This window comes from Streptomyces sp. NPDC107550, assembly GCF_055639095.1.
Map to the genome: position 1 here is coordinate 100103 of NZ_JBVKBC010000002.1, position 359022 is coordinate 459124.

Consider the following 359022-nt stretch of genomic DNA (forward strand, 5'->3'; position numbering starts at 1 on the left):
GCCGTCGCCCACTTCGAGGATCTCGCCGGAGCCCTCGTGGCCGGGGACGAACGGCGCGGGCTGCGGCAGCACCCCGCTCATCGCGGAGACATCGGAGTGGCACAGGCCCGTGGCGCGGACGCGGATGCGGACCTTGCCGGGGCCGAAGCCGACCGCCTCGACGTCGTCGAGCACCTCCAGCTTGTCCTGGCCTATCTCGTGCAGTACGGCTGCTCGCATGGCGTGCGGCTCCTTCGCGGAGGTCAGCGGATGATCAAGAAGGGGGGCGACGACGGCAGGCGGCTCAGGTGTGGTCGACGACCGTGTCCGCGAGGACCGGCGCCTCCTCGCGCTCCACGGCACTGACGGTCACCTGCACCCGCCCCGGCTCCAGCCGCCACATGCGTACGCGCAGGGTCTCGCCGGGGAAGACGACGCCCGCGAAACGCGTGCTGTAGCGGGTGACGCGGGAGACGTCACCGTCGAGGAGGGTGTCCGCGACGGCCTTGAGGGTCATGCCGTAACTGCACAGGCCGTGCAGGATGGGCCGGTCGAACCCGGCGAGCTTGGCGAACTCGGGGTCGGCGTGCAGCGGGTTCCAGTCGCCGGAGAGCCGGTACAGGAGCGCCTGGTCCTCGCGGATGACCCGGTCGACGGTCCTGTCGGGGTCGCGGCCGGGCACCTCCAGCCGTTCGGACGGCCCGCGTTCACCGCCGAAGCCACCCTCTCCCCGTACGAAGATCTGCGCGTCGCTCGTCCACAACGGGCCCTCGGCGTCGGCGACTTCGGTGCGCAGGACGAGGACGGCGGCCTTGGTCTTGTCGTAGACGGCGGCGACCCGGGAGGTGCTGGTGGCGCTGCCGGACACGGGGATCGGGCGGTGCAGTTCGATGCTCTGGCCGCCGTGCAGGACGTGCGCGAGGTTCACGTCGATGCCGGGGGCGGAGAGGCCGCCGACGACGCCCATGCCGGCGCCCGCGACGGTGGCGAAGCTGGGCAGGACGTGGAGCTTGGACTCCAGGGTGTAGCGCAGTTCGTCGGGGTCGGTGGCGGGGGTGCCGGCGCCGAGGCCCAGGTGGTAGAGCTGGACGTCCTTGTGGTCCCAGGTGATCTCGGCGGACCGGGGCTCGGCGGCTGTGGCCTTCGCTGCGTCGATGGGCATGGGCGCAAACGCTCCTAGGGCTGATCAAGACCTCGGCGCGGCCGTCCGCACCGTCGGTCGCGCCGAGGTCGTCCGTGGGCCGGTTCTAGAACCTGTTCCATTCCGTCCGGCGTCGTCCATGTATAGCCAAGCACGGTCGGCTTGGGAAGGGCCGCGACCGGGTTTCCTGACGGTACGTCAGAAAGCCTCCGCCGTACCGCCGCCCGGCCATGACATTTGTCCTGCGCAGGACCGGACAAGCGCATCTGCCGCCGGCCCCTCCCCCGCCCGTAGCGTCGTGGTCATGACGACGAAGACAGCGGGCGACGACCCCGGCACGACCGCGCCGGCCGTCTCCTTCACGGGGGCGGTCAAGACGTTCGGGCAGGTCAGGGCGGTCAACGGCCTGGATCTGACCATCGCGCCCGGCGAGACCGTGGCGCTGCTCGGCCGTAACGGCGCGGGCAAGTCCACCACCATCTCCCTGCTCCTCGGCCTGGACGAGCCGACCGAGGGCCGGGTCGAACTCTTCGGTACGCGGCCGCAGGCGGCGGTGCGCGCGGGCCGGGTCGGCGCGATGCTCCAGGAGGGGCGCGCGGTGCCCCGGGTGACCGTCGCCGAACTGGTCGGCTTCGTGGCCCGCCGCTACCCCGCCCCGATGGACGTGCGGGAGGCGCTGCGGCTCGCGGGCATCGAGGAGCTGGCCGGGCGGCGCGTGGACAAGCTGTCCGGCGGCCAGACGCAGCGGGTGCGGTTCGCGGTGGCGCTCGCCGGCGACCCGGACCTGATCGTGCTGGACGAGCCGACGGCGGCGCTCGACGTGGAGGCGCGGCACGCGTTCTGGGCGTCGATGCGCGGTTACGCGCGGCGCGGGCACACCGTGCTGTTCTCCACGCACTATCTGGAGGAGGCCGACGCGCACGCCGACCGGATCGTGGTGATCGACCACGGGTCGGTCGTCGCCGACGGCACGGGCGAGGAGCTGCGCCGCGCCGCGGGCGGCCACCACGTCTCCTTCGACCTCGCGGGCCGGCCCACGGACGGGCTGTCCCTGCTGCCCGGCGTGGAGTCCGCGGAGGTGCGGGGCGACCGCGCCCACCTGCGCTCGCGTGACGCGGACGCGACGGTCATGGCGCTGGCCGCCCTGGACGCCGTACGGAATCTGGAGGTCCACCCGGCCTCCCTCGACGACGCCTTCATGGCGCTGACCGCGGACCCCCGCGACCTGGAGCGTGTGTGATGTGGGACTACCTGCGGCTCGAAGTGCGCCGGACGCTGCGCGACGCGCGGTTCATCTTCGGCGCGGTGGCGATGCCGGTCCTGATGTACCTGCTGTTCACCAACCTCGGTGACGTCAGCGGGCAGTTCAAGACCGCGTCCATGATCGGCATGGCGGCGTACGGGGCGCTGGGCGCCGCCCTCAACACGGCGGGCGGGGTCGCGGAGGACCGGGCGATCGGCTGGCTGCGGCAGTTGCGGATCACGCCGATGTCGGCGGCGGCCGGGGTCGTGGGGCGGGCGCTGACGGGGGCGGTGACGGTGCTGCCCGCGGTGCTCACGGTGATGCTCGCGGGGGCGCTCGTCAACGGCGTACGGATGGACGCGTGGAAGTGGCCGGTGATCGCGGTGCTGCTGTGGCTCGGCTCGCTGCCCTTCACGATGCTCGGCCTCGGCAACGGCTACCGCATGACCTCGCAGGCCATGGGCGGCATCAACATGCTCGGCTACCTCGGGCTCGCGGTCCTCGGCGGCCTGTGGTTCCCGGTGGCGCTGTTCCCGCACTGGCTCCAGCGGGTGTCGTCGCTGACGCCGACCAACCGGTTCGCGCAGCTCGGCACGGCCGTCGCGGACGGTCACGCGCCCTCGCTCACCTCGGTGGGCGTCATCCTGGCCTGGTCGCTGGTCTTCGGCTCGTACGCCGTGATCTCCTACCGCAAGGCCGCGCGGACCATCTGACGAGAGCGAGACGGACCATGTCCTGGTGGAACGGCGTGAGGTGCCGGGTGGACGCGTGGCGGGACGCCCGTCGGCGGTGGAAGGCGGAGCACGAGCGGGTCAAGGCCGAGCGGCGGGCGCGCGGCGAGCACGGCCGCCCCGCCGAAGAACTGGGGCCGCCGCCCAGCGGGTTCGCGCTGCTGCCCTGGCTGTTGATGGGCCTCGGCGCGCTGTCCAACGTGATCCAGGGCAAGGGCGGCAACCCGTGGATCGGCGCGGCGGGCCTGCTGACCTTCAACTCCCTCTATATCTATGTGGTGTTCCGCGCCTTCGACAAAAAGGCGCGGAACGCGCGGTCCACGCGCGGGGCGGTCGTCGTGATGACGCTGCTCACGTGCGGGCTCGCGGGCGGGTACGGGGGGAGCTGGATGGCGTTCTTCCCGCTGCTGGGGCTGGCGGTCGGGGCGGTGGCGCGGGGCCCGTACCTCGGCAAGGTCGGTCTGTCGCTGACCGTGCTCGCGGGGGTGGTGGCGGGGCTGCGCGACGGCTGGGACGCGATCGGGGTCGCGTACGGCACGTTCCTGTCCACGATGGTGACGGCGGCGATCCTCTCGCTGTCCGAGGCGGTACGGGAACTGCGGGACGCCCGCGAGGAGTTGGCGCGGCGCGCGGTCGAGAAGGAACGGCTGCGGTTCTCCCGCGACCTGCATGACCTGCTCGGGCACACGCTGTCGGTGATCGTCGTGAAGTCGGAGGCGGCGCGGCGGCTCGCCCCGCGCAGCATGGACGCGGCGCTGGAGCAGGTGTCCGATATCGAGGCGGTGGGGCGGCAGGCGCTCACCGAGATCCGTGAGGCGGTCACCGGGTACCGGGAGGGCAGCCTCGACACGGAGCTGGACCGGGCCCGTTCCGCGCTGACCGCCGCCGGCGTGGAGCCCGTGGTGCGGCGGTCGGGGCCGCCGCTGTCCGCGCAGACGGAGGCGCTGCTCGGCTGGGTCGTCCGGGAGGCGGTCACGAACGTGGTCCGCCACGGGGGGTCTGCGACGCGGTGCGTGATCTCCCTGCGGGGCGGGGCCGAGCGGGTGGTGCTCCGGGTGGAGGACGACGGGGGCCCTTCCGGGGGTACGGGGTCTGGGGGTACGGGGCTGAAGGGCCTCAGGGAGCGCTTGGCGGCGGCATCCGGCTCGTTGACGGCGGGCCCGACCCCCCAAGGCGGCTTCACAGTCCAGGCCGAACTCCCCACGGCCCCCGCCCCGGCGCCGACTACGGTCCGCGCAGTTCCCCGTGCCCCTGAGTGAGCGGGCCCCTCCGTGATCGCTCCCCTCACCTCTCGCCGTGGTTGCTCGCGCAGTTCCCCGCGCCCCTGAGGAGTTCTCCGGGTGAGGCCCGCTGCCCTGAACGTCGCGCAGTTCCCCGCGCCCCTGAGTGAGCGGGGCTTCGCCCCAGCTCCCCAGGGGTGGAGGTGGCGACGCAGTCGCCCCTCCAGAGGCGCGGGGAACTGCGCGACCAGCCCACCACCCGGCGAAAGACGAATGACGACCCCCAGGGGCAGCGCCCCGACAGGGGCGCGGGGAACTGCGCAATCAGCCCGGCACCGGGTGAAAGGCAACCGACAACCCCAAGGGGCAGCGGCAGCTAAAGGCGTTCCGTGGGGGCGAGGCGGGCCATGAGGACTTCGTCCCGCCAGGAGTCTCCCCACCGCTCCGACTCCCGCCGAACCCCCTCCACCACGAACCCCGCTTTCTCATACACCCGCCGCGCCCGCACATTGTCCGCGTACACCTGCAACTGCACCCGGTGCAGCCCGAGCCCCGAGAACGCGTACTCCGTGATCATCCGTACCGCTTCCGTACCGATGCCCCGCCCCCGCCCCCGAGCCCCGATCAACGTACGGAACGTGACCCGCCGGTGCTCGGGCTCCCACTCGTTGAGGACGACCTCGCCGACGAGTTCCCCGGTCTCGCGGACCGTCACCCCGAGATCGAGCCGGTCCGCCTGCGCGGAGCGCGACCCGTACCAGGCGCGCAACTGCTCGGCGGTGAACGCCGCCCCGCCGGTGAACCTCCGTACCTCCGGCTCGTCGATGATCCCCGCCATGACCTCCGCGTCCGCCTCCGTGAACGGCCGCAGCACGGCCAGCTCCCCCGTCAGCACGGGCTTGACGGCGAACGGCGTGGGCGTGGAAGGAGAGGAAGGTGTCGTGGCCATGGGCGGAGTCTGGGCCGGGGCGCGCGCGTGGGCAAGCGATTATAGGGGAGGACAGAGACCTAGGACTCGGGGTGTATCGGGTGTCGCGGCCATATTCGGATGTACGGGGTGGTGGGGGTCTGCGACCATGACAGGTATGCCGCTGACGAGCCCCGCTTCCGACACCGCGATACGCCCCGCCCGCCCCACCCCCACCCCGCCCGCCTGGCTGATCGTGGCCGTGGCCTGCGCGGGCCAGTTCCTCGTGGTCCTCGACGTCTCCGTCGTGAACGTCGCGCTGCCCTCCATGCGCGCCGACCTGGGCCTGAGCGCGTCGGGCCTGCAGTGGGTGGTGAACGCGTACTCGATCGCGTTCGCCGGTTTCATGCTGCTGGGCGGCAGGGCCGGTGACCTCTTCGGCCGCAAACGGATGTTCCTGGTGGGCCTCGGCCTGTTCACGCTGGCCTCGCTCGCGGGCGGGCTCGCGCAGGCCGACTGGCAGTTGCTCGCGGCCCGCGCCGTGCAGGGCCTCGGCGCCGCCGTCCTCGCGCCGTCCACGCTGACGATCCTCACCTCGGCCGTCCCTGAGGGCCCCGCGCGGGCCCGCGCCATCGCCACCTGGACCGCGGTCGGCGCGGGCGGCGGCGCGGCGGGCGGCCTCGTCGGCGGCGTCCTCACCGAGGGCCTGAACTGGCGCTGGGTCCTCCTGATCAACGTCCCGCTCGGCGCCGTCGTCCTCGCCGCGGCCGCCCGCTGGATCCGCGAGTCCCGCGCCGAGGGCGAGCGCCGCCTCGATCTGCCGGGCGCGCTGCTGGTCACGGCGGGTACGGCGATGCTCGCGTACGCCATCGTGCAGACGGAGGCCGCGGGCTGGGGCGCGAGCGCGACGCTCGTCCCGATGGGTGTGGCGCTGGCGCTGATCGTCGGGTTCCTCGCGGTGGAGGCGCGTACGCGGCTGCCGCTGATGCCACTGACACTGTTCCGGGTGCGGTCGGTGGCGGCGGCGAACGCGGCGATGTTCGTGTGCGGCATGGGCAGCTTCGCCATGTGGTTCTTCATGACCCTGTACGCGCAGAACGTCCTCGGCTACTCCCCCATCGAGGCCGGCCTCGCCCTCGTGCCCAGCTCCCTCGCCGTCGTCGCCGGCTCCAAGCTCGCCCCGCGCCTGATGCCCCGCTTCGGCGGGCGGAACGTCGCGGTGGGCGGTGTCCTGCTGACCGCCGTCGGCTTCCTGTGGCAGTCCACGATGACCGCCGACGGCACGTACGTACTGACGATCATGCTGCCGGGGATCTTGATGATGGCGGGCGCCGGGTTCGCCATGACGCCGCTGGCCTCGCTCGCCACGACCGGCGCGGCGGCGCGGGACGCGGGGCTCGTCTCCGGCCTGATCAACACGTCCCGCACGCTGGGCGGCGCGCTCGGCCTGTCCATCCTGTCGACGGTCGCCGCCGGCCGCTCGGACGGCTCCGCGTCACCGGAGGCGCTGACGCGCGGTTACGCGGCGGCCTTCCAGGTCGGCGCGGGGATCCTGGTGGCGGCGGTGCTGGTGCTGCTGCTGTGGATGCCGCGCCGCCGTCACCGTACGGAGGTGTGAGCGCGGGCGGCTCTCACAGCCAGCCCTGCCGGCGGGCGGCCCGCATCGCCTCGGTGCGGTTGCGGGTGCCGGTCTTGCCGATCGCGGAGGACAGGTAGTTGCGTACCGTCGACTCGGAGAGGTGCAGGCGGCCCGCGATGTCGGCGATCGTGGCGCCGTCCGCCGACGCGCGCAGGGCGTCCGCCTCGCGGGCCGTGAGCGGGCTCGGGCCCGCGGACAGCGCGGCGGCGGCGAGCGCGGGGTCGACGACCGTCTCTCCGCGGAGCACCTTGCGGATGGCGTCGGCGAGGTCCTCCACCGGGCCGTCCTTCACGAGGAAGCCGGCGGCTCCCGCCTCCATCGCCCGCCGCAGATAGCCTGGCCGGCCGAACGTCGTCAGGATCAGCACCCGGCACTCCGGGACCTCCTCGCGCAGGTCGGCGGCGGCGTCCAGGCCGCTGCGGGCGGGGAGTTCGATGTCCAGGAGTGCTACGTCGGGGCGGCACTCCAGGGCCTTCGGGACGATGGCGTCGCCGGTCGCCACCTGGGCGACGACCTCCAGGTCGGGTTCCAGGTTCAGGAGCAGGGCCAGGGCGCCGCGCATCATGCCCTGGTCTTCTGCGAGCAGGACGCGGATGGCTTTGCGGGGGCGCGCGGTTTCTGGCATCTCGTTCACGCCCCGAGAGTAAGCGCTGACCGCGCCCTTGACCCGCCCATCACCGGTGCCGCGACCAGTGCCTCCCGTGCAGTTCCCCGCGCCCCTATCGGGACACACCCGTGCCTCCTCACCTGCGGCCCGGTGGGGGCTGGTCGCGCAGTTCCCCGCGCCCCTGAAGCATGCACTGCGTGCAGCTTCCCCTTGGAGGAAGCGGGACTCCGCCCCAGCTTCCCGGCGGGGGCGGCGACGAAGTCGCCCCTCCCGCTGCCCCAGGGGGGAGGTGGCGACGCAGTCGCCCCTCCAGGGGCGCGGGGAACTGCGCGACCAGCCACGACGAGAGTCGAGGAGCCCCACCGGCAGAACCACCCACCCGGTGGCGCCGAGGTCCAAGCGGCCTCCGCCAGAGAGCTCCCCAGGGGCGCGGGGAACTGCGCAATCAACCCGGGGTACAACCGGCCCGCGCCGGACGGCTCACCTCACCGTCACTTCCTCAGGATCGTGACGACCGCCGCGCCGCCGAGGCCGATGTTGTGGGCCAGAGCGACCCGCGCCCCGGACACCTGACGCCCGCCGGCGGAGCCCCGAAGCTGCCACGTCAGCTCCGCGACCTGCGCCACCCCCGTCGCCCCCAGCGGATGCCCCTTGGAGATCAGCCCCCCGGACGGATTGACGACCCACCGCCCGCCGTACGTCGTCCCCCCGGATTCGACGAGCCGCCCGCTCTCCCCCTCCCCGCACATCCCGAGCGCCTCGTACGTCAGCAACTCATTGACGGAGAAGCAGTCGTGCAGCTCGATGACGTCCACGTCGTCGATGCCGAGCCCGGCCGCCTCGTACGCCCGCCGCGCCGCACCCCGCGACATCGGCTGCCCGACGACGTCGACGCAGGACCCGGACGCGAAGGACTCCCCCGTGTCCGTCGTCATCGTCTGCGCGACGATCTCGACGGCGCGTTCCCGAAGCCCCCGCCGCTCGGCGAACCGTTCGGAGACGACGAGGGCCGCGGCGGCGCCGTCCGACGTGGGCGAGCACTGGAGTTTGGTGAGGGGGCTGTGGACGGTCCGCGCGGCGAGGATCTCCTCGACGGTGTAGGCGTCCTGGAACTGGGCGTACGGGTTGGCCACCGAGTGCCGGTGGTTCTTCGCGGCGACGGCGGCGAGCTGCGCCTCGGTCGTGCCGTACTTCTCCATGTGCTCGCGGGCGGCGTCGCCGAAGATCTGGGCGGTGGGCGGGGTCATCTCGAAACCGTGCCGGGCGGCCATGATCCCGTAGTGCCGGGCGACGGGCGAGGCCGCGAAGTCGCCCCCGGCGTCCGCGCCCCCGCCGAGCGCGCCCTTCTTCATCTTCTCGAAGCCGACCGCGAGCACGCAGTCGGCCGCGCCACCGTCGACGAACTGCCGGGCCATCATGAGCGCGGTGGAGCCGGTGGCGCAGTTGTTGTTGACGTTGTAGACGGGGATACCGGTCAACCCGAGCTGGTAGACGGCCCGTTGGCCCGCCGTGGACGGCTGGAAGCAGTAGCCGACGGCGGCCTGTTCGACATCCTCGTAGGCGAGGCCCGCGTCGGCGAGCGCGGCGGTGCCGGCCTCCTCGACCATGTCCCAGTACTGCCAGTCGCGGCTCTCGGGCTTCTCGAACTTGGTCATGCCGACACCGGCGATGTACGACTTCATGGCTCACGCCCTCCTGCCACTACCCGACCTGACGGACCGTCAGATAGTGGCAGGGCGCGGCGGCTAACGGAAGGCCGCGTGCCCGGTGAGTGCCTGACCGAGCGCGAGCGTGTGCATCTCGGACGTGCCCTCGTACGTGAGGACGGACTCCAGGTTGTTGGCGTGCCGGATGACCGGGTACTCCAGGGAGATCCCGTTCGCCCCGAGGATCGTGCGGGCGGTGCGGCAGATCTCGATGGCCTCGCGCACGTTGTTGAGCTTGCCGAAGCTGATCTGCGCGGGGTGCACCCCGGCGTCGGAGTCCTTCAGCGCGGACAGGTGCAGCGCGGTCAGGGTCGCCTTGTGCAGTTCGAGCGCCATGTCCACGAGCTTGGCCTGCGTGAGCTGGAACGCGGCGATCGGCTTGCCGAACTGCTCCCGCGCGAGGGCGTAGTCACGGGCCGCCTGCCACGCGGAGCGCGCCGCGCCGGTGACGCCCCACACGATCCCGTACCGCGCCTCGTTCAGACAGGTCAGCGGCGCGCCGACGCCCCGCGCGCCCGGCAGCAGCGCCGCGCCGGGCAACCGCACGCCGTCCAGGACGAGTTCGCTGGTGACCGACGCGCGCAGCGACATCTTGTGCTTGATGACGGGCGCCGAGAAGCCGGGCGTGTCGGTCGGTACGACGAAGCCGCGTACGCCCTCGTCGGTCTGCGCCCATACGACGGCGACGGCGGCGACGGAACCGTTGGTGATCCACATCTTGCGGCCGTCGAGGATCCAGTCGGAGCCGTCGCGGCGGGCCCGGGTCGTCATGGACGCGGGGTCGGAGCCGTGGTCGGGCTCGGTCAGGCCGAAGCAGCCGATGGCCTCGCCGGCCGCCATGCGCGGCAGCCACTCCTGCTTCTGCTCCTCGGAGCCGAACCGGTGGAGGGCGAACATGGCGAGCGAGCCCTGCACCGAGACGAACGAGCGCAGCCCGGAGTCCGTGGCCTCCAGTTCACGGCAGGCGACACCGTAGGCGCGGGCGGACATGCCGGCGCAGCCGTAGCCGTCGAGGTGCATGCCGAGCAGGCCCATCTTGCCGAAGTCGCGTGCGAGTTCGGCGAGGGCGGGGAGTTCGCCGCGCTCGAACCAGTCGGCGATGTGCGGCTCGACCTTGTCGTCGAGGTACTGGCGGACCGTGTCGCGCACGGCACGCTCCTCGTCGCTCAGCAGCGCTTCGAGGCCCAGCGGGTCGGTCGGGTCGAGAGCGGGGAACGGCATCGGTGTCAGGCTCCTTGCGGGTGCGGGTGCGGGTTCGGGTTCGGGTGCGGGTGCGGGTGCGCGTACAGGTACAGGTACGGGTACGTGTCGGATGCGGGGGCGGATGTGGTTACGTCGAGGCCGGGGCGGGCGGGGCGGTCAGGAGGCGGGCCGTCTCCTCCTCCCCGTACCCGAGTTCGGCCAGGATCTCGCGGCTGTGCGCGCCGAGGCCCGGGGGCGCGCTGCGTACGGCCGGGCGCCGCCCGTCGAAGGTGACGGGGAACGCGACCTGGCGCAGCGGGGCGGCGCCGGGGCGTGCGACGGAGGCGACCATGCCGAGCGCCTCGGTCTGGGGGCAGGCGTAGACCTCGTCCAGGGAGCGGATCGCGGCGACGGGCACGCCGAGCGGCTTGAGCAGGGCGATCCAGTGGGCGACGGGCGCGTCGACGAGGACGGCGGAGAGTTTGGCGTTGAGGGCGTCGCGGTGGCGGACGCGGTCGCGGTTGGCGGTGAAGCGGGGGTCGTCGGCCCACTCGGGGTGGCCGAGGGCGCCGGCGAGCCGCCGGAACAGGGCGTCGTTGCCGACGGCGATCACGAAGTGCCCGTCGGCCGCCGGGTACGCCTGGTACGGGACGAGGCTCGGGTGGCCCGAGCCGAGGCGGGCGGGGCGCTCGCCGGTGGCGAAGTGGCCGGTGGCCCAGTTGACGTGCAGGGCGAGCTGGGACTCGTACAGGGACGTGGTGACGCACTGGCCGCGTCCAGTGCGGGCGCGCTCCACGAGGGCGGCGACGACGCCGACCAGGCCGAACAGGGCGGCGCCGAGGTCGCCCATCGCGTACCCGGCCTTGACGGGCGGGCCGTCCGGTTCGCCGGTCAGGGACATGAGGCCGGCGCTGGCCTGGGCGACCATGTCGTAGCCGGGTTCGTCGCGCAGCGGGCCGGTGTCGCCGAACGCGGAGATGTGCAGGGTGACGAGGCGCGGGTAGCGGGCGGTCAGCTCGCGGGGGTCGAAGAGGCGGGCGAGGGAGGAGCCGGGGCGGAAGTTCTCCACGAGGACGTCGGCGTCGGCGAGCATCCGGTGCACGGCGTCCTGGCCGGCCGGGGACTTCAGGTCGAGGGTCACGGAGCGCTTGTTGCGGTTGGCGGCCAGGTAGTAGGTCGCGTCGTCGCCGTCGAAGGGCGGGCCCCAGGCGCGGGTCGGGTCGCCGCCCTCGGGGTGCTCGACCTTGATGACGTCGGCGCCGAGGTCCGCGAGGGACATGGTGACGTACGGGCCGGCGAGGATCTTGGAGAGGTCGACGACCCTCGTTCCGGCCAGCGGGGCGGGGCTGCTGCTGTCCATGACCATGCGCTTCACTCTGCCCCGGCCCATTAGGTGCTGTCCAAGACCGATTCCGGCCGTGATTGAGACGTCAGCCGTCTCAATCGCCGGTCATTCGCCGGGGTCGGGAGCGTCGGGCGGGGTCGGCAGGACTTCCTCGGCCACGTCGAGTACGGCGCGCAGGGCGGCGGAACGGTTGCCGGTGCGCCAGGCGAGGGCGATGGGCAGCACGGGCACGCCGTCGCCGGTGAGCGGGCGGAACACGACGTGCTCCAGATGGATGTTGCGCGCCGACTCGACGACGACGGCGACCCCGACACCGGCCCCGACGAGCGCCAGCATGTTGTACGAGTCCGGGGCCTCCTGCGCGATGCGGGGCGCGAACCCGGCGTCGTGGCACGCCTGCACCATCGCCTCGCGCACCGCCGACTCGCGGGCGAGCGGGAACGTGACGATGGGCTCCCCCGCCAACTCCCGTACGTGTACCTCGTCCTGGGCGGCGAGAGGGTGGCTGTCGGGCAGGGCCAGCACGAGGTGTTCCATGCGGACGACGCGGGCGGTGGTGCCGCGCCGGACGGGGAGCGCGACGAAGCCGACGTCGAGGGTGCCCTCGGTGAGCCGGCGCAGGCCCTCGCCGGTGTAGGTCTGGCCCTCAAGGACGAGTTCGATGCCGGGCAGCCGGGAGGTGACCGCGCGGGTCAGCAGCGGCAGGGCGGAGTAACTGCTGGCGCCCGCGAAACCGACGATGACGCGGCCGACCTCGCCGAGGTGGGCGGCGCGGACTGTGCGGCGCACGGCTGAGGCGTCGGCGAGGAGGCGGCGGGCGGGCTCCACGAGGGCCTGGCCGGCGGGGGTCAGGCGGACGGTGCGGGTCGTTCGGTCGAACAGTTTTACGCCCAGGTCGCGTTCCAGCAGTCTGATCTGCTGGCTGAGGGGGGACTGGGCGATGTGCAGGCGTTCTGCTGCGCGGCCGAAGTGCAGTTCTTCTGCGACGGCGACGAATCCGGTGAGGTGTTTCAGCTCCACGTGCGTGACGGTACGTGGTCATCCTCCGGCCGGCGGTGGGCTGCCCGCGCAGTTCCCCGCGCCCCTGGGCGACAGCCCCATCGGGCAGATCCTTCGACCTCGACTCGCGTCGTGGCTGAGCGCGCAGTTCCCCGCGCCCCTGGAGGGGCGACTGCGTCGCCACCTCCCCCCTGGGGGAAGCGGGAGGGGCGACTTCGTCGCCCGCCCCCGCCGGGAAGCTGGGGCGGAGCCCCGCTTCCCCAAGGGGAAGCTGCACGAAGTGCATGCTTCAGGGGCGCGGGGAACTGCGCGAGAAGCCCCACCCACCCGCAGACAACCGACAACCCAGGGGCGCGGGGAACTGCGCAACCCCCGCCATGAGCTGGCCCGCACTCATCAGCCCGCCCCCTTAATCCCGCGGAAGCCCAAGCAGGCGCTCGGCGACGACATTGCGCTGGACCTGGGTCGTGCCGCCGGCGATCGTCAGGCACCGGGACATGAGGAAACCGTGCAGAGCCCCCCGCCCCACGCCCTCCCGCAACGCCCCTTCGGGACCAAGGAGTTCGAGGGCAAGCTCAGCCACCCGCTGCTGATGCGGCGTCTGCACGAGCTTGCGGACGGAGGCCCCCGCCCCGGGCTCCTCCCCGGCGACCTGACTCATCGTCGTACGCAACCCGATACAGCCGAGCGCATGCGCCTCCGCCACGAGCGCCCCGATCCGCGCCCGGTACGCCCCGTCGAGTTCCCCCGCGCGAGCGAGCAGCGCTTCGAGCCCGGTGTCGAAGGTCAACTGGTCGGCCATGTGCACGCGTTCGTTGCCGAGCGTATGGCGGGCGACGCGCCACCCGTCGTTCACGGCACCGACGACCGCGTCGGCGGGCAGCAGTACGTCGTCGAAGTAGACCTCGTTGAAGAGGGAGTCCCCGGTGATCTCGCGCAGCGGGCGGATGTCGATGCCGGGGGTGTGCTTCATGTCGACGACGAAGTAGGTCAGCCCCTGGTGCTTGGGCGCGGCGGGGTCGGTGCGGGCGAGCAGGATGCCGTGGTCGGCCCACTGGGCGGCGCTGGTCCACACCTTCTGGCCGTTGACGCGCCAGCGCCCGTCGTCGGTGCGTTCGGCGCGGGTGCGCAGTGCGGCGAGGTCGGACCCGGCGCCGGGTTCGGAGAACAGCTGGCACCAGGCGAGGTCACCGCGCAGGGTCGCGGGCAGATAGCGGTCGCGCTGCTCGGGGGTGCCGTACGTGAGGAGGGAGGGGACGACCCAGGTGGCGATGCCGAGGTCGCTGAGGCGGATGCCGGCGCGGGCCAGTTCCTCCTGCACGGCGAGCTGTTGGACGGGCCCGGCGCCGAGCCCGTACGGGGGCGGCAGGTGCGGGGCGGCGTAACCGGTGGGGGCGAGGGCGCGCCGGGCGGCGCCGGGGTCGAGGCCGCGGGCGGGCGCGAGGGCGGCGCGGGCGCCCGCGCGGTGGGCGTCGGCTTCGGGCGGCAGGGCGAGCCGCAGTTCGCGGCGGGCGCCGGACTCGGCGAGCCGGACGGCGCGCAGCCGGTGGGCGTCGCCCGCGCCGAGGAGCTGGCGGGCGACGACGGCGCGGCGCAGATAGAGGTGGGCGTCGTGTTCCCAGGTGAAGCCGGTGCCGCCGAGGATCTGGATGCAGTCCTTGGCGCAGTCGTACGCGGTGTCGAGGGCGCTGCCCGCGGCGAGCGCGGCGACGAGCCCCCGGGCGTCGGCCCCGCCGGTCTTACGGGGTGCCCGCTCCCGCGCCCGGCCGTCCTCGTCGAGGGCGCGGGCCGCGTCCCAGGCCAGCGCGGCGGCGGCTTCGACCCGTACGAGCATGTCGGCGCAGAGGTGTTTGACGCCCTGGAACTGCCCGATGGGCCGCCCGAACTGTTCGCGGACCTTGGCGTGTTGGGCGGCGGTGTCGAGTGCCCAGGCGGCGGTGCCGCAGGCGTCGGCGGCGAGCAGGACGCGGGCGAGGTCGCGGACGAGGTCGCCGTCCACGGGCAGGGTGCGGGCGGCGGGGACGACGGCGGCGGACGCGGTCACCTCGGCGGTGGGGCGCGTCGGGTCGGCGCTGTCGTGGGCGCGGACGGTGAGGCCGGGGGTGTCCGCGTCGACGGCGGCCCACATGAGCGCGCCGGCGCTCTCGGCTGCGAGGAGGAGCACGTCGGCGCCGGGGCCGCCGAGCACGGGCGGGGCGGTGCCGTCGAGGACGAGCCCGTCGGCGCCGGTGACGGCGGTGAGCGTACCGGGGCCGAAGGCGACGGCGCCGATCCGCTCGCCGGAAGCCAACGCCCGCAGCAGGAAGCCGAGTTCGCCCTCGTCCTCGTTCGCGCGCAGCGCCTCGCGGACGACGGCGGCGGCGAGGACGGAGGCGAGGAACGGTCCGGGCAGCGCCGCCCGCCCGGCGGCCTCGGCGACCACGGCGAGGTCGAGCAGGGTCCCGCCCCCGCCGCCGTACCGCTCGGGCAGGTGGACGCCGAGCAGGCCCTGCGCGGCGAGGCCGTCCCAGTACGGGGGCCGGGGGCCGGGGTCGGGGGTGTCGAGGAGGTCCCGCACCTTGTCGGGCGGCATGGCGCGCGCGATCCAGCCGCGCACGGCGTCCGCGAGTTCCCGCTGTTCCTGCGTGATGGCGATGCCCATGCGGCGCACGGTAGAACACGTTCCAGTAGACCGGAAGGGAACCGGCGACCATATCTGACGCCCAGTCAGAAACGACCGTTCATCGGGCGGTGACGTAATGAGGGGGTAAAGGTTCCCGCTCGTACGACGATCGTCGGAATAGTCGCCCGGGGAAACCGGTTCGACGTACACGCAACCGCCCGCTCCCGTCGTACGCGACCCCCGAACCGCCCTGCCTCCGGAGGCCCTCCGTCATGACCCAGCCGACGACCCCACCCCGCCCCGCAGGCGGCGTCGTCCCCGTCCTCGCCTTCGCCGGCATCGTCGTGGCCGTCATGCAGACGCTGCTCGTGCCGGTGATCAAGGATCTGCCCGAGCTGCTGTCGACCGCCCCCTCCAACGCGACCTGGGTGATGACCGCGACCCTGCTCGCCGGGGCCGTCGCCACCCCGATCATGGGCCGCCTCGGCGACCTCGCCGGCAAGCGCCGGATGCTGCTCGCCAGCCTCGCCATCATGGTCGTCGGCTCGCTGATCTGCGGTTTCACCGATCAACTGCTCGTGATGATCGGCGGCCGCGCCCTCCAGGGCTTCGCCATGGGCGCCATTCCGCTCGGCATCGGCCTGATGCGCGACATGCTGCCGCCGGAGAAGCTCGGCTCGGCGATGGCGCTCATGTCCTCGTCCATCGGCGTCGGCGGCGGGCTCGCGCTGCCGCTCGCCGCGCTCGTCGCGCAGCACGCGGACTGGCACGCCCTGTTCTTCGGCGCCGCCGCCCTCGGCGTCGTCTCCATCGTGCTCACGCTGCTCGTCGTGCCGGAGAGCCCGCTGCGCGCGCGGGGCACGTTCGACGTGGCGGGCGCGCTCGGCCTCTCCCTCGGCCTGGTCCTCTTCCTGCTGCCGATCACCAAGGGCAGCGACTGGGGCTGGTCCAGCGGCACGACGCTCGGCCTGTTCGCCGCCGCGCTCGTCGTCCTGCTCGGCTGGGGCGTCATGGAGCTGCGGATGAAGGCGCCGCTGGTCGATCTCCGTACGACCGCGCGCCGCGAGGTGCTCCTGACGAACCTCGCCTCGATCATGGTCGGCGTCGCCTTCTACGCCATCTCCCTCGTCCTGCCGCAGCTGCTCCAGCTCCCGAAGGCGACGGGGTACGGGCTCGGGCAGTCGATGGTCGTCGCCGGGCTGTGCGTGGCGCCGCTCGGCCTGACCATGATGTTCACGGCGCCGCTGTACGCCCGGCTGTCGGCGCGCTTCGGCCCGAAGGTCACGCTGATCCTCGGCATGCTGGTCATCGCGGTCGGCTACGGCACGGGGCTCGGCCTGATGAGCGCCCCCTGGCAGACGATCATCATCGCGGTCGTCGTCGGCGCGGGCATCGGCCTCGCGTACTCGTCCCTGCCGGCGCTGATCATCGGTGCGGTCGATCCCTCCGAGACGGGGGCGGCGAACGGGCTGAACACGCTGATGCGGTCCATCGGTACGTCCGTGTCGTCGGCGGTGATCGGGATGGTGCTCGCCAACACGGCGAACGACATGCACGGGGTGGCCGTTCCGTCCCTGCACGGCTTCCGCGTCTCGTTCCTCATCGCCACGGGGGCCGTCGCGGTCGGGGTTCTCCTTGCATTGCTGCTGCCGAAGCGGCGGGTGGCGGTCGTCCAGTTGCGGGCCAGCAGCGAGGACGACGCCGTCAGCGCGGGGAACGCCGGGAGCGCGGGGGCGCATTTCTGGGGGCAGGTGTTGGATGCGGCGGGGTTGCCTGTCGCGCATGCCAAGGTGACTCTCATCGATCGGCGGGGGCGGCAGGCCGGGGCGGCGCTCAGTGGGGGTGACGGGCGGTACGCGCTGGACGTCCCGTCCGGGGGGTCTTACGTCCTTGCCGCGACGGCGCCGGGTCATGCGCCGCGTGCCTCCGCGGCGACGCACCATGGGGATCTGGCCCCCGTCCAGGTAGACCTCCCACTGGCCCCACTGCCGGAACGTGTGCGGTAGCCCTCTTACGGTGACCGCCTTTCGCGCAGTTCCCCGCACCCCTGGGGAAGCGGGGCTTCGCCCCAGCTCCCCAGGGGGAGGTGGCGACGTAGTCGCCCCTCCAGGGGCGCGGGGAACTGCGCGAGAAGCCCCACCGGCCCGCAGGTGACCCCGCACGGTCGCGCCCCGACAGGGGCGCGGGGAACTGCGCGACGTTCGGGCCGGCGGACCTCGCCCGGAGAACTCTTCTGGGTCCTGTCCGGCGGAATGCGGCGGCGTTCACCCTGGCGGGCCGCCTTGGACTCAGGGGGCAGGGGGTGCGAGTTCGTGGGTCAGTGCATCCAGGTCGGCGAGGCGGGTGGCAGGGGCGAGGCGGGTGGCGGTGGCGACGAGGATGAGTTCAGTGAGGGCGATTTCGTGGGTGAGGGGTGCGATGGGTCCCGCTGCCTCGCGCGGGAGGCGGATCAGTACTTCGGCTTGGTCCGCGAGGGGTGATGCCCAGGCGTCTGTGATCAGGATCAGGCGGGCGCCACGGGATCGGGCTGCGTGGACGTAGCGTGCGGTGTCGGCGGAGTAGCGACGAAAGTCGTAGGCGACGACCACATCGGACGGCCCCATGTCGAGCAGGGCGCGGGCCCGTGCGGATGGGGATTCGGGGACGCGGTGTGCGCCCGGCCGAAGGCCCGCGAGCTGGCGGATCAGGTACTCCGCGGCAAGTTCACTCAAGGGGCCACCGAGAGCCCACACCCCGCCTGCCTCGGCCAGGCGGTCGGCGGTCGTCGCGAGCAGGGGCTCGGTCACGGCGGCCAGGGTTTCTTCCATGCCGGTCCGCAGGTCCTCTGCCGCTTGGCAGGTGTCGGGTTGCTGAGTGATGAACTCACGGAGCCGTGAGTGGTCCTGTTTCTGGGCGCCGGCCCGCACGGCGCTCTGGAATGCGGCGAAGCTGCTGAAGCCCAGGCGGCTGACCAGACGCGAGGCGGTCGGCGGGCTGACCCCGGCGCGATCCGCGAGCGCCCGGAGCGAGCCGAGTGCCGCGAACGGATAGTCGTCGAGCAGTACACGGACGACCGCCCGCTCACCAGGGGGCAGCTCGGGATAGACCTCGCCGAGACGGGTCACCAGGATGTCGGATTCCACACTGCCGAATGTTACATCAACTCGGCCGTACGCCATTCGATGAAACGAATGTTACAGTCCCGCCATGAGTATCTGGCATGGCCTGATGAACAGTGACTATCGGCGTTGGCTGCCGGTCGCCGACGACACCCCCGTGGTGTCGCTGCACGAGGGCAACACCCCCTTGCTCCGCTCGGATCACCTGTCCTCGCTGACAGAGTGTGACGTCTGGCTGAAAGTCGAGGGCGCCAACCCCACCGGGTCGTTCAAGGATCGGGGGATGACCGTGGCCATGAGCAATGCGGCGGGGAAGGGTGCCGAGGCTGCCATTTGCGCCTCGACGGGCAACACGAGCGCTTCGGCAGCCGCCTACGCGGCCCGCGCGGGCATCGCGTGCGCCGTGCTGGTTCCCAAGGGGGCGATCGCGCTGGGCAAGCTCGCCCAGGCCGTGCGGTACGGGGCGGAGATCGTCGAGGTCGCCGGAACCTTCGACGACTGCCTCCGGATCGCCCGCGATCTTGCGAGTCATCATCCCGTCGAGTTGGTCAACTCAGTGAACAACCAATGGCGGCTGGCGGGGCAGAGGACAGTCTCCTACGAAGTCATCGACGCACTGGGAGCTGCGCCGGACATTCACTGTCTGCCGGTGGGCAACGGCGGCAACATCACCGCCACCTGGGGCGGTTATCAGACCTATGCCGACGCCGGCCTCATCCGAAATCTGCCCCAGATCTGGGGATTCCAGGCCGCGGGTGCGGCACCACTCGTCCACGGCACACCTGTCGCTGCGCCCGAAACCCTGGCGAGCGCGATACGCGTCGGGCACCCGGCGACGTGGAACGGCGCCATCAGCGCCCGCGACGAGTCCCATGGTTTGATCTGCGCGGTGACCGACGAACAGATCTTTGACGCCTACCGCGCGGTCGCCCGTCACGACGGGGTCTTCGCCGAGCCCGCCTCGGCCGCCGGTATAGCCGGCGTTCTCGATCGGCACCGCAGAGGAGACCTTGCCCCGGGCCAGACGGTCGTGATCACTCTCAGCGGCAATGGGCTCAAAGACCTCAACGCCTCCATGAGCGACGGCTACACCTCGACCCAGACCTCGGCCTCCACCGCCGACGTGGCCCGCGCGCTACGCCTCACCACCTGAGAGCCGGCCCCCACGCACCCGCAGGTCGCGCCCCGACAGGGGCGCGGGGAACTGCGCGACGTTCAGGCCAGCGGCCCTCACCCGGAGAACCCCCCAGGGGCGCGGGGAACTGCGCGACCAGCCACGACGCAGCCGCAGGTGACCACGCACGGTCGTGCCCCGATAGGGGCGCGGGGAACTGCGCGAACCTCAGCCATAAGCGGGCCGCACGCGGAGCGGAACGCTCAGGGACGGATGTCAAAGCGCGGGGAAGCCGACAAGAGGTCGGAGACATCCGCGCCGGCGGCGAGTTCACGCGGCTCACGCCCCCGCAGGAACAACCGCCCCGGCGCCGCCCCCACCCCGTCCACGACGGCCCCCGCCCCGGCGACCCGCAACCACGCCCCCTCGCGGAGCCCCAGCACAGGCACGTCGTTCTCCTCGAGGAACTCCGTGAGCCGCTCCTCCCGCGTCTCCCCCTTGTGCGTGGAGCCGGGATCGGCGTCCAGATAATGCGGGTTGATCTGGAACGGCACGAGCCCCAGCGCCTCGAACGACGGCGGCTCGACGATCGGCATGTCATTGGTGGTCCGCAGCGTCGGCGCCGCCATGTTCGTCCCGGCGCTGGCCCCCATGTACGGCAGCCCCGCCCGCACCGCCTCCGTCACCGCGCCCCGCAACCCGGTCCGGTACAGCGCGCTGAGCAGCCGGAAGGAGTTGCCCCCGCCGATGAACACCGCGTCGGCGGCCCCGAGTTCGGCCACCGGGTCGGCGCCCTCGTGCACGCCCCGTACCTCGATCCCGGTGCCGTCCAGCGCCCCCCGCACCCGCGCGGTGTAGGCGTCGTGGTCGGCGAGGGCGTACGGGACGAACGCGAGGCGGGCCCGCGCGGGCAGGAAGCCGGTGACGGTGTCGAGGGCGTGCTCCAGGTAACCCCGGCCGTACTGGGTGGAGTTGGAGAGCAGCAGCAGGTTCATGGGACGGGTCACTCCTGACGACGGGCGGTACAGGTAAAAGGGTCAGTCGGCGGCGCGGGCACGCCGGGTGCGCTGCGGCGGGTGGGTGAGGCGCTGCTCCAGGAGGCGGGCGGCGCGGCGCAGCACGTCGAGGCGGTCGCCGGGGCCGTTCGGGAAGCGTTCCTTCGCGGCGCCGAGGCTGAGACTCCCGTACGGCTCGCGTCCGAGGAAGACGGGGACGGCGACCGTGCCGATCCCGGCGTCGTACTCGCCGACCGTCCACGCGTACCCCTGGGCGCGCACGGCGAGGAATTCCCGTTCCAGCTCGTCGGGGTCGGTGACGGTGCGCTCGGTGAAGCGCGCCATGGGCCGGCCCCGGAAGAGGCGGTGGCGCTGCTCGTCGGGGAGGTAGGCGTAGTACGACTTGCTGGTGGCGCCCGCGTGCGCCGGGTACAGCTCGCCGACCAGCGGGTAGTAGCGCAGTGGCCCCTCCTCGCCCTCGACGGCGGCCACGCACCGCATGTGGAAGCTGTCGGGCAGGCAGAACAGGACGGTGTCGCCGGTCGCCGCCCGCAGTTCGTCGAGGACGGGTCCGGCGAGCAGTTCCAGGGAGCCGGAGCGCTCCCAGAGGCGGCCGAGGCGGAGCACGGCGGGCCCGATGCGGTAGCGCCGGGTCGCCGGGTCGGAGACCAGGAAGCCGCGCCCGGCCAGCGTCGAGAGCAGGCGCTGCGCGACGGAGGTGTCCCAGCCGAACTCGGCGGCGACCTCGGTCACGCCCCAGTCGGGCCGGGTCCGCTCGAAGGCCAGCAGCACGAGCAGGGCCCGGTCGACGGTCTGGAGCGCGCCGGCCGGGGTCTTCCGGTCGAGCGGGATCTCCGCCACGCCATCTCACCATCCAGACCTGAATTGCAAATAGCGGGAAACAGTTGCCGACAACGCTAGCGGATCCCGACCCTGCTGTCAGCACCGGTATCGGCTCCGGCGCCGTCGCCCGGCGCGGCCCAGCAGGGAAGAGGGAAACCCGCATGTTGAAGTACGTCCTGGATGTCGTCGACCTGCTCGACGATCCCGACGCCGACGGCAAGCGCGCCGTGGCCTACCTCGACTCCCTCGCGGGTCCCGGCGGCTCGGGCGCGGAGGTCACCACGGTCGAGGGCGAGCGCGGCTCGACCGACTTCGTCCTGGTCCGCGTCCCCGGCGCGAAGGGCCGCTCCCGCGGCGGCGGTGCCCGTACGCTCGGGATCGTCGGCCGGCTCGGCGGGGTCGGCGCGCGCCCGGAGATGACCGGGCTCGTCTCGGACGCGGACGGCGCCGCCGCCGCGCTGGCCGCCGCCGCGAAGCTCCTCGACATGCGCCGCAAGGGCGACGTGCTCGACGGGGACGTGGTGATCGCCACACATATCTGCCCGGACGCGCCGACCGCGCCGCACGATCCGGTGCCGTTCATGGACTCGCCGGTCGACATAGCGACGATGAACCGGCACGAGGTGACCTCCGAGATGGAGGCCGTGCTCTCCATCGACACCACCAAGGGCAACCGCATCATCAACCACAAGGGCCTCGCCCTGTCCCCGACCGTCAAGGAGGGGTGGGTGCTGCGGGTCAGCGAGGAGCTGGGCGAACTGCTCGCGGTCGTCACGGGTGAGCCGTTGGTCACGTACCCGGTGACCACGCAGGACATCACCCCGTACGGTAATGGGGCACACCACATCAATTCGATCCTCCAGCCCGCCACGGCGACGGCCGCGCCGGTCGTGGGGCTCGCGGTGACCTCGGCCGCGGCGGTGCCCGGCTGCCAGACCGGCGCGAGCCACGAGGCCGACATCGCCGCCGCCGCCCGGTTCGCCGTCGAGACCGCGAAGGCGTACGGCGGCGGGCGCCTCGACTTCCACGACGCGGACGAGTTCGACGCCCTCGTGCGCCGGTACGGCTCGCTCGCCCATTTGCAGACCCTCGGCAACGCACCCTCGGAGTCGTGACCCATGGCCACCACCAAGAAGCACGTGGGCAGCGACGACTACGCGCTGTCCAGAGTCCCCGCCGACAAGCGGCTCGGCTTCTGGACGATGCTGCTCCAGTGGCTCGCCCAGTCCGGCTCGATCTCGCAGTTCACGCTCGGCGCGACCATCGGCGTGGGCATGACCTTCGGGAACGCGTTCCTGGCGTTCACGCTCGGCGCGGTCATCCTTGAGGTCGTCATCTTCCTCATCGGCATGGCGGGCATGCGCGAGGGCCTGGCGACGCCGCTGCTGACGCGCTGGGTCGGCTTCGGGCGCAATGGTTCGGCGCTGGTCAGCTTCGTGATCGCGGTCAGCCTCGTCGGCTGGTTCGGCGTGCAGAACACGATCTTCGGCAACAGTGTGTCGTCGCTGGTCGGCGGGCCGTCCTGGCTGTGGTGCATCGCGGCCGGGCTCGCCATCACGGTCCTGGTGATCTTCGGGTTCCGGTACATGGCCGTCTTCGCCAAGATCGTCACCCCGCTGTTCTTCGCCATGGTCGCCTGGTCGGTGATCGACGCGCTGGGCAAGCACTCGCTGAGCGACCTGATCAGCTCGCCGCCGCCCGGCCAGGCCATCCCGCTGTCCGTCGCCGCCACCGCCATCGCGGGCGGCTACATGACGGGCGCGATCGTCGCCCCCGAGATGACCCGCTACAACAAGAAGGGCAGCCACGTCTTCCTGCAGACGGCGTCCTCGATGATCCTCTCCGAGTACATCGTGGGCCTGACCGGCGTGCTCCTCGGCCACATGGTCAAGAGCAGCGAGGTCTCGCACATCGTGCTCTCGACCTCCGGCGTCTTCGGCGTCCTCGTCGTCCTGATGTCCACCGCGAAGATCAACGACTGGAACCTGTACGGGTCCTCGCTCGGCGTCGTCAACTTCTTCCAGGTCGTCTTCGGCAAGCGCCTGCACCGGGGCGCGGTCACCATCGCGCTCGGCGTCGCGGGCACCGCCCTGTCGGCGGTCGGCATCATGACGCACTTCACCGAGTTCCTGTCGGTGCTCGGCGTCGCCATCCCGCCCATCGGCGGCATCATCGTCGCCGAGTACTGGGTGGTGCGCCGGATGCGGGCCCCGCTCGACGCGACCCGCGCGGCCGGCACGCTGCCCGCGACCTCCCCGACCTGGGTGCCGCTCTCCCTCGTGATCTGGGCCGCCGCGTTCTGCGTCGGCAAGTTCTACGACGGCGGCATCCCGGCCCTGAACTCCCTGGCCACCGCGTTCGTCCTGTACACCGTGCTCGGACTGCTCGGCTGGATCAGGACGTACGGCACCACCACCCTGGCCGACGACGGGGACGACGCGCTCCCCGTCGCCGCCGAGCACACCCCCGTAGGAGCGGCATGACCACCCTGGCCACGGAAGAAGCGCAGCGCGAGGCCGTCGAGCTGTGCGCCGATCTGATCCGCTTCGACACCTCCAACCCGACCAGTGACGAGCGGGCCTGCGCCGACTGGGTCGTGGCCCGGCTCGCCGAGGCCGGCATCGGCTCCGAGCTGGTGGAGAGCGCGCCCGGCCGGGCCAACGTCTTCGCCCGGATCGAGGGTGCCGACCGCACGCGCGGCGCGCTCCTCGTCCACGGCCATCTGGACGTCGTGCCCGCCGACGCGGCCGAGTGGCAGGTCCCGCCGTTCTCCGGTGAGATCCGCGACGGCTATCTGTGGGGCCGGGGCGCCATCGACATGAAGGACACGGTGGCGGTCATGCTCGCCACCGCCCGCCACTTCGCCCGTACGGGGACGCGGCCGGCCCGCGATCTCGTGCTCGCGTTCCTCGCGGACGAGGAGGCGGGCGGCAAGTTCGGCGCGCACTGGCTCGTGGAGCACCGGCCCGACCTGTTCGACGGCGTCACCGAGGCCATCGGGGAGGGCGGCGGTTTCTCGTACGCGCTCGACGGCGACCGGCGTCTCTACCCCATCGAGAACGCGCAGCGCGGCATGGCGTGGATGGAGCTGACGGCGAACGGGCGCGCGGGCCACGGCTCCTCGCCCAACGACGAGAACGCGGTCACCGACCTCGCCGAGTCGCTGACCCGCATCGGCCGCCACACGTTCCCGGTCCGGCTGATCGAACCCGTACGGGCGCTGCTTGAGCGGGCCGCCGAACTCCAGGGCGTGGAGCTGGACTTCGAGGCGGAGGACCTGGACGCGGAGCTGGCGAAGCTCGGGCACGTGTCGGACTTCATGCAGGTCGTGCTCCGCAACTCGGCGAACCCCACGATGTTCTCCGCCGGGTACCAGACCAACGTCATCCCGGGGAAGGCGACCGCGCGCGTCGACGGCCGGTTCCTGCCGGGGCACGAGCAGGAGCTGATCGACACGATCGACGCGCTGCTGCTGCCGTCGGTGTCGCGGCGCTGGGTCAACCACGACATCGCCATGGAGACCTCCTTCGACGGCCCGCTGGTCGACGCCATGTGCGCGGCGGTGCGGGCGGAGGACCCGGACGGGCACCCGGTGCCGTACTGCAACCCGGGCGGCACCGACGCGAAGGCGTTCACGAAGCTCGGCATCCGCTGCTTCGGGTTCAAGGGGCTCAAGCTCCCCGCCGACCTGGACTACGGGCGCCTGTTCCACGGCGTGGACGAGCGGGTGCCGCTGGAGGGGCTGAAGTTCGGGGTGCGGGTGATGACCCGGCTGTGGCAGGGCTGCTGAGCGGGGGCGCTCCGGCGTACGGCAGCATGTGGGCATGACCACCACAAGCCGGACGCCGGACGCCGCCACGCTCGCCGCCTTCGAGAGCGCGAAGGGCTTCATGCCGCGCGGCGAGGGCCTCGCCCTGTACGCCGCCGCCGTCGAGGCGGCGGCGCTCGGTCTGCCGCTCCTTGAGGTCGGCACGTACTGCGGGCGCTCGACGATCCTGCTCGCGGACGCGGCGCGCGGCGCCGGGGTGAGCGCCCTGACCGTGGACCATCACCGGGGCAGCGAGGAGCAGCAGCCGGGCTGGGAGTTCCACGACCCGGAGACCGTCGACCCGGTCGTCGGCCTGATGGACACCCTGCCGGCCTTCCGGCGGACGCTGCACGCGGTCGGCCTGGAAGACCACGTGGTGGCGCTCGTGGGGAAGTCGCCCCAGGTGGCGAAGGTGTGGGGCGGGCCGCTCGGGCTCGTCTTCATCGACGGCGGGCACACCGACGAGCACGCGAACGCGGATTACGAGGGCTGGGCGCCGCATGTCGCGGACGGCGGGCTGCTCGTCATCCACGACGTGTTCCCCGTCAAGCACGACGAGTGGACGGGCCAGGCGCCGTACCGCGTGTATCTGCGGGCACTCGCGTCCGGCGCGTTCACCGAGGTCTCACAGTGCGACTCGCTGCGCGTCCTGCGCCGAACCGGCCCGGGGATCTGACACCGCGGTTAAGGTCGATGCGTGTCGTACGTAGGACCGGACCCGGACGAATTCGACGAGTACTACCGAGGCGGCCCGCCCGAGCGGCGGCGCCGGTTCGGTGGCAGGCCGGTGCTGCTCACCGTCGCGGCCCTCGTGCCGACCGCGCTGGCGGGCTGGCTGCTGTGGCAGGTGGTGAGCGGGCCCGGCGAGAGCGAGCCGCCCCGCGTGCTGCCCGCGCCCGGCCAGTCCTCCACCGCATCGCCCGCCGGTTCGGTGCCCTCGGGCGCCGGGGGCCGGTCGAGCCCCGCGCCCTCGGCGAAGTCCTCGGCGCCCGCGTCGGCGCCGGCGTCCCCCTCGGCCGCGCGCTCCGCGACCGGGGCGCCCTCGCGTCCGGCGGGCGGGCCGCTGTCGGGGCCGCTCAAGGGCAAGGTCGTCGTCATCGACCCGGGTCACAATCCGGGGAACTTTCGGCACCCGGCCGATATCAATCGCACCGTGAACGTGGGCAACGGCTCGAAGGCGTGCGACACGACGGGCACCTCGACCAACGCGGGATACACGGAGGCGCAGTTCACGCTGGACGTCGCCCGCCGCATCCGTACGGTGCTCCAACAGCAGGGTGCGACCGTGTGGTTGACGCAGGACGGGGACCGGGCGTGGGGGCCGTGCGTGGACGAGCGGGCCCGCATCGGCAACCGGTACAAGGCGGACGCGGTGGTCTCCGTGCACGCGGACGGCTCGGCGCAGGGAAACCGCGGCTTCCATGTGATCCTTCCCGCATCCGTGCACGCGGGCATCGCGGACACCCGGGCGATCGTCGGCCCCTCGCGGGCGCTCGGCGAGCGGCTCGCGGGGAAGTTCGTGCAGGTCACGGGCGAGCCCGCGTCGAATTACGTGGGCCGGGGCACGGGCCTCGACGTCCGCTCCGACCTCGGCGGGCTGAACCTGTCGAAGGTGCCCAAGGTGTTCATCGAATGCGGCAACATGAGGGACTCGCAGGACGCGGCCCGGCTGACCTCGGGCACGTGGCGGCAGAAGGCGGCACAGGGCATCTCGGCGGGAATCGTGAGTTTCCTGCGCGGGTAGGGGCACCCTGCGGATCTCGGCAGACACCCCTGTCGGGCGGGCGATAGGGTCCTTCCTACGATGAGGGGCCACCCCCGTGCTTGGCGCCGCCTCCCTTGATGACGAGACGACTGACGAAGGACCTGAAGTGAATATCCGCTCCCTCACTAGAGGCGACGGCGTGGTGATCGGTGCAGCGGTGTTGCTGTTCATCGCCTCGTTCCTCGACCTCTTCGACGACAAGGGCACCAGCTACGAGATGCCCAACGCCTGGGGCAGCGGCCCGCTGCTGATGAGCGTGGTGCTCTCGGGGATCATCGGCGCCGTCCTCATCGTCGTGGCGCGCGGTCTGCCGCAGCCGCTCAAGGTGGCCGGGCTCGACCTCGGGCAGTTCGGCGTCGCCGCGACCGTCTTCGCGGCCTGGGGCGCCCTGGGCAACATCTTCGACCCGGCCGGCGGCTCGAACAACGTGGGCGGCGGCTCGGGCGGCCCGGACAACGGCGTCGGCTCGATCCTCATGCTGATCGCCACCCTGGTCATGGCCGCCGCGGCGGTCGCCACCCCGCTCGTCCCGGCCCTCAAGGCGCCGCTCCTCGGCACCCCCGGCCCCAAGCAGCCGCAGCCGTACGGCGGCCAGCCGCAGGGCGGCTACGGCTACCCGGGCGCGCAGCAGCAGGGCCAGCCCTACGGCGGTCAGCCGGGCGCGGGCCAGCCGTACGGGCAGCAGCCGCACGCGCAGCAGGCCGCCGCTCCGGCGCCGCAGCAGGGCTCGCAGGGCGGTCAGCCGGCCGCCGACTTCTCGCCGTTCTGGTTCGCGGTGCCGGTGCCGCGTCCGCTGTACGCGGAGGACGGTTCGCCGGCGCCGATCGCGGAACTGGCGCCGGGTACCTGGTACTTGGCCGTCGAGCAGCGCGGCCCCGGCCTGATCGCCCAGACGCAGGACGGGCGCCGCGGCGTCCTCCAGGACACCTCGGGCATCCAGCGCGGCTGACCCGCGCGGCCCGCGTCGAAGGCCCTCCGCCCGTCTTCCGGGTGGGGGGCCTTTCGCGTACAGTCCGCCGATAACTGATGGCCCGTCAGGTATCGGAGGCGTGGCATGCGGCTCGGACTCGCACTCGGCTACTGGGGGCGCGGCCCCGACCCCGGGCACCTGGAACTCGTACGCGAGGCCGAGGCGTTGGGGTACGACTCGGTGTGGACGGCGGAGTCCTGGGGCAGCGACGCGTTCACCCCGCTGACCTGGTTCGCCGCGCACACCTCCCGCATCCGGCTCGGCACGGCCGTCGCGCAGATGGCGGCCCGCTCCCCCACGACGACCGCGATGCACGCGCTGACCCTGGACCACCTCTCGGGCGGGCGCGTCCTGCTCGGGCTCGGCCTGTCGGGGCCGCAGGTCGTGGAGGGCTGGTACGGGCGCCCCTTCCCCCGCTCACCGCTGACCGCGACCCGCGAGTACGTGGACGTGGTGCGGCAGGTGCTGCGGCGCGCGGGGCCCGTCGAGGTGGACGGCGCCTTCCACGCGCACCCGTACCGGGGCGCCGACGGCACCGGGCTCGGCAAGCCGCTCAAGCCCATCACGCACCCGCTCCGCGCCGACCTGCCCGTCCTGCTGGGCGCCGAGGGCCCGAAGAACATCGCGCAGACCGCGCGCATCGCGGACGGCTGGCTGCCGCTGTACTGGTCGCCGGAGCGCGCGGACGTCTACACGCCGTCCCTGACCGGGGCGCCCGAGGGCTTCATGGTCGCGCCGATGGCCCGCGCGAAGGTCTGCGCCGACGTCGCCGAGGGCCTGCTCCCGGTCAAGGCGATGCTCGGCTTCTACATCGGCGGCATGGGCCACGCCACCCGTAACTTCCACGCCGACCTGATGGCCCGCATGGGGTACGCGGCCGAGGCCCGCCGCGTCCAGGAGCTGTTCGCCGCCGGGCGCCGGGAGGAGGCGGTGGGCGCGGTGCCGGACGCGTTCGCCGACGAGATCTCCCTCGTCGGCCCGCGCGCCCGGATCGCGGAGCGCCTGGAGCGCTGGCGGGCGGGCCCGGTGACGGACCTGCTGCTCCTGTCCCCGGACCCGCTGACCCTGCGTACGCTGGCGGAGCTGAACGCCTAGGAGCCCTTGGTGAGTTGGGAGGTGGAGGGGACTTTGTCGGTGACCTCGGCGCCCGCGTCCTTGCCCGCGTTCTTGACGTTCTTGATGATGTCGTCGAAGTTCCCGGCGACCGAGTCCACGCCGTCGCCCTTGCGCAGCTTGCCGGGCAGGCCCTTGAGCGACTCGATGCCGGCGGCGAGCGGGGCGACCGCCTTGGAGAGCGTCGGGTCGCCCTGCGCGTTCTTCACCGCCGCCTTGAGCCGGTTGTACGTGAACGCGCCCGCGAGGCCCGCCTTGACGAGCCCGAACTTGCGGCCGTCGGCGCCGGACTTGAACGTGCCCGCGCGCCACGGCTTGACGATCCACTGGTAGGTGGCGCCCGCGGCGAGGCCCGCGTTGGCCACGAACCGGGTCTTGGCGAGCTTCTGCCGCTCGGCCGTGCTCGTCGCACTGGCCGACGAGGAGGAGGCGGAGTTCTTGTCGTCCTTGCAGGCGGTGGCCCCGGCGACCAAGGTGCCGCACAGCAGCACGGCGACGAACATGCGGCGCAGGGGCAGGGCGGAGCTGAGCACCTGGGTTACCTCCGGGGGTGGGCTGTCCTGTGCCGCAGCCTCACCCGCGCCCGCCGGGGCCGCCACCGGGGCGCCGCCGTACGGGTTTGCGGGCATCGGCGCGGGCAACACGGAGAGCATGTCTCCGAACCGGCACTACAGAGGCACCAACGAAGCCGCCCGTGTCGTCGTGATCGTCGCTGACGTCCTGGCCTTCATCCTCGGCCTCTGGATCCTCATGTACCTGTTGGACGCGAACCGGGGCAACGACCTGGTGCAGTTCGTCCACGACGCGGCGAGCTGGCTGGCCGGCTGGTCGCACGACCTGTTCACCTTCGACGAGGCGTGGGCGCGGGTGGTCGCCGGCTACGGCCTGGCCGCGATCGTCTACCTGTTCGTCGGCCACGCCGTGGCCAACCGGCTGCGCCGCTACTGACCCTCCCGCGAGGTCAGCCGCAGCAGTCGGGCTCCACCCCGTACGGCAGCAGCTCGCCGCCGAACACCGAGCAGGTGGCCTCGTCGCCGCCGAGCGCGGCCACGGCGAGCAGCACGGACCCCGCCGTCCACGTGGTCAGCTCCGCGGGCCACACCGCGCGGTCCTCGAAGACGTAGCCCGTCCAGTACAGGCCGCTGTCCTCGTCGCGCAGGTGCTGGATGTCCTGGAGGACGGTGAGCGCCCGGTCGGACTCGCCGCTCGCCCACAGCGCGAGCGCGAGTTCGGCGCTCTCGCCGCCGGTGACCCACGGGTTGGGCACGACACAGCGCACGCCGAGGCCGGGCACGACGAAGGTGTCCCAGCGCTCCTCGATACGGGCCTTGGCCTCGGCGCCGCGCAGGGCGCCGCCGAGCACGGGGTAGTACCAGTCCATGGAGTAGCGGTTCTTGTCGAGGAACCGCTCGGGGTGGCGGCGGATGGCGTGCCGCAGCGCGCCGAGCGCCAACTCCCAGTCGGGCTGGGCCTCTTCGCGCTGCTCGGCGATGGCGAGGGCGCAGCGCAGCGCGTGGTGGATGGACGAACTGCCTGTCAGGAGCGCGTCGTCGACGGGCGTGCCGTCCGCCTCGCGCTTCCAGCCGATCTGCCCGCCGGGCTGCTGGAGCCGCAGCACGAACTCGACGGCGGCGCGCACGGTGGGCCAGATGCGGTCCAGGAAGGCGTCGTCGCCGGTGGACAGGTAGTGGTGCCAGGCGCCGACGGCTATGTAGGCGACGAAGTTGGTCTCGCGGCCGTGGTCGGTGACCTGGTGGGGGTCGCCGTCCTGGTAGGCGGCGTACCAGGAGCCGTCGTCGTTCTGGTGGCGGGCGAGCCAGTCGTAGGCGCGCTCGGCGGCGGCGTGCTCCCCGGCGACGTCGAGGGCCATGGCGGCCTCGGTGTGGTCCCACGGGTCGAGGTGGTGGCCGCGGAACCAGGGCAGGGCGCCGTCGGGACGCTGGACGTCGAGCAGTCCGCGTACCGTACGAGCCGCCTGATCGGCCGTCAGGACGCCGTCCAGGGTGAGGAGTTCGGTCCGCTCGGGGGTGCTCACGCGGTGTCCTCGCCGGCGGTGCCGGCCGGCAGGTGCGGCTTGGTGGCGTAGGCGACGAAGCTCTTGCCGACGACCGGGTTGAGCAGTTGCTCGGCGACGCGGGTCAGGGCGGGCTTCTTCATGATGTCCCACACCAGCAGCTTGTGGTACGCCTTCACGGGCAGCGCCTTGTCGTTGTCGACGCCGAACGCGCACTTGAGCCACCAGTACGGGGAGTGCAGGGCGTGCGCGTGGTGCGTGCCGTACGGCTTGAGGCCGGCCTCGCGCATCTTGGCGAGGAGTTCGTCGGCCTTGTAGATGCGGATGTGGCCGCCCTCGACCTCGTGGTACTCGTCGGACAGCGCCCAGCAGACCTTCTCGGGGCCGTAGCGCGGCACGGTGACGGCGATGCGGCCGCCGGGCTTGAGGACGCGGACCATCTCGGCGAGGACGCCCTTGTCGTCGGGGATGTGCTCCATGACCTCGCTGATGATGACGACGTCGAACGAGGCGTCGGGGAACGGCAGGTTGAGCGCGTCGCCCTCCATGGCGGTGGCGGTGGCGCCCGCCGGGGCCTCGCCCGCCTCCTTCATCGCGGCGAACCACTTGGCGACCTCGCGGATCTCCTCGCCGTTCTGGTCGAGCGCGACGACCTGGGCCCCGCGCCGGTAGCACTCGAAGGCGTGCCGTCCGGCCCCGCACCCGAGATCGAGGACGCGGTCGCCCGCGGCGAGCGGGAAACGGGTGAAGTCGACGGTCAGCACGTGGCCCTGCTTTCCTGGGGGGTCGTCGTTGGCGTTCGTACGGAGATGCCGCGGGCGGCGTCGATGGCTTCCCGGTACAGCTCGGCGGTGCCCTGCGCGGCCCGCGCCCAGGTGAAGCGGTCCAGGACGCGGGCGCGTCCGGCGGCGCCGAGCCGGGCGCGCAGCGGCGCGTCGCCGAGCAGGCGGGTGAGGGCGGCGGCGAGGGCTCCGGGGTCGCCGGTGGGCACCGCGAGGCAGGTCTCGCCGTCGGGGCCCGCGACCTCGGGGATGGCGCCGCCCGTGGTGGCGACCAGCGGGGTGCCGGTGGCCATGGCCTCGGCGGCGGGCAGCGAGAAACCCTCGTACAGCGACGGTACGCAGGCGATCTGGGCGGAGCGGACGAGGTCCACGAGTTCCTGGTCGGTGATGCCCTTGACGAACTCGACGGCGCCTTCGAGCCCGTACCGCTCGATCGCCTGGGCGACCGGCCCCTCGGCGGGGCGCTTGCCGACGACGACGAGGTGGGCGGCGGGCTGTTCGGCGCGGACCTTGGCGAGCGCCTCCACGAGGAAGACCAGGCCCTTGAGGGGGACGTCGGCGCTGGAGGTGGTGACGATGCGGCCCGGGACCTCGGGCACGGCCGGGTCGGGCGAGAAGAGGTCGGTGTCGGCGCCGATGTGGACCACGCGGATGCGGTCGCGGCGCACGCCGAGGTGCTGGACTATCTCCTCGCGCGAGGTGCCGGAGACGGTGAGCACGGACGGCAGGCGGCGCGCGACCCGCTTCTGCATACGGGTGAACGCGTACCAGCGGCGCACCGACAGGCGCCGCTTGAGGTTCTCGGCGGCGTCCAGCTCCAGCTGCCGGTCCACGGTGATGGGGTGGTGCACGGTCGTCACGAGCGGGGCGCCGAGGGAGCCGGGGCCGCCGAGCAGTCCGTAGCCGAGGGTCTGGTTGTCGTGGACGACGTCGAAGTCGCCGCGCCGGGCGCGCAGATGGCGGCGGGCGCGCAGCGAGAACGTGAGCGGTTCGGGGAAGCCGCCGGTCCACATCGTGCCGACCTCGACGGCGTCGATCCAGTCCCGGTACTCGTCGCGCTTCGGCGTGCGGAACGGATCGGGGCTGCGGTACAGGTCGAGGCTCGGCAGCTCGGTCAGGCTCAGGCCGGCCAGGTCCTCGCCCGCGTCGAGCACGGGGTAGGGCTGGGAGCCGATCACCTCGACGCGGTGGCCGAGGCGGGCGAGTTCACGCGAGAGGTGCCGGACGTAGACGCCCTGGCCGCCGCAGAACGGGTTGCCCTTGTATGTGAGGAGAGCGATGCGCAACGACTCCGCGGTCACTCCAGGCCACCCTTCTCCCTGCTTGCCCGTGGACACTACTTGGGGCGCTAATCTAGAACAAGTTTCAGACTTGATCGTTCAATGAGCATCGAATCTACCGGCAGGTAGCCAGGCTGTGACCGGCGGATCGGGTGATTCACGCCACGGCCGGCGACGGGACACGGAAGCGGACAGATGACAGCTCCGGACGCGAGGAACACCGCCCCCGGCGCCCCCGCCCTCACCGAGCGGCAGGAGGCCAGGCGCCGGCGCATCCTGCACGCCAGCGCGCAGCTCGCGGCGCGGGGCGGGTTCGACGCCGTGCAGATGCGGGAGGTCGCCGAGTCCTCCCAGGTCGCCCTCGGCACGCTGTACCGGTACTTCCCGAGCAAGGTGCATCTGCTCGTCGCCACCATGCAGGATCAGCTCCAGCACATGCACACCACCGTCCGTAAGCGGCCTCCTTCCTCGGGGGCGGCGTCCGCGCGGGTCGCGGAGACCTTGATGCGGGCCTTTCGGGCGCTTCAGCGGGAGCCTCATCTCGCTGACGCGATGGTGCGGGCGCTCACGTTCGCCGACCGGAGTGTGTCGCCGGAGGTGGATCAGGTGTCCCGGCAGACGACGGCGATCATCCTGGACGCGATGGAGTTGGACGATCCGTCTCCTTCTCAGCTGTCCGCGGTGCGGGTGATCGAGCACACGTGGCATTCGGCGCTGATCACGTGGCTCTCCGGGCGGGCCTCGATCGCCCAGGTCAAGATCGACCTGGAAACAGCCTGCCGCCTCCTGGACGACCCCCCTCCGGGAAACGAGCGCGCTGCCGCTGAGAACGGGCGCTGAGAAGCAGGCGCTGAACTCAGCCCCCTAAGGGGCGCGGGGAACTGCGCGAGAAGCCCCACCGGGGCTGCACCCGACGCACAACGATCACGCACCCGGCGCTGGGAGCCGCCTTGCCCACCCTGCCGCCCCAGGCGGCAGACTGCCCAAGGCGGCGGGGCGCCGAAGAGGTGCCGGTGCTGGCAGCCCCGTAAGGGGCGCGGGGAACTGCGCGACCGGCCACGACGCACCCCGCGCCGAGGAACGGCGATCACACATCCGGTACCCCCAGCAGGCCCCCGCCTCCTATTCCTCCGGAGGGAAAACGACCTCCCCCGTTCCGACCAGCGTCAGCGCGATCGCCTCGACGGGACACCCCTCAGCCGCCCCCAAAACCCCCTCCCCCGCATCGACGACCCCGTCCACCGCCCGCGACTGCCGCGCCGAGTCCAGCCGGAACACCCCCGGCGCCTGACTCACGCACATCCCCGACCCGATGCACACCCCCCGATCGATCTCGACCCGCCACCGATCCCCCGCACCCGACTCCCCCGTACCCGCGTCACCCGGGGCCCCGTCCCCCGTACCCCCGTCACTCGAAGTCCCGTCGCTCATGCCCCCGTCACCCTTCCCAGCCGGCCGGCAGATGGATCATCTTGTGTTCGAGGTACGCCCCGAACCCCTCGGGCCCGAACTCCCGCCCGAGGCCGCTGTTCTTGTAGCCGCCGAACGGCCCGAGCATGTCGAGGCTGAACGTGTTCACGTTGTACGTCCCCGTCCGCACCCGCCGCGCGATGTCGATCCCGTGCGCGACGTCGGCGGTCCAGACGCTGCCGCTGAGCCCGTACTCGGAGTCGTTGGCGATGTCGACGGCCTCGGCCTCGTCCCCGTACGGGATGAGGCAGATGACGGGCCCGAAGATCTCCTCGCGGGCGACTCGCATGCCGTTGTGGACGTCGCCGAAGAGGGTCGGTTCGACGTACCAGCCCTGTTCGAGGCCGGCCGGGACGCCGCCGCCGGTGAGGACCTTGGCGCCCTCGTCCTGGCCGACCCGGATGTAGTCGAGGCTGCGCTGCTGCTGGCGGCGGGCGACGAGCGGCCCGACCTGGGTGGCGGGGTCGAGCGGGTCGCCGACGACGAGCGCGGCGGCGGCCTCGGTGAACGCCTCGGCGAACTCGTCGTAGCGCGAGCGCGGCAGCAGGATGCGGGTCTGGGCGACGCACGCCTGCCCGTTGTTCATCCAGGCGGCGGGCACGACCCCGGCGACGGTGGCGTCGAGGTCCGCGTCGGGCAACACGACAGCCGCCGACTTCCCGCCCAACTCCAGAGTGACGCGCGTGAGGTGACGGGACGCCACTTCCATGACGCGCTTGCCGGCGGCGACCGAGCCGGTGAAGGAGACCTTGTCGATGCCGGGGTGCCCGACGAGGTACTCGCTGACCTCGCGGTCGGCGGGCAGGATCGACAGGACGCCCTCGGGCAGCCCGGCCTCGCGGGCGATCTCGCCGAGGAGGTACGCGTCGAGCGGCGACTCGGGCGAGGGTTTGAGGACGACCGTGCAGCCGGCGAGGAGCGCGGGGGCGAGCTTGGCGGCGGCGACGAACTGGGGCACGTTCCACGGGACGACGGCGGCGACGACCCCGACCGGCTCGCGCCGTACGAGCAGTCTGCCGAGGGCGCCGTCGCGGGTCTGCTCGTACGGGAAGTCGCGGGCGACGCTGATGGCGCTGTCCCAGACCATCATCGCGCCGAGCGCCTGGGCGAGCACGGACCAGGAGTAGGGGGAGCCGTTCTGCCGGGAGATGGTGCGGGCGATCTCCTCGTGGCGGGCGGCGAGCGCGTCCTTGATCCGGGTGACGACGGCGATGCGCTCGTCGAGGCTCGTGCGGGGCCAGGGGCCGGAGTCGAAGGCGCGGCGGGCGGCGGCGACGGCCCGGTCGACGTCGGCGGGCGCGGCGTGCGGCACGCGGCCGAAGACCTCGCCGGTGTGCGGGGAGACGACCTCGATGACGTCCTTGCCGAGGGGGTCGGTCAACTCCCCGCCGATGAACAGCTGTCCGTGTTCCACGAGCTCGGTCATGGCGACTTCCGCTTCCGTGATCTCTGACGGTATCTGACGGTGCATCAGAACTGATACCAGTTCCACCAAGGATGCGGAAGGGTGAGGCCACGCCCGGAGCCGGTTCGCCGGGGCGACTACTGAAACAAGTTCTACAACTTCCATTACAGTGGCCGCAGTTCGACGCGGCAAGAGTCCCGACAGCAGGCGACGGCATCCCTTGGCGGCGGAGAGGCGGCCCCCGATGACACAGGCGAGCCAGGCGACGCAGGTGAGCGAGCACGGCGGGGGCGTGCACAGCATCCGCGTACCGATCCCGGACAACCCGCTCGGGTACACGCTGGTGTATCTCCTGGACACCGACGCCGGGCCGGTCCTCGTGGACACCGGCTGGGACGACCCGCACTCCTGGGACACGCTCGTGGACGGGCTCACGCGCTGCGGTACGAGCGTCTCGGAGCTGACCGGCGTCCTGATCACCCATCACCACCCGGACCACCACGGCCTGTCGGCGAAGGTGCGCGAGGCGTCCGGCGCGTGGATCGCCATACACGAGGCGGACGCGGCGATCGTGCGCCGCACCCGGCAGAACGAACCGGCCCGCTGGTACGCGTACATGGCCGCCAAACTCGCCGCCGCCGGCGCCCCCGACGACCATGTCGCGCCGCTGCTCGCCGCCCGCGACTCGGGCCGCCCGCGCCGCCTGCCCGGCCTCGACCCGGCGCTCCCGGACCGCGCGATCACCCCCGGCGACCTGCTCGACCTGCCCGGCCGCAGACTCCGCGCGATCTGGACCCCGGGCCACACCCCGGGCCACGTCTGCCTCCACCTGGAGGAAGAGCACCCGGCGCAACTCGCGGGCCCGGGACGCCTGTTCAGCGGCGACCACCTGCTCCCCGGCATCAGCCCGCACATCGGTCTCTACGAGGACCCGGACGACGCCACCGTCACCGACCCGCTCGGCGACTACCTCGACTCCCTGGAGCGCGTCGGCCGCCTCGCCCCCGCCGAGGTGCTGCCCGCGCACCAGCACCCGTTCACCGACGCCCCGGCCCGCGTCCGCGCACTGCTCGCCCACCACGAGGACCGCCTGCGGGGCCTCCTCGCCCTCCTGACCGTCCCCCTCACGCCCTGGCAGGTCGCCGAACGCATGGAGTGGAACCGCCCCTGGTCCGACATCCCCTACGGCTCCCGCAACATCGCGGTCTCCGAAGCCGAGGCCCACCTCCGCCGCCTGGTCAAACAGGGCCGAGCGGAGCCCGTCCCGGGCACGGACCCGATGACGTACGTGGCGACGGACTGACAGGACCGGTCACGCACGTACGCCGGCAGGGACGAGCGCGGCCCGCGTCGGCGAGGGTGAGCGTGGCCTCGTTCTGGTGAATCGTGCGGGAACTTCGGGTCGGGTGTTGGCGGGTGACGTACTGGCTCGCGCCGGGACGCAGGGCTGTCCTGCTGACCGCCTTCCGCAAGACCAGGATGCGCGAGACGGGCGAAGTGGCCCGCGCTCAGCGGGTCCGCAAAGTGTGCGAGGCGGAGCACCCGCCGACGGGCGAGCACGACGTCTACAGTGGGCCCGAGGAGGACCGATGAGCAGCGGATATCACACCAGCTGGGACGTCCCGAGCGAGCACCGGGAGAGCGACGAGTACCGCGCTGCCGGGCGCCGGATGGACTTCGCCCAGGCCGTCCACGAGCGACGGAGCGAGCTGGGCTGGAGCACCGCCGAACTGGCCGAGCGCGCTCGCCTGGACGAAGGCGTCATCGAGGCCATCGAGGAGAGCGGGGTCGACCCCACCATCGAGCTCATCGAAGCGCTCGCCGCCGCGCTGGAGGCCGGCGCGCACATCGACCCGCGTCGCAGCCCCGAGTTCCGTTTCGAAGGGCACGCGGCCTGACCGGTAGCCGCTCTTTGCCGTGTGTGGATGGTCGGGGGGTGGGGGCGGGCGTAGGGTCTGGGCTCTCAGGAGCTCATGGAGCTGGAACGACAAGGGGGACGCCGCCGGTGGCGCCGGACGAGGCTGTGGTCGGGTGTACGGGGAGACTGGTCGTCGCCACACGTGGGGTGGACGGCCCGGGCGAGGTCCTGGTGCGGGTGCGGGGCGGTACGGAGACGTTTCTGGCGTACTCCGATGAGCCGCTGGAGCGGGGTGCGGGCGTGCTCGTGACCGAGTCGCTCGGCAGCCGCCGCGTCCAGGTCATCGCCTGGCACGATCCTCTGCTCGACCCGCCGGCCGGTTCCGGTGACGGTGGCGGCGTCGGCTAAGGAGACGTCAAGGATGTTCGGATATCGCGTTCCCGCGCCCGACGAGGCGATGCTGATCTCGGGTGGCAGGCGGGGACTTGGGGGAGCGCCGTTCCGTGTCGTCACCGGGCACGGGAAGTTCGTCCTGCCCATCTTCCGCAAGACCCGGTTCCTGTCGCTGGCGATGATGGAGGCCGAGGTCGTCGAGAAGTGCGTGACCCGGCAGGGCATCGCGCTGACCGTGCGGGCCGTCATCGCGTTCAAGGTCGGCAACGACCACGAGTCCATCGTCAACGCCGGTCAGCGCTTCCTCTCCGACCAGGAGCAGATGTCCGTGCTCACCGGGCGGATCTTCGCCGGGCACCTGCGGTCCATCATCGGCTCGATGACCGTCGAGGAGATCGTCACCGAGCGGCAGAAGCTGGCGACCGAGGTCCTCGACACGTCCAAGGCCGAGATGGCGAAGATCGGGCTGCACGTCGACTCGCTCCAGATCCAGTCCATCGACGACGGCGACACCGGGTACATCGAGGCGATGTCGCGTCCGCACAAGGCCAACATCCAGCGGGCCGCGCAGGTCGCGCAGGCCGCGGCCACGCAGGCGTCCGCGGAGGCGGAGCAGGCGGCGGCGCGCAAGCAGGCGGAGTTCGCGCGGCAGACGGCCATCGTGCGGGCCGAGTACGACGCCGAGGTGGACCGGGCCAAGGCGAAGGCGGAGCAGGCGGGGCCGTTGGCGCTGGCGCACGCGCAGCAGGAGGTGCTGGAGGCGCAGACCGAGCTGGCGCTCAAGCAGGCGGAGTTGCGGGAGAAGCAGCTCATCGCGGAGGTCGTGAAGCCGGCGCAGGCCGATGCGGAGCGCATCCGCGTGTTGGCGCTTGCGGAGGCTGAGCGGATGAAGATCCAGGCGGAGGCGGCGGCGTCGTACGACCGGGTCGCGCTGGACCGGATGGTGATCGATCAGTTGCCGCAGATCGTGAAGGAGGCGGCCGGGGGGTTGGCCGGGGCGAATGTCAATGTCTTGAACGGGGCGGATGGGCTCGGGGAGATCGCGGCGGGGCTTGTCGGGCAGGGGCTGACGATTCTCGACTCCGTCCGCAAGAATCTCGGGTCTCCGGCGTCCGCCGAGGTCGAGCGGTTTGGGGGTACCCCGGGCAGGAACGACGGCCCCGTCGACATCGGGTGACCCCACGCCTTTGATCGGGCGGGTGTGAGGCGCGGGCCCGTCGAGACCGGCCCCCGAGCCCTTTACGGGGCTGGCCTCAGCGCCAACACCCAGCCTCTCCGGCGATTGAGGAGCGGGGGCTGGGGCAGCGCCCCAGAGTGCCGGGTGCGTCGTGGCTGAGCGCGCAGTTCCCCGCGCCCCTTACGGGGCTGATCTCAGCGTCCACCCTCAGCGGCAGCGCGCCCGCGATCGCTCCTCCCGGCGAGGGTAGAGTAGGGGGGTCGTTATCAGGGCGACGGTGGGGAAGCCGGTGGGATTCCGGCGCTGACCCGCAACCGTAGAGCCGGACTGCCACCCCGCCCCGAGATCGGCTCAGGACCGTCGAGGCATACGGAGCCGGAGCCGCCCGGTGCCGAGAAGGCCCGTGCCGCCCGGCCCCCCCGCAGGGAGAGGCACCCGCCGCACCATGAACATTCGCCGCAGCGCCGCGCTCGTCGCCGCGACCGTCGCGATCGGCACCGCCGGCGCGCAGGCCGCGGTCGCGGACACCGCCTCCCCCTCCCCCAAGGTCGTCGTCCCCTCGGGCCTGTACGGCAGCACGGACCCCACGTACGACGGCGTGTGGCGCCAGTCGCTGGCGTTCGTCGCGCAGCACACGGCGGGCGTGCGCCCGGCGGCGAAGGCCGTGGACTGGCTGGCGGGGCAGCAGTGCGAGAACGGCGGCTTCGCCGCGTTCCGCGCGGAGCCCGGCCGGGCCTGCGACGCGAAGACCCCGCTGGACAGCAACAGCACGGCCGCCGCCGTTCAGGCGCTGGTCGCGGTCGGCGGCCGGGACGGCGAGGTCGCCAAGGGCGTCGACTGGCTGAAGAAGAACCAGAACGGCGACGGCGGCTGGGGCTACAACCCGGGCGGCGCGAGCGACGCGAACTCCACGTCCGTGGTGATCGGCGCCCTCGCCGCCGCCGGTGAGAAGCCGGCCGCCGTGAAGTCGGGCCCCGGCAAGAGCCCGTACGACGCGCTGGCGAAGCTCGCGCTCGGCTGCGACAAGGGCAAGGACGGCGGCGCGTTCGCCTACCAGCCCGACAAGAAGGGCAAGCTCGCCCCGAACGCGGACGCGAGCGCGGCCGGTGTCCTCGGCGCGCTCGGCGCCGGGTTCGCCCCCGGCAAGGGCGACACCCCGGACGCGTACACCTGCGAGGACGGCACGAGCCCGGCGGACCTCGCGCACAACGGCGCGGTCTACCTGCAGAACCAGCTCTCCACGCACCTGTACCTGAAGTCGCAGCTCGCGGGCGCCGCCGACCAGCCGGACTACGGCAACACGGCGGACGCGGTGACGGCGGTGGCCGCCGCCGAGGGCATCAAGTACACGAAGGACCCGTACGCCTGGCTGGAGAAGAACGCGGGCGGCTGGGCGGCGAAGTCGGGCCCGGCCGCGTACGCGCAGTTGATCTTCGCCGCGCACGCCACGGGCAACGACCCGCGTGACTTCGGCGGCAAGGACCTCGTGAGCGCGCTGAACAAGACGGGCCCCGAGCCCGCGTCGGCGAAGTCGGCGAGCGGCGACAAGAGCGAGCAGAAGAAGGACGACGGCGGCGGCCTCGGCTCGTGGTGGATCGTCGCCGTGATGTTCATCGCGGCCGTCGGTGTCGGCTTCCTGCTCAGCGGCCGGAAGAAGAAGGGGCTGTGACGCGCGGGCGGACGGCCGGGCTGGTCCTCGCCCTGCTCGGCGCGCTGCTCGCGCTGACGGTGGCCCCGGCGCAGGCGGCCGGGTACCGGTACTGGTCGTTCTGGGAGCGGGACGGCGGCGCGTGGACGTACGCGTCGACGGGCCCCTCGCAGACGCGGCCGGACGACGGCGCGGTGCAGGGCTTCCGGTTCGCGGTGAGCGCCGACTCCAAGGACGCGACGCGCCCGCGCGGCCCGAGCGCGTTCGGGTCGATATGCGCGCACACCCCGGCCGAGGACGGCAAGAAGCGGGTGGCGCTGGTCGTCGACTTCGGTACGGCCGCCGACGCCCCGGACGGCGAGACGCCGCCGAAGGAGCGGACGGCGTGCGCGGTGGTGGGCGAGGACGCGACGAGCGCGGACGCGCTCGCGGCGGTCGCAGGGCCGCTGCGCTACGACTCCAGCGCGCTGCTGTGCGCGATCTCCGGCTATCCGCGTACGGGCTGCGGCGAGCAGGTGAGCGGCGGCAAGGCCACCGGGGACCAGGGCAAGGACGGGGGGCAGGCGTCCGCGTCGTCTTCCTCGTCCTCGTCCGGTGCGGGCGGGCCCTCGCTCGGTGTGGTCGCCGGGGTCGCCGTCGTCGCCGTGCTCGGTGTCGGCGCGATCTGGCAGGCGCGCCGCCGTCGCGGCTGATCCCGTGTCCGGTCGTACGCTGCGGGCCCCGCGGGCCCACCGCGCCAACGCGCTGCACCCGGGCGCCTGGTGGATCTGGGCGCTGGGCCTCGGCACGGCGGCGTCCCGTACGACGAATCCGCTGCTGCTCGCGCTGCTGATCGGTGTGGCCGGCTATGTGGTGACGGCGCGCCGCACGGAGGCGCCGTGGGCGCGTTCGTACACGGCGTTCGTGAAGCTCGGCCTGCTCGTGGTGGGGCTGCGGCTGGTGTTCGCGGCGCTGCTCGGCTCGCCGATCCCGGGTCAGCACGTGCTGGTGACGCTGCCGGAGGTGCCGTTGCCGCAGTGGGCGCAGGGGGTGCGGATCGGCGGCGCGGTGACGCTTGAGGGGCTGGTGTTCGCGCTGTACGACGGGTTGAAGCTGGCGACGCTGTTGATCTGTGTCGGCGCGGCGAACGCGCTGGCGTCCCCGTCGCGGCTGCTGAAGTCGCTGCCCGGCGCGCTGTACGAGGCCGGGGTGGCGGTGGTGGTGGCGATGACGTTCGCGCCGAACCTGATCGCGGACGTGCGCAGGCTGCGGGCGGCGCGGCGGCTGCGCGGGCGCCCCGACAGCGGTCTGCGGGGGCTCGCGCAGGTGGGTCTTCCGGTGCTCGAGGGCGCGCTGGAGCGTTCGGTGGCGCTGGCGGCGGCGATGGACGCGCGCGGCTACGGGCGGACGGCGCGGGTGCCGGCGGCGGTGCGGCGGGCGACGGCGGTTCTCACACTGGGCGGCCTGATCGGGGTGTGCGCCGGTACGTACGGGCTGCTCGCCGCGTCCGGCGCCGGGTACGGGCTGCCGCTGCTGCTCGCCGGGGTGGCGGCCGCGCTGGCGGGCCTGTGGCTGGGCGGGCGCCGCTCGGTGCGCACCCGGTACCGGCCGGACCGCTGGGGCCTGCGGGCGTGGCTGGTCGCGGCGTCGGGGGCGGTGGCGGCGGCCGGGATGATCCTCGCCGGGGCCTGGGACCCGGCCGCGTTGCAGCCGCCGGTGGTGCCGCTCGCGGCGCCCGCGCTGCCGCTGTGGCCGGCGCTCGGGGTGCTGGTGGGGCTGGTTCCGGCGTTCGTCGCGCCGGCCCCCGAACCGGTGGGCGGCGCGGACCGCGTGCCCGTGGACGAGCCGACGGAGGCGCTGTCATGATCCGCTTCGAGAACGTCTCGGTGACGTACGACGAGGCGCCGGGCCCGAGCGTGCGGGGTATCGACCTGCATGTCCCGGAGGGCGAGCTGGTGCTGCTGGCCGGCCCTTCGGGGGTCGGCAAGTCGACTTTGCTGGGCGCGGTGAGCGGTCTGGTGCCGCATTTCACGGGCGGGACGCTGGCGGGCCGGGTGACGGTCGCGGGCCGTGACACGCGTACGCACAAGCCGCGTGAGCTGGCGGACGTGGTGGGCACGGTCGGCCAGGACCCGCTGGCGCATTTCGTGACGGACACCGTCGAGGACGAACTCGCGTACGGGATGGAGTCGCTGGGGCTGCCCGCGCCCGTGATGCGGCGGCGGGTGGAGGAGACGCTTGATCTGCTGGGCCTCGCGGAGCTGCGGGACCGGCCGATCGGGACGCTGTCGGGCGGTCAGCAGCAGCGGGTGGCGATCGGCTCGGTACTGACCACGCATCCGAAGGTACTGGTCCTCGACGAGCCGACGTCGGCGCTCGACCCGGCCGCCGCCGAGGAGGTCCTGTCGGTGCTCCAGCGGCTGGTGCACGACCTGGGCACGACGGTCCTGATGGCGGAACACCGGCTTGAGCGGGTGGTGCAGTACGCGGATCAGGTGGCGCTGCTGCCGGGTCCCGGGCTGCCGCTGGTGGTGGGCGATCCGGCGGCGGTGATGGCGAAGTCGCCGGTGTTCCCGCCGGTGGTGGGGCTCGGGCGGCTCGCGGGCTGGAGCCCGTTGCCGCTGACGGTGCGGGACGCGCGCCGGGCGGCGGGCGGGCTGCGCGAGCGGCTCGCGGGGCGGGAGCCGGAGCGCCCGGAGGGACCTGAGGCGCCCGCCGGGCGGCCGGGGGCGGCGCTGGTGCGCGGGCTCGGGGTGCGGCGGGGCCGGGTGGAGGCGCTGCGGCACGTGGACCTGGCGGTGGCGCCCGGCGAGATCGTGGCGCTGATGGGCCGCAACGGCGCGGGCAAGTCGACGCTGCTGTCGTCGCTGGTGGGGCTGGTGAAGCCGACGGCGGGCTCGGTGAGCGTGGCCGGGGTCGTGCCGCACCGGGTGAAGCCGAGGGAGCTGATCCGCAAGGTGGGGCTCGTGCCGCAGGAGCCGCGTGACCTGCTGTGCGCGGACACGGTCGCGGCGGAGTGCCGGGCCGCCGACCGGGACGCGGACGCGGCGCCGGGGACGTGCCGGGCGCTGCTGGACGAGCTGCTGCCGGGGATCGCGGACGGGACGCATCCCCGGGATCTGTCGGAGGGGCAGCGGCTGACGCTGGCGCTGGCGATCGTGCTGGCGGCGGCGCCTCCCCTGCTGCTGCTCGACGAGCCGACGCGGGGTCTCGACTACGCGGCGAAGGCCCGGCTGGTGCGGATCCTGCGGGGGCTCTCGGCGGCCGGGCACGCGGTGCTGATGGCGACGCACGACGTGGAGCTGGCGGCGGAGCTGACGCACCGGGTGGCGATCCTCGCGGACGGGGAGATCGTGGCGGACGGGCCGACGGCGCAGATCGTGACGTCGTCGCCGGCGTTCGCGCCGCAGGTGGCGAAGATCCTCGCGCCGCAGCGCTGGCTGACGGTGTCCGAGGTGGAGAGGGCGCTGACGTGAGCGGGACGGTGACCGGGGAGCGGGCCGGCCGGCAGGTGCGGGCGGTGCGGCTCGGCCCGAAGTCGGTGGTGGCGCTGGCGCTGGTGAGCGCGGTCGGCGTGGTCGGCATCGGCTGGCCGCTGATCACGGGCCCGGGTTCGCAGGTGAACGCGCACGCGCAGGACGCGCCGTGGCTGTTCGCGGGGCTGCTGGTGCTGCTTGTGGCGGTGGTCGCGGCGACGATCTCGGAGTCGGGCCTCGGGCCGAAGGCGGTCGCCATGCTCGGCGTCCTCGCGGCGGCGGGGGCGGCGCTGCGGCCGATCGGCGCGGGCACGGCGGGCATCGAGCCGATGTTCTTCCTGATGGTGCTGAGCGGGCGGGTGCTCGGCCCCGGGTTCGGGTTCGTGCTCGGGGCGCTGAGCATGTTCGCTTCGGCGCTGCTGACGGGCGGGGTCGGGCCGTGGATGCCGTTCCAGATGCTGTCGATGGGCTGGTTCACGATGGGCGCGGGGCTGCTGCCGGGCCCGCACCGGCTGCGGGGGGCGGCGGAGCGGCTGATGCTCGCGGCGTACGGGTTCCTGGCGGCGTTCGCCTACGGCACGATCATGAATCTGGCGGGCTGGCCGTTCATGAACGCGCTCGCGTCGTCGGTGGCGTACCAGCCGGACGCGGCGCTCCACGACAATCTGGCCCGGTTCCTCGCGTACTGCATGGCGACCTCGCTGGGCTGGGACCTGGGGCGGGCGGCTCTGACGGTGGTGCTGACGCTGACGCTGGGCGGGGCGGTCCTGAAGGCGCTGCGGAGGGCGACGCGGCGGGCCGCGTTCGAGGCCCAGGTCACATTCGAGGGGTCCTGAGGGGGCCGGGGAAGGGTCTCGGAGGGGGTCCGGCGGTGAGGCGCCCCACATGACGGGCGTCACGTACTACGCCCCCTCGTAGGGGCAATTTGTCCGACTTTATCCGCTCACACCCCTTCTGACCTGGGCGCTGAGACCCACTTCACAGCAGGGACAAAGCCCCCAAGTACGACCACAACTAGCAAAGGGGGTGTTTGCGGGACAGTCCGGATGTTTGTTTCTGTGGAGCACGTCGCCGGGCACCACGGCCTCCCGGTCGGGTCGGCGACTCCCCCGTACTCCACCGGAAGGTCCCTCTGTGTCCGCCTCGCTTCTCCGTCGCGCCGCCACCCCCAAGAAGGCCCTCGCCGGCGTCACTCTCGCCGCCGCCACCGCCGGACTGTTCTTCGCCTCGACGCCGGCCCAGGCCGCGCCCGTCTCCGCGAAGGCGATAGCGCAGAAGAAGATCTCGAACGCGGCCGAGTTCGCCTGCTTCGACAACATCGTCTCCCGTGAGAGCGGCTGGAACCCGCAGGCCACCAACGCCGCCTCCGGCGCCTACGGTCTGGTCCAGGCGCTGCCCGCCAACAAGATGGCCTCCGCCGGCGGCGACTGGAAGACCAACCCCGAGACCCAGATCAAGTGGGGCATCAACTACATGAACGAGCGCTACGGCAGCGCTTGTGGCGCGTGGGCCCACTGGCAGGCCAACGGCTGGTACTGAGCCGCCGCCACCCCGTCCCTTCCGCGTCAGGCGGCACCCGCTCCGGGTGCCGCCTGACGCGGTTCTCGCACGTCCGGGCACGTCCGGGCACGTCCGGGCCGCGCGGCCCGGGCTCAGGACAGCCGCGTGAACCAGCGCGTCACCTTCGGGGCGGCCTCCTTGAACGAGGCGAAGTGGTCGACGGGCCCCTGGTCGAGCACGGGGACGGGCTTGCCCCCGGCGGCCTTGATCCGCAGGGCACAACTGCGGGCGTTGCCGATCGGTACGTCCGTGTCGCCCGAGCCCGCGTACAGGCGCACCGGCACGTCCGGCTTCCAGTCGCAGGCGTGGTCGTTGGCGGCGAGGGCGGCCTTCAGGGCGCCGGTGGGGTGCCGCATCCAGGCGTAGAAGGCGGGGGTGAGCAGGTCGCGGGCGCTCGCGGGGAGGGCGGTGACGATGTCCTCCTCGGTGTGCTCGCCGTCGAAGAGACCCTCGACGCGGTCCGCGTACGGCTGCCGGAACGCTTCGGCGGGGTCGCGGTACAGGGGGTGCAGCCGGTTCTGCGCGACGAGGAAGTACGCGGTGTAGAACAGGCCGCTGGTGTCGTTGACGCGGCCGTCGAACAGGGCCGGGAGCTCCTGGCCGCTCAGGTCGTAGGGCCCGCTGACGGGGGCGAGGGCGCGCAGCCGCAGATGCGGGTCGGCGCCGTCGCGCAGGGCGTGGCCGAGGGCCATGGCGACCTGGCCGCCCTGGGAGAAGCCGGTGGCGTAGACGTCGCCGGTGAGGGGTCTGCCGAGGTCGCGGGCGGCGTGGCGGGCGGCGCGCAGCATGTCGAGGGAGGCGGTGACGGCGGACGCGGTGTCCATGTACGGGTGGGTGCCGGGCCCCTGGCCGAGGCCGAGGTAGTCGGGGGCGGCGACGGCCTTCCCGGCGGAGGCGTTCAGATAGGAGGGGACGCGGCCGAAGTCGTCGCCGACGGAGGGCGCGTAGGCGCGGTGGACCATGGTGCCGTGGGTGTCGGAGACGAGGTCGAGGCGGTGCGGGCCGCCGGTGGGCAGGGTGAGCAGGCCGGTGGCGCGGGTGGGCCGGCCGTGGGCGTCGAGGGTGGCGTAGGTGAGGCGGTAGGCGCGCAGGCCGTGGCGGACCTGGCCGGTGTCCATGGCGCGGGCGCCGAGCCAGGCGGTGACGCCGGCGCGGTCGAGGGCGGCGACGGGGGTGGCGGCGAGCAGGGTGCCGCGCGGGGCGGCGGGGCGGGCGGCGGCGGTGCCCGTGCGCGTGCCGGGGCCGTCGAGGGCGAGGGCGGCGGGGGCGGCGGCGCCGGCCGCGAGGAGCAGCGCGGCGGTCACGGCGAGGGAACGGCGGCGCCACGAACTGCCGTTGTCTGTACGGGAGTTGACGGCTGCGGGGTGCTGGGTGTCGGTCATGGCACGACCGTACGGGCGCCGCGTGGACGCCGGTATCCGAGCCGCCCCCGGGCCCGGGGTGGCGCTGGGTACACCCCGGGACTGCGGAATCCCCCACCACGCGTACGGCGCCGGGTCCCCCGCCACGCGTACGGCGCCGAGTCCCCACCGCCCCTCCCCTGCCAGGGAGTTACAGCCGCTGGATGATGGTGCCGGTGGCGAGGGCGCCGCCCGCGCACATGGTGATGAGCGCGAACTCCTTGTCGCGCCGCTCCAGTTCGTGCAGGGCGGTGGTGATGAGACGGGCGCCGGTCGCACCGACCGGGTGACCGAGGGCGATGGCGCCGCCGTTGACGTTGACCTTCTCCAGGTCCTGGTCGAAGACCTGCGTCCAGCTCAGGACGACGGAGGCGAACGCCTCGTTGATCTCGACGAGGTCGATGTCCTTGAGGGTCATGCCGGCCTTGCCGAGCACGGCGCGGGTCGCGTCGACGGGCCCGTCGAGGTGGAAGTGCGGGTCGGCGCCGACGAGGGCCTGGGCGACGACACGGGCGCGGGGCCGCAGCTTGAGGGCGCGGGCCATGCGCTTGGAGGCCCACAGGAGGGCGCAGGCGCCGTCGGATATCTGCGAGGAGTTGCCCGCGGTGTGGACGGCGGTCGGCAGGACGGGCTTGAGCCGGGCGAGGCCGTCCATGCTGGTGTCGCGCAGGCCCTCGTCGCGGTCGACGAGCCGCCACATGCCCTGCCCGGCGGCCTGTTCCTCCTCGGTGGTGGGGACCTGCACGGCGAACGTCTCCCGCTTGAAGCGCTCCTCGGCCCAGGCCGCCGCCGCCCGCTCCTGCGAGACGAGGCCGAGGGAGTCGACGTTCTCGCGGGTCAGTCCGCGCCGGCGGGCGATGCGCTCGGCGGCCTCGAACTGGTTGGGCAGGTCCACGTTCCACTCGTCGGGGAAGGGCTTGCCGGGGCCGTGCTTGGAGCCGGAGCCGAGCGGCACGCGGGACATGGCCTCGACACCGCAGGAGATGCCGACGTCGATGACCCCGGCGGCGATCATGTTGGCGGTCATGTGGGCGGCCTGCTGGGAGGAGCCGCACTGGCAGTCGACGGTGGTGGCGGCGGTCTCGTAGGGCAGGCCCATGGTGAGCCAGGCGGTGCGGGCGGGGTTCATGGACTGCTCGCCCGCGTGGGTGACGGTGCCGCCGACGATCTGCTCGACGCAGTCGGCCTGGATGCCGGTGCGGCCCAGCAGTTCGCGGTACGTCTCGCCGAGCAGGTAGGCCGGGTGCAGGTTGGCGAGCGCGCCGCCGCGCTTGCCGATCGGGGTACGTACCGCTTCGACGATGACGGGCTCCGCTGCCATGACAGACGTCCTCTCCACGCTTCACGGACCGACGGGACGGCACACAAGAAACTAGAACGCGTACCAGTTCTGCTTGCAGTCTCGGCGCGCTTACCCCGGGTACGCAAGGGGCGTGCAAGGACAACACACGGAACCGACACAGCCGCGCCCCTTGCCACTTCTAGAACCCGTTACTACCTTTCCCGCCATACCTGACGACTCATCAGATGCTTGCGGAACGCCCCGGAAGACGCCTTCGGAACGCTGCCAGACCATCACGGGAGTGACCCCATGCCGTGCCCCGCGCTGCCCGACGGGTTCGACTTCACCGACCCGGACCTGCTCCAAGACCGCGTCCCCTACCCGGAGTTCGCCCAGTTGCGGCAGGCCGAACCGGTCCGCTGGATACCGCAGGAGCCCGGCATCTCCGGCTTCCCCGACGCGGGCTACTGGGCCGTGACCCGGCACGCGGACGTCAAGTACGTCTCCACGCACCCCGAGTTGTACTCCTCGAACCTGAACACCGCCGTGATCCGCTTCAACTCCTCGATCCAGCGGGACCAGATCGAGGTGCAGAAGCTCATCATGCTCAACATGGACCCGCCCGAGCACACCCGCGTCCGCCAGATCGTGCAGCGCGGTTTCACGCCACGCGCGATCCGCTCCCTGGAGGACGCGCTGCGCGCGCGGGCCCGGGACATCGTCGCGTCGGCGGCCGAAGAGGCGGACGCGGACGGCGTGTTCGACTTCGTCACGAACGTCGCGGTGGAGCTGCCGCTCCAGGCCATCGCCGAACTCATCGGCATCGCGCAGCAGGACCGCGCCAAGGTCTTCGACTGGTCCAACAAGATGGTGGCGTACGACGATCCCGAGTACGCGATCACCGAGGAGATCGGCGCCGAGGCCGCCATGGAGATCGTCTCCTACGCGATGAACCTCGCCGCCGAGCGCAAGAAGTGCCCCGCGCAGGACATCGTGAGCCGGCTCGTCGCGGCGGAGGACGAGGGCAACCTCTCCTCCGACGAGTTCGGCTTCTTCGTCATCCTGCTCGCCGTCGCCGGCAACGAGACCACCCGTAACGCCATCACGCACGGCATGCACGCCTTCCTCACCCACCCCGACCAGTGGGAGCTGTACAAGAGGGAGCGGCCGAAGACGACCGCCGAGGAGATCGTGCGGTGGGCGACGCCCGTCGTCTCCTTCCAGCGCACCGCCACCCAGGACACCGAGCTGGGCGGGCAGAAGATCAGGGCGGGCGACCGCGTCGGCGTCTTCTACTCCTCCGCCAACCACGACCCGGAGGTCTTCACCGACCCCGACGCCTTCGACATCACCCGCGACCCCAACCCGCACCTCGGCTTCGGCGGCGGCGGACCGCACTTCTGCCTCGGCAAGTCGCTCGCCGTGCTGGAGATCGACCTGATCTTCAACGCGCTCGCCGACGCCATGCCCGACCTGCGGCTGGCCGGCGACCCGCGCCGGCTGCGCGCCGCGTGGCTCAACGGCGTCAAGGAGCTGCGGGTGGCGACCGCCCCGAAGGGATGACACCCCGGCCGCGTTCCCCGCGGAACCCGCGCGTCAGGGCGAACACTTCGGCCGCCTCGCGCGTTGTCCTTCCGTACCGGCGCCGCGCCGTCCCCGGGACGGCGTGGCGCACTGCTCCGCCCGCGACGGAACGGACCGCCCTTGACCACGGCCGACCTGCCCCTGCACCCGCACCCGGCCCCGCGCACGGGCACGGGACCGCGCGACCGCCCCGCGCCGTCCGCCCGCCTGAAGGTGCCGCTGTACGTCACGGCCCTCACGCTCCCGCTGTACGCGGTGTGGGCGCTGCTGCTCGCCACGGGCGGCGGCGACCTGGCCGCACAGCAGGCGTGGGCCCGGTTCGCCGCCGACCACGGCGGCTCCGCGTACCCGCTGTTCTGGTACGGCGGCATGCACACGGCCAACTACTCGGTCTTCTCCCCGTACCTCATGGCGTGGGCCGGGGTGCGGCCGGTGACGGTGGCGGCCGGGCTCGCGTCGGGCTGGCTCGGTGCCGTGCTGATCGTGCGCTGCGGGGTGCGGCGTCCGCTGTTGCCCGCGCTGCTGCTCGCGCTCGCGCTGTGGTGCGACGTGGCGTCGGGCCGTACGACGTTCGCGCTCGGGATGGCGTTCGGGCTCGGCGCGTGCGTCGCGGTGACCGGGGCGCGGCGGCCGTGGACGGCGGCCGGGTGCGCGGCGCTGGCGACGGCGGCCTCGCCGGTCGCGGGCCTGTTCGTCGCGGTCGTCGGGGCGGGGCACTTTTTCGTACGGGACTGGCGGCGGGCGGTGGCGCTGCTGGTGCCGCCCGCGCTGGTGGTGGGGGCGACGACGCTGCTGTTCCCGTTCCAGGGCGAGCAGCCGATGCCGGCGGGGCGGATCTGGCACCCGGCCCTGTTCGCGCTGGCGTTCGCGCTCGCCGCGCCCCGGCGCTGGCGCGTTGCCCGCTGGTCGGCGCTCGTGTACGCGGCCGGTGTCGTCCTGTGCTTCCTGATCCCCTCCCCCGTCGGCACGAACGTCGAGCGGCTCGCGGAACTCGCCGCGCCCGCCGCCCTCGCCGCCGCCCTCCTCGCCCCCGGCGCGGGCAGGGCGCGGCGGCTCGTACTCGGGGCGGCGCTGGCCCTGTCGGTGCTGTGGGTGGGGCAGAAGACCGCCGACGACCTGTCCGTCTCCACACACGTGCCGCGCTGGGCCTCCGGCACGCAGGGTGTCGTACGGGAACTGCGGCGGCTCGGCGCGGACCGGACCCGCGTCGAGGCCGTCCCGGCTCGCGACCACCGGGAGGCGACGGCGCTGGCCCCGCACGTCAACCTGGCCCGCGGCTGGAACCGGCAGCTCGACGTGGAGCGGGGACGGCTGTTCTACGACGGCTCGTTCTCGGCTCAGACCTACCGGGCCTGGCTCGACCGGTGGGCGGTGGGGTACGTGGTGCTGCCCAAGGGCGCGCGCCCGGACGGGCCCGCCGAGGCGGAGGCGGCGCTCGTGCGGCGCGGGGTGCCGTGGCTGCGGCCGGTGTGGCAGGACGCGCACTGGCGGATCTACCGGGTGCGGGACGCGGTGCCGCTGGTGTCCGGGCCCGCGCGGGTGGTCGCATCGGACGGCGCGGGCGTCACGGTCAGGTTCGAGCGGGCGGGCACGGCGACGCTGCGGGTGGCGTACTCGCCGTGGCTGCGCGCGGAGGACGGCTGCCTCCGGGTGCGCGGCCACGGCGAGTTCACCCGGCTCGTCGCGGACCGGCCCGGTGTCCACCGGATCGGGTCCGCGTACGGCCTCCCGGGTCCGGGCGCGAGCGCGGGCGGGGGCTCGGGCGCGGGCGCGGGCGGGTCAGGCGCCGGGTGTCGGGCAGGGTGACGGCGACTCGGACGGCGACGCGGTCGGGGTGGGCGTCGCGGTGGGCGAGGCGGTGTCGGTGGCGCAGTCGGACGGGGACGTGGTCGGCGACGGGCTGCCCGGCTCGCTCGGGGTCCCGGTGGCGGGCGGCTCGCCGGTCGGGCTGCCGGTCGGACCGGTCGTCGGCGACGGGCTCGTCGGGGAGCCGCTGTCGGAGGGGCCCGGCGAGGGGTGCGGGCTGCCGCTGCCGCTCGGGCGGGGCGTCGGGTGCGGGCGCTTGCTGGGCGCGGGGCCGATGACGATGCCGCCGCCCCTGCCGTCGTCGCCGGAGCCGACCGGGCCGGTGGCCGGGGTGCGGGAGCCCGCGCCGGGCGTGAGGGGGACGACGCCCTTGCCGTCGGGCACGGTGTGCACGCCCTCGCGGTAGAACACCAGCCAGTACCGCACGAGCCGCAGGTAGTCGCTGGAGTAGTTGTAGCTGAGGATCGCGCGGTCGAGGCCCGCGCCCGTGCCGAGGTCGCGGTCGCCGGCGCACAGGTAGTGGCCGGCGCCGAGGGCCGCGTCGAAGATGTTGTTGGGGTCGGATCGGCCGTCGCCGTTGCCGTCGGCGCCCCAGCGGCGCCAGGTGCCGGGCAGGAACTGCATCGGGCCGACCGCCCGGTCGTACACGGGGTCGCCGTCCCAGGCGCCGCCCTCGGTGTCGCGGATGAGGGCGAAGCCCTTGCCGTTCAGCGGGGGCCCGGTGATGCGGTGCCGGGTGGTGCCGTTCGCGTCCACGTCACCGCCGCGCGCCTGGCCCGACTCCACCTTGCCGATCGCCGCGAGCAGTTGCCACGGAAGGCGGCAGCCGGGGTCGGTGCGGGCGATCGACGCCTCGGCGCGGCGGTACGCGGCGAGCACGGTCGCCGGGATGCCCGCCTGGGCGCGCAGCACCCGGGCCGGGAAGGCGGCGCCGGGGCCCGCGAGCGGGACGTCCAGCGGCGGGAGTTCGGTGTGGTACGAGTCGTCGCCCTGGACGGGCGGAGCGGGCAGCGCGGGCAGCGCGTCGGTGACGGCCCCCACGGGCTGCGGCTCGGACGGCCGCTTCTTCGTCAACTCCTGCACTAACGAAGGGGCTTGGGAGGCGGTCAGCAGGGCGGTCGCGGCGACCGCGACAGCGGTGCCGCGCAGACCCCGGCCGAGCCGGGGGCGGGCGCCGTGTCCGGGGCGCGGGAGGCGCGGGGTACGCATGAGGACCCTTTCGTCGTTCGGTCGCGGAGGGTGCCGGTCGCGGAGGGCGTCAGTCGCGGAAGGTGTCGATGGCGGAGACGGCCCAGCGGCCGTCCTTGCGGGTCAGTTCGACGGCGAGCATGGCGCCCGCGTAGGTCGCCGCGTCCTTCGCCTTGGTCTTGGCGGAGGTGCTGGTGCTGGACTGGTCGGCGTAGACGAGGACGCGGGCGTGGTCGCCGTCGAGGCGTTCCACGGCACTGTCGGTGGCGTTGGTGGTGACGACCGTCTTCTGCTTGTCGGCCTGCGCGAGCACGGGCGCGAGCAGCTTGCGGTGCTGGGCGACGGCCTTGCCGGTGAGCAGGGAGGCGGCGGCCTTCCGCGCCTGGCCCGGGTTGGCGTAGTCGTACGAGAAGAGGGCGTCGACCGCCTTCTCCGCCGCGCCCTTGACCTCGCTGGTGCGGGCGGGGTCGCTCAGCGCGGTGTTACGGGCGGCGGGTCCGGCGTCGAGATCGCGCGCCCGGGACCAGGCGTACCCGGCGAACGCTCCGAGCAGCAGCGTCAGCAGACAGAGCGCGGCGAGCAGCCGGCGGCCGGGGGCGGCGGACGCCTTCGCCTCGGCCCGCCCTTCCGTCTCGGCCCCGGCCCGCGTCTTCGCCTTGCCCGGCGCGGTCTTGAGGGGTGCCTTCGGCCTGGCCGGGGTCTTCGCCTGCTCCCCGGCCGGGGTCTTCGCCGTGGCGGGTGCATCGGTCTCCGGCGCCCGCGGTGACGCGGTGTCGGGGGCGGCGGTGAGGGTGGTGCGGCCGGGCGGGACCGCGGCGAGGCGGCGACGGCGGTTGAGGGTGTGGCGGGTGGTCGACGTCATGGGGTGCTCCTGTCCCGGGTACGGCCGGCGGTCAGTCGGTGGTGTTCGCCGCGCCGCCGACGGGGGCCTGGGCGAGAGCGCTGAGTTTCCAGGTGCCGCCGCTGCGGGTGAGTTCGCCGAGCATGCGGCTGTCCTTGTCGGTGGCCTTCTGGCCCTGGGCCGTCACGGTGATGCGCAGGGCGACCATGACGCGTGCCTTGCCCGCCCGTTCGTCGAGTTCGGTGACCGCGCCGTCGAGCACCTTGGCCGTGCTCACCGACTTGGCGCCGCGCACCTGGGAGGCGAACGCCTTGCGCCCGTCGACCAGTTGGGAGTGCAGCGCACCCGTGGTGGACGCCTCCCAGGTGTCGAGGCCCCGGTCGAGGTCCCGGTGGTCGAGGGTGTTGAGGTTCTGCACGGCCTGCTCCCCCGCCTCCAGGGCGTTGTCGCGGGTGACGGCGAACGCGGCGGTGTCGTCGTGGGCGGCGCCGTACCAGGACCAGCCGGCCCACGCGGCGAAGCCGCCCGCGACGAGGGTGAGGGCGAGCGCGGCGAGCAGCAGCGGCTGCGCGAGCCAGTGCCGGTTCATACGCGGTCCTTTCATCGGCCTCAGCGGGCCTTGATGTCGACGATCCGCCAGACGTCGTCGTGGAGTTCGGCGGTGACGGAGAGCTGGGCGGCGGCCGTGGCGGGCTTGCGGTCGCCGCGCCGGGACGTCTGGTCGAGGAAGACGAGGAGGTGGGCGGTGCCGTCGCGGAGGCTGACCGTGCCGACGCGGACCGCGTCCGTGGTGAGGGTGACGCGCTGGGTACGGACGTTCTCGCGTACCTGGCCGAAGAGTTGGGCGTACTGCTGGGCCGCGCGCCCGGAGAGGACCTCGCGGGCGGTGCGTTCGGTGGCGTCGGTGCCGCCCGGGGTGTACGAGAACACCTTGGCGAGAGCACTGCTCACGTCGCCGTTGACGCGGTTGGTGGCGTCGGCGTCGGTCAGGGCCGCGTTCCGCGCGGAGGGTGCCGTGCGCAGATCGTGGGCCTGGTACATCAGCACGCCCCCGGCGACCGCGATGACGGCCGAGGCGACGGCCCCGGCGACCAGCGCCCGCCGCCGGCGCACCCCGCCCGCCCGGGTACGCGCATCGCCGTCGCCGTCCCCGTCACCGGAACCGGCGTCAGCCCCCGTGTCGGCACCGGCGCCCGCCTCGGCATCGCCGCCCGCCTCAGCCTCGGCACACGTGTCGGCGTCGGCGCCCGCGTCGGCCCCGCCGCCCGCCTCAGGCCCCGCGTCCGCCTCCAGATCCCCCCGAGCGTCAGCCCCCGTACGGGACTCCCGCTCCCCGGCGACCGGTCCGGCGCCGCCGCCCGGCACCTCCGTACCCACGGAAGCCTCCGCGCCCGCGTCCACATCCGCACCCGCGTCCATGTCCCGGCCCGCGCCCGCGTCCACGTCCACGTCCGGCGTCCTGCGTTTCATCCGGATCATCCGGTCACCCCCGTCACCGGCACCGCGCTGAGCGCCTTCACTTTCCAGTGGCCGTCACCGTCCCGGCTGAGCACCGCTTCGAGACGCTTGCGTTCGGGGACGGCGGTCTTCGCGCCCTTGCCGGTCGTCTCGACGCGGACGGCGGCGATGAGTTTCGCGGTCCCGGCGCGCCCGTCGAGCGCGGTGACCGCCGCGTCCGTGACGACGCCGCGCGAGGACGCGCCCGCCGCCGGGGCGGACCGGCCGAGCTGCGTGCGCAGCGGCCCGGTCGTCACGTCCTGCCACGCGCGCACGCCCGCCTTCGCGCGGGCCGCCGTGGTGGCGTCGAGGGTGGTGAGCCGGGCGACGGCGGCGCGCCCGTCGTCGAGCGCCGCGTCCCGGGCGCGCCCGTAGGCGAGGTCGTCGTCGCCGCGCGCGTCGGCGTACGACCAGGCGCCCGCGCCCCCGATCAGGAGCGCGGCGGCGATGCCCGCGCCGGCCAGGGCGCGCCGGGCGGGCGTCACCGGGCACCGCCGTCGGTCAGGCCGAGCAGGGACGCCATGCCCGCCGACGAGGCGCCGGCGCCGGTGCCGTCGCCGACCGAGGGCAGCGAGAGCGCGCCGGGCTCGGCGGGTGCGGGGACGGGGCCGCCGTGCGGGGCGTTGGCCGAGCCGCGTACCTCGACGCCGCTGGAGGCGGGCGCGGTGCAGCGGGCGCCGGTGTTGAGGGCGGGCGCGGGGCTGAGGTCGGTGCCGAGGCGGTAGCGCGTACCGGAGTAACCGGCGGTGCAGGGCAGGGGCTTGAAGAACGTGACGGCCATGCCGAAGTTGACCTTCTTCCCGTCGACGGCGGTGGCGCCGGCGGCGATGGCGGCGGGCACCTTGACGAGGAGTTCCTCGGTGCCGCGCTGGCGGGTGACGGCGACCTCGGAGGTGGTGAGGAGGTTGGCGACGACGACGCCGAGTTCCGGGTCGGTGTCCCGCAGCAGGCCGCTGACCTGGGTGGCGGCGTCGGGCGCGGCCATGATGAGGCGGCGCAGGTCGGCGTCGGAGCCCTTGAGGGTGGCGGCGAGGTCCTTGGCGCCGGACGCGAAGCCCTTGATGGCGCGGGCCTCTTCGGCCTGGGTGCGCAGGACGACCTCGCCGTCCGCCATGAGCTGGGTGGTGTGGGGCAGGGCGCGGTCGGCGGCCTGGACGAAGTCGGAGCCGTTGTCGAGGAGGAGCTGGAGGTCCTGGCCGCGCCCTTCGAAGGTCTTGCCGAACTCGTCGACGACGGTGCGCAGGTCGTCGAGCGGGACGGAGGTGGTGAGGTCGTCGACGCCGGACAGGACGTCGGTGACGGGCCGGGGCACGGACGCGGCGGTGACGTCGATGCGGGAGCCGTCGGCGAGGTAGGGCCCGGCGTCGCGGTCGGGCCGCAGGTCGATGTACTGCTCGCCGACGGCCGACAAGTTGGCGACGACGGCCTTGGCGTCGTCGGGGATGTGGGGCGCCGACTTCTTGATGCGCAGGTCGGCGACCACCCCGTCGGAGGTGAGCCCGATGGCGCCGACGCGGCCCACGGAGACGCCCCGGTAGGTGACGTCGGAGTGCGGGAACAGGCCGCCGGTGCGCGGGAGTTGGACCTTGACGGTGTAGTAGTCGGCGGCGCCGACGTACCGTCCGAGGTCGGCGTAGCGGATGCCGAGGTAGCCGAGGACGAGGACGGCGATGACGAGGAACGCGAGGTTCTTCAGCCGGATGGCGAGGGTGATCACCGGGCACCGCCTCCGTTCGGGCTGCCGCTCGTGGCGGGGCTGCCCGCGTCGCCGCTCGCGGTGCCGGTGGTGGACGGCAGCGGCAGCGGCGGGGTGAGCGAGGGCGCGGGGCGCCCGGAGGGCCGGCCGCCGCTCGCGCTCGGGGTGGCGCCGGAGCGGGCGGCGCCGCGCCGGGAGCCGTCGGACTGGAGGGTGGCGCTGGGGCTCGGGCCGCCGGTGCCGCCGGATTGCAGCGGCGGGATGAGCTGGGTGCCGGGCACGGCGGTCATCGTCAGATAGGTGTTGAGGTAGTCGCCCTTGATGCCGCGCAGCACCTCGTCGGTGAACGGGTAGGTGAGCAGCACCTGGAGGGAGTCGGGGAGGTCCTGGCCGGAGTCGGCGAGGGCCTTGAGCGTGGGCTGGATGGCTTTCAGGTCGGCGACCATGTCGGCCTTGCCCTTGTCGATGGTGTCGACGGCGACCCCCTTGAGCCGGTCGAGGGAGCGCAGCATCGTCATGAGGGACCCGCGCTGGGTCTCCAGCGTCTTCAGGCCCGGGGAGAGGCCGTCGAGCACGGTGCGTACGTCCTGCTTGCGGTGGGCGAGTGTGGTGGAGAGCCGGTTGACGCCGTCGAGGGCGGCGGTGATGTCGCCGCGGTGGTCGTCGAGGTTCGTGACGAGGGTGTTGACGCGGCGCAGGGTGGAGCGGACCTCGGGTTCGCGGCCGCCGATGGCCTTGTTGAGTTCCTTGGTGATGGTCTTGAGCTGGTTGACGCCGCCGCCGTTGAGGAGCAGGGACAGCGCGCCGAAGACTTCCTCGACCTCGGTGTTGCGGCCGGTGCGGGCGACGGGGATGCGGTCGCCGCCGCGCAGGGTGCCGGTGCCGTCCTTGGGCGCGACGAGCTGGACGTACTTCTCGCCGAGGAGGCTGGACTGCTCGATGCGGGCGCCGGTGTCGGCGGGCAGTTTCACGTCGCCGTTGATGCGCAGGGTGACGCGGGCGGTCCAGCTCGCGCTGCCGGCGAGGCGGATGCGGGTGACGCGGCCGACGGCGACGTCGTTGACCTTGACCGCCGACTGGGGGACGAGGCTGAGGACGTCCTTCATGTCGGCGGTGATCGTGTACGGGTGGGAGCCGAGGTCGGCGCCGCCGGGCAGCGGTACTTCGTCCAGGCCGGTGAAGGCGGCCTTGGGCGGTTCGACGACGCCGAGGGTGAGCAGGAAGGCGAGCGTGATGACGAGCGCGCCGCCGAGTCCGGCTCCGGCCCGCACCCGGCGCCGCCGCACCTGGGCGGGGTCGGGCCCGTCGTCGGCGGAGTCCTTGGCGAGCGCGGGATCAGGGGTGGGGGCGCTGTCGCGGGGGTCGGGGGTGGTCACTGGTCGCCTCCCGCGGTGGGCAGGGGCAGCAGGGGCCCGCCCTGGCTCAGCTCGTTGAGGTTGGCGCGGCCGTCGAGGGTGCGGGTGCGCGGGTTGTACGCGTTGACGAGGTTGCCGGCGGCGAGGGGGGCCACGTCGAGGGCTTCGGCGAGGGAGGCCCGCTGGTCGACGAGGGTCTGGGTGAGGGGGACGAGCTTGGCGACGTTCTTCTTGAGTTCGCCGCGGTTGTCGCGGATGAACGTCTTGACCTGGCCGAGGGCCTTGCCGAGTTCCTTGAGGGCGGCGGCGAGGTCGTCGCGGTTGTCGGCGAAGTAGCCGGTGACGTCGTCGAGGGTGGTCTGTGCGGTGCGCACGCCCGCGTCCTTGTCCTTGAGCATGGTGGTGAACGACTGGAGCTGGGTCAGCGTCGTGAACAGGTCGTCGCTGCTGCCGTTGAGCGTCTTGGCGGCCTTGCCGAACTGTTCGATGCTGTCGCCCATGGCGGCGCCGTTGCCCTTGAGGTTGGCGGCGCCGGTCTTCAGCAGCGCGGACAGGGCGCCCTTCTCGTTGGCGCCGCCGGGCCCGAGCGCTTTGCTGAGGTCGGTGATGCTGTCGTAGAGCTGGTCGATCTCGACGGGGGTGCGGTTGCGGGAGGCGGGCAGTTTCGCGCCGTCGCCGAGGGTGGGCCCGGAGCTGTAGGCGGGCGTGAGCTGGACGTAGCGGTCGGCGACGACGCTGGGGGCGACGGCGACGGCGTGGGCGCTCGCGGGCACTTTGACGCCGTCGTCGATGTCGAGGGTGACGCGGACGCGGGTGCCTTCGGGGTGGACGCCGGAGACCTTGCCGACGCGGACGCCGAGGATGCGCAGGTCGGAGCCGGCGTAGATGCCGACGGCGCGGTCGAAGTAGGCGGTGACGCGCATCCCGTCGCGCTGGGCGGCGTTGACGCCGACGATGCCGGCGGCGATCAGTACGACGAGCGCGAGGGAGCCGATGAGGAGCCGGTTCCTGGTCCTGGTGATGGCCATGGCGGCATCAGCCCCCGTTCCCGTACGAGCCGTTCTTGGGTGGTCTGCACGAGGTGCTGGGCAGCGATTTCTCGGGCAGGTAGGTGCGCGGTACGACACCGCACAGGTAGCTGTCGAACCAGCGGCCGTTGCCGAGGGTGTTGCCGACGATGCGGTAGTAGGGGCCGACCAGGGCGAGGGTCTTGTCGAGCTTGCCCTTGTTGGCGGCGAGGACGGTGGTGACCCGGCCGAGCGCCTTGAGGGTGGGGTCGAGCTGCCGGTCGTTGTCGGCGACGAGCCCGCCGAGCTGTTCGCCGAGCGCCTTGCTGCCGCTGAGCAGGGCCTTGATGGCGGCGCGGCGCTTCTTCAGCTCGGTGAGCAGGGAGCCGCCGTCGTCGATGAGCGTCTCGAAGCTGGACTTCTTCGTCTGGAGGGTCTTGGTGAGTTTCTTGCTGCTCTTGAGGAGCTGGGCGAGCTGGGTGTCGCGGGAGGAGACGGTCCTGGACAGCGCGGACAGGCCCTTGACGGCGGCCCGGACGTCCGGCGGGGAGTCCTTGAAGGTCTCGGAGATGGTGTCGAAGCTGGCGGCGAGCTGTTTGGTGTCGATCTCGTCGACGGTGCTGCCGAGGTCCTCGAACGCCTGGGTGACGTCGTACGGGGAGGTGGTGCGGCGCAGCGGGATGCGGGCGCCGGGGTCCTGGCGGCCGGTGCCGACGGGGTCGAGGGCGACGTACTTCTCGCCGAGGAGCGTCTTGATGGCGATGGCGGCGGTGGTGCGGTCGCCGATCCAGGTGCCGTCGTCCTTGATCTTGAAGGTGACCTTGACCTTGGGTCCGTCGAGGGCGACGCCGGTGACCTCGCCGACCTTGACGCCGGCGATGCGGACCTCGTCGCCGCTGCCGAGCCCGGCGGCTTCGGAGAAGTCGGCGCTGTAGGTGGTGCCGCCGCCGATGTAGGGCAGGCTGCTCGCGTTGAACGCGCCGAGGGCGAGCAGGCCGAGGACGAGGAGGCCGACGACGGCGACGAGGACGGGGTTGCGGTCCTGGACGGGTCGCAGCCGGGGCCGGGCGGAGCGCTGGGCGGGCATCACTGGCACCTCGCTTCGGTGACGGTGATGCCGGTGGGCGGCTTCGATCCGTCGGACATGGTCACGCCGTCGACGCGGGCCTGGCAGAGGTAGAGGTTGAACCAGGAGCCGTACGAGGCGAGGCGGCCGAGGGCGGTGAACTTCTCGGGGGTCTTGTCGAGGAAGTTCTGGATCTGCGGGGTGCCGTCGCCGAGCTGCTTGGACAGCCGCCCCAGTTGTTTGATGCTGCCCTTGAGGGGGGCGCGGGTGTCCTGGAGGAAGCCGGCGGTGACGGTGGTGAGGTCGCCCATGGCGGTGACGGCCTCGCCGAGCGGCTTGCGGTCGCCGTTGAAGCCGGTGACGAGTTCCTGGAGGGTGGTGACGAGGTCGTCGAACTGGCCCTCGCGGTCGTTGATGGTGGTGAGTACGTCGGTGAGGTTGCCGATGACCTCGCCGATGACGCGGTCCTTGGCGGCGACGGTGCCGGTGAGCGAGCCGACGTGCCGGATGAGGGAGTCGACGGTGCCGCCCTCGCCCTGGAGGACCTTGACGATGGACCCGGCGAGTTCGTTGACGTCCTTCGGCGAGAGCCCTTCGAACAGCGGCTTGAAGCCGTTGAACAACAGGGTCAGGTCGAGGGCGGGCGTGGTGCGGGTCAGCGGGATGGTGTCGCCGGGGGCGAGGGTGCCGGGCGCGGTGCCGGTGCCGCGTTCCAGGGACACGTACCGCTGGCCGACCATGTTGAGGTACTTGACGGCGGCGGTGGTGGTGCGGGGCAGGGTGCGGCCCTTGTCGACGGTGAAGGTGACCTGGGCGGTGCGCCGGTCGACGACGCGCACGTCGGTGACCTCGCCGACCTTGACGCCGGAGATCCGTACGCCGTCGCCGTCGATGAGCCCGGTGACGTCGCTGAACAGCGCCTTGTAGCTGCGGGTGTCGGTGTTGACGCCGGTGTTGGCGATGGACAGGCCGAGCACGGTCGTGGCCAGCGCGGTGACGACGACGAAGATCAGCGATTTGGTCAGCGGTCCGGCGAGAGACCGCCGCCGCAGGTGGTCGCGGTTGCTGCGCGTCACTTGAGTTTCACCTCCGTGCCCCGGTAGACGGGTCCGACGAGCAGGCTCGACCAGTCGGGCAGCGCGTCGGGGGTGGTCTTGGCGGACGGCGCGACCAGCTCGTTCACGAGGTCGTTCTCCTGCGGCGAGTTGGCGGGCCCGAGGTCCTGGCGGGCGGTGTCGGCGGTGGCGGCGGGCGCCCGGCCGGACGCGCCGCCGAGGTAGGGCACGGAGTAGCAGCGCGGGCCGCCGCCGGAGCCGTACGAGGGGGCGTCGCGGCCGGGGACGTAGGCGCCGCGGGAGGGCACGGTGGTGACGTCGACGTGCAGTCCCGGCTGGTCGGTGCCCTTGCCGAGGGCGCGGTCCATGCGGGGCACGAACGCGGCGAGGGTGCGCAGGGTGCAGGGGAACGACGAGGAGTACTTGGCGAGGAGTTCGAGGGTGGGCCGGGAGGTGGCGGACAGCCGGATGATGTTGTCCTTGTTGGCCCGCAGGAACGCGTCGAGGTCCTCGGCGGTGCGGGTGGTGTCGCCGTAGGCGGCGGCGAGGTCGCTCTCCTTCTCGGCGAGGGTGCCGCTGGTGGTGGTGAAGTCGGTGAGCGCGTCGATGATGCCGGGCGCGGCGTCCGCGTACACGTGGGAGACCTTCACGAGCTGCTTGAGGTCCTCGTTGAGCGTCGGCAGGTTCGGGTTGAACTTGCGCAGGTGGGCGTCGAGTTGGGTGAGGGTGTCGCCGAGGGTGCTGCCGCGGCCTTCGAGGGCCTGGGAGACGGCGGACAGCGTCGAGGACAGTTTCTGCGGCTGCACGGCGGTCAGCATGGGCAGGACGTCGTCGATGACCTGCTGGAGTTCGACGGCGTTCGCGGAGCGGTCCTGCGGGATGGTGTCGCCGGCGGCGAGCATCCGGGTGCTGGGGTCGTCGGGCGGTACGAGGGCGACGTACCGCTCGCCGAAGAGGGTGGTCGGCAGCATCTGCGCGCGGACGTCGTCGGGGATGTCGCGCAGGGCGCCGGGCTTCATGGCGAGGGTGAGGCGGGCGCCGGTGGCGGAGGCGTCGATGGAGCGGACCTCGCCGACGACGACGCCGCGCAGTTTGACCTCGGCGCCGATGTGCATCTCGTTGCCGACGGCGCCGGTCTCGACGACGACCTTGTCGGAGTCGGTGAACGCCTTGTCGTAGACGGCGACGGCCAGCCAGATCAGCAGGGCGGGCACGACGAGGAAGACGACTCCGGCGAGCCGGCGGCGCAGGTTCTCGGAGCGCATGTCAGCCGGCCACCTTCACGGTCGTGGTGGCTCCCCACAGCGCCAGCGACAGGAAGAAGTCGGTGACGGAGATGAGGACGATGGCGTTGCGCACGGACCGGCCGACGGCGATGCCGACGCCGGCGGGGCCGCCGGTGGCGCGGTAGCCGTAGTAGCAGTGCGCGACGATCACCATGACGCTGAAGATGAGCACTTTCAGCACCGACAGCAGGACGTCGGTGGGCGACAGGAACAGGTTGAAGTAGTGGTCGTACGTGCCCTGCGACTGCCCGTTGAAGACGGTGGTGACGATGCGGGAGGCGAGGTAGGAGGAGAGCAGCCCGATCGCGTACAGCGGGATGATGGCGACGACACCGGCGATGATGCGGGTGGTGACGAGGTAGGGCATGGACCGTACGCCCATGCCTTCGAGGGCGTCGACCTCCTCGTTGATGCGCATCGCGCCGAGCTGCGCGGTGAAGCCGGCGCCGACGGTCGCGGAGAGGGCGAGTCCGGCGACGAGCGGGGCGATCTCGCGGGTGTTGAAGTACGCGGAGACGAACCCGGTGAAGGCGGCGGTGCCGATCTGGTCGAGGGCGGCGTAGCCCTGGAGGCCGACGACGGTGCCGGTGGCGGCCGTCATGGCGATCATGACGCCGATGGTGCCGCCGATGACGCCGAGGCCGCCGGAGCCGAACGCGACCTCGGCGAGCAGCCGCTGCACTTCCTTGGTGTAGCGGCGGATGGTACGCGGTATCCAGACCAGCGCCCGTATGTAGAACAGGAGTTGGTCGCCACCGCGGTCGAGCCAGACGAGGGGGGAGGTCATGACCGGCTCAGCCTCCCTTCGGCGGAACGATCTGGAGATAGATGCCGGTCATCACGGTGTTGACGAAGAACAGCAGGATGAAGGTGATGACCACGGACTGGTTGACGGCGTCGCCGACGCCCTTGGGGCCGCCGCGCGGGTTGAGTCCGCGGTAGGCGGCGACGATCCCGGCGATGAACCCGAAGACGAGCGCCTTGAGTTCGCTGATGTACAGGTCGGGCAGTTGGGCGAGCGCGGAGAACGACTGGAGGTAGGCGCCGGGTGTGCCGTGCTGCATGACGACGTTGAAGAAGTAGCCGCCGAGGGTGCCGACGACGGAGACCATGCCGTTGAGCAGGAGGCTGACGAACATGGCGGCGAGGACGCGGGGGACGACGAGCCGCTGCACGGGTGAGACGCCCATGACGGTCATCGCGTCGAGTTCCTCGCGGATCTTGCGGGAGCCGAGGTCGGCGCAGATGGCGGAGCCGCCCGCGCCCGCGATGAGCAGGGCGACGATGAGGGGGCTCGCCTGCTGGATGACGGCGAGGACGCTGGCACCGCCGGTGAACGACTGGGCGCCCAACTGCTGCGTCAGCGAGCCGACTTGCAGGGCGATGACCGCGCCGAACGGGATGGAGACGAGGGCGGCGGGCAGGATGGTGACGCTGGCGATGAACCAGAACTGCTCGACGAACTCGCGGAACTGGAACGGGCGGCGGAAGGTGTCGCGGGCCACGCGCAGCGCCAGCGCGAAGAGTTGCCCGGTCTGCCGCAGCGGACCGAGCAGCGGGTTCGGCACGGGGGCGGCGGGCGGCCGCTCGGCGGGCGGCGCGGCGGGCGGCGGCGGGGGCGGCATGCCGGGGGCGGCGGGCCGTTCGTCGATGCTCATATCGCCTCCCCCGTACGCGGCAGCACGGCGGTCGTGGCGGTCGCCTCGTGCCGGTAGCCGGCCTGGATGGCGTGCTGCGCGGACGGCGGCAGGGTGGGCAGCAGGGCGAGGACGCGTTCGCGGCGGCGGGCGACGGCCTTGCGCTCGCCGAGCCCGGGCGACGGCTGGAGCTGCGGTACGAGTTCGCGCGGCGCCGCCTTGACGGCGGTACCGCCGCCCCGGCCGGCGGCCTCGGCGGCGAGCGTCGCGGCGTCCTTCTCCTCGGACATGCCGATGGGCCCGACGACGTCGGCGGTCAGGAACTGGCGCACGACCGGCTCGTCGCTCGTCAGCAGCACCTCGCGCGGCCCGAACGTGACGAGGTTGCGCCGGTAGAGCATCCCCATGTTGTCGGGCACGGTCGCCGCGATGTCGAGGTTGTGCGTGACGATCAGCATCGTCGCGTCGATCTGCGTGTTCAGGTCGATGAGGAGCTGCGAGATGAACGCGGTGCGCACCGGGTCGAGGCCGGAGTCCGGCTCGTCGCACAGGATGATCTGCGGATCGAGCACGAGCGCGCGGGCCAGCCCGGCACGCTTGCGCATGCCGCCGCTGATCTCGCCCGGCAACTTCCCCTCCGCGCCGACCAGTCCGACGATCTCGATCCGCTCCATGACGATGCGGCGGATCTCCGACTCCTTCTTGCGGGTGTGCTCGCGCAGCGGGAAGGCGATGTTGTCGAAGAGGTTCATCGAGCCGAACAGGGCGCCGTCCTGGAACATCAGCCCGAACAGCTTCCGTGCCTCCATGATGTCCCGCTCCGGGCTGCGCGCCATGTCGACACCGTCGACGAGGACACGGCCCCGCTCGGGCTTGAGCAGCCCGATGAGCGACTTGAGGAAGACGGTCTTGCCGGTACCGGACGGCCCGAGCATGACGCTCACCTCACCCGCGGGCAGGGTGAGACTGACGTCCTGCCAGATGTTCTGCCGGCCGAAGGACTTCGTCAGCCCCTCGACCTTCACTTCGATTCCCATCGCTTCTCACCTTCAGCGAGCGAACTCGGCAGCGCACGGTAATTCGATTCATACGTGCCGGACAAGATCCCGGAGCGGACGCCCCGAATCTTCCTGAAAACTTGTCATCCAGTGACAAAGACGCGGGGCGGCTCTGTCGGCAGTTGAGTGAAAACACGGGTTCCCCGGGGCGCGGTGGATGCCTGCCCTACAGATCGCGGCAGGGCCCGGACCGCCGGGGGGACGGCAATCCGGGACCCGCCACGGAGACGCCGGTACGGGAAGGAGGGTCCGGCCCGGGTCTCGGAGAGGGATATTTACGCTACGGCCCAGTAACCTCGCGGAGCAAGAGAACTCCGCCAAGTGTGCGCGCCCGAATGGTTTCCGGGCGCGCGGTTGTCACCGAGTGACAGAGGATCAGGCGGGCGGGGTTATTTGTTGCTTGGGGGTGAAGGTGGCGTTCGCAACGATGTTCAGCTTGGCCCCCGGTTGAAAGAGGCCGAGACAGTAAGAGCCCGCGCTCGCCACCAGTTGCGTGTCGGGAGCTTCGGGGCCGCCGAACGTCAGCTTCCCCGTCGAGTTGTCGTACCTGCCGTAGACCGTCCCCGTGAACGTGGTCTGGCATCCGGTGCCCGCCAAGTTGAGCGTGAGTCCGCTGATGGAGACGTCCACCAGAGAGGCGTTGGTGACGTTCCGACGCAACAGGTTGATCTTGCCTGGATTGGCGCCCGATACGAGGGTGAAGGGGATCCCGGCCGCGCTGCACTTGTTGTATTTCGGCGTGTACGTGCCCGCCGCCAGCCCGTCAGCGTCGCTGGCCGCCAGCGAGCCCGTGTCGGCCCCCTGCGCACACTTGAACGCGAAGGTGTCGATCAGAAACGTCGGGTTGGTCGCCGTCGTCGTGAACGCCCCGGCCGGGCTGACCGTCCACGCCCCGCTGCTCGTCGCCGACGCCGACGTGACCGACAGACCCAGCGCGGCGGCGAACGCTACCCCGCCCACCACCGCCTTGCGCCAGACGCCCCGCATCACTTGACCGCCGAGTGCCAGTACTGGGAGAAGACCTTGCCCTGGTCGGGCGCGGCGCTGCCCGGGTCGTTGAGGGTGCCGAAGTACGTGGAGGCGCTGTTCAGCGTCAGGTGGTTGGTGCCGGATTTGGCAGGGAGGCCGGACTTCAGGTTGACGGCCCAGTTGAACGCGCCGACGCCCAGCGGACCGCACCCGCTCGCGCCCGGGGCGGCGAAGGAGACGTCCTGCTGGTCGGCGCCGCTCATGACGAGGCGGCCGAAGGGCCCGGCCGGGTCGGGCGTGCCGTTGGCGGCGGCGCTGTCGGCGCCGATGGTGGGCACGGAGGCGTTCTGCGGGCGCAGCACGATCGGCGCGGACTTGGTGCCGATGTAGCAGTTGCTGCCCAGGAACGGGTTCTGGAGGTGGATGCGGACCGGGATGGAGATGATCGGCTGCTTCTCGGAGACGCCCGCGAAGAGCTGGAAGTTGGAGGGGGTCCCGACCGACTCGACGGTGGCGATGACCCGGTTCGTCGTGCTGTCCTTGATCTTGCCGCAGATGTCGCTGATCACGGGGATGTCGCTCGGGCACATCAGGCCGAGCAGGCCGCCGGGCAGGTCGGCCGGGTCCGCGATGAGCGCGCCGCCGGCGGGGGCGATGACGCTGTTGGTGCCGTCGGAGTGGGTGACGATGCCGACCTGGAGGTCGGTCTTGCCCGTGGGCACGACGGAGGAGCCGAGCTTGATCTCGCCCGTGGACGAGCTGGAGCTGATGCAGGTGGCCTGGTCGTTGATGCCGTCGGCGGCCAGCATCGCGGCGTTGTCCACGGGGCAGCGGTTGAACGGAGCCCAGTTGCCGTTGAGCTGGGTGCCGGCGGCGGTCGAGGTTCCGATGGAGGCGAGGGTGGCCAGGGCCGCCGTCGCACCGAGAACGGACAGACGTCTGATAGTGGCCATGCCGGTATTTCCCTTCGAGTCGGGGAATGCGAGCCCGGACGTTACTCACGAGTGAACCTTCCGCACAATGGGCGTGCTGACGCTTCCTTCATTACCGGCGGGTTTAGCACCGAGTGAGCAAGGTGCGGAGGAAATTGCTCACTAAGTGAGTGGGGCGGTTCGGCGGCCGGAAAACCCTCACCCCGGTGACAACAAAAGCGCTTGCTTCTATACCCGGGGAGATAAGAAATCGGGCCCTCAGAGATCCTTTAGACGAACTTCAACCTTTCCATTGCGGAGCCCGGTTACCTGCTCGTAACGTCCGTGACCGAAGCCGACGCAGGACGGCCCTCCGGGGTCGACCCGTGCGGTTGTCGAATGGTGAGTCACGCTCTTCGCCCACCAACCCTCTTCTTCGTGGAGGCAAAACAGTGCGTAGATTCGTTCGCAACACCGGTCTCGCTACGGCCGCCCTCGCTTCGGCGATCGGCCTGTCCATCTCGTCGGCCTCGGCGACCGCCCAGGCCACCTACACGGTGACGCCGGGCGGCGCGTTCACCGCCAACGCCACCGGCCCGACCATGACGGTGGGCACGGCCGTCCTGAAGTGTGCGTCTTCGCAGGCGAAGGGCACCCTGAAGTCGGGACCCGGCCTGCCGGGGGCGCAGATCGGCTCCATCACGAGCCTGACCTTCACCAACTGCTCTGTCGCCGGTATCCCGTTCACGGTCTCGACCAAGGCGTCGACGGCCACGCCGTTCTACGTCAACGCCACCGGCACCACGGCAGACCACATCGAGGGCAACATCAGCAACATCAACGCGACGATCACCGGTACCGGCTGCAACGCGACCTTCGCGGGCACCACCAACGGTAACTACCAGAGCAGCGCCAACACCCTGCACGTGACGGGCGGCGGCACCCTCGCCGCGCAGGCCGGGGCGAGCTGCCTCGGTATGTTCGGCGCGGGTTCCGCCGCGAACTTCGTGGCGAACTACGTGATGACCTCGCCGCAGTCGATCACCTCTCCGTGATCGCCTAGCCAGGCCCAGCCCGCCGCCGAGTCCCCACTCGGCGGCGGGCGTCCGCGTTTTCCCCAGGACATGAACTCCAGGAGGCAGGGACCCCATGAAAGCGATCGGAGCACGGAGCGGGCCTCGGGCGCGGCGCTCAGTGCGGGTGGCGTCCGTCGCCTCAGCGGCGCTGGTCGCCGGGCTGCTCTCCGGTTCTGGCTCGCAGGCGGACGAACAGCCGCCCGCATCCGTGGAGTTGACCTACGAGTGCGCTTTGCCCCCCGCTGGGGGCGCGACCGCCCCGGCCGCGCCCAAGAAGTGGGACGCCAAGGTGAAGGTGTCCACCCAGCTTCCGGCGACAGCCGTCACCGGGCAGCCGATCCAGGTGGGTCCTGTCCAGGTGGAGGCAGTGCTGCCGCGCGCCGAACTCGCGGAGCTGCTGCCGGCCGGAAGCGCGCTCACGAGCGAGGCGACCCTCGCCGTGCAGGTACGTCAGAACAAGGCCAAGGCCGATGCCACGTGGACCGGACTCAGCGCGCAGAGCACCATGCCCGCCGATGGCACGGATCTGCCCTTGACGCACACCGGTGACGTGCCCTCCATCACCGTCAACTCGCCAGGGGACATAGAGGTGGACGCGGCCGACCTCGCGCTGACTGTCACCGCCGCTTCGAGCACCCCAGTCAACGCGCTCTGCACACCGGCAGCGGGAGCCGACCGCAGGCTGGCCGTCGTGGCTGTGCCGGAGCCGACCGAGCCGAGCGGCTCTCCATCGGAGCAGACTCCCCCGGGCAAGGACTCCGAGTCCTCCGACAAGGGGCTCACGGTGACGCCCAAGGACGAACCCAAGGCCGATGAGGTCACCTGCGGCCCCAAGCCCACGGGTGAACCGGACATCAGCCAGGCACCGCCGCCGCCGGTGCCATCCCCCCCGGTGCGGGGCCCGGCCTTCAAGGGCTGTGCCTACGCGGCCGGGTACGCCACAGTCGGCAAACAGAACGGGTCGATGATCATCAACGACCCTTCACGGTCACCAGCGCTCATGAACGTCGCCGGCGCGGTCCAGTCAGTCTCGTCCACCGCACCGAACGGAGACCTCTACTACCGCCTTGACTCCATCGGAACCCTGGACCTCCCAGATGCGGAAGCCACGTTCCTCAGCTTCGGGTTCGCCCCAGTGTCAGCCAAGGTCGCTTTCGAGAACAGCTTGATCACCATCTCTACAGGCAACCTGCGGATGCCGTACGATCCCTTCGCCGTCGTGACCTTCCACCAAACGCTTCACATCCGCTCCGTGAGGGTCAACGGGACCACTCTGCCGGTCGGGCCCAACTGCCACACGAAGCCCTTCCGCGTCACGCTGAGTGGCCAGATCAACGGTGACGGGTCCGGCACTTACACGAACGTGTTGTTGGGCGGCCTCCTGAAGGGCAAGGTCAGCATCCCGGCCTTCACCGGCTGCGGGACAGGCGGGGAAGATCTGGACAACCTGTTCACCGCCTCCATCAGCGGGCCGGACAACCTCATCGCGATGAACCAGGCACCGGTCTGTGCCCCCGAGTACGCCTTGAACTGCCCTCCGGCGAAGGCCACTCTCCCCCCGATCAAGGGGCCGAACTCCTGAGTCACGGCCGTCACTTCTCAGCCACACTTGACACATCCTCATCAATCCCTGCGCAACTGATGTACAACGCACAGTAGTTGCCCTAACTTCATAGGCCCCATTGGTACGCACCTGGGGGCGGGTCGGCGCTACCGCGTGCCGCCCGCCCCACCCCCACCCGGCGCTCGGACTAGCGAGGAACGCGGCCATGCCCCTGCCTGCGCAGACCACGGAGATGGACGACCCTTCGGGAGCCCTGCCACCGGAGTTCGCGCACCTGATGCGGCCCGAACTCCCCGGCCTGATCAAGGAGATCAAGGTCGAGGTCACTCGCGCCTTCCCGGAGTACGCGGCTCTGCTCGACGGCCCGAACGAGGCGGCCGTCCGCCTGGGCGTCGAGCAGAGCTTGAAGGCGTTCGTCGACAAGGTCGCCGACCCCAACGCCTCCACGGAGGCCAGAGACGAACTGCTGCGGAAGTTCGGCCGGGTCGAGGCGTACGAGGGCCGCGATCTGAACACCCTCCAGAGCGCCTACCGTCTCGGCGCCCAGGTGGCCCTGCGCCGGGCCAAGGCGATGGGTGACCGGTTCGCCCTCTCCCCCGGTCTGCTGATGACGTTCGCGGACGCCCTGTTCTCCTACATCGGGGAGCTGGAGGCCCTGTCGCACGAGGGATACATGGAGGTGCAGACGAAGGCCGGCGCGGTCGGGGAGATGTACCGAAGACGGCTGTTGCACCTGCTGCTCGCGGGGACACCGTTGTCACACATGTTGCTCAGCGAGCTGAGTGAGCAGGCGTGTTGGCCGATTCCCGACGAAGTGACGCTGGTGGCGTTACGGCCGCCGGCGGAGCATGTGCAGCCGGGTCTCCCGCTGGACGTGCTCTGCGACCTGGGCGCTCCCCAGCCGCATCTGCTGATCCCGGGCCCGTTCACGGCGGAGCGCCGCGCGATGCTGGCCGCGGCGACGACCACGTCCCAGCACGTCATCGGGCTGACCCTGCCGACCGAGCAGGCGGCGGACTCGCTGCGCTGGGCGCGGCGCGTGTTCCAGCTCGTGGACGAGGGGGTCGTGCCGGACACGCACTCGATCGAGACCAGCGACCATCTGCTGACGCTGTGGCTGACGGCTGACCCGGCGCTCGTCACGCAGGTGGCCGAGCACGCGCTCGCCCCGCTGGAGGAGGCGAACGTGTCGCGGCGGGCCCGGCTCATCGAGACCCTGCACGCGTGGCTGACGACGCGCGGCACCGCGCATCAGGTGGGCGATCTGCTCAAGGTCCATGCGCAGACGGTCCGTTACCGCCTGCGCAGTCTGGAGAACCACTTCGGCGACCGGCTCAACGAGCCGGACCGCCGCTTCGCCATCGAGGCCGCGCTACGGGCGCAGCACTTGCGGGGCGTGACCTACGACGCCGAGTAGGCCCGCACGAACGCCGTGAACGTACGCGGCGCGAACGTGATCGACGGCCCGTCCGGAACCTTGGAGTCCCGGACGGCCACCGCGTCACACGGCGTCCCGGCGACTTCGACGCAGTCGCCGCCTTCGTCGCCGCTGTACGAGGACTTCGCCCACGCGAGTTCACCGACCGTGGCGCACTCGACGCACTCGCCGCCCTGGTCACTGCTGTACGAGGACTTGACCCACTCCAATTCGCCGAGTGGAGCGCACTCCACGCAGTCTCCGCCTTGATCGCTGCTGTAGCTGGACTTACGCCACTGGATGCTCGCCATAACGCTCCTTCATCGAGTGCCGGACCGCTGTCTTGCCATCAAGGACGGGCTGCGCGGGGCGACTTACGACGCGGCGCAGGCCCGTACGAACGTCTCGAACGTGCTCGGGGCGAAGGTGATCATCGGCCCGTCCGGAACCTTGGAGTCCCGCACGGCCACCGCGTCACACGGCGTCCCGGCAACCTCGACACACGAGCCGCCCTCGTCACCGCTGTATGAGGACTTGGACCACGCCAGCGTCCCGAGCGGAGCACACTCCACGCACTCTCCGCCCTCATCACCGCTGTAGCTGGACTTACGCCACTGGAACCCCGCCATAACGCTCCTCCATCACGTGCCGGATCAGCTTGGCCGAGTCCGCGATGGACAGGGCGGCTGCCTGCAAATGATCGTAACGCAGCGCGCATTTTCTGACCGTCTTCGGGTTGGCAGTTGGGTGCCCCTGCCCATAGCCCTCTGTGTAGACGATCGGCGGATCGGAGGGGAAACGGAAGTACGTGAACGGCCCTTGCAGCCCCGAGTGCGCTCCAGCCTCAAAGCGCAGCACTTGTACGTTCACCGCCGGCTCGTCCTCGAACTCCAGCAAACGGGCCAGTTGGCCTCGCATGACATCGGGGCCACCCATGCACTGGTACAGGACAGCCTCGCTGATGACGAACCAGAGCAGCGGCGGCTCCTCCTTCTCCAGAATCACCTGCCGCGCCAGTCGCGCTTCGGTGCGGTCGTCGAGCCCATCGCGTTCCATCGCACCCAGAACCGCCCGCGCGTACTCCCGGGTCTGCAACAACCCGTGGACCATGCCCGTATGGAACGAGCAGATCTCGTCCGCCTTGGCCTCAAGCTCCGCCACTTGCTGGAACCAGACCGGGAGTTGGGACCGCAGCACGAGGGGGACGAGACGGGACAGGAGTCCGCCCGTGCCGAGCGCCGCGTCGCACCGCTCGCTGAACTCAAGCGTCGGCAGCTTGCGGGCCGTCTCGATCTGGCCCACCAGCGATGCCGTGTAGCTGATGATCTGGCCGAGCTGCTTCTGCGACAGGCCGGCGGCCTCCCGCATACGGCGCAGCTCGTACCCGTAGTAGTCGAGCGGCGACGCGCTCGGGTCGAGGACGTTGACGTGGACCATGCACAGCCCCCTCAACTCGGCCCGCTCCGGGGCCAGTTGTCATCGGTCGACTGCACAGCGTAGTCACACGGGCAGGCGCGCGTCCGCGGAACGAGACAAACGGTCGTCACTGTCCGCGCTCACCGCTCGCGCGCGGGGGCCCTGGAGCACGTACGTCAGGAGGAACCCGGCGCCGACGACCAGGCCGCCGCCGACCGCGTCGAGGACCCAGTGGTTGCCCGTGGCGATGATCGCGGCGACCGTGCACAGCGGGTGGAGCAGGCCGAGCGCCTTGACCCAGCGGCGGCGGGCGAGGACGACGATGACGAGTCCGCACCACAGGGACCAGCCGAAGTGCAGCGAGGGCATCGCCGCGTACTGGTTGGTGAGCTGCGTGAGAGTGCCGTAGTCGGGGCGGGAGAAGTCCTGCACCCCATGGACGGTGTCGATGAAGCCGAGGTCCGGCATCAGACGCGGCGGGGCCAGCGGGAACGCCCAGAAGCCGATGAGGGCGAGCAGCGTGGCGAAGCCGAGCGCGGAGCGCGCCCAGCGGTAGTCGGCGGGGCGGCGCGCGTACAGGACGCCGAGGATCGTGAGCGGGATCAGGAAGTGGAAGGACGTGTAGTAGAAGTTGAAGAACGACTTCAGCCACGGGGTGTGAGCGACGACCGCGTGGTTGACCCAGTGCTCGATGTCGATGCCGAGGAACCGCTCGATCGAGTGAACCCAGTGGCCGTGCTTCTCGGCCGTGGCCCGGCCGCCGGAGATCGTGCCGCCCGTCGCGGCGAGCCGCACCTGCTGGTAGGCGGAGTAGCCGACGCGGATGAGGAGGAGTTCCAGGATCAGGTTCGGGCGGCTGACGACGCGCCGCCAGCCCCGCACCAGGGGCACCCAGCTCACCCGGGCGGGGACGGGCTCGGCGTAACGGGTGGGCAGGGGCGTCGCGTACAGGGGCGAGCTGCGCGGCAGGAACGGGACGGCGCAGGCGGCGGCGAGCGCGGCGATCAGCACGACGTTGTCGCGGACCGGCGCGAGGAACGTCATGTCGGGCAGCAGCATCGTCGGCGGCAGCGTCAGCGCGAGGACGACGAGGACCGGCCACATCCGGCGGTCACCGGCCCGCTTGCCGACCCGGCCGACGACGGCGAGCAGCACCCACAGGAGCTGGTGCTGCCAGGTCGCGGGCGACACGGCGACGGCGACGCAGCCGGTGACGGCGACCGCGAGCAGGAGTTGCCCGTCGCGGGCGTAGCGGACCGCGCGGCGCAGGCCGAGGACGGTGACGGCGGCGGCGAGCAGCAGACAGAGGACGACCTCGGGGGCGCCCTGGAGGCCGAGGCGCAGCAACATGCCGTGCAGCGACTGGTTCGCCGTCGCGGCCGGGTCGGCGGCGAGGCCCGCCCCGGCGATGTGATGCACCCAGTACGTCCAGGAGTCGCCGGGCATGGCCGCCCAGGCGAGCCCGGTCGCGGCGGCGAACGTCCCGGCGCCGGTGAGCGCGGCGGACCTGCGGCCCGTCCACCACAGCAGCGGCAGGAACAACAGCACGGTCGGCTGGAGCGCGGCGGCGACGCCGACGAGGACACCGCTCGCCCGCTGCCCGCGTACGGCGAAGCAGCCGAGCAGGACGAGGAGGACCGGCAGGATGCTGGTCTGGCCGGTGGTGAACGTGGTGCGGACCGGCAGCGACAGCATCAGCAGGCTGATGGCGACGGGCGCGGCCAGCAGTCTCGTACGGCGGGAGACGGGGGCGGGCAGGGCGCGGGCGGCGACCAGGCCTAGCGCGACGACCAGGGCGAGCGAGCCGAACGTCCAGCCCCAGCCGAGCGACTGCTCGACCGCGCGGGCCAGGGGCTTGAGGACGAGGCCCGAGAACGGCGGGCCGGTGAACCGGTCGGGGGTGTCGTACAGCGAGCCGGGGACATGGAGGACGCCCTCGGGGCCGATCCAGGTCTCCAGGTCGGTCAGCCGCTCCGCGCGTGGCGTGCTCAGGACAGCCAGGAGCTGGCGCAGGGCCAGGAGACCGGCGATCAGCCACAGGCCACCGCGCACCGCGCTCAGCCGTCCGGTCGCGGCGCTCCCCTGTTCGACGTTCGCCATATCCGCCCTTACCTCCCGATCCTCCCGTCACCCTGGCCGGGCGCAGACCACTCCTTCGTGGCCGTCCGTCCGCCCCTTATGTCCGGAAAGACTGCGCTGGAGGGTCGGTCGTTGCCTTTTACATGGGTCCGGTTCCGCGACAAAGCTCACAGTTTGCGCGGCGCAGCACACGTCCCTCACCAGGCGTTTTACCTGGCAGGCGGCACTTTCCTCACGCTGAGCCACACAGAGCACACTATCCGCTACGGAAGCGGAGCCCCCTATGGTCGTTTGTCTGGCCGTTCCCGGGGGACGGCCATTGCCCTTGTCCCCGACGAAAGGCAGGCGAGCGGACCGTTGGCCAGTGCCACCACCATCGCTGTCAGTACCGGCAGGGTCTCGGCGCCCGGCCGGACCCGTCCGACCTCCACCGACGTCACCGTCACCGACCCCTCGCTCGTCAAGCGCGCGGTCAAGGCGGCGGCACTCGGCAACGCGATGGAGTGGTTCGACTTCGGCGTCTACGGCTATCTGACCGCGACGCTCGGCCATGTCTTCTTCCCGACCGCCTCCAGCACCGCACAGGTCCTGTCCACGCTCGGCACCTTCGCCGCCGCGTTCCTGGTCCGGCCCATCGGCGGCGCCTTCTTCGGGCCGCTCGGCGACCGCATCGGGCGGCAGCGCGTCCTCGCCATCACCATGATCATGATGGCGACCGGCACCTTCGCCATCGGCCTCATCCCCTCCTACAACGCCATCGGCGTGTGGGCGCCCGTGCTGCTGATCGTGGCGCGCATGGTGCAGGGCTTCTCGACGGGCGGTGAGTACGGCGGCGCGTGCACCTTCATCGCCGAGTACGCGCCCGACAAGCGGCGCGGGTTCTTCGGCTCGTTCCTGGAGTTCGGCACGCTCGTCGGCTATGTCGCCGGTGCGGGGCTCGCCACCGTACTCACGACGACGCTCTCCGACGGCGACCTGTACGGGTGGGGCTGGCGCGTGCCGTTCCTCATCGCCGGGCCCATCGGGCTCGTCGGCCTGTACGTCCGCATGAAGCTGGAGGAGACTCCCGCCTTCCAGAAGCTCGCCGACGAGGCCGAGGCCAAGCAGAAGGCGCAGCCGAAGCCGAAGCTCCGCGAGATGTTCGTCGGCAAGGGCGCCGCCAACGCCATGCTGCTGTGCGTCGCCCTCGTGCTCGTCTTCAACGTCACCGACTACATGCTGCTGTCGTACATGCCGACCTTCCTCAGCGAGGAACTGGGCTACGACGCCACCCACGGCACGCTCATCCTCATCGGCGTCATGCTGCTGATGATGGCCGTGCAGATCCCCATGGGCATCGCCAACGACCGCTTCGGGCACCGGAAGGTCATCGGGGCGGCCTGCGTGGGGTTCGTCGTACTGTCCGTGCCGGCCGTGCTGCTGATCCGGGCCGGGTCCACGTGGTCCATCGCCGTGGGTCTTGCCGCGCTGGGGCTGCTGCTGGTGGGGTTCACGTCGTCGATGCCGTCCACGCTGCCGGCGCTGTTCCCGACGAAGGTGCGGTACGGGTCGCTCTCCGTGGGGTTCAACTTGTCCGTGTCGCTGTTCGGCGGGACGACTCCGCTGGTGGCGGCTGCGCTGATCGCGGCGACGGGGAATCTCATGATCCCGGCGTATTACATGATGGCGGCGGCGGTCATCGGCGGAGTGGCCGCCTACCGAATGCGCGAATCAGCCGGCCGCCCCCTCCCGGGCTCTCCCCCGGCGATCTAATCCCGGCCTGCGCAGTTCCCCGCGCCCCTGAGGTGGGTGGGTGGCTCAGCCGGTGGGTTTCCTCGACTTTCGTCGTGGCTGGTCGCGCAGTTCCCCGCGCCCCTGTCGGGGCGACTGCGTCGCCACCTCCCCCCTGGGGAAGCTGGGGCGAAGCCCCGCTTCCAGGGGCGCGGGGAACTGCGCGAGAAGCCCCACCGGGCCGCAGAAAACAACGCACGGTCGTGCCCCGATAGGGGCGCGGGGAACTGCGCGATCAGCCCCCACCGGGCCGCAGGTGACCACGCGCGCGTAGTGCCCCGATAGGGGCGCGGGGAACTGCGCATTGCGGTACTGCAACGGGGCTTCGCTGGCGGCAGCCTACGGCTCGGCGTAGTAGCCGATCGTCAGGGCGCGGGGCGTGGCCCGATCCCGGATGAGTACCTCTCCCGAACCCCCCGACGGCAAGTCGACCCCACCCCCGTAAGGGACCGCCATACCCCCAACCCACACCTCAGAGGCCGGCTCATCCTGAGACCCCCGCACCCAACAAACCTGCCACCCCGCGGCGGAGCCGACCCCCCACCGAAATTCCAGGTGCACCCGGGACACGAACAACCAGTCCTCAGGCGTGACCAACCGACAGAGCGAAGAATCCCGCCCGACCCGCACAACCGCCCCGGGCACACTCTCCACCTCGGCCATCACCATCCCCGCGGTGACTTCCCCCGCCCCGCCGCCCCCGGCACCCGCGCCGGCAACCGCCGCCATCGTCAGCTCCAACACCGCGCCGCCCCCTCGCTAGCCCGCCCACGACCACGCGACCGGCATCCTACGACGCGAAACACCCCCGCGCCCCTGCCAGTTGCAGGGACGCGGGGGCGCGGGGGCGCGGAACGGGCGTTCAGATGTTCAGCAGGCGCTCAGCCGTCTCACGGTAGTCCTGGAGCGCGACGCGCAACCGCTCCGTGTCGGTGGCCGCCCCCGCCCCCTCCCACCCCGCACGCAGCGCACCCCGCCGCTCCGCCAGGGACTCCGTCAGAGAACGCGTCAGGTCCTCCAGCACCCGGTCCGCCTCCTCCACACTCGTCCGCGGATCGTCGACGAACGTCGTCAGCGCGTGCCGCAGCCGCCCGTGGAACTCCTCCTGCCCCTCGGGCCCGACGAGCCCGTCATGCCGGTGATGAGCACTGCGCTCATGCCCTTCGCGCCCGGCGACGAGCGGAGCCCCCTCGTCCTGCTCGACACCACGCGGCGCCCCCGAACTCAGCGGGTTCACCTGCGTGTTCGTACGGTCCATGCCGGTGCGCCCGGTGTTCACGGCCGCGCCGGTGTTCGTGTTCGTGTCGCGCATGTCATGCATGTCGTCGTCCTCCTCGGCTCAACTGCCCTTGGCGAGGCGGCCCTTGAGCGCGCCATGACTCTTGTGCTGTGCGGCGCCGGACTCGGCGCCGGTGCCGATGTCGGCGCTGTGCCGGGGCGACCGGCCGTGGCCCCCGCGCTCGGAGCCGAGCAGGTCGTCGAAGAGGGGCCGCGCCTCAAGCAGCGCCTCGCGCAGCTCCTCCGTACCGGCCTGGCTCTCTTCCGCACGCCCCACGCGGGGATGCGCGGCGCGGTGCACGCGCCGGTAGCCGTGCACGTGCGGCCCGTGGTGGACGGAGAGCGCCTCCAACTGCTCCTCGTACCGCGCCCCGTCAGGGAACCCGCGCTCCCGCGCGAGGTCCGCGAGGACGAGGTCGGCCTCGGCGACGGCCTCCTCCGGCGACTCGACGAACCGCTCCTGCGCGTCCGCCCAGCGGGCCAGATAGCGCGAGCGCGACGCGGGGTCGAGCGGCCGCGTGCGCAGCGAACCGTGCCGGCGCACGCGCTCGGCCAGCTCGCGTTCGGCGGCCTTCGTGTCGCCGTCGTGCCGGGCGACCGCGCGGTCGTACTCGGGGCCGAAGCGCCTGCGCAGGCCGCTCCCGCCGCGGGCACCGGCGGTGCGCGCCGCGAACAGCGCCGCGGCGCCGACCACGACGATCCCCACCACGATCAGAGCGATGATCACGCCTGTGGACATGGGTGTCTTCCCGACCTTCCCGGTGTGCGTCAACGGTGACTGTTCCGTGGCGAGTTGCCCGCGAACGCCCCGCCAAACAGAAATTCGGTTGCCGCCCGCTCGGCCGCGCCGCCCACAATGCGCCATGCGCACCCCGTGGACCGTCTCCCCCGAGCCGTACGACTCGCCCGCCGCGACCGCGCTCTGGCGCGCGTACTACACCGAGGTCAGCGACCGCTGGTACCGGCTGCACGAGGACCGCACCACCGACCCCGACGAGCTGGAACGCGAGATCGCCGCGGCCCCCGGCACCGACCTCGCCCCGCCCACAGGACTGCTCCTCCTCGGGCGGTACGGCGACGAGCCCGCGGGCATGGCCGGTTTCCGCCTCACCGACCCGCGCACCGCCGAACTGACCCGCGTCTACGTCCGCCCCGACCTGCGCGGCACCGGCGGCGCCGCCCTCCTCGTGACCGCCGCCGAGGACGCGGCACGCGCGCGGGGCGCCCGCCTGATCCGCCTCGACACGCGCGCCGACCTCGTCGAGGCCCGCGCCCTGTACGCGCGTCTCGGCTACGAGGAGACCGCTCCGTACGCGGACCGCATGTACGCCGAGCACTGGTTCGCCAAGAAACTCTGACCCGGGCGGCGGCCCCGGCACGTGAGGCGGCTCAAGCAGCTCCGGCGGATCGGACGGCTCAGGCGGCGAGGCCCGGGGTGAGGCCGTCGTGGGGGCGCTCCTGGTCGGAGCCGCACATCTCGGCGTTCAGCTCGGACACCAGCCGGTTCAGGTCCGTGGGCCGGTCCGGGCCCCACCAGTCGCCCAGCAGCTCCGCCAGCGAGTCCTCCCGCGCCTTCCCGAGCCGCGCCGCGACCTCGCGCCCCTCGTCGGTCAGCACGAGGTCCACGCCCTCGCGCACCGCGAGCCGCCGCTCCTCGACCTGCCGGGCCGCCTCGATGATCACCGACAGGGGTACGGCACTGCGCTCGGCCAGCGCGGCCGGCTCGGCCCACCCGTACCGGTTGACGCGCAGCAGCAGCCAGCTCGCGGCGGGCAGCAGGTCGTACCCGGCCCGCGCGGTGATCTTCTCGTAGATCGCCTTGCGGCCCTCGCGCGTCCCGAGCGTCGACAGCGCCCGCGCGACCTCCTCGTACGAGGACCGCTCGACCGGGTTCGAGGCGAGCGTCTGCGTCGTGTCGGGGGCGGTGACCGAGGCGCGCAGCTTGTCCTCGCGCAGGAACCACGACAGGACGAACGCGAGCACCGCGACCGGCGCCGCGTACAGGAACACGTCCGTGATCGACGACGCGTACGCATGCAGCACCGACGCCCTGACCTGCGGCGGGAGCCCGCCGATGCCGCGCGGGTCGGCCTTCAGGGCGTTCGCGTCGACCCCCGGCGGCAGCGCCTGCCCGCTGAGCGCGGCGGTCAGCTTCGTGGCGAGCCGGTTGGCGAAGATCGTGCCGAAGATCGCCACGCCGAAGGACGCGCCGATGGACCGGAAGAACGTGGCGCCCGAGGTGGCGACGCCCAGATCCTCGTACGGGACCGCGTTCTGCACGATGAGCACGAGCACCTGCATGACCAGGCCGAGCCCGAAGCCGAACACGAAGAAGCAGCCGCTCATCGCCCACGTCGAGCTGGTCTCGGAGAGGTTGTGCAGGAGGAGCAGGCCGATCGTGGTGACGCCCGTGCCCGCGACGGGGAAGACCTTCCAGCGGCCGGTGCGCGACACGATCTGGCCGGAGCCCGTGGACGACAGCAGCATGCCGACCACCATCGGCAGCATGTGCACACCCGACATGGTCGGCGAGACACCCCGTACGACCTGGAGGAACGTCGGCAGGTACGTCATCGCGCCGAACATGGCGAAGCCCACGACGAAGCTGATGACCGCCGACAGCGTGAACGTGCGCACCCGGAACAGCCGCATCGGCAGCACCGGCTCCGCCGCCCGGAACTCCACGAACACGAACACCACCGCCAGCGCCACGCCCGCCACCGCGAGCCCCACGATCTGCGGCGAACCCCAGCCCCACGTGGTGCCGCCGAGCGAGGCGACGAGCACGAGGCAGGTGGCGACGGACGCGATGAGGAACGTGCCCAGGTAGTCGATCCGGTGCTTGCGGGAGCGGACCGGGATGTGCAGCGCGGCGGCGATGACGCCGAGCGCGACGACGCCGACCGGCAGGTTGACGTAGAACACCCACCGCCAGCTCAGATGCTCCGTGAACAGGCCGCCGAGCAGCGGCCCGAGCACGCTCGTCGCGCCGAACACCGCGCCGAACAGACCCTGGTACTTGCCCCGCTCGCGCGGCGCCACGATGTCCCCGACGATCGCCATCGACAGCACCATCAGGCCGCCGCCGCCGAGGCCCTGGAGCGCGCGGAAGCCGATGAGCTGCGGCATGTTCTGCGCCATCCCGCACAGCGCCGACCCGACCAGGAACACGGCGATGGCGATCTGGAACAGCTTCTTGCGGCCGTACTGGTCGCCGAGCTTGCCCCACAGGGGCGTCGCGGCCGTCGCGGCGAGCATGTACGCGGTGACGACCCACGACAGATGTTCCAGACCGCCCAGGTCGCTCACGATCGTGGGCAGCGCCGTCGAGACGATGGTCTGGTCGAGCGCGGCGAGCAGCATGCCGAGGAGCAGCGCCCCGATGGAGACCAGCACCCCGCCGCTCTTGCCCGTCTCGACGGCCGCCGCCTGCTGGGTCCTCGTCATGACCACCTCCGGGCTCCGTACGTTCCCATCCTGGTAGGTGTGACCCGTTTTGGCCTGTTGAGTCCTGCTGGGCGGGGTCGAAGTGCGGCGATTTCCGGGGGCCAGGGGGCCACGGGGGCGCGCGGGGTCTGCATAATGCGCTGCAACGCTCAAAATGGGGGGCCAGCGATGAGCAGCGCCGGCGGCGACGGCACCGACAGACCCGACGACACGGGTCCGCGCAGGGATACGGGTACGGATACGGGTACGGGGTGCCCGGAGTGCGGGGCGCGGGAGTGCGGGTGCGACCCGGAGAGCTTCGGGCCGCTGCGGGTACGCCCGTACGTCAGCCTGCCCGAGCCCTCCCAGCCCGTGCCGCCCCGGGCCGCCGACCCGTACGCGCGGGCGCCACTGCCGCCCGAGGCGCCGCCCGCCGACGACACGGGGGACGCGCCCGAGCCCGAGCGGCGGCGGGCTCCGCTGCTGCTGATGTCGGCGGTGGCCGGGGTGCTGAGTGTCGCCGCGCTCGTGACGGTGCTCATCACCTCCGGTGACAGTGACGGGGACCCGCGCCCCCAGAAGGCGGCGGCCGGGTACACCCCGGCGCCCTCCGCCTCCGCGAGCGGGCGTGCCCCGGCGTCCGCGTCCGGTACGCCCACGTCGGCGCCGCCGTCATCGAGCGCGCCGGCATCGGCGTCGGCGTCCGCGTCCCCGTCGGCCTCGGCGAGCGCGTCGGCGACGGCCTCGGCGTCCCCGAAGTCCAGCGCGCCGGCGACCCCCACCCACCGCCCTGCCACCACTCCGACCCCGTCGCGCACGGCGACGCGGCCGCCCGAGGCGCCGCCGACGCTGCGGCGGGGGGACCAGGGCCCGGCGGTGACGGACCTCCAGACGCGCCTGGCCCGCCTCAACCTCTACCTGGGTCCGGCCAACGGCCACTTCAACGGGCCGACGGAATACGCCGTCCGCACGTACCAGTACGCCAGGGGCCTGTACGAGGACGCCCGGGGCGAGTACGGCCCCCAAACGAGGGCGTCCCTGGAATCCGAGACGTAGCCCGAGCCCCGGCTGTCCTGAACGGTTTGCGCAGTTCCCCGCGCCCCTGGGTAGTCGATCACCTTCCGCCCGGTGGGGCGTCTCGCGCAGTTCCCCGCGCCCCTGGGGAGTTCTCCGGTTGAGGCCCGCTGCCCTGAACGTTGCGCAGTTCCCCGCGCCCCTGAGGGAGCGGGGCTTCGCCCCAGCTCCCCAGGGGAGGAGGTGGCGACGCAGTCGCCCCGACAGGGGCGCGGGGAACCGCGCACGGTGGAGGCAAGGGGCCCGCACCCTAAGAACCCCGGCGGAGGCCGACTACCTAAGGGGCGCGAGGAACCGCGCACGGCAAGTTCAAGGGACCCGCACCTTAGGACTCGCCGAGGTGGATCAAGAACTCCCCCGCCCGGGGACCCGCCTCGACCCGAACCCCGGCCAGGTCAGGAACACAAACATCGGCCCCCTGCCCAAGGGCCCGCACACCAACCCCCACCACCCGCATCCCGGCCCCCCGCCCCGCAGAAATCCCCGCAACCGAGTCCTCGAACACCACGCACTCCGCAGGAGCAACCCCCAGTTCAGCCGCCCCCTTCAAGAACCCCTCAGGATCCGGCTTACTGGCGCTGACCCCCTCCGCAGTCACCCGCACCGCGGGATACCGCAACCCCGCCGCCCCCATCCGCCCGGTGGAAAGCCCCAGATCCGCCGAGGTCACCAGCGCATGCGGCACCCCCAACTCCTCCAGCGCCCCCAAGAACTCCCCCGCCCCCGGCACCGCCACGACCCCGTCCATGTCCGCGGTCTCGGCGGCCAGCATCCGCGCGTTGTCCGCGTAGTTCTCCTCCATGGGCCGCTCGGGCAACATCACGGCCATCGTGGAGTACCCCTGCCGCCCGTGCGCGACGGCCATGACCTCGTCGGGGTCGAGCCCGTGGTCGACGGCCCACCGCCGCCAGATCCGCTCGACGACCGCGTCCGAGTTGACGAGCGTCCCGTCCATGTCGAGGAGCAGGGCACGGGCGGAGAGCACGGTGGGTGCGGAGAAGGCAGGGCTGGCCGTCATCGGCGTACTCCAGAGAACGGAGACGTACAGGCCCGCGGACGCGGACCCGAAAGGGACACGCGAGACAAGGCGGCCCCGCCCGCCGGTCAGGGTGAACGGGCGGGAGCCACTTTGTTCAACCACGATACAAAAACCTGCCCCCAAGCGCCAATCACCAGAAACCCCCCAACCCCCACCACCCCCAACCCCGCACCGCCCCAAGGGTGTTGACCAACCCCCCGCTTGACGCGACCCTGTCACCCGAACGCCCGCTCCCCACGCACCCCCACACAGAAAAGGGAGTTCAGATGCACCCCACCATCTACGCGCGTCACCCCCGCCGGACCCGCCGCACAGCCACCCGCGCCACCCCCACCCTGACCACGGCCGCCACCCTGGCCACAGCCGTCACCCTGATATCCGCCCCGCCCGCCCAGGCGGCCCCGCCCACCCCGGTGACGGCGGCGACGGCCCGTACGTACCTCTCCGAGCTGACCGTCAAGGCGGAGGGCTCGTCCACGGGCTACAGCCGCGACAAGTTCCCGCACTGGATCACCCAGTCCGGCACCTGCAACACCCGCGAGGTCGTCCTCAAGCGCGACGGCACGAACGTCGTCACCGACGCCAACTGCGCCGCCACCTCCGGCAGTTGGTACTCCCCGTACGACGGAGCGACCTGGACCGCCGCCTCGGACGTCGACATCGACCACGTCGTCCCGCTCTCGGAGGCGTGGAAGTCCGGCGCCAGTTCCTGGACGACCGCCCAGCGCCAGGGCTTCGCCAACGACCTGACCCGCCCCCAGCTCATCGCGGTCACCGACAACGTCAACCAGTCCAAGGGCGACCAGGACCCCGCGAAGTGGATGCCGCCGCGCGCCGCGTACGCCTGCACGTACCTGCGCATGTGGGTCCAGGTGAAGCACTACTACGGCCTCACCGTCGACTCGGCCGAGAAGTCCGCCCTCCAGTCCGGCCTCAGCGGCTGCTGACCCCCGAACTCCCCACCCCGGCAAGGGAACCACCCACGCCGGACAGACGTTCTCCCCATTGAGCCCGACCACCGGAACACCCCGACCACCCGACCACCCGTCCATCCGACCAGAAACCCGGAAACCCTGAGACCCAGCGGAGGCGATCACGTGGTGAAGCTGCGCCTCGGCCCCCTCCTGCGGTACGTGGACGAGGACACCGCCACCGTCTGGGTGGAGGCGAGCCGCCCGTGCCGCGCGGAGGTGCGCTGCGCAGACGGCGCGTACGGCGGTTCCCGTACGTTCCAGGTGGCCGGGCACCACTACGCGCTGGTGCGGGTCTCGGGCCTGACCCCGGGCACGGAGACGGCGTACGAGGTGATGCTCGACGGGAGCGGGGTCTGGCCCGAGCCGGACTCCCGCTTCCCGCCGAGCACCATCCGCACCCCGCACCCGGCACCACCACCCGCACCGGTCCTCGCACCGGCGCCCTCCGACAGCCCCCGGGACGACCTCCCGTCAGACGCCGAGTCACCCCCCGTACGGATCACGTTCGGCTCCTGCCGCTGGGCGGCGCCGCCCTCCGGCGGGCACGACCCGGTCGGCCCCGACGCCCTCGACCAGCTCGCCGCCCGCCTCGCCGCCGACCCGGCCGCCGACCGCCCGGACGTGCTGGTCCTGCTCGGCGACCAGATCTACGCCGACGAGACCTCGCCCGCGACCCGCGCCTGGATCTCCCGCCGCCGCGGCCTCGACGAGCCGCCGGGTCCGCAGGTCGCGGACTACGAGGAGTACACCCATCTCTACTACGAGTCCTGGCTCGACCCCGAGGTCCGCTGGCTGCTCTCCACCGTCCCCACCTGCATGATCTTCGATGATCATGATGTGGTTGACGATTGGAACACCAGCGCGGCCTGGGTGCGGGACATGCGGGCGACGCCCTGGTGGCGCGAGCGCATCCTCAGCGGCCTGATGTCGTACTGGGTCCACCAGCACCTCGGCAACCTCTCCCCCGCCGAGCTCGCCAAGGACGCCCTGTACGCCGAGGTCAGCGCGGCGCCGGACGGCACGGAGGCCCTGCGCACGTTCGCGGCCCGCGCCGACACCGACGTGAGCACCGCCCGCTGGAGCTACCGCCGCGACTTCGGCCGCGTCCGCCTGCTCATGGTCGACAGCCGCGCCGCCCGCGTCCTCGACGAGGACCGCCGCGCGATGCTCGACCCCGACGAGGCCGACTGGCTCCGCGCCCAGGCCCTCGCCGACCGCCCCGCCGGCGACCCCGACAGCCCCGGTGACCCCGGTGACACCGGCGCCCCGCCCCCGTACGACCACCTCCTGATCGGTACGTCACTGCCCTGGCTGCTGCCGCACCTCGTGCACGACGCCGAGACCTGGGACGCGGCGCTGTGCCGGGGCGTGCGCGGCCCTCGCTGGGCGCGGTTCGGGGAGAGGCTGCGCCGGGCGGCGGACCTGGAGCACTGGGCGGCGTTCCCGGAGTCGTTCGACGGCCTCGCGGACCTGATCGGGGAGATCGCCTCGGGTCCGGCGGCGCCCGCGACGGTCGCGGTGCTCTCCGGCGACGTCCACCACGCCTACGTGGCGGAACCGGAGTGGCCGAAGCCCCCGGACGCGGGCGCTGAACTGCGCTCCAGAGTCGTGCAGTTGACGTGCTCGCCCGTGCACAACTCGGTGCCCGCGACGATCCGCGCCGGGTTCCGCTTCGGGTGGAGCCGCGCGGGCCGCGCCCTCGGCCGCCTCCTCGCCCGGCACGCCGGAGCGGCGGCGCCGCGCGTCAACTGGCGCAAGACAGGCGGGCCTTGGTTCGCCAACCAGCTCATGACGCTGACCCTGAGCGGTCGTTCGGCCCGCCTGACGCTCGACCGCGCCGACGCGGCGAAGGGCCTCACCCGGACCGACGCGCGCACCCTGAGCGCCTGAGGTTTCCCTCCCGTACAGCTCAAGTACTTCCGGGCGTAAGGAAGTTGGCCCGACCATCGGCCTCCGTTTTCGGCCGCCGGTGGCGCACACCCGTACGCGCCTTCACACACCCCTCACCTCTGGTCCGGACCAATGACGGTCGAGCGGGCCCGGCGCAGGGAAGAAGAAGCGGAGGAAAAGCATGGCTGAATGTTGAACTTGCAAGTACTAATTAGGGTCGCCTAATCTGGGGCGCTCGGTTACGTCCCCGACCGAGCAGAAGGAGTCCCCCCACATGCCCGCACGCCTCAACCACGCCCAGCCGTACGCCCTCGGGCTGTTCCGGATGGTCGTCGGCCTGCTGTTCGCCTGCCACGGCGCCGCCGCTCTCTTCGGCGTCCTCGGCGGCCTCGAAGGTTCCACCGTCCCCACGGGCACCTGGCCCGGCTGGTACGCGGCCGTCATCGAACTCGTCGGCGGCGCCCTCGTCCTCGCCGGACTCGGCACCCGCGCGGCGGCGTTCGTCTCGTCCGGCGCGATGGCCTACGCGTACTTCGACGTGCACCAGCCGATGGCCCTGTGGCCGCTGCAGAACGGCGGCGAGCCGTCCGCGATGTTCTGCTGGTCCATGCTGCTGCTGGTCTTCACCGGCTCGGGCGCGTTCGGCCTGGACCGGCTCCTCGCGGCGCGCGCCGGGCGCGACACGGGCGCCGGTCACGGCACCGGCACTCGCTCTGGCTCTGCCCTTGGTTCGCAGGGCGGTCCCGCCGGCCAGAGCGGCGAGGACAGTCAGGGCGGCCAGAGCGGTCAGGGCGGCCAGAGCGGTCAGGGCGGCCAGGGTCAGGCGGCCGTCACCGCCTGACCCGCGCGGCCCGGCGCCCCGGTGGCCCGGCACCCCGGCGGCCCGATCAGACGGCGGGGTCGCCCGGCGAGGCGAAGGGCACGGTGAAGCAGCCGCCCCCTCTCCCGGTGACCCCGTCCCGGATCACGACGGCCCCGGCCTCCCCCGGCCGGGGCCCCCACGACCGGTGCGCGACCGCCGACCCTTCACCGTTCGCATCCGCGAAGACCGTGAGCCGGATGTCGTTTTCTGCACCTTTTTGACGCCCGCTGAAATGGCGCCCCTCGGGCCGGTTCTGGTAGGGCGGCCCGGCGGCCTCCGCGTCGGCCCCGCACGGCCCCCGGTGCACGCGGAACCCGTAGAGCCGGCCGGGGGCGAAGTCCCGTACCGCGACGGCGACCATCATGCCGTGCACGGCGTCGCCGCGCTGATCGACCGCGATCGACGCGGCGGCCGGCACCAGCGCCATGTCGTACGTCACCGCGTCGGAGGGCACGAAGGCGGACGGCGGCGCGAACCGCCCCTCGGCATGCACCCCGTACGCACCCGGCGCCTGCGCTTCTACTTCCGCCTGCGCTTCCGGTACCGCACTCCCGCCGGTGCTGCCCTTGGCGCTGCCGACCCCGCTCGCGGTGAGCGCGGCGACCGCGAGCACCCCCGCGACCACGGCCCGTCGAACGACCATCTCCGTCTCCTTCCCTGCCTAAGACCTCTGCCTAAGACCTCTGCGTGAGACCTCTGCGTGAGACCTCTGTGCCGGACGCCGCTCTGCCTGAGGCGACGTCGTTCAGGGAGTTGATCGGCAGGCGGGGCGTGGCGGACGAGTGAACCGGGTGAACGTGACGTGGGGAACATCTGTGCCCCATGCGTCACTTGGACAACAACCGAGGCGTACGCTGTATAGCTGTCATGACGCCGCTCCTGCCAGGAGGGAACGGTCGGGGGAACGGTTCCGTACGGGGAGTTGGCGCGCGGTGTTGGAGAGTGTGGGGTCGCTGACCGGCAGCCCGTGGATCTACGCGCTGGTGGCGCTCTCCGTGCTGTTCGACGTGTTCGTGCCGGTGCTGCCCAGCGGCGTGCTCGTGATCACGGCGGCGACAGCGGCGGCGGCCGGTTCCGGTGCCGCCACCGGGCAGGTCCCGCACGGGGTGCCCGATCTGCTGGGGCTCACCGCGTGCGCCGCGACCGCCTCCGTCCTCGGTGACCTCGTCGCGTACCGGCTCGCGTGGCGCGGGGGCGCCCGGCTGGACCGGGCCATCGCCCGTTCGCGCCGCCTCACGACCGCGCAGGAACGTCTCGGTGGGGCGCTGGCCCGCTCCAGCGGCGGCCTGCTGGTGATCATCGCCCGGTTCGCCCCGGCGGGCCGCTCGGTCGTCTCCTTCGCGGCGGGCTCGGCGCATCGCCGGGTGCGCGAGTTCCTGCCGTGGTCGGCGCTGGCGGGCGTGACCTGGGCCGCGTACAGCGTGGCGCTCGGCTACCTCGGCGCGCACTGGCTCGGGGCGAGCTGGCTGTCGACGGTGGTCTCGCTGGCGGCGCTGGTGGGGGCGGGGGTGCTGGCGGTGTACGTCATGCGCCGACCGGCGGCGACGGCGGCGGAGAGCGCCTGACGCGGGACCAGCCGGCGGGGCTGGTATTCGGGGCGCCCGCTGGGCAGGCGCCGGCGGTATGTCTCGTTCCGTACTGTCCGCGTGCGCGCGGAGGCCCGAAACTGCGCGGGTGACGACGCGACATGACTTCCCGGTCCCTATGCGAACCGTGGAGACGCCCACGGACCCGGCCGCCGTCCGCGACTCGTTCCTCGTGTGGAGCGCGGCGAGCACGACCCCGGCCGACGCGTTCGCCTCGCTCAGCCAGGCCGCCGCCCGCCTCGGCGCCCACGAGGTGGTCGGCGTCCGGCTCAGCCGCGCGGTCGACACCCGGCGTCCGTCACCGCTGTTCGGCCGCGATCCGGCCTGGGACGTGGTGGCGTACGGGACGGGGCTCGTCTACTGAGGCCGTCGGGGCTCTCGCGTACTGCGGCCGTAGCGGAAGTGCTGGGGCTACGAGAACTAAGAGGCCGGGGTGCGAGCGGTGGCGGTGGCGCCCCTGACCTCCAGGCCGTCGAGCAGCGCGGCGGTCGCGCGGGCGATCTCGTCGACGGCGCGGTCGAACACCTCCTTGTTGTGCGCGGCGGGTGCCCGGAACCCGGACACCTTCCGCACGTACTGGAGGGCGGCGGCGCGGATCTCCTCCTCCCCGGCCTCCTCGGGGAGCGCGGGCGGGCGAAGGGTCTTGATGCTGCGGCACATACGTCCAGTCTGCCGCTCCCGGCCCGCCCGCGACAGCGCCCGCGACGCTTGTTACGCGGCTTGCCCGGTCAGTCGCCCTCGATCTCGCGGACCTCGGCGGTGACATGCCAGTCGGCGGGGTGAATCTCAAGAAAACGGTTGACCCACTTCAGGGCCTCGGCGCGGTCGGCGCACCGGGTGAGGGAGTACCCGCCGATGACCTCCTTGCTCTCGGTGAAGGGGCCGTCGGTGTAGTGCAGCTTGCCGTTGTCCCAGGTCACGCGGGTCGCCTGGGCGGTGGGCAACAGTCCGCGGGTCTCCTCCATCACCCCGGCCTCGGTGATCTCCTTCAGCAGCTCGCCCATCCGCCGGCCGAACTCGGGCCCGGGGTCGGAACCGGGTCCGTGCTGCTCGTCGACGTGGATCAGGGTCAGAAAACGGGGCATGGCGTTCTCCTCAGGTGACGCGGTACGGATCGTGCTCACCTGGACGTCGAACGGGCGGGACGCGGATCGACACGGGCCACGAAGAATTTCCGTAATCACGCGGCGAGGCTCGGCTGTCACGCGGGGGCGCCGAGGGGCGGGTGCGCGAGCACGCGGGGCGCGTACTCGACCATCTGCGTGCCGCCGTCGAAGGTGCGGTGGCCGATCATGTCGAGGGCGACATCGGGATAGCCGTCGTAGATGCGCTCCTCGCCCGTGGCCCCGGTGATCACCGGGAACATCACCACGCGGAAACGGTCCACGAGCCCCGCCGAGAGCAGGGAGCGGGCGAGGCTGAGGCTGCCGAGCGTGCTGAGGAGCCCCGACCCGTTCTTCTTCATGGCGCGGACCGCCTCTACGGCGTCGCCGCGGATGAGCGTGGAGTTCTCCCAGGTCAGCGGGTCCGGGAGGGAGGAGGAGAACACGACCTTCGGCGCCTGCGCGAGCTGGTCGACGGAGTCGGCCTCCTCGGGCCTGACCTCGCCCTCCGGCCCCAGCGGGATCTCCCCCGTGGCGAAGCCCGACATCAGGCGGTAGGTGTTCGCGCCCATCAGATACGTGACCTCGGGCTGCTCGGCGAGCCACGCGAAGTACTCCGGGCCTTCGAGGCCCCAGAACCCGGGCCAACCCTCGCCGGAGGCGTAGCCGTCGAGGGTGGTGATGAAGTCGACCAGAAGCTCCGACATGGCGGGCTCCTTCCGTGGGGGCGGTTGCTCGGGGGCGGTGCTGAGCTGTCACGAACATGGACCGTGGCGGAGCGTCGAACTCATCGGCGGACGGATTCGACCACCCGTTCGCGTGAACTCACGGGAGACACGTGCACCCGCAATTCGAACAGACGTACCATTGAGGGGTGGCAGCGAACGATGACTCCGACTCCGCATTCGACTTCCCGAGCGACCTCCTCGCCGGCCAGGAGGAGCTGCACCAGGTCAGAGCCGAGCTGTCGGCTCTGCTCAAGCGGCTCCCCTGGTCCGTCGCGCCCGCGGACGCCATCAGCGACACCCAGGGCTGGCGCAAGGTCGAGCGCCCGGCGTCCCCGGGCTGGACCGACGACGAACAGGCGGAGGTCGAGAAACTGCGCCGACGCGAACTGGAACTGGCCGTCTTCGTGACATGCCACCGCTACTGGTCCGCCCTCTCCGGCCCCGACGCGGTCCAAGCCCGAGCCCACCTGAAACACACCCACGCCACCCCACCGAACCCGGAATCCCCGGAACCCCCGTCGTCGCCCCAGCCAGGCTGACCTCCCGAAGAGAACACCCGCAGCCCGCGCCCCCGCGCCTCCGCAAGCTGACCAACTACGTCAGATACGAGCTGGCCCCCGACGCCGACCGCGTACGTGGCGGTACCAGTGCGTGCGTCCAACTGGGCTGGCCCGTACCGGACCGCTGCTCGGTCCAGGCCCAACCCTCGTTCCGCTACTGAGAGCGGCGACCACCCATGAGTGAGACCCTCACCGGCGACGTGCGCCTGCGGGCCGCCGACCTGCTCGTCCGCTACCGCAGCGGCCCCGCCGTCCTGGACATCCCCGAACTGTCCCTGCGCAACGGCGTCACCACCCTCACCGGCCCCAACGGCGCCGGAAAGTCGACCCTGTTGAAAGTCCTCGCTCTGCTCCTGCGGCAGACGGCCGGTTCCGTATGGCTCGGCGACCAGGCAGTCGATCCCCGCCGCGACGGACGGCGCTACCGCGCGAAAGTGGGGTACCTCCCCCAAGAACCCGCGTCCCCCGGCCACTTCACCGTGCGCGAGGCAGTCACGTACTCGGCCTGGCTACGGGGAATCCGGCGCGGCACCCGGGACGAGGCCGTACAGAACGTGCTCAGCCGGCTCGCCCTGGAACCCGTCGCCGCCACCCGGCTCAAGGAACTGTCCGGCGGCAACCGCCAACGCGCTCACATCGCCCAGGCCGTGGTCCACGAACCGTCCGTCCTCCTGCTCGACGAGCCCACGACCGGCATCGACGTAGAACACCGCGTCGAACTCCGCGATCACCTGCGCGGTCTGGGCGCCACCCGCTGCGTCCTGATGAGCACCCACCACACCGAGGACATCGAACTGCTCGCCGACCGCGTCGTCTCCCTGCGCCAGGGCCGCGTCGTCTTCGACGGCTCCCCGACAGAACTCATCGCCCGCGCCGAAGGCCCCGCCGTCTCCGTACCAGGCCCCTCCCCCGAAGCCCGCTCCATCGAACGGGCCCTGCGCGAACTCGGCGGAGGAGCGCAGTGAACCTCACCACGATCCTCGCCCGCCGCTCCCTCGGCCGCACCGCCTTCGTCGCCTTCGCGGCGGTGGCGCTCCTCAACACCGCGCTGCGTTCCCTGCAGTGGCGGCACGAGTGGATGTGGGCGGTCTACCAGTACAACTTCACCGTGATGCTCCTCGGGCCGCTGCTCGCGGGCGTCGCGGCCTGGGAGGGCCGTCGGCTGGCCAAGGCACAGTCCTTCCTGCTCAGCCACCACCGCCCCCTCGCCCTGCTCTCGACCTCGGTGCTCGCCCTGTGGGCCTGGTGCGCCCTCGCCTTTCTGACCGGGCTCGCCCTCGCCGGCGCCATCGTGATCGCCGCCGGAACTCCGTGGCAGTTCGGCCCGCGCGAAGCCTTCACCGTACTGCCCGCGCTCCTGATGCTGCTCGCCGAGTGCGCCCTCGGCCTGGTCGCCGGCTGGCTCAGCGGCAGCAAACTCGCCCCGCCACTCGCCGCGATCACGGTCTTCCTGGCCACCCTGCTGCTGTACGCGGGTGACCTCTCGGAGTTCGTGATGGTGGGCGGCGCCACCAGCTCCCTCATCGGCCTCCGGCCGAAGGCCGGCACCCAGGCATGGCAGTGCCTCTTCTACCTGCTGGCGTCGGCCGTCACGATCCTCGCGGGGGCGTGGCTGGCGACGTGGTACCGCACACCGAGCCGGCCGGTGATGGCCGTCGCGGCGATCCTGGCCGCGCTGGCGGCGGCGCAGTTGACCACGGTCAGCCCGCTGTACCTCGAAGCACGCAAGGGTGACGTCGTCTGCCACGGCTCCGCACCCCGGATCTGCCTGGGCCGCTCCTACCAACGGTTCGAGCCCCGGCTGCGCGCGGAACTCACCCCACTGGACAGCGCGATCGGCGCCCTCGGCCTGCCCGCCCCGACCGCGTACCGGCAGGACGCCCTCACCACCGGCCACGGCACGACACAGCTCGACCTGGACACGATCACGGGCACGGGCGCGGGCCCGGGCAGCGGCAAGGACGGCCTGATCGACATGACCCTGGGCGCCTACTACACGTCGGCATGCGACATCGAACCCCGCACCCGCATGGAACGGAACTTCACCACGGCCCGCTACTACCTCGCCACGGCCGTCGGCGCCGACCCCGGCCCCGCCGATCCCGCACTCGACCCCAAAGCCGCGCGGGGCAGCGCGGCCGAACGCAAGGACGTCGTCCGCAAGGCGTTCAAGGGCCTGATGGCCTGCGATGCCTGACGCCGCCGCCCGCTCCCTCGCCGCCCTCCCCCTGGCCGCCCGCCGCTGGCACCTCCCGCGCCTGCTCGCGGCGGCCGCCGGATGCGCGCTGCTGTGGGTGGCGACCCCGCTGCGCCTCTTCGACGTACCGGCGCGGGACGGGGTCCAGGGGGCGCTGTGGCCGATGGTCCCGGCCCTGTTCGCGGCGTTCGTCCCGACGACCCTCGGCACAGCCGCCGACATCCTGGAACGCACCGCTCCCCACCCCCGCCGCCTCCGCGCGTACATCACCGGCGCGGTACTGACGACCGCCACCGCGCTGGCGACGACGGGCGCGCCCACGGACGCGGTCATCGCCTACCGCAACACGGCGCTCCTGGTCGGCCTCGCCTTCCTCGGTACGTGGCTGCTGCCGCCCGGCGCGGCCTGGACCCCGGCGGTCCTCACCCCCCTCACGATGTGGCTGATCGGCACCCGCCCCCAGGGCCAGGTGGAACCCTGGTCCCTCCTGCTCCTCCCCGCCGACACCCCCTACGCGACCACCACCGCCACCCTCCTCCTGACCACCACAACAACGGCCTACATCACCACAGGCCCCAAAACCCCGTGACCGCCGACCACCGCATAGAGGCCCCTCGCCCAAGAAGCGAGGGGCCTCTATGCGCCCCGACGCCACGTCGCGCCCCTCTACCGGCGCTTCTTCCAACGCGGGTGGCTGGCGCGGACACCGCCCGACGAAGATCGTCGATCCCGTCCCCTAAATATCCCACAAACGATCTAGAAAACCCCCCTCACCGATCACGGCGAAGGGGGTTTCAGCAGGTCAGCTGCGGTGGGCGCGGACGGTTTCGAACCGCCGACATCCTGCTTGTAAGGCAGGTCTTCCGTTTAGACAGGGCTTCCGAGACTCGCCGAGACTCGCCCGATCTCGAACGCCCTGGATCTTCACCTCGGATCCTGCGCTCGCCGAGAGTCGCCGAGACCCACCGAGGGGGGCGTGTGGACTCTTCGTGGACTTCGGCCCAACTCGTCACTCGGCAACCCGGAGTCCACTTCCCTCGCCTCCCTCCCCGGTCAGCGCCTTGCGGACCCGCTCCTGCGCCCCCTCACCCTCGTGCGTATAGATCCACGTGACCTTCCCGCCACGCCTCTGCCCGAGGAACGCCTGGGTGTCAGCCTCCTTCACGCCCGCGTGGTGCAGCCGCGTCGCCACGTCATGCCGGTACTCGTAGAGCCGCGGCCACCACTCCGTCCGCCCCGTCTCCGGGTTCTTCACCAACCGCGCCACACCCGCCTGCTGGGTGGCCTTCTTCCACGGCCGCTGCAAGTTGTTCATGTTCAGCGCGGAACCCTTCGGACCACGGAACACCAACTCCTCCGTATGCAGGTCGTAACCGTCACCGATCGCTGAACGCGTGCGCTTCGGCTTCCACTTGGCGACCATCCACCGGATCGCCTCCATCGCCGTCGGCGTCAACGGCACCGTACGGAATCCCGCCTCCGTCTTCGGCGCCTCCTGCCGGCACAACCGCCCCTTGTCCAGCACGAGAATCTCGCGGATCTGAGCGGTCATGGCCTCCTCGTCCACACAGTGCAGCCGCAGACCCGCATACTCACCAGGCCGCATACCGGTCTCGTACGCGAAGTCCCGCAGAATCCGCTGGTAGTACTCCGGAAGCGCCGCGTGAATCAGCGCGTACTGCGCCTCCGTCGGAGGCTTCAGGTCGTCCGGGTGCTTGGCCGGCTTCGGCGCGGTGACCTCCAGGTGCGCCGCCGGGTTCTCCTTGATCCGCTGCCCATCCTTGATCGCAGCGTCCAGGAGGTTGATGAGCAGACGCCGCACCTGGCACTGCGTCCGGTACCCCTTCACCTCGGTCGTGAGCCACTGCTGGAGCGCCATGTACTCCAGGTCGATCAGCTTGTACTCCGACCACCTCGGCCTGACATGCGCCGTCCAGATGCTCAGCTTCCGGTTCCGGGTCTTGATCTTCCCCTTCTTGCCGTGGACCCCCCAGTACTCCTCCCACCACTTCCCCAGAAGGACCTTGCCCCGCTCGGGGTCGCGGTACGAGCGCTGCCGCACAGCCGTACGCGTCTCATCGAGGAATGCCTCGGCTGCCTTCTTCCCGCCGTCCTTGATCGGGAAGTTCCGCGCCTTCTGCTTCCCGGTGGGGTCGCGGTAGCGGGCCTGCCACGCGCCCACGCAGTCGCGGCGCTGCTTACGCTCGCCGTGTTCAGCCGGTGGGAAGGCTTCCATGCACAGGGGGCAGCCACAGTTCTTCGAACGGATCTGCCGAGGGTTGTTGCTGGCTCTACGCGGCACTTCTGTCCCCCTTGCTGGTGCCGTAGCTCTCCATCAGAAGATCGGCAGGGAAAGCCACACTGCCGGTTCGGCTGCCCTGCCCGGGCTTACGCGCCAAGATTGATCACCTCTTCGCCCCTTCGCTGCTGCGGGATGCGTGCGGACAGCCGGATCGGCTCTCCGCACCAGCAGCGTGCACCGAACTCCCGCTGCGGGATGCGAAGTTCAGCCAGAACTGCGCGGACAGCACGGAAGGCGAGATGAGGGGTATGCAACTCGACGGGGATGGTGATCAGTTGGCGATCCGCGTCCCACGGGTCGAGCGTGGCGAGCGGCGCGTACTGCACGCGAATGCACATGGCGGTCCCCCAGAAACACGAGCTGTCAGAAGAGAGCCGTGGGGGAGGACATCGGCCGTGCGATCGAAGGTACCCCCCATCTAGGGGAATATGCCACCACGCAGAGCAAGAATTGTGGGGACGGCGTCACATAGAGTGTTCGAGTCCGTTTACGTCAGACCCTGCGGCTCAACAAAAGGTTGTACGCGACCTTGGGCTGGAGTCAGCGGTTGCTGTCCCGGAGGGCCAACGCCTGGATCTCCATGATCTCTTGCTGCTCCTCCGTCAACCCCTGGAAGATTTCGAGCAGGCGCTCGGCGCGCTCTGGCGAGACGGGGCCCGGCGCTCTACGGCCGGCGGCATCGGACAGGCGCTTGACGCTGTACTTGGGGTACCGGCTAGCCAGCTTGGCGATGGCTTCGCTGCGCGGGGTGCGCTTGCGGTGCAGCCAGGTGTTGACCGTGGAGACGGAGACGCCGATGGACTCCGCGACTCGGCTGCCGTTGACCTTGTACTCGGTCATCAGCTCGTTCAGTACCTGCGCGAAGTCCTCTGTGGGGTCGGGCTTCTCGGTTTCCACGCGCCAAGATTGCCCCGCCGCTTCTACTTTTCGCAAGTGAAAGTAGAAGCGTGACGCGTTCTTGTACGGCGCATGACCTCCCCGTCGCGCGCCCTCTGTACGTGAGTATGCCACGCGATTAGAACGCACGTTCGATCAATCGACAGATCCCGAGATTTCTCGGCCGATCTCGGCGAACCCCATTGACGTGACTTCGACTTCGACTGTAGAAATGTCGCATCACCCCGACACCGGAGTGAGCACCAACCTCACCAAGCACGAGGCCCACATGCCCAAACTCAGCCGCAAGGGCGAAGGCAAGCCACTCCGCGACGCCATGGCGCGAGCCGGACTCTCTGGACCGGAACTCGCCGAGGCCACGAAAGAAGTGGACCCGAAGGGAAGGGGCATCAGCGCCTCCACCGTCGGCCGCCTCACCGGGCGCGGCAAGACCGCCCGCACCCAATGCGAGCTGACCACGGCCTGGCTCCTCGCCGAAGCACTCCACAAGAGGACGAGCGCCCCGCTCCAAGACCTCTTCAGCATGCCCACACGTTCGACTACGACAGTAGAAAGGTCAAGGTCTGATGCCGAAGAAGAGTGACCGCCTCACCGTTCTCCCGGCCGGACTCGTGCCCCTGCTGAGCCAGCGCGAGATCGAGACGTACTACGGCGTCTCCGACTGGCAGATCCTCCAGTGGATCAAGCAGGGGATGCCCACGGTCCCCTTCGCCGGGCGCGGCCGGCGCTTCAACCTCGCCGACTGCGAGGCGTGGCACGCCGCGAACGCGCAGCCGGACCCGCAGCTCGCCGCCACCGGCTGATCCCTCCCCTGAACGCGCCGAAGGGCCGCTCCGACTTGCCGGCCTGAGCGACCCCACGACTACGGCGCCCCTACCTGAATCGAAAGAGAGGCCCCGATGGGCATCGAGACTACCGTCCGCCCGCCGAACACCTACGCCCTTACGAGCGACAACCGGCTCGCCGTCGAGTCCCTGATCGACCGGACCGGCCTGCCCGCCCCGACCCTGATCGCCCGCCCCGACGCCGTGTACGTGGCCGTGTCGGACGTCGACGACCTGGAGACGTGGCTGTCCGCGCTCGGCGGCCGGGTCCACGTGGCCCACGCGGGCGACGGCCTGGAGCTGTGGACGCTGCGCACGCAGACGGAGCCGCGGACGGACGGCTCGGTGGTGCTGGTGCGGGTGGCTGTGCCGGTGCCTGCGGGCGAGTTGGTGCAGGAGCACGTGCGTGCGGCGGTGGCTGCGTGAACACGAAGCGGGTGAACGCTGCGGCCGGGGTGATCCTCGCCGCGCTGGAGCAGAACCGTGTGCCTGCGGGTATCGCGCTGGCGTTGGAGTCGGCGGGGTTGTTGATGTCGCCGGAGGTGGCGGCGGAGTTGGAGCGGCTGCGGTCTCGGGTTGCCGAGCTGGAGGTCCGCTGTCTGCCGAAGCTCTGCGAGTGCGGGCACACTCCGCTGGTCCACACGGTTCCCGAACCGCGCTCGTGCTTCGCGGGAAAGGTCGAGGGCGCCGGGCCCTGTGACTGCGGCTCGTACCGGCAACTCTCGTACGCCGAGGCTGAGCGTCGTCTCGCTGAGTCTCAGGCCAGGCAGTCCGCGGACAGGTTGACGGCGCTGCTCGCCCCGACGCAGGCCCTCCGCGACGACGCGACGGGCGGTAGCTCGTGCTGACGATCCCGATCCTCCTCGCCGCGCTGGCCCTGTTCGGCCTCGGCTGCCTGCTCGTCTGCTGGGCCGTCGACCGCGGCTTCCCCATGACCACTTCGAAGGGCGACGACTCATGAGCTACCGCATCGAGGGCCCGACCCCTCTCACCATCAAGGCCACCGCCGGTGGCGCCGAGATCGACGTCACCGCGTTCTTGCGGAACGTGTTCCTCGACCTGTTCGACGCGGCTGCCGACGACCCCGAGGGCGTCGGTGAGGAGCTGGCCGACATGCGCGGCCTGGCGGTGGCGGCGCAGCACGGCGGCGCGGACTCGCACGCTCGGCACGAGTACGACGAGCGGCTGAACCGGATGATCGAGCGGTACGCGGCGGACGGGAAGGTGCCGCTGTACGCGGGCGGGGTGGGGCAGTTGCTCGCCGCCGCGCGGGAGATCGCGGCGCCGCGCCCGGTGCCGGGGCAGCGCGAAGGCGGTGCCGCCGCATGAGCGCCAGCTTCTTCCAGCCCGGCCACACCTACGCCGACACGGACCCGGCCCTCGACTGGAAGTTCCGCGTCGACCACATCACCACCCACCCGGAGAACGGCGAACTGACCGCCCTGGGGTGGCGCCACTTCAAGGGGGAGTGGGAGCCCTACGCGTACGACGCGGACGACTGGGAGATCCACCAGCTCGCCGGGGTCGTGGCGACCCCGGGCGCCGAGGAGAAGGCCACCGCTCCGGCGGCGACGGCCACTCCCACCGGCCCGCTCGGGATCCCCACCCCTACCCGCCTCACCCGCCTCCGCCGCGCCGTGACCGAGTACCAGGGCGAGTGGACCACCGGCCGCGCCGAAGCGCTCTACCGCGCCACGTACGGCGCCGCCGACTGGCGCGCCACCGCACGCCGCGACCTCGCCCAGCTCCACCGCGACGGCCTCCTCACCGAGCACACCGAGCAACCGACCCGCCACCACTTCACCTTCAACGCCCGCACCGGAGGCCACTCATGACGACGACCGTGCAGGCCGGGGCGCACACCGCCCTGGCCGCCGGCCGAAGCCGCAAGGCCAAGGCCCCCGAACCCACCGGCGCCGACCGCATCCCCCGCCCCTCCCAGGGCTGGTACCGCGTCAAGGGCACCGACCTCAAACTCCGCCGCGTCACCACGATCCTCGAACAGGGCTGCTCCAAGGGCGACGCCCTCACCTTCTGGGCCGGGAACATCACCGCCGACACGGCGATGGACAACCTGCCCTACCTCGTCGGCAGCAGCCTCCGCCCGGAGCAGCGCACCGAGGCCCGCAACTGGCTGGCCCGCGCGCACACCCGCAAGAAGGACGAGCGCAAGGACGTCGGCTCCGCGGTCCACGAGCTGATCGAGGCCCACGTCCTCGGCAAGCCGATGCCCGCCGAGCTGCTCAGCGACCCGAACCTGACGCCGTTCCTCGACCACTTCCTGACCTTCGTCGAGGACTGGCAAGTCACCTTCGAGGCATCGGAGATGGTCGTCGGCAACGAGGCCGAGGGCTACGCCGGAACCCTCGACTACCTGCTCCGCTCGTCGCTCATCGCCGCCGCGCTCGCCGAGTACTTCAACACCGACGTGCCCGCCGACGCCGTGTTCTGCGGCGACACGAAGACCGGCGGCGAACTCGACGTGAAGGGCGTCTACCCGGAGGCGTCGTTGCAGATGGCCGCCTACCGCAAGGCGCCCGTCGCGTGGCTGCGCGACGGCACGCGGGTGCCGATGCCCGCCACGTTCTGGTGCGGCGTCGTGCTGCACCTGCGGCCGGAGGGATACCGCGTCATCCCGGCCGTCGCCGACGACGCCGTGTTCGACGCGTTCCTGACCGTCAAGCGCAACGCCGAGTGGACGTCCGGTCTGTCCAAGACCGTCATCCGTCCTGCCCTCGCCCTGCCCGCCGTCATCGAAGAGAGGGCCGCCTGATGCCCATCCTGGACCTGCAAATGCGGATGCGTCAGCTCGGCGAGATCCGCATCGGCCACGTCGTGGCCGGCGTCTCCGCCAAGGGCAACGCGTACACGCGCCCGGCGAAGCTCGACAAGTTCCGCTTCACCTCCCCCTCGCGGGAGATCCTCGCCAGCGTCGCCGAACTGTACGGCGGCGAGGTCAAGCCGTGGACCCCGGCGAACGGCGGCCCGTCCGAGTTCGAGGTGTACTCCACCGTCAACCGGCTCCCCGTCCTGGTCCCGCCGCGCGACGCCGTCTCCCAGTGGTACGAGCTGTACGCCGGATCCCAGTGCAAGCGCCGCTGCGACGGCGTCACCGAGCAGAAGTCCGACCGGCCCTGCATGTGCGACCCCGCCAACCGGGACTGCGCCATCACCACCCGCGTCAACGTGATGCTCCGCGACGTGCCCGCGCTCGGCCAGTGGCTCCTCGTCTCCAAGGGCTACCACGCCGCCGTCACCCTGCCGCCCGCCGCCGAGCTGCTCGCGCAGGCCGGCGGGTACGTCGCCGGGTGGCTCGGCATGGAAGAGAAGACGGCGATCGTCAAGGACAAGCCCGCCCGGTTCAAGGTGCCGACCCTCGACGTGGAGATCACCCCGGCCGCGCTCATGGAGGGCAAGGTCACCGGGGCCCCGGCCGTCGCCAAGGGCCCCGAGCGCGTCGCCATCACGGGCGGGCGGCCGGACTACGCGGCGCTCCTCGCCGAGGCCACGACGTCCGCTGAGGTGGGGGCGCTGTGGACCAAGGCGAACCAGGCCGGGCACCTCGACGACGCGCTCGCCGCGACGATGACGGCTCGCGCCGCCGAGTTGAAGGCGCCGGCCGGAGCGGAGCCGGACGACGGCCCGCACCCCGACGACGTTGAACGGCAGCTCAACCCCGCCGACTACGGCGACGCCCCGTCGGCGCTGGGCGAGGACGAGGTGCACGACGCCGAGTTCGTCGAGGACGACGACGTCGAAGGCATCTGGTTCCAGATCCTCGCCGCCGCCGGACCGCTCGGCCTCACCACCGAGCAGGTCGAGCAGCGATTCGCCGAGGCCAACGGCGGCCTGCACCCCGGGACCGCCAACGCCACCCGGCTCCGCACCTTCCTCGCCTCGCTGAAGGGGGCCCGCTCATGAGCTGGCACACAGGCCGCCTGTGCGGCTTCGACCTGGAGACCACCGGCATCGACGTCGAGACCGACCGCATCGTCACCGCCTGCATCGTCCAGTGCGGCGGCGGACCCGACACCGCCCCCGCCACCTGGATCGCCGACCCCGGCATCGACATCCCCGACGAGGCCGCGCGCGTCCACGGCATCACCACCGAACGCGCCCGCGCCGAAGGGCGGCCAGCCGCCGAGGTCGTCGAGCAGCTCGTGGCCGGGCTCGCCGAGGTCGTCCTCGCCGGGACACCGGTCGTGGCGATGAACGCGGTGTTCGACCTGACCCTCCTCGACCGTGAGGCGCGACGGCACGGCGTGCAGCCGCTCGTCGACATCGTCGGCGGCGACCTCCGCGTCGTCGACCCGCGCGTCCTCGACAAGGCCGTCGACAAGTTCCGGCGCGGCGGGCGCACGCTGACGGACCTGTGCCGCACGTACCGGGTCCGGCTCGACGGCGCGCACTCGGCGGACGCCGACGCCATCGCCGCGTGCCGCGTCGCGTGGAAGATCGCCAGCCGTACCCCGCAGATCGGCGGCGCCTCCCTCGACGAGCTGCACGCCTGGCAGATCGAGTGGGCGGCCGAGCAGGCCGCCTCGCTCGCGGACTACTTCCGACGCACGCCCGGCAAGGAGCACCAGGCCGACAGCGTGCGCCCCGAGTGGCCGCTCATCTCGCAGCAGCGCACGGGCGGTGACGCCTGATGTTCGGACGCAAGAACCGTAAGCTCCGCGACCTCCAGGCCCGCGTCGAGCAGCTCGTCGAGCAACGCGACGACGCCCGCGCGGACGCCGCCGCCCTTCGCGGGGCCGCCGTCCGCGTTGCCGGACGCAACACCCACCTGACCGAGCGCAACGAGCGGCTCACCGCAGCCGAGGCCCAGCACGACGCCGACCTCGACAGCGTGCTCGCCCGAGTCGACCGCGCGCTCCGCGGCTGCGCCCGCTACCGGGCCGCACTCGCCGCCGAGACCCGCCGCGCCGACCAGCTCCAGCAGCAACTCGACGACGCGCTCGGCCTCAACGACTCGCGCGTCGCTGACGGCCGCCTGTGGCAGCAGACCCGGCACGACAAGCCCCGCGAGGTGAAGCCGTGAGCGCCCTCCTCGACCTCATCCGCCGCCGCCAGCCCACCGGCCGCCACCGCGCCGGCACCCACCCGGCCGCCGTCGTCGTGCCCGTGACCCCGATCCCGCCCGCCCCACACGGCCTCCTCGACGACGCCGAGCTGGACCGGCAGATCAAGGCGGGCGACATCGAGCCCAACGACTACGCCCACTGCGCGCCTTGCGGGCGCCGCACGATCCAGCGCACGACCAGCACCGGCGCCCGCGCCTGCTGGCACTGCACGCCCCCGAACGCAGGTGACACCGCATGACCGCACCGACCCTGTTCGACACCGAGGCACCGGCCGCCACCCCGGCGGCCGGGCCCCGCCCCCTCGAACTCCCCACCGTCTACGGCCTCGACCTCTCCCTCACCTCCTCCGGCATCAGCAACGGCACCACCGCCCACGCCCTCACCCCCGCCGACCGCACCGGACACAACCGCCTCGAATTCCACCGCCGCTCCGTCCGCGAACGCATCCCCGACGAGACCAGCCTCGTCGTCATCGAAGGCCCCGCCATGGCCCTCAGCTACCGGCCCGGCGTCGAAGAGATGACCTACCTGCGCGGCCTGGTCACCCACGACCTGTGGAAGCGCCGCATCCCCTACGCGATCTGCCCGCCGCAGCACCGCATCATCTACGCCTGCGGCGCCGCCAACCCGGCGAAGGACTACCCCAAGACACAGCGTCACCGCGTGTGCAAGGGCATGGTCCGCGACGCCGTCGTCGCGCGGTACGGCGTGCCGTGCGAGGGACGCGGACGGTACGACCAGGCCGACGCCACGATCCTCGCCGCGATGGGCCTGCACTGGCTCGGCTACCCCCTCGCCGTCGTGCCCGACACTCACCGCCGCGCCCTCGACGGCGTGACGTGGCCCGAGAACCTCCCGGCGGTGGCCCGATGATCCGCCGAACCCCCTTCACCAACGCCGCACCCGACACCCCCACCGCCAGCACCTGGCGCGACCGGGCCGCGTGCGCCGAGATCGACCCCGACCTCATGTTCCCCGACAACAAGCCGGCCGAGATCAACGCCGCCCGCGCCATCTGCGCCGCCTGCCCCGTCGCCTCCGCCTGCCTCACCGCCGCCCTCGACGAGGAGGGCAACGTCGGCCGGCACGCCCGCTGGGGCATCCGCGGCGGCCTCACCCCGGCGCAACGCCAGCGGCTCTACAAGCGGCGCGCACGGGCCCGCCGCGAACAAGCGCGGGAGTCCAAGCCGCCCGTGACGGCCGCCGCGTGACCCCCCGCCGCTCACGCCGCGCACCGCCGGAGCCGCCCCCGGGCTCGCTCCTCGACTGGCGCGACTCCATGCACTGGTCCTGGACCCCGAAGCCCTGCCGCTACTGCGACAAGCCCACCCAACTCCGCGACTCCAAACGCAAACCCGCACACAAGACCTGCGCCGAAGAGGCGCTCGCCCAACAGGCCGCCGAAGCAGCCGACGCCTACCAGAACGGAACCCTGAGATGACCCACAAGCCCGGCGCCCGCCTCCGCGGCGACGCCCGCAACGACGCCATGGACCAGGCCAAGGAGCTGTACCTCGCGGGCTGCACCATCCGCTCCGTCGCTGCCCGCATCGGCCGCTCGTACGGCAGCACCCGCGCCCTCCTCCTGGAGGCCGACGTGCAGCTCCGCGAGCGCGGCGGGCGCAGCAGGAAGACGGCCGCCTGATGGGCTACTACCAGTCCGCGTACTTCGCGTACGGGCTCCACATCCCTGTCGACGGCCCCGCCTGGCAGGAGAGCGAGCGCATCGACTCCGAACTCCAGAAGGTCAAGGACCGCTGCCCGGACGTCGGCTACCTCACCGCGGGCGACTACGACCGCGACATGGTCTTCCTCGTCACCAAGTGCGACGAGGTGCCGCTCGGCTCGTACGGACGCGGGAGCGACGCCACCGACGAGCAGCGCGCTATCTGGGATGCCCAGCTCGCCCACGCCGTCCACGCACTCGGCCTCAGCGAGACGCCCGACCTCGAACTGCCGGGCTGGCTCTGCATCCCCGATCTCTCCTGAACCACCCCCGTCCCGGGGCCGCACCACCGCGGCCCCGGCCGAGCCTCGACCAGTACGACCGAAAGAAGCGACGCAGATGCCTTGGGCACGATTCGACGACCGGTTCCCCTCGAACAGGAAGGTCCGCCTTCTGACCGACGGAGCGTTCCGCTTGTACGTCTCCGCGATCTGCTGGTCGGCCGAGAATCTCACCGACGGAGTCATCAAGACGCACGAACTGCGGCTCGTAAGCGACGTGAAGTCGTCACGAACGCGAGCGAAACAGCTCGTGGAAGCGGGCCTGTTTGAAGTCATCGAGAACGTCGGTTGGAAGATCCACGATTACCACGAGTACAACCCGACCGCCGAGCAGGCCAAGGCCGACCGAGCCGCGAAGACTGCACGTCAGAAGCGATGGCGGGAGCGAAAGAACCAGCAGCAGCCCGACCCCACTCCGCCCGACAACCGCCACGATGTAGACGCGTCTACAGACGCGTCACAAGACGCGTCGCGCGACGGTACCGGAGACGCTGCCCCGACCCGACCCGACCCGTCCCGTCCTTATAACGGGGTTGATCCCGGGGGGCCTTCTACAGGTAGTAGGACGGCCGGCGCCGATTCCGCGCCCATCGACGACGCCGAGTTCGCCGTCACCGACGCCATGCGGCGGTGGGCCCACGCCACCTACCCCGGCACCGACGTCGACCACTCCACCGCGCAGTTCGTCAGCCACTACCGAGCCACCGGAGCCACCCGCAAGAGCTGGCCCGACGCCTGGCAGAAGTGGATCCGCGACGACGCCAAACGCGTCGCCGAACGCCGCACCGCCCCCCAGCAAGGCGCCTTCCTCGTCCCCCTCGACGGCGGCGGTCAGACCCCCACCCCGCCGCGCCGCTCCACCACCGACGACCGCGTAGCCGGATGGCTCTCACTCGCCTCAGGAGACGACCAGTGACACCAGACGAAGCCGCCCGACTCCTCGCCGCCTGCGCCGCCTTCGACAACCGCCAGCCCTCCGAGATGGGCAAGCAGGCATGGGCCGCCGCCCTCCGCGACCTCCCCGCCGACGACGACACCTTCGAAGCCGTCGCCCGCTACTACAGCGCCCCGGCCGCCCCCGGTGAGACCGGCCGACGGTGGATCGAACCCCACCACGTCCGCACCTGGCGCACCCGCATCCGCGAGGAACGCCTCGGCACCACCATCCCGGCCTACGCCGCGCCCGCCGAACCGGAGACCGGCAGCGAGTTCGTCCGGCGCCGTCGCGCCCAGCTCACCGCGATCGCCGACGGCCGCGAGCAACCCGTCCCCGTCACCGCGCTCAGCGGCGGCCCCCACCCCAGCGTCGCCCGCGCCCTTGACGGCGTCGGTGCACTGCCGGCCGACGACGAGCCGTACATGCCCGACGGCTTCCGCGAGTCCATCGGCTACGCCGCCACCCCGCCCGAACTCCGCATCCCCTGTCCCAAGGACGGATGCCGCGCCCCCGCCCGACAGCCCTGCAAGACCCCCCGCGGCCACCGCCGCACCACACCACACCAAGCCCGCACCGACGCCGCCCGGACCGACACCAAGAGCGAGGCCACCGCGTGAACCACGAAATCCCCACCACCCCGCAAGACGACCCCGCACAGACAATCATGGCCGCGCTCGCCCACGGCATCACCGGCCACCCCGAGAAGGCCGTCGCCCTGTTCGAACCCTTCATCCTCGGCGGGCCCACCACCGCCCTCGGACTCTGCGCGGCCCTCGCCGAAACCACCATCCGCAGCAACAGCACACCCCTCCCGGCCAACAGCACCTTCGGCCTCCTCGTCATCGACGCCAAGACCGGCCAGCGCCGCAGCATCGACCGCCTCCCGCCCGGCATCCGCTTCGCGGCGCAGTTCACCGCCTCATGGGCCAACCACGACCGCGGCATGGCACAAGACCTCTTCCACGCCCTGGTCACGCCCGACACCGAGGAAGCCGCGAGCGCCCTCGCAGACGGGATCCGTGCCCTCTTCGACATGGCCGTCGCAGCCCTCAGCGCGACAGCTCGCCCGACGGGAGACGCCCAGTGATCCGCATCGAACTTCCCGACATCCCCACCACCGACCGCCTCATCGAAGCCCTCCACGTCGCCGCAGGACTCCGACCCGGGAGCCCACAAGCACACGAGTGGCGCCAGATGGCCCACGAGCTGGAGACCGCCCTCGACAACCTCGGCCCCACACATCCGCTGCAACAGGTCCACCAGAACGCCGCCTGACCGCGCGCATCCGGATAGCCCGACCCCACGCGCGCAACCCCACCCAACCCAACGCCGATACAACGGAGATCACCATGACCATCACCCAGAAGGGCACCGCCTGATGTCTGTCGCGTCCACGAAGCAGCGGGCACGCACCGCCACGCACCGCCCGGCCACCAAGCGGCGCCGGTGGCGCCACGACGACCCCGTCGCCGTCGACCTGTTCTCCGGGTTCGGCGGCCTCACCGAGGGCATCAAGCGCGCCGGATTCACCACGATCATGGCCGCCAACCACAACGCCTACAAGGTCGAGGTCCACGAGGCGAACCACCCCGAGGCCGAACACTGGATCGCCGACCTCGTCGACCCCGACGCCGCCGACTACCACTCCGCCCGCGACCTTCCCGCTGCCGACCTCCTCGTCGCCGGCGTGAGCTGCGTCAACCACTCCTTCGCCAACACCAAGCGGGCCTACGCCCACGGCCTGACCCTGTTCGGCATGGACGACCCCGACTACGAGGAGCGGGTCACCCGCTCGGAGCGGGACCGCGCGACCGCGAACTGCGTGCTGCACTACGCGCAGACCCACCGGCCGCGCATGATCCTCGTCGAGTGCACGACCGAACTCCAGTCGTGGGGGCCGCTCCTCCCGGGCAGCAAGAAGGTCGGCGACGGCAGCACCTACCGGTGGTGGCTCAAGCAGTTCGACCTGCTCGACTACAACCACAAGGTGCGGTTCCTCAACAGCCAGTTCTTCGGGGTGCCGCAGTCCCGCAACCGCGGCTACTGGGTGTTCGTCCACAAGTCGCTGCCCATGCCCGACCTGGAGCACCGCCCCGCCGCCCGCTGCCACCGCTGCGACAAGGACGTCGAAGCCGTCTGGACGTGGCGCACCGGCATCCCGCCGACCGGGAAGGTCGCCTACGGTGAGCAGTACGAGTACCGGTGCCCGTCCTGCCGCACCCGCGTCGAGCCGCCGGCCACCCCGTCGCTCGCGGCACTCGACCTCACCGACCTCGGCACCCGCATCGGCGACCGGCCGATCAAGGAGTTCAAGGACGGACACCGCGGCCCGTTCGCCGCCTCGACCACCGCCCGCATCGAACGCTGCCGCCAGAAGTTCGCCGACTTCCCCGCGATCCTCATGCCGGCGAAGGGCGTGCACGGCTCGGAGCGGCTGCTGCTCCAGCCGCTGGCCACGCAGACCAGCCAGCAGGAGGCGCCGCTCCTGTCGACGGGGCTGGGCCTGTGGGGCGAGTCGGCGCTCGCGCTCGCCGTCGACAACTTCCAGGGCGCGCCCCGCAGCCCGGGTGAGCCGCTGCCCACGCAGGTGGGTTCCGAGACGCTCGCCGTCGTCTCCTCGGGGGTCATCCCGTACCGGAAGCACACCGTGCCCACGGTGCACCCGGAGCCGATGCCGACATTCACCGCCGAGCAGATTCCCGCGCTGCTCACCGCGGCCGGCTGGTTCAAGCAGAACGGCACCACCCGCGGTCACGGGACCGCGCCGCACCCGGTCACCGATCCGCTCGGCACCCTCACCGCCCACGACACCACGGCGCTCCTCACCGCGAATTGGGGGCCCGCCTTGGCGCAGGTGCCGTTCGAGGAGTGCTTCTACCGAATGATGGCCGCCCACGAGATCGGCCGCGGCTGCGGCTTCGACGTCAACTTCCGCGAGCACACGGGGACCTTCAAGGTCTGGGGCACCGCGCGCGACCAGGTCGACGGCTTTGGCAACGCCGTCTCCCCGCAGGTCGGCACCTGGATCGGCTCACGCCTCCGCGCCGCACTGCACTCCCCGCAGGACAGCGGCCCCGAACTCGTCGCCGCCGCGTGACCACGAGCACGGCCGCCCAGCACACCACAGCAGCCCCAGGAGGCTCGATGTACCCGACCCTGTTCACCACCCCCGGCATCCGCCACTTCGCCGAGGAGGTTGACGCCGAACGGCAGCGGCAGATCGCCAAGTTCGGCGAGCAGCACCACCCCGACGGCACCGGCTACGAGGGCAGCACTCAGCACGCCGACTTCTGGCGCCAGCGCTGCCAGGACGCCTTCGACGCGGGCGACGGAACGTGGGGGCACATCCTCCTGGAGGAGGTCTACGAGGCCCTCGCCGAGTCCGACCCGGCGAAGCTGCGCGCCGAGCTGGTCCAGGCCGCCGCCGTGTGCGCCGCGTGGATCGCCGACATCGACAGCCGCACGCCCACCGAGGAGCAGCGGGCCGAGCCGACGGACGCCGACCTGGCTGGGGAGTTGATCAGCGGCACGCAGCCGTGCGGCCACGACGACTACCACGACCCTCACCCGTGGAACGACACGCCGCACGTCTGGTGCCCCGGCATCGGCTACGAGGACGACGGGGAGCAGCAGGCCGAGCCCGAAACGCGCGCCTGGCGCGGGGCCACTGAGCTAGCGCCCGACCGCGAGATCACCACCCGCGCCGCTGCCGGACTGGTCGGCTACCGGCAAGACCACGGCCGCGTCCTGCACTGCCTGGCCCACAAGCCCGCGCCCGCGAGCAGGCACGCCGACTTCCACGAGGTCTCTGCCGACGACCTGGAGGACGGCGGGATCTGCGCGTACCGGGACTGCGGCCGAGACCTACTCGCCCCGTGGCCGCAGAACGGGAGGCAGGCGTGAGCCACGGAATCCCTGACTGGCTGGTCGACCACCTCGCAGATCGGCAGGCCCAACGTGACGCTGCCGCAACCGCATTCCTCGACAAGCTGACCCCGCGTGAACGTCACCTCTTCCACGACGCCGCTGTCATGGGCTACGTCCAGGGCCTGATGCGCGACTGGGACGAAGGCTGTCCCAAGGACTCCCGTGTCATGGCCTTGGTTGCCGATGCGTGCCTCGCCCTGCCTGACCTGTACCCGGGCGTGCACGCCATTGCGCACGAGGCGTAGCCGTGATCGTTCACGACCTCGCCGCCGCCGGCCAAACCCTCATCATCCGCGCCCTCACCCTGTCCGCCATCGCGGGCGCGCTCATCGCCCTCGTCGTCGTCCTCATCACCACCGCCATCACCGGCGCCCTGCCACCCCGCAGACACCGCCCCAAGGCGCCCGAGGACGCGGCCTGATGCCCGCCCTCGGCGTCGCCCTCCTCGTCTGGCCGGTCGCCTCCGCGCTCCTGCTCACCCTCCAGTGGGCAGGCCGCACCCTCCAACACCACTGGAGCCTCATGCACTTCCGCATCACCGCCGCAGAGATCGCCCGCACCCTCACCGCCCGCCAACACCCCGACGCCACCACCGGCCCCACCTGGCGGCCCGGACACCGCGCCACCCAGGCCAGCCCCACCACCGTCCGCCTCTGGCACGACGGCCCCGACGAGACACCTCACCTCGACGAGTACGCGACCGCGCTCCGCGCCGCCGGATACACCGTCACCGCCGAGACCCGCGCCGGGCGCCGGCCCCGCCTCCGCGTCTCCCGCCAGCCGTCCTGAACCCCCGCGCCGCCGCCCCACACCGGGCGGCGGCCCCCGCCCCGAACGGAGCCCGATGACCCCCGCTGACGAACTCCACGCCGCAGCCTCCCGCCTGCGGGACCTGGCCACCACCGCGAGCACCGACCCCGACGGCCTCCCCACCGCCCACTGGCACGCGGCCCTCAGCACCGACACCCGCCAGCTCACCCTCAGGGGCGACCACCACACCCTCGACGACGGCCGCACCGTCAGCTGGCCCAACCTCGTACACGGCGGCTCCCTCCAGCGCCCGGCCCGTATGCACGCCCAGCACGTCGAGTACATCGCCGCCGTGGGCCCCGCTCTCGGCCTCGCCCTCGCCGACTGGCTCGACGCTGCGGCCGTCGACGCCCGCGAGATCGGCGCCAGCCCCCACGCCCTGACCGTCGCTCGCGCCCTGAACGGAGACCCCTCGTGACCACCCTGCGCACCGCCCGCTGCCTCACCCTCGCCGCGACGGCCGCCGCGATCACCACCCTCTACCTCACCATCAGCGCCGCCTGGTGGATCGGCGCTGCCACCGCGTACGTCGCCGTGTTCCTCGCCTGGTGCGCGTCCCGCGAGTACGCCCACCACCGGCGTCTCCTCGCCCGCCACGAACGCGCCCGCGCCGCCACCCGCCAGGAGGAGGCGGCGTTCACGCCGTGCTGCCGCCTCGCCCAGCACTCCGCCGGCCGCGCCCACGGAACCGACTGCCACGGCCCCGCCCTCGACAACGCCTGCTGCGTCGACGCGTTCGTGTCCCGGGGCGCCGTCCACGACCTGACCTGCACCACCCACACCACGAGGAGCAACGCCGCATGACGGAGCGCATCCCGCTGGACGAGATGAACAGCGACCAACTCGACGCCCTGTACGCGCGCGCCGAAGACGCCGAGGCCACGCTGCGCAGCGTCCGCGCCGAGTGCCACAACCTCAACGGCCAGGTGCAGGGCCTGAACACCTACGCCCTCGCGGGCCGCCGTGACGCGGTCGACCGCATCCAGGCCGCCCTCAACGAGGAACCCGATCCGCCGGCGTCGGATCCGCTCGTCGAGGAGTTCGCGGCCACCGGCCGGGCCCTGGCCCAGCTCGGCCAGCGGCTCGGCATCGGCGAGCAGCCTGCGGCCACTGCGCGCGCACTCCAGGCCCAACTGCGCACAGCCCTCGGTCCCATCCCCACCGAGTACCCGGAGCACAACCGCACAGACGAACACGAAGCGATCCTCGCCGAGATCGTCACCGCCGTACTCGGCGTCGTCGTCCCGCACGGCAAGTTCATGCGCAGCCTCCATCAGAGCGCCGAGGAGGACGTCGAGCGCCTCACCATCGAGCGCGACAAGGCGTACCGCGAGCGCGCTCACCTCGTCGCGCTCCTCGCCGCCATGACACCCGGCGCCGTCATCGCGCCCGCGCCCGACATCGACGAGCCCGGCTGGCAGATCGCCTACCTCACCATCGGCGGCCGACAGGCGAGTTGGCACATCGCGCCCCGCGACGCCGATCTGTTCGAGGCCGTCGAGCACGTCGAGGCCGACGACCCTCGCGCGCAGTGGGACGGCCACACCACCGAGGAGAAGTACGAGCACATCGCCGCCCTCGCCCGCCAGCGCGGTGCCGGCGTGCGCGTCGAGGTCCGTTCCCAAGCCGATCCGCAGCACGTTGCCGACGCAATCCGCGACATCCGCCGCCACGGCGGCCCGACGAGGAGGAACCGATGACCGGACAGAACTTCGACGGCCTCGGCCGCGAGATCAAGCACCGCCCCAAGTACCACCGGCCGAAGTTCACCCGCTACCGCATCGCCGACGACCTGTCCGGCAGGCCACGCGCCATGTGGAACCGGTACGAGAACCAGTTCAGCCGCATCACCATCGGCTTCACGATCGCCATCGGCCACCACGCCTACGGCATCACGTGGGCCAGCGCAGAGATCGACTTCCTCTAGCCCCGCACACGACGAAGGGGCGCGCCCACGATCTCCCCAGACCAGGCACGCCCCCACCGGTGGCAACACCGTACCGCCCCACCAGCACCAGGAGCGCCACGATGAACACCACCGCCCAGCACCTCCGCACCATCGCCCTCCACTGGAACGACCTCCGCGAAGCCGCCGGCGCCCCCACCCAACTCGGCGCCTTCGGCCTCGGCCTCCGCGACTACCTCGCCCGCCTCGACGCCGCCGACGCCGAGCAGCTCGAATACGAGCGCCACCAGGCCGCCCACCTCCGCTCCCTGGAGCGCGACCCGCTCCAGCTCGGCGACCGGCCCACCCCGGTCCGCCTCCACATCCTCGACACGATGCGCGTCGTCGAGGCCGCACTCACCGCGTGCGCGGACGACATCGCCCGGCAGGTCCAGCGCGCGCCGATGGCCATGCCCAGCGCCCGCCGCGCGACCTACGCGAGCCAGCGCGAAGCCGACATCGCACACGCCGACCGGCAGCGCCAGGCCGTCCTCGCCCGCGCAGACCTCACGGACCCGCGACGCTGGCGGCACACCGGCCGCCGGGACGCCGTGCGTGCCGCCCTGTGGCTGTGCGCGCGGGTCGAGTACCAGCCGGGCCCGTGCCAGCCGATCGACGCCGTCCAGGCGAAGCGGATCGGGACGGTGGCGGCCGGCGCCGCCGAGCGCGTCGAGCGCGCCCTCGACATCGCGGCGCAGCAGCGGGTGATCGCCCAACGGTGCGCGTGTGGCGGGGAGATCACCATGCACGGTGGCGAGGGCCGGGCCCCGGTGGCGCACTGCGAAGGGTGCGGACGGGTCTGGACGGAGAGCGGGCTCGCCGCCGCATAGCCCGAAGGATCTCCCCCGGAGATACGACTTTCTGGGGTCTATGGTCCGCAGCCGCGGGCCATAGACCCCAATCGTCATCCCGGGACCCGGATCGACACCGGCGCGGCCTGCCCGGCCCACGTGGCTCTGAGTTCCCCGGGCAGGGGCATCTCGTCCGTCTTGGACATGATGATCTCTTTACTTTCGTTCGGCCGCAGGTCGAAGCTCTCCGGTATCTCCGTCACGAAGTTCTCGACTGGTTCGAGCGTCACGCCTTCCGCAGCCGCGTCGCCAGTGTTCCGCACTCGGTACGCCATTCCTTCCACGTGCTCGATGATCAGCCGGACACGTGGGCGGGCAGCCTCCGCTTCTGCCTGGCGCTTCTCCTCCGCTACCCGGCGCTGCTCTGCAAGGGCAGCCTCCTCTGCTTCTGCTGATCGCACGGCAGCATCCGACGCCCGCCCAGCATGCTTCGCCGACTCCTCTGCCGCATCAGCGCTGCGCTTCCCATCGCCGCGGGCCATGATGGTCACCACGGCCGCGACTATCGAGACCCCAAGCGCAACCCATGCAGGAACATCTCCCCAGCTCATCCGGCACCTCCATCCTCACGCGCGGTTCGCCGGCGTGACTCGCGCCGTGGCGGTCGCGTTACCGACCCGTGGACCCCGACGACGACACCACCGCCGAAGACCCGCTGGCCGTACTGCTCGCCGCGCTCACCCTCAACGAGGCGCACGAGCTGATCTCGCTGCTCGCCGACGTACGCGATGGGCGCGATCCGGACGCCGAGCTGGCGCGCTACCTGCTCGCGAACCTCGCGGGAAGGGTGCCATCTTGCGAGTGAATCCGGCCCGCTCAACCGCCCCCTGGAAACTCGATGTCGTTGCCGAGATGGATCTGCTCCGCATAGATATCGAGCTTCTCTTGCGAGAGTCGTCCCTCATTCACCTCCCACCAGCGGCGGGCGAGTTCCGGCCTGATCTCCTCAACGGGGCGACCGGCGAACTCCTGGGCCATGTCGCTCAGCATCTGCTCGTAGGCGTCTCGGAGCCGTTCCTGCTGACGCTCCGACCACTCTTCGACCTGACGCTTCAACCACTCTTCGGCGCCATCAGTGTCGAGGCCCATTACCCACCTCCTGGTTGAAGCACCGCTGCTCACGCGGCTTCGTAGTGGTGCGCGCGCCCGCCCCGCCACGTCACCCAGGCCGGGTCGTCGAGCAACACCTCCGCGTCCTCAAGACCAGCCCGGCGCAGGAACTCGACCACGTCGCGGTCGCTGTGAGCGAGACCGAGGATCTGCCCGCGCGCGGTGACCCGCCGGCCGCCCGTCCCGAGCGGCGGGTGCACGATGACCGGGGCCGCGTACGCCATACCTCCAGAGTGCGCCCGCCTGGTCAGTCCAGCACCCCGAGCGCGGTGTCGGGGCGGCAATGCGGGCAGGCGTCCGTGCCGTCCGCGAGCGCTCGCCGCGCCTCGTCCCGCTCCGCCCGGCGCGCCCGCTTGCCCGCCATGTGGCAGCCGCCGACGTGGACGTACACGCTGTGGCGACCTTGGAGGCCCCGCTCGATCAGCCACTCCGGAGCCGGTGGCCGGGCCGCAGCGCCGCGCGCTTGCTCGGCGATGCGGCGCTGCTCGTCGTCGATCCACCGGCGGGTGCGCGCGAGGTCCCGCACCTGGACCCGCTCAAGGAAGCGCAGCCAGTCGAGGTGCGGTGACCTCTGAGGGCCGGTCGATGGTTCGTTCACGTGTTCGAGTCTAGATCGCCGGGTATCCGACTTCGCGAGGCGTACCATTTCGAGCGTCAATCGAACAGGAGGCACCCTCCGGTGAGCACGCCCGCCCCACCCGACGAGGTCACGTACATCCCGCCCCTCGGCGGCGCCGGCCCCTGCGCGACCGCCCGCTGCGAGAACATGGCCCAGAAGTACGGCAACGCCATCGACGGCCGCCCCTCGTCGCCGCTGTGCAATGTGTGCCTCGCACGGGTCGAGGCTCAAAGGCGCAGGTCAGCCGTGTAGCCGTACACAGGAGAGCGCCCGACCAGATCCGGTCGGGCGCTCTCCTGCGTACGGCTACGGCCGCCACTCCTCGCGGTACCCGGGCTGCTTCTCGTAGGGCTCGGCGAGCACCTTCGCCGCCTCGTAGACGGCGCAGCCGGCCTCATGCAACAGGAGCGACGTCCAAGCCGCGGCGGGGGCCTTGGATCCGTCATCGAGGGCGCCACAGTTGGCGGTGCAGAACGGGCCGCCCCGCGCAAGCAAGCGGCGCTTGGCGGCGACCTCGCCCATCACCCGGTCCGGATCATGACTCGCAATATGCAGAGCCCGCGCGCGCTCGACGTCGTACCCAGGCATGTCCTGCATGAAGCGGTTGGTCACCACCAGCGGCTCGTTCAACGGCGCCCGCATGCCGTCGACCGCCACCCCGGAACCGGCCGCCATCCAACGCAACATCAGTTCACCACCGAGCGTGTTCCCGGCCATGAACGCCTGCTGCTCCTCCTGGTCGAGCTGGGCGCAGAGCCACCGCAGGAGATCATCCATCACAGACTCCGCGCCGCGACGACGTCCGGGTCGGCGTCCACGAGGGCCTGCGCCTCCGCCCGGATGTCCGCAGGCAGCGCGTCGAATGCGCCCTGATACGAGTGCCGCACGATCCGGCCGCGAATGTCGTTCGGCATCGACGCGAACGCGGTCGGCGGCATGGCGCTCGCCAGGTCGCGCATGGTGATTGCCGCGAGCAGCAAGGCCGCAGCGGCGTCGATCAGTTCGGCTCGACTGATGGTGTTGATGTCCGTCGGCGGCATGGCCGCTCCTTCGTCTGATTGGGCGAGGTCCGTGCGCTTGCCCGGACTCGGCGGGTTCGCCGCGAAGAACGCGGCCACCTCGTCGGCCCGGAACCGGGGCCGCGTGCTGCCCTCACCCCCGACAGGCTGAGGGAAGACGCCGTTCTTCCGGTGCGTATGCACCGTCTGTCGGCTGACCCCGTGCTCCGCCGCGATCTCGGTGGTGGTCATCAAGCGCGGGCTCCCCTCTGCTCCAGGGTTCTTGGGCACGGCAACATCCTTCCCGAACCTCTTGACGTTGTAAAGAGGTCCCTGTCACTCTGGCACTGCACCAACAAGAAGCCCCCGGCCCGGCGGTAGGACGCCATATGGGCCGGGGGGCGGACCCACCCACAACGCGAGAAGGAGCAGGTCCATGGACCACGCTACCGACCAGACCACCCCCACGGACACCATCCGCACACTCGTCATCCGCGCCCTCGGCCTGTCGCAGTCATGGCAGCCCTACGAGCACCTCGGCGAGACGCTGCACTACATCACCGTCTGGGACCAGCACTCCCTCAACGCCATCTACGTCCGCGCCGGCGGCACCATCACCACCCAGCTCGTCACCCGCAGCACCCCCAACGGCGACGGCGAGATCACCTGGCCCGCCACCGAGATCACCCTCACCGTGCCCGTCCCCCACGTCGGCGACGTCCACGTCGTCACCGACTGGGATGCCGAGGCCGGCGGCATCGACCTGCCGATCATGCGGTGCATCCCCGCCCGGGAGCTGGTCGCATGAGCGAGCAGAAGCCGCCCCCGCCGCGGCCCCACCCGATCCTCGACGAGCCCGCGACCGTGGCCGCCTGCCGCCGCGACTACGAGGCGGGCACCGCCGACCGGCACGCGAGCGAGCAGCGCGACGCGAAGGCGAGGAGGAACTGATGGGTCTGTTCAGCCGTCGCTCTGACACCGGGACCGCGTCCAGCCGCTACAACGGGCGCGAGTCCGCCACCGAGGAAGCCGCCCGCAAGCGCCGCGAAGGCCACCGCCGGCACGTCCCGGGCGCCGCCGCGCGCGGGCAGGACTGGGAGGACCGCGACCGCGCCGCCGAGCGCCGCGGCCGGGACCGCCTCACCACCTGGGACTGACCCTCCCCTTGACCGGCCGGGCCCGGCCACCACCCCCACACCGGGCCCGGCCTCCACCCCTGGAGCAGCACGCGTGAACGTAGGCCAGCTCACCCCGTGGGCGGTCGCCAACCCCTGGCCGACCGCCGTCCTCGCGGCCGTCGCCCTCACCACCCTCACCCTCCTCGGCATCGCCCTCTGGCACACCGCCGGCGCCCTGCGCGCCGTACGGTTCCCGCCCGCAGCCGTCCTCGTCGCCGCCACCGGCGCCCTCGTCTGCACCGCCTACTCCGGCGACACCAGCTGGCGGTTCGCCGAGCACCGGCTCGGCATGGCCGACACCACCGAACGCGCCGTCATGTTCGCCGCCGCCGAACTCGCCCTCCTCGCCTGCGGGATCATGGCCCGCGCCCACAAGCGCGCCACCAGCAGCGCATCGACGGCAGGCAGCGGCGGAGTACCCGGCGTCCTCATGTGGCTCATCACCGCCGTCCTCGTCATCCCCTGCTACGCCGAGTCCGGGCCCATCGGCGGCACCGTCCGCGCCACCATCGGCCCCGTCATGGCCGGCATGCTCTGGCACCTCGCCATGGGCCTGGAGATCCGCGTCGCCCGCCCCGCCGCCCTGTCCTCCGGGCTGCTGCCCATGGTCGGCCGGGAGCTGCGCGAGCGCCTGCTGTCCTACCTCGGGCTCGCCACCCGGGACCGCACCGCCGAGCAGATCAGCCGCGACCGGGCCATGGCGCGCGCCGTACGCCTCGCCTCCCGCCGCACCCTGCGCCCGTGGGGGCGAGCCCGTCTCGCTGCCGCTGTCGCCCGCGCGTGCGTCGGCACCGACGGCGCGCAGCGCCACCGGCTCCTCCTCGAACTCGCCGCACGGCGTACCTCGGACGAGCTGCGCACCGTACCCCTGCCGTCCCCGTGGGCGAGTACACCCGTACTCGAAGCCCCCTACCCGCGTACCCCGGCCGGGGTAGCGAGCGCCGAACTCCGGCGCCTAGACCCGCTCGACGCGGTCCTCCAGGTGCACGCCGCGCACCCGGACTCGACGCCCGCCGCGCTCGCCTCCCTGTGCACCGAGTACGGCGTACCCGTCACCGAGACCCAGGTACGCATCGCGCTGCGCACCCTCGCCCCACCTGCACGAGTACAGGCCGAGCCCGTACCCGCGCCGAGCCCGGAGCCGGAGATCGAGCACACGCGCAGCCTCACCCTCGACCTCGCCCCCACCGCGCCAGGCCCCAACCCCATGGCCGCCCCCACGCCCGTACTCGCCGCAGACCGTACCCGCCACGAGGTACACGCCCGCCTCCCCGACAACGGCGTACCCGACGAACTCCTCACCCGCGCCCGCCAACTCGACACCGAGTACAGGGCCGCGCACAACGGGCGGCCCGCAACCATCCGCGCCCTCAAAGCAGGGCTCCGCATCGGCCAGTCGCGCGCCGAGCAGGTACGCGACGCCCTCGCCGAAAGGACCAGCCCATGACCGCCGCCGGCGGCCTCGTGCTCGCCCTCATCTGCTTCGCCACGGTCGGCCTCGCCGCCGCCCTCGCGCTGGTCTCCCTCACCGACCGCCAGCCGCACTGGCTCCTCATCACCGCCCGCGCCGTCGCGCTCCTCACCGCCGGCAGCTGCTTCCTCCTCGCCTGCCTGCACCAGCTCGCGCAGGCCCTCACCTTCTGACCGAAAGCCGCCACCATGCTGCTGCTCGCCGTCTGCCTCGCCGGCCTCTCCCCCGGCATCGCCACCGCCTGGCACCTGCGCCACCACGGCTGGCTCCCCGCCGCCGCAGCAGGCACCGCCGTCACCCTGTCCCTGCCCGGCCTGCTCGCCCTGGCCATGCTCGCCGTGCCGCCGCTCGGCTACCTCGTCGCCGCACTCTCCGCCGCCGTCGCGGTCAAGGCGTACGACGACGGACGGGTCCTCGTCGGTACCGCATGGGCGCTGGCCGTGGTCACCGCGTTCGCCTGCGCAGGTGCACGGTGACCGACCGCCAGCCGATCACCCCCACCCGCATCATCCCGGCTGCCCGCCCCCTGCCCGCGCCCGCACCACCCCCGCCTCCGCGTCCCCCGGCGCCGCCGACCTTCCCGGACGCCGATCCGGACTGGTGGCGGACCGGGCCCGGACTGTCCGGACCACCCCCGCCCGTACCGGTCGACGTCCACGTCACCGTGACCATCGACCAGGGCGGATGGCTCGCCGTCCCGGATCCGGAACCGGCCCCGCGCTGGTGGCAGCGGATCCGCTGGGGCTACAACATCGCCCTCGCCACGCTCTCCATGACGCTGGCCGGACCATGGGGCGCTCTCCTCGCCCACGTCCGCGACGAGGAGAGCCTCGCGGGCGCCTGGGTCATGGCCCTCGTCCCCCTCGTCGTCCTGGCGTTCCTCGACAACGCCCGCCGCGCCGAAGCGGCAGGCGCCGACCCCGACCTCTGGGCACCGAAGTGGCGCGCCGCCCGCGCCCGACTCCTGCTGTGGGCAGCCGTCCTCGGCGCCGCCCTCACCCTCCCGCTCACCACGCTCATCTACGCCCTCACCGGAGTGAAGCCCGCATGAACACCGTCAACGTGGCCGCCGGCCAGTACACGACCGCGACCATCAGCACGGCCGGATTCGCCCTCGGCCTGGCCCTGCTCGGCGCGGAACTGTGGCGCTGGCACAAGGGCGGAGCAGGCGGCGCCAAAGGCAAAGGCCCCGATGCCGGGGCCGGCTCGAAGGACCCCAAGGCGCTGATCCCGCTCGGCTTCGGCCTGATCTGCGGCATCCTGATGATCGCCTGCCCCGCCGGACTCCTGGGCACCCTCGCCGGGTTCCTGCGCTGGGGCGGCAACAGCGTGGGCGACCTCGCCATGAAGTGGCTCACCGGCACCCCCTCACAGACCCTCGGCACCGCCGCCACCCCGCGCATCGACAGCTACGGCGCCGTCGTCATCACCGCCATCGTCGTCGCCCTGTGGCTCCTGCGGAAGTCCATCGGCAAGGCCGTCCGCGGGAAGTGGTGGAAGGGCGTCCTCATCGGCTGCCTGCTCTGCGTCTCCACCGGCACGGCCGCACTCATCGCACAGCAGGTCATCGAAGGCGCCAACGGGCTCGGCGCCTGGGCCCTCGACGGCATCGCCAAGGGGAAGATCGCATGAACCGGCCCCCGTCCACCATGCAGTGGATCCGCAGCGCGGGACAGCGCCTGTCCACCGGCTCCAGCCGCCTGTCCACCCACCTCGCCCGCCGCGCGCTCGGCGCAGGCGCACGCGTGTGGAACCGCTGCCGGCAGTGGCTGGCCGAAGTGTCCGGCGCGGCGTGGTGGCTGCGCCTGGCCGTCCTCATCGGCGCCGCCTGGCTCCTGCGCAAGGTGATCACCGCGCTCGCCCTCGGCCTGTCCCGCGTCCTCGTCGGCGGGAGCGCGCCGTGGCTGATGTGGGGCGCGGCGCTCGCCTGGGTCGTCGCCGCGTACCGCCGCGGCGGGCCCGACGGGGCGCCCGCGCAGCCCCCCGCCGACGAGGCGCCCCCCGCCGACGAGCACGCCGCGCCGACCGGGCCGGCCGCTGCCGAGTGGCCGCCGGTCTCGCCCGTCGCGCTGGTCGCCGCGGTGCGCGACATCGGCACGCCGCACGCCCAGCTCCGGCCGCTCGCGGAGTACCTCCGCACTACCACCGATGACGTGCGGGCAGCAGCGGCCAAGGCGGGCTGGCCCGTCAAGGACGTCCGCATGCAGGGGCGTTCGACGTCCGCCGGGCTGGCCTGGCCCCCTCCCAGGCTGCCCCCTCTCGAAGGTGTCGTCGGTGCAGGTCAGCGCGCCGACGACAACGACGACGACACCAGCGGGGAGGGGCCCGAGAAGGGGTTGCGTGTGGTGCGCACCGACAGCGGGCTGACCGTGTACGACCTCGCCGACACCCAGCGCCGGCGCGGAACCGTCACCCCCTAGACCTCCGGAGCACCCGCTCCGGCAACCGAAAGGAACCGCCCATGCCCCGCTTCCGGCCCGGCGCCCAGATCACCGTCACCGACCCCATCCCGCCGACCCGCCACCAGGGCGGCGAGACCGGCGTCGTCATCACCACCGCCACCGTCGCGGGCACGGAGATCGTGCAGATTCAGGACGACCGCGACGGCTCCCTGATCGGCGTCCATCCCGAGGAGATCACCGCCCGCTGAGAGCACCGGGCCCCGCCGCGTTGCGTGTGCCGGGTCCCGCGCACATCCCAATCTGACTGCGTCGGTTCACCCCATCGGCCTGTCGGCGCGCACTCCCTAGTGCGCTAAGGTGGCGGTTGACATTCGGACGATGCGGCCCTGCGAGTTGACATTCGTACGGGACGACAAAAGGGCCCAACCCGGGCGGCAACCCAGGTCAGGCCCTCGTCGCAGTTCACGAGCCCGGTCGCCCATCTATCGACCGGGCTCGCTGCTTGTCAGCGACCGGTCGCGCCGGGGTCGTGCGTGAGGCCATTACCTAACGTTCGGCCACACAATGGCGGCAAGCATCAGCAGCAGCGTTGCGATGTCGACCCCCCTCTGCCACATGTCGTGGCGGGTCCGAGGGCTGCGCGGCTCCTGCTCTCTCTCGTCGTCCACCTGCTGTTCCTCCAGTTCTTCCGGCGGTGCCCTGACGGGCGGGTGCACCCGCCACTCCAGGCGAACAGATCCGCCGAGTGACGGGACCTGAGGGGAAGAACTGGTGGAACGGCGCTCATCGTACTGGCACCGGCGGTAGTAGCCACAATCGCAACTCCTGGGCGATACAACCGTGTTGGCCAGGCACGGGTAAACCTTGTCTGACCTGCCGCTTTTCAGATTCGGAGAAAAGCGGCCCCTGCCCGCGAAGAAGTGCCGGCCTCGACAACGCGCTCCGGCGCGGAGCACTCAGCCCCCATGCCTCCGCATCACGCCGTGGACGCGTCCGCCGATAGCCAAAATTCAGCCAGTGTTGAATTCCGCAAGCTGATCATGCACACTGGGCCGCAGATTTGGCGTGCCCGAAAACGGATGACCATCACAGGTCAGTCACAGCCGCCCACCACCGCCCCCCAGATCGGGGATGATGCCCCCTCAGCACATCCTCCTGGGGGGGGAACCTTGAACACCCGCACCGCCACCGCTGCCATCCTCACGACGGCGGCACTTGCACTCACCGGCTGCACCGCCGACAACACGACCGACGCCAAGCCCAAGCCGAGCAAGTCCCAACCCAGCCCGGACTGGAGCGCCGCCGAGAAGGCAGCCGGTATCCCGCCGGAGCCGACCGGCAAGGCGCGCGAGAGGCTACTCAAGGTGCTCGCCGCGGCGAACCCCACGATCATCAAGTACGAAGACAAGGCCGTCGACGCTGCCCGGAACCAGTGCTCATCCCTGAACGGGAACGGGAAACGGCAGGACTGGGCGGCGTCGCAGCGCTTCACGTACAAGGACGTCACGACGACGGAGGCGCAGGGCAAGCAGATCAACGAGTCGCTGAAGGCGATCGGGTTCTGCAAGGTCTGACCCCCCTTCACAGCGCCTAGCCCGGCCCTTCGAGGCCGGGCTTTTGCGTACCCCGAGGAGGTGCACGATGACCCGCCCCAAGGTGAGCAAGGGAGGTTTCGTCGCCGCCGAGGAGCGCGCCGAGATCGTCCGCCTCCACAGCGAGGGCAAAGGCCGCAACGAGATCGCCCGCATCACCCGGCGCTCCCCGCGGACCGTGTCCCTGATCTGCGCCGAGGAGGGCCTCGCCTTCGACGTCTCCATGACCGAAGAGGCCACCCGGCACCGCGTCGCCCAACTCGCCGAGCGGCGCGCCGTCCTCGCCGAGGCGCTCCAGGGCGACGCCGAACGGCTCACCGAACTCATGTGGTCGCCAGCCACCATCTTCAGCTTCGGCGGCAAGGACAACGTCTACCGCGAGAAGAACGTGGACGAGCCGCCAGCCGCCGACAAGCGCAACCTGATGGCCGCGGCGAACGTGGCGATCGAGAAGTCCTTGAAGCTCGTCCCGCCGCAGGACACCGACGCGAACGAGGAGGTCGGCTCGCTGCTGACGTCGCTGTACGACAAGCTGCGAGACCGGCATGGGGACGGCTAGCCCGGGGCTGTCGGACAAGCAGGAGCTGTCGATCGCGCACGCGAGTGCCTGGCTGAACGTGTGGGAGGGCAGCGTTCGGTCGGGCAAGACGATCGCGTCGCTGCTGCGCTGGCTGATGTACGTCGAGACGGCCCCGCGCGGCGGCGAGCTGGTCGTCATCGGCAAGACCTTCGACACCGTGGCCCGCAACGTCTTCGGCCCGCTTTCCGACCCGAGCCTGTTCGGCGCCGCCGCCAAGACGGTGCGGTACACGCGCGGCGCATCCGTCGCCTGGATCCTCGGCCGGCAGATCGAGGTCATCACGGCCAACGACAAGAAGGCGGAGGGGCGGCTGCGCGGCCTCACCGGCGCGGGCGCGTACATCGACGAGTGGACGCTGATCCCGCAGGAGTTCTTCAAGCGCCTCGTCGACCGTATGTCGGTGGCCGGGGCGAAGATTTTTGCGACGACGAACCCTGACAACCCTGGCCACTGGGTCCGCAAGGAGTGGCTCGACAAGGCGGACGAACTCGGCATTCGTCGCTGGCACTTCGTCATGGACGACAACCCGTCGCTCGACGACGACTACCGCGAGCGGATGCGGCGCAGCTTCACGGGGCTGTGGTTCCGCAGGTACATCCTCGGCCACTGGGTGCAGTCCGAAGGCGCGATCTACGAGTTGTTCGACGCGGAGCAGCACGTCGTGAAGACGCTGCCGCGCATCGATCGGTGGCTGTGCGACGCGATCGACTACGGCACCGTCAACCCGTACGCCGACCTCCTGTTCGGGATCGGCCGGGACCCGCAGACGCAGCGCAACCGGATCTACGTCGTGTCGGAGTACCGGCACGACTCCCGGCGCGCGAAGCGGCAGATGACCGACGCCGAGTACAGCCAGGCTCGGCGCGCGTGGCTGGCGCGGGTGCCGCAGCCGGACACGAACGTCGTCGGCGTGGTCCCGGAGTGGACGGTCGTGGACCCGTCCGCGTCGTCGTACATCGAGCAGCTGCACCGCGACGGCGTGACCGGCGTGACCGCGGCCGACAACTCGGTGCTGGACGGCATCCGGACGGTGTCGTCGTTGCTGTCGACCGGCGACCTCGCCATCCACGAGTCGGCCCAGGGCCTCATCGACGAGATGCCCGGCTACTCGTGGGACGACGCCGCGGCGGAGAAGGGCGAGGACAAGCCCATCAAGGAGAACGATCACTCGTGTGACGCCCTGCGGTACGGGGTGCGTACAACCGAGGCCCTGTGGCGGCCGTACCTGCCGACCCGTCTGGAGGTGGCCGCGTGAGCGAGCAACCGAGCGTGCCGGAACAGATCACCCCGGACGCGGCAATCGAGAACGCGGCCCGGCTCCTGCGGTGGGCGGAGACCGAATCGAACCTCGCCCTGATGGAACGGCTCGACGACCTCGCCGCCTCATGGCTCGGCATGGCGCACCTACTCATGGAACGGGAGGGGGTGTGATGGCAGCAGAGGTCAGCATGCCCGTGCACGTCCGCGCCGGCAGCACCGAAGCATGCTGGGGCCACCTCAGGGTCCCCGTCACCGGCGACACCGTCCGGGAAGAGGACGTGCGGCGCCAACTCGTCGCGTTCCTCCGCGAGTCCGCGGACTACCTGGAGAGCCAGCTCACCGAGGAGGTGCCGGATGCCGCTGCCCACGGGTGACATCGCCTGGCCGCCCCCACACCTCGCCCCCGCCCTCGACGCCATGCACACCTGGGACTCCTGGTGGTCCGGCGACCCCGACCGTCTGGAGCAGCTCTACGGCGGTAGCACCGGCGGCGGCCCCGACCCCAAGCGCATGCAGTACTCCGGCGGCGTCGTCGGTCGGATCGCCCGCTGGTGGTGGGGCACCCCGACCGGCCCGGGCGAGCGGCGCACGAAGCTGCATGTGCCGATCGCGGGCGACCTGTGCGGCGGCTCGGCCGATCTTCTGTTCTCCGAGCCGCCGAAGCTGTCCGTGGACGACACCGCGACGCAGGCCCGGCTCGACGAGCTGGCCGATGACGGCATGCTCGCCACTCTCCAGACCGCCGCCGAGGTCGGCGCCGCGCTCGGGGGCGTCTACCTGCGGCCCGTCTACGACCTCGACGTCGCCGACCGGCCTTGGATCGTCGCCGAGCACGCCGACCGCGCCGTCCCCGAATTCACCTGGGGCCGCCTGTCCGCAGTGACGTTCTGGCGTGTGGTCGGCGAGGACGACGGCCAGGTGTGGCGGCACCTGGAGCGCCACGAGCCGGGCGTCATCTTCCACGGCCTCTACCAGGGCACCCGAGAGAAGCTCGGCCACCCGGTACCGCTGGAGGAAAGCCCGGCCACCGAAGGGCTCGCCGAGATCGTCAACGAGGACGGCGCCACCGCAACCGGCTACCGCCTCCTCGACGTGTCCTACATCCCCAACCAGGCGTCCCGCCGCTGGCGTTGCCGGCCGCGCCTGGCGGACCTCGGGCGCTCCGACCTCGACGGCGTCGAGCCGCTGATGGACGCGCTCGACGAGACGTACTCCTCGTGGATGCACGACATCCGGCTCGGCAAGGGCCGCATCCTCGTCCCCAACGCCTACCTCCAGTCGAACGGCCCCGGCCGCGGGGCCTCGTGGAACCCGGACCAGGAGGCGTTCGCCGGGCTGGAGATGCTGGCCCGCGGTGACAGCGGGTCGCAGCTCACGGTGGCGCAGTTCGCCATCCGGGTGCAGGAGCATCGGGACACGGCCGAGGATCTCGTGAACCAAATCCTCCGCTCCGCCGGCTACTCGGGGCAGACGTTCGGGCTCGGCGGCGACATCGCCGTCACAGCCACGGAGACCATCGCCAAGGAGCGCCGTTCGATGACGACGCGCGGCCGGAAGATCCTGCGCTGGCGCCCGGCACTGGCTCACGCGGTAGAGGCGCTCCTCGCGGTCGACGCGGCGGTGTTCGGCGGCGGCGTCAAGGCGCAGCGGCCGAGCATCGAGTTCGAGGACTCCGTCCAAGAGGACCCGCTGTCCCTCGCCAACACGGCCGACGTGCTGCGGCGGGCGAACGCGGCCTCGACGGACACCCTGGTACGGATGGCCCACCCCGAGTGGGACGACCGCATGGTGGCCGCGGAGGTAGCACGGATTCAGGGCGAGTCCGGGATGGCGGTCGAGGACCCGATCCAGGCCGGCCGTATGCCTTATGCCGTGGGCGAGGTGATGGGTCGTGCCCATTTCCCCGGCCATGGCTGAAGACCTGGCCGCCGCCGTCGCGGACCTGTACGAGGCCGCTCAGGGCGTGCTGCTGGAGAAGGTCCGGCAGGCACTCGCCGAGGGCCTCGACAGCCCCGTGTGGGTCCAGTTGAAGCTGGCAGCGGTCGGACAGTTGCAGGCCGCGATCGATGACGTGATCGCCGCGCTCCAGACGGACGCCGCCGGGGTCATCCACGCAGCCGTCGCCGAAGCGTACGAGCGGGGCGCGCAGGCCGCCGTCGTCGAGCTGGGTGCGCTCGCCCCAACCGTCCCCGCGATCCCTGCGGGCACTCCCGCGGTGGACCGTCTGGCCGCCGCCCTGGTGGGCGACACACGGTCGGTGCATGTGCGGATGCTGCGGCAGACGATGGACGTGTACCGCGACGTGGTCGCCCGTGCTGCTGCGGCGCCGCTGCTCGGCGGCCAAACCCGCCGTCAGGCCGCGCAGTCGGCGCTCTCCGCCTTCGCCAACCGGGGTGTGACCGGGTTCGTGGACAGGGCGGGCCGGGCCTGGGACCTGCGCTCGTACGTGGAGATGGCCACGCGGTCCACCGTGGGCCGGGCCGCGATCGAGGCGCACTCCGAGCGGCTCGGAGCCGCCGGTGTCGAGCTGGTGCTCGTGTCGCAGTCGCCGGAGGAGTGCCCGCTGTGCCGGCCATGGGAGCGGAAGATCCTCGCCCGCACGGGCGCGCCCGGGGCGCGGGACGTGCAGGTCGAGCACGCCACCGAGGACAGCGAGAAGGTCACCGTGCGCGTGGCCGGCTCGTTGCCGGAGGCGCGGGCGGCGGGGCTGATGCATCCGAACTGCCGTCACACGGTGTCGGCGTACATGCCGGGCGTCTCCCGGATCCCCGCGGTGCAGGCGTCACGCGGCACGTACGAGGACTCGCAGAAGCAGCGCTACCTGGAGCGTCAGATCCGCAAGTGGAAGCGGCAGGCGGCGGTGGCCCTGGACGAGGACACGAAGCGCGCGGCGAACGCGAAGGTCCGCGTGTACCAGGCCCGCGTCCGGGAGCTGACGAAGGACACCGGCCTGCCCCGCAAGAGCCGCCGCGAGCAGATCGACAAGCCCGGCCAGAAGGCGCCGGTCGCTCGCTGACCCCAAAGGTTTCCGCCCGCCAGGTGCGGGCCGGATCGCACAACCCCCGCCAGGCGCGGGGCCCTCACCACCGACGCGCACCAGGAGTGCACGCATGAACAAGCGAACCCTCGCCCGCCGCCGCCACCAGGCCACCGGCTGGGCCCACCCCTACGCCACGGGCCCTTTCGACCCGTACCTGTACGCCGACGGCGGGGACGGAACCGACTCCGGATCCGACAACGCCGACGCCGGTGACAGCCGCACGGACGACACCGACCAGGACGCCGGCGGGACCGGCGACGAGGACGGCACGGACGACGGCGCGGGCAAGGACGACAAGCCCAAGCCGAAGCCAGCCGCGAAGAAGGACAGCGACGAGGACCCGGCCGCAGAGCTGGCCCGGCTCCGCAAGGAGCTGAAGCAGGCGAACGCGGACGCGGCGAAGGCCCGCACGACGGCGAAGAAGAACGCCGCCGAGGAGGCCAAGGCGCAGCTCGTGCAGGAGATGGGCCGGGCGCTCGGCCTCATCAAGGACGAGAAGGACGAGGCACCCGACCCGGCGAAGCTCACGGCGGAGATCGAGCGGACGCAGCAGGCGCACCGGGAGACCGCGGTCGAACTGGCCGTGTACCGGGGCGCGTCGAAGCACGGCGCCGACCCTGATGCGCTCACCGACTCCCGGGCGTTCCTCCGCTCGATCGCCGATCTCGACCCGGGCGACGAGGAGTTCGCAAAGAAGGTCAACGCCGCGATCAAGCAGGCCGTGACCGACAACCCGAAGTTGAAGACCGCGAGCCAGGCGCCCGCGCGCACATCGAGCGACTTCTCCGGCAGCAGCGAGAAGCGCACCAAGCCGACCGGCATCGACGCCCAGCGGGAAGCGCGGCGCAAGTCGCGCGCTGGCTGATCACGTAGAGAGGGCCCCTCATGGCCAACACGTTCCTCCACCCCACCGTCATCGCGCAGCGCGCCCTGGCGACCCTGTACGAGACGACCGTCATGGCCCAGCTCGTCCACCGAGACTTCGACGCCGACTTCAGCGGACGCCAGGGCGACACCATCACCGTCCGCAAGCCCGCCACCTTCACCGCGGGCGAGTTCAACCGGGCCACGGGCATCGCGCCGCAGAACGCCACCGAGGGCTCGGTCGACGTCAAGCTGAACCACTTCGCCGACGTCTCCTTCACCGTCACGACGGAACAGCTGGCCCTGGAGATCGAGGACTTCGGTACGCAGCTCCTCGACCCGGCCATGGAGGCGATCTCGCAGAAGATCGACCGGGACCTGCTCGCGCTGCGCTCCGACATCACGCAGGAGGTCGGAACTGCGGCCGGGCGGACCCTCGCCGACCCGGAGGTTCTCATCGACGCGGGCACGCGCCTGAACCTCAACTTGGTGCCGACCACCGAGCGCCGCGCGGTCGTCGGCCCGACGACCAACGGGAACTGGCTCGACTCCGACATCCTGAAGCTCGTCAACGAGTCCGGCAGCACGGAGGCCCTGCGCGAGGCGTACATCGGGCGGCGCCTGTTCGGCTTCGACCCGTACTGGACGCAGCACGTCGAGCAGCCCTCCGGCAGCCCGACGACGGGACAGCCGACGACCGAGGTCGGTGTCGCGTTCCACCGGACGGCGTTCGCGCTGGTCACGCGCCCGCTGGAGGTTCCGCCGGGCGCACAGGACGCCGCGATCATGGACTACAAGGGCTTCGGCCTCCGCGTCGTCTACGACTACGACATCAAGTACAAGCAGACCGTCGTGTCGGTCGACTGCCTCTACGGCACGAAGACCCTCGACGCGAAGCGCGCGGTCCTCCTGAAGGGGGCCAACGCATGATCCGCTACCGCAACGCGAACACGGGCGACGTCGTCGAGTACGAGAAGCCCAACTCGCGGCTGGAGTACCTGGCGAACTGGGAGCGCCTGGACGACGGGCCGGCGCCGTCGTCCCCGGCCGCCGAGCGTCCCGCCAAGGCGGCGTCCAAGGCCGACTGGCAGGCGTACGCGCGCTCGCAGGCGCAGGACTCCGACGAGGAGGCCGCGATCGACGGCCTCACCAAGGAGCAGCTCGTCGAGCGGTACGGGGGTGACCTCTGATGCCGCTGACCAGCACCCTGTCCCTGGGCGCCTACACGGAGCTGTCTCAGGCGTCCGGCCTCGGTACGGGCCGCGTGCCGGCCATGCTCTCCCGGTCGGTCACGCTCGCGTCCGGGACCGGCGTCGGCAAGGCGGACCGCGTCTATCAGGCGCGGCGCACGCTGGCCGCGTCGGCGTCGGAGGATCTCGACCTCGCTGGGGTCCTCACGGATGCGTTCGGCGCGACGGTCACGTTCGCCCGGGTGAAGGGCCTGTTCATCACGGCGTCGGCGGCGAACACGAACAGCGTGGTCGTCGGCGGCGCCGCGTCGAACGCGTGGACCGCGCTCCTGAACGCGACGGGCACGCTCACCCTGCGACCGGGCGCGGGCGTGGGCGCGGTCGCGGGTGACGCCGACACCGGCTACGCGGTGACGTCGGGCACCGGCGACATTCTCAAGATCGCCAACTCTGGGTCCGGGTCCACCGTCACGTACGACGTCTGCATCGTCGGCGCGTCCGCATAGCCAGCCATCCCGACGGGCCCCGGCGGGCCGTTCCGTATCTCAGGCAGAGGGGAGGCGGGTATGGCTGTCGTCGGAGAGAGCGTGACGGCGTCGCTGGCCGTGCACCCGCATGACACCAGCACCACCGTGGCGCTCATGGTCACGGCCCCGGACGGCACGGTCACCCACCCGGCCGTGACCACGGCGGACGGCGGCGCGACGTGGACAGCGCCGGTCACCTACACGGCCGCGGGGGTGTGGCTGCTCGCCTGGACCGTGGCCGGGACCGGCGCGACCACCGAGTACCAGCAGGTGGCGGTCGCGCCGGCGCCGGAAGCGGGCGGCCGTTCGTACGCGACGACGACTCAGCTTGCGGAGTACCTCGGCGCGGCCCCGCCGGTCGACGCCGCCCGCCTGCTGCGGCAGGCGACGCGGCTCCTGGACTCGGACTTCCTGCTCGCGGCGTTCTACGACACGGACGCCGACGGCATGCCGTCCGATCCGCTCGTCGCCGACGCGTTCGCCGAAGCGGTGTGCGCTCAGGTCGAGTTCTGGGGCGAGGTCGGCGAGGAGACCGATATCTCCGGCCCGCTCCAGGGCGTCACCCTCGGGTCCCTGAACCTCCAGTTCGGTGCGGGCGACAACCGCAGCAGCCCGTCGTACTACGCGCCCAAGCTCGTGCGGGCGCTCGCCGCGCTTCCTGCCGACCGGTTCCGGCTCGGCGTGATGAGCGGGGGCTGGTGATGGCCCGCATCCCCGGCTGGCTCCTCGTCCACACGATCACGATCGAGCCGTACAAGGGGCAGGGCTCCAAAGGGCCCATCTACGGGCCGCCCGTGAGCGTGAGGTGCTTCCTCGACGAGCAGACCCGCGCCGTCCGCTCTCCGAGCGGCGACACCGTCACCTCCGGCTCCACCGCCTACACGGCGCCCGGCATCAACGCGCCGCCGCTGTCCCGCGTGACCACGGCGGGCGGCCAGACCACCAAGGTCATCCAGGCGAAGCGGCGCGACGGCGCGGGCCTGCGCACCCCGGACCACGTCGAGATCCAACTCGAATAGGAGGTCGCCATGGCCCGGTCCTTCCGGCTCCGCTTCAACGGGGCTCCCGCGCAGCGCGCCATCCACCAGGGCGCCGGGCGGGGCCTGCTCCTCGCCGCCGAGCACGTCCTGTCCGAGTCCACCAGCGTCGTCCCCCTCGACGAGGGCGAACTCCAGCGCACCGGCACCGCCTCCGTAGACGAGGCGTCGCTCACCGCCGCCGTCTCCTACGACGGCCCGTACGCCGTCCGCCAGCACGAGGAGATGGATTACAGGCACGCGCCCGGACGGCAGGCCAAGTACCTGGAGCAGCCGCTCAACGAGAACAGCGCGCAGGTCGCCGCCATCATCGCCGCTCAGATCCGCCGGTCGCTGCGGTGACCGGCTACACCAGCCGCCTCCTCGACGGGATCGCCGCGCTGCTGGAGGCGGAGGGCGTCGGCCTGTTCCGCCCCGAGGACGTGATCGAGGACCCGGACACCGGCATCTACCGCGGCCCCATGCCGGCCAGCCCGGACCGTGCGCTCGGCCTCACCGCCTACCCGGTCCAGGACACCCAGACCACCGACACGATCACCGGCGTCCAGATCCGCATGCGCGCGGGCACCGACCCGGACGCGGTCGACGACCTCGCCGACAGCGTGTTCGGCGTGCTGCACGAGCGGGAGCACTACTCCGCCGGCGGGGTCCACGTGGCGCTGTCGTGGCGGCAGTCGCAGGCGTGGATCGGACAGGACACGCACGGCCGCATGGAACTGACCAGCAACTTCTACTTCCGGACCACTCGGCCCGGCCCGCACCTGGAGGACTAGGAGCACCATGACCACTCCCACGCCGCAGACCGCGCTCGTCCGGCGGTGGCGCATTCAGATCGACATGTCCGCCGCGATGGACGGCTCGGACTGGCAGACGATCTTCGGTGTCAAGGAGTTCACCCCTCCGATGCCGGACCCGAACATCGAGGACAGCTCGGACTACGAGTCGGGCGGTTGGAACGGCAACGAGAAGACCGCGCAGGAGTGGGAGCTGTCCGTCACTCTCAACCGCAAGATCAACGACCAGCTCAAGGTGTTCCACCCCACCCACGAGAAGCTCCGCGCTGCCGCGTTCGGCTGGGGCTCCACCTCCCGTGTGCACCTGCGCTGGTTCGACCGCAACGGGCTGCCCGAGGCGTACGAGGGCATCGGCATCGTGAAGTGGGAGAACTCCGGCGGCGAGCACACCGACCTGGACCAGCCGGAGATCACCGTCACCGGCGACGGCCCCATGCTCATGATCGACACCCCGGGGGTCTGATGGCAGCGACCTTCGAGGCCCTCGGCGACTTCCTCGACGACTGGCTCGAACTGCCGGTGAAGTGCGCCGACGGCAACACCCGCACGTTCCGCATCATGTCGCCGCCCGCCGAAGACGGGATGCGCGTCGACCGGATCACGACCCTGGCCGCGCGCATGGCCATGAGCGGGACCCCGGCCGACACCGAGATCCTCAACGACGAGGAGGAGCGGAACCTGTTCCGGCTCGCGCTGGGCGACTCCTACGACGAGATCCTCCCCTTGGTCGACTGGGCCCACTTCCGGCACGTCGCCATGACCGTCATCGTCTGGATCACCTCCACCCGCGACAACGCCGCCGCCTACTGGGCCACGGGCGGCGACCCTTCTCGCCTGGCCCCGAACCGGGCGGCCCGTCGGTCGCAGAGCAGCGCCTCCTCGGAGTCGGCTGCGGCGAGTTCGACCCGGTCACGGGGCTCTACGAGTGGTACGAGGGCGGGCTCCAGCCGACGCGGCGGCAAGGGTCGGCGCAGGTAACCCGCGAGGCCCTGCTGAACGAGTGGGCGCTCGTCGAGGCCGACATGCAGGAGGTGTACGGCCTCGACCTCTCCTCCGGCGTCATGCGCACCCGCTCGTGGCGCTGGTTCCTGATCCGCCTGCACGGCCTGCTCAGCGCAGACAGCCGCATCGCGCGCCACTTCGCACCTCCAGAACCACCACCCCGAAGGAGGTAGCCCGTGGCGCTCAACGTCGGCGAACTCACCGGAACCATCACCCTCGACGCCTCCGGGGTCGCCGACGGGCTGCGCGACGCCGAACGCCAGATGCAGCGCGCAGGCGACCAGATGGGCTCGGACGCCGAACGCGCCGGACAGGATGCCGGGCAGCAGCTCGGCGACGGCGTCACGCGCGGCGTCGACAGCCGACTCCGTGACCTGCCCGGTCACTTCAACCGCGCCGGTCGGCAGGCAGGGGAAGACCTTGCTACCGGTGTCCGGCAGACCTCGCGCAGTGTCGGGGACGCCGCCGGGGACGCGGGCGACGAGGGCGGCCAGTCGTTCATGCAGCGGATGCGCGGGCGCGCTTCCGCCGGGGTGGGCGAGCTGGCCGGCAACATCCGCGAGGGCCTCGCAAGCAAGCTGGCGCTCGCCTCGGTGGGCGCGGCGGCCGGCGCGATGCTCATGCAGGGCATGTCCGACGCGATGGACCAGTCCCGCATCGTGGGGCGCCTCGGCGCGCAACTGGGCTCCACCGGCCCGGAGATGCAGCGGTACGGCCACATCGCAGGCCGGATGTTCGCGGACGCCGTCACGGAAGATTTTCAGGGCGCAGCCGACGCGATCAAGGCCGTCGCTTCCTCCGGCCTGATCCCGCCGAAGGCGACGAACGCGCAGATCAAGTCCATTGCGACGAACGCCGCTGACCTCGCCAACATCATGGAGGTCGACGTCGGGCAGGCCGCGCAGGCGGCCGGGTCGATGGTGCGCAACGGCCTCGCCAAGGACGGCAAAGAGGCGTTCGACATCCTCACCAAGGGCTCGCGCGGCCTCGGCATCGCCGCCGAGGACGTCATGGAGACGTTCATCGAGTACGGGCCGATCTTCAAGAGCGCCGGCATCTCGGGGCAGACCGCGATGGGGCTGATCCGGCAGGCGATCCAGGGCGGCTGGTCGAAGGACACCGACAAGATCGCGGACGCCTTCAAGGAGCTGGGCATCCGCGCGACGGACATGTCCACCGGCAGCGTCACCGCTCTGAAGCAACTCGGCCTGAACGCACAGCAGACCGCCGACGACGTCGCGGCCGGCGGGGCGCGCGGCGAGAAGGCGATGGGCCAGATCCTGGAGAAGATCCAGAAGCTTGGGCCGGACTCAGCGGAGGCCAAGCAGATCATCTCGGCCCTGTTCGGCGGTCCGGGTGAGGACCTGGGCGCCGCACTGTTCTCCCTGAACCTCAGCAAGGCGTCCAAGAGCATGGGCGACACCGCTGGGGCTGCTGACGGGCTCGGGGACGCGCTCCGCGATAACGCGGGTACGAAGGTCGAGGCGTTCAAGCGGGGGATCCAGCAGGGAGTCGTCGACTTCCTCGGCACCTACGTGATCCCTGCGATCACCGGGTTCAAGAGCCTGGTGGGGCAAGCGTTCGGCTCGCTGTGGGAGCAGGCCGGGCAGGGTGGCGCGCAAGGGCTTGACCGTGTGCTCTCCTTCTTCGGGCTCCTCGGGCCGAAGCTCGTCGAGCGGGTCAAGGCGTTGGGCCCGCAGGCGGTCCAGGGGCTCATGGGACTCGGTGAGTCCATCGGCGCGTGGATGGCCGCGAACCCCGACAAGCTGTTCAAGGTCAGCCTGGTCGCGGGCGCGATCATCCTCGGATTGATGGCGCTTCCGCTGCTCGTCGCCGGGGCGCTCGTCGCCGCTGTCGGCATGATCCTCGTCAACTTGGGGCGGGGCCTGGTCGAGGGCGTGGGCGGTCAGCTCGCGGCGTTCGGCGCGGTCATCTCGATCTGGTTCGGGTCCCTGTGGTCCCGCTATATCGCGGGCCCTGTCGGCGGCGCGTTCGGCGCGTTCATCGCCTACGTGGGCGCCCTGCCCGGTCGTACGGTGCGCGCGCTGGCGCTGCTCGGCGTCGTCCTCGCCACGGTCGCGGCCACGGCGTGGCAGCGGTTCCGGGACGGCTCGGTTCGCAAGGGCGCCGAGTTCCTGACGTGGGTGCGGGGGCTTCCCGGCCGGATCAAAAGCGGGCTCGGCTCGCTCGGGCATCTGCTGTACGACAAGGGCGTCGACCTCGTACGCGGCCTGCTCAACGGTGTCCGCTCGCGCGGCGGCTGGCTCCGCGACCAGCTCATATCGTTCGCCAAGAGCATGATCCCCGGGCCGATCGCCAAGGCCCTCGGAATCCACAGCCCCTCGCGCGTGCTCGCCGACGAGGTCGGCCAGTGGATTCCCGCCGGTATCGCTATGGGCGCCGAGGACAACGTAGGCGTCCTCGACCGCACCATGCAGTCCCTCGTCAACGTGCCGACGCCGTCGGCGGCGATGGCGTCCAGCGTCGGCGGCGCAGTCGCCGGCGCATCTTCCGGCGGCCGTGCGTCCGGGCCCGCTGTGGTCGAGCTGCGCGGCGACGGGTCTCCGACCGCCGATTTCCTGCTGTCCATCCTGCGCCCCGCGATCGAGAACAGGGGCGGCAACGTGCAAGTCGTCCTGGGGAGGTGACATGGCGTTCCCCGAGGATCCGCTGGGGCTCCATGTGGAGGTGAAGGCGGGCGCCTGGACGGACATCACGTCCAGGGTCCGTACGTCCACGCCGATCCGGATCACGCGCGGCCTCGCCCCGCGCAGTTCCATGGCGGAGTACGCCCGCACCCCGCTCCAGATCGACAACGCCGACGGCCGGTTCTCCCCGCGCAACCCGATGGGCCCGTACTACGGGCTGATCGGGAGGAACACTCCGGTTCGCATCTGGCTCCCCGGCGCCGAGCACTACCTCGACCTCGACGGGTCGGCCACAGGCGTCGCCTCGACTCCGCACGCGGCGCCGGTGTCGATCACCGGCGACCTCGACCTGCGGATCGAGCTGGCCGCGTCCTGGTACCGGCCCGGGGCTCAGCAGCTCATCGGCAAGTGGGGCGCCGAGGGGCAGCGTTCGTACGCGCTCCGTCTCCAGGACGGACAGGCCGTCATGCTGTGGAGCAGCGACGGCACCACGCCATGGGCACTCCGCCGCCCGCTGCCGCCGCTCCCGCCCCGCGCCGCACTCCGGGCCACGCTCGACGTGGACGCCGGCCGGGGCGAGTGGGAGGTGGTGTTCTACTGGGCGCCGTCGCTCACCGGCCCTTGGACGCGGTTCGGCGGCTATCGCGGATCGCCGCCGCCGGCCCCAATCCAGATCGCAGTGACCACCTCGCCGCTCACCATCGGCGCCCCCGACCTGGCGAACGTGCCGCCGAGGCTCCCGGTCGAGGGCAAGATTTACCGCGCGGAAGTGCGCTCCGGTATCGGCGGCACCCTCGCCGCAGCCCCGGATTTCACCGTCCGCCCGACCGGCACGGCGCCGTTCACGGACGCGGCGGGGCGCGCCTGGTCCTACGCGGGCACGGCCGCCGTCGCGGACCGCCGCGAACTGTTCGTCGGGGAGATCGCCGAGTGGCCGCAGGAGTGGTCACCGTCCGGCGCGCTGGTGTGGACGACCGTGGAGGCCGCGAGCCTGCTGCGCCGGTACGGGCAGGGCGTCAAGGCGCTCGACAGCACGCTGCGGCGCCGCGTCCCGTCCGGGAACCCGGTCGCGTACTGGCCCATGGAGGAGGACCGGTCCGCGACCCGCGCCTACTCCCCGATCCGCGGGGTGCGCGCGGCGTCGCTGACCCGCGTGGACTGGGCCGCCCTCGACAGCCTCCCGTCCTCGAAGCCACTCCCGAAGATCATCGGCGCCGGGTCGCAGCTCTCCGCGATCCCGCCCGCCGCCCCCGACGGGCAGTGGCAGGTCGAGTTCGTGTACAACGCCGACGACAAGGCGCCGCTGCCGAACGGCCCGCACCACGAGCTGATCGGCGTCTCTACCACGGGCACCATCCGCCGGTGGGTGATCAGCATGCGCGCGAGCAACGTGCGGATCGCCGGGTACAACTCGGCCGGCGACGACATGATCTTCATGTCTATCGCCGTCGGCGCCGACGTGTTCCACGGCTGGGTGCGGCTGCGGCTGTGGGCCCGGGACGCTGGCGGCGGCAAGGTCGACTGGCGCCTCGACTTCCAGGACGTGGGCGGCGACGCCGGCGGCTACGGCGGCACGTACACGGGCCGGGCCGGACACGTCACCGCCGTCACCGGCACGTGGACGGATGCCATGGCCGGGTGGGGCATCGGCCACCTCGCCGTACTCCCCACCGCCGCCAACCCCCTGTACACGGGCTCCGATGCCGGGTACGCGGGCGAGACGGCGTGGCAGCGCATGCTCCGCCTCGCGGGCGAAGAGAATTTCCCGATCGGCCGGATCGCGGGACCGCTCGACCCGCAGCGCGTCGGCCCGCAGCGCCCGGACACCCTCCTGTCGCTGCTCGCCGAGGCGGCGGAGGCAGACGGCGGCATCCTCATCGAGGACCGCACGCGGCCCGGCCTGGTCTACCGGGACCGGTCCGCGCTCTACACCCAGGAACCCGCGCTCGTCCTCGCCTACGGGCAGATCGTCGCGGGCTCGCTGCGACCCACCGACGACAGCAACTCCGCCCGTAACGACATCACTGTCTCGCGCGAGGGCGGCTCGTCCGCGCGCGCGGCGCTGGAGACGGGCCCCATGTCCGTACAGGAGCCCCCGGCGGGGATCGGCCTGTACGACGAGGCGGTCACGGTCAACGTCCAGGACGACCTCCAGCTGGAGTACATCGCGCCGTGGCGGCTGCACCTGGGGACGTACGACGGAGCCCGCTACCCGACGCTGACGGTCAACCTGCACCGCCACCCGGCCCTGATCGAGCGCGTCCTCGCGCTCCGCGAGGGCGACATCATCCGCATCACCGGGCTCCCGCCGTGGGTCGCGTACGGGCCCGTCGACCTGATGGTCACGGGCATGTCCGACACGCTGCTGCCCCGCTCGTGGGAGGTGACGCTGACCTGCGAGCCCGGCGGCCCGTGGATGACCGCCCGCGCCGACCACCCCCTGTACGGGAAGGCCGACACCGACGGGTCCGAGCTGGCGAGCGCGGCTACCGCGTCCGCCTCGACGCTCGCTGTGCGGACGACAGCGGGCCCGCAGTGGACGACCGACCCGGCCGAGACGCCGTTCGACGTCACGGTCGGCGGCGAGATCATCCGCGTCGACGCCGTCGCCGGACAGGTACTCAACACCAACCCGTGGCTCGACCAAGGCGTGGCGGGGTGGGTCGGGCAGGCGACCGGCGCCGTCGCCCTGTCCACCGAGGCAGTACACCCGCGCGCCCAGACCTCGATCAAGGTCACGCCCACCGGCAGCGCGGCCTCCAACAGTCTGGCCATGAGCGCCCGCGCGACCGTCGTTGCGGGCCAGACGTACACGTACGGCTTCTGGGTCTATTCCGCCGTCAACTGGCCGGACTTCCGGGTGTCGTTCGACTGGTACCGCGCGGCCGGCACGCAGATCAGCACCACCTCGGGACCGCAGACGGCGATCCCCGCCGGCCGGTGGACGTTCCTCTCTTACACCGCGACCGCTCCGGCGGAGACCGTCTCCGTCGTGGGCCGAACCCGCCAGGGCGGCACCCCGCCCGCTGGCGCCGCCTACTTCGTGTGGGGCGGGCGGCTCGTCGGCCCGTCGGCCGCCGCAGGCGCTGGTGTTCAAGCCTTCTCGGTCACCCGCGCCCGCAACGGCGTCACCAAGAGCCACGCCACGGGCGCGCCTGTCTCCCTCGCCTACCCGGCGATCACCTCTCTGTAGAAAGGGGGCCGCCTTGGCTACCCCTGTCGACTGGCGGCCCGGCATGGACATCACCGCCGGGCGCCTCCAGGCGATGACCCCTCAACGGACGTTCTCCGTCGTCAACTACGGCGCCGACGCGTCCGGCACTGTGGATGCGTCACCGGGCATCCAGGCCGCCCTGAACGAGGCCAGGGACATCGGCGGCGCGCAGGTCATCGTGCCGCCGGGCGTCTACCTCATCGGGCAGACGCTGCGGATCTACACCAACACCCGGCTCACCCTCATGCAGGGCGCGGAGTTCCGGCGAACGGTACCCGGCACCCTTCTCCTCAACGGGGACGGCGGCCAGTCCTTCCCCGGCTACACGGGGCACTCACGGATCACGATCGAGGGCGGCCTGTGGAACATGCAGGGCACCACGCCGGGGCTGACCGGATCGGCGATGTGCATCAGCATCGGGCACGCCTCCGACATCGTCATCCGCGATCTGGAGATCCGGGACGTGCCCGGCTTCCACGCCATCGAGCTGAACTCCACGTCGCACGGCACGATCTCGGGCTGCCGGTTCCGCGGCTACGTCGACCCCGGCGGCCGGGATTTCTCCGAGGCCGTGCAGATCGACCTGGCCAAGAGCGTCGGCGTGTTCGGGGGGTTCGGCCCGTACGACCACACGCCGTGCGTCGACATCCTGATCCACGGCAACCACTTCGGAGATTCGGACACCGTGGGCACGGCCGCCTGGCCGCGCGGCGTCGGCTCGCACTCGGCCACGATCGGCCGCTGGCACCGCCGCATCCGTGTCGCCAACAACAGCTTCGAGAACATCCTTCAGTACGCGGTGTCGGCCTATAACTGGGAGGACACCACGATCACGGGCAACGCGTTCGTCGGCTGCGGCTCCGGCGTCCGCCTGCGCGCGGTGATCCTCACCGACACCGAGGACACCAAGGACGTCAACGGCAACCAGACCAACGCCTCCCAGGTCATGCGCAACCTGTCCGTCGTGGGCAACGTGTTCCGGCAGGGCGGCGGCTACGACGAACCGATCATCGCGCTCGGTGAGACGTCCGGCCAGATCCTCAACCTGACCGTCGGCTCCAACAGCATCGACGGCTCGCAGAACAACCAGAACGGCATCCGCATGCAGCAGGTGTCCCGCGCCGCGATCACCGGGAACGTGATCGCCAACATCAACGGCACGGGCATCAGCACGGAGGACTGCGGCAACCTCGTCATCACCGGCAATCAGGTGTGGACGGTCGGCGCGCACGGCATGACCCTCGTCAACTGCGATCACTCCAGCGCCATCGGCAACCAGATCCGCGAGCCCGCCAACAACGGCATCCTCATCCAGAACGGCAGCAACCTGCACATCCGGGACAACTACGTGAAGAGTCCCGGCCGTTCAGCGAACGCGCAGTACTACGGCATCCGCCTCTCCACGAACGCGTCGTCGGTGTCGCTGTCGGGGAACAAGTGCCGGCCGAACGGTTCCGGTAACGAGGCCCGTTACGGGCTGTCGGTCTCCGGTACCTGCTCGCTGATCCAGCGTTACGGCAACGACTTCCGTGGCGCTGAGTGGAAGGGCGGAGAGGCGCCGAACACGGGCGCCGGGATCGGCATCAACATCGAGTCCGGAGCGACGGAGAACACGACCGCCACAGACCTCACCTGACCCGCCCCCCCCCACGCCTGCCCTGTGCCGCTCGGCCGGGGCCTTTCTCATGTCTGGAGACCCCATGGCACCACCCATGACCCCTACGCAGTTCCTGGCGGCACTGCGCGCCGAGGGCGTACGCGTGCAGGAAGTCGGCGCGTGGCGCACGCACAACCGCAACCACAAGGGGCCCTGGGGCCCCGTGAACGGCGTGATGATCCACCACACCGTCACCCGCGGTACTGCGAACACGGTGCGGATCTGCCGCGACGGACACGCCGACCTGCCCGGCCCGCTGTGCCACGGTGTCATCGCCAAGGACGGCGTCGTGCACCTCGTCGGCTACGGCCGCGCGAACCATGCGGGGCTCGGCGACCCGGACGTCCTCGCCGCGATCATCGATGAGCGTCCGCTGCCCACGGACAACGAGGCCACCGTCGACGGCAACCGGTGCTTCTACGGGTTCGAGTGCGAGAACCTCGGCGACGGCTCCGACCCTTGGCCGGACGCCCAGTTGGAGGCGATCGAGCGGGTGGCCGCCGCGCTCTGCCGCCACCACGGCTGGTCGGAGCGCTCCGCCCTCGGCCACCTGGAGTGGCAGCCCGGCAAGGTCGACCCCAAGGGGTTCACGATGGCGTCGATGCGGGCGCGGGTCGGGGCGCGGCTGGGCGGCGCGAAGCCGCACCCGCCGCTTCCGGCGCCGTCGCGGCCGACGGTGTCGCTGTCGAGGCTGATCGCCGCGGCGAAGAACGACCCGAAGGCGAAGGGCACTCCGGTCACGTATGCCGGGGTCCGCACCGTCGAGGCCGCGCTCGTCGACGCCGGCCTCCTCTCGAAGCCGTACCTCGACGGGCACTTCGGCTCGGCGACCGTCACCGCGTACGCGAAGTGGCAGCGGTCGAAGGCGGGCGGCGGCTACACGGGCGCGGCGGCCGACGGCATCCCGGGCCGCGACTCCCTCACCCGCCTTGGCGCCCGCCACGGCTTCACCGTCACCACCTGATCCGAAGGAGAGCACGCTCATGACCGACTACAGCCAGCGGCACCCCGGCACCCAGCAACTGATGCAGTACTTCGAGTACCAGCACCTGCCGCAGCCGCTCCAGGACGTCAGCTTCGACGTCTGCAACCTCGCGTACAAGCTCGTCGAGAAGCTGCCCGACAGCCCGGAACTCACGGCCGGGCTGCGCAAGCTGCTGGAGGCCAAGGACTGCTTCGTCCGGGCCGCGCTCGACACCCCGAAGGAGAACTGACATGGCCTCTGCCCCCATCGAGAAGAAGGTCAAGGCGTCCACGGCGCTCGCCTACCTGGCCAGCCTCGCCGGGCTCGCCATCCTCGGCGCCGTCACCGACGACCCCTCCCTCATCAGCGGCATGCCCGACGCGCTGGAGCCGGTCGTCCTCGCCCTCGTCCCGGCCGCCGCATCCTGGATCGCCGGATGGGCGGCACCGCACACACCGCGCTCGGACACCTGACCCCCACACCCGCACACTGATCGGAGGACCGCGTGCCCGAGGAACAGACCGTCGGGGAACTCGGGCGCTCGGTCGCCGCGCTGCGCCAGGAGATCCAGGTCATGGCGCAGGGCATCAACTCGCGCCTCGACAAGGTGGTGTCGACGGAGGTGTACAGCCTCCAGTCCGCGTACACCGACCAGCGCCTCCAGTCCCTCGGCCAGGATGTGCAGCGTGTCCGCGACGAACGTGACGCGCTGGAGGTGGCGTTCGAGCAGTACCAGCTCGCCGAGCGGGACCGGCGCGAGCGCGAGCGGCAGCAGCGCATGTACCAGCTCGTGGTGCCCGTGCTGTTGGCGCTGCTGTCGGCGGGCGTCGCCATCTGGGCGGTGGTCGCCTCGTGACCGGCATTCATGGACGCACCCGAACGTGGCGGCTTCCGCGCGCCGAGTGGCTCCTCGCCACCCTCGCCGCCGTCGTCGTCGCCGGGCTGGCGCTCCTCGCGGTGATGGTGGTCCGCCAGTCCGTCGAGATCCGGCAGGCGGACCAGGACCGGGCCGCGCTCGCCGAGCAGGTCCGCCAGCTCGGCGGCACGCCTACGGCGGGGCCGCGCGGGGAGCGCGGCCGGGACGGGGCCGGGCAGCCGGGGCCGTCCGGCGCACCGGGCACTCCCGGCCGTGACGGGACGCCCGGCAGGAGGGGCCCGTCGGGCAGCCCCGGCGCGCATGCTCGGGACGGCTCGCCGGGGCCGAGCGGCGCGCCCGGCCGCGACGGCGCGAAGGGGCCCGCCGGCCCGGCCGGACCGTCCGGGGCGCCGGGCGCGGCCGGCTCGCCGGGGCCGCCGGGTCCAGCGGGGGCGCAGGGCGAGCCCGGACCGCCGGGGCCCGCGGGGAAGGACGGCCACGACGGACAGACCTGCCCCGACGGCTACAGCCTCCAGCCCCTGCCGGCCGATCCGGACGCGCTGGTCTGCCGACGCGACGGCGCTCCTGGTGGTGGCGGGCAGCCGTCGCCGTCGGCCGCCGGACTGGACCCGCAGCGGCGCCAGTACCACTGACAAGGCCCCGCCCTCCTGGAGGGCGGGGCCCTTTCGTCATGCTCAGACCGTCCATCGTCTGCCAGCAGGCCCAGCCCCTCTAGGCTGGGCGGAATGATGCACACCGTCGCCTTCGACGTAGGCGAGACTCTCGTACGTGACGACCGGTACTGGGCATCGTGGGCTGACTGGCTTGATGTTCCCCGGCACACCGTCTCCGCGCTCGTCGGCGCCGTCGTCACCCGCGGCCAGGACAACGCCGAAGCTCTACGGTTGCTCCAGCCCGGCATCGACCTTCCGGCGGCCTACCGAGCGCGCGAGGAGGCGGGGCACGGCGAGTTCCTGGATGAGACCGACCTGTACGACGACGTGCGCCCTGCGCTGTCGGCGCTGCGGTCGGCCGGGGTACGCGTGATCGTCGCAGGCAACCAGACCGATAAGGCCGGCAGGCTGCTGCGGGCCCTCGACCTGCCCGCAGACCTGATCGCCACCTCGGGCGAGTGGGGTGTCGCAAAGCCCAGCCAGCAGTTCTTCGACCGCCTCATCGCCGAGGCTGGCGTTCCTGCCGGGAAGATCCTCTACGTAGGAGACCACCCGCAGAACGACACGCTGCCAGCCGCGCGCGCGGGCCTTCGGACAGCGCACCTGCGACGCGGCCCGTGGGGACATCTGTGGGCAGAGGATCCGGAGGTGGCTGCGGTGGCCGACTACCGGGTCGATTCACTCATCGACCTGGTCGACATGCTCGACCGCTGATCGCTGCTGGGAGCGGCCCCACCTGCGGAGTACAGGCGGAGCCGTTCCCGCACCAGCGCGTGACCGCGCGGGTACGGTTCGAAGTGGACGCCTCGAACTGGAGCCAGTATGCCCGCACTTGACGACAACGTGCTCGGCAAGCAGATTGCCATCCTCCGCAAAGCCAGACGCCTACGGCAGCAGGACCTCGCCCGCGACGCGTACCTGTCTCTGCCCACCATCCGAGGAATCGAGCAGGGCAAACGGCGTCCCAGCGACGCCGCCCTGGAGTCGATCGCCGCGGCGCTCGGCGTGGACCCAACGCGGCTGCTGTCCACGTTCACGGGCACCGAACGGCGCGTCCACACCGCGCTACCCGCGATCTCCGCAAGCATCGCCGCCTACGACATCCCCCTCGACCCGCCAGCCCGCAGCCTCGACGAGCTGCACACCGCCGTCACCGAGGCCACAACCTGGCGACTGGCAGCCCAATACGGGCGCATCGCCCAGCACGCACCCGCACTCCTCGACGACACACTGGCCGCATTCCACACCGCGCCCGACCGGCGTGCTGCGGCCCGCCTCCTCGTCGCCACCGCGCGCTGCGCCGACGCGGTCGCCTACAAATACGGCGCCCACGACCTGTCCGCGCGCCTCATCGAACTCATGCGATGGGCAGCCCCATACGCTGAGGCGCCGCTACTCGACGCCACCGTCGCCTACGTCCGCACCGAGACGTTCTTCACCGCCCGCGCCCACACTGCCGGCGCCCGCGCGCTGGAGGCCGCCGTCGACTCGGCGCCCTCCGTCACTGACGAAGCCTCAGCCGCCGCACAGGGTTCGCTACACATGCGCGCAGCGGTCATCTCCGGGCGGGCAGCGGACGCCGACCGCGCGCGGGCCCACCTAGCCGAGGCACGCCGCCTGAGCCAGCAGGTCCCCGAAGGCAGCTATCTCGGTACCGCATTCGGCCCCGAGTCGGTGCGCGTACACGAGCTGTCCGTCGCCGTCAGCCTCGGTGAAGACCACGTCGGCACCGCGTTCGCGGTCGCCCGCGAAGGCGCCCCCTCCGACGCCCTCCCCGCCGAGCGCCGTTCCGGCTTCTGGATCGAACTCGCACGCGCGCAGTTGTGGGCGTCCCGCATGGAGGACGCGTTCGAGTCGCTGAAGGTGGCCCGCGCGATCGCCCCGCAGCACACCCGCGAGCACCCGTGGGCCCGAGAGACCGCGGCCACACTCATCCGGCTCAAGCGCACCGACGCTGAGACGCTGCACCACTTCGCGGAGTGGATCGGCGCCGTCTGACAGTAATACACGCTGTATCACCTACCGCCTCCCCAGCCGCCCATGATCTGTGCATCGGACGCCACAGACCGGGGGCCAGACTATGAGCAGCACAATCAGAGAACGGGCCATCACCTTGGTTGAGGAGGTGAGTATCGCCCGTCTCCACGGTTTGGCGTGCTGGGATTGCGGCGCGGTGTCGCGGTCGCTCACGCCCAGCCACGAGGTCCGCCAGCACGGCACCGACTGCGTGTGGACGGTGTCACTGTGCGCGGGGTGTCAGACGCAGCAGGACGGCACGAGCGGCATCGGCCTCGGCGAGCCCATCGAGACGAAGGCGCGGGCGGCCGTGCTAGACGAGGACCAGATGTGCGGGCGGGCGTGCGCCCGTTGCGCGGGGCCCCTCGTCGGCGTGGCGAGCGTCGACCTCGGCGAGCGCATCGACCCCGACGCCCAGCGGCTCATCTTCCCGAGGGCCTGCGACTCCTGCGCGGGGGCCTCATGACCGCCCCCCAGGTCGAGACAGCCGAGGCGCCCTCACGCATCACCGTGGACGTGCCCGTGGCGGAGATGACCACGGCGCAGCGCCGGGGGCGCGCCTGCGCCTGGTGCGACGTGAACCTCGTCGGGTGGGCGAGCGTCAACCTCGGCGGACGCCGCGACCCCGACACCGGGCGCGTGATCCTCCCCCGCGGCTGCCACGACTGCACCGTCATGTTCGTCTACCGCCAGTACCTGGAGCACACGATCACGTGCCCGCAGTGCGCCCTCCTCGGGCTGGCCTGCCCCGCTTCCATCCCGCTGCGACGCGCCCTCAGCAAAGGACGGTGGACGTGAACACCGACGCCCACGCCAACCGCTTCCAGGCGACGCAGGACGCCGCCCGCGCCGCCCTCCAGCTCGCCCCAGTCGCCACCCACACACAGCTCGACGAGTGCGCCGACGGCCTCACGGAGCTGGCCGCACCCATCCTGGCCGCCGCCACCCCCGAGCTACGCGCCCACCTCCCCCTCGCGGCTGCGGCCCTGACCACCGAGCGACTCCTCAAGCGCCCCCCGCGGCAGCCCGCCACAGTGGGGCCGATGCGCGTGTACGTGCGCCATCTGGCGGACGCGCTCGTCGAACTGGTCAAGACGCTGAAGGCCGCGGAGACCTCGCACCTCCAGGACCCGCTTTGCGCCCGCTGCGACCAGCCGGTCCGGCCTGGCCAAGAGGTGGAAGTTGAGGCGGTCTTCAGCGCGTCGGGTCCAGGCCGCAGCGTGACGAGACACCGGCGCTGCATGCGCCGGCCGACGCCGCACCAGACCTCACCGGCTGGGCGCCCCTGACCCTCAGCTCCCGCCGCCTGCCAATCCCCCCCGTCAGGCGGCGGGATACCGGGCCGCCCGCGCCGATGGGCGGCCCGGTCTGCCCCCCCGCAGCCGGTGGTGCCTGCGGGCGGGCGGCGGCCGACGGCGAGTGGGCCGCCGCCCGATCAGACGAGATCGCGGAGCGGGACGCCGAGCGCGTCAGCGATACGGATCAGGTTGTCGAGGATCGGGCTCGCGTGGCCCTGCTCGATGCGGTTGATGGACTGCCGGTCCATGCCGGCCTCCTCGGCGAGGGCCTCTTGGGTGAGGTTCGCGTGGAGGCGTGCGGCCCGGATGCGGTCGCCTACGGCTCGCCGGGCGGCGAGGACGCGGGGCGAGGGCGGGGCGGGCGGCACCCGCTCAACGCTCGCCCGATCATGATCGTCTGTCTGTATCTTCGACTGTACATTTTTGGATCACTGGTCAGATCGCGCGCACAGGATCGGCACGAATGCGATGCACGTTCGAGTGACTTGTCGGGCAACGCACGACGTCTCAGGCAACCGTCCGGCAGCGTGCATATGACAACGCCGTCACCAGCCGCCCTCCATCCACGGGAGGGCTCCGACGGCGCCTCCCCGGCGTGTACGCCTGTCCGCCCGGGGAGGCGCCTTCACGTATCCGAGTTTGGCCGAGAATCGCCGTGCTCCGATCCTGCACACCCCGTGTGTAATACCCACATGGGGTGTGAGGGTCTACCGTCGAACGCAACGGCCCCCGCCGAGCTTTGCGGCGGGGGCCGTGGCCTGTGGGCCGGGCCTCCCCGCCCGGGATCCACAGGAGGCAGACGAGCGCCTGTCTGGCGCGCGCGGGGAGACGCGCCAGCCCTCGTCGCCTGTGACTCTACGGCCTGTCGTGGCCCGATCAATCCCTCGAACCGGTGACTTTCCTCTTGATCGTCAGGGGTTGTGGACTCTTTGTGGACTTCGATCACAGGGGAGGCCCCCCGGCGATTACGCCGAGGGGCCTCTGGCCTGCTACATCTCGTGGTGGGCGCGGACGGTTTCGAACCGCCGACATCCTGCTTGTAAGGCAGGCGCTCTACCCCTGAGCTACGCACCCGAACGCCCCGGTTCCACGACCAGGACGAGCCGACAGCCTACCCTGCCGATCCCGGTCCGCGGCAAACCCGCCCCGCCCGCCCTGCCCGCGCGGGATGCCGGACTTACTCGTACGGGGGATATCCCCACCCGGGATCCGGTGGCGGTCCGCATGCCGGGGAGGGGGTCGCGGCGCATACGTTCGTAGGGCGTCGGACGCTCGTGCGGCGCGGCAAGGACCGTAACCTCTGGGGGAGTTCGTCATGACCGTCCGTACGAGTCGCCGTACCCGTCGCGCCCTGGCCCTGAGCACGGTCGTGGCGGCGACGGCCATGACCGTCGCCGCGTGCGGCGCGGACGCCTCCGACGATCCGCATCCCGACCACCGCGCCTTCGCCCTGCACGGCCGGACGCTGACCGTCGACTCCGACGACTCCGCGCTCGACCTCGTGCCCGGCAAGAGCGACCGCGTCGAGGTCACGCGCTGGTTCCGGGGCTCGACCGTGATCGGATCGGACCCGAAGGTGACGTGGGCGTGGCGGGCCGGCGAGGACCGGCTCGTGCTGCGGCTGCACTGTTCCGGCATCGTCGTGAACTGCGCCGCCCGGCATCGCGTCGAGGTCCCGCGCGGCGTCGCCGTGGTCGTCCGCGACGGCGACGGCAGCGTACGGGCCAAGGGCCTGGACGCCGGCCTCGACGTACGGTCGGACGACGGTTCCGTGCACGTCAGCGACGTCAAGGGCCCCCTGCGCCTGCACGGCCGCGACGGCTCCCTGAATGCCTCCGGGGTCGACGCCCGCCAGGTCTCCGTGTCCACCCGTGACGGCAGCGCCCACATCGGCCTGCGCCGCGTCCCCGACCGCGTGGACGCCGCCAGCACGGACGGCTCCCTGACGCTGACCCTGCCGGGCGGCGCCACCGCGTACCGCGTCGACACCCGCGCCGGCGACGGTTCCGTCCACGTGTCCGTGCCCCGCGACCCGCGCAGCACCCACCGCGTGAGCGCCCGCACCGGCGACGGAAACATCACGGTGCGGCCCGCGAACTGAACGGCCCGTGTGTTCGTCTTCAACCGGTGGGAGAATGGACACCGGGCCGGCCCGGGCACGATGACGTGCACGGACGGGACGGGAAGCACGGGCAGTACGGGCACCACGGGCAGTACGGGAGAGGTTTGTGGCGAAGTCGACGAGGCGGCGCCCCACGGGGGCGTGGGAAACGACGCGACACGCCCCGCGACCTGCCCCGGACACCACTTCGGGCCTACGGGACTTCCTCACCCTGGCGCTGCTGCCCGTACCGCTGCTGGCGCTGACGGCCACGGCCGCGTTCAGCGCGGGCGGGACGCGGCGCTGGTTCGGCGGGCGGGCCGAGAGCCAGCGGGCGGAGGCGCAGGCGGCCAAGGACGACGCCGCCGCCGCGTTCTACGAGCTGGACACCGCCCAGCGTGACCTGCGCATCTCCATCGAGACGATCACCGCCGTCGACGACTCCGCCGCCGCCCGCGCCGCCGCGTCCGACTTCGCGCAGCTCGGCCGCCGGATCGACGAGGCGAGCGGCCGTTACATCGGTGCCGTCGACGCCCACGACCTCGACCGCGACGACCTGGAGGCTGCCGCCGCGTCCCGCGCCCGCGCCGAACTGACGCAGGCCAAGGACGAGTTGCTGCGGACCAAGCAGGACCTGGACCGGTTCGCGCAGAGCCTCGGCCCGCTGCTCGGCAAGGCGGAGACCCAGCTCGCGCGGCTCGCCCCGGCGATCGAGCGCGCCCGGCAGGCCCTGCTCGCCGCGACCACCGCGCTCGACGCCGTACGGCAGGCGGGCCTGAAGGCCGACGACCTGGCCACCCGGCTCGCCGCCCTCGGCCCCGAACTGACCAAGCTGAACGAGGGCGCCGGCCGGCACGGCGTCCCCCAGACCCTGGAGCGCGCCGAGCGCGTCAACCGCGACGCCGAGGCCATCCGCGCCGAGGCCGAGCGGCTGCCCGAGCGCGCCGCCGAGATCGACCGCCGGCTCGTCTCGCTGCGCACCCGCGCCCAGGCCCTCCAGACCCGCGCCGGCCAGGTCGAACCGGTGCTGAGCGAACTGCGGCGCCGGTTCGCCGCCGCCTGCTGGCAGGACCTCCAGCACGTACCCGAGCAGGCCGCGCAGAACGTACGGCAGGCCGAGACCAAGCTCGCCGAGGCCCGCACCGCCCGCGACGAGCAGCGCTGGCCCGACGCGACCTCCCTCCTCTCCACGGTCCGCGCCCTGCTGAACACCACGGACGAGTCCGTCTCCGCCGCCTCCGACCGCCTGACCAGGCTGAACGCGGTGCAGAAGGACCCCCAGCAGGAGATCGACCGCACCCGGTTCGCCATCCGCGACGCGCAACGCCTCGCCATGGCCGGACGCGCCACCCCCGACCCCCGGCACGCGCGGCCCCTCGACGACTCGGTCGGCCGCCTCGACCGCGCCGTCGCCGGCCTGGAGGGACGGCACCCGGACTACTGGCACTTCCTCACCGAGACGGAGGCGGTCCGCCAGACGGTGGCCCAGGTCGTCGCCCACATCCGAGAGGCCCGCGGCACGGGGACGTGACGTGTCCTTGCCGGGAGGGGGGCGTGCGGGTGGAGCGGGCGGGCGGGCCCTGGGTGCGGGTGGGCCGGTGGTCGTACGGGGGCTGCGTGCGGGCGGTGCCTATGGGTGCGCGTGGGCACTGCGGACGGATGACTCGTGCAGGCGCTGCGTGCGAGTGGGGTCGTGCCGGTGGGGCGAACGGGCGGTGCCTACGGGTGTGGCGCGTGGGCGCTGCGCGCGGGGTGCGCTCCAGCCCCGCCCGGGGGTTCGGGCGCGCCCTGGGGGTTCGGGCGCGCCGTAATCTGTGCGGCATGCCTCGTTACGAGTACCGCTGCCGCACCTGCGCCGACACGTTCGAACTGTCCCGTCCGATGGCCGCGTCCGGGGACCCGGCGCCCTGCCCGTCGGGCCACCCCGACACGGTCAAACTCCTCTCCACGATCGCCCTCACCGGTGCCCCGGCCGCCCGATCCTCCTCCCCCGCGCCCGCCTCATCGGCCTCATCCTGCTGCGGAGGCGGCTGCTGCGGTTGAGGTCGCACAGGGCGTCCTGGGGGCGGATGCGGAGAGCTGCGCGGGGGCGCCCTGGGCGGAGGCTGAGGCGGACTCGCGGGCGCCTGCGACTACGCCGCCCGCAGAACGCCACGGGGCCTACTCCCGCCAGCCGCCGACCTTCTCACCGGACGACCTGGGACGAGCGCGGGGCCCTTGACTCCTACGGCCCCGACCTGGACCGGCGCGAGGTCGCACCGCTCCGCCCCGCCAATCGCCCGCCCGAGCCAAGGCCCGCGCCCACCTTCACCGCCCCGCCCGCCGCCTTGGGCAATCTGCCGCCCGGGGCGGCAGGGTGGGCAAGGCGGCCCCCAGCGCCGGGCCACAGCCCCATCGGGCCCGCACCCCCGCGCCGGTCGCGGCCTCCAACACCCCGCACCAAGCACCCCGGTACGCCCAATCGAGCCGCCCCGCACCCAAGCGCCCCGCGCCGAAGCGCACCGCCCGATCAAACCGCCCCCAAAAACCCCCTCAGCACCCCCTCCCCCGCCAGAACCCCGACCTCCGTCAGCCCGACAACCCCCTCCGCCACGAACCCCGCCTCCGCCAACTCCCCGTGCCCCGGCCGCCACCCCAGATCGGCCACCTCCAGAAGATCCGCGTCCAACAACGAGTCCCCCGCCGCGAGAACCCGCCCCGCCCCCACTCTCCGCGCCACTTCCCGCACAGCCGCCCCCTTGGTCAACGGCTTCGGCACGGCGTACACCTTCCGCCCCTGCAAGGACACCCCCCATCCCAACTCCTCGGCCCACGCAGCGAGTTCCTTGACCCACCCCTCGGGCAACGCCGCCCGGTCCACCACCAGGTAGGCGAACAGATCCTCGGCGACCCGTTCCTTCAGCAACCACTCCGGGTCCGCGGAAGCGACCATCCGCTCCCGCACCTGCTCCAGCGGAGCGCACTCCGTCGCCAACCGCTCCCCGACCGCCGCCCGCCACTGCGGATCGGAGACACCGTCGACGAGCAGATGCCCTCCGTTGGCACACACCGCGTACTTCGGTGCCGGCCCGGGCAACCGCACCCGCCCGTACTGCTCCCGCGTCCGCGTCGTCGCCGGCACGAACACCGCGCGCCGCGCCAGTTCCTCCAGCATCCGGGCCGCGTCCTCGGTGACGTACGAGAGGGGCTTGCCCTCGTACACCTCGACGCACAGCAGCCGCGGCGCCCGCGCGTCCGGCATGCCGAGCGCGAGCGCGCCCGCGGAGTAGATGAGCGTCCTGTCGAGGTCGCTCGCTACGAGGACCGTCACTTCGCCGCCACCGCCTTGCCGTCCGCACCCGTGGCCCCCCGCGTGAACCGGGGATGGATCAACCCCACGCACGTGTACGGGAGTTCGGCCACCGCCTCGACCGGCACCCCGCGCTGCTCCGCGAGCAGACGGACATGATCGAGGTCCGCGCCGGCGTCCTCACGAGCCAGGATCTTCCACGGCACGCGCCGCAGCAGCACCCGGGTCGTCTCACCCACTCCGGGCTTGACGAGGTTGACGTCGTGGATGCCGTACTCCTCACTGATCCGCTCCACCGCGGCCCACCCCTCCCAGGTCGGCGCCCGATCGGCCCCGAGCAGCTCCTTCACCTCGACGGCGACGGCCTCGGCGACTTCCTCGAACCGCTCCTCCACCGCGTCCAGGAACCGCCCCGACACATCCGCCCCGGCCAGTTCCCGGTAGAACTTCGCCCCGTGGAAGTCGTGCGGCCCCACCAGGTCCGCGCGCAGCACGGTCCGCGATATCAGCCCGGAGACCGTGGAGTTGAGGCACGCGGACGGTATGAGAAAGTCCTCCCGCGTCCCGTACGTCCGCACGCACGAACCCGGATCCGCCAGGACCGCTATCTCCGGGTCGAAACCCGCCGCCCCACCGCTCTTCTCGAACTCCCCGATGGCCGCCGCGAGTTCCCGCGTGATCGCGCCCTTGCCCGTCCAGCCGTCGACGAAGACGACGTCCGCCGGGTCGTGGTGCGCGGCGATCCACCGCAGCGCGTTCGCGTCGATACCGCGCCCCCGCACGATGGAGACGGCGTAGTGCGGCAGCTCCAGCCCGTGCCGGCGCCGGGCCCAGCGCCGCATCAGCACACCGACCGGCGTCCCGGCCCGCGCCAGCGACACGAGGACCGGGCGCGGCGAACGCTCCGCGAGGACGGTCTCCGTGACGACGCCGACGGCCCGCGCGATCCGCGCCGCCGAGGTCTCCAGGGCCGCGTGGAACAGCTCCTGGTACTGGTCGCTCGGCTGGTACTCGACGGGCAGCGACTCCGCGTAATGCGCCCCGCCGCTCTGCACGGCCTCCTCGCGCTCCTCGGTCGGCGCCTCCAGGGCCACATCGGACAGGTCCTGCAACAACCAGCCCACTTCATCGGGCGCGTACGAGGAGAACTCCGGCCCCCGCAACGGCTCGGGCAGCCGGGCCCCGAGCCGCGTCGACTCGGGCCCCGCCCCGGGCGCCGCCGCCCCCGGCACATACGAGGGGACGACCGCGACGACGACCCGCCCGGCATGCTCGGCGACCTTCTCCAACAGCCCGCCCGGCGCCCCGAGTTCGGCACGGTCACCGGCGGAGTCGACGACGACGAGGACCGTGTCGAAGCCGCCCCCCGCCACGTTGTACGCGTACCGCTCGCCCGGCCCGTCGGCCGGCGCGTCATGGGCCGGGAAGGAGATCCGGGTGCGGATCGCGTATCCGGGGTCGTCGACGGGAAGGACCGGCGACCGTGTGGTCGTCGAGAACGCCACGTCCACGCCCGTCGCCTCCAGCGCGGTGGCGATGCGCAGCGGCGCGTACATCAACTCCTCGTTGCCGAGGACCAGGACGCGTCCGCGCAGGTGCGGGGCGATCCGGTCGGCGAGGGCGGGCAGCGCCGCCTCAAGCTGCTCGCGGTGCTGTGGGGTGAACCCGTGCCGTCCGCCGTCCGGGACCCCGTCGGGCCAGCCGAGCGCGGGCACCCGTACGATCTCGCCGCGCTCCCGCTCGCCGCCCCGGGGCCGCGCGTCCTGCTCGTGGGCGGCGACGAGGGCCTGCCCCTTCTCCAGTACACCGTCCGGCAGTTCGACCGTGCCCCGCGCCGCCACGACGAGGTCCACGCGCGCGCCGATCTCCCGCGCGAACTCCTCCAAGCGGCCTTGGTCACCGGGCGAACGCAGGTCGACGAGCGCGACGATGACGTAGTGCTCACGCGCGTGCAGGTCGTGCAGGGCGCGGATGGTGTTGAGGACGGTGTTCCCCGTGGAGAACTCGTCGTCGACCAGGACCAGCGGCCCGTCCCCCGCGAGCAGCCCCGGATCCTCGGGCAGCAGCAGATGGGAGCTGGCGTGCGAGTGCGACTCCTCGAACCCGCCGGCCGTGGCGACGCCCTCGACGGGGCGCCGGGTGGAGTGCAGGTACGGCGCGAGCGCGATGCCTTCGGCGACACAGTGCCCGAGGCCCGTCGCCGTCTCCGCGTATCCGAGCACGACGGCCCGCGCCGCCGCCTCGTCACCGAGCAGCTCCCTGACCCGCAGCCCCAGGTCGTGCCCCGCGGCCCGGACCACGGACGGACGCTGGGGGACATGCTTGCCCAGCACGTTCGACACGAGCAGATGGGCGCGCTTCGGGTTGCGCCGCAGCGCGAGCCCCAGCAACCCGGTCAGCTCTTCGTCACCGCGCAGCTCGACGCCCAGCCGCTCGGCCACCCACGCCCCCGACCACACCACGCCCGTCTCCCCGCCCACCTCAGACACCGCAGACACCCCGCTCATCCCACGCACCCCGTTCATCCCACGCACCTCGTCCATCCCGCGTTCCCCGTTCATCCCACTGACCCCACTGCCCTGCCGGCCTCTCCGACCCTGTCGACTCCGCTGGCCCCGCCGGCCCTGCCGGACCCACTGACCCTGCCGGTCCAACCGACCCGGTCGGCCCCACCGGACGCGTCCGCCTCACCGCTGACTGCCGCGCGCGCAGCGCCCACCGCGGCCCGGCCTCATCCGGGCAGGCCCGCCGCCAGCAGTTCCACGAAGCCGACGTCCTCGTGCGCCACTCCGAAGACCTCCGCGCGCTGGAGCGTCCGCTCCGCCCACGCCCGGTGCGGCTTCACCTCGTTCATCTTGTTCGTGTACGCCGATCTGAGGACGCCGCCGCCGTCCCGCTCGGGCCGCAGTATGTCCCGGGCGTCGCTGTACTCCTCGTGGCTGACGACGGACAGGGCGTGCACGGGCAGGACGTGCGAGGGGTGGATGCACGTCTTGCCGAGCAGGCCGTTGGCCCGGTCCAGCTCGATCTCGCGCAGCAACCCGTCCATGTCGTGCTGGATGAGCGTCTCGCGCAGCCGCTCCGCACGTCCCTCCAGGAAGGGGCTGCGCCGCAGTTGCGGCTTGAACATGCGCTCCTGGTGACGGAAGTACTCCCAGACCGGCCCGGTGACGGTGAAGCCGGTGCCGTCGGCCCGTCCCAGCCGGTTGACCACGTCACCGATGACCGAGGCCACGATCTGCACGTCGTACGCGGTCATGTCGGGCGGCCGGCGCAGCCCGTAGGCGGAGCAGAAGTCGGTGACGCCGAGGCGGAGGGCGAGGACCCGCTCGCGGTACTTGTCGACGACGCGGGCGATGCCGTCGAGGGTGTCGGCCCGCGTCTCCAGGTGGAGCAGTTCGGGCGACTCCAGGACCGGCATGGCGAACAGCCGGCGGCCCGACTCCGCCTCGGCCGCTGCCAGCGCCTCCAGGAACGGGATGCCGCGCTCCTCGGTGAACTTGGGCAGCACGAATCCGGACAGCAGCTCGACGGCCGGCCCGAACCGCCGCACGAGATCCCCGATCTGCTCGGGCGCCCGCACCCGCACGAACAGCAGCGGCGGCTCGACGCCGGGCCGGGCGTGCAGTTCGGTGAACTGGCGTACGAGGTTGTCCTCGGCGGCCACCACGTCCGCGTCGTCGATCGAGTCCTCCAGGCACAGCACCATGGAGGCGACGCCGCGTCCCGCCAGCTTGAGCACGTCGTCCGCTAGGCGCGGCCGGGTGGCCGGGCTGTAGAGCGTGGCGCCGAGCGCGGCCGCGAGCAGGCCGGGGTCGGAGTCCGCGGTGAAGTCCCGTGGCTCCCTATGGAAGAGCCGCCCCCGCACTTCAGGGGCAACATGCCCGAAATGACGCATTGATTCTCCCCCGATGACGCCCTGTTCCGCTGGGCCGACTGTCTTGATGTGGCCGGTAATAGTACGTACAAGGGTGTGTCAAAGGTTCCCGGGCCCGGTGAAAATCTGGTAACCCGCGCATGGCGTGGGGAGCGTTCTGCCTGGTGCGAGCGCGTGTCGCGGCCCGCTATTTTTGTTCTCGCGCCGGGCACCCCGCGTTGTCCCGGCCGGTCCCGGGAGGGCAGGATGACGGGCATGACGCACGCGATGCTCAAGGGGGCGAACATCCCGCTCGACGCCACGGCGGTGCGCGCCGTGCTCCGCTGGACCCCGGGGCAGGGCGTACCGGATGTCGACGCGTCGGCGCTGCTGCTCGCCGGGGACGGCCGGGTCCGTTCCGACGAGGACTTCGTCTTCTACAACCAGCCCCGGCACCCGTGCGGCGCCGTGTGGCGACTCGGCAAGAAGCGCGTGGCCGAGGGGCTCACGGACACCGTGCAGGCCGATCTCGCGGGGGTGCCCGCCGAGGTCTCCCGCGTGCTGCTCGTGGCGTCCACGGACCCCGCCGAAACCCCTTTCGAGCGCGTCCCGGCGCTGCGCATGTTCGTCTACGACGCGGCCTCCGAGGGCGGTGAGGCCCTCGCCCACTTCGACATCAAGCCCGAGACGGGCGCGGAGACCGCGCTGATCTGCGGCGAACTGTACCGGCGCGGCGACGGCTGGCGACTGCGCGCCGTCGGCGAGGGCTATTCGAACGGGCTGGTGGGCCTCGCCACCGACTTCGGCATCTCCGTCGAGGACTCCTCCGACAGCGATCCGACCCCGGCGCCCTCTCCTTCGCCGGCCCCTGCTCCCGCGCCCGCGGCCCCGGCCGCTCCGGCACCGCGGCCCGCCGCCGCGGCCGCCGCCGTGACCTCGTTCCCGCTGCCGCCGCAGCAACCCCCGGTGTACGGCTATCCGCAGCCCTCGACCCAGCCGACTCCGCAGCACCAGCCCGCGTACGGCTACCCGCAGCCGGTCGCGGCGCCGGCGGCCCCCGGGCCGGAGTTCCGGCTCCCGCCCCAGGGCCCGCAGTTCATCGGCCGTTGACGGGCGCGGGGGCCGGAGCCACGGCCCCCGCGTGCCCGCAGGCCCCTACCGTCCGCTGACGGTCTTGTAGCCGCGTCCCCACTGCAGGCCCCAGCCGTAGAGCCGGTCCAGCTCCGCCTGGAACCCGTACACGAACTTCACCTCGCGCCGCACGACGAGGTCGCCCTTGACGTTCTCGATGGTGACGACGGCGCAGGAACGTGCCTGCGGCGCCCGCTCGTCGAGGCTGATCTCGATGCGCGGCCCATTGCCCGGGTAGAGCGTCACATGGGCGTGCGTACGGTCGAACGCCGGCGTCTGGTCGTAGATGTAGACGAAGACGAGCAGGCGTTTGATGGAGTCACGATGATCGAGATTGACGTAGATCGTCTCACCGGACGCCGAGCCGAACCGGTCGTCCCCGCTGAGCTTCACGTACGGCGGCGCGTTCAGATCCCCGAAGAAGTTCCCGAGGGGCTGTACGACGCCCTTCTCGCCGTCCTTCATCTCGTACAGGACGCCGAGGTCCAGGTCGACGTTGACCATGGACTGCGTGTGCGCCTGCACGACGTCGGGCTTGAACATGCTGAACGGATTCTTCAGCAGGCTGTTCCTCTCCGGCCCGCCGATGTCCGACGTGCGCATCCGCCAGGACAGGTTGATCCGCAGATTCCCGGTGGCCGCGCCCTGCTTCTCCAGCGAGACGACCGGGTGCCGCTTCGTCAGCTCGATGGCGTTGGTCGCCGCGCTGCCCGAGTCGAAGTCGAACTGCGCGCCGCGTCCGCTCCATAGCTTGTCCCAGAAGGACATACCGCCCCCAAATGCCGTTCCCGTACTGCCCCTTGCCGGCGTGTGCCGTCACGTCCTCACACGCCGACGGGGCGGCCGGCCAAGGACTCGTCCTCGTACGACCGCCCCGTCCAGAGCGTTCCAGGAACCGGCCCCCGGTCAAACACCGGGTTCCCGCTCCGTGTTCGGACCGGCCACCGCGCGCGTGGCCGGCCGGCGGCGTCAGACCCCTGAGGGGACTTCCGCCTTGCCGTCATTGCCCGCGCTGCCCTCTTCGGCCGCGATCCGCTTGTTGCGGCGGACCGAGGAGAGGAACGACCAGGCGATCAGGACCACACCGACGAGGCCGGTGATGACCTCGTTGATCTCGTAGCGGATGGTGACCAGCAGGATCACGGCGAGCGCGCCGATCGCGTAGTGCGCGCCGTGCTCCAGGTAGACGTAGTCGTCGAGCGTGCCCTGGCGGACCAGGTAGACGGTGAGCGAACGCACGTACATGGCGCCGATGCCGAGGCCGAGCGCCATCAGGACGATGTCGTTGGTGATGGCGAACGCGCCGATCACACCGTCGAACGAGAACGACGCGTCCAGGACCTCCAGGTAGAGGAACATGAAGAACGCGGCCTTGCCGGCCAGCACGACGGCGGACTTCGGCTTGCCCTCGCGGGCCGCCTGCTCCTCCGCCTCGTGCTCGCGCTCCTCTTCCTCCTCCAGGCGGTTCTCGAAGAAGCCCGACAGACCGCCCACGACCAGGTACGTGATCAGGCCGGCGATACCGGAGATGAGCACCGTGGACTGCTTGTCGACGTGCACGCCACCGTGCTGGTGGGCGTGGATGGCGAACGTCATGGAGGAGACCAGCAGCACGATCAGCGCGATGCAGACCGACAGCATGTCGACCTTGCCGAGCTTGGCGAGCGGACGCTCGATCCAGCGCAGCCACTGGATGTCGCGGTCCTCGAAGATGAAGTCGAGGAAGATCATCAGCAGGAACATGCCACCGAAGGCGGCGATGGACGGGTGCGCGTCCGTCACCAACTGCTGATAGCGGTCAGGCTGGTTGAACGCCAGGTCGACCGCTTCCACCGGGCCCATCTTGGCGCTGATCGCCACGATCACGACGGGGAAGACCAGCCGCATGCCGAAGACGGCGATCAGTACGCCGACGGTGAGGAAGATCTTCTGCCAGAAGGCGTTCATCTTCTTCAGGATTCCGGCGTTGACGACCGCGTTGTCGAAGGAGAGCGAGATCTCCAGGATCGCGAGGATCGCGACCACTCCGAACGCGGTCCATCCGTCATAGAAGACGGCCGCGATCAAGCCGAGCACGGTGATCGCAAACGACCAGCCGAAGGTTTTCAGAACCACTGGCTACCCCATTGTGTGTACGGGTTTCCCCGTGCTGGTTGTACGGGGCTCCCCCGCTCCGCGCACGGCTTTACGAAACATTGACCCCGAAGTCTAGAGCGATGCCCCGCAGCCCCGACGCGTACCCCTGTCCCACTGCACGGAATTTCCACTCGCCTCCATAGCGGTACACCTCGCCGAAGATCATCGCGGTCTCGGACGAAGCGTCCTCGGAGAGGTCGTAGCGCGCCAGCTCCTGGCCGTCCATCTGGTTCACGACGCGGATGAACGCATTGCTGACCTGGCCGAACGTCTGGCCCCTGTTGTCCGCGTCATGGATCGAGACAGGGAAGACGATCTTGTCGCAGGTCGCCGGAACCTTGGAGAGGTCGACGATGATCGACTCGTCGTCGCCCTCGCCCTCACCCGTCAGGTTGTCGCCGGTGTGCTGGACGGAGCCGTCGGGGCTCGTGAGCTGGTTGTAGAAGATGAACCACTCGTCGCCCATGACCCGGCCCCCGCTGCACAGCAGTGCGCTGGCGTCCAGGTCGAAGTCCGCTCCGGTGGTCGTGCGTACGTCCCAGCCGAGGCCGACGAGGATCTGTGTGAGGTTGGGTGCGGCCTTGGAGAGGGAGACATTGCCTCCCTTGGCGAGCGTGACGCCCATGATCGTGGTCCTCCCCGAGTTGTGGTGCGCTGCCGTGGTCGAGCGCGTCCGGCGCCGCACTGTGCGTAGTGCGGCGCCGGACGGTGAGCGTGGTGCGGTGCTTCGGCTCAGACGTTCACGCCGAAGTCCTGCGCGATGCCGCGCAGGCCCGAGGCGTAGCCCTGGCCGATGGCACGGAACTTCCACTCGCTGCCGTGCCGGTACAGCTCGCCGAAGACCATCGCGGTCTCCGTCGAGGCGTCCTCGGAGAGGTCGTAGCGCGCGATCTCGGCACCACCGGTCTGGTTCACCACGCGGATGAACGCGTTGCGCACCTGGCCGAAGGACTGCTGGCGGTTCTCGGCGTCGTAGATCGACACGGGGAACACGATCTTGTCGACATCGGCCGGCACGGCGGACAGATCGACCTTGATCGCCTCGTCGTCGCCCTCGCCCTCACCGGTGGTGTTGTCACCGGTGTGCTCGACCGAGCCGTCCGCGCTCTTGAGGTTGTTGAAGAACACGAAGTCCTGGTCGTTACGGACCTTGCCGTCGGCGTTCGTCAGGATCGCGCTGGCGTCGAGGTCGAAGTCCGTACCGGTGGTGGTACGCACGTCCCAACCCAGTCCGACGACGACCGCCGTGAGGCCGGGGGCCTCCTTGCTCAGCGATACGTTGCCGCCCTTGCTGAGGCTGACTCCCACGAGTCCTCCCTGTGGTCTGAGGGGCGGGAAGCCCCGTAGTACGTCCGGCATCCGATCAACGTCTGGATCCTAGTGAGGGGTTCCCGCCTGCGGCGAGGCATCTCACTGCGTTGTCGGGCCGCCCGGGGTACGGGCGGGCCGCTCAGAGCGCGTCGATGGCCTTGACGTACTCGTTCAGGTCGCGGGCGTCGGGCAGCCCGTTGACAACGGTCCAGCGCACGACACCCTCCTTGTCGATGATGAACGTGCCGCGCACCGCGCAGCCCTTCTCCTCGTCGAAGACGCCGTACGCGCGCGAGGCCTCACCGTGCGGCCAGAAGTCCGAGAGCAGCGGGTACTCCAGGCCCTCCTGCTCGGCGAAGACCCGCAGGCTGAACGGCGAGTCGTTCGACACGGCGAGCAGCTGCACGTCGTCGTTGACGAACTTGGGCAGCTCGTCGCGCAGGGCGCACAGCTCACCGGTGCACACCCCCGTGAAAGCGAACGGGTAGAAGAGCAGCACCACGTTCTTCTCGCCCTTGAAGTCCGAGAGCCGCACGGTCTCGCCGTGCTGGTTCCGCAGCTCGAACTCCGGAGCCTTGGTGCCGACCTCGATCGCCATGGTGAAGTTTCCCTTCGACGCGCCTGTTCGGGTGATCCCAACCCTAGTGCGCCGCCGTGAGCGACCCGTCACAGCCCGCCGGGGGCGTCACCGGGGCGGAACACGTCCGCGCGCACGTGAGGCCCCCGGGACGGCGCTCACACGCCGCCCCGGGGGCCTCACCGCGTTCCCTGTGTCTGCTGGGACGCTCAGCGCTTCTTGGCGGCCGTCTTGGGCGTCACCATCCTGCTCCCGGTCCAGTCCTTGCCCACGCTGACCCCCTTGGTCTGCGAAAGCCCGGCCGTCGTGGCCGCCTCGCCGATCTCGCTCGGCTCGACGTACCCGTCACGCCCGGTCTTCGGGGTCAGAAGGAGGATGTAGCCGCCCTCTTCGATGTACGTGGTGGCATCCACCAGCGCATCAGTAAGGTCCCCGTCGTCCTCACGGAACCAGAGCACCACGGCATCAGCCACGTCGTCATAGTCCTCGTCGACGAGATCGCTGCCGATGGCGGCCTCAATGACCTCACGGAGCTCCTGATCGACGTCGTCGTCGTAGCCGATCTCCTGGACCACCATGTCGGGCTGGAAACCCAGCCTTACGGCAAGGTTCGTCTCCGCGTGGTCCGCGGTCGCGCTCACGGATTGCCTCCTGATCATGTTTACGAAGTTGTCTGCGGCCCCGCGCACGCGCGAAGCATTGGCCGTAGTCCACACGTGCGCGACGGATCGCGCAAGTACCCGGCCTCCGAGACCGCCGAAACGGTGACGTTCCAGGCGGTCTCGCCGCAACTGTTGTCAAGGCTCCCCGCAGGCCAGTGATGTATGCCACAGCATTCTGCCGGGTTTGCCCGCCCTGCGCCGCCGGGGCGGACGGCCAGGGCCGAACGGCCCCACGGAACACCTGAGCGACATGAGCGTATCGTTGCGATTTGTTCGCAGCCGCTCCCGGGTGGTCGCTCCTCGACGCGTCACCTCCAGATTTCGTCTCGGCAGAGATGACGATTCCGATTTCGAGGTACACGATGGACAACGGCGCACCCGACAGTGGAACAGTGGCATCACCGACAGTGAAGGAACAGCGTGGCTTCCGGATCCGATCGCAACCCGATCATCATTGGCGGTCTCCCCAGCCAGGTCCCGGACTTCGATCCTGAAGAGACCCAGGAGTGGCTCGACTCCCTCGACGCCGCAGTCGACGAACGCGGCCGCGAGCGGGCCCGGTATCTGATGCTCCGACTGATCGAGCGGGCCCGCGAGAAGCGCGTGGCCGTGCCCGAGATGCGCAGCACGGACTACATCAACACGATCGCCACCAAGGACGAGCCCTTCTTCCCCGGCAACGAGGAGATCGAGCGCAAGGTCCTCAACGCGACCCGCTGGAACGCCGCGGTGATGGTCTCCCGCGCCCAGCGCCCCGGTATCGGCGTCGGCGGTCACATCGCCACCTTCGCCTCGTCGGCGTCGCTGTACGACGTGGGCTTCAACCACTTCTTCCGCGGCAAGGACGAGGGCGACGGCGGCGACCAGATCTTCTTCCAGGGCCATGCCTCCCCTGGCATCTACGCCCGCGCGTATCTCCTGGACCGGCTCACCGAGGATCAGCTCGACGGCTTCCGCCAGGAGAAGTCCAAGGCGCCCAACGGGCTGTCCTCGTACCCTCACCCGCGTCTGATGCCGGACTTCTGGGAGTTCCCCACCGTCTCCATGGGCCTCGGCCCCCTCGGCGCGATCTTCCAGGCCCGGATGAACCGCTACATGGAGGCCCGCGGCATCGCCGACACCTCCAAGTCGCACGTGTGGGCCTTCCTCGGTGACGGCGAGATGGACGAGCCCGAGTCCCTCGGTCAGCTCTCCATCGCCGCCCGCGAGGGCCTCGACAACCTCACCTTCGTCGTCAACTGCAACCTGCAGCGCCTCGACGGCCCGGTGCGCGGCAACGGCAAGATCATCCAGGAGCTGGAGTCGCAGTTCCGCGGCGCCGGCTGGAACGTGATCAAGCTCGTCTGGGACCGGAGCTGGGACCCGCTGCTCGCCCAGGACCGCGACGGCGTCCTGGTCAACAAGCTGAACACGACGCCCGACGGCCAGTTCCAGACCTACGCCACCGAGACCGGCGCCTACATCCGCGAGCACTTCTTCGGCGACGACCAGCGGCTGCGCTCGATGGTCGAGAACATGACCGACCAGCAGATCCTGCACCTCGGTCGCGGCGGCCACGACCACAAGAAGATCTTCGCCGCGTTCACCGCCGCCAAGGAGCACAAGGGCCAGCCGACGGTCATCCTCGCCCAGACGGTCAAGGGCTGGACCCTCGGCCCGAACTTCGAGGGCCGCAACGCCACGCACCAGATGAAGAAGCTCACGGTCGACGACCTCAAGGGCTTCCGTGACCGCCTGCACATCCCGATCTCGGACGCGCAGCTCGAAGCCGGCCCGCCGCCCTACTACCACCCGGGCCACGACTCCGAAGAGATCGAGTACATGCACGACCGCCGCAAGGCGCTGGGCGGCTATGTCCCGACCCGCGTCGTGCGCGCCAAGCCGCTCCAGCTCCCGGACGACAAGGCGTACGCGACGGTGAAGAAGGGCTCCGGCCACCAGTCGATCGCCACCACCATGGCCTTCGTCCGGCTGCTCAAGGACCTCATGCGGGACAAGGAGATCGGCAAGCGGTTCGTGCTGATCGCGCCCGACGAGTACCGCACCTTCGGCATGGACTCCTTCTTCCCGAGCGCGAAGATCTACAACCCGCTGGGCCAGCAGTACGAGTCCGTGGACCGCGAACTGCTGCTCGCCTACAAGGAGTCCCCGACGGGACAGATGCTGCACGACGGCATCTCCGAGGCCGGCTGCACCGCGTCCCTGATCGCGGCGGGTTCCGCGTACGCGACGCACAACGAGCCGCTGATCCCGGTCTACGTCTTCTACTCGATGTTCGGCTTCCAGCGCACCGGCGACCAGTTCTGGCAGATGGCCGACCAGCTCGCGCGCGGCTTCGTCCTCGGCGCCACCGCCGGCCGGACGACGCTCACCGGCGAGGGGCTCCAGCACGCCGACGGCCACTCCCAGCTGCTGGCGTCGACGAACCCGGCCTGCGTCGCCTACGACCCGGCGTACTCCTACGAGATCGCCCACATCGTCAAGGACGGTCTGCGCCGGATGTACGGCCCGACCGCCGACGGCAAGCCCGGCGAGGACGTCTTCTACTACCTGACCGTCTACAACGAGCCGATCCAGCACCCCGCCGAACCGGCCGACGTCGACGTCGAGGGCATCCTCAAGGGCATCCACCGCATCAGCACCGGCACGGACGGCTCGATCCCGGCGCAGATCATGGCGTCCGGCGTCAGCGTCCCGTGGGCGCTGGAGGCCCAGCGGATCCTCGCGCAAGACTGGGACGTACGCGCCGACGTCTGGTCGGCGACGTCGTGGAACGAGCTTCGCCGCGAGGCGGTGGAGGTGGAGCGCCACAACCTGCTGCACCCCGAGGAGGAGCAGCGCACGCCCTACGTGACGCAGAAGCTGTCCGGCGCGCAGGGCCCGTTCATCGCGGTGTCGGACTGGATGCGCTCGGTCCCGGACCAGATCGCCCGCTGGGTGCCCGGCACGTACCAGTCGCTCGGCGCCGACGGCTTCGGCTTCGCCGACACCCGGGGCGCCGCGCGCCGCTACTTCCATATCGACGCCCAGTCGATCGTGGTCGGCGTGCTGACGGAACTCGCCCGTGAGGGCAAGGTCGACCGCTCGGTCCTCAAGCAGGCGATCGACCGCTACCAGCTCCTCGACGTCACGGCCGCGGACCCCGGCACGGCCGGCGGCGACGCGTAGGAACCTGCTCAGCGACGCCCCGGCCCTCCCACAGGAGCGGGCGGGGCGCCTGGAAGCCTCGGCTTCCTCGGCAGTCTTTTCGAACCGAGGGCGGTGGGACCGTGCGTCCCGCCGCCCTCGGGCGTTTCCCGCGCCCGTGGGCCGTGCTCGTACGTGGATGTGCATACCTCTCGCCCCCCCCGTTGCCGCCCGCCGACCGGGATGCACCACCAAGTCGGAGGCTGCTCGCTTCTTCACGCCCCTTCGACACCCGACTCCGGAGCTGCCGAAGTCCTGTGCGGCCCGCCACGCCCTCCCCTGGGCGACAGCGAGGCTCGTTCCTCTTGCGCCTGCGGCTCTCTCTTCTTCGGCGCGCCGACGTACAGGCGCACGCCCCTCCCCCGCCGGGCTGTATGGCTTCTGTTTCACACGTGGCCCCGGGAACTCTCGTCCCGGGGCCACGTGAAGCTGACCGCTCGGCCCGGCTGCCGGTCCGGCCCGACCTCTTGGATTTCTGAGATCGGTCAACCGGAACCGATCAGCCGGTGTTCGGCCGAAGGCTGGTCACTGACTGCTCAGAACACCCCTCCGGCGGTACCGCCCACCGCTGAGGCCAGCGAGACGATCGCTACCAGGGTGTCGATCGCGCCGAGCACGACCGCGACCAGTGCCGGTATGGACTGCGTACCGGTCCATCGCCGCCCCATGGCGAGCCAGCCGCAGATCACGGCGGCCGGTCCGAGCACGACCGGCAGGACGATAAGTCCAGCGATCGCGCACACGAGGCCGATGATTCCGAGCGTCGCGCGGTCCGGCCCGCTCCGTGACCACGTACGGCCACGTGAGCGAGGGTTCTTGCGCGTGGTGTGTCCGAAGCCCGCCATCATCACTCCCTGAGTTAGTTCGGACTCGGGCGATGGTTCGGGTACCCCGGATAGCGGGCTCAATCATCCTTCCGCCGCTGCCCGTTATCTCTCCCAGACCTTGAACGCCCGCGCCTTGTAAGGAGATTCGGGCTCATAGGTACCGCTGCCGGGGTACGTCTGGAACTCTCCCGTCTCCGCGCACTTCGCCGACTGGTAGGTGGTGACGGGCCGGCCCGTGCGGTTGGCGAGCGACGCCGCGCTGTCCCCCTCCGGCAGCGCGACGCAGCTCTCGATGTCGATCGTGGACAGCTCGTAGACGTGCCGGTTCCCCTTGAACCCGGCCTTGCTCCACAGACACAGCTCCCCCGCGGCGCACTTGCCGAGCGCCGTCGGCGGGGCGGCCGCGGTGGCGAGACTCGGAGTCAGCGCCACAGCCGCGAGAGCGATGGCCGCAATGGTCATCGGCAGCTTCGCCGCCGGTCCGGTCCGCGACGCCGTGTCCGATGTGCGCGCCGGCTTCGACGTGGACGCGGACCCGGTCGTGGATGCAGGTGTACGCATGTGCTTCAACCCCCGTGTCGGTTCGACCAGTTGCCTTCGCTCCTGATCACTTGCCAGACACTCTGGCCCGGCGGGTCGGGTTCGGGGAAGGGCTGTCGAGCGACGTCACCCGGATAAGCGAAAGCCCCCGGAAAGTTCCCGGGGGCTTCCCACTCAAGAGCGGTTTCAACGCGTGTGAGTCACTAAGTCACGACCCCTGACACCGCTGTGACCTGCGCTGTCGATCCTGAACAGGCGGAGGGAGGCGGTCGTGGACGGCCGGGCGACAGCATCCGACCGCAAAGCCGTGTCACCGATCCGGCGCACCTCACCGGCGTCGCGCGGCGCGGCGGACCCGGCAGACAGCCGACCGGGTCCGCCGACGGGGTCAGATGTGCGCGGCGCCCGCGCCGGCCTCCGCGTTGTCCCCGCGCTTGGTCAGGAGCGCCACAAGCACGGCGACGAGCGCGACCCCGGCGGCGACCAGGCAAGCGAGGCTCATGCCGGAGATGAAGGTGTCGTGCGCGACGTCGGTGATCTTCTGCGCGAGCGTGGCCGGCATCTCCTTGGTCACCGGAGCCACACCGACCTGCACGGCCTGCGACGCCTGGTCCAACTGCGCCGCGTCGAGCGGCGGGAGCTTGGCGTCCGCCCAGTTGCCCGCGAGGTCGTTGTCGACCTTCGAGGCCATCACCGCGCCGAGAACGGCCGTACCGAGGCTGCCGCCGATCTGCATCGCGGCCTGCTGGAGGCCGCCCGCGACGCCGGACAGCTCCATCGGCGCGTTGCCCACGATGACCTCGGTCGCGCCGACCATCACGGGGGCGAGACCGAGCCCGAGCAGCGCGAACCAGACGGACATGATGCCGCTGCCCGTGCCCGCCTCCAGCGTGGACATGCCGTACATGGCGGTCGCGGTGAGCGCCATGCCGCCCGCGAGCGGGATCCGCGGACCGACCTTGGTGATCATCGCGCCGGCCAGCGGGGAGCCGACGATCATCATGCCGGTCAGCGGGAGCAGGTGCAGTCCGCTGTCCACCGGACTCATGCCGTGCACGTTCTGCAGGTAGAACGTGACGAAGAACAGGCCGCCCATGAACGCGATGGCCATGAGCACCATGAGCACCACACCGGCCGACAGCGGCACGGAGCGGAACAGGCCCAGCGGGATGAGCGGCTCGGCGACGCGCGTCTCCCACAGGGCGAACAGCACGAAGCAGAGCACCGACGCCGCGATGAAGGTCCAGGTCAGACCGTCGCCCCACCTCCAGGCGGGCGCCTTGATCAGGGCCCACACCAGGCAGAACATGGCGCCGGAGAGCAGCACGATGCCCGGGATGTCGAAGGACCGCGGCGCGTTCTCGGCCCGGTGGTCCAGGAGGATCACGAGACCGAGGACGAGGGCGAGGACGCCGACCGGGACGTTGATGAAGAAGACCGACTGCCAACTGACGTGCTCGACGAGCACACCGCCGAGGATGGGGCCGCCTGCGGTGGAGGCTCCGATGACCATGCCCCAGATACCGATGGCCATGTTGAGCTTCTCGGCCGGGAACGTCGCACGCAGCAGACCGAGCGCCGCCGGCATGAGCAGCGCGCCGAACAGGCCCTGGAAGACGCGGAAAGTGATGACGAGCGCGATGCTGTCGGACAGTCCGATGGCTCCGGAGGCGGCGGCGAACCCGACCACGCCTATGAGGAACGTCTGGCGGTGTCCGAACCTGTCGCCGAGCTTGCCCGCGGTGATGAGAGTGACCGCGAGGGCGAGGAAGTACCCGTTGGTGATCCATTGGACGTCGGCGAAGCTCGCGCCGAGGTCCTTCTGAATGGCCGGATTGGCGATGGCGACGATGGTCCCGTCGAGCGCGACCATCATCACGCCGATGGCGACGGAGAAAAGAGTCAGCCAGGGGTGGCCGCGCAGCCCCTTGGCAGGTGTCGGGGAGGACTCGGGCTCCGGCGCCCGGTCCGCCTTGTCGACAGTGGTCTGACTAGTCATACGTTCGAGGCTAGTGACAGTCACTGACAGTTGACAAAGCATTTAACAAGTCAGTAACTGTCACGTCGCTCACACTAGGCTGAGCTGCACAAACAGCCGGAAAGAGGGTCATGGCGACGCGATTGAACCTGCGCGAACTGAAGAAGCAGCGGACGCGAAGCGCCCTGCTGCGCGCGGCACTCGAGCTGTTCACGTCCCAAGGGTTCGAAGAGACGACGGTGGACGAGATCGCGGAGGCCTGCGAGGTCTCGCAGCGGACGTTCTTCCGCTATTTCGCGAACAAAGAAGAGGTCGCTTTCGCCGTGCCCGAGATGCTGGAGGCACGCTTCGTCGCGGCGCTGCGCGAGCGCCCGGCGGAGGAAGGCCCGTTCGAGGCGCTGCGTCACACGGTCCTCGCCACGTGGGACGACCTCAGCCGCTCCGTCGAGCAGGTCATCCCGGTGGAACTGCACATGCGGGCCTACCAGATGATCGAGTCCACCCCCAGCCTGATGGCGGCGCACCTGCGGCGCTCCGCCGAACTGGAGAAGGAGAACGCCGAGGTCATCTCGGTCCGGGAGGGCCTGGACCCCGCGTCCGACCTGCGGCCCCATGTGACGGTCGCGGCCTTCAGCGGCGTGATGCGCCTCGCGGGCCGACTCTGGGGCGCCCGCCAGGACGCGAGTCTCGCGTCGCTGCGTGCGCTCACCGAGTCGTGCCTCGACCACATGACACCGTCACTGGGTGAACGCCACCCCTCCGACGGCCCCGACGGCAGCCGCCCCAACGGCGGCCCTCCGGACAGCGACCCCCGAGGCTCGGGGAACGTGAGCGCGGCCACGTGATCCCGGTCGCACACACGCGCGCGTAGGGCGCAACAGTCCTACACAGAGCGTGAGGAGTCACCCTCGACAATGCCCGCTTTTACCCAAAACCCCTGCGGAAAACGTGATCTGCCTCACCCGCCGCACGGAGCGGCTCACGCTTCTCCTAGGGTGTTCCGCAGTGACTTCCTTCGACTCCTCCCCCCAACTCAACGTCTGGCGCGCACTGCTCGCGCTGGCCGTCGTGTTCGTCATGCTGGCGACCACCGGCTGGACCGCCGTGCGTCACCACCGGGGCGTCACATCGCCGCTCCAGGCCACGCTCACCTCCTGGGAGCACGGCCGGATACACGGACACGCCCTGCCGTCCCCCAGCGCCTCTCCCCAGCGCCTGGCCCGCTTCTTCGGCTCGCTGACTCCGCACGAGCGCAGCCGTCTCGCCGCCCGCTATCCCCTGGCGGTCGGCAACATGAACGGCGCCCCCGTCGACCTGCGCTACCGGGCCAACCGGATCGCGCTCGACCAGGCGCGCGCCGTCGAGGCCAGACGCACTCATGACAACCGTCTGTCGGAGCTGGGGCAGAGCGACGCGCAGCAGCGCATGAAGCGCTTCGCCCTGCTGATGAACCCCGACCGCAAGATCCTCGCGTTCGACCCCATGGGCAACGGCCGAGTGGCGGAAGTCTTCGGCGACCTGGACAAGGCGCAGCGCGTCTCGGTCGTGATCCCGGGCGTGGACACGAACGTGCTCACCTTCCAGCGGACGTTCCGTAAGTACTCGGCCCCGGTGGGCATGGCGCGCTCCCTGTACGCCGCCGAGCGCACCACGAGCCCCGGTACGCGGACCGCGGTCATCGCCTGGGCCGACTACACGGCGCCCGCCGGGCTCGGGGTGGACGCCGCCACGTCCATGCGGGCGAACGACGGCGCGGTGCGGCTCAACGCCTTGCTGCGCGCTCTGCCCGGCGCGTCCCCCGTGGCCCTGTACTGCCACAGCTACGGGTCCGTGGTGTGCGGCATCGCGGCCCATCACCTGCCCGCGCGCGTCAGCGACATCACGGTCGCCGGCAGCCCGGGGATGCGCGCGGACACCGCCGCGGGCCTCGGCACACGCGCGCGCGTGTGGGCCACGCGCGACAAGGACGACTGGATCCAGGACGTGCCCTACATGGAGGTGGGCGGCCTCGGACACGGCGCCGACCCGGTCTCCACAGCGTTCGGCGCGCGCGTGATCGCCTCAGGTGACGCCAAGGGCCACACCGGTTACTTCGCGCCGGGCACCGAGAGCCTGAGGAACTTCGCCGAGATCGGAACTGGCGCGTACCGATCGGTGCGGTGCGCCGGCGGAACCGAGCGCTGCCAGGAGGGTTTTTCCGGCAGCGCGACCGCCTGACGCGCGTAGAAAACGGCAGAACAGCGGTCCGACGCAACAGGCGACGGAGGGACGCGTGCCGCATACGATGAGCCGCATGGGTGACGTACTGGCTGGATTTCATGCCGCCTGGGAGTTCGAGGACGACTCCGTGCTCATCCGCTTCGAACGGGGGATCCGCACGCCGAAGCTCTTTCAGGCGCTCGGCGAGCGCCGCATCCCTCTGGAGGCGGTCACGGAGGTGACGCTGACCCCGGGCAAACGCGGGACCGTGGTGCTGCACGCCGTACCCAGACCGGGCGCCGATCCGCTGATGGACGCGGCGGCCGGCCAGTTGAAGGAGAGCTGCGATCCGTATCGGCTGGTGCTGCCCGCCGAACGGGAGACGCTCGCCGAGTACTACGCCGACGAACTGCGCGCCCGGCTGACCGCGGACGAGGACGTCCGCACGGACGGCTATCTCGTGGCGCCGCCTGACGCGCCGCTGCAGTTCAAGGCGTACGACGGCAAGGCGTCCTTCGATGGCTCGGCGGTCTCCTTCCGCTGGTTCTGGACGGGGGCGTCGTCGGCGAAGTGGAAGGCAGGCGACAAGACCTTCCCGGTCTCCGATCTGAACGGGGTGGAGTGGCGCTCCCCCGAACTCTTCGAGGGATACCTGCGGCTGCTGCGGCGCGACGACGCCGAGCCGCGAGCGGACCAGGCCGACCAGGATCCGGCGGCGGTCGTCTTCGGACTGGGCTACGGGCCCGTGCACGAGTCGCTGCCCTTCGCGGCGTCGGTGCTGGCCGCCGTGCGCTGCGCGGAACCGGTGCCGTCCACGGAGAAGCTGCGCGCCGAGGCGACGGTGCCGTCGGCGCGGCGTGATCCCGCGGACATCGCCGACCGCATACGTCACCTCGGGGAACTGCATCAGGCGGGCCTGGTCACGGACGCCGAGTTCACGACGAAGAAGGCCGAGCTGCTGGCCGAGCTGTGAGGCACTCGGTCACGCGCGCTGCCCCACACAGCGGTCTCGAGCTCGGGCTTCGGTGATACCTGGGTATGAGGTCCGGTTGAGCACCTGGGTATGACGGCGCGGCGGGGGTGCGCTGCCTAGGCTGAGCGGACCATGAGCGCTGCGTCGAAGGACCCTGGTCACTCGCCCCACTCCCCGGAGGACAGTTCCGGCGGCAGGGGACGCGGCCCGTTGCCCGGGCGAATGCGTGACGGGCTTCGCGGCATGGGAGCCCGGCTGGCCGCCGCGGGCTCGGAGTTCACGGTCGCCGTGAGCGAGGACCGCTCCGACCCTCTGCTGGCGCATGCCTCGAAGCGCTGGATACGGCTCCTGCCGTACGTGATCGCGCTCGGGTTCACGGCCACGCTCATCCCCGTCACGACCCAGGTCCTCTCGAACGACTACGGGGTGGGAGGCGGTCTCGCGGGTGCCCTCGGGGTTGCCCAGGCCGCGCCCCTGATGCTCGCTGTCAGCCGGCCGCTGACCGCCTGGTGCATCGTGTTCCCCGCCGACGTCCTCGGTGCGCTCGCCCTCCTGCACGGCGATGCGGGGCGGCCGTCCCCCTGGTCGGCGCCCGCCCTCGTGGGCTACCTGGCGCTGTGCGTCGCTCTGGCCCTGCGCCAGACCCGCCGCACACTCATCGGCATCTGGGGGGTCACGGTCGCGGCCGGCATCTGTCTCGGCTTCTTCCGCGATGCGAGCAGTCAGGACACCGGCTTGCTGCTCATCGTCCTCAGCGGTGGCGTGCTGCTGCTGGGGGCACTGCTGCGCGAGCGCGGGGAGACCCGCCGCAGACTTGTCGAGCAGGAGACGATCAGCGACGCCGAGCGGACCCGGCGCACACTCCTGGAGGAGCGTGCCAGGATCGCCCGCGAGTTGCATGATGTCGTGGCGCACCACATGTCCGTCATCACCGTGCAGGCGGACTCGGCGCCCTACCGGCTGCCAGGGCTCGGCGACGAGACACGCAAGGAGTTCGAGTCCATCGCGGCGGGCGCACGCGAGTCACTGACCGAGATGCGCCGCCTGCTGGCTGTGCTGCGCAGTGAGGAAGCGGAAGGCGACCTCACGCCTCAGCCTGGGTTGGCGGACCTGCGGCAACTGGTCGAGGCGACCGTACGGGGAGGAGTACCGGCGTCCCTGTCGTACCCGGAGCTGACGCTCGTGGCGGAACTGACCGAGCTGCCTCCGGCCGTCGAACTGTCCGCGTACCGCATCGTGCAGGAGGCCCTCGCCAATGTGGTCCGGCACGCGCCGGGCGCGCGGGCGCAGATCTCGGTGGGCCTCGATGAGGACGCGCTGCTGGTCGTCGTGGTCAACGGTCCGGCGCCCGGGCGCGTCTCTCCGTTGGAGACCTCCGGGACAGGACACGGGCTGATAGGGATGAACGAGCGCGTACGTCTGGTCGGCGGCACGCTCGACGTGGGCCCGTTGCCCGACGGCGGGTTCCGTGTTGCCGCCCGGCTGCCTCTGACCGTTCCCGAGTCCATGACGGCGTAAAGGATTTCAGCACGCATGACGATCCGCGTGATCATCGTCGACGATCAGAGCATGGTGCGGGCCGGTTTCGCCGCGCTACTTGCGGCGCAGAGCGACATCGACGTCGTGGGCGAGGCCCCGGACGGCAAACAGGGCGTCGAGGTGAGCCGTGCGACACATCCGGACGTGGTCCTCATGGATGTCCGCATGCCGGAGATGGACGGTCTGGCGGCCGCCCGTGAACTGCTGAACCCGCCGCCCGGGGTCGAGCACATCCCCAAGGTCCTCATGCTCACCACGTTCGACGTGGACGACTACGTCTACGCGGCGCTGCGGGCGGGAGCCTCGGGGTTCCTGTTGAAGGACGCCCCGCCGGCCGATCTGATCTCCGCGGTGCGCGTCATCGCGTCCGGCGAGGCGCTTCTCGCGCCGACCGTGACGAAGAGACTCATCCTCGACTTCGCCAGGACCCGTCCCCCGCGCAAGGAGCGTTCCCCGCGGCTCAACAGCGTGACGCCGCGCGAACTGGAGGTCCTGGAGCTGATCGCGCGAGGGCTGTCCAATCAGGAGATCGCGCAGAAACTGGTACTCGCCGAGCAGACGGTGAAGACTCATATCGGGCGCCTGCTGGCGAAGTTGGGGCTGCGTGACCGGGCCCAGGCCGTGATCTTCGCCTACGAGGCCGGAGTGGTGTCGCCGGGCGAGTCATAAGCCCGGCCCCCGGTATCAGGCCGTTCAGCCTGATCAGCGCCCCGTCCGTCCGGCACCCCCTACTGGGGTATGAGCGACGGATACCCAGGTATCAGGCTCGACTTGGCTCCGTGGTGTGACGATCCGCGCCATGCCGTCTTCCTACCTTCCCCTCGTCACACCGACGAACGGAGGGGAGACGGGCGATGGGCCTGGGTTTCTGGAAACGACGCGGACGACGGACGCTGGTCGCCGCCGCCTTGGTGACGACGGTTGTCGCCGGCACCGCCGGGTGGGCATCCGGCTCCGGGCAGAGCCCGCTGACCGGGCCGCCGCCCGGCTCGGCCGCCTGGCGATCGGACGCCTCCCTGCATCGGGCTCTGCCCGATCCGGAGAAGGCCACGCCGAGACAAGTAGCGGCGTTCTTCTCCGGGTTGGTGCCCAGCGCCCGACGTGAGCTGGTCCTGCGGCACCCCTCGGTCGTGGGCAACCTGGACGGGGTCCCGGTCGAGCTGAGGTACGCGGCGAACAAGCGGACGTTGCGCGCTACGCGGGCCCAGGCGCTCCGGGAAAGCCGTGACGCCTCGCTGACGGATCAGGAGCGGTCGGTGGCCCGTGCGCTCGCCGGTCGCTGCGCGGAACTGCTCGCCCCGAGCCGTCACATCCTCGCGTTCGACCCCCGGGGGCGCGGTCAAGTCGCGGAGGTGTTCGGCGACTTGGCACAAGCCCGGCACGCCGCGGTGGTCGTGCCGGGGTCGGACATCGATCTGGGCTCGTTCGACCGGACCCGCGACGCGTACGGCACTCCGGTGGGCATGGCGCGGACCCTGTACGCGGCCTCCGGCCTGCGCACCGCCGTCGTGGCGTGGGTCGGCTACACCACACCGCTCGGTCTCGGCCCGGACGCGGCCACCGGTCGGCTGGCCGAGGCGGGAGCGCCCCGGCTCGCACGTTTCGTCCAGGGGCTCGCCGCCTCGGGCGTGGCCAGGCCCTCCGTCTTCTGCCACAGCTACGGGTCGGTGGTGTGCGGCCTCGCGGCGCCCAGACTCCTCGCCTCCGACCTGGTGGTGGTCGGCTCACCCGGGGTCCGCGCCGCCCATGTGGCCGCCTTGCACACCAGGGCCCGAGTGTGGGCCGCCCGCGACGCGAGCGACTGGATCGCCGACGTACCGAACGTCGAGTGGTTCGGCCTGGGACACGGCCCCGACCCCACCTCGCCCGCGTTCGGCGCGCGGCACGTCCCCGCAGAACGCGCGCAGGGCCACACCGGCTACTTCGCTCCCGGCACGGATTCCCTCCGCGCCTTCGCCAAGATCGCCACCGGAGCCGTGTCATGACGCTCTCCACTCTGCGGTCCTCCGCCTCCTCGACGATCACCACCATCGACGCGAAAACACCCGCCCACCGGGACCGGGCGGTGGACGGGCTGCGGGCGCTGGCTCTGCTCGCCGTACCGACCGGGCACTGGCTGCTGGGCGGCTTCACCCTCGACGCCCAAGGCGCCATGCACAACGCGAGCCCCCTGTCCGCCTTCGGCTTCTTCGCCCCGCTGAGCTGGGTGCTGCAGATGCTCGGCGTCTTCTTCCTCGTCGGGGGCTACGCGTCGGCGCTGTCCTACCGGCGCTCCCTGGAGCGGGGCTCGTCCACGGCCCTCTGGCTGCGCGGGAGACTGGCTCGCCTCGGGCGGCCCGTGCTCGGGGTGGCTGCCGTCTGGGCGGCCCTGGCAGCGGTGTTGTACGTGCTCGGAGTGCCGGAGACCACGTTGCGGACCGGGGCCACGCTGGTGATCCAGCCGTTGTGGTTCGTCGGCGTCTACACAGTGATCACCGCGCTCACACCCTGGTGTGTCCGGCTGGCACGGAAGTGCGGCGCCTGGAGCGCGGTCCCGTTGATTGCAGCGGTCGCCGTCGTCGATCTCCTGCGCTACGGGCCCTGGTCCTCGGAGATGCCGTCCTGGCTGAGTCTGCTGAACCTGTTGCCGGGGTGGCTGTTCGCTTACCAACTGGGCCTGGCTTGGGGCGAGAAGCGGCTGGGCCGGCGAGGAGCGTGGCTGCTGCTGGCCGGCGGGTCGCTCCTGTTCGCCCTTCTCCTCTGGGTCTTCCACTACCCGGCTTCGATGGTCGGCGTCCCCGGCCAGACGCGGACGAACTCCCACCCACCGTCCCTGTTGGTGCTCGCCCTGGCTTCGGCACAGAGCGGCGCGGCGATCCTGCTGCGGGACCGCATCGGCCGGCTGTTGCGGAAGCCCGCGCTCTGGGCGCCGGTCGTGGTGATCAACCTGTCGGCGATGACGATCCTGTGCTGGCACCAGACGGCGATGTTGCTGGCAGCCGTACCGGGGTCCTTCGCCGGCGCGATACCGGGGCTGACCACCGCGCCCGACTCGCTCGGCTGGATAGCGGCCCGCATCGCCTGGCTGCCGGTGTTCGCGGTGCTGCTCGCGCTGGTCGCCCGCCATGCTCGGGCGTTCGAGTCACCGTGGAAGCGGGCGTCACGGGGACGCAGGGCACTGGCCGGCCTGCTCGCCGCCGGGTTCGCGGTGTTCGCCCTGGGGCTGGCGTGAACGGCCTGGGCCGAGTTCACCCGGAGCGGGCCCGCCTGGACCGGAACCAGAACCGAGGCCGAGGCCTGCGGCCCGTGCCAGGTCTCTCCCCCGCCGGTGACCAGCGCAGCTCCCGCTGCCACGGAGGCGGCTGCCTGCACCACGGCTGGCGCGGAGGAGGCCGTCGCGGAGGCGGGAGTCGGGCGCCTCCGGCCGGGACTCCGACAGGGTGGGGCCCGGGCGGGCACGGCGGCGCGACACCTGGGCCGGGTTACTGCTCGCGGCCTGCCGCGGTGGCGCTCATGTCGCGGTAGCGGTCGCCGGCGACCTGGGAGGCGATGGGGTCGAGCATCGCCAGTTCCTCGTCGCTGAGCACGATGCGGGCGGCCGCTGTGTTCTCCTCGATCCGGGTGCGCTTGCGGGTCCCGGGGATGGGGACGACGGCCAGGCCGAAGACCTGCGCGCGCTGTTGCACCCAGGCCAGGGCGATCTGGCCGAGAGAGGCGCCGTGAGCGTCGGCGATCTGGCGGACCGGGGCGAGGAGGGCCGCGTTGGCCTCGGCGTTGCCGCCGGTGAAGCGGGGCTGTTGGCGGCGGAAGTCGTCGTCGGTGAGTTCCTCGTCGGCGCTGACGAAGGAGCCGGTGAGGAATCCGCGGCCCAGCGGCGAGTAGGCGACGAGGGCGACGCCGAGTTCGGCGACGGCGGCCGCCACCGACCGTTCGATGTCGCGGCTGAACAGCGACCACTCGGACTGGACGGCGGCGATCGGGTGGACAGCGTGGGCGGCGCGCAGCTCGGCGGCGGTGACCTCGCTGAGGCCGAGGTGCTTCACCTTGCCGGCGGTGACCAGTTCGGCCATCGCCCCGACCGCTTCCTCGATCGGCACCTGCGGGTCCCGGCGGTGCATGTAGTACAGGTCGACCGAGTCGACGCCCAGGCGCTGGAGGCTGGCGTCGATGCAGGTCCTGATATAAGCGGGGTCGTTCCTGATGACGGTCTTGTACGGGTCGCCGGGGTCGCTCCCCAGGGCGAACTTGGTCGCCAGGGTGATCTCGTCACGATGTGCGGCGACGAAAGGAGCAAGGAACTTCTCGTTCTCGCCGGCGCCATAGACGTCGGCGGTGTCGAACAGGGTGACGCCGAGTTCCAGGGCCCGTTCGAGGGTGGCCCGGGCCTCGTCGCCGTCCGTCGGTCCGTAGGCCCAGCTCATCCCCATGCAGCCGAGGCCCTGAACGCCCACCACGGGCCCGTTCTTTCCCAACTCAACAGTGGAGATGCGCTGCGGCTCGCCCGGCTGCCGCGTCCGTTCTGTGCTGGTCATGCGGTTCAGCCCCTCTCCGACGCCGTGCCGGCGCCCGAGTAAAAGTTGATCTTGAGGTCCAGGACGGCCAGGGTGTCCTGGAGCTCGGCCATACGGTTCAGGACATCGCGGCGGGTCGATTCGAGGAGTTCCCGGCGCTCTTCGAAGGTCTCCTCGCCCAGCCGGACGAGTTCCGCGTAGCGCACCATGTGGGCCACCGGCATGCCGGTGAGGCGCAGCTTGTTCACGAAACCGAGCCAGTCCAGGTCTCGGTTGGTGTAGCGGCGCTGCCCGGTGTGCGAGCGGTTGACGTCGGGCATCAGGCCGATGCGCTCGTACCAGCGCAGGGTGTGGGCGCTCAGTCCGGTGAAGGCCACTACCTCGCTGATCGTGTAGCGGTCCTGGCCGTCCGGCCGCGGATGAGGGCTCGGCGCCGTCGCGCAGACGTCGAGTCTGGTCGGGGTGGATGCGGGGGTGGTGTCCATCACCGTCATGAGCCCCACGCTAGAACCTTGGAGTGCGCTCCAAGCAAGCATGTCGGGAAAACGGGGCGACAGTCGTCGGCCGCCGCGATTACGGTGCCGATCATGGATGTGGTCCGCCGTGCCGTTCCCGAGGACGCCGCCGAACTGGTCAGGCTGCGAAAGATCATGCTGGACGCGATGCGGCCCAGTGACGACGTGTCGTGGCAGCCGGCCACGATCGAGACGCTGAGGCGCGATCTCGCGGACCCTGACGGCGCGTTGACGACGTTCGTCATCGACGCGCCGGACCGGGCCGGTGGCCTCGCGGCCTGCGCGACGGGCACGGTCCACGTGGGTCTGGGCAGCCCCGGCAACCCGTCGGGGGCCTCGGGGCACGTCTTCAATGTGTGCACCGACCCCCGGTATCGCCGCCGGGGGTACTCCCGGGCCTGCATGGAAGCGCTTCTGGCCTGGTACCGGGAGCGCGGGGTGCGCCGGATCGACCTGCACGCGACAGCGGAGGGCGAGCCGCTCTACGCCTCCCTCGGGTTCGCCAGGACCCCCGCTCCATCGATGCGGCTGACGTTCTAGGCTCGTACGCATGCAGAGCCTCGCGTTGATCGAGAACTGGCCGGTCCCGACCGCCGCCGCAGCCGTCGTCCGAGGGGACGGGAGGGTGGTGGGCGCGCACGGCCCGACGGACCACCGTTTCCCGTTGGCGTCCGTCACCAAGCCGCTCGCGGCCTACGCGGCTCTCGTGGCGTACGAGGAGGGCGCGGTCGAGTTGGACGAGCCGGCCGGGCCGCAGGGCTCGACGGTGCGGCATCTGCTGGCCCACACCAGCGGTCTCGCCTTCGACGAGCACAAGACGACCTCGGAGCCGGGGACGCGGCGGCTGTACTCGAACGCGGGCTTCGAGGTGCTCGGGGACCACATCGCGAAGGCCACCGACATCCCGTTCGCGGAGTATCTGCGCCAGGCGGTGTTCGAGCCGCTCGGCATGACCGCCTCCAGCCTCGACGGCTCCCCCGCCAAGGACGGCGTCTCGACGGTGGACGACCTGGCGCGGTTCGCGGCGGAGTTGCAGGCGCCGCGTCTGCTGGACCCGCGTACGGTCGCGGAGGCGATGACCGTGCAGTACCCGGGCACGAAGGGCGTGCTGCCGGGGTACGGGCATCAGAACCCGAACGACTGGGGCCTCGGGTTCGAGATCCGGGACCACAAGGCGCCGCACTGGACGGGGAGTTCGTCGTCGCCGAGGACGTTCGGGCACTTCGGCCAGTCGGGCACGTTCCTGTGGGTCGACCCGGATGCGGGCGTGGCCTGCGTGGCGCTGACGGACCGGGCGTTCGGGCCGTGGGCGGCGGAGGTCTGGCCGCAGTTCACGGATGCGGTGCTCGCCGAGCTCTGAGGGCGGGGACCATCTGCGGTCAGACCTGAAGCACCACCTCGCCGCGCCTGCCCCGGCCGCTCCGAGCTGGGGCGCCCCTCGCCATCCCGGTCCGAGCCGCTCCGACTCGGTCTGCGCCGTGCCGGTCCGCGCGCCGCACCGCCCCGCGCCGCGCCGAGCCGGTCCGCCCCGCGCCGCCCCGCTCCGAGCCGTGCCGGTCCGCACGCCGCCCCGAGCCGGTCCGCGTGCCGCCCCGCGCCATGCACAAGGCAGGCTGGGTCGACCCCGGCGCCTCAGCCCGTCATCTCCCAGATCAGAAGCTCGGCGGGGTCGGTCGCTACCGCGTCGAGGGCTTCCTGGCGGGTGATGCGGGCCGCGTCCCCCGATTCCAGTTCCGCGTCGGCGAGCTGGATCCGGCCGCGCACGACGTGCAGGTAGACGTGGGGGGCGGCGGGCAGTTCGGCGCGTTCGCCGGAGGCCAGGCGGCGGACGTGGAGGAGGGCGCCCGCGGCGGGCACGTCGTAGGGCGTGGAGTCGGCTATGCCGTGGACGACCTCGTAGGCGGGGGCGCCTCCGGGGGTCCGGGGGGCGAGCCACATCTGGAGGAAGGTGAGGGGCTCGGTGCCGTCGTTGCGCTCGACGTGCCGGACCCCGCCGCCCGAGCTGAGGTGCTGGACGTCGCCGGCGCGTACGACGCTCTCGTGGCCGGTGGAGTCGCGGTGGGTGAGTTCGCCGGTGACGACCCAGGTGACGATCTCGGTGTGGCTGTGGGGGTGTTCCTCGAAGCCGGCGCCGGGAGCGAGCCGCTCCTCGTTGCAGGCGAGGACGGCGCCGAAGCGCAGGTTGTCCGGGTCGTAGTGCGGGCCGAAGGAGAACGCGTGGAGGGACTCGATCCCGGCCTCGGGTTCACCTCCGGGATAGCGGTCACCGGAGCGGCGGACATCAATCACGCGCTCCACGGTAGCCGTGATGTGCGGGTTCGTACCGGGTCACCTGCTACCCGGCACTCCGCACGGCCGTCCTGATAAGGCAGTCTTGTTCCCGTGCCCCAATCGGAATCAGAGCAGCCCTCAGCGAACGACCCGGCGGACCGCCACCCGGACCGCCACACGGCCCCGCATCCGCACGCGGCGACCTTGAAGCGGCTGGAGAAGTCGTCCGGGGCGCTCGCCGCGCAGGCGATCACGCGCATGGACGAGACGCTGCCGTGGTACCGGGCGATGCCTCCGGAGAACCGGTCCTGGATCGGGCTGGTGGCGCAGGCGGGTATCGCGGCGTTCACGGAGTGGTTCCGGCATCCGGACACGCCGCAGGCGATCTCGACGGACGTGTTCGGCACGGCGCCGCGTGAGCTGACGCGGGCGATCACTCTGCGCCAGACCGTGGAGATGGTCCGTACGACGATCGAGGTCATGGAGTCGGCCATCGACGAGGTGGCCGCGCCGGGCGACGAGAGCGTGCTGCGGGAGGCGCTGCTCGTGTACGCGCGGGAGATCGCGTTCGCCACGGCGCAGGTGTACGCGCAGGCGGCGGAGGCCCGGGGCGCCTGGGACGCGCGGCTGGAGTCGCTCGTGGTCAACGCGGTGCTGTCCGGGGAGGCCGACGAGGGCGCGGTCAGCCGGGCCGCGGCGCTCGGCTGGAACTCGCCGGAGCATGTGTGCGTCGTGCTCGGCACCGCGCCCGACGGGGACAGCGAGCTGACGGTCGAGGCGATCCGGCGGGCGTCGCGGCACGCGAAGCTCCAGGTCCTCACCGGGGTGCTGGGCGACCGGCTCGTCGTCATCGCGGGCGGCAGCGACAATCCGCTGGCGGTGGCGAAGTCGCTGATCGGGCCGTTCGCGGCGGGGCCCGTGGTCGCGGGGCCGGTGGTGCCCGACCTGCTCGCCGCGACGCGGTCGGCGCAGGCGGCGGCGGCGGGGCTGAAGGCGTGCGGGGCGTGGCAGGACGCGCCGCGGCCAGTTCTGGCGGACGATCTCCTTCCGGAGCGGGCCATCGCGGGAGACCCGGCCGCTCGGGAGCAGTTGGTGGAGGAGATCTACAGACCGCTCGAGGAAGCCGGTTCGGCTCTGCTGGAGACGCTGAGCGTCTATCTGGAGCAGGCGAGCAGTCTCGAAGGGGCGGCGCGGATGCTCTTCGTGCACCCCAACACCGTCCGCTACCGGCTTCGACGTGTGACGGACGTCACCGGGTGGTCGCCGTCGGATGTGCGCTCGGCGTTCACGTTGCGTATCGCGCTCATCCTGGGGCGTCTGGCCGACGCGGACACCCAGCTCTAGGCTTTTGTCGGGGGTCTACAATTCCCCCTTCGGTTCTTCGTCCCTGTCCCCACGGGCGGCCCGTACCGTCCACAAGAGAGAGTGTGAGAGTGCTCGTACTCGTCGCTCCCGGCCAAGGCGCCCAGACGCCCGGCTTCCTGACTCCCTGGCTCGAACTGCCCGGCGCCGCGGACCGCGTCGCCGCGTGGTCCGACGCGATCGGCCTCGACCTCGCCCACTACGGCACGCAGGCCGACGCGGACGCGATCCGTGACACGGCGGTCGCCCAGCCGCTGCTGGTGGCGGCCGGCCTCCTGTCGGCCGCCGCGCTCGGCGAGGTCACGCCGGACGCCGTGGCGGGGCACAGCGTCGGTGAGATCACCGCCGCCGCCTTCGCGGGCGTCCTCGACGACACCGCCGCGCTGCGGCTCGTGCGCAAGCGGGGCCTGGCCATGGCCGAGGCCGCCGCGATCGCCGAGACCGGCATGTCGGCGCTGCTCGGCGGCGACCCCGAGGTCACCGTGCCGCACCTGGAGAAGCTGGGCCTGACGCCGGCCAACATGAACGGCTCGGGCCAGATCGTGGCCGCCGGCACGCTGGAGGAGCTGGCCGCCCTGGAGGCGGACAAGCCGGAGGGCGTGCGCCGCGTGGTGCCGCTGAAGGTCGCCGGCGCGTTCCACACCCGGCACATGGCGCCCGCCGTGGCCGCGCTGGAGGAGGCCGCCCAGGGGCTGACCCCGGCCGACCCGCGCGTCACGTACGTCTCCAACAAGGACGGCCAGACCGTGTCGACCGGCGCCGAGGTCGTGTCCCGCCTCGTCGGCCAGGTGGCGAACCCGGTGCGCTGGGACCTGTGCATGGAGACGTTCCAGGCGCTCGGCGCGACCGCGCTCATCGAGGTGTGCCCGGGCGGCACCCTCACCGGGCTCGCCAAGCGTGCCCTGCCCGGCGTGAAGACCCTCGCCCTGAAGACCCCCGACGACCTCGACGCAGCCCGCGCCCTGATCGCCGAAGCCGCACAAGCCACGGCCTGACAAGGAGATCCGAGCAGCATGTCGAAGATCAAGCCCAGCAAGGGCGCCCCGTACGCGCGCGTTCTCGGGGTGGGTGGCTACCGGCCGACGCGGGTCGTGCCGAACGAGGTGATCCTCGAGAAGATCGACTCGTCCGACGAGTGGATCCGCTCGCGCTCCGGCATCGCCACGCGGCACTGGGCCAACGACGAAGAGACCGTGGCGATGATGTCGGTCGAGGCGTCCGGCAAGGCCATCGCCGACGCGGGGATCCGGCCCGAGCAGATCGGCGCCGTGGTCGTGTCGACGGTCTCGCACTTCGCGCAGACGCCGGCCATCGCCACGGAGATCGCGGACAAGCTGGGTACGCAGAAGGCCGCCGCGTTCGACATCTCGGCGGGCTGTGCCGGGTTCGGGTACGGGCTGACGCTCGCCAAGGGCATGGTCGTCGAGGGCAGCGCGGAGTACGTGCTGGTCATCGGCGTGGAGCGGCTGTCGGACCTGACCGACCTGGAGGACCGCGCGACGGCCTTCCTGTTCGGTGACGGCGCCGGCGCCGTGATCGTCGGTCCGTCCAAGGAGCCCGCGATCGGCCCCACCGTGTGGGGCTCCGAGGGCGACAAGGCCGGCACGATCAAGCAGACGGTGCCCTGGGACACGTACCGTGTCGGGGATGTCGCGCAGCTTCCGCTGGACTCCCACGGCAACATCAAGTTCCCTGCGATCACGCAGGAGGGCCAGGCGGTGTTCCGCTGGGCCGTGTTCGAGATGGCGAAGGTCGCCCAGCAGGCGCTGGACGCGGCCGGTGTCACCCCGGACGACCTGGACGTCTTCATCCCTCACCAGGCCAACGAGCGGATCATCGACTCGATGGTGAAGACTCTGAAACTGCCGGAGCACGTCACGGTCGCCCGCGATGTGCGCACCACCGGCAACACCTCGGCCGCCTCGATCCCGCTCGCTATGGAGCGGCTCCTGGCGACCGGTGAGGCGAAGAGCGGCGACACCGCGCTCGTCATCGGCTTCGGGGCGGGTCTCGTGTACGCCGCCACGGTCGTTACTCTCCCCTAGGCATCACCGTCCGGATCACCCGGTCCGTACGGAATCACCACCTGCCGCTGACGCGGCGGGCGCCACACCCTCTGGATACACACCGAAGGAGCGCCGACATGGCCGCCACTCAGGAAGAGATCGTCGCCGGTCTCGCCGAGATCGTGAACGAGATCGCCGGGATCCCCACCGAGGACGTCAAGCTGGACAAGTCCTTCACCGATGACCTGGACGTCGACTCGCTGTCCATGGTCGAGGTCGTCGTCGCCGCCGAAGAGCGCTTCGACGTGAAGATCCCGGACGACGACGTCAAGAACCTCAAGACCGTCGGCGACGCCACGCAGTACATCCTCGACCACCAGGCCTGAGCCACCAGCTCACGACCTTGAGGTCAGTCGCTCCGCCACCCGGCGGTGGCGCCGCTGAATCCCTCGCATCCGTTGGAGAAAGAATTCCTGTGAGCTCGACCAATCGCACCGTGGTCGTCACCGGTATCGGCGCAACCACACCGCTGGGTGGCGACGTGACATCCACCTGGGAGGGCCTGGTCGCCGGACGTTCCGGCGTCAAGCCCCTGGAGCAGGAGTGGGCCGCCGAGCAGGCCGTCCGCATCGCCGCTCCGGTCGCCGTGGAGCCGGGCGAGGTCATTCCTCGTCCGCAGGCCCGCAAGCTGGACCGCTCCGCGCAGTTCGCGCTGATCGCCGCCAAGGAAGCCTGGGCCGACGCCGGTTTCACCGACAAGGCCGGCGAGGACCCGAACGTCGACCCCGACCGTCTGGGCGCCGTCATCGCGTCCGGTATCGGTGGCGTGACCACGCTGCTCGACCAGTACGACGTGCTGAAGGAGAAGGGCGTTCGCCGCGTCTCCCCGCACACCGTCCCGATGCTGATGCCCAACGGCCCCTCGGCCAACGTGGGCCTGGCCGTGAACGCCCGCGCGGGTGTGCACACGCCGGTCTCCGCGTGCGCCTCCGGCGCCGAGGCCATCGGCTACGGCATCGAGATGATCCGCACCGGCCGCGCCGACGTCGTCGTCTGCGGCGGCACCGAGGCGGCGATCCACCCGCTGCCCATCGCCGCGTTCGGCAACATGATGGCGATGTCCAAGAACAACGACGACCCGCAGGGTGCCTCGCGCCCCTACGACACCGCCCGGGACGGCTTCGTCCTCGGTGAGGGTGCCGGCGTCATCGTGCTGGAGTCCGCCGAGCACGCCGCCGAGCGCGGCGCCCGCGTCTACGTGGAGGCCGTCGGCCAGGGCATCTCCGCCGACAGCCACGACATCGTGCAGCCCGAGCCCGAGGGCCGCGGCATCGCGCACGCCCTGCAGAACCTGCTGGCCGGCACCGACCTGGACCCGGCGGAGATCGTGCACGTCAACGCGCACGCGACGTCGACGCCTGCCGGTGACGTGGCGGAGCTGAAGGCGCTGCGCAAGGTGTTCGGCGACGAGGCGGACCACTTCGCGGTCTCCGCGACGAAGTCCATGACCGGGCATCTGCTCGGCGGTGCGGGCGGCGTGGAGAGTGTCGCGTCGATCCTCGCGCTGTACCACCGGGTCGCTCCGCCGACCATCAACGTGGAGAACCTGGACCCGGAGGCCGAGGCCGCCGCGGACATCGTCCGGGGCGAGGCGCGCAAGCTGCCCGTCGAGGGCCGGATCGCCGCGCTGAACGACTCGTTCGGCTTCGGTGGGCACAACGTCGTCCTGGCTTTCAGGACCATCTGACGGCCCGCCCGAGCCACACCGCTCCCCGAGCGTGACAGGGGCCCGTCCGGAGACTTCCGGGCGGGCCCCTCTCGTTCCTCGGGCCGCCCTCTGCGGACGGCTCCGGGGTCAGACCACCTGGTGGAGCCAGCGGACGGGGGCGCCCTCGCCGGCGTAGCGGAAGGGCTCCAGTTCGTCGTCCCAGGGCTTGCCGAGCAGACGGGCCACCTCGGACTCCAGGTTCGTCTCGCCGCTCTGCGAGCGGGCCAGCGCGGCGCGCAGCCGGTCCTCGGGGATGAGGATGTCGCCGTGGACGCCCGTGACGGCGTGGAAGATGCCGAGTTCGGGGGTGGCGCTGTAGCGCTCGCCCTCGGCGGAGGCGCAGGGCTCCGCGGTCACCTCGAAGCGCAGGAGCTGCCAGCCGCGCAGCGCGGAGGCGAGTTTGGCGGCCGTGCCCGCCTCGCCGCGCCAGGAGAACTCGGATCTCCAGGTGCCCGGCGCCGCGGGCTGCCGGATCCAGTCGAGGCTGACGCGCGCGCCTAGCACGCCCGCTACCGCCCATTCGACGTGCGGGCACAGCGCGCGCGGCGCGGAGTGCACGTACAGAACTCCACGTGTCGTCACCGGGACCTCCAGTGTGGGACGAGGTTCGCCTTCCCCAGCGGCCTCGCGCCCGTGCCGAGCCTTCTTTCCCCTGCCCGAACCGAAAAGGTACAGACAAAAAGGGACACATCTGACGTGTTGTAATTTAGCGGAACCGGTACAGCGGGGCCTCACCGGGTCGACCGGGGACCCTGGGGCGAGGCTATCGCGCAGCGGTCCAAGGAGTGTGACGTACTGTCGGTCCGGGGGCAGACAAACACCTACCTTTCACCCGCCGGGGCGCACGAGAGGGGACCTGGGGATGCGCAAGCCGAGCCATCGGGGGCGTACCGCGCGTTTCGGCGCGGGGGCCGTGGCGGCGGTGCTGCTCGGGGTCGGGGGCCTGAGCGCCTGTGACGCGTCCGGTGGTGACTCCCCCGGGGCCCGCGGTTCCAGCGCCGCGGCGAAGCCGTCGCCGAAGCCCAGTCCGGCGTGGGACACGAGCCCGCGTTCGGTCGCCGCCGTGGGCGATTCGATCACCCGGGGCTTCGACGCGTGCGGCGTCCTCGCGGACTGCCCGGAGGTGTCGTGGGCGACGGGGACGGACGCCGGGGTCAAGAGCCTGGCGGTGCGGTTGCTGGGCCGTGAGCGGGCGCGGACGCACAGTTGGAACTACGCGCGCACGGGCGCCCGGATGTCCGATCTGCCGGCGCAGATGGCGCGGGCGGCGGCGGAGCGGCCGGATCTGGTGACGGTCATGGTCGGCGCCAACGACGCGTGCCGCACGACGCCGGCCGCGATGACGCCGGTGGCGCGGTTCCGGGCCGACTTCGAGGCGTCGATGCGGCGGTTGCGCAGTGCGGCGCCCAAGGCGCAGGTGTACGTGATGAGCGTGCCGAACCTGCACCGGCTCTGGTCCGAGGGCCGGGGGAACGCGCTGGGCAAGGAGGTCTGGAAGCTCGGCATCTGCTCGTCGATGCTGGCCGACCCGGACGCGATGGATCCCACGGCGACGCAGCGGCGGGCCTCGGTGCAGGCGCGGGTCGTGGAGTACAACGACGTGCTCAAGGACGTGTGCGCGAAGACGAAGCGGTGCCGTTACGACGGGGGCGCGGTGTTCGGGTACCGGTTCGGAGAGCGGCAGTTGAGCCAGTGGGACTGGTTCCATCCGAGCCGGGACGGGCAGGCGCGGATCGCCTCCCTCGCCTACCGGGGCGTCACCTCCCCCGAGGACTGAGCTTGCCCTGAGCCCCCTGAGTCCCCGGCGCTGACGGGCGCGAGCCGGGATTGTCAGTGGCCCGGCGTAGGGTCTCGATCATGCGCAGCGAACTCTTCGGCACCCTCCCCGGCGACGCCGAGCGGCCCGAGGGCACGCCCGTCCACCGGCTGTTCCTCCAGCGGGACGGCGTGCGGGTGGGCGTGTTGACGTACGGCGGGATCGTGAGCCGCGTCGAGGTGCCCGACCGGGACGGCGTGGTCGCGGACGTCGTGCTCGGCTTCCCCGGCCTGGACGACTGTCTCGCATACCCGGAGCCGTACCTGGGCGCGCTGTGCGGGCGGTACGCGAACCGGATCGGCGGCGGCCGGTTCACGCTGGACGGGCAGACCCACCGGCTGCCCCGGAACAACGGGGGGAACACGCTGCATGGCGGTGGGCGCGGCTTCGACAAGCGGGTGTGGACCGCGGAGGAGGCCGGCGAGCACGCGGTGCGCCTGAGCCGGGTCTCGCCGGACGGCGAGGAGGGGTTCCCGGGGCGGCTGACGGTCGCGGTGACGTACGCGTTGGAGGCGGGCGGCGCGCTGCGGATCTCGTACGAGGCGGTCACGGACGCGGCGACCGTCGTGAACCTGACCAATCACACCTACTGGAATCTCGGCGGGCCCGGGGCGGGGGCCGCGGTCGGGGCGCATGAGGTGCGGGTCGACGCCGGGCGGATCACCGCGGTGGACGAGGAGTTGATCCCGACCGGTGAGCTGGCGGACGTGACGGGGACGCGGTTCGACCTGCGGCGGGCGCGGACGGTGGGCCCGGGCTACGACCACAACTACGTACTGGACAAGGGGGTGAGCGAGGTGGCTGTGCCGGTGGCGGAGCTGTACCACCCGGGTTCGGGGCGGGTGGTGACGGTGGCGACGACGGAGCCGGGGCTCCAGTTGTATACGGGGGATCACTTCGACGCGGCGGTGCCGTTCGCGCCGGGTGCCGGGATCGCGCTGGAGACCCAGCACTTCCCGGACTCGCCGAACCGGCCGGAGTTCCCGAGCACGGTACTCAGACCGGGCGAGGTGTTCCGCTCGGAGACGGTGTACGGGTTCGGCGTCCGCCCGTAGGGCCTCCTCTTCGGGACACGCCGGGCTCGCGGACACGGGGGCACGCAGGCCCCAGCGGCTCGCAGGCCCCAGGGCTCGCGGACCCCAGGGCTCGCAGGCCCCGGGGCTCGCGGACCCCCGGGGGCTCGCGTCGCCGTGTCTCCACTCGGCGCCGCAAGCCCCTGGACCTTGTGGGTGGGCGGGGCCCGTGGGCGGGCGGAGGCGGGGTCAGACCGTGAGGGGCGTGGTGACGCGGGCGTCGGTGAGGGAGCGGCCGGCGGTCAGTTCGTAGCGGCCCGCGCGGTGGGTCCAGGCGCCGGTGGTCTCGTCCCACGTCTCGAAGGCGCGGCGCGGGAGTTCGACGACCGCCTCGGCGCTCTCGCCCGGGCCCGCCGTGACCTGCGCGAAGCCGGCGAGCCAGCGGGCGGGGCGGTCGGCGTCCGGCTCGGCCGGGGAGACGTAGAGCTGGACGGTCTCGCGGCCGGGGCGGTCACCGGTGTTGCGGACGCGGACCGTGGCGACGGCCGTGCCGGTGGCGGTCGTGCCGGTGACCTCGACGGACTCGTACGCCCAGTCGGTGTAGCCGAGGCCGTGGCCGAAGGGGTAGGCGGGGGTGGCGCCGGAGCGGTCCCAGGCGCGGTAGCCGATGAAGACGCTCTCGGCGTAGTCGAGGCGGCCGTCGGTGGGGGTGACCTCGGTGACGGGGGCGTCGGCGAGGGCGCCCCAGGTGGTGGGGAGCCTGCCGCCGGGTTCCTCGGCGCCGAGCAGGACGTCGGCGAGCGCGTCGCCGCCCTCCTGGCCGGGGAACCAGCTCAGCAGGACGGCGGCGACGTCGTCGCGCCACGGGAGTTCCACCGGGGAGCCGGAGTTGACGACGACGACCGTGCGCGGGTTGGCGGCGGCGACGGCCCGCACGAGGTCGTCCTGGCGGCCGGGCAGGCGCAGGTCGGTGCGGTCGAAGCCCTCGGACTCGACGCTCTCGGTGGTGGCGACCACGACGACGGCGACCTCGGCGGCGCGGGCGGCCTCGGCGGCTTCGGCGATGAGTTCGTCGGGGTCACGGCGCGGGCCGAGGTGCAGGAGGCTGAAGACGACGGCGGGCAGCGGCGCCGCGGAGGACGCGAGGGGGTGGTGCAGGGAGATGTCGACGGGCTCGCCGGCGGTGAGGGCGACGCGGGCGCGTTCCTCGGGCGCCCCGAAGAACGCGCCGAAGGGGTCGGACTCGTCGCCCATGCCCTGGACACCGTCGTAATGGACCGTGCCGTCGACGGTGAGGGTGAAGGCGCCGAGGCCGCGGGTGCCGAAGACGTGTTCGCCGCTCTCGCGCGGGGTGAAGGTACCGGTGATCTCGACGCTGTGCAGGGCCTCGTGGGTGACGCCGGCGGGCAGGTCGTCGCCCATCCACTGCACCTGGCCGCCGGGCAGGCTGCCCTCGCCGATGACCGTGCCATCCGCGTCGCGGCAGACGGCGCGCAGGGTGAAGCCCGGACCGGCGGCGGCGAGTTCGTCGCTGGGGTCGGCGCCGACGGCGTACGTGAGGTGCGGCGCGGCGGCGCGCAGGCCGTCGAGCGGGGAGACGACGCGGTCGGGGAAGACGGTGGCGGAGCCCCCGCCGAGGACGCGGGCGTCGCGGGCGGCGGCGCCGATGAGCGCGATACGGGCGTCGGGGCGCAGCGGCAGCAGGCCGGTGTTGCGGACGAGGACGAAGGAGCGGCGGGCGACTTCGCGGGCGAGGGCGCGGCCGTCGACGGTGGCGGGGAGGGCGGCGGCGGGGACGACGGGTTCGGCACCGTCGAGGGCGCCGACGCGGGCGGCGAGCCGCAGCACGTTGAGCACGGCGGCGTCGACGTCGGCCTCCTCGACCTCGCCCGCGCGGACGGCGGCGGCGAGCGCCGGGCCGTAGACGGTGCGCGGGCCGGGCATGGCGATGTCGAGGCCGCCCTTGATGTCGCCGGTGGTGGAGCGGGCGGCCATCCAGTCGGAGACGTTGACGCCGTCGAAGCCCCAGGTGTCGCGCAGGACGTCGTTCACGAGGTGGCGGTGTTCGGTCATGGTCGTGCCGTTGACCGTGTTGTACGCGGTCATGATGCCCCAGGGGTGGGCGTGCTCGACGATGGCTTCGAAGGGGGCGAGGTACAGCTCGCGCAGGGCGCGTTCGCCGACCCGGTTGTCGACGGTGAAGCGGTCGGTCTCGGCGTCGTTGGCGACGAAGTGCTTGACGGTGGTGCCGACTCCGCCGGACTGCACGCCCTGTACGTAACCGCTGCCGATGGCGCCGGTCAGGTACGGGTCCTCGCTGTACGCCTCGAAGTGCCGACCGCCCAGCGGGGAGCGGTGGAGGTTCACCGTGGGGGCGAGCAGGACGTCGACGTTCTTGCGGCGGGCCTCCTGGGCGAGCAGGGTGCCGGCGCGGCGGGCGAGGGCGGGGTCCCAGGTGGCGGCGAGCGCGGTCGGGGACGGCAGCGCGATCGAGGGGTCGTCGGCGGTCCAGCGCACGCCGCGCACGCCGATCGGGCCGTCGGACATGACGAGGGACCGCAGGCCGATCTCGGGGAGCGCGGGCAGCGACCACATGTCCTGACCGCCGAGCAGACGGGCCTTGGCGTCGAGGTCCAGTTTCCCGAGCGCGGCCTCGACGACCGCCTCGCGAGCCGCGTCGCCGGGAGTGCGGTCGCGGGCGGTGCCGGGGCGGGTGAGGGCGGGGCCGGCGAGGTCTGGGCGGGCGGTGCCGGGGGTGTCGCCGCTGGTGGGGGTGGTGCCGTCTGCCTGGGGCGCCATGCGGGGCCTCCTCGTCGAGGTGTTCGCGTCCGGGCCGGGGTCGGGGTCCCGGGTCCGGGGCCGGTGGGGCGCCTCCATCGTGCACCCGCTACCTGGCACACGGTAGGTTTTGTTATCTTGCCGTTACTTTCAGAGGCCCGGGTGTCAGTGCCGTGTCGTACGGTGACGGCATGAGCAGCACCAGGACCGCGAGGAGCGAGGGGCGCCGGGCCGAGATCCTGCGCGCGGCGTTCGAGGTGATCGCCGAGCGCGGCTACCGGGGCGCGAGCCTGGCCGCCGTCGCGGAGCGGGTGGGGCTGACGCAGCAGGGCCTGATGCACCACTTCCCCACGAAGGAGACGCTGCTCGTGGCGGTCCTCGCGGAGCGGGACCAGTGGGACGCGATACCGGAGAGCAGGCTGCGGCTCGATCTGCTGGGGTCACTGGTGGAGTACAACGCGATGCGGCCGGGGATCGTGCAGACCTTCTCGGCACTGCTCGGGGAGTCCGTCACCGAGGGGCATCCGGCGCGGGACTTCTTCTCCCGGCGGTACGGGGGCGTACGGGAGTCGATGGCTCAGGTGCTGCGCGCCGAGTACGGGGAGCGCTTGCCGGGCGGGCTCACACCGGAGCGGGCGGCGCCGCTGCTCGTGGCGGTGATGGACGGACTCCAGTACCAGTGGTTGCTGGACCCGGAGAGGGTGGACATGCCGGCGGCGTTCCGCGACTTCCTGGAACTGCTGGGCGGCGGCGGGGAGTCGGACGCCGGTGCGGCCGGGGACTGAGGGCAGGAGGGCGCCGGTCGACTCCGGGCCGGCCCGGACCCCGGCGTCACTGGTTCCAGCGCACCGCCAGCGCCTTGCTCAGCACGCAGACGGCGGCGAAGACACCGGCCCAGACATACGCGCCGGACGCGGCGAGCGCCACGACCCCCGCGCCGAACCAGACGACCTCGAAGGCGACGCGACCCGCGCCCCGCACCTTGAAGCGGGCCTTCGGGGAGCCGAACAGCGCCCATGTCGTGATCATCACCGCGAGCCCGGCGAGGCCCGCCAGCCAGGCGAGCGGGGCCGAGAGGTCGCGGGTGAAGCCGTACGCGCCGACGGCACCGAGGGCGACCAGTTCGATGAGGAAGAGGACGGCGAGGTTGAGGGTCTTCACGCGGAGGCGTCCCCTCGTGCGGGGCGTTCGGCGGCACCGGACCTCGGCGGGGGCGGCCCGAACCCCTCCGGCGGGGGCCCGAAACCCGTACCCGGAGCAGCCGGCACCCCCGTACCCGGCGCATCCGAGCCCGACGCCCCCGTACCCGAACCACCGGCACCCGGAGCCCCTGAACCCGGAGCACCCGGCACCCCCGCACCCGACGCACCCGGCGCCCCCCGCTCCCCCGCACCCGCCCCCTCCGGCCGGAGTTCGCGGACCATGAGCGTCGCTCCGGCCACCGCCCCCGGCATCAGGAACACCGCGACGAACGGGACGAGGAACGCCACCGCGAGCGGCGCGCCGAAGCCCCAGGCGAGACCGCGGCGGGAGCGCAACAGGGCGAGCCGTTCCCGGAGTTCGACCCCGCGGCGCTGGAGGGCGACAGCGGTCAGTTCCTCGGTGAGGAAGAAGCCGGTGACGAAGAAGCCGAGCACGGGGATGACGGTCTGCCCGACGAACGGCAGGAAGCCGAGGGCGAACAGCAGCACCCCCCACAGCCCCGCCCGCACGAGGATCCGCAGGCTGTCGCGAGCGGAGATCCACAGGTCCCGCCAGAGCGAGAGCCCGGACTCGGGGGCGTGACCGCCCTCGGCGATGTCGACCTGCTCGGAGAGCGCCTCGTAGAAGGGCTGCCCGATGAGCAGGGTCACGGCGGTGAAGGTGAGGACGGCCAGCAGCAGCGCGAGCGCGAAGAGGACCACGGTCAGGAAGCCGCGGAAGAGGCCGTCCCAGGGCGCGGACCAGTCGTCGGCGAAGGGCGTGGACCAGGTGACGAAGTCGTCGCCCCACAGCGCGAGGCAGACGAGCGCCGCCGCGTACAGGACGAGGGTGATCAGGCCGGGCAGCAGGCTCCAGCCGTACTTCTTTCCGTGCTGGGCAACCCAGCGCTGCCCCTTCAACAAATAGCCGAAGCCCGCCCCGAGATCACGCATGGCGCAAACCTTACGGGACGGGCATCGGGCTCAGGACGGGGCTCAGACGGAGAGCGTGACCGTGATGTTGCCGCGGGTCGCCTTGGAGTACGGGCAGACCTGATGGGCCTTCTCGACCAGGGACTTGGCGGTGGCCGCGTCCACGTTCGGGATGGAGGCGGCGATCTCGACGATCAGGCCGAAGCCCTCGTCGTTCTTGCCGATGCCGACCTTGGCGGTGACGGTCGAACCGGAGACGTCCGCGTTCTCCTGGCGGGCGACGACGGCGAGGGCGCCCTGGAAGCAGGCGCTGTAGCCGGCGGCGAAAAGCTGCTCCGGGTTGGTGCCGGCGCCGGAACCGCCCTGCTCCTTCGGCGGGTTGACGACGACGTCGAGCTTGCCGTCGTCGGTGGCGACGCGGCCGTCACGGCCGTTCTCGGCGGTGGCTACGGCGGTGTAGACGACGTCGGACTGCGTGATGGCCATGCCCGTGCTCCTTCGCGTTCCATGCGTGCACTCTTCCGGCACGCGGAGACTCATATCCGTACAGTGGAATGAGGCTATCGAATGCCGGAAGGAATGCATGTGACGGGGGTCACGAAGGCGCGGGGCAAGACGTGAGGACCGGCGGCAAGACGTCAGGACCGGCGCGCGGAGGCGGGGGTCACTTGTCGAGGCGGACGACCATCTTGCCGGTGTTGTCGCCGCGCAGGACGCCGAGGAACGCCTCCAGGTTGTTCTCGATGCCGTCGACGAACGTCTCGCGGTACTTCAGCTCGCCGGAGCGGACCCAGGCGCCGACCTCCTGCACGAACTGCGGCTGGAGGTCGTAGTGGTCGCCGACGAGGAAGCCCTCGATGCGGCCGCGCGTCTGGATCAGGCGCGCGAGGTTGCGCGGGCCGGGGGCCGGCTCCGTGCTGTTGTAGACGGAGATCGCGCCGCAGATGGCGATGCGGCCGTCGCGGTTCAGGCGGGCGATGGCGGCTTCGAGGTGGTCGCCGCCGACGTTGTCGAAGTAGCAGTCGACGCCGTCGGGGGCCGCGTCCTTCAGCAGCGTGTGCACGTCGCCGGTCTTGTAGTTGAACGCGGCGTCGAAGCCGTACTCCTCCAGGAGCAGCTTGACCTTCTCGTCCGAGCCGGCCGAGCCGATGACGCGGGAGGCGCCCTTCAGCTTGGCGATCTGTCCGACCTGCCCGCCGACCGCGCCGGCCGCGCCGGAGACGAAGACGCTGTCGCCCTCCTTGAAGGACAGGGTGCGCAGCAGACCCGCGTACGCGGTCAGGCCCGTCATGCCGAGGACGCCGAGGTACGTGGAGAGCGGCGCGGCCTCGGGGTCGACCTTGACGGCCTGCTTGGCGTCGAAGGTCGCGTACTCGCGCCAGCCGAAGAAGTGCAGGACGTGGTCGCCGACGGCGACGCCCTCGTCGTTCGAGGCGATGACGACGCCGACCGCGCCGCCCTGCATGGCCTTGCCCAGCTCGTACGGGGCGACGTACGACTTGGCGGCGCTCATCCGGCCGCGCATGTAGGGGTCGACCGAGACATAGAGGTTACGGACGAGGACCTGGCCGGGGCCCGGGGCGGTGACGGGCGCCTCGCGCAGCTCGAAGTCCTCGGGCTTCGGCCAGCCGACCGGGCGGCTGAGCAGAACCCACTCGCGCCCGGTCGCGGGGATCGTCTCGGAGGTCTGGGGGGTGTCGGCGGACATGCGGAGGCCCTTCGGATGCAGAGGGGACAGATATTTCATGTACTGAAACAACCATGCGCCTTGATATTTCATAGTGTCAAGTAAATGGGTACGCTGGAGGCATGACCACCACCCGTCCGCGCCGCTCGGACCCGCTCACGCTTGAGGTCGTCGAGCTGATCGGGGAGGTCGTCGCGCGCTACCACCAGGAGTACGAGGAGGCCGCGGCCCGGCACGGACTGACCGGGGCGCAGGCTCGCGTGCTCGGCCTGCTGGCGCTCGAACCGCTGCCGATGCGGCAGGTCGCGCAACGCCTGAAGTGCGAGCCGTCGAACGTGACGGGCATCGTCGACCGCCTGGAGACGCGCGGCCTGGTCGAGCGGCTGCCCTCGCCGGGCGACCGGCGCGTCAAGGTGGCGGCGCCGACGGACGCGGGCCGACAGGTCGCGCGCGCCCTGCGGGACTCGCTCGACTTCGCGCGCGAGCCGCTGGCGGGGCTCTCCGAGAAGGAGCGGGTCGCCTTCCGGGGGATGCTGCGCCGCATGCTCGGCCGGGACTGACCCGGCCGGCCCACCGCCCCCACCGAACCATCCCGGCCCGCCCGACTCACCCGCCCCTGGCCCGCTTCGGTGTCCGAGAGGTCACCGTACGTACCCCTGCCGTACCGGTGTCGGAGCAGGGCCCTTGAGGGCAGCCGGAACCCGTTCGCTCCCGGGCCATTGACACCCTCCGGGGCTGCTTCTACTGTCACGCCAGCATTTCGAACGTGTGACGAAATTTCGAACGGCACAGGGGGCAACTGCCTTGCGCATCACGGGAATCAGCACGCATGTCGTCGGGACGCCGTGGCGGAATCTGACCTACGTCCAGGTGCACACCGACGAGGGCGTCACGGGCGTCGGCGAGACCCGGATGCTGGGCCGCACCGACGCGCACGTCGGATATCTGAAGGAGGCGGCGGCCAATCACATCACCGGCTCTGATCCGTTCGCCGTCGAGGATCTGGTGCGCCGGATGAAGTACGGCGACTACGGGCGGGCCGGCGAGATCGTCATGTCCGGCATCGCCGTGATCGAGATGGCCTGCTGGGACATCAAGGGCAAGGCGCTCGGCGTCCCGGTGTGGCAGTTGCTCGGCGGCAAGGTCACCGACCGGGTGAAGGCGTACGCCAACGGCTGGTACACGACCGAGCGCACGCCCGAGGCGTACCACAAGGCCGCGCGCGGGGTCATGGAGCGCGGGTACCGGGCGCTGAAGATCGACCCGTTCGGCACCGGGCACTTCGAGCTGGACCAGCAACAGACCTTGTACGCCGTGTCGTTGATCGAGGCCGTACGGGACGCCATCGGGCCGGACGCGGAGCTGATGCTGGAGATGCACGGCCGGTTCTCGCCCTCGACGGCGGTGCGGCTGGCGCGGGAACTGGCGCCGTTCCGCCCGGCGTGGCTGGAGGAGCCGGTGCCGCCGGAGAACCTGAAAGCCCTGGAGAAGGTCGCGGCGAAGGTGGACATCCCGGTGGCGACGGGCGAACGGATCCACGACCGCATCGAGTTCCGGGAGCTGTTCGAGAGCCAGGCCGTCGACATCATCCAGCCGGACGTCGGCCACCTCGGCGGGATCTGGGAGACGCGCAAGCTCGCCGCGACCGCCGAGACGCACTACATGCTGGTCGCCCCGCACAACGTGGGCGGTTCCGTCCTGACCGCCGCCTCCCTCCAAGTCGGCTTCAGCACACCGAACTTCAAGATTCTGGAGCACTTCAACGACTTCGCGGACGCCGACATCAAGAGCGTCGTCAAGGGTGCGCCGCAGGTGGACCCGGAGACGGGCTGCTTCGAGCTGTCGCACGCGCCGGGGCTCGGGGTCGAACTGGACGTGGACGCGGCGGCCGATTTCCCGCAGCAGCAGGCGCGGTTCGACCTGTGGGCGGAGGGCTGGGAGAAGCGGCAGCCGAAGGGCGGCACGCGGTGACCGCGCCCCTCGCGGTCCTCGTCGACGGCCCCGGCCGGCACCGGCTCGTCCCGCACGAGACCGCCGCGCCGGCGCCCGGTGAGGCCCGGGTACGGGTGCACGCGGTCGGCGTCTGCGGCAGCGACCGCGAGGTGTGGACCGGCAACAGGCCGCCCGCGTACGTCCGTTATCCGCTGACGCCCGGTCATGAGTGGTCCGGGGTCGTCGAGTCGGCCGGAGAGGGGGTGCCGGACGCGCTCGTCGGGCGGAAGGTCGTCGGCCAGGGCTTCCGCAACTGCCAGGTGTGCGCGCGCTGTCACGCCGGGGAGCCGACGCTGTGCGACGCCGGGTACGAGGAGACGGGCTTCACGCTGCCGGGGGCGATGGCCCCCACGGTGACGCTCCCCGCGCGGTTGTTGCACGTCCTGCCCGACACCGCCGATCTGACGGCCGCCGTGCTGCTCGAACCGGCCGCGTGCGTGGCGGCGGCGGCGTTGAAGGCGGCGGTGCGGCCCGGTGACCGGGTGGCCGTCGTCGGCACGGGCACGCTCGGGATGCTCGCCGTGCAGTTCCTCGCGGCGAGCGCCCCGGCGGAACTCCTCGTGGTCGGCGCCGGGGCGGAACGCGCTGCGCTGGCGCGGGAGTTCGGGGCTACGGACTTTCGGTGGAGCGGTGATCCGGGGCTCCCCGGTGACTTCGACGTGGTCGTGGAGGCGGCGGGTGCGGCCGGTACCGCGCGGGCCTCGGCGGCGTTGCTTCGGCGCGGCGGGCGTCTTGTCCTCACCGGTATCCCGGCTCCGGGGGCGCAGGGGCTCGACCCGACGGATCTCGTGGTGCGGCAACTGGAGGTGCGGACGGTGTTCGGGGCGGGGGCGGGGGCTTGGGCTCATGCGGTGCGGATGTTCGCGGCGGGGTTGATCGATCCTCTGCCGTTGGTCACGCATGAGCTTCCGCTCGGGCGGTTCTCGGAGGCGATGAGCCTTGTCGGCTCCGGGGACCCGGGGGTCGGGAAGGTCTTGCTACGGCCTTAGCGGGCGGGGGCTCTCGGTCGCCGGTCACCTGCGGGTGGGCTGGGGCCGGTCGCCCAGTTCCCCGCGCCCCTGGGTGCGTGGGCCTGCCGGTGGGCCCTTACCTGCGGGTCCGTCGTGGCTGCTCGCGCAGTTCCCCGCGCCCCTAGGTGAGTGGGCCTGCCCGTGGGTCCTTGCCTGCGGCCCGGTGGGGCTTCTCGCGCAGTTCCCCGCGCCCCTGAAGCATGCACTCCGTGCAGCTTCCCCCAGAGGGAAGCGGGGCTTCGCCCCTGCTTCCCCCGGTGGAGGCGGCGACGCAGTCGCCCCGACAGCGGCGCGGGGAACTGCGCGAGCAACCACGACGAAAGTCGAGGAAACCCACCGGCCGGAGCCACCCACCCACCCAGGGGCGCGGGGAACTGCGCGACCAGCCACGACGCGAGTCGAGGCCGAAGAACCCGCCCGAAGGGGCCGCCACCTCAGGGGCGCGGGGAACTGCGCCACCAGCCACGACGAACCCGCAGCCGACGAACCCCGACCGAACACCCCCACCCACCCAAAACCCCGAACCCCGTCCGAAATATCGAACCCCGGCCCACCAAAACACCCGCAAAGGACTCCCCGCATGCCGACCGACGCCAAAACCCCCCGCCCGCCCGGCGAACCCCTCCTCACCCGCCTCGGCCTGCCGACCCCCACCCCCACCCCCGCCGACACCTCCCCGCACACCTTCCCCGACGGCGGCACCTGGCGCGTGGAGATCCCGTCCGTCGAAGGCCCCGAGGCACTCGCGGTCGTGCTCGAGGAGACCGCCCGCCTGGACGTCCCCGTGCACCGCATCAGCCAGGGCAGCGGCGTATGGATGCTCCGCGACGAGGAGATCGCGGAGATGGTGGCGGCGACCGCCGAGCGCGACATCGAGCTGTGCCTGTTCACCGGCCCGCGCGGCACCTGGGACACCGGCGCCTCCGTACGCACCGACTCCGGCGGCGCCGGCCTGCGCGCCCGGGGCCACGACGCGGTCGCCGGCTGCGTCGAAGACGCCGTACGGGCCACGGAGTTGGGCGTCAAGTGTCTGCTCGTGGCCGACGAGGGCGTGCTCTGGTCCCTGCACCGGGCTCGCGCCGCCGGCGCCCTCCCCGCCGACACCACGCTCAAGGTCTCCGCGCTGATCGGGCCCGTGAACCCGGCCGCGTACGCCGTCTACGAGCGGCTCGGCGCGGACTCGCTGAACGTGCCCAGCGATCTGACGCCCCAGCACCTCACCGAGATCCGGCGCGTGTCGGCGGCGCCGATGGACCTGTACGTGGAGGCGCCCGACGACCTCGGCGGTTACGTCCGCATGTACGAGATCGCCGAACTCGTGCGCAGAGGAGCGCCGTTGTATCTGAAGTTCGGTCTTGCCAAGGCGCCCGGCATCTATCCGTACGGCGCCCATCTGCGCGACCTCACCCTGAGCACCGCCCGGGAGCGGGTGCGCCGGGGCCGGCTCGCCCTGGATCTGCTCGCCCGGCACGGCGCCGACTCCGGGATGTCGCCGCTCGGCTCACGGCTGCCGGGCCCGCTGCGCCGCTTCGACACGACCGCATAACGTTCCGCACCCACCGCTTCCCCGAATCCCACAAGCCCGCACAGAATCCGACGCACTTCACCAAGAACTCTCGTACAAATCCCGCACACAGCACGGGATTTGACGGCACATCAGCCATCGCGCAGCACGCCCCCACCCCACCCGAGGACATCGAGGATGATGACCATGCGTAACCGCCGAACCGCATTCGCCGCACTGGCAGCCACCGCGTCCCTCTCCCTGACCCTCGCCGCCTGCGGCCAGAGCGGCTCGGGCGGCAGCGAAGAGAAGGGCGGCAGCGCCAAGGGCGGCACGATCGGCATCGCCATGCCGACCAAGTCGTCCGAGCGCTGGATCGCCGACGGCAAGAACGTCGTCAAGAACCTGCGCTCGCACGGCTACAAGACCAAGCTGGTGTACGGCGAGGACGACCCCGACCAGCAGGTCTCCCAGATCGAGAACCTGATCACGCAGGGCGTGAAGGCGCTGGTCGTCGCGGCCATCGACAACAAGTCCCTGAACAACGTGCTCCAGCAGGCCGCCGACGCCAAGATCCCCGTCATCGCCTACGACCGGCTGATCCTCGGCACGAAGAACGTCGACTACTACGCGTCCTTCGACAACACCAAGGTCGGTGAGCTGCAAGCCGGTTACATCGTCGACAAGCTCGGCCTGAAGGACGGCAAGGGCCCCTTCAACATCGAGCTGTTCGCCGGCTCCAACGACGACAACAACACCCGCTACTTCTTCGACGGCGCGATGAGCGTGCTCAAGCCGTACATCGACAAGAAGAAGCTCGTCGTACGGTCCGGGCAGACCGCGCTCAACCAGGTCACCACCCTGCGCTGGGACGGCGCGACCGCGCAGAAGCGCATGGATGACATCCTCACCAAGTCGTACAAGACGGCGAAGGTGGACGCCGTGCTGTCGCCGTACGACGGGATCTCCATCGGCATCCTGTCGGCGCTGAAGTCCGACAACTACGGCAAGGGCGCCAAGCCGCTCCCCGTGATCACCGGGCAGGACGCCGAGCTGGCCTCCGTGAAGTCGATCATCGCGGGGCAGCAGACGCAGACCGTCTACAAGGACACCCGGCAGCTCGCCAAGGTCGCCGCGAACATGGTCGACGCCGAGCTGAAGGGCAAGAAGCCCGAGGTCAACGACACCAAGACCTATGACAACGGTGCCAAGGTCGTGCCCGCCTACCTCCTCAAGCCGGTCAGCGTCGACAAGAGCAACTACCGGCAGGTCCTCGTCGACGACGGCTACTACACCGAGGGCGAGCTGAAGTGACCACCGGCGGCGGCTACTGAAGGGGAGGCGCGACCATGGCGGGACCCGTCCTGGAAATGCGTTCGATCGTGAAGACCTTTCCCGGTGTGAAAGCACTGTCGGACGTCACCCTGACGGTCCGCGCGGGCGAGGTCCACGCCATCTGCGGGGAGAACGGCGCCGGCAAGTCCACCTTGATGAAGGTGCTCTCCGGCGTGCACCCGCACGGAAGTTACGAGGGCGAGATCCTCTTCGAGGGAGAGGTCTGCCGGTTCAAGGACATCCGCGCCAGCGAGCAGCGCGGCATCGTCATCATCCACCAGGAACTGGCGCTCGTGCCGTTCCTCTCCCTCGCGGAGAACATCTTCCTCGGCAATGAGCACGCCCGGCGGGGCCTCATCAACTGGCGGGACACCTTGCGGCACGCCAGCGCCCTGCTGCGCCGCGTCGGGCTCGACGACCACCCCGAGACGCGCGTCGCGGACATCGGCGTCGGCAAGCAGCAGCTCGTGGAGATCGCCAAGGCCCTGTCGAAGGAGGTGAAGCTGCTCATCCTGGACGAGCCGACGGCCGCCCTGAACGACGAGGACAGCGGCAAACTCCTCGATCTCATCCTGGAGTTGAAGGCGCAGGGCATCACCTCGATCATCATCTCGCACAAGCTGAACGAGATCCGGCGCGTCGCCGACTCCGTCACCATCCTGCGCGACGGACGCTCCATCGAGACGCTGGACGTGAAGGCGCCGGGCACGACCGAGGACCGGATCATCTCGGGGATGGTCGGCCGCGACCTCGACCACCGCTTCCCCGAGCGCTCCCCGCACCACCCCGAGGAAGGCGTGGCGCCCGCCCTCGAGATCCGCGGCTGGACCGTGCGCCACCCCATCGACCAGCAGCGCAAGGTCGTCGACGACGTGTCGATCGAGGTGCGGCGCGGCGAGATCGTCGGCATCGCGGGGCTGATGGGCGCGGGCCGCACGGAGCTGGCGATGAGCGTCTTCGGGCGCGCCTACGGCCGCTACGCGGGCGGCACGGTCCTCAAGGACGGCAGGGAGATCCGTACGAAGACGGTCGCGGAGGCGGTCGGGCACGGCATCGCGTACGTCACCGAGGACCGCAAGCACTACGGGCTGAACCTCATCGACACCATCAACCGCAACATCTCGCTGACCGCTCTGTCCAAGGTCGCCCGGCGCGGGCTCGTGGACGAGCACACCGAGCGGCAGGTCGCCGAGGGGTACCGGACGTCGATGAACATCAAGGCGCCGACGGTGTTCGAGCCGGTGGGCAAGCTGTCCGGCGGCAATCAGCAGAAGGTCGTCCTCAGCAAGTGGATCTTCGCGGGACCCGATGTGCTGATCCTGGACGAGCCGACGCGCGGCATCGACGTAGGCGCCAAGTACGAGATCTACACGGTCATCGACCGGTTGGCGGCGCAGGGCAAGGCCGTCGTCTTCATCTCCTCCGAGCTGCCCGAACTGCTCGGCATGTGTGACCGCATCTACACCATGGCCGCCGGCCGGCTGACCGGCGAGGTGCCGCGCGCCGAGGCCACGCAGGAGGCGCTGATGCGCCGGATGACCAAGGACTTCAGGGACGAAGAGGTGGGCCGATGAGCACCGATGTGACCGACACGAGTCCGGCGTCCGCGCCCCCGGGCGGCGGCGCGGGCGGCGGGCTGCTGGGCCTGGTGCTCGGCGGGCTGCGCCGCAACATGCGCCAGTACGGCATGATCATCGCGCTCGGGCTGATCGTCGCCCTGTTCGCGGTGTGGACGGACGGCGACCTGCTGCTGCCGCGCAACGTCTCCAACCTCGTCCTCCAGAACAGCTACATCCTGATCCTCGCCATCGGCATGATGCTGGTGATCATCGCGGGGCACATCGATCTGTCGGTGGGCTCGCTCACCGCGTTCGTCGGCGCGTTCGCCGCGGTGCTCACCGTGCAGCACGGGGTGGCGTGGCCCGTCGCGCTCGTCCTGTCACTGCTGGTGGGGGCGGTCGCGGGGTCGGTGCAGGGCTTCCTCATCGCGTATCTCGGCATACCGTCGTTCATCGTGACGCTCGCCGGGATGCTGCTGTTCCGGGGGCTCACGGAGATCTTCCTCGAAGGGCAGACGCTCGGCCCGTTCCCCGACGGGCTGCAGAAGATGGGCAACGGCTTCCTGCCGGAGGTCGGCCCGCACACCAACTACCACAACATCACGCTGCTGCTCGGGCTCGCGCTCGCGGTCTTCGTGGTGGCGCAGGAGGTACGGGACCGCCGCCGCGAGCAGGAGTTCGCGCTCCAGGTCGTGCCGCGCAACCTGTTCCTGCTGAAGCTCGTGGCGATCGTCGCCGCGATCCTCGTCGTGACGCTGCTCCTCGCCAGTTACGAGGGCGCCCCGATCGTGCTGCTCATCCTCGGCGCGCTCGTCGTCGGCTACGGCTACGTCATGCGCAACGCGGTCTTCGGGCGGCACATCTACGCCATCGGCGGGAACCTGCCCGCGGCGAAGCTGTCGGGCGTCAAGGACAAGAAGGTCACGTTCCTGGTCTTCCTCAACATGGGCGTCCTCGCGGCGCTCGCCGGGCTCGTCGTCGCGGCCCGGCTGAACGCGGCCTCGCCGAAGGCCGGCCTCAACTTCGAACTGGAGGCCATCGCCTCGTCGTTCATCGGCGGCGCCTCGATGAGCGGCGGCGTCGGCACGGTCCTCGGCGCCATCATCGGCGGCCTCGTCCTCGGCGTCCTCAACAACGGCATGAACCTGCTGAGCGTCGGCACGGACTGGCAGCAGGTCATCAAGGGGCTCGCGCTGCTCGCCGCGGTCGGCTTCGACGTATGGAACAAGCGCAAGTCCGGCTCCTGATCCAGGGCCATGAGGCCGCCCTGCTCGCGTGAGCCGGGCACCCGGGCCACCGAGGGCCCCAGCCCGCCGAGGGCGATGAGGGCCATGAGGGCGACGAGAACAACGCGGGCAACGAGAAAGGCGAGGACGCGCACATGGAGCGGGAACTGCAGCCGCTGGTCGGGGTCGGCCCGCTGCGGCTCGGGACGACGGTCGAGCAGGCGCGCGGCGCGGTCGAGGCGTGGGGCGCGCTGCGCGTCGCGTCGAGCGACCCGGAGCCGGGCCAGATCACGCTGAAGCACGACGCGTCCGGCCTGAGCGTGGTGCTCGGCTTCACCAAGGGCGCGCTCAGCGGCATCGAGCTGTTCCGCTTCACCGAGGAGGACGCGGGCGTTCGGGTCGTGCTCGACGGCCTGGACGTGTTCCGCACGCCGAGCACCGAGCTGTACGAGCGGTTCGAGGAGCGCGGGCACGAGATCACGGAGGACGACCTCGGCTTCGACGTGCTGCCCCGCCTGAAGGTCATCCTCGCCAACCAGTCCAGCTACGAGTACCCGGTCGACGAGGACGGCGACCCGCTGTACTACGACTACGTGCGGGTCACCGACGAGGGCTGAGCCCCGCGTGCGCCTGGGTGCCCGCCCGGGTACCGGCCCGGGCGCCGGTCAGCCGCCGAACGCGGGCTGGGCGAGCCCCCGGCCCGCGTCCGGCAGGACCAGCAGGGAGCCCTCAAGGGGTGTCGGCGCGTCGAGGCCGGCGCGCGCGGTCGTGACGTACAGATCGGTGAGGCCGGGCCCGCCGAACGCGCAGGCCGTGGGGCGCCGCACGGGCAGGTGGACCGTGCGGTCCAGGGCGCCGGAGGGCGTGTAGCGGCGCAGGGCCCCGCCGTCCCACAGGGCGACCCAGACGCAGCCGTCGGCGTCCACGGTGAGCCCGTCCGGGTAGCCGGCGCCGGGCTCGATCCGCGCGAACTCCCTTCTGCCCGCGACCCGTTCGCCCTGTACGTCGAAGACGTCGACGCGGCGGGTCGGGGTGTCGACGTAGTACATGAGGCGGCCGTCCGGGCTCCAGCCGGTGCCGTTGGAGACGGTGACGGCGTCGAGGATCCGCGTCACCTGCCCGTCCGGGGCGACGCGGAGCAGCTCGCCCGCGCCGGGCCGCTCGTCGTAGGCCATCGAACCGGCCCACAGGGAGCCGTCAGGGGCGACCGCCGCGTCATTGCCCCGGCGGCCCGGCACCGGGTCGCGGTGCAGCCACGAGAAACGGCCGCTCGGGTCGTAACGGCCCACGCCATCACGGAGGTTGACGACCAGGCCGCCACCCGCGCGGGGCTTCGCGGCGCCCACGTGCTGCTCGGTGGCGAGGACCGTGCGGCGCCCGTCGGCGGGGGCGTAGGTATGGACGCGGGAGCCGAGGATGTCGACCCAGATCAGCCGCCCGGCCGCCGGGTCCCAGGTCGGGCCCTCGCCGAGGGCGGCACGCGCGGCGACGGCCTGTTCGACGTTCACGGCCGCCCCCGGTGGCCCAGCCGCTCGGACAGATCGGCGGCGCCCTTGACGACCAGCTCGGTCAGCTCCTCCAGGCGCGCGTCGCTCCAGCGGATCATCGGTACGGAGATGGAGAGCGCGGCGACGACCCGGTTCGTACGGTCGTACACGGGCGCGGCGACGCAGGACACGTCCGGGTTGGACTCGCGGCACTCGACGGCGACCCCGCGCTCGCGGACGCGGGCGAGATGGGCGCGCAGCACGGCCGGGTCGGTGATCGAGTTCTCCGTCATGGCGGTCAGTTCGGCGCCGTCCGGGACGCGGGCCGCCCGCTCGGCCTCGGGCAGCGACGCCAGCAGCATCTTGCCCACGGAGGTGCAGTGCGCGGGGAGCCTGCGGCCGGCGGCGGAGACCATGCGTACCGCGTGCGTGGAGTCCACCTTGGCGATGTAGATGACGTCCGTGCCCTCCAGGATCGCCACGTGCACGGTCTCGTCGCAGGTCTCGGCGACGGCCTGCGCGACCTGGCGGCCCTCGGCGGCCAGGTCGAGCTGTTCCGCGTACCGGCTGCCGAGCTGGTAGGGGCGTACGCCGAGGCGGTAGCGGCCGGGTTCGCCGGGGGCGGGCACGAGGTAGGAGCGGGCGGCGAGCGTGGTGACCAGCTCGTGCACGGTGGTGCGGGGCAGCCCGGTCCTGCGGACGATGTCCGGCGCGGACAGGGTGCCGTCCCCGTCGAGGAAGAGTTCCAGGATGTCCAGAGCCCGGGTCACGGCGGGTACGAGGCGTCCCACGGCCGGCCCCCTCTCACGTCGTTCGAGATTTCAACCGCCTGTCGGTATGACGAACATAGGCTACGCACTGGGGTGTTGAGCGGGCAATGCCTTGGTGGGCCGAGGGGCGTGGGCGTACGGGCGTACGGGCGTACGGGCGTACGGGCGTACGGGCGTACGGGCGTACGGGCGTACGGGCGTACGGGGGCAGGGTGCGCGACCATGGGGGCATGCCGAGTTCCACACCGTCCGGGGCCGCCGCGCCCTTCACCCCGCTGGACTTCCAGCTCGTGCTGCTGCGCCGCATGGCGGACCACAACCCCCGGCTCGTGGAGAGCGCCCGCGCCGACCTCGGGGTGTCGGTCGCGGACATGCGCGAGGCGAACCGGCGCTGGCAGGCCATGCTGCACGCGCGGGCGCCCCGGGCGGCCGTCTCCCGCTACCGTTCCGTGCTCGGCGCGCCGGAGCGAGTGCTGACGCGGCAGGTCGGCGACCTGAGCTGCGAGGCGCTGTTGTGGCCGGTGCCGCTCTGGCCCGACCTGCGCTTCGAGGTGCTGCTCGCGCCGACCGGCGCCGTGTGGAACGAGTGGCTGATCCGCGCGCCCGGCGCCCCCTCCCCCGCTCTGCGCACCCTCGCGGACCTCACGCCCTGGTCCTGCACGGTCGACGAGGCGGCCCGCGCCTTCGCCCCGGCCCGCCCGCTGGAGGGCTCGGCGCCGACGCGCTGGGGCCTCGCGTTCGCGGCGCCGGACGAGAGCGGGGCGGTGCGGCGGGTGCGGGCGGAGTTCACGTGGGGGCTGTTGCAGCGGTGGACGCAGGAGTGAGCTTCCCTGGTACGGGGGTCAGGCGGCGGCCTTGACGATCGCCTCGGCGACCAGTGGGGCCGAACCGGGGTGGACGGCGCCCAGGAAGAGGTTCGGCTCGACCAGCTCCAGCTCCATGAGGCACGGACGGGTGCCTTCGCCGGGGGCGGCCGTTGTTTCCGGGTTCGCGGTCGTCTCGGGGAGGGCGTCCACGAGGTCGACGCGGGCGTACAGCAGGCGCTCGGGACCGCCCGGCACGGCGGCCAACGCCTGTTCGGCGACGGCGAGTTCGGCGCCGGTGGGCTGCCAGGCGGTCAGCTCGGGGTGCGGGACCTTGCGGGCGTCGTAGGCGACTCCCGGGGCGAGGACGGCGCCCTTGCGGATCGCGTGCAGGAAGCGGCCTCCGTAGAAGATCAGGGCGCGTTCCCCGGTGACGTCGATGCCCTCCGCGTACGGCTGGACGGCTGCCGTCAGTCCCTCGGCGTGCATACGGGCCACCTGGCGCAGCGCGCTCTCCCGTTCGTCGGGGCGGTAGCGGGCGGCGTAACGGGCGCCCGCGCCCGAGGTCGGCTTGACGACGAACTCCCGGTCGCGGGGCAGGTCGGGGGCTTGGCCTGGGGCGGCGTAGGCGGTGGGGACGGTCGGCACGCCCGCGTGGGCCAGCTCGCCCAGGTAGCGCTTGTCGGTGCTCCAGCGGATCACGTCGACGGGGTTGGCGAGGCGGGTCGCCGCCGCGCAGCGCTCGGCCCAGGCCAGGAACTCGGTGCGCCGCCAGCTGTAGTCCCAGGTCGAGCGGAGCACGGCGAGGTCGTAGCGGCCCCAGTCGGCGTCCGGGTCGTCCCAGCACACGGCCTCGGCGTCGGCGCCGGCGCGGCGCACCTCGTCGACGAGCAGCGGCAGATCGCGGTCCTCGGGGCCTTGCGGGGGGCGCCGGTAGGTGACCAGGGCTATGCGGGGCATCGGGCTACTCCTCGGTCGCGCGCCGTGCGGTTGCGGCGGCTCGTGCGCGCGGGACGGCACGAGCCGCTTCGAGGCTAACGCGGGTGCGGGGCGGGGCCGCGGGCGGCTCAGTTCCAGATGAACAGCTCGCCGCCGGCCGTCACCTCGCCAGACTCCGCGACGGCGGCGAGGTTGTCGGGGGCCGCCTCCAGGGCGATCACCGGGGAGATGGGCGACTTGCCCGCCGCCTCGACGGCCGCGGGGTTCCACTTCACGACCGGCTGACCCCGCCGGACGCGGTCTCCCTTGTGTACGAGGAGTTCGAACCCTTCGCCGTTGAGCTGGACGGTGTCGATGCCGAGGTGGACGAGGACGCCGTGGCCCTCGTCGTCCATCACGACGAAGGCGTGCGGGTGCATGGAGACGACCTGGCCGTCGACCGGCGAGACGGCCTCGATGGGCTCGCGCAGGGGGTCGATCGCGGTGCCGGGGCCGACCATCGCGCCGGCGAAGACGGGGTCGGGGACGTTGGCGAGGCCGATCGCCTTGCCGGCGAGGGGGGAGGTGACGGTGGTCATGGCGGGCCTTTCGGTGGCGGGAGTTGAAACGGGCCGCGTGCCCAACGAGTGGGGCGGGTGGAAAGTTATCCGGCGAGGTGCGCTTACCGCCCGGGGCTGATCATCCGTCCGTCTTCTCGGACGCGGGGCGGGTCGCGCCGCGGGGTGAGCGGGCGGGTCCCCTGCGGCCCGGTGGGCGGCTGGCCGCGCACTACGCGTGCGTGGTCATCTGCGGCCCGGTGGGGGCTGATCGCGCAGTTCCCCGCGCCCCTATCGGGGCAGACGCGTGCGTGCTCACCTGCGGCCCGGTGGGTGGCTGGTCGCGCAGTTCCCCGCGCCCCTTCGGGGCACGACCGTGCATGGTCATCTGCGGGTGCGTGGGGCTTCTCGCGCAGTTCCCCGCGCCCCTGAAGCATGCACTGCGTGCAGCTTCCCCAAGGGGGGAGGCGGCGACGCAGTCGCCCCGACAGGGGCGCGGGGAACTGCGCGAGCAACCACGACGCGAGTCGAGGCCGAAGAACCCGCCCGAGGGGGCCGCCACGTCCGCTCGCCCCGACACCGGGCACCTTTACGCTCAGGAACGCTGAACACCCGCCCCCCGAACGGAGTGCCCCCGTGGAACGGCTCCTGCCCACCCTCACCACCGCCCACGAAAAACCCGCCCTGCGCTTCGGAACCGGCCCGACCCTGACCTACCGCCACCTCGCGGAGCGCACCGCCCCCCTGGCCCACCGCCTGGCCCCCACGCACCGCGTCGCCGTATGGGCGCAACCCGTACCGGAAACCCCCCTCGCGGTGATCGCCGCCCTGCTCGCCGGCAAGGCCACCGTCCCCCTGAACCCGAGGTCCGGCGACCAGGAACTGGCCCACATCGTGAAGGACAGCGCCCCGGACGCGATCCTGGCCGCCCCGGAAGCCGAACTCCCGCCCGCGCTGGCCGCGTTGCCCCGCATCGACGTACGGCCCGAACCGGACGCGGACGTCCCGCCGCCGGTCGAACCGGCCGACCCGGAGACCCCCGCGTTCATCGTGTACACCTCGGGCACGACCGGCCCGCCCAAGGGCGCCGTACTGCCGCGCCGCGCGCTCACCGCGACCCTGGACGCGCTGGCGGACGCGTGGGAGTGGACGGAGCGGGACACGCTGGTGCACGGGCTGCCGCTGTTCCATGTGCACGGCCTGATCCTGGGCGTCCTCGGCCCGCTGCGCCGCGGCGGCACCCTCGTCCACCTGGGCGGATTCGACGTACCCGGGGTGCGCAGGGAGTTGGCGGCGGGGGCGACGATGCTGTTCGGGGTGCCGACGATGTACCACCGGCTGGCCGAGGCGCTGCCCGGCGATCCGGAGCTGGCGGCGGCGCTGGGCTCCGCGCGGCTGCTGGTGTCGGGGTCGGCGGCGCTGCCGGTCCACGACCACGAGCGGATCACGGCGGCGACCGGGCAGCGGGTCGTCGAGCGGTACGGCATGACGGAGACGCTGATGAACACCAGCGTGCGCGCGGACGGCGAGCGGCGCCCCGGCACGGTCGGCGTGCCGCTGCCGGGTGTGGAGCTGCGGCTGACCGGCGAGGACGGTACGACGCCCGTCGCGGAGGGCGATCCGGAGGCGGTCGGCGAGATCCAGGTGCGCGGCCCGAACCTGTTCCTCGGGTATCTGAACCGGCCGGAGGCGACGGCCGAGGCGTTCGCGCCGGGCGACTGGTTCCGTACGGGCGACATGGCGGTCCGCGACGCCGACGGCTATGTCCGCATCATCGGCCGCAAGGCGACGGACCTGATCAAGAGCGGCGGTTACAAGATCGGCGCGGGTGAGATCGAGAACGCGCTCCTGGAGCACCCGGGCGTGCGGGAGGCGGCGGTGACGGGCGCGCCGGACGCGGATCTCGGCGAGCGGGTCGTGGCGTGGATCGTTCCGGTGGACGGCGACCGGCCGCCCGGCGAGCGGGAGTTGGCCGATCACGTCGCCGCCCGCCTCTCCCCGTACAAGCGTCCTCGTACGGTCCGCTACCTGGACGCGCTGCCGCGCAACGACATGGGGAAGATCCTCAAGCGGTCCCTGCCCCGGCCCTGAACGCCCTTGCAGAGCAAGGGAGTACGGGGGGCGCAGGCAGGGCGGGAAACGAACAGGCGATCAGTTGTTCGCTTGAACAGGTGATCGTCGCTCCAGAGTTTGCATGTGGCTGCCGTAACCAACGATGCTTACGGGGCGCAAGCAACGGGCTGCAGACCGTTACTTCCGCACCGGATGCCGTGCACGCATCAGTCCCGTTTCGCGCGGGCCCCCTGTCCTCAGGGCGCAGGAGGCAGGCGCACATGTCCCACATGAAGCATCGCTAGGAGAAGCACCACCATGAACCTCATCACCGACATCCTCGCCGGCCTCGTCCACTTCGTCGGCTGGCTGGTCTGACCCTGTCGGACGCCTGGCGCGGCGCCGTCTCCCCCGGTCCCACGGGGAGGCGGCGCCGCCGCGTTTCTCAGGCCCCGGCCGCCTCTCGCATCACGGCCGCCAACTCGCCGCGCAGCCGCGAGAATTCAGGTGTCCCGCGCAGCGCGGCGACCGCGCCCGCTCCCGCGCCCCGGTCGAGCCCGACGGGGAGTTCGGCGACGATCCGGCCCGGCCCGGCGGCCATCACGAGGACCCGTGAGCCGAGCAGGACGGCCTCCTCGGCGGAGTGCGTGACGAACAGGACGGTGGTGCCGGTGGCGTCGGCGAGGGACCGTACCTCTTCCTGGAGCCGTTCCCGGGTGAGCGCGTCGAGCGCCGCGAACGGCTCGTCCATCAGCAGGATCTGGGGCTGCCCCGCGAGCGCGCGGGCGAGCGCCACGCGCTGCTGCTGACCTCCGGAGAGCTGCCAGGTGCGCCGCCCGGCCGTCCCGGCGAGCCCGACGAGCGTCAGCAACTCCTCGATCCGATCGGCCCGTTGCTCTCTCGGTACGCCGTGCCGGGCGAGCGCGAAGGCGATGTTGCCGCCGACCGTGCGCCACGTGAACAGGCGCGGCTGCTGGAACACCACACCCACCCGGCGCCGCACCTCGACCTCGCCCGCGGCCGCCTTCTCGAACCCGGCGACGAGCCGCAGCAGGGTCGTCTTGCCGCACCCGGAGGGCCCGACGAGCACCGCGAACTCCCCCGCGCCGACGCTCAGCGACACGTCCGCCACGGCCGTGACCAGCGCCTTGGCACTCCTGTACCGCACGCTGACGTCCCGCAGTTCGAGATCGGCGGTCCGCTCTCCGGTCACCGTGGCCGTGTCCGTGGCGCCGCCCCTCTCCGGCTCACTCGGCGCCACGGGCCAGCTCCTTCAGCGCGAGGGCCGCCTCGAAGTCGGCGCGCGGGGGCACCGCGTCGACGGCCTTCTGGCCCTTGAGGAAGACGGCCGCGTCCCGCAGGTTCGCGGCGAGGGCGCCGGGCTTGCCGGGCGTGCCGAGGTAGGCGGCCCCCTGCTGCTGGCGGGCGTCGAGCAGGACGAGCTGGCCGAGCTGCTTCCGGGCCTCGGCGGGGGTGATGCCGAGTTCGCGGGCGATGGACGCGGCGGCCTTCGCGGGGTCGGACTTGGCCTGCGTGACGGCCTGGTTCTCCGCCTTCACCCAGGCGGTGACGATCTCGGGGTGCTTCTTGGCGAAGTCGTCGGTGACCACGCCGAGGTCGGCGGTCGGCTTGCCCGCGTCGGCGATCTTCCGGCTGGTGGTGAGGACCGTGCCGTCCTTCTCCAGTTCGCCGAGGGTCGGCGTCCACACGTACGCGGCGTCGATGTCCCCGCGCTTCCACGCGGCGAGCGCGTCCTGCGGCTGGAGATCGACGAGCGTGACGTCCGACGCCTTCAGGCCGGCCTCCTCCAGCGCCGCGAGCAGCGAGTAATGGGAGGTCGAGCCGAACGGCGTGGCGATCTTCTTCCCCTTGAGCGCCTTCACCGACCCGATGCCCTTCTTGGCGACCAGCGCCTCGTTGTCCCCGATCACGTCGTGGATCCAGACGACCTTGTACGGGATGTCCAGCGGCGCCGACAGGCCCTTGGTGACGGGACTGGAACCGGCGAGCCCGAGGTCGACGGCGCCGGATATCACGGCGGTGTTCACATCGCCGCCGGAGTCGAACCTGACCCACTTCACGTCGGCGTCGGGCAGCGCCTTCTCCAGCAGCTTCTGGTTCTTGACGACGAGATCCGCGTTGGGGATGGACTGATAGGCGATACGCACCTGCGTCTTCCCGTCGGCGGCATCGGCACCCGTGCCGCAGGCGGTGACGGAGGCGCCGAGGACGAGCGCGCCGGCCACGGCGAGGAGAGCGCGGCGGGAGAGGGCGGAGGGCATAGAGGGCATGAGGACTCCAAACTGGGCGTGTATGTAAGGGAGTTCGGCGGGGTTCAGGTCCGGCCGCGCCACGGGACGGCGTACCGCTCGACCGCCCGCAGCAGCGCGTCGAGGGCGATCCCGGAGACGCCGATGGCGAGGATGCCGACGATGACGACGGCGGTCTGGTTGTAGCGCTGGGCGTCGCGGATCATGCCGCCGATGCCGGGTACGCCGTTGACGGTCTCGGCGGCGACGACCGAGGTGTAGGCGACGCCGACGGCGATCCGGACGCCGGTCAGGATCTCGGGCAGCGCGGACGGCAGCCGCACGGACAGCAGAAGTGTCAGCGGCCCGGCACCCAACGCCCGCGCCGCCTCCACGAGTTCGCCGGGGACCGTGCGGACGGCGGCGGCGGTCGCGGCGGCGATGGGCGGCAGCGCGGCGACGACGAGCAGCCAGATCTTCGGCGACTCGTCGATGCCGAACCAGATGACGAGCAGCGAGAGGTACGCGAGCGGGGGCAGCGTCCGCAGGAAGGTGACGGCCGGTTCGAGGACGACGGCGACCGGCTTCACCGCGCCGATGACCAGGCCGAGCGGCACGCCCGCGAGGACCGCGTACCCGGTGCCGACACCGATCCGGCGCAGGCTGACGAGGAGGTGCTCGGTGAGGGTGTGGCCGCTGTAGCCGTCGCTCATGCCGACCGTGAAGGCGTGCCAGACGTCGGCGGGCGAGGGGACGAGGACGCGGGGCCACAGTTCGGCGGCGACGGCCGCCTGCCAGGCCGCGAGCAGCACCGCGAGGGCGACGAGCCGCAGGGCGAGCCAGCGCGCGGCCTCAAGCAGCGGGCGCGCGTCCCGGGATGTACGGGGGTGCCGGGCGGGGGCGGCCGGGGTGGGCGCGGCCGGCTCGCGCTCCTTGACGTCGGCGGCGCTCACCGGGGCTCCCCCGAGGAAGCGGGAGCGGGGTCGGACGGGGCGGAGGAGGCGGGGGCTGCCGGGGCTTCGGCGAGCGCGGCGAGGCGCGGGGCGACCTCCTCACCGACGCGGAACGCCTCCTCCAGATGCGGCCAGCCCGAGAGGATGAACTCCTCGACGCCCGCGCGCCGGTACTCGTCGAGGCGGGCGGCCACCTCGTCGTGGGAGCCGACGAGCGCGGTCCCGGCGCCCTCGCGGACCAGCCCGACGCCCGCCCACAGGTTCGGCGCGATGGTCAGGCCGTCCGTCGTGCCGCCGTGCAGGGCGGTCATCGCGGCCTGGGCGGTGGAGTCCATGCGGGCGTAGCGCTCCTGGCTGGCGCGGATCGCCGCGGGGTCCATCCGGTCCAGGATGCGGTCGGCTTCCGCCCACGCCTCGGACGCGGTGTCGCGGGAGATGATGTGGATGCGCAGCCCGAAGCGCAGGCGCGGGTTGCGTGCGCGCAGCCTGGCGACGCGGGTGGCGACGGCGTCCACCGGTTCGCCCCACAGGAGCTGGACGTCGGCGCGGCGGGCGGCGACGTCCTCGGCGGCGGCGGAGGCGCCGCCGAAGTAGAGGGGGACGGGGTGGTCGACGGCCGGGTCGGTCAACTGGGCTCCCTCGACCTGGACATGCTGCCCCTGGAAGTCGATGCGCTTGCCGTCGAGCAGGTCCCGCAGCACGGCCATGACCTCGTCGGTGCGCCCGTACCGCTGGTCGTGCGCGAGCCTGTCACCGTAGGAGCGCTGCTCGACGGGGTCACCGCCGGTGACGACGTTCAGCCGCAGGCGCCCGCCGGTGAACTTGCGGAAGGCGTCGGCCTGTTGGGCGAGGAGCGTGGGGCTGGCGAACCCGGCGCGGAAGGCGACGAGGAACCCGATGCGCTCGGTGTGCTGGGAGAGCGCGGAGCTGAGGATCCACGGATCCACGCAGCCGAGGCCGACCGGGGTGAGCAGCGACGCGAACCCCGACTGCTCCGCCGCGCGGGCGACTTGGGCGAGGTAGCCGATGTCGGCGGGCCGCCGGGTGGCGGAGCCGCTGCGGCCCTGGACGGCGGTGACGCCACCGGGATCGCGGCCGTCGCCGCCGGTGGGCAGGAACCAGTGCAGCAAGGGGGACTTCTCGGGCATGGAGGGCACCTTCGGGCGACGACGGGACGGCGCGGGCCACGCCCCGACGCCGGAACACGGGACGGAGGGGCCGCGCGGGGCGGGGGAAGCAGGCAGCGGCGGAGGTACGTCACGCACCTCCCGCCACAGCCGTCACAGCCGTCACCCGCACCGCCGCACGGGACACCCGTGACGGGAACGAGGAGGAGGGCGGCCGGGACGGGCGGCGGCGGGCGCGAGCGGCGGCGGAACACCCCCGGGCGCGGTAGCCGTTCCGGGCGTCACAGGCCGTCGGACGCCCGCACACGGGAGGGCGACGGACGCACCCGACCAGCAGGGAAATGCCTGGTCAGCGACAGAACGCGGCCGGCCGCGCGGTAGCCCGACAGAGCATCGTGGACACACGCAGCAGATCCACGTGACGACGCGAGACGAGTACCGGGGCCATGCGGGCATCTTTTCCGCGCGGACGCCCGCTCCACAAGCATGTTCCACATGCCGGACGAGAACGTCTCACCATGCAGACCAGCGCCGGCCCGGAACACCACACGGGGGCCCGGCGCAGGTCCTCTCGCGCCAGGTCCCGCCCCCACCCAACACACCCCACCGAAGGGCTACTTCACGGCCGCCGCCCGCAGGATCTCCTGGGTGACCGAGCCGCCCCTGTCGTCCTCGGCGCGCGCCCGCAGCGAGACCGAGGCGGCGTCGCGCGGGACGGCGAGCGCGCCCCGCCAGGCCGCGCCGCCGCCCGTCCGGCGGAGGACGACGGGCATCCACGTACGGCCGTCGTCGTACGAGACGGACAGGCTGCCGCCGCCGAGCCTGCCAGTGCCCCGCGCGTCCTTGACGTACGCGGCGGACAGGCCGATCGGGAGCCGGGCGCCCGCGCGGACCGCGCCGTGCAGGTCGGTACCGAGGTCGTAGCCGAGGTTGATGAGCGGCAGGACGGTGTACGTGTCGGCGGGCGTGCGGGCCGAGCGGAACCGCCACTCGCTGTGCGCGGTCGTGGCGAGGCCCCATTCGGCCGCGTCGAGGGCGGTGTCCGTGACGACGCGGTACGGCAGTTCGGAGCCGTCGCTGACCTCGAACTCGACGGCGCTGCCCACCTGTCGGCCCTTGCTCTCGCCGGCGACGAACGCCTCGGTGTGCTGCGTCATGCCCGACTCGGGATCGTACGCGTCGCCGAAGCCGGTGTGGTCGGGGCCCGAGTCGCCCCAGCCGGGCAGGTCGAAGCGGAGTTCGTCACCGCGCCGCTCCTGCCCCCGGCCGAGCCCGGACCCGGCGAACGGGTGCAGGACGGGCCGCGACCAGTTCAACTCGGCCCGCCTGCCCGGCGCGTAGCGCACGACGCCGCCGCGCTGCTCGTACAGCCCGTACGCGGTCGCGTCGGTGATGCTCTCCTGCCAGCCCTGCCCGGCGTCGCAGGAGACGAAGTCGGTGCGCCTGCCCGGGAAGGCGCGCGGCTCGTAGGAGCCGCCCGTGACGGGGAAGGCGGGGTCGATGCCGTAGCGGACCTCGGCGCCGTCCGGGTGCCGGGTGTCGTAGTACGTGGTGTCGACGGTGGCCAGCTCCGAAGGGCGCGGCGCGAACACGAGGTCGCGGTCGGGCACGCCGCGCCGGTAGCCCTTCGACAGGTCGTAGACATAGGCGAGTTGATCGGCGGGCGTACCCGTCATGTCGATGCGTTCGCCCTCGCGCCGCATGGTCTCCAGGCGCCGGAAGCCGGCATGGGAGACGCCGGCGATCTGGAGCGGCCGGTCGTCGCCGTCCGCGTCCCAGAAACCGGAGTCGATGCGGCCGGGCCGGTCGTCGGTGACGAACAGCGCCTTGACGCCCGCGTCTTGGGCGGCCTGCGCGACGGCTCCGGGGTCGCGGGTGCCGTCGAGGTGGACGAGGGCGGCCTTCCCGGCGGCGTCCTGGCCCGCGTAGTCGCCGGGCGCGCCGCTGCCCGCGTCCACGAGGGCGAGCCTGCTGCGGCCCTTCACGAGCGTGGATCCCGGCTGCTCCCACGCCTCGCCGACGCCCTTGACCGCGATGCGCGGCTGCCCCTCGCGCCAGGTCGTGCGGAACGCGTACGTGCCCTCGCGCAGCGGGCCGGTGGGCGCGGCCAGCAGCGTGTCGTACGTGACGGGGAGCTGGACCATGCCGGACAGGTCGGCGCCGTGTGCCGCGCGGTCGTACTGGAGGAGCGTCCGGTGCGGCTCGGTGTCCCGGTCCACGCGCGTGCCGACCTCGCGCAGCCGCGTCCCGTCGAGGGTGACCTCGGTGTCCTTGGTGACGCGGACCTCGGGGGCGGCGAGGTAGCCGAGGCCGAGCGAGTCGTCGCCGTGGGTGCCGGGGACGTCGAGGAAGGTGTCCAGGTAGTACGTGCCCGGCTTGACGCGCAGGGCGAGGGTCCCGGAGGCGTCGACGCTCGCGCCGTCCGGCAGGGCGTGCTCGGCGAGCGCGGTGTAGGTGAGGTTCGCGGGGGCGGGCCTGCCGTCGCGGCCCTTGACGTGGACGGTGAGCGTGTAGCGCTCCTCCTCCGCCACGAGCCCGTACGCGGTGTGCGCGACCGGCACACCGCCGGAACTGGCGACGATCGAGCCGGAGTTGGCGCCCACGGCCGCCTTCGAGATGTCGGAGGTGACCGTCGTGGCGGCGGTGCCGTGCGCGGGAACGGTCAGGTGCGTGTCCGCGAGCGTGACGAGCCCGGCGGCCGCGCCCTGGACAGCGAGGTCCAACCGCACGTCCGTACCGGAGGAGTTGGCGTACGAGACCGTACGCGTGGTCGGCGCGTCGCGGTCGTACGGCCAGGGGTGGAAGCCGAAGTCGACGCTGCCGGTGGCGGTGACGGGCGCGGTGACGGCGTCGGCCACGGAGACACGGCCCGCGCCGGTCGCGTACGCGGAGTCGTCGAGCGGCAGCGACGTCGACATGAGGGCGTCCTTCAACTGCCGTCCGTCCCAGTCGGGATGGCGCTGCGCGAGGAGGGCGGCGGCGCCCGCGACATGCGGGGCCGCCATCGACGTACCGCTCATCGAGGTGTACGGGCCCTCGCCGTCCGCCAAGGACGAACGGGCGGCGACGATGTCCACGCCGGGGGCGGCGAGATCGGGCTTGAGCGCGCTGTCGCCGAGGCGCGGGCCCTGGCTGGAGAAGTCGGCGCGCCGGTCGTCGGCGTCGACCGCGGCGACGGTGAGCGCGGCGTCGGCGGTGCCGGGCGAGTCGAGGGTGCCGGGGCTCGACGAGTTACCGGCGGCGGCGACGAAGAGGGCGCCGGTCTCGCGGGAGAGGGCGTCGACGGCCGCCGCCATCGGGTCGGTGCCGTCGCTGGGCGTGCCGGCGCCGAGCGACATCGACACGACCTTCGCCTTGACGTCCCTCGCGGCCCACTCCATACCGGCGATGATCTCGGACTCGGTGCCGTAGCCGTCGTCGCCGAGGACCTTGCCGACGGCGAGGTCCGCGTCCGGGGCGACGCCCTTCTCCTTGCCGTCGGAGGCGGCGCCGGAGCCGCCGACGATCGAGGTGACGTGCGTGCCGTGCCCGGACCTGTCCGCGACGGACCCGCCCTCGACGAACGACTTGGCCTGCGTCACGCGGGAGGCGAGGTCGGGGTGGGAGGGGTCGTAGCCGGTGTCGAGGACGGCGACCTTGACGCCCTTGCCGGTGCAGCCGTTCTGCCAGGCGCGGGGGGTGCCGATCTGAGCGTTGGACTGCTCCATGGCACCCCCGACGCGGGCGTCGAGCCACAACTTACGTACGCCCGGGGTGAGTTCATGAGGCCCTTCGGTGACGGACTTCCAGAACCGGCGGCCCTTGTCGGCGTCGAGGGCGGCGCCGCCGATGCTCGTGAGCTCGCGGGTGCGGGCGGCGCCGTCCGGGGCGGCGGGCGTGGCGCGGGCGGTCTTTCCGCCGTAGGTGGCGATCAGCGGGGTCGCCTCCGCCTTGTCGTCGGCGAGGCCCTGGCGCAGCAGCGCGGTCACGTCGAACAGGCGCGGGTCCAGCCGGCCGGCGGCTATCAGCGGGGCCGCCTCTTGCGGTACGACGGTGATCTCGCCGCCGCTCACCTGGGTACGGACGATGCCGGGGGCGCCGCGGGGGCGCTCGACGTCGACGGCCTTCTTGCCGCCGCCGATATCGGTGACGGTGACCTTGTCGCCGGTCAGGAGCGTGACGGTCGCGGGCGGCGACGCGGGTGCGGGGTGGGCGTGGGCGCGGGCGCCCGGGGCGGGGAGCAGGGTCAGGGCGAGCCCTGCGGCCAGCGCGGGTACGCCACGTCTGACGGGCCGTCTCCTCATGGAGTGACTCTCCTTGGATCTCCGCGGGGGTACTCCGTACGCGTTGCAGTGTGAAGCCGGGGGCGCGTACGAGGCACCGTTTTCGCGCAGTTCCCCGCACCCCTTTCGGGGCTGCCCCCTGGCGCCGTGTGTTATCTGCGGGTGCGTGGGGCTTCTCGCGCAGTTCCCCGCGCCCCTGAAGCATGCACTTCGTGCAGCTTCCCCTTGGAGGAAGCGGGGCTTCGCCCCTGCTTCCCCAGGAGGGAGGTGGCGACGCAGTCGCCCCTCCAGGGGCGCGGGGAACTGCGCGATCAGCCCCCACCGGCCGAAGGATGACCACGCACGCGTAGTGCCCCGTCAGGGGCGCGGGGAACTGCGCGGCCAGCCACGACGGAAGTCGCGGAGATCCACCGGCCGGAGCCACCCACTCACCCAGGGGCGCGGGGAACTGCGCAAGACGGTTACTTCAGCAGGCCCGCACTGGAGAACCCGGCGGAGCCGCAGCGCCCCCACCCGGCGTACTAAAACGCGCGCACCACCCACCCGCCCCCCAAGATGCCAAGAAGGGCCACGACCTCGCGGCCCACCCGCGGTCTGCGCTCTCGGGAGGACTCGCCATGACCGTCACCAACGTCAGCCTGGAACAACTGCGCCGCTGCCACTTCGCCGTGGACCTGGGAGCCGCCCGCACCCGCGTGTACGTCAAGGGCGCCGGCCTGGTCGTGGACGAGCCGAGCGCGGCCGCCGTCAACACCCGCACCGGCGCCCTCATCGCCGTAGGGGAGTTCGCCGAACGGATGACGGGCCGCACCCCCGGCTACATCCGCGTCGTACGCCCCGTGTCCGGCGGCACGGTCGTCGACATCGAGATGGCCCAGCGGATGCTCCGTCACCTGCTCGGCGAGAAACTGCGCCGCACGCTGCGCCGCAAGCCCCGCCTGCGCGCGGCGGCCTGCACCCCGCACGACGCGGACCCGCTGGCGCAGCGCGCGGCGGTGGAGACCCTGGTCGGCCTCGGCGCGCGCCGCGTCGAACTCGTCGACACGCTGATCGCCGCCGCCGTCGGCACGGGCCTGCCGGTGGAGCGGCCGGAGGCGACGATGATCCTGGTGTGCGGCGCCGCCACCACGCAGATCGCCGTGCTCTCCCTCGGCGCGATCGTCACCGCGCAGCGCGTCCCCGTGGGCGGCGACGCCATCGACGAGGCCGTCATCCAGCACCTGCGCCAGCAGCACGAACTGATGCTGCCCTCGCAGTCCGTACGCCCCCTGCAACTCGCCCTGCGCGGCAACGGCCTCTCCCCGCAGGGCCCCGCGCAGACGGAGATCCACGGCAGGGACGTGGCGACGGGCCTGGCCCGTTCCGTGCACGTGGACACCTCGGCGGTGCGGCAGGCGATCCACACGCCGCTGACCGCCGTGCTCGACGGCATCGGCAAGGTGCTGCGGGACTGCCCGCCCGACCTCGTCGCCGACCTCGCGGAGCGCGGCATCATGATGGTGGGGGGTTCGGCGCGGCTGCCGGGCCTGGACGAGATGCTGCGCGAGGCGACGGGCATGCCCGTGCACATCGCGGAGCGCCCGGACGTGTGCGCGGTGCAGGGGCTCGGCGCCATGATGGAGGGCAGGATCCAGCCCCTGGAGCTGAACCCGCTGGCCGGCTGAGGCCCCGTACGCGGCAGGAGGCAGACCCGCGACATGACCGCACCGAGCCGCGAGTCCGGTGTCCCCGCCGGCCTCTCCGTACTCCTGGAAGCCGTCCTGAACGTCGGCTCCGAGCTGGAACTGCGCAGCACCCTGCAACATCTGGTGGACAGCGCCGCGCTCCTGACCGGCGCGCGGCGCGGCGTCCTCGGGGTGCTCGACCCGGCGCACGGCACGCTCCTCGACGTGGTCACGACGGGCGGCGCCGCGCCCGAACTGCCCCCGGACGAGCCGCCGGACCGCCTGGTGCACGAGGCGGAGGTGCTGGCGGTGCCGATCCACGTGCACCGCATGGTGTTCGGCCGGCTGCGGCTGACGGGGAAACGGCCGGGCGGCCCTACGCCGGGGTTCTCCGACGACGACCTCGACATGCTGCACGTCCTCGCCACCCAGGCCGGCATCGCCCTCGGCAACGCCCGCCTGTACGAGACCGCCAAGCAGCGCGAACGCTGGATCGAGGGCGCCGCCGCCGTGACCAACGCCCTGCTGGCCGGGCGCGCGGACGACGCCCTGACGACGGTCGCGGAGCGGGCCCGGCTGCTCGCGGACGCGGCGGCCGGGGTCGTGCTCCAGCCCACGGACGACGGCGGCATGCGGATCGTCGCCGCGTCCTCGGCCGACGACCCGCGTGTCCTGCTGGGGACGACGATCGCGGCGGGCAGCGAGGTCCTGACGCACCTGCTCGCCGGGCAGCCGGTGTTCATCGAGGACTCGGCGACGGATCCGCGGATGACGACGGACGTGCGGGGCCGGTTCGGGCCGAGCATGATGCTGCCGCTGCGGGCGTCGGGCAAGCTCATCGGCACCCTCGCGCTGCCGCGGGCGCGGGGCGAACGCCCGTACACGTCGGTGGACCGGCTGCTGGCGACGCAGTTCGCGTCGCAGGCGGCGCTGGCGCTGGTCCTGTCGGACGCGCAGGCGGGCCGCGAACGGCTCGCGGTGTTCGAGGACCGCGACCGGATCGCCCGTGACCTGCACGATCTGGTGATCCAGCGGCTGTTCGCCACCGGGATGATGCTGGAGTCCACGCAGCGCAGGGCGCGGCTGGCGGAGGTGCGCGACACGCTGAACCGGGCGGTGGACGAGCTGGAGTCGACGATCCAGGAGGTCCGTACGGCGATCTTCGCGCTCCAGCAGCCGCCGGCCGAGGCGCCGAAGACGTTCCGGGGGAAGGTGCTGCGGGAGACGGCGGGGGCGGGCGCGCTCCTCGGCTACTCCCCGTCCGTGCACTTCCTCGGCCCGGTGGACGCGGCGCTGCCCGACCCGGTGCAGGCCCAGTTGATCGCGGCCCTGCGCCGGGCGCTCGCGGCGGCGTCCCGCCGGGAGGGCGTGGGCCGCCTCGACGTCACGATCGACGCATCGACTCCCCTCGCGGACGGCCGCCCCGGCGTCCACCTCACCGTCACCGACGACACCCCGACCCCACCGACCACCTGGCAGTCCCCTCTGTGACGGACGCGCCGCCGCTGTTCCTGGACGCGGCCGGGCCCCTGATCCCCTTCGGCGACACCGGGCGCCCGCGCTTCACCTCACCCCACGTGCCGCGCGCGACCGGGGCCGCCCATCCCCTGCTGACCCGCCTCGATCCGGCACCCCGCGCCCACCTGCCTGCGCCGCGTGAACCCACGTACGGGCCTCACCGACGCCGGTCTCACCGCGCTCGCGGACTGGTTCAGCGCCCGCTGACGACGCCCGCCCGCGCGAGGCTGCGGTCGTGTGCGGCGCTGAGCAGCAGCAGGGAGCAGACCGCGCCGATGAGCGCGCAGAACATGTCCCACTGCGTGTCCCACACATCGCCCTGCGTCGCCAGGAACGCGTCCGCCGCCTGCCCGCCGATCACCGCCGCCGCCCACTCGAACATCTCGAACAGCGCGCTGAACGCCAGACACGCGCACACCGTCAGCGGCGCCAGCCACCGGCTCCCGCGCAACGGCGAGGTCCGCACCAGCAGTTCCCGTACGAGGATCGCGGGCACGAAACCCTGCATGAGGTGCCCGAACCGGTCATAGGGGTTGCGGTCGAGCCCGAGTGCGTTTCGCACCCAGTCCCCCGCGGGCACCTCGGCGTACGTGTAGTGCCCGCCGACCATGAGCACCGCCGCGTGCGCCGCGAGCAGCCAGCACAGCAGCCCGCTCATGCCCGAGCGCCGGTACGCGACGACCGCCACCGGCAGCCCCACCATCACCCACACCGTCTCCAGCACCCAGGTCCCGGACTCCTTGGCGCCCCACGCGGACAGCGCGAGCGCGAGGGCGACCCCCGTGGCCAGCACGGCGTGCGTCCGCCGCGAGGCCGGTGACCCGGGGCGGGACGGGAGTTGAGGTCTGACGGGCAGCACGGAAAGCGCGGACAGCACGGGCATGGGGACTCCTCCGGTGGTGGCGACCCCTGGATCCTCCCGGCGCCGGGTCCCCCGCAGATCCGTACAGATACTCAACTCCCGCACCTGGACTACCCACGGACGGGTGAACCGGGGCGGCGGGGAACGGTTTCGGCACGGTTCATGATCATGGGCGCCGGTAGAAAGGGCCCGTTCTGCTCACCGTCCGAGGGGCCCGCCGTGCTCAAGTCCGCTCTCCGTCTCGCCGCGACCACCGCGCTCACGCTCGCGTCGCTCACCGCCGTGGCCGCCGCGCCCGCCGTGGCCACTGCGTCCGCCGACGCCGGCACGCCCGACCGGGCAGCGCGCGCGGCGGGCCCGGACACCGGCCCGTGCGGGCCGACCGGCACGTACCACCCGCTGGACTGGTGGCGCACCACGACCGACCCGGCGCTCGCCCCGGCGGTCGAGGAGTCGGCGCTGAAGGAGAACTGGCGGTGGCGCGAGGACACCAACACCCTGTGGCGCGGCGACCGGCGCGAGTCGGTCGAGCAGATCTTCGACGACGGTTTCGCCCCGCGCGGCACAAACGTCACCCCGCTCGCCGAGTACATCGTCAAGGGCGGCGGCCAGGACAGCGCGCACCTCAGCACGAGCTGCGAGAAGTGGGTGGCGCAGAAGTTCGCCACGTACGGCGCCGCGAAGACGGGCTGGGTCTACGAGATCGACGCGCCCGGCGGCATCGACGTCAACGCCACCGCCCACCTCAACGGCTACGACTCCCCCTACCTCTGGAACAAGGAGATCGACTTCCCCGGCGGCGTCCAGGGCCGCTACATCAAGAAGGCGTGCAAGTACCACCTGCTGCGCACGGATCCGGCGACGAAGATCAACACGTACGAGAACCAGGGCTGCCGCACGAACCCGGACTTCGCCCCGACCCTCCTCCCCACACTCCTGCCCGCCCCGGCCTCCGCCTCCTGACCCGCCCCGAGACCACGGAAGACATGATCACCATGCGCAAGGCACACACGTTCGTCACGGCCGCAGCGGGACTGGCACTCGCCGCCGGCGGCACCCTCTTCACGGGCCCGCCCGCCAGCGCCGCGGCCGAGCCGAACGTCCTCCAGTGCACGACGTCCATCAACAACGACACCGACACGGGCTACGGCACCTGCCACAACCCCGGCACCACGACCCACGCCTTCTCCGTCCACGTCATCTGCGGCATGGCGGTGGACCGCTACACGAACTGGATGTACGTAGCCCCGGGCCAGACGGTAACCGCCGGCGCCCAGTGCTCGGGCCCGCTGATGACGGGGGTGGGAGGCGTGGAGGTGCAGTACGGGGGGTGAGGGGGGCGCTCCAGCGCCGAGCCATCGTCCGCTGACGTTGCCGTCGCCTACTGCCGTCACCCCATGCTGAGGCCCCACCAGGACGCACCTGACGGGCCTCAACTTGGCAGTTCGAAATGACGCGGGAAGGTCGACATCTCCAGCGGAACGACGCCCTCACGCCGCATGCAAGGAACGGGCGAGACCCTCGAATAGAGCCTCGCCCGTTCCTTCAAGCGTCAAGAAGCTACTTGCCTTCACCTCTCAGCAAGATCTGAACCTTTGACGGAAATTGCAGATCATCCACCATTACCGTACAGATCACAGAGCCGCGGAATCCCGTGAATTGCATACGGGCGTATTCGTTCGGATCGTGCAACACGAGCCACCCGGACGGACACGGGAGCGACACCTCAAAGAGGTTCGCAGGAAGTACCACAGGCGGAGCCGACTTCCATACCTCGCATGCGACAGGGCCGTCGACCCCGGCCTGAACGCCGAAGATGAGTGAACTGCCTTCTCGATACCAGCTGCTCGACGCCGGTTCCCAGTCGCTGACGTCGTCGTCACTTCCCGCGTCCTGCAGGATCAGGCAGCCGTGCTCGATTTTCGCCAGGAATGCAACCACAGGGCTATTAGCTACCATTCCTTCTTACTCTTTCCTTGTGAAAGCTGTGAGACAACTCCACCCTGCCGTCTAGCACAGGGCTGACAGTGAGGATATGCCGTCTGAGGAGACCCTGGAGCGACGAGACTAAGGGCTGTCCCGTAACTGCTGCTTGCCATAGGCGCTGAGCCTTTCCCGTGCTGGGTTCCGATGAATGCGGGAACCTTGTCAGTGGGCGAGGGCACACTGACGTGCATGAACACCTCTTCATCCACCGCAGACGATGCCTCCGCCCCCTCCACTGTCTGGGTGGAGTCGTTGGGCGGTCCTCTGATCGTCATACCCGTCTCCGCCCTGACCTCCTGGGGCGGGTGCACGGAGAGCGGGCTCATGGCGGGAGACGCCACCGCCCCAGACGACTACGACCGGGCCTGCGCGGTGGACGAGCTGGCCGGTGTGATCACTCTCGACGAGTACGGTGCGCAGGCACTGGTGCTGGCGGACGAGCCGGCGACCAGCTGCTATCTGCCCCAGCATCGAGCGTTCCTGCGGTGGCTCGCCGCCGACTCCGAGGCCGGACTGAGAGCCGCGGCCGACACTGCCCTCGCAGACCCGGCCACGGTGTGGGAGGGGTGTGGCACCTGGGCCTCGGACGGACCGGCGGCGCTCATGGACTCCGCCGTGGCGGGTTCCGACCTGGGCATCGAGTACCCCGGCGGTGGGATGCCCGCCGAGGCGTCGGTCTCGCTGCCCGCCGGCCGCTGGAGGGTCCGCGCCACCCAAACCAAGGTGGACGAGGAGAACTGGGTCGGCCTGGTCCAGCTCCTGCCCGCTGAATCCTGAACGGACAGTCCTTCGGGTCGGGTGCAGTCAGTCACGGCGCCCGACGTTGTGCAGACGGGCGATGCCGAGCATCGCATGGTGCACGCCATCGCCCTTGAGACGGCAGTCGCGCAGGATCTTCCAGGTCTTCATCCGGGCGAAGGCATGCTCAACCCGCGCGCGGATCCTGCGGTGAGTGGCGTTGTGCGCCTCCTTCCAGGCAGACAGTTCGCTCTGCCCAGGGGCACGGCGGTGTGGGATGACGAGCCCAGTACCTCGATAGCCTCCGTCGGCGATCACTGCGGCCTTCCCGACAGCGGCCTTCGCCCCGGACAGCTCCCATGCCTTGCAGTCGTTGCGGTTGCCCGGCAGTGGCCGGCCGACCACGACCACCAGTTGGGTGTCCGCGTCGATGACGACCTGGTGATTCGTCGAGTACCGGTAGTTCTTGGACCGCTCCGCCACCGCGTGGTCGCGGGTGGGAACCAGGGTTCCGTCCACGATGAGCACGGCGTCCTTGTGAAACCGCTTCCGGGGCCGGAACGCGAGAAGAGGCCCGACGTGCCTGACGATGCGGCCAGCCGCGGACTTCGAGACACCGAAGAGCGGGGCGAGCTGCCGCAGCGTCAGGTTGGTGCGCCAGTAGGCAGCCACCAGAAGCACCCGGTTCTCCAGCGAAATCCCCCACGGCCGACCTCGCCGAGCGACGTCGGCGCCTTCCCTCCGCAGGGCACTCACCACCCGGTTGAACTGGCGCGGAGCCACACCAGTGAACGGGGCTATCCATGACGGCTCAGACGCTGTGATCACGTGTAACACGGTCGAGATCATCGCAGGGCAAGATCACTTACGGGACAGCCCTTAGACGGCGGCTGGTGATCTGGAATCCATTTCCCGTTCTTGGTACCCGGGGTCGTGGCATTGCAAGTGTGGCAGCCGTGCTTATTTCCGGATTCGTTGACCAGATCTCGAACGCCATCGGCCTCTGCTCCCCCGCTCAGCTCGGCCTCGGCGCGCCCCACCCGGACGAGCCGGCCCCGAACTCCGCGGGGAAGAACGTCCGCGCGCTCCTCCAGGAAACCCACGGCCGTTTCACCACGAGCAAGTTCATGCACGTCCCGCAGCCGCAGACCCGGGCCGTGATGCGCGAACTGGAGCAGCTCTTCCCGGAAGCCCTGGACCGCACCAGCCGTTCCCGGTTCCGGTCGATCACCGATGTCGCCACCACCGCGTCCTTGCATCACCATCACGCGTACCTCACCGGGCGTGCCGTCCCCGGGAGATACAGACTCCGGTACGTCGACGTGGCCCACCCCGGCGCCCCGGAGAAGATGGCGGCACTCGCCCGCGAACGCGCCTACGACTTCTTCTGCCTGAACGACGTCAACACGCCTCCGGACCGACTGGATCAAGTCGCCGGGCGGGTGCGGGAGTTCCTCGACGCCTACTACCCCTTCCCCAGCCGCTGGGAGAGAGGGGCGTAGAGGCACTGACGGCGAACGGGCCGGGAAGCGGGGGAGCCCCCGGGCGGGAGAACGCGTCCGGGGGCTTCGACAAGACCGCTACTGGCGAACCCGCCTGTTCAGGCGGACTTGACCGTGACGTCGCCGCCCGCGCTGTGCGCCCGCACCTTGTGCGACGAGCCGTCGTCGACCGGCAGGTCGACCTTGCGGGTGCCGCCCTCGGTGGGTGCGCCGTCTTCGGCTTGCCGTCGCTGTACTCCAGCTTCTCGGTGACCTTCACGGAGGTGCCGTCGCCGGCGACCATCTCGATGTTGCCGCCCTCGTTCTCGACGGTCACTCCGGTGACCTTGTCGCTCACGGTGTACGACTGCTTCGACGTGGAGGCGGACGTGCCGAGGCTGTCGGTGCCCTCACAGCCGGTGGTGACGACCGCTGCGGCCACCGCGCACATGACGCACCTCTTCAGGCTCCTGCTGTCAGCGCTCACGAGGTTCTACCTTTTCTTCCGTTGTGCCGGGTGCGGGGAGCGCGGTCCGGCGGGCGGCTGCGCGGCCGCGGGTGCGGGGCGCTTGCCCCCGGCGCGGTCGGGCCGAGCCGCAGCCCACGGAACTCGCCGACTCCCACCGCTGAACCTGAGCGGCCCGCACCACCGCTCGACCCGTACGACCGCTATACCGCCCGCACCACCGACCACCGGCACCACCGACCACCGGGTCACCGGGTCACCGGGTCACCGGGTCACCGGGTCACCGGGTCACCGGGTCACCGGGTCACCGGGCCACCGGGCCACCGGGCCACCGGCGGGAATCGAACAGGTGTCCCCCAAGAGGGACGCCCCGCGCCCCCACCCCCCGTACCGGGGCCCCGCCCGCCGCACCTTGGCCCGAACGCGTGAACGGGGACCGCCACCGTGGAGTGGCGATCCCCGTTCATGCGTTGCCGCAGGTAGAAACGGTTCTCTGGCGGAACCTTCGCGTGGGGCGGCTGGGACTCGAACCCAGGACCGACGGATTATGAGTCCGCTGCTCTAACCGGCTGAGCTACCGCCCCTGGCGGCGTGGCACGTACACATGTGCGCGCCGTCCTGCCGCAGCATAGCCGCTCATACGATCTCCTGCCTCGGATGGTCGGCTCTGCACGACCTTGAAGACTTCGCAGGCGGGCGGGTGGTTCCACCGGGCACGAAAAAGCCCCCCGGAGTGGACTCCGAGGGGGCTTGTTCGACAGCTCTCCCGACTGGACTCGAACCAGTAACCTGCCGGTTAACAGCCGGCTGCTCTGCCAATTGAGCTACAGGAGATCGAGCTCCCCCGACTGGACTCGAACCAGTAACCTGCCGGTTAACAGCCGGCTGCTCTGCCAATTGAGCTACAGGGGAATGCCTCGTCTTGCTTCGAACGCACTCACCTGGGTACTTGCCAGGCGGCGCGCGCTCGCTGCGACACATACATTAGCGCAAGCAGGGGGGTGCTCCGCCAATCGGTTCCCCCCGGCGCCGACGACGACCGCACTGACCACGACGCCTCGCAACGGAAAGGGTGGCCGACATGCGTTACCGGCTCACATTCATCGCCGGTCTGGCCCTGGGCTACGTGCTGGGTACGCGGGCCGGACGCGAACGGTACGAGCAGATCAGGAAGACCGCTCGCGGGATCGCCCAGAACCCGGCCGTACGCAACACCGCGGAGTCCGCCGCACAGCAGACCCGCCAGTACGCCGGGAAGGCGTTCCACACGGTGAGCGAGAAGGTGGAGAGCAAGGTCCCCGACTCGGTCGCCGGGCGCGTGCGCTCGCTGCGGGAGCAGCGCGGGACCGCCGTGGACGACGACTGGGGCACCAGCAACACCTGACGGCCGCCCGCTCACAGCCCGACGCGCCCCTGACGGCACACCCGCCCCCGGCGGTACGGCAGAATTTCCGTCATGGGGATAGTCGCCGGGCTGGACAGTTCGCCCGATTTCACTCGCATCGTGGTCTGTGACTCCGACACCGGGGCCGTGCTGCGGCAGGGTTACGCCGCCCACCCGCTCGAACCGGCGGAAGGCGGCGGGCGGCCCTCGGACGTGGACCCCCAGGCCTGGCTGCTCTCGCTCGGCGAGGCGGCCGGCGGGGGCCTGCTCGAAGGGGTCCAGGCCATCGGTGTGTCGGCCCAGCAGAACGCGCTGGTGCCGATGGACGCCCAGGGCAACACCGTGCGCCCCGCGCTGGTCGGCGGCGACAAGCGGGCCCAGGCGTCGGCTGCGGACCTCATCGACCGGCTCGGCTCGCGCGAGGCGTGGGCCGAGGCCGTCGGCTGCGTACCGCAGGCCCCGCACCCGGTGACCAAGCTGCGCTGGCTGGCCCGTACGGAGCCGGAGAACGCGGCGCGGGTCGGCTTGCTGATGCAGGCGCACGACTGGCTCGTGTGGCAGCTGCTCGGCCGGCCCGCGCGCCGCACCACCGACCGCGGCGGCGCCTCCGGTACGGGGTACTGGTCGGCGGCGACCGGAGCCTGGCGGCCCGAGCTGGTCGAGCTGGCGCTCGGGCGGCAGGCGATGCTGCCCGAGGTGCTCGGCCCCGGCGACGCCGCCGGCACCACCCCCGAGGGCCTGCTGATCTCCGCCGGCACCGGCGAGACCATGGCGGCCGCCTTCGGCCTCGGCGTACAGGCGGGCGACGCGGTCGTCTCGCTCGGCGCCTCCGGCTCGGTGATGGCCGTGCACCACGAGGCGCTCGCCGACTCCAGCGGTGCCATCACCTCGCTCGCCGACGCGACCGGCATGCACCTGCCCGTCGTGCACACGCTCAACGCCGTACGGGCGCTGCGCGGCACCGCCGAGATGCTGGGGCTCGACGGCGGGATCGAGGAGCTGTCCGCGCTGGCGCTGAAGTCGACGCCGGGCGCCCACGGCCTCGTCCTGCTGCCGTATCTGGAGGGCGAGAAGACGCCGAACCTGCCGCACACCGCAGGGACGCTGAGCGGGCTGCGGCGGGAGTCGATGAAACCGGAGCATCTGGCGCGGGCCGCGTTCGAGGGCATGCTGTGCGGGCTCGGGGACGCGCTGGACGTGCTGCGCGGCCGGGGCGTGGAGGTGCGCCGCGTGTTCCTGCTCGGGGCCGCCGCCGAACTCCAGGCCGTGCAGGTCGTCGCGCCGCTGCTGTTCGGCACGCAGGTCGTCGTGCCGCAGCCCGCCGACTACGCGGCGATCGGCGCGGCGCGGCAGGCCGCGTGGGCGCTGAGCGGGCAGTTGCCGCAGTGGCACGGCGCCGCCGCGCAGGTGTTCGAGCCCGGCGAAGAGCTGCCGGTGGGGCAGGCCGTCCGCCAGCAGTACCGGGCGGTGCGGGAGCAGATCCACCCGGGTGCCTTCGCCTGAAGAACGGCCGGTCTTTGACCACTCTTGGATTAATGGGTTGAGGTAACGCGGGGGGAGTGTTCGACGATAGGGGTCGATGCGTCGGTGCTTCGGCTTCGGCGCCCCTCCCTTCGCCGACACCCGAGACCGGCCGACCGAGAGACCGAGCGTGCTCATACGACTTCTGCGGACGTACTTGCGTCCGTACCGGAAACCCATCGGGCTGCTGGTGCTGCTCCAGTTCCTGCAGACCTGCGCCTCGCTGTATCTGCCCACCCTGAACGCCAAGATCATCGACAACGGTGTCGTCAACGGGGACACCGGCTACATCCTGCGCTTCGGCGCCCTCATGCTGGGCGTCACCGTCGTCCAGGTCGTCTGCAACACCGGCGCCGTGTTCTACGGCGCCCGCACCGCCGCCGCGCTCGGCCGTGACGTACGCGGGGCCGTCTTCGACCGCGTGCAGTCGTTCTCGGCACGCGAACTCGGCCATTTCGGGGCGCCCTCCCTGATCACCCGCACCACGAACGACGTGCAGCAGGTCCAGATGCTGGCGCTGCTCGGCTTCACGCTGATGGTGTCGGCGCCGATCATGTGCGTCGGCGGTGTCGTCATGGCCCTCGGCCTCGACGTACCGCTGTCCGGGGTGCTGCTCGCGGTGCTGCCCGTGATGGCGCTCGTGCTGTCGCTGATCGTCCGCAAGATGCGTCCGCTGTTCCGGTCCATGCAGGTCAAGCTGGACACGGTGAACCGGGTGCTGCGCGAGCAGATCACCGGCAACCGCGTCATCCGCGCCTTCGTGCGCGACGACTTCGAGAAGGGCCGGTTCGGCGTCGCCAACGAGGACCTCACGCAGACGTCGCTGGCGACCGGCCGGATCATGGCACTGATGTTCCCGTTCGTCATGACGATCGTGAACGTCGCCTCCATCGCCGTCGTCTGGTTCGGCGCTCACCGCATCGACAGCGGCGGCATGATGATCGGCGACCTCACCGCGTTCCTCGCGTACCTCATGCAGATCGTGATGAGCGTGATGATGGCCACCTTCATGTTCATGCAGGTGCCGCGCGCCGAGGTGTGCGCCGAGCGCATCCAGGAGGTCCTCGGCACCGACTCCAGCGTCGTGCCGCCCGCCCCCGAGCAGGCCGTGCGCGAGCTGCGCCGGCACGGCCACCTGGAGATCCGGGGCGCCGAGTTCGGCTACCCCGGCGCCGAGGAGCCGGTGCTGCGCGCGATCGACCTGACCGCGCTGCCCGGCGAGACCACGGCCGTCATCGGCTCGACCGGCAGCGGCAAGTCCACGCTGCTCGGGCTCGTGCCCCGGCTGTACGACGCCACGGCCGGCGCGGTCTACGTCGACGGCGAGGACGTACGCACCGTCGATCCGGAGCTGATGGCCCGTACGGTCGGACTCGTACCGCAGAAGCCGTACCTGTTCTCCGGGACGGTCGCCTCGAACCTGCGCTACGGACGGCCCGAGGCCACCGACGAGGAACTGTGGCACGCGCTGGAGGTGGCGCAGGCCAAGGAGTTCGTCAGCAAGCTGGAGGGCGGCCTCGAAGCGCCCATCACGCAGGGCGGCACCAACGTCTCCGGCGGCCAGCGCCAGCGCCTCGCCATCGCGCGCACGCTCGTGCAGCGGCCCGAGATCTACCTGTTCGACGACTCGTTCTCCGCGCTCGACTACGCCACCGACGCCGCGCTGCGCCGGGCGCTGAGCGCCGAGACCGCGGAGGCGACGGTGGTGATCGTCGCGCAGCGCGTGGCCACCATCCGGGACGCGGACCGCATCGTCGTCCTCGACGAGGGCCGCGTCGTCGGCACCGGCCGCCACCACGAGCTGATGGCCGGCAACGAGACCTACCGGGAGATCGTGCTCTCCCAGCTCACGGAAGCGGAGGCAGCCTGATGGCGGGGCCGGCGGCGGCGCGGATGGCGGCGGGCGCGCCCGGCTCGCGCTCGATGGACTTCAAGGGCTCCGGCAAACGGCTGCTGACCAGGCTCGCCGCGCACCGCGCGTCGGTGGCCGGGGTGCTGGTCGCGGTCGTGATCAGCGTGGGCCTCTCGGTGGTCGGGCCGAAGATCCTCGGCCGGGCGACCGACCTGCTGTTCGGCGGGATCATCGGCGGCAGCATGCCCGCCGGGCGGACCAAGGAGCAGGTCATCGCGGGGCTGCGGGCCCGCGGTGAGGGCGGCAAGGCCGACATGCTCGGCAGCGTCGACTTCACGCCCGGCCAGGGCGTCGACTTCGACAAGATCGGCGAGGTGCTGCTGCTGGCGCTCGCCGTGTTCGCGGTGGCGGGCCTGGCGATGATGATCGGCACCCGGCTCGCCAACCGCGCGATCAACCTGGCGGTGGCCAAGCTCCGCGCCGACATGCAGGCGAAGCTGGCGCGGCTGCCGCTGTCGTACTACGACAAGCAGAAGCGCGGCGAGGTCCTGAGCCGGGCCACCAACGACATCGACAACATCGGGCAGACGCTCCAGCAGACGATGGGGCAGATGCTGAACTCGCTGCTCACCATCATCGGCGTGCTCGTCATGATGTTCTGGATCTCGTGGCTGCTGGCGCTGGTGGCGCTCGTGACGGTGCCGCTGTCGGTGGTCGTCGCGGCGAAGGTCGGCAAGCGCTCGCAGCCGCAGTTCGTGCAGCAGTGGAAGGCGACGGGCGCGCTGAACGCGCACGTCGAGGAGATGTACACCGGCCACAACCTCGTCAAGGTGTTCGGCCGGCAGCGCGAGTCGGCGGCGCAGTTCGCCGAGCAGAACGAGGCGCTGTACGAGGCCGCGTTCAAGGCCCAGTTCAACAGCGGGGTCATGCAGCCGCTGATGTTCTTCGTGTCGAACCTGAACTACGTGCTGGTCGCCGTCGTCGGCGGGCTCCGCGTGGCCTCCGGCACGCTGTCCATCGGTGACGTACAGGCGTTCATCCAGTACTCGCGCCAGTTCTCGATGCCGTTGACGCAGGTCGCCTCGATGGCGAACCTCGTGCAGTCCGGTGTGGCCTCCGCCGAGCGGATCTTCGAACTGCTCGACGCGGAGGAGCAGTCGCCTGAGCCGGCCGAGGGCGAGCGGCCCGACCGGCTGCGCGGGCACGTCGAGTTCGAGCACGTCGCCTTCCGCTACGAGAAGGACAAGCCGCTCATCGAGGACCTCTCCCTGACGGCCGAGCCGGGGCACACCGTCGCCATCGTCGGCCCGACGGGCGCGGGCAAGACCACCCTGGTCAACCTGCTCCTGCGGTTCTACGAGGTCACGGGCGGGCGCATCACCCTCGACGGCGTCGACATCGCCCGGATGAGCCGCGACGACCTGCGCGCCGGCATCGGCATGGTGCTCCAGGACACGTGGCTGTTCGGCGGGACCATCGCGGACAACATCGCGTACGGCGCCCCGAAGGAGGTCACGCGCGCGCAGATCGAGGAGGCGGCGAGGGCGGCGCACGCGGACCGGTTCATCCGGACGCTGCCCGACGGGTACGACACCGTGATCGACGACGAGGGCACGGGGGTGAGCGCGGGCGAGAAGCAGCTCATCACGATCGCGCGCGCGTTCCTGTCCGACCCGGTGATCCTGGTGCTCGACGAGGCGACGAGTTCCGTGGACACGCGCACCGAGGTGCTGATCCAGAAGGCGATGGCGCGGCTCGCCGCCGGGCGCACGTCGTTCGTCATCGCGCACCGCCTGTCCACGATCCGCGACGCGGACACCATCCTCGTGATGGAGAACGGGTCGATCGTCGAACAGGGTTCGCACGACGACCTGGTCGCCGCGGGCGGCGCCTACCAGCGGCTGTACGAGGCGCAGTTCGCGCAGGCGGTGGCGGAGGTCGACTGACCTTCTCCTGTGGAGTGCGGCGCGGGGCGTCGCGGGCAGGGGCCGGCACGGCCACCGTCCCGCGGCGCCCCGCGCTCTCGTACGGGGGTGCCGGCGCCCGGTGCGGGATCAGTCGAGGTAGCCCCTGAGCTGGTCGGCGAAGGCGTGGTCGCGCAGCTTGCCGAGGGTCTTGGACTCGATCTGGCGGATGCGTTCGCGGGTCACGCCGAACAGGCGGCCTATCTCCTCCAGCGTGCGGGGGCGGCCGTCGTCGAGCCCGTACCGCAGTTGGACGACCTTGCGTTCGCGCTCGCCGAGCGTGGAGAGCACCGCCTCCAGGTGCTGGCGCAGCAGCAGGAACGCCGCCGACTCCACCGGGCTCGCCGCGTCGCCGTCCTCGATGAGGTCGCCGAGGGCCACGTCGTCCTCCTCGCCGACGGGGGCGTGCAGCGACACCGGTTCCTGCGCGAGCCGCAGCACTTCGCTGACCCGCTCCTGCGTCAGGTCGAGGTGGGCGGCGACCTCGTCGGGCGTCGGTTCGTAGCCGCGCTCCTGGAGCATGCGGCGCTGGACGCGGACGACGCGGTTGATCAGTTCGACGACGTGGACGGGGACGCGGATGGTACGGGCCTGGTCGGCCAGCGCCCGGGACATGGCCTGCCGGATCCACCAGGTGGCGTACGTCGAGAACTTGTAGCCCCGCGCGTAGTCGAACTTCTCCACGGCGCGGATCAGGCCGAGGTTGCCCTCCTGTACGAGGTCCAGCATGGTCAGGCCGCGTCCCACGTAGCGTTTGGCGACGGAGACGACCAGGCGCAGGTTCGCCTCGATGAGCCGGCGCTTGGCCATCCGGCCCATGACGACCAGGCGGTCCAGGTCGAGGGCCAGCGCGGAGTCCAGGTCGGGGGTGCCGGTGAGCTTCGCCTCGGCGAACAGGCCGGCCTCCACGCGCCGCGCCAGCTCGACCTCCTCCGCCGCGGTCAGCAGCGGGATGCGGCCTATCTCGCGCAGGTACTGGCGGAACAGGTCCGAGGAGGGGCCCGCGGTGTCGGGGCGGGCGCTGCGTGCGGGCTCGGGCGGCTCGACGGCTTCGTCCGGCTCGACGGCTTCGTCCGGCTCGACGGCTTCTACCGGCTCGACCGGGTCGGGGTCCGTCTCGGGGTGGTGGTCCGCGCGGTTCTGGGTGGGCACCGCGGCCAGGGCGTCCTGGTCCGGCGGGGTGTCCGGGGCGGCGGGGGCCTGCGCTGTGCTGTCGCTCTGGCTGAGGGTCTGGGTCTGCACGGGGGCGACCTCCAAGGTGATCGCTGCTGAGGCGTGCGGCTGGGGGGCGGGGGGCGCGGCCTCGCCGCGTTCCGTCCCGGACACGTTTTGCGGAACCGCGGGTTCTTCGGGGCCGTGGTGGGGGCTCCGGCCGCGCTCCGAGGACTCAGGCACCGCCTCCAGTGTGGGGTACGACACAGCGCCGCCACGAGAGTCATGCGCCCACTTTCTGAACCCCCTGAGTAACCAGATGACTACGCGAGTCGGCGCTCAGGTCAGCCCCGTCCGAGGACGAGGTCACGCTGCCCCTGGCTAGGGACGCTGAGACCAGCCCCCTCAGGGGCGCGGGGAACTGCGCGCTCAGCCACCACGCACCCGGCACTCTGGGGCTCCGCCCCAGCCCCCGCTCCTCAATCGCCGGAGGGGCTTGATTGACCGGCGCTGAGACCAGCCCCCGTCAGACCTTCCCCCCGACCGGGAGGTCAGAGGGCGTTGGGGCCCTGGTCTCTCAAGGACTGGCCGTACTGCTGGAGGACCCAGAGTTCGTTCTGGACGGCAGCCAACCGCTCAGGGTCCCCCCCGGCCCCGAGCCGCGTCAACGTCCCCTGAATTTCCCGGATCCGCCGATCGACGGCGCGCCTCCGCACCCAGACAAGCTGCTCCCCCGCATACGCCTCGTCCACGGTCTTCCGGTGCACCGCCTCGACGGCCAGCTCGGTCACCATCGCCCGCACCGCGTCATCCGGCGCCGCATCCCGCACCCGTACGAGATACTCCTGCGGATCGTGGACGCCCTGCTCCGCGCCCCCGGCCTCCAGAATGGCCAGCCGTACGGCCGCGTAGGGCGGCGCCGTGAACTCGTCCACCCCGTACGCGTCGAACGCGGGCGAGACCAACTGCGGGTACTGCAACGCCAGTTTCAACAGCTCCCGCTCCGTCGCGTAGACGGGATTGCGCAGGGTGAGCGCCGGCCCCCCGAACGCCGGCGCGGACGGCGCCCCCGCCTGCGCCATCGCCCCGGGCCCGTGCGGACCGCGCCCGCCCGGCGCCGGAGCCGGCCCGCGCCCCCCGCGGTCCCGCGCCCACCGGGCGAGCTGGGCGACGCGCTTGACGACGAACTGCGTGTCGAGGATGCCGAGCATCCCGGCGAGCTGGACGGCGACCTCGTGCTGGGAGGCGCTGTTCTTGATGCGGGCGACGACGGGCGCGGCCTCGTCGAGCGCGGCGGCGCGCCCGGCCGGGGTCTCCAGGTCGTAGCGCCCGACGATCTGCCGCAGCGCGAACTCGAACAGCGGGGTGCGGGGCTCGACGAGGTCGGCGACCGCCTCGTCGCCCTTGGCGAGCCGCAGCTCACAGGGGTCCATGCCGTCGGGCGCGATGGCGATGTACGTCTCGGCGGCGAACTTCTGGTCGTCCTCGAAGGCGCGCAGGGCCGCCTTCTGCCCGGCCGCGTCGCCGTCGAAGGTGAAGATGACGCGCGCCGAGCCGTTGTCCATGAGCAGGCGGCGGAGGATCTTGATGTGGTCGCCGCCGAACGCGGTGCCGCAGGTGGCGATGGCGGTGGTGATCCCGGCGAGGTGACAGGCCATCACGTCGGTGTAGCCCTCGACGACGACGGCCCGGGAGGTCTTGGCGATCTCCTTCTTGGCGAGGTCGATGCCGTAGAGGACCTGCGACTTCTTGTAGATCGGCGTGTCGGGCGTGTTGAGGTACTTCGGCCCGTTGTCGTCGTCGCGCAGGCGGCGGGCGCCGAAGCCGACGACGTCGCCGCCGATGTCGCGGATGGGCCACATGAGGCGCCCGCGGAACCGGTCGATGGGCCCGCGCCGTCCGTCCTGGGAGAGCCCGGAGAGGATGAGTTCCTTGTCGCTGAAGCCCTTGCCGCGCAGGAACCGGGTCAGGTGGTCCCAGCCGGCCGGGCTGTAGCCGACGCCGAAGTGCGCGGCGGCGGCCTGGTCGAAGCCGCGCTCGGCGAGGAACTTGCGGCCGATCTCCGCCTCGGGCGATTCGAGCTGGTCCACGTAGAACTGGGCGGCGACCTTGTGCGCCTCGACCAGCCGGATCCGCTCGCCGCGCTGGTGGGTGGGGTTGTACCCGCCCTCCTCGTAGCGCAGGGTGATGCCGGCCTGACCGGCGAGCCGCTCCACCGCCTCGGAGAACGTCAGGTGGTCGACCTTCATCACGAACGTGATGGTGTCGCCGCCCTCCTGGCAGCCGAAGCAGTGGAAGAGGCCCTTGCTGGGGCTGACCTGGAAGGACGGTGACTTCTCGTCGTGGAAGGGGCACAGGCCCTTGAGGTTGCCGCCGCCCGCGTTGCGCAGTTGCAGGTACTCGGACACCACGGCGTCGATCGGGACCGCGTCCCGAACCGCCTTCACGTCCTCGTCATTGATCCTGCCTGCCACGCGTGAATTCTACGGGGCGCCACCGACACTCCCGTCACTCCCGCAGAAGATCACCGAGCGGGACGGAGGGATCGGAGAGCCGGTCGGCGCCGGGCCGGGCGCCGGTGCGGATGAGCCGCTGGATCTGTTCCGTGACGTCCCACACATTCACGTTCATCCCGGCGAGGACGCGGCCCTCCCTGAGCCAGAAGGCGATGAACTCGCGCTTGCCCGCGTCACCCCGGATGACGACCTCGTCGTAGGAGCCGGGCGGCGCCCAGCCGGAGTATTCGAGGCCGAGGTCGTACTGGTCGGAGAAGAAGTAGGGCACGCGGTCGTAGTGGACGTCCTGGCCGAGCATGGCGCGGGCGGCGGCCGGCCCTCCGTTGAGCGCGTTGGCCCAGTGCTCGACGCGCAGCCCGCGGTCGAACAGGGGGTGGTGGAGCGAGGCCACGTCACCGGCGGCGAAGATGTCGGGGTCGCTGGTGCGCAGGGACTCGTCCACGGCGATGCCGCCGCCCTCGGCGCGGTCGGCGAGGGTGAGGCCCGCGGCCTCGGCGAGCGCGGTGCGCGGGGCGGCGCCGATCGCGGCGAGCACGTCGTGCGCGGGGTGCTCCTCGCCGTCGTCGGTGAGCGCGGCGAGGACCATGCCGTCCTGGCCGCTGATGCCGGTGAGGCGGGCGCCGAAGTGGAAGCGGACGCCGTGGTCGCTGTGCAGCTCGGTGAAGATCTGGCCGATCTCGGGGCCGAGCACGGCGTGCAGCGGCGTCGCCTCGGGCTCGACGACGGTGACCTCGGCGCCGAACTGGCGGGCGGCGGCGGCCACCTCCAGGCCGATCCAGCCGGCTCCGGCGATCACCAGGTGGCCGTTGTCCCGGCCGAGGGAGGCGAGGACGTGCTTGAGGCGCTCGGCGTGGGCGAGGCGGCGCAGATGGTGGACGCCGGCCAGGTCGGTGCCGGGGATGTCGAGGCGGCGCGGCTCGGCGCCGGTGGCGAGGAGCAGCTTGTCGTAGTGGATGGTGGTGCCGTCGCCGAGGCGCAGTGTGTGGGCGGCGCGGTCGATGGAGGTGACCGTCTGCCCGAGGTGCAGCTCGATGTCGTGGCTCGCGTACCAGGCGGGTTCGTGGACGAAGACGCCGTCCCGCTCCTCCTTGCCCTGGAGGTACCCCTTGGACAGGGGCGGACGTTCGTACGGGTGGTCGCGTTCGTCACCGATGAGGATCACGCGACCGCTGAACCCCTCCGAGCGCAGAGTCTCGGCGGCCTTCGCGCCCGCGAGCCCTCCGCCGACGATGACGAACGTCTGGTCCGCGTCCACCACTTGATGCCTCCTCGTTGCCAAGCCGTCATATGCGAGCGTCCCGCACGGAGCGTGATGCGGGAAGAGGGCGCGGCCCGAACCGGCCACGTTTCCTCTGGTTTTTCCCCTGCTCCCGTCATGCTGCCGTCACACGGCGTGGTCGGCGGGTCTGCCGCGCAGCTCGGCGTGGAGCGAGCGGGCGGAGCTGTCGGTGAGCGAGGCGATCTGGTCGACGATGACGCGCTTGCGGGCGCGGTCGTCGGGCGCTGCGTCGAACAGGGCGCGGAACTGCGGGTCGAGCCCGTCGGGCGCGCGGGCGGTGAGCGCCTCGGCCAGTTCGGCGACGACGACGCGCTGGTCGGCGCGGAGCCGCTCCTGCTGGGGGCGCTGCATGACGTACCGGTCGGCGACGGCCTTGAGGACCGCGCACTCGTGCCGGGCCTCGCGGGGGACGACCAGCTCGGCGCCGTAGCGGGTGAGGCGTCCGCTGCCGTAGCGGGCGCGGGTGGCCGCCTCGGCGGCGAGGCAGAACCGGCCGATGAGCTGGCTGGTGGCGTCCTTGAGGCGGGCCTGCGCGACGGCCGTCCCGTCGTAGCCGTGCGGCCACCACTCCTGGTCGAGCAGCCGGTCTAGGGCGGCGGCCAGCTCGGCGGGGTCGGTGTCGGCCGGTACGTAGCGGCCGAGGGCGACGGCGAAGATGTCGGCGCGCTCGGGCTCGGCGTACAGCACGTTCGGGTCGAGGTGGCCGGCGTGCAGGCCGTCCTCCAGGTCGTGCACGGAGTACGCCACGTCGTCCGACCAGTCCATGACCTGCGCCTCGAAGCAGGTGCGGCGGCCGGGCGCGGACTTCCTGACCCAGTCGAAGACGGGCCGGTCGTCCTCGTACACGCCGAACTTCACGGAGGCGGGGTCGCTGGGGTGCTCGCCGCGCGGCCACGGGTACTTGGTGGCGGCGTCGAGCGCGGCCCGCGTCAGGTTCAGCCCGACGCTGACCAGTTCGCCGGAGGGCTCGGAGCGGACGAAGCGCTTGGGTTCGATGCGGGTGAGCAGGCGCAGCGACTGCGCGTTGCCCTCGAAGCCGCCGCAGTCGTACGCCACCTCGTTGAGCGCCTGTTCGCCGTTGTGGCCGAAGGGCGGGTGGCCGAGGTCGTGGGAGAGGCAGGCGGTCTCGACGAGGTCGGGGTCGCAGCCGAGCGCGGCGCCCAGCTCGCGGCCGACCTGCGCGCACTCCAGAGAGTGCGTCAGACGGGTGCGGGGGCTCGCGTCCCAGCGCCGCCACGCGCTGCCGCGGGCCTGGTCACCGGCCTCGGGGAAGGCGCCGGGGGTGACGACCTGGGTCTTGCCGGCGAGGCGGCGCAGCGCGGCCGAGTGCAGCACGCGCGCGCGGTCGCGCTGGAACGCGGTGCGGCCGGGGCGCTTGTCGGGCTCGGGCGCCCAGCGCTCCATCGCGTCCTCGTCGTAGGGCGCGGTGCTCGCGGTGTCCTGGTGCGTGTCGCTGCCTGCCATGCTCCGACAGTAAGCGCAGTCACTGACAAAAGGGGCCGTGAGGGGTGCGGTCAGCGCAGCGCGAGGGATGTTCCGAGGCCGGTGAGGGCGGCGGTGCGGGCGGTGTCGTAGCGGTGCAGGACGAGCCGGACGAGGGCCGGGTGCGCGCCGAGCGGGGCGGCGACGAGGTCGCCGGGGAACGCGGCGGCGGTCTCGGTGGCGAACCGGCCGGGCGCGGTGAAGCAGGACGCGAGCGCGGGCCGGGTGCGGCCGAGCGCGGCGAGGCGGCGGACGGCGGCGGCGATGTCGTCGCCGGGCCCGCCGGCGTGGCCGGGGACGACGGGGACGCCGAGGCGGCGCGCGAGGAGCGCGGCGGTGGCGCGGGTGTCGGCGGTGCTGTCGGGGTCGCGCGAACCGGCGACGGCGAGCACCACGCCCGCGCGCGCGTGCGGCACGGTTCCGGCGCGCGGCCGGGGCCAGCCGGCGGCGACGAGCCGTTCGTGCAGGGCCCGCGCGAGCAGCGGGTGCGGGCCGAGCGGCGCGGCGATCAGGGACCGGGGCGGGGCGGCAGGGTGCGCGGCGGCTTCCGGCAGATCGCGTTTCACGTGGGTACCGCGCGCGAGGAGCAGCGGTACGAGGACCGCGGTGCGGGCGGTGAGCGCGGCGAGGGTGTCGGTGAGCAGCGGCGCGTTCAGCTCGATGTGGCCGAGGCGGACGGTGAGGCCCGGGCGGGCGGCGCGGACGCGGTCGGCGAGCGCGGTGACGGTGGCGAGGGCGCGCGGGTCGCGGCTGCCGTGGGCGACGAGGACGAGCGGCGGCGGTCCCTCGCCTGCGGCGGCGCGGGCGGGCAGGCGGCCGAGCCCGTGGCCGAGGTGGGCGCCGATCATGCCGAGGAGTCCGGCGCTGCTGGTCGCGCCGTCCACCGGGCCGGTGTCGGGGGTGCCGGTCGAGGTCATGCCACGAGGCTGCCCGGCGCGGGTTGCGGCGCTGTTGCCACGCGGTGACGAGTGTGCGCGGGCCCTTCGCCGCGCGGGACGGGCGCCTGCGGTCTGCGGAACGGGCGCTCACGCGCGCGGGGCGGGCGCCTCCTCGTACCCGGACTCGTACCCGGAACCGAACCGAAGGGGCGTTGCGGGCGTCCTTCTGACTGCGTGTCCGCCCTGCCACCTGGAGTTTCCCATGCGCCTGCCCCGACCCCGCCTGCCGCGCACCCGGCGCGGGCAGCGCCGTACGGTCCAGGCCGTCATGGCGCTGTGCGTGCTGGCGCTGCTGCCCTCGACGTGGGTGTTCGTGGTGAGCGCCGACCGGCTGCGGGCCCCGGACGACGTGCCGCGCACGGACGTGGCGGTGGTGTTCGGGGCGGGCCTGTACCGGGGCCGGCCGACCCCGTACCTCGCGCACCGGCTGGACGCGGCGGCGGCCCTGTACCGGGCGGGGACGGTACGCGCCCTGCTGGTCACCGGCGACAACAGCCGCCACGACTACGACGAGCCGGACGCCATGCGCACGTACCTGACCCGGCACGGCGTCCCCGCGCGGGCCGTCGTCAGCGACTACGCCGGGTTCGACACCTGGGACTCGTGCGTGCGGGCCAAGAAGATCTTCGGGGTGGACCGGGCGGTCCTGGTCACGCAGGGCTTCCATGTGCGGCGGGCGGTCGCGCTGTGCGAGGCGGCGGGCGTGGACGCGTACGGGGTCGGGGTGCCGGAGCCGCATGACGCGACGTGGTTCGCGGGCGGGGCGCGGGAGGTCTTCGCCTCGGGCAAGGCGGTGCTGGACGCGGGGACGCGGCGCGAGCCGCGCTTCCTCGGCGACCGGGAGGACGGCCTGCGGGTGGCGCTCGCGCCCTGAGCAGGGCCCGGCGGGCGGCGCCGGATCGGGATTCCGCGCGGGGCGGGCCCGGCCGTGCCTCACAGCAGCCCGCCGTGCCTCACAGCCGCCCGCCGTGCTCACAGCGGCCCGGGCGGGGCGGGGAGGCGCGCGTACCGGGGGTGTAACCGGGGCGCCGCAGGGCCCGTAACACCGGGCGCGCACGGTGGCCGTATGCCCGACATCAGCGGCCCGTCCGCCGCCGCCCTCTCCCCCGCGCCCGCCGCCGGCTCCGTCGCCACGCACTGCCCGTACTGCGCGTTGCAGTGCGGGACGCGGCTCACGCCGATCGACGGCGCGGAGCGGGTGGCGGTCGCGGGGCGGGCCGAATTCCCGGTGAACCGGGGCGCGTTGTGCGGCAAGGGGCAGAGCGCGGCCGCGCTGCTCGCACCGGGGGCGCGGCTGACGACCCCGCTGTTGCGCGACCCCGCGACGGGCGAACTGGCCCCGGCGGACTGGGAGTCGGCGCTCGACGCGGTCGCCGCGGGGCTCGGGCGGGCGCGGGAGGCGTACGGGGCGGACGCGTGCGGGGTGTTCGGCGGGGGCGGCCTGACGAACGAGAAGGCGTACGCGCTCGGCAAGTTCGCCCGGGTCGTGCTCGGCACCTCGCAGATCGACTACAACGGCCGGTTCTGCATGTCGGCGGCGGCGACGGCCGGGCGGCGGGCGTTCGGCATGGACCGGGGGCTGCCGTTCCCGCTGGCCGACATCCCGCGCACGGACTGCGTGCTCCTCGTCGGCGCCAACCCGGCCGAGACGATGCCGCCCGCGCTGCGCTACTTCACCGAACTCCGCGCGAACGGCGGCACGTTGATCGTCGTGGACCCGCGCAGGACCCGTACGGCCGCGCTCGCGGACCTGCATCTGGCGCCGCGCCCCGGCACCGATCTCGCCCTCGCGCTCGGCCTGCTGCATCTCACGGTCGCGGAGGGCCGCACCGACGAGGAGTACATCGCGGCGCGCACGCGCGGCTGGGCCGGGGCGCGGGCGGCGGCGATGGCGCACTGGCCGGAGCACGTGGAACGCGTCACGGGCGTCCCCGTGCCCCAACTGCGGGAGACCGCCCGCTTGTTCGGTACGGCGGAGCACGCCATGGTGCTGACCGCGCGCGGGTCCGAGCAGCACGCCAAGGGCACCGACACGGTCGGCGCGTGGATCGACCTGGCCCTCGCCACCGGCCGGCCCGGCCGCCCGCTGTCCGGGTACGGGTGCCTGACCGGGCAGGGCAACGGGCAGGGCGGGCGCGAACACGGGCAGAAGGCCGACCAGTTGCCCGGCTACCGCAGCCTGACCGACCCGGCGGACCGGGCGCACGTCGCGGCGGTGTGGGGCGTGGACCCGGACTCCCTTCCGGGGCTGGGCCGTTCGGCGTACGAGCTGCTCGACGCGTTGGGCGGTGACGTACGGGCGCTGCTGGTGATGGGGTCCAATCCTGTGATCTCCGCGCCGCGCGCCGCGCACATCGAGGGGCGGCTGCGCTCGCTCGACTTCCTCGCCGTGGCCGACGTGGTGCTCTCGGAGACGGCGCGGCTTGCGGACGTGGTGCTGCCGGTGGCCCAGTGGGCCGAGGAGACCGGCACCGTCACGAATCTGGAGGGGCGGGTGCTGCTGCGGCGGCGGGCGGTACAGGCGCCGCCGGGCGTACGGTCCGACCTCGACGTCCTGCACGGGCTGACGGCGCGGCTCGCGCCGGGGCGGGAGAAGGGCTTTCCCTGTGAACCCCAGGAAGTCTTTGAGGAGTTGAGGCGGGCGTCCGCCGGCGGGGTCGCCGATTACTCGGGGATCTCGTACGAGCGTCTCGCCGACGGGGGCGGGGTCGGGGACGGGGGTGGGGATGAGGTGGGGGTGTTCTGGCCCTGTCCGGACGGGGAGAGCGGGACGCCCCGGGTGTTCCTGGACCGGTTCGCCACGGAGGACGGGCGCGCGCGGTTCTCCGGAGCGGCGCACCGGGCAGCGGCGGAGGAGCCGTGCGGGGAGTTCCCGCTGTATCTGACCACCGGGCGGGTCGTCGCGCAGTACCAGTCGGGGGCGCAGACGCGGCGGGTGCCGGAGCTGAACCGGGCGGCTCCCGGGCCCGTCGTCGAGCTGCATCCCGCGGTCGCGGGGCGCGTCGATGTGCGGGACGGTGACACGGTCGCCGTCGTCTCGCGGCGGGGGCGGGCCGAGGGCACGGCGCGGGTGACTCCGTCGGTTCGGGTGGACACGGTGTTCATGGCGTTTCACTGGGGCGGGGCGGGGCGGGTCAACTCCGTGACGAATGCCGTGCTGGATCCGGATTCCGGGATGCCGGAGTTCAAGGTGTGTGCGGTGCGGGTGGAGAGGGCGGGTGTTTAGGTGGGCGGGGTCTTTTGGGTGCGGGAGTTCTTTGAGGTGGGGGTGGGTGCGGGTTGTTTCTTCGCGTTCCGTTCTTCGTGGCTTGGCGCGCAGTTCCCCGCGCCCCTGAGGGAGTTGGGGCGAGGGCTGCCATGAACCCTCGGGGAGCTCCCGCGCACCTCAGGGAGTTGGGGGGTCGTTGACCGGGTGGGGGGTGATCGTTAGAGTTTTTGGCGACATCGCGTGTCGGTCACCGGCTGGGTGAGGCATGGAGGTGTCGGGAGTTGCCTTCGGAGGCATTCCTTGTCAGTCGAGTTGAACCACACCATCGTCCACGCCCGGAACAATCGGGAGTCCGCCGAATTCTTCGCGGAGCTGCTCGATCTCCAGATCGCCGGCGAATGGGGCCCGTTCGTCGCGGTCGCGCTGAGCAATGGCGTCACGCTGGATTTCGCCACTGTTCCCGAGTCCACCATCACCCCGCAGCATTACGCCTTCCTCGTCTCCGAGGCGGAGTTCGACGCGGCGTACACGCGGATCAAGCAGCGCGGCATCGAGCATTACGCCGACCCTCACCGCAAGCAGCCCGGAGAGATCAACCGTAACGACGGCGGGCGCGGGGTGTATTTCCTGGACCCCGCCGGGCACGCCATGGAACTGATCACCGTCCCGTACGGCGGCTGGCCCGCGTAGTTCCCAAAAGGCCCGCCCCCTGACCCACGGCCGATTCATCGGCTCCGGGATCCGCGGGGGCGGGCTCGGGGTCTCACCCCAGGGGCAGGCAGATCACCCAGGCGTGGATCGCGGCGCCGGGGGTGCTGTCCCGCGGCACGGGGACCACCCAACCCGTGTTGGTGCTGTTGGGGTGGCCCTTCTCGCCGATGCCCGCGTAGGTGTTGGGGCCGTCCGACGTGTAACCGCCGCTGGTCATGGTGTACCCGGCCGGGCACTCGGCGGTGGCCACGCTCACGCCGTCCGCGGGGACGGACGGGCCGTTCACCGTGATGCTGGGCCCCGACACCCCGGAAGGACCGGGAGGACCGGCAGGTCCCTGCGGCCCGGCAGGACCCTGAGGGCCGGGGAGACCCTGCGGACCGGCAGGACCCTGCGGCCCGGGAGGCCCCTGGGGGCCCGGAATGCCCGGGGTCGGGCAGCCGTTGCCGTACTCAAAGCAGGAGCCGCCGTACCCCCCGTCGCCCCCGGCGAAAGCCGGCTGGGCGCCGAGGGCACCGATACTGACGACGGCGGCGAAAGCGGCAACGGAAAGTCTTCGGCGGATTCTCACCCTGAGGCCCTTCTGCGCTGTACACGTGGAACCGTTCGTACGGTTTCGCCCACCTATAGCAGCCGCCGCGTTCCCGGCCGCCCGAAGCGGAACGGACGGGCGCGATGACAGCTCTCCTGGCGTAAGAGGGTGCCCTCGCAAGGCCCTAGGGCGTCGTTTCGGCCGTCAGCCAGTCCGCGTAGGCGCGGGACGCGTGGGTGACGGGGAGGGCGAGGAGCTCCGGGGTGTCGTAGGAGTGACGGGACGTCAGCCACTGTTCCAGGGCCGCGTACCTGCTCCGTACGGTCTTGAGCTGGAGCTGCCACTCCGTCCCCGTCTCCACCGCGCCCTGCCACCGGTACACCGAGGTCAGCGGGCCGATGGCCTGGGCGCACGCGGCGACCCTGGCCTCGATGGCGCCCGCCGCCAGCTCCCGCGCCTCCGCCTCCGAGTCGGTGGTCGTCAGCACCACGAGCGCGGGGGTCGTGCCGTCGTCGGCGTCCGCCCGCGATGAAGTGTCATACGTGTGCGACGAAGTGCCGTACGCCTGCGACGAGGCGGCGTCCGTCTGCGGTGAAGTGTCGTCCGTCTGCGATGAGGTCACATCGGCCATTGTGCCGTCCGCCCACGGAGGCCCTCTGGACAGAGTTGTCATGACCCTTTAAAAGTGGGGCAGCCCAGGACCCTCCACACAAGGGAGCCCGATGAGATCTACCCGGACCGCATCGCGCCTCACCATCGCCGGCACGGCCGCGGCGGCCGCCACCCTCCTGGCCGCCGCCCTCGCCCCGGTCACCAGCGCCGCCCCGCGCACTCCCACCCCCACCCGCGCCGAGGCGGTCGGCCACGCCGCCGCCGCGCTCGCCGACCACGCGAGCGCCCTGCGCCTGACCGACGCCCAGGGCACCGCCGTACGCGACGTCGTCGTGGACAAGGACGGCAGCCAGCACGTCCGTTACGACCGCACCTACCGGGGCCTGCCGGTCCTCGGCGGCGACTTCGTCGTCCACCTCTCCCCCGCCGGCGCCTACCGCGGCGCGGACCGTGCCGTGCGCGGCGACCTCGCCGTCCCCCGCATCACGCCCTCCGTCAGCGCGCCGAAGGCCGCCGACCTGGCCGCCGGCGCCCTGCGCTCCGCCCACCGGGGCCAGTCCCTGCGCAAGCTGATCGCGCGGCCCGAACTCGTCGTGGACGCCCTGCACGGCGCGCCCAAGCTGGCCTGGCGCACGAACGCGGTCGCCAAGGACTCCGTCGGCAACCCGGTCGCCCGCACGGTCCTCACCGACGCCCGCACCGGCGCCCGGATCGACGCGTGGGACAGCATCGAGACGGTGACCGGCGACGGCACGTCCCTGTACTCGGGCACCGTGCCGCTGGAGACGACGCAGTCCGGATCGACGTACCAGCTCAAGGACGCGACGCGCGGCGGCACGTACACGGGTGACGCGGCCAACAAGACCGACAGTTGCATCCTCGGCATCTGCTGGAGCCGCGCCCCCGCCACCCTGTTCACCGACGCCGACAACCACTGGGGCAGCGGCACGACCGCCGATCGGGCCAGTGCCGCCGTCGACGCGCAGTACGGCACCGACCAGACCTGGGACTACTACAAGCAGGTCCACGGCCGCAACGGCATCGGCGGCGACGGCAAGGGCTCGTACAACCGCGTCCACTACGGGAGCAACTACAACAACGCGTTCTGGGACGACAGTTGCTTCTGCATGACGTACGGCGACGGTGACGGGACCACGTTCGGGCCGCTGGTGGCGCTGGACGTGGCCGGGCACGAGATGTCGCACGGCGTGACCTCGAAGACCGCGAAGCTGACCTACTCGGGTGAGTCCGGCGGGCTGAACGAGGCGACCTCCGACATCTTCGGCACGCTCGTCGAGTTCCACGCGAACAACGGCTCCGACCCCGGCGACTGGCTGATAGGCGAGAAGATCGTCAAGCCGGGCTTCGGCAAGGCGGCGCTGCGGTTCATGGACCAGCCGAGCAAGGACGGGAAGTCGGCGGACTGCTGGAGCACGGGCGTCGGCAACCTCGACGTGCACTACTCCTCGGGCGTCGCCAACCACTTCGCGTACCTGCTCGCCGAGGGCAGCGGCCCCAAGGTCATCGGCGGGGTCCAGCACAACGGCACGACCTGCAACAACGCCACCCTGGCCGGCATCGGCAAGGACAAGCTCGGCCAGATCTGGTACCGCGCGCTGACCGTCTACATGACCTCGTCGACGAACTACGCGGGCGCCCGCACGGCGACCCTGAACGCGGCGAAGGACCTGTACGGCGCGACCAGCGCGGAGTACGCGGCGGTCGCGGCGACCTGGAGCGCGGTCTCCGTGAACTGACCGCCCGTCAGCCCACCCCCCACACCCGGCGGCCGGGTGACCCTCGCGGTCACCCGGTCGCACGGGTGTACGCACCCATTCGGGTACGGGCCCCGAGAGCGCCCGCGACCTGGAATTACGCACATTTCGGAGCGTCAGGAAGCCTGCCGGGCACGGCGTGTCGGCGGCGCGTCGGCGCGCGGGGCGCGGTCCGGCGTACTTACCTCTTCCCCACAGGGCGCGCCCGACGCCCGTGAAGGAGTACGCGACCATGCGCAGTTGCCGAGCCCTGACCGTCTCCGCGTGCGCCGTGGCCGTCGCCGGGCTCATGGCGCTGCCCGCGTCCGCCGCGGCCCGCGGCGACCTGGACGTCCACCCGAGGACCGCTTCCCCCGGCGCGACGGTCACCGTGGACACCGAAGCGTGCGGGGCGCGCGGCGCGGCGGCGGGCGACGCGGGGGCGGTGGGCGCGGGCGCGTTCCCGCTGGCGCCGGGGGCGCTCCCCGAGCAGGCCAGCGGGCGGTTCGCGGTGCCGGTGTCGGCGCAGCCGGGCACGTACGAGATCGTCGCGCGCTGCGCGGGCGGGGGCCGGGTCACCGGCGATCTGGTCGTCGCCCTCGCGGGGGCCGCGGGCCCGTCCGGGACGCGGGCGACGGCACCCGCGCCGCGTGCGGCCGCCGAACCGGACGGGACGGGGGCACTCGGGCCCGACCCGGTGCGCACGGCGGTGGGCGTCGGGCTGCTGGCGCTGGGCGCGGCGGGCGGCACGTGGCTGCTGCACCGGCGGGCGCGCGGCGGCGCGATGTGAACGCCCCGGGCGCCGGGGCGCGTGGCTATCGCTTGCTCAGGCCACCCACTGCTCGTACGCCATCTTCACGACGAGCGCGCAGACGACGGTGAGCAGGACCACGCGGACGAAACCGGCGCCGCGCTTGAGGGCGGTACGGGCACCGATCATGCCGCCCGCGAGGTTGAACACGGCGAGCAGCGCGGCGAGTTGCCAGTAGACCGTGCCCTTGGCGGCGAACATGGCGAGGGCGCCCGCGTTGGTGCAGCAGTTGACGATCTTCGCGGTGGCGGACGCGGTGACGAGGTCGAGACGGAGCAGCGCGGTCAGCGCGAGCACCAGGAACGTGCCCGTGCCGGGGCCGATCAGTCCGTCGTAGAAGCCGATCCCGAGGCCCGCGAGCGCGATCGCGGCGAGCACGCGGCGCGGGGAGGCGGGCCCGCCGGCGGGGGCGGTGCCGAACGCGGGCCGGAAGATCACGAACGCGCCGACGCCGACGAGCACCACCATCACCAGCGGCTTGAGGACCTCCGTGCTCATCCCGGCGGCGAGCAGCGCGCCGCCCGTCGAACCGATCAGGGCGGCGAGCCCGATGCGGACCGCGAGCCGTACGTCGACGGGGGCCTTGCGGGCGTAGGTGACGGCGGCGCCGGTGGTGCCGACGATGGCGACGGCCTTGTTGGTGCCGAGCGCGTAGGGGCCGGCCGCCGCCGAGTTGGGGAGGCCAAGCAGCAGCGCGGGCAGGAGCAGCAGGCCGCCGCCGCCCACCACCGCGTCGATCCAGCCGGCCGCGAGCGCGGCGACGCAGAGCACGACGACGGTGGTCAGGGATATGTCGGGCATGATCATGACCCTAGGGACGGGATACGTGCGCCGTCCATGAATCCCCGGAGAGTTGAGCGTCTTCTGAGCTTGCCGGGCCGGCCCCGACGCGGGGCGCGCGGTCGGGCGCGGGCGGCGCCGCCGGGTCCACGGTGACCGCCAGGCAGGCGGCCACGGCGACACTCGCCCCGGCGAGCCCGAACGCGACCTTGCGGCGGGCCTGGACCGTGCGGGCGGGGGCGGTGCGGGCGGGTCTGCGGTGACGTGACATGCGGGGCGCTCTCTCCGAGGGGGTACGGGGGCGGGGGGTGCCCCCGGTTGGGGGGGCGGCTCGTACGGGCGGGTCAGTACGCGAAGGACTCGGCGTGGATCCGGGGTGCGGGGACGCCGGCGCGGACGAGGGCCGCCGTCGCCGCCGCGGTCATGCCGGGCGGCCCGCACAGGTAGACGTCGTGGTCGGGCAGGTCGGGCACGAGGTTGCGCAGGGCCTGCGGGGCGAGCGGGTCGAACGCCGCGTCGGAAGGGCCGAGCAGGTAGTGCACGGCGGCTCGGCGGTCGCGGGCGATGGCCTCCAACTCCTCGCGCAGCACGAGCTGTTCGGCGTTCGACGCGCGGTACAGGAGCGTGATCTCGCCGGGCGCGCCGGGCAGCGTCTCGAACAGGGCGCGCATCGGCGTGATGCCGACGCCCCCGGCCAGCAGCAGCACCTTGCGCCGGGTGCGGCGGTGGGCGGTGAGCGCGCCGAACGGGCCCGTGGCGACGACCCGTACGCCCGTCCGCAGCCGTCTGATCCGGCGGGTGTGGTCGCCGACGGCCTTGACCGTGATCCGTACGTGGTGGTCGCCGTCGACCGGCGCGGACAGCGAGAACGGCAGCGCGGCATGCCACAGCCCGGCCGTCAGGAACCGCCACCGGAAGAACTGGCCCGCCTCCGCGTTCAGCAGCCCGAGGTCCCGCCCGCGCATCAGCACGGACACGACACCGGGCCCCTCGGCCCGTACCTCCACGACCCGCAGCTCGTGCCGCAGCGCCTGCCGTACGGGGACGATCAGCCGGTACCAGACGAGCAGCACGGCGACCGTGGCGTGCAGCATGGACCACAGGGCGAGGGTCAGGGGGCTGGTCGCGATGTCGGGGCCCGCGAGCTGGTGGGCGAACGCGAGGGCCGCGGCGAGGTACGTGAGCAGGTGCAGCCCGCGCCAGGGGCCGTGGCCGACGCGGTGGCGTACCGCACGGGCGCTGCTGACGCCGACCGTGGCGAGGAGCAGAGTGCCTGCGGCGGCCGCGGCGAGCCCCGGGTAGCCGAGGAGGTCGGTGACCGTGGTGATCAGGTCGGTACCGGTGTGGGCGGCGTACCCGAGCAGGGCCAGTCCTGTGTGGGCCGCGCACAGGGTCAGTACGTGACGGCCGCCCCTGGCGTGGAGGCGGGCGAGGGTGTCGGCGCCGATGCCGTGTTCCACGGCGGGGACGCGGGCCATCAGGAACAGCATGACGAGGATGCCGTAGCCGGCGAGCAGGCCCGTCAGATGCGCCGCCGTGGCGAAGAGGGCGTCCAGGCGGGCGGACGGGTGGGCCTGGGCGGCCCAGGTGAGCGTGACGGTGGCTCCGCCGGTGAGGATGCCGGTACGCAGGGTCTTCGGGGTCAGTCTTGGGGGTGGGGGGCCCGGTATGCGGGGGGCCGTCGTCGGGGGTGGCGGAATCCTGATCACGCCGCGCACCCTAAGCGGGGGCGCTCGCGCTGGATGCCGGGTCCGGGGGGTTGGGCCTGGGCTTAAGTCGGCCTTGACCATTGCCTGAACCGGGCTTAACCCCTGGGCGGGGGGCTGTACAGCGCGGGCCTGCTGAAGTCACCGCCTTGCGCAGTTCCCCGCGCCCCTGGGTAGGTGGGCGGCTCCGGCCGGTGGCGATCCTCGACATTCGTCGTGGCCGCTCGCGCAGTTCCCCGCGCCCCTGGGTGAGTGGGTGGCTCCGGCCGGTGGGGATCCTCGGCTTTCGCCGTGGCTGGGCGCGCAGTTCCCCGCGCCCCTGGAGGGGCGACTGCGTCGCCACCTCCCCCCTGGGGGAAGCTGCACGAAGTGCATGCTTCAGGGGCGCGGGGAACTGCGCGAGAAGCCCCACCGGCTGGAGGATGACCACGCACGGTCGTGCCCCGATAGGGGCGCGGGGAACTGCGCGATCAGCCACCCAACGGGCCGCAGGTGAACGACTGCTCAAGGGCGCGGCAGCGCTGGACGTACCCGCACCTCGAACACCCGCACCGACAGCCCCGGCTCGTCAAGACACCTCCCGCTGACAAGATCAAACCGGTGTTTGAGAAGCGGGGAAGCCACGAAGGGCCGCCCTTCGAACGTACCGAGAAGCCCCCGGGCCAGCACCCCGACCCCCGTAGCCGCATCCACGTTGTCCACCCCCCGCACCCGCCCCGCCCGATCAAGAAAAACGGCGACCTGCCCGCCGCCCGGCAGCAGCGCCGCAACCCCCCGCCCCGACGTCAACACCCCCACGTCACACACCCGCACCCACTCCCGCCCCGCCCGAACCTCCACCGCCCCGCTCATCGCGCCCCGGCCCCTTCCAGCGTGAGAACCGGCAGTCCCGGCCGGATCTGATCCCGTTCGGGCACGAACCTGATCGCCGGGTCCGGAGTCCCGGGCGCGTTGACGAAGGACACGAACCGCCCGAGCCGTTCGGGATCGTCAAGTGTCGCCGCCCACTCGTCGCGGTACCCGGCGACATGCGCGTCCATGGCCGCCTCCAACTCCCCCGCGAGCCCCAGCGAGTCCCGTACGACGACGTCCCGGACATGGCCGAGGCCGCCCTCGATCCGCTCCAGCCACGCGGCGGTCCGCTCCAGCCGGTCGGCGGTACGGATGTAGAACATCAGGAAGCGGTCGATCAGCCGTACCAGTCCCTCGTCGTCCAAGTCCTTTGCCAGCAGGTCCGCATGACGTGGCGCCATGCCGCCGTTGCCGCCGACGTACAGGTTCCAGCCGGACGCCGTGGCGATGACGCCGAAGTCCTTCGACTGCGCCTCCGCGCACTCCCGCGCACACCCCGACACCGCCGACTTCAGCTTGTGCGGCGCCCGCAATCCCCGGTACCGCAGCTCCAGTTCGATCGCCATCCGCACGGAGTCCTGGACCCCGTACCGGCACCACGTGGACCCCACGCACGACTTCACCGTCCGCAGCGACTTGCCGTACGCGTGCCCGGACTCGAACCCGGCGTCGACCAGACGCGCCCAGATCGAAGGCAGTTGATCGACGCGCGCCCCGAACAGGTCGATGCGCTGGCCGCCCGTGATCTTCGTGTAGAGCCCGAAGTCGCGGGCGACCTCGCCGATGACGATGAGCTTGTCCGGAGTGATCTCGCCACCGGGGATACGCGGGACGACCGAGTAGGAGCCGTTCTTCTGGAGGTTGGCGAGGAAGTGGTCGTTGGTGTCCTGGAGGGCGGCCTGCTCGCCCGCGAGGACATACCCGTCGGCGCCGATGACGGGCGCGAGGGAGGCGATGACGGAGGCGACGGCCGGTTTGCAGACCTCGCAGCCCTCACCGCCGCGCGCCGCCTCCCGTCCGTGCTCGTCGAGAAGCCGCGCGAACTCCGTGATCCGCTTGACACGCACGATCTCGTACAACTCCTGCCGGGTGTGCGCGAAGCAGCCGCACACCCCCTCGTCCCCCGCCGCCTTCGGGAGCAACTGCCCGATGAGCTTGACGCAACTCCCGCACCCGGTACCGGCCTTGGTGCACTTCTTCACCTCGGGCAGCGTGCCGTGGGCGCGGATCTCGCCCTTGGTCACGTTGTGGCAGGAACAGATCACCGCGTCGTCCGGCAGCGCCTCGGGGCCGAGGGCCGCCGGGGCGCCCGCGCCGGCGGGCAGCACCAGGGACTCCGGCGGGACGGGCGGCACCGAGCCGGTGAGCGCGCGCAGCGTGCCGTACGCCTCCGCGTCACCGACGAGAACACCGCCGAGCAGTTCCCCGCCGGCGCCGACGACGAGCTTCTTGTACGTGCCCGCACGCGAGTCGGCGTAGACGACGTCGAGGCTGCCCTCGCTCGTCCCGTGCGCGTCCCCGAACGACGCCACGTCGACCCCGAGCAACTTCAGCTTCGTGGACAAGTCGGCCCCGGTGAAGGAGGGTTGAGCACCGGTCGTACCGTCGGCGGCGAGCGTGGCGGCGACGGTGAGGGCCATGTCGTATCCCGGCGCGACGAGCCCGTACACGCGGCCGTCGGCGGCGAGCGCGCACTCGCCGATCGCGAAGACGTCCGGGTCGCTGGTGCGGCACTGCGCGTCGACGGCGACCCCGCCGCGTTCACCGACCGTGAGGCCCATGGTGCGGGCCAGTTCGTCGCGCGGCCGCACTCCGGCGGAGAACACCACGAGATCGGCGGCGAGTTCGGAGCCGTCCGACAGGCGCATGCCGCGCACGCGGCCGGTTGCCGGGTCGGTCGTGATCTCCTGCGTGCCGACGCCGGTGTGGACGTCGAGGCCCATCCCCCGCACGGTCTTCAGCAGGGCCGCCCCGCCGCCCTCGTCCACCTGCACGGGCATCAGGCGGGGCGCGAACTCCACGACGTGCGTGGCCAGTCCGAGCCCGCGCAGCGCGCCCGCCGCCTCCAGTCCGAGCAGTCCGCCGCCGACGACCGCGCCGGTCCGCGCGCCGCTTTTCGCGTACTCCTCGATGGCGTACACGTCCTCGACGGTCCGGTAGACGAAGCAGCCGGTGGCGTCCTTGCCGGGCACGGGCGGCACGAACGGGTACGAGCCCGTCGCCAGCACCAGCGTGTCGTAACGGACCGTCAGGCCGGAGCGTGCCGTGACCGTGCGCGTCGCCCGGTCCACGGCGACGGCCGGGTCTCCGACGTGGAGTTCGATGTCGTGCTTGGCGAGGAACTCCGGGTCGGTGAGCGAGAGTTCGTCGGCGGTCGTGCCGGTGAAGTACGAGGTGAGGTGGACGCGGTCGTAGGCCGGCCGGGGCTCCTCGCAGAGCACGACGATCCGGTGGCCGGCGGTGAGTCCGTGGTCGGCGGCCGCCTCCAGGAAGCGCTGGCCGACCATGCCGTGGCCGATGAGCACGAGGGCGCGGGCGCCAGGGCGGTTCGTGGTGCGGGGCGTCGTCATGTCAGTGGCCTCCGTGAGGGGTCAGCAGATGGTGCAGCGGCGCGCCGGCCCCTGCGGGGAGCGGCAGCGGGCCGTCGGTCTCCCAGGTGCGCGCGAGGGTGTCGACGCCGGTCAGCTCGCCGACGAGGACACCGCCGACGAGCCGGTCGCCCCGGACGACGACCTTGCGGTAGGTGCCCCGGGTCGCGTCCGTGAGCCGCACGACGTCATCGCCGTGCGCGGCCTCCGGCGCGCCGAACGCGGCCAGGTCCAGCGGCCCGTCGTCACGCGCGAGAGTGAGCCGAGTCAGCGCCCGGGTACCGGTGTACGGGGTTGATCCGCCGGTCAGCAGCGCGGCGAGGGCGTCGGCCTGTTCCAGTGCGGGCGCGGCCAGGCGGGGGCTCGCGCCGGGGTGGCGGTTGCAGTCGCCGAGGGCACGGATGTGGGGGTCACTGGTCCGCAGTTCGTCATCGACCAGCACGCCGTCGCGGACGTCGAGGCCCGCCGCTTCGGCGAGTGCGGTACGGGGGCGGGTGCCGCAGGTCAGTACGGTGACGTCGGTGTCGAGGCGGTGTCCGTCGTGCAGTTCGATGGCACGGACGCGGCCGTCGGTCACTGTCGCCGCGCGGGCCCGGCAGGCGGTGTGGACCTCGACGCCGAGCGCGGTGAGGTGCCTACGTACCAACTGGGCTGCTGGCGCGTCGAGGTGACGGTTCATGAGGTGCTGCGGCTGGTGGATCAGGGTGACGCGGGCGCCGCGCCGGGCGAGGGCGCGGGACGCGCTGACGCCGTGGAGGCCGCCGCCGATGACGGTGACGTTCGTGCGGGGCGCGCCGGGGCCCGGGGTGGCCGCCGCCGCGAGGGCCAGGCAGTCGTCCATCGTGCGGAACGGGTGGACTCCGTGAGGGAGTTGGTTCTGCGGCCCCCTGAACAGGCCGTGCAGGGGCGGGAGCACCGGGTTCGCGCCCGTCGCCAGGACGAGGGTGTCGTACGGGACCGTCGTGCCGTCCGCGCAGTGGACGCGGCGGCGGGTGCGGTCGATGCGGAGGGCGCGGGTGCGGTAGTGGCGGGCGCGGGTGCGGGGCAGGGCGATGACGTCGGGGGTGTAGGTGCCGGCCAGGACCTCGGGGAGCAGGACCCTGTTGTACGGGGGGTGGGGTTCCTCGCCGAGGAGGAGGGCGGTGGGGCCCAGGTGGTGGGCCAGGCGGGTGGCGGCCAGTCCTGTCCCGATGACAACCGTCTGGGGTGGCATGTCTTCAGGGTGCGGGGGGTTTGTTTCCCGGCGGTGGGCTCGTCGTTACCTCGGGGGTTCGGGGGGCTCAGATCGGGGGCGGGGTGGTTGTGAGGGGCGGGGTTCTGGGGGGGGCGGGGTTCTCGGGTGCGGGCCCGTTCTCTTTTGCGCAGTTCCCCGCGCCCCTGAGGAGGTGGGGCGCTCTCGTGTGGGGTCTCTCAGTCGATGCCGGAGTGTTCGGTGCCTTTGACGATCCAGCGTTGGAAGAGGAGGAAGACGAGGAGGAGGGGGAGGACCGAGACCGCCGCCGCTATGAACAGTTCGTGCAGGCGGACCACCTGGGACGTCGTGAAGGAGGAGAGCGCCACCTGGACCGTCCACGCCGACTGGCCCTGCCCGATGACCAGCGGCCACAGGAACGCGTTCCACGCCCCGATGAAGACGATCGTGCCGACCGCCGCGAACACCGGCCGCGCGTTGGGCACGACGACCCGCCAGTACGTACGCCAGTAGCCGAGGCCGTCGACGCGGGCCGCGTCCTCCAACTCGCGGGGGAAGCCGAGGAAGTACTGCCGGAAGACGAAGCAGGCGAACGCCGAGAACAGCGTCGGCACGATCAGGCCGCGCAGCGTGGAGACCCAGCCGAGCGACGACACCAGGACGAACGTCGGTACGAAGGTGACCGCCGCCGGGATCATGAGGGTGCCGAGGATCGCGTAGAACACCTTGTTCGCGTGCCGGTACGGGATGCGGGCCAGGCCGTACCCGGCGAGCGAGGCCAGGAGCAGCGTGCCGGCGGTCGTGGCGACGGCGATGAACGCCGAGTTGAGCAGCGACCGCGCGAACGGCACGGACGTGTCGTCGAACAGCTCCCGCACGTTCCCCCACCGCAGGTGCGACGGGAAGAACGTCCAGGACGGCGACGTGATGTCCACCTCCGACGCGAGCCCGTTGCGCACGAGCAGATAGAAGGGGACGAGGAAGAGGACCGCGAGGGCGATCAGCAGGGCGATGCGCAGCGCCCGCCCCGCCCTGACCAGCGCGTCGTCCCGCACCCGCGCTCCCTCTCTCGGCGCGATCGTCGCTCCCGCTCTCCGTGCGCTCATCGCTCCCGCTCTCCGTGCGCTCATCGCTCCCGCTTTCGGCGCGCTCATCAGTCCGCCTCCTTGCGGCCGAGCCCGAACCAGCGTGCCTGCCCCACCGTCACCACCGCGATGATCAGCGCGAGGAGTACCGCGCCCGCGCTGCCGAGCCCGAGGTTCTGCCCCTGGCCGAGGGCCGTGTAGTAGAGGTAGACGAGCGGCGGGCGGGCGTAGGGCGGGTAGCCGCGCGCGTCGGACAGCAGGTTGTAGAACTCGTCGAACGCCTGGAACGCGTTGATGACGAGCAGCAGCACCACCGCCACCGATGTGGCCCTGAGCTGCGGAAACGTAATGTTTCTGAAGACCTGCCAGCCGGGCCGCGCGCCGTCCACGGCGGCCGCCTCGTACAGCGCGGGGTCGATGCGCTGGAGCCCGGCGAGGATGAGGATCATGTAGAAACCGGCCTGGAGCCACAGCCGTACGGTGACGATGACCAGCCAGTACCAGGGCGGATGTGTCGTGGACAGCCACGCGATCTCGTCGGCGCCGGCGTAGCCGAGCAAGGTGTTGGCGAGGCCGAAGCGGACCCCGTTGAACAGGGACATCTTCCAGATCAGCGCGGCGACGACGTAACTGCACGCGGCGGGCAGGAAGAACACCGACCGGAAGAACGCGCGTGCGCGCCGCAGCCGGTTCACCATCAGGGCGAGCCCGAGCGACAGCGCGTACGTCGTCGGCACGATGAACAGCGTGAACAGGCAGAACGTGCCGAGGCTGCCGGTGAACGCGTCGTCGCGCAGTAGCGCCGCGTAGTTGTCGAGGCCGACGAAATCGGTCGGGGTGACCGTGTTGTGCGCGTCGAAGAAGCTGAGCCAGACGCTCCACAGCAGCGGGATGTACGTGAAGACGCCGAGGCCGAGGACGAACGGGCCGACGAACACCCAGAACCACAGCGCCCGATGGCGCTCGGCGCGGGTCACTTCTTCTTCACGCGGGCCAGCTCCGCCGACACCTTCCGTACGACGTCCCGCAGTTCACGATCGGGGCTCGCGCCGTCCTTGATGATCCGGTTGAGCGCGTCCTGGTACGCGGTCTGCGCGGCCGGCGTCCACAGCAGCGGCTGCGCGTAGCCGTGGTCGGTGGCGTAGCGGACGGCGTCGGCGGCGGCGCCCTCGCGGAGCTTCGCGGCCTTCTTGGCGAGGGAGATCCGTGCCGGGATGTGGAAACCGTAGGAGAGCGCGAAGTCCTCCTGGTAGTCGGTGCGGTCGATCCACAGCCACTTCAGGTATTCCTTGGCGGCGCGGGTGTGGGCGGTGCGGGTGGAGACGGCCGCCGCGTACGCCCCGACCGGCACCGAGGGCGCCCCGTGCGGGCCGTCCTTCGGGAACGGCAGCACGCCGAAGTCGTCACCGAGCGCCTTGCGGACGGCGGGCAGCGCCCACAGCCCCGACCACTGCATCGCGGTCAGCCCCTGGATGAACGCGGCCGGCTCCGACCAGTCGGCGGGCGCCCCGAGCAGCAGCGACTTGTCGGCGTACAGGCGGCGGATCTTGCCGAGGGCGCGGGCGGCGGCCGGGTCGTCGAAGCCGACGGTGCCTTCGGGGGTGACGAGGGTGAGGCCGGCCGCGAACAGCGGGGTGCCGCCGAGGACTCCGGCGCCTGCGTCGTTGCCGAGGAAGAGGCCCTTGGCCTTCTTGCCGGTGAGTTTTCTCGCGGCGTCGACCAGCGCGTCCAGTGTGGTGGGCGGTTCGACGCCCGCGTCGGCGAGCATGCTCTTGCGGTAGTAGAGCATCTGCATGTCGATGGTCTGCGGGATGCCCCAGATCTTCCCGTCGTACGTCTTCGGGGCGAGGACCGCCTTGTTGAAGTCGTCCTTCACACCGTCGAACAGGTCGGCGAGGTCGACGACCTGCTTGCCCCGGGTCTGGTCCAGGGACGGGCCGTTGACCTCGAAGACGTCGGGTCCGGAGTCGGTGAGGAGGGCGGCGGCGGTCTGCTGGTCGTAGTTCCCGGGGCGCCACTGCACGCTGACGCGGGCCTTGTCGTAGGCCGCCGCGTACTTCTTCACGGCCTGCTCGGTGCCCTGCTCGCCGTACTGGTGGTACCACTGCGCGAGCCTGGGCCCGCTGCCGCCGCCTCCGTCGTCGCCGCCCCGGCCGGTGTTCGACCCGCAGGCGGTGAGCAGGCCGAGCGCGGCGGCGCTCCCGAGCAGTCCTCTACGGCTGATGGTCATGCTGTCTCCCCCAGATGTCCGTCCGCGTGCCCGGCGGGGAGTCCGCCAGGCGTCCGTACCGATGAGCTCGACGGCCCAACGATCAACCATGCGGCCGGATTACGACAGAGGGACTACAGCCGTGTGTCGGTGTGCCGGGCGCTCAACTCTTCAGCGCGGGCCCGTAGTCGACGCCGGTGAGCTGCTCGGACGCGGCCCACAGCCGCTCGCCGGCCACGTCGTCGCGCGCCCAGGGTGCCCGCCAGGACTTCGCGGGTGCGCCGCGCCACATCAGGACGCGCGGGCCGTAGAAGTCGTCGGGCCGCACGCCGGGGGCGGTCGCCGCGTACAGCGTGGGCAGCGCGCCTTCGGTCGCGGGCCGCGCCACGATCCGGTTCCCGATCTTGAAAAGGCGCTCCATCCTCTTTCTGCCCTCCATGCGGGCACCTCGCGTCTGGAGCGACGTCGCCGCGTATCCGGGGTGGGCGGCGACGGAGGTCAGCGGGAGCCCGGCACGGGCGGTGCGGCGGGCCAACTCATGCGTGAAGAGGAGATTGGCGGTCTTGGAACGCGCGTACGCGATCCACTTCCCGTACGTCTTCTCGCTGTTGAGGTCGCCCATGTCGATGTTGGCGAGGGCGTGCGCTCCGCTGGAGACGGTGACGACGCGCGGCGCGGGAGCTTCGAGCAGCGCGGACAGCAGCCCGCCGGTCAGGGCGAAGTGACCGAGGTGGTTGACCCCGAACTGCGTCTCGAACCCGTCCGCCGTGCGGCTGTACGGGAGCGCCATGACGCCCGCCTTGTTGACCAGCAGGTCGAGCGGGCGGTCGGCGTCGGTGTAGCGGGCGGCGAAGTCCCGTACGGAGGCGAGGTCGGCGAGGTCCAGCGCGCTGAACTCCACGTCCACGCCTGGGACTTCGGCGCGCAGCGCGTCGACGGCGGCGGCGCCCTTGGCCTCGCTGCGGCAGGCGAGGACGACGTGGGCGCCGGCCCGGGCCAGCTCGCGGGCGGTGACGTAGCCGAGGCCGCTGTTGGCCCCGGTGACGATCGCGGTGCGTCCGCGCTGCGAGGGGATGTCGCCGGCGTTCCAGCCGCTCATGGTGTGCTCCCTGTGTCGGTGGTGACGGGTGGTGACGGTACGGGTGGCTTCCCCCATTCCGGTGGAGGGTAGGCGGCGCGGCGCCGGGTGGCGCCGGCCGGGGCGGGCGGCTGCGGCCCCGGCCGACGGGCACGGCGGGTTCGGGCCAGTCCCCGCGGGGTCAGTCCCTGCGGGGTCAGTCCCTGCGGATCAACTCCGGGTCGATACGTCTGCCGATGAGCGGGAGGGAGCCGAGGGCGGCGAGCACGAGGACGCCGAACGCGGTGTACAGCAGGACGGGGACCCCGGCGCCGTCCCAGAACACCGCGCCTCCGCCGGTCACGAGGTACCCGGACTCGATGATCTTCCCCGTGACCAGGGCGAGGACGAGCCCGATGCCGAGCGGCGTCACGACCTGCGCGCACTGCACCGCCCGCAACGTCCGCCGCCGCGTCCCCAGCAACGTCAGCGCCGTCACCTGCCCCCGCCGCTCCACGGCGCGGTCCCCGGCGGCGACGAGATAGGCGGCGACCCCGATCACCAGCCCGAGGACCATGCCTACGGCCAGGAGGGATTTGATCAGGGCTACTTGGCGGATGCCGTCGATGTCGAGCGATTCGAGAGACACCTCGCCGGTGGGAGTGACCGCAGCGATGCTGTCGAGCACCCCTGTGACGGTGTCCGCGTCCGGACTCGACACGAGGTACACCTGCGCGCCGTCCACTCGCATATCGCGTGGCAGCGCCGAGGGGGGCACGATCACAGCGGAGTATCCCTCTGCCAGCCCTGCCGCCTCCATCGAGGAATAGCTGACCGCGCTCGCGGGGACGGTCAGCCGCCATGTGCTCGGACGGCCGTGCACGTGGCCGTACACAGAGGTGACAGCGCCCGGCCTCACGTCGTCAGCGTAGCCGTCGCGTGCCCGCAGACGCTGGATCTTCCCGTCGACACAGCCCTTCGGGCGGGTCGACATGTGCGCCAACTGCCCGCAGGTGGCCACCAGGACACGCGCACCCGACCGCATCTCGTCGGGGCGATTCTCTGAGTCGGCGATGGTGGCCACCGCGTCCACCTGCGGGATGCGCTGGAGGGCTTGTCGCTCCTTGTCCGACACCGCGCTCTCGGCGAGTGAGTAGACCTGAAACTGGGAGTCCGAGCGGTACACCTGGCTCAGCTCGACCAGCACGCCTTGGGTGAGAGACGCCACGAAGACCACCAGCACCAGCCCGGTCGCCACGCGTACGGCGCTCCCGGACTCGACCTCATTACGGCGCATGGCGAGCGCGAGGCTGAACGACCGCGTGCTCCGGGCCACCCTCCCGGCCACGAACTGGGCCATGGCCGGGAGGGTGAGGGCCAGGCCCGCGCCCACAAGGATCACCGCGCTGGGGATGAGGACGGCCGGCACCGCCGTCTCCGTGGGGGCGTGGCCTGTCGCGCCGGCGACGCAGTATCCGACGGCGATGCCGGTACCCGCGAGGAGCGGCAGGTAACCCCACCGCGTGGGCCGCCGGTCCGCTGCCGCGCGCCTGACCGCGAGGGGATTCTTGGCGGCTTCGCGCATACTCCGTGTGCTCACACCCCATGCGAGAGCGGGGCAGCCCACCAGACATGCGATCACTGTCGCGGCATCGGGGACACCGTCCTCCGGGTACCACTTCAGCCCTGGCAGCCCGATGTGTGCGCCGACCTGGTTGAGGACGAGATAGAGGCCGAGACCCAGGGCGCCCGACAGCGTGGAGGCGACGACCGTCTCCACAGCGTTGACCTGCCGGGTGCTCTTCATGCTCAGCCCTAGCAGCCGCAGGGAGGCGAGCCGCCGGGCCCGTGTGGCAGCCGACAACCGCGAACAGACAGCGAGGAACACGCCAAGTGGCAGGAGTACGACGCCGATCATCGTGAAGCGCACGATCCCCAGGGCGCCCTTCTCGAAAGTCGGCGTTGCCGGTGCACGACTGCCGAACGCGTCGAAGGCGTAACCATCAGGCAGTTGGGCGCGGGTGACACCCACGTACGCGAACAACTCCGCCGGGTCGGCCAGCCCTTGGGGGCCCACCACCCCCGCCACGCGTCCGGGCAGGCGCCGCTTCAGCCCAGGATGTTCCGCGAGTTCCTCCGCCAGCCGAGGAGAGACGTAGAGCTCTCCTGGGTGGGGCGGCCGCCGCAGTCCTGGCGGGACCGGTGTGGCCGCCGAAGTGCCGGGCGCGATGAACATACGGGTCAGGGGGCGAGAGCCGAACGGTTCCTGGCGCGTCGTCTCTCGGCTCAGTACCCCCGGTGCGACATGCTCCGACACCCTCGTTGTTTCGCGTCCACTGAGCCGGGCGTCCCGCGCCTCGATGACCCCCGAGATCGAGAGCACGATCGCCAGACAGCACACGCCGATTGCACCGCCGCCGACCATCAGGGCGAAGCGGATGCGGTTGCCTCGGCCCGCGCCGAGCAGCAGACGCAGCCCCAGCCGGAACTCGGTCATGAGGCGTCCGCCGGGGAGAGGACGCCGTCGGTCATGACGTACCGGGTGTCGGCTCGCTCCGCGACCGCCGGGTCATGGGTGACGAGGACGACGGCCGTGCCCTGCGCCTTGGCCAGCAGAATGAACTCCTCCAGAACCACGGCCGCGTTGGCACTGTCCAGCGAGCCGGTCGGCTCATCGGCGAAGACGACGGACGGGCGGTGGATCAACGCCCGGGCGACGGCGACGCGTTGACACTGCCCACCGGACACCTGCGAGGGCCGCCGGTCGCGCACTACGTCAAGACCGAGCCGGCCCAGGACGTGCCCGGCGAGTTCCAGCGCTTCCCCCTTGCGCTGACCGGCGAGGCGCAGCGGCAGCGCCGCGTTCTCCTCGATGGTCAGCTCCGGGAGCAGTTCCCCGTACTGGAAGACGAATCCGAAGCGTTCACGCCGGAGCGTGCTCAGCTCCTCGTCGTCGAGCTCGCCGAGGACGTTGCCCTCGAACCACACTTCTCCTTCCGTCGCCGGGAGCACCCCGGCCAGGCAGTACAGCAGCGATGACTTTCCTGAACCGCTCGCTCCCGTCACCGCGACGACCTCGCCGCGTCGTACGGTCAGCGAGACGTTCTTGACGGCCTGGGTGGACCCGTACCAGAGCCCTACCTTGGTTGCGGCCAGCACTTCCAGTGCCTCTGCAGGCATATGAGTTCAGCCCTCTCGGGGGAGAAAGCCTGGGGCACCCCGCCTCGGGGTGCCCCAGGGCGAGGTCACTAGTCGGCGGCCTGGTTGTGCCGGTGGGCTGTCGCCGAGCAGTGGTCGGGCAACAGGACCCCACGGTCGAGGCATACGCGCAGGTACGCGTCCCGGGTGTACTGCTGCGCCCCCTTCCACAGGGAGCCACGCATCCACTTCGCCCCGTTCTGCTTGCCCTTGTAGCGGAACCAGTCCGACCCCTCGATCCGGGCGTGCAGGTACACGTTGTGCCCGTCTCTGGTGTTCGTGTCCCTCAGGCGCCCGCTCCAGTCGAACGAGCCGTGATGGACCCTCGCCGGATAGAACTTGTACACACCCTTGAACGCCCCTCCGTGGGTCCTGATGTGCGGCAAGTCATGCCACGCCCCCGCCATCGCAACCCCCGCCCCGCCGGCGAACACCCCCGCCGCCAGCAGACCGACCACCGCACTCTTCAACCGTTTCCGCATGCTGCGCGCACACCTCTCCCTGTGAGCCCCGCCCGCTCCTTCGGCTTCGGCGTTCGGGGATCACGGACAGTAGCGACACGGCGCGCACCAAAACAACTACACAGAGTGACTGTCACTTAATGAGGTGATCCTGAAGCGCGGGGCGCCACATACACGCCCACCTCGCGCCGGGCGCCCCACACATATGCCCCCCGCACATATGCGCGGCACCAGAAGCCCGCCCCGCACCTATGCCCGCCCCCGCGAAGAACCCGCCCACCCCGCGCACGCGAAAAGGCGGTACCCCCCGCACAGGGGTACCGCCTTCTTCTTCGCTGACCGGGGCCGCCGCGGATCGGTGAGGGTCGGGGACCCGCGGCAGCCCCGGAGTTCAACGCCGTCCGGCGACGGCGACAAGGAGGGTCAGCGGTGGTCGCTGCCCGCCGACGTGGACGCCGCACGCCCGGCCTCAAGGCGCGCGACCGGAATCCGGAACGGGGAGCAGGAGACGTAGTCCAGGCCCACCTCGTGGAAGAAGTGGACGGACTCCGGGTCACCGCCGTGCTCGCCGCAGACCCCGAGCTTGAGGTCGGGGCGGGTCGCCCGGCCGGCCTCCACGGCGGACTTCACGAGGGAGCCGACGCCGTCCTTGTCGATGGTCTCGAAGGGCGACACCCCGAAGATGCCCTTCTCCAGGTACGCCGTGAAGAAGCTGGCCTCCACGTCGTCACGGGAGAAGCCCCAGACGGTCTGCGTCAGGTCGTTCGTGCCGAAGGAGAAGAACTGCGCGGCCTCCGCGATCTGACCGGCGGTGAGCGCGGCGCGCGGCAGCTCGATCATCGTGCCGATGGCCAGCTTCAGCTTCACGCCGGTCGTCGCCTCGACCTCCGCGATGACCTGGTCGGCCTCCTCGCGGACGATCTCCAGCTCCTGGACGGTGCCGACGAGCGGGATCATGATCTCCGCGCGCGGGTCGCCCTTGGCGTTCTTGCGCTCGGCGGCGGCCTCGGCGATGGCCCGTACCTGCATGGTGAACAGGCCGGGGATGACGAGGCCGAGGCGGACACCGCGCAGGCCGAGCATCGGGTTCTGCTCGTGCAGGCGGTGGACGGCCTGGAGGAGACGCAGGTCGTTCTCGTTGGCGTCCTTGCGGGACTCGGCGAGCGCGACGCGCACCGACAGCTCGGTGATGTCGGGCAGGAACTCGTGCAGCGGCGGGTCGAGCAGCCGGACCGTGACCGGAAGTCCGTCCATCGCCTCGAACAGTTCGACGAAGTCCTGCTTCTGGAGCGGGAGCAGCTGCTTGAGGGACTCCTCACGCTCCGTGTCCGTGTCGGCGAGGATCAGCCGCTCGACCAGCTCGCGCCGGTCGCCGAGGAACATGTGCTCGGTGCGGCACAGGCCGATGCCCTGGGCGCCGAAGCGGCGGGCGCGCAGCGCGTCCTCGGCGTTGTCGGCGTTGGCGCGTACCCGCAGGCGGCGCACGCGGTCCGCGTAGGCCATGATCCGGTGCACGGCGCCGACCAGCTCGTCGGCGTCGTCGGCGCCGGCGTGCATGCGGCCCTCGAAGTACTCGACGACCGGGGACGGGACGACGGGCACCTCACCGAGGTAGACCTTGCCGGTGGAACCGTCGATGGAGATGACGTCGCCCTCTTCGACGACCTTGTCGCCGACGGTGAGGCGGCGGCGCTTGGTGTCGACCTCCAGGTCCTCGGCGCCGCAGACACAGGTCTTGCCCATGCCGCGCGCGACGACGGCCGCGTGGGAGGTCTTGCCGCCCCGGCTGGTCAGGATGCCCTCGGCGGCGATCATGCCGTCGAGGTCGTCGGGGTTGGTCTCGCGGCGGATGAGGATGACCTTCTCGCCCGAACGCGACCACTTGATGGCGGTGTACGAGTCGAAGACGGCCTTGCCGACGGCGGCGCCCGGCGAGGCGGCGATGCCGCGGCCGAGCTGCTCGACCTTGGCGTCCTCGTCGAAGCGCGGGAACATGAGCTGCGCGAGCTGGGCGCCGGAGACACGCTGGAGGGCCTCGGCCTCGTCGATCAGGCCCTGGTCCACGAGCTGCGTGGCGATGCGGAACGCGGCGCCGGCGGTGCGCTTGCCGACGCGGGTCTGGAGCATCCACAGCTGGCCGCGCTCGATGGTGAACTCGATGTCGCAGAGATCCTTGTAGTGGTTCTCCAGGGTCTCCATGATCTGCATGAGCTGGTCGTACGACTTCTTGTCGATGTTCTCCAGCTCGGCGAGGGCGACCGTGTTGCGGATGCCCGCGACGACGTCCTCGCCCTGCGCGTTCTGCAGGTAGTCGCCGTAGACGCCCTGGTGGCCGGAGGCGGGGTCGCGGGTGAAGGCGACGCCGGTGCCGGAGTCGGGGCCGAGGTTGCCGAAGACCATCGAGCAGACGTTGACGGCGGTGCCGAGGTCGTGCGGGATGCGCTCCTGGCGGCGGTACAGCTTGGCGCGGTCGCCGTTCCACGAGTCGAAGACGGCCTTGATGGCGAGGTCCATCTGCTCGCGCGGGTCCTGCGGGAAGTCGCGGCCGGCCTCGGTCTTGACGATCTTCTTGAACTTCGTGACGAGCTTCTTGAGGTCCGCCGCGTCGAGGTCCGTGTCGACCGTGACCTTCTTGGCGTGCTTGGCCTTCTCCAGCTCCTCCTCGAAGAGGTCGCCGTCGACGTCCAGGACGGTCTTGCCGAACATCTGGATGAGGCGGCGGTAGGAGTCCCACGCGAAGCGGTCGTCGCCTGCCTGCTTGGCGAGACCCTGTACGGACTTGTCGGAGAGCCCGATGTTGAGGACGGTGTCCATCATGCCGGGCATGGAGAACTTGGCGCCCGAACGCACCGACACGAGAAGGGGGTTGTCGGCCTGGCCGAGCTTCTTGCCCATCTTCTTCTCGAGCGCGTCGAGGTGCGCGGAGACCTCGTCACGCAGTGCCACCGGCTCCTCGCCGCTGTCGAGGTAGACCTTGCATGCCTCGGTGGTGATCGTGAAGCCCGGAGGGACGGGAAGGCCCAGGTTGGTCATCTCGGCGAGGTTGGCACCCTTGCCGCCGAGGAGGTCCTTGAGGTCCTTGTTTCCCCCGGTGAAGTCGTAAACGAACTTCGTTACCTGAGGATCTTTGTTTTCCGACACGGGTCTCGACCCCTTGAGGCTCGGTGGCTGCCCTGACGGCGAGGAACATACCCAGATCCAAGGCTCATGGGTACGTCCACTCAGCCGTCATGGGGCCGTAACCACCCGTCCGCCAGGAGATCGAAAGTGATCGCGGGGTACGGCGCCGGTCGACCATCTGTTCACTTCTTGAAGTATCAACCCCCGTAGAGCCGGGGCTTTGCTCACATGAGCGGGGCTCGCTCGCATGTGCGTTCAAAACATAAATGATCGAGCGATGGCACTCAGTGCCACGACTTGGAGAAGTGCAGTCAGTGTTTGAGTGCTCATCTGAGCGCAACCCCTATCAGGGGTGGCGAGAATCACGCCCCCGCGAGCACCCTCCGGACGGCTCGATGTCAGCATGCGGACACCTTGGGCGCCGCCGGGAGGGCGGTCGGCGGGCCCTCCCAGCGCCCTGCTCGCCGCCCCGGCAAAGAGGGGGAAACCCGCAGGTAAAGCCGGGTAAAGGCGGTGCGGGGGTACGGCCGTGGCGGGGGCGGGATACGGACAAACACGGGACGAGGCGGGTCGGGGCGAGGCGGGACGGGCGGCCGGCCAGGCGGCGCCGGGCAGCGCGGTAACGCAGCAGCGCGGCCACGCGGGGAGCGCGCCGGCCCCCGGGTACGAGACAGGGGCCCGGTCGCCGCGCACAGGCGGTGTCCGGGCCCCTGGGACCGACCGGAGGGGGCGGCGAGACGCCAGGCGGTGAGCAGGAGGCGCCAATCAGAGGGCGGGGAGGCGCCAGGGCGGAGGCCGGAGGCACCCGCGAGCAAACCGGACGGACGGCGCCACCGGCAGCCCGCCGCTCACATGAGCCGCCCCCGGGCCCGCCCCCGGCCAGAGCCCCCGCCCGCCCCCCGCCGGAAGCGAGCCCGCGGCGCCTCACCCCCCGCTGGTGTCCAGCTCCGCGTCCTCCGAGATGCCCGCGCAGTCGTACGGGTCCTTGAGCCAGCCGTCGGGCAGGACGACGCGGTTGTTGCCGGAGGTGCGGCCGCGCGGTCCGTCGGCGCCCGCCGGCCACTCCTGGTCGAGGTCGAGTTCGTCGAGCCCGGCGCGGAGTTCGTCGAGGGAGGACGTGATGGCGAGCCGCTTGCGCATCTCCGAGCCGACCGAGAAGCCCTTGAGGTACCAGGCCACGTGCTTACGGAAGTCGATGACACCCCGTGCCTCGTCGCCGATCCACTCGCCGAGCAGCGTCGCGTGCCGCACCATCGCGCCGGCGACGACCCGCAGCGTGGGCCGCACCCGCTCCTCACGGCCCTCGAACGCGGCGACCAGATCCGCGAACAGCCACGGCCGGCCCAGGCAGCCGCGGCCCACGACGACGCCGTCGCAGCCGGTCTCGCGGACCATGCGCAGCGCGTCGTCGGCGGACCAGATGTCGCCGTTGCCGAGGACGGGGATCTCGGGGACGTGCTCCTTCAGGCGGGCGATGGCGTCCCAGTCGGCGGTGCCGCCGTAGTGCTGGGCGGCGGTGCGGCCGTGCAGGGCGATGGCGGTGACACCCTCCTCGACGGCGATCCGGCCGGCGTCCAGGTACGTGATGTGGTCGTCGTCGATGCCCTTGCGCATCTTCATCGTGACGGGCAGGTCACCGGCGCCGGTGACGGCTTCGCGCAGGATGGCGCGCAGCAGGTTCCGCTTGTACGGGAGGGCCGAGCCGCCGCCCTTGCGGGTCACCTTGGGCACCGGGCAGCCGAAGTTCAGGTCGATGTGGTCGGCGAGGTCCTCTTCCGCGATCATGCGGACGGCCTTGCCGACGGTCACCGGGTCCACGCCGTACAACTGGATCGAGCGCGGCTTCTCGGTCGCGTCGAAGTGGATCAGCTGCATGGTCTTCTCGTTGCGCTCGACCAGGGCGCGGGTGGTGATCATCTCGCTGACGAAGAGGCCCTTGCCGCCGCTGAACTCCCGGCAGAGCGTGCGGAAGGGCGCGTTCGTGATCCCGGCCATGGGCGCGAGAACCACGGGCGGCTGCACGGTGTGCGGGCCTACGGTGAGCGGCTGCTGGGTCATCGGGCGGATCTCCGGGAACGTACGGGCAGGGGCGGGACGGCGACGGGCCGGCCGGGGCGCGCCGCGAGCGTCGAACCCCACGGCAAGCGTCCATTGTCCCTCACCGCCACCACCCCGCGTCCCTCCTCCCCTCCCCCGCTCGGCAGGGCGCGGCTGCGGATACCGTCGGTACATGCCCGATACAACCGACACCCTGAGCCCGCGTCGCCGGATGCTGGTGCTGGCGATCTGCTGCATGAGTCTGCTGATCGTGAGCCTCGACAACACGGTGCTGAACGTGGCGCTGCCCTCCATGGCCAAGGACTTCGACGCCACGCTGTCGGGCATGCAGTGGACGATCGACGCGTACACGCTGGTCCTGGCGTCGCTGCTGATGCTGGCGGGGTCCACGGCGGACCGGATCGGGCGGCGCAGGGTGTTCCAGACGGGGCTCGTGGTGTTCACGGCGGCGTCCGTGGCGTGCTCACTGGCGCCGAACCTGGAGGCGCTGGTCGCGTTCCGGATGGTGCAGGCGGTCGGCGGTTCGATGCTGAACCCGGTGGCGATGTCGATCATCACGAACACGTTCACCGACCCGCGTGAGCGGGCCCGTGCCATCGGTGTGTGGGGCGGGGTCGTCGGTATCTCGATGGCGGCGGGCCCGATCGTGGGCGGGCTGCTCGTCGACTCGGTCGGCTGGCGGTCGATCTTCTGGGTCAATCTGCCCGTCGGCCTCGCGGCCCTGCTCCTGACCGTGCGGTACGTGCCCGAGTCGCGGGCGCCGAAGGCCCGCCGCCCCGACCCGGTCGGCCAGGTCCTCGTGATCGCGCTGCTCGGCTCGCTCACGTACGCGATCATCGAGGCGCCGTCGGCGGGCTGGACCTCGGGCCGGATCGTGGGCTTCGCGGCGCTGGCCGTGGTGGCGCTCGCCGGGCTCCTCGCGTACGAGCCGCGGCGGGTGGAGCCGCTGATCGACCTGCGGTTCTTCCGCTCGGCGCCGTTCAGCGGTGCGGCGGTGATCGCGGTCGCCGGGTTCGCGGCGCTGGGCGGCTTCCTGTTCCTGTCGACGCTGTACCTCCAGGACGTACGGGGGCTCGACGCGCTGCACGCCGGGCTGTGGATGCTGCCGATGGCGGCGATGGCGCTGGTGTGCGCGCCGCTCTCGGGCCGGCTGGTGGGCGCGCGCGGGCCCCGGCTGCCGCTGCTGGTGGCGGGGGCGACGATGACGGTGAGCGGGGTGATGTTCGCGGCGTTCGACGCGGAGACGGCGAACGGTTCGCTGCTGGCCGCCTACGTCCTGTTCGGCATCGGGTTCGGCTTCGTGAACGCGCCGATCACGAACACGGCCGTCTCCGGGATGCCCCGCGCGCAGGCCGGGGTCGCGGCGGCCGTCGCCTCGACCAGCAGGCAGATCGGGCAGACGCTGGGCGTCGCGGTGATCGGCGCGGTCCTCGCGTCGGGCGTGGCCTCGTCCTCGTACGCCACGTCCTTCGTGCCGGCGAGCCGGGCCTGCTGGTGGATCCTCGTCGGCTGCGGGCTCGCGGTGCTGGTGCTGGGCGCGGTGACGAGCGGGGCGTGGGCGCGCGGGACGGCGCTGCGCACCGCGCGTCGCCTGGAGGAGCCTCAGGACGCGGAGCTGACCGAGGCGTCGACGGGGGCCTGAGCGGCGGGGACCTGAGCGGCGGCGGCCGGGGCGGGGGCGCTGTCGGCCTCGGCGAGCGCCGCGAGCTGTTCGAGGCGGGTACGGGTGTCGTCGTCGGCCGGGGTGTAGGTGACGAGGCGGGCGGCGCCGGCGCGGCCGATCCACAGGTCGGTGTGGACGACGGTGACGACGCCGACGTCCTCGTTGCGGAAGTACTTGGTGCGGCTGTCGACGGAGCGGACGATCTCGTAGCGCTCCCACAGCTCGCGGAACTCGCCGGACTCCTCCAGGAGCCGCTTGAGGAGCACCTTGAAGCCGGGGCCGCCGATGTTGTCCGCCATCACCGCGCGGAACTTGGCGGTCATCGTGCGCAGCACCTCGTCGAGGTGGAGGACGGAGGCGCGCCACCGCTCGTTCGTGAAGGCGAGCAGCATCAGGTTGCGGTCCTCGACGGGCACGGTCTCCAGGTCGCACAGGAGGCGGCCGTAGGTGCGGTTGTAGGCGAGGATGTCGTACTTGCTGTTCTGCACGGCCGCCGGGAACGGCTCCAACTGGCGTAGCATCGCCTGGAGTTCGGGCGTGACGCGGGCACAGCCGGGGACCGGGCTCGGGTCGATGACGCCGGCGAGACCGAAGAGGTGGGTGCGTTCGCCCGCGTCGAGGCGCAGGGTGCGGGCGAGGGCGTCGAGGACCTGCGCGGAGACCTGGATGTCGCGGGCCTGCTCCAGCCACGTGTACCAGGTGACGCCGACATTGGAGAGGTGGGCGACCTCCTCGCGGCGCAGGCCCGGGGTGCGGCGGCGCGGGCCGCGCGGCAGGCCGACGTCCTCGGGCGCGATGCGCTCGCGCCGGGAGCGCAGGAACCCGGCGAGTTCGTGGCGGCGGATCTCCGCGGGGCGGGCGTCGGGGCCGGTGCGCGTGAGGTGGGCGGCGCCCGCTTCCTGCGTCATCGTGGTCATGCCTCCAGGGTGGGTGCGGGGCGGGTGCCGCACGAGCCTGTTGCCAGGTGGTTCTGGTACCAGGATAAAGACTTACTGGTACCCGTCTATGGGAGAGCGGATTCTCGTGGCATGACCACCACCACACCGTCTCCGTCGGTCGTGACCATCCCAACCACCCCCGCGGCCCCCGCCGCCCCGGCGCTGTCCGGGGCCGGGCTGCTGACCGTGCTGCTCGGCGCGGCGCTGCCGCTCATCGACTTCTTCATCGTCAACGTCGCCCTGCCCACCATCGACCGCGACCTGCGCGCCAGCCAGCCCGTCCTCGAACTCGTCGTCGCCGGGTACGGCATCGCGTACGCCGTGCTGCTGGTGCTCGGCGGGCGGCTCGGGGACGCGGTCGGGCGCCGCACCCTGTTCCTCGGCGGCATGGCCGCCTTCGGCGTCACCTCGCTGGCCTGCGGCCTCGCGCCGAACGCGTGGACGCTGGTCGCGGCGCGCGTCGCCCAGGGCGCGGCGTCGGCGGCGATGCTGCCGCAGGTCCTCGCCACCATCCAGGCGACGACGGCCGGCCCGCGCCGGGCGCGCGCGATGAGCCTGTACGGGGCGACGGCCGGGCTGTCCATGGTCGCGGGGCAGGTACTCGGCGGGGTCCTGGTCTCGGCCGACCTGTTCGGCACGGGCTGGCGCTCGGTGTTCCTCGTGAACGTCCCCGTCGTGGTGCTCGCCCTCGTCCTCGCCGCGCGCACGGTCCCCGAGACCCGCTCGCCGCGCCCCGAACCCCTCGACGGGCCCGGTACGGTCCTGCTCACCCTGGCGCTGCTGTCGCTGCTCGCGCCGCTCACCGAGGGCGAGGCGTCGGGCTGGCCGCTGTGGACGTGGCTCTCGCTCGCCGCGTTCCCGCTGCTCGCGTACCTCTTCTACGCGGTGGAGGCGCGGGCCGACCGGGCCGGGCGCACCCCGCTGATCCCGCCGTCGCTGCTGCGGCTGACCTCGCTGCGCCGGGGCCTGGTGATGATCGTGCCGTTCTCGGTGGGGTTCAGCGGCTTCATGTTCGTGATCGCGGTGGCGCTCCAGCAGGGGGCGGGGCTCGGGCCGACGGCGGCGGGTCTTTCGCTGGCGCCAATGGCCGCGGCGTTCTTCGTGGCGTCGCTGCTCGGGCCGCGCCTGGTGGCCCGCTGGGGCACGCGGGTCGTGACCGTGGGCGGGCTGCTCCAGGCGCTCGGCATCGCGCTCATCGTCCTCGCGGCGTGGCGGTCCTGGCCGGACCTGGACCTCGTGACGCTGCTGCCGGGGGCGGTCGCGGCCGGTGTCGGGCAGGCGCTGCAACTGCCGGTGCTGTTCCGCATCATCCTGTCCGAGGTGCCCGCGCACCGGGCCGGGGTCGGCGGCGGCGTGATGACGACGACCCAGCAGGCGTCCCTGGCGCTCGGCGTGGCGACGCTCGGCACGCTGTTCCTCTCCCTCACCCCGCACATGGGGATGCGGGACGCGCTGATCGTGACGCTGCTCGCACAGCTCGCCACGATCGCCCTGACGACGGCCCTGAGCCTGCGCCTGCCGAGGAAGGTGACCTGAGCGGCGGCGGGCCGGGGGCGCGCTTGCTCCGGCGCGGGGTGCTCTTGGGCTCGGGGATGCCCCGGGAGCGGGGGTGCTGTCGGGCTCGGGGGTGCTCCCGGGAGCGGGGGTGCTTCCGATGCGGGGAACAACTCGGCACGGAGGCGGCGCTCGGTACGAGGACGTGCGGGTGGGTGGGGCTTCTCGCGCAGTTCCCCGCGCCCCTTCGGTGCGCACTTCGTGCGCTACCTCTATCGGAGGAGGCTGGGGCCTCAGGGGCGCGGGGAACCCGATACCGGGCGGTCAGGCCGGTTCCACCGGGAGCCACAGGTCGGTGGTCGCCGTGGAGAAGTCGGCCGCGCGTTCCACGATCGACAGGACCGAGGGGCCGGGCCGCAGCCGCCACGGGTTGGACGGGAACCACTCGGTGGCGGTCGCCGCCCACGTGCTCTGCAACGCCGACGGAAACGGCCCCGCCGTACGGAAGACCGCCCACATCCCGGCGGCCACCTCGATGACGTCGAGGTCATCGGGCGCCGGGGCGCCGGGCGCGAGGGCGACGCCGTGCAGATAGGTGAGGTCGGTGCCCTCGCGGCCGTCCGGGTCGACGCCGTCGCTGACCTGGAGCAGCCCGCGCGGGCCCGCCGGGTCCTGGTCGCCGAGCGCTTTGAGCCGCTCGTGCTCGGCGGCGGGCAGCGCGGCGATGTGCCGCTGGATGTGCGGATTGACGCCCTGGTGGATGAGCGGGACCCGGGCGGCGTGGCCGGCCAGCCGGAACGCGGGGCGTTCGACGAGGCGGGTGTCCATGGGGGTGCTCCCTTCGACGGTCAGGCGGAACCTGAGCTGTGGTTGTGTGCGCAGGGGGCCACCGTCGCGCCGCACGTCGGCCGGGCTCGCCCCGTGCACCGCGCGGAACGCCCGCCCGAACGCCTCGGTCGAGCCGTACCCGTACCGCACGGCGACGGCGAGCAGGTCGCCCTCGCCGCGGACGAGCGCCGCGGCGGCGAGCGTCATGCGGCGCCGCCGGACGTACTCCGACAACGGCATCCCGGCCAGCGACGAGAACATGCGCCGCAGGTGGTACTCGGTCGTCCCGAGGTCCCTCGCCAGCGCGCCGAGGTCCGGCTCGCCGCCGGTGGGCTGTGCCAGCCGCGACTCGACGAGATCGACGAGCCGGTTGAGCGCCGAGATCATGTGGCCTCCCCTTCGCCTCCCACTCTGTCCGCGGGCGGCCCCGCCGCGCCCGATCACAGCGGTCCGCTCCGATCATGCCCGAGCGGACAGAGGACGGGTGACAGATGACAAGTAACAGATGACAGGTGACAGATATTGAAATCTGTCACCTGTCATGCCACGCTGGAAGCACACACCGACTCGGCCACACCGCACGGCACCGCACCGCACCGCACCGCACCGCACCGCACCGCACCAAGGAGCCCCGCATGCCCTCCACCCCTTCCACCCCCGCCCTCCCCACCCGCACCCTCGGCACCACCGGCCCCCGCACCGCCGCCCTCGGCCTCGGCTGCATGGGCATGTCCGCGCTGTACGGGGACGCCGACCGCGCCGAGTCGATCGCCACCGTCCACGCCGCGCTCGACGCGGGCGTCACCCTGCTCGACACCGGCGACTTCTACGCCATGGGCCACAACGAGATGCTGATCGGCGAGGCCCTGCGCACCGCCCCGGCGGGACTCCGCGAGAAGGCGCTGACCAGCGTGAAGTTCGGCGCCCTGCGCGACGCGGACGGCGGCTGGTCCGGGTACGACGGCCGTCCCGCCGCCGTCCACAACTTCGCCGCATACTCGCTCCAGCGCCTCGGCGTCGACCACATCGACGTCTACCGGATCGCCCGCGTCGACCCGGACGTGCCCATCGAGGAGACCGTCGGCGCCATCGCGGAACTGGTCGAGAAGGGCCACGTACGGCACATCGGACTCAGCGAGGTCGGCGCCGACACCCTGCGCCGGGCCGCCGCCACCGCCCCGATCAGCGACCTCCAGATCGAGTACTCGCTGATCTCCCGGGGCATCGAGGAGTCCATCCTGCCCACCGCCCGCGAACTGGGCATCGGCGTCACCGCGTACGGCGTCCTGTCCCGCGGTCTGATCTCCGGGCACTTCACCCGGGACCGCAAGCTCGCGGCGAACGACTTCCGGAGCATGAGCCCCCGCTTCCAGGGCGACAACCTCCGGCACAACCTGGACCTCGTCGACCGGCTCCGCGAGATCGCCGACGCGAAGGGCGCGAGCGTCGCCCAGATCGCCATCGCCTGGGTGCTTGGCCGGGGCGAGGACATCGTGCCGCTGATCGGCGCCCGCCGCAGGGACCGGCTCACCGAGGCGCTCGGCGCGCTCGACGTCACCCTCGACGCGGCCGACCTCACCGCGATCGAGAAGGCCGTCCCCGCGGACGCGGCGGCCGGCGAGCGCTACCCGGCGGCGCAGATGGCGCACCTCGACAGCGAGCGCTGAACCCGTCCGGGTACGGTCACTGCCATGGCACCGACCACCGAGACCCTGACCCCCGAGCGCATCCTCGAAGCGACCGAGGAGGTGCTGCGCCGGCACGGCGCGGCGAAGGCCACGGTCGTGGACGTGGCACGGGCGCTCGGGGTGAGCCACGGCTCGGTGTACCGGCACTTCCGTACGAAGGCGGAGCTGCGCGGGGCCGTCACCAAGCGGTGGCTGGACCGTACGACCGGGCGGCTCGCGGAGGTCGTCGCGGCCGACGAGCCGGCGCCGGACAAGCTGCGGCGCTGGCTCGCCACCCTGTTCGACGCCAAGCGGCACAAGGCGGGCGACGACCCGGAGATGTTCGCCACGTACTCGGTCCTCACGGATGAGCAGGGCAGTGTGGTGGACGCCCATATCAAGGAGCTGACCGGGCAGTTGACGGCGATCCTGCGGGCGGGCGTGGAGGCGGGCGAGTTCAGCGCGCCGGACCTCGCGGCGTCGGCCCGCGCGGTCTTCGAGGCGACCGCCCACTTCCACGACCCGGTGTACGCGCCGGAGTGGTCGCGCGAGGGCGCGCAGGAGGCGTTCGACGCGGTCGTGACGCTGCTGGTGCGCGGCCTGCGCGCATAAGCCCCGCCACCCCCCCCTACGACATCGGGGCCCGCCCACCGCCGCAGCGGTGAACGGGCCCCGATGGACGCCGGAGGCGATCAGCAGCCGACGAGGCGTGCCGCGAGGTAGCCCTCGATCTGGTCCAGGGACACGCGCTCCTGCTTCATGGTGTCGCGCTCGCGCACGGTCACCGCGTTGTCCTCGAGCGTGTCGAAGTCGACCGTGACGCAGAACGGCGTACCGATCTCGTCCTGGCGGCGGTAGCGGCGGCCGATGGCGCCGGCGTCGTCGAAGTCGATGTTCCAGTTCTGGCGCAGCGCGGCGGCCAGGCCCTTCGCCTTCGGCGACAGCTCCGGGTTACGGGACAGCGGCAGCACTGCGACCTTCACCGGCGCGAGGCGCGGATCGAACCGCATGACCGTGCGCTTCTCCAGCTTGCCCTTGGCGTTGGGCGCCTCGTCCTCGAAGTACGAGTCGAGCATGAAGGCGAGCATGGTGCGGCCGACACCGGCGGCGGGCTCGATGACGTACGGGGTGTAGCGCTCGCCCTTCTCCTGGTCGAAGTAGGAGAGGTCCTGGCCGGACGCCTTGGAGTGGGCGGACAGGTCGTAGTCCGTGCGGTTGGCGACGCCCTCCAGCTCACCCCACTCGCTGCCGCCGAAGCGGAAGCGGTACTCGATGTCGGCGGTGCGCTTGGAGTAGTGGGAGAGCTTCTCCTGCGGGTGCTCGAACCACCGCATGTTCTCCTCGCGCAGGCCGAGACCGGTGTACCAGTTCCAGCGCTGCTCCATCCAGTACTCCTGCCACTTCTCGTCCTCGCCCGGCTTGACGAAGAACTCCATCTCCATCTGCTCGAACTCGCGGGTGCGGAAGATGAAGTTGCCGGGCGTGATCTCGTTGCGGAAGGACTTGCCCATCTGCGCGATGCCGAAGGGCGGCTTGCGGCGCGAAGTCGTCTGCACCTGGCTGAAGTTGGTGAAGATGCCCTGCGCGGTCTCGGGGCGCAGGTAGGCGACCGAACCGGAGTCCTGGGTCGGGCCGAGGTGCGTGGAGAGCAGGCCGGAGAACTGCTTGGGCTCGGTGAAGGCGCCCTTGGTACCGCAGTTGGGGCAGTTGATGTCCGCCAGCCCGTTCTCCGGGAGGCGGCCCTTCTTCTCCTCGTACGCCTCTTCCAGGTGGTCCGCGCGGAACCGCTTGTGGCAGGAGGTGCACTCGGTCAGGGGGTCGGTGAACGTGGCGACGTGGCCCGAGGCCTGCCAGACCTCGGTCGCCAGGATCACGGACGAGTCGATGCCGACGACGTCCTCGCGCGCGGTGACCATGTAGCGCCACCACTGGCGCTTGATGTTCTCCTTCAGCTCCACGCCCAGCGGCCCGTAGTCCCAGGCGGCACGCTGACCGCCGTAGATCTCGCTGCAGGGGTAGACGAAGCCACGGCGCTTGCTGAGGCTGACGATGGTCTCGATCTTGTCGGCGGCCACGGTGCTCTCTTCATTACGACGACGGTGAGCGCGCTGGATACGCGCCCTGGGAGCGAATGCTTCAGGTTACCGGCGGGCCCACCCCCCGAACCAAATCGGTGCCGGGGCGGAGTCGGGGCGGAGTCGGCACAGAGCAGGACGAAGGACGTGACGGAGGGCTTGTTGACAATCGTTTCCAGTTTTGTTGAAAATGACTGTCATGAACGTACGACGCTCCAGCCGCCCTCGCCGCCTGATATCCGCCACCGCCCTCGCCGCGTCCGCCGCGCTCGCCCTGACCGCGCTGACCGCGTGCTCGGCCCTCTCGGACGACGGCAAGAAGAAGGACGGCAAACTCGACGTCGTCGCGTCCTTCTATCCCATGGCGTACCTCGCCGAGCGCATCGGCGCCGGACATGTGGACGTCACCAACCTCACCGGGCCCGGCCAGGAACCCCACGACCTGGAGATCAGCGCCCGCCAGCGCGGCGAGCTGGAGGAGTCGGACGTCGCCGTCTACCTCAAGGGCCTCCAGCCCTCCGTGGACCAGGCCATCGACCAGTCCGCCATTCCCGCCAAGGTCGACGCGGCCTCCCTGACCACCCTGGAGAAGCACGGCTCCGAGGTCGGCGGCCACGCGCACGACCACGACCACGGCACCGACGAGCACGACCACGACGGTCACGACCACGACCACGGCACCGACGACCACGGTCACGATCACGGTCACTCGCACGGCGGCGACGGCGGCACCGACCCCCACGTCTGGCTCGACCCGGTGCGCTACGCCGAGGTCGCCGAGGGCGTCGGCAAGGCGCTGCGCAAGGCCGACCCCAAGCACGCGGCCGACTACGACAAGAACACCCGCGCGCTGGTCAAGGACCTCAAGCGGCTCGACACCGACTTCCGTGACGGCCTGCGCCGGACCGACACCAAGGTCTTCATCACCACCCACGCCGCCTTCGGCTATCTCGCCGAGCGCTACGGACTCACCGAGGAGGCCATCACCGGCCTCGACCCGGAGAGCGAGCCCAGCGCCGCCCGCGTCAAGGACCTCCAGAAGCTGGCGAAGGCCGACGGCGTCACCACCGTCTTCTACGAGACCCTCGTCAGCGGCAAGACCGCCCAGACCCTCGCCGACGACGCGGGCCTGCGCACCGATGTCCTCGACCCGCTCGAAGGCATCACCGACAAGTCCAAGGGCGACGACTACCTCCAGGTCATGCGGTCGAACCTGGCGGCGCTCCAGAAGGCGCTCGGCGCCAAGTGACCCACCCACCCAGCGATGTGAAGGGCGGCACGGACATGGCCCACCCCCAGGACCCCCACGGCCCCGGCACCCCCGAGCCGGTCATCAGCCTGCGCGGGGTGCGGGCCGAGCTGGGCGCACGGCCCGTGCTGCGCGGCATCGACCTGACCGTGCGGCGCGGCGAGGTCGTCGCCCTGCTCGGCGCGAACGGCTCGGGCAAGTCCACCGCCGTCCGCAGCGTCATCGGCCAAGTCCCGCTCAGCGGCGGCGAGATCGACCTGTTCGGCACGCCCCGGCGGCGCTTTCGGCAGTGGGCGCGCGTCGGTTACGTACCGCAGCGCACCACCGCGTCCGGCGGCGTGCCCGCGACGGTCGCCGAGGTCGTCACCTCCGGGCGGCTCGCCCGCACCCGCTTCGGGCTGCTGCGCAAGGCCGACCGGGAGGCCGTCACCCGCGCCCTCGATCTGGTCGGGATGGCCGACCGCGCCAAGGACTCCGTCGATGCGCTCTCCGGCGGCCAGCACCAGCGCGTGCTGATCGCCCGCGCGCTCGCCGCCGAACCCGAGCTGCTGATCATGGACGAGCCGATGGCGGGCGTCGACCTCGCCAGCCAGGAGATCCTCGCCGCGACCCTGCGCGAACAGGTCGCGGCCGGCGCGACCGTCCTGCTCGTCCTGCACGAGCTGGGCCCCCTCGAACCGCTCATCGACCGGGCCGTCGTGCTGCGCGACGGCTGCGTCGCCCACGACGGGCCGCCGCCCAAGGCGGTCGGCCAGCACGCGCTGCCGGGCCACGACCACGTCCACCCGCACGACTCCGCCGCCGCGGCGCCGATCCGTACAGGACTGCTGAGCTGATGGAATTCCTCGACTTCGCCTTCATGCAGCGGGCGCTGCTGGCCGCCGTCCTCATCGGCGTCACCGCCCCCGCCATCGGGATCTACCTCGTCCAGCGCCGCCAGTCCCTGATGGGCGACGGCATCGGGCACGTCGCCATGACCGGCGTCGGCCTCGGCTTCCTGCTCTCCACCTCGCCGGTGTGGATGGCCATGGCGGTCTCCGCGCTCGGCGCGCTGATCATGGAGCTGATCCGCTGGTACGGGAAGACACGCGGCGACATCGCGCTCGCCATGCTGTTCTACGGCGGCATGGCCGGCGGCGTGATGCTGATCAACCTCGCGCCGGGCGGCTCCACCGCCAACCTCACCTCGTACCTCTTCGGCTCCCTCGCCACCGTCTCGCCCTCCGACATCGTCGCCATCATGTGGCTCGCCGCGTTCGTCGTGCTGGTCACGGTGGGGCTGCGCCGGCAGTTGTTCGCGGTCAGCCAGGACGAGGAGTACGCGCGGGTCACGGGCCTTCCCGTACGGGCCCTCAACCTCCTCGTCGCCATCACGGCGGCGGTCACCGTGACGGTCGCCATGCGCGTGGTCGGGCTGCTGCTCGTGTCGGCGCTGATGGTCGTGCCGGTGGCGGCGGCGCAGCAGCTGACGCGGAGCTTCAAGGCGACGTTCGCCATCGCGGTCTCCATCGGCGTGGCCGTCACGCTCGGCGGCACGGTCACCTCGTACTACCAGGACGTGCCGCCCGGGGCGACGATCGTGCTGCTGACCATCGGGGTGTTCATCGCCCTGACCCTGCTCGCCACCCCGCTCGCGCGGCGCCGGGCCAGGGCCGCGGGCGGGCCCGGCGGCCCGGGCGCGGGCGAGCCCGCCGAGTGCGCGATCCCCGAACAGCAGGCGCCGGTGCGGGTCTGACCCCTGGCGGGGGCCGCCTGGCACAATGGCGGCGGTACGCAGTTGGCAGGGACGTGAGGAGGAACCCGTGGCAGCCCCGGTTCGAGGCAGGTCGACCCGCCAGCGCGCGGCCGTGGCGGCGGCGCTCGACGAGGTGGACGAGTTCCGCAGCGCGCAGGAGCTGCACGACGTACTCAAACACAAGGGTGACTCCGTGGGCCTGACCACGGTGTACCGGACGCTTCAGTCGCTCGCGGACGCGGGTGAGGTGGATGTCCTGCGGACCACCGAGGGCGAGGCGGTGTACCGGCGGTGCTCCTCGGGTGACCATCACCATCATCTGGTGTGCCGGGTGTGCGGCAAGGCGGTGGAGGTCGAGGGGCCGGCCGTCGAGAAGTGGGCGGAGTCCATCGCGTCGGAACACGGTTTCGTGAACGTGGCTCATACGGTGGAGATCTTCGGCACGTGTGCGGAGTGCGCCGCGTCGGAGTGACAGTGGCTCCCAGCGGGCGGGTCGATTCTCCATCTGACGGCTGCGTCGTGGTTGCTCGCGCAGTTCCCCGCGCCCCTGGAGGGGCGACTACGTCGCCACCTCCCTTGGGGGAAGCAGGGGCGAAGCCCCGCTTCCCCCAAGAGGAAGCTGCACGAAGTGCATGCTTCAGGGGCGCGGGGAACTGCGCGAGAAGCCCCACCGGCCGGAGGATGACCACGCACGGTCGTGCCCCGAAGGGGCGCGGGGAACTGCGCGACCAGCCCCCACCGGCCGAAAGGCGACGACGCACAGGTGGGCCCCGACAGGGGCACGGCCAACGCCCTACCCCGGGGCGCGCGAGTACCGCTCGACGGACGCCTTCGATGTAGACGCGTCGAGCAGCCGCAGTTCCCACGGCCCAGTGTTCACGTCGAAGTCTTTGCCGAAGCCGACCCACTTGCCCGCCATCCGGCGCCCGGTCGGCTCGATGAGCATCTGGATCGCCCCGTGATAGCGGGCACCCCGGTAGTAGCCGTCGGTGGCGGTCTGCTCGATCCACGACCCGGTGACGATGTTCCGGTCGACGGTGAGGTCGAGGTGCAGCGGGCTGTCCGGATTGAGCGAGGCACCCGGCAGGGACTCAGCCGTGAGCCGGTTGCCTCGCTGCACGAGCAGTACATGGTGCTTGCCCTCGAACGTGAGGTCGCGGCCCGAGCTGTAGAACTCGTAGTGACTCAGCCAGATACCCGAGTAGTCCGCTCCCTGACCCTGCGCGGCCGCCTCCGGCCCTGGGGACGCCTCCGCGACACCCGCGCCCCCGGCGGCATCCATGTCGTGCCCTCCTGCGCCGTCGTCGTGGACGCGGGAAGCGGGTACCGCGAGCGCGAATCCGAGTGCTTCGATGGGGCGCCCCGTGAACCGCTGGAGGGCACGCGCGTACAGCGGTCGGCACGTGCGGGTCTGGCCCGACTCCCACCGCTGCACGAGCCGCTTACTGGCCTCGTTGGGTTCGCCCAGCTCGCGGCCGGCCTTGCGGAGTCCGTGCGCGAACTCGTCCTGCGAGAGCCGCATGCCGATACGCACGGCACGCAGGACGTCGTTCGTCTGCACCTGTGCTGTGGTGGTCATGATGCGAGGCTAGCCCCGCGCCGCCTCCAATGACACCGGTTTGACGCCTTCGTGTGACGCCGACATGCCGCCTTCGGGACGCCCCGTACGTCGTCGTCATGGTCGGCGGGCTTCCGCAGGATGTGAGCCATGCCCATCCGCATCAGCGCGTACACGGTCAGAGCAGATGGCACGCACACCCCGGCACGGACCCTCTACGAGGGCGGGGGCGGGGAGCCCCTGACGACCGGTGTGATGCCGCCGTGCACCTGCCCGCGCTGCCGCCGAGGCGGAGGGCGTTCCTCAAGCACCACCACGAACCCCGATCCCGTGGAGGCACACCAGCATGAGCACAGCCGTGAAGGTCCGTGACCCGAAGACGTTCGTTCCCGAGGACGTGTGGGAGCGGGAGGTGAAGCTGATCATGCGCGAGCCCGGTACCACCCTCGGCAAGGCCGAACGGCTCTTCGGCCAGACCATCGCCTACTTCGTCGCGGCGGGCGAGAACCCCGACACCCTCATGGGGCCGTCCGTCGAGGTCGACAAGGGCGTCCACTCGTTCATGCTCGACACCATCCCGTTCCACCAGTTCACCTACGGGAACTTCGGCCGCTACATCCACCACGTCCCCGAACTCCCCGGCGCCGACGAGAGCGACGAAGACCGGCCGATGGTCCTGGAGGCCACCGTCGCGGCGATCCAGGCCGCGGGCTTCGCCATCGACCGCGAGCTGTGGTCCATGGGCGCCGATTGCTCCCAGTGCCACGCCGGATGCACCGACTCGCCGAACACGGGCAAGGGCAAGTAGCACGATCAGCACGTGCGTTGGGTCCGCCCGCTACGTTGGGGCGGACCCTTCCGCCACGGAGAGGAACGACTCTGTGTCGCTCGCGGAAACCTGGGACAGCTTCGCCCAGGGACGCAAACCCCGCCGCGCCTTGAACGCGCACGGCGAGTCCACCTGGATCAACTGGACGCAGTACGCCGACCACGGACCCGGCGATGAAGTCCTCGGCCCCCTGGCCGGTCGCCGGGTGCTGGAACTCGGATCGGGGAGCGGCGACAACCTCGCCCACCTCGTAACCCTCGGCGCCACCGGACTGGGGATCGACATCGCTCCGAGCCGCGAAAGCATCGCCCGGGAGCGGTGGGGGCATCTGCCCGGCCTCGACTTCCGCACGGCCGAAGCCGTGGAGTACCTGACCGTCACGGACGACGAGCCGTTCGATGTGGTGCTGTCCATCTTCGGCGCCGTCTGGTTCACCGACCCCGACGTCTTGTTGCCACGCGTGCGGGCCGGCATGACGCGGGGCGGCACCCTCGCGTTCTCCCACCTGCCCCCCGGAAGCCGGGAACTCAAGCCCGGCGCCAAGGCTGGAATGCGCTACGACCACTCGCCCGCCGAGTGGAAGGCGCTGCTGCACCGGCATGGGTTCGTCGACGTGCGCGCCGAGATCATCGACCCGCCCGAAGGCCGCGACACGGCAACGATACTGATCCGCGCACGCGTCTAACGGCCCCCTCACGCGTGGATGCCCCCTGCGAGGGTGCCCAGGCAAACGCGCCCCGTCAGGGGCGCGGGGAACTGCGCGACCAGCCCACCACCGGCCCGCAGGTGACCACACACAGGTCCGCCCCAAAGGGGCGCGGGGAACTGCGCGACCAGCCCCCACCCAGCCGCAGACAACCGACACCCCCAGGGGCGCGGGGAACTGCGCAGCCTGCCCCCGCCGGGGCGCAGGTGAACGGGGACCCAGGGGCGCGGGGGGTCAGGACTCCAGTTGGAGGAGGACCTCGTTGGGGGTCGCGCCCCCGAACCGCCGGTCACGGGACGCGTACTCCACACACGCCCGCCAAAGATCCCGCCGATCGAAGTCGGGCCAGAGCACGTCCTGGAACACCATCTCCGCATACGCGCTCTGCCACAGCAGATAGTTGGACGTCCGCTGCTCCCCACTGGGCCGCAGGAAGAGATCGACGTCCGGCATGTCCGGGTAGTAGAGATACTTCGCGAACGTCTTCTCGGAGACCTTGGACGGATCGAGCCGCCCCGCCTTGACGTCCTCCGCCAGCGCCCGCGCAGCGTCCGCGATCTCGGCCCGCCCGCCATAGTTCATGCAGAAGTACAGCGTCAGCCGGTCGTTGTCCTTGGTCTGCTCCTGGCTGATCTCCAGCTCCCTGGCGACCGACTTCCACAGCTTGGGCATCCGCCCGACCCACCGCACCCGCACCCCCAGCTCATCGAGCTGGTCCCGGGTCTTGCGGATGAAGTCCCGGTTGAAGTTCATCAGGAACTTCACCTCGTCCGGCGACCGCTTCCAGTTCTCCGTGGAGAACGCGTACAGCGAGATCGCCCCGACGCCCAGCTCGATCCCGCCCTGGAGCACGTCGAGCACGCGCTCGGCGCCCACCTTGTGGCCCTCCGTGCGCGGCAGCCCCCGCTCCTTGGCCCAGCGGCCGTTGCCGTCCATGACGATGGCGACGTGCTCGGGAACCAGCTCCCCGGGGAGCTTCGGCGGACGCGCGCCGGACGGATGCGGTTCGGGTGTGACGTACTCGCGCCGTGACGACCGTCCGAGGATTCCGCGACGTGCCATGTTCCGGGCCTCTCCCCTAGCTCAGCTTCAGCTTTTCTCTACGTAACGCAGCGAGCGCAGTCCACGCTCCAGATGCCAGTGCAGATACGCCGACACCAGCCCGCTGCCCTCCCGGACGAACCGCGCCTCGCACGTGTCCGCCGTCTCCCAGTCACCCGTGAGCAGCGCTCCGAGCAGGGTGAGGGCCTGCGGTGAGGGTACGACGCTGCCCGGTACCCGGCAGTCGACGCAAACCGAGCCGCCCGCGCCCACGGAGAAGAAACGGTTCGGACCGGGCATTCCGCACTTGGCGCAGTCCCCGAAGGTCGGCGCGTAGCCGTTGACGGCGAGGGAGCGCAGCAGGAAGGCGTCGAGGACGAGGTGCGGCGCGTGCTCGCCGCGGGCGAGGGTGCGCAGGGCGCCGACGAGGAGCAGGTACTGCTGGACGGCCGGCTCGCCCTCGTGGTCGGTGAACCGTTCCGCCGTCTCCAGCATGGCCGTACCGGCGGTGTAGCGGGCGTAGTCCGAGACGATGCCGCCACCGTACGCGGCGATGGTCTCACTCTGCGTGCACAGCGGCAGGCCGCGCCCGATCAGTTCGCTGCCGCGCGCGAAGAACTGCACGTCGACATGGGAGAAGGGTTCGAGCCGGGCGCCGAACTTCGACTTCGTGCGGCGCACCCCCCGGGCCACCGCGCGGACCCGGCCGTGGCCGCGCGTGAGGAGTGTGATGATCCGGTCCGCCTCACCCAGTTTCTGGGTGCGCAGCACGATGCCGTCGTCGCGGAACAGACTCATGGGCCCATTGTCCCCCACCCGGGGGCGGGTCGGTCAGGGGACCTCGCCGCGGCTGCGCCGGTTCGCGTACGCGGTGGCCGCGCGCAGCCGTTCGGTGGTGGTGGCCTCCCGGAGCGCCTCGGGGCAACAGTCCCATTCACGGCCGCCGCCGAACGGCCTCAGTTGCACGTACGGGCCCTCGTGGCCCATGACGCGCCCCACCTCACCGGTACTCGTGTCGACCGCGTACGTACCGATCGGTGGCTTCATCGGGGGGCTCCTGTCGTCCTGGGCCGCGGGCGGGCGTCAACCGAACAACGTCCCAGTTACACCGCGGGACACGGCCCCGCTCCCCTGATTGACCCCACTCCGAGCCCGGTGGGGAACGCTGGAGCGTCCGCCCCCGGCAGGCGCGTCAGCTCGGTGTGCGGGCCGCCGCCGTGAGGAGGAACGTCACTTCCTCGGTGGTGAGGGTGAGCGCGGCCCCGGCGGCGCCCAGCACGTCCCGCTCCCCCTTGCCGTAGGGCCCGTCCGCGAGGGCGACCCGCGCCCCTTGCAACAGGACCGCCTCCCGTCCGGCGGGGGCCAGATGCGCGGCGAGCGGGTCCAACACCTCATGCAGTTCGATGGCGAGCGACACCCCGTCGGAGTCCTCCGCGCCGCCGCTCAACGCCTCGACGCCGGCGCAGAGTTGCTCCTCGCAGCAGTCCTCGAACCCGGCCCCGCGCAGGGTGAGCACCGCGCATTCCAGCGCCGCCCGCGAGGAGTGCCCGCCGTCCGCCGCGAGCACCGCGAGGACGACGGTGTGCACGGCGTCGCGCAGCATCGCGGAGAAGCGGTGGGTGGTGGGGTGGTCGAGGGCGTCCGTCCCGAACCGCCCCTCGCACGCGACGCACCGCACGACGGGCCCGGTGGCCCCGCGCGGCAGGAGCGGCAGCCCGAGCACGGTGAAGCGGCGCCGGCCGGTGCGCCGCTCGTAGTTGCGGTCGCCGCCGCAGCCGGGGCAGAAGAACTCCCCGTCGCCGACGGTGGTCCATGTGGTGTGCACGCCCAGCACCCGGGACAACCCGGTTCGCCGCATACGTCCTTGGATCGGCTGCACGTCGCACACCTCCCTAACGGCGCGGCATCATCGCCGCGTTGGCGTGATGTTAGCCACATTGTTGATGCCGCGTCAGTACCTTGGTCACGCCGAGGTCACGGGATCCGGCACACCTGGCCGATACACGCCACGGCCCCGCACCCCCTGTGCGGGCGTGCGGGGCCGGGAAGGCGCAGCTCAACCGGGTCAGCGGGCCGCGCGGTTGACGGCGGAGACGACGGCCTTCAGCGACGCACGTGTCGTATTCGCGTCGATGCCGATGCCCCACAGGACCTTGTCGTCGATGGCGACCTCGATGTACGAGGCGGCGACGGCGGAGGCGCCCTCGCTCATCGTGTGCTCCTGGTAGTCCAGGAGGCGGGCGTCGATGCCGATGGCCTGCAGCGCGTCGAAGAACGCGGAGATCGGGCCGTTGCCCGTACCGGTGAGGACCTGCTCGACGCCGTCCACCTCGGCCTCGACGGTCAGGGTGTCGACGCCGTCGGTGTCGGTGGTGGTCTGCCCGTTCCTGACCTGGATGCGGCCCCAGGGGTTGGCCGGGTTCGGCAGGTACTCGTCCTGGAAGGTGCTCCAGATGTCCTTCGGCGTGACCTCGCCGCCCTCGGCGTCCGTCTTGGCCTGGATGACCTTGGAGAACTCGACCTGCATCCGGCGCGGCAGGTCCAGGCTGTGGTCGTTCTTGAGGACGTAGGCGATACCGCCCTTGCCGGACTGGGAGTTGACGCGGATGACGGCCTCGTAGGAGCGGCCGACGTCCTTGGGGTCGATGGGCAGGTACGGGACGGCCCACTCGATGTCGTCGACGGTGACGCCCTTGGCCCTGGCGTCGGCCTCCATGGCGTCGAAGCCCTTCTTGATGGCGTCCTGGTGGGAGCCGGAGAAGGACGTGTAGACCAGGTCGCCCACGTACGGGTGGCGCGGGTGGACCTCCATCTGGTTGCAGTACTCCCACGTACGGCGGATCTCGTCGATGTCGGAGAAGTCGATCTGGGGGTCGACGCCCTGCGAGAACAGGTTCATGCCGAGGGTGACCAGGTCGACGTTGCCGGTGCGCTCGCCCTGGCCGAACAGGCAGCCCTCGACGCGGTCGGCGCCGGCCATGACGGCCAGTTCGGCGGCGGCGACGGCGGTGCCGCGGTCGTTGTGCGGGTGGACGGAGAGGCACACGTACTCGCGGCGCGACAGGTTGCGGTGCATCCACTCGAACCGGTCGGCGTGCGTGGACGGCGTCGAACGCTCCACGGTGGCGGGCAGGTTGAGGATGATCTCGCGGCCCGGACCCGGCTGGTAGACGTCCATGACCGCCTCGCAGACCTCCAGCGCGAAGTCCAGCTCGGTGTCGGTGAAGATCTCCGGGCTGTACTGGTAGCCGAACTCGGTCTCGGGGCCGAGGATCTTCTCCGCGTACTCCATGACCAGACGGGTGCCGTCGACGGCGATCTGCTTGATGTCGTCCTTGGAGCCGCGGAAGACGACCCGGCGGAAGACGGGCGCCGTCGCGTTGTACAGGTGCACGGTGGCGTGCTTGGCGCCCTTGAGGGACTCGACCGTGCGCTCGATCAGGTCCTCGCGGGCCTGGGTCAGCACCGAGATGGTGACGTCGTCCGGGATCGCGCCCGGCTCCTCGATGATGGAGCGTACGAAGTCGAAGTCGGTCTGGCCCGACGCGGGGAAGCCGACCTCGATCTCCTTGTAGCCCATCGTGACCAGCTGGTCGAACATGCGGCGCTTGCGCTCGGGCGACATGGGGTCGATCAGGGCCTGATTGCCGTCGCGCAGGTCGGTGGAGAGCCAGCGGGGGGCGGCGGTGATGCGCTTGCCGGGCCAGGTGCGGTCGGGGATGTCGACCTGCTCGTACTGGCCGTACTTCTGGATCGGCATGGTGCTGGGCTGCTGGCGGTTCGCCATGATGCGGGGGCTCCTCGAGGTGGCCTGGAAGGCGGCCGACGGCGCAACGCCAAACTCCGCGGGGAGGGGGTCGGCCTCGACTACAGGCCCTCGCCGCGGCAGCTAAGGAGAAGCAGCCCGAATCGCATGATGCTCAGCACCCTAGCCCACCGGCGCCGGATGCGAAGGCCCGTATCAGTATGCGGGATCGCGGCGAGGTAACGGGCAAGGGGTGATCAATACCTCTATTTCATTAATCTCGGTCGCTGGTGGTGACAGAGCCATCACGCAGTGCCACATTGCGACGCATGACCCCCAACCCGACGGGAACGCCCGTCTTCTGCACGATCGTGCCGCCCCACATCCTGGACAAGCTCTCCCGCTCGGACGTGGGGCAGGTCGCCGACCGCGCCCACGCCACGCTGGAGCACGACGCGTCGCTGCGCACCCGGCGCCTCGTCGCCGCCCCCGCCGCGTCCGCCGCGGCCCCCGCCGACACGGCCCGCACCCCGCAGCGCACCCTGTACGACGCCAGGCACCGCACGGCGCTGCCCGGCACGAAGGTGCGCGGCGAGGGCGACCCGGCGAGCAAGGACGCCACCGTCAACCGGGCGTACGCGGGCCTCGGCGCCACGTTCGAGCTGTACCTGGAGAAGTTCGGGCGGTTCTCCATCGACGGCGACGGACTGCCGCTGAACGCGTCGGTGCACTACTCCCGCGACTACAACAACGCCTTCTGGGACGGCAGCCAGATGGTGTTCGGCGACGGGGACGGCGAGATCTTCCTCGATTTCACCCTTCCGGTGGACGTCATCGGCCACGAGTTGACGCACGGCGTGACGCAGCACACGGCGAACCTCGACTACTACGGCCAGTCCGGCGCGCTCAACGAGTCGGTCTCCGACGTCTTCGGCTCGCTCATCAAGCAGTACGCCCTCGGCCAGAGCGCCGCCGACGCCGACTGGCTGATCGGCGCCGGGCTGCTCGCCCCCGGCGTCAGCGGCGTCGCCCTGCGCTCGATGAAGGCGCCCGGCACCGCGTACGACGACGACGTGCTCGGCAAGGACCCGCAGCCCGCCGACATGGGCCACTTCGTCCGCACCAGCGAGGACAACGGCGGGGTGCACATCAACTCCGGCATCCCCAACCACGCCTTCTACCTGCTGGCCACGGCGCTCGGCGGGCACGCCTGGGAGCGCGCCGGGCTGATCTGGTACGACGCGCTGACCGGCGGGGAGCTGGGGTCGGACGCCTCCTTCACCGACTTCGCCCGGGTCACGGCGCGGGCGGCCAGGGCCCGTTTCGGCGGCGGCGAGGCGCTGGAGGCGGTGCTCAAGGCGTGGGAGCAGGTCGGCGTGCCGGCGCACTGACGCGGCGGCCCGGATCGGGGTAGACAGGAGTCATGCGTATCCATGTCTCGCGTACGGGCGGCTTCGCCGGGATCGGCCGGGAGGCCGAGGTCGACACGGCGGGCCGCGCCGACGCGGACGCGTGGCGGTCGCTGGCCGGGCGGGCGCTCGCCGCCGGCCACGACAGCCCGCCGTCCGGCGTGCCCGACGGCTTCGCCTACACCCTCACGGTCGACGGCCGCACGGTGTACTGCGCCGACCCCGACCTCACCGACGAGCAGCGCGAACTCATCTCACGCGTCCTGAAGGAAGGCGCGTAACAGCCGTTCGCCGCACGGGCGTTGACTTTCGTACCGGCCGGTACGGATGATCGCGGCCATGACAGCGACCCAGGACGGCCTGCCCGCGTTCCCGCCCGGTTTCCTGTGGGGCGTGTCCACCTCCGCGCACCAGATCGAGGGCGCCGCCGACGGGCGCGCGCCGTCGGTCTGGGACACGTTCAGCGCCGAGCCCGGCCGGATCAAGGACGGCACGACGGCGGCCACGGCCTGCGACCACGTGGCCCGCTACCGCGAGGACGTGGCGCTCGCCCGCGACCTGGGCGTCGACGCGTACCGCTTCTCCGTCTCCTGGCCGCGCGTCCTCGCGCCCGGCGGCCTCGACTTCTACGACCGGCTCGTCGACGAGCTGCGCGCCCAGGGCCTGACCCCGGTGCCCACCCTGTTCCACTGGGACCTGCCCGTGTCCGTGCAGGAGGCCGGCGGCTGGCTCTCCCGCGACACCGCCGAGCGCTTCGCCGGGTACGTGGAGACCGTCACCGCCCGCCTCGGCGACCGCGTCGACCGCTGGATCACGCTGAACGAGCCCGCCGAGCACACCCTGCTCGGGCACGCGCTCGGCGAACACGCGCCCGGCGCCAAGCTGCTGTTCGACGCGCTGCCCGTCGCCCACCACCAGCTCCTCGCGCACGGTCTCGCCGCCCGGGTGCTGCGCGCGGCGGGCGCCCGCTCGATCGGCATCGCCAACTCGCACGGCCCGACCTGGCCCGCCTCCGACACCCCGGACGACACCGGCGCCGCCGACCTGTACGACGTCATCCTCAACCGCCTCTTCTCCGACCCGCTGCTGCTCGGCCGCTACCCCGACGGATTCGGGGAGCTGATGCCGGGCGGCGACCTGGCCGCCGACCTCCGCGTGATCAGCGAGGACACCCTCGACTGGTACGGCGTGAACTACTACCAGCCGACCAAGGTGGGCGCCCCGCAGGCCACCGACGTGGAGTTCTCCGGCCTCACCCTGCCCGCCGAACTCCCCTTCTCCGTCCAGGAGATACCCGGCTACCCGACGACGGACTTCGGCTGGCCCGTCGTACCGGACGCCCTCACCGAACTCCTCACCGGCCTGCGCGAGCGCTACGGCGACAAGCTGCCGCCGATCGTCGTCACCGAGAACGGCTGCGCCTACGAAGGGCTCGACGACCAGGAGCGCATCGCGTTCCTCGACGGTCACATCCGGGCGCTGCACCGGGCGCTGGAGGCCGGCGTCGACGTACGCGGCTACTTCGTCTGGTCGCTGCTCGACAACTGGGAGTGGGCCGAGGGCTACACCAAGCGCTTCGGGCTCGTCCACGTCGACTACGCGACCCAGCGGCGCACCCCGAAGGCGTCGTACGGGTGGCTGCGGGACCAGTTGCGGCGCCGGGGATGAGCGCGGCGGCGCTCGCCGAGCCCACCGACCGGGTCTCCCGCGGCTGGACGGGCGCCCTGGCGCTCGCCAACGGCGCGATCTGGGTCGGCTGGTACGGCCCGTTGCAGATCCTGCTCGCCCGGCAGGCCGCGCACTTCGCGCCCGGCACCGGCCTGTCCAAGGAGTCGCTGCTCGCCTGGGTGACCGGTGTCGGCGCGGTGGTGTCGCTGGCGGCGAACCCGCTGTTCGGGGCCCTGTCGGACCGTACGGTGTCGCGGCACGGGCGGCGCACCCCGTGGATCGTCGCGGGCGCGGCGGGCGGCGCGGCGGCGCTGGTCCTGCTGGGCGCCGCGAACGCCCTATGGGTGCTGTTCGCGGGGTGGGCGCTGGTGCAGCTCACGCTGAACGCGGCGTTCGCCGCCGTCACCGCCGCCGTCCCCGACCGGGTGCCGCGCCCGCAGCGCGGGGCGGTGGGCGGCTGGCTGGGCGCGGCGCAGATCCTCGGCGTGGTCGCCGGCACCGGGCTCGCCACGGCGGCGGGCGGGATCGGCGGCGGCTATCTGGCGTGCGCGGTGTTCACGCTGGTCGGCGTCGCCCCGTACGTGCTGCGCCACCCGGATCTGCGGCTTGCGGCGGCGGACCGGCCGGCCTGGTCGTGGCGGGCGTTCGCGGCGGGGTTCTGGGTGAGCCCGCGCCGCCACCCCGACTTCGGGTGGGCGTGGCTGACCCGGTTCCTGATCAACCTCGGCAACGCGCTCGTCCTGCTGTACCTGTACTACTACCTGCGGGACGCGCTGCACCGGCCCGACCCGGAGACCGGCGTGCTGATCCTGACCGCCGTCAACGGCGTCACGCTCCTCGCCACCGTCGTCGTCGGCGGCGTCTGGTCCGACCGCGTGGGGCGGCGCAAACCGTTCGTGCTGTGGTCCGGGGTGCTGATGGCGGTGGCGACGGGCCTGCTCGCGGGCTGGCAGACCTGGCCGGGGGCGCTGGTCGCGGCGGCGGTCCTCGGCGTCGGCTTCGGCGTGTTCACGTCCGTCGACTTCGCGCTGATGACGGACGTGCTGCCGAGGGCCCTCGACCGGGGCAAGGACCTCGGCGTCATCAACATCGCCAACTCCCTGCCCCAGGTCGCCGCGCCCGCACTAGCCGCGCCCCTGGTCGGGCAGCTCGGCGGCTACCGCACGCTGTACCTGGTCGCGGCGGCCGTCGGACTGGCCGGCGCGGTCCTCGTACGCCGGATCCGGGGCGTCGCCTGACCCCCGGGCTAGAAGCCGAGCTTGCGGAGCTGGCGGGGGTCGCGCTGCCAGTCCTTGGCGACCTTCACATGCAGGTCCAGATAGACGGGCGTGCCGAGCAGCGCCTCGATCTGCTTGCGGGACTTGATGCCGACGTCCTTGAGCCGCTTGCCCTTCGGGCCGATGATGATGCCCTTCTGGCTGGGCCGCTCGATGTAGACGAACGCGTGGATGTCGAGCAGCGGCTTGTCCGCCGGACGGTCTTCACGCGGCAGCATCTCCTCGACGACCACCGCGATCGAGTGCGGCAGCTCGTCCCGTACGCCTTCGAGCGCGGCCTCCCGGATCAGCTCCGCGACCATGACCTGCTCCGGCTCGTCCGTCAGATCGCCCTCGGGGTAGAGCGCGGGACCCTCCGGCAGCATCGGTACGAGGAGGTCGGCGAGCAGGTCCACCTGCTTCTCCCCGACGGCCGACACCGGCACGATCTCCGCCCACTCGATGCCCAGCTCCTTGCCGAGCTGGTCGATGGCGATGAGCTGCTCGGCGAGCGCCTTGCCGTCGACGAGGTCCGTCTTCGTGACGATGGCGACCTTCGGCGTCTTCTTGATCGACGCGAGTTCCTTGGCGATGAAGCGGTCGCCGGGGCCGAGCTTCTGGTCGGCGGGCACGCAGAAGCCGATGACGTCGACCTCGGCCCAGGTGGTGCGCACCACGTCGTTCAGGCGCTCGCCCAGCAGGGTGCGGGGTTTGTGCAGGCCCGGGGTGTCCACGAGGATGAGCTGCGCGTCGGGGCGGTGCACGATGCCGCGGACCGTGTGGCGCGTGGTCTGCGGGCGGTTCGAGGTGATCGCCACCTTCTTGCCGACCAGAGCGTTCGTGAGGGTGGACTTGCCCGCGTTCGGGCGGCCGATGAAGCAGGCGAAGCCGGCGCGGTGCTCGGGGGCGCGGGGTTCCGGGGTCGGCTGCGGGGGCTGCGGGGTGCGGGCGCTCATGGGCCCATTGTCCCTGATACGAGAAGCGCCGCGTACCGTGCCGTCGGGCTGCCGCCATTTCGGGCCTGCGGGGCCCTGGGCGCCGGGTGCGCGGGCGGCTCCGGCCGGTGGGTTTTTTCGACTCTCGTCGTGGCTGATCGCGCAGTTCCCCGCGCCCCTGGGGAGTTCTCTGGCGAAGGCCGCTTGTAGTGACCGTCTTGCGCAGTTCCCCGCGCCCCTGGGCAGGTGGGTGGCTCCGGCCGGTGGGTTTCCTCGACATTCGTCGTGGCTGCTCGCGCAGTTCCCCGCGCCCCTGGAGGCGGGGCTTCGCCCCTGCCTCCCCAGATAGAGGTAGCGCACGAAGTGCGCACCGAAGGGGCGCGGGGAACTGCGCGAGACGCCCCACCCACCCGCGGACGAAGTACGACCCAGGGGCGCGGGGAACTGCGCGATCAGCCCGCCACCCGGCGAAAGGTGAACGACGACCCCAGGGGGCACCCCCGTCAGGAGCGCAGGGCGATCAAGGCGCCGGCGTCGTCGAGCGGAGCGTGCCGTCCGGGGACGCGAGGAAGACGGGCGTACCGGCACCCCCGAGGTCACCGACCGCCGCAAGATCCTCCCCCGAGACGGAGTCCCCCGTACTGACGACCGCCGCCGCCTCCAGCGACCCCGCCCCGGAAGCCACCGCCATGGCGACAGCGGTCCGCAGCGCGCTCAGCCGCAACGACGCCAGCTCCACACTCCCGGCGACATACGTCCGCCCCGTCTCGTCCCGCACGGCCGCCCCCTCGGGCACACCATTGCGCGCCCGCGCGGAACGGGCCAACGTGACGATCTTGCGGTCCTCGGGGCCGAGGTCGGTGCTCTCAGTCATGGAGTGAGCATATGAAGCCCCGCCCGCCCCCACCGCCCCGGGGCACCGCCCCCACCGCCCCGGGGCACCGCCCGAGCCGGCCGACGTCACCTCAGCCCGCCACCGGATACATCGCCTCGCGCCGCCCCTCCGGCGAGGCCAGCCACTCCAGCTTCGCGGCCGTGTCCGCCTGTGCCAGCGGCGTGTGCAGCACCACCGTCAGATCGGGCCGCGCCGGGATCTTCATGGCCGTCGACTCCAGATGCAGCACCCCCGCCAGCGGATGCGTCAGCTCCTTGCGGACCTGCCCCTGCGCCTTGATGTCCCGCCGCTCCCACAGCTCCACGAACTCGGGGCTGACCGACTTCAGCTCGGCGACGACCTCCTGGAACCCCTCGTCGTCCGGGCACTCCGAACACGCCGCGCGGAACTGCGCGACGACCGTAGCCGCGTTCTCCTCCCAGCTCGCGCTGCGGGAGCGGTACAGCGGGTCGAGGAAGAAGTCGACGACGCAGTTCTGCCGGTTCTCCGGGCGCATCCCGAGGACGTTCGCCGCGGCCTCGTTGTACATCACGCAGTTGTAGTACACGTCCATGATGTGCGCGGGGAACGGCATCCAGGCGTCGATGAGCCGCTGGAGCCCGTCACACATCTGCCGGTCACCCGGTTCGACCTCGTACGCGGGAGGGTTCAGCCCTGCCAGGACGTACAGATGGCGGCGCTCGGCGCTGGACAGCTTCAGGACGCGGGCGACCGCGTCGAGGACCTGCGGCGACACGGAGATGTCCCGGCCCTGCTCCAGCCACTGGTACCAGGAGGCGCCGACCCCGGCGAGGACCGCGACCTCCTCCCGCCGCAGCCCCGGCGTACGCCTGCGCGCACCGCCGTCGGGAAGCCCCGCCTCGGCGGGCGAGACCCGCGCCCGGCGGCTCATCAGGAACTCCCGCAACTCGCTCAACCGGTGCTTCTTCGCGCTCGCGCTCTCCGCCACGTGAGACGACCCCCCTGTTGTCTGGTGGTGCGACCACCAGCATAAGTTCCCACTCTCCACGCGTATTCCGGCCGTACGAGGCTCAGGGCCATGGCGATCGACACCGCACCCTCCCTGAAGACACCGCTCCACGAGCCCCCGGCCGCGCCCCGCCTCTCGGGCCGCGACAAACTCGTCCTGTTCGTCCTGTGCGCCGCCCAGTTCATGGTGGCGCTCGACTTCTCCGTACTGAACGTGGCCCTGCCCGTACTCGGACCCGACCTCGGCATGAGCACGTCGGCCCTGCAATGGGCGGTCACCGCGTTCGCCCTGCCGTCCGGCGGCTTCCTGCTCCTGTTCGGCCGCATCGGCGACCTGTACGGGCGGCGCCGCATCTTCCTCGCCGGGCTCGCCCTGTTCGGCACCGCGTCGCTGCTCGCCACGTTCGCCTGGGACCCCGCGTCCTTCCTCGCGGGCCGCGCGCTCCAGGGCGTCGGCGCGGCCGCCATCGTGCCGACCGGAATGTCGCTGCTGACGACGACGTTCCCCGAGGGCCCGCAGCGCGACAAGGCGCTCGGCATCTCCGGCACCCTGCTCTCCCTCGGCTTCACCGTCGGCATGGTGGCGGGCGGCGTCCTCACCGACGCGCTCGGCTGGCGCTCCACGATGGGCCTGCTGACCCTGTTCGCGCTGATCGTGCTGCCGCTCGCGCCCGGCCTGCTGCCCGAGTCCCGCACCCCCGACCGCCCGCGCCTCGACGTGCCCGGCGCGATCACCGTCACCGGCGGCCTGCTCGCCCTGATCTACGCCCTGTCCACGGCCGCCGAGACCGGCTTCGGCCGCGCCGACGTCCTGCTCACGCTCGTCGCGGGCCTCACCCTGCTCGCCGCGTTCGGCTACGTCGAGTCCCGCAGCGCGCAGCCGCTGGTCTCCCTGCCGATGCTGCGGCGCCGCACGATCGCCTGGGGCAACCTCGGCGGCCTCGTCACCTTCTCGATGATGTCGACGATCGTGTTCGTGCTGACCCTCTACCTCCAGGAAGTACTGCGCCTGTCGGCGTTCCGGACCGGGCTCGTCTTCGGCGCCCAGGGCGTCCTGTCGGTCGTCGCCGGCCTGTACACGCCGAAGGTCGTCGGCCGTCTCGGTGCCCGCCGCACCCTGGTCGGCTCGCTGGCCGGGCAGGGCCTGCTGATCGCCGCGCTCCTCGGCATCGGCACCTCCGGCGCCTCCGTCTGGCTGGCGACGGCGGCCGTCTCGCTGGCCAGCGCCTTCCACCTCGGCGCGATCGTCTCGTACGGCCTGACCGTCACCTCGGGCGTGCCCGACGGCGAACAGGGACTCGCCACCGGCCTCGTCACCTCGACGCAGCAGGTCGGCATCACCGTCGGCATCCCGCTGCTCGGCGTCCTCGCCACGACCTCCGGCGACCTGCTCTCCGGCGTGCGCACGGTGATCGCGCTGGACGCGGCGATCGTGCTGGTGGCGGCGGCCCTGGTGGCCCTCGGCCTGCGCACCCGGCGCGGTTGAGCGGTCAGGGCCGGTCGAGGCGCAGCCGCTCGGCGCGCGGCAGGCCCGCCACCACGAGGTCGTACGAGTCCTCGACCAGCTCCCGGACCAGCCGGTCCGGGAGCTGTCCCACGTGCACGGTGTTCCAGTGCCGCTTGTTCATGTGCCAGCCGGGGGTGATGACGCCCTCGTACTCGGTGCGCAGCCGCACCGCGTCGTCCGGGTCGCACTTGAGGTTGACGGTGAGCGGGCTCGCGTCGAGCGCGGTCAGGGCGAACATCTTGCCGAGGACCTTGAACACGGAGGTCTCGGGGTTGAACGGGAACTCCTCCGCCGCCGCGTTGAACGACAGGCACAGCTCCCGCAGCCGTCGGGCGTTCATCGTCCCCGCTCCTCCTCGCCGGCGGCGGGCGCGGGGCCGACCGGCTCCACGAGCACCGTCACGATCTTGTTCCGGCGGCCCGCGGCGGCCTCCGCCGTCAGCCGCAGCTCCCGCTCGTCGGGCAGCGTCACCACGGACGAGGCGCCCGCGATGGGCACCCGGCCGAGCGCCTTGGCGAGCAGCCCGCCGACCGTCTCCACGTCCTCGTCGTCGTACTCCTCGATGCCGTACAGCTCACCGAGGTCGCCGATGTCGAGCCGGGCCGTGACCCGGAACCGGCCGCCGTCCAGCTCCTCCACGGGCGGCAGCTCACGGTCGTACTCGTCGGTGATCTCCCCGACGATCTCCTCCAGGATGTCCTCGATGGTGACGATCCCGGCCGTGCCGCCGTACTCGTCGATGACGACGGCGACGTGGTTGCGGAGCTGCTGCATCTCGCGCAGCAGGTCGCCCGCGTTCTTCGTGTCGGGGACGAACGCGGCGGGCCGCATCGCCGTGGAGACCAGCTCGGCCTCCGCGTCACGGCTGATGTGCGTCTTGCGGGCGAGGTCCTTGAGATAGACGATCCCGACCACGTCGTCCTCGCTCTCCCCGACGACGGGGATCCGCGAGAATCCGGAGCGCAGCGCCAGCGTCAGCGCCTGCCGGATCGTCTTGTACCGCTCGATGACGACGAGGTCGGTGCGCGGCACCATCACCTCGCGCACCAGCGTGTCGCCCAGCTCGAAGACGGAGTGCACCATGCGGCGCTCCTCGTCCTCGATCAGCGACTCCTTCTCCGCGAGGTCCACCATGGCCCGCAGCTCCGCCTCGGAGGCGAACGGGCCGCGCCGGAAGCCCTTGCCGGGCGTGAGCGCGTTGCCGATGAGGATGAGCAGCGGCGGGATCGGGCCCATCACGCGGGCCAGCGGCAGCAGCACGTACGCGGCGGCCGTCGCCGTGTTCAGCGGGTGCTGGCGGCCGATGGTGCGCGGTGATACCCCGACGGCGACGTACGACACGAGCACCATCACCGCGATGGCGACGAGCAGCGCCTGCCAGGTCGCCGTGAACTCCTCCAGGCACGCGTACGTGACGAGCGCGGCGGCGGCCATCTCACAGGCCACCCGCACGAGCAGCGCCACGTTCAGATAGCGCGTCGGGTCGGCGGCGACCTGCGCCAGCCTGGCGCTGCCGCGCCGGCCCGACCGTACGGCCTCCTCCGCGCGGAAGCTCGACACCCGGGCGATGCCGGCCTCGGCGCACGCGGCGAGCCAGGCGACGACGACGAGCGCGACGGCGCCCGCGATCAGCGAGAGACTCATGACACGGTCGGCGCCGGAGACGGCCCCGTCAGCCCCTTCTCCGCGCGCCAGCCGTCCACGATGGCCGCCTGGAGGCCGAACATCTCGGCCTTCTCGTCCGGCTCCTCGTGGTCGTAGCCGAGCAGGTGCAGCACGCCGTGGACGGTGAGCAGTTGCAGCTCCTCGTCCATGGAGTGCCGCGTCGGCGCCTCCTCGCCCTGCTTACGGGCGACCGCCGGGCACAGCACGATGTCCCCGAGCAGGCCCTGCGGGGGCTCCTCGTCGTCCTTCATGGGCGGCCGCAGCTCGTCCATCGGGAACGACATCACGTCGGTGGGCCCCGGCAGGTCCATCCACTGCACGTGGAGCTGCGCCATGGCGTCCTCGTCCACCACGATCACCGACAGCTCGGAGAGCGGGTGGATGCGCATGCGCGCGAGCGCGTAGCGGGCGATGTCGAGGATCGCCTGCTCGTCGACCTCGGTTCCGGACTCGTTGTTGACGTCGATCGACATGGCGCTGTTGGTTCTCTACTTCCCTCTGGAACGGCTCTTGTGCGTGCCGTTCTCCGTGCCGTGCTCGGTGTCGTACTTCTCGTACGCGTCGACGATACGGCCGACCAGCTTGTGCCGGACGACATCCTGCGACGACAGCCGCGAGAAGTGCACGTCGTCGACCCCGTCGAGGATGTCCTGCACCTGCCGCAGCCCCGACTTGGTCCCCCCGGGCAGGTCGACCTGCGTCACGTCCCCGGTGATGACGATCTTCGAATCGAACCCGAGCCGCGTCAGGAACATCTTCATCTGCTCGGGACTGGTGTTCTGCGCCTCATCGAGAATGATGAAGGCGTCATTGAGCGTGTTGTGCGTCAGCAGGTAGTCCTGCGTGACGTACAGCGAGTCCTCCGCCGCGACCTGGATGCAGACGGTCTCCTCGCGGCCCGCGGGCTCGATCGAGTCGATGAACCGCATGGGGCGTCCGCCGCCGCCCGCCGCGTGGTACTTGTCGCGCTTGCGGGCCAGCCGGAAGGGTTCGATGCCCTCGGGAAGGCGGATGTCCACGACGTGGGTGTCGTAGCGGTGGGCGGCCAGGGCCGTGCCCTGCTCGCGGTCCCACGCGAGGCGGCGACGGGTGTAGGCGACACCGCCGAGCGACTGGACCAGGGCGACGATGTCGTCGCGCAGGAGGATCGACGCGGTGGAGAACTGGACGCGGCAGGAGCGGTCCTGCTGCGTGACCGGGCCACCGTCGGAGTCCAGGAGCCCCTGGAGGACGGCGAGCCGCACGGCTGCCGAGTTGTACAGGTACTCGTCCGGTACGAACTTGGAGTGCGACCGCGTCCCGATCAGCTCGAGGCGGCGGAGCATGCCGGTGACCGGGTTCTCCAGCGTCACCACGTCACCGGGCGACTTCACCCGGTTCAGGACGTAGTCCGGGCCGCCCTTGTGGCGGGCTACCACGCCGGGCAGGGCGCTTTCGAGAGCCCTGGCCAGCTCCTCGTCCTCGGTGGCGAACGAGGGCGTCGTGGAGCCGGTCAGGCAGCCGTCGCCCAGCAGCAGGCCCAGCGCGTACGGGTCCATGGGGACCTCCCGCTCGGGGAACTCCACAGGGGCCGTCAGCAGGGGCAGTTCGTACCGGCGGGCGTGCCCGGCCCGCAGGTCGCCGATCATGTCCTGGGTCTCCAGCACCCGCCACGGCTTGCCGCGCCGCTTGTCGGAGGCCGTACGGACCGTCCACAGGTGCTCGCCGCACGCCAGCGTCCACGAACCGTCCTGGGCGGTGACGCGGTAGACGTCCTTCTCGCCCTGAGGGTAGACGCCAAGGACCGGGGTCGGTTCGCCGTCCGACCCCACGACGAGGTCACCGACCCGCAGGTCGCCGATGGGGCGCCAGCCCTCGGGGGTGAGGACGTTGGTGAAGACGGGCTGCGCGCGACCCCTCATATACGCCAGCGGCGCGACCTCGATCGTGCCCGCTGCCATCAGGCGGGGGATGGAGTCCGGGTCGAGCATGTCGTGGAGGGCGTCGTACAGGGGGCGCAGGTACGGGTCGATCTTCTCGTACAGGGTGCCGGGGAGGAAGCCGAGGCGTTCGCCGGCCTCGACGGCGGGGCGGGTCAGGATGATGCGGTTGACCTGCTTGGACTGGAGGGCCTGGACGGCCTTGGCCATGGCCAGGTAGGTCTTGCCGGTGCCGGCGGGGCCGATGCCGAAGACGATGGTGTGCTTGTCGATGGCGTCGACGTAGCGCTTCTGGTTGAGCGTCTTGGGGCGGATCGTGCGCCCGCGCGAGGACAGGATGTTCTGCGTGAGCACCTCGGCCGGGGTCTCCTCGCCGTCCCCCTCGCCGCTCTCGGTCGCCTTGAGCATGGCGATGGAGCGCTCCACGGCGTCCTCGGTCATCGGGGCTCCCGTCCTCAGGACCAGCATCATCTCGTCGAACAGGCGCTGGATGAGGGCCACTTCGGCGGGCTCTCCACTCGCACTGATCTCGTTGCCCCGGACGTGGATGTCGGCCTCCGGGAAGGCCTTCTCGATCACTCGCAGCAGCGCGTCCCCCGACCCCAGGATCTCGACCATGGGGTGCTTGGCGGGGACGGTGAAGCGCGCGCGGGCGCTGGAGGGTGTCTGCGTCATGGGCCGGCGCTGAAGGCCGCATTCTCCTTGTGACAGCCGTGGTCTGTTGGGTTCAAGCCTACGACGCCCGGGCGGGCGGGCCCGAGTCCTTTTCCGCCGTGGTGCCGGGGGTTCGTCCGCGCGGGGGCGGCCGTCAGTGCGCGCGGCCGAAGCCGATCGTGGGGACGGCGCGGCGCAGCGGCCAGGCGCGGGCGGTGTCCGGGAGCAGCGGCGCGAGGAACGCGTACCGGTCGAGGGCGGCGGGGTCCTGGCAGCCGGTGTCGCTGTAGGAGCGGATCTTGTGCCACCAGGCGGCGATCTCGGACCAGCCGGGCGCCGAGAGGGAGCCGCCGAACTCCTGGACGGAGAGCGCGGCGGTGAGTCCGGCGAAGGCGAGCCGGTCGGCGAGGGGCCAGCCGGCGAGGGTGCCGGTGACGAACCCGGCGACGAACACGTCGCCGGCGCCGGTCGGGTCGAGGGCCTCGACCTCGATGGCGGGGACGGACGCGGTCTCGCCGGTGCGGGCGTCGACGGCGTAGGCACCTTCGGCGCCGAGGGTGACGACGGCGACGGGCACGTGGTCGGCGAGGGCGTGGGCGGCGGCGCGGGGGCAGGAGGTGCGGGTGTAGCGCATGGCCTCCTCGGCGTTGGGCAGGAACGCCTCGCACTGGGCGAGGTCGCCGAGCGCGGCGAGGTCCCAGGCTCCGGTGTCGTCCCAGCCGACGTCGGCGAAGATGCGGGTGCCGGCGCGGGCGGCTTCGCCGACCCAGGGGGCGTCGGCGCCGGGGGCGAGGGAGGCGACGGCGGCGCGGGCGCGGGGCGGGCTTGCGGGGGCGGCTTCCCGCGGGGGCGGTTCGTGGCCGTGGCTGACCATGGTGCGTTCGCCCTCGTACGCCATGGAGACGGTGACCGGGGAGTGCCAGCCGGGGACGGTGCGGGAGTGGCCGAGGTCGATGCCCTCGCCGTGCTGGAGGGCGTCCCAGCAGTACTCGCCGTAGTGGTCGTCGCCGAAGGCGGCGGCGAGGGAGGTGCGCAGGCCGAGGCGGGCGAGGGCGGTGGCCATGTTGGCGACGCCGCCGGGGCTGGATCCCATGCCGCGGGCCCAGGACTCGGTGCCGCGTACGGGGGCGCAGTCGAGGCCGGTGAAGACGATGTCGAGGAAGACGGTCCCGGTGAGGTAGACGTCGAACTCCGGGTCGCCGGGGGCGCGCAGGGCGGCGAGCGGGTCGGTGCGGGCGCGGTCGCGGGCGGCGGGGGTGGCGGCGTGGGCCGGGTCGGCGGGGGTCACATCACGCTCCCTGCTGGGGTACGGGTCCGGACAGTGTGCATGACGGCGGGGCGCGTGGAGCGGGGCGACATGGCGGGCTCCAACTCGGGCTCGCGGCCTGCGAAAAGGCTCTCGAATACCCGGCCGAACCCCCCGCAAACTATATGTGATGCAGGTCACACATTCCCGGCTTCTGTGCGCCCCCTTCCGCTTGATACAAATTGGCCGCGCCCAGACGTCCCCGGTTCGGTTCCGTTCGCAAAGACGTCGCGCTCCACCCTCCCCTTGCCTTAGCACCCCCTTGCCCGAAACCGGCGGCTGTCCGTACCCGGGCGAGGGGCCCGTCTCCAGGAACGCCCGTGTCTTCGCGCACCCCCCGGCCGGCTCTCGTCGCCCTCTTCACGGCCGGCTACCTCGCCGCCTATCTGCTGCCCACGGTCGTCGGCCGGCTCGCCGACAGCCTGCGGCTTTCACCGACGCAGGCCGGTCTGATCGGCAGCGCCCTGCTGCTCAGCTCGGCCACGGCGGGCTTCACGCTCGCCGCCCGCGTGGAACGGTTCGGCGCCCGCCGCACCGCCCGCGCCGGGCTGCTGTTCGCCGCCGTCGGCTACGGCACCGCCGCGCTGTCCGGCGCCCTGCCTCTGGTCGTCGCGGGTGCGATGCTCGGCGGCTTCGGCTCGGGCACCGCGACGGCCGTGGCCGCCACCGGGATCGCCGCCCAGAAGGACCCGCACCGGGCGTCCACGCTCGGCCTGCTGAGTGTGTCGGCGCTGGCGGGCGCGCTGTATCTGACGATCCCCCGGGTGAGCACCGGGCACGGGCTGCCGTTCGCCGCGCTGGCCGCGACGGCGCTCGCCGTGTGGCCGGCGACGAGCCGTCTCGCGGGCCCGGCGACGATGGACAACAGCGCGGCACCCGCCCCGCGTTCGCCGCTGCCGTACGCGCGCTCCGGGATGCTGCTCGCCTCGGTGATCGTGTGCTGGTCCATGGCGCAGAACTCCCTGTGGGGCGTCAGCAGCCGCATCGGGACGCAGCAGGCGGGGCTGAGCGAGGTCACCGTGGGTTCGGTGTTCGCGGTGGCGCTCGGCGCGGGCCTGCTCGGCGTGATCGGCGCGGGCGCGCTCGGCGCCCGGCTCGGGCGTGCGGTGCCGATCGGCGCGGGCACGGCGGCCATCGCGTGCTGCATCGCGGTCAGCGCCCGCGCGGACGGGCTCGGCTCGTTCGCGGCCGGGGAGATCGCGTGGAACACGCTGTACCCGGTGGTGCTGTCGTATCTGCTGGGGCTCGCCGCGTCCCTGGACCCGCGCGGCCGGTGGGCGGTGCTGGTCGGTTCGGCGTCGTCGCTGGGTACCGCGTGCGGGCCGCTGGTGGGCAGCGCGCTGTCGCAGTCGGCGGGCTTTCCCGCGATGGGCGCCTTCCTCGCCGCGCTGCTGGTCCTGCTGGCGGTGCCGCTGACGGCGGTGGCGGTGCACACGAGCGGCCGTCCGCTGTTCGCGGGCGCGGCCAGGCGCCGCAGCGGTGCCCCGGTCGGCGCGTTCGTACCGCCGTCGGGCCTGCCCGAACAGCCGGTCGTGGAGATCGAGGTGCCGGCGGCCGTCGTGGACGTACAGCCGGAGCCGGTGCGCGAGGAGTTCGTCCCGTACGCGGCACCGGCTCCCGGGGAGTCCGTCCTCGCGGCTCAGCCGGAGATGTCGTCCAGCGCGTACGCGTCGACCTCGGCGAGGTAGCGGGCGCGCAGCGCCTCCTCTTCCTCGTCGGCGTCGAGGAACGCGGCCACGAACGAGTTGCGGGCCAGCTCCCGCACCCGGTCGTGGTCGAGGCCGAGCGCCTCGTGGACGGCGTGGAAGGTGTCGCCCGCGTAGCCGCCGAAGTAGGCGGGGTCGTCGGAGTTGACCGTGCACACGAGCCCGGCGTCCATCATCCGGGCCAGCGGGTGGTCCTCCAGGAGGTCGATGGCGCGCAGCCGTACGTTGGACAGCGGGCACAGGGTGAGCGGGATCCGGTCGGTGACCAGCCGCTCGACCAGGGCCGGGTCCTCCATGCAGCGCAGGCCGTGGTCGACGCGCTCCACGCCGAGCACGTCCAGGGCCTCCCACACGTACGAGGGGTCGCCCTCCTCGCCCGCGTGCGCGACCTTGCGCAGTCCGAGGGCGGCGGCGGCCTCGTACACCTCGCGGAACTTGGCGGCCGGGTTGCCGACCTCCGCCGAGTCGAGTCCGACGCCGACGATCCGGTGCAGGTACGGCTTCGCGGCCTCCAGGGTCTCCATCGCGGACTCGGCGGACTGGTCGCGCAGGAAGCACATGATGAGCTTGGTGGAGACGCCGTGCCGCTCCCGGCTGCGCTCCAGCGCCCGCGACAGCCCCTCGACGACGGTGCCCATCGCCACGCCGCGCGCCAGGTGGGCCTGCGGGTCGAAGAAGATCTCCGCGTGCCGGACGCCCTGCTCGGCGGCGCGGGCCAGGTAGGCGTCGGCGAGCGCCTCGAAGTCGTCCTCGGTGATGAGGACGGCCATCAGCTCGTAGTAGAGGTCGAGGAAGGACTGGAGGTCGGCGAAGAGGTACGCCTCGCGCAGCGCCTCGGTGTCGGCGTACGGGAGGGTGATGCCGTTGCGGGCGGCGAGGGCGAAGGCCAGCTCGGGTTCGAGGGTGCCTTCGATGTGCAGGTGCAGCTCGGCCTTGGGGATGCGAGCGAGTGGTGCGAGGGACATCCGTGCATCGTACGCAGGGCGCCCTCTCACCTCCGCTTGGGCACGGGTACGCGGTCGAGGTCGCGGGCGACGGTCAGTTCGCCCTCGTAGCCGGCGGCCCGCGCCTGCCGTTCGAACGCGGCGGGGTCGGTGTAGCGCTGGCTGAAGTGGGTCAGCACGAGGTGGCGTACGTGCGCGTCGCGGGCCACCCGCGCGGCCTGACCTGCCGTCAGATGGCCGTGCTCGGTGGCCAGATGCTCGTCCTCGTCGAGGAACGTCGACTCGATCACCAGCAGGTCGCAGCCGTCCGCGAGGACGTGCACGCCCTCGCACAGCCGGGTGTCCATCACGAACGCCACGCGCTGGCCGCGCCGCGTCTCGCTGACGTCCTCAAGGCGCACCCCGCCGACCGCTCCCTCGCGCTGGAGGCGGCCCACGTCGGGGCCCGCGATGCCGTGCGCGGCGAGCCGGTCGGGCAGCATGCGGCGCCGGTCGGGCTCGACGAGGCGGTAGCCGTACGACTCCACGGGGTGCGAGAGCCTGCGGGCCTCCAGGCGGTACGCGGGGGTCTCGGCGAGGGTGCCGCCCTCCCCCGCGACCGGTTCCTCGGTGATGCCGACGGTCTCGCGGTACGCGGTGGCGTACCGCAGCCGGTCGAAGAACCGCTGTCCGGACGCCGGGTAGTGCGCGACGACCGGGTGCGGGACGCGGTCCAGGTTGACGCGCTGGATGACGCCGGCGAGGCCGAGGCTGTGGTCGCCGTGGAAGTGCGTGACGCAGATCCGGTTCAGGTCGTGCGCGGCGACCCCGGCGCGCAGCATCTGGCGCTGCGTGCCCTCGCCCGGGTCGAAGAGGATGCCCTCGCTGTCCCAGCGCAGCAGGTAGCCGTTGTGGTTGCGGTGGCGGGTCGGCACCTGGCTGGCGGTGCCGAGCACGACGAACTCCCGTACGGACATGGGGTGTCGGTCCGCTTTATCCGGGGGGCCACTGCAGGCCGCGGCCGCCGAGGACGTGGGCGTGCGCGTGGAAGACGGTCTGGCCGGCGCCGCTGCCCGTGTTGAACACCAGGCGGTGGCTCTCCAGCCCCTCCTCCTTGGCGACCTCGCCCGCTTCGCGCAGGACGTCGGCGGCGACGGCCGGTTCGGCGGCGGCGAGGCTCGCGGCGTCCGGGTGGTGGACGCGGGGGATGACCAGGATGTGGGTGGGGGCCTGGGGGTTGATGTCCCGGAAGGCGACCGTGGTGGGGGTCTCCCTGACGATCGTGGCGGGGACGTCACCTGCGACGATCTTGCAGAACAGGCAGTCAGGTCGGGGTTCGCCGGACACGGGTCTCTCCTTACGGCTGGAAGATCTCCCCGGCATCGTATAGTCCGGCCCCCAACAAGACCGCGCAGTTCCCCGCGCCCCTTGAGGGGGTGAGTGGGCGGCCCGGCCGGTGGGATCCCTGCACTCGCGTCGTGGCTGAGCGCGCAGTTCCCCGCGCCCCTGGGTGAGTGGGTGGTACCGGCCGGTGGGAACCCTCGGCTTCCGTCGTGGCTGATCGCGCAGTTCCCCGCGCCCCTGGAGGGGCGACTACGTCGCCACCTCCCCCCTGGGGAGCTGGGGCGCAGCCCCACTCTCTCAGCCACCGCCCCTGGGAGCTGGGGCGAAGCCCCGCTTCTCAGGGGCGCGGGGAACTGCGCAAAACGGTCAGGGCAGCCGGCGTTCACCGGAGAACTCCCCAGGGGCGCGGGGAACTGCGCGATCAGCCAGCCACCGGGCGAAAGGTGAACGACCGCGTGAGGGGGCAGGACCGTAGGGGGCCACGGGCCCGGGCCTATGAACCCCGTCCACCCAAAAAAGTCCCGTCAGCCGCGCAGCAAGAGCCACTCCTGGAGTTCCACGAGGTTGCCCTCGGGATCCTTGAGGTGGGCGACCCGCATCCGCTCGGTCATCGGCGCAGGCCCCTGCGTAAGGACACCCCCACGCTCGCGGACCCCCGCGCAATACGCGTCGAGGTCGTCGACGCGCAGGACGACGAGGGAACGGTGGCCGGTCGCCGACTCGCCCAGTTCGCCGAGGACTTCGGCCATCATGGAGCGGTCCTGGAGGGCGATGGACGCGGAGCCGCCGGGCGGCGCGAACTTCTCGTAGGGGCCCGACTCCGCGCCGGACTGCGGCTTGAGCCCCAGTACGTGGCTGTAGAACCGGTAGCAGGATCCGAAGTCACTGACGAGCAACCGCACCTGGGCGAGTTCCATGCCCGCAGTCTACGGGCGCTGCCCGCGCCGGACCCGGCGAACGGCGCCCTTCTCAGCCCCAGCGGCCGGTGCGCCCGAGCAGCAGCGCGACCGCCGCCGTACCGGCCGTGGACGTACGCAGGACGCTCGGCCCGAGCCGGTAGGGGCGGGCGCCCGCCTCGGCGAACACGTCGAGTTCCTGCGGCGCGACCCCGCCCTCGGGGCCGACGACGAGGACGATCTCGCCGCTCGCGGGCAGCTCGGCGGCGGCCAGCGCCCCGCTCGGGTGGTCGCGGTCCTCGTGCAGGACGGCGCCGAGGTCGGCGGCGGCCAGCAGGGCGGCGACCTGCTTGGTGGACGCGAGGTCGTGGACGTCGGGGAATCGGACGCGGCGGGACTGCTTGCCGGCCTCACGGGCGGTGGCCCGCCACTTGCCGAGGGCCTTGACGCCCCGGTCGCCGCGCCACTGCGTGACGCAGCGGGAGGCGGCCCAGGGCACGATCGCGTCGACGCCGGTCTCGGTCATCGTCTCGACGGCCAGCTCGCCCCGGTCGCCCTTGGGCAGCGCCTGCACGACGGTGATCCGGGGCCGGGGCTCCTCCTCGGCGCGGGCGGGCCCGGCGTCGAGCAGCAGCCGGTCCTTGCCCTCGGTGCCGGTGACGACGGCCTCGGTGTAGCCGCCGCGCCCGTCGGTGAGGACGACGGCCTCCCCCGCGCGCAGCCGCTTCACGGAGACGGCGTGGCGGCCCTCGGGCCCGTCGAGGACGTACGGTCCCGCGCCGGGTACGGGTCCTTCGACGACGAAGACGGGGGCGGTCACCTGGCACTCCTGTGGGCGGGCGCGGCGCCGGCCGCGTCGAGTTCGGCGGCGAGGACCTCGACGAGCTGCCCGGCGGGCAGTTCGCGGGCGAGGCGGTGGCCCTGGCCCGCCCACAGCGCCATGGCCTGCGGGTCCCCGGCCTTGGCGGCGGCCTTGCGGACCGGCGCGGTCAGGTGGTGGACCTCGGGGTAGGCGGCGGGGGCGTACGGGCCGTGCTCGCGCATGAAGCGGTTGACGAGTCCGCGCGCGGGCCGCCCGGAGAACGCCCGGGTCAGCTCGGTGCGGGTGAACAACGGGTCGGTCAGGGCGCTCTTGTGCGGGGCGGGCGCCCCCGACTCGGGCGTGACGAGGAACGCGGTGCCGAGCTGCGCGAGGTCGGCGCCAGCGGCGAGCACGGCGGCGATCTGCGCGCCGCGCATGATGCCGCCGGTGGCGATGATGGGCAGCCGGACGGCCTCGCGGACCTGGGCGATCAGGGCGAGCAGGCCGATGGAGGCGGCGTCGGTCTCCGGGTTGTCGCGGTGGGTGCCCTGGTGGCCGCCCGCCTCGGTGCCCTGGACGCAGACCGCGTCGGCGCCGGCGTGCTGCGCGGCCAGCGCCTCCTCGACGGTGGTGACGGTGACGGCGGTGAGCGTGCCGGCGGCGCGCAGCGCGTCGACGGCCTCGCGGGCGGGGCAGCCGAAGGTGAAGGTGACGAGCGGGACCGGGTCGTCGAGGAGGATGGCGAGTTTGGCGTCGTAGCCGTCGTCGCGGCCGCTGTCGGGGTCGCCCAGTTCGGTTTCGTACCAGGTGGCCTCGCCGGCGAGCTGCTCGCGGTAGACCTCGACGGCGGAGGCGTCGGCGTACTCGGGCTGCGGCAGGAAGAGGTTGACGCCGAAGGGGCGGTCGGTCAGCCCCCGCAGCTGCTTGATCTCCTGGTACATGCCGTCGGCCGTCTTGTACCCGGCGGCGAGGAAGCCGAGGCCGCCCGCCTCGGACACGGCCGCCGCGAGCTGCGGCCGGGAGGCGCCGCCCGCCATGGGGGCCTGCACGATGGGCCAGGGGCACAGGTCGGTGACTGCACAGGACATGCCCGCATCGTGCCATGTCACGCCCGGACCTCCGAATCGACGCCGGGCGGCCCGGACGCCCTTCGGCCAGGAACGCGCGAGGGGCCCGGGGAACACTCCCCGAGCCCCTGTACGAGCGCTACGACCTACGCGGTCACCGCCCGTTGAACGCGTCCTTCAACCGCGAGAACAGCCCCTGCTGCCCCGGCTGGAACTGCCCCGTGGGGCGTTCCTCTCCGCGCAGGGCGGCAAGCTCGCGCAGTAGCCGCTCCTGCTCGGGGTCGAGCTTCTGCGGAGTCATGACCTCGACATGCACGATGAGGTCGCCGCGTCCGCCGCCGCGCAGGTGCGTGACGCCGCGCCCGTGGAGCGGGATCGACTGGCCGGACTGGGTGCCGGGCCGGATGTCGACCTCCTCCATGCCGTCCAGCGTCTCCAGCGGCACCTTCGTACCGAGGGCCGCGGCCGTCATCGGGATGGTGACCGTGCAGTGCAGGTCGTCGCCGCGGCGCTGGAACACCGCGTGCGGCAGCTCGTGGATCTCGACGTACAGGTCGCCGGCGGGGCCGCCGCCGGGGCCGACCTCGCCCTCGCCCGCGAGCTGGATGCGCGTGCCGTTGTCCACGCCGGCCGGGATCTTCACCGTCAGCGTGCGGCGCGAGCGGATGCGGCCGTCACCGGCGCACTCCGGGCAGGGGGTGGGCACGACCGTGCCGAAGCCCTGGCACTGCGGGCACGGCCGCGAGGTCATGACCTGGCCGAGGAAGGACCGCGTGACCTGCGAGACCTCACCGCGGCCGCGGCACATGTCACAGGTCTGCGCGGACGTGCCGGGGGCGGCGCCCTCGCCGTTGCAGGTGCCGCAGACGACGGCCGTGTCGACCTGGATGTCCTTGGTGGTGCCGAAGGCCGCCTCGTTCAGCTCGACCTCCAGGCGGATCATGGCGTCCTGGCCGCGCCGCGTGCGGGACCGGGGTCCGCGCTGCGACGCCGTGCCGAAGAAGGCGTCCATGATGTCCGAGAAGTTGCCGAAGCCGCCCGCGCCGAAGCCGCCCGCGCCGCCCCCGCCGGACTGCGACAGGGGGTCGCCGCCGAGGTCGTAGACCTGCTTCTTCTGCGGGTCGGAGAGCACCTCGTAAGCGGCGTTGATCTCCTTGAACCGCTCCTGGGTCTTCGGGTCGGGGTTCACATCGGGGTGAAGTTCCCTCGCCAGCCTTCGGAAGGCCTTCTTGATCTCGTCCTGGGAAGCGTCGCGGCGCACGCCGAGTACGGCGTAGTAGTCCGTGGCCACTTACGACTCCGCCAGGATCTGTCCGACGTAACGTGCCACTGCGCGTACTGCTCCCATCGTTCCCGGGTAGTCCATGCGGGTCGGTCCGACCACGCCGAGCTTGGCGACTGCCTCGCCGCCCGAACCGTAGCCGACCGACACGACGGACGTGGAGTTGAGTCCCTCGTGGGCGTTCTCATGACCGATGCGCACGGCCACGCCCGAATCGTTCACCTCACCAAGGAGCTTGAGGAGCACGACCTGCTCCTCAAGGGCCTCCAGTACGGGCCGGATGGTGAGGGGAAAGTCATGTCCGAAGCGGGTGAGATTGGCGGTGCCGCCGATCATCAGCCGCTCCTCGGTCTCCTCGACGAGCGTCTCCAGCAAGGTGGAGAGCACCGTCGTGACCGTACCGCGGTCGTCCTGCTCGAAGGCTTCGGGCAGGTCCTGCACCAACTGCGGCACGTCGGTGAAACGGCGTCCGGCCACCCGGCTGTTGAGCCGGGCGCGCAGGTCCGCGAGGGACGCCTCACCGAACGGCGCCGGGCAGTCGATCATCCGCTGCTCCACGCGCCCGGTGTCCGTGATCAGCACGAGCATCAGGCGGGCGGGGGCGAGCGAGAGAAGCTCGACGTGGCGCACGGTGGACCGGGTCAGGGACGGGTACTGGACGATCGCCACCTGCCGCGTGAGCTGCGCGAGCAGCCGTACGGTACGGCCGACGACGTCGTCGAGGTCGACGGCGCCCTCCAGGAAGTTCTGGATGGCGCGCCGCTCGGGCGCCGTCATCGGCTTGACGCCGGCGAGCTTGTCGACGAAGAGGCGGTAGCCCTTGTCCGTGGGGATGCGGCCGGCACTGGTGTGCGGCTGCGCGATGTACCCCTCGTCCTCCAGGACCGCCATGTCGTTGCGCACGGTCGCCGGGGAGACACCGAGGCGGTGCCGCTCGGTGAGGGCCTTGGAGCCGACCGGCTCCTCGGTGCCCACGTAGTCCTGGACGATGGCGCGCAGCACTTCGAGCCTGCGTTCACTGAGCATCGGCGCACACCTCCAGCGGTTGGTCCGGCGATCGGTGGATCGGTCGATCCGCCTGTCTGGCACTCGGTGCGGGTGAGTGCCAGTCGTCCCCGGCTCAGTGTACGGCCGTCGGGTACGGGACCGGCAAGGGCGCTAGCGTCGGGCCCATGGAACGTATCGACTGGGCGGGGACGGGTTGGGAGGAACTGGGCCCTCGCGTGGGCCGGGTCCGGCTGCCCGGCTGGGACTGCACGGCGGGGCTCGTGGTGGGCGAGGGCGCTGCCCTGCTGATCGACACCGGATCGTCACTTCGTGAAGGCGCCCGGCTGCGCGCGGACGCCCGGCGCCTGCTGGGCTCCCTCGCGCGGGTGACGCATGTCGCGCTCTCGCATCCGCACTTCGACCACGTCTTCGGCACGGCGGCCCTCTCGGGCGTCGAGGTGTACGGGGCCGTGGGCCTCGGCGCGGTCCTCGCGCGGGGCGCTGAGGCGCTGCGCGCGGACGCCGTACGGCACGGCCTGGACGCGGAGTCCGCCGAGGCCGCCGCCGACCTGCTGGTGGCCCCGCGCCACGAGGTGTGCGGCGAGTGGACGCTCGACCTCGGCGGCGGTTTCCAGGTGCTGCTGGCGAACGTCGGGCCGGGGCACACCGGCCACGACCTGGCCGTCCTCGTGCCGGGCGAGCGGGAGACCGTGTTCTGCGGGGATCTCGTGGAGGAGTCGGGTGAGCCGCAGGCGGGACCGGACGCGATGCCGGGGCGGTGGCCGGCGGCGCTCGACCGGCTGCTGGCGCTCGGCGGCGAGGACGCGGCGTATGTACCGGGGCACGGTTCGGTGGTGAACGCGGAGTTCGTCCGCGCGCAGCGCGCCACATTGGCGGCCCGCTCCGGCGTGTCGTGACCGGGCCGCGGCGATTGCTCATATCGTCTGCCGAATGCGCCAGTACTCCCCCGATCTGACTCCCCCCTGGAAGCGGAAGACGCCCGCGCCCGAGGTGCCCGCCGAGCCCGATCTCGTCGTGGAGGAGGTCACCACGGGCTTCTGCGGGGCCGTCGTACGGGTGGAGAAGACGGCGCAGGGGCCGACGGTGACGCTGGAGGACCGGTTCGGCAAGCACCGGGTGTTCCCCATGGAGCCGCGCGGCTTCCTGCTTGAAGGCAAGCCGGTCACGCTGGTCAGGCCCTCGGCGGCGCGCGGCCCGGCGCGGCCCTCACGGACGGCGTCCGGGTCGGTGGCGGTGCCGGGGGCGCGGGCGCGGGTGGCGCGGGCGGGCCGGATCTACGTCGAGGGCAAGCACGACGCCGAGCTGATCGAGCGGGTGTGGGGAGACGACCTGCGCATCGAGGGCGTCGCCGTGGAGTTCCTCGAAGGCGTGGACGACCTGCCGGCGATCGTCGCGGAGTTCGCGCCGGGCCCGGACGCGCGGCTCGGCGTGCTCGTGGACCATCTGGTGCCGGGCAGCAAGGAGTGGCGGATCGCACAGGAGGTGACGAGCGAGCACGCGCTCGTCGTCGGCCACCCCTACATCGACATCTGGGAGGCGGTGAAGCCCGCCTCGGTCGGCATCGAGGCGTGGCCGAGGGTGCCGCGCGGCCAGGACTGGAAGACGGGCGTGTGCCGCGCGCTGGGCTGGCGGGTGGCGCACACCGGGGAGGCGTGGCAGCACATCCTGTCCCGGGTGCGCTCGTACAAGGACCTGGAGCCGGAGCTGCTGGGCCGCGTCGAGGAACTGATCGACTTCGTCACGGCCCCGGAGTGACGCGGGGGCGTACGCGCAGGTCCTGATCCGCTGGTCCGGCGCCTGATCCGCCCCCCCCCATGAGGGAACCCGTCAGTCCACGAGGTCGCGTACGACCGCGTCCGCGAGGAGCCGGCCGCGCAGGGTGAGGACCGCGCGGCCGTCCGCGTACGGGCTCTCTTCGAGGAGGCCGTCGGCGAGGGCCTTGCGGGCGGCGGCGAGGCCGGCGGGGCGCAGCAGGTCGAGCGGGCAGCCGTCGCGCAGGCGCAGCTCCAGCAGGACGCGCTCGACGCGCCGGTCCTCGTCGGACAGGATCTCCCGGCCGGCGCCGGGTGAGCGCCCCTCGGCGAGGGCCGCCGCGTAGGCGCCGGGGTGCTTGACGTTCCACCAGCGGACCCCGCCGACGTGGCTGTGGGCGCCGGGGCCCGCGCCCCACCAGTCGGCGCCGCGCCAGTACAGCTCGTTGTGCAGGCAGCGGCCCGCGTCGGTGGTCGCCCAGTTCGACACCTCGTACCAGTGGAAACCGGCCGCTCCCAGCACCTCGTCCGCGATCAGGTACCGGTCGGCGTGCACGTCGTCGTCGGTCATGGGGACCTCGCCGCGCCGGATGCGCCGGGCGAGCTGGGTGCCCTCCTCGACGATGAGGGCGTAGGCGCTGACGTGGTCGGGGCCCGCGCCGATCGCGGCGTCGAGGGAGGCCCGCCAGTCGTCGTCGCTCTCGCCGGGGGTGCCGTAGATCAGGTCGAGGTTGACGTGGTCGAACCCGGCGGCGCGGGCCAGCGCCACGCACTCCTCGGGCCGGCCGGGCGTGTGCGTACGGTCGAGGACCTTCAGGACGTGCTGCCGGGCGCTCTGCATGCCGAACGAGATCCGGTTGAAGCCGCCCGCGCGCAGTTCCTCCAGGTAGGCCGCGTCCACGGACTCGGGGTTGGCCTCGGTGGTGATCTCCGCGTCGTCCGCGAGCCCGAACTCCTCGCGGACGGCCGCCAGCATCCGTACGAGGTCACAGGCGGCCAGCAGGGTCGGGGTGCCGCCGCCGACGAACACCGTGCGCACCGGGCGGGGGTCGTCACCGAGCACCTTGCGGGCGAGCCGTACCTCGTCGGTGAGGGTGCCCGCGTAGTTGTCCCGGGAGGCGAGGACACCGCCGCTGCCGCGCAGCTCGGTCGCGGTGTACGTGTTGAAGTCGCAGTAGCCGCAGCGCGTGGCGCAGTACGGGACGTGCAGATAGAAGCCTAGGGGGCGGGCGGCGGCGCCGGCGAGGGCGGAGGCGGGCAGGGAACCGTCGGCGGGGACGGGCTCGCCGTCGGGGAGAGCGGAAGGCATACCGTCCATTGTCCCGCGCCGGACGCGGTCACCGTGCCTGGAGCACCAGGAGCGCCAGATCGTCGTCGGGCGGGGTCGGCGCGAAGGCGTGCACGAGGCGCCGGATGCGCTCGGCGAGCAGCGGCGCGGACAGCCCGGCGCAGCCCGCGAGGGCCAGGGCGAGGCCGTCGCCGTCGTCGAACTGGCGGGGGCCCGCGCGGCGCTCGGTGACGCCGTCGGTGACGCAGAGCAGGGTGTCGCCGGAGCCCAGCTCGAAGTCCTGGCTGGTGTAGTCGGGGTCGTCGACGACGCCGAGGAGGACCTGCGGGGCGCCGACGGCGACGATCTGGCCGCCGGGCCGCATGAGCAGGGGCAGGGGGTGGCCGGCGGAGGCGAGGGTGCAGGCGACGCCGTACTCGGTGGGGACGAGTTCGCCGTAGAGCAGGGAGAGGAAGCGGGAGGTGGAGCCCTCGGGGGGTACGCCCTGGCCCCCGGCGGCGGCGAGGGCGCGGGCGGCGGCGTCGGCGGCCTCGGTCGCGTCGTCGAGGAGCAGCCGGTTGAGCCGGTCGAGGACCTGGGCGACGGGGTAGCCCTCGCGGGCGAGCAGCCGCAGCCAGGGGCGGGCGAGGCCGATGACGACGGCGGCCTCGGGTCCCTTGCCCTGGACGTCGCCGAGGGCGAAGCACCAGCGGCCGTCCCCGGCGGGGAACACGTCGTAGAAGTCGCCGCCGGGGCCGCCCGCCTCCTTCGGCTCGTAGACGAGGGCGCTCTGCACGCCGGGGATCTCCGCGATGGACGTCGGCAGCAGGCCGCGCTGGAGGATGCGGCTGATGGTGGCCTGGCGGGTGTAGCGGCGGGCGGCGCTGACGGCGAGCGCGACGCGGCGGGCGAAGTCCTCGACGAGCCCGGTGATCTCGTCGGGGAAGCGCGCGACGCCCTCCCGGCCGATGAGCAGCACCCCGAGCGTGCGCCCGCCGGCGGACAGCCGGTACGCGAGCGCCGCCCCGCCGGTCGTGGGCGCCTCCGGCTCCGGCTCCGGCTCCGGTACGACCTGCTCCGGCACGACGTGCTTCGGTACGGGGCTGCCGGGCGCGGGCGCCGCTGGCTCCGGTACGGGGATGCCGGGCGCGGGCGAGTCCCGCTCCGGTACGGGGATGCCGGGCGCCGGGGCCGGGGTCTCGGGGCCGGTGAGGGCGCCCAGGGCGTCCGGGCCGGCCGGAGCGTCCGGGCTGCCGAGGGCGTCCGGCGTGCCGAGGGCGTCCAGGGCGTCCGGCGCGTCCAGCGGCCAGGGCATCGGGACCGCCGCCGTGCGGGCGGAGTCGGGCAGGCGGGGCGGCTCCTTCTCCAGCGTCCGCCGCAGCTCCTCGACGCGGTGTTCGTGCAGATGCCGGACGCGGGCGAGGCGGGGCGCCTGGAGCGGGTCGGCGGAGTCCAGTTCGTGCCCGGCCACGGGCAGCCCGCGCCCTTCCTCGTCGTAGAACCAGACCGCGCACCAGTCGGCGAGCCGGGGCACGAGGAGCTGTCCGACGAGGGCCGCGACCATGTCCTCGTCGAGCTGGCCCGCGAGCATGTCGGACGCTTCGGCGAGGAAGCTGAGCGCGCCCCGGTTGATCCAGTCCCGGTCCTGGGGCGGGCGGACGGGCGCCGGGCCGAGGAGTTCGCTGGCGCGCAGCCCGCGCTGCATGGAGCGCAGGGCGGCGCCCGGGTCGTCGCCCGCGGCGGGTTCGGCGCCCTCGGCGGGCAGCCGGGCCCAGACGGTCTTGGTGCCGGCGCGGTAGGTGATGCCCCAGGCGTCGGCGAGGGCGGCGACGAGGTGCAGGCCCCGGCCGGACTCGGGGGTGCCGGGGTCGCGGCCCGCGCGGTCGTTGCGTACGGCCCGTGCCGGGTGGTGGTCGGTGACCTCGACGACGAGGCCGGCGAGTCCGCCGTCGGCGGCGGGCTCGAAGCGGCACAGCAGGTCGACGTCGGTGCCGGCGTGGACCACGGCGTTCGTCACGAGTTCGCTGAGCACGACGGCGGCGTCGTCGGCGAGCCGCTCGGCGCGGGCGGCGAGGTCGGCGGGCGCCTCGTCCCCGGTGAGGTCCGCGAGGGCGGCGCGCACGAAGCGGCGGGCGGCGGCCGGGGCGAGGGGGTTGCCGGGCAAGGACGTACGCGCGACGGCCGGCCCGTCGTACGGGAATCGTGGCTGGTCCACGGCGGTGAAGGTGGTGTCCCGCTGAAGTGGAAAGGGCCCCACGGTGCGGCTCCTGAACAGTTCGGGCAAAGACGCCTCAGGCGACACGGACAGAGTGACAGACTGACCAGGCCCATACGCTCCGAGTCACCGAAGTGGGCCGCCATGAGTGAGAACAGTGCTATGCGTGAGCCACACACCGGGCCGGACGGGGAGACCATCCGTGCGGCCGATCTACGCCCCCTGCTGGCCGCGCTGACGAGCGCCCGGGACGGGCGTTTCGTCCCGGTTCCGGACGTGGGCGACGGCCTCGCGGGCGAGCTGGGAGCCGTCTTCAACCAGCTCATCGACCGCAGCGTGCACTACAACGTCGAACTGACGCGCGTACGCCGGGAGATCGTGCGGCACGGGCGGCTGGACGAGCGCCTGGAGCCGAGCCCCGGCCAAGGCGCGTGGGCGACCCGGATCAACGACGTCAACACGGTGATCGGCGCCCTGGTCGCCCCCGCCGCCAACGCGACGCGCGTGCTGGACGCGGTGGCGGGCGGTGATCTGACCCAGCGCGTGGACCTGCACGACGGCAACCGCCAGCTCCGGGGCGACCTGCGCCGGCTCGGCCGCGCGGTGAACAAGATGGTGGACCAGCTCTCCCTGTTCACCGGCGAGGTGACGCGGGTGGCCCGCGAGGTCGGCACCGAGGGCCGGCTCGGCGGGCGGGCCAAGGCGCAGGGCCTGTCGGGCAGTTGGCGGGACGTGACCGAGGCCGTCAACACGATGGCGTCGCGGCTGACCGCGCAGGTGCGGGACATCGCGCTGGTGACGACGGCGGTGGCGCGCGGCGACCTGACGCGTACGGTGACGATCGAGGCGACCGGCGAACTGCTGGAGCTGAAGCTGACGGTCAACACGATGGTCGACCAGCTCTCCGCGTTCGCGGACGAGGTGACGCGCGTGGCCCGCGAGGTGGGCACCGAGGGCCAGTTGGGCGGGCGCGCCCAGGTCCGGGGCGTGTCGGGGGTCTGGAAGGACCTCACCGACAACGTCAACTTCATGGCGTCGAACCTGACTTCGCAGGTACGTAACATCGCGCAGGTCACCACGGCCGTCGCCAACGGCGACCTCAGCCAGAAGATCACGGTCGACGCGAAGGGCGAGATCCTCGAACTCAAGTCGACGATCAACACGATGGTCGACCAGCTCTCCGCCTTCGCGGACGAGGTGACGCGGGTCGCCCGCGAGGTGGGCACCGAGGGCCAGTTGGGCGGCCGCGCCCAGGTCCGGGGCGTCTCCGGGGTCTGGAAGGACCTCACCGACAACGTCAACTTCATGGCGGACAATCTGACTTCACAGGTCCGCAACATCGCGCTGGTGTCGACGGCCGTCGCGCAGGGCGACCTCGGCAAGAAGATCACGGTCGAGGCGAAGGGCGAGATCCTGGAGCTGAAATCGACGATCAACACGATGGTCGACCAGCTCTCCGCGTTCGCCGACGAGGTCACGCGCGTCGCCCGCGAGGTCGGCACCGAGGGCAACCTCGGCGGCCAGGCCCAGGTGCGGGGAGTCTCCGGGGTCTGGAAGGACCTCACCGACAACGTCAACTTCATGGCGTTGAACCTGACTTCGCAGGTACGTAACATCGCGCAGGTCACCACGGCCGTCGCGCAGGGCGATCTGTCGAAGAAGATCTCGGTGGACGCGCGCGGCGAGATCCTGGAACTCAAGGACACCGTCAACACGATGGTGGAGCAGTTGCGGGGCTTCGCCGACGAGGTGACCCGCGTGGCCCGCGAGGTCGGCACCGACGGCCGGCTCGGCGGGCGCGCGACCGTGCACGGCGTGTCGGGCGTGTGGAAGGACCTCACCGACAACGTCAACTACATGGCGGACAACCTGACCTCGCAGGTCCGCAACATCGCGCAGGTGGCGACGGCCGTCGCCCAGGGCGACCTGTCGAAGAAGATCGACGTGGACGCGCGCGGGGAGATCCTGGAGCTGAAGACCACCATCAACACGATGGTCGACACGCTCTCCTCGTTCTCCTCCGAGGTGACCCGCGTGGCGCGTGAGGTCGGCTCCGAGGGCCAGTTGGGCGGTCAGGCGCGCGTGGAGGGCGTGTACGGCACGTGGAAGCGCCTCACGACGAACGTGAACGAGCTGGCGTCGAACCTGACCACGCAGGTACGGGCCATCGCGGAGGTCGCCTCGGCGGTGACCCAGGGCGACATGTCCCGCTCGATCACGGTCGACGCGCAGGGCGAGGTCGCGGAGCTGAAGGACAACATCAACCTGATGGTGGCCAACCTCCGCGAGACGACCCGCGCCAAGGACTGGCTGGAGTCGAACCTCGCGCGGCTCGCCGCGCTGATGCAGGGCCACCGCGATCTGATGGAGGTCGCGGACCTGATCCTGCGCGAGCTGACGCCCCTGGTCAACGCGCAGTACGGGGCGTTCTTCCTCGCCGAGCCCGACGAGGACGGCACCCCGATCCGTACGGCGATCCCGGCGAAGGGCCTCGCCTACATCGCGGGGTACGGATCGGCCGCCGCGTCGGTCGTCGACACGGGCGGCATGCCGGTGCACGGGCTGGTGCGGCAGGCGGCGCTGGAGAAGAAGCGCATCCTGGTCGAGGACGCCCCGCCGGACTACATCAAGATCAACAGCGGGCTCGGGGAGGCGGCGCCCGCGTCGGTCGTCATCATCCCGATCCTCTTCGAGGACAAGCTGCTCGGCGTCATCGAACTCGCCTCGTTCTCCCGGTTCTCCGATGTCCACCTGGCCTTCTTCGACCAGTTCGTCAACACCATCGGCGTGGCGATCAACACCATCATCGCCAACTCCCGTACGGAGTCGCTGCTCGGCGAGTCCCAGCGCCTCGCCACCCAGCTCCAGGAGCGCTCGGACGAACTCCAGCGCCAGCAGGCCGAGTTGCAGCGCTCGAACGCGGAGCTGGAGGAGAAGGCGGCTCTCCTGGCGACGAGTTCGCAGTACAAGTCCGAGTTCCTGGCCAACATGTCGCACGAGCTGCGCACCCCGCTGAACTCGCTGCTCATCCTCGCCCGGCTGCTCTCCGACAACCCGGACGGCCATCTCAACGAGCAGGAGGTGCAGTTCGCCACGACGATCCACCGCTCCGGCTCCGACCTGCTCCAGCTCATCAACGACATCCTCGACCTGTCGAAGATCGAGGCGGGCCGCATGGACGTACGCCCCAAGAAGCTGCCGCTGATCAAGCTGCTCGACTACGTCCACGCCACGTTCCGCCCGATCACGCTGGACCGGGGGCTCGCCTTCGAGGTGGCGGTCGGCGAGGAGGTGCCGCGCGAGGTGTTCTCCGACGAGCAGCGCATCCAGCAGATCCTGCGCAACCTGCTGTCCAACGCGATCAAGTTCACCGCGAGCGGCAAGGTGGAGCTGCGGGTGCGGCGCGTGCGGGACGCGGAGCACGAGTACGTGCGCGGCGGTGAGCACCTGATCGCGTTCGCGGTCTCCGACACCGGCATCGGCATCGCCCGCGACAAGCTGCCCGTCATCTTCGAGGCGTTCCAGCAGGCCGACGGCACCACCAACCGCAAGTACGGCGGCACCGGGCTCGGCCTGTCCATCAGCCGGGAACTCGCCGGGCTGCTCGGCGGGCGGATCGTCGCGGAGAGCGAGCCGGGCGTCGGCTCGACGTTCACGCTGTACCTGCCCGTGGTGTACCCGGGGCACGAGCCGGCCCCGGAGGCGGTGCCGGAGATCGCCGCGGTGGCGCCCGACCCGGCGTTCCTGCCGCCCGATCCGCAGGCGGGGCCCCCGGAGTCGTACACGCCGCACGAGCAGGAGGACGCCTGGCCGGTCCCCGCGAAGCTGGAGCGGTGGCAGTCCGGGCTCGCCGGGCGGGTGCTGCCGGGCCGCCGCGTCCTCATCATCGACGACGACGTCCGCAACGTGTTCGCCCTGACGCATGTCCTCGGCCGCGTCGGCATGGCCGTCCTGTACGCGGAGAACGGGCGGGAGGGCATCGAGACGCTGGAGCGCCACCCGGACGTCGAGCTGGTCCTGATGGACATCATGATGCCCGAGATGGACGGTTACGAGACGATCTCCGTGATCCGCTCGACGCCCCGGTGGGCGGGGCTGCCGATCGTGGCGCTGACCGCGAAGGCGATGCCCGGCGACCGCGAGAAGTCCATCGCCCAGGGCGCCAACGACTACGTGCCGAAGCCCGTGGACGTCGAGCAGTTGCTCACGGTCGTCTGCGACCTGCTGACCCCGGCCGAGGAACGGGCCGCCCCCGGCGAGTGAGTGACCGACGGTACGGGGGCCCCGGCCCGCTGACCTGAACGTTGCGCAGTTCCCCGCGCCCCTATCGGGGCCCGGGAGGAGCCGGCGACGGTAGTCGCCCCTCCAGGGGCCCGGGAGGAGGTGGCGACGCAGTCGCCCCGACAGGGGCGCGGGGAACTGCGCGAGCAACCACGACGAAAGTCGAGGAAACCCACCGGCAGAGCCACCCACTCACCCAGGGGCGCGGGGAACTGCGCGACCAGCCACGACGCGAGCCGAGGATACCCACCGGCCGGAGCCACCCACCCCCCCTAACGGCGCCCGGAACTCCCGTACCGCCGCCCGGCGCTCAGCCCTCCCGCGTGCCCGCGTACATGTCGTCCAGAAGATCCTTGTACTCACGCTCGACAACCGGCCGCTTCAGCTTGAGGCTCGGGGTCAGCTCACCATGCTCGATGTCCAGGTCACGCGGGAGCAGCTTGAACTTCTTGATGGTCTGCCAGCGCTGGAGGCCCTGGTTCAGCTCCCGCACATAGCCGTCCACGAGGGCGACCGTCGCGGGCGCGGCGACGACCTCGGCGTACGACTTGCCCTCCAGGCCGTTGTCCTTGGCCCAGTCGAGGATCGCGGGCTCGTCCAGGGCGATGAGCGCGGTGCAGAAGTTCCGGTCGGCGCCGTGCACGAGGATGTTCGACACGTACGGGCACACGGCCTTGAACTGGCCCTCGACCTCGGCGGGCGCGATGTACTTGCCGCCGGAGGTCTTGATGAGGTCCTTCTTGCGGTCGGTGATGCGCAGATAACCGTCGACGGACAGCTCACCGATGTCCCCGGTGTGGAACCAGCCGTCGGACTCCAGCACTTCGGCGGTCTTGTCGGGCAGCCCGTGGTAGCCCTCCATGATGCCGGGTCCGCGCAGCAGGATCTCGCCGTCGTCCGCGATGCGGACCTCGGTGCCGGGCAGCGGCTTGCCGACGGTGCCCGTGCGGTACGCCTCGCCGGGGTTGACGAAGGACGCCGCCGACGACTCGGTCAGCCCGTACCCCTCCAGGATGTGCACGCCGGCGCCCGCGAAGAAGTAGCCGATGTCGGGCGCGAGGGCGGCGGAGCCGGAGATGCAGGCGCGCAGCCGCCCGCCGAACGCCTCGCGCAGCTTGCTGTAGACGAGGGCGTCGGCGACCTTGTGCTTCGAGGCGAGCGCGAAGGGCGCGGAGGCGACGCCGGTGCGCCGGAAGTTGTCCTGGGTGACCTTGGCGTACTCGCGGGCGACGCCGGCCGCCCACTGGAAGATCTTGTACTTGGCGTTGCCGCCCGCGCGGGCCTTGGCGGCGACACCGTTGTAGACCTTCTCGAAGATGCGCGGCACGGCCGCCATGTACGTGGGCTGCACCACCGGCAGGTTCTCGATGATCTTGTCGACACGGCCGTCGACGGCGGTGACGTGCCCGACCTCGATCTGGCCGCTGGTGAGGACCTTGCCGAAGACGTGGGCGAGCGGCAGCCACAGGTACTGCACGTCGTCCGGGCCGACGAGCCCGGTCGCGGCGATGGCGCGGGCCATGTACGACCAGTTGTCGTGCGGCAGGCGCACGCCCTTGGGGCGGCCGGTGGTGCCGGAGGTGTAGATGAGGGTGGCGAGCTGGTCCTTCTGGATCGCGGCGACCCGCTCCTTGACCACCCCGGGGTTCTTCTCCAGGTAGGCGGCGCCGCGCTCCTCCAGCTCCGCGAGGGTCAGCAGCCAGCCTTCGGGGTCGGTGGGGTCGGGCTCGACGCCGGCCGCGTCGATGACGACGACATGGCGCAGCTCGGGCAGGTCGGCGCGGCGCGCGCGGGCCTTGGCGAGCTGGGCGGCGTCCTCGGCGACGAGCACCTTGGAGGAGGAGTCCGACAGGATGAACGCGGACTCCTCGGCGTTGGTCTGCGGGTAGACCGTGGTGGTGGCGGCGCCCGCGCACATGATGCCGAGGTCGGCGAGGATCCACTCGACGCGGGTGGAGGAGGCGAGCGCGACCCGCTGCTCGGCCTCGATGCCCAGCTCCACCAGACCGGCGGCGATCGCGTAGACCCGGCGGGCGGCCTCGGCCCAGCTCAGCGACTTCCACTCGTCGGCGCCCTCGCCGGAGGCGGCGGGCACCGGGTAGCGGTAGGCCTCGGCGTCCGGGGTCGCGGCCACGCGCTCCAGGAAGAGGGACGCCACGGACGGCGGCCGGTTCTCGATCAGGGTCTGTGTGTCGCTCACGACGTCCTCCGGGGCCCGCGACAGCGCGGCTTGTTTAACTGGCGAGTAACCATCGAGCAGTGATCAGGGTAAGGCGCGCTCGCCCGCCGCGTAAGGGGCTCCGGCACTCGACTTCCCTGGGGCTCCCCGGGGCCCTGCCCCGAACGGCGCCGCCCACACACACCCCGCACAAAAGCCGTGGGCCCGACACGCCTGTGCGCGCCGGGCCCACCGCCCCGAACGATCCGTACGGTCCGTGCGACCGCCTCCGGACTACTTCTTGCCCTTGGAGCCGCCGCCGTCGTCGCTGGAGAGCACCGCGATGAAGGCTTCCTGCGGCACCTCGACGGAGCCGACCATCTTCATGCGCTTCTTGCCCTCCTTCTGCTTCTCCAGGAGCTTGCGCTTACGGGAGATGTCGCCGCCGTAGCACTTGGCGAGGACGTCCTTGCGGATCGCGCGGATCGTCTCGCGGGCGATGACGCGAGAGCCGATGGCGGCCTGGATGGGCACCTCGAACGCCTGGCGCGGGATCAGCTCGCGCAGCTTGGCGACGAGCCGCACCCCGTACGCGTACGCCTGGTCGCGATGGGTGATCGCGGAGAAGGCGTCGACCTTGTCGCCGTGCAGCAGGATGTCGACCTTGACCAGGTGCGCGGTCTGCTCGCCCGTGGGCTCGTAGTCGAGCGAGGCGTAGCCGCGAGTCTTGGACTTGAGCTGGTCGAAGAAGTCGAAGACGATCTCCGCGAGCGGCAGCGTGTAGCGGATCTCGACGCGGTCCTCGGAGAGGTAGTCCATGCCGAGCAGCACACCGCGCCGGGTCTGGCACAGCTCCATGATCGCGCCGATGAACTCGCTGGGCGCGAGGATGGTGGCCCGTACGACCGGCTCGTACACCTCGGCGATCTTGCCCTCGGGGAACTCGCTCGGGTTGGTCACCGTGTGCTCGGTGCCGTCCTCCATGAGCACGCGGTAGACCACGTTGGGGGCGGTGGCGATCAGGTCGAGGCCGAACTCGCGCTCCAGGCGCTCGCGGATCACGTCGAGGTGGAGCAGGCCGAGGAAGCCGACGCGGAAGCCGAAGCCGAGCGCGGCGGACGTCTCCGGCTCGTAGACCAGGGCGGCGTCGTTGAGCTGGAGCTTGTCGAGCGCGTCGCGCAGCTCCGGGTAGTCCGAGCCGTCCAGCGGGTACAGGCCGGAGAAGACCATCGGCTTGGGGTCCTTGTACCCGCCGAGTGCCTCTTCGGCGCCCTTGTGCTGGCTGGTGATCGTGTCACCGACCTTGGACTGGCGCACGTCCTTCACGCCGGTGATCAGATAGCCGACCTCGCCGACGCCGAGCCCGTCGGCGGGCAGCATCTCCGGCGAGTTCGTCCCGATCTCCAGCAGCTCGTGCGTGGCGCCGGTGGACATCATCCGGATCCGCTCGCGCTTGTTGAGCTGGCCGTCGATGACACGGACGTACGTGACGACACCGCGGTACGAGTCGTACACCGAGTCGAAGATCATCGCGCGGGCGGGCGCGTCCTGGACGCCGACCGGGGCGGGGATCTGCTCGACGACGCGGTCGAGCAGCGTCTCGACGCCCATGCCGGTCTTCGCGGAGACCTTCAGCACGTCCTCCGGCTGGCACCCGACGAGGTTGGCCAGCTCCTCGGAGAACTTCTCGGGCTGCGCCGCCGGCAGGTCGATCTTGTTCAGTACGGGGATGATCTGGAGGTCGTTCTCCATCGCCAGGTACAGGTTGGCGAGGGTCTGGGCCTCGATGCCCTGGGCGGCGTCGACGAGCAGGACCGTCCCCTCGCACGCGGCGAGCGAGCGCGACACCTCGTACGTGAAGTCCACGTGACCGGGGGTGTCGATCATGTTGAGGATGTGGGTCGCGCCCGCTTTCGGCCCCTCGGACGGGGCCCAGGGCAGCCGCACCGCCTGGGACTTGATCGTGATGCCGCGCTCACGCTCGATGTCCATCCGGTCGAGGTACTGAGCACGCATCTGCCGCTGCTCGACCACTCCCGTCAGCTGGAGCATGCGGTCGGCGAGCGTGGACTTGCCGTGGTCGATGTGCGCGATGATGCAGAAGTTGCGGATCAGAGCCGGGTCGGTACGGCTCGGCTCGGGCACATTGTTAGGGGTCGCGGGCACGCAGGGTCCTGTCTCTTGAGGCGCCTTGCCTCAGGTCGGCCTCGGTTGGGATCGATACGTAGCTTCCATGGTCCCACGGCGGCGGGACTGCGACCGGTTTGGGCCGCTCGGAGCACGGCTGGTAGTGTGGGCGGCTGTGTCTCATGCCCTCTCAGCGCGAGGCACACACCCAGTGAAAATCACCGGTACGGGACCTTCGCGGCCCTGTGCCTGAACCTGCAAAGGCTCATTTCGTGGCGAACATCAAGTCCCAGATCAAGCGGATCAAGACCAACGAGAAGGCGCGGCTGCGCAACAAGGCCGTCAAGTCCTCCCTGAAGACCTCGATCCGCAAGGCCCGTGAGGCCGCTGCCGCGGGTGACGTCGAGAAGGCCACCGAGTACCAGCGCGCTGCCGCGCGTCAGCTCGACAAGGCCGTCTCGAAGGGCGTCATCCACAAGAACCAGGCCGCCAACAAGAAGTCGGCGCTTGCTTCGAAGGTCGCCGCGCTCAAGGGCTGAACCCCTGTCTGACCTGACCTGATCTGACGTCGGCGGGACCCGGGCGGGCCCTCTCTCATCCGCCCCCTTCCGGCACCCCGGCCGGTACGCGGCCTGCGTTCGCCACGCGGGTACCGGCCACCACCAGCATCACCGAAGAACCCCGCTCCACTTCGGAGCGGGGTTTTTTGGTGGGGCGGTTCTTTGGGCGGGCGGTTTTTTCGGGAGGGCCGGGGCCCGGCGATCTCCCTGCCTCCGCGCGGAGTGCTACGCGAAGTGCCACCCGGAGTGCTAGCGGCCTCGGGAGCGGGCCGCTCGGGCGATGGTGACGACCGCTTTCTCCAGGGCGTACTCCGGGTCGTCGCCCGCGCCCTTGACGCCCGCGTCCGCCTCGGCCACCGCGCGGAGTGCGACGGAGACCCCGTCGGGGGTCCAGCCCCGCATCTGCTGACGTACGCGGTCGATCTTCCAGGGCGGCATGCCCAGCTCGCGGGCGAGGTCGGCGGGACGCCCCCCGCGCGCGGAGGACAGCTTGCCGATGGCCCGCACGCCCTGCGCCAGCGCGCTCGTGATGAGCACCGGCGCCACCCCCGTCGCCAGCGACCAGCGCAACGCCTCCAGCGCCTCCGCGGCCCGCCCCTCGACGGCCCGGTCGGCGACGGTGAAGCTGGACGCCTCGGCACGGCCCGTGTAGTACCGCCCGACGACGGCCTCATCGATCGTGCCCTCGATGTCCGCCCCGAGCTGCGTGACGGCGGACGCCAGCTCGCGCAGGTCGCTGCCGAGGGCGTCGACGAGCGCCTGGCACGCCTCCGGCGTCGCGGACCGCCCGAGCGTCCGGAACTCGGTGCGGACGAACGCCAGCCGGTCCGCCGGCTTGGTCATCTTCGGGCAGGCGACCTCACGGGCCCCCGCCTTACGGGCCGCGTCGAGCAGGCCCTTGCCCTTGGTGCCGCCCGCGTGCAGCAGGACGAGGGTGATCTCCTCGACGGGCGAGCCGAGGTACGCCTTGACGTCCTTGACGGAGTCCGCCGACAGATCCTGCGCGTTACGCACGACGACGACCTTGCGCTCGGCGAACAGCGACGGGCTCGTCAGCTCCGCCAGCGTCCCGGGCTGGAGCTGGTCCGAGCTGAGGTCGCGCACGTCGGTGTCGGCGTCGGCGGCACGGGCCGCCGCCACCACCTGCTGCACCGCGCGGTCGAGCAGCAGGTCCTCCTGGCCCACCGCGACGGTGACGGGGGCGAGCGGATCGTCGTTTGCAGTCTTCCTGGCCATCGCGCCCAGCATCCCACGCCCCACTGACAACCGGGCCGCCCGAGCCGCCGCGAGGCCCGCCGGAGCCCCTACGGCTCCTCGCGCCAGCCCTCCCACTCGGCGGCGAACTCGTCGAGCTCCGCCGGGTCGAGCCGCCCCCGCTCGTCCTCCACGACGACCAGCCACTGCGCGTCCTCGGCGTCGTCCTCCCCGGCGAGCGCGTCCCGGACGAGCTGCGGCTCCTCGGCGACGCCGAACCGCTCCCCCAACGCCTGCGCGACCTCCTCGGCGGCATCGCGGTCGGGCAGTACCAGTACGTGTCTCACATCGCTCACGCCCCTATTTTCGGCTACGCCGGACCTACGGGTGCGCTTGGCCTACGGGTGCGCCGGGGCTGCGGGCACGCCGGACCTGCGGGTGCGCCGGGGCTGCGGGCACGCTGGGCCTGCGGCGGCGTCAGCCCTTGGGCACGATCTGCACGTCCAGCTCGATCCTGACGCTGGAGCCGACGGCGGCGATACCGCGCGCGAGCATCGTCTGCCAGCTCACGGTGAAGTCGTCGCGGTGCAGTTCGGCGGTGGCGCGGCAGGCGACCCGCTGCTCGCCCTCCATGCCGTTGCCAAGCCCCAGGTACTCCGCGTCCAGCGTCACCGTACGGGTCACGCCGTGCAGCGACAGCGCTCCGGTGATCGCCCAGCGGCTGCCGCCCTTGTGGACGAAGCGGTCGCTGTAGAACTCCAGCGTCGGGAACCGCTCCACGTCCAGGAAGTCCGCCGACCGCAGATGGTCGTCCCGCATCTTCACGTTCGTGTCGATGGACGCCGCGTCGATGACCACGTGCATCGCCGACTGCTCCACCCGCTCGGCCACCCGCAGCGCCCCCGCGAACGTGTTGAACCTGCCGTGGATCCGCGCCAGACCGATGTGCCGCGCGGTGAAGGCGATGGAGGAGTGCGTCGGCTCGATCTCCCAGTCCCCGGCCGAGGGCAACTGCGGCGGCGGGGCGACCTGGAGCGTGAGGTCCCCGAGCGCCGCGTGCCCGCTGTCCGCGACGGACGTCGCCCCGTGGAAGGGCGCGTACCCCTCGGCCGACACCGCCACCCGGTACTCCCCCGCCGGCACCGCCGCCATGAACGAGCCATAAGGGTCGGCGCCCCCGCTGAGCACCTTGCGGCCCATCGCGTCGGTGACGGCCAGCTCGGCGCCGCGCACCGGCTCGCTCACCGGGTCGAGGACACGGCAACTGAGCACTCCCGCACCGGAGGGCACCGTCAACCCCGAGAAGGGACTTGTCCGTTGAGCCCGGTTCGTACGGTTTTCCAGCCAGCGGCCGAACATGACCCATCCACCCCAGTGCGCTGTGACGATTTCCGTTGCCTGATGAACGAAGAAGCATTCGACCACCGTTGCGGCTTTCGAGGCAACACGAGCCCACATCACGGGAATGGCGAGGAAGGGGCGACCCTGCCCGCGCCTGTGCCGAATTCCCCCTTCCGGTTCCTGTTTCGCCAGCTCAGCGGCATTTCTACTCGGCGGTAGCGAGGGCGGGGTCCGAGTGGCCTCTCCCCGGCCGCAGCGCTCAGGCCGCGCCCGCCCGAAGCGCCCCGCCCTCACCGTCCGCCCGGGCCTGGTCGTCGTGCGCGCCCCTGCCCCCGCTCGTACGGGCCGGTGGCGCCGCCGGATCAGGGGCCGTTACGCGCCACTTCCAGCCGCCCCCTCCCGTCCGTCACCACCGCGACCGCGCCGTCCCGGTCCGTCCGCAGCACCGCCGCCCCGCCCGCGCTCAACGCTCGCGTCGTCCTCGGCGCCGGATGCCCGTACGGGTTGTCGGCGCCCACTGAGATCAAGGCGAGCCGGGGCGCCAGCCGCCGCAGCAGCTCCGGGTCCTGGTACGCGGAACCGTGGTGCGCCACCTTCACCACGTCCACCCCCGCGAGCGCCGCCCCCGCCGGGGTCCGCGCCAGGGCGCGCTGGGCGGCCGGTTCCAGGTCGCCGAGGAGCAGCAGGCTCAGCCCGGCGACGCGCACGAGCAGGGTGACGCTCGCGTCGTTGGGCCCGTCCGGGTCCGGCGCCGGGCGTGGCGGCGGCCACAGCACCCGCCAGTCCAACGGCCCCGCCCGGCGCCGCTCCCCCGCCACCGCGGTCACCATCGGCACCCCGGCGCCGGCCGCGAGCGCCCGGACAAGCGCCACCTGCTCGGCCGGCCGCGCGAACCCCGTCGTCTCGATCGCGCCGACCCGCCGCCCCCGCAACACCCCGGACAGGCCCGCCACATGATCCGCGTGGAAGTGCGTGAGCAGCACCAACGGCACCTCGCTGATCCCGAGCGACCGCAGGCACCGGTCCACCAGCACCGGGTCGGGGCCCGCGTCCACCACCACCCCGGCGCCCGGCCCGGCAGCCAGGACCAGCGCGTCCCCCTGCCCTACGTCGCACATCACGAGCCGCCAACCGGGCGGCGGCCAGCCCGTGATGACCCGGGTCAGCGGCGGTGGACGCACCACCACCAGGAGCAACGCCAGCACGCAACACCCCGTCAGCCACGGCGACCTGATCACCCGGCGCCCTCCGACGACGACCACCACCGTGCCGAGCGCGAGCAGCGCCCCGCCGGACCAGCCGCCCGGCCAGTCCACCCCGCTGCCCGGCAGGGCCGCGCCGGTGCGGGCGATGTCGGCGATCCAACCGGCGGGCCAACTCCCGCACCAGGCCAGCCCCTTCGCCACCGGCATCGCCACGGGCGCCGCCGCCAGCGCCGCGAACCCGAGCACGGTGGCGGGCCCCACGGCGAACTCCGCCAGCAAGTTGCACGGCACCGCCACCAGACTCACCCGCGCCGCCAGCACGGCGACGACCGGCGCGCACACCGCCTGCGCCGCGGCCGCCGCGCCGAGCGCCTGCGCCCACCGCTCCGGCACCCCGCGCCCGCGCAGCGCCGCGCTCCATCTGGGCGCCAGCGTCAGCAGGGCCCCGGTGGCGAGGACGGACAGCAGGAACCCGTAACTCCGGGCCAGCCACGGGTCGTAGAGGACCAGGAGCAGGACCACCGTGGCCAGCGCGGGGACGAGTGATCTGCGGCGCCCGGTCGCCACGGCCAGCAGCGCGACCGCCCCGCACGCCGCCGCGCGCAGCACGCTCGGCTCGGGCCGGCACACCACCACGAACCCCAGGGTGAGCAGCCCGCCGCCGAGAGCCGTCATCCGCAGCGACAGCCCGATGCGGGGTGCGAGGCCGCGCCGCTCGGCGAGATGAGCCGTCCCCGCCGGCCCGATCAACAGGGCGAGCAGCAACGTGAAGTTCGCCCCGCTCACGGCCATGAGGTGCAGGAGGTCCGTCGCCTGGAACGCCGCGTGCAGGTCGGGCGACACCCGGGCCGTGTCCCCGATGACCAGGCCGGGCAGCAGCGCCCGCGCGTCCGACGGCAGTCCGTCCGTCGCCTCCCGCAGCCCCGCGCGCAGCCGCCCGGCGAACCGCTGGGCCCCGCTCGGCCCGCCGATGACGTGCGGCGGCGCGCCCCGCTCCGCCCGCAGCACCGCCGCGACCCGGTCCCCGCCCGACAGCGGTGGCGCGAGCGAGCCCGTCACCCGCAGCCGCGTACTCGGCAGCAGCGCCAGCCACGCCTTTACTGACCCGCCCCCAGGGCCCCGGGCGCGGGCCGCGTCGACGAGGACGAGGACCGGGGTGCGCGTGCGGGCGTCCGTCCCGTCGCTCGCCGTCACCCGTACCACCTCCGCCTCCACGACCACGACACTCGGCGCCGCGTGATCCCCGCTGATCCGGGGCTTGCTGAGGCGGGGGTCGGCGGTGACTTCCACCTCGGCGCCGATGCGCGCGTACCGCCCGGCGAGTTCCGGCAGGGGGCCTCGGCGCAGGTCCGCCCCGTGCAGCCCGGCGGAGGCCGCCGACGCCCCGACACAGAGCAGCAGCACGGCGACCGAGGGGCGCCGCCAGGCTCTCCCGCCGGAGCGCGCGCCGCTGGTGCGGGCCGTCGTGAGCAGCGCCGCGCCGAGCACCAGGCACGCCACCGCCACGACCGCCGCCGTCCATCCGGGCGCCGTCAGGGCCACGGCCGCCGTCGCCCAGGCCGCCAGCGCGGGCGCGACCAGCCGCAGATCCAGCGGCTCGGAGGGCTCCGGCGGTTGGGACGGTTCCGGCGGTTCGGACGGCTTCAGCGGTTCGGGCGGTTCCGGCGGCTCCAGCGGTGCGGACGGTTCCGGCGGGAGGCCCGCCCTGCCTGCCGCCGACGCTTCCCCGCCGGGCCTGGCCTCCCCGCCGGGCCCGGCGTCCGCACCGGCTCCGGCGTCCGCCCCGGGCGCCCGCTCCCGCGCGCGTACGCCCCTCATGGCTGCACGAGCTTTCGCAGGTCCTCGAAGCGGCGGTCGCCGATGCCGTTGACCTCGCGGAGTTCGTCGATCGAGCGGAATCCCCCGTGTTCCGTGCGGTAGTCGATGATGTGCTGGGCCAGCACCGGGCCGACCCCGGGCAGTGTGTCGAGTTGCTGCAAGGTCGCCGTGTTCAGCGGGATCACGCCCCCGGCCGCAGCGCCCCCGGACCCCGATCCACCCGGCCCCGCTCCCCCCGGACCCGCAGCCCCGGCAGCCGCACCGCCGCTCACCGCGCCCCCAGCCGGCCCGGGAACCGGCGCCGGTTTCTCCCCCACGAGGATCTGCTCGCCGTCCATCACCAGGCGGGCGCGGTTGAGGCCGGCCAGGTCGGTGCCGGGCCGCACGCCCCCGGCCGCGCGCAGGGCGTCGGCCACCCGGGCGCCGCTCGGCAACCGCTGGACCCCGGGCCGCCGCACCTTCCCGCCGACGTCCACGACGACCACGCCCCCGGCAGCAGCCCCCTGCGCGGCACCGGCCGCCGCTCCCGGCGCGCTCACCCCCGGCGACGCCCCGGCCCCCGCCGGCCGCCCGTCCCGGCCCGCGCCCTCCGCGCCGGAACCGCCCGCACCTGCCTCGCCCTCCCCGGGGCCGGAACCCGCCCGCACCACTTCCGGCGCCCGCACCGGCTGGGTACGCCCCGCCCAGAAGTGCTGCACGGCGAACAGGGCCACGACCACGACCAGCAGCGCCAGCGCGATCGCACCCCGCCGCTCGATCCCGCACCGGGACTGCACCCACAGCGGCAGCCGATCCCGTAAGGCGAGCCCGGCCCGAGCCCTCCACGAAGCGCGGCCCGCACCGGCTCCCTCCGGGACCGAAGCCGAAGCCCCCGGCACCGGCGCCTCCCCCGGCACCGACGCGACCGCCCCCTCCGGAGCCAAGACAGCAGACGGCACCGGAGCACCCGGCCCGAAAGAAGCCCCCGCACCCGCACTCCCACCCGGCGGCGCGAACAACGCCTCCGCCCGCAGCCGCAACCGCTCCCCCTCGGCGCCCGCCCCCGCGTCCCAGCCGGGCGCCGCCCGCGGCCGGGACCGGGGCCGCAGCCGCGCCGAAGGGCCGGGGCCGGGGCGGTGCCGAGGAGGCGCGGGACGGAGCCGGCGCCGAGTGCGCGTACGGATGTCGGAGCGCGGGCCGCGTCCGGGCCCGCTGGATGCCTGTGCTGTCCGGGACAGTGATCGAAGTGCCATGCCCGTGACGGTAGGCGCCCCCGGACCAACAAGTGGATCTTGGTCAATTCCCGGGGAAAACCCCATAGTTGTGGATAACTCCGTCACCCGTACGAGCGAACACCCCCACGAAAGACAAGGCCCTACCCGAGAACCCGCCCCTACCCGGGAGCACGCCCCTCACCGAAAACACGGCCCCTCAACGAGAGCCCGCCCCTCGCAGAGAACTCGCCCCTCACGGCCGGGCCGACACCACGACCCCAAGCAACCCGGGCCCGGTATGCGCCCCGATCACCGCCCCGACCTCACTGACGTGCAACTCCCCGAGCCCCGGCACCCGCTCCCGCAGCCACTCCGCCAGCGCCTCGGCGCGCTCGGGGGCGGCGAGATGGTGGACGGCGATGTCGACCGGCTGGTCGCCCGCCCGTTCGGCGACGATCTCCTGCAACCGGGCGATGGCCTTAGACGCCGTACGGACCTTCTCCAGCGGCTCGATGCGACCGCCTTCGAGCCGCAGCAGGGGCTTGACCGCGAGCGCGGAGCCGAGCAGGGCCTGCGCCGCGCCGATCCGGCCGCCCCGGCGCAGATAGTCCAGGGTGTCGACGTAGAAGAAGGCGCTGGTCCCGGCGGCCCGCTTCTCCGCCGCCGCCACCGCCTCGTCGACGGTGCCGCCGGCCTCCGCCGTCTCCGCCGCCGTCAGCGCGCAGAAGCCGAGCGCCATCGCCACCATGCCGGTGTCGACGACGCGGACCGGCACCGGCGCCTCCTTGGCGGCGAGCACGGCGGCGTCGTACGTACCGGAGATCTCGGCGGACAGGTGCAGGGAGACGATTCCGGTGGCGCCGGACTCGGCGGCCTCGCGGTAGGTCCGCGCGAACTGCTCGGGGCTCGGTCTCGACGTCGTCACCGGCCGGCGCTTGCGCAGCGCCTCGGCGACCGAGCGGGCGGAGATCTCCGTGCCCTCTTCGAGCGCCTGGTCGCCCAGGACCACGGTCAGCGGCACCGCCGTGATGCCGTGGCGCTCCATCGTCCGCTGCGGCAGGTAGGCCGTGGAATCGGTGACGATAGCGACATGGCGGGACATGCACCGGAGGTTACCCGCCGGGGCCGCCGTGCGGCAGCCCGGCCCCCGCGCGCGTACGCGTACCGAGGTGCCCGATCAGGTCAGGCGCCGCTCAAGTCGTGCTCTCCGGACGGACGTTCTTCTGCCACGGGTAGACCGGCCGCACCCCGGGCGGCGTGATCGCGGGCCGCGCCTGCTCCCGCCCCGAGTGGCCCTGCACCCCCGCGCCGGAGACACCGGCCGAACCCCCGGAGTGGCCCGCCGACGCCGCCGGCCCCGGCTCCGTCGTCCAGTGCCGCAGCGCCCCCGCCTCCAGGTCGATCTGGAGGCTGAGCGCGTCGAGGTCCTCGCGCTGGAACTGCCCGGCCCGGTCCCGCGCCGCGTGCCGCAGCGCGTCCGCCGACGCCGTGATCTGGTGCGTACGGGCGCGCAGCTCGGGCAGGGCGTCCCGCACATGGCCCTTGTCCGGCTCGCTCTCCAGCCGCTTCAGTTCGGCGTCCACCTCGTGGCCGTGGGCGCTGAGCCGCTCGAACAGGCCGAGGGACTCCTTCAGTGTCGGATCGTCGCCCACGCGCGCGTGCAGCGCGTCCTGCGTGGCCCGCATCGACGTGCGCAGTCCGAGCCGCAACTGTGCCAGTTCGCTCGCCGGGCCCATCTGGTAGCTCTTGGCGCGCAGCGTGGTGTCCTCGACGGTTCTGCGCGCCTGCGCCACCGTGCGGTCCACGCAGCGCTTGGCGGCGCCGACGGCCTTCACCGTCGCGTACGCGCCCAGCGCGACGAACGCGATGAAGATCAGCGCCACGATCACCAGCACAGCTTCCACGGCGCTCCTCCGATTCGTCGATCCAGCCCCGTCGGCGCCTCTCGCGCCCGCCCTCTCCACCGTAAACGGAACGGGCAGGCTGAGGGTTCCATCGGAACCCCCAACCTGCCCGTAGGGAACAACCCTGAGTGCGTCACGCAGGCACCATTACGCAGGCCTACGCAGGCACGATCACGCAGGCACGATGTTCACCAGCTTCGGCGCCCGCACGATCACCTTGCGGATGCCGGCGCCGTCCAGCGCGGCGACGACCTTCTCGTCGGCCAGGGCGACCTTCTCCAGCTCCTCGTCGGAGATCGAGGGGGACACCTCCAGGCGCGCCTTGACCTTGCCCTTGACCTGCACGACGCAGGTGACGGACTCGTCGACGACGTACGCGGGGTCGGCGACGGGGAAGTCCTGGTGGACGACGGAGTCGGTGTGGCCCAGGCGGCGCCACAGCTCCTCGGCGATGTGCGGGGCCAGCGGCGCGACCAGCAGCACCAGGCGCTCGGCGACCGAACGCGGCAGGGAGCCGCCCGCGTACGACTTCACCAGGTGGTTGTTCAGCTCGGTGACCTTGGCGATGGCGGTGTTGAACCGCATGCCCTCCAGGTCGCCGCGCACGCCGTCGACGGCCTTGTGCAGGGCGCGCAGGGTGTCCACGTCGATCTCCGACTCGGGCACGTCCGCGACGGTGACCTCACCGGTCGACTCGTCGACGATGTTGCGCCACATGCGCTGCAACAGCCGGAACTGGCCGACCACCGCGCGCGTGTCCCACGGCCGCGACACGTCCAGCGGGCCCATCGCCATCTCGTACAGGCGCAGCGTGTCCGCGCCGTACTCGGAGCAGATCTCGTCGGGCGTGACCGCGTTCTTCAGGGACTTGCCCATCTTGCCCAGCAGCCGGGAGACCTTCTCGCCCTGGTAGTAGTACGCGCCGTCGCGCTCCTCCACCTCGGCGGCCGGTACGGCGATGCCGCGCGCGTCGCGGTACACGTACGCCTGGATCATGCCCTGGTTGAACAGCTTGTGGAACGGCTCGGCCGACGAGATGTGGCCCAGGTCGAACAGCACCTTCGACCAGAAGCGCGCGTACAGCAGGTGCAGCACGGCGTGCTCGGCGCCGCCGACGTACAGGTCGACGCCGCCGGTGGGCATGCCCTCGCGCGGGCCCATCCAGTACTGCTCGACGGCCGGGTCGACCAGCTTCTCGTCGTTGTGCGGGTCCAGGTAGCGCAGCTCGTACCAGCAGGAGCCGGCCCAGTTGGGCATGGTGTTGGTCTCGCGGCGGTACTTCTTGGGGCCGTCGCCCAGGTCCAGGGTGACGTTCACCCAGTCCTCGTTGCGCGACAGCGGCGTCTCGGGCTGCGTGTCCGCGTCGTCCGGGTCGAAGGTGCGCGGGCTGTAGTCCTCGACCTCGGGCAGCTCCAGCGGCAGCATCGACTCGGGCAGCGGGTGGGCGATGCCGTCCTCGTCGTAGACGATCGGGAAGGGCTCGCCCCAGTAGCGCTGGCGGCTGAACAGCCAGTCACGCAGCCGGAAGTTGACCGTGCCGTGGCCGATGCCCTTGCGCTCCAGCCACTCGGTCATGCGGGCCTTGGCGTCGGCGACGCCCAGGCCGTCCAGGGCGATCTCGTCGTTCGCCGAGTTCACCAGCGTCGCGTCGGCCGCGATGAACGCGTCGTCCCAGGCCGCCGGGTCGGTGCCGCGCTCGTCGGTGGGCTGGACGACGCAGCGCATCGGCAGCTCGAAGGCGCGCGCGAAGGCGAAGTCGCGGGCGTCGTGCGCGGGGACGGCCATGATCGCGCCGGTGCCGTAGCCCATCAGGACGTAGTCCGCGATGAAGACGGGGACCTGCTCGCCGCTGACCGGGTTCGTCGCGTACGCGCCCGTGAAGACGCCGGTCTTCTCCTTGGCGTCGGCCTGGCGCTCGACGTCCGACTTGGCGGCGGCCTGCTTGCGGTAGGCGACGACGGCCTCGGCGGGGGTGGCGTGGCCGCCGGTCCACACCTCGTGGGTGCCCTCGGGCCAGGCGTCGGGCGTGATCTTCTCGACCAGCTCGTGCTCGGGCGCCAGGACCATGTAGGTGGCGCCGAACAGGGTGTCCTGGCGGGTGGAGAAGACCGTGATGACGTCGTCGGAGCCGTCGAAGCCGAAGTCGATGCGGGCGCCCTCGGAGCGGCCGATCCAGTTGCGCTGCTGCAGCTTGATCGCCTCGGGCCAGTCCAGGCCGTCCAGGTCGTCCAGCAGGCGGTCCGCGTACGCGGTGATCCGCATGTTCCACTGGCGCAGCTTGGCCTTGAAGACGGGGAAGTTGCCGCGCTCGGAGCGGCCGTCGGCGGTGACCTCCTCGTTGGCCAGGACGGTGCCCAGGCCCGGCGCCCAGTTGACGGGCGCGTCGGAGGCGTACGCCAGGCGGTATTCGCCCAGCAGGTCGGCGCGCTCGGCGGCGGTCAGCTCGGACCAGGCGCGGCCGCCGGGGACGGCACGCTCACCGGTCTCGAACTGCTGGACCAGCTCGGCGATCGGACGGGCCTTCTTCAGCTCGTCGTCGTACCAGGAGTTGAAGATCTGCAGGAAGATCCACTGCGTCCACTTGTAGTACTCCGGGTCGATCGTGGCGAACGACCGGCGCTTGTCGTGGCCGAGGCCCAGGCGGCGCAGCTGCGCCTTCATGTTCTCCATGTTGGCCTCGGTCGACGTGCGCGGGTGGGTGCCCGTCTGCACGGCGTACTGCTCGGCGGGCAGGCCGAACGCGTCGAAGCCCAGGGTGTGCAGCACGTTGTGCCCGGTCATGCGCTGGAAGCGCGCGTAGACGTCCGTGGCGATGTAGCCCAGCGGGTGGCCGACGTGCAGGCCCGCACCCGAGGGGTACGGGAACATGTCCATGACGAACTTCTTGGGGCGGGCCGCGACCTCCGCGTCGCCCGCCAGGTCGCCGCTCGGGTTCGGCGCCTCGTAGGTGCCCTCGGCGTCCCAGAAGTCCTGCCAGCGTGCCTCGATGTCGGCGGCCATGGCCGCCGTGTAGCGGTGCGGCGCGACCGCCGCCTCGGAAGCGGCGGCGGTGTTCGTCTCGCTCATGATCCTCAAAGCTCCATCGATCGTCTCTGCCAGCGGCCTCTGCCGAAATGAAAAAGCCCCTCGCACAGGAGGGGACGCCGCGCCGATGCCGACCTCACGCCCTGGGGCGGGTCGGGACTGATCAGCGCGGCTCGCTAAGCAGGAGGCGTACGGCACGCATGGCGTCAGGGTACCGCAGGCCCCGCGCGGGCCGCGACGGGCTTGCCCGCGGCCCGCTACGCGCGCGTGGTTACCCGGCGTACCGGACGCTACCGGGGCAACGCGCATAGCAGTACGCCCCCGCCCTGCGGCCGGATGCGGCAAACCTCGTACCGCCTGGTATGCGCCGACCTAGAGTGCGGGGCCAGTGGGTCCCCTGTGCCGAACCCTCGGAGCCGCCCCCATGCACCCTCGCACTCCTCATGCCCTGAACTCCCCGCGCACGCCGCGTAGTTGGCGCCCGCCAGGGCGTGGCCGACGCGCCGTGACGGGGGTGACGAGCGCGGCGGCCCTGGTGTGCGCGCCGGTGGTCGTGGCGGCCGGCGGCGACGCCTTCAGGGCCGCCCTCGACTTCCTCACGGGGGTGCTGTGCCTGGTCTCCCTCACCGCCTCGGTCGGCTGGGGCCTGGTCGCCTCCGACCGCCTCTTCCTCACCTCGCGGCAGCGACTGCTGGCCCAGGGTGTGCACCGGGCCACGGCGGTCGGCTCGCTCGGCTTCCTCGTGCTGCACGTCAGCGTGAAACTGGCGCTCGCGCACGTGAGCCCGGCGGCGGCCCTGGTGCCGTTCGGCGGGGGCGTGCGGGGCGCGGACGGCCTGATCGGGCTCGGGGTGCTCGCGGGGCTGCTCATGGTCGCCACGGGCGTCACGGGCGCGCTGCGCAGCTCCATGGCCTCCCCCGCCCGCCTCGCGGCCCGCTGGCGCGCCACGCACATGCTGGCCCACCCCGCGTGGTGCCTGGCCCTCCTGCACGGCCTGTACGCGGGCCGCCAGCCCAAGGCGTACGTGGTCGTCCTGTACGGGCTGTGCCTGGCGGCCGTCGCCGGGGCGATCGCCCTGCGGGCCGCGCCGCCGCCGGTCAAGCGCACGGTCGCCGCCCGCCTCCTCGCCGCGCTCGACCGCCCCCGCGTCCCGGCCCCGGCGCCGCCACCCCCGCCGAACGCCCCGGCCACTGCCCCGGCCACCGCACCGGCACGCGCGCGTACCCGCCCCGCCCACGGCTTCGCCGCCGCCTACCGAGCCGTGTCCGCCCACCGAAACCCCGCACGCCAGAGCCCCGCACGCCAGAGCCCCGCCGGCCAAGAGACAGCCCACCGCCACCCCGCCCCGTTGAACACCGCACCCCCCGCTCCCGTACCCCCTCCGGTGAACACCGTGACGCCCGCGTACGAGCACCCCGCCCCCGACGCGCCACCGCCCGCGCCCTTCCACCCGCCCGCCTCGGGAGAGCCGTGGCCCGCCGCACCGCACGGAGGCGCCGAGTGAGCGGCGCGCTGCCGGACGTCCCGGAGGTGCGCGTGGTGGGGCTTCCGCAGCTCACCGCCGGCTTCGACCTGGTCGAGCGGCTCGACCTGTCCCTGCATCTGAAGGTGCACGGCCCGCTGGAACCGGTGCCGGGCGAGCGGCTGGCCCGGCTGGCGCAGGCGGTGGCGCTGCGCGGCAGGGGCGGCGCGGGTTTCCCGTTCGCCGAGAAGCTGCGGGCGGTCGCCGAGTCCGCGATCCGGCGCGGGGTGCGTCCCGTCGTCGTGGTCAACGGCAGCGAGGACGAACCGGCGTGCCGCAAGGACACCGTCCTGCTCAACCGCGCCCCGCACCTCGTCCTGGACGGCGCGCTGCTGGCCGCCGAGGCGCTGGGCGCGCGGACGCTGGTGGTGGGCGTGACGCGGGACTCCACGGAGGCGTCCATGCGGGCGGCGCTCGCCGAGCGGGGGCTGACCAACCGCCGTAACGCGTCTCTACGCGCGCGTGTGCAGCGCAATCCGGTGCGGATGGTGACCGGGGAGTCCTCCGCCCTGATCCGCTCGGCGGACGGCGGTCCGCCCCTGCCGCCGGGCCGCAAGGTCCGCGCCTCCGAGGCCGGGGTGGGCGGAGCGCCGACGCTCTTGTCGAACGCGGAGACGTTCGCGCAGCTCGCCGTCGCCGCCCGCCTCGGTCCCGACCGCTACTGCCGCACGGGCCTGCACGACGAGCCCGGCACGCTTCTGCTGACCCTGTCGGGCGCGGTGGCCCGCCCCATGGTCCTCGAAGTGCCCTCGGGGGTGCCGCTGCGGTACGTGCTCCAGCTCGCCGGCGCTCCGCCGCTGCCACAGGGCGTGCTGACGGGCGGCTATCACGGGCGGTGGCTCGACGCGACGACCGCGCACGACGCGATCGTGTCCCGGGCTTCCCTGGCGGCGGCCGGGGGCGCGCTGGGTGCCGGGGCGGTCCTGCCGCTCGGGCCGGAGAGCTGCCCGCTCGGCGAGGCGCTGCGGGTGGCGCGCTGGCTGGCGGCGGAGAGCGCGGGCCAGTGCGGTCCCTGCTATCTGGGGCTGCCGGCGGCGGCGCGGGGCCTGGAGGACGTGCTCGCGGGCGGCGGCCCGGCGTCCCTGGAGGCGCTGCGGGAGGTGACGCGCGCGGTGAAGGGGCGCGGGGCGTGCAAGCATCCGGACGGTTCGGCGGCGTTCGTGGAGTCGACGCTGGCCGCCTTCGCGGACGACCTGGCCGCGCATGTCCTCGGGGCGGGCTGCGGGCGGCCGGTGCTCGGGGTGCTGCCGCTGCACGCGCGGGCGCCGCAGGGCGCGGCGCCGGGGGACACGGCACCGGGTGGCCGGGTGCTCGCCGTGGACTGGACGCTGTGCCGGGGGCACGGGCTGTGCGCGGACATCGTGCCGGAGCTGCTGCGGCTCGGCCCGGACGGCTTCCCCACGGTGGCGCGGGCGCCGGTCCCGCGCGCCTCGGAGGCGAACGCGCTGCGGGCCGTACGGCGCTGCCCCGCACTGGCGCTGCGCGTGGAGGAGGACCCGGCGACCCGGCCCCGTACGCCACCGCCGCCCGCGCTGCCCCCGGGCCGCACCAGCCGGACGCGACGCTGACGCAAGAAAGCGGGCCATCCTCATCGGATGGCCCGCTTCAAGTGCTGTGGAGCTAAGGAGAATTGAACTCCTGACCTCTTGCATGCCATGCAAGCGCTCTACCAACTGAGCTATAGCCCCTTGCGGTGTGCTGCCCGGGTCCTTCAGGTCTTCCCTGTCGGTTTCCCCGGCGGCGACGCCAACATTACACGGTCCCCCCGGTGCATCACCAAATCGTTTCCCGTCTGCCCCGTTCTGTTGGGAAAAGATCCGTAAACGCCCACTAGCGTGGTGCCCCGTGACCGTGCTCGCCCTCTCCCGTACCCAGCGGCGCGCGCCGGCAGCCCTCGGCGTCTGCGTGCTCTCCTTCGCCGCCTTCTGGATCGCCCAGCGCGCCGCCCACGTCTCGATGCTGGACCTGCTCGTCTACCGCGCCGAGGGCGCCACCGTCCGCGCGGGCGGCGACCTTTACGCGCTGCGCGCGACGTACGCGCGCCTGCCGACGACGTACCCGCCGTTCGCCGCGCTGCTGTTCACGCCGCTGACGGTCGTGGACGTGGCGACGATGAAGGCGGCGGCGACCCTGCTGAACCTGGCGCTGCTCGTCGCGTTCGCGTATCTGTCGCTGCGGCTCGTGCGCCGCCACGCGCGCGTGGAGCACGCCTTGTGGGTGGCGGCGGGCGCGGTGTGGTGCGAGCCGGTGTGGACCACCCTGCGCTACGGGCAGGTCAATCTGCTGCTCGCGGTCCTCGTCCTGTGGGATCTGACGCGCCGCCCCGGTCACCGTTTCGCGGGCGCGGGCATCGGGATCGCGGCGGCGATCAAGCTGACGCCCGCGCTGTTCGTGCTGTTCCTCCTGGCGACCGGTGTCACGCTCGCCGTCCGGGGCGGCGACGGGCGGCCCTGGCTGCGCCGCGCGCGCGTGGCGGGGTGCGCGTTCGTCGCCGCGACCGCGCTGGCGGCGGTGGTGCTGCCCCGGGACTCGCGCGCGTTCTGGACGCGCATGGTGTTCGAGGCGAACCGGGTCGGGCACGCCGAGGAGACCGGGAACCAGTCGCTGCGCGGCCTGTTGGCCCGCCTCCTCGGCACCGGGGACCCGGGCCCGTGGTGGACGGCCACGGCGGCGCTGACGGCGGCGCTCGGGATCACGCTCGCCGTCGCGGCGGCGGTGCGCGGGCGCACGGCGCTCGCGGTGGTGACGTGCGCGGTGACCGCGCTGCTCGTCAGCCCGGTCTCCTGGTCTCATCACTGGGTGTGGTGCCTGCCGTTGGCGCTGCTCGTGTGGGAGTCGGGACGCCGGCCGGCGGCTGTCGCGCTGGCGGTGCTGTTCTGCTCGTACGCGCTGTGGTGGGTGCCGCACGGCGGGACCCGGCCCGAACTGCGCCAGAACGCGGCCGAGTTCGCCCTGTCGGCCGTCTACGTGGCGGCGGGCTGCGCGTTCCTCGCGGGGGTGGCGGCGATGGCGGTCAGGCGGTGGCGAACGAGTAGAAGCGCTTGAGCGTGCAGTGCTCGTCGAGCAGACGGCCGTAGATGGGCTCGCCCTCCAACTCCCGGTACGTCTCGATCGGATCGCCTTTTATGATCAGCGCCCGCGCGCACTCCTCGCACCAGTACTGATAGTCGGGGTTGACCGGTTCCATGTCGCGCACGATGGGCGTACCGCTGCCGCACCAGTCGCACTTCCTCCTGTGTGCACCCATGTGATCCGCTCAGCTCCAGCTGTGGCCGCAGGCCGTGCACACGTAGGAGACCCCGCCGTTGTCGCCGAGCATCTGGGCGACGTGGGAGGACCCGCAGGTCGGACAGGCGAGCAGGACGGGGGTGGGCGCGGCGGGGCCGCGAGCCGGTGCCGGGACGGTTCTGCGGGCGGCGGGGGGCTCGGCGGGTATCACTGCCAGGCCGAGGCGGCGGCCGGCCACCTCGTTGATGCTCAAGGGCATCGCGCACTCCCTCCCGTCGGGCCGCCTTCGTCGCTCGGACGCAGCCCTCTTCCGGCCGTCCGATTCTGCCACGGCCGGGGCGGCACGGAAGGCGACGGATGCGTACCGGTCCGGATACGCAGGGTCGCGCGCCCCCGGTCGAAGCGGCGAAGGGGCGCCTCGCTCCCCCGGCGTCCGTGGGCGCATCCGCGTACAACGAAAAATCCCGCCCCTGACGGGACGGGATCTTCCGATTCCTGTGGAGCTAAGGAGAATTGAACTCCTGACCTCTTGCATGCCATGCAAGCGCTCTACCAACTGAGCTATAGCCCCTTGCGGTGGTCCTTCCCTCCGGGTTTCTCCCCGGCGGGCCGAACAAGAAGAACTTTAGCCTGCGACCTGCCAGAAAGTGAAATCCGGTCCCCGAGGGCCTCGGGGACCGGTCACCGGCCGGGCCGCCGTCGCTGTAAGTCGTCGTCAGTCGTCGTCGCCGAGGACCGGCTCGGGCAGCGTGCCCGCGTTGTGCTCCAGCAGGCGCCAGCCGCGCGCGCCCTCCCCGAGCACGGACCAGCAGCAGTTCGACAGGCCGCCGAGCCCCTCCCAGTGGTGGGACTCCAGGCCGAGCAGCCGGCCGATGGTGGTGCGGATGGTGCCGCCGTGGCTGACGACGACGAGGAGCCCGCCGTCGGGCAGCTTGTCGGCGTGCCGCAGCACGAGCGGCGCGGCCCGGTCGGCGACCTCGGTCTCCAGCTCGCCGCCGCCGCGGCGGACCGGCTCGCCGCGCTTCCACGCGGCGTACTGCTCGCCGTAGCGGGCGATGATCTCCTCGTGCGTGAGGCCCTGCCAGTCACCGGCGTACGTCTCGCGCAGCGCCGGGTCGTGCTCGACGTCGAGGCCGGTCAGCGCGGCCAGCTCGGCGGCCGTCGCGGCGGCCCGCTTGAGGTCGGAGGCGACGATGGCGTCCGGCTTCAGGGAGGCGAGCAGCCGGGCGGCCCGCTTGGCCTGGGCGACGCCCGTGTCGGTCAGTTCGATGTCCGTGGAGCCCTGGAAGCGGCGCTCCAGGTTCCACGAGGTCTGACCGTGCCGCCACAGGATGACGCGGCGCCCGCGTGCGGCTGTGCTCAAAGAACCTCACCGCCGAGGTCCCGGATGTCCTCGGCCTCCGCCGCCGCCTCCTCGCGCTGGGCGTGCTCGGCACCCTTGCCGCGGGTCGCCTTGGCGTCCTCGGGCAGGTCCAGCTCGGGGCAGTCCTTCCACAGCCGCTCCAGCGCGTAGAAGACGCGCTCCTCGCTGTGCTGGACGTGGACGACGATGTCGACGTAGTCGAGGAGGATCCAGCGGGCGTCGCGGTCGCCCTCGCGGCGCACGGGCTTGGCGCCCAGCTCCTTGTTCAGACGCTCCTCGATCTCGTCGACGATCGACTTGACCTGGCGGTCGTTGGGCGCGGAGGCCAGCAGGAAGGCGTCCGTGATGGACAGCACGTCGCTGACGTCGTAGGCGATGATGTCGTGCGCGAGCTTGTCGGCGGCCGCCTGCGCGGCGGTGGTGATCAGCTCGATGGAACGGTCGGTGGCGGTCACTACAAGGCTTTCCGTCGGCGGGCAGAATCCCCGGGGGCATCCCCGGCGGGGGTACCTCAAGGGTCTCACGGACCGTCGCCGCTCCCCACGGGATTGCCCGCGAGCCCCGGGCGCCCCACGCGCGCGGGGCTCTGCCCGGGGCCGGCCGGCTCTCGCGGGCGGCTACTGCGGGCGGTAGTCCTGCCCGATGACCACGCTGACGTCCGCGTTGCCCACGGCCGCGCCCTTGCCGACCGCGGAGTCCGGCAGGCCGAGCGTCTTGGCGACCTCCACGGCGTCCTTCTTGTGGGCCGCGTCGGCGTACGTGACGCGGGAGGTGGCCGCCGTGCCGCCGGTGCCGCCGCTGACGTAGGTGTAGCCGCCGTTGACGAGGGCGATACGGGCCTTGTCCGTACGGGACTTGTCGCCGCTGGCGTTCTTGATCGAGACGCGCGGGGCGTCGCCCTCGGCCGGTGCCTTGACCGTGCCGCCGAGCACGTCCTTGACCACGGAGTCCGCCGCCGCCTGCGAGAGGGCGCCGCCGCGTCCGACGGGCAGCAGGGCGGTCTTGTAGTCGCCCTCCTTGGCACGGTCGGCGAGCTTGGCGAGGAACGCGCCGAGGTCCTTCTCGGTGAGCGACGGATCGAGGATCTGGGACAGCGTCTGCACGGTCGTCGTCGCGGCCTGCGGGTCCGAGGACAGTTTGCGCAGGACTCCCTGCATGACCTTGCCGAACCGCAGGAGCTGCGCGGTCTCGGCCTCGCCCTTGGCCCGGTAGGTGGCGTACGCGACGGCCGCCTGCCCGCTGAGGGTCTGGTCCTGGCCCTTGTGGACGAGGGTGGCGCCCTTCTTGCCGGGGTCGGGCACGTCGGTGTCGGTGTCGACCTCGATGTTGCCGACGAGTTCGACGAGGTTGTTGAGGTAGGGGGTGTCCAGCCGCCAGGTCCCCTCGACGTCGGTGCCGAGGAGCGTGTCGAGGGCGTCGCCGGTGCCCGAAGAGCCGTCGTCGTGGACGGACTTGGCGAGCGTGGTGGTGGTGCCGTCCTCGTTCTGCAGGGCGAGGGAGTTGGGCAGCAGGACGGTGGTGGCCTGCTTGGTGGTCGTGTTGTTGACCAGCAGGACCGTGGAGGTGCCGCCGCCCTTGGTGTTGTGCAGGTGGACGACGATCACGTCCCGGTTCTGCGGGCCGGCCGCCGCGGCGCCGCCGGCCGCGCCGCCGTCCTTCCCCATGAAGGGCAGCGCGCCCTGCGACCAGAGCCAGCCGACGCCGCCGGCCACGCACAGGGCGAGGACGACGCCGAGGGCGACGATCCGGTTGCGTCCGCGCCGCTTGGCCTCCTCGCGCCGCTCGCTGCGCGACTCGGTGAACTTCAGCCAGTCGATGACGTCTTCGGAGTTGTCGTCCGGCTCCTCCACGAAGGAGAACTGCTCGGTGCGGTAGTCCCGGTCCTCCCGCTGCGGCTGCGCCTGCGCCTCCGGCTCCTCGGGCGGCGCGGCCTGCTGCGGGATGTACGCGGTGGACTGGGCGGCCTCCTGCGCGCGCGGCGCCTGCTGATACCCGCCGTAGGGGTCGTACGCGGACTGCGGCTGCGGGGCGGACGGCTGCTGAGGCTGCTGCTGCTGGTGGGGCTGGTGCTGGGGCTGCTGATACGTCTGAGGCTGCTGCGGCGGCTGTTGTTGCGGCTGCTGCTGCGGATACGGGTGTGACTGCTGTTGCTGTGGGTACTGGTGAGATTCCTGCGGCGGGTAAGGCTGCTGCTGCCCGCCCGCGTACGGGTCGTAGCCGTATCCGTACCCGGAGTGCTGCTCGTACGACGGCGCCTGCTGGGCCTGCCGGTAGACCGGCCGGCCGAACTCGTCATAGCCGACCAGCTCGTACGCGTCGTCGTGCTGGTCGTAACCGTCGTATCGGTCGTTCACCGATGCCCCTCTCGGCGGTGCGGGATCAGTCGCCTCGGTACAGCTCGCGCTTGTCGATGTAGCGCACCACACCGTCCGGCACCATGTACCAGATGGGGTCACCCTTGGCGACCCGGTCACGGCAGTCCGTGGACGAGATGGCGAGCGCCGGGACCTCGACGAGCGAGACGCCACCTTCGGGCAGGCCGGGGTCGGCGAGCGTGTGGCCGGGCCGGGTGACGCCGATGAAGTGTGCCAGGGAGAACAGCTCGTCCGTGTAACGCCAGGTGAGGATCTGGCCCAGGGCGTCGGCGCCGGTGATGAAGAAGAGGTCCGTGTCCGGATTGAGCGCACGCAGATCGCGCAGCGTGTCCGTGGTGTACGTGGGACCGCCGCGGTCGATGTCGATGCGGCTGACGGAGAACTGCGGGTTCTCGGCGGTCGCGATGACCGTCATCAGATAGCGGTCCTCGGCCGGCGAGACCCGCTTGTCGCTCTTCTGCCAGGGCTGCCCGGTCGGCACGAAGACCACCTCGTCGAGGTGGAACTGCGCGGCGACCTCGCTGGCCGCCACGAGGTGCCCGTGGTGGATCGGGTCGAACGTTCCGCCCATCACGCCGAGGCGTCGCTTGGCCGGTGAGGCCCACTCACGGTCCGGGCCGCCGGCCGGGCTGTCGACCGGGCCGGTAGGCATGTCCTGCGCTTCCATGCGAGCAGAGCCTACTGGCCCGATCCGGGTGGTCCCCGCCGGGATCAGCGGTCGCGGTTGAAGCGCGTGGTGATCCAGAGCAGCAGAAGCAGGATGACGAACGCGGCACCGCCCGTCATGAGGGGGCTGATGCTCTCGTGGTTGCCGCCGTGCTCGCCGCCCTCGGAGGCGAGAGTGGCCAGCTGGGCAGCGGTCGCGTGGAGGCTCATCGTCAGCAGGACCTATCCGGTGTGGGATCGGGATGAAGATTTCTGACCCATCGTAAGCGGGGCCCCTCGCGGCGCTCACGCCGACTCTGCCGTACGGGCCCCCGGGTCTCGCGCGCGGACCCGGCGGGTCCGGCGCCGAAGCAACCTGGACGGGGTGTTCAGTCGTCCTTGGATTCGTCGCGCTTGTACCCGCGCAACAGGAACCACGCGAGGAAGACCGCCCCGAGGACGCCCACGATCAACACGATGCGCAAGAGATTGCCGGGGCCGCCGCCGGAGGCCACGGCGGAGATGAGGTGATCGGCAGGGTCCATGACGGTTCGCTCCTTCGGTGTGCTGCCCCGTCACGGTAACTCCGCATACTGTGGGACCCGCCTCGGGGGCACGCCCGTACGACTTTCCGGCGCGCGCCGCGACACGCGCGCCGCACGATCTCGACTCGCCTCGGCATGCCGTCGACCGGCATGCCACAGACATGGGGGGCCGTATGCCCGACGTACCGCACGAGCAGCACGAACACGTTCCCAGCAGGCAGCGCCGGCGCTTTCCCGGCATCTCCTCCCGGGCCTACGAGCACCCGGCGGACCGCTCGGCGCTGGTCGCGCTGCGCAAGCTGACCGGGTTCGACACGGTCTTCAAGGCACTCAGCGGCCTGCTGCCCGAGCGCAGCCTGCGCCTGCTGTTCCTGTCGGACTCGGTACGGGTCTCCGACGATCAGTTCGCCCACCTCAACGGCATGTTGCGGGACGCCTGCTACATCCTGGACCTGGAGAAGGTCCCGCCGATGTACGTGAACCAGGACCCGCAGCCGAACGCGATGTGCATCGGCCTGGACGAGCCGATCATCGTCGTGACCACCGGGCTCGTCGAACTGCTCGACGAGGAGGAGATGCGGGCGGTCGTCGGCCACGAGGTGGGGCACGCGCTGTCGGGCCACTCGGTGTACCGGACGATCCTGCTGTTCCTGACGAGCCTCGCGCTGCGCGTGGCGTGGATCCCGCTGGGCAACCTGGCGATCATGGCGATCGTCACGGCGCTGCGCGAGTGGTTCCGCAAGTCGGAGCTGTCGGCGGACCGCGCGGGGCTCCTGGTCGGCCAGGACCTCCAGGCGTCGATGCGCGGCCTGATGAAGATCGCGGGCGGCAACCACCTGCACGAGATGAACGTGGACGCGTTCCTCAAGCAGGCCGAGGAGTACGAGGCCGGGGGCGACCTGCGTGACTCCGTACTGAAGATCCTCAACGTGATGCCGCGCTCGCACCCGTTCACGACCGTGCGGGCCGCCGAGCTGAAGAAGTGGTCGCAGACGCGCGACTACCAGCGGCTCATGGATGGGCACTACCCGCGCCGCACCGAGGACAAGGACACCTCGGTCACGGACTCGCTGCGGGAGTCGGCCGCGCACTACACCGACCACGTCAAGAGCTCGAAGGACCCGCTGATGAAGCTGGTCAGCGACATCGCGGGCGGCGCGGGCGACCTCGGCGGCCGGGTCCGCCGCGGCTTCGGCGGCTTCGCCTCGGGCGCGGGCGGCAACGGCTCGAACGGCGAGCGCGGCGGGGAGAACGGCGGCGGGCACAGCACCGCCGACGACTCCTGACGCCTTTCCTTCGGCTCAGGCCCGCTCAGGGGGACGGTTCGGCGCGGGGCGCGAGCGCGCCGCACAGCGCGGTCGCGCTGCCCGGCGCGTACGGGTCGGTGCCCGCCGGGCCGTCCCCCTTGACGCGCTGCCCGGCGAGCAGCGGGCGCATCCCGGACGCGGAGTCGGCGGAGCAGGCGAGCGGTCCCGCCTGGACGTAGGAGACGAGCAGTTCGGCCCGGTGGCTGCGGAGGTCCTCGCGGTCGAAACGGAAGTGCAGTTCGCGCCGGACGGTGAACAGGGACGCCTTCGCGTCATCGGGGGCGCCGGCGGGCCGCAGCGCGTAGACGAACGTGTGGTCCGAGGCGACTTCGAGGGTGTCCGTGTCGGTCTCGGCGACGCGCAGCGTGCCCCGGACGCGGACGCGCGGGTCGGCCAGTTCGGTGCGGGCCGGGTCGAAGCGGGTCAGCCAGCCGGTGACGGCGTGCCGCCCGTCGGCCCGGGGCCGCTCGAAGCTCTGGTCGAACTGGTCGAGTTGGCGCGGGTCCACGAGCGTACGCACCGGCCGCACGGCCCCGCGCGTGAGGACCGCCGGGTCGAGCGAGGAGTCGACGAGGTAGTCCTTGGCGGTGGTGAGCGCGCTGACCACCTGCCCGTCGGAGAAGTGCGGGGTGCGGCGGATCTCGTCCGGCAGCGGTATGCCGTCGGCGGCGACCTCGAAGCCGGCGGCGGGGCTGTGCGCGTACAGCGCGGAGACCGAGGACGCGCCGGGCACCTTGCCCGCGGGGGCGAGCGGGATGACGGTCATCCGCAGCGGTTCGGCGTGCCGGGCGACGGGACCCGCGCGGTACGGGCCGCGCACGCCCATGTAGATCGCGGTGCCGAAGGCGATCACGATGAGGACGGCGAGGACGACGGCCTGCCGGGTCAGGCCCCTGCGCAGCGCGGGGGTGCGGCGCACGGCGGGCGCGTGGTCGGTGATGCGCTCGCGGGCGGAGAACTCCTGGAGCCGGGCAGCCCGGACGAACGACTCGTCGAACACGACGGATCGGTACTCGTCCTCGCTGCTCGCGCCACCGCCGGAACCGCCGCCTTCCGGTGTCCCCTCCGGTGGGTCTCCTCGCCCGCCCATACCTTCAGGGTAGGTCTCGGCGCTCGCCGGTAAACGCCCTGGTGCGCCTCGGCTTCCCGCGGGGGCTTCCGGGGCCGCTCAGGGCGTGCGCGGCACCGCGGAGACAGCGGGGCGGGGGACGCCGGGCGAGGCGGAGGCGGGCGCCCGTACGGGGACGGAGGCGGGGCCCGGGAGGTTCTTCTCCAGTTCGGTGGTGGCCGGGGGCGGTACGCGGTCCTGGCGGCCCGAGGAGGCGCCCCGGTAGACGGCGGTGAAGGCGAGGGCGACCATGCCGACGCCCATGAGCAGGGCGAGCGCCCAGGCGACGGGTCTGCGCCAGCGGACGAGGCCGGGGTGGGTGCCCGCGCGGCCCTCGCGCTCCAGCTGCTCCTCGTAGAGGTCGTCGACGTCGTCGAAGGTGCCGTCGTAGGCGCCGGGGCCGTGGGCGCCGGGGTGCTCGCCGTCCTCGTAGTAGTCGTCGTCGGCGCCGCGCCGGATGCGGGCCCTGCGGGCTTCGGCCTCCTGCGCCTCGGCGCGGGCCTGCGCCGCGGCGAGCAGGCGCTCGACCGCGGTGGGCTCATGGACCTCGGCGGCCTGCACGAAGTCCTCGTCGAAGACCACGGCGGCCAGTTCCTCGTCCCAGCCCCCGCGGTCGTGGTCGTCGTCGGGCTCCCGGCCGTCCGAGAACGGCGTGCCCCCCACGTCCTCCGGCACGCCTCCAGAGTAGACCTGGGGGGTCGTTCTGGGCAGGGAGTGCGGGAATTCGCCCGCACGTCTTCGGCCCGTCCTCGGCGCGTCCTCCGGGCGCCGTGACCCGCTTCGCGGCTACCGGGTGTGGCCGTCGCCGGTGACGATGTACTTGGTGCTGGTCAGCTCGGGAAGCCCCATCGGGCCGCGCGCGTGCAGCTTCTGGGTGGAGATGCCGATCTCGGCGCCGAAGCCGAACTCGCCGCCGTCGGTGAACCGCGTCGAGGCGTTCACGGCGACCGTGGTGGAGTCGACCAGCCGGGTGAAACGGCGGGCGGCGGCCTGCGAGGTGGTGACGATCGCCTCGGTGTGGCCGGAGGACCAGAGCCGGATGTGCTCGACGGCCTTGTCGAGGTCGTCCACGACGGCGGCGGCGATGTCGTAGGAGAGGTACTCGGTCTCCCAGTCCTCGGCGGTGGCCTCGACCACGGTCGCCTTGGAGCGTTCCGCGTACGCCATGATCCGCGGGTCGGCGTGGACGGTGACGCCGGCGTCGGCGAGCGCGTCGAGGGCGCGCGGCACGAAGGCGTCGGCGATGTCCTGGTGCACGAGCAGCGTCTCGGCCGCGTTGCACACGGAGACGCGGTGGGCCTTGGAGTTGACGAGGATGTCGACGGCCATGTCGAGGTCGGTGTCGGCGTCCACGTAGACATGGCAGTTTCCGGTGCCGGTCTCGATGACGGGGACGGTGGAGTTCTCGACGACGTTCTTGATGAGGGCGGCGCCGCCGCGCGGGATGAGGACGTCGACCAGGCCCCGGGCGCGCATCAGCTCGGTCACCGAGTCGCGGGACTCGCCGGGCACGAGCTGGATGGCGTCGGCGGGCAGCCCGGCGCCGCCGACCGCGTCGCGCAGGACGCGCACGAGCGCGGTGTTGGAGGCGTACGCGGAGGAGCTGCCGCGCAGCAGGACCGCGTTGCCGGACTTGAGGCAGAGGGCGGCGGCGTCGACGGTGACGTTGGGCCGGGCCTCGTAGATGATGCCGACGACGCCGAGGGGGACGCGGATCTGGCGCAGGTCGATGCCGTTGGGCAGGGTGTTGCCGCGGACGACGGTGCCGACCGGGTCGGGCAGGGCGATGACGTCGCGTACGTCACGGGCGATGGCGCGGACCCGCTCGGGGGTGAGGGTGAGCCGGTCGACGATGGCCTCGGAGGTGCCGGCCTCGCGGGCGCGGGCGATGTCCTCGGCGTTGGCCTCGACGATCTCGGCGCTGCGGACCTCCAGCGCGTCGGCGATGGCGGCGAGGGCGTCGTCCTTGTCGGCGCGCGGCAGGGCGGCGAGGTCGTCCGCGGCGGACCGGGCGCGGTAGGCGGCCCGGGCCACGGGGGTCATCGAGTCGTACGGGTTCAGCGGCAGCGACGTCATGACCGGCAGCGTAACGGGGCGGGCGCGGGCGTCCATCCCGTGTCCCGGGGGGTGAGACATGGCCGAAAAGCGGCCGGTGAGCGGGGTGCGGGGCTGCTCAGAAGGGGTGCACGCCGACGGGAGTGGCGGGCAGCGGTCCGAAGCCCTCCGCGATGCGCTGGTGGTAGGTCTGGCGGTCGATGACCTCGAGGCCGACGATCTCCCAGGGCGGCAGCCGGGAGGTCTGGCGGTGCTCGCCCCACAGACGCAGCGCGACGGCGGCGGCGTCGTGCAGGTCGCGGGCTTCCTCCCAGTACCGGATCTCGGCGTGGTCGACGGCGTAGCGGCTGGTCAGCAGGAAGGGGTGGTCGTGGGCGAGCTGTTCGAGGCCGCGCCTGACCTCGGCGATCGGGGTCTCGGCGCCGGAGACGCTGAGCGTGATGTGCCACAGGCGGGGGCCCGCCTCGGCCTGCGGGGCTTCCGCCTCGCCCGCGTGTTCCTCCTCGTAGGCGGCGCCCGCGGCCACGCTGGTCAGTGCCCGCTGTGCCGACCCGCGCGACCCCTTGGCCGCGGCCCCCGGGCGCGTTCGTCTCACGACGGCCTCCTCATGCGCGATGGTCGTACGGAGAAACTTCCCCTGATGGTGAATTCCCTGCATCAGCAGTTGAGCAGGACACGAGCCGCCGTGGGGCGGTTTTGGGGAAGCTTCCCCTCGGGTGACAGGCTTTCGGCCGTTCCGACAGGCGGTTTCGAAGGCGGAACGGGGTCTTTCACGCCCGCAGGAGGACCAGATCGTCCCTGTGTACGACTTCCCGCTCGTAGGCGGGCCCGAGGTCGCGGGCCAGATCGCGGGTGGAGCGGCCGATGAGCCGGGGGATCTCCTTCGCGTCGAAGTTGACCAGGCCCCGGGCGACCGCGCGCCCGCCCTCGTCGCGCAGCTCGACCGGGTCGCCGGCGCTGAACTCGCCCTCGACGGCCGCGATCCCCGCCGGCAGCAGCGACTTGCGCCCCTCGACGACCGCGCGGACGGCGCCCTCGTCCAGGGTGATCGCGCCCTGCGGGGTGGAGGCGTGCTGGAGCCAGAGCAGGCGGTCGGCGCTGCGGCGGCCGGTGCGGTGGAAGTACGTACCGGTGTCGCGGCCCGCGAGGGCGTCGGCGGCGTGCGTCGCGGAGGTGAGGACGACGGGGATGCCGGCCGCGGCGGCGATGGAGGCGGCCTCGACCTTGGTGACCATGCCGCCGGTGCCGACGCCCGCCTTGCCGGCCGAGCCGATCCTGACGTGCGCGATGTCGGCGGGGCCGCGGACCTCGGCGACGCGGGAGGTGCCGGGGGTGGCGGGGTTGCCGTCGTAGAGGCCGTCGACGTCGGAGAGCAGGACGAGCAGGTCGGCGTGGACGAGGTGGGCGACGAGCGCGGCGAGCCGGTCGTTGTCGCCGAAGCGGATCTCGTCGGTGGCGACCGTGTCGTTCTCGTTGACGACCGGGAAGGCGCCCATGGCCAGGAGCTGGTCCAGGGTGCGGGACGCGTTGCGGTGGTGGGCGCGGCGGGCCATGTCGTCGCTGGTGAGCAGGACCTGGCCGACGCGGACGCCGTAGCGGGCGAAGGACGCGGTGTAGCGGGCGACGAGCAGGCCCTGGCCGACGCTGGCGGCGGCCTGCTGGCGGGCGAGGTCCTTGGGGCGGCGGGTCAGGCCGAGCGGCGCGAGTCCGGCGGCGATGGCGCCGGAGGAGACGAGGACGATCTCCCGCCCCTCCCCCGCGCTCCCGGCGCCCCGGTGTTTGGCCAGCACGTCCACGAGGGCGTCGACGCGGTCCGCGTCCAGACCCCCCGCGGCCGTGGTGAGCGACGACGATCCGACCTTGACCACGATCCGGCGCGCGTCCATGACGCCTTGCCTTGCCCTCGACATGGCCCGCAATTTACGTGACATGGCCACCGGAACGCGCGCGGGTTTCACGAGGCGGACATTTCCCGTCCGGCGCGAAGCCGGGGGCGTCCGCGAGGCAACCGAGAGGCCGATTCCACCCTCCGAGTTCCACCCCTTATATCCCCTTAAGCGGTGATTGTCATCACGGAAGATTGCTACGGGACCTCTCGAAGTCATACGGTCAGTGGTCAGCCTTTTCACCGAGGCGGCCACCCCCCAGAGGATTTTCCCCCCCACCCACCGACCCCCTGCCAGGAGCCCAGCCCGTGCCCTCCGCCGGACTTGCCCCGCGCCGTGTCGTGCAGCTCGCAGCGCTGTTCACGATGTTCGCGCTCTATGTGGCCCAGCTCGTCAGCGCGCTCGTCCCGTACGTCCCGGTGTTCATCGCCGCGAGCCTGGCCGGCCTCGCCCTCGACACGTACCTCCAGTTCCGTCACCCGGGCCTGCTCTCGCTCCTGGGCAAGGTCCGCTTCGACGTCACCGTGCGGCAGCTGCTGCGCGACATGCTGATCCTGGTCGGCCTGCTGCGCATCGACGGCATCGACCCCCTCGGCGAGCAGGCGCCCCTGCTGATCGCGCTGCTCTCCGTCTACGTCTGCCACTTCGTCTGCCAGGCCGCCGCTGTCCTCGTACGCCGCAGCCGTACGCTGCCGATCGTCACCCGCAACATCGACGCGTCCGCGCTGCGCCTGTCCCCCGCCCCGCCGCGCATCCTCTCCCGCCGGGCCAGCCACCGCCTGCTGTCCTTCTCCTTCCCCGCCACGATCGGCCTCGTCGTCACGGCCGCGACGACGAACGCCCTGTGGGGCGGCATCGGCCTCGGTGTCTCCGTCGCGCTGCTCGCCGCCGGCGCCGTCTACCTCGGCACCTGGCTCACGCCGAAGAAGCGCGCCCTGGACGACCAGCGCGTCATGGAGTGGCTCGACAAGTGGCTCGCCGCGTACAAGCCGACCGTCGCCATGTACTTCTCGGGCGGTACGACCTCCGCGTACCAGGCCAACATGTGGCTCTCCACGCTCGCCGAGGTCGACGGCAAGCCGCTGATCGTGCTGCGTGAGCGCTTCATGGTGAACAAGATCGACGCGACGGACGTGCCGATCATCTGCTTCCCGAAGGTCGCCACGATGTTCTCCCTGGAGAACTCGACGCTGAAGATGATGCTGCACCCGGCGAACGCGGCGAAGACCTCCCAGGTGCTGCGCATCCCCACGATCAAGCACGCCTTCATCAACCACGGCGAGTCCGACAAGCTCAGCTCCTGCAACCCGTACGCGAAGGCGTACGACGAGGTCTGGGTCGCGGGGCCCGCCGCGCGCGACCGCTACCAGCTCGCCGACGTCGGCGTCGAGGACAAGGACGTCGTCGAGGTGGGCCGCCCCCAGCTCTCCCCGATCCAGGTCGCCTCGGGCCCGGCGACCGGCGCGTACACGACCGTCCTGTACGCCCCCACCTGGGAGGGCTGGGACGGCAACCCGGGCAACACGTCGGTGGTCCTCGCCGGCGAGAACATCGTGCGCCACCTCCTCGCCGACGAGAAGGTGCGCCTGATCTACAAGCCGCACCCGATGACCGGCTCGCAGGTGCCCGCCGCGGGCGAGGCCAACAAGCGGATCATGGAGATGATCCGCGAGGCCAACACGCGGCGCTCCGGCGCCCGCCCCGGCGCCGAGGCCGCCGCCGAGCTGGCCCGCGCCACCGCCGCGCTCGACCGGCTGACCTCCACGTCCTTCCGTACGAGCGCCGACGAGATGGAGCGGATGCTGCTCCAGGGCGCGCCCGCCGGGGGCCGCGCGGAGGCCGTCGCCGAGGCGACCGCCGCGTGGGAGCGGGCCTACTGGGCCTCCTTCCCGGAGTGGGAGCACCTCATCGTCACCGAGGCGCGGCCCGGGATCTTCGCCTGCTTCAACCAGGCGGACGTGCTGATCTCCGACGTCTCCTCCGTCGTCTCCGACTGGCTCGCCAGCGAGAAGCCGTACGCCGTCGCCAACACCTCGGGGCTGACCGAGGGGGAGTTCCGCTCCGGGTTCCCGACCGTGAGCGCGGCGACGATCCTGACGCCGGACGCGAAGGGCGTGCCCGGGCTTCTGGCGGCCGTTCGCGGCGACGACGAGGATGTGTACGCCCAGGCCCGTCTGGACCTCAAGGGGCACCTCCTCGGGCCCTCCGAGCCGCCGTCCATCGTGCGGTTCAACGGGGCGGTGCGGGCGTTGTGCGACAAGGCGGATGAGCGGCGCGTGCGGATGGCTTCGCGGAGCGACTCGGAGATTCCGCCTCAGCGGGCCGACTCCGTCGAGGAGCAGGTCGCCGAGGTCGAGGCGGCCGAACCCGAAGTAACGGCGTAATCCCAGCCGGGGGTTCGTTGCCACCTGCGGGCCGGTGGGGGCTGGTCGCGCAGTTCCCCGCGCCCCTGGAGGGGCGACTGCGTCGCCACCTCCCCCTGGGGAGTTGGGGCGAAGCCCCGCTCCTCAGGGGCGCGGGGAACTGCGCGACCAGCCACGACGCGAGTCGAGGATCCCCACCGGCAGAACCACCCACCTGCCTAGGGGGCCAGGACGAAGAACCCACCCGCTGGGGCTGGGCCCCCGACGCAAGCCGAAGCCCCCTCTGGTGTGGAGCTACCAGAGGGGGCTTCGGCGTAGGGCGTCAGAAGGGGTTGAAGCCCTCATACTCCTGCTGCGCCTCATCCCGCTCAGCCTGCCGCTCCCGCCGCCGCGTAACGGCAGGCCGAGGCGCCTCGAACCGGTGATCCTCACCCCGGCGCCCAAGCATCTCCGCCCCGGCCATCACCGTAGGCTCCCAGTCGAAGACGACCGCGTTCTCCTCGGGCCCGATGGCCACACCGTCACCACTGCGCGCGCCGGCCTTCATCAGCTCGTCCTCCACCCCGAGGCGGCTGAGCCGATCCGCGAGGTAGCCGACGGCCTCGTCGTTGTTGAAGTCGGTCTGCCGCACCCACCGCTCCGGCTTCTCACCGCGCACCCGGTACAGCGGCTCACCCGCGATCTCCTCACGCGTGACGGTGAACCCGGCGTCGTCCACGGCGGCCGGCCGGATGACGACACGCGTCGCCTCTTCCTTCGGCTTCGCCGCACGCGCCCCGGCGACCAGCTCGGCCAGCGCGAAGGACAGCTCCTTGAGCCCCTTGTGGGCGACGGCGGACACCTCGAAGACGCGGTAGCCGCGGGCCTCCAGGTCGGGCCGGACCATCTCGGCGAGATCCTGGCCGTCGGGCACGTCGATCTTGTTGAGGACGACGAGCCGCGGCCGGTTCTCCAGGCCCGCGCCGTACTCGCGCAGCTCCGCCTCGATGACGTCGAGGTCGGAGACGGGGTCGCGGTCGGACTCCAGGGTCGCCGTGTCCAGGACGTGGACGAGGACCGAGCAGCGCTCGACGTGGCGCAGGAACTCCAGGCCGAGGCCCTTGCCCTGGCTCGCGCCGGGGATGAGACCGGGCACGTCGGCGATGGTGTAGACGGTCGAGCCCGCCGTGACCACGCCGAGGTTCGGGACCAGCGTCGTGAACGGGTAGTCGGCGATCTTCGGCTTGGCCGCGCTGAGCACCGAGATCAGCGAGGACTTGCCGGCGCTCGGGTAGCCGACGAGCGCGACGTCCGCGACCGTCTTCAGCTCCAGCACGACGTCCCGCGTGTCACCGGGCACGCCGAGCAGCGCGAAGCCGGGGGCCTTGCGGCGAGCCGAGGCCAGCGCCGCGTTGCCGAGGCCGCCGCGGCCGCCCTGGGCGGCGACGAACGTGGTGCCCTGGCCGACGAGGTCCGCCAGCACGTTGCCCTGCTTGTCGAGGACGACCGTGCCGTCCGGGACGGGCAGCACGAGGTCCTGGCCGTCCTTGCCGGAGCGGTTGTCGCCCGCGCCGGGCGCGCCGTTGGTCGCCTTGCGGTGCGGCGAGTGGTGGTAGTCGAGGAGCGTCGTGACGTCCTGGTCGACGACCAGGATCACATCGCCGCCACGGCCGCCGTTGCCGCCGTCCGGGCCGCCGAGCGGCTTGAACTTCTCACGGTGGACGGAGGCACAGCCGTGGCCTCCGCTACCCGCGGCGACATGCAGTTCGACGCGGTCCACGAAGGTGGTCATGGTGGGGGCCTCCTGGGGGTTCCCCCGGCCGGGGCCGGGAGAGGTACGAAAAATGTCTCTACTGCACTGCAACACGCGAAAGGCGGACCCGCTTCCCGGCACGGGAAGTGAGGTCCGCCTCGCACAGAGTCCGGGTCAGGCGACCGGGACGATGTTCACGACCTTGCGGCCACGGTGGGTACCGAACTCGACCGAACCGGCGTCGAGCGCGAACAGCGTGTCGTCCTTGCCACGGCCGACGCCGTTGCCCGGGTGGAAGTGGGTGCCGCGCTGGCGGACCAGGATCTCACCGGCGTTGACGACCTGACCGCCGAAGCGCTTCACGCCGAGCCGCTGAGCGTTGGAATCGCGCCCGTTCCGGGTGGACGATGCGCCCTTCTTGTGTGCCATGTCTCCTCAGTCCCTTACTTCGCAGCCGTGGGGATCTCAGTGACCTTGATCGCCGTGTACTGCTGGCGGTGGCCCTGACGACGGCGGTAGCCGGTCTTGTTCTTGTAGCGAAGGATGTCGATCTTCGCGCCCTTGTGATGGTCCACGACCTCGGCCTGGACCTTGATGCCGGCCAGCACCCACGGGTCGCTGGTCACAGCCTCGCCGTCGACAACGAGCAGGGTCGAGAGCTCGACCGTGTCGCCAACCTTGGCAGTGGAAATCTTGTCAACCTCAACGATGTCGCCGACAGCAACCTTGTGCTGGCGACCACCGCTGCGCACGATGGCGTACACGCGGATCTCTCTCTCGCTCGGAACGGAACCCCCGCAGTCCAGCCGCGCGAAACGGCCTCTCCTGGGTCGCGTACGGACAGGTCGCGTCCGCGGGTCCCGGAGGAAGAAGGTTTACGGGAGTGAGGCGCGCCTATGGACACGCCGACGCTCAAGGTTACGGGTCGCCCCTCAGAAGGGTCAAACCGGCCCCCTGACCTGGGTAGGTGGGTGGCTCCGGCCGCTGGATTTCCTCGACTCTCGTCGTGGCTGGTCGCGCAGTTCCCCGCGCCCCTGGAGGGGCGCGGGGAACTGCGCGGCCGGCCCGCCACCCGGCGAAAGGTGAACGACGACCCCAGGGGGCAGCCCGCAGACCGGTCCGCCCCGGCCATCAGGGTGCCGGCTCCCCA

Annotated in this window: 352 protein-coding genes, 7 tRNA genes, 1 pseudogene and 1 riboswitch (1 of these 361 running past the window's edge); of the genes and pseudogenes, 188 read left to right on the forward strand and 172 right to left on the reverse strand. The window is 71.9% G+C overall.

All coding sequences use genetic code 11. The features are described from left to right. Window positions 1-219: the start of a Zn-dependent alcohol dehydrogenase gene (locus ACZ7LY_RS03290; RefSeq protein ID WP_471622781.1), read on the reverse strand. The gene continues 858 nt to the left of window position 1, outside the view; the window shows 219 of its 1077 coding nt (coding positions 1-219); the start codon lies at window positions 217-219; its stop codon lies off the left edge, out of view. Between the two features lie 64 nt (window positions 220-283). After that, window positions 284-1141 carry a MaoC/PaaZ C-terminal domain-containing protein gene (locus ACZ7LY_RS03295; protein ID WP_471622782.1) on the reverse strand — a complete coding sequence of 286 codons (858 nt, stop codon included), beginning with the start codon at window positions 1139-1141 and terminating at the stop codon, window positions 284-286. 283 nt (window positions 1142-1424) lie between these two features. On the opposite strand from ACZ7LY_RS03295, the gene ACZ7LY_RS03300 reads away from it, so the two are divergent. From ACZ7LY_RS03300 to ACZ7LY_RS03310, 3 genes are read left to right on the forward strand one after another with little or no spacing between them, the layout of a single operon-like run. Further along, the gene (locus ACZ7LY_RS03300; RefSeq protein ID WP_471622783.1) at window positions 1425-2360 is read left to right on the forward strand and encodes an ABC transporter ATP-binding protein; all 936 of its coding nucleotides are present in this window, start codon (window positions 1425-1427) and stop codon (window positions 2358-2360) included. Next, entirely contained in the window at window positions 2360-3076 is a 717-nt protein-coding gene (locus tag ACZ7LY_RS03305) for an ABC transporter permease (RefSeq protein WP_471623122.1), read from the forward strand. The genes ACZ7LY_RS03300 and ACZ7LY_RS03305 overlap by 1 nt, the downstream gene beginning before the upstream one ends. Before the next feature lie 17 nt (window positions 3077-3093). Continuing rightward, window positions 3094-4353, forward strand: coding sequence for a sensor histidine kinase (locus ACZ7LY_RS03310; RefSeq protein WP_471622784.1), 1260 nt, complete (start codon window positions 3094-3096; stop codon window positions 4351-4353). Window positions 4354-4690: 337 nt separating this feature from the next. Here ACZ7LY_RS03310 and ACZ7LY_RS03315 read toward each other — a convergent pair whose 3' ends face one another. After that, entirely contained in the window at window positions 4691-5263 is a 573-nt protein-coding gene (locus ACZ7LY_RS03315) for a GNAT family N-acetyltransferase (protein WP_471622785.1), read from the reverse strand. 127 nt (window positions 5264-5390) lie between these two features. Here ACZ7LY_RS03315 and ACZ7LY_RS03320 point away from each other — a divergent pair, with 127 nt between their 5' ends. Further along, window positions 5391-6839: an MFS transporter gene (locus ACZ7LY_RS03320; RefSeq protein ID WP_471622786.1), complete on the forward strand. Its 1449-nt coding sequence runs from the start codon at window positions 5391-5393 to the stop codon at window positions 6837-6839. A 13-nt stretch (window positions 6840-6852) separates the two neighbouring features. Here ACZ7LY_RS03320 and ACZ7LY_RS03325 read toward each other — a convergent pair whose 3' ends face one another. The 6 genes from ACZ7LY_RS03325 to ACZ7LY_RS03350 form a co-directional block, all read right to left on the reverse strand. Further along, window positions 6853-7485 carry a response regulator gene (locus tag ACZ7LY_RS03325; RefSeq protein ID WP_471623123.1) on the reverse strand — a complete coding sequence of 211 codons (633 nt, stop codon included), beginning with the start codon at window positions 7483-7485 and terminating at the stop codon, window positions 6853-6855. A gap of 473 nt (window positions 7486-7958) precedes the next feature. Beyond that, complete coding sequence (locus ACZ7LY_RS03330) at window positions 7959-9149, reverse strand: lipid-transfer protein (RefSeq protein ID WP_471622787.1); 1191 nt, start codon at window positions 9147-9149, stop codon at window positions 7959-7961. A gap of 63 nt (window positions 9150-9212) precedes the next feature. After that, window positions 9213-10394: an acyl-CoA dehydrogenase family protein gene (locus ACZ7LY_RS03335; protein ID WP_471622788.1), complete on the reverse strand. Its 1182-nt coding sequence runs from the start codon at window positions 10392-10394 to the stop codon at window positions 9213-9215. A 109-nt stretch (window positions 10395-10503) separates the two neighbouring features. Then, entirely contained in the window at window positions 10504-11715 is a 1212-nt protein-coding gene (locus ACZ7LY_RS03340; protein WP_471622789.1) for a CaiB/BaiF CoA transferase family protein, read from the reverse strand. Between the two features lie 90 nt (window positions 11716-11805). Then, window positions 11806-12720 (reverse strand): LysR family transcriptional regulator, encoded by a 915-nt coding sequence (locus tag ACZ7LY_RS03345; RefSeq protein WP_471622790.1) that lies wholly within the window; start codon window positions 12718-12720, stop codon window positions 11806-11808. Between the two features lie 388 nt (window positions 12721-13108). Next, window positions 13109-15340 carry an acyl-CoA dehydrogenase gene (locus tag ACZ7LY_RS03350; protein WP_471622791.1) on the reverse strand — a complete coding sequence of 744 codons (2232 nt, stop codon included), beginning with the start codon at window positions 15338-15340 and terminating at the stop codon, window positions 13109-13111. A 233-nt stretch (window positions 15341-15573) separates the two neighbouring features. Between ACZ7LY_RS03350 and ACZ7LY_RS03355 the strand changes: the two genes are divergently transcribed. Continuing rightward, window positions 15574-17307: an MFS transporter gene (locus tag ACZ7LY_RS03355; RefSeq protein ID WP_471622792.1), complete on the forward strand. Its 1734-nt coding sequence runs from the start codon at window positions 15574-15576 to the stop codon at window positions 17305-17307. 282 nt (window positions 17308-17589) lie between these two features. Here ACZ7LY_RS03355 and ACZ7LY_RS03360 read toward each other — a convergent pair whose 3' ends face one another. Then, window positions 17590-18423, reverse strand: coding sequence for a MurR/RpiR family transcriptional regulator (locus tag ACZ7LY_RS03360; RefSeq protein WP_471622793.1), 834 nt, complete (start codon window positions 18421-18423; stop codon window positions 17590-17592). A 64-nt stretch (window positions 18424-18487) separates the two neighbouring features. Here ACZ7LY_RS03360 and thrC point away from each other — a divergent pair, with 64 nt between their 5' ends. Then, the gene (gene thrC, locus ACZ7LY_RS03365) at window positions 18488-19552 is read left to right on the forward strand and encodes a threonine synthase (protein ID WP_471622794.1); all 1065 of its coding nucleotides are present in this window, start codon (window positions 18488-18490) and stop codon (window positions 19550-19552) included. Between the two features lie 224 nt (window positions 19553-19776). Here the strand turns inward: thrC and pepE are convergent, their stop codons facing one another. After that, window positions 19777-20508, reverse strand: coding sequence for a dipeptidase PepE (gene pepE, locus ACZ7LY_RS03370; RefSeq protein WP_471622795.1), 732 nt, complete (start codon window positions 20506-20508; stop codon window positions 19777-19779). A gap of 42 nt (window positions 20509-20550) precedes the next feature. Then, window positions 20551-21369 carry an IclR family transcriptional regulator gene (locus ACZ7LY_RS03375; protein ID WP_471622796.1) on the reverse strand — a complete coding sequence of 273 codons (819 nt, stop codon included), beginning with the start codon at window positions 21367-21369 and terminating at the stop codon, window positions 20551-20553. 143 nt (window positions 21370-21512) lie between these two features. On the opposite strand from ACZ7LY_RS03375, the gene ACZ7LY_RS03380 reads away from it, so the two are divergent. The 7 genes from ACZ7LY_RS03380 to ACZ7LY_RS03410 all read left to right on the forward strand — a co-directional run bounded on the left by ACZ7LY_RS03380 (window position 21513) and on the right by ACZ7LY_RS03410 (window position 28989). After that, complete coding sequence (locus ACZ7LY_RS03380) at window positions 21513-22466, forward strand: DUF1177 domain-containing protein (RefSeq protein WP_471622797.1); 954 nt, start codon at window positions 21513-21515, stop codon at window positions 22464-22466. Between the two features lie 3 nt (window positions 22467-22469). Next, window positions 22470-23834, forward strand: a complete 1365-nt coding sequence (locus ACZ7LY_RS03385) for a cytosine permease (protein WP_471622798.1) — start codon at window positions 22470-22472, stop codon at window positions 23832-23834. After that, window positions 23831-25141 carry a M20/M25/M40 family metallo-hydrolase gene (locus ACZ7LY_RS03390; RefSeq protein ID WP_471622799.1) on the forward strand — a complete coding sequence of 437 codons (1311 nt, stop codon included), beginning with the start codon at window positions 23831-23833 and terminating at the stop codon, window positions 25139-25141. The genes ACZ7LY_RS03385 and ACZ7LY_RS03390 overlap by 4 nt, the downstream gene beginning before the upstream one ends. A gap of 34 nt (window positions 25142-25175) precedes the next feature. After that, window positions 25176-25835 carry a class I SAM-dependent methyltransferase gene (locus tag ACZ7LY_RS03395; protein WP_471622800.1) on the forward strand — a complete coding sequence of 220 codons (660 nt, stop codon included), beginning with the start codon at window positions 25176-25178 and terminating at the stop codon, window positions 25833-25835. Between the two features lie 21 nt (window positions 25836-25856). Further along, on the forward strand, window positions 25857-26903 hold the full coding sequence (locus ACZ7LY_RS03400; RefSeq protein WP_471622801.1) for an N-acetylmuramoyl-L-alanine amidase: 1047 nt from the start codon (window positions 25857-25859) through the stop codon (window positions 26901-26903). Window positions 26904-27030: 127 nt separating this feature from the next. Then, a complete protein-coding gene (locus ACZ7LY_RS03405; protein WP_471622802.1) occupies window positions 27031-27873 on the forward strand; it encodes a hypothetical protein in 843 nt (280 codons plus the stop codon). Window positions 27874-27978: 105 nt separating this feature from the next. Then, window positions 27979-28989, forward strand: a complete 1011-nt coding sequence (locus tag ACZ7LY_RS03410) for an LLM class F420-dependent oxidoreductase (RefSeq protein ID WP_471622803.1) — start codon at window positions 27979-27981, stop codon at window positions 28987-28989. On the opposite strand, the gene ACZ7LY_RS03415 is transcribed toward ACZ7LY_RS03410, so the two are convergent. Then, window positions 28986-29510, reverse strand: a complete 525-nt coding sequence (locus ACZ7LY_RS03415; protein WP_471623124.1) for a hypothetical protein — start codon at window positions 29508-29510, stop codon at window positions 28986-28988. The genes ACZ7LY_RS03410 and ACZ7LY_RS03415 overlap by 4 nt on opposite strands. A gap of 148 nt (window positions 29511-29658) precedes the next feature. Between ACZ7LY_RS03415 and ACZ7LY_RS03420 the strand changes: the two genes are divergently transcribed. Next, window positions 29659-29955: a hypothetical protein gene (locus tag ACZ7LY_RS03420; protein ID WP_471622804.1), complete on the forward strand. Its 297-nt coding sequence runs from the start codon at window positions 29659-29661 to the stop codon at window positions 29953-29955. A 13-nt stretch (window positions 29956-29968) separates the two neighbouring features. Here the strand turns inward: ACZ7LY_RS03420 and ACZ7LY_RS03425 are convergent, their stop codons facing one another. From ACZ7LY_RS03425 to ACZ7LY_RS03435, 3 genes are read right to left on the reverse strand one after another with little or no spacing between them, the layout of a single operon-like run. Then, the gene (locus tag ACZ7LY_RS03425) at window positions 29969-31042 is read right to left on the reverse strand and encodes a prenyltransferase (protein WP_471622805.1); all 1074 of its coding nucleotides are present in this window, start codon (window positions 31040-31042) and stop codon (window positions 29969-29971) included. Then, window positions 31039-31785 carry a class I SAM-dependent methyltransferase gene (locus ACZ7LY_RS03430; RefSeq protein ID WP_471622806.1) on the reverse strand — a complete coding sequence of 249 codons (747 nt, stop codon included), beginning with the start codon at window positions 31783-31785 and terminating at the stop codon, window positions 31039-31041. Before ACZ7LY_RS03430 ends, ACZ7LY_RS03425 begins: the two co-directional genes overlap by 4 nt. Beyond that, entirely contained in the window at window positions 31779-33104 is a 1326-nt protein-coding gene (locus tag ACZ7LY_RS03435; RefSeq protein WP_471622807.1) for a glycosyltransferase family 4 protein, read from the reverse strand. The genes ACZ7LY_RS03430 and ACZ7LY_RS03435 overlap by 7 nt, the downstream gene beginning before the upstream one ends. 174 nt (window positions 33105-33278) lie before the next feature. On the opposite strand from ACZ7LY_RS03435, the gene ACZ7LY_RS03440 reads away from it, so the two are divergent. Beyond that, window positions 33279-33923, forward strand: coding sequence for a TetR family transcriptional regulator (locus ACZ7LY_RS03440; protein ID WP_471622808.1), 645 nt, complete (start codon window positions 33279-33281; stop codon window positions 33921-33923). 282 nt (window positions 33924-34205) lie between these two features. Here ACZ7LY_RS03440 and ACZ7LY_RS03445 read toward each other — a convergent pair whose 3' ends face one another. Together ACZ7LY_RS03445 and ACZ7LY_RS03450 are read right to left on the reverse strand one after the other, a co-directional pair. Next, on the reverse strand, window positions 34206-34415 hold the full coding sequence (locus ACZ7LY_RS03445; protein ID WP_471623125.1) for a ferredoxin: 210 nt from the start codon (window positions 34413-34415) through the stop codon (window positions 34206-34208). 106 nt (window positions 34416-34521) lie between these two features. Next, a complete protein-coding gene (locus tag ACZ7LY_RS03450; protein WP_471622809.1) occupies window positions 34522-35979 on the reverse strand; it encodes an aldehyde dehydrogenase in 1458 nt (485 codons plus the stop codon). Window positions 35980-36202: 223 nt separating this feature from the next. On the opposite strand from ACZ7LY_RS03450, the gene ACZ7LY_RS03455 reads away from it, so the two are divergent. The 11 genes from ACZ7LY_RS03455 (at window position 36203) to ACZ7LY_RS03505 (ending at window position 46028) form a co-directional block, all read left to right on the forward strand. Then, window positions 36203-37261 (forward strand): MBL fold metallo-hydrolase, encoded by a 1059-nt coding sequence (locus ACZ7LY_RS03455; protein WP_471622810.1) that lies wholly within the window; start codon window positions 36203-36205, stop codon window positions 37259-37261. Between the two features lie 113 nt (window positions 37262-37374). Next, a complete protein-coding gene (locus tag ACZ7LY_RS03460) occupies window positions 37375-37551 on the forward strand; it encodes a hypothetical protein (protein ID WP_471622811.1) in 177 nt (58 codons plus the stop codon). Further along, a complete protein-coding gene (locus tag ACZ7LY_RS03465; protein ID WP_471622812.1) occupies window positions 37548-37856 on the forward strand; it encodes a helix-turn-helix domain-containing protein in 309 nt (102 codons plus the stop codon). Before ACZ7LY_RS03460 ends, ACZ7LY_RS03465 begins: the two co-directional genes overlap by 4 nt. A gap of 107 nt (window positions 37857-37963) precedes the next feature. Then, window positions 37964-38224, forward strand: coding sequence for a hypothetical protein (locus ACZ7LY_RS03470; RefSeq protein ID WP_471622813.1), 261 nt, complete (start codon window positions 37964-37966; stop codon window positions 38222-38224). 13 nt (window positions 38225-38237) lie between these two features. Further along, entirely contained in the window at window positions 38238-39386 is a 1149-nt protein-coding gene (locus tag ACZ7LY_RS03475) for a flotillin family protein (protein WP_471622814.1), read from the forward strand. A gap of 269 nt (window positions 39387-39655) precedes the next feature. Beyond that, a riboswitch (adenosylcobalamin-variant (AdoCbl-variant) riboswitch) is annotated at window positions 39656-39727 on the forward strand. A 104-nt stretch (window positions 39728-39831) separates the two neighbouring features. Next, complete coding sequence (locus ACZ7LY_RS03480; protein ID WP_471622815.1) at window positions 39832-41055, forward strand: prenyltransferase/squalene oxidase repeat-containing protein; 1224 nt, start codon at window positions 39832-39834, stop codon at window positions 41053-41055. Next, window positions 41052-41726 (forward strand): SCO2322 family protein, encoded by a 675-nt coding sequence (locus ACZ7LY_RS03485; protein WP_471622816.1) that lies wholly within the window; start codon window positions 41052-41054, stop codon window positions 41724-41726. Before ACZ7LY_RS03480 ends, ACZ7LY_RS03485 begins: the two co-directional genes overlap by 4 nt. Before the next feature lie 4 nt (window positions 41727-41730). Further along, window positions 41731-42879 carry an energy-coupling factor transporter transmembrane component T gene (locus ACZ7LY_RS03490; protein ID WP_471622817.1) on the forward strand — a complete coding sequence of 383 codons (1149 nt, stop codon included), beginning with the start codon at window positions 41731-41733 and terminating at the stop codon, window positions 42877-42879. Continuing rightward, complete coding sequence (locus ACZ7LY_RS03495) at window positions 42876-44489, forward strand: ABC transporter ATP-binding protein (protein ID WP_471622818.1); 1614 nt, start codon at window positions 42876-42878, stop codon at window positions 44487-44489. Before ACZ7LY_RS03490 ends, ACZ7LY_RS03495 begins: the two co-directional genes overlap by 4 nt. Continuing rightward, complete coding sequence (locus ACZ7LY_RS03500; RefSeq protein ID WP_471622819.1) at window positions 44486-45325, forward strand: ECF transporter S component; 840 nt, start codon at window positions 44486-44488, stop codon at window positions 45323-45325. Before ACZ7LY_RS03495 ends, ACZ7LY_RS03500 begins: the two co-directional genes overlap by 4 nt. Before the next feature lie 298 nt (window positions 45326-45623). Further along, window positions 45624-46028: an aggregation-promoting factor C-terminal-like domain-containing protein gene (locus ACZ7LY_RS03505; protein WP_471622820.1), complete on the forward strand. Its 405-nt coding sequence runs from the start codon at window positions 45624-45626 to the stop codon at window positions 46026-46028. Window positions 46029-46141: 113 nt separating this feature from the next. On the opposite strand, the gene ACZ7LY_RS03510 is transcribed toward ACZ7LY_RS03505, so the two are convergent. Together ACZ7LY_RS03510 and ACZ7LY_RS03515 are read right to left on the reverse strand one after the other, a co-directional pair. Continuing rightward, the gene (locus tag ACZ7LY_RS03510) at window positions 46142-47431 is read right to left on the reverse strand and encodes an alpha/beta hydrolase family protein (protein WP_471622821.1); all 1290 of its coding nucleotides are present in this window, start codon (window positions 47429-47431) and stop codon (window positions 46142-46144) included. A 169-nt stretch (window positions 47432-47600) separates the two neighbouring features. Further along, window positions 47601-48770, reverse strand: coding sequence for a steroid 3-ketoacyl-CoA thiolase (locus ACZ7LY_RS03515; RefSeq protein ID WP_471622822.1), 1170 nt, complete (start codon window positions 48768-48770; stop codon window positions 47601-47603). 270 nt (window positions 48771-49040) lie between these two features. Between ACZ7LY_RS03515 and ACZ7LY_RS03520 the strand changes: the two genes are divergently transcribed. Next, complete coding sequence (locus tag ACZ7LY_RS03520; RefSeq protein ID WP_471622823.1) at window positions 49041-50294, forward strand: cytochrome P450; 1254 nt, start codon at window positions 49041-49043, stop codon at window positions 50292-50294. A 141-nt stretch (window positions 50295-50435) separates the two neighbouring features. Continuing rightward, window positions 50436-52121 (forward strand): hypothetical protein, encoded by a 1686-nt coding sequence (locus ACZ7LY_RS03525; RefSeq protein ID WP_471622824.1) that lies wholly within the window; start codon window positions 50436-50438, stop codon window positions 52119-52121. Here the strand turns inward: ACZ7LY_RS03525 and ACZ7LY_RS03530 are convergent. From ACZ7LY_RS03530 to ACZ7LY_RS03605, 16 genes are all read right to left on the reverse strand, one after another. Further along, on the reverse strand, window positions 52095-53330 hold the full coding sequence (locus ACZ7LY_RS03530) for a lytic transglycosylase domain-containing protein (RefSeq protein WP_471622825.1): 1236 nt from the start codon (window positions 53328-53330) through the stop codon (window positions 52095-52097). The genes ACZ7LY_RS03525 and ACZ7LY_RS03530 overlap by 27 nt on opposite strands. A 49-nt stretch (window positions 53331-53379) precedes the next feature. After that, the gene (locus ACZ7LY_RS03535; RefSeq protein WP_471622826.1) at window positions 53380-54171 is read right to left on the reverse strand and encodes a hypothetical protein; all 792 of its coding nucleotides are present in this window, start codon (window positions 54169-54171) and stop codon (window positions 53380-53382) included. A 31-nt stretch (window positions 54172-54202) separates the two neighbouring features. Next, window positions 54203-54739 carry a hypothetical protein gene (locus ACZ7LY_RS03540; RefSeq protein ID WP_471622827.1) on the reverse strand — a complete coding sequence of 179 codons (537 nt, stop codon included), beginning with the start codon at window positions 54737-54739 and terminating at the stop codon, window positions 54203-54205. 20 nt (window positions 54740-54759) lie between these two features. Next, complete coding sequence (locus tag ACZ7LY_RS03545) at window positions 54760-55620, reverse strand: hypothetical protein (protein WP_471622828.1); 861 nt, start codon at window positions 55618-55620, stop codon at window positions 54760-54762. Between the two features lie 5 nt (window positions 55621-55625). Beyond that, window positions 55626-56132, reverse strand: a complete 507-nt coding sequence (locus tag ACZ7LY_RS03550; protein WP_471622829.1) for a hypothetical protein — start codon at window positions 56130-56132, stop codon at window positions 55626-55628. After that, the gene (locus ACZ7LY_RS03555; RefSeq protein ID WP_471622830.1) at window positions 56129-57364 is read right to left on the reverse strand and encodes an MCE family protein; all 1236 of its coding nucleotides are present in this window, start codon (window positions 57362-57364) and stop codon (window positions 56129-56131) included. The genes ACZ7LY_RS03550 and ACZ7LY_RS03555 overlap by 4 nt, the downstream gene beginning before the upstream one ends. Beyond that, the gene (locus ACZ7LY_RS03560) at window positions 57361-58614 is read right to left on the reverse strand and encodes an MCE family protein (protein ID WP_471623126.1); all 1254 of its coding nucleotides are present in this window, start codon (window positions 58612-58614) and stop codon (window positions 57361-57363) included. Before ACZ7LY_RS03560 ends, ACZ7LY_RS03555 begins: the two co-directional genes overlap by 4 nt. Before the next feature lie 101 nt (window positions 58615-58715). Further along, entirely contained in the window at window positions 58716-59726 is a 1011-nt protein-coding gene (locus ACZ7LY_RS03565) for an MCE family protein (protein WP_471622831.1), read from the reverse strand. Window positions 59727-59733: 7 nt separating this feature from the next. Further along, on the reverse strand, window positions 59734-60792 hold the full coding sequence (locus tag ACZ7LY_RS03570; protein WP_471622832.1) for an MCE family protein: 1059 nt from the start codon (window positions 60790-60792) through the stop codon (window positions 59734-59736). Next, complete coding sequence (locus ACZ7LY_RS03575; RefSeq protein WP_471622833.1) at window positions 60792-61847, reverse strand: MCE family protein; 1056 nt, start codon at window positions 61845-61847, stop codon at window positions 60792-60794. The genes ACZ7LY_RS03570 and ACZ7LY_RS03575 overlap by 1 nt, the downstream gene beginning before the upstream one ends. Further along, window positions 61844-63091, reverse strand: coding sequence for an MCE family protein (locus ACZ7LY_RS03580; protein ID WP_471622834.1), 1248 nt, complete (start codon window positions 63089-63091; stop codon window positions 61844-61846). Before ACZ7LY_RS03580 ends, ACZ7LY_RS03575 begins: the two co-directional genes overlap by 4 nt. 1 nt (window position 63092) lies before the next feature. Then, complete coding sequence (locus ACZ7LY_RS03585) at window positions 63093-63899, reverse strand: MlaE family ABC transporter permease (protein ID WP_471622835.1); 807 nt, start codon at window positions 63897-63899, stop codon at window positions 63093-63095. Window positions 63900-63906: 7 nt separating this feature from the next. Beyond that, on the reverse strand, window positions 63907-64770 hold the full coding sequence (locus ACZ7LY_RS03590) for an MlaE family ABC transporter permease (protein WP_471622836.1): 864 nt from the start codon (window positions 64768-64770) through the stop codon (window positions 63907-63909). Then, window positions 64767-65786, reverse strand: a complete 1020-nt coding sequence (locus tag ACZ7LY_RS03595; RefSeq protein WP_471622837.1) for an ABC transporter ATP-binding protein — start codon at window positions 65784-65786, stop codon at window positions 64767-64769. Before ACZ7LY_RS03595 ends, ACZ7LY_RS03590 begins: the two co-directional genes overlap by 4 nt. 396 nt (window positions 65787-66182) lie before the next feature. After that, entirely contained in the window at window positions 66183-66794 is a 612-nt protein-coding gene (locus tag ACZ7LY_RS03600) for a hypothetical protein (RefSeq protein WP_471622838.1), read from the reverse strand. Further along, a complete protein-coding gene (locus tag ACZ7LY_RS03605; RefSeq protein WP_471622839.1) occupies window positions 66794-67729 on the reverse strand; it encodes a hypothetical protein in 936 nt (311 codons plus the stop codon). Before ACZ7LY_RS03605 ends, ACZ7LY_RS03600 begins: the two co-directional genes overlap by 1 nt. A gap of 410 nt (window positions 67730-68139) precedes the next feature. On the opposite strand from ACZ7LY_RS03605, the gene ACZ7LY_RS03610 reads away from it, so the two are divergent. The 3 genes from ACZ7LY_RS03610 to ACZ7LY_RS03620 all read left to right on the forward strand — a co-directional run bounded on the left by ACZ7LY_RS03610 (window position 68140) and on the right by ACZ7LY_RS03620 (window position 71744). Beyond that, a complete protein-coding gene (locus tag ACZ7LY_RS03610) occupies window positions 68140-68742 on the forward strand; it encodes a hypothetical protein (RefSeq protein ID WP_471622840.1) in 603 nt (200 codons plus the stop codon). A 94-nt stretch (window positions 68743-68836) separates the two neighbouring features. Next, window positions 68837-70345: a DUF6801 domain-containing protein gene (locus ACZ7LY_RS03615; protein ID WP_471622841.1), complete on the forward strand. Its 1509-nt coding sequence runs from the start codon at window positions 68837-68839 to the stop codon at window positions 70343-70345. Window positions 70346-70532: 187 nt separating this feature from the next. Beyond that, a complete protein-coding gene (locus ACZ7LY_RS03620; protein ID WP_471622842.1) occupies window positions 70533-71744 on the forward strand; it encodes a PucR-like N-terminal domain-containing protein in 1212 nt (403 codons plus the stop codon). Here the strand turns inward: ACZ7LY_RS03620 and ACZ7LY_RS03625 are convergent. From ACZ7LY_RS03625 to ACZ7LY_RS03640, 4 genes are all read right to left on the reverse strand, one after another. Then, on the reverse strand, window positions 71729-72055 hold the full coding sequence (locus ACZ7LY_RS03625) for a DUF397 domain-containing protein (protein ID WP_471622843.1): 327 nt from the start codon (window positions 72053-72055) through the stop codon (window positions 71729-71731). The genes ACZ7LY_RS03620 and ACZ7LY_RS03625 overlap by 16 nt on opposite strands. Before the next feature lie 63 nt (window positions 72056-72118). Further along, window positions 72119-72373, reverse strand: a complete 255-nt coding sequence (locus ACZ7LY_RS03630; protein WP_471622844.1) for a DUF397 domain-containing protein — start codon at window positions 72371-72373, stop codon at window positions 72119-72121. Further along, a complete protein-coding gene (locus ACZ7LY_RS03635; protein ID WP_471622845.1) occupies window positions 72351-73181 on the reverse strand; it encodes a helix-turn-helix domain-containing protein in 831 nt (276 codons plus the stop codon). The genes ACZ7LY_RS03630 and ACZ7LY_RS03635 overlap by 23 nt, the downstream gene beginning before the upstream one ends. 63 nt (window positions 73182-73244) lie before the next feature. Beyond that, window positions 73245-75260 carry a bifunctional glycosyltransferase 87/phosphatase PAP2 family protein gene (locus tag ACZ7LY_RS03640; RefSeq protein ID WP_471622846.1) on the reverse strand — a complete coding sequence of 672 codons (2016 nt, stop codon included), beginning with the start codon at window positions 75258-75260 and terminating at the stop codon, window positions 73245-73247. 336 nt (window positions 75261-75596) lie between these two features. Between ACZ7LY_RS03640 and ACZ7LY_RS03645 the strand changes: the two genes are divergently transcribed. Beyond that, window positions 75597-76991 (forward strand): MFS transporter, encoded by a 1395-nt coding sequence (locus ACZ7LY_RS03645; RefSeq protein WP_471622847.1) that lies wholly within the window; start codon window positions 75597-75599, stop codon window positions 76989-76991. Between the two features lie 880 nt (window positions 76992-77871). Here the strand turns inward: ACZ7LY_RS03645 and ACZ7LY_RS03650 are convergent. Continuing rightward, the gene (locus ACZ7LY_RS03650) at window positions 77872-78330 is read right to left on the reverse strand and encodes a hypothetical protein (RefSeq protein ID WP_471622848.1); all 459 of its coding nucleotides are present in this window, start codon (window positions 78328-78330) and stop codon (window positions 77872-77874) included. A gap of 18 nt (window positions 78331-78348) precedes the next feature. Then, window positions 78349-79026: a hypothetical protein gene (locus ACZ7LY_RS03655; RefSeq protein ID WP_471622849.1), complete on the reverse strand. Its 678-nt coding sequence runs from the start codon at window positions 79024-79026 to the stop codon at window positions 78349-78351. Window positions 79027-79150: 124 nt separating this feature from the next. On the opposite strand from ACZ7LY_RS03655, the gene ACZ7LY_RS03660 reads away from it, so the two are divergent. Then, on the forward strand, window positions 79151-79645 hold the full coding sequence (locus ACZ7LY_RS03660) for a GNAT family N-acetyltransferase (RefSeq protein WP_471622850.1): 495 nt from the start codon (window positions 79151-79153) through the stop codon (window positions 79643-79645). 58 nt (window positions 79646-79703) lie between these two features. Here the strand turns inward: ACZ7LY_RS03660 and ACZ7LY_RS03665 are convergent, their stop codons facing one another. Next, complete coding sequence (locus ACZ7LY_RS03665; protein ID WP_471622851.1) at window positions 79704-81734, reverse strand: MDR family MFS transporter; 2031 nt, start codon at window positions 81732-81734, stop codon at window positions 79704-79706. Between the two features lie 168 nt (window positions 81735-81902). On the opposite strand from ACZ7LY_RS03665, the gene ACZ7LY_RS03670 reads away from it, so the two are divergent. Continuing rightward, complete coding sequence (locus ACZ7LY_RS03670; RefSeq protein ID WP_471622852.1) at window positions 81903-82769, forward strand: peptidoglycan-binding domain-containing protein; 867 nt, start codon at window positions 81903-81905, stop codon at window positions 82767-82769. A 343-nt stretch (window positions 82770-83112) separates the two neighbouring features. Here the strand turns inward: ACZ7LY_RS03670 and ACZ7LY_RS03675 are convergent, their stop codons facing one another. Beyond that, a complete protein-coding gene (locus ACZ7LY_RS03675; protein ID WP_471622853.1) occupies window positions 83113-83805 on the reverse strand; it encodes an HAD family hydrolase in 693 nt (230 codons plus the stop codon). A 287-nt stretch (window positions 83806-84092) separates the two neighbouring features. Here ACZ7LY_RS03675 and ACZ7LY_RS03680 point away from each other — a divergent pair, with 287 nt between their 5' ends. The 3 genes and pseudogenes from ACZ7LY_RS03680 to ACZ7LY_RS03690 all read left to right on the forward strand — a co-directional run. Beyond that, window positions 84093-84773, forward strand: coding sequence for an HNH endonuclease family protein (locus ACZ7LY_RS03680; protein WP_471622854.1), 681 nt, complete (start codon window positions 84093-84095; stop codon window positions 84771-84773). 150 nt (window positions 84774-84923) lie between these two features. Further along, entirely contained in the window at window positions 84924-86690 is a 1767-nt protein-coding gene (locus ACZ7LY_RS03685; protein ID WP_471622855.1) for an alkaline phosphatase D family protein, read from the forward strand. A gap of 274 nt (window positions 86691-86964) precedes the next feature. After that, a pseudogene (locus ACZ7LY_RS03690) lies at window positions 86965-87360 on the forward strand (DoxX family protein); the annotation flags it as partial. Window positions 87361-87577: 217 nt separating this feature from the next. Here ACZ7LY_RS03690 and ACZ7LY_RS03695 read toward each other — a convergent pair. Beyond that, window positions 87578-88195: a superoxide dismutase family protein gene (locus ACZ7LY_RS03695; RefSeq protein ID WP_471622856.1), complete on the reverse strand. Its 618-nt coding sequence runs from the start codon at window positions 88193-88195 to the stop codon at window positions 87578-87580. A gap of 289 nt (window positions 88196-88484) precedes the next feature. Here ACZ7LY_RS03695 and ACZ7LY_RS03700 point away from each other — a divergent pair, with 289 nt between their 5' ends. Then, window positions 88485-89117 carry a DedA family protein gene (locus ACZ7LY_RS03700; protein ID WP_471622857.1) on the forward strand — a complete coding sequence of 211 codons (633 nt, stop codon included), beginning with the start codon at window positions 88485-88487 and terminating at the stop codon, window positions 89115-89117. Between the two features lie 148 nt (window positions 89118-89265). Then, a complete protein-coding gene (locus tag ACZ7LY_RS03705) occupies window positions 89266-89502 on the forward strand; it encodes a YbjQ family protein (RefSeq protein WP_471622858.1) in 237 nt (78 codons plus the stop codon). 56 nt (window positions 89503-89558) lie between these two features. Here the strand turns inward: ACZ7LY_RS03705 and ACZ7LY_RS03710 are convergent, their stop codons facing one another. From ACZ7LY_RS03710 to ACZ7LY_RS03720, 3 genes are all read right to left on the reverse strand, one after another. Next, complete coding sequence (locus ACZ7LY_RS03710) at window positions 89559-89798, reverse strand: DUF2277 domain-containing protein (protein WP_471622859.1); 240 nt, start codon at window positions 89796-89798, stop codon at window positions 89559-89561. A 68-nt stretch (window positions 89799-89866) separates the two neighbouring features. Further along, window positions 89867-90223 (reverse strand): YciI family protein, encoded by a 357-nt coding sequence (locus tag ACZ7LY_RS03715; RefSeq protein WP_471622860.1) that lies wholly within the window; start codon window positions 90221-90223, stop codon window positions 89867-89869. A gap of 116 nt (window positions 90224-90339) precedes the next feature. Then, window positions 90340-90948: a dihydrofolate reductase family protein gene (locus tag ACZ7LY_RS03720; RefSeq protein ID WP_471622861.1), complete on the reverse strand. Its 609-nt coding sequence runs from the start codon at window positions 90946-90948 to the stop codon at window positions 90340-90342. Window positions 90949-91115: 167 nt separating this feature from the next. Here ACZ7LY_RS03720 and ACZ7LY_RS03725 point away from each other — a divergent pair, with 167 nt between their 5' ends. The 4 genes from ACZ7LY_RS03725 (at window position 91116) to ACZ7LY_RS03740 (ending at window position 94315) form a co-directional block, all read left to right on the forward strand. Continuing rightward, entirely contained in the window at window positions 91116-91508 is a 393-nt protein-coding gene (locus ACZ7LY_RS03725) for a hypothetical protein (protein WP_471622862.1), read from the forward strand. Window positions 91509-91705: 197 nt separating this feature from the next. Further along, a complete protein-coding gene (locus ACZ7LY_RS03730) occupies window positions 91706-92494 on the forward strand; it encodes an ATP-binding cassette domain-containing protein (RefSeq protein WP_471622863.1) in 789 nt (262 codons plus the stop codon). Further along, window positions 92491-93726: a hypothetical protein gene (locus ACZ7LY_RS03735; RefSeq protein ID WP_471622864.1), complete on the forward strand. Its 1236-nt coding sequence runs from the start codon at window positions 92491-92493 to the stop codon at window positions 93724-93726. Before ACZ7LY_RS03730 ends, ACZ7LY_RS03735 begins: the two co-directional genes overlap by 4 nt. Then, window positions 93719-94315, forward strand: coding sequence for a hypothetical protein (locus ACZ7LY_RS03740; RefSeq protein WP_471622865.1), 597 nt, complete (start codon window positions 93719-93721; stop codon window positions 94313-94315). Before ACZ7LY_RS03735 ends, ACZ7LY_RS03740 begins: the two co-directional genes overlap by 8 nt. A gap of 223 nt (window positions 94316-94538) precedes the next feature. On the opposite strand, the gene ACZ7LY_RS03745 is transcribed toward ACZ7LY_RS03740, so the two are convergent. The 4 genes from ACZ7LY_RS03745 to ACZ7LY_RS03760 all read right to left on the reverse strand — a co-directional run bounded on the left by ACZ7LY_RS03745 (window position 94539) and on the right by ACZ7LY_RS03760 (window position 96925). Beyond that, window positions 94539-94629, reverse strand: a tRNA-Ser gene (locus tag ACZ7LY_RS03745). A 106-nt stretch (window positions 94630-94735) separates the two neighbouring features. Then, window positions 94736-95962, reverse strand: coding sequence for a site-specific integrase (locus tag ACZ7LY_RS03750; RefSeq protein ID WP_471622866.1), 1227 nt, complete (start codon window positions 95960-95962; stop codon window positions 94736-94738). A 152-nt stretch (window positions 95963-96114) separates the two neighbouring features. Continuing rightward, on the reverse strand, window positions 96115-96366 hold the full coding sequence (locus ACZ7LY_RS03755) for a hypothetical protein (protein WP_471622867.1): 252 nt from the start codon (window positions 96364-96366) through the stop codon (window positions 96115-96117). A gap of 202 nt (window positions 96367-96568) precedes the next feature. Beyond that, window positions 96569-96925 (reverse strand): helix-turn-helix domain-containing protein, encoded by a 357-nt coding sequence (locus ACZ7LY_RS03760; protein WP_471622868.1) that lies wholly within the window; start codon window positions 96923-96925, stop codon window positions 96569-96571. 211 nt (window positions 96926-97136) lie between these two features. On the opposite strand from ACZ7LY_RS03760, the gene ACZ7LY_RS03765 reads away from it, so the two are divergent. From ACZ7LY_RS03765 to ACZ7LY_RS03910, 30 genes are all read left to right on the forward strand, one after another. Further along, on the forward strand, window positions 97137-97508 hold the full coding sequence (locus ACZ7LY_RS03765; RefSeq protein WP_471622869.1) for an XRE family transcriptional regulator: 372 nt from the start codon (window positions 97137-97139) through the stop codon (window positions 97506-97508). After that, window positions 97492-97728, forward strand: a complete 237-nt coding sequence (locus tag ACZ7LY_RS03770; RefSeq protein WP_471622870.1) for a hypothetical protein — start codon at window positions 97492-97494, stop codon at window positions 97726-97728. The genes ACZ7LY_RS03765 and ACZ7LY_RS03770 overlap by 17 nt, the downstream gene beginning before the upstream one ends. Window positions 97729-97824: 96 nt before the next feature. Then, on the forward strand, window positions 97825-98175 hold the full coding sequence (locus ACZ7LY_RS03775; protein WP_471622871.1) for a hypothetical protein: 351 nt from the start codon (window positions 97825-97827) through the stop codon (window positions 98173-98175). Further along, complete coding sequence (locus ACZ7LY_RS03780; RefSeq protein ID WP_471622872.1) at window positions 98172-98597, forward strand: hypothetical protein; 426 nt, start codon at window positions 98172-98174, stop codon at window positions 98595-98597. Before ACZ7LY_RS03775 ends, ACZ7LY_RS03780 begins: the two co-directional genes overlap by 4 nt. Window positions 98598-98706: 109 nt before the next feature. Beyond that, complete coding sequence (locus ACZ7LY_RS03785; RefSeq protein ID WP_471622873.1) at window positions 98707-99078, forward strand: hypothetical protein; 372 nt, start codon at window positions 98707-98709, stop codon at window positions 99076-99078. Beyond that, on the forward strand, window positions 99075-99584 hold the full coding sequence (locus tag ACZ7LY_RS03790; RefSeq protein WP_471622874.1) for a hypothetical protein: 510 nt from the start codon (window positions 99075-99077) through the stop codon (window positions 99582-99584). Before ACZ7LY_RS03785 ends, ACZ7LY_RS03790 begins: the two co-directional genes overlap by 4 nt. Next, window positions 99581-100522, forward strand: coding sequence for a hypothetical protein (locus tag ACZ7LY_RS03795; protein WP_471622875.1), 942 nt, complete (start codon window positions 99581-99583; stop codon window positions 100520-100522). Before ACZ7LY_RS03790 ends, ACZ7LY_RS03795 begins: the two co-directional genes overlap by 4 nt. Next, a complete protein-coding gene (locus tag ACZ7LY_RS03800; RefSeq protein ID WP_471622876.1) occupies window positions 100522-101670 on the forward strand; it encodes a recombination directionality factor in 1149 nt (382 codons plus the stop codon). Before ACZ7LY_RS03795 ends, ACZ7LY_RS03800 begins: the two co-directional genes overlap by 1 nt. Continuing rightward, on the forward strand, window positions 101667-102398 hold the full coding sequence (locus tag ACZ7LY_RS03805; protein WP_471622877.1) for an exonuclease domain-containing protein: 732 nt from the start codon (window positions 101667-101669) through the stop codon (window positions 102396-102398). The genes ACZ7LY_RS03800 and ACZ7LY_RS03805 overlap by 4 nt, the downstream gene beginning before the upstream one ends. Next, entirely contained in the window at window positions 102398-102790 is a 393-nt protein-coding gene (locus tag ACZ7LY_RS03810) for a hypothetical protein (RefSeq protein ID WP_471622878.1), read from the forward strand. Before ACZ7LY_RS03805 ends, ACZ7LY_RS03810 begins: the two co-directional genes overlap by 1 nt. Beyond that, a complete protein-coding gene (locus tag ACZ7LY_RS03815; RefSeq protein ID WP_471622879.1) occupies window positions 102787-103071 on the forward strand; it encodes a hypothetical protein in 285 nt (94 codons plus the stop codon). The genes ACZ7LY_RS03810 and ACZ7LY_RS03815 overlap by 4 nt, the downstream gene beginning before the upstream one ends. After that, the gene (locus ACZ7LY_RS03820; RefSeq protein ID WP_471622880.1) at window positions 103068-103706 is read left to right on the forward strand and encodes a hypothetical protein; all 639 of its coding nucleotides are present in this window, start codon (window positions 103068-103070) and stop codon (window positions 103704-103706) included. The genes ACZ7LY_RS03815 and ACZ7LY_RS03820 overlap by 4 nt, the downstream gene beginning before the upstream one ends. Continuing rightward, window positions 103703-104044, forward strand: coding sequence for a WhiB family transcriptional regulator (locus ACZ7LY_RS03825; protein ID WP_471622881.1), 342 nt, complete (start codon window positions 103703-103705; stop codon window positions 104042-104044). The genes ACZ7LY_RS03820 and ACZ7LY_RS03825 overlap by 4 nt, the downstream gene beginning before the upstream one ends. After that, a complete protein-coding gene (locus ACZ7LY_RS03830) occupies window positions 104041-104274 on the forward strand; it encodes a hypothetical protein (protein ID WP_471622882.1) in 234 nt (77 codons plus the stop codon). Before ACZ7LY_RS03825 ends, ACZ7LY_RS03830 begins: the two co-directional genes overlap by 4 nt. Continuing rightward, a complete protein-coding gene (locus ACZ7LY_RS03835; protein ID WP_471622883.1) occupies window positions 104271-104477 on the forward strand; it encodes a helix-turn-helix domain-containing protein in 207 nt (68 codons plus the stop codon). Before ACZ7LY_RS03830 ends, ACZ7LY_RS03835 begins: the two co-directional genes overlap by 4 nt. After that, window positions 104477-104821: a hypothetical protein gene (locus ACZ7LY_RS03840; protein ID WP_471622884.1), complete on the forward strand. Its 345-nt coding sequence runs from the start codon at window positions 104477-104479 to the stop codon at window positions 104819-104821. Before ACZ7LY_RS03835 ends, ACZ7LY_RS03840 begins: the two co-directional genes overlap by 1 nt. Before the next feature lie 76 nt (window positions 104822-104897). Then, window positions 104898-105755, forward strand: coding sequence for a hypothetical protein (locus ACZ7LY_RS03845; RefSeq protein WP_471622885.1), 858 nt, complete (start codon window positions 104898-104900; stop codon window positions 105753-105755). Continuing rightward, a complete protein-coding gene (locus tag ACZ7LY_RS03850) occupies window positions 105752-106393 on the forward strand; it encodes a zinc finger domain-containing protein (protein ID WP_471622886.1) in 642 nt (213 codons plus the stop codon). Before ACZ7LY_RS03845 ends, ACZ7LY_RS03850 begins: the two co-directional genes overlap by 4 nt. Further along, window positions 106390-106863, forward strand: a complete 474-nt coding sequence (locus tag ACZ7LY_RS03855; RefSeq protein ID WP_471622887.1) for a hypothetical protein — start codon at window positions 106390-106392, stop codon at window positions 106861-106863. The genes ACZ7LY_RS03850 and ACZ7LY_RS03855 overlap by 4 nt, the downstream gene beginning before the upstream one ends. Further along, window positions 106860-107051 carry a hypothetical protein gene (locus ACZ7LY_RS03860; RefSeq protein WP_471622888.1) on the forward strand — a complete coding sequence of 64 codons (192 nt, stop codon included), beginning with the start codon at window positions 106860-106862 and terminating at the stop codon, window positions 107049-107051. Before ACZ7LY_RS03855 ends, ACZ7LY_RS03860 begins: the two co-directional genes overlap by 4 nt. 103 nt (window positions 107052-107154) lie before the next feature. Continuing rightward, window positions 107155-108873 (forward strand): DNA cytosine methyltransferase, encoded by a 1719-nt coding sequence (locus ACZ7LY_RS03865; protein WP_471622889.1) that lies wholly within the window; start codon window positions 107155-107157, stop codon window positions 108871-108873. A 47-nt stretch (window positions 108874-108920) separates the two neighbouring features. Continuing rightward, complete coding sequence (locus ACZ7LY_RS03870) at window positions 108921-109679, forward strand: hypothetical protein (protein WP_471622890.1); 759 nt, start codon at window positions 108921-108923, stop codon at window positions 109677-109679. After that, the gene (locus ACZ7LY_RS03875) at window positions 109676-109948 is read left to right on the forward strand and encodes a hypothetical protein (protein ID WP_471622891.1); all 273 of its coding nucleotides are present in this window, start codon (window positions 109676-109678) and stop codon (window positions 109946-109948) included. The genes ACZ7LY_RS03870 and ACZ7LY_RS03875 overlap by 4 nt, the downstream gene beginning before the upstream one ends. 2 nt (window positions 109949-109950) lie before the next feature. Further along, window positions 109951-110124 carry a hypothetical protein gene (locus tag ACZ7LY_RS03880; protein ID WP_471622892.1) on the forward strand — a complete coding sequence of 58 codons (174 nt, stop codon included), beginning with the start codon at window positions 109951-109953 and terminating at the stop codon, window positions 110122-110124. After that, window positions 110124-110492, forward strand: a complete 369-nt coding sequence (locus ACZ7LY_RS03885; RefSeq protein WP_471622893.1) for a hypothetical protein — start codon at window positions 110124-110126, stop codon at window positions 110490-110492. The genes ACZ7LY_RS03880 and ACZ7LY_RS03885 overlap by 1 nt, the downstream gene beginning before the upstream one ends. 55 nt (window positions 110493-110547) lie before the next feature. Beyond that, entirely contained in the window at window positions 110548-110931 is a 384-nt protein-coding gene (locus tag ACZ7LY_RS03890) for a hypothetical protein (RefSeq protein WP_471622894.1), read from the forward strand. After that, window positions 110928-111317 carry a hypothetical protein gene (locus ACZ7LY_RS03895; protein WP_471622895.1) on the forward strand — a complete coding sequence of 130 codons (390 nt, stop codon included), beginning with the start codon at window positions 110928-110930 and terminating at the stop codon, window positions 111315-111317. The genes ACZ7LY_RS03890 and ACZ7LY_RS03895 overlap by 4 nt, the downstream gene beginning before the upstream one ends. After that, window positions 111314-112213 carry a hypothetical protein gene (locus ACZ7LY_RS03900; protein WP_471622896.1) on the forward strand — a complete coding sequence of 300 codons (900 nt, stop codon included), beginning with the start codon at window positions 111314-111316 and terminating at the stop codon, window positions 112211-112213. Before ACZ7LY_RS03895 ends, ACZ7LY_RS03900 begins: the two co-directional genes overlap by 4 nt. Further along, on the forward strand, window positions 112210-112440 hold the full coding sequence (locus tag ACZ7LY_RS03905) for a hypothetical protein (RefSeq protein ID WP_471622897.1): 231 nt from the start codon (window positions 112210-112212) through the stop codon (window positions 112438-112440). Before ACZ7LY_RS03900 ends, ACZ7LY_RS03905 begins: the two co-directional genes overlap by 4 nt. A 101-nt stretch (window positions 112441-112541) precedes the next feature. Next, complete coding sequence (locus ACZ7LY_RS03910; protein ID WP_471622898.1) at window positions 112542-113288, forward strand: hypothetical protein; 747 nt, start codon at window positions 112542-112544, stop codon at window positions 113286-113288. Window positions 113289-113362: 74 nt separating this feature from the next. Here ACZ7LY_RS03910 and ACZ7LY_RS03915 read toward each other — a convergent pair whose 3' ends face one another. After that, on the reverse strand, window positions 113363-113803 hold the full coding sequence (locus ACZ7LY_RS03915; protein WP_471622899.1) for a hypothetical protein: 441 nt from the start codon (window positions 113801-113803) through the stop codon (window positions 113363-113365). Window positions 113804-113928: 125 nt separating this feature from the next. Between ACZ7LY_RS03915 and ACZ7LY_RS03920 the strand changes: the two genes are divergently transcribed. Next, window positions 113929-114114, forward strand: a complete 186-nt coding sequence (locus tag ACZ7LY_RS03920) for a hypothetical protein (protein ID WP_471622900.1) — start codon at window positions 113929-113931, stop codon at window positions 114112-114114. 11 nt (window positions 114115-114125) lie between these two features. On the opposite strand, the gene ACZ7LY_RS03925 is transcribed toward ACZ7LY_RS03920, so the two are convergent. Genes ACZ7LY_RS03925 through ACZ7LY_RS03935 form a run of 3 tightly spaced genes read right to left on the reverse strand, consistent with a single transcriptional unit; the run spans window position 114126 to window position 115017 of the window. After that, window positions 114126-114398, reverse strand: a complete 273-nt coding sequence (locus tag ACZ7LY_RS03925; RefSeq protein WP_471622901.1) for a hypothetical protein — start codon at window positions 114396-114398, stop codon at window positions 114126-114128. 29 nt (window positions 114399-114427) lie between these two features. Continuing rightward, window positions 114428-114643, reverse strand: a complete 216-nt coding sequence (locus tag ACZ7LY_RS03930) for a hypothetical protein (protein ID WP_471622902.1) — start codon at window positions 114641-114643, stop codon at window positions 114428-114430. 23 nt (window positions 114644-114666) lie between these two features. Then, entirely contained in the window at window positions 114667-115017 is a 351-nt protein-coding gene (locus ACZ7LY_RS03935; RefSeq protein ID WP_471622903.1) for a DUF6233 domain-containing protein, read from the reverse strand. 81 nt (window positions 115018-115098) lie between these two features. On the opposite strand from ACZ7LY_RS03935, the gene ACZ7LY_RS03940 reads away from it, so the two are divergent. Continuing rightward, window positions 115099-115290: a hypothetical protein gene (locus ACZ7LY_RS03940; RefSeq protein ID WP_471622904.1), complete on the forward strand. Its 192-nt coding sequence runs from the start codon at window positions 115099-115101 to the stop codon at window positions 115288-115290. Between the two features lie 54 nt (window positions 115291-115344). On the opposite strand, the gene ACZ7LY_RS03945 is transcribed toward ACZ7LY_RS03940, so the two are convergent. Continuing rightward, window positions 115345-115815 (reverse strand): DUF6221 family protein, encoded by a 471-nt coding sequence (locus ACZ7LY_RS03945; RefSeq protein ID WP_471622905.1) that lies wholly within the window; start codon window positions 115813-115815, stop codon window positions 115345-115347. After that, complete coding sequence (locus ACZ7LY_RS03950) at window positions 115815-116288, reverse strand: helix-turn-helix transcriptional regulator (protein ID WP_471622906.1); 474 nt, start codon at window positions 116286-116288, stop codon at window positions 115815-115817. The genes ACZ7LY_RS03945 and ACZ7LY_RS03950 overlap by 1 nt, the downstream gene beginning before the upstream one ends. Window positions 116289-116472: 184 nt before the next feature. On the opposite strand from ACZ7LY_RS03950, the gene ACZ7LY_RS03955 reads away from it, so the two are divergent. From ACZ7LY_RS03955 to ACZ7LY_RS04155, 41 genes are all read left to right on the forward strand, one after another. Further along, the gene (locus ACZ7LY_RS03955; RefSeq protein WP_471622907.1) at window positions 116473-116844 is read left to right on the forward strand and encodes a hypothetical protein; all 372 of its coding nucleotides are present in this window, start codon (window positions 116473-116475) and stop codon (window positions 116842-116844) included. After that, a complete protein-coding gene (locus ACZ7LY_RS03960) occupies window positions 116841-116987 on the forward strand; it encodes a hypothetical protein (RefSeq protein WP_471622908.1) in 147 nt (48 codons plus the stop codon). Before ACZ7LY_RS03955 ends, ACZ7LY_RS03960 begins: the two co-directional genes overlap by 4 nt. Beyond that, entirely contained in the window at window positions 116987-117193 is a 207-nt protein-coding gene (locus ACZ7LY_RS03965; RefSeq protein ID WP_471622909.1) for a hypothetical protein, read from the forward strand. The genes ACZ7LY_RS03960 and ACZ7LY_RS03965 overlap by 1 nt, the downstream gene beginning before the upstream one ends. 73 nt (window positions 117194-117266) lie before the next feature. Continuing rightward, on the forward strand, window positions 117267-118661 hold the full coding sequence (locus tag ACZ7LY_RS03970; protein ID WP_471622910.1) for a hypothetical protein: 1395 nt from the start codon (window positions 117267-117269) through the stop codon (window positions 118659-118661). Continuing rightward, on the forward strand, window positions 118658-118858 hold the full coding sequence (locus ACZ7LY_RS03975) for a hypothetical protein (RefSeq protein WP_471622911.1): 201 nt from the start codon (window positions 118658-118660) through the stop codon (window positions 118856-118858). Before ACZ7LY_RS03970 ends, ACZ7LY_RS03975 begins: the two co-directional genes overlap by 4 nt. 15 nt (window positions 118859-118873) lie before the next feature. Beyond that, the gene (locus tag ACZ7LY_RS03980; RefSeq protein WP_471622912.1) at window positions 118874-119161 is read left to right on the forward strand and encodes a hypothetical protein; all 288 of its coding nucleotides are present in this window, start codon (window positions 118874-118876) and stop codon (window positions 119159-119161) included. Next, on the forward strand, window positions 119158-119736 hold the full coding sequence (locus tag ACZ7LY_RS03985) for a hypothetical protein (protein ID WP_471622913.1): 579 nt from the start codon (window positions 119158-119160) through the stop codon (window positions 119734-119736). The genes ACZ7LY_RS03980 and ACZ7LY_RS03985 overlap by 4 nt, the downstream gene beginning before the upstream one ends. Next, window positions 119733-120317, forward strand: coding sequence for a hypothetical protein (locus ACZ7LY_RS03990; protein WP_471622914.1), 585 nt, complete (start codon window positions 119733-119735; stop codon window positions 120315-120317). Before ACZ7LY_RS03985 ends, ACZ7LY_RS03990 begins: the two co-directional genes overlap by 4 nt. Next, complete coding sequence (locus ACZ7LY_RS03995) at window positions 120314-121105, forward strand: hypothetical protein (RefSeq protein WP_471622915.1); 792 nt, start codon at window positions 120314-120316, stop codon at window positions 121103-121105. The genes ACZ7LY_RS03990 and ACZ7LY_RS03995 overlap by 4 nt, the downstream gene beginning before the upstream one ends. 41 nt (window positions 121106-121146) lie before the next feature. Then, window positions 121147-121335, forward strand: a complete 189-nt coding sequence (locus tag ACZ7LY_RS04000) for a hypothetical protein (RefSeq protein WP_471622916.1) — start codon at window positions 121147-121149, stop codon at window positions 121333-121335. Between the two features lie 921 nt (window positions 121336-122256). Then, on the forward strand, window positions 122257-122661 hold the full coding sequence (locus ACZ7LY_RS04005) for a hypothetical protein (RefSeq protein WP_471622917.1): 405 nt from the start codon (window positions 122257-122259) through the stop codon (window positions 122659-122661). A 67-nt stretch (window positions 122662-122728) separates the two neighbouring features. Further along, window positions 122729-123238, forward strand: coding sequence for a helix-turn-helix domain-containing protein (locus ACZ7LY_RS04010; protein ID WP_471622918.1), 510 nt, complete (start codon window positions 122729-122731; stop codon window positions 123236-123238). Next, the gene (locus tag ACZ7LY_RS04015; protein WP_471622919.1) at window positions 123225-124514 is read left to right on the forward strand and encodes a PBSX family phage terminase large subunit; all 1290 of its coding nucleotides are present in this window, start codon (window positions 123225-123227) and stop codon (window positions 124512-124514) included. Before ACZ7LY_RS04010 ends, ACZ7LY_RS04015 begins: the two co-directional genes overlap by 14 nt. After that, a complete protein-coding gene (locus tag ACZ7LY_RS04020) occupies window positions 124511-124690 on the forward strand; it encodes a hypothetical protein (RefSeq protein ID WP_471622920.1) in 180 nt (59 codons plus the stop codon). Before ACZ7LY_RS04015 ends, ACZ7LY_RS04020 begins: the two co-directional genes overlap by 4 nt. Next, window positions 124690-124893 carry a hypothetical protein gene (locus ACZ7LY_RS04025; protein ID WP_471622921.1) on the forward strand — a complete coding sequence of 68 codons (204 nt, stop codon included), beginning with the start codon at window positions 124690-124692 and terminating at the stop codon, window positions 124891-124893. The genes ACZ7LY_RS04020 and ACZ7LY_RS04025 overlap by 1 nt, the downstream gene beginning before the upstream one ends. Next, on the forward strand, window positions 124874-126436 hold the full coding sequence (locus ACZ7LY_RS04030) for a phage portal protein (protein WP_471622922.1): 1563 nt from the start codon (window positions 124874-124876) through the stop codon (window positions 126434-126436). The genes ACZ7LY_RS04025 and ACZ7LY_RS04030 overlap by 20 nt, the downstream gene beginning before the upstream one ends. Continuing rightward, entirely contained in the window at window positions 126429-127535 is a 1107-nt protein-coding gene (locus tag ACZ7LY_RS04035) for a phage minor capsid protein (protein WP_471622923.1), read from the forward strand. The genes ACZ7LY_RS04030 and ACZ7LY_RS04035 overlap by 8 nt, the downstream gene beginning before the upstream one ends. 94 nt (window positions 127536-127629) lie before the next feature. Continuing rightward, window positions 127630-128424: a hypothetical protein gene (locus ACZ7LY_RS04040; protein ID WP_471622924.1), complete on the forward strand. Its 795-nt coding sequence runs from the start codon at window positions 127630-127632 to the stop codon at window positions 128422-128424. A 20-nt stretch (window positions 128425-128444) separates the two neighbouring features. Next, window positions 128445-129353 carry a major capsid protein gene (locus ACZ7LY_RS04045; RefSeq protein WP_471622925.1) on the forward strand — a complete coding sequence of 303 codons (909 nt, stop codon included), beginning with the start codon at window positions 128445-128447 and terminating at the stop codon, window positions 129351-129353. Beyond that, window positions 129350-129613 carry a hypothetical protein gene (locus ACZ7LY_RS04050; RefSeq protein WP_471622926.1) on the forward strand — a complete coding sequence of 88 codons (264 nt, stop codon included), beginning with the start codon at window positions 129350-129352 and terminating at the stop codon, window positions 129611-129613. The genes ACZ7LY_RS04045 and ACZ7LY_RS04050 overlap by 4 nt, the downstream gene beginning before the upstream one ends. Then, window positions 129613-130119 carry a hypothetical protein gene (locus ACZ7LY_RS04055; protein WP_471622927.1) on the forward strand — a complete coding sequence of 169 codons (507 nt, stop codon included), beginning with the start codon at window positions 129613-129615 and terminating at the stop codon, window positions 130117-130119. Before ACZ7LY_RS04050 ends, ACZ7LY_RS04055 begins: the two co-directional genes overlap by 1 nt. Before the next feature lie 60 nt (window positions 130120-130179). Beyond that, window positions 130180-130842 (forward strand): hypothetical protein, encoded by a 663-nt coding sequence (locus ACZ7LY_RS04060; protein WP_471622928.1) that lies wholly within the window; start codon window positions 130180-130182, stop codon window positions 130840-130842. Next, entirely contained in the window at window positions 130842-131159 is a 318-nt protein-coding gene (locus tag ACZ7LY_RS04065; RefSeq protein ID WP_471622929.1) for a hypothetical protein, read from the forward strand. The genes ACZ7LY_RS04060 and ACZ7LY_RS04065 overlap by 1 nt, the downstream gene beginning before the upstream one ends. A gap of 9 nt (window positions 131160-131168) precedes the next feature. Continuing rightward, window positions 131169-131519, forward strand: a complete 351-nt coding sequence (locus ACZ7LY_RS04070) for a hypothetical protein (protein WP_471622930.1) — start codon at window positions 131169-131171, stop codon at window positions 131517-131519. Beyond that, window positions 131516-131950, forward strand: coding sequence for a minor capsid protein (locus tag ACZ7LY_RS04075; RefSeq protein WP_471622931.1), 435 nt, complete (start codon window positions 131516-131518; stop codon window positions 131948-131950). Before ACZ7LY_RS04070 ends, ACZ7LY_RS04075 begins: the two co-directional genes overlap by 4 nt. A 7-nt stretch (window positions 131951-131957) precedes the next feature. Then, window positions 131958-132434 (forward strand): phage tail tube protein, encoded by a 477-nt coding sequence (locus ACZ7LY_RS04080; RefSeq protein WP_471622932.1) that lies wholly within the window; start codon window positions 131958-131960, stop codon window positions 132432-132434. Then, a complete protein-coding gene (locus ACZ7LY_RS04085) occupies window positions 132434-132949 on the forward strand; it encodes a DUF7426 family protein (RefSeq protein ID WP_471622933.1) in 516 nt (171 codons plus the stop codon). The genes ACZ7LY_RS04080 and ACZ7LY_RS04085 overlap by 1 nt, the downstream gene beginning before the upstream one ends. Before the next feature lie 44 nt (window positions 132950-132993). Continuing rightward, the gene (locus ACZ7LY_RS04090) at window positions 132994-133146 is read left to right on the forward strand and encodes a hypothetical protein (RefSeq protein ID WP_471622934.1); all 153 of its coding nucleotides are present in this window, start codon (window positions 132994-132996) and stop codon (window positions 133144-133146) included. A 3-nt stretch (window positions 133147-133149) separates the two neighbouring features. Next, window positions 133150-135621: a phage tail tape measure protein gene (locus ACZ7LY_RS04095; protein WP_471622935.1), complete on the forward strand. Its 2472-nt coding sequence runs from the start codon at window positions 133150-133152 to the stop codon at window positions 135619-135621. Window position 135622: 1 nt separating this feature from the next. Beyond that, the gene (locus ACZ7LY_RS04100; protein ID WP_471622936.1) at window positions 135623-138814 is read left to right on the forward strand and encodes a carbohydrate binding domain-containing protein; all 3192 of its coding nucleotides are present in this window, start codon (window positions 135623-135625) and stop codon (window positions 138812-138814) included. Window positions 138815-138827: 13 nt separating this feature from the next. After that, window positions 138828-140471, forward strand: a complete 1644-nt coding sequence (locus ACZ7LY_RS04105; protein WP_471622937.1) for a right-handed parallel beta-helix repeat-containing protein — start codon at window positions 138828-138830, stop codon at window positions 140469-140471. A 64-nt stretch (window positions 140472-140535) separates the two neighbouring features. After that, entirely contained in the window at window positions 140536-141456 is a 921-nt protein-coding gene (locus ACZ7LY_RS04110) for an N-acetylmuramoyl-L-alanine amidase (protein ID WP_471622938.1), read from the forward strand. A 19-nt stretch (window positions 141457-141475) separates the two neighbouring features. Beyond that, on the forward strand, window positions 141476-141706 hold the full coding sequence (locus ACZ7LY_RS04115) for a hypothetical protein (protein ID WP_471622939.1): 231 nt from the start codon (window positions 141476-141478) through the stop codon (window positions 141704-141706). Between the two features lies 1 nt (window position 141707). Next, complete coding sequence (locus ACZ7LY_RS04120; protein WP_471622940.1) at window positions 141708-141929, forward strand: holin; 222 nt, start codon at window positions 141708-141710, stop codon at window positions 141927-141929. A 32-nt stretch (window positions 141930-141961) separates the two neighbouring features. Beyond that, window positions 141962-142312 (forward strand): hypothetical protein, encoded by a 351-nt coding sequence (locus tag ACZ7LY_RS04125; protein WP_471622941.1) that lies wholly within the window; start codon window positions 141962-141964, stop codon window positions 142310-142312. After that, on the forward strand, window positions 142309-142965 hold the full coding sequence (locus tag ACZ7LY_RS04130; RefSeq protein ID WP_471622942.1) for a collagen-like protein: 657 nt from the start codon (window positions 142309-142311) through the stop codon (window positions 142963-142965). Before ACZ7LY_RS04125 ends, ACZ7LY_RS04130 begins: the two co-directional genes overlap by 4 nt. Before the next feature lie 93 nt (window positions 142966-143058). Continuing rightward, complete coding sequence (locus tag ACZ7LY_RS04135; RefSeq protein ID WP_471622943.1) at window positions 143059-143700, forward strand: HAD family hydrolase; 642 nt, start codon at window positions 143059-143061, stop codon at window positions 143698-143700. A gap of 108 nt (window positions 143701-143808) precedes the next feature. After that, window positions 143809-144984: a helix-turn-helix domain-containing protein gene (locus ACZ7LY_RS04140; RefSeq protein WP_471622944.1), complete on the forward strand. Its 1176-nt coding sequence runs from the start codon at window positions 143809-143811 to the stop codon at window positions 144982-144984. Between the two features lie 175 nt (window positions 144985-145159). After that, window positions 145160-145468, forward strand: coding sequence for a hypothetical protein (locus ACZ7LY_RS04145; protein WP_471622945.1), 309 nt, complete (start codon window positions 145160-145162; stop codon window positions 145466-145468). After that, on the forward strand, window positions 145465-145800 hold the full coding sequence (locus ACZ7LY_RS04150) for a hypothetical protein (protein WP_471622946.1): 336 nt from the start codon (window positions 145465-145467) through the stop codon (window positions 145798-145800). The genes ACZ7LY_RS04145 and ACZ7LY_RS04150 overlap by 4 nt, the downstream gene beginning before the upstream one ends. After that, complete coding sequence (locus ACZ7LY_RS04155) at window positions 145797-146291, forward strand: hypothetical protein (protein WP_471622947.1); 495 nt, start codon at window positions 145797-145799, stop codon at window positions 146289-146291. Before ACZ7LY_RS04150 ends, ACZ7LY_RS04155 begins: the two co-directional genes overlap by 4 nt. Window positions 146292-146437: 146 nt before the next feature. On the opposite strand, the gene ACZ7LY_RS04160 is transcribed toward ACZ7LY_RS04155, so the two are convergent. Together ACZ7LY_RS04160 and ACZ7LY_RS04165 are read right to left on the reverse strand one after the other, a co-directional pair. Beyond that, window positions 146438-146668: a helix-turn-helix domain-containing protein gene (locus ACZ7LY_RS04160; protein WP_471622948.1), complete on the reverse strand. Its 231-nt coding sequence runs from the start codon at window positions 146666-146668 to the stop codon at window positions 146438-146440. Between the two features lie 631 nt (window positions 146669-147299). Next, window positions 147300-147374: transfer RNA gene (locus ACZ7LY_RS04165), tRNA-Val, on the reverse strand. Between the two features lie 241 nt (window positions 147375-147615). Between ACZ7LY_RS04165 and ACZ7LY_RS04170 the strand changes: the two genes are divergently transcribed. From ACZ7LY_RS04170 to ACZ7LY_RS04180, 3 genes are all read left to right on the forward strand, one after another. Then, on the forward strand, window positions 147616-148401 hold the full coding sequence (locus tag ACZ7LY_RS04170; RefSeq protein ID WP_471622949.1) for a DUF4097 family beta strand repeat-containing protein: 786 nt from the start codon (window positions 147616-147618) through the stop codon (window positions 148399-148401). Window positions 148402-148528: 127 nt separating this feature from the next. After that, window positions 148529-149932 (forward strand): hypothetical protein, encoded by a 1404-nt coding sequence (locus tag ACZ7LY_RS04175; protein ID WP_471622950.1) that lies wholly within the window; start codon window positions 148529-148531, stop codon window positions 149930-149932. Window positions 149933-150222: 290 nt separating this feature from the next. Beyond that, complete coding sequence (locus ACZ7LY_RS04180; RefSeq protein ID WP_471622951.1) at window positions 150223-150444, forward strand: FmdB family zinc ribbon protein; 222 nt, start codon at window positions 150223-150225, stop codon at window positions 150442-150444. A 466-nt stretch (window positions 150445-150910) separates the two neighbouring features. Here the strand turns inward: ACZ7LY_RS04180 and ACZ7LY_RS04185 are convergent, their stop codons facing one another. From ACZ7LY_RS04185 to ACZ7LY_RS04195, 3 genes are all read right to left on the reverse strand, one after another. Continuing rightward, on the reverse strand, window positions 150911-151711 hold the full coding sequence (locus tag ACZ7LY_RS04185) for an HAD family hydrolase (protein WP_471622952.1): 801 nt from the start codon (window positions 151709-151711) through the stop codon (window positions 150911-150913). Then, window positions 151708-154188 carry a phosphoribosyltransferase gene (locus tag ACZ7LY_RS04190; protein ID WP_471622953.1) on the reverse strand — a complete coding sequence of 827 codons (2481 nt, stop codon included), beginning with the start codon at window positions 154186-154188 and terminating at the stop codon, window positions 151708-151710. The genes ACZ7LY_RS04185 and ACZ7LY_RS04190 overlap by 4 nt, the downstream gene beginning before the upstream one ends. A 233-nt stretch (window positions 154189-154421) precedes the next feature. Further along, entirely contained in the window at window positions 154422-155588 is a 1167-nt protein-coding gene (locus ACZ7LY_RS04195; RefSeq protein WP_471622954.1) for an HpcH/HpaI aldolase/citrate lyase family protein, read from the reverse strand. A 234-nt stretch (window positions 155589-155822) separates the two neighbouring features. Here ACZ7LY_RS04195 and ACZ7LY_RS04200 point away from each other — a divergent pair, with 234 nt between their 5' ends. Then, window positions 155823-156656, forward strand: a complete 834-nt coding sequence (locus ACZ7LY_RS04200; RefSeq protein WP_471622955.1) for a TerD family protein — start codon at window positions 155823-155825, stop codon at window positions 156654-156656. A 45-nt stretch (window positions 156657-156701) separates the two neighbouring features. Here ACZ7LY_RS04200 and ACZ7LY_RS04205 read toward each other — a convergent pair whose 3' ends face one another. The 6 genes from ACZ7LY_RS04205 to ACZ7LY_RS04230 all read right to left on the reverse strand — a co-directional run bounded on the left by ACZ7LY_RS04205 (window position 156702) and on the right by ACZ7LY_RS04230 (window position 161342). After that, window positions 156702-157445: a TerD family protein gene (locus tag ACZ7LY_RS04205; protein WP_471622956.1), complete on the reverse strand. Its 744-nt coding sequence runs from the start codon at window positions 157443-157445 to the stop codon at window positions 156702-156704. A gap of 201 nt (window positions 157446-157646) precedes the next feature. Next, window positions 157647-158792 carry a DUF475 domain-containing protein gene (locus ACZ7LY_RS04210; RefSeq protein ID WP_471622957.1) on the reverse strand — a complete coding sequence of 382 codons (1146 nt, stop codon included), beginning with the start codon at window positions 158790-158792 and terminating at the stop codon, window positions 157647-157649. 70 nt (window positions 158793-158862) lie between these two features. After that, window positions 158863-159438, reverse strand: coding sequence for a TerD family protein (locus tag ACZ7LY_RS04215; RefSeq protein WP_471622958.1), 576 nt, complete (start codon window positions 159436-159438; stop codon window positions 158863-158865). A 107-nt stretch (window positions 159439-159545) separates the two neighbouring features. Then, window positions 159546-160121 (reverse strand): TerD family protein, encoded by a 576-nt coding sequence (locus ACZ7LY_RS04220; protein ID WP_471622959.1) that lies wholly within the window; start codon window positions 160119-160121, stop codon window positions 159546-159548. 142 nt (window positions 160122-160263) lie between these two features. After that, window positions 160264-160722, reverse strand: coding sequence for a peroxiredoxin (locus ACZ7LY_RS04225; protein WP_471622960.1), 459 nt, complete (start codon window positions 160720-160722; stop codon window positions 160264-160266). A gap of 188 nt (window positions 160723-160910) precedes the next feature. After that, complete coding sequence (locus ACZ7LY_RS04230) at window positions 160911-161342, reverse strand: DUF3052 domain-containing protein (protein ID WP_471622961.1); 432 nt, start codon at window positions 161340-161342, stop codon at window positions 160911-160913. Between the two features lie 441 nt (window positions 161343-161783). On the opposite strand from ACZ7LY_RS04230, the gene aceE reads away from it, so the two are divergent. After that, window positions 161784-164531: a pyruvate dehydrogenase (acetyl-transferring), homodimeric type gene (aceE, locus tag ACZ7LY_RS04235; protein ID WP_471622962.1), complete on the forward strand. Its 2748-nt coding sequence runs from the start codon at window positions 161784-161786 to the stop codon at window positions 164529-164531. A 554-nt stretch (window positions 164532-165085) separates the two neighbouring features. Here the strand turns inward: aceE and ACZ7LY_RS04240 are convergent. The 3 genes from ACZ7LY_RS04240 to ACZ7LY_RS04250 all read right to left on the reverse strand — a co-directional run bounded on the left by ACZ7LY_RS04240 (window position 165086) and on the right by ACZ7LY_RS04250 (window position 167915). Then, the gene (locus ACZ7LY_RS04240; protein ID WP_471622963.1) at window positions 165086-165397 is read right to left on the reverse strand and encodes a small hydrophobic protein; all 312 of its coding nucleotides are present in this window, start codon (window positions 165395-165397) and stop codon (window positions 165086-165088) included. Window positions 165398-165478: 81 nt separating this feature from the next. Next, window positions 165479-165937, reverse strand: coding sequence for a peptidase inhibitor family I36 protein (locus ACZ7LY_RS04245; RefSeq protein ID WP_471622964.1), 459 nt, complete (start codon window positions 165935-165937; stop codon window positions 165479-165481). A 367-nt stretch (window positions 165938-166304) separates the two neighbouring features. Next, window positions 166305-167915, reverse strand: coding sequence for an MFS transporter (locus ACZ7LY_RS04250; RefSeq protein ID WP_471622965.1), 1611 nt, complete (start codon window positions 167913-167915; stop codon window positions 166305-166307). A gap of 110 nt (window positions 167916-168025) precedes the next feature. Between ACZ7LY_RS04250 and ACZ7LY_RS04255 the strand changes: the two genes are divergently transcribed. From ACZ7LY_RS04255 to ACZ7LY_RS04285, 7 genes are all read left to right on the forward strand, one after another. After that, complete coding sequence (locus ACZ7LY_RS04255; protein ID WP_471622966.1) at window positions 168026-168739, forward strand: TetR/AcrR family transcriptional regulator; 714 nt, start codon at window positions 168026-168028, stop codon at window positions 168737-168739. A gap of 160 nt (window positions 168740-168899) precedes the next feature. Continuing rightward, entirely contained in the window at window positions 168900-170111 is a 1212-nt protein-coding gene (locus ACZ7LY_RS04260) for an alpha/beta hydrolase (protein ID WP_471622967.1), read from the forward strand. Window positions 170112-170187: 76 nt separating this feature from the next. Next, entirely contained in the window at window positions 170188-171066 is an 879-nt protein-coding gene (locus ACZ7LY_RS04265; RefSeq protein ID WP_471622968.1) for a DUF4429 domain-containing protein, read from the forward strand. A 243-nt stretch (window positions 171067-171309) separates the two neighbouring features. Next, a complete protein-coding gene (locus ACZ7LY_RS04270) occupies window positions 171310-172584 on the forward strand; it encodes a sensor histidine kinase (RefSeq protein ID WP_471622969.1) in 1275 nt (424 codons plus the stop codon). A 15-nt stretch (window positions 172585-172599) separates the two neighbouring features. Then, window positions 172600-173274: a response regulator gene (locus ACZ7LY_RS04275; protein ID WP_471622970.1), complete on the forward strand. Its 675-nt coding sequence runs from the start codon at window positions 172600-172602 to the stop codon at window positions 173272-173274. Between the two features lie 185 nt (window positions 173275-173459). Then, window positions 173460-174590 (forward strand): alpha/beta hydrolase, encoded by a 1131-nt coding sequence (locus tag ACZ7LY_RS04280; RefSeq protein ID WP_471622971.1) that lies wholly within the window; start codon window positions 173460-173462, stop codon window positions 174588-174590. After that, the gene (locus ACZ7LY_RS04285; RefSeq protein ID WP_471622972.1) at window positions 174587-175816 is read left to right on the forward strand and encodes an acyltransferase family protein; all 1230 of its coding nucleotides are present in this window, start codon (window positions 174587-174589) and stop codon (window positions 175814-175816) included. Before ACZ7LY_RS04280 ends, ACZ7LY_RS04285 begins: the two co-directional genes overlap by 4 nt. 250 nt (window positions 175817-176066) lie before the next feature. On the opposite strand, the gene ACZ7LY_RS04290 is transcribed toward ACZ7LY_RS04285, so the two are convergent. Next, window positions 176067-177116, reverse strand: a complete 1050-nt coding sequence (locus tag ACZ7LY_RS04290) for an aldo/keto reductase (protein WP_471622973.1) — start codon at window positions 177114-177116, stop codon at window positions 176067-176069. Window positions 177117-177121: 5 nt separating this feature from the next. Continuing rightward, window positions 177122-177589, reverse strand: a complete 468-nt coding sequence (locus tag ACZ7LY_RS04295) for a MerR family transcriptional regulator (protein ID WP_471622974.1) — start codon at window positions 177587-177589, stop codon at window positions 177122-177124. A gap of 93 nt (window positions 177590-177682) precedes the next feature. Between ACZ7LY_RS04295 and ACZ7LY_RS04300 the strand changes: the two genes are divergently transcribed. Both ACZ7LY_RS04300 and ACZ7LY_RS04305 read left to right on the forward strand, forming a co-directional pair. Then, window positions 177683-178150 (forward strand): GNAT family N-acetyltransferase, encoded by a 468-nt coding sequence (locus tag ACZ7LY_RS04300; protein ID WP_471622975.1) that lies wholly within the window; start codon window positions 177683-177685, stop codon window positions 178148-178150. Window positions 178151-178160: 10 nt separating this feature from the next. Further along, window positions 178161-178970, forward strand: a complete 810-nt coding sequence (locus ACZ7LY_RS04305; RefSeq protein WP_471622976.1) for a serine hydrolase domain-containing protein — start codon at window positions 178161-178163, stop codon at window positions 178968-178970. Between the two features lie 272 nt (window positions 178971-179242). Here ACZ7LY_RS04305 and ACZ7LY_RS04310 read toward each other — a convergent pair whose 3' ends face one another. After that, window positions 179243-179899: a pirin family protein gene (locus tag ACZ7LY_RS04310; RefSeq protein WP_471622977.1), complete on the reverse strand. Its 657-nt coding sequence runs from the start codon at window positions 179897-179899 to the stop codon at window positions 179243-179245. Between the two features lie 186 nt (window positions 179900-180085). Here ACZ7LY_RS04310 and fasR point away from each other — a divergent pair, with 186 nt between their 5' ends. From fasR to ACZ7LY_RS04335, 5 genes are all read left to right on the forward strand, one after another. After that, window positions 180086-181225, forward strand: a complete 1140-nt coding sequence (fasR, locus tag ACZ7LY_RS04315) for a fatty acid biosynthesis transcriptional regulator FasR (protein WP_471623127.1) — start codon at window positions 180086-180088, stop codon at window positions 181223-181225. 89 nt (window positions 181226-181314) lie between these two features. Next, on the forward strand, window positions 181315-182238 hold the full coding sequence (locus ACZ7LY_RS04320; RefSeq protein WP_471622978.1) for an ACP S-malonyltransferase: 924 nt from the start codon (window positions 181315-181317) through the stop codon (window positions 182236-182238). An 18-nt stretch (window positions 182239-182256) separates the two neighbouring features. Then, window positions 182257-183288, forward strand: coding sequence for a beta-ketoacyl-ACP synthase 3 (locus ACZ7LY_RS04325; protein WP_471622979.1), 1032 nt, complete (start codon window positions 182257-182259; stop codon window positions 183286-183288). 98 nt (window positions 183289-183386) lie between these two features. Beyond that, window positions 183387-183635, forward strand: a complete 249-nt coding sequence (locus ACZ7LY_RS04330) for an acyl carrier protein (RefSeq protein WP_471622980.1) — start codon at window positions 183387-183389, stop codon at window positions 183633-183635. 89 nt (window positions 183636-183724) lie between these two features. Then, window positions 183725-184996 carry a beta-ketoacyl-[acyl-carrier-protein] synthase family protein gene (locus tag ACZ7LY_RS04335; RefSeq protein WP_471622981.1) on the forward strand — a complete coding sequence of 424 codons (1272 nt, stop codon included), beginning with the start codon at window positions 183725-183727 and terminating at the stop codon, window positions 184994-184996. A gap of 108 nt (window positions 184997-185104) precedes the next feature. Here ACZ7LY_RS04335 and ACZ7LY_RS04340 read toward each other — a convergent pair whose 3' ends face one another. Continuing rightward, entirely contained in the window at window positions 185105-185599 is a 495-nt protein-coding gene (locus tag ACZ7LY_RS04340; protein ID WP_471622982.1) for a DUF3145 domain-containing protein, read from the reverse strand. A 280-nt stretch (window positions 185600-185879) separates the two neighbouring features. On the opposite strand from ACZ7LY_RS04340, the gene ACZ7LY_RS04345 reads away from it, so the two are divergent. Both ACZ7LY_RS04345 and ACZ7LY_RS04350 read left to right on the forward strand, forming a co-directional pair. Next, window positions 185880-186794 (forward strand): SGNH/GDSL hydrolase family protein, encoded by a 915-nt coding sequence (locus ACZ7LY_RS04345; protein ID WP_471622983.1) that lies wholly within the window; start codon window positions 185880-185882, stop codon window positions 186792-186794. Window positions 186795-186874: 80 nt separating this feature from the next. Continuing rightward, window positions 186875-187888 carry an aldose epimerase family protein gene (locus tag ACZ7LY_RS04350; RefSeq protein WP_471622984.1) on the forward strand — a complete coding sequence of 338 codons (1014 nt, stop codon included), beginning with the start codon at window positions 186875-186877 and terminating at the stop codon, window positions 187886-187888. 207 nt (window positions 187889-188095) lie between these two features. Here ACZ7LY_RS04350 and ACZ7LY_RS04355 read toward each other — a convergent pair whose 3' ends face one another. Next, window positions 188096-190645 (reverse strand): beta-glucosidase H, encoded by a 2550-nt coding sequence (locus ACZ7LY_RS04355; protein ID WP_471622985.1) that lies wholly within the window; start codon window positions 190643-190645, stop codon window positions 188096-188098. Window positions 190646-190797: 152 nt separating this feature from the next. Between ACZ7LY_RS04355 and ACZ7LY_RS04360 the strand changes: the two genes are divergently transcribed. Next, a complete protein-coding gene (locus ACZ7LY_RS04360; RefSeq protein ID WP_471622986.1) occupies window positions 190798-191409 on the forward strand; it encodes a TetR/AcrR family transcriptional regulator in 612 nt (203 codons plus the stop codon). Between the two features lie 46 nt (window positions 191410-191455). On the opposite strand, the gene ACZ7LY_RS04365 is transcribed toward ACZ7LY_RS04360, so the two are convergent. From ACZ7LY_RS04365 to ACZ7LY_RS04380, 4 genes are all read right to left on the reverse strand, one after another. Next, window positions 191456-191785 (reverse strand): YrdB family protein, encoded by a 330-nt coding sequence (locus tag ACZ7LY_RS04365; RefSeq protein WP_471622987.1) that lies wholly within the window; start codon window positions 191783-191785, stop codon window positions 191456-191458. Next, window positions 191782-192759, reverse strand: a complete 978-nt coding sequence (locus tag ACZ7LY_RS04370; RefSeq protein ID WP_471622988.1) for an EI24 domain-containing protein — start codon at window positions 192757-192759, stop codon at window positions 191782-191784. Before ACZ7LY_RS04370 ends, ACZ7LY_RS04365 begins: the two co-directional genes overlap by 4 nt. 42 nt (window positions 192760-192801) lie before the next feature. Further along, the gene (locus tag ACZ7LY_RS04375; protein WP_471622989.1) at window positions 192802-193224 is read right to left on the reverse strand and encodes an organic hydroperoxide resistance protein; all 423 of its coding nucleotides are present in this window, start codon (window positions 193222-193224) and stop codon (window positions 192802-192804) included. A 178-nt stretch (window positions 193225-193402) separates the two neighbouring features. Then, window positions 193403-194446: an NADP-dependent oxidoreductase gene (locus ACZ7LY_RS04380; protein ID WP_471622990.1), complete on the reverse strand. Its 1044-nt coding sequence runs from the start codon at window positions 194444-194446 to the stop codon at window positions 193403-193405. A gap of 101 nt (window positions 194447-194547) precedes the next feature. Between ACZ7LY_RS04380 and ACZ7LY_RS04385 the strand changes: the two genes are divergently transcribed. The 8 genes from ACZ7LY_RS04385 (at window position 194548) to ACZ7LY_RS04420 (ending at window position 203668) form a co-directional block, all read left to right on the forward strand. Next, on the forward strand, window positions 194548-194985 hold the full coding sequence (locus ACZ7LY_RS04385; RefSeq protein WP_471622991.1) for a MarR family winged helix-turn-helix transcriptional regulator: 438 nt from the start codon (window positions 194548-194550) through the stop codon (window positions 194983-194985). A 244-nt stretch (window positions 194986-195229) separates the two neighbouring features. Then, complete coding sequence (locus tag ACZ7LY_RS04390) at window positions 195230-196396, forward strand: mandelate racemase/muconate lactonizing enzyme family protein (protein WP_471622992.1); 1167 nt, start codon at window positions 195230-195232, stop codon at window positions 196394-196396. Next, window positions 196393-197406 (forward strand): zinc-dependent alcohol dehydrogenase, encoded by a 1014-nt coding sequence (locus ACZ7LY_RS04395; protein WP_471622993.1) that lies wholly within the window; start codon window positions 196393-196395, stop codon window positions 197404-197406. The genes ACZ7LY_RS04390 and ACZ7LY_RS04395 overlap by 4 nt, the downstream gene beginning before the upstream one ends. Before the next feature lie 601 nt (window positions 197407-198007). Continuing rightward, window positions 198008-198973, forward strand: a complete 966-nt coding sequence (locus ACZ7LY_RS04400) for a hypothetical protein (protein WP_471622994.1) — start codon at window positions 198008-198010, stop codon at window positions 198971-198973. A 165-nt stretch (window positions 198974-199138) separates the two neighbouring features. Continuing rightward, the gene (gene chvE, locus ACZ7LY_RS04405; RefSeq protein ID WP_471622995.1) at window positions 199139-200245 is read left to right on the forward strand and encodes a multiple monosaccharide ABC transporter substrate-binding protein; all 1107 of its coding nucleotides are present in this window, start codon (window positions 199139-199141) and stop codon (window positions 200243-200245) included. Between the two features lie 35 nt (window positions 200246-200280). Beyond that, a complete protein-coding gene (gene mmsA / locus ACZ7LY_RS04410; RefSeq protein WP_471622996.1) occupies window positions 200281-201840 on the forward strand; it encodes a multiple monosaccharide ABC transporter ATP-binding protein in 1560 nt (519 codons plus the stop codon). Then, a complete protein-coding gene (gene mmsB / locus ACZ7LY_RS04415) occupies window positions 201837-203072 on the forward strand; it encodes a multiple monosaccharide ABC transporter permease (RefSeq protein WP_471622997.1) in 1236 nt (411 codons plus the stop codon). The genes mmsA and mmsB overlap by 4 nt, the downstream gene beginning before the upstream one ends. A 134-nt stretch (window positions 203073-203206) precedes the next feature. Next, a complete protein-coding gene (locus ACZ7LY_RS04420; RefSeq protein ID WP_471622998.1) occupies window positions 203207-203668 on the forward strand; it encodes a hypothetical protein in 462 nt (153 codons plus the stop codon). Between the two features lie 48 nt (window positions 203669-203716). Here ACZ7LY_RS04420 and ACZ7LY_RS04425 read toward each other — a convergent pair whose 3' ends face one another. Both ACZ7LY_RS04425 and ACZ7LY_RS04430 read right to left on the reverse strand, forming a co-directional pair. Next, on the reverse strand, window positions 203717-204559 hold the full coding sequence (locus ACZ7LY_RS04425) for an SMP-30/gluconolactonase/LRE family protein (protein WP_471622999.1): 843 nt from the start codon (window positions 204557-204559) through the stop codon (window positions 203717-203719). After that, on the reverse strand, window positions 204556-205329 hold the full coding sequence (locus ACZ7LY_RS04430) for an IclR family transcriptional regulator (protein ID WP_471623000.1): 774 nt from the start codon (window positions 205327-205329) through the stop codon (window positions 204556-204558). Before ACZ7LY_RS04430 ends, ACZ7LY_RS04425 begins: the two co-directional genes overlap by 4 nt. Before the next feature lie 209 nt (window positions 205330-205538). Between ACZ7LY_RS04430 and ACZ7LY_RS04435 the strand changes: the two genes are divergently transcribed. Next, window positions 205539-206132: a hypothetical protein gene (locus ACZ7LY_RS04435; RefSeq protein ID WP_471623001.1), complete on the forward strand. Its 594-nt coding sequence runs from the start codon at window positions 205539-205541 to the stop codon at window positions 206130-206132. Window positions 206133-206150: 18 nt separating this feature from the next. Here ACZ7LY_RS04435 and ACZ7LY_RS04440 read toward each other — a convergent pair whose 3' ends face one another. Together ACZ7LY_RS04440 and ACZ7LY_RS04445 are read right to left on the reverse strand one after the other, a co-directional pair. Continuing rightward, a complete protein-coding gene (locus ACZ7LY_RS04440) occupies window positions 206151-207071 on the reverse strand; it encodes an ATP-grasp domain-containing protein (RefSeq protein ID WP_471623002.1) in 921 nt (306 codons plus the stop codon). A 107-nt stretch (window positions 207072-207178) separates the two neighbouring features. Then, window positions 207179-207628, reverse strand: a complete 450-nt coding sequence (locus ACZ7LY_RS04445) for a PTS sugar transporter subunit IIA (RefSeq protein ID WP_471623003.1) — start codon at window positions 207626-207628, stop codon at window positions 207179-207181. Between the two features lie 594 nt (window positions 207629-208222). Between ACZ7LY_RS04445 and ACZ7LY_RS04450 the strand changes: the two genes are divergently transcribed. Further along, a complete protein-coding gene (locus tag ACZ7LY_RS04450) occupies window positions 208223-209677 on the forward strand; it encodes an acyl-CoA synthetase (protein ID WP_471623004.1) in 1455 nt (484 codons plus the stop codon). Window positions 209678-210083: 406 nt separating this feature from the next. Here the strand turns inward: ACZ7LY_RS04450 and ACZ7LY_RS04455 are convergent, their stop codons facing one another. The 5 genes from ACZ7LY_RS04455 to ACZ7LY_RS04475 form a co-directional block, all read right to left on the reverse strand. Further along, complete coding sequence (locus ACZ7LY_RS04455; RefSeq protein ID WP_471623005.1) at window positions 210084-210899, reverse strand: ABC transporter ATP-binding protein; 816 nt, start codon at window positions 210897-210899, stop codon at window positions 210084-210086. Then, window positions 210886-211929 (reverse strand): taurine ABC transporter substrate-binding protein, encoded by a 1044-nt coding sequence (locus ACZ7LY_RS04460; RefSeq protein WP_471623006.1) that lies wholly within the window; start codon window positions 211927-211929, stop codon window positions 210886-210888. Before ACZ7LY_RS04460 ends, ACZ7LY_RS04455 begins: the two co-directional genes overlap by 14 nt. Before the next feature lie 44 nt (window positions 211930-211973). Beyond that, window positions 211974-212840 (reverse strand): ABC transporter permease, encoded by an 867-nt coding sequence (locus tag ACZ7LY_RS04465; RefSeq protein ID WP_471623007.1) that lies wholly within the window; start codon window positions 212838-212840, stop codon window positions 211974-211976. Further along, window positions 212837-213988 (reverse strand): LLM class flavin-dependent oxidoreductase, encoded by a 1152-nt coding sequence (locus tag ACZ7LY_RS04470; protein WP_471623008.1) that lies wholly within the window; start codon window positions 213986-213988, stop codon window positions 212837-212839. Before ACZ7LY_RS04470 ends, ACZ7LY_RS04465 begins: the two co-directional genes overlap by 4 nt. Window positions 213989-214581: 593 nt before the next feature. Continuing rightward, window positions 214582-218250: a S8 family serine peptidase gene (locus ACZ7LY_RS04475; protein WP_471623009.1), complete on the reverse strand. Its 3669-nt coding sequence runs from the start codon at window positions 218248-218250 to the stop codon at window positions 214582-214584. 596 nt (window positions 218251-218846) lie between these two features. On the opposite strand from ACZ7LY_RS04475, the gene mreB reads away from it, so the two are divergent. Further along, window positions 218847-219893, forward strand: coding sequence for a rod shape-determining protein MreB (mreB, locus tag ACZ7LY_RS04480; protein WP_471623010.1), 1047 nt, complete (start codon window positions 218847-218849; stop codon window positions 219891-219893). A gap of 33 nt (window positions 219894-219926) precedes the next feature. Then, window positions 219927-221384, forward strand: coding sequence for a sensor histidine kinase (locus ACZ7LY_RS04485; protein WP_471623011.1), 1458 nt, complete (start codon window positions 219927-219929; stop codon window positions 221382-221384). Window positions 221385-221604: 220 nt separating this feature from the next. On the opposite strand, the gene ACZ7LY_RS04490 is transcribed toward ACZ7LY_RS04485, so the two are convergent. After that, a complete protein-coding gene (locus ACZ7LY_RS04490; RefSeq protein ID WP_471623012.1) occupies window positions 221605-222294 on the reverse strand; it encodes a DUF2238 domain-containing protein in 690 nt (229 codons plus the stop codon). 147 nt (window positions 222295-222441) lie between these two features. Here ACZ7LY_RS04490 and ACZ7LY_RS04495 point away from each other — a divergent pair, with 147 nt between their 5' ends. Both ACZ7LY_RS04495 and ACZ7LY_RS04500 read left to right on the forward strand, forming a co-directional pair. After that, window positions 222442-223236, forward strand: coding sequence for a scabin-related ADP-ribosyltransferase (locus tag ACZ7LY_RS04495; protein ID WP_471623013.1), 795 nt, complete (start codon window positions 222442-222444; stop codon window positions 223234-223236). 23 nt (window positions 223237-223259) lie between these two features. Then, window positions 223260-223607 carry a hypothetical protein gene (locus ACZ7LY_RS04500; protein ID WP_471623014.1) on the forward strand — a complete coding sequence of 116 codons (348 nt, stop codon included), beginning with the start codon at window positions 223260-223262 and terminating at the stop codon, window positions 223605-223607. A gap of 226 nt (window positions 223608-223833) precedes the next feature. Here the strand turns inward: ACZ7LY_RS04500 and ACZ7LY_RS04505 are convergent, their stop codons facing one another. After that, the gene (locus tag ACZ7LY_RS04505; protein WP_471623015.1) at window positions 223834-224214 is read right to left on the reverse strand and encodes a hypothetical protein; all 381 of its coding nucleotides are present in this window, start codon (window positions 224212-224214) and stop codon (window positions 223834-223836) included. Between the two features lie 234 nt (window positions 224215-224448). On the opposite strand from ACZ7LY_RS04505, the gene ACZ7LY_RS04510 reads away from it, so the two are divergent. Continuing rightward, window positions 224449-225036, forward strand: coding sequence for an Imm21 family immunity protein (locus ACZ7LY_RS04510; protein WP_471623016.1), 588 nt, complete (start codon window positions 224449-224451; stop codon window positions 225034-225036). A gap of 27 nt (window positions 225037-225063) precedes the next feature. Here the strand turns inward: ACZ7LY_RS04510 and ACZ7LY_RS04515 are convergent, their stop codons facing one another. Then, entirely contained in the window at window positions 225064-225846 is a 783-nt protein-coding gene (locus ACZ7LY_RS04515) for a transposase (protein WP_471623017.1), read from the reverse strand. Between the two features lie 107 nt (window positions 225847-225953). Between ACZ7LY_RS04515 and ACZ7LY_RS04520 the strand changes: the two genes are divergently transcribed. Continuing rightward, a complete protein-coding gene (locus tag ACZ7LY_RS04520) occupies window positions 225954-226499 on the forward strand; it encodes a stealth conserved region 3 domain-containing protein (RefSeq protein WP_471623018.1) in 546 nt (181 codons plus the stop codon). Window positions 226500-227454: 955 nt separating this feature from the next. Here the strand turns inward: ACZ7LY_RS04520 and ACZ7LY_RS04525 are convergent. The 3 genes from ACZ7LY_RS04525 to ACZ7LY_RS04535 all read right to left on the reverse strand — a co-directional run bounded on the left by ACZ7LY_RS04525 (window position 227455) and on the right by ACZ7LY_RS04535 (window position 227856). Then, window positions 227455-227528, reverse strand: a tRNA-Ile gene (locus tag ACZ7LY_RS04525). Between the two features lie 177 nt (window positions 227529-227705). Further along, window positions 227706-227778, reverse strand: a tRNA-Asn gene (locus ACZ7LY_RS04530). A gap of 5 nt (window positions 227779-227783) precedes the next feature. After that, a tRNA-Asn gene (locus tag ACZ7LY_RS04535) sits at window positions 227784-227856 on the reverse strand. A gap of 169 nt (window positions 227857-228025) precedes the next feature. On the opposite strand from ACZ7LY_RS04535, the gene ACZ7LY_RS04540 reads away from it, so the two are divergent. From ACZ7LY_RS04540 to ACZ7LY_RS04555, 4 genes are all read left to right on the forward strand, one after another. Next, window positions 228026-228328: a YtxH domain-containing protein gene (locus tag ACZ7LY_RS04540; RefSeq protein ID WP_471623019.1), complete on the forward strand. Its 303-nt coding sequence runs from the start codon at window positions 228026-228028 to the stop codon at window positions 228326-228328. Window positions 228329-228400: 72 nt separating this feature from the next. Then, complete coding sequence (locus ACZ7LY_RS04545) at window positions 228401-229831, forward strand: FGGY family carbohydrate kinase (protein ID WP_471623020.1); 1431 nt, start codon at window positions 228401-228403, stop codon at window positions 229829-229831. A 148-nt stretch (window positions 229832-229979) separates the two neighbouring features. Next, entirely contained in the window at window positions 229980-231719 is a 1740-nt protein-coding gene (locus ACZ7LY_RS04550; RefSeq protein WP_471623021.1) for an ABC transporter ATP-binding protein, read from the forward strand. Continuing rightward, the gene (locus ACZ7LY_RS04555; protein ID WP_471623022.1) at window positions 231719-233647 is read left to right on the forward strand and encodes an ABC transporter ATP-binding protein; all 1929 of its coding nucleotides are present in this window, start codon (window positions 231719-231721) and stop codon (window positions 233645-233647) included. Before ACZ7LY_RS04550 ends, ACZ7LY_RS04555 begins: the two co-directional genes overlap by 1 nt. A 108-nt stretch (window positions 233648-233755) precedes the next feature. Here the strand turns inward: ACZ7LY_RS04555 and ACZ7LY_RS04560 are convergent, their stop codons facing one another. The 5 genes from ACZ7LY_RS04560 to ACZ7LY_RS04580 all read right to left on the reverse strand — a co-directional run bounded on the left by ACZ7LY_RS04560 (window position 233756) and on the right by ACZ7LY_RS04580 (window position 241011). Then, a complete protein-coding gene (locus tag ACZ7LY_RS04560; protein ID WP_471623023.1) occupies window positions 233756-235060 on the reverse strand; it encodes an RNA polymerase sigma factor in 1305 nt (434 codons plus the stop codon). Window positions 235061-235368: 308 nt separating this feature from the next. Next, window positions 235369-237291 (reverse strand): DNA primase, encoded by a 1923-nt coding sequence (gene dnaG / locus ACZ7LY_RS04565; RefSeq protein WP_471623024.1) that lies wholly within the window; start codon window positions 237289-237291, stop codon window positions 235369-235371. 34 nt (window positions 237292-237325) lie between these two features. After that, window positions 237326-238591 carry an NAD(P)/FAD-dependent oxidoreductase gene (locus tag ACZ7LY_RS04570; protein ID WP_471623025.1) on the reverse strand — a complete coding sequence of 422 codons (1266 nt, stop codon included), beginning with the start codon at window positions 238589-238591 and terminating at the stop codon, window positions 237326-237328. 126 nt (window positions 238592-238717) lie between these two features. After that, a complete protein-coding gene (locus ACZ7LY_RS04575) occupies window positions 238718-240076 on the reverse strand; it encodes a deoxyguanosinetriphosphate triphosphohydrolase (RefSeq protein WP_471623026.1) in 1359 nt (452 codons plus the stop codon). Window positions 240077-240126: 50 nt separating this feature from the next. Further along, window positions 240127-241011 (reverse strand): sirohydrochlorin chelatase, encoded by an 885-nt coding sequence (locus ACZ7LY_RS04580; protein ID WP_471623027.1) that lies wholly within the window; start codon window positions 241009-241011, stop codon window positions 240127-240129. Between the two features lie 223 nt (window positions 241012-241234). Between ACZ7LY_RS04580 and ACZ7LY_RS04585 the strand changes: the two genes are divergently transcribed. The 3 genes from ACZ7LY_RS04585 (at window position 241235) to ACZ7LY_RS04595 (ending at window position 244930) form a co-directional block, all read left to right on the forward strand. Beyond that, window positions 241235-241906 (forward strand): SanA/YdcF family protein, encoded by a 672-nt coding sequence (locus ACZ7LY_RS04585; RefSeq protein ID WP_471623028.1) that lies wholly within the window; start codon window positions 241235-241237, stop codon window positions 241904-241906. Between the two features lie 192 nt (window positions 241907-242098). Next, window positions 242099-244258 carry a molybdopterin oxidoreductase family protein gene (locus tag ACZ7LY_RS04590; protein WP_471623029.1) on the forward strand — a complete coding sequence of 720 codons (2160 nt, stop codon included), beginning with the start codon at window positions 242099-242101 and terminating at the stop codon, window positions 244256-244258. A 282-nt stretch (window positions 244259-244540) separates the two neighbouring features. After that, complete coding sequence (locus ACZ7LY_RS04595) at window positions 244541-244930, forward strand: VOC family protein (protein WP_471623030.1); 390 nt, start codon at window positions 244541-244543, stop codon at window positions 244928-244930. A 73-nt stretch (window positions 244931-245003) separates the two neighbouring features. On the opposite strand, the gene ACZ7LY_RS04600 is transcribed toward ACZ7LY_RS04595, so the two are convergent. Both ACZ7LY_RS04600 and cutA read right to left on the reverse strand, forming a co-directional pair. Continuing rightward, window positions 245004-245258: a hypothetical protein gene (locus ACZ7LY_RS04600; RefSeq protein WP_471623031.1), complete on the reverse strand. Its 255-nt coding sequence runs from the start codon at window positions 245256-245258 to the stop codon at window positions 245004-245006. A 409-nt stretch (window positions 245259-245667) separates the two neighbouring features. Beyond that, window positions 245668-245973, reverse strand: coding sequence for a divalent-cation tolerance protein CutA (gene cutA, locus ACZ7LY_RS04605; protein ID WP_471623128.1), 306 nt, complete (start codon window positions 245971-245973; stop codon window positions 245668-245670). A gap of 232 nt (window positions 245974-246205) precedes the next feature. On the opposite strand from cutA, the gene ACZ7LY_RS04610 reads away from it, so the two are divergent. Further along, window positions 246206-247852: a M4 family metallopeptidase gene (locus tag ACZ7LY_RS04610; RefSeq protein WP_471623032.1), complete on the forward strand. Its 1647-nt coding sequence runs from the start codon at window positions 246206-246208 to the stop codon at window positions 247850-247852. A gap of 250 nt (window positions 247853-248102) precedes the next feature. Further along, window positions 248103-248639 carry a hypothetical protein gene (locus tag ACZ7LY_RS04615; RefSeq protein ID WP_471623033.1) on the forward strand — a complete coding sequence of 179 codons (537 nt, stop codon included), beginning with the start codon at window positions 248103-248105 and terminating at the stop codon, window positions 248637-248639. 36 nt (window positions 248640-248675) lie between these two features. Here ACZ7LY_RS04615 and ACZ7LY_RS04620 read toward each other — a convergent pair whose 3' ends face one another. The 14 genes from ACZ7LY_RS04620 to dusB form a co-directional block, all read right to left on the reverse strand. After that, complete coding sequence (locus ACZ7LY_RS04620) at window positions 248676-249461, reverse strand: sulfite exporter TauE/SafE family protein (protein ID WP_471623034.1); 786 nt, start codon at window positions 249459-249461, stop codon at window positions 248676-248678. Between the two features lie 323 nt (window positions 249462-249784). Further along, a complete protein-coding gene (locus ACZ7LY_RS04625) occupies window positions 249785-251149 on the reverse strand; it encodes a ferredoxin reductase family protein (protein ID WP_471623035.1) in 1365 nt (454 codons plus the stop codon). A gap of 501 nt (window positions 251150-251650) precedes the next feature. Continuing rightward, window positions 251651-251998 (reverse strand): nitrite reductase (NAD(P)H) small subunit, encoded by a 348-nt coding sequence (locus ACZ7LY_RS04630; RefSeq protein WP_471623036.1) that lies wholly within the window; start codon window positions 251996-251998, stop codon window positions 251651-251653. Further along, window positions 251995-254568, reverse strand: coding sequence for a nitrite reductase large subunit NirB (gene nirB / locus ACZ7LY_RS04635; protein ID WP_471623037.1), 2574 nt, complete (start codon window positions 254566-254568; stop codon window positions 251995-251997). Before nirB ends, ACZ7LY_RS04630 begins: the two co-directional genes overlap by 4 nt. Window position 254569: 1 nt before the next feature. Next, window positions 254570-255799, reverse strand: coding sequence for an NAD(P)/FAD-dependent oxidoreductase (locus tag ACZ7LY_RS04640; RefSeq protein WP_471623038.1), 1230 nt, complete (start codon window positions 255797-255799; stop codon window positions 254570-254572). A gap of 197 nt (window positions 255800-255996) precedes the next feature. Further along, window positions 255997-256884, reverse strand: coding sequence for a carbohydrate ABC transporter permease (locus ACZ7LY_RS04645; protein WP_471623039.1), 888 nt, complete (start codon window positions 256882-256884; stop codon window positions 255997-255999). A 47-nt stretch (window positions 256885-256931) separates the two neighbouring features. Then, window positions 256932-257840 carry a carbohydrate ABC transporter permease gene (locus ACZ7LY_RS04650; protein ID WP_471623040.1) on the reverse strand — a complete coding sequence of 303 codons (909 nt, stop codon included), beginning with the start codon at window positions 257838-257840 and terminating at the stop codon, window positions 256932-256934. After that, entirely contained in the window at window positions 257837-259093 is a 1257-nt protein-coding gene (locus ACZ7LY_RS04655; protein ID WP_471623041.1) for an ABC transporter substrate-binding protein, read from the reverse strand. The genes ACZ7LY_RS04650 and ACZ7LY_RS04655 overlap by 4 nt, the downstream gene beginning before the upstream one ends. Before the next feature lie 142 nt (window positions 259094-259235). Beyond that, window positions 259236-260171 carry an oxidoreductase gene (locus ACZ7LY_RS04660; RefSeq protein ID WP_471623042.1) on the reverse strand — a complete coding sequence of 312 codons (936 nt, stop codon included), beginning with the start codon at window positions 260169-260171 and terminating at the stop codon, window positions 259236-259238. Window positions 260172-260346: 175 nt separating this feature from the next. Further along, window positions 260347-262626, reverse strand: coding sequence for an ABC transporter permease (locus ACZ7LY_RS04665; RefSeq protein ID WP_471623043.1), 2280 nt, complete (start codon window positions 262624-262626; stop codon window positions 260347-260349). Next, window positions 262623-263309 (reverse strand): ABC transporter ATP-binding protein, encoded by a 687-nt coding sequence (locus ACZ7LY_RS04670; RefSeq protein WP_471623044.1) that lies wholly within the window; start codon window positions 263307-263309, stop codon window positions 262623-262625. The genes ACZ7LY_RS04665 and ACZ7LY_RS04670 overlap by 4 nt, the downstream gene beginning before the upstream one ends. A gap of 68 nt (window positions 263310-263377) precedes the next feature. Continuing rightward, complete coding sequence (locus ACZ7LY_RS04675; protein ID WP_471623045.1) at window positions 263378-263809, reverse strand: hypothetical protein; 432 nt, start codon at window positions 263807-263809, stop codon at window positions 263378-263380. Window positions 263810-264211: 402 nt separating this feature from the next. Continuing rightward, a complete protein-coding gene (gene ppdK / locus ACZ7LY_RS04680) occupies window positions 264212-266929 on the reverse strand; it encodes a pyruvate, phosphate dikinase (protein ID WP_471623046.1) in 2718 nt (905 codons plus the stop codon). A 903-nt stretch (window positions 266930-267832) separates the two neighbouring features. Next, entirely contained in the window at window positions 267833-268966 is a 1134-nt protein-coding gene (gene dusB, locus ACZ7LY_RS04685; protein WP_471623047.1) for a tRNA dihydrouridine synthase DusB, read from the reverse strand. Window positions 268967-269138: 172 nt separating this feature from the next. On the opposite strand from dusB, the gene ACZ7LY_RS04690 reads away from it, so the two are divergent. After that, window positions 269139-270608 carry an MFS transporter gene (locus tag ACZ7LY_RS04690; protein WP_471623048.1) on the forward strand — a complete coding sequence of 490 codons (1470 nt, stop codon included), beginning with the start codon at window positions 269139-269141 and terminating at the stop codon, window positions 270606-270608. Here ACZ7LY_RS04690 and ACZ7LY_RS04695 read toward each other — a convergent pair. Next, window positions 270569-271546: a helix-turn-helix transcriptional regulator gene (locus ACZ7LY_RS04695; RefSeq protein WP_471623049.1), complete on the reverse strand. Its 978-nt coding sequence runs from the start codon at window positions 271544-271546 to the stop codon at window positions 270569-270571. The genes ACZ7LY_RS04690 and ACZ7LY_RS04695 overlap by 40 nt on opposite strands. Before the next feature lie 111 nt (window positions 271547-271657). Here ACZ7LY_RS04695 and ACZ7LY_RS04700 point away from each other — a divergent pair, with 111 nt between their 5' ends. Beyond that, window positions 271658-273103, forward strand: a complete 1446-nt coding sequence (locus ACZ7LY_RS04700; protein WP_471623050.1) for an MFS transporter — start codon at window positions 271658-271660, stop codon at window positions 273101-273103. A gap of 282 nt (window positions 273104-273385) precedes the next feature. On the opposite strand, the gene ACZ7LY_RS04705 is transcribed toward ACZ7LY_RS04700, so the two are convergent. Beyond that, complete coding sequence (locus tag ACZ7LY_RS04705) at window positions 273386-274276, reverse strand: AraC family transcriptional regulator (RefSeq protein WP_471623051.1); 891 nt, start codon at window positions 274274-274276, stop codon at window positions 273386-273388. Between the two features lie 248 nt (window positions 274277-274524). On the opposite strand from ACZ7LY_RS04705, the gene ACZ7LY_RS04710 reads away from it, so the two are divergent. Together ACZ7LY_RS04710 and ACZ7LY_RS04715 are read left to right on the forward strand one after the other, a co-directional pair. After that, complete coding sequence (locus tag ACZ7LY_RS04710) at window positions 274525-275556, forward strand: aldo/keto reductase (protein ID WP_471623052.1); 1032 nt, start codon at window positions 274525-274527, stop codon at window positions 275554-275556. A gap of 24 nt (window positions 275557-275580) precedes the next feature. Further along, window positions 275581-276168: a TetR/AcrR family transcriptional regulator gene (locus tag ACZ7LY_RS04715; RefSeq protein ID WP_471623053.1), complete on the forward strand. Its 588-nt coding sequence runs from the start codon at window positions 275581-275583 to the stop codon at window positions 276166-276168. Between the two features lie 80 nt (window positions 276169-276248). Here the strand turns inward: ACZ7LY_RS04715 and ACZ7LY_RS04720 are convergent, their stop codons facing one another. Next, window positions 276249-277631, reverse strand: a complete 1383-nt coding sequence (locus ACZ7LY_RS04720) for a glycine--tRNA ligase (protein WP_471623054.1) — start codon at window positions 277629-277631, stop codon at window positions 276249-276251. Window positions 277632-277830: 199 nt separating this feature from the next. On the opposite strand from ACZ7LY_RS04720, the gene ACZ7LY_RS04725 reads away from it, so the two are divergent. The 4 genes from ACZ7LY_RS04725 (at window position 277831) to ACZ7LY_RS04740 (ending at window position 281087) form a co-directional block, all read left to right on the forward strand. Beyond that, window positions 277831-278880, forward strand: coding sequence for a metal ABC transporter substrate-binding protein (locus ACZ7LY_RS04725; RefSeq protein WP_471623055.1), 1050 nt, complete (start codon window positions 277831-277833; stop codon window positions 278878-278880). A gap of 35 nt (window positions 278881-278915) precedes the next feature. Beyond that, complete coding sequence (locus ACZ7LY_RS04730; protein WP_471623129.1) at window positions 278916-279716, forward strand: metal ABC transporter ATP-binding protein; 801 nt, start codon at window positions 278916-278918, stop codon at window positions 279714-279716. Further along, the gene (locus tag ACZ7LY_RS04735) at window positions 279716-280615 is read left to right on the forward strand and encodes a metal ABC transporter permease (protein WP_471623056.1); all 900 of its coding nucleotides are present in this window, start codon (window positions 279716-279718) and stop codon (window positions 280613-280615) included. The genes ACZ7LY_RS04730 and ACZ7LY_RS04735 overlap by 1 nt, the downstream gene beginning before the upstream one ends. Window positions 280616-280682: 67 nt before the next feature. After that, a complete protein-coding gene (locus ACZ7LY_RS04740; protein ID WP_471623057.1) occupies window positions 280683-281087 on the forward strand; it encodes a Fur family transcriptional regulator in 405 nt (134 codons plus the stop codon). Window positions 281088-281408: 321 nt separating this feature from the next. Here ACZ7LY_RS04740 and ACZ7LY_RS04745 read toward each other — a convergent pair whose 3' ends face one another. Then, window positions 281409-282194, reverse strand: a complete 786-nt coding sequence (locus ACZ7LY_RS04745; protein WP_471623058.1) for a helix-turn-helix domain-containing protein — start codon at window positions 282192-282194, stop codon at window positions 281409-281411. A gap of 325 nt (window positions 282195-282519) precedes the next feature. On the opposite strand from ACZ7LY_RS04745, the gene ACZ7LY_RS04750 reads away from it, so the two are divergent. Both ACZ7LY_RS04750 and ACZ7LY_RS04755 read left to right on the forward strand, forming a co-directional pair. After that, window positions 282520-282981, forward strand: a complete 462-nt coding sequence (locus tag ACZ7LY_RS04750; protein WP_471623059.1) for a glycine-rich domain-containing protein — start codon at window positions 282520-282522, stop codon at window positions 282979-282981. 73 nt (window positions 282982-283054) lie between these two features. Continuing rightward, complete coding sequence (locus ACZ7LY_RS04755) at window positions 283055-283687, forward strand: class I SAM-dependent methyltransferase (protein ID WP_471623060.1); 633 nt, start codon at window positions 283055-283057, stop codon at window positions 283685-283687. 255 nt (window positions 283688-283942) lie between these two features. On the opposite strand, the gene ACZ7LY_RS04760 is transcribed toward ACZ7LY_RS04755, so the two are convergent. The 5 genes from ACZ7LY_RS04760 to leuA form a co-directional block, all read right to left on the reverse strand. Further along, the gene (locus ACZ7LY_RS04760; protein ID WP_471623061.1) at window positions 283943-284770 is read right to left on the reverse strand and encodes an isoprenyl transferase; all 828 of its coding nucleotides are present in this window, start codon (window positions 284768-284770) and stop codon (window positions 283943-283945) included. Window positions 284771-284797: 27 nt separating this feature from the next. Then, window positions 284798-285547 (reverse strand): DNA repair protein RecO, encoded by a 750-nt coding sequence (gene recO, locus ACZ7LY_RS04765; RefSeq protein ID WP_471623062.1) that lies wholly within the window; start codon window positions 285545-285547, stop codon window positions 284798-284800. Window positions 285548-285580: 33 nt separating this feature from the next. Continuing rightward, on the reverse strand, window positions 285581-285796 hold the full coding sequence (locus ACZ7LY_RS04770; protein ID WP_471623063.1) for a hypothetical protein: 216 nt from the start codon (window positions 285794-285796) through the stop codon (window positions 285581-285583). Window positions 285797-285941: 145 nt separating this feature from the next. Then, window positions 285942-286607, reverse strand: a complete 666-nt coding sequence (locus tag ACZ7LY_RS04775) for a TerB family tellurite resistance protein (protein ID WP_471623064.1) — start codon at window positions 286605-286607, stop codon at window positions 285942-285944. 207 nt (window positions 286608-286814) lie between these two features. Then, entirely contained in the window at window positions 286815-288536 is a 1722-nt protein-coding gene (gene leuA, locus ACZ7LY_RS04780) for a 2-isopropylmalate synthase (protein WP_471623065.1), read from the reverse strand. A 287-nt stretch (window positions 288537-288823) separates the two neighbouring features. On the opposite strand from leuA, the gene ACZ7LY_RS04785 reads away from it, so the two are divergent. Genes ACZ7LY_RS04785 through ACZ7LY_RS04800 form a run of 4 tightly spaced genes read left to right on the forward strand, consistent with a single transcriptional unit; the run spans window position 288824 to window position 292809 of the window. Then, complete coding sequence (locus tag ACZ7LY_RS04785) at window positions 288824-289885, forward strand: M4 family metallopeptidase (protein WP_471623066.1); 1062 nt, start codon at window positions 288824-288826, stop codon at window positions 289883-289885. 32 nt (window positions 289886-289917) lie between these two features. Continuing rightward, entirely contained in the window at window positions 289918-290184 is a 267-nt protein-coding gene (locus tag ACZ7LY_RS04790; protein WP_471623067.1) for a protealysin inhibitor emfourin, read from the forward strand. Window positions 290185-290242: 58 nt separating this feature from the next. Then, window positions 290243-291571: a GH1 family beta-glucosidase gene (locus tag ACZ7LY_RS04795; protein ID WP_471623068.1), complete on the forward strand. Its 1329-nt coding sequence runs from the start codon at window positions 290243-290245 to the stop codon at window positions 291569-291571. Further along, a complete protein-coding gene (locus tag ACZ7LY_RS04800; RefSeq protein ID WP_471623069.1) occupies window positions 291568-292809 on the forward strand; it encodes an MFS transporter in 1242 nt (413 codons plus the stop codon). Before ACZ7LY_RS04795 ends, ACZ7LY_RS04800 begins: the two co-directional genes overlap by 4 nt. Window positions 292810-292817: 8 nt before the next feature. Here ACZ7LY_RS04800 and era read toward each other — a convergent pair whose 3' ends face one another. From era to ACZ7LY_RS04815, 3 genes are all read right to left on the reverse strand, one after another. Further along, window positions 292818-293783 carry a GTPase Era gene (gene era, locus ACZ7LY_RS04805; protein WP_471623070.1) on the reverse strand — a complete coding sequence of 322 codons (966 nt, stop codon included), beginning with the start codon at window positions 293781-293783 and terminating at the stop codon, window positions 292818-292820. Window positions 293784-294282: 499 nt separating this feature from the next. Then, the gene (locus ACZ7LY_RS04810) at window positions 294283-294636 is read right to left on the reverse strand and encodes a cytidine deaminase (RefSeq protein WP_471623071.1); all 354 of its coding nucleotides are present in this window, start codon (window positions 294634-294636) and stop codon (window positions 294283-294285) included. A 91-nt stretch (window positions 294637-294727) separates the two neighbouring features. Beyond that, window positions 294728-295549, reverse strand: a complete 822-nt coding sequence (locus ACZ7LY_RS04815; protein WP_471623130.1) for a helix-turn-helix transcriptional regulator — start codon at window positions 295547-295549, stop codon at window positions 294728-294730. A 147-nt stretch (window positions 295550-295696) separates the two neighbouring features. Between ACZ7LY_RS04815 and ACZ7LY_RS04820 the strand changes: the two genes are divergently transcribed. Then, window positions 295697-297112, forward strand: a complete 1416-nt coding sequence (locus ACZ7LY_RS04820; RefSeq protein ID WP_471623072.1) for an MFS transporter — start codon at window positions 295697-295699, stop codon at window positions 297110-297112. A gap of 4 nt (window positions 297113-297116) precedes the next feature. On the opposite strand, the gene ACZ7LY_RS04825 is transcribed toward ACZ7LY_RS04820, so the two are convergent. The 5 genes from ACZ7LY_RS04825 to ACZ7LY_RS04845 form a co-directional block, all read right to left on the reverse strand. After that, entirely contained in the window at window positions 297117-297473 is a 357-nt protein-coding gene (locus ACZ7LY_RS04825; RefSeq protein WP_471623073.1) for an MmcQ/YjbR family DNA-binding protein, read from the reverse strand. Further along, window positions 297470-298777, reverse strand: a complete 1308-nt coding sequence (locus ACZ7LY_RS04830; RefSeq protein ID WP_471623074.1) for a hemolysin family protein — start codon at window positions 298775-298777, stop codon at window positions 297470-297472. Before ACZ7LY_RS04830 ends, ACZ7LY_RS04825 begins: the two co-directional genes overlap by 4 nt. Next, window positions 298774-299271, reverse strand: a complete 498-nt coding sequence (gene ybeY / locus ACZ7LY_RS04835) for an rRNA maturation RNase YbeY (protein ID WP_471623075.1) — start codon at window positions 299269-299271, stop codon at window positions 298774-298776. The genes ACZ7LY_RS04830 and ybeY overlap by 4 nt, the downstream gene beginning before the upstream one ends. 15 nt (window positions 299272-299286) lie before the next feature. Beyond that, window positions 299287-301392, reverse strand: a complete 2106-nt coding sequence (locus ACZ7LY_RS04840; protein WP_471623076.1) for a PhoH family protein — start codon at window positions 301390-301392, stop codon at window positions 299287-299289. Window positions 301393-301525: 133 nt separating this feature from the next. Further along, window positions 301526-302659: a PfkB family carbohydrate kinase gene (locus ACZ7LY_RS04845; RefSeq protein WP_471623077.1), complete on the reverse strand. Its 1134-nt coding sequence runs from the start codon at window positions 302657-302659 to the stop codon at window positions 301526-301528. Between the two features lie 338 nt (window positions 302660-302997). On the opposite strand from ACZ7LY_RS04845, the gene ACZ7LY_RS04850 reads away from it, so the two are divergent. Then, entirely contained in the window at window positions 302998-304365 is a 1368-nt protein-coding gene (locus ACZ7LY_RS04850; protein WP_471623078.1) for an MFS transporter, read from the forward strand. Here the strand turns inward: ACZ7LY_RS04850 and ACZ7LY_RS04855 are convergent. The 8 genes from ACZ7LY_RS04855 to hrcA all read right to left on the reverse strand — a co-directional run bounded on the left by ACZ7LY_RS04855 (window position 304317) and on the right by hrcA (window position 311723). Further along, window positions 304317-305348 carry an adenosine deaminase gene (locus ACZ7LY_RS04855; RefSeq protein ID WP_471623079.1) on the reverse strand — a complete coding sequence of 344 codons (1032 nt, stop codon included), beginning with the start codon at window positions 305346-305348 and terminating at the stop codon, window positions 304317-304319. The two genes, ACZ7LY_RS04850 and ACZ7LY_RS04855, sit on opposite strands and share 49 nt — an antisense overlap. Before the next feature lie 26 nt (window positions 305349-305374). Then, entirely contained in the window at window positions 305375-306283 is a 909-nt protein-coding gene (locus tag ACZ7LY_RS04860; protein ID WP_471623080.1) for a ribonuclease Z, read from the reverse strand. Between the two features lie 16 nt (window positions 306284-306299). Continuing rightward, complete coding sequence (locus ACZ7LY_RS04865) at window positions 306300-306653, reverse strand: histidine triad nucleotide-binding protein (RefSeq protein WP_471623081.1); 354 nt, start codon at window positions 306651-306653, stop codon at window positions 306300-306302. A gap of 521 nt (window positions 306654-307174) precedes the next feature. Then, entirely contained in the window at window positions 307175-307567 is a 393-nt protein-coding gene (locus tag ACZ7LY_RS04870) for a VOC family protein (RefSeq protein ID WP_471623082.1), read from the reverse strand. Window positions 307568-307619: 52 nt separating this feature from the next. Further along, window positions 307620-308366, reverse strand: a complete 747-nt coding sequence (locus ACZ7LY_RS04875; protein ID WP_471623083.1) for a 16S rRNA (uracil(1498)-N(3))-methyltransferase — start codon at window positions 308364-308366, stop codon at window positions 307620-307622. Continuing rightward, complete coding sequence (locus tag ACZ7LY_RS04880) at window positions 308363-309436, reverse strand: nitronate monooxygenase (RefSeq protein ID WP_471623084.1); 1074 nt, start codon at window positions 309434-309436, stop codon at window positions 308363-308365. Before ACZ7LY_RS04880 ends, ACZ7LY_RS04875 begins: the two co-directional genes overlap by 4 nt. A 133-nt stretch (window positions 309437-309569) precedes the next feature. After that, window positions 309570-310706 carry a molecular chaperone DnaJ gene (dnaJ, locus tag ACZ7LY_RS04885; RefSeq protein ID WP_471623085.1) on the reverse strand — a complete coding sequence of 379 codons (1137 nt, stop codon included), beginning with the start codon at window positions 310704-310706 and terminating at the stop codon, window positions 309570-309572. Further along, window positions 310707-311723, reverse strand: a complete 1017-nt coding sequence (hrcA, locus tag ACZ7LY_RS04890; RefSeq protein ID WP_471623086.1) for a heat-inducible transcriptional repressor HrcA — start codon at window positions 311721-311723, stop codon at window positions 310707-310709. A gap of 146 nt (window positions 311724-311869) precedes the next feature. Here hrcA and ACZ7LY_RS04895 point away from each other — a divergent pair, with 146 nt between their 5' ends. Then, the gene (locus tag ACZ7LY_RS04895) at window positions 311870-312601 is read left to right on the forward strand and encodes an MBL fold metallo-hydrolase (RefSeq protein ID WP_471623087.1); all 732 of its coding nucleotides are present in this window, start codon (window positions 311870-311872) and stop codon (window positions 312599-312601) included. A gap of 34 nt (window positions 312602-312635) precedes the next feature. Then, the gene (locus ACZ7LY_RS04900) at window positions 312636-313460 is read left to right on the forward strand and encodes a DUF3097 domain-containing protein (RefSeq protein WP_471623088.1); all 825 of its coding nucleotides are present in this window, start codon (window positions 312636-312638) and stop codon (window positions 313458-313460) included. A 72-nt stretch (window positions 313461-313532) separates the two neighbouring features. Here the strand turns inward: ACZ7LY_RS04900 and hemW are convergent, their stop codons facing one another. Together hemW and ACZ7LY_RS04910 are read right to left on the reverse strand one after the other, a co-directional pair. Then, window positions 313533-314774, reverse strand: coding sequence for a radical SAM family heme chaperone HemW (hemW, locus tag ACZ7LY_RS04905; protein WP_471623089.1), 1242 nt, complete (start codon window positions 314772-314774; stop codon window positions 313533-313535). A 19-nt stretch (window positions 314775-314793) separates the two neighbouring features. After that, on the reverse strand, window positions 314794-316938 hold the full coding sequence (locus ACZ7LY_RS04910) for a SpoIIE family protein phosphatase (protein WP_471623090.1): 2145 nt from the start codon (window positions 316936-316938) through the stop codon (window positions 314794-314796). Between the two features lie 144 nt (window positions 316939-317082). On the opposite strand from ACZ7LY_RS04910, the gene ACZ7LY_RS04915 reads away from it, so the two are divergent. Continuing rightward, window positions 317083-321201, forward strand: a complete 4119-nt coding sequence (locus ACZ7LY_RS04915; protein WP_471623091.1) for a HAMP domain-containing protein — start codon at window positions 317083-317085, stop codon at window positions 321199-321201. Window positions 321202-321529: 328 nt separating this feature from the next. Here the strand turns inward: ACZ7LY_RS04915 and ACZ7LY_RS04920 are convergent, their stop codons facing one another. Together ACZ7LY_RS04920 and lepA are read right to left on the reverse strand one after the other, a co-directional pair. Next, window positions 321530-323419, reverse strand: a complete 1890-nt coding sequence (locus ACZ7LY_RS04920) for an AMP-dependent synthetase/ligase (protein WP_471623092.1) — start codon at window positions 323417-323419, stop codon at window positions 321530-321532. Between the two features lie 252 nt (window positions 323420-323671). Beyond that, window positions 323672-325543 (reverse strand): translation elongation factor 4, encoded by a 1872-nt coding sequence (gene lepA, locus ACZ7LY_RS04925; RefSeq protein ID WP_471623093.1) that lies wholly within the window; start codon window positions 325541-325543, stop codon window positions 323672-323674. A gap of 233 nt (window positions 325544-325776) precedes the next feature. On the opposite strand from lepA, the gene rpsT reads away from it, so the two are divergent. Beyond that, entirely contained in the window at window positions 325777-326043 is a 267-nt protein-coding gene (rpsT, locus tag ACZ7LY_RS04930; protein WP_471623094.1) for a 30S ribosomal protein S20, read from the forward strand. Between the two features lie 270 nt (window positions 326044-326313). Here the strand turns inward: rpsT and holA are convergent, their stop codons facing one another. The 8 genes from holA to leuS form a co-directional block, all read right to left on the reverse strand. After that, a complete protein-coding gene (holA, locus tag ACZ7LY_RS04935; protein WP_471623095.1) occupies window positions 326314-327300 on the reverse strand; it encodes a DNA polymerase III subunit delta in 987 nt (328 codons plus the stop codon). Window positions 327301-327368: 68 nt separating this feature from the next. Continuing rightward, entirely contained in the window at window positions 327369-327614 is a 246-nt protein-coding gene (locus ACZ7LY_RS04940; RefSeq protein ID WP_471623096.1) for a hypothetical protein, read from the reverse strand. A 121-nt stretch (window positions 327615-327735) separates the two neighbouring features. Then, window positions 327736-328617, reverse strand: coding sequence for a YceI family protein (locus tag ACZ7LY_RS04945; protein WP_471623097.1), 882 nt, complete (start codon window positions 328615-328617; stop codon window positions 327736-327738). Between the two features lie 344 nt (window positions 328618-328961). Further along, window positions 328962-331622: a ComEC/Rec2 family competence protein gene (locus tag ACZ7LY_RS04950; RefSeq protein ID WP_471623098.1), complete on the reverse strand. Its 2661-nt coding sequence runs from the start codon at window positions 331620-331622 to the stop codon at window positions 328962-328964. Further along, window positions 331619-332854: a ComEA family DNA-binding protein gene (locus ACZ7LY_RS04955; protein WP_471623099.1), complete on the reverse strand. Its 1236-nt coding sequence runs from the start codon at window positions 332852-332854 to the stop codon at window positions 331619-331621. Before ACZ7LY_RS04955 ends, ACZ7LY_RS04950 begins: the two co-directional genes overlap by 4 nt. 214 nt (window positions 332855-333068) lie before the next feature. Further along, on the reverse strand, window positions 333069-333917 hold the full coding sequence (locus tag ACZ7LY_RS04960; RefSeq protein WP_471623100.1) for a DegV family protein: 849 nt from the start codon (window positions 333915-333917) through the stop codon (window positions 333069-333071). Window positions 333918-334008: 91 nt separating this feature from the next. Further along, the gene (locus ACZ7LY_RS04965) at window positions 334009-334719 is read right to left on the reverse strand and encodes a hypothetical protein (protein WP_471623101.1); all 711 of its coding nucleotides are present in this window, start codon (window positions 334717-334719) and stop codon (window positions 334009-334011) included. 171 nt (window positions 334720-334890) lie between these two features. After that, window positions 334891-337785 (reverse strand): leucine--tRNA ligase, encoded by a 2895-nt coding sequence (gene leuS / locus ACZ7LY_RS04970; protein ID WP_471623102.1) that lies wholly within the window; start codon window positions 337783-337785, stop codon window positions 334891-334893. Between the two features lie 472 nt (window positions 337786-338257). On the opposite strand from leuS, the gene ACZ7LY_RS04975 reads away from it, so the two are divergent. Together ACZ7LY_RS04975 and ACZ7LY_RS04980 are read left to right on the forward strand one after the other, a co-directional pair. Further along, a complete protein-coding gene (locus tag ACZ7LY_RS04975) occupies window positions 338258-339247 on the forward strand; it encodes a cytochrome b/b6 domain-containing protein (RefSeq protein ID WP_471623103.1) in 990 nt (329 codons plus the stop codon). Continuing rightward, on the forward strand, window positions 339244-340833 hold the full coding sequence (locus ACZ7LY_RS04980; RefSeq protein ID WP_471623104.1) for an NADH-ubiquinone oxidoreductase-F iron-sulfur binding region domain-containing protein: 1590 nt from the start codon (window positions 339244-339246) through the stop codon (window positions 340831-340833). The genes ACZ7LY_RS04975 and ACZ7LY_RS04980 overlap by 4 nt, the downstream gene beginning before the upstream one ends. A gap of 47 nt (window positions 340834-340880) precedes the next feature. On the opposite strand, the gene ACZ7LY_RS04985 is transcribed toward ACZ7LY_RS04980, so the two are convergent. After that, window positions 340881-340953: transfer RNA gene (locus ACZ7LY_RS04985), tRNA-Ala, on the reverse strand. A 157-nt stretch (window positions 340954-341110) separates the two neighbouring features. Here ACZ7LY_RS04985 and ACZ7LY_RS04990 point away from each other — a divergent pair. Continuing rightward, complete coding sequence (locus ACZ7LY_RS04990) at window positions 341111-342310, forward strand: glycosyltransferase 87 family protein (protein ID WP_471623105.1); 1200 nt, start codon at window positions 341111-341113, stop codon at window positions 342308-342310. Here the strand turns inward: ACZ7LY_RS04990 and ACZ7LY_RS04995 are convergent. The 9 genes from ACZ7LY_RS04995 to ACZ7LY_RS05035 all read right to left on the reverse strand — a co-directional run bounded on the left by ACZ7LY_RS04995 (window position 342279) and on the right by ACZ7LY_RS05035 (window position 347421). Then, on the reverse strand, window positions 342279-342512 hold the full coding sequence (locus ACZ7LY_RS04995) for a hypothetical protein (RefSeq protein WP_016643127.1): 234 nt from the start codon (window positions 342510-342512) through the stop codon (window positions 342279-342281). The two genes, ACZ7LY_RS04990 and ACZ7LY_RS04995, sit on opposite strands and share 32 nt — an antisense overlap. A 9-nt stretch (window positions 342513-342521) precedes the next feature. Then, window positions 342522-342752, reverse strand: a complete 231-nt coding sequence (locus ACZ7LY_RS05000; protein WP_471623106.1) for a hypothetical protein — start codon at window positions 342750-342752, stop codon at window positions 342522-342524. 239 nt (window positions 342753-342991) lie between these two features. Beyond that, window positions 342992-343064 (reverse strand) — tRNA-Ala (locus tag ACZ7LY_RS05005). Window positions 343065-343208: 144 nt separating this feature from the next. After that, window positions 343209-343856 (reverse strand): histidine phosphatase family protein, encoded by a 648-nt coding sequence (locus tag ACZ7LY_RS05010; RefSeq protein ID WP_471623107.1) that lies wholly within the window; start codon window positions 343854-343856, stop codon window positions 343209-343211. After that, on the reverse strand, window positions 343853-344311 hold the full coding sequence (rsfS, locus tag ACZ7LY_RS05015) for a ribosome silencing factor (protein ID WP_471623108.1): 459 nt from the start codon (window positions 344309-344311) through the stop codon (window positions 343853-343855). The genes ACZ7LY_RS05010 and rsfS overlap by 4 nt, the downstream gene beginning before the upstream one ends. Before the next feature lie 162 nt (window positions 344312-344473). After that, a complete protein-coding gene (locus tag ACZ7LY_RS05020; RefSeq protein WP_471623109.1) occupies window positions 344474-346210 on the reverse strand; it encodes an LCP family protein in 1737 nt (578 codons plus the stop codon). Between the two features lie 25 nt (window positions 346211-346235). Then, window positions 346236-346898: a nicotinate-nucleotide adenylyltransferase gene (gene nadD / locus ACZ7LY_RS05025; RefSeq protein ID WP_471623110.1), complete on the reverse strand. Its 663-nt coding sequence runs from the start codon at window positions 346896-346898 to the stop codon at window positions 346236-346238. Window positions 346899-346942: 44 nt separating this feature from the next. Continuing rightward, window positions 346943-347107: a hypothetical protein gene (locus ACZ7LY_RS05030; RefSeq protein WP_361541789.1), complete on the reverse strand. Its 165-nt coding sequence runs from the start codon at window positions 347105-347107 to the stop codon at window positions 346943-346945. Window positions 347108-347265: 158 nt separating this feature from the next. Beyond that, window positions 347266-347421 (reverse strand): hypothetical protein, encoded by a 156-nt coding sequence (locus ACZ7LY_RS05035; RefSeq protein ID WP_471623111.1) that lies wholly within the window; start codon window positions 347419-347421, stop codon window positions 347266-347268. A 173-nt stretch (window positions 347422-347594) separates the two neighbouring features. On the opposite strand from ACZ7LY_RS05035, the gene ACZ7LY_RS05040 reads away from it, so the two are divergent. Beyond that, window positions 347595-348707 carry a M48 family metallopeptidase gene (locus ACZ7LY_RS05040; protein WP_471623112.1) on the forward strand — a complete coding sequence of 371 codons (1113 nt, stop codon included), beginning with the start codon at window positions 347595-347597 and terminating at the stop codon, window positions 348705-348707. A 25-nt stretch (window positions 348708-348732) separates the two neighbouring features. Here ACZ7LY_RS05040 and ACZ7LY_RS05045 read toward each other — a convergent pair whose 3' ends face one another. From ACZ7LY_RS05045 to proB, 5 genes are all read right to left on the reverse strand, one after another. Beyond that, window positions 348733-349818, reverse strand: a complete 1086-nt coding sequence (locus ACZ7LY_RS05045) for an SCO2583 family membrane protein (protein ID WP_471623113.1) — start codon at window positions 349816-349818, stop codon at window positions 348733-348735. A 78-nt stretch (window positions 349819-349896) separates the two neighbouring features. Next, on the reverse strand, window positions 349897-350511 hold the full coding sequence (locus ACZ7LY_RS05050; RefSeq protein WP_471623114.1) for an SCO2584 family spore wall biosynthesis protein: 615 nt from the start codon (window positions 350509-350511) through the stop codon (window positions 349897-349899). Window positions 350512-350622: 111 nt separating this feature from the next. Beyond that, window positions 350623-351912 (reverse strand): glutamate-5-semialdehyde dehydrogenase, encoded by a 1290-nt coding sequence (locus tag ACZ7LY_RS05055; RefSeq protein ID WP_471623115.1) that lies wholly within the window; start codon window positions 351910-351912, stop codon window positions 350623-350625. Window positions 351913-352009: 97 nt separating this feature from the next. After that, on the reverse strand, window positions 352010-352486 hold the full coding sequence (locus tag ACZ7LY_RS05060; protein ID WP_471623116.1) for a hypothetical protein: 477 nt from the start codon (window positions 352484-352486) through the stop codon (window positions 352010-352012). Between the two features lie 175 nt (window positions 352487-352661). Continuing rightward, a complete protein-coding gene (gene proB / locus ACZ7LY_RS05065) occupies window positions 352662-353801 on the reverse strand; it encodes a glutamate 5-kinase (protein ID WP_471623117.1) in 1140 nt (379 codons plus the stop codon). Window positions 353802-354085: 284 nt separating this feature from the next. Between proB and ACZ7LY_RS05070 the strand changes: the two genes are divergently transcribed. Further along, window positions 354086-356161, forward strand: coding sequence for a hypothetical protein (locus ACZ7LY_RS05070; protein ID WP_471623118.1), 2076 nt, complete (start codon window positions 354086-354088; stop codon window positions 356159-356161). Window positions 356162-356462: 301 nt separating this feature from the next. Here ACZ7LY_RS05070 and obgE read toward each other — a convergent pair whose 3' ends face one another. The 3 genes from obgE to rplU all read right to left on the reverse strand — a co-directional run bounded on the left by obgE (window position 356463) and on the right by rplU (window position 358636). After that, window positions 356463-357911, reverse strand: a complete 1449-nt coding sequence (gene obgE / locus ACZ7LY_RS05075) for a GTPase ObgE (protein WP_471623119.1) — start codon at window positions 357909-357911, stop codon at window positions 356463-356465. Between the two features lie 135 nt (window positions 357912-358046). Then, window positions 358047-358301: a 50S ribosomal protein L27 gene (gene rpmA, locus ACZ7LY_RS05080; protein WP_282515039.1), complete on the reverse strand. Its 255-nt coding sequence runs from the start codon at window positions 358299-358301 to the stop codon at window positions 358047-358049. 14 nt (window positions 358302-358315) lie between these two features. Continuing rightward, window positions 358316-358636, reverse strand: a complete 321-nt coding sequence (gene rplU, locus ACZ7LY_RS05085; protein ID WP_471623120.1) for a 50S ribosomal protein L21 — start codon at window positions 358634-358636, stop codon at window positions 358316-358318. Window positions 358637-359022 lie beyond the last annotated feature (386 nt).

What these genes read in the sequence shown, in the direction of transcription:
- ACZ7LY_RS04770 (WP_471623063.1), bottom strand. Translation starts at nt 285,796, where the DNA reads ATGAAGCCACCGATCGGTACGTACGCGGTCGACACGAGTACCGGTGAG.
- ACZ7LY_RS04050 (WP_471622926.1), top strand. Translation starts at nt 129,350, where the DNA reads ATGATCCGCTACCGCAACGCGAACACGGGCGACGTCGTCGAGTACGAG.
- recO (WP_471623062.1), bottom strand. Translation starts at nt 285,547, where the DNA reads ATGAGTCTGTTCCGCGACGACGGCATCGTGCTGCGCACCCAGAAACTG.
- ACZ7LY_RS03615 (WP_471622841.1), top strand. Translation starts at nt 68,837, where the DNA reads ATGAAAGCGATCGGAGCACGGAGCGGGCCTCGGGCGCGGCGCTCAGTG.
- ACZ7LY_RS03535 (WP_471622826.1), bottom strand. Translation starts at nt 54,171, where the DNA reads ATGACGTCGACCACCCGCCACACCCTCAACCGCCGTCGCCGCCTCGCC.
- ybeY (WP_471623075.1), bottom strand. Translation starts at nt 299,271, where the DNA reads ATGTCGATCGACGTCAACAACGAGTCCGGAACCGAGGTCGACGAGCAG.
- ACZ7LY_RS04795 (WP_471623068.1), top strand. Translation starts at nt 290,243, where the DNA reads ATGACAGCGACCCAGGACGGCCTGCCCGCGTTCCCGCCCGGTTTCCTG.
- ACZ7LY_RS04900 (WP_471623088.1), top strand. Translation starts at nt 312,636, where the DNA reads ATGCGCCAGTACTCCCCCGATCTGACTCCCCCCTGGAAGCGGAAGACG.
- ACZ7LY_RS04170 (WP_471622949.1), top strand. Translation starts at nt 147,616, where the DNA reads ATGACCGTCCGTACGAGTCGCCGTACCCGTCGCGCCCTGGCCCTGAGC.
- ACZ7LY_RS04630 (WP_471623036.1), bottom strand. Translation starts at nt 251,998, where the DNA reads ATGAGCGGGGCGGTGGAGGTTCGGGCGGGGCGGGAGTGGGTGCGGGTG.
- ACZ7LY_RS03790 (WP_471622874.1), top strand. Translation starts at nt 99,075, where the DNA reads ATGAGCGCCAGCTTCTTCCAGCCCGGCCACACCTACGCCGACACGGAC.
- ACZ7LY_RS03595 (WP_471622837.1), bottom strand. Translation starts at nt 65,786, where the DNA reads ATGGGAATCGAAGTGAAGGTCGAGGGGCTGACGAAGTCCTTCGGCCGG.
- ACZ7LY_RS04275 (WP_471622970.1), top strand. Translation starts at nt 172,600, where the DNA reads ATGACGATCCGCGTGATCATCGTCGACGATCAGAGCATGGTGCGGGCC.
- ACZ7LY_RS04855 (WP_471623079.1), bottom strand. Translation starts at nt 305,348, where the DNA reads ATGTCCCTCGCACCACTCGCTCGCATCCCCAAGGCCGAGCTGCACCTG.
- ACZ7LY_RS03730 (WP_471622863.1), top strand. Translation starts at nt 91,706, where the DNA reads ATGAGTGAGACCCTCACCGGCGACGTGCGCCTGCGGGCCGCCGACCTG.
- ACZ7LY_RS03310 (WP_471622784.1), top strand. Translation starts at nt 3,094, where the DNA reads ATGTCCTGGTGGAACGGCGTGAGGTGCCGGGTGGACGCGTGGCGGGAC.
- ACZ7LY_RS04810 (WP_471623071.1), bottom strand. Translation starts at nt 294,636, where the DNA reads ATGACTGAGAGCACCGACCTCGGCCCCGAGGACCGCAAGATCGTCACG.
- ACZ7LY_RS03540 (WP_471622827.1), bottom strand. Translation starts at nt 54,739, where the DNA reads ATGAACCGGCACTGGCTCGCGCAGCCGCTGCTGCTCGCCGCGCTCGCC.
- ACZ7LY_RS04615 (WP_471623033.1), top strand. Translation starts at nt 248,103, where the DNA reads ATGCGCAGTTGCCGAGCCCTGACCGTCTCCGCGTGCGCCGTGGCCGTC.
- ACZ7LY_RS03785 (WP_471622873.1), top strand. Translation starts at nt 98,707, where the DNA reads ATGAGCTACCGCATCGAGGGCCCGACCCCTCTCACCATCAAGGCCACC.
- ACZ7LY_RS04725 (WP_471623055.1), top strand. Translation starts at nt 277,831, where the DNA reads ATGAACGTACGACGCTCCAGCCGCCCTCGCCGCCTGATATCCGCCACC.
- dusB (WP_471623047.1), bottom strand. Translation starts at nt 268,966, where the DNA reads ATGACCCAGCAGCCGCTCACCGTAGGCCCGCACACCGTGCAGCCGCCC.
- ACZ7LY_RS04150 (WP_471622946.1), top strand. Translation starts at nt 145,465, where the DNA reads ATGACCGCCCCCCAGGTCGAGACAGCCGAGGCGCCCTCACGCATCACC.
- ACZ7LY_RS03960 (WP_471622908.1), top strand. Translation starts at nt 116,841, where the DNA reads ATGAGCGAGCAGAAGCCGCCCCCGCCGCGGCCCCACCCGATCCTCGAC.
- ACZ7LY_RS04750 (WP_471623059.1), top strand. Translation starts at nt 282,520, where the DNA reads ATGAGCACAGCCGTGAAGGTCCGTGACCCGAAGACGTTCGTTCCCGAG.
- holA (WP_471623095.1), bottom strand. Translation starts at nt 327,300, where the DNA reads ATGGCCAGGAAGACTGCAAACGACGATCCGCTCGCCCCCGTCACCGTC.
- ACZ7LY_RS03545 (WP_471622828.1), bottom strand. Translation starts at nt 55,620, where the DNA reads ATGAAACGCAGGACGCCGGACGTGGACGTGGACGCGGGCGCGGGCCGG.
- ACZ7LY_RS04330 (WP_471622980.1), top strand. Translation starts at nt 183,387, where the DNA reads ATGGCCGCCACTCAGGAAGAGATCGTCGCCGGTCTCGCCGAGATCGTG.
- rpmA (WP_282515039.1), bottom strand. Translation starts at nt 358,301, where the DNA reads ATGGCACACAAGAAGGGCGCATCGTCCACCCGGAACGGGCGCGATTCC.
- ACZ7LY_RS03300 (WP_471622783.1), top strand. Translation starts at nt 1,425, where the DNA reads ATGACGACGAAGACAGCGGGCGACGACCCCGGCACGACCGCGCCGGCC.
- ACZ7LY_RS04420 (WP_471622998.1), top strand. Translation starts at nt 203,207, where the DNA reads ATGGAGCGGGAACTGCAGCCGCTGGTCGGGGTCGGCCCGCTGCGGCTC.
- ACZ7LY_RS04695 (WP_471623049.1), bottom strand. Translation starts at nt 271,546, where the DNA reads ATGACCACGATGACGCAGGAAGCGGGCGCCGCCCACCTCACGCGCACC.
- ACZ7LY_RS04575 (WP_471623026.1), bottom strand. Translation starts at nt 240,076, where the DNA reads ATGGCAGGCAGCGACACGCACCAGGACACCGCGAGCACCGCGCCCTAC.
- ACZ7LY_RS04670 (WP_471623044.1), bottom strand. Translation starts at nt 263,309, where the DNA reads ATGCCTGCAGAGGCACTGGAAGTGCTGGCCGCAACCAAGGTAGGGCTC.
- ACZ7LY_RS03480 (WP_471622815.1), top strand. Translation starts at nt 39,832, where the DNA reads ATGAACATTCGCCGCAGCGCCGCGCTCGTCGCCGCGACCGTCGCGATC.
- ACZ7LY_RS04215 (WP_471622958.1), bottom strand. Translation starts at nt 159,438, where the DNA reads ATGGGCGTCACGCTCGCCAAGGGAGGCAATGTCTCCCTCTCCAAGGCC.
- ACZ7LY_RS03765 (WP_471622869.1), top strand. Translation starts at nt 97,137, where the DNA reads ATGTCGCATCACCCCGACACCGGAGTGAGCACCAACCTCACCAAGCAC.
- ACZ7LY_RS04115 (WP_471622939.1), top strand. Translation starts at nt 141,476, where the DNA reads ATGACCGACTACAGCCAGCGGCACCCCGGCACCCAGCAACTGATGCAG.
- ACZ7LY_RS04000 (WP_471622916.1), top strand. Translation starts at nt 121,147, where the DNA reads ATGCCCCGCTTCCGGCCCGGCGCCCAGATCACCGTCACCGACCCCATC.
- ACZ7LY_RS03605 (WP_471622839.1), bottom strand. Translation starts at nt 67,729, where the DNA reads ATGGCCACTATCAGACGTCTGTCCGTTCTCGGTGCGACGGCGGCCCTG.
- ACZ7LY_RS04090 (WP_471622934.1), top strand. Translation starts at nt 132,994, where the DNA reads ATGCAGGAGGTGTACGGCCTCGACCTCTCCTCCGGCGTCATGCGCACC.
- ACZ7LY_RS04555 (WP_471623022.1), top strand. Translation starts at nt 231,719, where the DNA reads ATGGCGGGGCCGGCGGCGGCGCGGATGGCGGCGGGCGCGCCCGGCTCG.
- ACZ7LY_RS03750 (WP_471622866.1), bottom strand. Translation starts at nt 95,962, where the DNA reads ATGGAAGCCTTCCCACCGGCTGAACACGGCGAGCGTAAGCAGCGCCGC.
- ACZ7LY_RS03810 (WP_471622878.1), top strand. Translation starts at nt 102,398, where the DNA reads ATGTTCGGACGCAAGAACCGTAAGCTCCGCGACCTCCAGGCCCGCGTC.
- ACZ7LY_RS04585 (WP_471623028.1), top strand. Translation starts at nt 241,235, where the DNA reads ATGCGCCTGCCCCGACCCCGCCTGCCGCGCACCCGGCGCGGGCAGCGC.
- ACZ7LY_RS04010 (WP_471622918.1), top strand. Translation starts at nt 122,729, where the DNA reads ATGACCCGCCCCAAGGTGAGCAAGGGAGGTTTCGTCGCCGCCGAGGAG.
- ACZ7LY_RS03385 (WP_471622798.1), top strand. Translation starts at nt 22,470, where the DNA reads ATGGCCACCACCAAGAAGCACGTGGGCAGCGACGACTACGCGCTGTCC.
- ACZ7LY_RS03865 (WP_471622889.1), top strand. Translation starts at nt 107,155, where the DNA reads ATGTCTGTCGCGTCCACGAAGCAGCGGGCACGCACCGCCACGCACCGC.
- ACZ7LY_RS04745 (WP_471623058.1), bottom strand. Translation starts at nt 282,194, where the DNA reads ATGACCACCACAGCACAGGTGCAGACGAACGACGTCCTGCGTGCCGTG.
- ACZ7LY_RS04380 (WP_471622990.1), bottom strand. Translation starts at nt 194,446, where the DNA reads ATGTCCGCCGACACCCCCCAGACCTCCGAGACGATCCCCGCGACCGGG.
- ACZ7LY_RS04435 (WP_471623001.1), top strand. Translation starts at nt 205,539, where the DNA reads ATGCCGAGTTCCACACCGTCCGGGGCCGCCGCGCCCTTCACCCCGCTG.
- ACZ7LY_RS03410 (WP_471622803.1), top strand. Translation starts at nt 27,979, where the DNA reads ATGCGGCTCGGACTCGCACTCGGCTACTGGGGGCGCGGCCCCGACCCC.
- ACZ7LY_RS04960 (WP_471623100.1), bottom strand. Translation starts at nt 333,917, where the DNA reads ATGTCCCGCCATGTCGCTATCGTCACCGATTCCACGGCCTACCTGCCG.
- ACZ7LY_RS04460 (WP_471623006.1), bottom strand. Translation starts at nt 211,929, where the DNA reads ATGCCCTCTATGCCCTCCGCCCTCTCCCGCCGCGCTCTCCTCGCCGTG.
- thrC (WP_471622794.1), top strand. Translation starts at nt 18,488, where the DNA reads ATGAGTATCTGGCATGGCCTGATGAACAGTGACTATCGGCGTTGGCTG.
- ACZ7LY_RS03650 (WP_471622848.1), bottom strand. Translation starts at nt 78,330, where the DNA reads ATGCATGACATGCGCGACACGAACACGAACACCGGCGCGGCCGTGAAC.
- ACZ7LY_RS04135 (WP_471622943.1), top strand. Translation starts at nt 143,059, where the DNA reads ATGATGCACACCGTCGCCTTCGACGTAGGCGAGACTCTCGTACGTGAC.
- ACZ7LY_RS03715 (WP_471622860.1), bottom strand. Translation starts at nt 90,223, where the DNA reads ATGCCCCGTTTTCTGACCCTGATCCACGTCGACGAGCAGCACGGACCC.
- ACZ7LY_RS03740 (WP_471622865.1), top strand. Translation starts at nt 93,719, where the DNA reads ATGCCTGACGCCGCCGCCCGCTCCCTCGCCGCCCTCCCCCTGGCCGCC.
- ACZ7LY_RS03840 (WP_471622884.1), top strand. Translation starts at nt 104,477, where the DNA reads ATGGGCTACTACCAGTCCGCGTACTTCGCGTACGGGCTCCACATCCCT.
- ACZ7LY_RS04675 (WP_471623045.1), bottom strand. Translation starts at nt 263,809, where the DNA reads ATGCGGAAACGGTTGAAGAGTGCGGTGGTCGGTCTGCTGGCGGCGGGG.
- ACZ7LY_RS04950 (WP_471623098.1), bottom strand. Translation starts at nt 331,622, where the DNA reads ATGAGGGGCGTACGCGCGCGGGAGCGGGCGCCCGGGGCGGACGCCGGA.
- ACZ7LY_RS04515 (WP_471623017.1), bottom strand. Translation starts at nt 225,846, where the DNA reads ATGATCTCGACCGTGTTACACGTGATCACAGCGTCTGAGCCGTCATGG.
- ACZ7LY_RS03910 (WP_471622898.1), top strand. Translation starts at nt 112,542, where the DNA reads ATGAACACCACCGCCCAGCACCTCCGCACCATCGCCCTCCACTGGAAC.
- ACZ7LY_RS04025 (WP_471622921.1), top strand. Translation starts at nt 124,690, where the DNA reads ATGGCAGCAGAGGTCAGCATGCCCGTGCACGTCCGCGCCGGCAGCACC.
- ACZ7LY_RS03415 (WP_471623124.1), bottom strand. Translation starts at nt 29,510, where the DNA reads ATGTTCGTCGCCGTGCTGCTGTGCGGCACCTTGGTCGCCGGGGCCACC.
- ACZ7LY_RS03950 (WP_471622906.1), bottom strand. Translation starts at nt 116,288, where the DNA reads ATGACCACCACCGAGATCGCGGCGGAGCACGGGGTCAGCCGACAGACG.
- ACZ7LY_RS03660 (WP_471622850.1), top strand. Translation starts at nt 79,151, where the DNA reads ATGCGCACCCCGTGGACCGTCTCCCCCGAGCCGTACGACTCGCCCGCC.
- ACZ7LY_RS03640 (WP_471622846.1), bottom strand. Translation starts at nt 75,260, where the DNA reads ATGGCGAACGTCGAACAGGGGAGCGCCGCGACCGGACGGCTGAGCGCG.
- ACZ7LY_RS03995 (WP_471622915.1), top strand. Translation starts at nt 120,314, where the DNA reads ATGAACCGGCCCCCGTCCACCATGCAGTGGATCCGCAGCGCGGGACAG.
- ACZ7LY_RS04290 (WP_471622973.1), bottom strand. Translation starts at nt 177,116, where the DNA reads ATGACCAGCACAGAACGGACGCGGCAGCCGGGCGAGCCGCAGCGCATC.
- ACZ7LY_RS04540 (WP_471623019.1), top strand. Translation starts at nt 228,026, where the DNA reads ATGCGTTACCGGCTCACATTCATCGCCGGTCTGGCCCTGGGCTACGTG.
- mreB (WP_471623010.1), top strand. Translation starts at nt 218,847, where the DNA reads ATGACCGTCACCAACGTCAGCCTGGAACAACTGCGCCGCTGCCACTTC.
- ACZ7LY_RS04955 (WP_471623099.1), bottom strand. Translation starts at nt 332,854, where the DNA reads ATGGCACTTCGATCACTGTCCCGGACAGCACAGGCATCCAGCGGGCCC.
- ACZ7LY_RS04080 (WP_471622932.1), top strand. Translation starts at nt 131,958, where the DNA reads ATGACCACTCCCACGCCGCAGACCGCGCTCGTCCGGCGGTGGCGCATT.
- ACZ7LY_RS03675 (WP_471622853.1), bottom strand. Translation starts at nt 83,805, where the DNA reads ATGACGGCCAGCCCTGCCTTCTCCGCACCCACCGTGCTCTCCGCCCGT.
- ACZ7LY_RS03520 (WP_471622823.1), top strand. Translation starts at nt 49,041, where the DNA reads ATGCCGTGCCCCGCGCTGCCCGACGGGTTCGACTTCACCGACCCGGAC.
- ACZ7LY_RS04265 (WP_471622968.1), top strand. Translation starts at nt 170,188, where the DNA reads ATGGGTGACGTACTGGCTGGATTTCATGCCGCCTGGGAGTTCGAGGAC.
- ACZ7LY_RS03680 (WP_471622854.1), top strand. Translation starts at nt 84,093, where the DNA reads ATGCACCCCACCATCTACGCGCGTCACCCCCGCCGGACCCGCCGCACA.
- ACZ7LY_RS04295 (WP_471622974.1), bottom strand. Translation starts at nt 177,589, where the DNA reads ATGACGGTGATGGACACCACCCCCGCATCCACCCCGACCAGACTCGAC.
- ACZ7LY_RS04255 (WP_471622966.1), top strand. Translation starts at nt 168,026, where the DNA reads ATGGCGACGCGATTGAACCTGCGCGAACTGAAGAAGCAGCGGACGCGA.
- ACZ7LY_RS03885 (WP_471622893.1), top strand. Translation starts at nt 110,124, where the DNA reads ATGCCCGCCCTCGGCGTCGCCCTCCTCGTCTGGCCGGTCGCCTCCGCG.
- ACZ7LY_RS03530 (WP_471622825.1), bottom strand. Translation starts at nt 53,330, where the DNA reads ATGCGTACCCCGCGCCTCCCGCGCCCCGGACACGGCGCCCGCCCCCGG.
- ACZ7LY_RS03495 (WP_471622818.1), top strand. Translation starts at nt 42,876, where the DNA reads ATGATCCGCTTCGAGAACGTCTCGGTGACGTACGACGAGGCGCCGGGC.
- ACZ7LY_RS03320 (WP_471622786.1), top strand. Translation starts at nt 5,391, where the DNA reads ATGACAGGTATGCCGCTGACGAGCCCCGCTTCCGACACCGCGATACGC.
- ACZ7LY_RS03720 (WP_471622861.1), bottom strand. Translation starts at nt 90,948, where the DNA reads ATGTCGGAGCTTCTGGTCGACTTCATCACCACCCTCGACGGCTACGCC.
- ACZ7LY_RS03440 (WP_471622808.1), top strand. Translation starts at nt 33,279, where the DNA reads ATGACAGCTCCGGACGCGAGGAACACCGCCCCCGGCGCCCCCGCCCTC.
- ACZ7LY_RS04870 (WP_471623082.1), bottom strand. Translation starts at nt 307,567, where the DNA reads ATGGAACTCGCCCAGGTGCGGTTGCTCGTCAGTGACTTCGGATCCTGC.
- ACZ7LY_RS05000 (WP_471623106.1), bottom strand. Translation starts at nt 342,752, where the DNA reads ATGCCCTTGAGCATCAACGAGGTGGCCGGCCGCCGCCTCGGCCTGGCA.
- ACZ7LY_RS03355 (WP_471622792.1), top strand. Translation starts at nt 15,574, where the DNA reads ATGACCCAGCCGACGACCCCACCCCGCCCCGCAGGCGGCGTCGTCCCC.
- ACZ7LY_RS03585 (WP_471622835.1), bottom strand. Translation starts at nt 63,899, where the DNA reads ATGACCTCCCCCCTCGTCTGGCTCGACCGCGGTGGCGACCAACTCCTG.
- ACZ7LY_RS04645 (WP_471623039.1), bottom strand. Translation starts at nt 256,884, where the DNA reads ATGAGCGCACGGAGAGCGGGAGCGACGATCGCGCCGAGAGAGGGAGCG.
- ACZ7LY_RS03990 (WP_471622914.1), top strand. Translation starts at nt 119,733, where the DNA reads ATGAACACCGTCAACGTGGCCGCCGGCCAGTACACGACCGCGACCATC.
- ACZ7LY_RS04895 (WP_471623087.1), top strand. Translation starts at nt 311,870, where the DNA reads ATGGAACGTATCGACTGGGCGGGGACGGGTTGGGAGGAACTGGGCCCT.
- ACZ7LY_RS04815 (WP_471623130.1), bottom strand. Translation starts at nt 295,549, where the DNA reads ATGAGCCGCCGGGCGCGGGTCTCGCCCGCCGAGGCGGGGCTTCCCGAC.
- ACZ7LY_RS04880 (WP_471623084.1), bottom strand. Translation starts at nt 309,436, where the DNA reads ATGTCCTGTGCAGTCACCGACCTGTGCCCCTGGCCCATCGTGCAGGCC.
- ACZ7LY_RS04495 (WP_471623013.1), top strand. Translation starts at nt 222,442, where the DNA reads ATGGGCGCCGGTAGAAAGGGCCCGTTCTGCTCACCGTCCGAGGGGCCC.
- ACZ7LY_RS04100 (WP_471622936.1), top strand. Translation starts at nt 135,623, where the DNA reads ATGGCGTTCCCCGAGGATCCGCTGGGGCTCCATGTGGAGGTGAAGGCG.
- ACZ7LY_RS04700 (WP_471623050.1), top strand. Translation starts at nt 271,658, where the DNA reads ATGACCACCACCACACCGTCTCCGTCGGTCGTGACCATCCCAACCACC.
- ACZ7LY_RS03820 (WP_471622880.1), top strand. Translation starts at nt 103,068, where the DNA reads ATGACCGCACCGACCCTGTTCGACACCGAGGCACCGGCCGCCACCCCG.
- ACZ7LY_RS04250 (WP_471622965.1), bottom strand. Translation starts at nt 167,915, where the DNA reads ATGACTAGTCAGACCACTGTCGACAAGGCGGACCGGGCGCCGGAGCCC.
- ACZ7LY_RS03465 (WP_471622812.1), top strand. Translation starts at nt 37,548, where the DNA reads ATGAGCAGCGGATATCACACCAGCTGGGACGTCCCGAGCGAGCACCGG.
- ACZ7LY_RS04785 (WP_471623066.1), top strand. Translation starts at nt 288,824, where the DNA reads ATGACCCCCAACCCGACGGGAACGCCCGTCTTCTGCACGATCGTGCCG.
- ACZ7LY_RS03295 (WP_471622782.1), bottom strand. Translation starts at nt 1,141, where the DNA reads ATGCCCATCGACGCAGCGAAGGCCACAGCCGCCGAGCCCCGGTCCGCC.
- chvE (WP_471622995.1), top strand. Translation starts at nt 199,139, where the DNA reads ATGCGTAACCGCCGAACCGCATTCGCCGCACTGGCAGCCACCGCGTCC.
- ACZ7LY_RS04915 (WP_471623091.1), top strand. Translation starts at nt 317,083, where the DNA reads ATGAGTGAGAACAGTGCTATGCGTGAGCCACACACCGGGCCGGACGGG.
- ACZ7LY_RS04665 (WP_471623043.1), bottom strand. Translation starts at nt 262,626, where the DNA reads ATGACCGAGTTCCGGCTGGGGCTGCGTCTGCTGCTCGGCGCGGGCCGA.
- ACZ7LY_RS03695 (WP_471622856.1), bottom strand. Translation starts at nt 88,195, where the DNA reads ATGGTCGTTCGACGGGCCGTGGTCGCGGGGGTGCTCGCGGTCGCCGCG.
- ACZ7LY_RS04305 (WP_471622976.1), top strand. Translation starts at nt 178,161, where the DNA reads ATGCAGAGCCTCGCGTTGATCGAGAACTGGCCGGTCCCGACCGCCGCC.
- ACZ7LY_RS04270 (WP_471622969.1), top strand. Translation starts at nt 171,310, where the DNA reads ATGGGAGCCCGGCTGGCCGCCGCGGGCTCGGAGTTCACGGTCGCCGTG.
- ACZ7LY_RS04110 (WP_471622938.1), top strand. Translation starts at nt 140,536, where the DNA reads ATGGCACCACCCATGACCCCTACGCAGTTCCTGGCGGCACTGCGCGCC.
- ACZ7LY_RS03570 (WP_471622832.1), bottom strand. Translation starts at nt 60,792, where the DNA reads ATGCCCGCCCAGCGCTCCGCCCGGCCCCGGCTGCGACCCGTCCAGGAC.
- ACZ7LY_RS03565 (WP_471622831.1), bottom strand. Translation starts at nt 59,726, where the DNA reads ATGGCCATCACCAGGACCAGGAACCGGCTCCTCATCGGCTCCCTCGCG.
- ACZ7LY_RS04760 (WP_471623061.1), bottom strand. Translation starts at nt 284,770, where the DNA reads ATGGCACGTCGCGGAATCCTCGGACGGTCGTCACGGCGCGAGTACGTC.
- ACZ7LY_RS04490 (WP_471623012.1), bottom strand. Translation starts at nt 222,294, where the DNA reads ATGCCCGTGCTGTCCGCGCTTTCCGTGCTGCCCGTCAGACCTCAACTC.
- era (WP_471623070.1), bottom strand. Translation starts at nt 293,783, where the DNA reads ATGAGCGCCCGCACCCCGCAGCCCCCGCAGCCGACCCCGGAACCCCGC.
- ACZ7LY_RS04730 (WP_471623129.1), top strand. Translation starts at nt 278,916, where the DNA reads ATGGCCCACCCCCAGGACCCCCACGGCCCCGGCACCCCCGAGCCGGTC.
- ACZ7LY_RS04060 (WP_471622928.1), top strand. Translation starts at nt 130,180, where the DNA reads ATGGCTGTCGTCGGAGAGAGCGTGACGGCGTCGCTGGCCGTGCACCCG.
- ACZ7LY_RS04860 (WP_471623080.1), bottom strand. Translation starts at nt 306,283, where the DNA reads ATGTCCGTACGGGAGTTCGTCGTGCTCGGCACCGCCAGCCAGGTGCCG.
- ACZ7LY_RS03625 (WP_471622843.1), bottom strand. Translation starts at nt 72,055, where the DNA reads ATGGCGAGCATCCAGTGGCGTAAGTCCAGCTACAGCAGCGATCAAGGC.
- ACZ7LY_RS04200 (WP_471622955.1), top strand. Translation starts at nt 155,823, where the DNA reads ATGACGCACGCGATGCTCAAGGGGGCGAACATCCCGCTCGACGCCACG.
- ACZ7LY_RS04775 (WP_471623064.1), bottom strand. Translation starts at nt 286,607, where the DNA reads ATGCGGCGAACCGGGTTGTCCCGGGTGCTGGGCGTGCACACCACATGG.
- ACZ7LY_RS04470 (WP_471623008.1), bottom strand. Translation starts at nt 213,988, where the DNA reads ATGCCCGAGAAGTCCCCCTTGCTGCACTGGTTCCTGCCCACCGGCGGC.
- ACZ7LY_RS04800 (WP_471623069.1), top strand. Translation starts at nt 291,568, where the DNA reads ATGAGCGCGGCGGCGCTCGCCGAGCCCACCGACCGGGTCTCCCGCGGC.
- ACZ7LY_RS03390 (WP_471622799.1), top strand. Translation starts at nt 23,831, where the DNA reads ATGACCACCCTGGCCACGGAAGAAGCGCAGCGCGAGGCCGTCGAGCTG.
- ACZ7LY_RS04285 (WP_471622972.1), top strand. Translation starts at nt 174,587, where the DNA reads ATGACGCTCTCCACTCTGCGGTCCTCCGCCTCCTCGACGATCACCACC.
- ACZ7LY_RS03315 (WP_471622785.1), bottom strand. Translation starts at nt 5,263, where the DNA reads ATGGCCACGACACCTTCCTCTCCTTCCACGCCCACGCCGTTCGCCGTC.
- ACZ7LY_RS04590 (WP_471623029.1), top strand. Translation starts at nt 242,099, where the DNA reads ATGCCCGACATCAGCGGCCCGTCCGCCGCCGCCCTCTCCCCCGCGCCC.
- ACZ7LY_RS04485 (WP_471623011.1), top strand. Translation starts at nt 219,927, where the DNA reads ATGACCGCACCGAGCCGCGAGTCCGGTGTCCCCGCCGGCCTCTCCGTA.
- nirB (WP_471623037.1), bottom strand. Translation starts at nt 254,568, where the DNA reads ATGACGACGCCCCGCACCACGAACCGCCCTGGCGCCCGCGCCCTCGTG.
- ACZ7LY_RS03340 (WP_471622789.1), bottom strand. Translation starts at nt 11,715, where the DNA reads ATGGACAGCAGCAGCCCCGCCCCGCTGGCCGGAACGAGGGTCGTCGAC.
- ACZ7LY_RS04195 (WP_471622954.1), bottom strand. Translation starts at nt 155,588, where the DNA reads ATGCGTCATTTCGGGCATGTTGCCCCTGAAGTGCGGGGGCGGCTCTTC.
- ACZ7LY_RS04045 (WP_471622925.1), top strand. Translation starts at nt 128,445, where the DNA reads ATGGCCAACACGTTCCTCCACCCCACCGTCATCGCGCAGCGCGCCCTG.
- ACZ7LY_RS04345 (WP_471622983.1), top strand. Translation starts at nt 185,880, where the DNA reads ATGCGCAAGCCGAGCCATCGGGGGCGTACCGCGCGTTTCGGCGCGGGG.
- ACZ7LY_RS04820 (WP_471623072.1), top strand. Translation starts at nt 295,697, where the DNA reads ATGGCGATCGACACCGCACCCTCCCTGAAGACACCGCTCCACGAGCCC.
- ACZ7LY_RS04445 (WP_471623003.1), bottom strand. Translation starts at nt 207,628, where the DNA reads ATGACCACCGTCACCTCCCCCCTCGCCGGCAAGGCGATCGGCCTCGCC.
- ACZ7LY_RS03665 (WP_471622851.1), bottom strand. Translation starts at nt 81,734, where the DNA reads ATGACGAGGACCCAGCAGGCGGCGGCCGTCGAGACGGGCAAGAGCGGC.
- ACZ7LY_RS03975 (WP_471622911.1), top strand. Translation starts at nt 118,658, where the DNA reads ATGACCGCCGCCGGCGGCCTCGTGCTCGCCCTCATCTGCTTCGCCACG.
- ACZ7LY_RS05055 (WP_471623115.1), bottom strand. Translation starts at nt 351,912, where the DNA reads ATGACGTCGCTGCCGCTGAACCCGTACGACTCGATGACCCCCGTGGCC.
- ACZ7LY_RS03955 (WP_471622907.1), top strand. Translation starts at nt 116,473, where the DNA reads ATGGACCACGCTACCGACCAGACCACCCCCACGGACACCATCCGCACA.
- ACZ7LY_RS03620 (WP_471622842.1), top strand. Translation starts at nt 70,533, where the DNA reads ATGCCCCTGCCTGCGCAGACCACGGAGATGGACGACCCTTCGGGAGCC.
- ACZ7LY_RS04030 (WP_471622922.1), top strand. Translation starts at nt 124,874, where the DNA reads ATGCCGCTGCCCACGGGTGACATCGCCTGGCCGCCCCCACACCTCGCC.
- ACZ7LY_RS04705 (WP_471623051.1), bottom strand. Translation starts at nt 274,276, where the DNA reads ATGATCTCGGCGCTCAACCGGCTCGTCGATCTCGTCGAGTCGCGGCTG.
- ACZ7LY_RS04120 (WP_471622940.1), top strand. Translation starts at nt 141,708, where the DNA reads ATGGCCTCTGCCCCCATCGAGAAGAAGGTCAAGGCGTCCACGGCGCTC.
- ACZ7LY_RS03905 (WP_471622897.1), top strand. Translation starts at nt 112,210, where the DNA reads ATGACCGGACAGAACTTCGACGGCCTCGGCCGCGAGATCAAGCACCGC.
- pepE (WP_471622795.1), bottom strand. Translation starts at nt 20,508, where the DNA reads ATGAACCTGCTGCTGCTCTCCAACTCCACCCAGTACGGCCGGGGTTAC.
- ACZ7LY_RS04070 (WP_471622930.1), top strand. Translation starts at nt 131,169, where the DNA reads ATGGCCCGGTCCTTCCGGCTCCGCTTCAACGGGGCTCCCGCGCAGCGC.
- ACZ7LY_RS04640 (WP_471623038.1), bottom strand. Translation starts at nt 255,799, where the DNA reads ATGCCACCCCAGACGGTTGTCATCGGGACAGGACTGGCCGCCACCCGC.
- ACZ7LY_RS04225 (WP_471622960.1), bottom strand. Translation starts at nt 160,722, where the DNA reads ATGGCGATCGAGGTCGGCACCAAGGCTCCGGAGTTCGAGCTGCGGAAC.
- ACZ7LY_RS03890 (WP_471622894.1), top strand. Translation starts at nt 110,548, where the DNA reads ATGACCCCCGCTGACGAACTCCACGCCGCAGCCTCCCGCCTGCGGGAC.
- ACZ7LY_RS03350 (WP_471622791.1), bottom strand. Translation starts at nt 15,340, where the DNA reads ATGGGCATCGCCATCACGCAGGAACAGCGGGAACTCGCGGACGCCGTG.
- ACZ7LY_RS03925 (WP_471622901.1), bottom strand. Translation starts at nt 114,398, where the DNA reads ATGGGCCTCGACACTGATGGCGCCGAAGAGTGGTTGAAGCGTCAGGTC.
- ACZ7LY_RS04655 (WP_471623041.1), bottom strand. Translation starts at nt 259,093, where the DNA reads ATGACCATCAGCCGTAGAGGACTGCTCGGGAGCGCCGCCGCGCTCGGC.
- ACZ7LY_RS03795 (WP_471622875.1), top strand. Translation starts at nt 99,581, where the DNA reads ATGACGACGACCGTGCAGGCCGGGGCGCACACCGCCCTGGCCGCCGGC.
- ACZ7LY_RS04245 (WP_471622964.1), bottom strand. Translation starts at nt 165,937, where the DNA reads ATGCGTACACCTGCATCCACGACCGGGTCCGCGTCCACGTCGAAGCCG.
- ACZ7LY_RS04400 (WP_471622994.1), top strand. Translation starts at nt 198,008, where the DNA reads ATGCCGACCGACGCCAAAACCCCCCGCCCGCCCGGCGAACCCCTCCTC.
- ACZ7LY_RS04085 (WP_471622933.1), top strand. Translation starts at nt 132,434, where the DNA reads ATGGCAGCGACCTTCGAGGCCCTCGGCGACTTCCTCGACGACTGGCTC.
- ACZ7LY_RS03965 (WP_471622909.1), top strand. Translation starts at nt 116,987, where the DNA reads ATGGGTCTGTTCAGCCGTCGCTCTGACACCGGGACCGCGTCCAGCCGC.
- ACZ7LY_RS03945 (WP_471622905.1), bottom strand. Translation starts at nt 115,815, where the DNA reads ATGGATGATCTCCTGCGGTGGCTCTGCGCCCAGCTCGACCAGGAGGAG.
- ACZ7LY_RS03655 (WP_471622849.1), bottom strand. Translation starts at nt 79,026, where the DNA reads ATGTCCACAGGCGTGATCATCGCTCTGATCGTGGTGGGGATCGTCGTG.
- ACZ7LY_RS04240 (WP_471622963.1), bottom strand. Translation starts at nt 165,397, where the DNA reads ATGATGGCGGGCTTCGGACACACCACGCGCAAGAACCCTCGCTCACGT.
- ACZ7LY_RS04610 (WP_471623032.1), top strand. Translation starts at nt 246,206, where the DNA reads ATGAGATCTACCCGGACCGCATCGCGCCTCACCATCGCCGGCACGGCC.
- ACZ7LY_RS03805 (WP_471622877.1), top strand. Translation starts at nt 101,667, where the DNA reads ATGAGCTGGCACACAGGCCGCCTGTGCGGCTTCGACCTGGAGACCACC.
- ACZ7LY_RS03670 (WP_471622852.1), top strand. Translation starts at nt 81,903, where the DNA reads ATGAGCAGCGCCGGCGGCGACGGCACCGACAGACCCGACGACACGGGT.
- hrcA (WP_471623086.1), bottom strand. Translation starts at nt 311,723, where the DNA reads ATGCTCAGTGAACGCAGGCTCGAAGTGCTGCGCGCCATCGTCCAGGAC.
- ACZ7LY_RS04715 (WP_471623053.1), top strand. Translation starts at nt 275,581, where the DNA reads ATGGCACCGACCACCGAGACCCTGACCCCCGAGCGCATCCTCGAAGCG.
- ACZ7LY_RS04350 (WP_471622984.1), top strand. Translation starts at nt 186,875, where the DNA reads ATGCGCAGCGAACTCTTCGGCACCCTCCCCGGCGACGCCGAGCGGCCC.
- ACZ7LY_RS03395 (WP_471622800.1), top strand. Translation starts at nt 25,176, where the DNA reads ATGACCACCACAAGCCGGACGCCGGACGCCGCCACGCTCGCCGCCTTC.
- ACZ7LY_RS04830 (WP_471623074.1), bottom strand. Translation starts at nt 298,777, where the DNA reads ATGAGTCTCTCGCTGATCGCGGGCGCCGTCGCGCTCGTCGTCGTCGCC.
- ACZ7LY_RS04325 (WP_471622979.1), top strand. Translation starts at nt 182,257, where the DNA reads ATGTCGAAGATCAAGCCCAGCAAGGGCGCCCCGTACGCGCGCGTTCTC.
- ACZ7LY_RS05040 (WP_471623112.1), top strand. Translation starts at nt 347,595, where the DNA reads ATGCCCGACGTACCGCACGAGCAGCACGAACACGTTCCCAGCAGGCAG.
- ACZ7LY_RS03590 (WP_471622836.1), bottom strand. Translation starts at nt 64,770, where the DNA reads ATGAGCATCGACGAACGGCCCGCCGCCCCCGGCATGCCGCCCCCGCCG.
- ACZ7LY_RS05030 (WP_361541789.1), bottom strand. Translation starts at nt 347,107, where the DNA reads ATGAGCCTCCACGCGACCGCTGCCCAGCTGGCCACTCTCGCCTCCGAG.
- ACZ7LY_RS04660 (WP_471623042.1), bottom strand. Translation starts at nt 260,171, where the DNA reads ATGAGCGGCTGGAACGCCGGCGACATCCCCTCGCAGCGCGGACGCACC.
- ACZ7LY_RS04790 (WP_471623067.1), top strand. Translation starts at nt 289,918, where the DNA reads ATGCGTATCCATGTCTCGCGTACGGGCGGCTTCGCCGGGATCGGCCGG.
- proB (WP_471623117.1), bottom strand. Translation starts at nt 353,801, where the DNA reads ATGTCGAGGGCAAGGCAAGGCGTCATGGACGCGCGCCGGATCGTGGTC.
- mmsB (WP_471622997.1), top strand. Translation starts at nt 201,837, where the DNA reads ATGAGCACCGATGTGACCGACACGAGTCCGGCGTCCGCGCCCCCGGGC.
- ACZ7LY_RS04510 (WP_471623016.1), top strand. Translation starts at nt 224,449, where the DNA reads ATGAACACCTCTTCATCCACCGCAGACGATGCCTCCGCCCCCTCCACT.
- ACZ7LY_RS03845 (WP_471622885.1), top strand. Translation starts at nt 104,898, where the DNA reads ATGCCTTGGGCACGATTCGACGACCGGTTCCCCTCGAACAGGAAGGTC.
- ACZ7LY_RS04945 (WP_471623097.1), bottom strand. Translation starts at nt 328,617, where the DNA reads ATGTTCGGCCGCTGGCTGGAAAACCGTACGAACCGGGCTCAACGGACA.
- ACZ7LY_RS03835 (WP_471622883.1), top strand. Translation starts at nt 104,271, where the DNA reads ATGACCCACAAGCCCGGCGCCCGCCTCCGCGGCGACGCCCGCAACGAC.
- ACZ7LY_RS04545 (WP_471623020.1), top strand. Translation starts at nt 228,401, where the DNA reads ATGGGGATAGTCGCCGGGCTGGACAGTTCGCCCGATTTCACTCGCATC.
- ACZ7LY_RS04440 (WP_471623002.1), bottom strand. Translation starts at nt 207,071, where the DNA reads ATGCCCCGCATAGCCCTGGTCACCTACCGGCGCCCCCCGCAAGGCCCC.
- ACZ7LY_RS04040 (WP_471622924.1), top strand. Translation starts at nt 127,630, where the DNA reads ATGAACAAGCGAACCCTCGCCCGCCGCCGCCACCAGGCCACCGGCTGG.
- ACZ7LY_RS04355 (WP_471622985.1), bottom strand. Translation starts at nt 190,645, where the DNA reads ATGGCGCCCCAGGCAGACGGCACCACCCCCACCAGCGGCGACACCCCC.
- ACZ7LY_RS04620 (WP_471623034.1), bottom strand. Translation starts at nt 249,461, where the DNA reads ATGCCCGACATATCCCTGACCACCGTCGTCGTGCTCTGCGTCGCCGCG.
- ACZ7LY_RS03380 (WP_471622797.1), top strand. Translation starts at nt 21,513, where the DNA reads ATGTTGAAGTACGTCCTGGATGTCGTCGACCTGCTCGACGATCCCGAC.
- ACZ7LY_RS03515 (WP_471622822.1), bottom strand. Translation starts at nt 48,770, where the DNA reads ATGGCAGCGGAGCCCGTCATCGTCGAAGCGGTACGTACCCCGATCGGC.
- ACZ7LY_RS05035 (WP_471623111.1), bottom strand. Translation starts at nt 347,421, where the DNA reads ATGGACCCTGCCGATCACCTCATCTCCGCCGTGGCCTCCGGCGGCGGC.
- ACZ7LY_RS04375 (WP_471622989.1), bottom strand. Translation starts at nt 193,224, where the DNA reads ATGGCCATCACGCAGTCCGACGTCGTCTACACCGCCGTAGCCACCGCC.
- ACZ7LY_RS03330 (WP_471622787.1), bottom strand. Translation starts at nt 9,149, where the DNA reads ATGAAGTCGTACATCGCCGGTGTCGGCATGACCAAGTTCGAGAAGCCC.
- ACZ7LY_RS03335 (WP_471622788.1), bottom strand. Translation starts at nt 10,394, where the DNA reads ATGCCGTTCCCCGCTCTCGACCCGACCGACCCGCTGGGCCTCGAAGCG.
- ACZ7LY_RS03755 (WP_471622867.1), bottom strand. Translation starts at nt 96,366, where the DNA reads ATGTGCATTCGCGTGCAGTACGCGCCGCTCGCCACGCTCGACCCGTGG.
- hemW (WP_471623089.1), bottom strand. Translation starts at nt 314,774, where the DNA reads ATGGACGGTATGCCTTCCGCTCTCCCCGACGGCGAGCCCGTCCCCGCC.
- ACZ7LY_RS04690 (WP_471623048.1), top strand. Translation starts at nt 269,139, where the DNA reads ATGCCCGATACAACCGACACCCTGAGCCCGCGTCGCCGGATGCTGGTG.
- ACZ7LY_RS03420 (WP_471622804.1), top strand. Translation starts at nt 29,659, where the DNA reads ATGTCTCCGAACCGGCACTACAGAGGCACCAACGAAGCCGCCCGTGTC.
- ACZ7LY_RS04300 (WP_471622975.1), top strand. Translation starts at nt 177,683, where the DNA reads ATGGATGTGGTCCGCCGTGCCGTTCCCGAGGACGCCGCCGAACTGGTC.
- ACZ7LY_RS03580 (WP_471622834.1), bottom strand. Translation starts at nt 63,091, where the DNA reads ATGCGCTCCGAGAACCTGCGCCGCCGGCTCGCCGGAGTCGTCTTCCTC.
- ACZ7LY_RS04065 (WP_471622929.1), top strand. Translation starts at nt 130,842, where the DNA reads ATGGCCCGCATCCCCGGCTGGCTCCTCGTCCACACGATCACGATCGAG.
- ACZ7LY_RS03455 (WP_471622810.1), top strand. Translation starts at nt 36,203, where the DNA reads ATGACACAGGCGAGCCAGGCGACGCAGGTGAGCGAGCACGGCGGGGGC.
- ACZ7LY_RS03770 (WP_471622870.1), top strand. Translation starts at nt 97,492, where the DNA reads ATGCCGAAGAAGAGTGACCGCCTCACCGTTCTCCCGGCCGGACTCGTG.
- ACZ7LY_RS03635 (WP_471622845.1), bottom strand. Translation starts at nt 73,181, where the DNA reads ATGGTCCACGTCAACGTCCTCGACCCGAGCGCGTCGCCGCTCGACTAC.
- ACZ7LY_RS04840 (WP_471623076.1), bottom strand. Translation starts at nt 301,392, where the DNA reads ATGACGCAGACACCCTCCAGCGCCCGCGCGCGCTTCACCGTCCCCGCC.
- ACZ7LY_RS04995 (WP_016643127.1), bottom strand. Translation starts at nt 342,512, where the DNA reads ATGGGTGCACACAGGAGGAAGTGCGACTGGTGCGGCAGCGGTACGCCC.
- ACZ7LY_RS03510 (WP_471622821.1), bottom strand. Translation starts at nt 47,431, where the DNA reads ATGACCGACACCCAGCACCCCGCAGCCGTCAACTCCCGTACAGACAAC.
- ACZ7LY_RS04140 (WP_471622944.1), top strand. Translation starts at nt 143,809, where the DNA reads ATGCCCGCACTTGACGACAACGTGCTCGGCAAGCAGATTGCCATCCTC.
- ACZ7LY_RS03825 (WP_471622881.1), top strand. Translation starts at nt 103,703, where the DNA reads ATGATCCGCCGAACCCCCTTCACCAACGCCGCACCCGACACCCCCACC.
- nadD (WP_471623110.1), bottom strand. Translation starts at nt 346,898, where the DNA reads ATGGAAGCGCAGGACATGCCTACCGGCCCGGTCGACAGCCCGGCCGGC.
- leuS (WP_471623102.1), bottom strand. Translation starts at nt 337,785, where the DNA reads ATGAGCGAGACGAACACCGCCGCCGCTTCCGAGGCGGCGGTCGCGCCG.
- ACZ7LY_RS03870 (WP_471622890.1), top strand. Translation starts at nt 108,921, where the DNA reads ATGTACCCGACCCTGTTCACCACCCCCGGCATCCGCCACTTCGCCGAG.
- ACZ7LY_RS04500 (WP_471623014.1), top strand. Translation starts at nt 223,260, where the DNA reads ATGATCACCATGCGCAAGGCACACACGTTCGTCACGGCCGCAGCGGGA.
- obgE (WP_471623119.1), bottom strand. Translation starts at nt 357,911, where the DNA reads ATGACCACCTTCGTGGACCGCGTCGAACTGCATGTCGCCGCGGGTAGC.
- ACZ7LY_RS03775 (WP_471622871.1), top strand. Translation starts at nt 97,825, where the DNA reads ATGGGCATCGAGACTACCGTCCGCCCGCCGAACACCTACGCCCTTACG.
- ACZ7LY_RS03800 (WP_471622876.1), top strand. Translation starts at nt 100,522, where the DNA reads ATGCCCATCCTGGACCTGCAAATGCGGATGCGTCAGCTCGGCGAGATC.
- ACZ7LY_RS03600 (WP_471622838.1), bottom strand. Translation starts at nt 66,794, where the DNA reads ATGCGGGGCGTCTGGCGCAAGGCGGTGGTGGGCGGGGTAGCGTTCGCC.
- ACZ7LY_RS03900 (WP_471622896.1), top strand. Translation starts at nt 111,314, where the DNA reads ATGACGGAGCGCATCCCGCTGGACGAGATGAACAGCGACCAACTCGAC.
- ACZ7LY_RS04180 (WP_471622951.1), top strand. Translation starts at nt 150,223, where the DNA reads ATGCCTCGTTACGAGTACCGCTGCCGCACCTGCGCCGACACGTTCGAA.
- ACZ7LY_RS03305 (WP_471623122.1), top strand. Translation starts at nt 2,360, where the DNA reads ATGTGGGACTACCTGCGGCTCGAAGTGCGCCGGACGCTGCGCGACGCG.
- ACZ7LY_RS04055 (WP_471622927.1), top strand. Translation starts at nt 129,613, where the DNA reads ATGCCGCTGACCAGCACCCTGTCCCTGGGCGCCTACACGGAGCTGTCT.
- ACZ7LY_RS03930 (WP_471622902.1), bottom strand. Translation starts at nt 114,643, where the DNA reads ATGGCGTACGCGGCCCCGGTCATCGTGCACCCGCCGCTCGGGACGGGC.
- ACZ7LY_RS03980 (WP_471622912.1), top strand. Translation starts at nt 118,874, where the DNA reads ATGCTGCTGCTCGCCGTCTGCCTCGCCGGCCTCTCCCCCGGCATCGCC.
- ACZ7LY_RS04710 (WP_471623052.1), top strand. Translation starts at nt 274,525, where the DNA reads ATGCCCTCCACCCCTTCCACCCCCGCCCTCCCCACCCGCACCCTCGGC.
- ACZ7LY_RS04580 (WP_471623027.1), bottom strand. Translation starts at nt 241,011, where the DNA reads ATGACCTCGACCGGCACCCCCGACACCGGCCCGGTGGACGGCGCGACC.
- ACZ7LY_RS04475 (WP_471623009.1), bottom strand. Translation starts at nt 218,250, where the DNA reads ATGAGGAGACGGCCCGTCAGACGTGGCGTACCCGCGCTGGCCGCAGGG.
- ACZ7LY_RS03475 (WP_471622814.1), top strand. Translation starts at nt 38,238, where the DNA reads ATGTTCGGATATCGCGTTCCCGCGCCCGACGAGGCGATGCTGATCTCG.
- ACZ7LY_RS04385 (WP_471622991.1), top strand. Translation starts at nt 194,548, where the DNA reads ATGACCACCACCCGTCCGCGCCGCTCGGACCCGCTCACGCTTGAGGTC.
- ACZ7LY_RS04370 (WP_471622988.1), bottom strand. Translation starts at nt 192,759, where the DNA reads ATGCGTGATCTCGGGGCGGGCTTCGGCTATTTGTTGAAGGGGCAGCGC.
- ACZ7LY_RS03325 (WP_471623123.1), bottom strand. Translation starts at nt 7,485, where the DNA reads ATGCCAGAAACCGCGCGCCCCCGCAAAGCCATCCGCGTCCTGCTCGCA.
- ACZ7LY_RS05045 (WP_471623113.1), bottom strand. Translation starts at nt 349,818, where the DNA reads ATGGGCGGGCGAGGAGACCCACCGGAGGGGACACCGGAAGGCGGCGGT.
- ACZ7LY_RS04735 (WP_471623056.1), top strand. Translation starts at nt 279,716, where the DNA reads ATGGAATTCCTCGACTTCGCCTTCATGCAGCGGGCGCTGCTGGCCGCC.
- ACZ7LY_RS03710 (WP_471622859.1), bottom strand. Translation starts at nt 89,798, where the DNA reads ATGTGCCGCAGCATCAAGACCCTTCGCCCGCCCGCGCTCCCCGAGGAG.
- ACZ7LY_RS04015 (WP_471622919.1), top strand. Translation starts at nt 123,225, where the DNA reads ATGGGGACGGCTAGCCCGGGGCTGTCGGACAAGCAGGAGCTGTCGATC.
- ACZ7LY_RS04205 (WP_471622956.1), bottom strand. Translation starts at nt 157,445, where the DNA reads ATGTCCTTCTGGGACAAGCTATGGAGCGGACGCGGCGCGCAGTTCGAC.
- ACZ7LY_RS03630 (WP_471622844.1), bottom strand. Translation starts at nt 72,373, where the DNA reads ATGGCGGGGTTCCAGTGGCGTAAGTCCAGCTACAGCGGTGATGAGGGC.
- ACZ7LY_RS04035 (WP_471622923.1), top strand. Translation starts at nt 126,429, where the DNA reads ATGGCTGAAGACCTGGCCGCCGCCGTCGCGGACCTGTACGAGGCCGCT.
- ACZ7LY_RS04825 (WP_471623073.1), bottom strand. Translation starts at nt 297,473, where the DNA reads ATGAACGCCCGACGGCTGCGGGAGCTGTGCCTGTCGTTCAACGCGGCG.
- mmsA (WP_471622996.1), top strand. Translation starts at nt 200,281, where the DNA reads ATGGCGGGACCCGTCCTGGAAATGCGTTCGATCGTGAAGACCTTTCCC.
- ACZ7LY_RS04280 (WP_471622971.1), top strand. Translation starts at nt 173,460, where the DNA reads ATGGGCCTGGGTTTCTGGAAACGACGCGGACGACGGACGCTGGTCGCC.
- leuA (WP_471623065.1), bottom strand. Translation starts at nt 288,536, where the DNA reads ATGGCGAACCGCCAGCAGCCCAGCACCATGCCGATCCAGAAGTACGGC.
- ACZ7LY_RS03450 (WP_471622809.1), bottom strand. Translation starts at nt 35,979, where the DNA reads ATGACCGAGCTCGTGGAACACGGACAGCTGTTCATCGGCGGGGAGTTG.